288 protein-coding genes, 4 tRNA genes, 4 rRNA genes, 6 pseudogenes and 1 riboswitch (1 of these 303 running past the window's edge) are annotated in these 337375 nt (G+C 67.9%); of the genes and pseudogenes, 149 read left to right on the top strand and 153 right to left on the bottom strand.

Annotation, left to right across the window (positions count from 1 at the left end):
• The 9 genes from I0D00_RS21375 to arsS form a co-directional block, all read right to left on the bottom strand.
• A partial coding sequence (locus tag I0D00_RS21375) for a glutamine synthetase family protein (protein WP_213641780.1) occupies window positions 1–1205 on the bottom strand: 1205 nt, incomplete at its 3' end.
• 365 nt (window positions 1206–1570) lie between these two features.
• Entirely contained in the window at window positions 1571–2713 is a 1143-nt protein-coding gene (locus tag I0D00_RS21370) for a methyl-accepting chemotaxis protein (protein WP_420850837.1), read from the bottom strand.
• 230 nt (window positions 2714–2943) lie between these two features.
• Window positions 2944–3159, bottom strand: coding sequence for a hypothetical protein (locus I0D00_RS21920; RefSeq protein WP_420850830.1), 216 nt, complete (start codon window positions 3157–3159; stop codon window positions 2944–2946).
• A gap of 104 nt (window positions 3160–3263) precedes the next feature.
• Window positions 3264–4346: an FAD-dependent oxidoreductase gene (locus I0D00_RS21365; RefSeq protein WP_213641778.1), complete on the bottom strand. Its 1083-nt coding sequence runs from the start codon at window positions 4344–4346 to the stop codon at window positions 3264–3266.
• Window positions 4347–4417: 71 nt separating this feature from the next.
• Complete coding sequence (locus I0D00_RS21360; RefSeq protein WP_213641777.1) at window positions 4418–5143, bottom strand: DUF3047 domain-containing protein; 726 nt, start codon at window positions 5141–5143, stop codon at window positions 4418–4420.
• Window positions 5143–7284 (bottom strand): FAD-dependent oxidoreductase, encoded by a 2142-nt coding sequence (locus I0D00_RS21355; RefSeq protein WP_213641776.1) that lies wholly within the window; start codon window positions 7282–7284, stop codon window positions 5143–5145. The genes I0D00_RS21360 and I0D00_RS21355 overlap by 1 nt, the downstream gene beginning before the upstream one ends.
• Entirely contained in the window at window positions 7281–8246 is a 966-nt protein-coding gene (locus I0D00_RS21350) for a hypothetical protein (protein ID WP_213641775.1), read from the bottom strand. The genes I0D00_RS21355 and I0D00_RS21350 overlap by 4 nt, the downstream gene beginning before the upstream one ends.
• A complete protein-coding gene (locus I0D00_RS21345; protein ID WP_213641774.1) occupies window positions 8246–9625 on the bottom strand; it encodes a sodium:solute symporter family transporter in 1380 nt (459 codons plus the stop codon). The genes I0D00_RS21350 and I0D00_RS21345 overlap by 1 nt, the downstream gene beginning before the upstream one ends.
• 10 nt (window positions 9626–9635) lie before the next feature.
• Window positions 9636–10604, bottom strand: coding sequence for an arsenosugar biosynthesis radical SAM (seleno)protein ArsS (arsS, locus tag I0D00_RS21340; protein WP_213641852.1), 969 nt, complete (start codon window positions 10602–10604; stop codon window positions 9636–9638).
• Window positions 10605–10753: 149 nt separating this feature from the next.
• Here arsS and I0D00_RS21335 point away from each other — a divergent pair, with 149 nt between their 5' ends.
• Window positions 10754–11167 carry a hypothetical protein gene (locus I0D00_RS21335; protein ID WP_213641773.1) on the top strand — a complete coding sequence of 138 codons (414 nt, stop codon included), beginning with the start codon at window positions 10754–10756 and terminating at the stop codon, window positions 11165–11167.
• 55 nt (window positions 11168–11222) lie between these two features.
• Here the strand turns inward: I0D00_RS21335 and gabT are convergent, their stop codons facing one another.
• Both gabT and gabD read right to left on the bottom strand, forming a co-directional pair.
• Window positions 11223–12503, bottom strand: a complete 1281-nt coding sequence (gene gabT, locus I0D00_RS21330) for a 4-aminobutyrate--2-oxoglutarate transaminase (protein WP_213641772.1) — start codon at window positions 12501–12503, stop codon at window positions 11223–11225.
• Between the two features lie 165 nt (window positions 12504–12668).
• The gene (gene gabD, locus I0D00_RS21325; RefSeq protein WP_213641771.1) at window positions 12669–14117 is read right to left on the bottom strand and encodes an NADP-dependent succinate-semialdehyde dehydrogenase; all 1449 of its coding nucleotides are present in this window, start codon (window positions 14115–14117) and stop codon (window positions 12669–12671) included.
• 364 nt (window positions 14118–14481) lie between these two features.
• Here gabD and I0D00_RS21320 point away from each other — a divergent pair.
• Window positions 14482–14558, top strand: a tRNA-Arg gene (locus tag I0D00_RS21320).
• 246 nt (window positions 14559–14804) lie between these two features.
• Here I0D00_RS21320 and gpmI read toward each other — a convergent pair.
• The 7 genes from gpmI to I0D00_RS21285 all read right to left on the bottom strand — a co-directional run bounded on the left by gpmI (window position 14805) and on the right by I0D00_RS21285 (window position 23543).
• A complete protein-coding gene (gene gpmI / locus I0D00_RS21315) occupies window positions 14805–16370 on the bottom strand; it encodes a 2,3-bisphosphoglycerate-independent phosphoglycerate mutase (RefSeq protein WP_274611311.1) in 1566 nt (521 codons plus the stop codon).
• Between the two features lie 63 nt (window positions 16371–16433).
• Window positions 16434–17741: a phosphopyruvate hydratase gene (gene eno, locus I0D00_RS21310; RefSeq protein ID WP_213641769.1), complete on the bottom strand. Its 1308-nt coding sequence runs from the start codon at window positions 17739–17741 to the stop codon at window positions 16434–16436.
• Between the two features lie 183 nt (window positions 17742–17924).
• Window positions 17925–19340: a pyruvate kinase gene (gene pyk / locus I0D00_RS21305; RefSeq protein WP_213641851.1), complete on the bottom strand. Its 1416-nt coding sequence runs from the start codon at window positions 19338–19340 to the stop codon at window positions 17925–17927.
• Window positions 19341–19763: 423 nt separating this feature from the next.
• Window positions 19764–21038: a TRAP transporter large permease gene (locus I0D00_RS21300; RefSeq protein WP_213641768.1), complete on the bottom strand. Its 1275-nt coding sequence runs from the start codon at window positions 21036–21038 to the stop codon at window positions 19764–19766.
• Between the two features lie 34 nt (window positions 21039–21072).
• Complete coding sequence (locus I0D00_RS21295) at window positions 21073–21558, bottom strand: TRAP transporter small permease (RefSeq protein ID WP_213641767.1); 486 nt, start codon at window positions 21556–21558, stop codon at window positions 21073–21075.
• 72 nt (window positions 21559–21630) lie between these two features.
• Window positions 21631–22611: a TRAP transporter substrate-binding protein gene (locus I0D00_RS21290; protein ID WP_213641766.1), complete on the bottom strand. Its 981-nt coding sequence runs from the start codon at window positions 22609–22611 to the stop codon at window positions 21631–21633.
• A 104-nt stretch (window positions 22612–22715) separates the two neighbouring features.
• On the bottom strand, window positions 22716–23543 hold the full coding sequence (locus tag I0D00_RS21285; RefSeq protein WP_213641765.1) for a phosphogluconate dehydrogenase C-terminal domain-containing protein: 828 nt from the start codon (window positions 23541–23543) through the stop codon (window positions 22716–22718).
• A gap of 178 nt (window positions 23544–23721) precedes the next feature.
• Here I0D00_RS21285 and nanR point away from each other — a divergent pair, with 178 nt between their 5' ends.
• The 5 genes from nanR to I0D00_RS21390 all read left to right on the top strand — a co-directional run bounded on the left by nanR (window position 23722) and on the right by I0D00_RS21390 (window position 29467).
• Window positions 23722–24525 (top strand): transcriptional regulator NanR, encoded by an 804-nt coding sequence (gene nanR, locus I0D00_RS21280; RefSeq protein WP_213641764.1) that lies wholly within the window; start codon window positions 23722–23724, stop codon window positions 24523–24525.
• 505 nt (window positions 24526–25030) lie between these two features.
• Window positions 25031–26302, top strand: a complete 1272-nt coding sequence (locus tag I0D00_RS21275) for a ribulose-bisphosphate carboxylase large subunit family protein (protein WP_213641763.1) — start codon at window positions 25031–25033, stop codon at window positions 26300–26302.
• Window positions 26299–27636: a four-carbon acid sugar kinase family protein gene (locus I0D00_RS21270; protein WP_213641762.1), complete on the top strand. Its 1338-nt coding sequence runs from the start codon at window positions 26299–26301 to the stop codon at window positions 27634–27636. Before I0D00_RS21275 ends, I0D00_RS21270 begins: the two co-directional genes overlap by 4 nt.
• Before the next feature lie 342 nt (window positions 27637–27978).
• A complete protein-coding gene (locus tag I0D00_RS21265; RefSeq protein WP_213641761.1) occupies window positions 27979–29250 on the top strand; it encodes an OprD family porin in 1272 nt (423 codons plus the stop codon).
• Window positions 29251–29350: 100 nt separating this feature from the next.
• Window positions 29351–29467, top strand: a complete 117-nt coding sequence (locus tag I0D00_RS21390) for an OprD family porin (protein WP_215730987.1) — start codon at window positions 29351–29353, stop codon at window positions 29465–29467.
• Between the two features lie 174 nt (window positions 29468–29641).
• Here the strand turns inward: I0D00_RS21390 and arsJ are convergent, their stop codons facing one another.
• From arsJ to norR, 4 genes are all read right to left on the bottom strand, one after another.
• Window positions 29642–30865, bottom strand: coding sequence for an organoarsenical effux MFS transporter ArsJ (arsJ, locus tag I0D00_RS21260; RefSeq protein WP_213641760.1), 1224 nt, complete (start codon window positions 30863–30865; stop codon window positions 29642–29644).
• Window positions 30866–30974: 109 nt separating this feature from the next.
• Window positions 30975–31979, bottom strand: a complete 1005-nt coding sequence (locus I0D00_RS21255) for an ArsJ-associated glyceraldehyde-3-phosphate dehydrogenase (protein WP_213641759.1) — start codon at window positions 31977–31979, stop codon at window positions 30975–30977.
• 29 nt (window positions 31980–32008) lie between these two features.
• Window positions 32009–32365: a metalloregulator ArsR/SmtB family transcription factor gene (locus I0D00_RS21250; protein ID WP_213641758.1), complete on the bottom strand. Its 357-nt coding sequence runs from the start codon at window positions 32363–32365 to the stop codon at window positions 32009–32011.
• A gap of 106 nt (window positions 32366–32471) precedes the next feature.
• Window positions 32472–34022 (bottom strand): nitric oxide reductase transcriptional regulator NorR, encoded by a 1551-nt coding sequence (norR, locus tag I0D00_RS21245; RefSeq protein ID WP_213641757.1) that lies wholly within the window; start codon window positions 34020–34022, stop codon window positions 32472–32474.
• Between the two features lie 194 nt (window positions 34023–34216).
• Between norR and hmpA the strand changes: the two genes are divergently transcribed.
• The gene (gene hmpA, locus I0D00_RS21240) at window positions 34217–35398 is read left to right on the top strand and encodes an NO-inducible flavohemoprotein (protein ID WP_213641756.1); all 1182 of its coding nucleotides are present in this window, start codon (window positions 34217–34219) and stop codon (window positions 35396–35398) included.
• Window positions 35399–35428: 30 nt separating this feature from the next.
• Here hmpA and I0D00_RS21235 read toward each other — a convergent pair whose 3' ends face one another.
• Window positions 35429–36652: a CaiB/BaiF CoA transferase family protein gene (locus tag I0D00_RS21235; RefSeq protein WP_213641755.1), complete on the bottom strand. Its 1224-nt coding sequence runs from the start codon at window positions 36650–36652 to the stop codon at window positions 35429–35431.
• Window positions 36653–36769: 117 nt separating this feature from the next.
• Window positions 36770–37948 carry an acyl-CoA dehydrogenase gene (locus I0D00_RS21230; protein ID WP_213641754.1) on the bottom strand — a complete coding sequence of 393 codons (1179 nt, stop codon included), beginning with the start codon at window positions 37946–37948 and terminating at the stop codon, window positions 36770–36772.
• 192 nt (window positions 37949–38140) lie between these two features.
• On the opposite strand from I0D00_RS21230, the gene I0D00_RS21225 reads away from it, so the two are divergent.
• The 9 genes from I0D00_RS21225 (at window position 38141) to I0D00_RS21185 (ending at window position 46355) form a co-directional block, all read left to right on the top strand.
• Window positions 38141–39049 carry a LysR family transcriptional regulator gene (locus tag I0D00_RS21225; RefSeq protein ID WP_213641753.1) on the top strand — a complete coding sequence of 303 codons (909 nt, stop codon included), beginning with the start codon at window positions 38141–38143 and terminating at the stop codon, window positions 39047–39049.
• A 556-nt stretch (window positions 39050–39605) separates the two neighbouring features.
• Window positions 39606–40727, top strand: coding sequence for a Re/Si-specific NAD(P)(+) transhydrogenase subunit alpha (locus I0D00_RS21220; RefSeq protein ID WP_213641752.1), 1122 nt, complete (start codon window positions 39606–39608; stop codon window positions 40725–40727).
• A 14-nt stretch (window positions 40728–40741) separates the two neighbouring features.
• A complete protein-coding gene (locus tag I0D00_RS21215; protein WP_213641751.1) occupies window positions 40742–41056 on the top strand; it encodes an NAD(P) transhydrogenase subunit alpha part 2 in 315 nt (104 codons plus the stop codon).
• Window positions 41057–41058: 2 nt separating this feature from the next.
• The gene (locus I0D00_RS21210; protein ID WP_213641750.1) at window positions 41059–42495 is read left to right on the top strand and encodes an NAD(P)(+) transhydrogenase (Re/Si-specific) subunit beta; all 1437 of its coding nucleotides are present in this window, start codon (window positions 41059–41061) and stop codon (window positions 42493–42495) included.
• Between the two features lie 402 nt (window positions 42496–42897).
• Window positions 42898–43113 carry a DUF1127 domain-containing protein gene (locus tag I0D00_RS21205; protein WP_213641749.1) on the top strand — a complete coding sequence of 72 codons (216 nt, stop codon included), beginning with the start codon at window positions 42898–42900 and terminating at the stop codon, window positions 43111–43113.
• Window positions 43114–43367: 254 nt separating this feature from the next.
• On the top strand, window positions 43368–43574 hold the full coding sequence (locus tag I0D00_RS21200) for a DUF1127 domain-containing protein (protein ID WP_213641748.1): 207 nt from the start codon (window positions 43368–43370) through the stop codon (window positions 43572–43574).
• A 96-nt stretch (window positions 43575–43670) separates the two neighbouring features.
• Window positions 43671–43988 carry a DUF2388 domain-containing protein gene (locus I0D00_RS21195; protein WP_213641747.1) on the top strand — a complete coding sequence of 106 codons (318 nt, stop codon included), beginning with the start codon at window positions 43671–43673 and terminating at the stop codon, window positions 43986–43988.
• A 97-nt stretch (window positions 43989–44085) separates the two neighbouring features.
• Window positions 44086–44406, top strand: a complete 321-nt coding sequence (locus I0D00_RS21190; protein ID WP_213641746.1) for a DUF2388 domain-containing protein — start codon at window positions 44086–44088, stop codon at window positions 44404–44406.
• The gene (locus I0D00_RS21185) at window positions 44403–46355 is read left to right on the top strand and encodes a DUF7844 domain-containing protein (RefSeq protein ID WP_213641745.1); all 1953 of its coding nucleotides are present in this window, start codon (window positions 44403–44405) and stop codon (window positions 46353–46355) included. Before I0D00_RS21190 ends, I0D00_RS21185 begins: the two co-directional genes overlap by 4 nt.
• 15 nt (window positions 46356–46370) lie before the next feature.
• Here the strand turns inward: I0D00_RS21185 and I0D00_RS21180 are convergent, their stop codons facing one another.
• On the bottom strand, window positions 46371–46775 hold the full coding sequence (locus tag I0D00_RS21180) for a GFA family protein (RefSeq protein ID WP_213641744.1): 405 nt from the start codon (window positions 46773–46775) through the stop codon (window positions 46371–46373).
• Between the two features lie 92 nt (window positions 46776–46867).
• Between I0D00_RS21180 and I0D00_RS21175 the strand changes: the two genes are divergently transcribed.
• Window positions 46868–47776, top strand: coding sequence for an AEC family transporter (locus I0D00_RS21175; RefSeq protein WP_213641743.1), 909 nt, complete (start codon window positions 46868–46870; stop codon window positions 47774–47776).
• 9 nt (window positions 47777–47785) lie between these two features.
• On the opposite strand, the gene I0D00_RS21170 is transcribed toward I0D00_RS21175, so the two are convergent.
• The 4 genes from I0D00_RS21170 to recC form a co-directional block, all read right to left on the bottom strand.
• The gene (locus I0D00_RS21170; protein WP_246533317.1) at window positions 47786–48523 is read right to left on the bottom strand and encodes a substrate-binding periplasmic protein; all 738 of its coding nucleotides are present in this window, start codon (window positions 48521–48523) and stop codon (window positions 47786–47788) included.
• Between the two features lie 143 nt (window positions 48524–48666).
• The gene (gene recD, locus I0D00_RS21165) at window positions 48667–50499 is read right to left on the bottom strand and encodes an exodeoxyribonuclease V subunit alpha (protein ID WP_213641849.1); all 1833 of its coding nucleotides are present in this window, start codon (window positions 50497–50499) and stop codon (window positions 48667–48669) included.
• A complete protein-coding gene (gene recB / locus I0D00_RS21160; RefSeq protein WP_213641742.1) occupies window positions 50499–54083 on the bottom strand; it encodes an exodeoxyribonuclease V subunit beta in 3585 nt (1194 codons plus the stop codon). The genes recD and recB overlap by 1 nt, the downstream gene beginning before the upstream one ends.
• Window positions 54080–57337: an exodeoxyribonuclease V subunit gamma gene (gene recC / locus I0D00_RS21155; RefSeq protein WP_213641741.1), complete on the bottom strand. Its 3258-nt coding sequence runs from the start codon at window positions 57335–57337 to the stop codon at window positions 54080–54082. The genes recB and recC overlap by 4 nt, the downstream gene beginning before the upstream one ends.
• Window positions 57338–57511: 174 nt before the next feature.
• Between recC and I0D00_RS21150 the strand changes: the two genes are divergently transcribed.
• From I0D00_RS21150 to I0D00_RS21135, 4 genes are all read left to right on the top strand, one after another.
• Window positions 57512–58183 (top strand): haloacid dehalogenase type II, encoded by a 672-nt coding sequence (locus tag I0D00_RS21150; protein ID WP_213641740.1) that lies wholly within the window; start codon window positions 57512–57514, stop codon window positions 58181–58183.
• A gap of 193 nt (window positions 58184–58376) precedes the next feature.
• Entirely contained in the window at window positions 58377–60023 is a 1647-nt protein-coding gene (locus tag I0D00_RS21145; protein WP_213641739.1) for a Na/Pi cotransporter family protein, read from the top strand.
• A gap of 135 nt (window positions 60024–60158) precedes the next feature.
• Window positions 60159–60764, top strand: a complete 606-nt coding sequence (locus I0D00_RS21140) for an RNA polymerase sigma factor (protein ID WP_213641738.1) — start codon at window positions 60159–60161, stop codon at window positions 60762–60764.
• On the top strand, window positions 60758–60994 hold the full coding sequence (locus I0D00_RS21135) for an anti-sigma factor (RefSeq protein ID WP_213641737.1): 237 nt from the start codon (window positions 60758–60760) through the stop codon (window positions 60992–60994). Before I0D00_RS21140 ends, I0D00_RS21135 begins: the two co-directional genes overlap by 7 nt.
• A 19-nt stretch (window positions 60995–61013) precedes the next feature.
• On the opposite strand, the gene I0D00_RS21130 is transcribed toward I0D00_RS21135, so the two are convergent.
• Genes I0D00_RS21130 through I0D00_RS21115 form a run of 4 tightly spaced genes read right to left on the bottom strand, consistent with a single transcriptional unit; the run spans window position 61014 to window position 65469 of the window.
• On the bottom strand, window positions 61014–62003 hold the full coding sequence (locus I0D00_RS21130) for a hydrolase (RefSeq protein WP_213641736.1): 990 nt from the start codon (window positions 62001–62003) through the stop codon (window positions 61014–61016).
• 40 nt (window positions 62004–62043) lie between these two features.
• Window positions 62044–62640 carry a 16S rRNA (guanine(966)-N(2))-methyltransferase RsmD gene (rsmD, locus tag I0D00_RS21125; RefSeq protein ID WP_213641735.1) on the bottom strand — a complete coding sequence of 199 codons (597 nt, stop codon included), beginning with the start codon at window positions 62638–62640 and terminating at the stop codon, window positions 62044–62046.
• The gene (locus I0D00_RS21120; RefSeq protein WP_213641734.1) at window positions 62640–64121 is read right to left on the bottom strand and encodes a M16 family metallopeptidase; all 1482 of its coding nucleotides are present in this window, start codon (window positions 64119–64121) and stop codon (window positions 62640–62642) included. Before I0D00_RS21120 ends, rsmD begins: the two co-directional genes overlap by 1 nt.
• Window positions 64114–65469, bottom strand: coding sequence for a M16 family metallopeptidase (locus tag I0D00_RS21115; RefSeq protein WP_213641733.1), 1356 nt, complete (start codon window positions 65467–65469; stop codon window positions 64114–64116). The genes I0D00_RS21120 and I0D00_RS21115 overlap by 8 nt, the downstream gene beginning before the upstream one ends.
• A gap of 206 nt (window positions 65470–65675) precedes the next feature.
• On the opposite strand from I0D00_RS21115, the gene ftsY reads away from it, so the two are divergent.
• The 5 genes from ftsY (at window position 65676) to I0D00_RS21090 (ending at window position 70365) form a co-directional block, all read left to right on the top strand.
• Window positions 65676–67046, top strand: coding sequence for a signal recognition particle-docking protein FtsY (gene ftsY, locus I0D00_RS21110; RefSeq protein WP_213641732.1), 1371 nt, complete (start codon window positions 65676–65678; stop codon window positions 67044–67046).
• 2 nt (window positions 67047–67048) lie between these two features.
• Window positions 67049–67717 carry a cell division ATP-binding protein FtsE gene (ftsE, locus tag I0D00_RS21105; protein WP_213641731.1) on the top strand — a complete coding sequence of 223 codons (669 nt, stop codon included), beginning with the start codon at window positions 67049–67051 and terminating at the stop codon, window positions 67715–67717.
• Window positions 67714–68730 (top strand): permease-like cell division protein FtsX, encoded by a 1017-nt coding sequence (gene ftsX / locus I0D00_RS21100; RefSeq protein WP_213641730.1) that lies wholly within the window; start codon window positions 67714–67716, stop codon window positions 68728–68730. Before ftsE ends, ftsX begins: the two co-directional genes overlap by 4 nt.
• A 111-nt stretch (window positions 68731–68841) precedes the next feature.
• Window positions 68842–69696, top strand: coding sequence for an RNA polymerase sigma factor RpoH (rpoH, locus tag I0D00_RS21095; RefSeq protein WP_213641729.1), 855 nt, complete (start codon window positions 68842–68844; stop codon window positions 69694–69696).
• A gap of 57 nt (window positions 69697–69753) precedes the next feature.
• Window positions 69754–70365 (top strand): hypothetical protein, encoded by a 612-nt coding sequence (locus tag I0D00_RS21090; protein ID WP_213641728.1) that lies wholly within the window; start codon window positions 69754–69756, stop codon window positions 70363–70365.
• Window positions 70366–70369: 4 nt separating this feature from the next.
• Here the strand turns inward: I0D00_RS21090 and mtgA are convergent, their stop codons facing one another.
• Window positions 70370–71098 (bottom strand): monofunctional biosynthetic peptidoglycan transglycosylase, encoded by a 729-nt coding sequence (gene mtgA, locus I0D00_RS21085; protein ID WP_213641727.1) that lies wholly within the window; start codon window positions 71096–71098, stop codon window positions 70370–70372.
• A gap of 66 nt (window positions 71099–71164) precedes the next feature.
• Here mtgA and I0D00_RS21080 point away from each other — a divergent pair, with 66 nt between their 5' ends.
• The 7 genes from I0D00_RS21080 (at window position 71165) to I0D00_RS21050 (ending at window position 76064) form a co-directional block, all read left to right on the top strand.
• Entirely contained in the window at window positions 71165–71536 is a 372-nt protein-coding gene (locus tag I0D00_RS21080; protein ID WP_213641726.1) for a DUF423 domain-containing protein, read from the top strand.
• A gap of 102 nt (window positions 71537–71638) precedes the next feature.
• The gene (gene thiS / locus I0D00_RS21075; protein ID WP_213641725.1) at window positions 71639–71839 is read left to right on the top strand and encodes a sulfur carrier protein ThiS; all 201 of its coding nucleotides are present in this window, start codon (window positions 71639–71641) and stop codon (window positions 71837–71839) included.
• 47 nt (window positions 71840–71886) lie between these two features.
• Window positions 71887–72681, top strand: coding sequence for a thiazole synthase (locus I0D00_RS21070; RefSeq protein WP_213641724.1), 795 nt, complete (start codon window positions 71887–71889; stop codon window positions 72679–72681).
• An 89-nt stretch (window positions 72682–72770) separates the two neighbouring features.
• Window positions 72771–73442, top strand: a complete 672-nt coding sequence (gene trmB, locus I0D00_RS21065) for a tRNA (guanosine(46)-N7)-methyltransferase TrmB (protein ID WP_213641848.1) — start codon at window positions 72771–72773, stop codon at window positions 73440–73442.
• A gap of 208 nt (window positions 73443–73650) precedes the next feature.
• Complete coding sequence (locus tag I0D00_RS21060) at window positions 73651–74958, top strand: DUF1329 domain-containing protein (protein WP_246533373.1); 1308 nt, start codon at window positions 73651–73653, stop codon at window positions 74956–74958.
• A gap of 239 nt (window positions 74959–75197) precedes the next feature.
• The gene (locus tag I0D00_RS21055; RefSeq protein ID WP_213641722.1) at window positions 75198–75623 is read left to right on the top strand and encodes a YciI family protein; all 426 of its coding nucleotides are present in this window, start codon (window positions 75198–75200) and stop codon (window positions 75621–75623) included.
• Window positions 75624–75650: 27 nt separating this feature from the next.
• Window positions 75651–76064: a VOC family protein gene (locus tag I0D00_RS21050; protein ID WP_213641721.1), complete on the top strand. Its 414-nt coding sequence runs from the start codon at window positions 75651–75653 to the stop codon at window positions 76062–76064.
• A gap of 36 nt (window positions 76065–76100) precedes the next feature.
• Here the strand turns inward: I0D00_RS21050 and I0D00_RS21045 are convergent, their stop codons facing one another.
• The 10 genes from I0D00_RS21045 to I0D00_RS21000 form a co-directional block, all read right to left on the bottom strand.
• On the bottom strand, window positions 76101–76424 hold the full coding sequence (locus tag I0D00_RS21045) for a DUF3392 domain-containing protein (protein ID WP_213641720.1): 324 nt from the start codon (window positions 76422–76424) through the stop codon (window positions 76101–76103).
• A 37-nt stretch (window positions 76425–76461) separates the two neighbouring features.
• Entirely contained in the window at window positions 76462–77622 is a 1161-nt protein-coding gene (gene hemW, locus I0D00_RS21040; protein WP_213641719.1) for a radical SAM family heme chaperone HemW, read from the bottom strand.
• On the bottom strand, window positions 77619–78215 hold the full coding sequence (rdgB, locus tag I0D00_RS21035) for an RdgB/HAM1 family non-canonical purine NTP pyrophosphatase (protein ID WP_213641718.1): 597 nt from the start codon (window positions 78213–78215) through the stop codon (window positions 77619–77621). The genes hemW and rdgB overlap by 4 nt, the downstream gene beginning before the upstream one ends.
• Window positions 78212–78631 carry a DUF4426 domain-containing protein gene (locus tag I0D00_RS21030; protein WP_213641717.1) on the bottom strand — a complete coding sequence of 140 codons (420 nt, stop codon included), beginning with the start codon at window positions 78629–78631 and terminating at the stop codon, window positions 78212–78214. Before I0D00_RS21030 ends, rdgB begins: the two co-directional genes overlap by 4 nt.
• 41 nt (window positions 78632–78672) lie before the next feature.
• A complete protein-coding gene (metW, locus tag I0D00_RS21025) occupies window positions 78673–79293 on the bottom strand; it encodes a methionine biosynthesis protein MetW (protein ID WP_213641716.1) in 621 nt (206 codons plus the stop codon).
• A 7-nt stretch (window positions 79294–79300) separates the two neighbouring features.
• On the bottom strand, window positions 79301–80440 hold the full coding sequence (metX, locus tag I0D00_RS21020) for a homoserine O-succinyltransferase MetX (RefSeq protein ID WP_213641715.1): 1140 nt from the start codon (window positions 80438–80440) through the stop codon (window positions 79301–79303).
• A gap of 102 nt (window positions 80441–80542) precedes the next feature.
• Window positions 80543–82525, bottom strand: coding sequence for a dynamin-like GTPase family protein (locus tag I0D00_RS21015; protein ID WP_213641714.1), 1983 nt, complete (start codon window positions 82523–82525; stop codon window positions 80543–80545).
• 217 nt (window positions 82526–82742) lie between these two features.
• Window positions 82743–83333, bottom strand: coding sequence for a YggT family protein (locus I0D00_RS21010; RefSeq protein WP_213641713.1), 591 nt, complete (start codon window positions 83331–83333; stop codon window positions 82743–82745).
• A 10-nt stretch (window positions 83334–83343) separates the two neighbouring features.
• Window positions 83344–84162, bottom strand: coding sequence for a pyrroline-5-carboxylate reductase (gene proC, locus I0D00_RS21005; RefSeq protein ID WP_213641712.1), 819 nt, complete (start codon window positions 84160–84162; stop codon window positions 83344–83346).
• Window positions 84163–84177: 15 nt separating this feature from the next.
• Complete coding sequence (locus I0D00_RS21000; RefSeq protein ID WP_213641711.1) at window positions 84178–84870, bottom strand: YggS family pyridoxal phosphate-dependent enzyme; 693 nt, start codon at window positions 84868–84870, stop codon at window positions 84178–84180.
• Between the two features lie 73 nt (window positions 84871–84943).
• On the opposite strand from I0D00_RS21000, the gene pilT reads away from it, so the two are divergent.
• The 3 genes from pilT to I0D00_RS20985 all read left to right on the top strand — a co-directional run bounded on the left by pilT (window position 84944) and on the right by I0D00_RS20985 (window position 87740).
• Window positions 84944–85978 (top strand): type IV pilus twitching motility protein PilT, encoded by a 1035-nt coding sequence (pilT, locus tag I0D00_RS20995; protein WP_213641710.1) that lies wholly within the window; start codon window positions 84944–84946, stop codon window positions 85976–85978.
• A gap of 110 nt (window positions 85979–86088) precedes the next feature.
• Window positions 86089–87234, top strand: coding sequence for a PilT/PilU family type 4a pilus ATPase (locus tag I0D00_RS20990; RefSeq protein ID WP_213641709.1), 1146 nt, complete (start codon window positions 86089–86091; stop codon window positions 87232–87234).
• A 104-nt stretch (window positions 87235–87338) separates the two neighbouring features.
• Window positions 87339–87740 (top strand): NINE protein, encoded by a 402-nt coding sequence (locus tag I0D00_RS20985; RefSeq protein WP_213641708.1) that lies wholly within the window; start codon window positions 87339–87341, stop codon window positions 87738–87740.
• A 55-nt stretch (window positions 87741–87795) separates the two neighbouring features.
• On the opposite strand, the gene I0D00_RS20980 is transcribed toward I0D00_RS20985, so the two are convergent.
• The 7 genes from I0D00_RS20980 to gshB form a co-directional block, all read right to left on the bottom strand.
• Entirely contained in the window at window positions 87796–89067 is a 1272-nt protein-coding gene (locus I0D00_RS20980; protein WP_213641707.1) for a dihydroorotase, read from the bottom strand.
• On the bottom strand, window positions 89067–90071 hold the full coding sequence (locus I0D00_RS20975; RefSeq protein WP_213641706.1) for an aspartate carbamoyltransferase catalytic subunit: 1005 nt from the start codon (window positions 90069–90071) through the stop codon (window positions 89067–89069). Before I0D00_RS20975 ends, I0D00_RS20980 begins: the two co-directional genes overlap by 1 nt.
• A gap of 12 nt (window positions 90072–90083) precedes the next feature.
• Window positions 90084–90590 carry a bifunctional pyr operon transcriptional regulator/uracil phosphoribosyltransferase PyrR gene (gene pyrR, locus I0D00_RS20970; RefSeq protein ID WP_213641705.1) on the bottom strand — a complete coding sequence of 169 codons (507 nt, stop codon included), beginning with the start codon at window positions 90588–90590 and terminating at the stop codon, window positions 90084–90086.
• Window positions 90591–90618: 28 nt separating this feature from the next.
• Window positions 90619–91062, bottom strand: a complete 444-nt coding sequence (gene ruvX, locus I0D00_RS20965) for a Holliday junction resolvase RuvX (RefSeq protein ID WP_213641704.1) — start codon at window positions 91060–91062, stop codon at window positions 90619–90621.
• The gene (locus I0D00_RS20960; RefSeq protein ID WP_213641703.1) at window positions 91062–91631 is read right to left on the bottom strand and encodes a YqgE/AlgH family protein; all 570 of its coding nucleotides are present in this window, start codon (window positions 91629–91631) and stop codon (window positions 91062–91064) included. The genes ruvX and I0D00_RS20960 overlap by 1 nt, the downstream gene beginning before the upstream one ends.
• A gap of 68 nt (window positions 91632–91699) precedes the next feature.
• Window positions 91700–92596, bottom strand: coding sequence for an energy transducer TonB (locus I0D00_RS20955; protein WP_213641702.1), 897 nt, complete (start codon window positions 92594–92596; stop codon window positions 91700–91702).
• Between the two features lie 56 nt (window positions 92597–92652).
• The gene (gshB, locus tag I0D00_RS20950; RefSeq protein WP_213641701.1) at window positions 92653–93615 is read right to left on the bottom strand and encodes a glutathione synthase; all 963 of its coding nucleotides are present in this window, start codon (window positions 93613–93615) and stop codon (window positions 92653–92655) included.
• 241 nt (window positions 93616–93856) lie between these two features.
• On the opposite strand from gshB, the gene pilG reads away from it, so the two are divergent.
• From pilG to I0D00_RS20910, 8 genes are all read left to right on the top strand, one after another.
• The gene (gene pilG / locus I0D00_RS20945; protein ID WP_213641700.1) at window positions 93857–94264 is read left to right on the top strand and encodes a response regulator; all 408 of its coding nucleotides are present in this window, start codon (window positions 93857–93859) and stop codon (window positions 94262–94264) included.
• Between the two features lie 48 nt (window positions 94265–94312).
• Complete coding sequence (gene pilH, locus I0D00_RS20940) at window positions 94313–94678, top strand: response regulator (RefSeq protein ID WP_213641699.1); 366 nt, start codon at window positions 94313–94315, stop codon at window positions 94676–94678.
• Window positions 94679–94723: 45 nt separating this feature from the next.
• Complete coding sequence (locus tag I0D00_RS20935) at window positions 94724–95260, top strand: chemotaxis protein CheW (RefSeq protein ID WP_213641698.1); 537 nt, start codon at window positions 94724–94726, stop codon at window positions 95258–95260.
• 84 nt (window positions 95261–95344) lie between these two features.
• Entirely contained in the window at window positions 95345–97393 is a 2049-nt protein-coding gene (locus tag I0D00_RS20930; RefSeq protein ID WP_213641697.1) for a methyl-accepting chemotaxis protein, read from the top strand.
• A 62-nt stretch (window positions 97394–97455) separates the two neighbouring features.
• Window positions 97456–98313 (top strand): protein-glutamate O-methyltransferase, encoded by an 858-nt coding sequence (locus tag I0D00_RS20925; protein WP_213641696.1) that lies wholly within the window; start codon window positions 97456–97458, stop codon window positions 98311–98313.
• A 21-nt stretch (window positions 98314–98334) separates the two neighbouring features.
• Window positions 98335–105519, top strand: coding sequence for a hybrid sensor histidine kinase/response regulator (locus tag I0D00_RS20920; protein WP_213641847.1), 7185 nt, complete (start codon window positions 98335–98337; stop codon window positions 105517–105519).
• Entirely contained in the window at window positions 105516–106535 is a 1020-nt protein-coding gene (locus I0D00_RS20915) for a chemotaxis protein CheB (RefSeq protein ID WP_213641695.1), read from the top strand. The genes I0D00_RS20920 and I0D00_RS20915 overlap by 4 nt, the downstream gene beginning before the upstream one ends.
• 31 nt (window positions 106536–106566) lie before the next feature.
• Window positions 106567–107037, top strand: coding sequence for a chemotaxis protein CheW (locus I0D00_RS20910; RefSeq protein WP_213641694.1), 471 nt, complete (start codon window positions 106567–106569; stop codon window positions 107035–107037).
• Window positions 107038–107149: 112 nt separating this feature from the next.
• On the opposite strand, the gene I0D00_RS20905 is transcribed toward I0D00_RS20910, so the two are convergent.
• The 3 genes from I0D00_RS20905 to I0D00_RS20895 all read right to left on the bottom strand — a co-directional run bounded on the left by I0D00_RS20905 (window position 107150) and on the right by I0D00_RS20895 (window position 111103).
• On the bottom strand, window positions 107150–108652 hold the full coding sequence (locus tag I0D00_RS20905; RefSeq protein ID WP_213641693.1) for an alanine/glycine:cation symporter family protein: 1503 nt from the start codon (window positions 108650–108652) through the stop codon (window positions 107150–107152).
• A gap of 234 nt (window positions 108653–108886) precedes the next feature.
• A complete protein-coding gene (locus I0D00_RS20900; RefSeq protein WP_213641692.1) occupies window positions 108887–109606 on the bottom strand; it encodes a 16S rRNA (uracil(1498)-N(3))-methyltransferase in 720 nt (239 codons plus the stop codon).
• A 90-nt stretch (window positions 109607–109696) separates the two neighbouring features.
• Window positions 109697–111103, bottom strand: coding sequence for an adenosylmethionine--8-amino-7-oxononanoate transaminase (locus I0D00_RS20895; RefSeq protein WP_213641691.1), 1407 nt, complete (start codon window positions 111101–111103; stop codon window positions 109697–109699).
• A 311-nt stretch (window positions 111104–111414) separates the two neighbouring features.
• Here I0D00_RS20895 and I0D00_RS20890 point away from each other — a divergent pair, with 311 nt between their 5' ends.
• Window positions 111415–111960 (top strand): cytochrome b, encoded by a 546-nt coding sequence (locus tag I0D00_RS20890; protein WP_213641690.1) that lies wholly within the window; start codon window positions 111415–111417, stop codon window positions 111958–111960.
• Window positions 111961–112024: 64 nt separating this feature from the next.
• Entirely contained in the window at window positions 112025–112603 is a 579-nt protein-coding gene (locus tag I0D00_RS20885) for a YceI family protein (protein WP_213641689.1), read from the top strand.
• Window positions 112604–112710: 107 nt separating this feature from the next.
• Here the strand turns inward: I0D00_RS20885 and I0D00_RS20880 are convergent, their stop codons facing one another.
• Window positions 112711–114516: an RNA helicase RhlE2 gene (locus I0D00_RS20880; protein ID WP_213641688.1), complete on the bottom strand. Its 1806-nt coding sequence runs from the start codon at window positions 114514–114516 to the stop codon at window positions 112711–112713.
• Between the two features lie 506 nt (window positions 114517–115022).
• On the opposite strand from I0D00_RS20880, the gene ppnN reads away from it, so the two are divergent.
• On the top strand, window positions 115023–116396 hold the full coding sequence (gene ppnN, locus I0D00_RS20875) for a nucleotide 5'-monophosphate nucleosidase PpnN (RefSeq protein WP_213641687.1): 1374 nt from the start codon (window positions 115023–115025) through the stop codon (window positions 116394–116396).
• Between the two features lie 21 nt (window positions 116397–116417).
• On the opposite strand, the gene I0D00_RS20870 is transcribed toward ppnN, so the two are convergent.
• From I0D00_RS20870 to I0D00_RS20860, 3 genes are all read right to left on the bottom strand, one after another.
• Window positions 116418–117209, bottom strand: coding sequence for a substrate-binding periplasmic protein (locus tag I0D00_RS20870; protein ID WP_213641686.1), 792 nt, complete (start codon window positions 117207–117209; stop codon window positions 116418–116420).
• 113 nt (window positions 117210–117322) lie between these two features.
• On the bottom strand, window positions 117323–118168 hold the full coding sequence (gene metF, locus I0D00_RS20865; RefSeq protein WP_213641685.1) for a methylenetetrahydrofolate reductase [NAD(P)H]: 846 nt from the start codon (window positions 118166–118168) through the stop codon (window positions 117323–117325).
• 105 nt (window positions 118169–118273) lie between these two features.
• Window positions 118274–119680, bottom strand: coding sequence for an adenosylhomocysteinase (locus tag I0D00_RS20860; RefSeq protein WP_213641684.1), 1407 nt, complete (start codon window positions 119678–119680; stop codon window positions 118274–118276).
• 23 nt (window positions 119681–119703) lie between these two features.
• Window positions 119704–119797, bottom strand: a riboswitch (S-adenosyl-L-homocysteine riboswitch).
• A 181-nt stretch (window positions 119798–119978) separates the two neighbouring features.
• Here I0D00_RS20860 and I0D00_RS20855 point away from each other — a divergent pair.
• The gene (locus I0D00_RS20855) at window positions 119979–120428 is read left to right on the top strand and encodes a c-type cytochrome (RefSeq protein WP_213641683.1); all 450 of its coding nucleotides are present in this window, start codon (window positions 119979–119981) and stop codon (window positions 120426–120428) included.
• 74 nt (window positions 120429–120502) lie between these two features.
• On the opposite strand, the gene metK is transcribed toward I0D00_RS20855, so the two are convergent.
• The gene (metK, locus tag I0D00_RS20850; protein WP_213641682.1) at window positions 120503–121693 is read right to left on the bottom strand and encodes a methionine adenosyltransferase; all 1191 of its coding nucleotides are present in this window, start codon (window positions 121691–121693) and stop codon (window positions 120503–120505) included.
• A 21-nt stretch (window positions 121694–121714) separates the two neighbouring features.
• Window positions 121715–122728, bottom strand: coding sequence for an ArsR/SmtB family transcription factor (locus I0D00_RS20845; protein ID WP_213641681.1), 1014 nt, complete (start codon window positions 122726–122728; stop codon window positions 121715–121717).
• A gap of 210 nt (window positions 122729–122938) precedes the next feature.
• Between I0D00_RS20845 and tkt the strand changes: the two genes are divergently transcribed.
• The 5 genes from tkt to I0D00_RS20820 all read left to right on the top strand — a co-directional run bounded on the left by tkt (window position 122939) and on the right by I0D00_RS20820 (window position 129165).
• Window positions 122939–124936 carry a transketolase gene (gene tkt, locus I0D00_RS20840; RefSeq protein ID WP_213641680.1) on the top strand — a complete coding sequence of 666 codons (1998 nt, stop codon included), beginning with the start codon at window positions 122939–122941 and terminating at the stop codon, window positions 124934–124936.
• Window positions 124937–125041: 105 nt separating this feature from the next.
• Window positions 125042–126103: an erythrose-4-phosphate dehydrogenase gene (gene epd / locus I0D00_RS20835; protein WP_213641679.1), complete on the top strand. Its 1062-nt coding sequence runs from the start codon at window positions 125042–125044 to the stop codon at window positions 126101–126103.
• A 4-nt stretch (window positions 126104–126107) separates the two neighbouring features.
• Window positions 126108–127286 carry a phosphoglycerate kinase gene (locus I0D00_RS20830; RefSeq protein ID WP_213641678.1) on the top strand — a complete coding sequence of 393 codons (1179 nt, stop codon included), beginning with the start codon at window positions 126108–126110 and terminating at the stop codon, window positions 127284–127286.
• Window positions 127287–127399: 113 nt separating this feature from the next.
• On the top strand, window positions 127400–128464 hold the full coding sequence (fba, locus tag I0D00_RS20825) for a class II fructose-bisphosphate aldolase (RefSeq protein ID WP_213641677.1): 1065 nt from the start codon (window positions 127400–127402) through the stop codon (window positions 128462–128464).
• 338 nt (window positions 128465–128802) lie between these two features.
• Window positions 128803–129165: a hypothetical protein gene (locus I0D00_RS20820; RefSeq protein ID WP_213641676.1), complete on the top strand. Its 363-nt coding sequence runs from the start codon at window positions 128803–128805 to the stop codon at window positions 129163–129165.
• Window positions 129166–129273: 108 nt separating this feature from the next.
• Here the strand turns inward: I0D00_RS20820 and I0D00_RS20815 are convergent, their stop codons facing one another.
• Window positions 129274–130890 (bottom strand): M28 family metallopeptidase, encoded by a 1617-nt coding sequence (locus I0D00_RS20815; protein ID WP_213641675.1) that lies wholly within the window; start codon window positions 130888–130890, stop codon window positions 129274–129276.
• 319 nt (window positions 130891–131209) lie between these two features.
• Here I0D00_RS20815 and I0D00_RS20810 point away from each other — a divergent pair, with 319 nt between their 5' ends.
• A complete protein-coding gene (locus tag I0D00_RS20810) occupies window positions 131210–131722 on the top strand; it encodes a M48 metallopeptidase family protein (RefSeq protein ID WP_213641674.1) in 513 nt (170 codons plus the stop codon).
• Here the strand turns inward: I0D00_RS20810 and I0D00_RS20805 are convergent.
• Both I0D00_RS20805 and I0D00_RS20800 read right to left on the bottom strand, forming a co-directional pair.
• Window positions 131719–131952, bottom strand: a complete 234-nt coding sequence (locus I0D00_RS20805; protein ID WP_213641673.1) for a DUF2789 domain-containing protein — start codon at window positions 131950–131952, stop codon at window positions 131719–131721. The two genes, I0D00_RS20810 and I0D00_RS20805, sit on opposite strands and share 4 nt — an antisense overlap.
• A 97-nt stretch (window positions 131953–132049) precedes the next feature.
• Window positions 132050–132532 carry a GreA/GreB family elongation factor gene (locus I0D00_RS20800; RefSeq protein ID WP_213641672.1) on the bottom strand — a complete coding sequence of 161 codons (483 nt, stop codon included), beginning with the start codon at window positions 132530–132532 and terminating at the stop codon, window positions 132050–132052.
• A 132-nt stretch (window positions 132533–132664) separates the two neighbouring features.
• Here I0D00_RS20800 and I0D00_RS20795 point away from each other — a divergent pair, with 132 nt between their 5' ends.
• Together I0D00_RS20795 and I0D00_RS20790 are read left to right on the top strand one after the other, a co-directional pair.
• The gene (locus tag I0D00_RS20795; protein WP_213641671.1) at window positions 132665–132886 is read left to right on the top strand and encodes a hypothetical protein; all 222 of its coding nucleotides are present in this window, start codon (window positions 132665–132667) and stop codon (window positions 132884–132886) included.
• A gap of 72 nt (window positions 132887–132958) precedes the next feature.
• A complete protein-coding gene (locus I0D00_RS20790) occupies window positions 132959–133816 on the top strand; it encodes an HDOD domain-containing protein (RefSeq protein WP_213641670.1) in 858 nt (285 codons plus the stop codon).
• A 3-nt stretch (window positions 133817–133819) separates the two neighbouring features.
• Here I0D00_RS20790 and yccS read toward each other — a convergent pair whose 3' ends face one another.
• On the bottom strand, window positions 133820–136003 hold the full coding sequence (gene yccS / locus I0D00_RS20785; protein ID WP_213641669.1) for a YccS family putative transporter: 2184 nt from the start codon (window positions 136001–136003) through the stop codon (window positions 133820–133822).
• Between the two features lie 202 nt (window positions 136004–136205).
• On the opposite strand from yccS, the gene I0D00_RS20780 reads away from it, so the two are divergent.
• From I0D00_RS20780 to I0D00_RS20765, 4 genes are all read left to right on the top strand, one after another.
• Window positions 136206–137639 carry an NfeD family protein gene (locus I0D00_RS20780; RefSeq protein ID WP_420850829.1) on the top strand — a complete coding sequence of 478 codons (1434 nt, stop codon included), beginning with the start codon at window positions 136206–136208 and terminating at the stop codon, window positions 137637–137639.
• Between the two features lie 2 nt (window positions 137640–137641).
• Window positions 137642–138394, top strand: coding sequence for a slipin family protein (locus tag I0D00_RS20775; RefSeq protein WP_213641667.1), 753 nt, complete (start codon window positions 137642–137644; stop codon window positions 138392–138394).
• A 127-nt stretch (window positions 138395–138521) separates the two neighbouring features.
• Window positions 138522–139643, top strand: a complete 1122-nt coding sequence (gene ald, locus I0D00_RS20770) for an alanine dehydrogenase (protein WP_213641666.1) — start codon at window positions 138522–138524, stop codon at window positions 139641–139643.
• Window positions 139644–139700: 57 nt separating this feature from the next.
• Window positions 139701–140354, top strand: a complete 654-nt coding sequence (locus tag I0D00_RS20765; protein WP_215730985.1) for a dioxygenase family protein — start codon at window positions 139701–139703, stop codon at window positions 140352–140354.
• A 12-nt stretch (window positions 140355–140366) separates the two neighbouring features.
• Here the strand turns inward: I0D00_RS20765 and I0D00_RS20760 are convergent, their stop codons facing one another.
• From I0D00_RS20760 to I0D00_RS20750, 3 genes are all read right to left on the bottom strand, one after another.
• Window positions 140367–142211: an SLC13 family permease gene (locus tag I0D00_RS20760; RefSeq protein WP_213641665.1), complete on the bottom strand. Its 1845-nt coding sequence runs from the start codon at window positions 142209–142211 to the stop codon at window positions 140367–140369.
• A 42-nt stretch (window positions 142212–142253) separates the two neighbouring features.
• Complete coding sequence (locus I0D00_RS20755) at window positions 142254–143438, bottom strand: BaiN/RdsA family NAD(P)/FAD-dependent oxidoreductase (protein WP_213641664.1); 1185 nt, start codon at window positions 143436–143438, stop codon at window positions 142254–142256.
• Between the two features lie 92 nt (window positions 143439–143530).
• The gene (locus I0D00_RS20750) at window positions 143531–143983 is read right to left on the bottom strand and encodes a DUF302 domain-containing protein (protein ID WP_213641663.1); all 453 of its coding nucleotides are present in this window, start codon (window positions 143981–143983) and stop codon (window positions 143531–143533) included.
• A gap of 140 nt (window positions 143984–144123) precedes the next feature.
• On the opposite strand from I0D00_RS20750, the gene I0D00_RS20745 reads away from it, so the two are divergent.
• Window positions 144124–144858 carry a substrate-binding periplasmic protein gene (locus I0D00_RS20745; RefSeq protein WP_213641662.1) on the top strand — a complete coding sequence of 245 codons (735 nt, stop codon included), beginning with the start codon at window positions 144124–144126 and terminating at the stop codon, window positions 144856–144858.
• Here the strand turns inward: I0D00_RS20745 and I0D00_RS20740 are convergent.
• The 15 genes and pseudogenes from I0D00_RS20740 to choX (I0D00_RS20670) form a co-directional block, all read right to left on the bottom strand.
• On the bottom strand, window positions 144855–146096 hold the full coding sequence (locus tag I0D00_RS20740; protein ID WP_213641661.1) for a diguanylate cyclase domain-containing protein: 1242 nt from the start codon (window positions 146094–146096) through the stop codon (window positions 144855–144857). The genes I0D00_RS20745 and I0D00_RS20740 overlap by 4 nt on opposite strands.
• A gap of 32 nt (window positions 146097–146128) precedes the next feature.
• Window positions 146129–147508, bottom strand: coding sequence for an ATP-dependent RNA helicase DbpA (dbpA, locus tag I0D00_RS20735; RefSeq protein WP_213641660.1), 1380 nt, complete (start codon window positions 147506–147508; stop codon window positions 146129–146131).
• An 86-nt stretch (window positions 147509–147594) separates the two neighbouring features.
• Window positions 147595–148923, bottom strand: a complete 1329-nt coding sequence (locus I0D00_RS20730; RefSeq protein WP_213641659.1) for a TldD/PmbA family protein — start codon at window positions 148921–148923, stop codon at window positions 147595–147597.
• The gene (locus I0D00_RS20725) at window positions 148923–150365 is read right to left on the bottom strand and encodes a TldD/PmbA family protein (protein WP_213641658.1); all 1443 of its coding nucleotides are present in this window, start codon (window positions 150363–150365) and stop codon (window positions 148923–148925) included. Before I0D00_RS20725 ends, I0D00_RS20730 begins: the two co-directional genes overlap by 1 nt.
• Window positions 150366–150542: 177 nt before the next feature.
• Window positions 150543–151487 carry a choline ABC transporter substrate-binding protein gene (locus I0D00_RS20720; RefSeq protein ID WP_213641651.1) on the bottom strand — a complete coding sequence of 315 codons (945 nt, stop codon included), beginning with the start codon at window positions 151485–151487 and terminating at the stop codon, window positions 150543–150545.
• 38 nt (window positions 151488–151525) lie between these two features.
• Window positions 151526–152406 (bottom strand): annotated as a pseudogene (locus I0D00_RS20715) (ABC transporter permease).
• A 1-nt stretch (window position 152407) separates the two neighbouring features.
• A complete protein-coding gene (locus tag I0D00_RS20710; protein WP_213641656.1) occupies window positions 152408–153604 on the bottom strand; it encodes a quaternary amine ABC transporter ATP-binding protein in 1197 nt (398 codons plus the stop codon).
• Between the two features lie 179 nt (window positions 153605–153783).
• A complete protein-coding gene (gene betA, locus I0D00_RS20705; RefSeq protein WP_213641655.1) occupies window positions 153784–155466 on the bottom strand; it encodes a choline dehydrogenase in 1683 nt (560 codons plus the stop codon).
• A gap of 116 nt (window positions 155467–155582) precedes the next feature.
• Window positions 155583–157055 (bottom strand): betaine-aldehyde dehydrogenase, encoded by a 1473-nt coding sequence (gene betB / locus I0D00_RS20700; protein WP_213641654.1) that lies wholly within the window; start codon window positions 157053–157055, stop codon window positions 155583–155585.
• 231 nt (window positions 157056–157286) lie between these two features.
• The gene (betI, locus tag I0D00_RS20695; RefSeq protein ID WP_213641653.1) at window positions 157287–157925 is read right to left on the bottom strand and encodes a transcriptional regulator BetI; all 639 of its coding nucleotides are present in this window, start codon (window positions 157923–157925) and stop codon (window positions 157287–157289) included.
• 183 nt (window positions 157926–158108) lie between these two features.
• A complete protein-coding gene (locus tag I0D00_RS20690) occupies window positions 158109–158963 on the bottom strand; it encodes a glycine betaine ABC transporter substrate-binding protein (RefSeq protein ID WP_213641652.1) in 855 nt (284 codons plus the stop codon).
• 225 nt (window positions 158964–159188) lie between these two features.
• A complete protein-coding gene (locus I0D00_RS20685; RefSeq protein WP_213641651.1) occupies window positions 159189–160133 on the bottom strand; it encodes a choline ABC transporter substrate-binding protein in 945 nt (314 codons plus the stop codon).
• Between the two features lie 38 nt (window positions 160134–160171).
• The gene (locus I0D00_RS20680; protein ID WP_213641650.1) at window positions 160172–161053 is read right to left on the bottom strand and encodes an ABC transporter permease; all 882 of its coding nucleotides are present in this window, start codon (window positions 161051–161053) and stop codon (window positions 160172–160174) included.
• A 1-nt stretch (window position 161054) separates the two neighbouring features.
• Entirely contained in the window at window positions 161055–162251 is a 1197-nt protein-coding gene (locus I0D00_RS20675; RefSeq protein WP_213641649.1) for a quaternary amine ABC transporter ATP-binding protein, read from the bottom strand.
• Between the two features lie 662 nt (window positions 162252–162913).
• On the bottom strand, window positions 162914–163840 hold the full coding sequence (choX, locus tag I0D00_RS20670) for a choline ABC transporter substrate-binding protein (RefSeq protein ID WP_213641648.1): 927 nt from the start codon (window positions 163838–163840) through the stop codon (window positions 162914–162916).
• A 337-nt stretch (window positions 163841–164177) separates the two neighbouring features.
• Between choX (I0D00_RS20670) and I0D00_RS20665 the strand changes: the two genes are divergently transcribed.
• Window positions 164178–165557 (top strand): L-serine ammonia-lyase, encoded by a 1380-nt coding sequence (locus I0D00_RS20665; RefSeq protein WP_213641647.1) that lies wholly within the window; start codon window positions 164178–164180, stop codon window positions 165555–165557.
• Between the two features lie 463 nt (window positions 165558–166020).
• Complete coding sequence (gbdR, locus tag I0D00_RS20660) at window positions 166021–167142, top strand: choline metabolism transcriptional regulator GbdR (RefSeq protein WP_213641646.1); 1122 nt, start codon at window positions 166021–166023, stop codon at window positions 167140–167142.
• Window positions 167143–167197: 55 nt separating this feature from the next.
• Here gbdR and I0D00_RS20655 read toward each other — a convergent pair whose 3' ends face one another.
• The 8 genes from I0D00_RS20655 to I0D00_RS20620 all read right to left on the bottom strand — a co-directional run bounded on the left by I0D00_RS20655 (window position 167198) and on the right by I0D00_RS20620 (window position 176585).
• Window positions 167198–167446 (bottom strand): hypothetical protein, encoded by a 249-nt coding sequence (locus tag I0D00_RS20655; protein WP_213641645.1) that lies wholly within the window; start codon window positions 167444–167446, stop codon window positions 167198–167200.
• Window positions 167447–167580: 134 nt separating this feature from the next.
• Window positions 167581–168354, bottom strand: a complete 774-nt coding sequence (etfB, locus tag I0D00_RS20650; RefSeq protein WP_213641644.1) for an electron transfer flavoprotein subunit beta — start codon at window positions 168352–168354, stop codon at window positions 167581–167583.
• Window positions 168355–168428: 74 nt separating this feature from the next.
• Entirely contained in the window at window positions 168429–169652 is a 1224-nt protein-coding gene (gene etfA, locus I0D00_RS20645) for an electron transfer flavoprotein subunit alpha (RefSeq protein WP_213641643.1), read from the bottom strand.
• Window positions 169652–171613, bottom strand: a complete 1962-nt coding sequence (dgcB, locus tag I0D00_RS20640; RefSeq protein WP_213641642.1) for a (Fe-S)-binding protein — start codon at window positions 171611–171613, stop codon at window positions 169652–169654. The genes etfA and dgcB overlap by 1 nt, the downstream gene beginning before the upstream one ends.
• A gap of 152 nt (window positions 171614–171765) precedes the next feature.
• Window positions 171766–173826 carry an NADH:flavin oxidoreductase gene (gene dgcA, locus I0D00_RS20635; RefSeq protein WP_213641641.1) on the bottom strand — a complete coding sequence of 687 codons (2061 nt, stop codon included), beginning with the start codon at window positions 173824–173826 and terminating at the stop codon, window positions 171766–171768.
• Between the two features lie 15 nt (window positions 173827–173841).
• A complete protein-coding gene (locus I0D00_RS20630) occupies window positions 173842–174372 on the bottom strand; it encodes a 4-vinyl reductase (RefSeq protein WP_213641640.1) in 531 nt (176 codons plus the stop codon).
• Window positions 174373–174452: 80 nt separating this feature from the next.
• The gene (locus I0D00_RS20625; protein WP_213641639.1) at window positions 174453–175430 is read right to left on the bottom strand and encodes a dipeptidase; all 978 of its coding nucleotides are present in this window, start codon (window positions 175428–175430) and stop codon (window positions 174453–174455) included.
• 207 nt (window positions 175431–175637) lie between these two features.
• Window positions 175638–176585, bottom strand: coding sequence for a GlxA family transcriptional regulator (locus I0D00_RS20620; protein WP_213641845.1), 948 nt, complete (start codon window positions 176583–176585; stop codon window positions 175638–175640).
• A gap of 243 nt (window positions 176586–176828) precedes the next feature.
• Here I0D00_RS20620 and choX (I0D00_RS20615) point away from each other — a divergent pair, with 243 nt between their 5' ends.
• From choX (I0D00_RS20615) to I0D00_RS20585, 7 genes are all read left to right on the top strand, one after another.
• The gene (choX, locus tag I0D00_RS20615; protein WP_213641638.1) at window positions 176829–177767 is read left to right on the top strand and encodes a choline ABC transporter substrate-binding protein; all 939 of its coding nucleotides are present in this window, start codon (window positions 176829–176831) and stop codon (window positions 177765–177767) included.
• Between the two features lie 93 nt (window positions 177768–177860).
• Entirely contained in the window at window positions 177861–178748 is an 888-nt protein-coding gene (gene cdhC, locus I0D00_RS20610) for a 3-dehydrocarnitine:acetyl-CoA trimethylamine transferase CdhC (RefSeq protein WP_213641637.1), read from the top strand.
• Between the two features lie 92 nt (window positions 178749–178840).
• Window positions 178841–179806 (top strand): L-carnitine dehydrogenase, encoded by a 966-nt coding sequence (locus tag I0D00_RS20605; RefSeq protein WP_213641636.1) that lies wholly within the window; start codon window positions 178841–178843, stop codon window positions 179804–179806.
• An 81-nt stretch (window positions 179807–179887) separates the two neighbouring features.
• The gene (locus I0D00_RS20600) at window positions 179888–180670 is read left to right on the top strand and encodes an SDR family oxidoreductase (RefSeq protein WP_213641635.1); all 783 of its coding nucleotides are present in this window, start codon (window positions 179888–179890) and stop codon (window positions 180668–180670) included.
• Between the two features lie 74 nt (window positions 180671–180744).
• Entirely contained in the window at window positions 180745–181233 is a 489-nt protein-coding gene (locus I0D00_RS20595) for a thioesterase family protein (protein ID WP_213641634.1), read from the top strand.
• Window positions 181234–181313: 80 nt separating this feature from the next.
• Window positions 181314–182501 (top strand): gamma-butyrobetaine dioxygenase, encoded by a 1188-nt coding sequence (locus I0D00_RS20590; protein ID WP_213641633.1) that lies wholly within the window; start codon window positions 181314–181316, stop codon window positions 182499–182501.
• A 385-nt stretch (window positions 182502–182886) separates the two neighbouring features.
• Window positions 182887–184566, top strand: a complete 1680-nt coding sequence (locus tag I0D00_RS20585) for a BCCT family transporter (RefSeq protein ID WP_213641632.1) — start codon at window positions 182887–182889, stop codon at window positions 184564–184566.
• 55 nt (window positions 184567–184621) lie between these two features.
• Here I0D00_RS20585 and I0D00_RS20580 read toward each other — a convergent pair whose 3' ends face one another.
• A complete protein-coding gene (locus I0D00_RS20580) occupies window positions 184622–185485 on the bottom strand; it encodes a LysR family transcriptional regulator (protein ID WP_213641631.1) in 864 nt (287 codons plus the stop codon).
• Window positions 185486–185641: 156 nt separating this feature from the next.
• Here I0D00_RS20580 and I0D00_RS20575 point away from each other — a divergent pair, with 156 nt between their 5' ends.
• Window positions 185642–188167, top strand: a complete 2526-nt coding sequence (locus I0D00_RS20575; protein ID WP_213641630.1) for a CoA transferase — start codon at window positions 185642–185644, stop codon at window positions 188165–188167.
• A gap of 836 nt (window positions 188168–189003) precedes the next feature.
• On the opposite strand, the gene gbcA is transcribed toward I0D00_RS20575, so the two are convergent.
• Entirely contained in the window at window positions 189004–190296 is a 1293-nt protein-coding gene (gene gbcA / locus I0D00_RS20570; RefSeq protein WP_213641629.1) for an aromatic ring-hydroxylating oxygenase subunit alpha, read from the bottom strand.
• Between the two features lie 367 nt (window positions 190297–190663).
• On the opposite strand from gbcA, the gene gbcB reads away from it, so the two are divergent.
• The 6 genes from gbcB (at window position 190664) to I0D00_RS20540 (ending at window position 195868) form a co-directional block, all read left to right on the top strand.
• Entirely contained in the window at window positions 190664–191767 is a 1104-nt protein-coding gene (gene gbcB / locus I0D00_RS20565; protein ID WP_213641628.1) for an FAD-binding oxidoreductase, read from the top strand.
• A 240-nt stretch (window positions 191768–192007) separates the two neighbouring features.
• Entirely contained in the window at window positions 192008–192616 is a 609-nt protein-coding gene (gene gstA, locus I0D00_RS20560) for a glutathione transferase GstA (RefSeq protein ID WP_213641627.1), read from the top strand.
• Between the two features lie 112 nt (window positions 192617–192728).
• Window positions 192729–193337 (top strand): glutathione transferase GstA, encoded by a 609-nt coding sequence (gene gstA / locus I0D00_RS20555; RefSeq protein WP_213641626.1) that lies wholly within the window; start codon window positions 192729–192731, stop codon window positions 193335–193337.
• 157 nt (window positions 193338–193494) lie between these two features.
• Window positions 193495–194679, top strand: coding sequence for an HBL/NHE enterotoxin family protein (locus tag I0D00_RS20550; RefSeq protein ID WP_213641625.1), 1185 nt, complete (start codon window positions 193495–193497; stop codon window positions 194677–194679).
• A 191-nt stretch (window positions 194680–194870) separates the two neighbouring features.
• Window positions 194871–195407: a dihydrofolate reductase family protein gene (locus I0D00_RS20545; protein WP_213641624.1), complete on the top strand. Its 537-nt coding sequence runs from the start codon at window positions 194871–194873 to the stop codon at window positions 195405–195407.
• A 119-nt stretch (window positions 195408–195526) separates the two neighbouring features.
• Entirely contained in the window at window positions 195527–195868 is a 342-nt protein-coding gene (locus tag I0D00_RS20540; RefSeq protein WP_213641623.1) for a hypothetical protein, read from the top strand.
• A 294-nt stretch (window positions 195869–196162) separates the two neighbouring features.
• Here I0D00_RS20540 and fusA read toward each other — a convergent pair whose 3' ends face one another.
• From fusA to I0D00_RS20520, 4 genes are all read right to left on the bottom strand, one after another.
• Complete coding sequence (gene fusA / locus I0D00_RS20535) at window positions 196163–198211, bottom strand: elongation factor G (protein WP_213641622.1); 2049 nt, start codon at window positions 198209–198211, stop codon at window positions 196163–196165.
• A 110-nt stretch (window positions 198212–198321) separates the two neighbouring features.
• The gene (gene sorU / locus I0D00_RS20530; RefSeq protein ID WP_213641621.1) at window positions 198322–198648 is read right to left on the bottom strand and encodes a SorU family sulfite dehydrogenase c-type cytochrome subunit; all 327 of its coding nucleotides are present in this window, start codon (window positions 198646–198648) and stop codon (window positions 198322–198324) included.
• Window positions 198641–199828: a SorT family sulfite dehydrogenase catalytic subunit gene (sorT, locus tag I0D00_RS20525; protein ID WP_213641620.1), complete on the bottom strand. Its 1188-nt coding sequence runs from the start codon at window positions 199826–199828 to the stop codon at window positions 198641–198643. The genes sorU and sorT overlap by 8 nt, the downstream gene beginning before the upstream one ends.
• A gap of 975 nt (window positions 199829–200803) precedes the next feature.
• A complete protein-coding gene (locus I0D00_RS20520; protein WP_213641619.1) occupies window positions 200804–201847 on the bottom strand; it encodes a threonine aldolase family protein in 1044 nt (347 codons plus the stop codon).
• Window positions 201848–202018: 171 nt separating this feature from the next.
• On the opposite strand from I0D00_RS20520, the gene I0D00_RS20515 reads away from it, so the two are divergent.
• The 8 genes from I0D00_RS20515 (at window position 202019) to fdhA (ending at window position 212055) form a co-directional block, all read left to right on the top strand.
• A complete protein-coding gene (locus tag I0D00_RS20515) occupies window positions 202019–202750 on the top strand; it encodes a TraX family protein (RefSeq protein WP_213641618.1) in 732 nt (243 codons plus the stop codon).
• 212 nt (window positions 202751–202962) lie between these two features.
• Window positions 202963–204216, top strand: coding sequence for a serine hydroxymethyltransferase (gene glyA, locus I0D00_RS20510; protein ID WP_213641617.1), 1254 nt, complete (start codon window positions 202963–202965; stop codon window positions 204214–204216).
• A 143-nt stretch (window positions 204217–204359) separates the two neighbouring features.
• Complete coding sequence (locus tag I0D00_RS20505) at window positions 204360–205610, top strand: sarcosine oxidase subunit beta (RefSeq protein ID WP_213638378.1); 1251 nt, start codon at window positions 204360–204362, stop codon at window positions 205608–205610.
• Between the two features lie 55 nt (window positions 205611–205665).
• On the top strand, window positions 205666–205992 hold the full coding sequence (locus I0D00_RS20500; RefSeq protein ID WP_213638377.1) for a sarcosine oxidase subunit delta: 327 nt from the start codon (window positions 205666–205668) through the stop codon (window positions 205990–205992).
• On the top strand, window positions 205989–209006 hold the full coding sequence (locus tag I0D00_RS20495) for a sarcosine oxidase subunit alpha (protein WP_213638376.1): 3018 nt from the start codon (window positions 205989–205991) through the stop codon (window positions 209004–209006). Before I0D00_RS20500 ends, I0D00_RS20495 begins: the two co-directional genes overlap by 4 nt.
• Before the next feature lie 75 nt (window positions 209007–209081).
• Window positions 209082–209711, top strand: coding sequence for a sarcosine oxidase subunit gamma (locus I0D00_RS20490; RefSeq protein ID WP_213641616.1), 630 nt, complete (start codon window positions 209082–209084; stop codon window positions 209709–209711).
• 116 nt (window positions 209712–209827) lie between these two features.
• A complete protein-coding gene (purU, locus tag I0D00_RS20485) occupies window positions 209828–210691 on the top strand; it encodes a formyltetrahydrofolate deformylase (RefSeq protein ID WP_213641615.1) in 864 nt (287 codons plus the stop codon).
• 164 nt (window positions 210692–210855) lie between these two features.
• Complete coding sequence (gene fdhA, locus I0D00_RS20480; protein ID WP_213641614.1) at window positions 210856–212055, top strand: formaldehyde dehydrogenase, glutathione-independent; 1200 nt, start codon at window positions 210856–210858, stop codon at window positions 212053–212055.
• A gap of 90 nt (window positions 212056–212145) precedes the next feature.
• Here the strand turns inward: fdhA and I0D00_RS20475 are convergent, their stop codons facing one another.
• On the bottom strand, window positions 212146–213063 hold the full coding sequence (locus tag I0D00_RS20475) for an acyltransferase (protein WP_213641613.1): 918 nt from the start codon (window positions 213061–213063) through the stop codon (window positions 212146–212148).
• Between the two features lie 167 nt (window positions 213064–213230).
• On the opposite strand from I0D00_RS20475, the gene I0D00_RS20470 reads away from it, so the two are divergent.
• The 4 genes from I0D00_RS20470 to creC all read left to right on the top strand — a co-directional run bounded on the left by I0D00_RS20470 (window position 213231) and on the right by creC (window position 218890).
• Window positions 213231–214469 carry a cyclic di-GMP phosphodiesterase gene (locus I0D00_RS20470; RefSeq protein WP_213641612.1) on the top strand — a complete coding sequence of 413 codons (1239 nt, stop codon included), beginning with the start codon at window positions 213231–213233 and terminating at the stop codon, window positions 214467–214469.
• Window positions 214470–214668: 199 nt separating this feature from the next.
• Window positions 214669–216699 (top strand): methyl-accepting chemotaxis protein, encoded by a 2031-nt coding sequence (locus tag I0D00_RS20465; RefSeq protein WP_213641611.1) that lies wholly within the window; start codon window positions 214669–214671, stop codon window positions 216697–216699.
• Window positions 216700–216780: 81 nt separating this feature from the next.
• The gene (creB, locus tag I0D00_RS20460; protein ID WP_213641610.1) at window positions 216781–217464 is read left to right on the top strand and encodes a two-component system response regulator CreB; all 684 of its coding nucleotides are present in this window, start codon (window positions 216781–216783) and stop codon (window positions 217462–217464) included.
• A 1-nt stretch (window position 217465) separates the two neighbouring features.
• Window positions 217466–218890 carry a two-component system sensor histidine kinase CreC gene (creC, locus tag I0D00_RS20455; protein ID WP_213641609.1) on the top strand — a complete coding sequence of 475 codons (1425 nt, stop codon included), beginning with the start codon at window positions 217466–217468 and terminating at the stop codon, window positions 218888–218890.
• A 9-nt stretch (window positions 218891–218899) separates the two neighbouring features.
• On the opposite strand, the gene mgtE is transcribed toward creC, so the two are convergent.
• A complete protein-coding gene (gene mgtE, locus I0D00_RS20450; protein ID WP_213641608.1) occupies window positions 218900–220546 on the bottom strand; it encodes a magnesium transporter in 1647 nt (548 codons plus the stop codon).
• A gap of 334 nt (window positions 220547–220880) precedes the next feature.
• Here mgtE and I0D00_RS20445 point away from each other — a divergent pair, with 334 nt between their 5' ends.
• The 3 genes from I0D00_RS20445 (at window position 220881) to I0D00_RS20435 (ending at window position 223155) form a co-directional block, all read left to right on the top strand.
• Entirely contained in the window at window positions 220881–221315 is a 435-nt protein-coding gene (locus I0D00_RS20445; RefSeq protein WP_213641607.1) for a CBS domain-containing protein, read from the top strand.
• 140 nt (window positions 221316–221455) lie between these two features.
• Complete coding sequence (gene creD, locus I0D00_RS20440; RefSeq protein WP_213641606.1) at window positions 221456–222814, top strand: cell envelope integrity protein CreD; 1359 nt, start codon at window positions 221456–221458, stop codon at window positions 222812–222814.
• Window positions 222815–222861: 47 nt separating this feature from the next.
• Complete coding sequence (locus I0D00_RS20435) at window positions 222862–223155, top strand: hypothetical protein (RefSeq protein ID WP_213641605.1); 294 nt, start codon at window positions 222862–222864, stop codon at window positions 223153–223155.
• Window positions 223156–223251: 96 nt separating this feature from the next.
• Here I0D00_RS20435 and I0D00_RS20430 read toward each other — a convergent pair whose 3' ends face one another.
• Complete coding sequence (locus I0D00_RS20430) at window positions 223252–223881, bottom strand: glutathione S-transferase (protein ID WP_213641604.1); 630 nt, start codon at window positions 223879–223881, stop codon at window positions 223252–223254.
• 249 nt (window positions 223882–224130) lie between these two features.
• Here I0D00_RS20430 and I0D00_RS20425 point away from each other — a divergent pair, with 249 nt between their 5' ends.
• Together I0D00_RS20425 and I0D00_RS20420 are read left to right on the top strand one after the other, a co-directional pair.
• The gene (locus I0D00_RS20425; protein WP_213641603.1) at window positions 224131–224397 is read left to right on the top strand and encodes a DUF4212 domain-containing protein; all 267 of its coding nucleotides are present in this window, start codon (window positions 224131–224133) and stop codon (window positions 224395–224397) included.
• Between the two features lie 11 nt (window positions 224398–224408).
• A complete protein-coding gene (locus I0D00_RS20420) occupies window positions 224409–226175 on the top strand; it encodes a sodium:solute symporter family protein (RefSeq protein ID WP_213641602.1) in 1767 nt (588 codons plus the stop codon).
• Window positions 226176–226660: 485 nt separating this feature from the next.
• Here I0D00_RS20420 and I0D00_RS20415 read toward each other — a convergent pair whose 3' ends face one another.
• The 5 genes from I0D00_RS20415 to I0D00_RS20395 form a co-directional block, all read right to left on the bottom strand.
• Window positions 226661–227239: an SCO family protein gene (locus I0D00_RS20415; protein ID WP_213641601.1), complete on the bottom strand. Its 579-nt coding sequence runs from the start codon at window positions 227237–227239 to the stop codon at window positions 226661–226663.
• A gap of 42 nt (window positions 227240–227281) precedes the next feature.
• Window positions 227282–229129, bottom strand: a complete 1848-nt coding sequence (locus tag I0D00_RS20410) for a multicopper oxidase family protein (RefSeq protein WP_213641600.1) — start codon at window positions 229127–229129, stop codon at window positions 227282–227284.
• Between the two features lie 474 nt (window positions 229130–229603).
• Window positions 229604–230308 (bottom strand): 3'-5' exonuclease, encoded by a 705-nt coding sequence (locus I0D00_RS20405; protein ID WP_213641599.1) that lies wholly within the window; start codon window positions 230306–230308, stop codon window positions 229604–229606.
• Window positions 230305–232236 carry a putative nucleotidyltransferase substrate binding domain-containing protein gene (locus I0D00_RS20400; protein ID WP_213641598.1) on the bottom strand — a complete coding sequence of 644 codons (1932 nt, stop codon included), beginning with the start codon at window positions 232234–232236 and terminating at the stop codon, window positions 230305–230307. The genes I0D00_RS20405 and I0D00_RS20400 overlap by 4 nt, the downstream gene beginning before the upstream one ends.
• Before the next feature lie 125 nt (window positions 232237–232361).
• Window positions 232362–234539, bottom strand: coding sequence for a malate synthase G (locus tag I0D00_RS20395; protein WP_213641597.1), 2178 nt, complete (start codon window positions 234537–234539; stop codon window positions 232362–232364).
• A 292-nt stretch (window positions 234540–234831) separates the two neighbouring features.
• Here I0D00_RS20395 and I0D00_RS20390 point away from each other — a divergent pair, with 292 nt between their 5' ends.
• Both I0D00_RS20390 and I0D00_RS20385 read left to right on the top strand, forming a co-directional pair.
• On the top strand, window positions 234832–235293 hold the full coding sequence (locus tag I0D00_RS20390; RefSeq protein WP_213641596.1) for a GNAT family N-acetyltransferase: 462 nt from the start codon (window positions 234832–234834) through the stop codon (window positions 235291–235293).
• 16 nt (window positions 235294–235309) lie between these two features.
• Entirely contained in the window at window positions 235310–235828 is a 519-nt protein-coding gene (locus I0D00_RS20385) for a glycine cleavage system transcriptional repressor (protein ID WP_213641595.1), read from the top strand.
• A 292-nt stretch (window positions 235829–236120) separates the two neighbouring features.
• On the opposite strand, the gene rarD is transcribed toward I0D00_RS20385, so the two are convergent.
• The 3 genes from rarD to I0D00_RS20370 form a co-directional block, all read right to left on the bottom strand.
• Window positions 236121–237014, bottom strand: coding sequence for an EamA family transporter RarD (rarD, locus tag I0D00_RS20380; protein ID WP_213641594.1), 894 nt, complete (start codon window positions 237012–237014; stop codon window positions 236121–236123).
• 140 nt (window positions 237015–237154) lie between these two features.
• Window positions 237155–238129: a serine/threonine protein kinase gene (locus I0D00_RS20375; protein WP_213641593.1), complete on the bottom strand. Its 975-nt coding sequence runs from the start codon at window positions 238127–238129 to the stop codon at window positions 237155–237157.
• 61 nt (window positions 238130–238190) lie between these two features.
• Window positions 238191–238928 carry a ComF family protein gene (locus tag I0D00_RS20370; protein ID WP_213641592.1) on the bottom strand — a complete coding sequence of 246 codons (738 nt, stop codon included), beginning with the start codon at window positions 238926–238928 and terminating at the stop codon, window positions 238191–238193.
• A gap of 80 nt (window positions 238929–239008) precedes the next feature.
• On the opposite strand from I0D00_RS20370, the gene bioB reads away from it, so the two are divergent.
• From bioB to I0D00_RS20290, 16 genes and pseudogenes are all read left to right on the top strand, one after another.
• Window positions 239009–240064 carry a biotin synthase BioB gene (gene bioB / locus I0D00_RS20365; RefSeq protein WP_213641591.1) on the top strand — a complete coding sequence of 352 codons (1056 nt, stop codon included), beginning with the start codon at window positions 239009–239011 and terminating at the stop codon, window positions 240062–240064.
• 91 nt (window positions 240065–240155) lie between these two features.
• Window positions 240156–241343, top strand: a complete 1188-nt coding sequence (gene bioF, locus I0D00_RS20360; protein WP_213641590.1) for an 8-amino-7-oxononanoate synthase — start codon at window positions 240156–240158, stop codon at window positions 241341–241343.
• Window positions 241336–242067: an alpha/beta fold hydrolase gene (locus tag I0D00_RS20355; RefSeq protein ID WP_213641589.1), complete on the top strand. Its 732-nt coding sequence runs from the start codon at window positions 241336–241338 to the stop codon at window positions 242065–242067. The genes bioF and I0D00_RS20355 overlap by 8 nt, the downstream gene beginning before the upstream one ends.
• On the top strand, window positions 242060–242860 hold the full coding sequence (gene bioC / locus I0D00_RS20350; protein ID WP_213641588.1) for a malonyl-ACP O-methyltransferase BioC: 801 nt from the start codon (window positions 242060–242062) through the stop codon (window positions 242858–242860). The genes I0D00_RS20355 and bioC overlap by 8 nt, the downstream gene beginning before the upstream one ends.
• Before the next feature lie 241 nt (window positions 242861–243101).
• Window positions 243102–243791 carry a dethiobiotin synthase gene (gene bioD, locus I0D00_RS20345; RefSeq protein WP_213641587.1) on the top strand — a complete coding sequence of 230 codons (690 nt, stop codon included), beginning with the start codon at window positions 243102–243104 and terminating at the stop codon, window positions 243789–243791.
• A gap of 95 nt (window positions 243792–243886) precedes the next feature.
• Entirely contained in the window at window positions 243887–244177 is a 291-nt protein-coding gene (locus I0D00_RS20340; RefSeq protein ID WP_213641586.1) for a hypothetical protein, read from the top strand.
• A gap of 90 nt (window positions 244178–244267) precedes the next feature.
• Window positions 244268–244831: a putative metalloprotease CJM1_0395 family protein gene (locus I0D00_RS20335; RefSeq protein WP_213641585.1), complete on the top strand. Its 564-nt coding sequence runs from the start codon at window positions 244268–244270 to the stop codon at window positions 244829–244831.
• Between the two features lie 168 nt (window positions 244832–244999).
• The gene (locus tag I0D00_RS20330; protein ID WP_213641584.1) at window positions 245000–246805 is read left to right on the top strand and encodes an acyl-CoA dehydrogenase C-terminal domain-containing protein; all 1806 of its coding nucleotides are present in this window, start codon (window positions 245000–245002) and stop codon (window positions 246803–246805) included.
• Window positions 246806–246989: 184 nt separating this feature from the next.
• Complete coding sequence (locus tag I0D00_RS20325; protein WP_213641583.1) at window positions 246990–248279, top strand: GGDEF domain-containing protein; 1290 nt, start codon at window positions 246990–246992, stop codon at window positions 248277–248279.
• Between the two features lie 38 nt (window positions 248280–248317).
• A pseudogene (locus tag I0D00_RS20320) lies at window positions 248318–248445 on the top strand (acyl-CoA dehydrogenase family protein); the annotation flags it as partial.
• Window positions 248446–248677: 232 nt separating this feature from the next.
• On the top strand, window positions 248678–250456 hold the full coding sequence (locus I0D00_RS20315; RefSeq protein ID WP_213641582.1) for an acyl-CoA dehydrogenase C-terminal domain-containing protein: 1779 nt from the start codon (window positions 248678–248680) through the stop codon (window positions 250454–250456).
• Between the two features lie 301 nt (window positions 250457–250757).
• Window positions 250758–252071 carry a flavin-containing monooxygenase gene (locus tag I0D00_RS20310; protein WP_213641581.1) on the top strand — a complete coding sequence of 438 codons (1314 nt, stop codon included), beginning with the start codon at window positions 250758–250760 and terminating at the stop codon, window positions 252069–252071.
• A 30-nt stretch (window positions 252072–252101) separates the two neighbouring features.
• The gene (locus I0D00_RS20305; RefSeq protein ID WP_213641580.1) at window positions 252102–252524 is read left to right on the top strand and encodes a RidA family protein; all 423 of its coding nucleotides are present in this window, start codon (window positions 252102–252104) and stop codon (window positions 252522–252524) included.
• A gap of 10 nt (window positions 252525–252534) precedes the next feature.
• Window positions 252535–253209, top strand: a complete 675-nt coding sequence (locus I0D00_RS20300) for a DUF1028 domain-containing protein (RefSeq protein ID WP_213641579.1) — start codon at window positions 252535–252537, stop codon at window positions 253207–253209.
• The gene (gene argE / locus I0D00_RS20295; RefSeq protein ID WP_213641578.1) at window positions 253202–254359 is read left to right on the top strand and encodes an acetylornithine deacetylase; all 1158 of its coding nucleotides are present in this window, start codon (window positions 253202–253204) and stop codon (window positions 254357–254359) included. The genes I0D00_RS20300 and argE overlap by 8 nt, the downstream gene beginning before the upstream one ends.
• Window positions 254360–254636: 277 nt before the next feature.
• Window positions 254637–255266, top strand: a complete 630-nt coding sequence (locus I0D00_RS20290; protein ID WP_213641577.1) for a LysE family translocator — start codon at window positions 254637–254639, stop codon at window positions 255264–255266.
• Between the two features lie 33 nt (window positions 255267–255299).
• Here I0D00_RS20290 and I0D00_RS20285 read toward each other — a convergent pair whose 3' ends face one another.
• A complete protein-coding gene (locus tag I0D00_RS20285) occupies window positions 255300–256214 on the bottom strand; it encodes a LysR family transcriptional regulator (RefSeq protein ID WP_213641576.1) in 915 nt (304 codons plus the stop codon).
• Between the two features lie 197 nt (window positions 256215–256411).
• Here I0D00_RS20285 and I0D00_RS20280 point away from each other — a divergent pair, with 197 nt between their 5' ends.
• The 3 genes from I0D00_RS20280 (at window position 256412) to I0D00_RS20270 (ending at window position 260832) form a co-directional block, all read left to right on the top strand.
• Window positions 256412–257905: an aldehyde dehydrogenase gene (locus I0D00_RS20280; RefSeq protein WP_213641575.1), complete on the top strand. Its 1494-nt coding sequence runs from the start codon at window positions 256412–256414 to the stop codon at window positions 257903–257905.
• A gap of 61 nt (window positions 257906–257966) precedes the next feature.
• On the top strand, window positions 257967–259391 hold the full coding sequence (locus I0D00_RS20275; RefSeq protein WP_213641574.1) for an APC family permease: 1425 nt from the start codon (window positions 257967–257969) through the stop codon (window positions 259389–259391).
• Window positions 259392–259449: 58 nt separating this feature from the next.
• Window positions 259450–260832 carry an aspartate aminotransferase family protein gene (locus tag I0D00_RS20270; RefSeq protein WP_213641573.1) on the top strand — a complete coding sequence of 461 codons (1383 nt, stop codon included), beginning with the start codon at window positions 259450–259452 and terminating at the stop codon, window positions 260830–260832.
• Between the two features lie 287 nt (window positions 260833–261119).
• Here the strand turns inward: I0D00_RS20270 and I0D00_RS20265 are convergent, their stop codons facing one another.
• Window positions 261120–262007 (bottom strand): alpha/beta hydrolase family protein, encoded by an 888-nt coding sequence (locus I0D00_RS20265; RefSeq protein ID WP_213641572.1) that lies wholly within the window; start codon window positions 262005–262007, stop codon window positions 261120–261122.
• Entirely contained in the window at window positions 262004–262594 is a 591-nt protein-coding gene (locus I0D00_RS20260) for a TetR/AcrR family transcriptional regulator (protein ID WP_213641571.1), read from the bottom strand. The genes I0D00_RS20265 and I0D00_RS20260 overlap by 4 nt, the downstream gene beginning before the upstream one ends.
• Before the next feature lie 164 nt (window positions 262595–262758).
• On the opposite strand from I0D00_RS20260, the gene I0D00_RS20255 reads away from it, so the two are divergent.
• On the top strand, window positions 262759–263592 hold the full coding sequence (locus tag I0D00_RS20255) for an AraC family transcriptional regulator (RefSeq protein WP_213641570.1): 834 nt from the start codon (window positions 262759–262761) through the stop codon (window positions 263590–263592).
• Between the two features lie 10 nt (window positions 263593–263602).
• On the opposite strand, the gene I0D00_RS20250 is transcribed toward I0D00_RS20255, so the two are convergent.
• The 4 genes from I0D00_RS20250 to I0D00_RS20235 all read right to left on the bottom strand — a co-directional run bounded on the left by I0D00_RS20250 (window position 263603) and on the right by I0D00_RS20235 (window position 266561).
• Window positions 263603–264532, bottom strand: a complete 930-nt coding sequence (locus I0D00_RS20250) for an ion channel (RefSeq protein WP_213641569.1) — start codon at window positions 264530–264532, stop codon at window positions 263603–263605.
• A 36-nt stretch (window positions 264533–264568) separates the two neighbouring features.
• Complete coding sequence (locus I0D00_RS20245; protein WP_213641568.1) at window positions 264569–265129, bottom strand: NADPH-dependent FMN reductase; 561 nt, start codon at window positions 265127–265129, stop codon at window positions 264569–264571.
• A gap of 109 nt (window positions 265130–265238) precedes the next feature.
• Entirely contained in the window at window positions 265239–266198 is a 960-nt protein-coding gene (locus tag I0D00_RS20240; protein ID WP_213641567.1) for an HlyD family secretion protein, read from the bottom strand.
• A 3-nt stretch (window positions 266199–266201) separates the two neighbouring features.
• Window positions 266202–266561: a DUF3302 domain-containing protein gene (locus I0D00_RS20235; RefSeq protein ID WP_213641566.1), complete on the bottom strand. Its 360-nt coding sequence runs from the start codon at window positions 266559–266561 to the stop codon at window positions 266202–266204.
• A gap of 181 nt (window positions 266562–266742) precedes the next feature.
• Here I0D00_RS20235 and I0D00_RS20230 point away from each other — a divergent pair, with 181 nt between their 5' ends.
• Window positions 266743–267396: a DUF3313 domain-containing protein gene (locus I0D00_RS20230; protein WP_420850828.1), complete on the top strand. Its 654-nt coding sequence runs from the start codon at window positions 266743–266745 to the stop codon at window positions 267394–267396.
• On the opposite strand, the gene I0D00_RS20225 is transcribed toward I0D00_RS20230, so the two are convergent.
• A complete protein-coding gene (locus I0D00_RS20225) occupies window positions 267386–268288 on the bottom strand; it encodes a LysR family transcriptional regulator (protein WP_213641565.1) in 903 nt (300 codons plus the stop codon). The genes I0D00_RS20230 and I0D00_RS20225 overlap by 11 nt on opposite strands.
• Window positions 268289–268400: 112 nt before the next feature.
• On the opposite strand from I0D00_RS20225, the gene I0D00_RS20220 reads away from it, so the two are divergent.
• Window positions 268401–269474: a polyamine ABC transporter substrate-binding protein gene (locus I0D00_RS20220; RefSeq protein WP_213641564.1), complete on the top strand. Its 1074-nt coding sequence runs from the start codon at window positions 268401–268403 to the stop codon at window positions 269472–269474.
• Between the two features lie 13 nt (window positions 269475–269487).
• Entirely contained in the window at window positions 269488–270450 is a 963-nt protein-coding gene (gene speB / locus I0D00_RS20215; protein WP_213641563.1) for an agmatinase, read from the top strand.
• Between the two features lie 9 nt (window positions 270451–270459).
• Here speB and I0D00_RS20210 read toward each other — a convergent pair whose 3' ends face one another.
• Together I0D00_RS20210 and gstA (I0D00_RS20205) are read right to left on the bottom strand one after the other, a co-directional pair.
• The gene (locus I0D00_RS20210) at window positions 270460–271533 is read right to left on the bottom strand and encodes an NAD(P)H-dependent flavin oxidoreductase (RefSeq protein ID WP_213641562.1); all 1074 of its coding nucleotides are present in this window, start codon (window positions 271531–271533) and stop codon (window positions 270460–270462) included.
• A gap of 17 nt (window positions 271534–271550) precedes the next feature.
• Window positions 271551–272159 carry a glutathione transferase GstA gene (gene gstA / locus I0D00_RS20205; RefSeq protein WP_213641561.1) on the bottom strand — a complete coding sequence of 203 codons (609 nt, stop codon included), beginning with the start codon at window positions 272157–272159 and terminating at the stop codon, window positions 271551–271553.
• A gap of 110 nt (window positions 272160–272269) precedes the next feature.
• Here gstA (I0D00_RS20205) and I0D00_RS20200 point away from each other — a divergent pair, with 110 nt between their 5' ends.
• A complete protein-coding gene (locus tag I0D00_RS20200; protein ID WP_213641560.1) occupies window positions 272270–273181 on the top strand; it encodes a LysR family transcriptional regulator in 912 nt (303 codons plus the stop codon).
• 115 nt (window positions 273182–273296) lie between these two features.
• Here the strand turns inward: I0D00_RS20200 and I0D00_RS20195 are convergent, their stop codons facing one another.
• From I0D00_RS20195 to I0D00_RS21625, 3 genes are all read right to left on the bottom strand, one after another.
• The gene (locus tag I0D00_RS20195) at window positions 273297–274847 is read right to left on the bottom strand and encodes an acyl CoA:acetate/3-ketoacid CoA transferase (RefSeq protein ID WP_213641559.1); all 1551 of its coding nucleotides are present in this window, start codon (window positions 274845–274847) and stop codon (window positions 273297–273299) included.
• 10 nt (window positions 274848–274857) lie between these two features.
• Entirely contained in the window at window positions 274858–276243 is a 1386-nt protein-coding gene (locus I0D00_RS20190) for a GntP family permease (protein WP_213641558.1), read from the bottom strand.
• 296 nt (window positions 276244–276539) lie between these two features.
• Window positions 276540–276638 carry a helix-turn-helix domain-containing protein gene (locus I0D00_RS21625; RefSeq protein WP_246533366.1) on the bottom strand — a complete coding sequence of 33 codons (99 nt, stop codon included), beginning with the start codon at window positions 276636–276638 and terminating at the stop codon, window positions 276540–276542.
• A gap of 132 nt (window positions 276639–276770) precedes the next feature.
• On the opposite strand from I0D00_RS21625, the pseudogene I0D00_RS21930 reads away from it, so the two are divergent.
• Window positions 276771–277181: pseudogene (locus tag I0D00_RS21930) on the top strand (sigma 54-interacting transcriptional regulator); the annotation flags it as partial.
• Between the two features lie 99 nt (window positions 277182–277280).
• Here I0D00_RS21930 and I0D00_RS21735 read toward each other — a convergent pair.
• From I0D00_RS21735 to rpsU, 10 genes and pseudogenes are all read right to left on the bottom strand, one after another.
• Window positions 277281–277589 (bottom strand): annotated as a pseudogene (locus I0D00_RS21735) (sigma 54-interacting transcriptional regulator); the annotation flags it as partial.
• A gap of 606 nt (window positions 277590–278195) precedes the next feature.
• Entirely contained in the window at window positions 278196–278846 is a 651-nt protein-coding gene (locus I0D00_RS20170; RefSeq protein ID WP_213641557.1) for a GntR family transcriptional regulator, read from the bottom strand.
• Window positions 278831–279970 (bottom strand): mandelate racemase/muconate lactonizing enzyme family protein, encoded by a 1140-nt coding sequence (locus tag I0D00_RS20165; RefSeq protein ID WP_213641556.1) that lies wholly within the window; start codon window positions 279968–279970, stop codon window positions 278831–278833. Before I0D00_RS20165 ends, I0D00_RS20170 begins: the two co-directional genes overlap by 16 nt.
• Window positions 279967–281103, bottom strand: coding sequence for a mandelate racemase/muconate lactonizing enzyme family protein (locus I0D00_RS20160; RefSeq protein ID WP_213641555.1), 1137 nt, complete (start codon window positions 281101–281103; stop codon window positions 279967–279969). The genes I0D00_RS20165 and I0D00_RS20160 overlap by 4 nt, the downstream gene beginning before the upstream one ends.
• 1 nt (window position 281104) lies before the next feature.
• Window positions 281105–282625, bottom strand: coding sequence for a BCCT family transporter (locus tag I0D00_RS20155; protein ID WP_213641554.1), 1521 nt, complete (start codon window positions 282623–282625; stop codon window positions 281105–281107).
• 92 nt (window positions 282626–282717) lie between these two features.
• The gene (locus I0D00_RS20150; RefSeq protein WP_213641553.1) at window positions 282718–284049 is read right to left on the bottom strand and encodes an FAD-dependent oxidoreductase; all 1332 of its coding nucleotides are present in this window, start codon (window positions 284047–284049) and stop codon (window positions 282718–282720) included.
• A 536-nt stretch (window positions 284050–284585) separates the two neighbouring features.
• A tRNA-Ile gene (locus I0D00_RS20145) sits at window positions 284586–284662 on the bottom strand.
• Between the two features lie 160 nt (window positions 284663–284822).
• Window positions 284823–286670: an RNA polymerase sigma factor RpoD gene (gene rpoD, locus I0D00_RS20140; protein ID WP_213641552.1), complete on the bottom strand. Its 1848-nt coding sequence runs from the start codon at window positions 286668–286670 to the stop codon at window positions 284823–284825.
• A 58-nt stretch (window positions 286671–286728) separates the two neighbouring features.
• Window positions 286729–288372, bottom strand: coding sequence for a DNA primase (gene dnaG, locus I0D00_RS20135; protein ID WP_213641551.1), 1644 nt, complete (start codon window positions 288370–288372; stop codon window positions 286729–286731).
• A gap of 160 nt (window positions 288373–288532) precedes the next feature.
• Window positions 288533–288748, bottom strand: a complete 216-nt coding sequence (gene rpsU, locus I0D00_RS20130) for a 30S ribosomal protein S21 (RefSeq protein ID WP_058068915.1) — start codon at window positions 288746–288748, stop codon at window positions 288533–288535.
• A gap of 205 nt (window positions 288749–288953) precedes the next feature.
• Here rpsU and tsaD point away from each other — a divergent pair, with 205 nt between their 5' ends.
• Window positions 288954–289979 carry a tRNA (adenosine(37)-N6)-threonylcarbamoyltransferase complex transferase subunit TsaD gene (tsaD, locus tag I0D00_RS20125; RefSeq protein WP_213641842.1) on the top strand — a complete coding sequence of 342 codons (1026 nt, stop codon included), beginning with the start codon at window positions 288954–288956 and terminating at the stop codon, window positions 289977–289979.
• A gap of 42 nt (window positions 289980–290021) precedes the next feature.
• Here tsaD and plsY read toward each other — a convergent pair whose 3' ends face one another.
• The gene (gene plsY, locus I0D00_RS20120; protein WP_213641550.1) at window positions 290022–290591 is read right to left on the bottom strand and encodes a glycerol-3-phosphate 1-O-acyltransferase PlsY; all 570 of its coding nucleotides are present in this window, start codon (window positions 290589–290591) and stop codon (window positions 290022–290024) included.
• 240 nt (window positions 290592–290831) lie between these two features.
• Between plsY and folB the strand changes: the two genes are divergently transcribed.
• Both folB and folK read left to right on the top strand, forming a co-directional pair.
• Window positions 290832–291188, top strand: a complete 357-nt coding sequence (folB, locus tag I0D00_RS20115) for a dihydroneopterin aldolase (protein WP_213641549.1) — start codon at window positions 290832–290834, stop codon at window positions 291186–291188.
• Window positions 291179–291724, top strand: a complete 546-nt coding sequence (gene folK / locus I0D00_RS20110; RefSeq protein WP_213641548.1) for a 2-amino-4-hydroxy-6-hydroxymethyldihydropteridine diphosphokinase — start codon at window positions 291179–291181, stop codon at window positions 291722–291724. Before folB ends, folK begins: the two co-directional genes overlap by 10 nt.
• Here the strand turns inward: folK and I0D00_RS20105 are convergent.
• From I0D00_RS20105 to I0D00_RS20055, 11 genes are all read right to left on the bottom strand, one after another.
• Entirely contained in the window at window positions 291721–292950 is a 1230-nt protein-coding gene (locus I0D00_RS20105) for a multifunctional CCA addition/repair protein (protein WP_213641547.1), read from the bottom strand. The genes folK and I0D00_RS20105 overlap by 4 nt on opposite strands.
• A 130-nt stretch (window positions 292951–293080) precedes the next feature.
• On the bottom strand, window positions 293081–294667 hold the full coding sequence (locus I0D00_RS20100; RefSeq protein WP_213641546.1) for a SpoVR family protein: 1587 nt from the start codon (window positions 294665–294667) through the stop codon (window positions 293081–293083).
• On the bottom strand, window positions 294664–295935 hold the full coding sequence (locus I0D00_RS20095) for a YeaH/YhbH family protein (protein ID WP_213641545.1): 1272 nt from the start codon (window positions 295933–295935) through the stop codon (window positions 294664–294666). Before I0D00_RS20095 ends, I0D00_RS20100 begins: the two co-directional genes overlap by 4 nt.
• Window positions 295936–296019: 84 nt before the next feature.
• A complete protein-coding gene (locus I0D00_RS20090; protein ID WP_213641544.1) occupies window positions 296020–297942 on the bottom strand; it encodes a PrkA family serine protein kinase in 1923 nt (640 codons plus the stop codon).
• Between the two features lie 290 nt (window positions 297943–298232).
• Window positions 298233–298562, bottom strand: a complete 330-nt coding sequence (gene glpE / locus I0D00_RS20085; protein WP_213641543.1) for a thiosulfate sulfurtransferase GlpE — start codon at window positions 298560–298562, stop codon at window positions 298233–298235.
• On the bottom strand, window positions 298559–299383 hold the full coding sequence (locus I0D00_RS20080) for a symmetrical bis(5'-nucleosyl)-tetraphosphatase (protein WP_213641542.1): 825 nt from the start codon (window positions 299381–299383) through the stop codon (window positions 298559–298561). The genes glpE and I0D00_RS20080 overlap by 4 nt, the downstream gene beginning before the upstream one ends.
• Window positions 299383–299763, bottom strand: coding sequence for a Co2+/Mg2+ efflux protein ApaG (gene apaG / locus I0D00_RS20075; RefSeq protein ID WP_213641541.1), 381 nt, complete (start codon window positions 299761–299763; stop codon window positions 299383–299385). The genes I0D00_RS20080 and apaG overlap by 1 nt, the downstream gene beginning before the upstream one ends.
• Window positions 299764–299794: 31 nt before the next feature.
• On the bottom strand, window positions 299795–300610 hold the full coding sequence (rsmA, locus tag I0D00_RS20070; RefSeq protein WP_213641540.1) for a 16S rRNA (adenine(1518)-N(6)/adenine(1519)-N(6))-dimethyltransferase RsmA: 816 nt from the start codon (window positions 300608–300610) through the stop codon (window positions 299795–299797).
• A gap of 117 nt (window positions 300611–300727) precedes the next feature.
• Window positions 300728–301720, bottom strand: a complete 993-nt coding sequence (gene pdxA, locus I0D00_RS20065) for a 4-hydroxythreonine-4-phosphate dehydrogenase PdxA (RefSeq protein WP_213641539.1) — start codon at window positions 301718–301720, stop codon at window positions 300728–300730.
• A gap of 126 nt (window positions 301721–301846) precedes the next feature.
• Window positions 301847–303145 (bottom strand): peptidylprolyl isomerase, encoded by a 1299-nt coding sequence (locus tag I0D00_RS20060; protein ID WP_420850827.1) that lies wholly within the window; start codon window positions 303143–303145, stop codon window positions 301847–301849.
• Window positions 303120–305621 (bottom strand): LPS-assembly protein LptD, encoded by a 2502-nt coding sequence (locus I0D00_RS20055; protein ID WP_338050455.1) that lies wholly within the window; start codon window positions 305619–305621, stop codon window positions 303120–303122. Before I0D00_RS20055 ends, I0D00_RS20060 begins: the two co-directional genes overlap by 26 nt.
• Before the next feature lie 19 nt (window positions 305622–305640).
• On the opposite strand from I0D00_RS20055, the gene I0D00_RS21695 reads away from it, so the two are divergent.
• The 4 genes from I0D00_RS21695 to I0D00_RS20040 all read left to right on the top strand — a co-directional run bounded on the left by I0D00_RS21695 (window position 305641) and on the right by I0D00_RS20040 (window position 308461).
• Window positions 305641–305763, top strand: a complete 123-nt coding sequence (locus I0D00_RS21695) for a hypothetical protein (RefSeq protein WP_274611312.1) — start codon at window positions 305641–305643, stop codon at window positions 305761–305763.
• A gap of 241 nt (window positions 305764–306004) precedes the next feature.
• A complete protein-coding gene (locus I0D00_RS20050; protein ID WP_213641536.1) occupies window positions 306005–307030 on the top strand; it encodes an aminoglycoside phosphotransferase family protein in 1026 nt (341 codons plus the stop codon).
• Window positions 307027–307698, top strand: a complete 672-nt coding sequence (gene murU, locus I0D00_RS20045; RefSeq protein ID WP_213641535.1) for an N-acetylmuramate alpha-1-phosphate uridylyltransferase MurU — start codon at window positions 307027–307029, stop codon at window positions 307696–307698. Before I0D00_RS20050 ends, murU begins: the two co-directional genes overlap by 4 nt.
• Before the next feature lies 1 nt (window position 307699).
• Window positions 307700–308461 carry a DnaJ domain-containing protein gene (locus tag I0D00_RS20040; protein WP_213641534.1) on the top strand — a complete coding sequence of 254 codons (762 nt, stop codon included), beginning with the start codon at window positions 307700–307702 and terminating at the stop codon, window positions 308459–308461.
• Here I0D00_RS20040 and I0D00_RS20035 read toward each other — a convergent pair.
• Window positions 308458–309480: an alpha/beta hydrolase family protein gene (locus I0D00_RS20035; protein ID WP_213641533.1), complete on the bottom strand. Its 1023-nt coding sequence runs from the start codon at window positions 309478–309480 to the stop codon at window positions 308458–308460. The genes I0D00_RS20040 and I0D00_RS20035 overlap by 4 nt on opposite strands.
• Window positions 309481–309612: 132 nt before the next feature.
• Here I0D00_RS20035 and rpe point away from each other — a divergent pair, with 132 nt between their 5' ends.
• From rpe to trpC, 6 genes are all read left to right on the top strand, one after another.
• Window positions 309613–310287 carry a ribulose-phosphate 3-epimerase gene (gene rpe / locus I0D00_RS20030; RefSeq protein WP_213641532.1) on the top strand — a complete coding sequence of 225 codons (675 nt, stop codon included), beginning with the start codon at window positions 309613–309615 and terminating at the stop codon, window positions 310285–310287.
• Complete coding sequence (locus I0D00_RS20025; protein WP_213641531.1) at window positions 310287–310994, top strand: phosphoglycolate phosphatase; 708 nt, start codon at window positions 310287–310289, stop codon at window positions 310992–310994. Before rpe ends, I0D00_RS20025 begins: the two co-directional genes overlap by 1 nt.
• Window positions 310995–311224: 230 nt before the next feature.
• Window positions 311225–312703: an anthranilate synthase component I gene (gene trpE / locus I0D00_RS20020; protein WP_213641530.1), complete on the top strand. Its 1479-nt coding sequence runs from the start codon at window positions 311225–311227 to the stop codon at window positions 312701–312703.
• Between the two features lie 12 nt (window positions 312704–312715).
• A complete protein-coding gene (locus I0D00_RS20015; RefSeq protein ID WP_213641529.1) occupies window positions 312716–313312 on the top strand; it encodes an aminodeoxychorismate/anthranilate synthase component II in 597 nt (198 codons plus the stop codon).
• On the top strand, window positions 313309–314358 hold the full coding sequence (gene trpD, locus I0D00_RS20010) for an anthranilate phosphoribosyltransferase (RefSeq protein ID WP_213641528.1): 1050 nt from the start codon (window positions 313309–313311) through the stop codon (window positions 314356–314358). Before I0D00_RS20015 ends, trpD begins: the two co-directional genes overlap by 4 nt.
• Window positions 314355–315191 carry an indole-3-glycerol phosphate synthase TrpC gene (gene trpC, locus I0D00_RS20005; protein ID WP_213641527.1) on the top strand — a complete coding sequence of 279 codons (837 nt, stop codon included), beginning with the start codon at window positions 314355–314357 and terminating at the stop codon, window positions 315189–315191. The genes trpD and trpC overlap by 4 nt, the downstream gene beginning before the upstream one ends.
• Window positions 315192–315245: 54 nt before the next feature.
• Here trpC and crp read toward each other — a convergent pair whose 3' ends face one another.
• Window positions 315246–315890 carry a cAMP-activated global transcriptional regulator CRP gene (crp, locus tag I0D00_RS20000; RefSeq protein WP_213641526.1) on the bottom strand — a complete coding sequence of 215 codons (645 nt, stop codon included), beginning with the start codon at window positions 315888–315890 and terminating at the stop codon, window positions 315246–315248.
• A gap of 234 nt (window positions 315891–316124) precedes the next feature.
• On the opposite strand from crp, the gene I0D00_RS19995 reads away from it, so the two are divergent.
• The gene (locus I0D00_RS19995; protein ID WP_213641525.1) at window positions 316125–316547 is read left to right on the top strand and encodes an OsmC family protein; all 423 of its coding nucleotides are present in this window, start codon (window positions 316125–316127) and stop codon (window positions 316545–316547) included.
• Between the two features lie 219 nt (window positions 316548–316766).
• Window positions 316767–317561: an adenosylmethionine decarboxylase gene (gene speD / locus I0D00_RS19990; RefSeq protein WP_213641524.1), complete on the top strand. Its 795-nt coding sequence runs from the start codon at window positions 316767–316769 to the stop codon at window positions 317559–317561.
• A gap of 60 nt (window positions 317562–317621) precedes the next feature.
• Here the strand turns inward: speD and coq7 are convergent, their stop codons facing one another.
• Together coq7 and I0D00_RS19980 are read right to left on the bottom strand one after the other, a co-directional pair.
• Entirely contained in the window at window positions 317622–318269 is a 648-nt protein-coding gene (gene coq7 / locus I0D00_RS19985; protein ID WP_213641523.1) for a 2-polyprenyl-3-methyl-6-methoxy-1,4-benzoquinone monooxygenase, read from the bottom strand.
• A gap of 95 nt (window positions 318270–318364) precedes the next feature.
• Window positions 318365–318703: a histidine triad nucleotide-binding protein gene (locus I0D00_RS19980; RefSeq protein ID WP_213641522.1), complete on the bottom strand. Its 339-nt coding sequence runs from the start codon at window positions 318701–318703 to the stop codon at window positions 318365–318367.
• Between the two features lie 78 nt (window positions 318704–318781).
• Here I0D00_RS19980 and I0D00_RS19975 point away from each other — a divergent pair, with 78 nt between their 5' ends.
• Window positions 318782–320266, top strand: a complete 1485-nt coding sequence (locus I0D00_RS19975; RefSeq protein WP_213641521.1) for an AAA family ATPase — start codon at window positions 318782–318784, stop codon at window positions 320264–320266.
• Window positions 320267–320269: 3 nt separating this feature from the next.
• On the opposite strand, the gene I0D00_RS19970 is transcribed toward I0D00_RS19975, so the two are convergent.
• From I0D00_RS19970 to hemJ, 4 genes are all read right to left on the bottom strand, one after another.
• Window positions 320270–321067 carry an SDR family NAD(P)-dependent oxidoreductase gene (locus I0D00_RS19970; protein WP_213641520.1) on the bottom strand — a complete coding sequence of 266 codons (798 nt, stop codon included), beginning with the start codon at window positions 321065–321067 and terminating at the stop codon, window positions 320270–320272.
• A 126-nt stretch (window positions 321068–321193) separates the two neighbouring features.
• Window positions 321194–322177, bottom strand: a complete 984-nt coding sequence (locus I0D00_RS19965; RefSeq protein ID WP_213641519.1) for a DUF805 domain-containing protein — start codon at window positions 322175–322177, stop codon at window positions 321194–321196.
• Window positions 322178–322303: 126 nt separating this feature from the next.
• Window positions 322304–323260: an NAD(P)H-dependent flavin oxidoreductase gene (locus I0D00_RS19960; RefSeq protein WP_213641518.1), complete on the bottom strand. Its 957-nt coding sequence runs from the start codon at window positions 323258–323260 to the stop codon at window positions 322304–322306.
• Between the two features lie 27 nt (window positions 323261–323287).
• Complete coding sequence (gene hemJ, locus I0D00_RS19955) at window positions 323288–323716, bottom strand: protoporphyrinogen oxidase HemJ (protein WP_213641517.1); 429 nt, start codon at window positions 323714–323716, stop codon at window positions 323288–323290.
• Window positions 323717–323851: 135 nt separating this feature from the next.
• Between hemJ and argC the strand changes: the two genes are divergently transcribed.
• The 4 genes from argC (at window position 323852) to erpA (ending at window position 326465) form a co-directional block, all read left to right on the top strand.
• Window positions 323852–324886 (top strand): N-acetyl-gamma-glutamyl-phosphate reductase, encoded by a 1035-nt coding sequence (gene argC / locus I0D00_RS19950; RefSeq protein ID WP_213641516.1) that lies wholly within the window; start codon window positions 323852–323854, stop codon window positions 324884–324886.
• Window positions 324886–325617, top strand: a complete 732-nt coding sequence (locus tag I0D00_RS19945) for a DUF6776 family protein (RefSeq protein WP_213641515.1) — start codon at window positions 324886–324888, stop codon at window positions 325615–325617. The genes argC and I0D00_RS19945 overlap by 1 nt, the downstream gene beginning before the upstream one ends.
• A 9-nt stretch (window positions 325618–325626) precedes the next feature.
• Window positions 325627–326037 (top strand): bactofilin family protein, encoded by a 411-nt coding sequence (locus tag I0D00_RS19940; protein WP_213641514.1) that lies wholly within the window; start codon window positions 325627–325629, stop codon window positions 326035–326037.
• A 77-nt stretch (window positions 326038–326114) separates the two neighbouring features.
• Window positions 326115–326465 (top strand): iron-sulfur cluster insertion protein ErpA, encoded by a 351-nt coding sequence (erpA, locus tag I0D00_RS19935; protein WP_208707100.1) that lies wholly within the window; start codon window positions 326115–326117, stop codon window positions 326463–326465.
• A 73-nt stretch (window positions 326466–326538) separates the two neighbouring features.
• Here the strand turns inward: erpA and I0D00_RS19930 are convergent, their stop codons facing one another.
• The 3 genes and pseudogenes from I0D00_RS19930 to I0D00_RS21915 form a co-directional block, all read right to left on the bottom strand.
• Window positions 326539–327630, bottom strand: coding sequence for an anhydro-N-acetylmuramic acid kinase (locus I0D00_RS19930; RefSeq protein ID WP_213641513.1), 1092 nt, complete (start codon window positions 327628–327630; stop codon window positions 326539–326541).
• Window positions 327631–327635: 5 nt separating this feature from the next.
• Window positions 327636–328742, bottom strand: a pseudogene (locus tag I0D00_RS19925) (peptidoglycan DD-metalloendopeptidase family protein); the annotation flags it as partial.
• 163 nt (window positions 328743–328905) lie between these two features.
• Window positions 328906–329055 (bottom strand): annotated as a pseudogene (locus tag I0D00_RS21915) (peptidase M23); the annotation flags it as partial.
• 207 nt (window positions 329056–329262) lie between these two features.
• Here I0D00_RS21915 and tyrS point away from each other — a divergent pair.
• From tyrS to I0D00_RS19890, 7 genes are all read left to right on the top strand, one after another.
• Window positions 329263–330462 carry a tyrosine--tRNA ligase gene (tyrS, locus tag I0D00_RS19920; protein WP_213641512.1) on the top strand — a complete coding sequence of 400 codons (1200 nt, stop codon included), beginning with the start codon at window positions 329263–329265 and terminating at the stop codon, window positions 330460–330462.
• A gap of 566 nt (window positions 330463–331028) precedes the next feature.
• Window positions 331029–332565, top strand: a 16S ribosomal RNA gene (locus tag I0D00_RS19915).
• A 65-nt stretch (window positions 332566–332630) separates the two neighbouring features.
• Window positions 332631–332707, top strand: a tRNA-Ile gene (locus I0D00_RS19910).
• 31 nt (window positions 332708–332738) lie between these two features.
• A tRNA-Ala gene (locus I0D00_RS19905) sits at window positions 332739–332814 on the top strand.
• A gap of 244 nt (window positions 332815–333058) precedes the next feature.
• Window positions 333059–335949 (top strand): 23S ribosomal RNA (locus tag I0D00_RS19900).
• 140 nt (window positions 335950–336089) lie between these two features.
• Window positions 336090–336205 (top strand): 5S ribosomal RNA (rrf, locus tag I0D00_RS19895).
• A gap of 390 nt (window positions 336206–336595) precedes the next feature.
• Window positions 336596–337375, top strand: a 16S ribosomal RNA gene (locus I0D00_RS19890); it runs 757 nt beyond the window's last position.
• Together the 16S, 23S and 5S rRNA genes with 2 tRNA genes alongside form the textbook arrangement of a ribosomal RNA operon.

The following is a 337375-nucleotide window of genomic DNA, read 5'->3' as shown; positions in this document are numbered from 1 at the left end:
AGCAGCTCCTTGGCCTGGGCGTAGCCGTTGCCCTCGATGGGCGCGCCGGGGTCGAGGCGCTCGCGGATGCCGCGGTGGATGGCGGCGAGGATCGCCGCCGCGGCCAGGTAGGGGTTGGCGTCGGCGCCGCAGATGCGGTGCTCGATATGCCGGCTGGCGGCCGGCCCGCCCGGCACCCGCAGGCTCACGGTGCGGTTGTCGATGCCCCAGGTCGGCGCCAGCGGCGCGTAGCTGTTGGCCTGGAAGCGCCGGTAGGAGTTGGCGTTGGGGCAGAACAGCAGCAGGGAATCGAGGAGGCTGGCGAGCAGGCCACCCAGGGCCTGCTTGAGCAGGCTGCCGGCCGGCCCCTCGAGGTCATTCGGCTCACCGGCCAGCAGGTTGCGTCCGGCCGCGTCGGCCAGGCTGACATGCATGTGCATGCCGGTGCCGGCCAGGTGGTCGAAGGGCTTGGCCATGAAGCAGGCCTGCATCCCGTGGCTGTTGGCCACGCCCTTGACCAGGCGCTTGTAGCGCACCGCCTGGTCCATGGCCGCCAGCGCGTCGCCGTGCTCCAGGGTGATTTCCACCTGGCCCGGGGCGTACTCGGAAATCGCCGTGCGCGCCGGGATGCCCTGGGCCTGGCAGGCGGCATAGAGGTCCTTGAGGAAGGGTTCGAGCTGCTCCAGTTCGCGCAGGCCGTAGACCTGGGTGCTGCGCGGACGGCCGCCGTCGGCGTCCCGCGCCGGCTGCGGCCGGCCCTCGCCATCGCGGCGCTGGTCGAGCAGGTAGAACTCCAGCTCGCAGGCCATCACCGGGTGAAAGCCCTCGGCCTGGAGTTGCTCGATCACCCGCACCAGCACATGCCGGGGGTCGGCGACCGTGGCCGGCAGGCCCTGCTGCGGGTGCATGCTGACCTGCACGGCCGCGGTGGGGATGCGCCGCCAGGGCAGGCGCACCAGGCTGCCGGGCAGCGGATAGGCACGGCAGTCGATGTCGCCGACCTCCCAGACCAGCCCGGAGTCCTCCACGTCGTCGCCGTTGATGCTCAGGCCGAGGATGGTGCTGGGCAGCGGCCGGCCGCTCTGGTACACGGCGAGCAGCTCGTCGCGGTGCAACAGCTTGCCGCGCGGCACGCCGTTGCCGTCGAGGATGAACAGCTCGACCAGTTCGATATCGGGGTTGTGCGCCAGGAAATCTTGGGCGTCCTGCAGGGAGGCGAATGACATGGGGCTCTCGTTAGCGCCGACACGGCGCGCTGTGCCGGCGCTACTGCGGCGCGGGCGCGGCAGCAGGCGGCAGGCTACTGATGGAAAGGGTCGCAACGGCTTGCGACCGGCCTATTCAGATATAGCCGAGAGGAGCATCCGGCGGGCGCGCGTGGCGGCAATGCCACAGCGCCCAGAAGGCGAGGATTTCCGGTAGACGGGAGTTGCGGCCGTCGACCCCGAGCGCGCCGCCGAGCCCTGGGGTCGGGCAATGGCGGGACGGGGCGCATCGACGGTCTGGCGAGTTCATGGACAGCAGGCTCGCACGGCGCTCGGCGCCGGTTAAATCCGATTGTTCACACGCTCGGTTGCGCCCCGGCTAAACATTAGCCCTGCGTGACCGCGCCCCGGGGCTCCGGCTTGTAACCCAGGCGCAGGCCGCCCCAGTGGCGGCCCTGGACGCGGATCGGCACCGACAGGTCGTGCATCAGCTCGCCGGTATCGCGCATATAGGTCTGCAGCAGCAGCGCCTGCTGGTGACTGCCGCAGCGGCTGCCGGTGCGGTCGTCGAACAGGCGCTTGCTGCGGCTGCGCGCGGTGTCCACGGCGCGGTCGCCGGTCGGCGGATGGTTGAAGGCGTTGTTGTGGGTCGGCACGTAGCCTTCCGGGGTGCTGGCGATGGCGAACACCAGCCCCTCGTGGCGGGCCAGCAGGGGCTCCTGGATGGCCGGCAGGACCTGGTCGGCGTAGCCGTCGAAACGGGTCTTGTACTTGGCCGGGAAGCTGCCGGCGATCGCCTGGTACTGGCGGTCGAACAGGTCGGCCAGGGCGATGCGCCCGGCCTGGATGTCCGCCTCGAAGCGCGCGGCGATGGCCGCCGCACCCTCGCGGGCGAGGTCGTAGATGCGCTGGTGGTAGTCGTCCAGGCCGACCGCGGCGAGTTGCTCGCTGACCGCCTCGGCCTGGCCGACCAGTTGCTCGGCCGCGCCGCCGAGCTGACGGGTCTGGCCCTCGCTGGCGCGCACGTCGCCGCGCAGCTGCTCCACCGCGACGAACAGGCTGGCCAGGCGTTCGTGGTTGTTCGCCGTGCCGGCGCTGATCTGCGCCACCTGGCGCTCCACGTCCAGGGCCAGCTCGGCGATGCCGTGCAGCTGCGCGCCGGTCTGCTCGACCTGGCGCGCGGCCTGTTCCAGTTCGTCGGCCTGACGCTGGATATGACTGACCACCGCGGCGCTCTGCTGGCGGATGTCGGCGACCATCTGGCCGACCTCCTCGGTGGCGCTGGCGGTGCGCGCGGCGAGGTTGCGCACCTCGTCGGCGACCACCGCGAAACCGCGGCCCTGCTCGCCGGCGCGAGCCGCCTCGATGGCCGCGTTGAGCGCCAGCAGGTTGGTCTGGCTGGCGATGGACTGGATCACCTGGGTGACCTGCTCGATCTGCTCGGTGCGCGCCCCCAGGCCGTCGATCAGCTCGCGGCTGGCGGCGGTCTGGGCGCTGAGCTGCTGCATGCGTGCTATCGCCTGCTGCACTTCCTGCTGGCCGCTGGCGCTGCTCTGGCGCACGGTCTGCGCCGCCGCCAGGGTCTGCTCGGCGCGCCGCGCGCTGTCCTGCTCGGTGTCGGTGATGGCCTCGGCGCCCTGGCTGACCTGGTCGATGGCGCCGAGCTGGGACTGCAGCTTGCCCGCCAGCTGCTGCACCGCGTGGGCCACCTGGGCGGCGGACAGGGCGTTGTGGCAGGTGTGGCGGGACAGCGTCCGGCTCAGCTCGGCGAAACCGCCGGGCGCCTCGCCCGCCGTGGCGGCGGAACCCGGAGCGGGGCGCCAGGCCCCAGCCAGGGCCACAGGCCGGCCAGCAGGAGCAGCGGCACGGCGGCGTAGGGCGACAGCTGCAGCCGCGCGGCGACCAGCAGCGACGCGGCCAGGCAGAGGGCGTGCAGCAGGCAGGCCCGCGGGTGGCGAGTGAAGGCAGAGCTCATGGCGAATCCCGTGATTATTGTTCTGGCGGTGGCGGACGGCGCCCACGCTCTTGGATTCGAGCACGAGCGGCCACGCCCGGCCATGGCACTTTGGTCGAACGACCTCAGCCCGGAAGGCTGTGGCGGCGGATGAAGCTCTGGTCGAGGTAGTCCTTCCAGCGCCCGCACAGCTGGCCGTCGGCGCTCCACTGGCGCCAGCCCATCAGCGCACCGCCGTCGCCGGTGGCCAGCAGCGCCAGGCTGTGGCGCTGCGGCCGGTAGCGGCGCAACGCCTGGCCGCGCAGTACCGCCGCGAGATTGGCCGCCAGCACCGGCCCCTGGCGCACCGCGTAGACCCCGCTGCGGCGGGCGCCGGGCAGGCTGGCGCAGTCGCCGACGGCGAAGACCGCCGGGTGGGACGCGCTCTGCAGGGTCGCGCCGATCTGCACGAAGCCGTGCGCATCGCACGCCAGGCCGCTCTCGGCCAGCCAGGGCAGCGCCCGCGCACCGCTGGCCAGCAGCAGGCGGCTGCCGCGCCAGACCGGCTCCTCGCCGCTGAGCAGGCGCTCGCCGTCGATCAGGTCGATCGGGCAGTGCTCGCGCACCCGCACCCTGCGTCGGCGCAGATGGCCCCAGGCGCGCAGGTGCAGGCCGGCGTTATGCCCGTCGAGCAGCTGGCCGGCGCAGAACAGCGACAGCTCGGGCACCTGGTCGGCCAGGGCCAGGGCCAGCTCGACCCCGGCCGCGCCGCCGCCGAGGATCGCCAGCGGCTGCGGCTGCGGCTCGGCCTGCCAGGCGTGCCAGCCGGCGAGGAATTCGGCGAAGGGCTTGACCGCCAGCAGCTGCATGGCCGCGCCGCGCTGCGGCGGGCAGGCGACCGCGGCGCCGAGGTTCAGCGACAGCCAGCGCGCGGCCAGCGCCCGCCCATCCGCGAGCTGCACCTGACGCTGCGCCGCATCCAGGCCCTGGGCCGACGCGACGATCAGCTCGACCTTGGCCGCGCGGCACAGCGCCGCCAGTTCGATGCTGCAGTCCGCCGGGGCGAAGCGTCCGGCCAGCAGGCCCGGCAGCATGCCCGAGTACCAGGCCCGGTCGCCGGCGCTGAGCAGGGCGATGCGTCCCGGCGGCCGCTCGACCAGGGCCCAGCGACGCAGCACGCCGAGGTGGGCGTGGCCGGCGCCGAGCAGGATCAGATCGTAATGGTTCATGGACTAACGGCTCTTCACGGCTGGCCAGGCGCAGAGGATGGCGGCAGCGCGGGCCGGCCTGCAAGGGCTATTCAGGGGGCGACGGCCTGCAGGCGGGGGGCGGCGAAATAGCTTTCCACCCGTTCGCCGGTGTTGTCGCTGTCGGCGGCGAACACCACGCCGATGATCCGCGACGGCGGGCTGCCGAAGGCGGCGATGGCGTCCGCACGCAGGTCGCGGGCCTCCTCCAGCCACTGCCCCAGCGGCGCCTCGGGGCCACGCAGTACGCGCATCTCGGCCTGTTCGGTGTAGGCGCTGCGGGCATGACTGCCCGGCGCCCGGCGGTTGTCCCAGACGTAGCTGAGGGTCGCCGCCGGCAGGCCGGGGTCGTAGAAGGTGCGGGCCAGGCGCAGCTTCTGCCGGGTCAGGAACGGCAGGCTGTCCAGCGGGTAGTCGAGCAGCACATAGACCCGCGCGGCGTAGTCGTCGCCCTCGCGGGTGGCGAAGCGCGCCTGCTGCAGGCGCCCCTCGCTGCGCCACTGCCAGCTCAGTTGCCAGGGGCGGTCGCCGGGCAGATCCAGCGGGTGCAGCAGGCCGCCGGCGGCGGCGTCGGCCCGGATGCGCAGCGCCAGGCGACCGTCCCGCTCGACCAGGCTGCGGGTCGGCGCCTGGAGCTTGGGGATGTCGGCGACGCGCCAGGGCGCCGACCACTCGCCGCCGGGCGGCCCGGCCGTCCAGGGGGTCAGGGCGTTGTCCGGGCCGGCCGCCAGGGCCATGGGCGCCAGCAGCGTCAGCCAGGCGAGCAGCAGGGCGCGCATCAGCCGCGCCGCCAGCCGTGGAAGCGCTCGACCCAGCGCAGCAGGGCCTGGGGCGCGTGGCCGCGCTTCCACTCGCCGGCGGCGTACTTGTTGGCCTCGGCCAGGGTCGGGTAGCTGTGGATGGTGCCGAGGATCTTGTTCAGGCCGAGGTTGTGCTTCATCGCCAGCACGTACTCGGCCAGCAGCTCGCCGGCCTGCTCGCCGACGATGCTGACGCCGAGGATGCGGTCCTTGCCCGGCGCGGTGAGCACCTTGACGAAGCCATGGGCGACCTCGTCGGCGATGGCCCGGTCGAGGTCGTCGATACCGTAGCGGGTCACCTCGTAGGCCACCCCCTGCTGCCGCGCCTCGCCCTCCGACAGGCCGACCCGCGCCACTTCCGGCGCGGTGAAGGTGCAGTAGGGAATCACCCGGTAGTCGGCCTTGAAGCGCTTGAAGGGGGCGAACAGCGCGTTGACCGCGGCGTACCAGGCCTGGTGCGCGGCGACATGGGTGAACTGGTAGGGACCGGTGACGTCGCCCACCGCGTAGATGTTGGGGAAGCGCGTGGCCAGGTACTCGTCGGTCTTCAGGGTGCCGTTGGCGCGCAGCCTCAGGTCCAGCTCCTCGACCCCGTAGCCGCTGACGTTGGCCACCCGGCCGAGGGCCAGCAGCAGGCAGTCGAAGGCGATGGTCATCTGCTCGCCGGTATCGAGGCGACGGGCGACCATGCGCTGCTCGCCGTCGACCAGCTCGAAGCGCTCGGCCTGGTGCTGCAGGCGCACGTCGACGCCGTCGGCGCGCAGGCTGGCCAGCAGCGCAGCGCTGGCGTCGTCGTCCTCGCGCGGCAGCAGGCGCTCGGCCATTTCCACCTGGATCACCTGGCTGCCGAGGCGCTGGAAGGCCTGGGCCAGCTCGCAGCCGATCGGCCCGCCGCCCAGCACCAGCAGCCAGCGCGGCCGTTCGCGCAGGGTCCAGATATTGTCCGAGGTGTAGGCCTGCACCTGCTCCAGGCCGGGGATCTTCGGCACCAGGGGACGGGCGCCGGCGGCGATGATCAGGTTGCGGCTGCTCAGGGTTTCGCCGCCCACCTCGACCGTCCAGGGCGAGGTGATGCGCGCCGCGCCCTGGATCACCTCGACGCCCAGGCTGGTGTAGCGCTCCACCGAGTCGTGCGGGGCGATGTCGGCGATGACCCGCTGCACCCGCTGCATCACCGCGGCGAAGTCCACCTCGCCGCTCACCCCGCGCAGGCCCAGGGCCTCGCCCTTGCGCAGCTCGTGGGCCAGCTTGGCCGAACGCAGCAGCGCCTTGGACGGCACGCAGCCGGTGTTCAGGCAGTCGCCGCCCATCTGGTGCTTCTCCACCAGGCCGACCCTGGCCTTCACCGCCGCGGCGATATAGGCGCTGACCAGGCCGCCGGCGCCGGCGCCGATCACCAGCAGGTTACGCTGGAAACGCTTGGGTTTTTTCCAGCCGGCGTAGACCCGGCGCGCCTTGAGCAGCTCCAGCAGCTTGCGCGCCAGCAGCGGGAACAGGCCGAGCAGGACGAAGGCGCCGAGCAGCCCCGGCGAGAGGATGCCGCCCAGGCCTTCGAGCTGGCCCAGTTCGCGGCCGGCGTTCACGTAGACCAGGGTGCCCGGCAGCATGCCGACCTGGCTGACCCACCAGAAGGTGCGCAGCGGCAGGCGGGTCAGGCCCATGGCCAGGTTGATCAGGAAGAACGGGAAGATCGGCACCAGGCGCAGGGCGAACAGGTAGAAGGCGCCCTCGCGCTCGATGCCCGCGTCGATGCTGGCCAGGCGCTTGCCGAAGTGCCCCTGCACCCAGTCGCGCAGCACGAAGCGGCTGCTGAGCATGGCGAGGGTCGCGCCCAGGGTGGAGGCGAAGGACACCAGGACGAAGCCCTCGAGCAGGCCGAACAGGGCGCCGGCCAGCAGGGTCATCAGCGCCGCGCCGGGCAGCGACAGGGCGGTGACCGCCACGTAGGCGAGGAAGAACAGCCCGGCGGCCTGCCAGGGGTTGCCCGCGACCTGGGCGTTCAGCGCCGCCTGCTGGGCCTTGAGCGCCTCCAGGTCGAGGTACTGGCCGAGGTCGAAGGCGAAGAAGGCGCCGACCAGGGCGAGGATCAGGCCGACCAGCAAGAGTTTGCGAGGATTCATCCGTTCGGCGCCTCCAGTGCGCGGCGACTGTGGTTCAGGCTGAAGCCGCCCAGCAGGGCCGCCTGCGGCGGCTCCAGCCCGGCGCCCAGAATGCGCGGGCGATAGGACTGCGCCGCCGGGCTGCCCGCGGGCCACTGGCGGTCGAACTCGGCGAGAAAGGCGTGGTGGTCGTAGTGCAGCGCCAGGGCCTCGATAAACAGGCCATCGCGCCGGCAGCGGTACAGGGCGTCCGGATGGGGGCGGGTGGCGATGCGGCTGACCAGGCCGTAGCGACCGCCGGCGAAGTTCGGCAGCCCGGCCGCGCCGTTGTTGATCAGCGCGCCGTGGACCAGGCTCAGGGCCGCGGCGGCGCAGGTATGGCTGGTGGCCAGGACCCGCACGCCGCTGGCGGCGAACCAGGCGTCCAGCGCTTGCCGGCGCGCCGCCTCGGCCAGGGCCTCGCGGGCGCAGGCCCAGCCGGCCAGGGAGCGCTCGTCGCCGTGGCTGATCGCCACCGGCCGGCCCGCGACGCTGACCAGCGCGCAGGCTGGCCGCGCCGCCAGGCGCGCGGCCAGCCCCGGCAGCCTCCGCACGGTTTCGTTCAGCTCGGCCTGGATGGCGTTGGAACGCGCCACCGTGCCATCGTCGACGCTCATGGGGTAGGCGCAGCCGCAACCGGCGCCGCTGTCCGCGCCGCGGCCCAGCTCGGTCTCGACGTTGCCGCGCAGGGCCAGGTGGCCGGCCAGGCCCTGTTCCACGGCCAGGAAGATCGCCGGATCGCGGTCGAACCAGTGGGCATCGCCGTTGAATACGGCGCGCGCGCCCGACTCGGCGGCCAGCAGGCGCTGCACGGCGGCCAGGGCCTGGCGATTGCCGTACAGGCCGCCGACCACGTAGAGGCTGTCGCAGTCGAACAGCGCCTCGCCGGCGAAGGCATCGCGCGGCAGGCGGTAATCCAACGGGCAGTCGCGCCCGGCGCGCATCAGCCGCGCCCCCGCATCAGCCCTGGCAGCAGATAGCCCAGCACACAGAGCCCCAGGCCGTAGAGGTTGGTGCCGAGCAGCAGGGCGTACTTGCCCTCGCCTATGGCCCAGGCCTGGGGGATCCAGCCGAGGGTCAGGGCCAGGCCCAGGCCCAGGCCGGTCCAGAAACTCAGGTGGAAGCCGAGCCGGGTCGGCCGCACCAGGCCATGCAGGACGAACACCGGGGCCAGGCCGATGACCATGGTGCCGCTGATGGTGGTGGCCTTGAGGATGTCGGTACCGGCGATCATCGGCAGGTTGCCGAGCAGGGCGAACAGCACCATCACCGCCATGCCCACGCCTATGGCCTTCTGCCCCAGGTCGCGACCGGCCAGCAGCGGCAGCTCGCGCCCGGCCAGCTTGGCCAGGCTGGAGAAGGTCGAGTCGAGGGTCGAACCGGCGGCCGAGACCATCACCACGGTCATCACCAGCAGGGCACCGATGCCCAGGCTCTTGGCCAGGGCCGCCGGCACGTTGTCGCTGGCGGCCAGGCCGCTGAGCTGGGCGTGCACGCCGATCAGGCTGAAGGCGAGGATGGCGAAAAAGCCCAGCACCCCGGCGATCAGGAAGGCGCGGCGCATGCTGCGCTCCTCGCTGATGAAGCCGCGGTCGGTCAGCACCGGGTCGTGGAAGCCGTAGCTGAAGATCTGCAGGCCGGCCACCAGCAGCAGGTCGACCCCGGCGTCCAGGGCCCAGTGGCTGGTGCTGGCCAGCTCGGCCGGCGAATGCTGCGGCAGCACCAGGCCCAGCACCCAGACCAGGGCGACGAGGAAGATCGCCGCCTGCGCCGCATCGGTGAGGATCGAGCTGCGCAGGCCGCCGCGCAGGCTGTAGGCCAGGGTCACCGCGGTGAACAGCAGGGCCGCGCCGATGAACTCGGCGCTGCCGGAGTCGCCGTAGTAGCCGCCGACCACCGCGGTGTTGCTCCACACCTCGTTGAACAGGCGGATGAGGATGGCCGCCGAGAACGCCAGGGCCGCGCCGCGGCCGTAGTGACTGCGGAGAAAACCCACCAGCCCGGTGGCGGCGAAGCGCCGGCGCAGGCGGTAGATGACCAGGCCGGTGAGCGGGATCGACAGCCAGTAGGTGGCATAGGCCAGGCCGCCGACCAGGCCGTAGCTGGCCCCCAGGTTGGCGGCGTTGGTCACCGACTTGGCGAAGATCCAGCTGATGAAGATGCTCGAGGTCAGCAGCCAGGGCGCCGCGCTGCGGCCCTGGCCGTCCTCGCCGTTGAAGAAGCCGCCGAGGGTCACCGCCCGCGGCGCCAGGGCCACCATCAGCACCCCGTAGGCCAGCAGAAACCCCCAGAAGAACAGCCCGATCACGCTGTTTCCGTCCATAGATCAGTCCTTAGGAATTGAGGGCGCCGCCGCAGCTCGAGCCCTGCCCGGCGGTGCAGGCGAAACAGTGGTCGCGGGTGACGATGGGGTTGCCGTCGAGGCCGATGTCCAGCAGGTCGCGCAGGTGCGCGCGCTCGCGGCCGATCAGCCGGTCCCGCAGCTGCAGCGGCAACTCGAGCATCTGGTTGAAGTCGCAGTCGTACAGATAGCCCTGCCAGTCGACGCTGACCAGGCTGCGGCACATCAGGCCGTCGAGGTTCTCCGCACGGTAGCTGTCGCGCAGCAGCTGCATGTAGTCGTTGAACTGGCCCTTGCTGACCAGGGTGCTGCCGAAGCGGGCGATCGGCTGGTTGGTGATGGTCAACAGGTGATTGAAGTGGATGCCGAAGTCCTCGAGCAGGTGGCGCTTGTAGTCGGCCTCCAGCGCCGCCTGGGGCGGCGGCAGGCGCGGCCCCTGGGGGTTGTACACCAGGTTGAGGATCAAGCCGCTGTCCGCCTGGCCATAGCCCAGGGCATTGAGCCGCTGCAGGCCCTCGATGCTGGCGTCGAACACGCCGTCGCCACGCTGCTTGTCGACGTTGTCGCGCGAGTAGCAGGGCAGCGAGGCGGTGATCTCCACGCCCTGGGCGGCGAGGAACTCGGCCAGGTCCTCGTAGCCGGGCTCGCCGAGGATGGTCAGGTTGCAGCGGTCGATCACCCGCAGCCCCTCGCGCCGGGCGTGGGCGACTATCTCGCGAAAGCGCGGGTGCATCTCCGGGGCGCCGCCGGTGAGATCCAGGGTGTGCACCGGGTGGGCGTCGATGACCCGGTGCAGCAGCGCCAGGCTCTCGTCGGTCATGGCCTCGCTGCGGGTCGGCCCGGCATTGACGTGGCAATGCAGGCAGCGCTGGTTGCAGCGATAGGTCAGGTTGATCTGCAGGGCTTCCAGGTGGCCGCGGCGGATCGCCGGAAAGGCCAGCCGGTCCAGCAGGGGGAGCATGGCGCGCACGGGTAACTCCTTGGCAAATTCGGACTATAGAGGAGGCTCCGGCGCTTTTGTTACACACTGGCCCTGCACCGCGGCGTTTTGTTATACCAATCGTGTAGCTGCAGAACCGCCCCTCCGCAGCCCCAGCAAGGAGGTCGTCCATGGGACGCCTGAGCCTGTTCTTCCTCGCCGGTTTCCTCGCCGTACTCTGCTTCCATCAGCCCCTGCTCGGCCTGCTGCACGCCTATGGCGTGGTGCCGTTCGCGCCGTTCAGCGTCGAGGCCACCTGGCCCCTGGGGCTGCCGGCCTGGCTGTCCGCGGCGTGCTGGGGCGGGGTCTGGGCCGTGCTGATGCTGACCTGGCTGCGCTGGCAGGCCGAGCAGCCGGCGCCCTGGCTCAAGGCCCTGCTGTTCGGCGGCATCGCCCTGACCGGCGTGGCGCTGCTGCTGGTGTTCCCGCTCAAGGGCCTGGGCTTCGACCTGCGCCAGCTGCCGGGACGCTTCTTCATCGGCTTCCTGCTCAACGGCGCCTGGGGCCTGGGCACCCTGGTGTTCGCCCGCAGCCTGCTGCGCTAGGCGAACGGCGGGCAAAAAAAGACCCGCCGCAGCGGGTCTTTTTTCACCAGCAGCTTCAGGCCAGTTCGTCGAAGCACTCGGCGATGATGGCCAGGCCCTTGTCCAGCTGCGCCTCCGGCGCGGTGACCGGCACCAGCACCCGCACCACGTTGCCGTAGGTGCCGCAGGACAGCAGGATCAGGCCCTTGTCGCGGGCCTTGGCGACGATCTGCCCGGTCAGGGCGGCGTTGGGCTTGTGCAGGTCGCCGTCCTCGAACAGCTCCACCGCGATCATCGAGCCGAGGGCGCGCACGTCGCCGATGGCCTTGTGCTTGCTCTGGATGGCCTTGAGGCCGGCGACCAGGCGCTCGCCGACCGCCCTGGAGCGCTGCAGCAGGCCTTCTTCGTCGAACACCTGCATCACCGCCAGGGCCGCGGCGCAGGCGATGGGACTGCCGGCATAGGTGCCGCCCAGGCCGCCCGGGGCAATCGCGTCCATATACTCGGCCTTGCCGCACACCCCGGCCAGGGGGAAGCCGCCGGCGATGGACTTGGCGAAGGTGGTCAGGTCGGCGGCCACGCCCATCTGCTCCATGGCGAAGAAGGTGCCGGTGCGTCCGGCGCCGGTCTGCACCTCGTCGGCGATCAGCAGGATGCCGTGCTGGTCGCACAGGGCGCGCAGGCGCTGCATGAAGGCCTTCGGCGCGACGTAGAAGCCGCCCTCGCCCTGCACCGGCTCGATGATGATCGCGGCGATGTCGCGGGGCTCGGCGTCGTTCTTGAAGATGCGCTCGATGCTGGCCATGGCGTCGTCCGTGCTGACCCCGTGCAGTTCGCAGGGGTACTGGGCGCGATAGACGCCGCCGGGCATCAGGCCCATGCCGGCGGAGTAGGGCGCGACCTTGCCGGTCAGCGACAGGGTCATCATGGTGCGGCCGTGGTAGCCGCCGGTGAAGGCGATCACCCCGGCGCGGCCGGTGGCGGCGCGGGCGATCTTCACCGCGTTCTCCACCGCCTCGGAGCCGGTGGTGACCAGCAGGGTCTTCTTGGCGAAATCGCCCGGCACGCGGGCGGCGACCTGCTCGCAGACCTCGACGTAGGGCTCGTAGGCCAGCACCTGGAAGCAGGTGTGGGACAGCTTGGTCAGCTGCGCCTGCACCGCGGCGATGACCTTGGGGTGCAGGTGGCCGGTGTTGAGCACGGCGATGCCGCCGGCGAAGTCGATGAACTCGCGGCCCTCGACGTCGGTGACCGTGGCGTTCTCCGCGCGGTCGGCGAAGATCGGGTGGATCTGGCCCACGCCGCGCGGGACGGCGGCGGTGCGGCGCTGCATCAGGGATTCGTTGGTCTTGCTCATGGCGTTCCTCATTCGCCGCTCATCGTGCGGCGTGGTTCAAGGATGAAACGACCGGGTCAGGGCCGTAGCAGCATACGATGATCGACTGCTGCGGCCCTCCCGGTCACAGGAAATAATGTCTCTACACCCCCAGGGGCTGACTCGCCCCGTGGAGCCTAGTCGCGCTTAGATGCCCAGGCAGAGGTACTTGATCTCCAGGTAGTCCTCGATGCCGTACTTCGAGCCTTCGCGGCCCAGGCCGGAGGCCTTGACCCCGCCGAACGGCGCCACCTCGTTGGAGATCAGCCCGGTGTTGATGCCGACCATGCCGTACTCCAGGGCCTCGGCCACGCGGAACACCCGGCCCAGGTCGCGGGCGTAGAAGTAGGAGGCCAGGCCGAACTCGGTGTCGTTGGACATGGCGATCACCTCGGCCTCGTCCTTGAAGCGGAACAGCGGCGCCAGCGGGCCGAAGGTCTCCTCCTTGGCCACCGCCGCGCTCAGCGGCACCTCGGTGAGGATGGTCGGCTCGAAGAAGCTGCCGCCCAGGGCATGCGGCTTGCCGCCGGTGAGCAGCTTGGCGCCCTTGCCCAGGGCGTCGGCGATGTGCTCCTGGACCTTGGCCACGGCCTTCTCATCGATCAGCGGGCCGGTGGTGGTGCCCTCGTCCAGGCCGTTGCCGATCTGCAGCTTGGCCACCGCGGCGGCCAGCTTCTCGGCGAAGGCGTCGTACACACCGTCCTGCACGTAGATGCGGTTGGCGCACACGCAGGTCTGGCCGTTGTTGCGGTACTTGGAGATCAGCGCGCCTTCCACCGCCTTGTCCAGGTCGGCGTCGTCGAAGACGATGAACGGCGCGTTGCCGCCCAGCTCCAGCGACACCTTCTTGATGTCCTTGGCGCACTCGGCCATCAGCTGGCGGCCGATCTCGGTGGAGCCGGTGAACGACAGCTTGCGCACGATCGGGTTGCTGGTCAGCTCGCCGCCGACTTCGCCGGCGCTGCCGGTGACCACGCTGAGCACGCCCTTGGGAATGCCGGCGCGCTCGGCCAGGGCCACCAGGGCCAGGGCGGAGAACGGCGTCTGGCTGGCCGGCTTGATGACCATGGTGCAGCCGGCGGCCAGGGCCGGGCCGGCCTTGCGGGTGATCATCGCCGCCGGGAAGTTCCACGGGGTGATGGCCGCGGTGACGCCGATCGGCTGCTTGATCACGATCAGGCGCTTGTCCGGCTGGTGGCCGGGAATCACGTCGCCGTAGACGCGCTTGGCTTCCTCGGCGAACCACTCGATGAAGGAGGCGGCGTAGGCGATCTCGCCCTTGGCCTCGGCCAGCGGCTTGCCCTGCTCCAGGGTCATCAGGCGGCCGAGGTCGTCCTGGTTCTCCATCAGCAGCTCGAACCAGCGGCGCAGCTTGTTGGCGCGCTCCTTGGCGGTCAGCGCGCGCCAGGCCGGCAGGGCGCGGTCGGCGGCCTCGATGGCGCGACGGGTCTCGGCGGCGCCCATCTTCGGCACATGGCCGAGGATCTCGCCGGTGGCCGGGTTGTTGACCTTGATGGTCTGGCCGCTGTCCGCGTCCAGCCACTGGCCGTCGATATAGGCCTGCTGGCGGAACAGCTGGGTGTCTTTAAGTTGCATGGCAGTCTCCTTCAAATCCCGACACCCGGGCGTCGGACGGTTGTTACTGGCGTCACGGGCCTGCGCCCAGCGAAAAGTTTATGTCGTAGCGGCGCGGACTGCGGCGCCGTTGGCCCATGCAGGGTTCGAACGGCTGACGACGCACAGAGTTCCGCACAGTTTCGCCCTGAGCGTTTGAAATCTCAAACGAATCCTAGGGGCGCCAGGGGTAAAGGGCAATAGGCTGTTCGAAAAAATTAACGCAGCATAGAGCCAGCTTTCACCGCCCATGAGAGCCAGCGCCGCGCCGCGCTCCGTGCAGAATCGTGGACGACGCGCCAGCATGGACGCCCGCCGGCGAGATGCGTATGATTGCGCCCGCATTGCATCCGTAGCTCAGCTGGATAGAGTACTGCCCTCCGAAGGCAGGGGTCGTGGGTTCGAATCCCGCCGGATGCGCCATATAAAACAAAGGGCTTAGGTGAAAACCTAAGCCCTTTGTTTTTTCCTTGTGCCATTTCTGTGCCCAAACCGTGCCGCACAATTTCAGACACTAGGCGGCTACCTTCATTTTTGAGCACTAGTTCAATTCGGCCGTCGCGAGAACTGAAACGCGATCTAGCTGAATCGGTAGCTCACAACCGAAGGTGGACTGCTCTGCGCCCGAGCTTTCGAAGGGGATGTAGACGGCCGTGAGCGGCGAGCGGCCTACTTGTTCGGAGATTCCCTGATCAGCAGGCTCTTTCCACTCATCTCCGAAGGCGCAGCCATGCCCATTAGCTCCAACAGTGTCGGGGCTATGTCGCAGAGCGCCCCATTGGCTAATGCAAGCCGACCCTGTTGAGGGCCGACGTAAACAAGCGGAACTGGCAGAGTGGTATGGGCGGTATGTGCCTGCCCGCTGTTCGGGTCGGCCATCTGCTCGACGTTGCCGTGGTCGGCGGTAATCAGGCATTCGCCGCCGCGGGCACTCAGTGCATCGAGCACGCGCCCCAGGCATTGGTCCAGGGTCTCCACCGCCTTGACGGCGGCATCGAAGTCGCCGGTATGGCCGACCATGTCAGCGTTGGCGAAGTTGCAGACGATGAGGTCGTACTCGCCCTGTTCAATTGCACTGACCAGGTGATCGGTTACCTCTGGAGCACTCATTTCCGGCTTGAGGTCATAGGTGGCTACGCTTGGCGAGGGCACCAGGATACGCGCTTCTCCTTTGGCCGGCTGTTCGACTCCGCCGTTAAAGAAGAAGGTCACGTGGGCATACTTCTCGGTCTCGGCCAGGCGTAGTTGCGTCTTTTCGTGCAGCGCCAACCAGTCCCCGAGGCAGTTGTTCAAACTCTCCGGGGGGAATGCGCAAGCAGCATCCAAGTCTTCGGCGTACCGGGTCAGGGTGACGAAGTCTTGTGGGGGCAGGACCAACGGCCGCTCGAATGCGTCGAAGGCGGCGTCGCAGAAGCACCGGCTGAGCTGGCGCGAGCGGTCGGGGCGAAAGTTCATGAAGATCAGCGCATCGCCTGCCTCGACTTTCGAGCCAGGCGATCCGTCTTCGGCAATCAGCGTCGCCTGGACGAATTCATCGCTCTCGCCTCTGGCGTAGGCCGCTTCCAGCCCATGCTCAGCGGTGGGGTAGCGGTGGGCGGCCAGCTGTTCGGTGATCAGCCGGTAGGCCTGCTCGATGCGGTCCCAGCGTTGGTCCCGATCCATCGCGTAGTAGCGGCCTATCAAGGAAGCGATGCGGCCGACGCCAAGCGCTTCCAGCTGGCGATTCAGCGCGGTCAGCGAGGCAAGGGCACTCCGTGGAGGCGTGTCGCGGCCGTCGAGAAAGGCGTGGACAAAAATGCGCGCGGCACCGCGTCGGGCCGCCAATGCGCAAGCCGCTTCGATCTGAGCCTGGTGACTGTGGACGCCGCCTGGTGAAAGCAGTCCGAGGATATGGACCGCCTTGTTCCGGCTGACGGCTCGATCGACCGCGCCAACCAAGGCGGGGTTCGAGTAAAAGCTGCCGTCCTCGATGGCTTTGTCGACACGGGTGAGGCTCTGGTAGACGATGCGACCCGCCCCCAGGTTCATGTGTCCGACTTCCGAGTTTCCCATCTGACCGTCGGGTAGCCCGACCGCCAGGCCCGAGGTGGCGATGCGGCTGTGCGGGCAGGTCGCCAGCAGTTGATCCCACACCGGAGTGTGCGCCCTGTGAATGGCATTTCCCGCGGGATCGTCGCTATGGCCCCAACCGTCGAGGATAAGCAGAGCAAGGGGGTTTTTCGGAGTCATGGGCAGGCCTTTATCTTGAGTGGTGCCGTTTCTCATATCGCTGAGGTGCAGAGTCTCTGCCTGCGCCCGCTACAGCGGGCGCTTGTGCAGATTGCCGCCGTAAATGGCGGGGTCTGACCGGAGTAGAAGCTGTTCTTCGATGCGCAGCAGGCGGTTGTACTTGCCCACGCGGTCCGAACGGCACAGCGACCCGGTCTTGATCTGCCCGGCGCAGGTGGCCACGGCCAGATCGGCGATGGTGGTGTCCTCGGTTTCGCCGGACCGGTGGGAGATGACCGCCGTATAGCCGGAATCCTGGGCCAGGCGTATGGCGTCCAAGGTCTCGCTGAGGCTGCCGACCTGATTGAACTTGATCAGGATCGAGTTGCCGATGCCGCGCTCGATGCCCTGCTTGAGAATCTTGCTGTTGGTGACAAACAGGTCGTCGCCGACCAGCTGCACGCGCTGCCCGAGTCTTTCGGTGAGATGCGCCCAGCCATCCCAGTCGCTCTCGTCCATACCGTCTTCGATCGAGATGATCGGGTAACGCTGGCACAGATCGGCCAGGTAGTCGGCGAAGCCATTGGAATCGAAGGACTTGCCTTCCCCGGCCAGGATATAACGGCCTTCGCGATAGAACTCCGATGCCGCGCAGTCCATCGCCAGACAGATGTCCTTGCCCAGTACATAGCCGGAGCGCCGCACGGCCTCTTCGATCACCACCAGCGCTTCCTCGTTGGAGGCCAGCGAAGGCGCAAAACCGCCCTCATCACCTACCGCGGTGCTCAGGCCGCGCTCGCTCAATACCTGCTTGAGCGTGTGGAAGATCTCGGCCCCCATACGCAGCCCCTCCTTGAAGGAGGGAGCGCCGACTGGCTGAATCATGAACTCCTGAATGTCGACGTTGTTGTCCGCGTGCTCACCGCCGTTGATGATGTTCATCATCGGTACGGGCATGCTGTATCGCCCGGGTTGACCGTAGAGCCCTGCCAAATGCTCGAACAGGGGAACGTCCCGGGCAGCCGCGGCCGCTTTCGCCACAGCCAGCGAGACCGCGAGGATCGCATTGGCCCCCAGTACGCATTTGCTCTCACTGCCGTCCAGCGCCACCATCGCCGCGTCGACTTCCCCCTGGTTCAGGGCGTTCAGCCCGGTCACCCGCTCGCGAAGGGGACCGTTGACGTTGGCGACTGCCTGCAGCACGCCCTTCCCCTTGTAGCGTTCGCCGCCATCGCGCAACTCGAGCGCCTCGCGGCTGCCGGTGGACGCGCCGGACGGAACGCTGGCGGTGCCCTGGCTGCCATCGACAAGGGTGACAACGGCTTCGACTGTGGGATTGCCGCGGGAATCTAGGATTTCCCTGGCCATTACGTCCTGGATTTCAACGTGCTTGATCATCGGTGTGAGTCTTCGTCTGGCTGATTGTTGAGGGCGTGGATGCAAGCAGGTGCTGCTGCGCGAGGGCGCCGGCATGGCGACCCGAGCAGCGACACAGCGGGCTGCGCCGGGATATCGATCGGTTCGCTATCCCGGTGCGTCTGGCGCAACCCGGTAGTGCTCAGGTCATGACCGACCCGGCGTCTAGTTCAGCGTCTCGATTCGCAGCGAGTTGGTGGTGCCGGGCTTGCCGAAAGGCACGCCGGCCGTGATCACCACGGTATCGCCCGGCTTCGCCAATGCCTGCTCTTGCGCCGCGCTCAGGGCGGTGGTGGCGATGTCGTCGACCTCGTGCAGGTCGGCACTGACCACCGAGTAGATACCCCAGGCCACCGTCAGGCGGCGGGCGGTGTGTAAGTTCGGGGTCAGGCTGAGAATGGGGGCTTTCGGCCGCTCGCGCGAAGCACGCAGGCTGGAGGCACCGGATTCGGTGTAGTTGACCAGCACCGAAACCGGGAGGATGGCGCTGATGCGGCGAATCGCGCAGCTGATCGCGTCGGCCGATGTGGCTTCTGCCTGCGGGCGATTGACGTCCAGCTGGGATTGGAAGTCCGGGCCGTTCTCCACCTGGCAGATGATCTTGCTCATCATGCTCACGGCTTCTAGCGGGTAGTCGCCCGATGCCGTTTCCGCCGAGAGCATCACGGCGTCGGCCCCTTCGGCCACGGCATTGGCAACGTCGGTCACCTCGGCGCGAGTCGGCGCAGGCGAGAATCGCATGGACTCAAGCATCTGCGTGGCCACTACTACCGGTCGGCCCAGTTTGCGGCAGGTGTGGATGATGTCCTTCTGAATGCGTGGGACGTTTTCCGCCGGTACTTCCACCCCCAGATCACCCCTGGCGACCATGATTGCGTCGCACAGTTCGGCGATTTTCTCGAGATGCACGACCGCCGACGGCTTCTCGATCTTGGCCATCAGGAAGGCCTTATCCTGAATCAGCGCCCGGGCTTCGATAATGTCTTCGGGACGCTGCACGAATGACAGCGCCACCCAGTCGACACCCAACTTCAGGCCAAATGCCAGGTCGAGGCGGTCTTTCTCGGTCAACGGACTGAGTTGCAGGACGGCCTCCGGAACGTTAACGCCTTTACGGTCCGACAATTCGCCCCCGGCGATCACCTGTGTATCGACCGCATCGGCATGCTTAGCCGTTACCTGCAGACGCAGGCGGCCGTCATCCAGCAGCAAGTTCATCCCAGGTTGGAGGGCGTCGATAATTTCCGGATGCGGCAAATTCACACGCTGTGCAGTACCGGGCGTGCTGTCGAGATCGAGGCGGAAAGCATCGCCGCGCTGCAGATTGATCTTGCCTTCGGCGAAACGGCCAACCCGCAATTTCGGACCTTGCAGGTCCATGAGAATGCCGACGGGGTGACCTAGTTGCTTCTCTACGTCACGCACCCAGTTGTACCGCAGGGCATGGTCAGCATGTTCGCCGTGGCTGAAGTTCAGGCGAAACAGATTGACCCCGGCTTCAACCAACTGGCGGATATCGTCGATGCTCTTGATCGCCGGGCCGAGGGTCGCGAGGATTTTCACTTTCTTGTTCGGAGTCATGATTACGCTCTGCAATAAGGGGATGTTCATGGCACGTTCAGCCAAGGTAGTCACCGCGCGTCGTTCTCTATGGCCAGGCCGCGCGGATATCAGGGCGTGGCAAACACTTATGCTCTGAGTCGATCTGCTGCATGGAGCCAGCAATACGGACCGACGCCAATCCATAACCGCCAGGGGCGGCAACTCGGGATTAAAATCGACCACCCCGGCAGTCAGGCCGTGACACCGCCTGCCGGGAGGTCGAAAAGGGCACTGGATGACTGACTCAACCTACCTTGGGTCAATCACCCAGTGTGTTGCTCGTTACACGTAGAGAGTGCCCACCCAAACAACAACTGTGGCGGCGCGTGAAACGCAAAGGCTTATGCGCGTTGCCGAAGTGGTACTGGTCGACGCGGGTGGACGAACTTCATGGCGCTGGCGCTAATACACCAAGTTTCTTAAGAACAGCGAGATGCCGGGTATATAGGTGATCAAGAATACGCAGAAAACCACAGTCAGAACTGGAAACACCAAAGAGCGGAATATTTGTTCGACTCGGATTTCAGCAACTTGGCAGGCCGCAAACAAGTTGATGCCTAGCGGTGGGGTGAACATGCCCAGTGCCAAGTTTGCAACAATGATGATACCGAAATGGACCGGGTCAACCCCGAAGGCGATGGCAATCGGCGCGAGTATTGGTGCCAGAATCAGAATGGCCGCAGAAGTCTCGATAAACATCCCAACCACAAACAGCAGCAAGTTGATTGCAAGCAAGAAGCTGTATTTGTTTTCGAACGCCTGCTGCGCCCACTGACCGATATCGCTGGGCAAACCGGAGCGGCTTATCATGAAGCTCAACAATGCCGCTGCGGAGATGATCAGCATCACGCCGGCCGATGAAATGGCGCTTTCCCTAAAAATACTCGGCAAGCTGCTGTAGGGAATGGTGCGATACACCACCAAACCAAGAACCAAGCCATATACCACAGCGACCGCAGACGCTTCCGTCGGGGTAAAAATGCCGCCGTAGATGCCGCCGATGATGATGACGGGCATCAGCAACGCCCAGAATGCACGGCGGAACGACTGCATCGCTGGCTGGTTGTCTTGGCCGTCTTCTTTGCCGTAGCCCTTCACCCGGCACCAGATGCTCACCATCACGATCAGCGCGCCGCTAATCAACAGCCCTGGACCCAAACCGGCAAGGAACAACTGGCCAATCGATGTTTCAGTGCTGACGCCATAGAGGATCAGCGGTACCGAAGGCGGAATAATGACGCCTAACTCTGCCGAGGAAGCTTGAATCGAAGCGGCCATGGGGACGGGGTAGCCATGTTTGATCATGGCTGGAATCAGGATGCTGCCGATGGCGAATGTCGTCGCCACACTGGAGCCTGAAACGGCGGCGAAAATCATGCAGGTCACGACGCAGGTGCAGGCCAGACCACCTTGCACACCACCGACCAGCGATTTGGCAAAGTCGACCAGACGGGCCGCCACACCGCTCTTGACCATGATATTACCGGCGAGAATAAAGAACGGCACCGCCATCAATGGAAAACTATCCAGACCAACAAACATGCGCTGAGGAACGACGAGCAGCGGAATGTTGGTGAAGAAAACGATGCCAAATATGCTGGATAAGGCAATAGACACCGCGACCGGTACGGATATGGCAAAAAACAGAATTAAGATAAGTGCTATTGCAATATTCATGGCAGTTCTCTTTGGTTCTTATTGTGAGGTATAGCTAGCCTTGGCGATGCTTCTGCTCAAGCTCAAAATGACGAATCATGACGGCTATCAACGCAAAGCTGGCCCCGACAGGGATCGCGGCGTAGAACCAGGCAATGGATATATCGAGCATGGCAATATCCTGCCCGGCTACACGCAACGTCATCAGCCAGCCGTACCAGATCAGAACCCCGAGAAACATCAAGGTTAAGCACGTTATCAGGCGATGGGCGCTTATTTGAAAGCGTGCCGGTATACGGGTGACGAATATTTCAATCGAGATCATTGAGCCAATGCGAAAACACACCGCACTCGAAAGGAACACACACCAGATGATCAGGCCTCGGGCCAGCACTTCAGTCCACGTAGAAGAGTCACCCACGATAAACCGAGTAATGACCTGATAGAAAACCAGGAAGACGGATATTGCCAGGAGCAGCGCGGCAATGTTGTGGCTAATAGTGATTAGCAGTTGATTGAGTTTTGCAATGGTCTTGAACACCGTGGCAGTCTCCAGCGAGCTTAGGTTGGTAAGCTAATACGCCAGGGGGCGAGCCCCTGGCGTATTAACACCTTATTTCGTCTCTCTGATCCGGGCGATCAAGCTTGAACCGTACTCGGCGGCGTATTTATCATATGCGGGTTGAACCGCTTGTTGGAAAGCGGCTGTGTCGACGTCAGTCACCACCTCCATACCGTTCTCCCGCAGCAACTCAACGCCGGCGGTTTCGTTTGCTCTAACGGTGGCACGCGAGGCCTCGGCTGCCGCTTTACCCGCCTGGATAAACCAGCCCTTTTCCTCATCGTTCAAGTCGTCCCAGACGACTTTTGACATCACCACTGCCGCCGGCGAATACACATGGCTGGTGAGTGTCAGGTACTTCTGGAATTCCCAGAACTTGTTGGCCGTGAGCACCGTTATGGGGTTTTCCTGGCCATCTACTGTGCCCTGTTGCAGTGCCGTAATGACTTCCGTCCATGACATGGGTGTTGGTGAGGCGCCCGCGGCCTGAAATGCCGCAATGTGCACTTTGTTTTCCATGGTGCGCAGTTTGAGTCCTGCTAGGTCCGCAGGGGTTTGCACCGGATGGACGCTATTGGTGACATGGCGGAAGCCGTTCTCTGCCCAAGCCAGCCCTATCAGCCCATGGGCGTCAAACTTGGCGAAGATTTCCTGGCCAATAGGACCGTCCAGGACTCGATGCGCATGGTCGTAGCTGGTGAAGAGGAAAGGAAAGTCGAGGGCATAGACTTCGGGCACGAAGCTGCCAATCGGTCCTGTGGACGAGATGGTGATTTCAACGGAACCGATCTCAAGGCCTTCGATCACATCGCGCTCGCCACCGAGGGCGCCGGCAGGCTTCAGGTTGATCTTGAACTTGCCTTCGCTGAGCTTGTCGATTTCGGCGGCGAAGGCTTTGCCGGCATCGCCGTAGTGGGAGTTGAGCGGGGGAGTGAACGCCAGGTTCATTTCCTGGGCCGCTTGTGCGGTCGTCGCAGCGGCCAGTGCGGCGCCGAGAGTGAGAGCGACGACGGTTTTATGGAGCTTAATCATGGGTAACCTCCAGCATTCTTGTTTTTATACACAGGTTGTTTTGCATTCTTAACCGGCTGGTGGTCTCGGCTCCGTAGACCTGGGACCACCACGCTGAACTCGCATCAGGTGATGCGGCGAATGCTCTCAGCAATCTCTTCGCGCTCGAAAACGCGCTTCCAATCATCCTTCATGAGCTGACCACGGGCGTTCTCAATCGCCTTGTTGCAAGCGTCCGAGAACACACCCGGCTGCTCGTCGAAGATCACTGCAGCTAGAATGTTCATGTGACCCAGGAGGAAGTCGCGCGCGCATTCGTGGGGAACACCACGGTTGACTACTTCATCCATCGCCTCGCGCATGATGACCAACAAGGTGGCGCAGATCGTTTCGGAGAGGCCGGGCTCGAGCAGCGCCATCTGGTCGACAGTGCAGCGGTGCGAGCGCACCACAGGAGCGTAGATGGTGCGACCGATGCGCTCGCCCAGGTCGAAGCTTTCATCTGGTCCCTGCATCAACGCGCTGACAATGTGCTGCTTGGCTTTGCTGCCGCCGAAGTAGTCGGTCTTGGCTTCCATCGTGGTTTCATCGTTGAAGATGGGTGGATGGCACGGGTGGGTTACGAAGTAGGTTAGATCACTGCGGTCTGGCAGATGACCTGCGAAGGGGGCGGCAGCATCCAGGGTAATGACCATGGTGCCGCTTGCCATCATCGGGCTCAGGCTGGCCGAAATTTTGCCGACCAGATTGTCCGGGACTGCCAGGATCACAGCGTCCGCACCCGGCACCGCGTCAGCCGCATCCACGCAGGTGATGCCTAGCTCGGACTGCAGGCGAGCGCGCCCGGCCTCACTGACTTCCACGTGCCGCACTTCAAACTCAGAACCTTTCAGGTTGCTAGCGAGCCTGAAGCCCATTTTTCCACCCGCACCAATCAGGGCTATCGTCGTCATCCTCATCACCTCATCTTGTTAGTAGAAAACCTCCCCCCGGAAATGCGGACTTTCGGCAGCCGTTTGCGGGGATCGGTCTGGACGCTCAACACGGATATGTTTGCCGCGACTGGTATGATGACATAATATCTAGATCATCATGTCAACATCTAATTTGCAGTGATGCTATGTAGCCGGTATGAATTCGCTGGTAAGCTGCCCCGCCGCAGAAGGCGCATTCCAGCGCAACCCCCACGGCCAACGCGCTGATAACCATCAAGAGGCCGCACAAATGAGGCTTTCAAACAAGATTGTTAGACGAAAATTGTCTGACGATGTCTTTGACCGACTGTATGAAAAGATCCGCTTGGGCGAGTACGGCCCCGGCGATACCTTGCCGTCTGAGCGCGAACTTATGGATGAGCTGGGGGTTGGCCGCCCCGCCATCCGCGAGGCCATGCAGTCGCTGGAGCGCACAGGGCTGGTATCGATCTCTCATGGGCAGCGGCCAAAAGTGCTGAAGCTGACGGCGGCCGGGCTGGTTTCGCAGATCGACTTCACCGCTCGGCACATGCTGCAGCAGTCTCCTTCGGCACTGGAACAGCTCAAAGAGGCTCGCGCATTTTTTGAATTGGGAGTGGTGAGGCGCGCCGCCGAATTAGCAGGCCCGGAGGACGTCAAACGCTTGGAGGCGCTGCTGGAGGTGCAAGCCAGCAAGCTCAATCGCGATTGCCAAGGCTTTGTCGACGCCGATATGGAGTTTCACACCGGGATTGCGGTGGTAACCGGCAATCCGATCTTCGAAGCCACCAGCCGGGCGATGCTGAGCTGGCTGGCTCGCTTTCATTCGAAGCTGCTGCACTGGGAAGGCAACGAGCAGGTAACGCTCGATGAACACCGGAATATTCTGCAGGCAATTGCTGCGGGCGACCCGGACGCCGCCGAACAGGCTATGAAGATCCACCTCAGCCGAGCCGATGATATCTACACCAACGTCACATAGCGCACTGGCGCCAACTGCAAGTTTCTGACGGCATTGATGCGCAGTTCGCTGGCGGCGCCGCGCCTCAGCGTCGACAGGCAGAACTGGCGGGCGCTCCGTATCGACCAGTAACTCGCCTGCACACCGGAGCCCCCGGCCGGTTCGCTCCCTATCGACGTTCAGTCGACTCCGCTTCCGGTTTATCGGATCCCCCCGCGCGCGACTGCGCACGGCATTCCCCCTTCTATTGTCATTCGCCGAGCGGGCCAAGGTTGGTCGACCACCGAGCTGGCGGCATGGACACACGAATTCTGTGCTGCCAGGCACGCCCACCGAGACCGTTCGAGGCAAAGCCCACGGCCAGTTCCGTCGCCCGATAAAAGCCGTTGCCATATCTGGTATGACGACATAATATCGATACCAGCTTGAGCTCTAAGCGATTTCCGATGGGCCTGTAAAAGCCAGCGCCGCAGCAGCGACCCACGCCGCTGAGGTCATATTCCAATTAGAACTGGAGGTGGGTGAGATGGCAGAACGTATTCGTGCAACCTATTGGATCGAGACGCCTTATCCGATTCAGGTTGCAGCAGAGGTCATGGCTGGGGAGCAATCCTCAGGGACATTCACCCGACTCGCCGCCGAAACGGACGAGCTGCGTCTCGCCCATTGCGCCCGGGTGGAAAGCATTGTCGAGCTGGACTCAACGCTCGAGCCCTCGCTGCCAATGCGGCCGCTTCCGGCCTCGTTCGGCAGCAAACCGGTGTATCGCCGGGCCCGGGTCGAGTTGTCTTGGCCCATTGCGAACATGGGGCCTTCATTGCCCAATCTGTTGGCGACCGTGGCCGGTAACCTGTTCGAGTTGAAAGAGTTCTCCGGCCTCAAACTGCTCGATATCCAGCTCACCAGCGAGTTTGCCCAGGCCTATCGGGGCCCAGCCTTCGGTATCGGCGGCACGCGTGTGTTGGCAGGCGTGAATCAAGGGCCGTTGATCGGCACCATCATCAAACCCAGCGTTGGACTTTCCCCGGCGGCCACTGCGGCCATGGTCAAGGATTTGGTCGCAGGCGGTATCGACTTCATCAAGGATGACGAACTGCAGGCCAACGGCCCGCACAACCCGCTGACGGCACGGGTCGATGCGGTGATGCAGGTTATCAACGAGCACGCCGAGCGTACCGGCAAGAAAGTCATGTACGCCTTCAATATCACCGACGAAATCGATGAAATGCAGCGCCACCATGACTATGTAGTCTCAGCCGGCGGCACCTGTGTCATGGCCACGCTCAACAGCGTTGGCTTGCCAGGTCTGGCCAAGCTGCGTCAGTACAGTGCGGTGCCGATCCACGGTCATCGCGCTGGTTGGGGCTTGTACAGTCGCTCGCCGTTCATTGGTTTCAGCTACGTGGCCTACCAGAAACTCTGGCGCCTGGCCGGAGTGGACCATCTGCATGTCAACGGCTTGCGCAACAAGTTCAGCGAGGCCGATGACTCGGTAATCGTCTCGGCGAAAACTTGCCAGACGCCGATGTTCGACGCGCCGCACAACGGCTGCACCATCATGCCGGTGTTTTCCTCTGCCCAGAGTGCCGAGCAGGTAGCCGACACCTATGCGGCGTTGGGCAATACCGACCTGATTTATTGTTGTGGCGGCGGCATCATGGCTCACCCCGGCGGCATCCAGGGCGGTGTAAGCAGCCTGCGCCAGGCGTGGGATGCAACGGTGCAGGGCATCGCGCTGGAAACCTATGCCAAGGAACACCCGGCGCTGGCCGACGCAATCAAGGCGTTCCGCTCATGAGTACCGACTTGCTGCTGTCCTACTATGGCGACGACCTGACCGGCTCAACCGATGTCATGGAATCTTTGACCCTGCACGGCGTGCCGACCGTGCTCTTCCTCAAGCCGCCGAGCCCCGAGCAGCGGGCCCGTTTTGCGGAGTGCCGGGCCATCGGCCTGGCAGGCACTAGCCGGAGCGAGTCACCGCAATGGATGGAGCAGCACCTGCCGACGGCCTTTACCTGGCTCAAGAGCCTGAACGCGGATTTCTGCCACTACAAGGTTTGTTCGACCTTTGACAGCGCGCCGCAGGTTGGCAGCATTGGCAAGGCGCTGGATATTGGCCATCGGTTATTCGACCAACCGCTCACCCCGGTCGTGGTCGGCGCACCGCAGCTCAAGCGCTATACCGCGTTCGGCCACCTGTTCGCTACGGTGAACGGGACGACTTACCGCCTGGATCGCCACCCGGTCATGAGTCGCCATCCGGTCACGCCGATGGCCGACAGCGACCTGCGTGTTCATTTGGGCAAGCAGACCGACAAGCAGATTGCCCTGGCCGACCTGGTGGCGCTCGGGAGCGCCGATGTGGACGCCTGCATCGATCGGCTGATGGCTGGTCCGGACGAGGTGCTGCTCTATGACGTGCCCGATGTCACGATCCAGCGCGAGGTCGGGCGCCAGCTGTGCCGGACACGCAAGGCGGGTGGCCAGTTTGTCGTCGGGTCTTCCGGTGTCGAATATGCACTGGTGAAAGCCTGGGCTGAGCAAGGGGTGATCCCGGGCCAGTCCGACTTCACCTCGCCCGGCGCGGTAGACCGGATTGCCGTGGTCTCCGGCAGCTGCTCACAGGTGACCGCTCGCCAGATCGCCTGCGCCGAGAAGAATGGCTTCGCGACCATCGCACTGGATCCGCGTCGGCTGGTGCTCGATGGGGAGCGCGAGTCCGCGCTGCAAGAGGCGGTGGAGCAGGGGCTGGCGGCGCTTCGCAATGGCTTGAGCGTGGTGCTCTACACCGCCAAGGGGCCGGACTCCAACCTGGTGGCGAAGGAGGAGATGAGCGAAGCCTTCCGCCATCGGATCGGCGAGTTTCTCGGCAAGATTCTCAAGCAGCTGATTGAGCAGGAGCAGCTGCAGCGCGCGGTTATCGCCGGGGGTGATACCTCCAGTCATGCGTTGCAGCAGTTGGGCATCTTCGCCCTGACCGCGCGCCTGCCGTTGACCGAATCACCGGGTTCCCCGCTCTGCACGGCCTACAGCGAAAACCCCGCGTTCGACGGCCTGCAGATTGCTCTGAAGGGCGGCCAGATTGGCACGGATGCCTATTTCAGCAGTATCAGGGATGGCATTCGCTAGTGTCCTGAGCTGGACATTCGCTCAAGAACTGGCGAGTGGATGTTGTTGCCGGGCTAGGCGCCGCGACGAGTCATGGCAGAGCCGTGGCGAGGAGCGGAAACGCGGCCCAGCGGCTAAAGACGCCGCCAAGATTAAACAGCCAACTTCTTATTCAGGACACTAGCCCGGGGCCGCGACCCCTTACCTGCGAACCGTTTTTTGCGCCCCGCCCCGGCGGCGGCGCGAAGTGCGGCCGTGTCTGGCCGCAGCCGTTGCCTGACCCCTTTCCGATGCTCTGCGCCACTGGGCCGTTCGGCCCGAAGGGGGACGGCCTTGTCTAGAAAACTTGGGAGACCCATAACAATGACATTCCCCGTAACCGCCGTGCCCGCTTTGCCCCGACTGACCCCGCTGCGGCTCGCCCTCGGCCTGGCCCTGGCCGCCGGCGCCGTACCGACCCTGGCCGCCGAGCAGGGCTTCGTCGAAGACGCCAAGGTCAACCTGGGTCTGCGCAACTTCTACATCAACCGCAACTTCGTCGACCCGGCCAACAGCCAGGCCAAGGCCGAGGAATGGACCCAGAGCTTCATCCTCGATGCCCGTTCCGGTTTTACCCAAGGTACGCTCGGCTTCGGCGCCGACCTGCTGGGCATGAGCGCGTTCAAGCTGGACGGTGGCCGCGGCACGCGCAACACCGGCCTGCTGCCGGTGCATGACGATGGCCGCCCGGCCGACGACTACGGGCGCCTGGCGGTGGCCGCCAAGACCAGGCTGTCGAAGACCGAGCTGAAGGTTGGCGAATGGCAACCGGTGCTGCCGATCCTGCGTGCCGATGACGGCCGATCGTTGCCGCAGACGTTCGAGGGCGCCCAGCTCACGTCCAACGAGCTTGCCGGCCTAAGCCTCTACGCCGGCCAGTTCCGCGGCAGCAGCCTGCGCAACGATGCCAGCATGGAAGACATCGGTTTGGGCAAGTTCTTCTCCGACCGATTCAACTTCGCCGGCGCCGAGTACAGGTTCAACCAGGAGCGCACCTTGGTCGGCTTGTGGCATGCCGAACTGCAGGACATCTACGACCAGCAGTACCTCAACCTGGTGCACAGCCAGCCGGTCGGCGCCTGGACCCTGGGCGCCAACCTCGGTTACTTCCAGGGCGAGGACGACGGCAGCGCGCTGGCCGGTGACCTGGACAACAAGGTCTACTCCGGCCTGTTCTCCGCCAAGACCGGCGGCCACAGCTTCTACCTCGGTCTGCAGAAGGTCGGCGGCGACACCGGCTGGATGCGGGTCAATGGCACCAGCGGCGGCAGCCTGGGCAACGACAGCTTCAACGCCAGCTTCGACAACGCCCAGGAGCGTTCCTGGCAGGTGCGTTACGACTACAACTTCGCAGCCTTCGGCATTCCCGGTCTGACCCTGATGAACCGCTACATCAGCGGCGACAACGTGCACGTCGGCGCCATCGATGATGGTAAGGAGTGGATCCGCGATACCGAGCTGGCCTACGTGATCCAGAGCGGCACCTTCAAGAACCTGTCGATGAAGTGGCGAAACTCCAGCGTGCGCCGCGACTTCAGTAGCAACGAGTTCGACGAGAATCGCCTGATCTTCAACTACCCACTGTCGCTACTCTGAGGAATCGCTACCCCTTGCTCCATGTGCTTCGGCCCGCCCTCGTGACGGGCCTCTTTTCAGGATCTGAAGTTTTGGACGAGGCGGTGCACTGGTCGATGGAGTGTTGCCGCACACCCTGCATCTCGGCCTGCAGCAGGTTAGTGGCGACAACGGCTGGCTGGCGGTGGCCGGGACCAGCGGCAGCAGCCTGGCCAACGACCTGTTCTGTTGCCGCTGACCGAAAACTGACCCAGTAGAGTGATCCACTCAGTTAGCGCGAAGCTAGAAGACCAGCAAAAAAGGCGCCTCTCAGGTCGTGGGTTCGAATCCCGCTGGATGCGCCATCTCAAGCAAAAGGCCCAGGTGAAAACCTGGGCCTTTTGTCGTTCTGAGCAGCACCTCGGCCGTGCACCTAGCTGCCGTCCGCCGCGTGCCGCGGCAGGGCCAGGGAGATCAGCGCCGCCAGCAGCACGCAGGCGCTGGAGATCCACAGGCAGGCCGCCAGGCCATGGGCCTGGTAGACCCAGCCGGAGAGCAGGGTGCCGAGCAGGCGGCCGAGGGCGTTGGACATGTAGTAGAAGCCGACGTCCAGCGACACCCCATCCTCCCGCGCGTAGGACACGATCAGGTAACTGTGCAGCGAGGAGTTCACCGCGAACAGCACGCCGAACAGCAGCAGCCCCCCCAGCAGCACCACCTGGGCCGGCAGGCCGCTGTTCAGGCCCAGGGCGATGGCGGCCGGCAGCGCGGCCAGGGCCAGGGCCCAGGCGCAGGCGGCGCGCCCGTCCGGAACCTGCCCGCGGCGCTTGCCGGTGATGGCCGGCGCCAGGGACTGGACCCCGCCGTAGCCGATGACCCACAGGGCGAGAAAGCCGCCCACCTGCCAGAAGTCCCAGCCGAAGACCGTGGCCAGGTACACCGGCAACGCCACCACGAACCACACGTCGCGGGCGCCGAAGAGGAACAGCCGGGCCGCCGAGAGGCTGTTGATCGCCCGGCTCTTGGACAGCAGCTCGCGAAACTTCGGCTTGGCCTTGGCCCTGCCCAGGTCGCGGCCGAGGTGGAGCACGCTGCCCAGCCAGATCAGCGCCAGCAGCGCGGCCATCAGCAGCAGCGCGCCGCGAAAGCCGAGCAGCGCCAGCAGCGCACCGCCGAGGAAGAAGCCGACGCCCTTGAGGGCGTTCTTCGAGCCGGTGAGCAGCGCCACCCAGTGATACAGCCGGCCCTGCCCGCCATCGGCCACCAGCAACTTGATCGAGCTCTTGGCGCTCATCTTGTTGAGGTCCTTGGCGATTCCGGACAGGGCCTGGGCCGCCATCACCCAGGCCATGCCGAGCCAGGCCGTGGGCACCGTCAACATCAGCAGGGCGAGCACCTGCAGGGCCAGGCCGATATGCATGGTGCGGTTCAGCCCGAGGCGCGCGCCGAGGTAGCCGCCGAGCAGGTTGGTGACCACGCCGAACAGCTCGTAGCCGAGGAACAGCGCGGCGATCTGCAGCGGCGAGTAACCCAGGCCGTGGAAATGCAGCACCACCAGCATGCGCAGGGCGCCGTCGGTGAGGGTGAAGGCCCAGTAGTTGCCGGTCACCAGCAGGTACTGGCGGACCTCGGGGGCCAGGCGGGACAAGGCGTGCATCCAAGGAGTCCTGTGCAGGGGCAATTTCGATGGGTGTCGCTGCGCTCGACCCATCCTACGAACCTGTGACCGGGCGATGGGCGTCGCTGCGCTGGCGCCGGGGGCTCTGTCAGCCGGCCAGGCCGACCAGGCGCGCCAGCTCGGCGGTGCGGTTGGCGTAGCCCCATTCGTTGTCGTACCAGGCGTAGAGCTTGACCTGGGTGCCACCGATCACCAGGGTCGATGGCGCGTCGATGATCGAGGAACGCGGGTCGGTGCGGTAGTCGATGGACACCAGCGGCCGTTCCTCATAGCCGAGGATGCCCTTGAGCGGGCCGGCGGCGGCGGCCTTGAGCAGGGCGTTGACCTCCTCCACCGTGGTGGCGCGCTCGACCTCGAACACGCAGTCGGTCAGCGAGGCGTTGGCCAGGGGCACGCGCACCGCGTGGCCGTTGAGCTTGCCGCGCAGCTCCGGGAAGATCTCGGCGATGGCGGTGGCCGAGCCGGTGCTGGTGGGGATCAGGCTCATGCCGCAGGCGCGGGCGCGGCGCAGGTCCTTGTGCGGCTGGTCGAGGATGCTCTGGGTGTTGGTCAGGTCGTGGATGGTGGTGATCGAGCCGTGGCGGATGCCCAGGTGCTCGTGGATCACCTTGACCACCGGGGCCAGGCAGTTGGTGGTGCAGGAGGCGGCGGTGACGATGCGGTGCACGGCCGGGTCGAACAGGTCCTGGTTGACTCCCATGACCACGTTCAGCGCGCCGGCCTCCTTGACCGGGGCGCTGACCACCACGCGCTTCACCCCCTGGTCCAGGTAGGCCTGAAGCACCGCGACGGTCTTCATCTTGCCGCTGGCCTCGATCACCAGGTCGCAGCCCGACCAGTCGCTGTCGGCGATGGCCTTGTTGGCGGTCACCGGGATGCGCTTGCCAGCGATCAGCAGGCAGTCGCCGTCGCTGCTCGCCTCGTGCTGCCAGCGGCCGTGCACCGAATCGAAGTTCAGCAGGTGGGCGTGGGTCGCCGCGTCGCCGGCCGGATCGTTGATCTGCACGAACTCCAGCTCCGGCCAGTCCCAGGCCGCGCGCAGGGCCAGGCGACCGATGCGGCCGAAGCCGTTGATACCTACTTTGATGCTCATGTCGTACTCCCGAATGGAAAGGCTGGGGGTCAGCAGCAGACGGCCAGGCGCTGCGGGCGCTCGCCCATGGCGGCGAGGCGCCGCTCGGCGGCGCTGAGCCAGGGCCGGTTGGCCGCCAGGGTGGTGTGCAGCAGCGCCAGCACCCAGTCGGCCAGGGCCGGGTGCAGGCGGTAATAGACCCATTGGCCCTGGCGCCGGTCGGCCAGCAGGCCGGCGCTGCGCAGCTGCGCCAGGTGCCGCGAGACCTTCGGCTGGCTCTCGCCCAGGGCGCAGGTCAGCTCGCACACGCACAGCTCCCGCTCGCCGGCGATCAGCAGCATCAGGCGCGCCCGGGTGTCGTCGGCCAGGCATTTGAACAGGGCGGTGGGTGTCAGTTGATCGTCCATGGCGAGCTCGCAGGCTGGGCGACGCGCATGAGGCACGCCGCCATATATGGGCAAACGAATATATGGCCAAGCGCATATGAAGTAAAGTCGGGCAGCCGCAGCCCGGCTATCTCAGGCCCAGGCGCCTGGCCAGGCGCAGCAGGTTGGCACGATCCACCCCCAGTTCGCGGGCGGCCTCGGCCCAGCTGTGCGCGTGACGCGCCAGGGCCGCGCCGACCAGCTGCTTCTGGTAGGCATCCACGGCGGCGCGCAGCGGCAGGCCGGCGGGGACCTGCGCCGGCGGCGGCGCGGCCGTTTCCGCCGGGTCCTGGTGGCCGGGCAGGTCCAGCGCCGCGGCATCGATGCTGAGGATGCGCGGGCGCTCGGCGCAGGCCGACAGGGCCTTGAGCGCGGCGCGGCCGATCAGGTGCTCCAGTTCGCGCACATTGCCCGGCCAGTCGTGGCCCAGCAGGGCCTTCTGCGCGTCGCCGCTCAGGCGCAGGCTGCGCAACCCCAGGCGCGCGCGGTTCTCCTCGAGGAAATAGCCGGCCAGCAGCAGCACGTCGCGGCCACGCTCGCGCAGCGCCGGCACCCGCAGCGGGTAGACGCTCAGACGATGGTAGAGGTCGGCGCGAAAGCGCCCGGCGCGCACCTCCTCGGCCAGGTCGCGGTTGCTCGCCGCCAGCACCCGCACATTGACCCGGTGCTCGCGGTCCGAGCCGACCCGCTGCAGCTGGCCGCTCTGCAGCACGCGCAGCAGCTTGGCCTGCGCCGCCAGGGGCAGTTCGCCGACCTCGTCGAGGAACAGGCTGCCGCCGTCGGCCAGCTCGAACTTGCCGCTGCGCTCGCTGAGCGCCCCGGAGAAGGCGCCGCGCACGTGACCGAACAGCTCGCTCTCCACCAGGGTATCGGGCAGGGCGGCGCAGTTGAGGCTGATCAGCGGCCGTTGCGCCCGCGGCGAGGCGGCGTGGATGGCCTCGGCCACCAGTTCCTTGCCGGCGCCGGTTTCGCCGCCGATCAGCACCGTCAGCTCGCTGTCGCCGACCAGGGCGATCTCCTGCAGCAGCCGCTTGTGCGCGGCGCTCTGGCCGATCAGCTCGCGCGCCTGATGCTGGTCGGCCGCCCGCTTGTAGACCTCGGCCAGGCGGTGTTCGTCCTCGACCCGGCGCAGCAGGCCGTTGATCCGCTCGCTGGCCATCACCGTGGCCGCGGCCAGGCTGGCAAAGGCCTCCAGGCTGTCCAGGTCGGCGCTGCCGAAACGCGCCGGGTCCAGGGCATCGAGGGTCAGCAGGCCCCAAGGGCGATCCTGCAGGTACAGCGGACAACCCAGGCAATCGTGCACTTCCAGGTGCCCGCGGTGGCCTTCCACCAGGCCGTCGTAGGGGTCGGGCAGGCCGCAGTCGGCGGCGAAACGGGTCGGCCCGCGGCGTTCCAGCAGGGCTTTGAGGCGCGGATGCTCGGCCAGTTTGAAGCGCCGACCGAGGGTGTCGGCGCTGAGGCCCTCGACCGCCAGCGGCACCAGCACCTCGCCGTCGAGCCGGAGCAGGGCCACCGCGTCGCAGGGCAACAGCTGGCGCAGGGCCTCGAGCAGGCGCCGGTAGCGCTCGGCCTCGGGCAGTTCGCGGGACAGGTCGGCGACCAGCGGGATCAACGCGGTGAGCAGGGCATTTGCTGTCATAAGGACCACTTCGAGTCATTGAGACTCGTCACGACTAGCTGTCATAAAGACAGCTAAATATTTAACTAACTGAAATATAAGGAAATTAAATCTGGCACGAGTCCTGCGATAGCCAGGGTGCAACCACGTTATCACGCAGCGCACGTCCCGGCCCACCGCGCCAGGCGCCGCCCCAAGCCAGAGGAAAGCCACCGATGCTCACCGCCGACCACCGCACCCTGATCAAAGCCACGGTACCGCTGCTGGAAAGCGGCGGCGAGGCCCTGACCCGACACTTCTACCGGCTGATGTTCGCCGAGTACCCCGAGGTGCGCGCGTTGTTCAACCAGGCCCACCAGGCCAGCGGCCAGCAGCAGCGGGCCCTGGCCAACGCGGTGCTGATGTACGCCCGGCATATCGACCGGCTCGAGGCCCTCGGCCCGCTGGTCGGGCAGATCGTCAACAAGCACGTGTCGCTGCAGATCCTCCCCGAGCACTACCCGATCGTCGGCAGCTGCCTGCTGCGGGCGATCCGCGAGGTGCTCGGCGCGGAGATCGCCACCGACGCGGTGATCGATGCCTGGGCCGCCGCCTACGGCCAGCTGGCCGACCTGCTGATCGGCGCCGAGGAGCAGGCCTACGCCGCCAATGCCGAGGCCCCCGGCGGCTGGCGCGGCGCCCGTGGCTTCCGCCTGGCGCGCAGGGTGGTGGAGAGCGAGGAGATCGTCTCGCTGTACCTGGCCCCCGAGGACGGCGGCGCGCTGCTGGACTTCCAGCCGGGCCAGTACATCGGCCTGCGCCTGCTGCAAGGCGGCGAGGAGCTGCGCCGCAACTACTCGCTGTCGGCCCTGGGCAACGGCCGCGAGTACCGCATCAGCGTCAAGCGTGAAGCCGGCGGGCGGGTGTCCAACTACCTGCACGACCAGTTGCAGGTCGGCGAGCGCCTGGAGCTGTTCGCCCCGGCCGGCGATTTCGTGCTGCGGCCGTCGAGCAAGCCGCTGGTGCTGATCAGCGCCGGCGTCGGCATCACCCCGGCGCTGAGCATGCTCGAGGCGGCCCGCGGCAGCGGCCGGCCGATCCACTTCATCCACTGCGCCCGACACGGCGGGGTGCATGCCTTCCGCGACTGGGTCGCCGGCCAGGCCATCGAGCACCCGCAGCTCAAACACTACGTGTGCTACAGCGAGCCGCGCGCCGGCGATGCGGCGGACGCCCAGGGCCTGCTCAGCCGCGAGCAGCTGGACCAGTGGCTGCCGGCCGAACGCGACCTGGACGCCTACTTCCTCGGACCCACGCCGTTCATGGCGATGGTCAAGCGCCACCTGGGCGAGCTGGGCGTGCCGCCGGGCCAGAGCCACTACGAGTTCTTCGGCCCGGCCAGCGCGCTGGAGGCCTGACCCGGCGGGTCCTGGACCCGGGAGGACCGTTCAGACCACCCCGGCCTGGCGCAGGGCGGCGACCTGCTCGGCGTCCAGGCCCAGCCACTGGCGCAGCACCTGCTCGCTGTGCTCGCCGAGCAGCGGCGGCGCGTTGCGGTACTGCACCGGCGTCTCCGACAGGCGGATCGGGCTGGCCACCTGGGGCACGCTGCCGGCCAGCGGGTGGGGCAGCTCGACGCGCAGGCCGCGGGCCTGCACCTGGGGATCGGCGAACACCTGGGCCAGGTCGTTGATCGGCCCGCAGGGCACCCCGGCCGCTTCCAGCTGGGCGATCCACTCGGCGGTGCTCTTGAACACCGTGGCCTGGCGGATCAGCGGGATCAGCTCGGCGCGGTGGGCGACGCGGGCCTTGTTGGTGGAAAAACGCGGGTCGCCGGCCAAAGCCGGAAGGCCGGCGACCTCGCAAAACTTGCGGAACTGGCCGTCGTTGCCGACGGTGAGGATGAAGTCGCCGTCGGCGGTGGGGAAGTCCTGGTAGGGCACGATGTTCGGGTGGGCATTGCCCAGGCGCCGGGGCGGCGTGCCGGTGGTCAGGTAGTTCATCGCCTGGTTGGCCAGGCAGGCCACCTGCACGTCGAGCAGGGCCATGTCGATGTGCTGGCCGCGGCCGCTCTGCTCGCGGCTGGCCAGGGCGGCGAGCATGGCCGCGGTGGAGTACAGCCCGGTGAGGATGTCGGTCAGGGCCACGCCGACCTTGACCGGCCCGGCGCCCTCCTCGCCCTCGGGGCGGCCGGTCAGGCTCATCAACCCGCCCAGGCCCTGGATCATGAAGTCGTAGCCGGCCCGCTTGGCATAGGGTCCATGCTGGCCGAAGCCGGTGATCGAGCAGTAGATCAGCCGCGGGTTGAGCACCTTGAGGCTGGGGTAGTCGAGGCCGTAGGCGGCCAGGCCGCCGACCTTGAAGTTCTCGATGAGGATGTCGGCCTTGCTCGCCAGCTCGCGAACGATGCGCTGGCCCTCGGCCTGGGTGAAGTCCAGGGTCAGCGACTGCTTGTTGCGGTTGGCCGCGAGGTAATAGGCCGCCTCGCCGGTGTTCTCGCCCTCGGCGTCCTTGAGGTAGGGCGGGCCCCAGTGGCGGGTGTCGTCACCGCTGCCGGGGCGCTCGACCTTGACCACCTCGGCGCCGAGGTCGGCGAGGATCTGCCCGGCCCAGGGCCCGGCGAGCACGCGGGACAGGTCGAGGACACGGATATGGGACAGGGCGCCGGGCATGGGACAGACCTCGCGAAGAGCTGGAAACGGTGTGACGCAGGATGGGTTGGCCGCCAGGCGGCGTAGCCCATCGGGCGATCTGATGGGTATCGCTGCGCTCAACCCATCCTACGGCTCTCAGAAGAACGCCTGGATGCCGGTCTGGGCGCGGCCGAGGATCAGCGCATGGACGTCGTGGGTGCCCTCGTAGGTGTTGACCACCTCCAGGTTGACCAGGTGGCGGGCCACGCCGAACTCGTCGCTGATGCCGTTGCCGCCGAGCATGTCGCGGGCCAGGCGGGCGATGTCCAGGGCCTTGCCGCAGCTGTTGCGCTTCATGATCGAGGTGATCTCCACCGCGGCGCTGCCCTCGTCCTTCATCCTTCCCAGGCGCAGGCAGCCCTGCAGGGCCAGGGTGATCTCGGTCTGCATGTCGGCCAGCTTCTTTTGGATCAGCTGGTTGGCGGCCAGCGGGCGGCCGAACTGCTGGCGGTCCAGGCAATACTGGCGGGCGGTGTGCCAGCAGAACTCGGCGGCGCCCAGGGCGCCCCAGCTGATGCCGTAGCGGGCCGAGTTCAGGCAGGTAAAGGGGCCCTTGAGGCCGCGCACCTCGGGGAAGGCGTTCTCCTCCGGGCAGAACACGTTGTCCATGACGATCTCGCCGGTGATCGAGGCGCGCAGGCCGACCTTGCCGTGAATGGTCGGCGCGGACAGGCCGGCCCAGCCCTTCTCCAGCACGAAGCCGCGGATCTCGCCGGCGTCGTCCTTGGCCCAGACCACGAAGACGTCGGCGATCGGACTGTTGGTGATCCACATCTTGCTGCCGCTCAGGCGGTAGCCGCCCTCGACCTTCTTCGCCCGGCAGACCATGGCGCCCGGGTCGGAGCCGTGGTTCGGCTCGGTCAGGCCGAAGCAGCCGATCAGCTCGCCGCTGGCCAGCTTGGGCAGGTACTTCTGCTTGGTCGCCTCGTTGCCGAACTCGAAGATCGGCACCATCACCAGCGACGACTGCACGCTCATCATCGAGCGATAGCCGGAGTCGACCCGCTCCACCTCGCGGGCGATCAGGCCGTAGCTCACGTAGTTCAGGCCGCTGCCGCCGTAGGCCTCGGGGATGGTGGCGCCGAGCAGGCCGGTCTCGCCCATCTCGCGGAAGATCGCCGGATCGGTCTGCTCGTGGCGGAAGGCCTCCAGCACCCGTGGCGCCAGCTTGTCGGCGGCGAACTGCTGGGCGCTGTCGCGCACCATGCGCTCCTCTTCGCTCAGTTGCTGGTCGAGCAGCAGCGGGTCGATCCAGTTGAAGCTTGCCTTGGCCATGGGGAACACCTCGAGTCGAGTCGGTGAAGGGCGGGGCAGGCGACGGCGCCCGACCCACACGGGTATGGCCAGATCCTAGGCCGCCTGGGCGCGGCGGACAACCGAGTAATTCGCACCCAATTGTGCGATATCCTCACTCCGTAAAATAAATTCTCCGGACAAACCGCGAAATCAAGTGAGGGTGCCGCACAGATGCGCCGCAAGATCCCCAGCACCGCCGCCCTGGTCGCCTTCGAGTCGGCCGCCCGCCACCAGAGCTTCACCAAGGCCGCCGAGGAGCTGGCGCTGACCCAGAGCGCCATCTGCCGCCAGGTCGCCGGCCTCGAGGAGTTCCTCAACGTCGCGCTGTTCCGCCGCTCGCGCCGCGGCGTCAAGCTGACCGAGGCCGGGCTGTCCTATGCCCGCCGGGTGGCCGCGCAGCTCGATGCGGTGGAACGCGACACCCTGGCGGTGATGGGCCAGCAGGGCGCCATGAGCATCGAACTGGCGGTGGTGCCGACCTTCGGCACCCAGTGGCTGCTGCCACGGCTGAAGGACTTCCAGCGCCTGCACCCCGAGGTCACGGTCAACCTGACCAACCGCACCCGGCCCTTCCTGTTCGCCGACACCGACTTCGACGCGGCCATCTACTTCGGCGACGGCGACTGGTCGGGCACCGCCACGCAGCTGCTGATGCGCGAGAACGCCATGCCGGTGTGCAGCCCGGCACTGCTCGCCGGCCAGAGCCAGCCGAGCGCCGAGCGCATCGCCGAGCTGCCGCTGCTGCAGCAGACCACCCGCCCCTATGCCTGGCGCCAGTGGTTCGCCTCGCAGGGGTTGAGCGTGCCACGGGACCTCGGCGGGCCGCGCTACGAGCTGTTCTCCATGCTCGCCCAGGCGGCCATGCACGAGATGGGCGTGGCGCTGATCCCGCCTTTCCTGATCCAGCGCGAACTGGCCGAGGGTCGCCTGGTGCTGGCCCTGGAGCATGCCTGCCACAGCGACAAGGCCTATTACCTGGTGATTCCCGAGCGCAAGCTGGAGTCCGCCGCGCTGCAGCGTTTTCGCGACTGGCTGGCGACCGAGGCGCGGCATTATGCCGCGGCCAATGGCCTGCAATAGGGCCCTGCAGCCGCTATCGGCATGTAGCTCGCAGGGTGTTCGGCGACATCCTTTTTTCCATTAGCGCCATCGCCGTGCCCGCGGGGGCGCTAGGCTCCGTCCTGCAGCAGTTCTGACCCCGTAGTCAGGTATATCCAGGGCTACAGCCGCCCTGCGTGGGTTACTCTTGGCGCGCCCTCGTAGTCGTGGCGATATGCGCGTCCAGCCCAAGCAATCCGCGGGGCGGACCGGGTATGGACGGGACGCCCGGGCGAGTGATGAACAGTGATTCATGTCGAGGATACCGATATCCACCGGAGAACCCGTTAATCGATCCGCAGGCGGCGGCGCCATGGGCCTTGCCAGGAAAAGCCGGACGTGAAGTCAAAGCGTGACCTGTAGTTATCGCCAGGTTTTACTCCAGAACGCCTTGAAGCCCCCGCGCTTCGCCTGCAAAATGCCGCGCCCTGCCCTAGCGGATGCATCTGCTAGGGTGGGTTTGTGCTGATCCTCCCCATTGCCCGCGTGCCATCCGTAGTGCGCCGGTTCACTAAAAAGATCACGCAGGAGAAAAGAAGTGCACATCGGTGTTCCTCTCGAAACCCAGGCCGGCGAGACGCGGGTAGCCGCGACGCCGGAGACCATCAAGAAGCTGATCGGCCAAGGCCATCAGGTAACCGTACAGAGCGGCGCGGGGGTCAGCGCCAGCATTCCGGACAGCGCCTACGCCGCGGTGGGCGCCTCCATCGGCAGCGACGCCGCCGCCCTCGGCGCCGACCTGGTGCTCAAGGTGGTGGCGCCGAGCGAGGCCGAGCTGACGCACATGAAGACCGGCGCGGTGCTGGTCGGCATGCTCAATCCGTTCAGCAACGAAACCATCGCCCGCATGAACGCCCGCGGCATCACCGCCTTCGCCCTGGAAGCGGCGCCGCGCACCTCCCGCGCGCAGAGCCTCGACGTGCTGTCGTCGCAAGCCAACATCGCCGGCTACAAGGCGGTGATGCTCGCCGCCAACCACTACCCGCGCTTCATGCCGATGCTGATGACTGCCGCCGGTACCGTGAAGGCCGCCCGCGTGCTGATCCTCGGCGCCGGCGTCGCCGGGCTGCAGGCCATCGCCACGGCCAAGCGCCTGGGTGCGGTGATCGAGGCCTCGGACGTGCGCCCGGCGGTGAAGGAACAGATCGAGTCCCTCGGCGCCAAGTTCGTCGACGTGCCCTTCGAGACCGACGAGGAGCGCGAGTGCGCCCAGGGCGTCGGCGGCTACGCGCGGCCGATGCCGCAGTCGTGGATGGAGCGCCAGGCCAAGGCGGTGCACGAGCGCGCCAAGCAGGCCGACATCGTCATCACCACCGCGCTGATCCCCGGCCGCAAAGCCCCGGTGCTGCTCAAGGAAGAAACCGTCGAGCAGATGAAGCCCGGCTCGGTGGTCATCGACCTGGCCGCGGCCCAGGGCGGCAACTGCCCGCTGACCGTCGCCGAGCAGGTGGTGATCAAGCACGGCGTGACCATCGTCGGCCACAGCAACCTGGCCGCCATGGTGCCGGCCGATGCCTCGGCGCTGTATGCGCGCAACCTGCTGGACTTCCTCAAGCTGGTCATCGACAAGGACGGCCAGTTCCACCTCAACCTCGAAGACGACATCGTCGCCGCGTGCCTGATGTGCCGCGACGGCCAGGTCGTGCGCACCAACGGCTAAGGGGAGACGCGCACATGGATATGATTTCCGATGGCATCTACAACCTGATCATCTTCGCCCTGGCGATCTACGTCGGCTACCACGTGGTGTGGAACGTCACCCCGGCCCTGCACACCCCGCTGATGGCGGTGACCAACGCCATCTCGGCGATCGTCATCGTCGGCGCCATGCTGGCCGCCGCCCTGACCGTCACCCCGCTGGGCAAGACCATGGGCACCCTGGCCGTGGCCCTGGCCGCGGTCAACGTGTTCGGTGGCTTCCTGGTCACCCGACGCATGCTGGAAATGTTCAAGAAGAAAGCGCCGAAAGCGGCTGCGGAGAAGCACTGACCATGAGCATGAACCTGATCACTGTTCTCTACCTCGTCGCCTCGATCTGCTTTATCCAGGCGCTCAAGGGCCTGTCGCACCCGACCAGCTCGCGGCGCGGCAACCTGTTCGGCATGATCGGCATGGCCATCGCCATCGTCACCACCGTCGGCCTGATCTACAAGCTGGGGGCCGAGATGGCCACCGCCGGCATCGGCTACGTGATCGTCGGCCTGCTGGTCGGCGGCAGCGTCGGCACCGTCATGGCCAAGCGCGTCGAGATGACCAAGATGCCCGAGCTGGTCGCCTTCATGCACAGCATGATCGGTCTGGCCGCGGTGTTCATCGCCATCGCCGCGGTGGTCGAGCCGCAGTCCCTGGGCATCGTTGCATCCCTGGGCGAGGCGATTCCGTCCGGCAACCGCCTGGAGCTGTTCCTCGGCGCGGCCATCGGCGCCATCACCTTCTCCGGTTCGGTGATCGCCTTCGGCAAGCTGTCGGGCAAGTACAAGTTCCGCCTGTTCCAGGGCGCACCGGTACAGTTCGCCGGCCAGCACATGCTCAACCTGGCGGTCGGCCTGGCGATCATCGGCCTCGGCCTGGTGTACACCTTCACCGGCGACATCACCTCGTTCGCCATCCTGGTGGCCCTGGCCTTCGTCATCGGCGTGCTGATCATCATCCCGATCGGTGGCGCCGACATGCCGGTGGTGGTGTCGATGCTCAACAGCTACTCGGGCTGGGCGGCGGCCGGTATCGGCTTCTCGCTGAACAACTCGATGCTGATCATCGCCGGCTCCCTGGTCGGCTCCTCCGGTGCCATCCTCTCCTACATCATGTGCAAGGCGATGAACCGTTCGTTCTTCAACGTCATCCTCGGCGGCTTCGGCGGCGCGACGGATGCCGGTCCGGCGGCGGGCAGCGGCGAGCAGCGCCCGGTGAAGTCCGGCTCCAGCGACGACGCGGCCTTCCTGCTGACCAACGCCGACAGCGTGATCATCGTGCCCGGCTACGGCCTGGCGGTGGCCCGCGCCCAGCACGCGCTGATGGAGCTGGCGGAGAAGCTGAGCCACCGCGGGGTCAACGTGAAATACGCCATCCACCCGGTGGCCGGCCGTATGCCCGGGCACATGAACGTGCTGCTGGCCGAGGCCGAGGTGCCGTACGAGCAGGTGTTCGAGATGGAGGACATCAACTCCGAGTTCGGCCAGGCCGACGTGGTGCTGGTGCTCGGCGCCAACGACGTGGTCAACCCGGCGGCGAAGAACGATCCTAAGTCGCCGATCGCCGGCATGCCGATCCTCGAGGCCTACAAGGCCAAGACCGTGATCGTCAACAAGCGCTCGATGGCCAGCGGCTACGCCGGCCTGGACAACGAACTGTTCTACCTGGACAAGACCATGATGGTGTTCGGCGACGCCAAGAAGGTGATCGAGGACATGGTCAAGGCAGTCGACTGACCGCCCGCGCCGCTCCCGAAGAAGCCCGGCCCCGTGCCGGGCTTTTTTGTGCGCGCAGGGCCAGCCCTGGCGATACAGATCGGCGGGGAAACCGCGGCAGTCCCGAAAATTTTCTGAACCTTGGGTCAATGACACTTGGCAGTCAATTTGCAACTGTACCGGTAGCAAATCACTGCAAGACGTTTATTAGGCAGGTTAATTCACTGCAGAAAGCAGAAATTCACGACTGCCAACTTTTGGCAGGTACAGCTGAGTAAAAAAACGGCCTAGCAGTTACAAAGCAAACTATCTAATAGGCCGGTAATTAACAGCAGCTGTGACTACTGAATCCCTTGGCGGAAGCGGAATATAGGCACCAGGCAAAACACTCTCTAGACCCGCCACAAGCGGAAGGATGTCACCATGGAACGCACCCTCAGTTCCGACCTGTTTTTCGAACCCAGCGCCTCCACCGTTTCCGCCAGCCTGCCGCTGCGCATGGCCGCCACCCTGCTGCTGTGGCAGCGCCGCATCGTCAGCCGCCGCCAGCTGGCGCGCCTGGATGCCCGCCTGCTGGCCGACGCCGGCATCAGCGAGAGCCAGCGCCACGCCGAGCTGAACAAGCCGTTCTGGCGCTAAGCGCCGCGGCGCCAGACGCCGGCCCGCTTCGCAGACAAGCCCCGCCCACGCCCCGCGTCGGCGGGGCTTGTCGTTCGTGGCGGGCCATCCGCACGACTGCGGAACAGTTATCCGCTCTAACAGCAGAACAGTTATAGATATCCACAAACTGCACCAATACAATTTAACCTCGCTGTAGCTGCCAACTGTTCACAGGGGGCGTGAACATGGTGTCCCATACCCCACACCCGTCCCGCGCGGGAAGGTCGACCGTCATGGAGCGCACCCTCGACACCAGCACATTGCCCCTTCAGCCCAGCCACACCCGGCCGCTCGGCCGACTGCAGGCCACCCTGGCCCTGTGGCTGCGCAATGCCCGCACCCGCCGCCAACTGGCCGCCCTCGACGCACGCCAGCTGGCGGACAGCGGCATCGGCCCCGCCGAGCGCCAGCGCGAACTGCAGAAGCCCTTCTGGCGCTGAGCGCGCGCTAGGCTGCGGGGCCGCGGCTGAGCTAGGCTAACGGTGAGTGAAACCCTTCAATCGCCGCGCCTGGCGCCTCTTCTCCGGAGCCCCACCATGTACCCCGTCCGCCTGTTCACCCTGACCGCGCTGCTGTTGACCGGCGGCAGCGCCATGGCCACCAGCTTCGTCGGCACCACCGATGCCATCGGCAACTCCCTGGCCGGCACCGCGGAGGCCAGTTCCGATGCCACCTCCTCGCTGCGCGACGACAAGGTGGTGCTGGCCGCCCGCGACGATGCCGCGAGCTTCGTCGCCAGCCTGGGCGCCATCCGCGGCGCCCACCTGGAGGCGGCGCTGCTGCACATCCGCCGGCAGCAGCCGGACCTGCAGGCCGACGACCTGCAGCTGGCCAGGGCGATTCTCAGCCGTTGACCGCGCACCGCCCGGACCCGCTGCCGCTCGGCGCAGCGGAACCGCCGGCGCGCCCGTTCGTCCAATGCGCCATCGCCCGCCGTCCCGGAGTTCGTCCATGCCCCGCCCGCTGTTCGCCGCCCTTGCCTGCATCGCCCTGTCCGTCGCCAGCGCCCAGGCGCAGACCCTGGTCGCCACCAGCAACATCGTCGTCCGGGCACTGGAGCGCAGCCTCGACTTCACCTCGGACACCACCACCTCGATCCGCGACCTGAAGGTGGTGGTCGAGGCCCGCGACGACGCCGCCAGCTTCGTCGCCAGCGGCGGCAGCATCCGCGGCGCCCATCTGGAGGCGGCGCTGCACGCCATCCGCCGCCAGGCCCCCGACACCCGGTCCGCCTCCGACCTGGAGCTGGCCGCAGCCATACTCGCCCTGTGAACCTGGCGCGCACCTGGCTACTGGCCGCGGCGCTGCTCGCCAGCGCCGGCAGCGAGGCCGCATTGCGCCTGGTGCTGGACGGCGACGAGCTCGACCGCCAGCAGCGCCGGGCCAGCTCGGAACTGCTGGACGAGGCCCTCGACGCCTTGCCGCCGCGCCTGCGCGAGCGCCTGGACCGCCCCGTGACGGTGCGCTGGCAGACTATGCCGGCGGCGGTCTACGGCCGCGCCGGACGCTTCAGCGGCATCGAGCTGAACGCCGCCCTGCTGCCCGCCCTGAGCGACGGCAGCGCCGCCCGTCAGCAGACCGGCCGCCCCCACGGCAGCCAGCGCCGCGAGCTGCTGGCCACCCTGGTGCACGAGCTCACCCACCTGTACGACCGCGCGCGGCTCTGGCCGGCGAGCGAAAGACGTCGGCTGCAGCGCTGCCGCCGCCTGGCCGCCAGCCTCGGGCCGGTCGGCCTGCCTGCCGCCTGCCGCGGCCAGGAGGCCCGCCGCTTCACCCTGAGCGACGATCCCTACCTGCTCGACCTGGCCGGCTGGCCGCAGCGGGTCGGCAGGCGCGGCCAGCGCGAACGGGACAACGCCCAGCTGGCGCGCAGCCCGGACGTCTACGAGCTGAGCAACCCGCGCGAGTTCGTCGCGGTGAACCTGGAATACTTCCTCCTCGACCCCGGCTACGCCTGCCGCCGCCCCTCGCTGGCGCGCTATTTCCGCACCCACTTCGCCTGGACGCCGCCGCACCCGCGAGCCTGCAGCGAGGACTACGCCTACCTCAACGCCGGCGCCGACTTCGCCCGCCAGCCCCTGGCCAGCCTCGACCCCGAGCGGGTCTACCAGGTCGACTACCTGCTCGCCGAGGCCAACCAGAACTGGGCCAGCCGCTGGGGCCACAGCATGCTGCGCCTGGTGCTCTGCGCCCCCGGCCGGCCGCGCGGCCCGGACTGCCGCCTGGACCTCGACCAGCACCTGGTGCTGTCCTACCGCGCCTTCGTCGGCGACCTGCAGCTGTCCAGCTGGGACGGCCTGACCGGCGCCTATCCGTCGCGGCTGTTCATCCTGCCCCTGGCCCAGGTGATCGAGGAGTACACCAAGGTCGAGCTGCGCAGCCTGGCCTCGGTGCCGCTCAAGCTCGAGCGCGAGCAGGTCGAGGCGCTGGTGACCCGCGCCGCCGAGCAGCACTGGAGCTACGACGGCGACTACTACTTCATCTCCAACAACTGCGCGGTGGAGACCCTCAAGCTGCTGCGCAGCGGCATCCCGTCGCCGCAGCTACAGGCCTTCGACAGCATCCTGCCCAACGGCCTGCTCGACGGCCTGGTGGCCCGCGACCTGGCCGACCCCGGGGTGCTCGACGATCCCCGCGAGGCGCTGCGCCTGGGCTACCGCTTCGACTCCTTCCGCGAGCGCTATCAGGCGATGTTCGCCGTGCTGCAGGACCTGCTGCCAATCGAGCAGCGACGGGTCGAGGACTGGCTGGCGCTGCCGGCCGCCGAGCGCCGCACCTGGTTCCCCCGGGCCGAGCTGCGCGCCAGCGCCGCCCTGCTGCTGCTGGAACAGGCGGCGCTGCGCCGCCAGCTGCTGCTGGCCCAGGACCAGCTCAAGCGCCGCTACCTCGGCGCGCCGAACGCCGGCGACGCGAGCCTGGAGAAGGCCGGCGAGGCCCTGCGGCAGATTCTCGCCGGCAGCGGCTTCCTCAGCCGTCCGGCGGAGCTGCTCGACAGCGGCTACGGCCTGCCGCAAGCCGACGAGCGCCGCCGCCTGGAGGCCGCGAGCCAGGCGCGCCAGGTGCAGCTGCGCCGCCTCAGCGACGACCTCGACCGCGAGGTGCGCCAGCTGCTGGAGCCGGCGCTGCTGACCGAACTGCAGGCCGGCGAGAGCAACCTGGCGGCGCTGCGCGAACAGCTGCGCGCCTTGCACCGGGCCGGCGGCGGCCTGCAACTGCCCTGAGCCACGCCACCGCGCTCAGGGCAGCGACTCCTGCCGCTCCTGCGGCAGGTGCTCGTCCAGGTGCAGCCAGGGCAGGCGGTTCTGCACCCAGATATGGCGGTCGGCCGGGGCCCGCTCGGGGTGATCGAGGGTGGCGACCGTCACGTCCAGGGTCCCGGGGCTGAGGGTGGTGAACAGGCACAGCTGGGCGCCGCAGTTGCCGCAGAAGCGGCGGGTACAGCCGGCGGAGGAGGCGTACTCCCTGGGCGTACCGGCCAGCCACTGGAAACTGGCCAGCGGCACCGTGACCCAGGTGGTGACGATACCGCCACTGCAGCGCCGGCACATCGAACAGTGGCAGTGGGCGACGTCGCGCAACGGCGCCTCGAACCGGTAGCGCAGGGCGCCGCACTGGCAGCCGCCGCAGTGGATTTCACTCATTGCCTGCTGCTCCTCTGGTCTGGCCCGGCGCGGCCCTTGCGCCGCGCCGGGCGGCTGGCCAATATGGCCGTTTATCACGGACGGGGAATGTCGTGCTGGAGTTGCTGCTGGCCCTGTGGCCATTGTTCGCCTTGATCGTCGCCGGCTACTACCTGCGCCGCCTGGAGTTCCCCAACGAGGCCTTCTGGCCCGGCGCCGAACGCCTGAACTATTTCATCCTGTTCCCCGCCCTGCTGTTCAGCAGCCTGGCCACCGCGCCCCTGGACAACCCGGCGCTGCCGCGGCTGGCCCTGGCGGTCATGCTCGGCCTGGGCCTGGCCTGGCTGGCCCTGCTGCTGCTGCGCCGCCTGCGTGGCTGGCGCGCGGCGCGCTTCGGCGCCTTCACCCAGGGCGCGCTGCGCTTCAACACCTACCTGGGCCTGGCCGCGGTGGCCAGCCTGTTCGGCCAGGAGGGCCTGACCCTGGCGGCGCTGATGCTGGCGCTGATGGTGCCGACGGTGAACGTGCTGTCGGTCTGGTCGCTGACCGCCGAGCGCGGCATCAGCACCCGCAGCCTGCTGCTGCCGATCCTCAAGAACCCGCTGATCCTCGCCTGCCTCGGCGGCGCCCTGGTCAACCTCGGCGGCCTCGGCCTGCCGGGCGGCAGCGGGCGACTGCTGAGCCTGCTGGCCGCCGCCAGCCTGCCGCTGGGCCTGCTCTGCGTCGGCGCGGCGCTCAAACCCGAGCAGCTCGGCGGCGAACTCCCGGCCCTGGCCGGCAACAGCCTGCTGCGCCTGCTGGCCATGCCCCTGCTGGCCTGGGCCATGGCCCGCGGTCTGCAGCTGCCGGCGATGGAGAGCACGGTGCTGGTGCTGTTCTTCGCCCTGCCGACGGCGCCGACCGCCTATGTGCTGACCCGCCAGCTGGGCGGCGACAGCCAGCTGATGGCCGGGCTGATCACCCTGCAGACCCTATTGGCGGCGGCCAGCCTGCCGCTGCTGTTGACCCTGCTGGCGATCTGAGCCGCGGCCTCAGCGCTGGGCCTGGCGGTCGCGGGCCTCGAGGTAGGCCCCGAGCAGGCGCCGGTGGCGGTCGCTGCCGCGAAACCGCCGCAGGCTCTGGTCGACGGTCTGCAGCAGCTGCGCGGCGCGCGGATGCCCCCGCGAAACGATGACATGCAGGCTGGTCTCGCCAAAAGCGCTCTGCGAGCGGCGAAAGCGGCTGACGGGCTGGCCGGTGGCCGCGAGCGCCGCGGCGCCTATGGGGCCATTGGCGATGAAGACATCGTCGCGCCCGAGCAGCAGCAGCCGGGCACACTCGTTCAACCCCTTGGGCGCATGACGCACCAGCCGGCCTTGCTCGACCATCGCCTGAACCGCCACGGGCAGCTGCCAGCCGAGGGGATAGCACAAGCGACTGCCGCTCAGCGACTGCAGGTCGTCGACCTCGTAGACGCTGCCGGCCAGGCTGAACAGATGCTGCCTGACCACCAGCAGCGGCTCGGAAAACAGGAACTGTTCGGCCAGCACCTCGGTGCGGACGTAGGGGAAGGTGGCGTCGTACTTGCCCTGCTGGGTCATCCGCAGGCCACGGCTCCAGGGCAACCAGTCGAGACTGCTGGAGACCTGCGCCTGGCGCAGGGCCTGCGTGACCACCTGCGCGAGCAGGCCGCCGCCCGGCAGCTCCTGGCTGGTGAAGGGGGCATAGCCGTCGCCGCTCACCAGGCGCAGGTCATCCCCCTCGGCCCGTGCAGCGAGGCACAGGAACAAGACCAGCCAACCGACTCTGCTCGCTGCTAGCAACCGCCTGCCTCCCTTGGCTCGATCGGTGAACGGGCGTCCGTGCAGCGACTGCCCAGGCTCAGTGTATCTACCCGGGCCCCGGGCGTAACCCCTGGCGCCCGGGCCGGCCATCACTCGAACAGCCCGAGCTGCCCGCCGCTGTCGGGCTTCGGTGCGCCCTGCGGCGGACCTTGCAGGCGCTCGGCCAGGCCCGCCGCCCGCTCGGCGCGGGTGGCCACCGCCTCGCCGAGGCGCGGGGCCAGGCCCCAGATCTCCACCCGCTGCTTGGCCCGGGTGATGCCGGTGTAGAACAGGCTGCGACTCAGCAGCGGGCTGGGCTGTTCGGGCAGCGCCAGCAGCACCTCGGCGAACTCCGAGCCCTGGCTCTTGTGCACGGTCATGGCGAAGGCGCTGTCGTGGCTGGGCAGGCGCGCCGGGGCGAAGGGGCGGTAGCCGCCCTCGCTCGAGCCCTCGCCTTCAAAATAGACCCGCAGGCCGTGGGCGCTAGGCAGGCAGAGGCCGATATCGCCGTTGAACAGACCCAGGGCGTAGTCGTTCTGCCGCACCATCACCGGCCGCCCGACGTACCAGCGCTCGCGGCTGGCGACCTGGCTGCGGCGCTTGATCCGCGCCTCCAGCGCCTCGTTGAGGCCGGCCACGCCCCAGGGGCCTTCGCGCTGGGCACAGAGCGCGCGGAAGGCGTTGAAGGCGGCGAAGGCGGCCGCCGGGTCGCCGTCCCGGGCGGCCGCCAGATAGGGCGCATAGCCGCGTTCGAGGCGCTCCAGCAGGGCCTGCGGGGTCGGCTGGGCGTTCCAGGCCAGGTCCTCGCGCCCCTCCTGCAACAACCGCAGGGTGCCGGGCACATCGCCGCCGTTGATGCGCCGCGCCAGCTCGCCGATGCCGCTGTCGCCGGCGAAGCGGTGGCTGTGGGTCAGCAGCACCACGGCATCGCCCAGGGCCGAGCGCGGCGGCTCCACCGCCACGCGCTGGCCGCTGATGCGCTCGAGCTCGGCCGCCGCCGCGGCGTCGAAGCCGCGGCCCTCGCACAGCTCGGCGAATACCGCGCCGGCCTCCACCGCGCACAGCTGGTCCTTGTCGCCGAGCAGGATCAGCCGCGCCGTGGGCGGCAGGGCCTCCACCAGCTTGGCCATCAGCGCCAGGTCGACCATGGAGGCCTCGTCCACCACCAGCACGTCCAGGGCCAGGGGATTGCCGGCATGGTGACGCACCGCCGGGCTGTCACCGCGGCTGCCGAGCAGGCGGTGCAGGGTGCGCGCCTCTTCCGGCAGGGCGGCCCTGATCGACTCGTCGACCGGCAGGGACGCCTTGGCACCGCGGATCGCCTCGGCCATGCGCGCCGCCGCCTTGCCGGTGGGCGCGGCCAGGCCGATGGCCAGCCGTTCGCCGTCGGGCTGTTCCAGCAACGCGGCGAGCAGGCGCACCACGGTGGTGGTCTTGCCGGTGCCGGGGCCGCCGGAGATCACCGCCAGGCGCCGGCGTACCGCCTGGGCCGCGGCCAGGCGCTGCCAGTCCGGTTGCTGGCTGTTGAAGGCGAACAGCCGCGCCAGGCTGTCGCCGAGCCGCGCCTCGTCCACCGCCGGGCGGTCGCCGGCGCGCTCGAGCAACTGCTCGGCCAGGCGCCGCTCGTAGGCCTCGTAGCGGGCCAGGTACAGGCGCTCGCCGACGAGGACCAGCGGGGCGAAGGCGCCTGCCTCGCCGACCAGCGAGGACGCCTGCAGCGCCTGGCGCCATTGCGCCAGCGGCGGCAGGACGAACTCCTGCTCCGGCCAGGGCCGCTGGCCGGCCAGGCGCGCCAGCGGCAGGCACACGTCGCCCTGCTCCAGGGCCCGGCAGAGCAGCGCCGCCGCGACCAGCACCGGCGCCTCGGCGGCCGGCTCCAGGCGTTGCAGGCTGGCGACCAGGGCGCGCTCCAATGGGCCGAGGGGCAGGTCGGCGAGCAACATCATTTACCCTCCTCGAACAGCCGATCCAGGGCATCCAGCAGGCTGTCGGCCGGGCGCGCGAAGTACACCCCGGCCTGCGGCATGCCGCGCAGGAACAGGTAGTAGGCGCCGCCCAGCTGGCGCTCGTCGAAGTCGGCCAGGCGCTGGCGCAGGAAGCGCCGCAGCGCCACCAGGTAGATCAGGTACTGCAGGTAGTAGTGCTCGCCGGCCAGGGCCTGGAGCAGCCGCTCGCCCTGGTAGTGGCCGGCATCCGGGCCGAGCCAGTTGGACTTGTAGTCGGCGATGTACCAGCGTCCTTCGTGCTCGAAGCTGAGGTCGATGAAGCCCTTGAGAAAGCCCTTGAGGCTGTCGAACTCCAGGCGCGCGGCGGCCTCGCGCATCGGCGCCGGCAAACCATGGGCCGGGTCGCCGAGGATCGCCCGCAGGCGCTGCACATCGAGGTTCGCCACCGGGAAGGTGAAGCCCAGCTCGGGCAGGCGCCGGGTCGGCTCGAGGCCGGCCAGGCACAGGCCGTTGCCGTCCAGGTCGGTCTCTATGACCCGTTGCAGCTGCTGGCGGGCGATCTCCCCCCAGGTGTCGGCGTCGATGCCGTGGCCGTTGAGCGCCGGCGCGACCAGCTCGGCCAGGGCCGCCTTGCCCCGCGCCCAGTCCTCGAGGATGGCGTGCAGGCAGGTGCCGGCGCGGGCGCCACGGGGGAAGGCGAAGAAGCCGCCGCCCGGCTCGCTGGCATCGGGCATGGCCAGATGGTCGCGGTCCGGCGCCTCCATATGCATACCGGCGGCCAGGCCGGAGAAGCTGCCGATGCGCCAGGCGCTGTGCAGGCTGCGCTGCAGGCTGGCCAGCTGCTCGGGTGCCGGCGCGCGGCGTTCGCCGGCGGCGCTGGATTCCTGCTCGAGCAACGGCTGCACGGCCATGCGCCCCTGGCTGGCCTCGACCAGCCGCTCGATCTCGCCGCGCAGGTCCGCCGGCCCCAGGGTTTTCAGGTGCTCGGCCAGCTCGCCCAGGGCATCGGCCCCCGGCAGCTGGCGACCGTGCAGCAGCCAGGCCAGGGCGCTGCTGTGCAGGCCGGCCTCGCCGAGGCTGCCGTCCTTCTTCGGCCGGCAGTCCACCGGCCCCCAGTGCAGCCACAGGCGGTCACGGGCACGGGTCAGGGCCACGTAGGTCAGGCGCAGCTTCTCGGCGAAGCGCTCCTGGCGGGCGCGCTCGCGGTGCCGCTCGAAGTGCTCGCCGCCGAGGTCGAGCAGCGGCGTGCCGTCGTCGGCGTGGCAGCTGATGTCCTCGCTCTGGCGCAGCAGGGCGCCGTCCCACAGGTAGGGGCAGAACACCAGGGGGTATTCCAGGCCCTTGGCGGTGTGGATGGTGACTATCTGCACCCGCTCGGCATCGCTCTCCAGGCGCAGCAGGGCCTCCTCGCCGTGGGCCTCGGCGCGGCGCTGGGCGTCGAACCAGGCCAGCAGCTGCTCCAGCCCCGGGCGCTGCAGGCTCTCGCTCTGCAGCAGCTCGGCCAGGTGCAGCAGGTTGGTCAGCCGGCGCTCGCCGTCCACCAGCGCCAGCAGGCGCTCGGCCACCCGCTGCTCGTCCAGCCAGGCGCGGAAGGCGCGCATGAAGCCCTGTTGCTGCCACAGCTGGTGATAGCGCTCGGCCGCCTCGCGCTCCTCGTCCCAGGCCCGCGCATCGTCCTGGCAGGCGGCCAGCTCGGCGGCGCTGCGGCCCAGCAGGCGGCTGGCCAGGGCATAGCGCAGGGCGCCCTCGCGCCCCGGCTCGGCGTAGGCGGCGAGCACGGCGGCCAGGGCCTCGGCCTCCTCGCTGAGCCAGACGCTCTCCTTGCCGCGGCGCACGCTGGACACGCCGCGCGCGGCCAGTTCGCTGGCCACCTCGGCGGCCTGGCGATGGCTGGCGACCAAGACGGCGATATCGCCGCCCTTGAGCGGAGTCCGCTTAAAGCTGCTGCGCCCGGCGATAGCGGCGTCAGCTTCTCGCGCGCCTTCTTCTTCGAAATAGGCCGCGCCGCGGGCACTGGCCGCCAGCACCGCGGCGATGCGCCGGGCCGTGTCGCGGGCCGCCAGGGCGCCGGCCTGGCCCTTGGTCAGGTGCTCGTCGTCCAGCCAGACCAGCGCCAGCGGCGCCGCCTGGGTCTGCTCGGGCAGTACCAGGCGCGGCCGCGGCCGCGGGCTGGCGCCCACCGGCGGGTAGGTCAGGCCCGGTTCGGCGAAGGGCCTGGGCCGGTCGAACAGCCGGTTGAGGGCATCGATCAGCTCGGGGGTGGAGCGGTGGTTGGTGGCCAGGCTGTACTGCCGGGCCGCCTCGTCGCGGGCCTTGAGGTAGGTGGCCAGGTCGGCGCCGCGGAAGGCGTAGATGGCTTGTTTCGGGTCCCCCACGAAACACAGATCGCCTGCATCCCGATAGATGCGGCGGAACACCTGGTACTGCACCGGGTCGGTGTCCTGGAACTCGTCGATCAGCGCCACCGGGTATTGCGTGCGCAGGGTGGCGGCCAGGTGCTCGCCGCCCTCGCCCTGCAGCGCCTGCTGCAGGCGGTTGAGCAGGTCGTCGAAGGCCAGCAGGCGCTGGGCGGCCTTGCGCTGCGGCAGCTGCTCGTCGAGCTGGGCGAGCAGCCGCACCTGCAGCGCGATCAGCCGCTGCTCGGCGTCCGGCAGCGCCGCCTCCAGGGCCTCGCACAGCTGCTGCAGGGCGCCTGCCAGGGGGCTGTCCGGGGCCGCGGCGCCCTTCTTGCTGGCCTTGAGCAGGCCCTCGCGGGACAACCGGCGCAGGCCCTCGACCTTGCCGAACAGGGCGGCGGCATCGCCGAAGTAGCCGTCCAGCTCCTGCTGCCAGGCGCCCAGCTTGGTGGCGTCGACCATGTTGCCCTTGAAGCCGTCGAAGGCCCTGAGCCGTTCCAGCCAGGCGCCGCCGTGCGCCAGCCAGGCGTCCCGCGCCTGCTGCCAGGCCGCGCGCAGCGGCGCCAGGTCGGCCTGGGCGCCGGGCTGCGGCTCGATGCGCAGGTAGGGCTTGCCCAGGTGGCCGCGCAGGCGCTGGCGCAGGACCTGGGGGCTGAGCTTGCGCTGCACCAGGAAGGCTGCCCATTCCGGCTCGGCGGCGGCCAGCTCGTGGCGCCAGAGGTCGGCGAGCAGGGCGTCGAGAATCTCCCGGTCGTCCTGGGTCAGCTCGTTGTCGAAGTCGCCGCCGGCCTCGAAGGCGGCGTCCTGCAGGGCGCGCTGGCAGAAGCCGTGGATGGTGAAGATGGCCGCCTCGTCGAAGCCGTGCACCGCCAGCAGCAGGCGGCGGTGGCTGGCCGCGTCCGGGTACCGGGCGTGCAGGCGATTGAGCAGCGCGTCCTCGCCCGGCCCCTGCTCGTAGATCGCCAGCAGCTCGGCCAGGCGCCTGCGGATGCGCTCGCGCAGCTCGGCGGTGGCGGCGGTGGTGAAGGTCACCACCAGGATCTGCGCCACCGACAGCCGCTGCTCCAGCAGCAGGCGGGCGTAGAGCGCGGTGAGGGTCCAGGTCTTGCCGGTGCCGGCGCTGGCCTCGATCAGCGAGCGGCCGACGAAGCTGTCCTGCAACAGGTCCAGATCGGCGCCGCTCATGCCGCGTCCTCCTCTGCGCCCTGCAGGGCATCCAGGGCCGGGCCGTAGAGTTGCTCGGCCAGGGCCTCGAAGCGCTCGTCGAGCGGGTCGCGGTCGCGGAAGGCCAGGGCGTTCCAGGGGTCCTGGCTGTCGCCGGCCATGAAGTCGTTGCCCTGCCACATCAGCCGCGCCTCGGCCCGCGCCGCCTCGATGGGTTCCTTGCGCCCCGGCTTGCGCCACTTGTGGGCGAAGCCATGGCTGCACTTGGCCAGCAGCGGCAGCGGCTCGCACAGCGCACGCTGGTAGGCCTCCAGCCAGGGTTCCAGCAGCGCCTGGGGATCGTCCAGCGGCCCCAGGCGCCATTCCCGCTGGGGCGACAGCAGGCGGCTGGTGCGGGCGATGCCCGGGGTCGCGGCGCAGCCCAGCAGCAGGTGGCGCAGCCAGAACGGCGCCAGCTCCCAGGCGCCGAGGGCACGCAGGCGGTAGTCGAACAGGCCGTCGGCGGTCACGCCGTCGAGCCAGCCGTGGATGCGCACGCCGGCCAGGCGCAGGTCCACCAGCAGCGGCTGCGGCGTCTGCGCCGGGCGCTCGTCGAACAGGGTCGGGGCGAAGGCGCGGATCGGCCCGCGGATCTGCCCCCAGTGCGCCTGGCCCAGCTCGCCCACCGGCAACCAGCCGGAGGCGGCCGCCAGCGCCCGTTCCTCGGCCTCGCTCCAGCCCTGTTCGACGGCCTGCAGGGCCAGCTGGCGCAGGCCGTGCAGGCTGGTCCATTCGACGCCGAACGGTTCGTCGCCGGCCAGGGCCTCCTCGGCCTGCGCCAGGCGCAGGCCGAGGCGCTGCTCCAGCAGGTAGCGCGCCGGGTGCTTGAAACAGTGGATCAGCTGGCTCGGCTCCAGCGTCAGCCAGTCCTCGCCCGGCGCCGGCAGGGTCGCGGCGAAGGGCTGCGGTGCGGCGACCGCCTCGCTCAGGCGCTGCGCCGCGCGGAACCAGGGGGCGGCGAAGCCGGCCCGCCGGCCGCCGGCGAAGTTGCCCGGGGCGAAGGGCTGCAACGGGTGCTCCAGGCGGATCCGAGCGCTGGCCTTGGTGCCATCGGCACAGACCGCGGTCAGGTCCACCGCCTCCAGCAGCTCGCTGACCAGCACCGAGGGCGGTAACTCGGCATTGCTGCGCGGGTCGCGGCCGACGTAGCTCAGGTACAGGCCAACCCGCGCCGACAGCAGGGTCTCCAGCAGCAGGTAGCGGTCGTCGAGACGGCGGGCGCGGTCGCCGCGCCGCGGCTGCTGGGCGATCAGGTCGAAGCCGGCGGCCGGGGTGCGCCGGGGCAGGGCGCCGTCGTCCAGGCCGAGCAGGCAGACCAGGCGAAACGGCAGGCTGCGCATCGGCACCATGGTGCAGAAGGTCACCGCGCCGGTGAGAAAACCCGAGGCGCCGCCGCCCTGTTCCAGCGCCGCGCCGAGTTGCTGGCGGATCAGCGCCAGCTCCAGCGGCCGCTCGATGCCGGACGCCGCGGCCTGCTCGGCCAGGCCGGCGCAGGCCTTCGCCAGCAGCACCAGGGTATCGCCGGCCTCGCGCTCGTCGAACAGCTCGTCGACCAGCTCGACTAGGGCCTGCGCCCAGTCGGCCAGCGGCCGCGGCCGCTGCAGGCCCTGGGCCAGGGCGGCGAGGCGCTCGACGAAGGCGACCAGGCGGCCGAGCAGCTGGGCCCGGGCGCCCTCCAGGGCGTCCAGTGGCCAGCTGGCGCCGAGCAGCGGCGCGCCCTCGCCGGCCAGCTGCGGCGGCGCGGCGAAGCCCAGCAGCAGGCGGTCCAGGCCCTGGCGCCAGGTGAAGGCGGCGTCGGCCGGCAGGCCCAGGGCGGCGCGATGGCCGGCGTCGCGGCCCCAGCGCACCCCGGCCTCGCGCAGCCAGTCGCGCAGCAGGGGCAGGTCCTCGGCCTCGATGCCGGCGCGGCGGGCCAGGGCCGGCTGCTCCAGCCAGCCGAGCAGTTCCTCGGCGGTGAAGCGGCTGTCGGGCAGGGCGAGCAACTCGAGGAAGGCCTCGATCAGCGGCACCTCGGCGCGCAGGCTGCGGTCGGCCAGGCTGTAGGGAATCCTCGGCACGCCCTCGCGGGGGGCGAAGACCGCCTCGACATAGGGGGCGTAGCGCTCGATGTCCGGGGTCAGCACCACCACCTGGTCCGGGGTCAGCGCGGGGTCTGCCTGGAAGCGGGCGAGCAGCTGGTCGTGGAGGATCTCCACCTCGCGCAGCGGCGAATGGGCCACGTGCAGCTCCAGCGAACGGTCGTCCGCGTGCAGCGCCAGGCGCTCGTCCGGGGCGCGGGTGCGCAGGCGCAGGATGTCGTTCTGCAGGGCCTGCAGCAGGCTGCTGTCGTGCAGGTCGGCGTCCTCGGAGTAGAGGCCCAGCTCCTGGGCGCCCTCGCTCGAGGCCAGGGCGAACAGGCTGTCGAAGAAGTCGCGGCCCTGCTTGCCGAGGCTGGCCAGCAGCGGGTGGCCGACGTCCAGGTACCAGTCGTCCGGGCTCGCCTGCGACTGCCTCGCCAGTTCGCGGACATCGCGGATCTCGCCCCAGGCCTCGCGGCAGGGGTTGAGGGCGAACACCACCACCTCGCTGTGCCGGGCCAGGCCGTCGAGCACGCGCATATGGTGCGGGGCCAGGGCGCTGATGCCGAACACCAGCAGGCGCTCGGGCACCCCGGCGATGGGCGCCGGGTCGTGCAGGCGGCGCAGCAGCTCCTCGAGCAGGCGCGCGCGGTGCGGGTGGCCACCCTCGGTCAGCTCGCGCCAGAGCAGGGCCTGCCAGGCCTCGTCCGGGCCCAGGCCGAGCAGCTCGTTGCGCTCCCAGGCGGCCAGCCAGTCGTCGCGGTACAGCAGGTACTGGTCGAAGACGTCGGCGATCTTCGCCGCCAGCGACAACCGCCGGCGCTCGTCGCCGCCCTCCAGGTAGTGCGCCAGGCGCGGCGCCTGGGCCAGCCGGTGCGGTTCGCACAGCCAGTCGTAGAGGCGCCAGGCCAGGGTGTCCGGGGTGAAGGCCGACTGCTCCGGCAACTGGCCGAGGACCAGACGCGACAGTTCCCAGACGAAGGCCGAGGGCAGCTGCACCTCCAGCTGCATGGCGATGCCCTGGCTGCGCGCCAGCTGCAGGGTCAGCCAGCGGCCGATGCCCTGGCTCGGCACCACCACCCGGGCCGCGGCGAAGGGCTGGCGTTGCGGCTGGGCCAGCAGGCGGGTGGCCAGCTCGCCGAGGGTTTCCAGGTCGGGGGCGTGGTAGAGACTGAGCATCGGGCAGGGTCGCTTCCGTTCAATCGCGCTAGGTTACCAGTTCGTCCAGCCTGCCGGGGTCGGCCGACAAGCTGCGTCGCCGGCCAGCCGATATTCTCTGCGACCAATGGACAAGTGTCGCTTGAGCTTCACTCTGCAACCCTGAAGGATAACTTTCCATTCGAGGCACGCCCCATGACCCTCTGCCTGGCCTTCGATGTCTACGGCACCCTGATCGACCCCAGCGACCTCACTCGCCAGCTGCGGCAGACCCTCGGCGACGGTGCCGAGGAGTTCTACCTGCGCTGGCGCGACAAGCAGCTGGAGTACAGCTTTCGCCGCGGCCTGATGGGCGCCTACGTGGATTTCGCCCGCTGCACCCGCGAGGCCCTGGTCTTCACCTGCGCCAGCACCGCCGCGCCCTTCGACGCCCGGGCCCAGGAACGGCTGCTGGACGCCTGGGCGCACCTGCCGGCCTTTGCCGACAGCGCCGCCGGCCTGCAGCGCCTGCAGCAGCGGGGCGCGCGCCTGTATGCCTTCTCCAACGGCAGCCAGGCGGCGGTCGCCGCCCTGCTCGAGCAGGCCGGCCTGGCCGATCACTTCGCGGAGGTGGTCAGCGTCGAGGCGGTGCGCAGCTTCAAGCCGGCGCCGAGCGTCTACCGGCACCTGCTGAGTCGCACCCGCAGCCCGGCCGAGGCCACCTGGCTGGTGTCCAGCAACCCCTTCGACGTGCTCGGCGCCCAGCATGCCGGCCTGCGCTGCGCCTGGGTCAGGCGCAGCGACAGGGCCCAGTTCGACCCCTGGGGCATCGCGCCCGATCTGCAGGTCGCCAGCCTGCTGGAGCTGGCCGAGCGCCTGGCCGACTGAACGTGCCGCCGGGCGACCCGCGGCTGGCGCTGCGGCCATTCCCCGGCTACAGCTTAAGTAAGGCCCGACAAGCACAGTCGACAAGCGGGCCAGCCACGTACACGCGCTGCCCGCCACGGGCCCGTCCCGTGGCCGCAGACGCCGCATGCGGTTGTTGCCCCTGCTTGGGCGACCCGCGACAGGGAGATGCACGATGCTGACCCTGCTCAATCTGCTCTCGGCCATCGCCTTGCTGATCTGGGGCACGCATATCGTTCGTACCGGCATCCTGCGGGTCTACGGCTCCAACCTGCGCAAGGTGCTCAGCCACAACGTCAGCCGGCTGCCCATGGCCTTCGTCGCCGGCATCGGCGTCACCGCCCTGGTGCAGAGCAGCAACGCCACCGCGCTGTTGGTCACCTCCTTCGTCGGCCAGGGCCTGATGGCGCTGACCCCGGCCCTGGCGATCATGCTCGGCGCCGACGTCGGCACGGCGCTGATGGCGCGGGTGCTGACCCTGGACCTGGGCTGGCTGTCGCCGCTGCTGATCACCCTCGGGGTGATCTTCTTCCTCTCGCGGCGGCAGAGCCGTGCCGGTCAGCTCGGTCGCGTCAGCATCGGCCTGGGCCTGATGCTGCTGGCCCTGGAGCTGATCGTCGCGGCCGCCACGCCGATCACCCAGGCCCAGGGCATCAAGGTGCTGTTCGCCTCGCTGACCGGCGACCTGCTGCTCGATGCCCTGGTCGGCGCGCTGTTCGCCCTGATCTCCTACTCCAGCCTGGCCGCCGTGCTGCTCACCGCGACCCTGGCCGGTGCCGGCCTGATCAGCCTGCCGGTGGCCATCGGCCTGGTCATCGGCGCCAATATCGGCAGCGGCCTGCTGGCCTTCCTCACTGCCAGCCTGCAGACCCCGGCCGGCCGCCGGGTGGCGCTGGGCAGCCTGCTGTACAAGCTGATCGGCCTGCTGCTGGTGATCCCGCTGCTCGACCCGCTGGTGGCCTGGCTGGACAGCCTGAACTGGCGCCCGGCGGAACTGGTGGTCGGCTTCCACCTGCTCTACAACGGCCTGCGTTGCCTGCTGCTGCTGCCCAGCGTCGGACCCATGGCGCGCTTCTGCAACTGGCTGCTGCCGGATCGCGCCGAGGACAGCGGCGTGGCCCGCCCGCGCCACCTGGACCGCACCGCCCTGGGCACGCCCAGCCTGGCGCTGTCGGGGGCGGTGCGCGAGACCCTGCGCATCGGCGACCTGATCGAGACCATGCTGCACCACCTGCTGGAGGTGCTGCGCAGCAACCAGCCGGCGCTGAGCAAGGAACTGCGCCGCCTGGACGACGATGTCGACGCGCTCTACAGCGCGGTCAAGCTGTACCTGGCCCAGGTGCCGCACGATGCGCTCAGCGGGCGCGACAGCCGGCGCTGGGCGGAGATCCTCGAGTGGGCGGTCAACCTGGAGCAGGCCGGCGACCTCATCGAGCGCATGCTCGGCAAGGTGCAGGACGAGAAGACCGCCCAGCGCCACGCCTTCTCCGAGAGCGGCCTGGAGGAATTGACCGAGTTGCATGCCCAGCTGATGGCCAACCTGCGCCTGGGGCTCAACGTGTTCCTCTCCGGCGATGCCGAGAGCGCCCGCCAGCTGCTGCGCGAGAAGCGGCGCTTCCGCGCCCGCGAGCGGCGCCTGGCCCACGCCCATGTCGGCCGCCTGCATCGCCAGGTGGTGCAGAGCATCGAGACCAGCGCCCTGCACCTGGAGCTGATCAGCGACATGAAACGCCTCAACTCGCTGTTCTGCAGCAGCGCCTACGTGGTGCTGGAAGCCGGCGAGACCGGTGCGCTGAAGGCCGAGGAGGTGAGCGGCGAGTAGCCCCCGTCGGTCCAGTGCGGGGGACCCTGCGGACGAAAGGTGTAACAAGCGCCCCGTCCGCGCCTTCGAATATCGAGGCGGGCTGCCCCAAGCGGCCGTCCGCCCACTGCGGCAGGCACTGCCCAGGAGGACAGGATGGACGACGAGCGCGAGCTGATCCGCGGCATGCAGCGGGGCGACCGGGACGCCTTCGAGGCGGCCATCCAGGCCCATCACAGCTTCCTGGTGGTCATGGCCACGCCCCTGGCCGGCCCCGACCTGGCCAAGGACGTGGCCCAGGAAACCTGGATCAAGGCTTTCGCCGCCATCGCCCAGTTCCAGGGCCGCTCCAAGCTGCGCACCTGGCTGGCACGCATCGCCCTGAACGAGGCCCGGGCGATGTTGCGCAAAGCCAAGCGCGAGGTCGCCTGGGACGCCTGGGGCGCCGACGGCGGCTCGCCCATCGAAGGGCGCTTCAACCGCGACGGCACCTGGACTCGGCCACCGATCCGCTGGCACCACGATTCGCCGGAGGCCCTGCTGACCGAGGAGGAGCTGTATCAGTGCATTCGCCAGCACCTGCACAAGCTGCCCCGGGATCAACAGTCGGTAGTGATGCTGCGTGAGGTCGCCGGCCTGGACTTCAGCGAGATCGCCCAGGCCCTGCAACTGGCCGAGGGCAATGTCCGCGTGCTGCTGCACCGCGGACGCCAGCGCCTGCACGCGATGCTCGAGCACTTTGAGGAGGTAGGCACATGCTGAGCTGCATGGAAATGTCGGAGCTGGGCTCGGACATCATCGACCGCCGCCTGAACTGGCGCACCCGCCTGGCGGTTCTCATGCACACCCGGCGCTGCGATCGCTGCGCCCTGTACATCGAGCAGCTGCGCCTGACCTCCGACACCCTCAAGCGCCTGCCCCTGGATGACGAACGGGTGGACAGCGCGAGCATTCTCGCCGCCAGCGGCCTGCCTCGCGGCCGGCAACGCTAAGGACCGCCGGGCGGCGCAGCTAGCGGCCTGTCTGGGTCGCCAGCCATTGCGGGATGCGGCGCTCCAGGTAGTAGCCGGGGCGCCGCGGCGAGCCGTCGACGAAGCCGACGTGGCCGCCGTGGGGGTGCAGTTCGAACTGGATGCCCGGCGCCAGTTCGCTCGGCTCCGGCAGGCTGTGGCGGAACACGAACGGGTCGTCGGCAGCCTGGATGAGCAGGGTCGGGGTGGCGATGCGGCCGAGGAAGTAGCGGCTCGAGGCGCGCCGGTAATAGTCCTGGGCATCGCTGAAGCCGTGCAGCGGCGCGGTGATGCGCCCGTCGAAGTCCCAGAAGGTGCGCAGGTCGTCCAGGGAGCCGAGCCGCTCCAGGGTCGACAGCCGGTCGGCCTGGCCCAGGTCGGCGAACAGGCGTTGCTTGCTGCGCACGTAGGCGACCATCTCGCGCATGAAGTGCGCCTGGTAGACCCGCGAGAAGCCCTGGCCGATGCGGTCGGCGCACTGGTCCAGGCGAAACGGCACGGACACCGCCACGGCGCCGCGCAGCGGGCTGTCGCCGCCGCTCTCGCCGAGGTGCTTGAGCAGCACGTTGCCGCCCAGGGAGTAGCCCACCGCATAGAGCGGCGCCAGCGGCCGTTGCGCGCGCAGGTGGGCGATGGTTTCGGCCAGATCCTCGCTGGCGCCGGAGTGGTAGCCGCGCGGCAGCAGGTTGGGCTCGCCCGAGCAGCCGCGCCAGTTCAGCGCCGCGCTGGCCCAGCCCCGGGCGGCCAGGGCCTGCTGCAGGCCGGTGACGTAGCGCGAGTCCGACGAGCCGGTCAGGCCATGCAGCACCAGGACCAGGGGCGCGTCGGCGCTGTGCGGACCGTGCCAGTCGAGGTCGAGGAAGTCGCCGTCGGCCAGCCACAGCCGCTCGCGCCGGCGCCGCAACATCACCGGCTTGCGGCACAACGGGCTCCACAGGGTCTGCAGGTGCGGGCCTGGCAGCCACCAGGCCGGGGTGAAGGTCGTGCTCATCGGTCGCTGCACGGTTGATGCCCGGGGCGCGGGGCCTCGCCTACTCGCCGCGCTGCCACAGGGCGTAATACACCTGGCCGGCCTGCTTCTCCCGGTGCAGGCGCCAGTTGCCGGGCAGGCCGAGGCTCGAGGGCGGCGTCTCGCTCTCGCTGTAGACCCAGGCGTGCTCGGCGAGCCAGCCGCGACCCTCCAGCAGCGCGCAGATCGGCGCCAGCAGGCCCTGGTGGAAGGGCGGATCGAGGAACACCAGGTCGAAGGGCGTGGCCGGTTGTTGTTGCAGGTAGGCCAGGGCGTCGGCCTGCAGCAACTGGCCGTGGGCGCAGCCCAGGCTGTGCAGGTGGCCGCGCAGGGCGGCCACCGAGTCCGGGTTGAGGTCCAGGGCCAGGGCGCTGCCGGCGCCGCGCGACAGCGCCTCCAGGTACAGCGCGCCGCTGCCGGCGAAGGGGTCGAGCACCCGGGCGCCCTCGACATAGGGGGCGAGCCAGTTGAACAGGGTCTCGCGCACCCGGTCGGGGGTGGGGCGCAGGCTCGGGCCGTCGGGGAAGGCGAAGCGGCGCGAGCGCCACTGGCCGCCGATGATGCGCAACTGGCCCTGGCCGCCGTGGGCCTTGGCGGGTTTGCCGGGGGATCTGCGCATCAGTGCTCCGGGACGCCGCTGGGTTGTTCGGCGGGCTTGCCCGTCGGCGGCGGCAGCGCCTGCTGCGCCACCTCGGGGCCGGCGCTGACGATCACCAGGGCCTCGGGATCGAGGTGGCGGGCCATGGCCGCCTTGACCTGCTCGACGCTCAGCGCCTTGATTTCGGCCATGAAACTCTCCAGGTGGTCCAGCGGCAGGTCGTAGAAGCCGATCGTGCCGAGCTGGCCGACGATCGCCCCATTGCTCGCGGTGGACAGCGGGAAGCTGCCGGCCAGTTCGCGCTTGGCGTCGTCCAGCTCCTGCTGGGTCGGGCCCTGGTCCAGGTAGTCGCGCAGCAGGCCCTTGACCAGCTGCAGGGTGCCGGCGCTGAGTTCGGCGCGGGTCTGCAGGCTGATCATGAAGGGGCCGCGGGCCTGCATGGCGCTGAAGCCGGAATAGACGCCGTAGGTCAGCCCGCGTTTCTCGCGGACTTCCTCCATCAGCCGGGTGCCGAAACCGCCGCCGCCGAAGATCTGGTTGCCCAGGTAGAGGGCGGCGTAGTCCGGGTCGCGGCGGTCGATGCCGAGTTGGGCGAGCATCAGGTGGGTCTGTTGGGACGGGAAGTCGATATGGCTGGCGCCGCCTCGCGGCGGCTCAGGCTGCGGGATATGCGCCAGCGCGGGGCCCGGCGGCAAGGCCGCCGAGACCTCGGCGGCCAGGGCCTCGGCCTCGCTGCGCGAGAGATCGCCGACCAGGGCGAGCACCGCGTTGCCGGCGGCGTAGGCCCTGGCATGGAAGGCCTGCAGCTGCGCGCGATCGATCGCCGGGATGGATTCGGCGGTGCCGTCGCTGGGGTGGGCATAGGGATGCGCGCCGTACAGGCGCTGGAACAGCTCGAGGCTGGCCAGCTTGCCCGGGTCCTGCTTGCGGTACTCGAAGCCGGCCATCAGCTGGTTCTTGATGCGCATCAGGGCATCCTCGGGGAAGCTCGGCTGGCCGAGCACCTCGGCGAACAGGCGCAGCGCCGGCTGGCGGATCTCGGCGGCGCTGAGGGCGCGCAGGCTGGCCACCGCCATGTCGCGGTAGGAGCCGTTGCCGAACTGGGCGCCGAGGTTCTCGAAACCGGCGGCGATGGCGCCGGCGTCCTTGCCCGGCACGCCCTCGTTGAGCATGGCGTTGGTCAGCATGGCCAGGCCCGGCACGCCGTCGTCCTGGCTGCTGCCGGCGGCGAAGATCAGGCGCAGGTCGAACATCGGCAGCTCGCGGGCCTCGACGAACAGCACCTTGGCGCCCTCGGCGGTCTGCCAGGTCTGGATCTGCAGGGCGCGGCGCGTCGGCGCCTGGCCGTTGAGCTCGGCGAGGGACTCCAGCCTGGCGCTGTCGGCCGCTGCGGGGGCGGACTCGAGCGCGTCCTCGCGGCCGACCAGCAACAGCAGGATCGCCAGCAACACCAGCAGGGCCAGGGCCAGCAGGCCATAGCGCAGGCCATTGCGTTCACTCATCACGCGCCTCCTCGGGCAGGACATGGGCGACGCTCAGGCGGTCGCGGGTGAAGAAGGTGCGCGCCGCGCTCTGGATGTCGGCCGGGGTGACCGCTTCCAGTTCGGCCAGCTCCCGGTCGATCAGTTGCCAGGACAGGCCGACGGTTTCCAGCTGGCCGATGGTGGTGGCCTGGCTGGTGATCGAGTCGCGGTCGTAGACCAGCCCGGCGATGACCTGGGCGCGCACCCGCGCCAGCTCCTCGGCCGTGGGTGGGTTCTGCTGCAGGTCCTGCAGCTCGCGCCACAGGCCGGCCTCGGCCTCGGCCAGAGTCTTGCCGGTCTGCACGTTGGGGGTGGCGGTCAGCACGAACAGGCTGTCGCCGCGGGCGTAAGCGTCGTACCAGGCCGAGGCGCCGGAGACCAGTTCCTCGCCGCGCTCCAGGCGGGTCGGCAGGCGCGCGCTGTAGCCGCCGTCGAGCAGGGTGGCGATCAGGCGCAGGGCATGCACCTGGCGCGGCTCCTGGGCGGTGGCCAGGCCCGGCACGTTGAAGCCCATCAGCAGGCTCGGCAGCTGGGTCTTGAGGTGCAGGGTGAGGCGCCGCTCGCCGGGCGCCGCCAGCTCGCGCGGGGGCTTGGCGGTCGGCACCGCGCGGCGGGGGATGGGGCCGAAGTAGCGCTCGGCCAGGGCCTTGACCTCGCTGGCGCCGACGTCGCCGACCACCACCAGGGTGGCGTTGTTCGGCGCGTACCAGGCCTGGTACCAGGCGCGCAGCTCCTCGATGCTCATGCGCTCGAGATCGGCCATCCAGCCGATGGTCGGGGTGTGGTAGCCGCTGGCCGGGAAGGCCATGGCCTTGAAGCGCTCGTAGGCCTGGTTCGACGGCTTGTCGTCGGTGCGCAGGCGCCGCTCCTCCTTGATCACCTCGATCTCGCGGGCGAACTCCTCGGCCGGCAGCTTGAGGCTGGCCAGGCGGTCGGCCTCCAGCTCCAGGGCCACCGCCAGGCGGTCGCGGGCCAGTACCTGGTAGTAGGCGGTGTAGTCGTCGCTGGTGAAGGCGTTCTCCTCGGCGCCGAGCTCGCGCAGGATGCGCGAGGCCTCGCCGGGACCGAGCTTGCGGCTGCCCTTGAACATCATGTGTTCCAGGGCATGGGACAGGCCGGTCTGGCCGGGCGTCTCGTAGCTGGAGCCGACCTTGTACCAGAGCTGGGACACCACCACCGGGGCGCGATGGTCCTCGCGGACGATGACCTTCAGGCCATTGTCCAGGCTGAATTCGTGGGTCGGTTGCGGGGCGGCGGCGAGTGCCATCAGCGGCAGGCAGAGCGCGCCGAGGGCAGCGCCGACGACGCGGCGGGCAATCATATTCATTAGCTGTCGACCTGTCGGGCGGCCCGTGCGAACTTAGCGTCGGCGGGCGCGGAGGTGCTAGGATACTCATCCGTTTTACTGGCGGCCATGCCTGTTGAGCCTGCTGAAAACCGCTGTGCAGCGTCCCCTGGCTTCGCCCGGCCTGCTTTCGCGCCGTTTTCTGACCTGTCTAGCGGCGCGCCGCTCCTTTGAGATAGCCGTCCTCCATGTTTGGTTCCAACGACGACAAGAAGACTCCCGCCGCGCCCGCGGCCGAGCAACCGGCCGAGAAAGGCGCGGAAAAACCTGCGGAAAAGAAGGGCCTGTTCGGCTGGCTGCGCAAGAAGCCGCAGGAGCCGGCCAGCCCCGCGCCGAGCGACGCGCCCGCGCAGCCCGAGCCGTCCGCCCAGCCTGAAGCGCCTGCCGCGAGCGCCGAGCCGGCGCCTGTCGCGCCGCCGCCGAGCAGCGCGCCTGCCGTTGCGGCTCCAGATAACGCCACGCCTGAAGCCGCTGCGGCCGAGGTCGCGCCGGTCAACGCCTCGCGCTTTCGTATCAACGCCGGCAGCGAGGTGTTGCACGCGCCGACACCGGCGCCCGAACCCGAGCCCGAGCCCGTCGAGCCGCCCCCGCCGGTGTTCGCGGCCGCGCTCGAGCAGGCCAAGCCGGGCGACAACCAGGGCGGCTGGTTCGCCCGCCTCAAGCAGGGCCTGTCGAAGACCAGCGCCAGCCTCGGCGAGGGCATGGCCAGCCTGTTCCTCGGCAAGAAGGCCATCGACGACGAGCTGCTCGACGAGATCGAGACCCGCCTGCTGACCGCCGACGTCGGCGTCGAGGCCACCACCGCGATCATCCAGAGTCTGACCCAGAAGGTCGCGCGCAAGCAGCTGACCGACAGCGGCGCACTGTACAAGGCGCTGCAGGAAGAGCTGACCGCGTTGCTCAAGCCGGTCGAGCAGCCGCTGCGCATCGACCACGCCAAGCGCCCCTACGTGATCCTGGTGGTCGGGGTGAACGGCGTCGGCAAGACCACCACCATCGGCAAGCTGGCGAAGAAGCTGCAGTTGGACGGCAACAAGGTGATGCTGGCCGCCGGCGACACCTTCCGCGCGGCGGCAGTGGAGCAGCTGCAGGTGTGGGGCGAACGCAACCAGATCGCGGTGATCGCCCAGCACACCGGCGCCGACTCCGCCTCGGTGATCTTCGATGCGGTGCAGGCCGCCAAGGCCCGTGGCATGGACGTGCTGATCGCCGACACCGCCGGGCGCCTGCACACCAAGGACAACCTGATGGAAGAGCTGAGGAAGGTGCGCCGGGTGATCGGCAAGCTGGACGACAGCGCGCCCCACGAGGTGCTGCTGGTGCTGGACGCCGGCACCGGGCAGAACGCCATCAACCAGGCCAAGCAGTTCAACCAGACCGTCAGCCTCAGCGGCCTGGCCCTGACCAAGCTGGACGGCACCGCCAAGGGCGGGGTGATCTTCGCCCTGGCCAAGCAGTTCGCCCTGCCGATCCGCTATATCGGCGTCGGCGAGGGCATCGACGACCTGCGCACCTTCGAGGCCGAGGCCTTCGTCCAGGCGTTGTTCGCGGAGAAATAGGGATGATTCGATTCGAGCAGGTCGGCAAGCGTTACCCCAACGGTCACGTCGGGCTGCACGAGCTGAGTTTCCGCGTGCGCCGTGGCGAGTTCCTGTTCGTCACCGGGCACTCCGGCGCCGGCAAGAGCACATTGCTGCGGCTGATCCTGGCCATGGAGCGACCCACCAGCGGCAAGCTGCTGCTGGCCGGGCAGGATCTGGGGCAGATCACCAGCGCGCAGATCCCCTTCCTGCGCCGGCAGATCGGCGTGGTGTTCCAGAACCACCAGCTGCTGTTCGACCGCAGCGTGTTCGACAACGTCGCCCTGCCCCTGCAGATCCTCGGCCTGGGCAAGGCGGAGATCGGCCAGCGGGTCGGCGCCGCGCTGGAGCGGGTGGCCCTGGCGGACAAGGCCGAGCTGTTCCCCGGCGACCTGTCCACCGGCCAGCAGCAGCGCGTCGGCATCGCCCGGGCCATCGTCCATCGTCCGGCCCTGCTGCTCGCCGACGAGCCCACCGGCAACCTCGACCCGCGCCTGGCGGCGGAGATCATGGGGGTGTTCGAGGACATCAACCGCCTGGGCACCAGCGTGCTGATCGCCAGCCACGACCTGGCCCTGATCGCGCGCATGCGCCACCGCATGCTGACCCTGCAACGCGGCCGCCTGATCGGCGACGGGGAGGCCGTATGAGCGCGACCCGCATGCCGCCACCGCAGCCGGCCCAGCGTGTCGGCGCCGCGCCGAAGAAGGTCGAGCAGAAGGCCCCGGACGACGGCCCGGATTTCCGCAGCCAGCTGCACGCCTGGCTGGAGAGCCACCGCGCCAGCCTGGTCGACAGCCTGCGCCGCCTGGCCAAGCAGCCGATCGGCAGCTTCTTCACCTGCCTGGTGATGGCCGTGGCCCTCAGCCTGCCCATGGGCCTGGCGCTGTTGCTGGACAACGTCGAGCGCCTCGGCGGCTCCTGGCAGCGTGCCGCGCAGATCTCCCTGTACCTGCAACTGGACGCCGACGATGCCCAGGGCCAGGCCCTGCGCGAGCAGGTCGCGGCGATGCAGGAGGTCGCCGATGCCGAGTGGATCAGCCGCGAACGGGCCCTGGACGAATTCCAGCAGCAGTCCGGGCTGGGCGAGGCGCTCAAGGAGCTGCCGGACAACCCGCTGCCCGGCGTGGTGCTGGTCACCCCGAAGGAAGTCGACAAGGCCACCCTGGAGGCGCTGCGCCTGCGCCTGGCCGAGTTGCCCAGGGTGCAGCAGGCGCAGCTCGACCTGCTCTGGGTCGAGCGCCTGAGCGCCATCCTCCACCTGGGCGACCGCTTCGTCTTCGGCCTGACCCTGCTGCTGGTGCTGGCCCTGCTGCTGGTGATCGGCAACACCATTCGCCTGCATATCGAGAACCGCCGCACCGAGATCGAGGTGATCAAGCTGGTCGGCGGCACCGACAGCTACGTGCGCCGGCCCTTCCTCTATATGGGCGCGCTCTACGGCTTCGGGGCCGGACTGCTGGCCTGGCTGCTGCTGGCCTACGGCCTGGGCTGGCTGAACGATGCGGTGGTGCGCCTGGCCGGGCTGTACGGCAGCGACTTCGCCCTGGCCGGGGTGCCGGCGGGCGACGGCCTGTCGCTGCTGCTGGGGGCCGTGCTGCTGGGTTACATCGGCGCCTGGCTGGCCGTCGCCCGGCATTTGAGCGAGCTGGCGCCAAGGTAGTAACTGATTGATTTGCTTAATATTGACTATCTGTTGCGGAACTTGTATACGCGTATTCAGTCGTATTCGGCAGTGCTACACTGCACGCGTTTTGTGAGTCGGAGGGTTCGAATGTCAACGTCCTTGCAACCTGTCCATGCCCTAGTCCCAGGCGCCAACCTGGAGGCTTACGTGCACGCGGTCAACAGCATCCCGCTGCTGAGCCCGGAGCAGGAGCGTGAGTTGGCCGAGAGTCTCTACTACCAGCAGGACCTCGAGGCCGCGCGGCAGATGGTGCTGGCCCACCTGCGTTTCGTCGTGCACATCGCCCGCAGCTATTCCGGCTACGGCCTGGCCCAGGCCGACCTGATCCAGGAAGGCAACGTCGGCCTGATGAAGGCGGTCAAGCGCTTCAACCCGGAGATGGGCGTGCGCCTGGTGTCCTTCGCCGTGCACTGGATCCGTGCCGAGATCCACGAGTTCATCCTGCGCAACTGGCGCATCGTCAAGGTCGCCACCACCAAGGCCCAGCGCAAGCTGTTCTTCAACCTGCGCAGCCAGAAGAAGCGCCTGGCCTGGCTGAACAACGACGAAGTGCATGCCGTGGCCGACAGCCTGGGGGTCGAACCCCACGAAGTGCGCGAGATGGAGAGCCGCCTGACCGGCCAGGACATGGCCTTCGACCCGGCCAACGACGCCGATGACGACCACGCCTTCCAGTCGCCGGCGCAGTACCTGGAAGACCATCGCTACGACCCGGCGCGCCAGCTGGAAGATGCCGACTGGAGCGACAGCGCCACCGCCAACCTGCACGAGGCCCTCGACGGGCTCGACGAGCGCAGCCGCGACATCCTCTACCAGCGCTGGCTGGCCGAGGAGAAGGCCACGCTGCACGACCTGGCCGCCAAGTACAACGTCTCCGCCGAGCGCATCCGCCAGCTGGAGAAAAACGCCATGAACAAGCTCAAGGGCTCGATCGCGGCGTAAGCGCCTCACCTGAACAAGCCGCACCCGGGTGCGGCTTTTTTCTGCCTGGAGAACACCATGAAGTTGCCGCCGTTGCGCCTGCAGCATGGGCTGCTGTTCGCCGTCGTCGCCCTGCTGTTCTTCGCCTGGGGCGCCTGGCTGGTACGCGGGCCGCAACCGGCCGAACCGTTGCCCTGGCTGGCCGAGTGGCAGTTGCAGGTGTTCGAACCGCTGGCCGAGGAGCGACTGCAGCTGGCCGAGCTGAGGGCCCTGGTGGCCGGTGAGCTGTGGTTGCAGCCGCACCCGGATGGCGCGCGCCTACTCTATCGCGGCGAGTGGCTGGCGGCTGGCGAGCCCTGGCGGCTGGAGGCCGAGCTGGCGCTGAGCGAGGCCGAGCGGGGGAGCCTGATGACGGCGGCGGGGCTGGCGGCGGATGGCGCCGCGCAGCCCCTCGCCGATTCGCTGCTGGCGCAGCTGGGCCGGCAGGCCGTCGTCGGCCTGAGCCTCGTACCACGGCAGGGGCTGGACGTCGCGCGGCTGGCCGCCAGTCTTGGTCAGCCGCGTCTGCGGCTGCAGCTGGAGGCGGGCGAGGCCTGGATCTATCCGCGGCTGGGCCTGAGCGTCCACAGCGAGGACGAGCAGTTGCGTCTGCTGCAGGTCGTGCCGCGGCGCGCGCTGCGAGCCCACTGAGCCGCTACAGCCAGCGCGGCCACCACTGCGGGCGCGTTCCCTGCAACTGCCTGAGGTAGTGGCTGCCGCCCAGCTGCCACATCTGCTGGCGAATCCAGGCGGCGCGGCGGGCGACCCGGCTGTTCGGCCGGCTGGCGCTCCACTGCCGCGGGTTCGGCAGCACCGCGGCCAGCAGGCTGGCCTGCTGGCGCGACAGATAGGGCGCGCCCTTGGCGAAGTGGTGCCGGGCCGCGGCCTCGGCGCCGAACACCCCCACACCCCACTCGGCGCTGTTGAGGTAGACCTCGAGAATGCGCTGCTTCGGCCAGAGCAGTTCGATCAGTGCGGTGAACCAGACCTCCACGCCCTTGCGCAGCCAGCTGCGCCCGGACCAGAGGAACAGGTTCTTCGCCACCTGCTGGCTCAGGGTGCTGGCGCCGCGCACCGAGCCGCCCCGGCGGTTGTGGCTGAGTGCCGCACGGATGGCGGCGACATCGAAGCCCCAGTGTTCGGCGAACTTCTGGTCCTCGGCGGCGATCACCGCGACTTTCAGGTCGTCGGGCAGCTCGCTCCAGGGGCGCCAGTCGCGCTGCAGGTCGATCGGCTGGCCGTCGACCCAGGATTGCACCTTGCGCTCGAGCATCAGGGTCGTGCCCGGTGGCGGCACCCAGCGCAACAGCAGTACCAGCAGGGCCGTGGCGGCCATGAAGTAGAGCAGCAGCTTCAGCAGTTGGCGGCGGATGGAGCGGAACATGCGTGCTTGGCCGTTGGGGGAGGGCGGGCCATTATAGCGGCCACCCTCGAATTGTCTGGAGTGCCCATGGCTCGTTTGTGGCTGTTGCTGTCCGCCCTGGCCGGATTCACCGGCGTCGCCCTCGGCGCCTTCGCCGCCCATGGCCTGAAGGGCCGGCTCGGCGCCGACTACCTGGCGGTGTTCCACACCGGCAGTCACTATCAGCTGATCCACGCCCTGGCCCTGCTCGGCGTCGCCCTGCTGGCGCTGCGGGCGCCGGGGCGGCTGGTCAACCTGGCCGGCGGGCTGTTCGCCCTGGGCATCCTGCTGTTCTCCGGCAGCCTCTACGGCCTGGCCCTCAGCGGTATCGGCACGCTCGGCATGATCACGCCCTTCGGCGGCCTGGCCTTCCTCGGCGGCTGGCTGTGCCTGGGGCTGCTGGCCTGGCGCACAACCTGACTGCAGCGTCAGGAAGCGGGACGAACGGCGCCCTTTAGCCTTGGTCATCGGCGGTGATCGGGCTAGAATGCCGTCCTCCTTTCTAGTCGTGACCGCCCCGTTATGCACATTCAGTTGAACGGTGAAGCATTCGAGCTGCCCGATGGCCAGACCGTCGCCGAACTGCTCGGCCGCCTGGACCTGGCCGGTCGGCGCGTCGCGGTCGAGCTCAATCTGGACATAGTGCCACGCAGCCTGCATGCCAGCACCGCGCTCCGCGACGGCGACCGGGTCGAAGTGGTGCATGCCATCGGCGGCGGCTGAGGCCGCCGTCCGCACTGTTCCCCCGTCTTAGTCCCGAGGATTATCCGATGAGCCATGTTCGCAGCGACAAGCCCTTCACCCTGGCCGGCCGCACCTACCAGTCGCGCCTGCTGGTGGGCACCGGCAAGTACAAGGACCTCGACGAGACCCGCGCGGCCATCGAGGCCTCGGGCGCGGAGATCGTCACGGTCGCCGTGCGCCGCACCAACATCGGCCAGAATCCCGGCGAGCCCAACCTGCTCGAGGTGATCAGCCCGGAGCGCTACACCATCCTGCCCAATACCGCCGGCTGCTACGACGCCGAGGAGGCCGTGCGCACCTGTCGCCTGGCCCGCGAGCTGCTCGACGGCCACAAGCTGGTCAAGCTGGAAGTGCTGGCCGACCAGAAGACCCTGTTCCCCAACGTCATCGAGACCCTCAAGGCCGCCGAAGTGCTGGTCAAGGACGGTTTCGACGTGATGGTCTACACCAGCGACGACCCGATCATCGCCCGCCAGCTGGCGGAGATGGGCTGCATCGCGGTGATGCCGCTGGCCGGCCTGATCGGCACCGGCCTGGGCATCTGCAACCCCTACAACCTGCGCATCATCCTCGAAGAGGCGACGGTGCCGGTGCTGGTCGATGCCGGCGTCGGCACCGCCTCCGACGCCACCATCGCCATGGAGCTGGGCTGCGAGGCGGTGCTGATGAACAGCGCCATCGCCCATGCGCAGAATCCGGTGCTGATGGCCGAGGCCATGAAGTACGCCATCGAGGCCGGACGCCTGGCCTACCTGGCCGGACGCATGCCGAAGAAGCTCTACGCCAGCGCCTCGTCGCCGCTGGACGGCCTGATCCGCTGAGTCCTGGCCGCCTCGAACCCCATCGATTTCAAGAGTACCCGATGACCGAATCCCACGACCCCTCGGCTGCGGCCGAGGAACAGCGCCCGATGCGCACCATCAAGAGCTTCGTCATGCGCGCCGGGCGCATGACCGAAGGCCAGCAGCGCGGCCTGGACCAGGGCTGGCCGCAGTTCGGCCTGGAACTGCAAGCCGGTGCCCGGGACTTCGACCGGGTGTTCGGCCGCAGTGCGCCGCGCACCTTCGAGATCGGCTTCGGCATGGGCCACTCGTTGCTGGAGATGGCCGCCGCCGCCCCGGAGCAGGACTTCATCGGCGTCGAGGTGCACAAGCCGGGTGTCGGCGCCCTGCTCAACGGCCTGATGACCCAGAATCTGAGCAATGTGCGGGTCTACAGCTGCGACGCCCTGGAGGTGCTGCGCCAGTGCGTGGCCGACGCCAGCCTCGACCGCCTGCTGCTGTTCTTTCCCGACCCCTGGCACAAGGCCCGCCACCACAAGCGGCGCATCGTCCAGCCGGCCTTCGCCGAGCTGGTGCGGCAGAAGCTCAAGGTCGGCGGCGTGCTGCACATGGCCACCGACTGGCAGCCCTATGCCGAGCACATGCTCGAGGTGCTGAGTGCGGCGCCGGGCTATCGTAACCTGGCCGCCGATGGCCAGTACGTGCCGCGTCCGTCGGAGCGGCCGATCACCAAGTTCGAGCGCCGCGGCGAGCGCCTCGGCCATGGCGTCTGGGACCTGAAGTTCCAGCGCAGCGAGTAGTCAGGCTTTCGGCGTCGAGCCCGTCGACGCCGCCCCAGGACGATTGCATAAGACCGGGATGACCCGGCGCCAGGACGGCTCCTCACCGTCAGTATCCATAACGCCCACCCCGGCAGCGGAGCGGGCACGACAGGCAGTGGCGCCCGCCGCCGGCTGCCGTGAGGAGAGTGTTGTCTTGAGAAAACTGTCACTGCTGTTGCTGGCGGCCATGACGCTGCCCGCGCAGGCCAAGATCGACGCCGCGCAGGCGGCGCGCCTGAACCAGGACCTGACCCCGCTCGGTGGCGAGCGTGCCGGCAATGCCGCCGGCAGCATCCCCAGCTGGCAGGGCGGCCTGGCCCAGCCGCCGGCCGGCTACCGGCCCGGCATGCACCACCCCGACCCCTATGCCGCCGACGCGCCCCTGTACCGGGTCGAGGCGACCAACCTGGAGCAGTATCGGCCCCTGCTGTCGGCGGGACACCAGGCGCTGCTGACGCGCCACCCCGAGTATTTCCTGCGGGTCTACCCGAGCCGGCGCAGCGCCGCGGCGCCGCAGCGCATCTACGACGCCACCCGCTTCAACGCGCTGAACGCCGAGCTGATCTCCGGCGGCAACGGCGTGGCCGGGGTGGCCGCCGGCGTGCCCTTCCCGCTGCCGGAGAACGGCCAGCAGGCGATCTGGAACCACATCATGCGCTACCGTGGCGAGCAGATCCGCATGCACACCAACCAGGCGGCGGTGCTGGCCAATGGCGGCTACAACCTGCTCAAGCTGGACCGCGCCGTCTACTTCCTCTACGGCCGCGCAGGCGTCAGCCCGCAGGAGCTGGACAACACCCTGTTCTACTACAAGTACAAGGTGGTGGCGCCGGCCAAGTTGTCCGGCTCGGCGCTGGTGGTGCAGGAAACCCTCGACCAGGTCCTGGCGATCCGCAAGGCCTGGCGCTTCAACCGTGGCGAACGGCGCGTGCGCCGCCTGCCGATGCTGGCCTACGACAGCCTGCAGCCGGATACCAACGGCATGGCCACCGCCGACATGGTCGATTCCTACAACGGCGCGCCGGACCGCTATCAGTGGACGCTGCTCGGCAAGCGCGAAATGCTGCTGCCCTACAACAGCTATGCGGTGCATCAGCAGGGCATCCCCTACGACAGCATCCTGCAGCGCAGCACGGTCAACCCCGCGCTGCTGCGCTACGAGCTGCACCGCGTGTGGCTGGTCGAGGCCGAGCTGCGCAAGGGCTTCGGCCACCCCTATGGCAAGCGCCGCTTCTACCTGGACGAGGACAGCTGGCAGATTCTCGCGGTCGACCTGTACGACAAGCGCGGAGAGCTGATCGGCCTGCAGGAGAGCCACCCGATCAGCTATTACGAGGTGCCGATGTTCGGCAGTACCCTGGAAACCCTCTACGACTTCGCGGGAGGGCGCTACTTCGTCGACGGCCTGGACAATAACGAGCCGATGTACGACTTCGCCGCCGACCTGAGCCCGCGCGACTTCACCCCGCAGGCTCTGCGCCGCGCGGGTAACTGAGTCGACTCCCGGCCTGCACAGCCGCCCGAATGGGCGGCTTTTTTCTGCCGGCTTGCCGAGCGGGTCCCGGCCAGGATCGTGCCCCCGCCTCGGGGCCAGGCCGTGCGGCGGCAGATCAGCGGAAAATTTCAGGCGGCCCTGTCGAATGTGCGCCTGGCCCTTCGACCATGAAGCAGAACCGGTGGAGGAGCCCAGCATCCGCACCGGTCCTCTAACCCTTTGCTGCAGGAGGCAAGAGCATGCGATTCATGGTGATAGTCAAGGCCAGTCAGGCATCCGAGGCGGGCGTGATGCCCAGCGAAGCGCTGTTGGCGGCGATGGGCCGTTATAACGAGGAGCTGGTGGCAGCCGGCGTGCTGCTGGCCGGCGAGGGCCTGCAGCCGAGTGCCAGGGGCGCGCGGGTGCGGTTCTCCGGTGAGCAGCGACAGGTGATCGCCGGCCCGTTCGCCGAGACCGAGCAGCTGATCGCCGGCTACTGGCTGTTCCAGGTCGAGTCGCTGGAGGAGGCGGTCGAATGGGTCAAGCGCTGCCCCAACCCGATGCCCGGGGAGTCGGAGATCGAGATCCGCCAGCTGTTCGAGGCCGAGGATTTCGGCGCCGAATTCACCCCCGAGTTGCGCGAGCAGGAAGAGCGCATCCGCGAACAGATTGCCCGGCAGCAGTGACCCTTTGACCGCGCGACGGAGTCAAGCATGAACATCAATCCCTACCTGACCTTCGATGGCGACTGCGAGGCCGCCTTCAGCTTCTATGCGCAGTGCCTGGGCGGCACCCTCCAGGCGCTGCTGCGCTTCGGCGAAACCCCGGCCGGCGGGGAGGTGCCGGCGGATTGCCGCGACAAGGTCATGCACGCCTGTCTGATGTGGGGCGATCAGGCCTTGATGGGCTCGGACTGCCACCCCGCGCAACCCTACGAGCCCATCCGTGGCTGCTGGGTAACCCTGCAGCCAGGCGGCGTGGCGGAGGCCGAGCGCATCTTCGCCGCCCTGGGCGAAGGGGGCAGCGTGCAGATGCCGCTGCAGCAAACCTTCTGGGCGGAGCGTTTCGGCATGCTGGTCGACCGCTTTGGCGTACCCTGGATGATCAACTGCGGACCGGAGTGCTGACAGCCAGCGGCCTGGCCGCCGACCGCTGTTGCCGATCTAGCTGCGGTCGGCGAGCACGCCGATGAGGAAGAACGACAGCAGCAGCACCGGTGCCAGGGTGTAGTTGTTGAAGTGGCCGAGGCCCTGGGCCAGCCAGGGGGTGAGGAAGACCATCGCCAGGCCGTAGCCGACCGCACAGAGCAGCACGAACAGCAGGGTGCGCAGGAAGAAGTTGAGGCCGCCGATGCTGCGCTGCACCCAGGCGTTGATGGCCGGGCCGAACAGCACCAGCAGGGTGGCCATGATCGCCAGGGAGATGTCGTACAGGTGGCCACGGCTCCAGCGCGACAGGGTGGCGATCAGTTCGAGTAGCAGGTCCATGCGGGGTCCTTAGCGCCGCGGGCGCGCGATGTGCCGGTCAGGGCAGGAAGTGTTGCAGCAGGTCGTTGAGGAACAGCTGGCCCTCGCGGGTCGCGCGCAGCCGCGCCGGGTCGCCGTGCAGCAGGCCACGGCGCTCGGCTTCGCCGCGCGCCTCGGCGAGCCGCGCCAGCGGCAGGCCGGTGCGCTCGGTGAACAGGCTGCTGGCCACGCCATCGGTGAGGCGCAGCACGTTCATCAGGAACTCGAAGGGCAGTTCGTCCGGGCCCAGCACCCGCTCGCCGGCGCTGAAGCGCTTGCCGGCATCCAGGTAGTCCTTGGGCAGGCGGGTCTTCCAGCTGCGCTTGATCAAGCCCTGCGGGCTGCTCAGCTTGGCGTGGGCGCCGGCGCCGATGCCGAGGAAGTCGCCGAAGGTCCAGTAGTTGAGGTTGTGCCGCGCCGCCTTGCCCGCTTGGGCATAGGCCGACACCTCGTACTGGGTATAGCCGTGCTCGGCCAGCAGGGCCTGGCCGGCTTCCTGGATGTCCCAGAGGATGTCGTCCTCCGGCAGCGTCGGCGGCTGACTCCAGAACACCGTGTTCGGCTCCAGGGTCAGCTGGTACCAGGACAGGTGGCTCGGCGCCTGGGCGATGGCGGTGCGCAGGTCGCCGAGGGCGTCGTCCAGGGACTGCTCCGGCAGGCCGTGCATCAGGTCCAGGTTGAAGTTGTCGAAGCCGGCGGCGCGGGCCATGTCGGCGGCGCGGATGGCCTCCTCGCCGTCGTGGATGCGCCCCAGGGCCTTGAGCTTGTCGGCCTGGAAGCTCTGCACGCCGATCGACAGGCGATTGATGCCGAGGGCGCGGTAGGCGGCGAACTTGGCCTGCTCGAAGGTGCCGGGGTTGGCTTCCAGGGTGATCTCGATGTCCGGCGCGAAGGGCACGCGGCGCTCGACCCCTTCCAGCAGGCGGCCGAGGGCCCGGGCGCTGAACAGGCTGGGGGTGCCGCCGCCGAAGAAGATCGAGGTCAGCGGGCGGCCGTGGACCTGGGCCAGGTCCTCATCGAGGTCGGCCAGCAGCGCGTCCACGTACTCCTGCTCCGGCAGCTGCGGGCCGGCGGCGTGGGAGTTGAAGTCGCAGTAGGGGCACTTCTTCACGCACCAGGGAATATGCACATAGAGCGCCAGCGGCGGCAGCTGGAAGCCTGCGTCTGCCGAGTGGCTCATGCCAGCCCCAGGCGCTGCTTGAGCAGGGCCATGGCGCGGGCGCGGTGGCTGAGTTGGTTCTTCAGCGCCGGGGGCAGCTCGGCGCTGGAGCACTGCTGCTCCTCGACCCAGAACAGCGGGTCGTAGCCGAAGCCCTGGTCGCCGCGGGCCTCGTGCAGGATGCGCCCGTGCCACAGGCCTTCGCAGAGGATCGGCAGCGGGTCGTCGGCATGCCGCAGCAGGGCCAGGGCGCAGACGAACCGGGCGCCGCGTTGCGCATCCGGCACCTCTTCGAGGGCCGCGAGCAGCTTGGCGTTGTTGGCCGCATCGCCCTGGCCGTCGGCGTAGCGCGCCGAGTAGATGCCCGGGGCGCCGCCGAGAAAGTCCACCGCCAGGCCGGAGTCGTCGGCCAGGGCCGGCAGGCCGGACACCCGGGCGGCGTGGCGGGCCTTGAGGATGGCGTTCTCGACGAAGCTCAGGCCGGTTTCTTCCGGCTCGACGCTGCTGAACTCGCCGATCGAGCGTACGCGCACGACGTCGCCGAGCATGGCCTGGAGTTCCTTGAGTTTGCCGGCGTTGTGGCTGGCCAGCACGAGTTCGCTGAAGGGCATCATTGGTCGGGGAAGAATTCCTGGTTGAAGTCGAAGCTGTGGGCGACGCCATCGTCGGCCTGGACGCTGATGGTGAAGCGCAGTACCTCGCGGTTCTCGAAGGGGAACTGCGCCAGGTAGTAGATCGCCGTGCCTTCGGTGACCTGCTTGAACTTCAGGGGGTAGCTCTGCCCGAGCAGGTTCTTCACCGCGCCATCGACGTTGGCGGCCAGGGGCGTGCCGGCCTTGAGCACGGAGATGTTGACCACGCCCTGGCTCTTGCTGCGCACCAGGCCGGCGGCGGCGGCGATCTCCGGCTGGAGGAAGCCGGAATTGAAGGCGATGTAGTGCACGTCCAGCTCGCCGAAGCTGTGCTTGCGCTCGGCAAGCGCCGGCAGGCTCAGGCACAGGGCGATAAACAGAATGGCGATACGGCGCATGGTGGCTCTCCTGCAAGGTTGGCCCTGGAAAGGCGCACGGCTCAGCCGGCGGTCTGCGTACCCGGGGCGGTGGGCCCGCTGATGCGGTAGATGCCGATCTCACCTAACAGATTAGGCCATATCCGGCTGGCCCAGCCGTGGCGGTGGTCGCGGTCCACCGCCAGGCGCTCCTGCACCCGGGCGTTCTGCGCGTGGCACAGGCGCTCGAAGTCCTCGAAGGTGCAGAAGTGGATGTTCGGCGTGTTGTACCAGGTGTAGGGCAGGAAGTCGGAGACCGGCATGCGGCCCTTGCTGGCCAGGTACCAGCGGCAGCGCCAGTGGCCGAAGTTGGGGAAGGTGATGATGCAGGTGCGACCGACCCGCAGCATCTCCGCCAGGACCCAGTCGGGGTAGTGCAGGGCCTGCAGCGACTGGGTCATCACCACCACGTCGAAGCTGTCGCTGGCGAAGTTGCCGAGGCCCTCATCGAGGTTCTGCTCGACCACGTTGACGCCGCGCTCGATGCAGCGGGCGATCTTCTCCGGGTCGATCTCCAGGCCGTAGCCGCTGACGCCCTTGTTGTCGCGCAGCCAGGCCAGCAGTTCGCCGTCGCCGCAGCCCAGGTCGAGTACGCGGCTGCCGGCGGGAATCCACTCCTGGATGATGTCGAGATCTGCACGCATGGCGGGGTTATACCTGGATTCGGTTCATGTAGCTGGAAAAGGCCTGCAGGTAACGCGGGATCGGCATGAGGAAGGCATCGTGGCCCTGGGGCGCGTCGATCTCCAGGTAGCAGACGTTCTTGCGCGCGGCGATCAGCGCGTCGACGATCTCCCGCGAGCGTGCCGGGGAGAAGCGCCAGTCGGTGGTGAAGGAGAACAGGCAGAAGTCCGCGGTGGCCGTGGCCAGGGTCTTGGCCAGGTCGCCATCGAAGGCGGCGGCCGGGTCGAAGTAGTCCAGCGCCTTGGTCATCAGCAGGTAGGTGTTGGCGTCGAAGCGCCCGGAGAACTCCTCGCCCTGGTAGCGCAGGTAGCTCTCGACCTGGAACTCGACACTGTGGAAGTCGTAGTTGAGCTTCTCGCTCTTCAGGCCGCGGCCGAACTTCTCGCCCATGGCGTCGTCGGACAGGTAGGTGATGTGACCGACCATGCGCGCCAGCATCAGGCCGCGCTTGGGGATCACCCCCTGCTCCTGGAAGTGTCCGCCGTGGAACTCCGGGTCGGTGAGAATGGCCTGGCGCGCCACCTCGTTGAAGGCGATGTTCTGCGCCGACAGCTTGGGCGCCGAGGCGATCGCCAGGCAGTGGCGCACCCGCTCGGGGTAGCTGATGGTCCACTGCAGGGCCTGCATGCCGCCGAGGCTGCCGCCGACCACGGCCGCCCACTGCGCGATGCCCAGGTCGTCGGCCAGGCGCGCCTGGCTGTGCACCCAGTCCTCCACCGTCATCACCGGGAAGTCGGCGCCATAGGGCTTGCCGGTGGCCGGGTTGAGGCTGGACGGGCCGGTCGAGCCGTTGCAGCCGCCGAGGTTGTTCAGGCTGACGACGAAGAACTTGTCGGTGTCGATCGCCTTGCCCGGGCCGATGCAGCTGTCCCACCAGCCGGGCTTGCGGTCGTCGGGGCTGTGGTAGCCGGCGGCATGGTGGTGGCCGGAGAGGGCGTGACAGATCAGCACGGCATTGCTGCGGGCTTCGTTCAGCCGACCATAGGTCTCGAAGATCAGTTGGTAGTCGGCCAGGCTGCGTCCGCAGGCCAGGGCCAGGGGCGCGGCGAACTGCACCACCTCGGGCGTCACCAGGCCAACGGAATCTGGGGGAAAGGCAGTGGGCATCGACCCTGCTCGCGAAATGGGAAGAAAAACGAAGTGCAGCAGTCTAAAGAGCGCCGCTGCCTGCGGCAAGCGCAGGGGCGGCGCGCCCAGGCCGGGCTGCGCCTAGTCGGCGGCGCCGAGGGCGCGCCTGGCGCCCGGCAGGCTGACCACCTTGCCCTGGCGCTGGATCGGCGCCGGCCGGCGCAGGGTGCGCAGCATGTCGCCGGCCTGGGCCAGCTGCTGCTGCAGTTCGTCGCGGTAGAGCGCCAGTTGCTGGGTGCGCTGACGGCTCTTCTGGGTGTCCTGGGCCAGGGCCTTGAGCCGCAGCATGTGGGTCTCCAGCAACTGCTTGTGCTCCAGGCTGTGCTGCATCAGCGGCATCAGGGCGTCGCCGGCCCACTGCTCGGCGTCCTGGCGCAGGCGCTGGTGCAGGCCGATCACCTCCTGCACCAGGGTGGCGAAGAAGCGCCGGGTCAGGCTGCGCTGCTCGGTGAGCAGGGTCTTGAGGTGCAGGCGGAACTGGTCGGCCTTGGCCTGTTGCTGCGCGAGTTCGCGCTGGTAGCGGTTGAGGTCGAACTGCGGCGCGTCGACGCCATGCAGGGGGTTCTCCTCGTTGTGCCGGCGGTAGATGGCGGCGACCATGCGGTTGGCCATCTCGGCTTCGTGGGCCAGGTTGTGCAGGTCGCTCTGCACGGAGCGGAAGAAGTGCAGGATGGCCTGGTTGATGCCCAGGGTGGTCCAGCTGCCGGTGAGGTTGCGGCGCACCTTGGCCAGATGCGCGTCGAGGCGCTCGGGGCGCAGCGCGGCGCGCAGCAGCTCGCCCTGGCGCTTGAGCAGGCGCTGGTTGGTCTTCAGGCCGAGCAGGCGCCGGTGGTGCAGGCCGTGGTCCGCCTTGGTCCTGGCGGTCAGCTCGAACAGCAGCTGGCCGTTGTCCTGCTGCTGGTGGCTGAGCAGGGCCTGCTGCTCGCTGACCTTCGCCAGGCGCAGGTTGAGCAGGTGCTGGCTGTTCTGCAGCAGGGCCAGCACCTGGTTGACCACGCGGTCCTCGAGCAGCCGCTCCTTCTGCGCGACGATGCGCTCGCAGAGCAGGCTCTCCAGGTCGCCCAGCTGGCTGCGGGCGAGCAGCGCCGGGTCCTTGCGCACCTTGGCCAGCAGGGCCTGCTTGGCCGCCAGTGGCAGCACCTCCTCGCTGCGGATGCCCAGCTGCCGGGCGGTGGTGCGCTGGATCCGGGCGATGGCGTCCTGCACGAAGGCCTCGCCGGCGAGGTCGTCCCACAGCACGTCGATCTTGTTGAGCACGGCGAACAGGCTGGTCTGGGTCTCGTCGTCGAGCTGACGGATGTGCTGCTGCCAGATCGCCATGTCGCTGGCGCTGACCCCGCTGTCGGCGGCCAGCAGGAAGATGATCGCCTGGGCGCTGGGCAGCATCGACAGGGTCAGCTCAGGCTCGCTGCCCAGGGCGTTGAGACCCGGGGTGTCGAGGATGCGCAGGCCCTGGCGCAACAGCGGGTGGTCGAAGTTGACCAGGGCGTGACGCCAGGCCGGCACCAGCACCTGGCCGGGCTTGCCGGTGCGCTCCAGCATGTCCGGGTGGAAGCCCAGCTGGATCGCCTGTTCCACCGGCATCGGCTTGCTCCGGGCGACCTGGGCGAAGGCCTGGAGCATGTTGTCCGGGTCGCTGGGGTCCAGGGGGATGTTCACCCAGTGCCCGGGGATGCGCTTGAACTGCGAGACGTTGGCCTCGGACAGGCGCGTCTCGATGGGCAGCAGGCGGATATAGGCGCGCTCCGAGCGCGGGTCGAAGTACAGTTCGGTGGGGCACATGGTGGTGCGCCCTGCCTGGGACGGCAGCATGCGCTGGCCGTATTCGGCGAAGAACAGGGCGTTGATCAGTTCGGTCTTGCCGCGGGAGAACTCGCCGACGAAGGCCAGGGTGATGTGGTCGGTGCGCAGCAGGCGCAGGGCCCGCTCGAGCTTGGCCTCCACCGCCCCGGAGCCGAGGCGGTTGGTCACCAGCCAGCTGCGGTAGCGGCTGATCTCGCGCATCAGCTCGCGCTTCCAGGCGACGTAGGCGTCGACCTGCTGACTGAGACGTTCCATGCTCATCCTGGCGTTCCTCTCGGTAGCGCGCCCGCGAACGGCGACCGCGGCGCAGGTCGCCTCCGGGGTCATGGGGCCGCGCGGCACGCGCGGGCCTGGCGGGCATTATGCGGGGCCTCCGGCCGGCGTCAATCGGCCCGCGTCACGCTCCTGCCTGATGGTCGCGCAGGCGGGGCGAACGGTCGGGCCGGGCGCCGGCGCGCCGGGCGGTCCCGGCGGGGGCTCAGATCGCCAGGCTGAGGCCCTGGTACATGCCGGTCATCATCGCCAGGTTGCGGATCACCAGCATGTCGATCAGGTTGAGCGCCAGGAAGGCGACGATGGGCGACAGGTCCAGGCCGCCGAGGTTCGGCATGAAGCGGCGGATCGGCATCAGCAGCGGCTCGCAGATCTGCTGGATCAGCTCGACCGCCGGGTTGTGGCTGCCCTGGGCGACCCAGGAGAGGATCACGCCGATGATCAGGGCGAAGAAGAACACCTTGAGGAACAGCGCGGTGACGCCGATGATCGACCAGATCAGCAGCTGCAGCGGGTTGCCGGTGCCGTAGCCCATCAGCATCAGGGTCAGGGTCATCAGCAGCAGTTGCACCAGGATCGCCAGCACCAGCGAGGCCAGGTCGAGGCCGGCGAAGCCGGGGATGACCTTGCGCAGGGGCTTGAGCAGCGGCTGGGTGGCACGCACGATGAACTGGCTGAGCGGGTTGTAGAAGTCCGCGCGCACCAGTTGCAGGATGAAGCGCAGCAGCACCACCAGCAGGTAGAGGCTGCCGAGGGTCTGCAGGATATAAACTGCAGCGGTGTTGAGTCCGATCATGGTTGGCTCCTTATTGGCCCAGCTGTTCGGCCAGCTCCGCCGAGCGGCGGGCGGCGGCATTCAGTGCCTGTTCGACCAGGGCCTCGAAGCCGCCGGCCTGGAAGCTGTTGATCGCCGCCTCCGTGGTGCCGGCGGGCGAGGTCACGCGGCGACGCAGCTCGGCGGCGTCGACGTCGCTGGCCACCGCCATGCGCGCGGCGCCGAGGGCGGTGTGCAGGGTCAGTTGGGCGGCGGTGTCGCGTGGCAGGCCGAGCTTCTCGCCGGCGGCGGTCATCGCCTCGATCAGCAGGAAGAAATAGGCCGGGCCGCTGCCGGACACCGCGGTGACCGCGTCGATCAGCCGCTCCTCGTCCAGCCACAGGGCCAGGCCGACCGCGCTGAGCAGCTGCTCGGCCTGCTGGCGCTGGGGCGCCGTGACCCGGGCGTTGGCGTACAGCCCGCTGACCCCCTGGCGTAGCAGCGCCGGGGTGTTGGGCATGCAGCGCACGATGGCGCGCGGCCCCAGCCAGTTTTCCAGGCTGGCGCAGGTGATGCCGGCGGCGACGGAGACGACCAGCTGGCCTTCGCTCAGGTGTGGCGCCAGGTCCTGGCAGACGCCCTTCATGACCTGCGGCTTCACCGCCAGGACGATGACATCGGCGCCGGCGACCGCCTCGGCGTTGCCGGCGAAGGTCTCGATACCATGCTCGGCGGCGATCTTGGCACGCTGCTCGGCGCCGTGGTCGCTGGCGCGGATGGCGTTGGCGGCGACGCCCTGGGCGCGCAGGCCGCCGATCAGGCTGGCGGCCATATTGCCGGCGCCGATAAAGGCAATTTTGGGATCGTTCATCTGGGCTTCCTTAATTCAAGGCGAGGGGGCACCGTAGTCGCGGGCGCCGAACAGGGCGGTGCCGATGCGGACCCAGGTCGCGCCTTCGGCGATGGCGGCTTCCAGGTCATGGCTCATGCCCATGGACAGGGTGTCGAGGTCGAGGCCCAGGCCGCTCTGCAGTGCGCGCAGGCGGGCGAAGGCCGCGCGCTGCACGGCCGGGTCCGCGCTGGGTTCGGGAATGCACATCAGGCCGCGCAGCTTGAGCCCGGGCAGCCGGGCGACCGCCTGGGCCAGGGCCGGCAGCTGCTCGGGGCTGCAGCCGGACTTGCTGGCCTCGCCGCTGACGTTGACCTGCAGGCAGACGTTCAGCGGCGGCAGCTGCGGCGGGCGCTGGGCGGAGAGGCGCTCGGCGATCTTCAGGCGGTCCACCGAGTGGACCCAGGCGAAGTGCTCGGCGATGGCGCGGGTCTTGTTCGACTGGATGGGGCCGATGAAGTGCCAGGTCAGCGCCAGGTCGTGCAGTTCGACCTGCTTCTCCAGGGCCTCCTGCAGGTAGTTCTCGCCGAAGTCGCGCAGACCCGCGGCATGGGCCTGGCGAATCGCCGGGGCGGCTTTGGTCTTGCTCACCGCGAGCAGGCCGATCGAGCCACAATCGCGCTGCGAGGCTTGCGCCGCCTCACGGATGCGCGCTCCGACCTTTGCAATATTCTCTGCTATCGTGGACATTACTCGCGCTCTGTAGCCCCGGCCGTTCTGCGTTCGCGGCATTCTACCTGCTTGCTTGTCATTAGGGAGTCCCATGGATATCACCGAGCTGCTCGCCTTCAGCGCCAAGCAAGGCGCGTCGGACCTGCATCTCTCTGCCGGTCTGCCGCCGATGATTCGGGTCGACGGCGACGTACGGCGGATCAACCTGCCGGCCCTGGATCACAAGCAGGTGCACGCGCTGATGTACGACATCATGAACGACAAGCAGCGCAAGGACTTCGAAGAATTCCTCGAGACCGACTTCTCCTTCGAGGTGCCCGGGGTGGCGCGTTTCCGGGTCAACGCCTTCAACCAGAACCGTGGCGCCGGCGCGGTATTCCGTACCATTCCGTCCAAGGTGCTGACCATGGAAGACCTCGGCATGGGCGAGGTGTTCCGCAAGATCACCGACGTGCCGCGCGGCCTGGTGCTGGTCACCGGGCCCACCGGCTCGGGCAAGTCGACCACCCTGGCGGCCATGCTCGACTACCTCAACAGCACCAAGTACCACCATATCCTGACCATCGAGGACCCGATCGAATTCGTCCACGAGTCGAAAAAGTGCCTGGTCAACCAGCGCGAGGTGCACCGCGACACCCTGGGCTTCTCCGAGGCCCTGCGTTCGGCCCTGCGGGAAGACCCGGACATCATCCTGGTCGGCGAGATGCGCGACCTGGAGACCATCCGCCTGGCGCTGACCGCCGCGGAGACCGGCCACCTGGTGTTCGGCACCCTGCACACCACCTCGGCGGCCAAGACCATCGACCGGGTGGTCGACGTGTTCCCCGCCGAGGAGAAGTCCATGGTCCGCTCCATGCTCTCGGAGTCCCTGCAGGCGGTGATTTCCCAGACCCTGCTGAAGAAGATCGGCGGCGGCCGGGTGGCGGCCCACGAGATCATGATCGGCACCCCGGCGATCCGCAACCTGATCCGCGAGGACAAGGTGGCGCAGATGTATTCGGCGATCCAGACCGGCGGCTCGCTGGGCATGCAGACCCTCGACGCCTGCCTCAAGGGGCTGGTGGCCAAGGGGCTGGTCAGCCGCGAGAGTGCCCGGGAAAAATCCAAGAACCCGGAAACCTTCTGACACACTGTTTCCGTGTGCCGACTGGCGCACGGGGATCGGCCAGCGACGGTTCGCGCGCTTCGGCGACTGGTCTTTGCGTAGGCGCGTGATGCAGATGGGCGAGACAACGCATGGAATTCGAAAAACTGCTGCGCCTGATGGTGGAAAAGGGCGGCTCGGACCTGTTCATCACCGCCGGCGTGCCGCCGTCCATGAAGGTCAACGGCAGGATCATGCCGGTCACCAAGAACCCCATGTCGCCGGAGCAGACCCGGGAAACCGTGTACGCGGTGATGAACGAGCAGCAGCGCCGGGAGTTCGCCGAGAATCACGAGTGCAACTTCGCCATCAGCGCCCGCGGCGTCGGCCGCTTCCGCGTCAGTGCCTTCTACCAGCGCAACCTGGCGGGCATGGTGCTGCGGCGCATCGAGACCAACATCCCGACTTTGGATGACCTCAAGCTGCCGGAGATCCTCAAGAAGCTGGCGCAGACCAAGCGCGGCCTGGTGCTGTTCGTCGGTGCCACCGGCACCGGCAAGTCCACCTCGCTGGCGGCGATGATCGGCTACCGCAACAAGCACAGCAGCGGCCACATCATCTCCATCGAGGACCCGATCGAGTACATCCACCAGCACCAGAACTGCATCGTCACCCAGCGCGAGGTGGGCATCGACACCGAGTCCTACGAGGTGGCGCTGAAGAACACCCTGCGCCAGGCGCCGGACGTGATTCTCATCGGCGAGGTGCGTACCCGCGAGACCATGGACCACGCCGTGGCCTTCGCCGAGACCGGCCACCTGTGCCTGGCCACCCTGCACGCCAACAACGCCAACCAGGCCCTCGACCGGATCATCAACTTCTTCCCCGCCGACCGGCAGAACCAGGTGTGGATGGACCTGTCGCTGAACCTCAAGGCGATAGTCGCCCAGCAGCTGGTGCCGACCCCGGACGGCAAGGGCCGCCGGGCGGTGATCGAGGTGCTGGTCAATACCCCCCTGGCCGCCGACCTGATCCGCAAGGGCGAGGTGCACGAACTCAAGGGCCTGATGAAGCGCTCCACCGAGCAGGGCATGCAGACCTTCGACCAGGCGCTGTATGCCCTCTACAGCCAAGGCGAGATCACCTACGAGGACGCGCTGCTGTACGCCGACTCGGCCAACGACCTGCGCCTGATGATCAAGCTCGGCTCGGAAAGCGACGGCGACCACCTGGCCCAGCTGAGCGAGGGCCTGTCCCTGGAGACCGCGCCGGAGGACCCGGGGCGGCGCTTCCGCTGAGCCCGCAGCTCACGCCTGCAACAGCCCGCGCCCGCGGGCTTTTTTATCGGGCAGCTGCGCGGTGCCGGGCCTATTCATATTCACTTGCGGTACAGGAGCATGGCATGGACGTAAGACAGGACACCCATAGCAAGGTCATCGGCTATCTGTTGTGGATATTCGGCTTCCTCGGCTCCCATCGCTTCTACTATGGCAAGCCGGTGACCGGCACCATCTGGTTCTTCACCCTGGGCCTGCTGTTCGTCGGCTGGATCATCGACCTGTTCCTGATCCCGGCCATGGATCGCGAGGCCGATCTGCGTTTCACCGTAGGGGAGACCGACTACAACCTCGCCTGGATTCTCCTGACCTTCCTCGGCGTGTTCGGCGTACATCGCATGTACCAGGGCAAGTGGCTCACGGGCATCCTCTATCTGTTCACCGGCGGCCTGTTCCTGGTCGGCGTGCTCTACGACTTCTGGACCCTGAATACGCAGATTTCGCTGAAGAACGCCGAGCGTGGTTGAAGCCATTGAACACGAAAAAGCCCGCCATTCGGCGGGCTTTTTCGTGCGCGAGGCATCAGGCCTGGTAGCTGAGGTGCCCATCGACCAGGGTGTAGCGCACCGCGCCCGGCAGGCAGTGGCCGGTGAAGGGGCAGTTGCTGCCCTTGGAGTACCAGGCCTCGCCGGCCAGGGTCGAGGCCTGCGGATCGAACAGCAGCAGGTCGGCGGGGGCGCCCACCGCCAGGCGGCCTGCCGGCAGCTGCAGGGCGTCGGCCGGGCCGGCACCGAGGCGGGCGAGCAGTGTCGGCAAATCCAGCAGGTCGTCCTGCACCAGGGTCAGGGCCAGCGGCAGCAACAGCTGCACGCTGCTGATGCCCGGCTCGGTGGCGCCGAAGGGGGCCAGCTTGGCATCCCGCTCGTGGGGCTGGTGATGGCTGGCGATGGCCTGGATCACCCCGCTCTTCACCGCGGCGCGCAGGCCGTCGCGGTCGCGGCGGGTACGCAGCGGTGGCTGCACATGGTAGAGGCTGGAGAAGCCGACGAGGGCCTCGTCGGTGAGGATCAGCTGGTACAGGGCCACGTCGGCCGTGACCGGCAGGCCGCGGGCCTGGGCGTCGGCGATCAGCTCGGCGCCGCGGGCGCTGGTCAGCTGGCTGAAGTGGGCGCGCACGCCGGTCTGCTCGACCAGTAGCAGGTCGCGGGCCAGGGCCACGGTCTCGGCCGTCTCGGGGATGCCGGGCAGGCCGAGGAAGCTGGCGGTAGGCCCCTCGTGGGCCAGGCCGCCCTCGGCCAGGTCATGGTCCTGGGAGTGGAAGATAACCGTCAGGTCGAAGGTGGCCGCGTACTCCAGGGCGCGGCGCAGGGTGCGGCTGCTGCGGAAGTTGTCCAGGCCGTTGCCGAAGGCCACGCAGCCGGCGTCGCGCAGGGCAACGAGCTCTGCCAGCTGTTCGCCGGCCAGCCCCTTGCTCAGGGCGCCGATGGGGAAGACCTTGGTGTGCCCGGCTTCGCGGGCACGGTCGAGGATCAGCTCGGCCACCGCCGAGGTGTCCAGCACCGGCTTGGTGAAGGGCGGGCAGCACAGGCTGGTGACCCCGCCGGCGGCGGCGGCCAGGGTCTCGCTGGCGATGCTGCCCTTGCGGCTGTAGCCCGGCTCGCGCAGGGCCACGGACAGGTCGACCAGGCCGGGGGCGGCCACCAGACCCTGGGCGGCGATGGTCTGTTCGGCGACGAAGGAGGCCGGCGCCTGGCCGATGGCAGCCAGCTTGCCGCCGTCGATATACAGGTCGGCCTGCTGGTCGAGGCCGCTGCTCGGGTCGATGACGCGGGCGCCGAGGATTGCGGTGCGCATCAGTTGGACTCCTCGGAGTTGAGTTGGCGCTGGGCGGTCTGCCCGCTCATGGTCATGGACAGCACCGCCATGCGGATGGCGATGCCGTAGGTGACCTGGTTGAGAATCACCGACTGCGGGCCGTCGGCCACCGCCGACTCGATCTCCACGCCGCGGTTGATCGGCCCGGGGTGCATCACCAGGGCGTCCGGCTTGGCCAGCGCCAGGCGCTGCTCGGTCAGGCCGAACAGGCGGTAGAACTCGCCCTCGCTGGGCAGCAGGCCGCCCTGCATGCGCTCGCGCTGCAGGCGCAGCATGATCACCACGTCGACATCCGCCAGGCCCTTGGCCATGTCGCTGTAGACGTTGACGCCGTACTGCTCGATGCCGACCGGCAGCAGGGTCTTCGGGGCGATCACGCGGATGTCCCGGCAGCCCAGGGCGCGCAGCGCCAGCATGTTGGAGCGCGCCACCCGCGAGTGGAGGATGTCGCCGACGATGGCCACCGAGAGGTTCTCGAAGCCGCCCTTGTGGCGGCGGATGGTCAGCATGTCGAGCATGCCCTGGGTCGGGTGGGCGTGACGGCCGTCGCCGCCGTTGATGATGGCCAGGTTCGGGCACACGTGCTCGGCGATGAAGTGGGCGGCGCCGGAGTCGGCATGGCGCACCACGAAGATATCGGCGGCCATGGCCTCGAGGTTGCGCAGGGTGTCGAACAGGGTCTCGCCCTTGCTGGTCGAGGAGGTCGACACGTTGAGGCTGATGACGTCGGCGGACAGGCGCTGGGCGGCCAGCTCGAAGGTGGTGCGGGTGCGCGTGGAGTTCTCGAAGAACACGTTGCACACGGTCTTGCCGCGCAGCAGCGGGACCTTCTTCACCGCGCGGGCACCGACCTCGAGGAAGGAGTCGGCGGTGTCGAGGATCTCCGTCAGCAGCTCGCGGGGCAGGCCGTCGAGCGAGAGGAAGTGGCGCAGCTGGCCTTGGTCGTTCAGCTGCAGCGGGCGCTGGGCATCAATCGGCGTCATCGCGGGGGGGTCTCAGTTGGCGAGCGTCTGGAGTTCGAGGTGCAGCGGCGTGGGGCCGGACAATTTTACCCGCTGGTCGGCGGCCAGCGACAGGGTGGCGCCGACCACGTCCGGGCGCACCGGCAGCTCGCGGGCGCCCAGGTCGAGCAGGCAGACCAGGGTCACGCTGGCCGGGCGGCCGTAGTCGAACAGCTCGTTGAGTGCGGCGCGGATGGTACGGCCGCTCATCAGTACGTCGTCGATCAGGACCAGGTGCTGGCCCTCGATCTCGAACGGCAGCTCCGAGGGTTTGACCTGCGGGTGCAGGCCGCTCTGGGTGAAGTCGTCGCGGTAGAAGGACACGTCGAGAATGCCCAGCGGTTCGCGGTTGCCGAGGGTGTCGAGTAGGGCCTGGGCGACCCACACGCCGCCGGTGCGGATGCCGATGAAACGTGGCGCGGCGATCTGCCGCCGGTTGAGGTGCTCGAGCAGGGCGCCGGCCATCTGCGGCAGCAGCTCGACGGGGTTGGGTAGGTTCATCGCAGGTTCCTTGTGGGCCCGGCCCGGATCAGCCCGGGCGGTGTTCGGCCAGCCAGCCTTCGAGCAGCAGCGCCGCGGCCAGGGCGTCGACCGGGCGCTCGCGGTAGCCGCCGCTCTGCCCCTGCTGCAGGCGCTGGCCCTTGGCCTCGAAAGTGGTCAGGCGTTCGTCGTGGGTGTGCACCGGCAGGCTGAAGCGGCCGTTGAGGCGGCGGGCGAACTTCTCCGCGCGGGCGCTCATCTCGCTCGGCGTGCCGTCCATGTTCAGCGGCAGGCCGACGACTATGGCGTCCGGCTGCCACTCGCGGATCAGCGCCTCGACCTTCTGCCAGTCCGGCACGCCGTTCTGCGCCTTGAGCACGCAGAGTTCCCGGGCCTGGCCGGTGATCGCCTGGCCGACGGCGACGCCGATCTGCTTGCTGCCGTAGTCGAAGCCGAGCAGCAGGCGCAGCGGCTTGCTCCGCGTTTCGCTCATCAGGCGTGGCCGGCTTGCGAGGTGAGCAGGCTGAGGTCGACGCCCAGGCGCGCGGCCGCCGCGTTCAGGCGCTGGTCGAAGGGCAGGTCGAAGAGGATGGCGCTGTCGGCCGGGCAGGTCAGCCAGGCGTTGTCGGCCAGTTCGGCCTCCAGCTGGCCGGCTTCCCAGCCGGCATAGCCGAGGGCGATCAGGTACTTGTCCGGGCCGCTGCCGTCGGCGATGGCGAACAGCACGTCCTGGGAGGTGGACAGGCCCAGTTCGCCGAGCTCCAGGGTGGCCTGGAACTGCCGGCCGGCCGGGTGCAGGACGAAGCCGCGGTCGGTCTGCACCGGGCCGCCGGAGAAGATCGGCAGCCCCTGGCAGAGGGCCGGCGGCTCGCTGTCCGGGCGCAGCTGCTCGAGCACGTCGGCCAGGTTGAGGCCGTTGGGGCGGTTGATCACCAGGCCCATGGCGCCCTGCTCGTTGTGCTCGACCAGGTAGGTGACCGTGTGCGCGAACTGCGGATCGGCCATGTGCGGCATGGCAATCAGGAAGTGGTGCTTGAGGAAGCTCGGGCTGGCGTCTTTCATGCGCGTTAGCTTAAAGCCTGCGGCCGGCGCCTGGAAGCTAAAAGGCGCATCGCCGGGGATGGGGTGGCTCAGTTGCTCGACAGTCGGTCGCCCCGCTCGAAGCGCCAGGTACGGATGATCTCCAGGCGGTCGACATCCGCCAGGTCGCCGGTGAAGGGGGCGAAGGGTGCGGCCAGGCGGACGATGCGCAACGCGGCCTGGTCCAGCACGCGCTGGCCGGAAGACTCGAGCACCAACACCTCGTAGAGGGTGCCGTCGCGGTTGATCGACACCAGCAGGCGCAGGCTGCCGTAAATTTGCCGGCGGCGGGCGTCGTCCGGATAGTTGAGATTGCCGATGCGCTCGACCTTCTTGCGCCACTCGTCCTTGTACCAGGCGCCCTTGTCGCGCATGGTCGAGGCGGCGTTGAGACGATGGATCTTCGGGCGCTTGGCGTACTGCTGGATGTCCTGGGCCAGCTCGGCCTCCAGGCTGGCGATCTCCGCCGACAGCTGGGCACTGTCGAATACCGGCGCCGGGCGGGTCTGGGGCGTCGGCTGGTTCTCTTCGCGCTTGACCGGGGTCTTCTGCGGCTGTGGGGTGCGGGTGGCGACCGCCGCTTTCGGCGCTTCCTGGCGGGCCGCCGGCGGCTGCGGCGCGGTCGGCGGCGTCACCCGCTTGACCTGGGTGTCCTGGAACAGCGCCTGTTCGGTGGTCTTGGGCGCCGCCTTGTGTTCCAGGGTGCCGCTGCCCTGCTGGTCGTGCTGGGCGAGGAAATCCGCCTGCTTGGGCTTCTCCTCGCTCTTGAAGGTCGACAGGGTGACTTCCAGGGTCTTGCTGATCTGGCTGGGTTCGGCCAGGGAGAAGCCCAGGCCGAGGATCAGGGCGGCATGCAGCGCGGTGGCGAGGAACAGGGTGAACCCCAGGCGATCCGCCGGGCGAACGCCGGCGGCTGGGATTGCGGTTGGGCTGGCGGCTGCGGTCATCGCGATTCGGGTCGGTTCAGGTTGCCGCGCAGTCTGCCGAGGGGGCGGGCAAAAGTCTATGAAGCACTGCGCGCATTGAGCTTCTCGGCGATCTTGTCCATCAGGCGTTCGCCGATGCGGGTGTCGAAGGCCGCATCGATCTCGCGGATGCAGGTCGGGCTGGTGACGTTGATCTCGGTGAGGTGGTCGCCGATCACGTCCAGGCCGACGAACAGCAGGCCCTTCTCGCGCAGGGTCGGGCCGACGCCGGCGGCGATCTCGCGGTCGCGTTCGCTCAGCGGGCGGGCTTCGCCGCGGCCGCCTGCGGCCAGGTTGCCGCGGGTCTCGCCCTGGGCCGGGATGCGGGCCAGGCAGTAGGGCACCGCCTCGCCGTCGATCATCAGGATGCGCTTGTCGCCCTCGCTGATGGCCGGCAGGTAGCGCTGCGCCATGATCTGTTGCTGGCCATGGGCGGTGAGGGTCTCGAGGATCACCGAGAGGTTGGGGTCGCCCTCGCGGTGGCGAAAAATCATCGATCCGCCCATGCCGTCGAGGGGTTTGAGAATGATGTCACGCTGCTCTTTGGCAAAGTCGCGCAGAATGTCGGGTCTGCGGCTCACCAGGGTCGCCGGGGTGTACTGGGGAAACTGCGTGGCGAACAGCTTCTCGTTGCAGTCGCGCAGGCTCTGCGGGCGGTTGACCACCAGCACGCCGTCCCGCTCGGCCTGTTCCAGCAGGTGGGTGGAGTAGAGGAATTCGTTGTCGAAGGGCGGGTCCTTGCGCATCAGGATCACGTCAAGATCGCGCAGCGGCAGGTCCTGCTCGGCGTCCAGCTCGAACCAGCGCTGGGGGTCGTCGAACACCTGGAGCGAGCGCAGGCGGGCGTGGGCCTGGCCTTTGGTCTGGTAGAGGTCGCGCTGCTCCATATAGAAGAGCGACCAGCCGCGCTTTTGCGCGGCCAGCAGCATGGCCAGCGAACTGTCCTTCTTGAAGGCGATTTGCGTGATGGGGTCCATGACTATGCCGAGGCGGACGCTCATGGGGGATTCTCCGTGAAAAGGCGGTAGCTGAGGGGCGTAGAGACTAGCGTGTGGCGCCAGGGTGGCGCCGACTGGACGGGCGGTCAAGGGGCAAGCCCCGGCCCTCCGTGGCTTGTGGCTTGCATGGGGAGAGTGTGCTAAAAAGGCCCGACGATTGGGTTGCAGCCCGTCGGTGGCAGGGTCTCAGGCGCACTGATTCAACGCGAAAATAACGACTCACCGAGGCGATGGTAGGGCAAACATGGAACAGCATTCCGAGGGTTTGAGGGTGATGGTTATCGACGATTCGAAGACGATTCGTCGTACCGCGGAAACCCTGCTGAAGAAGGTGGGTTGCGAGGTGATCACCGCGGTAGACGGCTTCGATGCCCTGGCAAAGATCGCCGACAGCCATCCGAATATCATCTTCGTCGATATCATGATGCCGCGGCTCGATGGCTATCAGACCTGCGCCCTGATCAAGAACAACAGTGCTTTCAAGTCCACTCCGGTGATCATGCTGTCCTCCAAGGACGGCCTGTTCGACAAGGCCAAGGGACGCATCGTCGGCTCCGATCAATACCTGACCAAGCCCTTCAGCAAGGAAGAGCTGCTCGGGGCGATCAAGGCCCACGTTCCCGCCTTCACCCCGGTGGATCAGGCCTCCTGATGTCCGGCGGCCAAGCCCTAGACGCCTCTTCATGTATTGGGAAACACCATGGCTCGAATTCTGATTGTTGATGACTCGCCGACCGAGATGTACAAGTTGACCGCCATGCTGGAAAAGCACGGGCATCAGGTGCTCAAGGCGGAAAACGGCGCGGACGGCGTCGCCCTGGCGCGCCAGGAGAAGCCCGACGCGGTGCTGATGGACATCGTCATGCCCGGGCTCAACGGCTTCCAGGCGACCCGCCAGCTGACCAAGGACGCCGACACCAGCCACATCCCGGTGATCATCGTCACCACCAAGGACCAGGAAACCGACAAGGTTTGGGGCAAGCGCCAGGGGGCCAAGGATTACCTGACCAAGCCGGTCGACGAGCAGACGCTGCTGAAGACCCTCAATGCAGTATTGGCCGGCTGATGCCGTGCCGGTCCGCAATTAGATAAGAAGAAGGCCACGGTTGGCATGTCGGACGCGCAGACACCCTTTCAACTCCTCCTCGAAATCGACCAGCGCTGTCGGTTGCTGGCGGCCGGCCTGCCGTTGCAGCAGACCGCCGTGCAGACCTGGAGCGGCATCGGCTTTCGCATGGGCGAGCGCCTGTTCGTCGCGCCCATGGGCGAGGTCGGCGAGGTGCTGCACGAGCCGCGTTACACCCTGCTGCCCGGGGTCAAGAACTGGGTCAAGGGCGTGGCCAACGTACGCGGCCGCCTGCTGCCGGTGATGGACCTGTGCGGCTTCTTCGGCAACGAGCTGTCGCCGCTGCGCAAGCAGCGGCGAGTGCTGGTGGTCGACCATCAGGACGTGTTCGCCGGCTTGACGGTCGATGAAGTGTTCGGCATGCAGCATTTTCCAGTGGATGCCTTCTCCGAGCAGCTGCCGCCGCTCGAGGCGTCCATTCAACCCTTTATCCACGGGGTCTTTCAACGTGAGCAACCCTGGTTGGTGTTCAGCCCACATGCGCTGGCCCAGCACCAGGGCTTTCTCGACGTGGCGTATTAACAGCTTTTCGGTGGGGTCGGCGCTGTCGGCCTTTTGGCGTTACATGGGAACCGTAGTGCGGTCGGTCCAGGCGGGGGCCAGATAATGAAAAAACTCAACACAGGCAACTTATTCGCGGGTACGCGCAGCAGCACGCTGATCGCCGGACTGTTTATCGTCCTGATCGTGTCCATCGTGTTGCTGTTCGCGAACTTCGCCTACCTCAATACCCAGTCCAACTACGATACGGAATACATCAGCCACTCCGGTGAGCTGCGGGTGCTGTCCCAACGTATCGCCAAGAACGCCTCCGAATCCGCGGCGGGTACCGCCGAAGCGTTCGGCCTGCTGCGCGAGGCGCGCAACGACTTCCAGACCCGTTGGGGCTACCTGACCGATGGCAATAGCGCCAGCGGCGTCCCCGCGGCGCCGGACGCCGTACAGGTGCAGATGGCCGCGGTGCAGCAGGACTGGGACAGCCTGCGGCAGAACACCGATGCGATCCTGGCCAGCGAGCAGACAGTACTGTCCCTGCACCAGGTGGCGGCGACCCTGGCGGAAACCATTCCGCAGCTGCAGGTCGAGTACGAGGAAGTGGTCGACATCCTGCTGGAAAGCGGCGCGCCGGCGGCCCAGGTGTCGGTGGCCCAGCGCCAGTCGCTGCTGGCCGAACGTATTCTCGGCTCGGTGAACAAGGTGCTGGCCGGTGACGAGGACTCGGTGCAGGCCGCCGACATGTTCGGTCGCGATGCCAGTCTGTTCGGTCGGGTTCTCAGCGCGATGCTCGAGGGCAACCCGGCGATGGAGATCACCCAGGTGACCGACGCCGAGGCGCTCGAGCGTCTGGCGGAGATTTCCGAGCTGTTCGAGTTCGTGTCCGGCTCGGTGGACGAGATCCTCGAGACCTCGCCCGAGCTGTTCCAGGTGCGCGAGTCGGCCAACACCATCTTCAGCGTGTCGCAGACCCTGCTGGACAAGGCCTCCGAACTGGCCGGCGGTTTCGAAGACCTGGCCGCCGGGCGGGCCCTGAACAGCCTCGCCGGTTACCTGCTGGGCGTGCTGGCCCTGGCCTCGATCATCCTCATCGGCCTGGTCATGGTGCGCGAGACCAACCGCCGCCTGAGCGAAACCGCCGAGAAGAACGAGCGCAACCAGGCGGCGATTCTGCGTCTGCTCGACGAAATCGCCGACCTCGCCGACGGTGACCTGACCGTGGCCGCGACGGTAACCGAAGACTTCACCGGCGCCATCGCCGACTCCATCAACTACTCCATCGACCAGCTGCGCGACCTGGTAGCCACCATCAACCTGACCGCCGTACAGGTTGCCGGTGCCGCCCAGGAAACCCAGGCCACGGCGATGCACCTGGCCGAAGCCTCCGAGCACCAGGCCCAGGAAATCGCCGGGGCGTCGGCGGCGATCAACGAGATGGCGGTGTCGATCGACCAGGTATCGGCCAACGCCTCGGAATCCTCCGCGGTAGCGGAACGTTCCGTAGCCATCGCCAACAAGGGCAACGAGGTGGTGCACAACACCATCACCGGCATGGATAACATCCGTGAGCAGATCCAGGACACCTCGAAGCGGATCAAGCGCCTCGGCGAGTCGTCCCAGGAGATCGGCGACATCGTCAGCCTGATCAACGACATTGCCGACCAGACCAACATCCTCGCCCTGAACGCCGCGATCCAGGCCTCCATGGCCGGTGACGCCGGCCGCGGCTTCGCCGTGGTGGCGGACGAAGTACAGCGTCTGGCGGAGCGTTCGTCTGCGGCGACCAAGCAGATCGAGGCGCTGGTCAAGACCATTCAGACCGACACCAACGAGGCGGTCATTTCCATGGAACAGACCACCTCCGAGGTGGTACGCGGTGCGCGCCTGGCGCAGGACGCCGGGGTGGCCCTGGAGGAGATCGAGAAGGTATCCAAGACCCTCGCGGCGCTGATCCAGAACATCTCCAACGCCGCGCGTCAGCAGGCGTCCTCCGCGGGCCATATCTCCAACACCATGAACGTGATCCAGGAGATCACCTCGCAGACCTCTTCCGGTACCACCGCCACGGCCAAGAGCATTGGTACCCTGGCCAAGATGGCCAGCGAGATGCGTAAGTCGGTATCCGGCTTCACCTTGCCGGAAGCCGGGGAGCAGGCATAAGCGACGGCGCGGCGGCGACCGGAGCCGGTCGCCGGGCCATGGCCATGAGCGAGGGGCACGACATGCAGTCAGGCGTCTGGGCCTTGCAGCCCGTGGCGGATATCTCCGCCGCGGAGTTTCGCGACTGGCAGGCCCTGCTCGAGGAGCGCACCGGCGTGGTGATCAGCGAGCAGCGTCGGGCCTTTCTGCAGACCAACCTGAGCGCGCGCATGCGCGAGCTGGGGGTGGCCGACTACGCCGCCTATTACCGGCAGGTCACCGATGGCCCGCGCGGTGCCGTGGAGTGGTCGACCCTGCTGGATCGGCTGACCGTGCAGGAGACCCGCTTCTTTCGCCATCCGGCGTCGTTCGAGGTGCTCGAGCGGCACCTGCAGGCGCAGTTGCAGCGCGGGCTGCAGCGCCCCTGGGAACTGTGGAGCGTGGGCTGCTCCAGCGGCGAGGAGCCCTATTCGCTGGCCATCAGCGCCGCCCAGGTGTTGCGCGACAGCCAGTGGCCCGAGCACTTCGGCGTGACCGGTACGGACATCAGTCTCAATGCCCTGAGCAAGGCCCGCGAGGGGTTGTTCGGGGCGCGCAAGCTCGAGCAGCTGGACGATGACCTGCGCCGGCGCTATTTCGCCCCCCAGGTCGATGGGCGCTTCAAGGTTGTGCCGAGTCTGGCGGCGCGCGTCTGCTGCGCCAGGCTCAATGTGTTGGAACTGGCCAAGGCGCCAATGTCCGGTATGGACGTCATTTTTTGTCAGAACTTGCTGATCTATTTTCGCCGCTGGCGTCGCCGCGAGATCCTCAACCGCCTGGCCGAGCGCCTGGCGCCGGGAGGGCTGCTGGTGGTGGGAGTGGGTGAGGTGGCCGGTTGGCAGCATCCGGGGTTGATCCCGGTGGCCGACGAGCGAGTGCTGGCGTTTACCCGCAAGGGATAGGGCTTTATGAGTGGAGTGGCTATGGGGGATCGGCACGACTATGTCGCCCTGGAGTGGGTCAAGGGCGAAATCGCGGAAACCCTGAAACAGGCGCGTCAAGCCCTGGAGGCGTTCGTCGAGAATCCGCAGGACTCGACGCGCATGCGTTTCTGCCTGACCTATGTGCACCAGGTGCAGGGCACTCTGCAGATGGTGGAGTTCTACGGCGCGGCCCTGCTCGCCGAGGAGATGGAACACCTGGCCCAGGCCCTGATGGAGGGGCGGGTGGCCAACCAGGGCGAGGCCCTGGAGGTGCTGATGCAGGCGATCCTGCAGCTGCCGGTGTACCTCGACCGGATCCAGACCGCCCGGCGCGACCTGCCGATGGTGGTGCTGCCGCTGCTCAACGACCTGCGGGCCGCCCGCGGCGAGAAGCTGCTGTCGGAAACCAGCCTGTTCGCCCCGGACATGTCCGAGCGCGCCCCGGCGTTGTCGGTGGAGTCTTTGGCCCGGCTGCGCACCGCCGAGCTGCCGGTGCTGCTGCGCAAGCTGCGGCAGATGCTGCAGCTGGCCCTGGTCGGGGTGATCCGCAACCAGGACCTGGCCACCAACCTGGGCTACATGGCACGGGTCTTCGCCCGTCTGGAAACCCTGTGCCAGGGCGCACCGCTCGGTCCGCTGTGGCAGATCGCCTCGGGCCTGGTCGAAGGCCTGGCTAACGGCAGCGTGGTCAACGGCACCTCGGTGCGGACCCTGCTGCGTCAGGTCGACAAGGAACTCAAGCGCCTGCTGGAGCAGGGCGCCGACGGCATCAACCAGCCCGCCGCCGACGAGCTGACCAAGAACCTGCTGTTCTACGTGGCCAAGGCCCCGGCGCAGTCGCCGCGCATCCGCAAGCTCAAGGAGCAGTACCGTCTCGACGACGCCCTGCCGAACAACGAGGTGGTGGACGAGGAGCGGGCCCGCCTGGCCGGGCCGGACCGCGACGCCATGCGCTCGGTGGTCGCCGCCCTGTGCGAGGAGCTGGTGCGGGTCAAGGACAGCCTCGATCTGTTCGTGCGCGGCGACCGCGGCCATGTGAGCGAGCTCGACGCCCTGCTGCCGCCGCTCAAGCAGATCGCCGACACCCTGGCGGTGCTGGGCTTCGCCCAGCCGCGCAAGGTCATCGTCGACCAGATCGATGTGGTGCACGGCCTGTCGCTCGGCCAGCGGGCGGCCGACGATGCGGTGCTGATGGATGTCGCCGGCGCCCTGCTCTATGTCGAGGCGACGCTGGCGGGCATGGTCGGCCCGGCCGAGGACGCCGGTCGCGAGGAGAGCCACCTGCCGACCACCGACGTGGCGCAGATCCACCAGTTGGTGATCAAGGAGGCGCGCACCGGCCTGGAACAGGCCAAGGACGCGATCATCGAGTTCATCGCCTCGCAGTGGAATCACGAACACCTGGCCCGCGTGCCCGAGCTGCTCACCCAGGTGCGCGGCGGTCTCGGCATGATCCCGCTGCAGCGTGCGGCGGATCTGCTCAAGGCCTGCAACCGCTATATCCAGGAACAGCTGCTGGTGCGCAAGGCCGTGCCCAACTGGCAGCACCTGGACACCCTGGCCGACGCCATCACCAGCGTCGAGTACTACCTGGAGCGCCTGGCCGAGGATCACGCCAGCCAGGGCGACCTGATTCTCGACGTGGCCGAGGAAAGCCTGGCGAGCCTCGGTTACCCCCTGACCGAGAAGCCCTCGATTCTCGATCGCGTCGAGTCGCTGCCGGAAACGCCGGCACCGCTGGCCGATCCGCTGGACGAGATCGAGGTGCTGGCCGATGAGCCCGCCGCGGCCTTCGACATGGACCCGCCGGAGCCGGTGGCGGACCTGGACGCCGAGCCGCTCGAGGCGCGCGTGGAGGATGAACCGAGCCTGGAGCTTGCCGAACGCGACGCCGAGCCGCTGGCGCAGGAGCCAGTGGCCGATGAGGCGAGCCTAACGGCGGAGCTCGATGAGCCCGATGTTCTGGACGGCCTTGGCGCGTCGGCCGTGGGGCCGGCCGCTACAGACCCGGCCGAGGAGGCGTCGGCGCCCGCAGACGACCAGCCCTCGCTGGACGAGCTGCAGCTGGAGGAGCTGAACCTGGACGACCTGGCCAGCCCCGTGCAGTGGGACGAAGCCGAGTTGGCGGCGCTGGATATTCCCGCAGTCGAGCTGCCCGCCACGCCGCCGACGGCCGAGGGCGAGGCCGGGGAGCCGGCGCCGGTCAGCGCCGCGCCGCTGTCGCTGGCCGATGTCATGGCAGCGCCGCAACAGGCGATCAACCCGCCGGCCAGCGACGTGCCGCCCAGCCTGCTGCCGCCGCCGGCCGACGAGGAAGCGATCGACGAGGAGCTGGCCGAGGTCTTTATCGAGGAAGCCGGCGAGGTCCTCGAGACCATCGCCGAGTACCTGCCGCAGTGGTGCGCCGATACGAACGACAAGGACGCCCTGGTCGAGGTGCGCCGGGCCTTCCATACCCTCAAGGGGAGCGGGCGCATGGTCCGCGCCCTGGTCATCGGCGAACTGGCCTGGTCGATCGAGAACCTGCTCAACCGCGTGCTCGACCGCAGCATCCAGCCCGAGCCGGAGGTTCTCCAGGTGGTCCAGGACGTGGTGGCGTTGATGCCGGCGCTGGTCGAGGAGTACGCCGCCAAGGCCCAGCGCCAGCGCGATGACGTCGACCGCCTCGCGGCCTGCGCCCATGCGCTGGCGAAGGGGCAGAGCCTCCCAAAGACTGACGCCCCGGTTGCACAGGTAGCCGAGCCAGCGGGCGCTAGCGAGGCTACCAGTGCCGAAGGCGACGGCGAGGCGCTCGACCCGCAGCTGCTGGACATCTTCCGCAACGAGGCCGAGACCCACCTGGACACCCTGGTCGAGTTCCGCGCCGGTTGCGCCCGGGAGTTGCCGCAGCCGGTCACCGACAACCTGCAGCGGGCCCTGCACACCCTCAAGGGCAGTGCCTATATGGCCGGCATTCTGCCGGTGGCGGAAATCGCCGCGCCCCTGGAGAAGCTGGCCAAGGAGTTCAAGGCCAACCTGATCCCCATGGACATGGCCGAAGCGGAGTTGCTGAACGACGCCGAACAGCTGCTGCGCCGCGGCCTGGAGCAATTGGAGACCCAGCCCCTGGCGCCGCTGCCGGGCGCCGCGGAGTTCCTCGAGCGAACCCACAGGCTGCATCAGGAGCGCCTGGCCGCCGCGGAGGCCGGGCGCAAGAGCGAGCAGGGCGAGACGCGCGACCCGCAGTTGATCGGCATCTTCCTCGCCGAGGGCATGGATATCCTGCTGGACGCCGAGGACCTGCTGGGGCGCTGGCGTGAACATCCGTCGGAGCGTCAGGAGCTCAGCGCCCTGCTGGAAGAGTTGACCACCCTCGGCCGGGGGGCCGACATGGCCGAGCTGCCGCAGATCGACGAGCTCTGCGAGGCCCTGCTCGACCTCTACGGTGCGGTCGACGAGGGCAGCCTGGCGGTCAGCGAGCGGTTCTTCAGCGAGGCCGAGCAGGCCCATGAGGCGCTGATCGGCATGATGGATCAGGTCGCCGCCGGCCTGCAGGTGAGCGCCCAGCCGGAGCGGGTCGCGGCGCTGCGCAGCCTGCTCGACGAGGCGCTGGACCCCAGCGCCCTGGCGCTGCTGTCCGACGATGGCCATGGCGGCCTGGAGATCAGCGAACTGGATGTCGCCACTGCCGCCGCAGCAGGCGCGCCGTGGGCGAGCGACGGCGAGGGTGAACTGGCGACCGCAGTCGAGCTGGAACTCGAGCAGGAGAGCGAGCAGGACGCCGCGCAAGCGGAGTCCGCCGGCACCTACGAGGTGCTGGATGAAGAGATGGTGGCGATATTCCTCGAGGAAGCGGTGGATATCCTGGACAGTGCCGGGCAGGCACTGGAGCGCTGGGTGGCCGAGCCGGAGCAGAAGAGTGCGCTGTCGGCCCTGCAGCGCGATCTGCACACCCTCAAGGGTGGCGCACGGATGGCGCAGATCGACCCGATCGGCGACCTGGCCCATGAGCTGGAGTCGCTCTACGAGGGCCTGCTGGATTCTCGTTTTCACCACAGCGCTCCGCTCGTCGCCCTGCTTCAGCAGAGCCATGACCGCCTGGCCGTGTTGCTCGAACAGTTGCAGCAGCGTGCCGAGCTGGCCGAGCCGCTGGACCTGATCGAGGCGATCCGGGCGTTCCGCCAGGGTGGTCCGGCGGACTTGCCCGGCCAGCCCGGTGTCCCCGAGACTGAGTGCGAAGCCGAAGCCGAAGCCGAAGCCGAAGCCGAAGCCGAAGCCGAGCCGGTCGTAGACCTGGCGGCCGCCGAGTCGCCCGTGGACGCCACGCCCGATGGCGCCGCGCCGGAGGCCGTGGCCGGCCCGGACAGCACCGCGCAGGCGCCGCTCGATCCTGCCGAGGCCGGTGCCGAGGAGCGCGACCCCGAACTGGTGGAGATCTTCCTCGAGGAGGGTTTCGACATCATCGACAGCGCCGGTGCGGCCCTGCAGCGCTGGAGCGAGGACGTCGACAACAGCCTCGAACTGGAGGCCCTGCAGCGGGACCTGCACACCCTCAAGGGCGGTGCGCGGATGGCGGAGATCGCCGAGATCGGCGATCTCGCCCATGAACTGGAGTTTCTCTACGAGGACCTGTGCGGCGGCCGGCTGCGCGCCAGCGCCGCGCTCTTCGACCTGCTGCAGGCTTGCCATGACAGTCTCGCCGCGATGCTCGAGGCGGTGCGCGAGCGCCGTGCGGTGCCGAGCGGTCGGGCGCTGATCGAGACCATCAAGCGCTTTCGGGCCAACCCGGACGAGCGGCTGAGCGTGCCGCCGGCGGTGCAACTCAGGGACGCCGAGGCGGCCCAGGACGACGAGGATGCCGAGTCGGACATCCTCGACATCTTCATGGAGGAAGCGGACGACCTGCTGGAGGCCATGGAGCAGGCGATCGGCCACTGGGAAGAGCACCGCGAGGATGGCGCCGCCATCGATGACATGCTGCGGGTGCTGCACACCCTCAAGGGCGGTGCCCGGCTGGCCGGGCAGAAACGTCTGGGCGACCTGACCCATGACCTGGAGCAGCACCTCACCGAGGCCCAGGCGCAAGGGGCGCCCTGGCCGGAGAGCCTGTTCCTCGATGTGCAGTCGGGCTTCGAAGGCTTGCAGGGCGAACTCGACCAGTTGCGTCAGCGCCTGCAGACCGCGGACGCCGCCGGTGCCGGGGGCGAAGCCGCGGCCGAACCGGCGCCGGTGCATCCGCCGGCGCCGGCGACCCCCATCGTCGCGGCCAGCGAACTGCCGGCCCAGGAACTGGTGACGCGGGTGCTGCCCTTCGTCCGCCAGGCCGAACAGGCCGCCCAGGATGCCGCCGCGCGCCGGGCGCCCCAGGAGCTGGTCAAGGTGCCGGCGGACCTGCTCGAGGGCCTGGTCAACCTGGCCGGCGAAACCTCGATCTTCCGTGGCCGGGTGGAACAGCAGGTCAGCGATTTCGGCTTCACCCTCAGCGAGATGGAGGCCACCATCGACCGGGTGCGCGACCAGCTGCGCCGCCTGGACACCGAGACCCAGGCGCAGATCCTCAGCCGTTATCAGGCCGAAGCCGAGCGCGCCGGCTACGAGGACTTCGACCCGCTGGAGATGGACCGCCACTCGCAGCTGCAGCAGCTGTCGCGAGCCCTGTTCGAGTCGGCGTCCGACCTGCTCGACTTGAAGGAGACCCTGGCCGCGCGCAACCGCGATGCGGAGACCCTGCTGCTGCAGCAGGCGCGGGTCAACACCGAGCTGCAGGAAGGCCTGATGCGCACCCGCATGGTGCCCTTCGATCGCCTGGTGCCGCGGCTGCGGCGGATCGTCCGGCAGGTCGCCGGCGAACTGGGCAAGCAGGTCGAGTTCGTCGTCGGCAATGCCGAGGGCGAGATGGACCGCAGCGTGCTCGAGCGCATCGTCGCGCCGCTGGAGCACATGCTGCGCAACGCCGTCGACCACGGCATCGAGGCCGCCGAGCTGCGTCGCGCCGCCGGCAAGCCGGAGCAGGGCCGCATCCGCCTGGAGCTCGGCCGCGAGGGTGGCGATATCGTCCTCACCCTGGCCGACGACGGCGGCGGCATCAAGCTGGAGGCGGTACGGCGCAAGGCCATCGAGCGCGGCCTGATGGACGAGGACTCGGATCTCACCGATCACGAGATCCTGCAGTTCATCCTCGAGGCCGGTTTCTCCACGGCGGAGAAGGTCACGCAGATTTCCGGGCGCGGCGTCGGCATGGACGTGGTGCACTCGGAGGTCAAGCAACTCGGCGGCTCGATGAGCATCGACTCGACGCCGGGCGAAGGCACCCGCTTCACCATCCGCCTGCCGTTCACCGTGTCGGTCAACCGCGCGCTGATGGTGCTGTCCGGCGAGGACCTGTACGCCATCCCGCTGAACACCATCGAAGGTATCGTGCGGGTTTCGCCCTACGAGCTGGAGGCCTACTACCAGCCCGATGCGCCGCGCTTCGAGTACGCCGGCCAGGCCTACGAGCTGCGTTATCTGGGCGACCTGCTGAACAACGGGCAGCAGCCCAAGCTGGTCGGTCAGAGCCTGCCGCTGCCGGTGATCCTGGTGCGTTCCAGCGAGCATGCGGTGGCGGTGCAGGTCGACAGCCTGGCGGGCTCGCGCGAGATCGTGGTGAAGAGCCTCGGCCCGCAGTTCGCCGGGGTGCACGGCATCTCCGGCGCGACCATCCTCGGCGATGGCCGGGTGGTGGTGATTCTCGACCTGCTGGCGACCATCCGCGTGATCCATGCCCACCTGCTCAGCCAGACGCAGCCGCGCCTGCTCGGCAAGGCCACGACCAGCGAGGAGGTCGAGGCGGACCGGCCGACCCTGGTCATGGTGGTGGACGACTCGGTGACCGTGCGCAAGGTCACCAGCCGTCTGCTGGAGCGCAACGGCATGAACGTGCTGACGGCCAAGGACGGCGTGGACGCCCTCGGCCAGCTGCAGGAGCACCGCCCGGACATCATGCTGCTGGACATCGAGATGCCGCGCATGGACGGCTTCGAGGTGGCCACCCTGGTGCGCCACGACGAGCGCCTGAAGGATCTGCCGATCATCATGATCACCTCGCGTACCGGCGAGAAGCACCGTGAGCGGGCCATGGCCATCGGCGTCAACGAATACCTCGGCAAGCCCTATCAGGAGTCCTTGCTGCTCGACAGCATCCAACAACTGGTCAAACGGAAATGACTGAGAAAAGCGCGGCACGTATTGCGGTCATCGCCGACACCTCGCTGCAGCGCCATGTGCTGCAGCAGGCCCTGAGCGGCAGCGGTTACCAGGTGGTGCTCAACAGCGATCCGGCGCGCCTCGACGAGGACGCCCTGGGCGCCTGCGAGACCGACCTGTGGCTGGTCGACCTGGCCCAGTCGGAGGACTCGCCGCTGGTCGACAGCCTGCTCGAGCGGGTTACGGCACCGGTGCTGTTCGGCGAGGGGCATGCCCCGGAGCGGCACTCGGAAAACTATCCGCGCTGGGAGCGGCGCCTGTTCGGCAAGCTGAAGAAGCTGATCGGCGATCCCTCCCAGGCGGTCGGTCCTAGCCTGGCGGCGCTGCTCGCCGAGGCGCAGCGGCCGGCGCGTCTGGAGCTGCCGCCGGCCCTGGCGGCTACCCCGCTGGCCGCCGGCGAACCGGCACGCCAGGTCTGGCTGCTGGCCGCCTCGCTGGGTGGCCCGGCGGCGGTCAAGGCCTTTCTCGATGCCCTGCCCGGTGGCCTGCCGGTGGGCTTCGTCTACGCCCAGCACATCGACCCCAGCTTCGAGGCGGCGCTGCCCCAGGCCGTCGGCCGGCACAGTCAGTGGCACGTCACTGCGGCCCGGCATGGCGAGCCGATCCGCTGCGGCGAGGTGGTGGTGGCGCCGATCAGTCGCGAGCTGGGCTTCTGCGACGAGCGCCTGATGCAGATCGCCGAGCGCGGTTGGCCGGAGCCCTACAGTCCGTCGATCGATCAGATGATGCTCAACCTCGCCCAGCAATTCGGTGCCGAGTGCGGCGTCATCAGCTTCAGCGGCATGGGCAGCGACGGCAGTGCCGCCGCCGCCTACGTGCGTCGTCAGGGCGGAGCGATCTGGACCCAGCGCGGCGACAGCTGCGTCTGCCCGAGCATGCCGGACAGCCTGCGCGAGGGCGGCTACAGCAGCTTCAGCGCCGACCCGCGGGAACTGGCCGCCGCCCTGGTCAGCCACCTGGCCGAGCAGTGCCGTTAACCCGGGCCCTTGTCCCGCATAGGATTGATTCATGAGCCAAGCCCTAGCCACCCAGAACACAGTCACCAGCCTGACGGCGCTGCAGGTGCCGTTGGCCGACCGCAGCCTGCTGTTGCCCAACGTGGCGCTCGCCGAGCTGATCCCCTATCGCGCGCCGCAGGCCGGCGCCGACATGCCGGCCTGGTTTCTCGGGCAGATTGCCTGGCGCGATCTGCGCCTGCCGCTGCTGTCGTTCGAGGCGGCCTCGGATGGCCAGGTGCAGGTCGGCGGCGCCGCCCGGGTGGCGGTGATCAACGCCCTCGGCGGCCGCTCCAAGGTCAAGTTCATCGCCCTGCTGGTGCAGGGTATTCCGCACTCGCTCAAGGTCGACGCCACGCTGCCGCGGGCCGACGCGCCGCTGGCGCCGCTGGAGCTGGACGCCGTGGCCCTGGGCGAAGAGGTCCTGAAGATTCCCGATCTGGTCGCCCTGGAGCAGATGCTGGCGGATGCCGGCCTGATCTAGACGGCGCCTTTCGACCCGCCCGCCGCCTTTCACCGGCCCACGAAAAAGCCCCGCACGCCGCGCCCCAGGATGAATGGGACGCGACGTGCGGGGCTTGTGCTTTCAGCGGCCGTTAGCGGGCGCTTTCCGGGCGAGCCTCGGTGACGGGCTCGTCGGACACGTCGGCGGCGTCAGCTGGGCTGGCGCCCTTCTTGCCGGTCCAGTAGTCGGCGTTCTTGATGCCGAGCTTCTCGGGGTCGAAGACCGGGTCCAGGCCCTGCTTCTTCTGTGCCTCGTAGTCCTTCAGGCAGGTGTAGGCGACCTTGTGCATCAGCAGGATGGCGCCGATGTTCAGCCAGGCCATCATGCCCACGCCCAGATCGCCCAGGCCCCAGGCCAGGTCGGCGGTCTTCACGGTGCCGTAGACGGTGGCCGCGATGATGCCGAACTTCAGCGCCAGGGTCAGCCAGGGACGGTGAATCTTGCGGTTGATGAAGGCGATGTTGGTTTCGGCGATGTAGTAGTAGGCGATGATGGTGGTGAAGGCGAAGAAGAACAGGGCGATGGCCACGAAGTAGGAGCCGAAGCCCGGCAGGATGTTCTCCATGGCGGTCTGCACGTAGCCCGGGCCGGCCGCGACGCCGGCGATACCGGTGTGCAGGGCCTCACCGTCGGGGCCCTGGACGTTGTACTGGCCGGTGATCAGCAGCATGAAGGCGGTGGCCGAGCAGACGAACAGGGTGTCGACGTACACGGAGAACGCCTGTACCAGGCCCTGCTTGGCCGGGTGGGTGACGGCCGCGGCGCTGGACGCGTGCGGGCCGGTACCCTGGCCGGCTTCGTTGGAGTACACGCCGCGCTTCACGCCCCACATGATGGCCAGGCCGAGAATCGCGCCGAAGCCGGCCTCCATGCCGAAGGCGCTTTCGAGGATCAGTGCGACCACGCCGGGCAGCTGCTCGATGTTCAGGCCGATGATCACGCAGGCGACGATGATGTAGCTCAGTGCCATGAAGGGCACCACGACCTCGGCGAAGGTGGCGATGCGCTTGATGCCGCCGAAGATGATCAGGCCGAGCATGACCGCCAGCACCGCCGCGGTGGTGCTCGGGTCGATGCCCATGGCGTTGCTCAGTCCGGAGCCGATGGAGTTGGCCTGAACACCCGGCAGCAGCAGGCCGCAGGCGATCACGGTGACCAGGGCGAAGATCCAGGCGTACCACTTCATGCCCAGGCCCTTCTCGATATAGAAGGCCGGACCGCCGCGGTGCTGGCCGTCGATGTCTTCCTTGTAGACCTGGCCCAGGGTCGACTCGATAAAGGCCGAGCTGGCGCCGAGGAAGGCGACCATCCACATCCAGAACACGGCACCCGGGCCGCCGAAGGTGATGGCCGTGGCCACGCCGGCGATGTTACCGGTACCCACGCGACCGGCGAGGGTCATGGTCAGGGCCTGGAAGGAGGAGATGCCATGGCTGCTGGTGCGCTTGGCGAAGATCAGGCGGATCATTTCCTTGAAATGGCGCACCTGGAGGAAGCGACCTCGCAGGGTGAAATACAGGCCGACGCCGAGGCACAGATAGATCAGTGCAGGGCTCCAGACCAGTCCGTTTAGGGTCGAGACCAGTTCGTTCATGTAGTGCTCCTTGGGGCTGAGGGCTTGCGGTGGCTTCCTTTTGGGAAACCCCTGCCCCCGGCGAATTGTTATTGGAGGACGGTCCGGCGCCAAGGGCCGGCCAGAGCAAAGAGCGGCGCTCGGTGGTAGACCGAGGGTACGCTTTTGGCCTGCGGAGCATGCCAGAAGGGCGGGAGCTTGCCATTCACGCTAGTCACATCTTGTTACAGCGATGCGACACGTCGTGCGCCTGGACTAGAAGTCTCCCCACAGCTGCTGGGCGACGGAAAGCGCCACCACCGGCGCCGTTTCGGTGCGCAAGACCCGCGGGCCGAGGCGCGCGGCGTGGAAGCCGGCAGCTCGGGCCTGGGCCACCTCGGCATCCGCCAGGCCGCCCTCCGGGCCGATCAGGAAGGCCAGCGACTGCGGGCGGGCATGGCTGGCCAGCGGCTCGGCTACCGGGTGCAGGACCAGCTTGAGCTGCGCCTCGACCCGTTGCAGCCACTCGCTCAGGGTGATCGGCGGGTGGAGGATCGGCAGCACCGAACGGCCGCACTGCTCGCAGGCGCTGATCGTCACCTGGCGCCAGTGGCTCATGCGCTTGTCGGCGCGCTCGTCCTTGAGGCGTACCTCGCAGCGTTCGCTGACGATCGGGCTGATCGCGTTGGCGCCCAGTTCGCAGGCTTTCTGGATGGCCCAGTCCATCCGCTCGCCGCGCGACAGGCCCTGGCCCAGATGGATGTGCAGCGGCGATTCGGCCAGGCCGGCGAAGGTCTCGCGCAGCTCCACGCGCACGCTCTTCTTGCCCACCTCGATCAGCTCGCCGAGGTATTCCCGGCCGCTGCCGTCGAACAGCTGCAGCGTATCGCCGACCGTGTGGCGCAGCACGCGGCCGATGTAGTGGGCCTGGGCCTCCGGCAGCTGGTGCTGGCCGAGGGCGAGGGGGGCGTCGACGAAGAAACGGGAGAGGCGCATGGGTCTGCAGGGTAAGCCTTGGGCGGAAGGCGCCAAGCTTACCCTTATCGCCGCGCTGCTTGTAGCGGGCCTGGCCTTTCCGCGGCCGGCTCAGCCGGGGTCGCGGAAGTCGGTGCGGGCGCCGCGCGGCACCGCCACGCTGACCGCGTCGCGGGTGGCGATGTCGATACCCTCGCTGGCGACCTCGGCGAGGAAGTCGATCTGCTCCGGGCTGATCACGTACGGCGGCAGGAAGTACACCACGCTGCCCAGGGGACGCAGCAGGGCGCCGCGGCTCAGGGCGTGCTGGAAGACCTTGAGGCCGCGGCGCTCCTGCCAGGGGTAGGTGGTCTTGCTCGCTTTGTCCTGCACCATCTCCACGGCCAGGGCCATGCCGGTCTGGCGCACCTCGGCGACATGGGCGTGCTCGGCCAGGTGTGCGGTGGCGCTGGCCATGCGCGCGGCCAGCGCCTTGTTGGCCTCGATGACGTCGTCCTGCTCGAAGATGTCCAGGGTCGCCAAGGCGGCGGCGCAGGCCAGGGGGTTGCCGGTGTAGCTGTGCGAGTGGAGGAAGGCGCGCAGGGTCGAGTAGTCGTCGTAGAAGGCCTGGTAGACGGTGTCGGTGGTCAGGCAGGCGGCCAGCGGCAGGTAGCCGCCGGTCAGGGCCTTGGACAGGCAGAGGAAGTCCGGGCGGATGCCGGCCTGCTCGCAGGCGAACATCGTCCCGGTGCGGCCGAAGCCGACGGCGATCTCGTCGTGGATCAGGTGCACGCCGTAGCGGTCGCAGGCCTCGCGCAGCAGCCTGAGATAGATCGGGTGGTACATGCGCATGCCCCCGGCGCCCTGGATCAGCGGCTCGACTATCACCGCGGCGACTTCCCGGTGATGCTCGGCCAGGCACTGCTCCATGTGGGCGAACATGGCCCGCGAGTGCGCCTCCCAGCTCATCCCCTCGGGGCGGTGGAAGCAGTCCGGGCTGGGCACCTTGAGGGTGTCGAGCAGCAGCGCCTTGTAGGTGTCGGTGAACAGCGCCACGTCGCCGACCGACATCGCCGCCACGGTTTCGCCGTGATAGCTGTTGCTCAGGGTGACGAAGCGCTTCTTCGCAGGCTGGCCGACGTTGAGCCAGTAGTGGAAGCTCATCTTCAGCGCCACTTCGATGCACGACGAGCCGTTGTCGGCGTAGAACACCCGGTCCAGTCCGGCCGGGGTCAGCTTGACCAGGCGCTCGGACAGCTCGATCACCGGCGCATGGCTGAAGCCGGCGAGAATCACGTGCTCCAGCTGGTCGACCTGGTCCTTGATGCGCTGGTTGATGCGCGGGTTGGAGTGGCCGAACACGTTGACCCACCAGGAGCTGACCGCGTCGATATAGCGCTTGCCGTCGAAGTCTTCCAGCCATACGCCCTCGCCGCGTCTGATCGGCACCAGGGGCAGCTGTTCGTGGTCTTTCATCTGGGTGCAGGGGTGCCAGAGCACGGCCAGGTCGCGTTGCATCCAGTGGTCATTCAGGCTCATCGAAACGCTCTCCCAATCATCAGCGGCAAGCCTATCAGATGTGTTCGCGGCGATGGCGCGGGTATCCGCCCGGGCGGCGGCCGCCCGCGCCTGCCGTTCGTCCTGCCTGAAGCGCCGCCGGGCGACCTGCGTTGAACCTTCGGGCCGTGCGCAGGACCAATCCGGCTGGTCCGGTAGGGCCTGTTACTGTTCGTATTTATCGATATTTCAGAGCGAATTTTTTCGCGTTTAATCGATAGTTTTGTTGTTAGTCTTGCCGGCAGTTTTCGCGCACCGCGGGTGCGCGGCCCTCTACGTGGAGCTTGTCCTTGATGCAGTGGCGCAATTCGGCCGATCGTTACGGCCTGGTCAGCATTCTCTTGCACTGGTTGGTGGCCCTGGCCGTGTTCGGCCTGTTCGGCCTGGGCTACTGGATGGTCGGTCTGAATTACTACAGCCCCTGGTACAAGACCGCGCCGGAGCTGCACAAGAGCATCGGCCTGCTGCTGTTCGCGGTGATGCTCGCGCGCATGCTCTGGCGCCGGGTCAGCCCGCCCCCGGCGAGCCTGCCGAGCCATGGCCGGCTGACCCGCCTGGGCAGTCGTCTCGGCCACTCCTCTCTCTATTTCGGGCTGTTCGTGCTGATGATCTCCGGCTACCTGATCTCCACCGCCGAAGGGCGCGGCATTGCCGTATTCGGCCTGTTCGAGGTGCCGGCGACGCTGACCAGCATTCCGCGCCAGGAAGACCTGGCCGGGCTGGTGCACGAGTACCTGGCCTGGGCCCTGGTGATCTTCGCCGGGGTCCACGCGCTGGCCGCGCTCAAGCATCACTTCATCGATCGCGACGCCACCTTGAGGCGCATGCTCGGGCGTTGACCGCGGTCGGCCGTCTCGCAAGATTCCACGCTTCGATCCCCCCCATCTCACAAGGAGATTCGTCATGCTGAAAAACACCCTCGCCGCGCTGGCCATCGGCTCGGCCCTGTTCGGCGCCGGCCAGGCCCTGGCCGCCGACTATGTGATCGACACCGAAGGCCAGCACGCCTTCGTCAACTTCAAGATCAGCCACCTGGGCTACAGCTGGCTGTACGGCACCTTCAAGGAGTTCGAGGGCCAGTTCAGTTACGACGAAAAGAATCCGCAGGCGAGCAAGGTCAAGGTCAGCCTGGACACCGCCAGCGTCGATACCAATCACGCCGAACGGGACAAGCACCTGCGCAGCGACGACTTCCTCAGCGTCGGCAAGCATCCGCAGGCCACCTTCGAGTCCACCGCGGTGAAGAGCACGGGAGCAGGCACGGCCGACATCACCGGCAACCTGAGCCTGAACGGCGTGACCAAGCCGGTGGTGATCGCCGCCACCTTCATCGGTGAGGGCGAGGATCCCTGGGGCGGCTACCGCGCCGGCTTCTCCGGCTCGACCAAGCTGAAGCTCAAGGACTTCGGCATCACCATGGACCTGGGCCCGGCTTCCGAGGAAGTCGAGCTGACCATCTCGGTGGAAGGCGTGCGCCAGTAAGCCCGGGTGTCCCGCGGAAACGAAAAAGCCGACCCCGGGGTCGGCTTTTTCGTTTCCGCATCACGGGCAGCGCCGACAGGGTCGGCGCCATCCCTGTGCTGGCGGCCTTAGCTGTCGCGGTTACGGGTCAGCAGGGCCGGCTTCTCGCCGCGCGGGCGGTTGTTCGACAGCTCGTCGAGCTGCTCCGGCGTCGGGAAGCGCTCGCTGCGCGAGCCCTTGTGCATGATCACCGGCTGCTTGTCGCGGGCGCTCTTCACGACCGGCTCCTGGCGCGGCAGCTCGTCGCGGTTGAGGGCGATGCTGCTGTCGCGGGGCGCGCGGGCACGACCGTTGCCGTTACGGCCTTGGCCGCCCTGGCGCTTGCCCTGAGCCTGGCTCTGGCCGCCGCCGGTGCGTGGTCCCTTGCCCTGGCTGCGCGGGCCTTGCCCGGGCGTGGCGGCCGCCGCGGCGCCGGGGCGCCGGCCGCGGTTCTGCGGCTTGTTCTGGTGCGGACTGACGTAGTCGACCCGGTTGCCGAAGTTGTCGATCTCGTCGTCGCGGAACTCGTCCGGTGCCCGGTCGGGGGGCAAGGCGGGGATGGCCGCGGCGACCGGGCGCGCCGCGCGCGGTTGTTGCTGGCCGCGAGCCGGCTGCGCCTTGCTCTTGCCGCTGTCCTTGCCCTTGTCCTTGCGCCCGCTGCCGTGGCGCTCGCCACCACCGCCGCCGCCACGGGGCGGGCGGGGTTTCTGCGGCTCGCGTACTTCCGGGCGCTCGGCCTCGACCTTGCTGGCATCGAAGCCCATCAGGTCACCGTCCGGAATCTTCTGCTTGGTCATCCGTTCGATGCCCTTGAGCAGCTTCTCTTCGTCCGGGGCGACCAGCGAGATCGCCTCGCCGCTGCGCCCGGCCCGGCCGGTGCGGCCGATGCGGTGCACGTAGTCTTCCTCGACGTTGGGCAGCTCGAAGTTGACCACGTGGGGCAGCTGGTCGATGTCCAGGCCGCGGGCGGCGATGTCGGTGGCGACCAGGATGCGCACCTGATTCGCCTTGAAGTCGGCCAGGGCCTTGGTGCGGGCGTTCTGGCTCTTGTTGCCGTGGATCGCCACGGCCGGCAGGCCGTGCTTGTCGAGGTACTCGGCCAGGCGGTTGGCGCCGTGCTTGGTGCGGGTGAAGACCAGCACCTGTTCCCAGGCGCCGGCGGTGACCAGGTGGGCGAGCAGGGCGCGCTTGTGGCTGGCCTGCAGGCGGAACACGCGCTGCTCGATGCGCTCGACCGTGGTGTTCGGCGGCGTCACCTCGATGCGCTCGGGGTTGTGCAGCAGCTTGCCGGCCAGGTCGGTGATGTCCTTGGAGAAGGTCGCCGAGAACAGCAGGTTCTGCCGCTTGGTCGGCAGCTTGGCGAGGACCTTCTTGACGTCATGGATGAAGCCCATGTCGAGCATGCGGTCGGCTTCGTCGAGGACCAGGATCTCCACGTGGGAGAGGTCGATGGCCTTCTGGTTGGTCAGGTCGAGCAGGCGACCGGGGCAGGCCACCAGGACGTCGACGCCCTTGGCCAGGGCCTGAATCTGGGGGTTCATGCCAACGCCGCCGAAGATACAGGCGCTGACGAACTTCAGGTCGCGGGCGTAGGCCTTGAAGCTGTCATGGACCTGGGCGGCCAGTTCGCGGGTGGGGGTCAACACCAGCACGCGCGGCTGCTTGGGGCCGTGGCGGTGTTCGCGATCCGGGTGACCGTTGGGGAACAGTCGCTCGAGGATCGGCAGGGCAAAACCGCCTGTCTTACCTGTACCCGTCTGGGCCGCCACCATCAGGTCGCGACCTTGCAACACGGCGGGGATGGCCCGCTGTTGCACCGGAGTGGGCTGGGTGTAGCCGACGGATTCGACCGCACGGACTAAAGCCTCGGAGAGACCGAGGGAGGCAAAGGACATGTGCAATCCTGTCTAGTGAGGGCGAGGCCCTATGGGGTGTATTGCCTGGCTTGAATCGCGGCGTGGTGCGCGCAATCCCGTCCGGTACTGCTGGCCACTGGGGGCTAGCATCCGGGCGCAAGCCTGGCGGGGAGGCCCGAGTATAACAGAACAGTTGCGTCATGGGGTGCCTCGCGTCGCCCGCCGCGGCGGTGACCCGCGAGCCCGCGCGGGGCCCCGCTTGGGCGCGCCGCCTGCCGCGGCGGCTGGGCGGCGAGGGCGCAAGCCCTGCGTGCAAAGTTTCGCCGCGTCGGAGATCATGCGGCCAGCGATTACCGCGCGCGGCCGGGCACTCTGCCACCGAGCCGTTCGGCGACCTGCCCCGCCCAGTCGGCAGGGCGAGGAACCACCCCGATCCAGCCTGGTGTCACCGGCCGCTATCCGGCTCGGGCGGGCGCTGGGCTATAACTTGACTGAACGATCAGCCTTTCGGGGCGTGGTCGGCCTCACCACGATGGAGCGCCTGCATGGCCAAGAGAAATACCACCAATGCTTCGGTGTCGCCCAAGGGCAGCCTGGAGACCCTGTCCCAGCGCGAAGTGCAGCAGCTGCGCGAGACCGGCTGCGGCAGTGTCTATGCGCTGTTTCGCCAGTGCGCCCTGGCGATCCTCAATACCGGCTCGAGCAGCGACAACGCCAAGACCATCCTGGAGGCCTATCCGGACTTCGAGGTGCGCATCCACCAGCAGGATCGCGGCATTCGTCTGGAATTGCTGAACGCGCCGGCCGATGCCTTCGTCGACGGCGAGATGATCGCCAGCACCCGCGAGATGCTGTTCAGCGCCCTGCGCGACATCGTCTACACCCAGAGCGAGCTGGAGAACAAGCGGGTCGACTTCGAGAGCTCCCAGGGCATCACCGACTATGTCTTCCACCTGCTGCGCAACGCCCGCACCCTGCGCGCCGGCGTGGAGCCGAAGATCGTGGTGTGCTGGGGCGGGCACTCGATCAACCGCGAGGAGTACAAGTACACCAAGATCGTCGGCCACGAGCTGGGCCTGCGCGGCCTCGACGTCTGCACCGGCTGCGGTCCCGGGGTGATGAAGGGGCCGATGAAGGGCGCCACCATCGCCCATGCCAAGCAGCGCAACGTCACCGGCCGCTACCTGGGGCTGACCGAGCCGGGCATCATCGCCGCCGAGGCGCCCAACCCGATCGTCAACGAGCTGGTGATCCTGCCGGATATCGAGAAGCGTCTGGAGGCCTTCGTGCGGGTGGGGCACGGCATCATCATCTTCCCCGGCGGCGCCGGCACCGCCGAGGAGTTCCTGTATTTCCTCGGCATCCTGATGCACCCGGACAACAAGGACCTGCCTTTCCCGCTGATCCTCACCGGGCCGCGCAGCGCCGAGCCCTACCTGCAGCAGTTGCACGAGTTCATCGGCGCCACCCTGGGCCAGGAGGCGCAGCAGCGCTACCAGATCATCGTCGACGATCCGGCCCGGGTGGCGCGGGAGATGGCCCTGGGCATCAAGGCGGTCACCCAGTTCCGCCGCGAGCGCAACGATGCCTTCCACTTCAACTGGCTGCTGAAGATCGATGAGAGCTTCCAGCGCCCCTTCGAGCCCACCCATGAAAACATGGCCGGCCTCAACCTGACCCGCGACCAGCCGGTGCACGAGCTGGCGGCGCAGCTGCGCCGGGCGTTCTCCGGCATAGTCGCCGGCAATGTGAAGGTCCAGGGCATCCGCCTGATCGAGGAGCATGGGCCGTACCAGATCACCGGCGACGAGGGCATCATGCGGCCGCTGGATCGCCTGCTGCAGGCCTTCGTCGATCAGCAGCGCATGAAGCTGCCGGGCGGCAGCGACTATGTGCCGAGCTACAAGGTGGTGGCCTAGGGCGGGAGCGCCGGCTGCGCCTCAGAGGGTCGGCTGTTCCGCCTCCGGAGCGGGGGTGGCGTGCGTCGTCGAGGGCGACGCATAGCGCTCGAGCAGGGCCGTATAGGCCGGCTCGCCCTTGAAGCGCCGCAGCGCCTCGGCGAAGCGCACGGCTAGCTTTTCGAGTTCGGCGTCGCGGCGCAGGCCCAGGTACAGCCGGTCGCGGCTGACCACCCGGGGGCTGTGGCCGATCGCCTCGCTCAGGTTCATCCGGCTCAGCAGGTAGTGGCCGGCGCGGTGGTCGTTGATCACCAGATCGACGCGATTGCGCAGCAGTTTGCCGAAGTTGGCCGCATGGTCCGGCGCCGGTTCCCGGGTGAAGGCGGTGGATTCGCGGAACGCGCGGTTGGCGTACCAGTAGCCGGCCGACACGCCGACTTTCAGGCCGTGCAGGTCGGCCAGGCGGCGAAAGGGGTGCGGTCGCGCCCGGGCGTGGAACAGGACGAACTCGACCTCCGACAGCGGCTCGGCGGGGAACAGCATGCCGGCCTGGCGCTCGGCGGTCTGGAACACGTCGAGTATCGCATCGGCCTGGCCCTGCTGCAGGGCCGCCAGGCAGCGCTTCCAGGGCATCAGCTGCCATTCGGCGTCGATGCCCAGGCGCTGCAGGACGATGGCCGTCGCCTCGTAGTCCAGGCCGCGCAACTGCCCGCGCTCCTCGTAGACATAGGGCGCCCAGGCCTCGCTGACGATGCGCAGGGGCTGGCCATGGGCGCTCAGGCCCGGTGCGGCGAGCAGGAGGAGGGCGAGCAGGGCGCGTAGGAGGGCCGTCATCGGGCCAGAATACGCCGCTGAGACGAGCGTGCAAAGAGCGCGGCCGGGTGACGGCCGGGTCGCCGCCGCGCCGTGGTGCCGGGGGTTGACCGGTGCCACGGCGCCTGACGCCCTCAGGCGGACAGCTTGAGGTTGTTCCAGATCGCCAGGCTGGGGCCGGCCAGGTTCATGGTGTAGAAGTGCAGGCCCGGCGCGCCGCCTTGTAGCAGGCGTTCGCACATCTCGCTGACCACCTGCTCGCCGTAGGCGCGGATGCTGTCGCTGTCGTCGCCGTAGGCCTCCAGCTGCTTGCGCACCCAGCGTGGAATCTCCGCGCCGCAGGCATCGGAGAAGCGCGCCAGCTTGCTGTAGTTGGTGATCGGCATGATGCCGGGCACCACCGGGATGTCGACGCCGAGCTTGCGCACCCGCTCGACGAAGTAGAAGTAGCTGTCGACGTTGAAGAAGTACTGGGTGATGGCGCTGCTGGCGCCGGCCTGGGCCTTGCGCACGAAGTTGGCGATATCGGCCTCGAAGTTGCGCGCCTGGGGGTGCATTTCCGGGTAGGCGGCGATCTCGATGTGGAAGTGGTCGCCGGTTTCCTCGCGGATGAAGCCGACCAGTTCATTGGCATAGCGCAGTTCGCCGCTGGCCAGGCCCATGCCGGATGGCAGGTCGCCGCGCAGGGCGACGATGCGCCGGATGCCGGCATCCTTGTACAGGTTCAGCAACTGCCGCAGTTCGGCCTTGCTGTCGCCGACGCAGGACAGGTGGGGGGCGGTGGACACCTGTACTTCGTCATTCAGCTGCAGCACCGTGGAAACCGTGCGGTCGCGGGTGGAGCCGCCGGCGCCGTAGGTGCAGGAGAAGAAATCGGGCTTGTAGGCGGCCAGTTGGCGTGCGGTATCCAGCAGTTTTTCATGCCCGGCCTCGGTCTTCGCGGGGAAGAACTCGAAGCTGTAGCTGCGTTCTTGAAACATGGAGAGAAGTCCTTAGCGGCATAGGGTGGAAAGCGCGCGCAGCGCTTTCCACCGCCTGGAATGGCCGGGTGGAAAAGGCCGTTGGCCGTTTCCACCCCAGGGCGATCAGTAGCGGTAGCTGTCCGGCTTGAACGGACCGTCCACGGTCACGCCGATGTACTCGGCCTGCTTGGGCGTCAACTGGGTGACCACGCCGCCGAAGCCCTTGACCATCTCCAGCGCCACTTCCTCGTCGAGCTTCTTCGGCAGCACCTCTACGCACAGGCGCGCGGCCTTCTCGCTGGCCGGCAGCTCGGCGAACTTCTGGCCGAACAGGTGGATCTGCGCCAGCACCTGGTTGGCGAAGGAGCCGTCCATGATCCGGCTCGGGTGGCCGGTGGCATTGCCCAGGTTGACTAGGCGGCCTTCGGCCAGCAGGATCAGGTAGTCGTCGTTGGCCGGATCGATATCCTTGCCGGTGCGGTGGATCTTGTGCACCTGCGGCTTGACCTCTTCCCAACCCCAGTTCTTGCGCATGAAGGCGGTGTCGATCTCGTTGTCGAAGTGACCGATGTTGCACACCACGGCGCGCTTCTTCAGGGCCTTGAGCATGCCGGCGTCGCACACGTTGACGTTGCCGGTGGTGGTCACGATCAGGTCGATCTTGCCCAGCAGGGCGGCGTCAACGCTGGCCTCGGTGCCGTCGTTGAGGCCGTTCTGGTACGGCGAGACCAACTCGAAGCCGTCCATGCAGGCCTGCATGGCGCAGATCGGGTCGACTTCGCTGACCTTGACGATCATGCCTTCCTGGCGCAGCGACTGCGCCGAGCCCTTGCCCACGTCGCCGTAGCCGATAACCAGGGCCTGCTTGCCCGACAGCAGGTGGTCGGTGCCGCGCTTGATGGCGTCGTTGAGGCTGTGACGGCAGCCGTACTTGTTGTCGTTCTTGCTCTTGGTCACCGAGTCGTTGACGTTGATCGCCGGGACTTTCAGGCTGCCGGCCTTGAGCATGTCGAGCAGGCGGTGCACGCCAGTGGTGGTCTCCTCGGTGATGCCGTGGATCTTGTCGAGCATCGCCGGGTATTTCTTGTGCAGGATTTCGGTCAGGTCGCCGCCGTCGTCCAGCACCATGTTGGCGTCCCACGGCTTACCGTCTTTCAGGATGGTCTGCTCGATGCACCACTCGTACTCGGCCTCGGTCTCGCCCTTCCAGGCGAACACCGGGATGCCGGCGGCGGCGATGGCAGCGGCGGCCTGGTCCTGGGTGGAGAAGATGTTGCAGCTCGACCAGCGCACCTCGGCGCCCAGGGCGATCAGGGTCTCGATCAGCACGCCGGTCTGGATGGTCATGTGGATGCAGCCGAGGATCTTCGCGCCCTTGAGCGGTTGCTCGACGGCATACTTGCGGCGCAGGCCCATCAGCGCCGGCATCTCGGACTCGGCGATGATCAGCTCGCGGCGGCCCCAGGCGGCCAGGGCAATGTCGGCGACCTTGTAGTCGGTGAAACCGGCAGGCGTCAGTACAGCGCTCATAACTGAGTTCTCCATTCGTTGTCTGCGAATGGGCGCCGTTGATGCGTATGGATAACGCCCCATCCGAGCCTGACAAATCCTCTGTTAATGAGGCTTGCTGCAGCGCCCCTCGGACGGGTGGCGGGCGCGCCCGGAGCGGTGCCGGTCGCGTGAAGCCTGCGGATTATAGCCAGGCCGGCGGCCAAGCCCAAGGCTTTCCGTCGCCGCTGCGCCGACATCTGCGGCAAAACACCGCGCTTGGCCGGGGCGTCGCGAGTGGGGATACTGTGGTCCGCCTTCGCCGCCGAATCCATGGTCCATGAAACTGACAATCGCCCTGCCCATTCTGCTCGCCAGCCTGGCCCTCGTCGCCTGCGGCGAGGTCGACCCCGACTCGCCCCTGGGCCAGCGCCAGGCCATCTTCAAGCAGATGCTCAAGACCAGCGAGGACCTCGGCGGCATGCTGCGCGGGCGCCTCGCCTTCGACGAACAGCGCTTCGTCAGCGGCGCCGCCGAGCTGGACCGGCTGGCGCGCGCGCCCTGGCAGCACTTTCCCCAGGTCAGGGAGGAGGACGGCAGCCAGGCCAAGGACGAGGTATGGCAGCGCCAGGCGCGTTTCCAGCAGCTGGCCCGTGAGCTGGAGGGGGCCACCGCCGCGCTGGTCGCGGCCACGACCGCCAGGCCGCTGCGCGAGCGGACGCTGGCGCCGGCGATGCAGCGCGTCGAGGACAGCTGTGAGGCTTGCCACCAGGAGTTCCGCGCGTTCTGAGCGATCGGCCCGGCTTGCTGTGAGCCAACGAAAAAGCCCCGCGGATGCGGGGCTTTTTCGTGGTTCCGGGGGGGTTACAGGCCGGCGGCGGCGCGCAGTTCGGCGGCCTTGTCGGTCTTCTCCCAGGTGAAGGCGGTGAAGCTGTCGTCGCCGTAGCTCATCTCCACCGGCTCGCGGCCGAAGTGGCCATAGGCCGCGGTCGGCTGGTACATCGGGTGCAGCAGGTCGAGCATCGTGGTGATGGCGTAGGGGCGCAGGTCGAAGACCTCGCGCACCAGCTTGATGATGGTGTCGTCGCTGACCTTGTTGGTGCCGAAGGTGTTGATCGAGATGGAGGTCGGCTGGGCCACGCCGATGGCGTAGGACACCTGGATCTCGCAGCGCTCGGCCAGGCCGGCGGCGACGATGTTCTTGGCCACGTAGCGGCCGGCGTAGGCGGCGCTGCGGTCGACCTTGGACGGGTCCTTGCCGGAGAAGGCGCCGCCACCGTGGCGGGCCATGCCGCCGTAGGAGTCGACGATGATCTTGCGCCCGGTCAGGCCGCAGTCGCCTACCGGGCCGCCGATGATGAACTGGCCGGTGGGGTTGATGTGGAACTGGGTGTCCTTGTGCAGCAGTTCGGCCGGCAGCACGTGCTTGACGATCAGCTCCATCACCCCTTCGCGCAGGTCGTTGTAGCTGACGTCCGGGTTGTGCTGGGTGGACAGCACCACGGCGTCGATGCCGGTGACCTTGCCGTTCTCGTAGCGGCAGGTGACCTGGCTCTTGGCGTCCGGGCGCAGCCACGGCAGCAGGCCGGACTTGCGCGCCTCGGCCTGGCGCTCGACCAGGCGGTGGCTGAAGCAGATCGGCGCCGGCATCAGCACGTCGGTCTCGTTGCTGGCGTAGCCGAACATCAGGCCCTGGTCGCCGGCGCCCTGGTCTTCCGGCTTGGCCCGGTCGACGCCCTGGTTGATGTCCGGGGACTGCTTGCCGATGATGTTGATGATGCCGCAGGTGGCGCCGTCGAAGCCGACGTCGGAGCTGTCGTAGCCGATGTCGATGATGACCTTGCGCACCAGCTCTTCCAGGTCGACCCAGGCGCTGGTGGTGACTTCGCCGGCGATGATCGCCACGCCGGTCTTGACCAGGGTCTCGCAGGCCACGCGGGCATACTTGTCCTGGGCGATGATGGCATCGAGCACCGCGTCGGAGATCTGGTCGGCGATCTTGTCCGGATGGCCTTCGGACACGGACTCGGAGGTAAACAGGGAGTAGTCGCTCATCTATCGGTCTTCCTAAATTAATTACCGGTGGGTGAGGGTGGCCCGTGGGCCGGTGTGTTCATCCGGTTTGGCGAAATGCCGCACCTGAATCTGGAAACCATTGCGCAGGCCCACGTACTGGCTGTCGCCGGGTATGAGCCCCGCGGCGCTGGCCCAGCGGGCCAGGTCGTCCTGTTCGAAGCCCAGCCAGAGATCGCCGCAGGCCTGCCTGGCCCAGCTCTGGTTGTGGCTGCACAACTCGCTGATCAGCAGGCTGCCGCCGCCGTTCACGCGTTGCGCCAGCTGTTTCAGCGCCTCGGCCGGTGCGGCGAAATGGTGCAGGACCATGTTCAGCACCAGGCAATCGGCACTCGGGTAATCGTCATTCAAGGCGTCGGCCAGGCGCAGCTCGACGTTGTCCAGGCCGTGCTTGTCGCAGCGCTGGCGCGCCAGCTCGAGCATCGCCGGACTGTTGTCCAGCGCGGTGACCCGCTTGAAACGCCGCGCCAGCTCGGGCAGGAAACCGCCGTCGCCGGGGCCGACCTCCAGGGCCGTGGCCTCGTTCGCCAGGTCCAGGGCGTCGAGCAGCGCCAGCATGCTGTCGCGGTACTGCGGCAGGCCGGCGATCAGGTCCTGCTGGGCCTGGAAGCTGGCCGCCGTGCGGGCGAAGAAGTCGCGGCTGGTCGCCGCCCGCCGGGCATGCACCTCGGCGATGCGCGCCTGGGCCTCGGCCGGCAGCGCCAGGCCGTCGGCTTCGTTCAGCAGCGCGGCGTGCAGGGTGCCGCCGAGGGCGTCGCCCTGGGCCAGGGCGCGGCGGTAGAACACCGCGTTGCCCTCGCGGCGCGTGGCCACCAGGCCGGCCTGGGCCAGCACCTTGAGGTGATGGCTCATGCCCGACTGGCCGATGGCGAAGATCTGCGCCAGTTCCAGCACGCCGAACGAGTCGTTGGCCAGGGCGCGCAGCACGTTCAGGCGCAGCGGGTCGCCGCCGGCCTTGCACAGGGCGGCCAGTTCGTCGGCGGGCTCGAAGCTCAGCTGGGGGATGCGCAGGTTCATGGGGCGCGAAGTCTAGTCGGTCATTTTTCATCCAGCAACAGCAATATCAAAATGTTTTGATATTGCCTGGGCGTGGCGCGATTTGCCCCGTGGAGGTCGCAGCAAGGCCGAGAAAACCGCGGGCCGCGACCATCTGTCATTGCCCCGCGGCGCCTGGCTGGGCGAAAATGGCCGCCTTTTTCGTGAACAGCCCCCGCAGGAGATTCAGCGATGCCCAGCCGTCGTGAGCGTGCCAATGCCATTCGTGCCCTGAGCATGGATGCCGTGCAGAAAGCCAACAGCGGCCACCCCGGTGCCCCGATGGGCATGGCGGATATCGCCGAGGTGCTGTGGCGCGACTACCTCAAGCACAACCCGAGCAACCCCGAGTTCGCCGACCGCGACCGCTTCGTGCTGTCCAACGGCCACGGCTCGATGCTGATCTATTCGTTGCTGCACCTGACCGGCTACGACCTGGGTATCGAGGACCTCAAGCAGTTCCGCCAGATGGGCAGCCGCACCCCGGGCCACCCGGAATATGGCTATACCCCGGGCGTGGAGACCACCACCGGCCCGCTCGGCCAGGGCCTGGCCAATGCCGTGGGCCTGGCCATCGCCGAGAAGGTCCTGGCCGCGCAGTTCAACCGCGAAGGCCACAGCATCGTCGACCACAACACCTACGTGTTCCTCGGCGACGGCTGCATGATGGAAGGCATCAGCCATGAGGTCTGCTCCCTGGCCGGCACCCTCGGTCTGGGCAAGCTGATCGCCTTCTACGACGACAACGGCATCTCCATCGACGGCGAGGTCGAGGGCTGGTTCACCGACGACACGCCGAATCGCTTCGAGGCCTACGGCTGGCAGGTGATCCGCAACGTCGACGGCCACGACGCCGAAGAGATCAAGATGGCCATCGACACCGCGCGCAAGAGCGCGCAGCCGACCCTGATCTGCTGCAAGACCACCATCGGCTTCGGCTCGCCGAACAAGCAGGGCAAGGAAGATTGCCACGGCGCGCCGCTGGGCGTCGACGAGATCGCCCTGACCCGTGCCACCCTGGGCTGGGAGCATGGTCCGTTCGAGATCCCCGCGGACATCTACGCCGAATGGGACGCCAAGCAGGCCGGCGCCGCCGCCGAGGCCGAGTGGAACGAGCGCTTCGCCGCCTACGCCGCCGCCTATCCGGAACTGGCCGCCGAGTTCCAGCGGCGCATCAAGGGCGAGCTGCCGGCCGGCTTCGCCGAGAAGGCCGCCGCCTACATCCAGGAAGTCGCCGCCAAGGGCGAGACCATCGCCAGCCGCAAGGCCAGCCAGAACGCGCTGAACGCCTTCGGCCCGCTGCTGCCGGAGTTCCTCGGCGGCTCCGCCGACCTGGCCGGTTCCAACCTGACCCTGTGGAAGGGCTGCCAGGGCGTCTCGGCCGAAGATGCCAGCGGCAACTACATGTTCTACGGCGTGCGCGAGTTCGGCATGAGCGCGATCATGAACGGCATCGCCCTGCACGGCGGCTTCATTCCCTACGGCGCCACCTTCCTGGTGTTCATGGAGTACGCCTGCAACGCCGTGCGCATGGCCGCACTGATCAAGAAGCGCGTGCTGTTCGTCTACACCCACGACTCCATCGGCCTGGGCGAGGACGGCCCGACCCACCAGCCGATCGAGCAGCTGGCCAGCCTGCGCTGCACGCCGAACCTCAACACCTGGCGTCCGGCCGACGCGGTGGAGTCGGCGGTGGCCTGGAAGTGCGCCATCGAGCGCAACGACGGCCCCAGCGCGCTGATCTTCAGCCGCCAGAACCTGGCGCACCAGAGCCGCGACGCCGCCCAGTTGGGCGATATCGCCCGCGGCGGCTACGTGCTCAAGGACTGCGCCGGCGAGCCGGAGCTGATCCTCATCGCCACCGGTTCGGAAGTCGGCCTCGCCGTGCAGGCCTATGACGCGCTGAGCCAGCAGGGCCGCCGGGTGCGGGTGGTGTCGATGCCTTCGACCAGCGTGTTCGACCAGCAGGACGCCGGCTACAAGCAGGCGGTACTGCCGCTGCAGGTCGGCGCGCGGATCGCCATCGAGGCCGCCCACGCCGACTTCTGGTACAAGTACGTCGGCCTCGAGGGCCGCGTCATCGGCATGACCAGCTTCGGCGAGTCGGCGCCGGCGGCGGCGCTGTTCGAGCACTTCGGCTTCACCCTGGAGAACGTCCTGGAAACCGCCGCCGAGCTGCTGGACGCCTGATCACGTAGGATGGGTCGAGGCGCGTAGCGCCGATACCCATCGCGGTGCAGCCTGGGTATCGCTGCGCTCAACCCATCCTACGGTCGTTTTGCCATCGAGATCGCCATGTCCCATCGTCCCTATCGAGTTGCCCTCAACGGCTACGGCCGCATCGGCCGCTGCGTGCTGCGCGCCCTGCACGAGCGCGGGAGCGACGCGGGCCTGGAGATCGTCGCGCTGAACGATCTGGCCGACCAGGCCAGCCTGGAATACCTGACCCGCTTCGACTCCACCCACGGCCGCTTCCCCGGCGAGGTGCGGGTCGAGGGGGATTGCCTGCACATCAACGGCGACTGCGTGAAGGTGCTGCGCGAGGAGGCGCCGGAAGGCATCGACTGGGCGGCGCTGGACATCGACCTGCTGCTGGAGTGCTCCGGCCAGTACACCACCCGCGCCGATGCCGAGCGCTTCCTGCAGGCCGGCGCGCCGCGGGTGCTGTTCTCCCAGCCGATGGCCGGCGAGGCGGATATCGACGCCACCATCGTCTACGGGGTCAACCAGCAGCGCCTGAGCGGAGCCGAGCGCCTGGTGTCCAACGCCTCCTGCACCACCAACTGCGGGGTGCCGCTGCTCAAGCTGCTCAACGACGCGGTGGGCCTGGAGTACGTGTCCATCACCACCATCCACTCGGCGATGAACGACCAGCCGGTGATCGACGCCTACCACCACGAGGACCTGCGCCGCACGCGCTCGGCCTTCCAGTCGGTGATCCCGGTGTCCACCGGCCTGGCCAAGGGCATCGAGCGCCTGCTGCCGGAGCTGGCCGGGCGCATCCAGGCCAAGGCCATCCGCGTGCCGACGGTCAACGTCTCCTGCCTGGACATCACCCTGCAGACCGCCCGCGACACCTCGGCGGCCGAGATCAACCGGGTGCTGCGGCAGGCCGCCGAGGAAGGCCCGCTCAAGGGCCTGATCGCCTATACCGAGCTGCCCCATGCCAGCTGCGACTTCAACCACGACCCCCACTCGGCGGTGGTCGACGGCAGCCAGACCCGGGTCTCCGGCCCGCGCCTGGTCAACCTGCTGGCCTGGTTCGACAACGAGTGGGGTTTCGCCAACCGCATGCTCGATGTCGCCGAACACTTTCTAGCTGTATCCACCGTACAACCAGCCCCCGTGAAGGACTGATGCCATGACCACGCCGTTCAAACCAATAGCGAAGATGATCGACCTCGACCTCCAGGGTAAGCGTGTGCTGATCCGCGAAGACCTCAACGTGCCGGTGAAGGGCGGTGTGGTGACGAGCGATGCGCGCATCCTGGCGGCGCTGCCGACCCTCAAGCTGGCCCTGGAGAAAGGCGCGGCGGTGCTGGTCTGCTCGCACCTGGGGCGTCCCGAAGAGGGCGTGTACAGCGAGGCCGACAGCCTGGCGCCGGTGGCCGCCTACCTGTCCCAGGCCCTGGGCCGCGACGTGCCGCTGGTCAAGGACTACCTGGGCGGCGTCGAAGTCGCGCCCGGCGAGCTGGTGCTGCTGGAGAACGTGCGCTTCAACCCGGGCGAGAAGAAGAACGCCGACGCGCTGGCCGAGCAGTACGCCGCGCTGTGCGACGTGTTCGTCATGGACGCCTTCGGCACCGCCCACCGCGCCCAGGGCTCGACCCATGGCGTGGCCAAGTTCGCCCAGGTCGCCTGCGCCGGCCCGCTGCTGGCCGCCGAGCTGGACGCCCTGGGCAAGGCCCTGGGCAACCCGGCGGCGCCCATGGCAGCCATCGTCGCCGGCTCCAAGGTGTCGACCAAGCTGGACGTGCTCAACAGCCTCAGCCAGATCTGCGACCAGCTGATCGTCGGTGGCGGCATCGCCAACACCTTCCTCGCCGCCGCCGGCCTGCCGGTCGGCAAGTCGCTGTACGAGGCCGACCTGGTCGAGACGGCCCGCGCCATCGCCGCCAAGGTCAGCGTGCCGCTGCCGGTGGACGTGGTGGTGGCCAAGGCCTTCGCCGAAGACGCCGAGGCGACCGTCAAGGCGGTGGCCGAGGTGGCCGAGGACGACATGATCCTCGACATCGGCCCGCAGACCGCGGCGCAGTTCGCCGAGCTGCTGAAGTCGTCCAGGACCATCCTGTGGAACGGCCCGGTCGGGGTATTCGAATTCGACCAGTTCGGCAACGGCACCCGCGTGCTGGCCGAAGCCATCGCCGAGAGCCCGGCCTTCTCCATCGCCGGCGGCGGCGACACCCTGGCGGCCATCGACAAGTACGGCGTGGCCGCGCGCATCAGTTATATCTCCACCGGCGGCGGCGCCTTCCTCGAGTTCGTCGAGGGCAAGGTGCTGCCGGCCGTCGAGGTGCTGCAGCAGCGCGCCCAGGGCTGAGGCGGCTGCGCCGCGGACCGGGAACCGACCCCCGGTCCCTTGAGACTTGAACACGGCCTGCCCCTGCGGCAGGCTTGCACCGATTAACGACCCCCACCGGGAGAAAGTACCCCATGGCACTTATCAGCATGCGCCAGATGCTCGACCACGCCGCCGAATTCGGCTACGGCGTGCCGGCTTTCAACGTCAACAACCTCGAGCAGATGCGCGCCATCATGGAAGCGGCCGACCGGACCGACTCGCCGGTGATCGTCCAGGCCTCGGCCGGGGCGCGCAAGTACGCCGGTGCGCCCTTCCTGCGCCACCTGATCCTCGCCGCCATCGAGGAATTCCCGCATATCCCGGTGTGCATGCACCAGGACCACGGCACCAGCCCGGCGGTGTGCCAGCGCTCGATCCAGCTGGGCTTCAGCTCGGTGATGATGGACGGCTCGCTCAAGGAAGACGGCAAGACCCCGGCCGACTACGACTACAACGTGCGCGTGACCCAGGAAACCGTGGCCATGGCCCACGCCTGCGGCGTGTCGGTGGAAGGCGAGCTGGGCTGCCTGGGCAGCCTGGAAACCGGCCAGGCCGGCGAGGAAGACGGCATCGGCGCCGAGGGCACCCTGGACCACAGCCAGATGCTCACCGACCCGGAAGAGGCCGCCGACTTCGTCAAGCGCACCCAGGTCGATGCCCTGGCGATTGCCATCGGCACCAGCCACGGCGCCTACAAGTTCACCAAGCCGCCGACCGGCGACATCCTCGCCATCGACCGGATCAAGGCGATCCACGCGCGCATCCCCGACACCCACCTGGTGATGCACGGCTCCAGCTCGGTGCCCCAGGAATGGCTGGCGGTGATCAACGAGTTCGGCGGCGACATCAAGGAAACCTACGGCGTGCCGGTCGAGGAGATCGTCGAGGGCATCAAGCACGGCGTGCGCAAGGTCAACATCGACACCGACCTGCGTCTGGCCTCCACCGGCGCCATGCGCCGCTTCATGGCCCAGCACCCGAGCGAGTTCGACCCGCGCAAGTTCTTCGCCAAGACCGTCGAGGCCATGCGCGACATCTGCATCGCCCGCTACGAGGCCTTCGGCACCGCCGGCAACGCCTCGAAGATCAAGCCGATGTCCCTGGACGCCATGTACCTGCGCTACGCCAAGGGCGAGCTGGCCGCCAAGGTCAACTAAGTCCGATCGCGCCGCATCAGCCGAAAAGCCCGCTCCCGAGCGGGTTTTTTGTTGGCCGCAGTTAGGAATGGTATGACTCGATGTGCTGAGCAAGGAAAAATATGACGAGCACTTCCAGCCATGGATGATCGAAGTGCTCGTGCATTATTTCTGTCCGTAGTGTGACCTTGTTGGAGTTTTGGTCTTCTCAATGACTGAGGTGCTGATTCCGTACTCGTCAGCATGTCTGCAAGAAGAAGTGCGCCCGATGCCTTCAGGGAAGGATGCGCCAGTGCAGTGACTGCGCCGGTGAGCATGCGGGATGCGAGAAAAGCAGTCCACATGAGTCGAGGTTATCAATGAGCAAGCATTCCATTTATATCGCTGTTGGCTTTGTCTCCTCCCTGCTGGCCGGTTGCGCCAGCCAGCCCAGCACGGCCGACCTGATGCGGGCACACGCCGACGAGGCGCAGGCTCGTGTGGAACTGAGAAAGCAGTTTGCCGCGGACTGGGATCGCGGCTCGGAGCTGCTGCGCGACGGCGAGAAGCGCATCCGCAAGGGCGAGAAGCAGGTCGACTCGGCCGAGCGGGCCCTCGAGGAGGGCCGTGAGCAGGTGGCCCGCGGCAATCGAGAGATCGAGGAGGGGCGTCGCCTCCTGGAGGAGAGCGAGCGTCAGTTCAAGGAGCACTTCCCCGGGCATGCGCTTAGCAGCGGCAGCTGATAGCGCCGCGGGGGACCTTGGTCCGGAGGGCGAGCGCCTGCCGGGCCTTGTTACGAAGAAGCCAGGCCCGGGGGCCTGGCTTCTTCGTTGTGGGTCAGGGGCGATGCGTCACTTGACCCAGTGCTTGCCCCAGTGGGTGATGTCGTAGGCGGCGGCCCTCTGCTGGCTGAAGGCGCGGGCGCTCGGTTGCTGCGCCGCGGCGATCTCGTCGTCGATGATCTTGGTCGACAACGACAGCCAGCTGGTGGCGAAGGCGGCGGCATCGCCGTTGATCTCCAGGGCCTCGCGGTTGATGTTGAGGACGTTGTCGCAGGCCTGGTGGTAGCAGGGGTCGAAGGCCACGCCGGCGTCGCCGCCGTACTTGGCCGCCTGATCCGCGCTCTTCAGCACTTCGGCGCCGGTGAACAGGCCGCCGAAGGCGATGCCGTCGAGGAAGAACTGCGCATAGTCGGAACGGAAGCTGATCTGGTCGCCTTCCGACGGCAGGGCGCGCAGGCGGTAGTAGGTCTCGAACAGCCTCTCCACCGCCGCCGAGCCCGGCGGGCCCTGCAGGCCGAAGTCCGAGCCGTCGCCGTCGTAGATGAAATAGGCGAAGTTCGGCGAGGCGATCATGTCGAAGTTCAGGTAGACCTTGACCCTGGCCTTCTCCTCGGCGCTGAGGTTCTGCACGTAGTGGGTCGAGCCGACCAAGCCGGACTCCTCGGCGCCCCACCAGGCGAAGCGCACCTTGTTGCGCGGCCGGGCCTTGCGCATCTGCAGGGCCATTTCCAGCACGGCGGCACTGCCCGAGCCGTTGTCCTGGATGCCGCCACCCTCGAATACCGAGTCGAGGTGGGCGCCGACCATCACCACGTTGTCCGGGTTGCCCCGGCGCGTCTCGGCGATGATGTTGAAGGTCTCGGTCTTCTCGCGCACCACGTCGACCAGCAGGCGCAGCTGCAGGCCGGCGGTGCTCGCCCAGGCCGCGCCGAGGTCGTAGGTGGCGAACAGCACCGGAATGTCGCCCTCGTAGCCGTCGCCCAGGGTGGCGTTGAGCAGGCCCTTGCGGTCGTCGCTGTTGCCCTGGTTGAAGATGATGGCGCCCGCGGCGCCGGCCGCCGCGGCGTTCTCCGCCTTCTGCTGGAAGCTGCAGGCGCCGCGCTGGATCAGGGCGATGGCGCCGGCGGGGAAGCCGGCGAAGTCCGCGGCCTCGCAGCCGCTGGTGGAAGCGTTGTCCGGGCCCAGGGCCAGGTCCACCGCGGCGACGCTGGCGGTGAGGTTGCCGGCTTCTGTCTGCGACAGGTAGGTGAAGTCTTGCTCCCACTCATAGCTGGTCGGCGTGGGCGCCACCATGGCCAGTTCGCCCGGGCCCTGGGGGTAGAACGCGGTGAAGGGGAAGGGCTGCAAGGTGACCTGGTAACCGGCCTGCTCCAGGGTCTGTTTCACGTAGTCCACCGAGGCCTGGTAGCCCGACAGGCCCGCGGCGCGGGTGCCGCCGTTGGCCGCGGCGATGTCCTGCAGCATCTGCAGGTGGTACAGGGTCTTGCTGGCCTGCATGCAGCGGGGCAGGCCCAGGGGGCTGTTGTTCAGCAGCAGCGAGTTGCAGCCGGCGGGGTCTGGCCTGGCCGGGCTCCAGAACTCGTTGAACAGGTCGCCGGCTGCCGGCGGGGCGGCCTGCAGGCCGGTGGACAGGGCGAGGGCAAGCGCCCCGCCGAGAAAACGCCAGTGGGTAACTGTTTTGTTCATGGTTCCTCCAATCCTTAGGGAGAGCGCGTTGCCAGGTCGGCTTGTGGCCGCTGGCGACTGGTCCTTGACCGCATCGATCCGGACGCGAAGTGGAAGCCTAGTCCGGGTTGGCGGAATGTGGAGCGCGCGTGCCATCTCTGTGACTCGACGCACCCTTTGTCGAGGGCGAGGCGCTCGGCAGCGCCGCGTCATCGCGGCGAAACGGGACCGGGGCCGACAGCGCGCGGCGGGAGTTTGGCGACGAACGGTAGGTGTGCGGCTCGGCGCTGCGGCATACTCCGCGGCCCCATAGATCCGTGCGAGCAACCGGGCCGCGGCCATGACGCCACTGAAATACCTGCAGGGCTACCCCTCCCACCTGCTCGACCAGGTGCGCCAGCTGATCGCCGAACGGCGCCTGGGCGACTACCTGAGCCAACGCTATGGCGGCCGCCATGAGGTGCAGAGCGACAAGGCACTGTATGCCTATGTCGTGGCGCTCAAGCAGGAGCACCTGCGCAAGGCGCCGCCACTGGACAAGGTGCTGTACGACAACCGCCTGGACCTGACCCACCGCGCCCTGGGCCTGCATACGGCGATCTCCCGGGTGCAGGGGGGCAAGCTCAAGGCGAAGAAGGAGATCCGCGTCGCCGCGCTGTTCAAGGAGGCGGCCCCGGAGTTCCTGCGGATGATCGTGGTGCACGAGCTGGCGCACCTGAAGGAGAGCGAGCACAACAAGGCCTTCTACCAGTTGTGCGAGCACATGCTGCCCGGCTACCGCCAGCTGGAGTTCGACCTGCGCCTGTACCTGACCTGGCGCGACCTGGCGCCGGCCTCGCCGCCCGAGGGCTAGCCGCGCAGCATCACGTTGAGCTGGTCGACCACCTCGGCCCAGTCGGCGTCCTCGAGGATTTCCTCGCGCAGGAAGGCGGCCTGGGCCGGGTTCCAGAACGGCGCATCGGCCAGCTGGCAGGTCGGCGCCAGGGGCGAGTGGTTGCGGACGAAGCGCTCGATGCCGGCCTGGTCGGCGGGCAGGCCGAGCTGCTTGAACAGGGCCGGGAGACTGTGGATGGGGGGTTCCATGACGGGTTCCTCTGCTCGCTGAACAGGGCGTTGCTGCGGTGCCGGCCGCTGCGCGGCGGCCCATCTATCAGCCTAGCGCAGATCCGCCGCGGGCTGTTCAGGCGACGCGCAGGATAGCGAAGCGTTGCAGGCCGCCACCGATCCGGATCTCCACTTCGTCACCGGCCGCGCAGCCGAGCAGGCGCTGGCCCAGGGGCGCCCGCGGGCTGATGACCAGGACTTCCTCGGTCTGCCAGCGCAGTTTCAGGCCGGCGCTGTCCGGGCCGAGCAGCAGGCATTGCCGGTTGTCGCGGGCATCGGCCAGCCACACCAGCGCGCCGAGGCCGATGCCCTGCCCGTCGGCGAACGGGCGCAGGGTCAGGCGCTGCCAGGCGCCGAGGGCCTGACGAATCTCCTCCACCCGGCGCGCCTGCCCGGCCGCGAGGTAGGCCGCCTCCAGGCCGAGGGTGTCGTACTTGTTCTCGGCGACATTCTCTTCGTGGGTGGCCGCCTCGTGGGCGCTCAGCGCCGCACGCTCGGCCAGAGCCAGGTCGGCGTGCAGGCGTTCGAGGATCAGCTGGTGCAGCTGGTTCTTGTCCAAGGTCGGCTCGCTGGGTGAAGGGACAGGGCGGGATTATCGACGATCCCCCGCGGCCTTTGCACCAAGGTCTAGTGTCGCCCCGGATGGTACTGGCCGCATGCTGGGCGGGTTGTCACTCAAGGGGGGTACGCGATGGACATGCTGCGGGCATTGGGCTTCTTCTTCCTGTTTCTGCTGGTGCCGCTGGGGGCTCTGCTGGCCAACTACCCGGGGCCGCTCGCCGAGTGGCTGAGCGGCCTGCTCGGGGTGCCGGTCAGCCGCGGCAACCTCGGGGCCGGCTTCATGCTGCTGGCGGCGATCTGCCTGAAGCTCGACTTGCGCATCCGCCGCCGGGCCCAGGCCGGCGCCGCCTGAGGCGGCGCGGCCGTGCTCGCCGCGGCGGGCGTGCTTGGCTACACTCCGGCCGCTATGTGGCAGGAGTTGATGATGCAGACGACAGCGTCGGACTATTCGATCTATCGGCAGTTGGTTGCCCAGCTCATGAGCGACGAGGAGCAGCTGCCGAGCCTGCCGATGCTGACCCTGGAGATCCGCCGGGCCCTGGCCATGCCGGAGGTGAGCATGAGCCGGCTGGTCGCCTTGATCGGCCAGGACCCGGCGCTCGGCGCCTTGCTGATGAAGTATGCCTGCAGCGCCCTGCTGCGCTCGCGGGTGAGCCCCAGGACGCTGCAGGACGTGCTGCGCGTGCTGGGCCTGCAGCAGGTGGACCGGGTGGTGATGATGCACAGCGTCAAGAGCCTGTTCGCCCTGCACAGCGCCGGGCACAAGCGCCTGTTCATGGCGGCCTGGCGGCGCCTGACCCTGCAGGGCAGCATCTGCGCCTTCCTGGCGCGCAATGTCGGGCACATCCCGGCCGACCATGCGGCGCTGGCCAGCCTGCTCAGCGAGGTGGGTGCCCTGGCGGTGCTGTCGGCGTTCAAGGGCGGGGACCTGGTGCCGAGCCCGGTGCGCTATCAGGAGCTGTGCCGGGCCTACGGCGCCTCGCTGGGGGTGATACTGCTGAAGAAATGGGCGGTGGACGAGGAGTATGTGCAGATCGTCCGCGCGGTGGGCGACTGGAGTCGCACTGGCGCGCGCCAGATCGAGCTGATCGACCTGGTCAACCTCGCCCGCTATCACGCCCTGGCCGACGGCGAGGAGGCGGCCGAGCTGCCGCCGCTGGTCCGTCTGACGGCGTACGCCAAGCTGGTCGCGCCCCACGACGCGCTGGGCGGGGGCGGCCGCCTGAGCCTGGTCGAGGCGCACTGGGACGACATCCACGCCATCGCCGCAGCCTTGCGCTAGGGCCTACGGCGCCCGGCCCGAGACGCCCTTGAGCAGGTGGGCGGACAGGGTACGCAAGGGGCCCAGCTGGCGGCAGATCAGCGCCAGTTGGGTCTGCACCAGGCGCTGCTGGTCGTCGAGCTCTTCGGGCATCCGTTCCAGCTCCTGGGCCAGTTGTTCCTCGGCGTCGCTGTGGATCGCCACCGGGCGCCGCGCACCGAGGTCGCCGGCGATCTCCTCGAGGCTGTCGGCGAGCCGTTCGGCACTGGCCAGCAGGCGGCCCTGGTCGGCGGCCAGGAGTACCTCGCCGCGGTGCGCGCCGAGTCCGGAGAGGTAGCTGAGCAGGGTGTGCGAGAGCACCAGGAAGCGGAAGCCGAGGTCGGCGTCCTTACGGAAGTGCCCGGGCTCCATCAGCATGTTGCCGAGGGTGCTGGACAGCGCCGCGTCGGCATTGTGGGCGTTGCGCCGGGCCAGGCGGTAGGCGAGGTCGTCGCGTTTGCCGCTGGCGTACTGGCGGATGATCTGGCGCAGGTAGGTGCTGTTGCAGCTGAGGGTGTTGGCCAGCACCCGCTCCAGGCGCCGGCCCTGCCAGTCCGGCAGGATCAGGAACACCGCGAGGCCGGCGATCAGGCTGCCGAGCAGGGTGTCGACCAGGCGCGGCACGATCAGCCCGTAGCCGTCGCCGACCTGGTTGAAGCAGAACAGCACCAGCAGGGTGATCGCCGCCGTGGCCAGGGTGTAGTGGCTGCTGCGCGTGGCGAAGAAGGCGACCCCGGCGGCCACGGCGAAGAACGCCTGCACCAGGGTATTGGGGAACAGGTCGAACAGCGCCCAGCCGAGCACCAGGCCGAGCACCGTGCCGGCGATGCGCTGCACCAGTTTGCGCCGGGTGGCGCCATAGTTGGGCTGGCAGACGAATACCGTGGTCAGCAGGATCCAGAAGCCCTGGGCCGGGTCAATCCAGTGCAGCAGACCGTAGCCGGCGGCCAGGGCGACGGCCAGGCGCAGGGCATGGCGGAACAGCAGCGAGGTGGGCGTCAGCTGCAGGCGCAGGCGCTCGACCACGTCGCGCAGCGACTGTGGCTCGCGGTCCAGCAGGCTGCTGTCCTGCTCCTCGGCCAGGGCGTCGGGGTTGCTGGCCCTGCCGAGCAGCTGGTCGAGGGTGGCGAGGTTGCCGGCCAGGGCCTGCAGCGAGCGCAGCAGCTGCCGCCAGGCCGGGTTGCTCTGCAGGCGCAGGTGGTCGAGGGAGGCGTGTAGATCGGCCAGGGCCTGGCTGCACAGCTCGCGGTACTCGAAGGCCTGGCGCAGTTCGATGGCCTGGGCCAGGCGCTGGCAGGCCTCGCCGTGCAGCCGCAGCAGGCGCTGGCAGCGGAACAGCACGTCGCTGTGGAAGAACGCCTCGGCCAGCTCGTTGTAGGGGTAGTGGGAGGAGCTGGCGCGCTCGTGGATGTCCTGGGCGAGGAAGTACAGCTTCAGGTAGCGGCCGACCTTGGGGTTGGCCCGGTCGTTGCCGACCCGGTGCAGGATGATCTCCTTGGCCGCGTTCAGCGCCGCCACCACCCGGCCGTTCTGCCGGGCCAGGTCCAGGCGCCGCTGCTCCACGTCGAGCTGGCGCAGCGGCTCGAACAGCGCGGCCTTGAGCTTGAGGTAGCGGCCGAGCTCGCGGAACAGCCGGGCCAGGCTGTGCTGCACCGGCTGGTGGGCGAACAGGGCGTTCCAGATCACCGACAGCAGCCCGTACCAGGCGGCACCGGCCACCAGCAGCAGCGGCTCCGGGCCGAGGCCGGCGCTGCCGCCGCGCTGCTCCACGCCGATCATGCTGTAGATCGCCAGGATCAGGGTCGCCCAGCCGAGGGTGGCGAAGCGCTCGCCGAGGGCGCCGAGCATGGTCAGGGCGAAGCTCGACAGGGCCAGGGCGGCGACGAACAGCCAGGGATAGGGGAACAGCAGCTCGACCGTGTAGGCCGCCGCGCTGAAGCAGCCGAGGGTCACCAGCAAGGCGGCGAGGCGGCCCTGCCAGCTGTCGTCGGTCTCGGCCAGGGCGCTGGCGATGACGCCGAGGAACAGCGGGATCAGCGCGTGCATCCAGCCCTGCGCCCAGCACAGCGCCAGACTGCCGCCGAGGGCGACGAAGACCCGCAGGCTGTAGCTGAACTTGTCCAGCGCCCAGAGGCGGCGCAGGGAATGGCGAAGGGCGGTGGGCGACATCGAAGAACGGCCTTGCTCGCGGGACGTGGGGCGAAGACTAATGCAATAGCCGGGCCTGCGACACGGCCCACTGCCGCCAGTGCGCGCCACCGGGGGCCGCGGGACGGTGCCGGCCCGCCCGGCGACCATGGACTATCCTCTAAGGCAGGCAGCCGCGCCCCGCTCCTGGCGATTCACCCGTGGTGGCTGTCATGGAGAGCCCGTGAAGCGTGCCGCGAAGCTTTCGTTACTGCGTCCCCTGCTGCTGGCGCTGCTCCTGCTGTGGCCGGCCGGGCTGCTGGGCGCCCCGGCGACGGTGCTGACGCTGCGCGTCGACGGCGCGATCGGCCCGGCCAGCGCCGACTACGTGGTGCGCGGCCTGGCCCGGGCGGTGGGCGAGGGCGCCCAGCTGGTGGTACTGAGCATCGACACCCCGGGCGGGCTGGATACCTCGATGCGCGACATCATCAAGGCGATCCTCGCCAGCCCGATCCCGGTGGCCAGCTACGTTGCCCCGAGCGGCGCGCGGGCGGCCAGCGCCGGCACCTATATCCTCTATGCCAGCCATGTCGCGGCGATGGCGCCGGGCACCAACCTCGGTGCGGCGACACCGGTGCAGATCGGCGGCATGCCCGGTTCGCCGCCGCCGCCCAAGCAGCCCGAGGCGACCGACCAGGGCGGCCAGGACGAATCCTCCGACCAGGCCAAGGACAAGGACGCTCAGAAGGAGAAGGCCGCCGCGCCGGGCGACGCCCTGAGCAAGAAGCAGATCAACGATGCCGCCGCCTATATCCGCGGCCTGGCGCAGCTGCGCGGACGCAATGCCGAGTGGGCCGAGCGGGCGGTGCGCGAGGCGGTCAGCCTGGCCGCCGAAGAGGCGCTCAAGCTCAAGGTGATCGACTATGTGGCCATCGACCTGGCCGACCTGCTCCGCCAGCTGCACGGCAAGAGCTTCCGGGCCGCCGGCGTCGAGGTCAGCCTGGACACCGAGGGCGCCGTGCTGATCAGCCACGAGCCGGACTGGCGCACCCGGCTGCTGGCGGTGATCACCAACCCCAGCGTGGCCCTGCTGCTGATGATGATCGGCGTCTACGGCCTGTTCTTCGAGTTTTCCAACCCGGGCACCGGGGTCGGCGGCGTGCTCGGCGGCATCTGCCTGATCCTCGCCCTGTATTCGCTGCAGTTGCTGCCGGTGAACTACGCTGGAATGGCCTTGATCCTGCTCGGCATCGCCTTTATCGCCGCCGAGGCCTTCATGCCCAGCTTCGGCGTGCTGGGCATCGGCGGCATCGTGGCGTTCTGTTTCGGCGCGCTGATCCTGATCGACACCGACGTGCCGGGCTTCGGCATTCCCCTGGCGCTGATCCTGACCCTGGCGCTGACCAGCGCCCTGGTGATCTTCGTCATCCTCAGCATGGCCCTGCGCGCCAGGCGTCGGGCGCTGGTCGGCGGCGACAGCGAACTGGTCGGCAGCCTGGTGCGGATCAGCGCGGTGGCGCCGGACGATCCCCTGGGCGGCTGGGTGCAGCTGCAGGGCGAGCAGTGGCAGGTGGTCAGCCAGGCGCCGCTGCGTCCCGGTCAGCGGGTGCGGGTGCTGGCGCGCAAGGGCTTGCTGCTGAATGTCGCCGCCGACGAGACACCCTCTGAAGGAGACTAGTCATGGGTTTCGAACTGAGCTTTTCCGCCCTGGCGGTGCTGCTGCTGGCGTTGCTGATCTCGGCGTTCCGCATCCTGCGCGAGTACGAGCGCGGCGTGGTGTTCCAGCTCGGGCGCTTCTGGCGGGTCAAGGGCCCGGGGCTGATCATCATCATTCCGGGCATCCAGCAGATGGTCCGCGTCGACCTGCGGACCATCGTCCTGGATGTGCCGACCCAGGACGTGATCTCCCGCGACAACGTCTCGGTCAAGGTCAATGCGGTGGTCTACTTCCGCGTGCTCGATCCGCAGAAGGCCATCATCCAGGTCGAGGACTTCCTCAAGGCCACCAGCCAGCTGGCCCAGACCACCCTGCGCGCGGTGCTGGGCAAGCACGAGCTGGACGAGATGCTCGCCGAGCGCGAGCGGCTCAACGTCGACATCCAGCATGTGCTCGACGCCCAGACCGATGCCTGGGGCATCAAGGTGGCCAACGTCGAGATCAAGCACGTCGACCTCGACGAGTCGATGATCCGCGCCATCGCCAAGCAGGCCGAGGCCGAGCGCGAGCGGCGGGCCAAGGTGATCCACGCCGAGGGCGAACTGCAGGCCTCGGAGAAGCTCATGCAGGCCGCCGAGATGCTCGGCCGCCAGTCCGGCGCCATGCAGCTGCGCTACATGCAGACGCTGAGCAACATCGCCGGCGACAAGAGTTCGACCATCGTCTTCCCGCTGCCGATCGAGCTGCTGCAGGGCATCAAGGTGCCCAAGGCCTAGGCCGGGACTGCCGCCAGGCGGGCGTGGCGGGACGTCTGCGGGCATCTGCGGCAATTCGGCGCCGGGTCCGCCGGGAATTTCCTAGACTTGTCCCGGGGTCGTCCGGTCTTTCTGTCTGGAGGTTGCTATGCGCATTGGTGTTCCCAAGGAAATCAAGAACCACGAGTACCGCGTCGGTCTGACGCCGCAGTCGGTGGCCGAGCTCACCGCACTGGGGCATGAGCTGTTGATCGAGACCCAGGCCGGCAGTGCCATCGGCTTCAGCGATGCCGACTTCCAGGCCGCCGGCGCACAGATCGCCAAGGACGCCGCCCAGGTGTTCAACGAGGCGCAGCTGATCGTCAAGGTCAAGGAGCCGCTGGCGGTGGAACGCGCCCGCCTGCGCCCCCACCACACCCTGTTCACCTACCTGCACCTGGCGCCGGACCGGCCGCAGACCGACGAGCTGATGGCCGGCGGTGCCACCTGCATCGCCTACGAGACGGTGACCGACGCGGCCGGTCGCCTGCCGCTGCTGGCGCCGATGTCCGAGGTGGCCGGGCGCATGTCGATCCAGGCCGGCGCCAGCTGCCTGGAGAAGGCCCGCGGCGGCCGCGGCGTGCTGCTCGGCGGGGTGCCCGGGGTGGCGCCGGGCAAGGTGGTGATACTCGGCGGCGGGGTGGTCGGCAGCCATGCCCTGGCCATGGCGGTGGGCCTGGGCGCGGACGTCACCGTGCTGGACAAGAGCGTCGATGCCCTGCGCCGCCTGGACAGCCAGTACGGCAACCGCATCACCACCCTCTACTCGACCCGCGCGGCGCTGCGCGAGCAGGTGCTGGCGGCGGACCTGGTGATCGGCGGTGTGCTGATTCCCGGGGCGGCGGCGCCCAAGCTGGTCAGCGCCGAGATGGTCAGGCTGATGCAGCCGGGCTCGGTGCTGGTGGACGTGGCCATCGACCAGGGCGGTTGCGCCGAGACGTCCAAGGCCACCACCCATGCCCAGCCGACCTATGTGGTCGATGACGTGGTGCATTACTGCGTGGCCAATATGCCCGGCGCGGTGGCGCGCACCTCGACCCTGGCGCTGACCAACGCGACCCTGCCGTTCGTCATCGCCCTCGCCGAGAAGGGCACGCGCCGGGCCCTGGAGGAGGACCCGCACCTGTGCAACGGCCTCAACGTGGCCAAGGGCCTGATCACCTGCGGCAGCGTGGCCGAGGCCCATGGCCTGCCCTACCATTCGGCGACCAGCGTGCTGGAGCACCTGTAGCGCGGCAGCCGCCGGGCGTCATTCACCAGCGGGCGTACGCCGAGCGCGGAGGAGTGCATGGCCAATTCGATTATCAGCCGCCGTCGACTGCTGGTTGGCCTGGGCGCCGGCGCCTGGCTGCTGAGCCCCCCGGGGGCCTTCGCCGAGCGCCTGCTGACGCCGGCACAGACCCTCGGGCCCTTCTACCCCGACCAGTTGCCGCTGGACCGGGACAACGACCTGGTGCTGGTCGACGACCGGCTGACCCCAGCCAGCGGCACCCTGGTGCACCTGCACGGGCGAGTGTTCGATGTCCGCGGCCGGCCCCTGGCCGAGGCGCTGGTGGAGATCTGGCAGGTCGACGCCCACGGCATCTACCTGCACAGCCGCGGCGGCGACCGCGCGCGGCGCGACCCGAACTTCCAGGGCTACGGCCGCTTCCTCACCGGCCGCGATGGCCGCTACCGCTTCCGCACCATCCGCCCGGTGCCCTATCCGGGGCGCACGCCGCATATCCACGTCGCCGTGACCCTGCCCGGCCAGCCGCGTTTCGCCACCCAGTGCTACATCCGCGGCGAGCGGCTGAACGCCCGCGACGGCATCCTCAATGCCATCCGCGACCCCAAGGCGCGCGAACGCCTGATCGTGCCCTTCGTGCCGCTGGCCGGCGCCACGGCCGGCGAACAGGTGGCGCGCTTCGACATCGTCCTCGGCCTGACCCCGGCGTCCTGAGCGGGGGCTGCGCTACAGCGGCCAGACCAGCAGCAGCAGCGGCACGCTGACCACCACCACGATGATCTCCATCGGCAGGCCGAGGCGCCAGTAGTCGCCGAAGCGGAAGCCGCCGGGGCTGAGGATCAGGGTGTTGTTCTGGTGGCCGATGGGGGTGAGGAAGGAGCAGGAGGCGCCGATCGCCACGGCCATCAGCAGGGAGTCGGGGTTGACCCCCAGCTGGCTGGCCGCGCTCAGGGCGATCTGGCACATCACCGCGGCGGTGGCGGCGTTGTTCATGAAGTCCGACAGGGTCATGGTCACCACCAGCAGCAGGGTCAGCACCAGCACCGGGTTGCCCTGGGCCAGGTGCTCCATCAGCAGGCGCGCCAGCAGGTCGGCGGCGCCCGTGGCGGACATCGCCCCGGCCACCGGGATCAGGGCGCCGAGCAGGACGATCACCGGCCAGTCGATGGCCTGGTAGAGCAGGCGCAGCGGCACCACCCGGGCGACCATGAACACCAGCACCCCGGCGGCGAAGGCCACCGCCGCCGACAGCACGCCGAAGGCGGCGAGCAGCACCGCCAGCGCCATCACCCCCGCGGCCAGGCCGGCCTGGCCCGGATTGGGGATGCTGATGGCGCGGTCGGCCAGCGGCACGCAGGCGTAGTCGGCGGCGAACTCGGCGATGTCGCCGGGCACGCCCTGCATCAGCAGCACGTCGCCGCGCTCGATCAGGGTCGAGCGCAGGCGCTTGATCGAGCGGTGGCTCTGCCGCGAGATGGCCAGCAGGTTGATGCTGTAGCGGCTGCGCAGGCGGGTGCCGCTGGCCGACAGGCCGATCAGCTGCGAGTCCGGGCGTACCAGCAGCTCCTGCAGCACGCTGTCGTCGCCGCTGCTGTCCTTCTTGTCGCCGCCCTTGGCCTTGTCTTTCCTGGCGTCGTCCTGGGTGTCGGCCTGCTCCTCGGCGTGCTTGTCGTCCTTGGGCGACTTGGCCGCCTCCAGCTGCAGGCCGAGCTTGCCGAGTACGTCGCCGAGGGCCTCGGGCTCGGCCTCGATCATCAGCACGTCGTCGACCTGCAGGATGCGCCGGGGGTTGGGCGCCGACAGGCGCAGCTTGTTGCGCACCATGCCGACCACCTGGGCATCGGCCTCTTCGAGCAGCTGCTCGACTTCGCGCAGGCTCTTGCCTGCCGCCTTGGCGCCCTCGGCGACCCGCGCCTCGGTGATGTAGGTGCCGGTGTCGAAGCTGGCGGCCCCGGCCACCTCGCGACGGGGCACCAGGCGCCAGCCGAGCAGGGCGATGAACAGCACGCCGGTCAGCGCCACGGCGACGCCCACCGGGCTGAAGTCGAACATGGCGAAGGGACCGGCGCCGCTCTGCGCGCGAAAGCTGGAGACGATCAGGTTGGGCGGGGTGCCGATCAGGGTGGTCATGCCGCCGAGGATGGTGCCGAAGGCCAGCGGCATCAGCGCGCGGCCGGGGGGCAGGCCCTGCTTGAGGGCGATGCGCAGGGCGATCGGCATCAGCAGGGCGAGGGCGCCGACGTTGTTCATGAAGGCCGAGAGCAGGGCGCCGAGGCCGGTCAGCGCGGCGATCGACAGCATCGGCCCGGCGTTGGCCGGCAGCAGCCGCTGGGCCAGGGCATCCACCGCCCCGGTGCTCTGCAGGCCGAAGCTCAGGACCAGCACACAGGCCACGGTGATCACCGCCGGGTGGCCGAAACCGACGAAGGCCTGCTGGTCCGGCACCAGGCCGGTGATCACGCAGGCCAGCAGGGCGCCGAGGGCGACTATGTCGTGGCGCCAGCGGCCCCAGAGGAACAGCGCCACGGTGGCGGCGAGGATGGCGAAGATCAGGCCTTGGTCTTGGGTCATGCGCAGGGTCGGTCCTTGAACGGGGGGCGGGGTGGCAGCGGCTCAGACATACTGCGCCGCCGCGTAGCCAGAGGCCCAGGCCCACTGGAAGTTGAAGCCGCCGAGGTGGCCGGTGACGTCGAGCACCTCGCCGATGAAATACAGCCCCGGGCTCTTCAGCGACTCCAGGGTCTTGGACGATACCTCGCGGGTGTCGACGCCGCCCAGGGTCACCTCGGCGGTGCGGTAGCCCTCGGTGCCGGCCGGTACCAGGCGCCAGTCGCCGAGCTTCTCGGCGATCGCGCGCAGCTCGCCCTGGGTGTACTGCTTCATCGGCTTGGAGACGAACCAGTTGTCGGCCAGCAGCCCGGCCATCTTCTTGGTGAAGAGTTCGGCCAGCAGGGTCTTCAGTTCGCTGTTCGGCCGCTCGCGCTGCTGGGCGGCCAGCCAGTCGGGCAGGTCGATATGCGGCAGCAGGTCGATGGCGATGCTGTCGCCTGGCTGCCAGTAGGAGGAGATCTGCAGGATTGCCGGGCCCGACAGGCCGCGGTGGGTGAACAGGATGTTCTCGCGGAAGCTCTGGCCGTTGCAGCTGACCAGGCAGTCCTCCACCGAGGTGCCGGACAGCTCGCTGCACAGGGCCTTGAGCTGCGGGTCGGTGAGGGTGAAGGGCACCAGGCCGGCGCGGGTCGGCAGCAGTGTGTGGCCGAACTGCTGGGCCACCTGGTAGCCGAAGCCGCTGGCGCCCAGGGTGGGAATCGACAGGCCGCCGGTGGCGATCACCAGCGACTCGCAGTTCACCGGCCCGGCGCTGGTGTGCAGGCGGTAGCCGGGGGCGAGCGCGGCGATCTGCTCCACCGAGGTGTTCAGGCGCAGCTCCACGCCGGCCTCTGCGCACTCGGCCAGCAGCATCTCGAGGATGTCGCTGGACCTGTGGTCGCAGAACAGCTGGCCGAGCTTCTTCTCGTGATAGGGCACGCCGTGCTTGCTCACCAGGCCGATGAAGTCCCACTGGCTGTAGCGGGCCAGGGCCGACTTGCAGAAGTGCGGGTTCTCCGAGAGGAAGTTGCCCGGCTCGCAGTACAGGTTGGTGAAGTTGCAGCGCCCGCCGCCGGACATCAGGATCTTCTTGCCGGCCTTGTTGGCGTGGTCCAGCAGCAGCACGCGGCGCCCGCGTCCGGCGGCGCTCAGGGCACACATCAGGCCGGCGGCCCCGGCGCCGACTATCACCACTTCAGTCACAAGCACAGCCACTTCCTCACGAGCCGACAGGCGCCGCCGGAGCGGCAGCAAACAGCGCGCATCTTACCCGATGGCGGCCGGCCGGCGTGGTCCCGACCTCAGGGGGCGACGACTGCGGCGGCGATGGCCGCCAGGGCCTGCTGCAACTGCGCCGCCGCCGGACAGTCGGCGGCGCCATGGCGCGCGGCGATATGGGCCGGGTCGTTGTAGCCCAGCCAGACCTGGGCCGAGGCGTCCTCCCAGACCAGGGCCTTGAGCGGCAGGTCGATGCCCGCGGACTGGGCGCAGTCGAGCAGCGGCGTGCCGCCCTGGGGGTTGCCGAAGATCAGCAGCTCGGTGGGGCGCAGCTGGCGGCCGATCCTGGCCGCGCCGGCGGCGTGGTCGATGCGGGCGAACAGGCTGAGGCCGCGCTGCTCGACCTGCTGCACCAGGCGCGCCATGGTCCGGGCGGCGTCGTGCGGGCTCTTCAGCGTGACCAGCCCGTCCGCGGCCTGGGCCAGGGTGGCGCCGGCCAGCAGGGTCAGGCTCAGTAACAGGCGTAGGGACTGCATAGGTGGCTCCTCGAGTAGGCGATGGGGGCGCTTGAGCCCGGGGGATGTCGCAAACGGCGTGCTGGCCGGTCCCCGCTGCGATAGGCGCGATGACGCACGACGGCTAGTATTGACCATTCCTTTGCCCTGGACAGCCCGCCATGAATGGATTGCGTGCCTGGTGTTTGTCGCTGGCGGTGCTGTGCTGGCCGGCCGCCGCCACCGAGGTGCTGCGCCTGGTGGCCAGCCCCTGGCCGCCGTTCAACGACCTGAACCTGCCCGGCAACGGGCTGGCATCGGAACTGGTCAGCAGCGCACTGGCGCGGGCCGGCTATGCCACGCATTACGCCGAGATGCCCTGGGCCAGGGCCGTGAAGGGCCTGCGCCAGGCTCAGTACGACGTGCTGATCAACGCCTGGCACAGCGAGGAACGCAGCCGCTTCGGCTATTTTTCCCGTCCCTACCTGGTCAATCGCATTCGCCTGCTGCGGCGGCGGGACGCGACGGTGCCGTTCGCCAGGCTGGCCGACCTCTATCCCTACCGCATCGCGGTGATGCGCGACTACGCCTACTCAGCGGCATTCGACGCCGACGCGCGGCTCACCAGGATCAGGGTCGGCAGTTTCCAGAGTGGCGCGCGCATGCTCGCCGCCGGACGGGTGGACCTGATGCCGGAGGACGAGTTCGTCGCGCGCTACCACCTCGGCCGCGGCCTGCGCGACGTGCGCGACCGCCTGGAGTTCGTCGCGCAGCCGCTCAGCGAGAACGGCCTGCATATCCTGGTGAGCCTCGGCCGTCCCGACCATAGGCGCATCGCCGAGGCGTTCGACCGCGCCATCGCGGCGATGCGCGCCGATGGCAGCTATGCGGCGATCCTCCGCCGCCATGGCTTCTAGGCCGGTTGCCAGACGCTCAGGCCGCGGCCCCGGTGCTTGGCCTGGTAGAGACGCAGGTCGGCCTGGTGCAGCAGGTGCTCGAGGTTGTCCGGCGCACCCTCGTAGACCCCGGCACTGAACGACAACGGCGGTGCGCCGGCGGCGTAGTGCAGGCCGGCGCAGTGCTGGCGCAGGCGGTCCAGGGCGACGGCCAGGGCGCCGGCGTCCCGCGTGCTGAGCAAGGCGAACTCCTCGCCGCCGAGGCGGCCGACCAGGGCGTCGGGGAAGGCCTCGGCAAAGGCCTGGGCGAAGGCGACCAGGGCGGCGTCGCCGCTGGCATGGCCATGGCCGTCGTTGATGCGCTTGAAGAAGTCCAGATCGATCATCGCCGCGCTGAGCCGCTGGCCGTCGCGCTGGGCCCGCTGCAGCTGCCTGAGGGCCTGCTCGTAGAAGGCCCGGCGGTTGTTCAGGCCGGTGAGGGCGTCGAACTGCGCGGCCTGTTTCAGCGCGCGCAGCAGGTCGCGGCGCTCCAGGGTCGAGATCACCCGGCAGTTCAGCTCCTCGGGGCAGAACGGCTTGCGCAGGAAATCGTCGGCACCGTGCTTGATGAACTTGGCGCTGAGCGAGCCCTTGGCGTCGGCGGACAGGCCGATGATGATCAGCTCGTGGCGCTTGAGCTTCTGCCGCAGCAGCTTGACCAGTTCGAAGCCGCTGAGGCCGGGCATGCTGTGGTCGACCACCAGCAGGTCGATGTCCGGTTGCTGCTCGAGAATGCGCAGGGTCTCGTCGCCGTCGCGGGCGTCGAGCAGCTGGAAGCGGTGGGGCGCCAGGACGTGGCGGATGTACTGGCGGGTGGCGTCGGAGTCCTCGGCGACGAGGATCTTCACCCGGCTGTTGCTTTCCAGGCGATGCAGCAGGCGGAAGGCGTACTCGTAGGAGTGCTGGCTCTCCTTGAGCACGTAGTCGACCACGCCCTTGAGCAGCAGCTGGTCGCGCCGCTGCTCGTCGTAGGAGCCGCTGAGCACGATACAGGGCAGGCCGTGGCGCATCACCAGGTCGACGCTCTCGCCGCCCGGTGCGTCGGGCAGGTGCAGGTCGACGATGGCGGCGAAGAACAGCCGGGCCGAGCTTTCCAGCATCAGCTCGGCCTCGGCCAGGGACGCGCAGAACACGGGCTGCAGCTCGGGTTCCTGGCGGAACAGGTGTTCGAGAATCCTCAGGACCAGCGGACTGTCTTCGATGACCAGGATGTTGCGCACGAGAACTCCTCCGGGCAGCTGCGACGAGGGGCTCAGAGCGCGCGCACGCGCAGCGAGCGGCCCTTGATCTTGCCGTCGGCGAGGCGCTTGAGTGCCTGCTTGGCGATGCCGCGCTCCACCGCGACCAGGGCCTGGAAGTCGAAGATGGCGATCTTGCCGACCTGGGCGCCGGGGATGCCGGCCTCGCCGGTGAGGGCGCCGAGGATGTCGCCGGGGCGCAGCTTGTCCTTGCGTCCGGCGCCGATGCACAGGGTGACCATCGGCGGCTGCAGCGGCTCGCCGGAGGCTTTCTTCAGGCTGTCCAGCGGGTGCCAGGTCAGCGCGCCCCGCTGCAGGGTTTCCACGGCCTGGGCGCGGTGCGCCTCGGCCGGCGCCACCAGGCTGACCGCCAGGCCCTTGGCGCCGGCGCGGCCGGTGCGGCCGACGCGGTGGATGTGGGTCTCCGAGTCGCGGGCCAGCTCGACGTTGATCACCAGGTCCAGGGCGTCGATGTCCAGGCCGCGGGCGGCCACGTCGGTGGCCACCAGCACCGACAGGCTGCGGTTGGCGAACATCGCCAGCACCTGGTCGCGATCGCGCTGCTCCAGGTCGCCGTGCAGGGCCGCGGCGGAGATGCCCTGGCCGGCGAGATGGTCGACCACCTCCTGGCACTGCTGCTTGGTGAAGCAGAAGGCCACGCAGGACTGCGGACGCAAGCTGGCCAGCAGCCGGACCACGGCGTCCAGGCGCTGCTCCGGGGCGATCTCGTAAAAGCGCTGCTCGATCTGGCTGTCGTCGTGCAGGGCCTCGGCGCGGACCTGCTGCGGGTCGCGCATGAAGCTCGCGGACAGCTGCTTGATCGCCGCCGGGTAGGTGGCGGAGAACAGCAGGGTCTGGCGGCGGCTCGGGGTCTGGCCGATGATCGCGGCGATGCTGTCGTAGAAGCCCATGTCGAGCATGCGGTCGGCCTCGTCCAGCACCAGGGTGTTGAGTCCGTCGAGCTTCAGGCTGCCCTTGTCCAGATGCTGCTGGACCCGTCCCGGGGTGCCGACGATGATCTGCGCGCCGTGCTCCAGGGAGCCGATCTGCGGGCCGAAGGGCACGCCGCCGCAGAGGGTCAGCACCTTGATGTTGTCGCCGGCGCGGGCCAGGCGGCGGATCTCCTTGGCCACCTGGTCGGCCAGTTCGCGGGTCGGGCACAGCACCAGGGCCTGGCAGCCGAAGTAGCGCGGGTTGAGCGGGTGCAGCAGGCCGATGCCGAAGGCGGCGGTCTTGCCGCTGCCGGTCTTGGCCTGGGCGATCAGGTCCAGGCCCTTGAGCATCACCGGCAGGCTCTGTGCCTGGATCGGCGTCATCTGCGCGTAGCCGAGGGACTCGAGGTTGGCCAGCATGGCGGCGGACAGCGGCAGGGCGTTGAAGGCGGTGGAGGTCACGGTAGGAGCCTGCGAAAAACGAAATGGCGCGCAGTGTAACAGGCGCGGCGTTGCCGGCCGCGCCCGGCCGACAATGCGTACCGCCGTTACAGGGTCAGGGTCAGGCCGCCGAGCAGGGCGCCGGGCAACAGGCTCGAGCCGTTGTGGCGCTGCCGGTAGGTGCTGCTGGCCAGGCTCAGCTCGCGCTCGCGGGTCAGCGCCTCGAGCTGGCTGCCGAGCAGGCGGTACAGGCTGTCGTCGAAGCGCATGCTGGCCAGCGGTGCCTGGATGCGCCCGTCCTCGACCCAGAAGCTGGCGAAGCGGGTCATGCCGGTGATGCGCGCGGCGGGCCGGTCGGAGTAGTTGAGGTACCACAGGTTGCCGATATACAGGCCGGTGCCGAGACGCTCGAGAACCTGCGCCTGGGCCAGCTCGCCTCCGGCCATGACCAGGGCGCTCGGCGCCTCCCAGGGACTGGCGCCGTTGCCCGGCAGGCCGTATTCGGCGGCGCTGCGGGCGCTGACCAGGGGTTCCCCGGGGCGGCCGGCGCGGATCAGCTGCAGGTCGCGGCGCGGGAAGCCCTCGCTGGAGAAACCGGGCAGCAGCGAGCCGCTGACCTGCTCGTGCAGGTGCAGCAGCGGGCTGAGGCGGGCCTCGCCGCCGTGCAGGCGCTGCAGCGGGCTGTCCTTCTCGGCCAGGGCCTTGGCGGAGAAGCCGCCCCAGCCGAGCAGCTCGAGCACTTCCTGCAGGGCGGCGGGGGCCAGGTAGGCGCGGTAGTCGCCGGGGGCCAGGCTGCGCGCGGGGCGGCCGAGGTAGGCCAGCTGGTCGCGGGCCTGCTGCAGCCGCGCGGTGAAGGCGTCGGGTTGCCAGTGCTGGCCGGCGTACTGCGCCTTGACCGCCTGGCCGTTGCCGTGGAACAGGCTCCAGTCGAGGTTGAAACTGCTCGCCTGGTGCCAGCCGAAGGCCCCGCTGGAGCTGGCGAAGCCGCGGCTGACGGGGCCGGCGGCGTAGAAGCCGACCAGGTCCAGGCCGGCGGCCTCGCGGACGACCTGCTCGAGTACCGTGGCGCAGTCCGGCAGCGCCGTGAGCTGCAGGCTGTGGCTGCGCCAGGGCTCGCGGTTGAAGCGCAGGTAGGGATCGGCCGGCAACAGCGGCAGGACCGCGCGCAGGCGCTGCAGGGCCTCGGCCAGGCGCTGGCGATCGACCTGCGGCTCGCCGCTGAGGCTCAGCTGCTGTTCGGCATGGCGGCCGTCGCGGATCAGCCGCAGGTCCAGGCTGGTCTGCTGCACCTGGCCGGCCTGGCGCACCCGGGCCTGGTTGAAACGGACGAAGTCGGACTGCTCGGCGGCATAGCCGAGGCTGAAGTCCTCGCCAGGCGCCAGGGCGTCGCCCAGCCACTGGGCCAGGGTCTGGAACTGGGGGAGGGCGGCGTGCATCAGGCGGCTCCGCCGAAGACGTCGACCGCGGCGAACACGCAGGCGGGGGTGGCATGGCCGACCCGCACCACCTGGTTCGGCTCGCCCTTGCCGCAGTGCGGGGTGCCGAGCACCTCCCGGGTGCTGGCGTCGCCGACGGCGCTGAGCGAGCGCCAGAACCGGCTGGAGACACCGCGGTAATTGGGGTTCTTGACCACCCCGCGCAGCTCGCCCCGTTCGATCAGCTGAGCCCACTCGCAGCCGAACTGGAACTTGTTGCGCGCGTCGTCGATGGACCAGGACCTGTTGCTGGCCATCAGGATGCCGTGCTCGATGCCGCCGATCAGCTGCGCCAGGCTGTGGCTGCCCGGCTCGATATTGAGGTTGGCCATGCGGTCGATGGGCGGGCGGTTCCAGCTGCTGGCGCGGCTGCCGGCGACGCCCGGCAGGCCGCTGCGCAGCTGCGACAGGGCACCGCCCAGGGGGCGCAGCAGCAGGCCGTCGCGGATCAGGTACTCCTTGCGCGCCGGCTGGCCGTCGTCGTCGAAGGCATAGCTGGCCAGCTCCTCGGGCAGGGTCGGGTCGAAGGTCACGTTGAGCAGCCGGGAGCCGTACTGCAGGCGGCCGAAGTCCTCGGGCCTGACGAAGCTGGTGCCGGCGAAGTTGCGTTCGTCGCCGAGGATGCGGTCCAGCTCTAGGGGGTGGCCGATGGACTCGTGCAGCTGCAGGATCATCTGGTCGGGCATCAGCAGCAGGTCGCGCGGGCCGCTCGGGGTGTTGGGCGCCAGCAGCAGCTGCAGGGCCTGCTCGGCGACCCGCGGCGCGGCGCCGACCAGGCCCAGGCGCTCGATCACCTCGGCGCCGCCCTGCTGGCCGAGGTGGGCGCCGCCGAGGTGGCGGGTCTGGCTGTCGTGGCCGTCGTGGGCGGTGACGCCGAGGTGCGGGTAGACGAAGCGCTGCAGCGCGCTCAGCTCGGCGCCGCTGCTGTTCAGGTAGAGCTGCTCGACCTCGCACAACTCGAGGCCGACCCGCCAGTTGACCAGGCGCGGGTCGGCGGGCACCGCCGCCGACTCGGCGGCCAGCAGCTGGTAGCACTCGGCGAGCGTGGGAAAGGCCCGCTCGAAGCCGGGCGAACGGTACTCGCCGCGGGCACTGGAGGGCGCCAGGGCGCGCTGGTCGAGCAGGCTCAGCGGGGCGCTGCGCCGCGCCAGTTCGGCGGCCCGTTCGAGGGCGGCCTGCAGGCCCTGGCGGGACAGGTCGCTGGTCGCCGCATAGGCCTCGACCCCGGCGCTGCGTACGCTGAGCATCGCCCCCTCGTCGCGGCCGAAGCGTGGCGGCTCGGCGACCTGCTTGCGCACCCACAGCTGCTGATGGTCCTGGCGCACGTAGCGCAGCGACCAGTGCTCGGCGCGGCAGTGGAGGGCGGCGAAGTGGCGCTTGAGGGCGGCGAAGGCCTCGAACATGCGGCGGTTCCTTTCACGTGGCCCGGCGGGGGGCCGGTGACGGGAAGAGACAACCCGGGAGGGTATTCATCATTGCCGATGGCGGAGGGACGGGCAAGGACCGTCCGGCGTGCGGGCGGGGCTGTTGTGTGGAAGGGCGAACGCCGCCCGCTCGGGCGGCGTTGCGGGGGGCAGCGCTTAGAGGCCGACGTGTTTCTTCACGGCGGCGACGGCGTCCTGGCCGTCGTAGGTGGTGACGCCGGCGAGCCACTTGTCGAGCATGGCCGGGTTGGCCTTGATCCAGTTCTTGGCGACCTCGGCGGGATCTTCCTTCTCCAGCACCTTCTCCATCAGCTGGCTTTCGATCTCGACGCTGAACTGCAGGTTGTTCAGCAGCTTGCCGACGTTGGCGCAGCGTGCCTCGTAGTCCGGCGGTACCACGGTGTAGACCTTGGCGGCGCCGAAGTCGGGACCGAACACCTCATCGCCACCGGCCAGGTAGGTGATGTCGTACTGGGTGTTCATCGGGTGCGGGGCCCAGCCGAGGAACACCACCGGCTCCTTCTTGCGCACGGCGCGCTGGACCTGGACCAGCATGCCGGCCTCGCTGGACTCGACCATGCGGAAGCCGCCGAGGCCGTACTGGTCGCCCTTGATCATCTGCTCGATCAGCAGGTTGCCGTCGTTGCCCGGCTCGATGCCGTAGATCTTGCCGCCCAGCTGGTCCTTGAACTTGGCGATGTCCTGGAAGCTCTTGAGGCCGGCGTCGGCGGCGTAGGTGGGCACCGCCAGGGTGTACTTGGCGCCTTCCAGGTTCGGGGTGGGCAGCACCTTGACGCCGCCGTCCTTGGTGAAGGGCTCGATCACCGCGTCCATGGAGGGCGCCCAGTAGCCGAGGAACACGTCGATCTGGCTGTTCTTCACGCCGGTGAAGGCGATGGGTACCGAGGCCATGATCTTGCGCGGCTGGTAGCCCAGGCCCTCGGTGAGGGTCATGGCGACGCCGGTGGTGGCGGCGATGTCGGCCCAGCCGATCTCGGCGAAGCGCACCTGCTTGCAGCTCTCCGGCTCCTGGGCCCAGGCCGCCTGGGCCAGGGTGCAGGACAGCAGGCCGAGGCCGGCGATGGTCTTCAACTTCTTCATGAGTGACTCCCTAGGTGGTTGGATAGAGTGAACCGCGTTCACTGACGTTGAAAGCGCGCGTTCACCCAGCTGATCAGGCCGCTGCGGGGGCGGTCTGCTTGGTGCCGAAACTCTCGGTGATGCGGTCGAGGATGATGGCCAGCAGGACCACGGCCATGCCGCTCTCGAAGCCTAGCCCGATATCCAGGCGCTGGATGCTCGCCAGCACGTCGTTGCCCAGGCCGCCGGCGCCGACCATGGAGGCGATGATGACCATGGACAGGGCCATCATGATGGTCTGGTTGACCCCGGCCATGATCGACGGCATGGCGTTGGGCAGCTGCACCTTGAACAGCAGCTGGCGGCCGGTGCAGCCGAAGGACTGGCCGGCCTCGACGATCTCCTTGTTGACCTGGCGGATGCCCAGGTTGGTCAGGCGCACGGCCGGGGGCATGGCGAAGATCACCGTGGCGATGATGCCGGGCACGCGGCCGAGGCCGAAGAGCATGGCCGCCGGGATCAGGTAGACGAAGGCCGGCATGGTCTGCATGAAGTCCAGCACCGGGCGGATGGTGGTGGCCACCCGCTCGCTGCGGGCGGCCCAGATGCCCAGGGGGATGCCCAGCAGCAGGCTGATCAGGGTCGAGGAGAAGGTCAGGCCGAGGGTGACCACGGTCTGCTCCCAGAAGCCGGTCATGACGATGAGGACGAAGGACACGGCGGTGAAGACGGCGAAGCGCGAGCCGATGCGCCACAGGCCGAGGCCGACGAAGATGGCGATCAGCAGCCAGGCCGGCGGCAGCATCAGCAGGGCCTCGATGCCCTCGGAGAAGCCGGCGACCACGCTGCCGATGCTGTCGAAGGCGCCGCTGTAGTTGTCCAGCAGGTGCTGGACCACGTCGTTGACCCAGCTGCCCAGGTCGAGTTTCTTGTCGCTCATGTCATTCTCCCTGCATACGGTTGAGCAGGCGGCCCTTGCTGATGGCGCCGCTGTAGAGGCCGTTGGCGTCGACCACCGGGATGGGGCCCTCGTTGTCCACCAGGCGCTCGATCACCTGGTCCAGCGGCATGTCCTCGGCGACCGGCTCGACCGGCTTGAGCAGATCCCGGCTGAGTTCCCGCGGATTGACGCCGTCGACCATCAGGGCGATCTTCTCCAGGCTGATGGAGCCGCAGAAGCGCCGGTGTTCGTCGAGGACGAAGGCGTAGTGCTTGTCCTGCGCCTGCAGCTCCCGGCACACGGTCAGGGCGCAGGGCGCCACGCCGTTGTGCACGTAGGTCGGCACGCTGTCGGCCTTGAGCTGGCCGGCGGTGAGGTAGCGGTTGGTGTCGACGGTGTCGAAGAAGTTGCGCACGTAGTCGTTGGCCGGCTTGTCGATCAGCTCCTGGGGGGTGCCGACCTGGATCAGCTTGCCGCCCTCCATGATGCCGATGCGGTTGCCGATGCGCATGGCCTCCTCGATGTCGTGGGAGACGAAGATGATGGTGCGGCGGTGGGTCTTCTGCAGCTCCAGCAGCAGGTCCTGCATCTCGCGGCGCTTGAGCGGGTCGAGGGCGGAGAAGGCCTCGTCCATGATCATCATCGAGGGGTCCACCGCCAGGGCGCGGGCCAGGCCGACGCGCTGCTGCATGCCGCCGGACAGCTCGTGGGGGTGCTTGTGGGCGAAGGTGTCCAGGCCGACCTGGGCGAGCACGTCCATGGCGCGCTTCTCGCGCTCCTTGCGGCCGACGCCTGCCACTTCCAGGCCGAAGGCGGCGTTGTCCAGCACGCTGCGCGAGGGCATCAGGGCGAAGGACTGGAAGACCATGCTCATGTCGCGGCGGCGCAGGTCGACCAGTTCGGCGTTGGCCATCTTGGCGACGTTCTGGCCGTCGATGTAGACGTCACCGGCGCTGGGTTCGATGAGGCGGTTGATCAGGCGGATCAGGGTGGACTTGCCGGAGCCGGAGAGGCCCATGAGGACGAAGATCTCGCCCTCCTCGACGCTGAAGGACACGTCGCTGACGCCGATCACGGCGCCCTTCTCGGCAAGGATCTTGTCCTTGCTCCAGCCCTGCTTGAGCAGGTCGATGGCTTCTTGCGGGTTTTGGCCGAAGACCTTGTACAGGTTCTCGACGACGATCTTTCCTGACTGCATTTGGGTAGGACCCTCTCTTATTAGAATTCAGTTCAGTTACTGGGAACCCGGCGCGCAAGGCACGGCGGCCGTGAGGTGCTTTCGATAGTGCTTACCTGTGTCGGAGTGGGTGGGCGGGTTGGCGCGCCGTTGCGCCACCGCCCGGGGCGGTGGCCGCGATCAGGGCGCGGCGATCCGCGCTAGCGCTGCGCCGCCCGGCGCACCGGGGCGCCGCCGGCCACGTAATAGGGTGCGGTGCTGCGCGGCAGCGGCGTGCGGCCGCGGATCCGGTCGGCGATCTTCTCGGCCATCATGATGGTCGGCGCATTGAGGTTGCCGGTGGTGATGATCGGCATGATCGAGGCGTCGACCACCCGCAGGCCTTCCAGGCCGTGCACCCGGCCCTGGCCGTCGACCACCGCCATGTCGTCCTCGCCCATCTTGCAGGAGCAGGAGGGGTGGAAGGCGGTTTCCGCGTGTCGGCGGACGAAGGCGTCCAGCTCGGCATCGCTGTTCACCTCGACGCCTGGGCTCAGCTCGCGGCCGCGGTAGGGGTCGAGGGCGGACTGCGCCATGATCTCGCGGGTGATGCGGATGCCGTCGCGGAACTCCTGCCAGTCCTGCTCGTGGGACATGTAGTTGAACAGGATGCTCGGGTGCTGGCGCGGGTCCTTGGACTTGAGGTGGACGCGGCCGCGGCTGGGCGAGCGCATGGAGCCGACGTGGGCCTGGAAGCCGTGCTCCCTGACCGCGTTGCTGCCGTTGTAATTGATCGCCACCGGCAGGAAGTGGTACTGGAGGTTCGGCCACTCGAACTCTTCGCGGCTGCGGATGAAGCCGCCGGCCTCGAACTGGTTGCTGGCGCCGGTGCCCTTGCCGAGGAACATCCACTCGGCGCCGATCTTCGGCTGGTTCCACCATTGCAGCGCCGGGTACAGGGAGACCGGCTGCTTGCAGGCGTACTGCAGGTACATCTCCAGGTGGTCCTGGAGATTCTGGCCGACGCCGGGCAGCTCGTGCACCAGGGGGATGTCCAGGTCGCGCAACAGCGCGCCGGGGCCGACCCCGGAGCGCTGCAGGATCTGCGGCGAGGCGATGGCGCCGCTGCACAGCAGCACCTCGCGGCGGGCGTGCACGGTGGTCGCGGCGTTGCTCTCGCCGCGCAGGTAGGCGACGCCGATGGCGCGCTTGCCATCGAACAGGATGCGGTCGGTGAGAGCGTGGGTGACGATGCTCAGGTTGGGCCGACCGCGGGCCTGGTCCAGGTAGCCGCGGGCGGTGCTGGCGCGCCGGCCCTTGGGGGTCACGGTGCGGTCCATCGGCCCGAAGCCTTCCTGCTGGTAGCCGTTGAGGTCGTCGGTGCGCGGGTAGCCGGCCTGTACGCCGGCCTCGATCATGGCCTGGAACAGCGGGTTGTTGCCGTTCTTCGGCGTGGTCACGCTGACCGGACCGTCGCCGCCGTGGTAGGCGTTGGGGCCGATGTCGCGGGTCTCGGCCTTGCGGAAATAGGGCAGGCAGTCCAGGTAGCTCCAGTCCTCCAGGCCCTCGAGCTTGGCCCAGCCGTCGTAGTCCATGGCGTTGCCGCGGATGTAGCACATGCCGTTGATCAGGGACGAGCCGCCCAGGCCCTTGCCGCGGCCACATTCCATGCGGCGGTTGTCCATGTGCGGCTCGGGGTCGGTCTCGTAGGCCCAGTTGTAGCGTCGGCCCTGCAGGGGGAAGGCCAGGGCGGCGGGCATCTGGGTGCGGAAGTCGAGGCGGTAGTCGGGGCCGCCGGCCTCCAGCAGCAGCACGCTGACGTCGGCATCCTCGGTCAGGCGGGTGGCCAGCACGTTACCGGCCGAGCCGGCGCCGATGATGATGTAGTCGAATTCTTCACGCATAGGACCTTCCTGCTGTTGCGCCCGGAGCGAATTCCGGGGGTTGCCGCCAGACCTGTCCCGGAATGCCTCCGGGCCTCGCCGGGCCCGCCGGTCGCGGGCCCCTCTCAATCAGGGGTTCAGAACACCGAGGCGTAGTCGCCCAGCTCCACCTGCACCGACTTGACCTGGGTGTAGTGCTCGAGGGTCGCCACGCCGTTCTCGCGGCCGACGCCCGACTGCTTGTAGCCGCCCACCGGCATCTCCGCCGGCGACTCGCCCCAGGCGTTGATCCAGCAGATGCCGGCTTCCAGGCGGTGGATGACTCGGTGCGCCCGGGCCAGGTCGCGGGTCACCAGGCCGGCGGCCAGGCCGTACTCGGTGTCGTTGGCGCGGCGGATCACTTCTTCCTCGCCGTCGTAGGCGAGGATGCTCATCACCGGGCCGAAGATTTCCTCGCGCACTATGGTCATCTCGTCGCTGCAGTCGCTGAACACGGTCGGGGCGACATAGGCGCCATTGGCGTAGGCACCCTCGGTCACCCGCTGGCCGCCGCAGAGCAGGCGCGCGCCTTCCTTGCGGCCGCTCTCGATGTACTCGAGCACGCTCTCCATGTGGGCGAAGCTGACCAGCGGGCCGAAGTTGGTGTCGGCATCCTCCGGGTTGCCCAGGCGAATGCGCTGCACCCGCTCCAGGATCTTGGCCTCGAAGCGCGCCTGCAGCTGGCGCGGGATGAACACCCGGGTGCCGTTGGTGCAGACCTGACCGGAGCTGTAGAAGTTGGCCATCATGGCGATGTCGGCGGCGCGGTCGAGGTCGGCGTCGTCGAAGATGATCAGCGGCGACTTGCCGCCCAGCTCCATGGTCACGTCCTTGAGGGTCGAGCCGGAGGCGCTGGCCATGACCTTCTTGCCGGTGCTGGTGCCGCCGGTGAAGGAGATCTTGGCGATGCCCGGGTGCTCGGTGAGCCACTGGCCGACTTCGCGGCCGCTGCCGGTGAGCACGTTGAACACGCCGTCCGGCAGGCCGGCCTCGGTGTAGATCTCGGCCAGCTTGAGCACCGACAGCGGGGTCACTTCGCTGGGCTTGAAGATCATCGCGTTGCCGGCGGCCAGGGCCGGGGCGGATTTCCACAGGGCGATCTGGATCGGGTAGTTCCAGGCGCCGATGCCGGCCACCACGCCTAGGGGCTCGCGGCGGGTGTAGACGAAGGAGGATTCGCGCAGCGGGATCTGCTGGCCCTCGAGGGCGGGGATCAGGCCGGCGTAGTACTCCAGCACGTCGGCGCCGGTGACGATGTCCACCGCCTGGGTCTCGGACAGCGGCTTGCCGGTGTCGAGGGTCTCGAGGGCGGCCAGCTCGTCGTTGCGCGCGCGGAGGATGTCCACCGCCTTGCGCAGGATGCGCGAGCGCTGCATGGCGGTCATCGCCGCCCACACCTTCTGCCCTTCGGCGGCGCTGGCGACGGCGCGCTCGACGTCGTCCTTGCCGGCGCGCTGCACCCGGGCCAGGACTTCGCCGTTGGCCGGGTTGACGGTTTCGAAGCTGGCGCCGCTGCTCGAGTCGACGTAGCGACCGCCGATGTAGAGCTTCTGTTCGTCGAATCGGGGCATGGCGCAATCCTCTTGATGATCATCTACGCAGGGCTGGCGGGCGGCGTCTGGGCGCCCTGGCCGGTGAAAGTGGAAACCAGCCTAGGTTATTTTTATTGAATGATCAATCAATAAAAATAGTCGGGAACGACAAGGCCGGCTCCGATTGCGACGGGGCGGGCGGTCTCTGGAGGGGCGAAAAAGGTGCGTTGGGCGCGCTGCAAGGCCCGTGTCAGGCGGGCCGGGAGCGATTCAGAGCGGGCTGCCGCTGAGGCGGCGCGGGCGCTCGGCGCGCGCGGGGCCTTCGGCCTTGGCCAGCTGCAGGTCGAGGTAGTCGTAGGCGATCTGCACGGCCTGCTGGATGTCGAAGGCCTCGCCGGACAGGGCGCCGCGCAGCCACAGGCCGTCGATCAGCGCGGCCAGGCCGCGGGCGGCGGAGCGGGCCTGCTGCTGCGGCAGGGCGCGCAGGAACTGGCCGCAGAGGTTGGAGTACAGGCGGTGGTCGTTGATCCGCTGCAGGCGGCGCAGGGACGGGTGGTGCATGCTGGCGGCCCAGAAGGCCAGCCAGGTCTTCATGGCGGGGCCGTTGACCTGGCTGTCGTCGAAGTTGCTGTCGATGATCGCGCGCAGCTGGGTGCGCGGGCTGTCCTCGCCGAGCGCGGCGCGACGCGCCCGCGAGGCCTGGCTCAGGGCCTGCATCAGGTGGCGCATGGTGGCGGCCAGCAGGCCGTTCTTGTCCTGGAAATAGTGGCTGATGATGCCGTTGGAGACCCCCGCCAGGCGGGCGATATAGGCGATGCTGGCCTCGCCCATGCCGACCTGGTCGATGGCTTGGAGCGTGGCGGCGATCAACTGCGAGCGGCGGATGGGCTGCATTCCAACCTTGGGCATCGGTGTCTCCAGCGATTGAGGGTCCCGGGGGATTGGGCGCAGTCTAGGGCGGTTTTTGTTGGTCGATCAATCAAATATGCCGATCGCGGGGCCGGTGGCCGGGCGGCGGCAGGCGCGGGCGCGCCGGAAGGAGGAACGAAAAAGCGGGCCGAGGCCCGCTTTTTCGTTGTTGCCAGTCAGGGCTTATTTCAGCCAGCTGTCGACCCGCTCGGGGTTCTGGGCGACCCAGTCCTTGGCGGCCTGCTCCGGCTTGGCGCCGTCGCGGATGGCCAGCATCACCGCACCGATCTCCTCGCTGGTCCAGTTGAACTTCTTGAGGAAGGCCACGGCCTCCGGCGCCTTGTCCTTGAAGCTCGGGTTGACCACGGAATCGACGTGCTCGGCTTCGCCGTAGACGCCCATCGGGTCTTCGAGGAAGCGCAACTTCCACTTGGCGAACATCCAGTGCGGTACCCAGCCCGGCACCACGATGGCCTCGTTCTTCTTGATGGCGCGTGCCAGGGCGGTGGCCATGGCCGGGCCGGAGCTCGGCATCAGCTTGTAGTCGAGCTGGTACTTCTCGATGGCCTCTTCGCTGCGGCGCATGATGCCGGCGCCGGCGTCGATGCCGGTGATCTTGCCGTCGTAGGCGTCCTTGGTGGCGTTCAGGTCGGCGATGCTCTTGGCTTCGACGTAGTCCGGCACGACCAGGCCGATCTTGGCGTCGTTGTAGTTGGTGCCGAGCACTTCCAGCTGGTCCTTGAACTTGGCGTAGTACTCGCCGTGGGTCACCGGCAGCCAGGCGGAGAGCAGGCCGTCGATGTCGCCACGGGCCACGCCCTGCCACATGATGGCCGGCTCGAGGGGCTTGAGCTCGACGTCGTAGCCGAGCTTGCTTTCCAGGATTTCGGCGGCGAGGTAGCTGGTGGCGACGCTGTCGTCCCAGCCGTTGACGAAGCCGAAGGTCAGGGTCGGCTTCTCAGCGGCCATGGCGCTGGACATGCCCAGCGCCAGAGTGGCGGCGCCGAGGCCTTGGAGGAGGGTCTTGAGTTTGCGCATAGGTGTAACTCCGTCAGGGTGAGTTGCAGTTCTTGTTGGTGTTACTGGCTCGTTCTGATTGCGGGTACTGCGTCGGCCGGTCTGCCGGGTGGGGCAGGCCGGTGGGTTGTCGAGCCGCGAGCGGGTCGCTGGCTCTCGAGGGTTGCAGGCAAGCGGCGGGTTGGGCCGCGGTTTGCCCTGTCCCGCCCGGCGCCGGGGGCGGGCGGGACAGGTTCCTTCGGCCCCTTAGAGGCCGACGTGTTTCTTCACGGCGGCGACGGCGTCCTGGCCGTCGTAGGTGGTGACGCCGGCGAGCCACTTGTCGAGCATGGCCGGGTTGGCCTTGATCCAGTTCTTGGCGACCTCGGCGGGATCTTCCTTCTCCAGCACCTTCTCCATCAGCTGGCTTTCGATCTCGACGCTGAACTGCAGGTTGTTCAGCAGCTTGCCGACGTTGGCGCAGCGTGCCTCGTAGTCCGGCGGTACCACGGTGTAGACCTTGGCGGCGCCGAAGTCGGGACCGAACACCTCATCGCCACCGGCCAGGTAGGTGATGTCGTACTGGGTGTTCATCGGGTGCGGGGCCCAGCCGAGGAACACCACCGGCTCCTTCTTGCGCACGGCGCGCTGGACCTGGACCAGCATGCCGGCCTCGCTGGACTCGACCATGCGGAAGCCGCCGAGGCCGTACTGGTCGCCCTTGATCATCTGCTCGATCAGCAGGTTGCCGTCGTTGCCCGGCTCGATGCCGTAGATCTTGCCGCCCAGCTGGTCCTTGAACTTGGCGATGTCCTGGAAGCTCTTGAGGCCGGCGTCGGCGGCGTAGGTGGGCACCGCCAGGGTGTACTTGGCGCCTTCCAGGTTCGGGGTGGGCAGCACCTTGACGCCGCCGTCCTTGGTGAAGGGCTCGATCACCGCGTCCATGGAGGGTGCCCAGTAGCCGAGGAACACGTCGATCTGGCTGTTCTTCACGCCGGTGAAGGCGATGGGTACCGAGGCCATGATCTTGCGCGGCTGGTAGCCCAGGCCCTCGGTGAGGGTCATGGCGACGCCGGTGGTGGCGGCGATGTCGGCCCAGCCGATCTCGGCGAAGCGCACCTGCTTGCAGCTCTCCGGCTCCTGGGCCCAGGCCGCCTGGGCCAGGGTGCAGGACAGCAGGCCGAGGCCGGCGATGGTCTTCAACTTCTTCATGAGTGACTCCCTAGGTGGTTGGATAGAGTGAACCGCGTTCACTGACGTTGAAAGCGCGCGTTCACCCAGCTGATCAGGCCGCTGCGGGGGGCGGTCTGCTTGGTGCCGAAACTCTCGGTGATGCGGTCGAGGATGATGGCCAGCAGGACCACGGCCATGCCGCTCTCGAAGCCTAGCCCGATATCCAGGCGCTGGATGCTCGCCAGCACGTCGTTGCCCAGGCCGCCGGCGCCGACCATGGAGGCGATGATGACCATGGACAGGGCCATCATGATGGTCTGGTTGACCCCGGCCATGATCGACGGCATGGCGTTGGGCAGCTGCACCTTGAACAGCAGCTGGCGGCCGGTGCAGCCGAAGGACTGGCCGGCCTCGACGATCTCCTTGTTGACCTGGCGGATGCCCAGGTTGGTCAGGCGCACGGCCGGGGGCATGGCGAAGATCACCGTGGCGATGATGCCGGGCACGCGGCCGAGGCCGAAGAGCATGGCCGCCGGGATCAGGTAGACGAAGGCCGGCATGGTCTGCATGAAGTCCAGCACCGGGCGGATGGTGGTGGCCACCCGCTCGCTGCGGGCGGCCCAGATGCCCAGGGGGATGCCCAGCAACAGGCTGATCAGGGTCGAGGAGAAGGTCAGGCCGAGGGTGACCACGGTCTGCTCCCAGAAGCCGGTCATGACGATGAGGACGAAGGACACGGCGGTGAAGACGGCGAAGCGCGAGCCGATGCGCCACAGGCCGAGGCCGACGAAGATGGCGATCAGCAGCCAGGCCGGCGGCAGCATCAGCAGGGCCTCGATGCCCTCGGAGAAGCCGGCGACCACGCTGCCGATGCTGTCGAAGGCGCCGCTGTAGTTGTCCAGCAGGTGCTGGACCACGTCGTTGACCCAGCTGCCCAGGTCGAGTTTCTTGTCGCTCATGTCATTCTCCCTGCATACGGTTGAGCAGGCGGCCCTTGCTGATGGCGCCGCTGTAGAGGCCGTTGGCGTCGACCACCGGGATGGGGCCCTCGTTGTCCACCAGGCGCTCGATCACCTGGTCCAGCGGCATGTCCTCCGGCACCGGGTCGATGCGCTTGAGCACGTCCAGGTCCAGGCCGCACTGGCTGTTGCCGTCGACCATCAGGGCGATCTTCTCCAGGCTGATGGAGCCGCAGAAACGCTTCTCGCCGTCGACGATGAAGGCGTAGTGCTTGTCCAGCGCCTGCAGTTCCTGGCACACCTTGTTGGCGTCCGGCGCCACGCCGTTGTGCACGTAGAGGGGCACGCTGTCGGCCTTGAGCTGGCCGGCGGTGAGGTAGCGGTTGGTGTCGACGGTGTCGAAGAAGTTGCGCACGTAGTCGTTGGCCGGCTTGTCGACCAGCTCCTGGGGGGTGCCGACCTGGATCAGCTTGCCGCCCTCCATGATGCCGATGCGGCTGCCGATGCGCATGGCCTCCTCGATGTCGTGGGAGACGAAGATGATGGTGCGGCGGTGGGTCTTCTGCAGCTCCAGCAGCAGGTCCTGCATCTCGCGGCGCTTGAGCGGGTCGAGGGCGGAGAAGGCCTCGTCCATGATCATCATCGAGGGGTCCACGGCCAGGGCGCGGGCCAGGCCGACGCGCTGCTGCATGCCGCCGGACAGCTCGTGGGGGTGCTTGTGGGCGAAGGTGTCCAGGCCGACCTGGGCGAGCACGTCCATGGCGCGCTTCTCGCGCTCCTTGCGGCCGACGCCTGCCACTTCCAGGCCGAAGGCGGCGTTGTCCAGCACGCTGCGCGAGGGCATCAGGGCGAAGGACTGGAAGACCATGCTCATGTCGCGGCGGCGCAGGTCGACCAGTTCGGCGTTGGCCATCTTGGCGACGTTCTGGCCGTCGATGTAGACGTCACCGGCGCTGGGTTCGATGAGGCGGTTGATCAGGCGGATCAGGGTGGACTTGCCGGAGCCGGAGAGGCCCATGAGGACGAAGATCTCGCCCTCCTCGACGCTGAAGGACACGTCGCTGACGCCGATCACGGCGCCCTTCTCGGCAAGGATCTTGTCCTTGCTCCAGCCCTGCTTGAGCAGGTCGATGGCTTCTTGCGGGTTTTGGCCGAAGACCTTGTACAGGTTCTCGACGACGATCTTTCCAGACTTCATGGGAGGTTTCCCCTTCAGTAGACATCCAGACCAGCTACATGGAACCCGATGAGCGCCCTCGGGCGACTCGTCAGGTGATGCCGACTGTTCTTGCCTGTGTGGGTGGTCATGATTTCCGGGTTTGGGCAACATTCTGCAGGACGGTGTGCGCGGTGCTCGGGCGCAATCGGGGCGCTGCGCCATCTGCCGTGTCGGCGCTGGGCGCTACTCGAGTGCGTGGTTGAGCGAACCTTGCTGTGCCGTGCTGCAAACTGCTTTCCAAACCCTCTGGCAGTGTTACGAAGCCCAATCCTTTGGGAGATCACATCCCGAAACCGGGATGTACGTGCGTCCGAATTTTCTTGTTGGGCCGGCGCCCAAGTGGGGGGCCAGCGCTTATCTGTTTTCGGTCCGGAGCTGTGGGACTCCGGTCTGCCGGCTCCCTGGGGAGGCGGCAGCGACGAGATCGGCTGACTCAACGATATAGCCTTCGAAAGGTCGCAATTGTCGGTTTACGACGTTGACGTGTTGGGCGACGACATGACGACTACCTAAAAAAACCATACCAGATTATGGCCCGCCTTGGCCAAGGCGGGCGGCCGTGCAAGGCGCGCCCTAAAGCCTCGCACCGGCCTTCAGGCGGGGCCTGCCGGGGGGTGTGGCGGATCCGCTGCGGGGGAAAATTATGGCGTTTGGCCGCTATTCAGCGGGCTGCCGTCGCGCCTGGTGACGCCTTGCAGCCATTGTGCGCGGGTCTGCGGGTTGGCTTTCAGCCAGGCCTTGGCCTCGCGCCTGGGGGTGGTGTTCTGGTTGAGGATGGCCTCCATCAGGTCGTTTTCCATCTGCAGGCTGAAACGCAGGTTCTTCAGCAGCCGGCCGAGGTTCGGGCACTGGCTCGCATAGTCCCTGCGAGTGGCGGTATAGACGGTGGCGCCGCCCAGGTTGGGGCCGAAGTAGTCGTCGCCGCCGGGCAGGTAGTTGACCTTCAGCTGGTTGTTCATCGGATGGGGCTCCCAGGCGAGGAACACCGCCGCCTTCTTCAGATGGTCGGCGCGCTTGACGTGCAGGATCATCTCCGACTCGCTGGATTCCGCCAGGCGGAAGCCGGCGAGGTCGAAGGCGTTCTTCTCGACCATCTGCGCGATGGTCTTGTTGGCGCTGTTGCCGGGCTCGATGCCGTAGATTTTGCCGCCCAGGGCCTTCTTGTGCTTGGCGATGTCGGCGAAGGTGCGGATGCCGGCGTCGTGGCCGGCCTGGTTGACCGCCAGGGTGTACTTGGCCCCCTCCAGATTGATCGCCAGCAACTCGACCGAGCCGTCGTCCAAGTAGGGGCGCACCCCCTTCTCCGAGCTGGGCAGCCACAGGTCGAGGAATACATCGAGGTCGTTGTTGCGCAGGGCCTCGTAGGTCTCGGGCACCGACAGGCGCTTGAGCTGGGTGCGGTAGCCCAGCTCGCTGAGCAGCAGGCGGGTGACGGCGTTGGTGACGATCAGGTCGGTCCAGCCGACGTCGGCCAGGCGGACCCGGTCGCAGGCGGCGGGGTCCGCCGCCTGGGCCAGCAATGGGGTGCTCAGCAATGCTGCCAGAAGATAGCTTTTGTAGCGTTTCATGGTCGCTTCCAAGTAACCGTTTACGGGCTCCCTGCCGCTCCGGCACAGGGCGTGTGGCCCTGGGCGAGGCGAGGGGCTGGCCGCGCATGGGCGCCTGGATCATGGCGCCAGAGCTCGAGTGTTGCCTACGCGCAGGGTCGCGTACGGAACGTTGTTGTCGCATTTCGTGTCGTCTGCGCCAAAAACTGTCGCCTGGGTCACGCAAGGCCGCGGGGAGCCGGCGACGGGCGCGCAGCGTCCTGACGGATTTGGATACGGACGGGTCGGTGTGGGACTCCGGCGTGCCGGGGAAATCCCGATGATGGCGCCATCGCAGGACCCAGTTCAGGAGATTGTCGTGGCTATTAGTGTGTTCGACCTGTTCAAGATCGGTATCGGGCCGTCCAGCTCCCATACCGTTGGCCCCATGCGCGCCGCCGCCCTGTTCGTCGGTGCCCTGCGCGAGCGCCGCCTGCTCGAGCGGGTCGCGCGTGTCGAGGTACGGCTGTACGGCTCGCTGTCGGCCACCGGCGTCGGCCATGGCAGCGACACCGCGGTGATCATGGGGCTGATGGGCGAATGGCCGGACAGCATCGACCCGAGCCAGATCGCCCCGCGCATCGAGGCGCTGCGCGCCAGCGGCCAGCTGCAGCTGGACGGCCGCCTGGCCGTGGCCTTCGACTGGCAGCGCGACATGCTGCTGCTGGAGGAGAACCTGCCCTATCACCCCAATGCCATGACCCTGACCGCGTTCTGCGGCGAAGGCCGCGAACTGCACGGCGACACCTACTACTCGATCGGTGGCGGCTTCGTGGTCGACGCCGAGCAGGCCGCCGCCGGCCAGCTGGACCAGGACGGCACGCGCCTGCCCTATGACTTCTCCAGCGCCGCCGAGCTGCTGAGCCTGTGCAAGCAGCACGGCCTGCGGGTCTCCCAGCTGATGATGGAGAACGAGAAGGCCTGGCGCAGCGAGGCGGAGATCCGTGCCGGCCTGATGCGCCTGTGGCAGGCCATGCGCGACTGCGTGGACAACGGCCTCAAGCACGAAGGCATCCTGCCCGGCGGCCTCAACGTCAAGCGCCGCGCGGCCAAGCTGCACCGCAGCCTGCAGGAGATGAGCAAGCCCAACGTGATCGGCTCGACCCTGAGCGGCATGGAGTGGGTCAACCTGTTCGCCCTGGCGGTGAACGAGGAGAACGCCGCCGGCGGGCGCATGGTGACGGCGCCGACCAACGGCGCGGCCGGCATCATCCCGGCGGTGCTGCACTACTACGTGCGCTTCAGCCCGGCGGTGAGCGAGGCCGACGTGGTCGACTACCTGCTGGCGGCCGCCGCCGTGGGCATCCTGTGCAAGAAGAACGCCTCGATCTCCGGTGCCGAAGTGGGTTGCCAGGGCGAGGTCGGTTCGGCCTGTGCCATGGCCGCCGCGGGCCTGGCGGAGATTCTCGGCGCCACCCCGGAGCAGCTGGAGAACGCCGCCGAGATCGGCCTGGAGCACAACCTCGGGCTGACCTGCGACCCGGTCGGCGGCCTGGTCCAGGTGCCGTGCATCGAGCGCAACGCGATCGCCGCGGTGAAGGCGATCAACGCCGCGCAGATGGCCCTGCGCGGCGACGGCGAGCACTTCATCTCCCTCGACCGGGTGATCCGCACCATGCGCGATACCGGCGCCGACATGCACGACAAGTACAAGGAAACTTCGCGCGGTGGCCTGGCGGTCAGCGCGGTCGAGTGCTGAGGCGCCAGCCGGCGACCTCGATTTGAGCTTTACTTGGGGGCGTGGCGCGAAGGCGCTCGCGCCCTTTTTGCCATTCGGGCGCCGGCGCTGAGCGTCTCTGCTGGCGCGAGGCGTGCGGCGGGCATGACCCATCGGTCAGATGGCCTGCCGTTGGTCGGTAAGCGGTGTTACCCACAGGAAATCGAGGGTGACAATTTAACGGAGCTTCGGTGCTACCGAAATGCTCAAGCGCCCGAAAATGGGGCGTTCCTCGTCGCAAATGGAATACTTCTGTCGCTCATGGCAAGGCCGCATGGCACGTAGATTGGATGTTTGATTTTTTATCGAACGGATAATTAAAAATAGGCACGGCGTTTGCTTTGTGATGCAGACCGATTCGGGAAGCGTCCTATCCCGGAACAAAACAAGATGAAGAGCCTCGCCACGAAGGCTCCACTACGTGCTTAGCGTGAGGGTTTCTCTGATGTCGCAGTCCGCTCAAGGGGTCCAGCCCCAGAACCGTGTTCCGCAGTCCATTGGCTTCCTGTTGCTGGACAACTTCACCCTGATTTCCCTGGCTTCGGCGGTGGAACCCCTGCGCATGGCCAACCAGCTCTCCGGCAAGGAGCTGTACCGCTGGTACACCCTGACCCAGAGCGGCCTGCCGGTGAGCGCCAGCGACGGCCTGCAGATCACGCCGGACGCCGGCCTGGACAATGCACCGGCCCTGGACACGGTGATCGTCTGCGGCGGCGTCGACATCCAGCACAGCGTCACCCGCGAGCACCTGCACTGGCTGCAGGTCCAGGCCCGCCACGGCCGCCAGCTGGGCGGCGTGTGCACCGGCAGCTGGGCGCTGGCCAAGGCCGGCCTGCTCGACGGCTTCGATTGCAGCGTGCACTGGGAATTCCTCGCGGCGATGCAGGAGGCCTTCCCCCGGGCGGCCATCACCACCCGCCTGTTCTCCATCGACCGCAGCCGCTACACCTCGTCCGGCGGCACCGCGCCGATGGACATGATGCTGCACCTGATCGGCCGCGAACACGGCCGCGAACTGGCGGCGGCGATCTCCGAGATGTTCATCTACGAGCGCATCCGCAACGAGCAGGATCACCAGCGCGTGCCGCTCAAGCACATGCTCGGCACCAACCAGCCGAAACTGCAGGAAATCGTCGCGCTGATGGAGGCCAATCTGGAGGAGCCGATCGACCTCGACGAGCTGGCCTGCTACGTCGACGTGTCGCGCCGCCAGCTCGAGCGCCTGTTCCAGAAGTACCTGCACTGCTCGCCGTCGCGCTACTACCTCAAATTGCGCCTGATCCGCGCGCGGCAGCTGCTCAAGCAGACCTCCATGTCGATCATCGAGGTGGCCTCGGTGTGCGGCTTCGTCTCCACGCCGCACTTCTCCAAGTGCTACCGCGAATATTTCGGCATCCCGCCGCGCGACGAACGCGCGGGACAGACCTCCACCAGCGTGGTGGGCCTGGTACCGATGCCGGAGGACCTGCTGCGGCCGTCAACCTCCACGGCGATGACCGCCCTGAGCCGCGCCCAGGGCGAGTCGACCTTCGCCAGCGTCAAGCTCTATCCGCATCGCCAGCAATGACCGGGCAATGAAAAAGGGGCGCTTATGGCGCCCCTTTTTCATTGCCGCTGACAGCCTATCCGCGCGGCACCAGGGCCGGCAGCAGGTGGCGGGAAATGGCCTCGCGCACGGTCGGCAGCAGGGTGGCGTTGCCGCCCAGCAGCTCCTCGACCAGCCGCCGCAGGGCCTGGGCGCGATCCGGGCTGAGGCCCTGGACCGCGTATTCGCAGGCCTGCTCGGCGCTGACGCCGGGGGGAATGGAGAGGCCCAGCGCCACCAGGCGGTCGCGGAAGTCCTCTTGGTCGATCAGGTCGGCATGCATCATGGTGCGGATTCTCCGTCAATGGGCTCGACGTAGGATGGGGTGGCCGCGCGCGGCGTCACCCCGCTCTGCTTGCGTTCGGCCTGGGGCGCGTGGCGCTCCGCCCATCCTGACGTCGGTCGGCTGGGTGGCTGCGCTCAGCGCAGCACCCCTTCTTCGATCAGCAGGTTGAAGATAGCCTCCGCGCCTTCCTGTGGCGAGACATCCTTGAGCACCTTGCCGCCGCCGCCGGAGGCCTTGGCGGTGGCCGCCTTCATCCGCTCGGCGCCGGTCTTGGCCTTGATCACCTTGAGGCGCTTGGGCCGCGGGCGGGCCGGCTGCAGCTGGGCCTCGGCCAGCAACTGGTCCTCGACCACGGCCACGTCCTGGGCGCGCAACTGACCGCGGCGGGCCGGGCCGAAGGCGCTCTGCCGGGCCGTGGGCGCGGCGTTGTCGACGCTGGCGAGGAACGGCAGGCGCACCCGCAGGCGGCGGCGTTGGCCGCGGGGCAGGGCCTGCAGCACCTGGGCCACGCCGTTCTCCACCTTCTCCACCTCGGCCAGGCCGACCACCAGGGGCCAGCCCAGGCGTTCGGCCAGGAGGAAGGGCAGCATGCCCGAGCCCTCGCCGGTCTCCGCCTGGCTGCCGGTCAGCACCAGCTGGGCGCCGGCCTCCTGCAGGTAGCGGGTCAGCGCCGGCAGGGCGTCGGCCTGCTTGGGTTGCTCGAGTACCGCCATCTCCGCCAGCCCCATGCCCAGGTAGGCGCGCAGCGCCTCTTCCTGGGGGTCGCCGGCGTGCAGCACCTGCAGCCTGTCGCCGGCCAGGCGCAGGCCCAGCTCGACGGCGCGGGAATCCTGTTCGGCGCGGCGGGCGCGACCGGAGGTCGGGTGGGCGCCGACCGAGACCAGGGTGATGATGTTCAAGTCAGTCATGGCTCACCCGTAGCCCGGAATCGATCCGGGAAAAAGTTGCGAACGGCCCGGAGCAGGTCCGGGCGCCGAGAGCGTCAGGCCGCATCGCGGGCACCTCCCTGGCGGTAGGCGCTGACCTTGTCCATCAGTGCCTGGAGAATCTCGGCCGAGTCGCCGATCACCGACAGGTCGGCGCGCTTGATCATGTCGCAGCCCGGGTCCATGTTCACCGCCACCACCTTGTCGCAGGCGCCGATGCCCTGCAGGTGCTGGATGGCGCCGGAGATGCCCACCGCCATATAGACCCGCGCGGTGACCCAGGTGCCGGTGGCGCCGACCTGGCGGTTGCGCGGCATGAAGCCGTCGTCCACCGCCACCCGCGAGGCGCCTTCGGTGGCGCCGAGCACTTCGGCGGCCTGGTGGAACTGGGCCCAGTCCTTGACCCCGTTGCCGCCGGAGAGGATGAACTCGGCCTCGGCCATGGGGATCAGCGCCGGGTCCACGGCCACTGCGCCGAGGTCCTCGATGCGTGGCAGGCTGTGGGCGATCTGGTCCTGCAGCTCGACCGGGCGCACCTCGTGACGGGTGTCGCCGACCGGCTCGGCGCATTCGGCGGCGGCCAGGATCAGCCGTGGCGCCTGGCGCGCCAGGTCTTGCTGGCCGGCACCGGCACGGCCGATGCACTGGCCGTCGGCGACCTGCCAGACCCGCGTGGCCGGGCGCTCGCCGAGCTTGGCGCCGAGGCGGCGGCCCAGCTCGCCGCCGCCGGTGCGGCTGTCCGGCAGCAGCCAGTGGCGTGGCGCCAGCTGGCTTTCCACGGCGCTGAGGGCCAGCACCCGCTGTTCCGGGGCGTAGCCGTCGAAGGCCTCGCCCTCGATCTGCAGCAGGCGGTCGACGCCGGCGGTATCGAAGGCGCTCTCCTTATGCTCGCCGAACACCACGGCCAGCACCGCACCGTCGCTGCCGGCGAGCTTGTGGGCCAGGCCGAGCAGGTCCTTGTCGTGGGCCGACAGGCGACCGCCGATCATGTCCGGGACCACGGCGATGTAGAACGCCGGCTGCTCGACCACGTGCAGCGGCAACTGCACCGCGGCGCTGGCTGCCGAGCGCTTCTGGCTGCCGCCCTGCTGGGCGCCGGAGCGGTCGATGCGCTTGATGCCGTTGGGGCCGATGAAACCGACCGCGTGGGGGTTCTTGCGGATGACGCCGTTGGGGCCCATCCAGCTGGTCTGCGCCACCTGCATGGCCGCGTGCAGCGGGTGCAGGCGGTTGCGGGCGATCCATTCGGCGCGGGGGTCGCGGCGGATAATGTCGCTCATCAATGCACCTCCAGGGCTTCAGGCTTGACGGGCGCCGGCTTCTTGGTCGGGGCGGGCGCTTCCAGCAGCACGTCGGCGACCAGCTCGGCGATGTCCTTGATCTGCGGCCGCGGCTCGACCACGCCCTCGAGCATGGCGGTGCACTGCGGGCAGCCCACGGCCACCAGTTCGGCACCGGTCTCCTTGATGTCGACCATGCGCATGTCGGGAATCCGCTGCTTGCCGGGGATGTCGGTGATGGGCGCGCCGCCGCCGCCGCCGCAGCAGCGCGAGCGGAAGCCGGAGCGTTCCATTTCCTTCACTTCGATGCCGATGGCCTTGAGCACGCTGCGCGGCGCTTCGTACTCGCCGTTGTAGCGGCCCAGGTAGCACGGATCGTGATAGGTGACGCTGCCGCCCTTGTGCTGGCCGAGGCTGAGCTTCTGGCCGCTGATCAGCTCTTCCATGTAGGTGCTGTGGTGCAGCACTTCGTAGTGGCCGCCGAGGGCGCCGTATTCGTTCTTCAGCACGTGGAAGCTGTGCGGGTCGCAGGTGACGATCTTCTTGAAGCGGTACTGGCTCAGGGTCGCGATATTGCGCTTGGCCAGCTGCTGGAAGGTCGCCTCGTCGCCCAGGCGGCGAGCCACGTCGCCGCTGTCGCGCTCCTCCAGGCCGAGCACGGCGAAGTCCACCTCGGCCGCCTTGAGGACCTTGACGAAGGCGCGCAGGGTGCGCTGGTTGCGCATGTCGAAGGCACCGTCGCCGACCCAGAACAGCACCTCGGCTTCCTGCTTGTCGCTCATCAGCGCCAGGTTGAGGTCCGCCGCCCAGTTCAGGCGACCGCCCGGGGCGAAACCGCCAGGGTTGTCGGTGGCGATCAGGTTGTCCAGCACCTCGGCACCCTTGTTCGGGGTGGCGCCCTTTTCCAGGGTCAGGTGGCGGCGCATGTCGACGATGGCGTCGACGTGCTCGATCATCATCGGGCATTCCTCGACGCAGGCGCGGCAGGTGGTGCAGGACCACAGGGTATCGGCCTCGACCAGGCCCTTGCCGCCCTGGACCACGATCGGCTGGTGCGGGCCGCCGCCGTGCTCGCCCAGCGGGATGCCCGGGTAGGGGCTGCCGGCGAATTTGGCGTCGGTGCCGCCGGCCAGGCCGATGACCATGTCCTGGATCAGCTTCTTCGGGTTCAGCGGCTGGCCGGCGGCGAAGGCCGGGCACACCGCCTCGCACTTGCCGCACTGCACGCAGGCGTCGAAGCCCAGCAGCTGGTTCCAGGTGAAGTCGGTGGGTTTCGCCACGCCCAGGGGCGCGGCGACGTCATCCAGGTTCAGCGCCTTGAGGCCGGTCGAACGGCCGCCGCCGAAGCGCTCGGCGCGGCGGTGCCAGGCCAGGTGCAGGGCACCGGCGAAGGCATGCTTCATCGGCCCGCCCCAGGTCATGCCGAAGAACAGCTCGGACACGCCCCAGGCCACGCCGACGGCGAGGATGAGGGCGAGGACCCAGCCGCCGAAGTCGGCCGGCAGGATGCCGGCCACCGGCAGGGTGGCGATGAAGAAGCTCACCGCGAACATCAGCAGGCTCTTCGGCAGGCGGTTCCACGGGCCCTTGGACAGCCGCGCCGGCGGGTTGCGCCGGCGCTTGGCGACGAACAGGGCGCCGACGAACATCAGCACCGTGGCCGCCAGCAGGGCATAGCCGAGCAGCTTGCTGTGCAGGCCGAAACCGTGCACCAGGATCGCCAGCACGGCCGCCAGGACGAAACCGCCGGCGGTGGCCACGTGGGTCTTGGACATGTACTTGTCGCGCTCGACCACGTGGTGCAGGTCGACCAGGTAGCGGCGCGGCATGGCCAACAGACCGCCGATCCAGTCGACCTGGGCCGGCTTGCCGCGGCGCCACATCAGAAAGCGCTTGGCCGCGCCGAGCACGGCCAGGGCCAGTGCGGCGAACAGCAGAATGGGGAGAAGGGTGTTCAACATCGTTTGGTCTCCTTGCCGGGACCTGAAAGCGGCGTCAATCCAGTCACCTCGCCCCGGCGGGGAGAGGGATAGGCCGAGGGGTTCTGACAATGCCTGCCAGAACCCCCGACCCCCGCCCTCTCCCCGGGGGAGAGGGAGTCATGCGTGCAGGCTTAGAAGTCCTTGCACAGGCGCAGCGCGTCGTAGATCGCCGCATGGGTATTGCGCTGGGCCACGCAGTCACCGATGCGGAACAGCAGGTAGCCGTCGCCGGCTTCGCTGAGGCAGGGCTGCGGCTTGATCGCGAACAGTGCCTCGACGTCGATCTGGCCCTTGTTGCGCGAGCCTTCCTTCAGTGCGTAGTAGAGAGTCTCGTCAGGACGCACGCCGTTCTCCACCACCACCTGGTCGACCACGCGCTCTTCCTTGGCCCCGGTGTATTCGTTCTCGAGCACCGCCACCAGCTTGTCGCCCTCGCGGTAGACCTTTTCCAGCATCATATCGCCGGTCATGATCACTTCCTTGGGGTACACGCTGCGGTAGGCCGTGGGGAAGGAGGTGCCGCCCATGGCCACGCCCGGCTTGATGTCGTCGGTGACGATCTCCACCTGGCTGCCCTTGTCGGCGAGGAAGTCCGCCGCCGACATGCCGCCGAATTCGCAGATGGTGTCGTACACCAGCACGTTCTTGCCCGGGGCGACCTTGCCGTCGAGCACGTCCCAGCTGCTGACCACCAGGCCTTCTGCGGCGCCCCAGTGCTCGTTCTGCTCGAGGAACGGATGGCCGCCGTTGGCCAGCACCACCACATCCGGACGCAGGTCCATGATGGACTCGGGGTCGGCGCCGGTGCCCAGGCGCAGGTCGATGTTCAGCCGGGCCAGTTCCAGCTGGTACCAGCGGGTGATGCCGGCGATCTGGTCGCGTTGCGGCGCCTTGGACGCCGTGGTGATCTGCCCGCCGAGCTGCTCCTTCTTCTCGAACAGGGTGACGTCGTGGCCACGCTCGGCGGCGACGCGGGCCGCCTCCATGCCGGCCGGGCCACCGCCGACCACCACCACCTTGCGCTTGACGCCGGTGGTCTTCTCGATGATGTGCGGCAGGCCCATGTACTCACGGGAGGTCGCGGCGTTCTGGATGCACAGCACGTCCAGACCCTGGTACTGGCGGTCGATGCAGTAGTTGGCGCCGACGCACTGCTTGATCTGGTCGACCTGGCCCATCTTGATCTTGGCGATCAGGTGCGGGTCGGCGATGTGCGCGCGGGTCATGCCGACCATGTCGACATAGCCGCCTTCCAGAATACGGGTGGCCTGGTTCGGGTCCTTGATGTTCTGCGCGTGCAGCACCGGCACCTTGACCACTTCCTTGATGCCGGCCGCCAGGTGCAGGAAGGGCTCCGGCGGGAAGCTCATGTTCGGGATGACGTTGGCCAGGGTGTTGTGGGTGTCGCAACCCGAACCGACCACGCCGATGAAGTCGAGCATGCCGGTGTCGTCGTAGTACTTGGCGATCTGCTTCATGTCCTCGTGGGACAGGCCGTCCGGGTGGAACTCGTCACCGCAGATGCGCATGCCCACGCAGAAGTCGTCGCCGACCTCCTTGCGCACGGCCTTGAGCACTTCCAGGCCGAACTTCATGCGGCCCTCGAAGGTGCCGCCCCACTCGTCGGTACGCTTGTTCACGCGCGGCGACCAGAACTGGTCGATCATGTGCTGGTGCACGGCGGACAGCTCGATGCCGTCCAGGCCGCCTTCCTTCGCGCGGCGCGCGGCCTGGGCGTAGTTGCCGATCACTCGCCAGATCTCCTCGACCTCGATGGTCTTGCAGGTGGCGCGGTGCACGGGCTCGCGGATGCCCGACGGCGACATCAGGGTCGGCCAGTTGAAGCCGTCCCAGCGCGAGCGACGGCCCATGTGGGTGATCTGGATCATGATCTTGGCGCCATGCTTGTGCATGGCGTCGGCCAGATTCTGGAAGTGCGGGATGATGCGGTCGGTGGACAGGTTCACCGAGGCCCACCACTCCTGGGGGCTGTCGATGGCCACCACCGAGGAGCCGCCGCAGATGGCCAGGCCGATGCCGCCCTTGGCCTTCTCTTCGTAGTACTTGACGTAACGCTCGGTGGTCATGCCGCCGTCGGTCGCGTAGACCTCGGCGTGGGCGGTGGACAGCACGCGGTTACGGATGGTCAGTTTGCCGATCTGGATCGGCTGGAACATTGCTTCGAAGGCCATGACTCGTTCCTCGACTTAGAGCGGCTTGACGACGAAAAGACCGTGGTCGTGGCCTTCTTCCGAAGCGCCGTAGACCTGCTCGGCCTGGGTGCGGATGCTGCTGCCCTGGGCCTGGAGGATCTGGTCCATGGCGCCGGCGAACCAGCCGGTGAACATGTAGTCGACCTTGCGCCCGCACTGGCCGTACACGTAGACGAAGGCGGAGTGATCCAGGCGCACCTCGCAGGTGCCCTTGTCGAGGTCGATCGACTGGATCTTGAACAGGCCCCAGCCACGCTGCGACAAGCGCTTCATGTAGTGCTCGAACACCGCCACGCCGGACAGGCCATGGCATTCGGCTTCCTTCTCGCACCAGTGCCAGGCGGACTTGTAGCCGGCCTTGTAGAGGATCTCGGCGTAGGCGTCGGCGCCCAGCACTTCCTCGATGCCGATGTGGTTGTTGACGAAGAAATGCCGCGGTACGTAGAGCATCGGCAGGGCGTCGGTGGTCCAGACGCCGGTTTCGCTGTCGACTTCGATGGGCATTTCGGGGGCGTGTTTTGCCATGATCTTCAAACTCCGGAATTCGGTGGTCTAGCCCCCTCTCCGGCAGGCGGAGAGGGTCGCGGTAAGTGGTAGAGGAGGGCTTATTCGCCCCAGACGTCCTTGAGGACGCGCACCCAGTTCTCGCCCATGACCTTGCGCACGGTGCGCTCGGGCATGCCACGCTTGAGCAGGGTCTCGGTCAGGTTGGGGAACTCGCCGACGGTGCGGATGCCCAGCGGGTTGACGATCTTGCCGAAGTTGGTCAGGCGGCGGGCGTAGCCCTTGTCGTGGGTCAGGTATTCGAAGAATTCCTTGCCGTGACCCTGGGTGAAGTCGGTGCCGATGCCGATGGCATCCTCGCCGGCGATGTTCATCACGTACTCGATGGCCTCGGCATAGTCGTCGATGGTCGAGTCGATGCCGTTCTTCAGGAAGGGGGCGAACATGGTCACGCCGATGAAGCCGCCGTGGTCGGCGATGAACTTCAGTTCCTCGTCGGACTTGTTGCGCGGGTGCTCCTTCAGGCCGGACGGCAGGCAGTGCGAGTAGCACACCGGCTTCTGCGACTCGAGGATGACTTCCTCGCTGGTCTTCGAACCGACGTGGGACAGGTCGCACATGATGCCGACGCGGTTCATCTCGGCGACGATCTCGCGGCCGAAGCCGGACAGGCCGCCGTCGCGCTCGTAGCAGCCGGTGCCGATCAGGTTCTGGGTGTTGTAGCACATCTGCACGATGCCTACGCCGAGCTGCTTGAACACCTCGACATAGCCGATCTGGTCCTCGAACGCGTGGGCGTTCTGGAAGCCGTAGAGGATGCCGGTCTTGCCCTGGGCCTTGGCCGCATGGATGTCGGCGGTGGTGCGCACCGGCATCACCAGGTCGCTGTTCTCGCGAATCAGCTTGTTGCTGGCGGCGATGCTGTTGACGGTGGCCTGGAAGCCTTCCCAGACCGATACCGTGCAGTTGGCCGCGGTCAGGCCGCCCTTGCGCATGTCTTCGAACAGTTCGCGGTTCCACTTGGCAATGATCAGACCGTCGATGACGATGCTATCGGCGTGTACTTCGGCTGGGCTCATCAGGCTGTCCCCTTTTGGTTTCGAGGCGCCAAACCCGCTGCTGGCGCTTTGGGGGCAGCATATTCCTTGGGGGCCGGGGGACCCGATGCAAAAACGACTGGGGTATTGCCGAAAGCGTCAATGCCGTGTCGTGATCGGATAAGGCCGGGCCATGGCCCGGCGCCGCAGCGCCTACAGGCCGCGGCAATGCTCGTCTGGCGCCTGTCGTCAGGCCGCCGGGTGCTCGTGGCGATCCTGGCTGGGGCAGCAGGCGAAGCGGCTGCGGTAGCAGCGCGAGAAGTAGGACGAGGACTCGAAGCCGCAGGCCAGGCCGACCTCCAGCACGCTGAGGTCGGTCTGGCGCAGCAGCTGGCGGGCCTTGTCCAGGCGCAGGTGGAGGTAGAAGGTCGAGGGCGTCTCGTTCAGGTGCTTGCGGAACAGCCGCTCGAGCTGGCGCGGGGTGATGCTGACCAGTTCGGCCAGGGCCTGGGAGCCCAGGGGCTGCTCGCTGTTGCGCTCCATCTCGCCGATCACCTGCACCAGCTTCTTGTTGTGCAGGTCGTAGCGGCTGGCGATCTGCATGCGCTGGTGGTCCTGGCGGGTGCGGATGCGCCCCAGGACGAACTGCTCGGAGACGTCCAGGGCCAGCTCGTGGCCATGGTCGCGGCCGATCAGGGTCAGCATCAGGTCCAGGCTCGAAGTGCCGCCGGCGCTGGTGATGCGCCGGCCGTCGATCTCGAACAGTTCCTGGGTCACCTGCAGCAGGGGGTAGCGCTCCTTGAAGGCGTTGATCGCCTCCCAGTGCAGGGTCAGGCGCTCCTTGCCGAACAGGCCGGCCTCGGCCAGGACGAAGCTGCCGGTGTCGATGCCGCCGAGCACCGCCACCTCGCGTTCGGCGCGGCGCAGCCAGGCGGCCAGGCGGCTGTTGAAGTGCTCCAGCGGATCGTAGCCGGCGACCACGAACAGGCTGTCGGCGCCGGCCGGCATCTGCAGGGCGGCGTCGACGTTCAGCGACATGCCGCCGCTGCTCTGCACCGCCGCGCCGTCCAGGCTGAGCAGGCGCCACTCGAACAGCTCGTGGCTGAAGCGGTTGGCGGCGCGCAGGGGTTCGACGGCTGACATCAGGCCCATCATCGAGAAGCCGGGCATCAGCAGGAAGTGAAAGGTCTGGGCCATCTGGGGCTGGGTCATCCGGGGCGGAGTCGACGATTACAGCCATCAACTAAACGGCAGTCCTGGCGCAAGTGCAACTGGCAAAGTCGCTTTGGTTCAACAGCTGGTCGTTCTAGTGCGAATGAACGGGGGCTCGGCTGGGTAATGATGGGTCCACCGGCTGATCGCCGTGGGCCGGGGACGCAGCTCCCCGGCTTGTAGAACAAGAACGCGGAAGCACCGCAAAGCTCACGAGAGGGCGCATCAATGAAAGGTCTCAAGCTTGTCGCCGGCTGCTGCCTGGCCACCCTGTTCAGCTCGTCGCTGCTGGCGGCCGAGGATGCCAGCTGCCAGAAGGCGCGCATCGGCCTGGTCGGCTGGACCGATGTGGTGGCCACCACGGCCGTGGCCAGCACCCTGCTCGAAGGCCTGGGCTACCAGACCACCCAGACCCAGGCCTCGCAGCAGATCATCTTCTCCGGCATCGGCAAGAAGCAGGTGGATTTCTTCCTCGGCTACTGGAAGCCGCTGATGGACGACAACATCAAGCCGTTCCTGGCCAAGGGCGATGTCAAGGTGCTCGCCGAGCCCGGCCTGGCCGACGGCATCTCCAGCCTGGCGGTGCCGACCTACCTGGCCGAGGCGGGCCTGAAGACCTACGCCGACATCGCCAAGTTCCGCGAGCAACTGGACGGCAAGATCTACGGCATCGACCCGGGCACCGGCGCCAACACCACCATCCAGCAGATGATCGACACCGACCAGTTCGGCCTCGGCGGTTTCACGCTGGTCGAGTCCAGCGAGGCGGCCATGCTCGCCGCGGTCGGTCGTGCGGTGAGGAACAACAAGCCGGTGGTGTTCTTCGGCTGGAAGCCGCACCCGATGAACATCAAGATGGACCTGACCTACCTGACCGGCAGCCAGGACGTGTTCGGCGCCGATGAGGGCCTGGCCACCGTCTGGACCGTCACCGCCCCGGACTACGCCCAGCGCTGCCCCAACGCCAGCCAGCTGCTGGGCAACCTGACCTTCAGCGCCGCCCAGGAAAGCCAGTTGATGGAGCCGATCATGGCCCGCGAGGACGCCAAGGCCGTGGCGCGCAAGTGGCTCAAGGACAACCCGCAGGAACTCGGCCGGCTGCTGGCCGGCGTGACCACCTTCGACGGCAAGGACGGCCTCGCCGCCGTGCAGGCCGCACTCGAGTAAGCCGGCCCCCCGGTTACCCCCAACCCCGACCAATCGCCATGCGCCCCGCCGGGCGCACGGCCCCCACTCGCCCCGAATAAGGATGCAGACCCCATGAACTACGAAGTGATCGTCACCTGTGCAGTCACCGGCGCCGGCGACACCGTCGGCAAGAACCCGGCCATTCCGGTCACCCCGAAGCAGATCGCCGACGCCGCCATCGAGGCGGCCAAGGCCGGCGCCACCGTGGCCCACTGCCATGTGCGCGACCCCAAGACCGGCAAGGGCAGCCGCGATGTCGAACTGTACCGCGAGGTGGTCGAGCGCATCCGCGAGAGCGACACCGACGTGATCATCAACCTCACCGCCGGCATGGGCGGCGACCTGGAGATAGGTCCGGGCGAGCAGCCGATGGAATTCGGCCTCGGCTCCGACCTGGTCGGCCCGCTGACCCGCCTGGCCCACATCGAGGAGCTGCGCCCGGAGATCTGCACCCTGGACTGCGGCACCCTGAACTTCGGCGACGGCGACTACATCTACGTGGCCACCCCGGCGCAGCTGCGTGCCGGCGCCAAGCGCATCACCGAGCTGGGGGTGAAGGCCGAGCTGGAGATCTTCGACACCGGCCACCTGTGGTTCGCCAAGCAGATGATGAAGGAAGGCCTGCTGGACGACCCGATCTTCCAGATCTGCCTGGGCATCCCGTGGGGCGCTCCGGCCGACACCACCACCATGAAGGCCATGGCCGACAACCTGCCGGCGGGCGCCAAGTGGGCCGGCTTCGGCATCGGCCGCCTGCAGATGCCGATGGTCGCCCAGGCCATGCTGCTGGGCGGCCACGTGCGGGTCGGCCTGGAAGACAACATCTGGCTGGACAAGGGCGTCTACGCCACCAACGGCACCCTGGTCGAGCGCGCGGTGGAGATCGTCCAGCGCCTCGGCGGCCGCGTCCTGACCCCGGCCGAGGGCCGCGCCAAGATGGGCCTCAAGCCCCGCGGCTGAGCCCCGACGTCCATCGGCGGCCCGGCCCGACGCCGGCCCCGATCCCATTGCCGGTCCCCGCACGCTCGGGGGCCGAACCCGCAGGAGTCGTTATGTCGTTCGTTACTCAGATCAAGACCTTCGCCGCCCTCGGTACCGGCGTGATCGGCGCCGGCTGGATCGCCCGCGCCCTGGCCCATGGCCTCGACGTCGTGGCCTGGGACCCGGCGCCCGGCGCCGAGGAGGCGTTGCGCGAGCGTATCGCCAACGCCTGGCCGGCGCTCAAGCAGCAGGGCCTGGTGCCCGGCGCCGCGCCCGAGCGGCTGCGCTTCGTCGCCACCATCGAGGAGTGCGTGAAGAACGCCGACTTCATCCAGGAAAGCGCGCCGGAGCGCCTCGAGCTCAAGCTCGACCTGCATGCCAAGATCAGCGCCGCCGCGCGTCCCGACGTGCTGATCGGCTCGAGCACCTCGGGCCTGCTGCCCAGCGAGTTCTACGCCGATGCCGTGCACCCCGAGCGTTGCGTGGTCGGTCACCCCTTCAATCCGGTCTACCTGCTGCCCCTGGTGGAAGTGGTCGGCGGCGAGAAGACCGCGGCGGACGCGGTGCAGGCCGCCATCCAGGTCTATACCGCGCTGGGCATGCGCCCGCTGCACGTGCGCAAGGAAGTGCCGGGCTTCATCGCCGACCGCCTGCTCGAGGCGCTGTGGCGCGAGTCGCTGCACCTGGTCAACGACGGCGTGGCCACCACCGGCGAGATCGACGACGCGATCCGCTTCGGTGCCGGCCTGCGCTGGTCGTTCATGGGCAGCTTCCTGACCTACACCCTGGCCGGCGGCAACGCCGGCATGCGCCACTTCATGTCGCAGTTCGGCCCGGCGCTGAAGCTGCCCTGGACCTATCTGGAGGCGCCGGAGCTGACCGACCAGCTGATCGACAGCGTGGTGGACGGCACCGCGCTGCAGCAGGGCGAGCGCAGCATCGCCGAGCTGGAGCGCTACCGCGACGACTGCCTGATGGCGGTGATGGACGCGATCAAGGCGACCAAGGCCAAGCACGGCTTCGACTTCGCCGACTGAGGTGCAGGTCCCTGGCGTTTTGCCAGGGACCATCCGCCCGGCGGCAGACCACCCCAAGAATAATTCGAGGAAGAGCGCGCCATGTTCGACGACCTACAGCAGCAGCGGGTGATGATCACGGCAGGAGCCTCGGGCATCGGCCGGGCCACGGCGCTGGCGTTTCTCGCCGCCGGCGCCCGGGTGCACATCTGCGACGTCGATGCGCGGGCGCTGGACGCCTTGCTCGGCGAACAGCCGTCGCTCAGCGGCGCGCTGGTCGATGTCGGCAACGAGGCCGAGGTCGAGCGCTGGTTCGCGGAGGCCCAGACCGTGCTCGGCGGCCTCGACGTGCTGGTCAACAATGCCGGCATCGCCGGTCCGGCCGGCCACCTCGAGGGTCTGGACAGCCAGGCCTGGCGCGCCACCTTCGACGTCAACCTGCATTCCACCTATTACTGCTGCAAGCAGGCCCTGCCGCTGATGAAGGCGGCCCGTGGCGGCTCGATCGTCAACATCTCCTCCACCGCCGGGATCATGGGCTACCCGCTGCGCACCCCCTATGCGGCGGCCAAGTGGGCGGTGACCGGTCTGTCCAAGTCGCTGGCCATGGAGGTGGGCGACTACGGCATCCGGGTCAACGCCATCTGCCCGGGATCGATCAGCGGCGCCCGGATGGACGGGGTGATCGCCCGCGAGGCCAAGGCCAGCGGCAAGCGCGAGGCTGACGTGCGCGCCGCCTACGTCAGCCAGTGCTCGCTGAAGACCTTCATCGACCCCGAGGACATCGCCGCGATGATCCTGTTCCTCAGCTCCAGGGCCGGGGCCAAGATCACCGGCCAGGCCCTGAGCGTCGACGGCGACACCCATACCCTGGCCAACGCCTGAGCCCGGCCCCGGCATTGCCCCCACCACCACAGCGCCCGGCGACCAGCTGTCGCCCGGGCCAAGGAGTCCGACCGATGTCGCAACCCCCGACCGTTTACCAGACCGCGATCCTCCCCGACTGGGTGGACTACAACGGCCACCTGCGCGACGCCTTCTACCTGCTGATCTTCAGCTATGCCACCGACGCGCTGATGGACCGGCTGGGCCTCGACGAGGCCGGGCGGGCGCGTACCGGCCACACCCTGTACACCCTGGAGTGCCACCTGAACTACCTCGACGAGGTCAAGCTGGGCGAGCAGGTCGAGGTGCGCACCCAGCTGCTGGCCCAGGACCGCAAGCGCCTGCACGTTCACCACAGCCTGCACCGCGTAGGCGTCGAGGCCTCGCTGGCGGAAAGCGAGCAGATGCTGATGAACATCGACACCGGCACCTCGCGCTCGGCACCGTTCGACGAGCAGGTGATGCAGCAGGTGCTGGCCCTGGCCGCGGCCCATCGCGACCTGCCGCAGCCGGCCTGCGTCGGCTGCGTGATCGGCCTGCCGCCCGTGCGGGCCCAGGCCTAGGTCGCCGCTATCGACCGTTTAACCTTTCTCAGCCCAGGCGATAGCCACAACGCTTGCCCGTATCCTCCAAGGAGATCGCAATGAACGCCGTAGATACGTCCCTGGAAAACCCGCCGATCGCCGATTGGCGCAGCTACCCGATCAGCGCCGACCTGGTGGAGGTCAAAGGCGCGGCGGATGCGCTGGAAACCGTCTGGAGCGACGGCCGCGTCAGCCCCTTTCACCATCAATGGCTGCGCGACAACTGTTCCTGCAGCAAGTGCGTCTACGCCGTGACCCGCGAGCAGCTGTTCGAGATCGTCGATGTGCCGGAGCAGCTGCACCCCCAGCGCACCCGCATCGACGAGCAGGGCCACCTGCTGATCGACTGGCAGGACGGCCACCACAGCCGCTTTCACCCCGGCTGGTTGCGCGCCCACGCCTACGACGACGCCTCGCGCGCCGAGCGTCGCGCGCAGCGGCCGCAGAGTCGCCTGTGGGCGGCGGAGATGAACGAGCAGCTGCCGCAGTTCGATTACCAGGCGGTGATGGCGGACGACCAGGCGCTGCTGCACTGGCTGCTGGCGGTGCGCGACATCGGCCTGACCCAGTTGCTCGGCGTGCCGACCACCGAGGACGTGCTGCCGACGCTGGCCAAGCGCATCTCCTTCATTCGCGAGAGCAACTTCGGCGTGCTGTTCGACGTGAAGTCCAAGGCCGATGCCGACAGCAATGCCTACACCTCCTTCAACCTGCCGCTGCACACCGACCTGCCGACCCGCGAGCTGGAGCCCGGGCTGCAGTTCCTGCACTGCCTGGTCAACGACGCCACGGGCGGCGAGAGCGTGTTCGTCGACGGCTTCGCCATCGCCGAGGCGCTGCACCAGGAGGCCCCCGAGTTGTTCCGCACCCTGTGCGACACGCCGATCGAGTTCCGCAACAAGAGCCGCACCAGCGACTACCGCTGCCTGGCGCCGATCATCGCCCTGGACGCCTACGGGGCGGTCAGCGAGATTCGCATGGGCAACTTCCTCAAGGGCCCGTTCGACGCGCCCGTCGAGCGCATGGCGGCGCTGTACAGCGCCTACCGGCGCTTCATCGAGATGACCCGCGAACCGCGCTTCCGTGTGCAGCGCCGGCTGGAGGCCGGGCAGCTGTGGTGTTTCGACAACCGCCGCACCCTGCATGCCCGTACCGAGTTCGACCCGAGCAGCGGTGCGCGGCACTTCAAGGGCTGCTATGTCGATCGCGACGAGCTGCTGTCGCGCATCCATGTGCTGCAGCGCTAGGACGGGCGGCCGGGCGCCGGGATAAGCAAAACGGGGTCAAAGGCCGGCTTTATATTGCTTCTAATGGCTTTTTATCTTCATAACAATGCAGTTCGTCTCGATTTCCAAGGAATAGCCGGCGACCCGCCGGGCACGGCGCGAAAGGGGCGGCAGACGGGCGCTGAGGCCCGCGCACTTTCACCGGGCAGGCGCCGCCGCGATAGCGCCGCCTGGCCGGAGCAACCCGTCCGACACCCTGGGTGCCGGGATCAACAACTGCGGAGGAACCAGAACCAGTGCCCGGGGCCGGCAGCGGCCGGGCGGCAAGGCTCTTCATTAGCTTGAAGAACGGCGACACGCGGATAACTACAACAATGAGCTCACCTCCACGTGGGAGAACAACAAGATGTCGACAGTGAAAGAGCAACCCGGACGTGCCCCCGGCACGACCGTCTTCAAGGAGGAGCTGCTGTGTCAGGCAGGCCTCTTCAAGGGCATGCACAAGGGCATGACCATCGTTTCGGCGGTGATGGTCCTGGCCTTCGTCCTCTTCGCCGGCGCCAACGCGGAGCTGGCCGGCAGCCTGTTCGGGGCGACGCGCAGCTGGATCGAAGGGATCTTCGGCTGGTACTACCTGGTGGCCATGGTGTTCTTCATCCTGGTCTGTTCCGTGCTGGTGTTCACCCGTTACGGCAGCGTGCGCCTGGGCGATGACGACAGCCGCCCCGAGTTCAGCAACTTCGCCTGGTTCGCCATGCTGTTCTCCGCCGGCATCGGCATCGGCATCCTGTTCTTCGGCGTCGCCGAACCGATCTTCTACCTGGATAACAGTGGCGCCTTCGGTTACCCGAACAACCCCTATGCCGACATGGCCGGAGCCACGGCCATCGACCATGCCCGCGCGGTGGATGCCCTGCGGGTGACCTACTTCCACTGGGGCTTCCATGGCTGGGCGGTGTACGCCATCGTCGGCCTGTCGCTGGCCTACTTCGCCTACCGCAAGAAGCTGCCGCTGGCCCTGCGCTCGGCGTTGCACCCGTTCATCGGCGACCGCATCTACGGGCCGATCGGCCATGTGGTCGACCTGTTCGGCGTGCTCGGCTGCGTGTTCGGCATCGCCACCTCCCTGGGCCTGGGCGTCAGCCAGATGGCCGTGGGCCTGGAGCGCCTGATCGGCGTGGACCCGGGCACCACCACCCAGCTGGTGCTGATCGGCCTGATCTCCATCGTCTCGATCATGTCGGCGCTGTCCGGCGTGGGCCGCGGCATCAAGATCATCTCCGAGTGGAACATCGTCATCTCCGCCCTGGTGGTGGCCTTCTTCCTGTTCGGCGGGCCGACCACCTGGCTGCTGAGCATGTTCGGCGAGTCGGTGGGCAGCTACCTGGCCAACTTCATGCAGATGGGCCTGTGGTTCCCCGAGGAAGAGGGCCCGGCGGCCTGGCAGAACGGCTGGACCGTGTTCTACTGGGGCTGGTGGCTGGCGTGGGCGCCCTTCGTCGGTCTGTTCATCGCACGCATCTCCCGCGGCCGCACCCTGCGCGAGTTCGTCCTCGGCGTGCTGTTCGTGCCGACCTTCATCATCTTCGTCTGGCTGGGCATCTTCGGCGGCGCGGCGCTGCACCAGGAGCTGAATGCCGCGGGTGGTGCCGGTAGTGGCGAGCTGGTCCAGCTGGTTACCGCCTGGAACCTGCCGGCGGCCCTGTTCACCGCCGCCGACGGCATCGCCGGCGCCGGCGCCCTGGGCTGGATACTCTCGGCGATGCTGGTGTTCCTGCTGCTCAGCTGGTTCGTCACCTCGTCCGACTCCGGCACCCTGGTGCTGACCACCATCCTGTCCCTGGGCAACCAGGAGCCGCCGAAGGTGTTCCGTATCTTCTGGGGCTCGGTGATCGGCTGCGTCGCCGGGGTGCTGCTGGTCGCCGGCGGACTCAACGCGCTGCAGACCGCCAACATCGCCGCGGCCCTGCCGCTGAGCGTGGTGATACTGCTGATGACCTTCGGCGTGCTCAAGTCGCTGGTCATGGACTCGGGGGAAGTCAGCGAGCCGGCGACGCTGGCTGCGCAGCCGGTGGATAACGGCTAAGCGCCGGCTGTTCGCCGCGCGCGACAGGGGCCTCCTTCGGGAGGCCCCTGTCGTTTCAGGCCTCGCCCGGCATCGGCTGCAGGACCTGCCGCAGGGCGTCCAGGGCGGCCTGCAGCGGCGCCGAGTCCTGCGCGTCGCTGGCATAGGTCACGAACAGCGGGCGCTTGAACTCCGGCGCCGCGGCCACCCGCTGCAGGCGGCCCGCGGCCAGCAGCGGCGCCACCTGGCGCTGCGGCAGGTAGGCGCAGCCGCCGTTGTCCAGCAGCCAGGGCAGGCCCAGGGTGGCGAGGCCACAGCTCAGCCGGCTGTGTTGCAGGTGCGCCAGGCGCTCGGAGTGCGCGGCGTTATAGCCCCAGCCCCAGTCGATATAGAGGTAGTTGTCGGCGTCGACCTGCTCCAGCGCGAGGGCGCGGTTGCTGACCATCAGCAGGCGGTCCTCCGCGACCTGTTCCACCACCAGCCCGGCGGTGGCGTCGGCGATGAAGATCAGGCCGAGGTCCAGGGCGCCGGCGGACACCTGGCGTACCAGCGCGTGCGAGTAGTCGGCCTCCAGGTGGATGTGCAGGCGCGGTTGCCGGTCGTTCAGCGCGCTGCCCCAGCGCATCAGCAGGTCACCGGCCAGGCTGGGGTGGGCGCCCAGGCGCAGCAGCTGGGTGCCCGTCTCGCGCCGCGACAGCTCGCGCTTGGCGCGTTGCCAGTGCTGCTGCATGGCCACGGCATGCTGATAGAACTGCTGTCCGGCGGGTGTCAGCCGCATGCCTTCGTTGCTGCGGCTGAACAGCGCCTGCCCCAGTTGTTCCTCGAGCTGCTTTATCCGCGCGCTGACCGCTGACTTGGTCAGCGACAGCTGCTCGGCGCACAGACTCAGGCGCTTGAGATCGGCCAGGGTCAGAAAGGTCTTGATCGCTTGCAGGTCCACCGGCGCCCCTGGAATGACCGGCTCGGGTGCCGGATAGGTTGGCTGAATCGCCCTGTACAAAAAAATCGAACGGGCAGTTCGAAACTATCCGATATGCGCTGCAGCGGCAATTTCCTAGGCTCTGGCCGTCTCAACTTTTTCCAGCGGCAGGACAATATGAAAACGATGCAGCAACGGCCATTGAGTGGCTATCGGGTTGTCGACTTCGGCCAGTACATCGCCGGGCCGGCGGTGGCGATGATGCTGGCCGACCAGGGCGCCGAGGTGGTGCATATCGACCCGCCCGGCGGACCGCGCTGGGACAACCCGGCCGACGCCATACTGAACCGCGGCAAGCAGCGGATCAGCCTGGACCTGCGGGTCGCGGAAGACCTGCAGCTGGCCTTGGAGCTGGTCGGCAATGCCGACGTGCTGATCGAGAACTTCCGCCCCGGGGTGATGGCCCGCCTGGGGCTGGGGCCCGAGCAGGTGCGGGCGCTCAATCCGGCGCTGGTCTACCTGTCCCTGCCGGGCTTCTCCGAGGCGGATCAGGAGCTGGCGCAGCTGCCGGCCTGGGAGGGGATCATCGCCGCGGCGGTCGGGCAGTTCACCGACATGGGCCTGAGCCGGGTGCTGATGGGCATCACCCCGTCGTTCTCGCCCCTGCCCCTGGCGTCGGCCTACGCCGCCGTGCTGGGCGCCACCGCGGTGACCCTGGCGCTGTTCGCCCGGGTCACCAGCGGGCAGGGCGAACGCATCGAGGTGCCCATCGCCGCGGCGCTGATGGAGGGCCTGGCCTACAACTCCATGCACGTCGAGGGGCTGCCGGAGCGCTACAAGTCGTTGCGCGAGCGCGAGATCGAGCGCCGGCGCGCCAACGATCTGCCGCTGAACCTGCAGTATGCCGACCTGCAGGAGTTTCTCGATCCCTTCTATCGCACCTACGTCTGCCAGGACGGCCGGCCCTTCTATGCGGTCAACTGCTCCCATACCCGCCACCCCATCGCCTGCCTGCAGGTGCTGGGCCTGTGGGACGAGCTCGCTGGTCTGGGGATCCCGACCCACAGTCCGTACCTGGACGTGGCGGACTGGCCCGAGGGCGCCGAGTGCACCCTGCTGTCCTATCCGCTGTCGCGGCAGTGGGCCGACCTGGTCTCCGAGAAGATGAAGGCGGCGTTCCTGAGCAAGCCGGCCTACGAATGGCAGCGCCTGTTCGGCGCGGCCGGGGTGCCGGGCTGTGCCCACCAGCTGAGCGCTGAGTGGCTGGCCAGCGAGCATGCCCTGCAGTCGAGCAGCGTGCTGCGGGTCGAGGACCCGCGCTACGGCGCCATGCGCCAGCTGGGCAACATCTGCTGGCTGCAGGGTGACGACGCGGTGATCGACAAGCAGCCGGCCCAGGTGCCCCATCGGGATCGCGGCGCGGTGCTGCAGGTGCTGGCGGGCTGGCGCGATAGGCCCGCCTGCCTGCCCGCGGCCGACCCCGCCGCGCCGCCCCGGGGCTGGCTGGACGGCATCAGGATTCTCGACCTGACCAACGTGATCGCCGGGCCCACCATCGCCTGCACCCTGGCCCGCTTCGGCGCCGAGGTGATCAGCATCGATCCGCCGCAGCCGGCGCTGGACCCCTGGAACACCACGGTGTTCGGCATGCAGGCCAACCAGGGCAAGCGCAGCGTGCTGCTCGACCTGAAGAGCGCCGAGGGCCAGGCCCTGCTGGACAGGCTGCTGCCCCAGGTGGACGTGATCACCATCAACGCCAGCGATGCCCAGCTGGAGCGCCTGGGGCTGTCCGCCGAGCGTCTGCGGCGGCTCAACCCCGAACTGATCCTCTGCCAGTTCGATGCCTATGGCGGTCCGACCCCGGGGCCGCGCAGCAACCACCCCGGTTATGACGACCTGGTGCAGGCGACCACCGGCATCATGGCGCGCTTCGGCGGCGGCCTGCAGACCCCGGAGGAGCATGCCCATTTCGGCACCATCGACGTGCTCGGCGGCTATTGCGCCGCCCAGGCCATAGGCGTGGCGCTGGTCAGGCGCGCCCATGGCCACGGCGGCGCGGTGGCGCGCAGCTCGCTGGTGGCGGCGGGGCAGCTGATTCAGCTGCCCTTCATGTACGACTACCCCGGACGCGGTCCCTTCGACGAGCCGAGCGGCCGCGAGGTGAAGGGCGCCCATGCCTTCTACCGCTGCTACCAGGCGCTGGATGGCTGGGTCTTCCTGGCGCTGGACCGGCGCAGCCAGCTGCCCGCGCTGTCTCGGGCGCTGCAGTTGCCCGAGCTGGAGTGCGACGACGAGGCGACGGCCGAGCGGCGCCTGGAGGCGCTCCTGGGCAGCCAGAGCATGGCTCACTGGCAGGCGCTGCTGGCGCCGCTCGACATCGGCTGCCAGCCGCTGGGGCGCATGAGCCAGTTGCGCGAGTCTGCGCTGATGAGCGCGGCCACCGGCATCGACCTGAAGGGGCCGAAGACCGTGGCCTTCATCGCCTATCCGGAGCACCCCTGCGGGCACCGGGTCGAGCTGATCGCGCCCAACGCCATTCGGCCGCGGCAGGCCAGGCTAAGACTGCCGGAGGCGATGGCCAAGTATGGTGCCCACACCCGGGAGGTGCTCGTGCGGCTGGGCTGCACGGCGGAACAGGTCGAGGGGCTGCTCGCGCGGGGCGTGGCGGCCGAGCACTGGAGCGCGCGCTACCTGCCGAGCTGAGGGCCGGCTGACGGCAGCGCTCGGCCCTGTTGCCCGGCGAGCAGGACTGGCGCCGGGCCGCAGGGCAGGGGCGGCCTGTCTGGACCGGGCGCAGGGGTGTGCCGGGGCAAGGCCGTGGCCTGGACTGCGGCGGGGGATTGCTCGGGAAGCGGCCGTTGCCGGCGGGTCGGGCGGGAGGCGCAAAGCACGAAGGGGAGCCGGAGCTCCCCTTCAAACTGATGCGTGCTTTGTTCTTGTTATTGAACGATTTGTTGTTGTTGTTCTCGTTCCAAGCGGTCTTGTCCGATCCCATGAGAGATCAAGGGCAAACGTATTTTTTTGGATACTGGCTGCGCTTTCGTCACCAGGTGAACCGACCAGAGCGGCGAGCTACCTCGAGGTAGTTTTATTCTTATCGCCTTGGGCGCGGGGCAAGCCCCGGAACGCACACGCTTTCCAAAAAAATCTGTTTGCGACTCTTCTGTCCTGTTGTTTTTGTTGTGGCAGAGTCGAGACGCTTTTTCTTTTTGCTTTATTGTTTTTGTGCGGATCTATAGAGCATAAGCCGTGCCAGAAATAATTTATCCATAAAAAACAAATACTTAGTAACTTTGTCTGGCGGGCGTCACCGCCCGTGCGGGGCGGTTTTGTTGCAGTACTACCCGATTCTGTTACCGGATCGGGCCGGGGGTAACACTGCTCGGCGACTGCGGGCCTGCAGCGGATGCGCGTGCGCAGCCGGGCCGGACGCATAAAAAAACCCTCCGGGCCGGGGCCGGGAGGGTTGGGAAGTGCCCGTCAGGGCCTCAGTGTGCAACTAAACTCCGGCGGGCGACCAACCCGCCGGTCACGCGCGGTTACTCGGCCGAAACGTCCTTCAGGTAGGGAGCCGGCTCGGCGCCGAGGTTCTTCAGCATCTGACCGCTGTACCAGTCGATGAAGTTGACCACGCCGAACTCGTAGGTCTTCGAGTAGGGGCCCGGCTGGTAGGCGGTGGAGTTGATGCCGCGCTGGTTCTCTTCGCCCAGGCGACGGTCCTGATCGTTGGTGGCATCCCACACCTGGCGCAGGCGCTCGACGTCGTAGTCGACGCCTTCCACGGCGTCCTTGTGCACCAGCCACTTGGTGACGACGATCGACTCCTGGGCGCTGACCGGCCACACGGTGAAGTTGATCAGGTGGTCACCCATGCAGTGGTTCCACGAGTGCGGCAGGTGGAGGATGCGCATGGAACCCAGGTCCGGGTTCTTGATGCGGCCCATCAGCTTGTTGCAGCCCGGCTTGCCGTCGATGGTCATGGACACGGTGCCCTTGAGCAGCGGCATGCGCACGATGCGGTTGCGCAGGCCGTAACCGGCATGGGCGTAAGGAATCTTCTCGGCTTCCCACTTGGCGGCGGAGTCGGCCACGTGGTCCTTGAACGCCTGGTCGGCGCGCGGGTCGGTGGTGTCGTCCCACTCCAGCAGGGTGTTGAGCAGTTCCGGGTGCGCACCGTTGCAGTGGTAGCACTCGCGGTTGTTCTCCAGCACCAGCTTCCAGTTGGCCTTCTCCAGCATGGTGCTCTGCACCGCGACCTTGGCGTTCTCCATGTCGTAGGGCTCCATGTAATGGGCCAGACCGGAGAGGAACTCGTCGATTGCCGGCGGGTTCTCCGCCAGGGAGATGAAGATGAAGCCGCCGGAGGTCTTGCAGTGCACCGGCTTGAGGCCGTACGCCTTCATGTCGAAGTCGGCGCCCATCTCGGTGCCGGCGAACAGCAGGCGGCCGTCGAGCTCGTAGGTCCACTGGTGGTAGGGGCAGACCAGCTTGGCCACCTTGCCCTTGTCGCTGGTGCACAGGCGCGAGCCGCGGTGGCGGCAGACGTTGTGGAAGGCGTGGACCACGCCCTCGGCGCCGCGGATGACCAGGATCGGGTTGTCGCCGATCTGCAGGGTCAGGTAGTTGCCCTTGGCCGGGATCTCGCAGGTCATGCCGGCGATCAGCCACTCCTTGTGGAAGATCTCCTGCATGTCGATCTGGAACAGACGCTCGTCGTTGTAGAACGGCTGCGGCAGCGAGTAGGTGCGCTCGCGGGTCTGCAGCATCTCGGCGGTGGCCTTGCGTGCGGGCTCCAGCGGATCGCCCAGGCTCAGAGTGGAAGTGACGTCCATCGGTAACTCCTCAGTGGCGGGGCACTCGGTGCTCGCGCCGGAAAAAAGTGGCTGTTTCGGTTGCTACGCAAGGCGGCGTGGCACCCCTCGATTATCGCCTGCCGAGTGGCGTTTTGCGCTAGGCAAAACGGGGGGCGTGCGCTCTTATCCATTTGCATCGGCTGGAATCGAGTTTGGATGGGGGCGCCGAGCTAACCTTATCCATGGGCGACATGGCTGCATCCGTTTCCGACGCGGAAAACCACGGCTTCCGCGGCAGGTCGCGATAAGTATGTGAATGTCGCTGACAGGTAAGTGGCGGTGTCGGGCGTTACGCACAATCCGCCCCATATTAGGCCGATGTCCGGCCGTGCGCGGAGAGACGTCCATGACGACGAACGACTTCCTCAATCCGGTTACCACCCAGACCTGGAGCAATGGCCGCCACCTGGTGCGTTGCGTCAAAGTGATCCAGGAAACCTGGGATGTGCGCACCTTCTGCTTCATGGCCGAACAGCCGGTGCTGTTCTTCTTCAAGCCCGGGCAGTTCGTGACCCTGGAGCTGGAGATCGACGGCCAGCCGATCATGCGCTCCTACACCATTTCCAGCTCGCCCTCGGTGCCCTACAGCTTCTCGATCACCATCAAGCGGGTGCCCGGCGGCAAGGTGTCCAACTGGCTGCACGACAACCTCAAGGAAGGCGACGAGCTGCCGGTGCACGGCCCGGTCGGGCTGTTCAACGCCATCGACTTCCCCGCCGAGAAGGTGCTGTACCTGAGCGGCGGCGTCGGCATCACCCCGGTCATGTCCATGGCCCGCTGGTTCTACGACACCAACGGCAACGTCGACATGGTCTTCGTGCACAGCGCGCGCACGCCCAAGGACATCATCTACCACCGCGAGCTGGAGCACATGGCGGCGCGGATCAACAACTTCAGCCTGCACGTGATCTGCGAGAAGCACGGCCTGGGCGAGGCCTGGGCCGGCTACCGCGGCTACCTCAACCAGAAGATGCTGGAGCTGATCGCGCCGGACTTCATGGAGCGGGAAGTCTTCTGCTGCGGCCCGACGCCCTACATGCACGCGGTCAAGCGCCTGCTCGAGGCCAACGGCTTCGACATGTCGCGCTACCACGAGGAATCCTTCGGCGCCACGCCGGCGGACGTCCGCGAGGAGGTCAAGGAACTGGCCGCCGAGGCCGCCGAGGCGCCGCCGGTACCGCTCGCCGACCAGCACCAGGTGGAGTTCGTCAGCACCGGCAAGAGCATTCGCATCGATCCGGGCGAGACCGTGCACGCGGCCGCCGCCAAGCTCGGCCTGCACATCCCCAAGGCCTGCGGCATGGGCATCTGCGGCACCTGCAAGGTGATGAAGACCGCCGGCGAGGTGACCATGGAGCACAACGGCGGGATCACCGACGAGGACGTCGCCGAAGGCTACATCCTGTCCTGCTGCAGCGTGCCCCAGGGCGACGTGGCCATCGACTACTGAGGTTCCGGCCTTTCGTCTGTCCATGCTGTGCCGGGGCCGAACGGCGCCGGCAAAGGGCTCTATGCTTGAAGCTAGGCCAGCGCCCGGCGTCTGCTGACGTCGCCGGCGCGGGCCCGAGCGGCTCCCGGCCCGTCCCCTGCTTCTCCCCGGTGCCGGACCGCTCGCGCTAGACGTAGGCGGTCCCGGCTGGGATGCCATTGCCTGACCTGCGCTCCATCGGCCTGATGTGGAGCCCACAGCATGAAACTCTTCTATTCCCCCGGTGCCTGCTCGCTCGCGGTGCATATCGTCCTGCGTGAAATCGGCCAGGCCTTCAGCCTCGAACGGGTCGACCTGGCCAGCCACAAGACCGAGCACGGCGACGACTACTACCGCCTCAACCCCAAGGGCTACGTGCCGCTGCTGGAGCTGGACGACGGCTTCTACCTGAGCGAGGGGCCGGTGATCAACCAGTACCTGTGCGACCGCGCTGGGCGCGTCGACCTGATGCCGGCGCCCGGCAGCATGGCGCGCTACCGGGTGATGGAGTGGCAGGGCTTCATCAACAGCGAACTGCACAAGGGCTTCGGCGGCCTGTTCAACCCGGCCCTGGACGAGGCCGCCAAGCGGGTCATCGGCGAGGGCCTGCGGCGGCGCCTGCAGTGGGTGTCGAGCCAGCTGCAGGGCCGTCCGTACCTGGCCGGGGAGGTCTTCAGCGCGGCCGACGCCTACCTGTTCACCGTGGCCAGCTGGGCCGGTTTCCTGGGCCTGGACATCAGCCACTGCCCCGAGCTGCAGGGCTACCTGGTGCGCCTGGCCGCCCGCCCGTCGATCCAGGCGGCGCTCAAGGCGGAAGGGCTGACGTCCTGAGCGGCGCGCCGGCCTCGCCGGACGGCGAGGCGCTATGCTTGTGCCCAGCGGCTCGTCGCCTGCGCGGGGCCGGAGTCGCGTTGCTATCCTGCGCCGTTCTGGAGGGTGTGCGATGAAACTCTACTATTCGCCTGGGGCCTGTTCCCTCGCCGTGCACATCGTGCTGCAGGAGACCGGCTTGCCTTTCGTCCTCGAACGGGTCGATCTGGCCACTCACGAGACCGAACAGGGCGGCGACTACTACCGAGTCAATCCCAAGGGCGCGGTGCCTACCCTGGAGTTGGACGACGGCACGCGGCTGACCGAGGGGCCGGTGATCAACCAGTACCTGTGCGACCTGGCGGGGCGTGTCGACCTGATGCCGGAGGCCGGCAGCTTGGCGCGCTACCGGGTGATGGAATGGCAGAACTACGTCACCTCGGAGCTGCACAAGACCGCCGGCGCGCTGTTCGATTCCCAGCTCGAGGCCGATGCCCGCGCCCGCTTCGCCAGCGCGGTGACGCAGAGGCTCAGCTGGGTCTCGCAGCAGCTGCAGGGGAGGAGCTTCCTGACCGGTGAAGTGTTCACCGCCGCCGATGCCTATCTGTTCGTGGTGGCCGGCTGGGCCCCGCACCTGGGCCTGCACCTGGCGGCCTGCGTGGAGCTGCAGGACTTCCTCAAGCGTGTCGCCGCCCGTCCCGCGGTACAGGCGGCGCTCAAGGCCGAAGGGCTGGCGCCTTGAGCGCATCTGGGGGCGCGTGCCGCGGCATTGTCCTAGTCCCCCCTGCTATTTGCCGGCCGGATGCTTAACGCCAATCGGTATTTTGCCGCCCGGACACTGATCTACCCTTGAGGGCAGTGATGGAACACCCCGCACCACCCTCAAGGAGGAACGCACCATGCTCTCGCTCGCCCGTGCAATAAGCAGCAATGCCCGCTCCCTGGCCGAGGCCCAGGCCAGCTACAAGCAGAACGTGGTGGAGGTCAACACGCTGATGACCAGCGTGCTGACCTCCAGCCTGCCCACCCTCAACCAGAACCCGCCCGACTGGAACGAGTTCATCACGGCCTACGAGCAGGCCAACGGCGACGCCCTGAACTGGGTCAACAACGTCATGGCCCGGCTGCTCGACGTGCCGCAGGAAGTCATCGGCTACAACGGCGTCATCAGCCAGGTGCTGCAGGACGCCAAGACCCAGGCGCAGACCCTGATCGACCAGCCGAGCAACCCCACCGCGCTGGCCACGCTCAACCAGGACCTCAATGCCCTGACCAGCCAGCTGGCCCTGGTCACCAGCTTCATCGCCGGGGCCGTCAGCGCGCTGCAGCAGAGCCGCGACAGCCTGCCGGACATGGCCCGGCAGCTGCAGAGCATCGCCGATCGCTCGACCCAGGACGCCAATGCCGACCAGGCGCAGATCGACCAGCTCAACGCCGATATCGCCCGGCTCAAGGCCGACATCAAGAGCCTCACCGCCGCCATCGTCGCCCTCGGCATCGCCGACGGCGTGGCCATCACCCTGGGCGTCGCGGCCACCATCGCCCTGTGGCCGGTGGGGGCCGCGGTGTGGTTCGTGCTCGGCCCGGCGGTGGCGGTGGCCAGCACCTACATCGCCCTCGACGCCGAGAAGATCAAGGCCGACCAGGCCAGCATCCAGGCCAAGCTGGGGCAGATCACCGGCATCACCGCCGATGTCGCCACCCTGCATGTGCTGGCGGGCAACTTCGCCGACCTGGCCAGCCAGAGCGAGGTCATCGAGACCAGCCTGCAGGCGATCCTGGCCGAGTGGCAAACCCTGGAGAGCGACGTCAACGCCGCGGTCAGCGATATCCGCAGCGCCCTCGCCGATGCCGGCGGCAGCAACTTCACCGCGGTGCTCGACGACCTGAACGAGGCCATCGACGAGTGGAACGCCGCCTATGTGCAGGCCGGTTCGCTGCAGCTGGACCTGCAGGTCAACACCGCACAGCTGGAGTACGGCATGAGCTCGGCGCAGGTGCAGGCGTCGCTGGCCAGCGGGCAGAACCTCGGTCTCATCGACTACTACAACAACGTCTCCAGCCAGGCCCGCAAGGTAGCCTGAGGCGCACGAACGAGCCGCGTCCCCGGACGCGGCTTTTCTTTGTCCGGCCAGCGCCCTACCCCTGGGCGGCTCGCCGGTCCCGCCCGCCAGCGGGCTGCTAGATTAAGGGCTGATCCCCTGACGGTGCGCAGGCCCGCCAGGCGTCTTCCGGAAGTCAGGCACCAGGGGTTGCCGGGTGCGAGGAGGAAGGGATGAAAACGTCCGTCTATATCGCCACCAGCCTCGACGGCTACATCGCCCGTGCCGACGGCGAGCTGGACTGGCTGCCTGCCAATGGCAGCGCCGAGGATGGCGAGGACTACGGTTACCAGGCCTTCATGGACACGGTCGACATCCTGGTGATGGGCCGCTGCACCTACGAACAGGTGCTGACCTTCGCCGACTGGCCCTACGGCGAGACCCCGGTGGTGGTGCTCAGCCGCCGGGCGCTGGAGATTCCCGCCCGCCTGGCCGGCCACGTCGAAGTCATGGCCGGTCCGCCGGCGGAGCTGGTCGAGCGCCTGGCCGAGCGCGGGGCCAAACACCTCTACATCGATGGCGGGCAGACCATCCAGGGCTTTCTGCGGGCCGGCCTGATCCAGCACCTGATCATCACCCGGGTGCCTATCCTGATCGGTACGGGGATCGCCCTGTTCGGGCCGCTGGAGCACGACATCCGCTGGCGTCACCTCGGCACCCGCACCTTCGCCAACGGCCTGGTGCAGAGCCGCTACCAGCGCCTGGGCTGAGGCCGCGCGGCAGCCGCTGAGGCTCGCCGGAGCGCCAGCGTTCTGGGACAATCGCCGGCAGCGGCAGTCCCGGCCAGCCTCCGGGGCTTCATCGGGTTCGGCGCAAGGGACGGCACGGCATGCAGCATTTCGAGAAGTTCGACGAGGAACTGGCCCACGGCCTGGTGTTCATCCTGCGCCTGCTGCGTTTCTTCCTCTATGCCAGCGGGGTCCTGCTGGTGGCCCTGTTGCCCGGGATCGCCGGCTTCCATCTGCTCGTCGGCCTGCCCCTCGCCGAGGCCGCCCTCAATGCCCTGTCGATCCTCGGCGGACTGGGCCCGAGCAGCGCCGGCGGGCCGGCGCTGGCCTGGTTCGCGGCGTGCTACGGGCTGTTCGCCGATACCCTGTTCCTGGTGGCCGTGGGCATCCTGCTCAGCCCGCTGTTGCACCGGATGCTGCACCGTTGGCACCTGGCCCGATAGGCACGCCAGGCGGTATCCGTGCCGCCGGCGCGCGACTGATCGAAAAACGTACGGCCCGCGCCGGCCCCCGCCCGGCCCGCTGCGCAGCGCCCTGGGCACAGCTTATCCACAGCCCGGCCCACAGAATCTGTGCCTAAGCGATTCGCTATCTGTCTGAAATAGATCAGAAAGTGTCCGATCTTCCGGAGGCCTCGAGGGTCTAGGCCCGGCGCCTTGTCCACACAGCTTATCCACAGCTTCGTCCAGCAGATTTCTGGATAACCGGGCGTTCGAGACTAGTCGCCGGCCCGGGGGTCAGTCGTCCTCCTGGTCCGCCGCCTTGTGGCTGGCCGCCAGGCGCTGCTGCACCTCCTGCGGCACCGGGCTGTAGTGGCTCAGCTCCAGGCTGTAGGCGCCCTGGCCGGCGGTGATCGACTTGAGCCGGCCGCCGTAGCCGTCCAGCTCGGCCAGCGGCACCTGGCCGCGCACCAGCGCCAGGCCCTGGCCCTGGGCTTCGCTGCCGAGCACCTGGCCGCGGCGCCCGACCAGGTCGGTGGTGATGTCGCCGAGCTTGCTCTCCGGGGTGGTGATCTCGATGTCGGCGATGGGCTCCAGGGCGATGCAGCCGGCCCCGCGCAGGGCGTCGAGCATGGCCTTGCGCCCGGCGGCCTGGAAGGCGATGTCCTTGGAGTCGACGGCGTGGCTCTTGCCGTCGTAGACCGTGACCCGCAGGTCCTCGACCGGGTAGCCGGCCAGGGGGCCGGCCTCCAGCACCGAGCGCACGCCTTTCTCCACCGAGGGAATGAACTGTGCGGGGATCACCCCGCCCTTGACCGTGTCGAGGAACTCGAAGCCGGCGCCGCGGGGCAGGGGCTCGACGCGCAGGAACACCTCGCCGAACTGGCCGGCGCCGCCGGTCTGCTTCTTGTGCCGGCAGTGGCCCTCGGCCGCGCGGGTGACGGTCTCGCGGTAGGGCACCCGTGGCGGCTGGGTCTGCACCTCGAGCTTGTAGCTGCCGGCGAGGCGGTCGAGCAGGTAGCGCAGATGCAGCTCGCCCATGCCGCGCAGCACGGTTTCCTGGGTGCTGGGGTGGTAGTCGAGCCGGACGCAGGGGTCCTCGGCGAGCAGGCGGTGCAGCACCTCGGCGATGCGTTGCTCGTCGCCGCGGCGCTTGGCCTCGATGGCCAGGCCCTGCATGGGCGTGGGGAAGGCCAGGGGCTGGAGGCGGATGCTGTCCTCGTCGTGGGAGTCGTGCAGCACGGCGTCGAATTCCAGTTCATCGACCTTGCTCACCGCGCCGAAGTCGCCCGGTACCAGCTGGGTCACCTCCTCGTAGCGCTTGCCCTGCAGGCGCAGCAGGTGGCCGACCTTGAAGGGCTTCTTGGCCTCGCCGATGAACAGCTGCATGTCGCGCTGCAGCGTGCCCTGGTGCACGCGGAAGACGCCGAGCTTGCCGACGAAGGGGTCCATCACCACCTTGAACACATGGGCCAGCACGTGACGCTGCGGCTCGGGCCGCGAGCGGAACGGCTTGGCCGCCTCGCCTTCGCCCTTGAGGAACAGCGGCGGGTTGCCCTCGGCGGGATTGGGCGCCAGGCGCACGAGGATGTCGAGCAGTTCGCCGACCCCGGCACCGCTGCGCGCCGAGACGAAGCACAGGGGGATCAGGTGGCCTTCGCGCAGGGCCTGCTCGAAGGGCGCGTGCAGCGCTTCGGGGGCGATCTCGCCCTGCTCCAGGTAGCGCGCCATCAGTGCCTCGTCGACCTCGACCACCTGGTCGACCAGGGCCTGGTGAGCCTCGGCCACCGAGGAGAAATCGGCCGCGCCCTCCGGGTTGAAGAAGCAGTCGACCACCCGGCTGGCGCCGTCCGCCGGCAGGTTGAGCGGCAGCACCTCCTTGCCGAAGGCTTCGCGCAGTTCGTCGAGCAGGGCCGGCAGGTCGACCCGTTCGGCGTCGATCTTGTTCACCACCAGCATGCGGCACAGGCGCCGTTCGCCGGCCAGCTCCATCATCCGCCGGGTGCTCAGCTCGATGCCGCTCTGGGCATTGACCAGCACCAGGGCGGTCTCCACCGCGGCCAGGGCGGCGATGGCCTGGCCGATGAAGTCGGGGTAGCCGGGGGTGTCAATCAGGTTGAGCTCGGTGCCGGCGTGATTGCAGTGGGCCAGGGCCGAGGTCAGGGAGTGGCGGTACTCGCGCTCCAGGGGGTCGAAGTCGCAGACCGTGTCGCCGCGCTCCAGGGTGCCCATGCTGGGGATGGCGCCGCTACGGTGCAGCAGTGCCTCGACCAGGCTGGTCTTGCCGCTGTCGGCCTGGCCGACCAGGGCAACCGTGCGAATGGCGTCGACCGTGTAGTTGGCCATGGCATCCTCCCAATCCCGAGTGTCCTGAGTATAGGCAGGGCGAGGGGGGCGGGAGGGGCAGGGTCCGGTCGCGCCTCGCGCCGAGGCGGCGAGGGTCGACCGGGCTGGTGTCAGGGCTGGGTGACCCGCGCCACGTAGTGGGCCACGGCCTCGATCTGCTCGGCGCTGAGCGAGGCGGCGAACGCCGGCATCACCCCGACGCCGCCGCGCACCGCGGCCATGACCCGTTCCGGGCTCGGCTTGAGCTGGTCCAGGTCGGGGCCTATGGCGCCGGCGGCGCCGGCGTCCTGCAGGCTGTGGCACAGCGCGCAGGCCGGTTGCGCCTGTTCGGTGAAGACCTGGCGGCCCAGGGCCAGGCGCGCCTCGTCCGTGGCCGCCTCGCCGGCCTGGGCGCTGCCCAGGGCCAGGCCCAGGAGCAGTCCGGCAGTCTTAGACAACTGAAATTTCGACACCATGGTCCCTCCAACCGTTATGGCCGTAGCCGCGTTCGTTCACCAGCTCCTGCTCGGGCTGGGCGTTGCCCTCGACATCCGTGGCCCGGCTCATGAGGCTGTAGCTGCCGGGCTTGAGCTCGACGATCAGCACGAAGGGGCGCCAGGCGTAGGGGCCCAGGTTCGGACCGACGAAGGGCGCCGCCTGCCAGCTCTTGCCGCCATCGAGCGACACCTCGACACCGCGCACCTCCCTGGCGCCGCCGAAGGCCACGCCCTGAATCGCCACCCGTCCGGCCTTGGCCTGCGCCAGCGGCTGGGTGATCCAGGACTTGACGTTCATCTCCCACATCGACGGCTGATCCGGCGCGCCGCCCTGGCCGACCGGGCGGATGCGGTAGCCGGAGGCCTGGATCTTGGCGTCGGTCTGCGCGGCGGTGAAGGCCACCTGCCTGACGTACTTGACGTTGTTCACCCCGTAGTAGCCCGGCACCACCAGGCGCAGCGGGCCGCCATGGGCCAGGGGCAGGGGCTCGCCGTTCAGTTCCCAGGCGAGCAGGGCCTGCTCCAGGGCGCGCAGTGGCACCGAGCGCTCGACCACCAGGCTCTGCGGATCGAGGCCGGCGGGCAGCTCCTCGCCGCCGGTGCCGGTGATATAGGGGCGGCCGTCGAGCGCGCCGCCCAGGGCCTCGACCACGGCCTTCAGCGGCACGCCGCTCCACAGCACGCAGCCGGCGGCGCCGGTCCGCCACTGGGTGCCGCTGGCCTCGTGGTCGAAGAAGGCGCGACCGTTGCCCGAGCACTGCAGCACGCTGGCCACAGTGGTGACGCCGAGGGTCTTGAGCTCGCCGAGGGTCATGCTGCGCGGGTTCTTCACCCCGGCGAAGGCCACCGTCCAGGCATCGCGGTCGGCGACTATGGCGGGGGGCGGCGCCGGCAGGTTGTTGCGGATGAACAGCTGCTCGTTGGAGGTCACTATGCTGGTGCCGATGGCATCGCGCCGGGTCTCCAGGGTCTGGGCGCTGTGCACCACCAGCGCCTCGGGGTTCTTCCAGTTGACGTAATCCGGCAGCGGCGTTTCCGCGGCCAGGGCTAGCGGGCTTAGGCCGAGCAGGCCGGTCGAGGCCAGCGTCGCGGCGCTGCCCAGCAGCACCTGGCGGCGGCGCGGATCGAAGTTGTCGTTCATCTCCGTTCTCCCTTGTTCGGGCGAGTGGCAAGTCGCGCGGTCCAGGAGAGCTCCTGACTCCGGCGAACCCCGGGTCCAGTGGCGCATCACCCGCAGGCAGGTGGCGCGCCCTGGCCACTATCCAGGCGCATGGCGCCGTTTGGATAGAGCCAGCATAGCCCTACGCATTGCACCAGGACGGCGGTGCGCCGCAGGACCGGCCGCGGGGGCGCTTTTGCGGGTAGCGGCCTGATCGTGCGCAAAAAACGAGCGGAATGCGCCATCCCGCGGACGGCCTGGGCTGCAGCCCTGTCTGTACAGCGTCTCGACACGTTGTCCACAGAACGATCCACCGCCTCTGTGGGTAAGGCGTCCTCTCCCGGGACACGGCTGACGCCCGCGGCCGTCCCCGTGCCGCGAATGAGCCGGCGGTGGCGGGTTGGACAATCCCTGAGCAGTTCGTCGCAGGCCCCGCCGCCGGCCGCCTGCAGCCAGCGACGCACAACTTATGCACAGTGCGGTGCACAGTTTCTGTGCCTAAGTCATGGTGCAAGTCGCTGATTCTGCTGGAAAAATGATCGAAATTCGGCAGCCCGCGCAGGCCCTGGGGCGGGGGCGTCGCCGTACAGCTTGTCCACAGCATCATCCACCGTTGCTGTGGACAGGGCGCCCCGGCGGCGGGACGGCGGCCCTGGGGGCGTGGGCGGCGCTTCGTCCGCACTGGCGCCGACAGCCCTGGTCGAAAAATGCACAGCTGGCTGCGGGCGGCGTGTGCCGTGGCCTGCAGCCAGCTGTGCACAGCTTGTCTACGCGGCCCTGCACAGTATCTGTGTGTAAGCCATTTCCCAAGTGTCTGAAATCGCTCATGAAATGATCGATCTTCGGGAGCGCGCGGCGGGCCTGTCGCGGCGCCTTCGCTGTACAGCTTGTCCACAGCTTGATCCACCGCCGCCGTGGATAACGGCCGCGCGTCCGTCCCGGGGCCTTCGCCGCGGCTCAGGCGTCGGCCATGGCGCTGCGGATATCCGCGGCCAGTTGCCTGACCCGCTGCTCGTCGGTGTCCCAGGAGCACATGAAGCGTGCGCCGCCGGCGCCGATGAAGGTGTAGAAGCGCCAGCCCCTGGCGCGCAGGGTCTCCAGGGCGCCTTCGGCCATCTGCAGGAACACCCCGTTGGCCTCCACCGGGAACATCAGGCTGACCCCGGGCACGTCGGCGACCAGTTCGGCCAGCAGGCGCGCGCAGCGGTTGGCGTGATTGGCGTAGTACAGCCAGGCGTCGTTCTGCAGCAGGCCGACCCAGGGCGCCGACAGGTAGCGCATCTTCGAGGCCAGCTGGCCGGCCTGCTTGCAGCGGTAGTCGAAGTCCTCGGCCAGCTCCTTGTTGAAGAACAGGATGGCCTCGCCCACCGCCATGCCGTTCTTGGTGCCGCCGAAGCACAGCACGTCGACCCCGGCCTGCCAGGTCAGTTCGGCCGGCGAGCAGTCGAGGAAGGCGCAGGCGTTGGAGAAGCGCGCGCCGTCCATGTGCAGCTTCAGACCCAGCTCGCGGCAGGTCTGGCTGATCGCGCGGACTTCCTCGGGGCGGTAGGCGGTGCCGACCTCGGTGGCCTGGGTCAGGCTGACCACCCGCGGCTTGGGGTAGTGGATGTCCTGGCGCTTGAGGGCGATCTCGCGGATGGCGGCCGGGGTCAGCTTGCCGTGCTCGGTCCTGGCCAGCAGCAGCTTGGAGCCGTTGGAAAAGAATTCCGGGGCGCCGCATTCGTCGGTCTCGACGTGGGCGGTCTCCGAGCAGATGACGCTGTGGTAGCTCTGGCACAGGGCCGCCAGGGCCAGGGAATTGGCCGCGGTGCCGTTGAAGGCGAAGAACACCTCGCAGTCGGTCTCGAACAGCTGGCGGAAGTGATCGGCGGCGCGGGCGGTCCACTGGTCGTCGCCGTAGGCGCGCTGGTGGCCGTGGTTGGCCTCGGCCATGGCGGCCCAGGCTTCCGGGCAGATGCCGGAGTAGTTGTCGCTGGCGAACTGTTGGGACGAATCGGGCATGGCAGGTTCCTTCTGGTCTGGGCGCCGGGGCGGGGGCCGGCGGATGCGCTACTGTACCTCCGCCGCAGGCGCGGGTGGGGCCCGCGTGGCGTCCGTTCCCGGTCCCGTGGCGGCACCGGTGGCGGCGATGGGCTAAGGTCGAGGCTGACCCGCAGCGTGACGGACGCGCCCATGCCGACTCCAGTAGCCGCCCAGGTTGGCCAGACCCGGGATGCCGCCCTCGACCTGCTCAAGTGGCTGGCGCTGCTGAGCATGCTGCTCGACCACCTGCGCTACGTCTGGCCCGCGCTGTACTGGCTGTATGTGCCCGGGCGCCTGGCCTTCCCGCTGTTCTGCCTGGCCATCGCCGCCAACCTGCGCCGACAGCCGCCCGGGCGGCCGCTGCCGCTGCGTTATCTCGGCCTGCTGCTGGGCTTCGCGCTGCTCTCCGAGTGGCCCTACCGGCTGCTGGTGCCGGCGCCGCAGACCTTGAACATCCTGCCGACCCTGGCCCTGGGCCTGCTGCTCGCCCAGGCCCTGGCGCGTCCCGGCGGCTCGCCCTGGCCGGGCCTGGGCGCCCTGGCGCTGGCGCTGCTCGGTCATCCCTGGCTGATGTTCGGCGCCGCCGGCGCCCTGCTGCCGGCCGCCTTCGTCCAGGCGTTGCACCGGCCGCGCCGGGCCTGGCCCTGGCCGGTGGCGTTGTGCCTGCTGGCCAACTACTGGCCGCCGTTGTACGCCGACGCCCTGGAGGGGGATGCCTTCGCCCTGGCGGTGGTCTGCAGCTGCGCCCTGGCACCGCTGGTCGGAATTGGCCTGCTGCAGCGCCAGTTGCGCTGCTCGGTGGCGCCGGTGGGCAGGTGGGCCTATGGTTTCTATCCGGGCCATTTCCTGGCCCTGGCTGGCTTGCGTGAAGTCTTGCCCTAGAGCCTGCGGCGGCCTGCCGCAGGAGGAGGCCGGGGGCGCCTCTGGGACGGTGCATGCGCATGACCGACAGGGTCATGTCGCAAACGCAATCCCCTGTGGCGTACATAGGCATCTGAGGGTTTGGGGCGAGTCATACCATCGGCTCCACAAGGGGGTCCCCCTTCCCGATTCCACACCGATGCGCTACAGCGTGGCGCCGCAGGAGATCAGCGATGTTCAGCAAACAAGATCAAATCCAAGGCTACGACGACGAACTGCTGGCGGCGATGAACGCCGAAGAAGCGCGTCAGGAGCACCACATCGAGCTGATCGCCTCGGAAAACTACACCAGCAAGCGCGTCATGCAGGCCCAGGGCAGCGGCCTGACCAACAAGTACGCCGAAGGCTACCCGGGCAAGCGCTACTACGGCGGCTGCGAGCACGTCGACGTGGTCGAGCAGCTGGCCATCGACCGCGCCAAGCAGCTGTTCGGCGCCGATTTCGCCAACGTCCAGCCGCACTCCGGCTCCTCGGCCAACAGCGCCGTGTACCTGGCCCTGCTCAACGCCGGCGACACCATCCTGGGCATGAGCCTGGCCCATGGCGGCCACCTGACCCATGGTTCCAAGGTCAGCTCCTCCGGCAAGCTGTACAACGCCGTGCAGTACGGCCTGGACACCGCCACCGGGCTGATCGACTACGACGAAGTCGAGCGCCTGGCCGTGGAGCACCAGCCGAAGATGATCGTCGCCGGCTTCAGCGCCTACTCCAAGACCCTGGACTTCCCGCGCTTCCGCGCCATCGCCGACAAGGTCGGCGCGCTGCTGTTCGTCGACATGGCCCACGTCGCCGGCCTGGTCGCCGCCGGCCTGTACCCGAACCCGCTGCCCTACGCCGACGTGGTCACCACCACCACCCACAAGACCCTGCGCGGTCCCCGTGGCGGTCTGATCCTGGCCAAGAGCAACCCGGAGATCGAGAAGAAGCTCAACGCCGCGGTGTTCCCCGGCGCCCAGGGCGGCCCGCTGATGCACGTGATCGCCGCCAAGGCGGTGTGCTTCAAGGAGGCCCTGGAGCCCGAGTTCAAGGAGTACCAGGCCCAGGTGATCAAGAACGCCCAGGCCATGGCCAAGGTGTTCATCGAGCGCGGCTTCGACGTGGTCTCCGGCGGCACCGACAACCACCTGTTCCTGCTCAGCCTGATCAAGCAGGGCCTGACCGGCAAGGATGCCGACGCCGCCCTGGGCCGCGTCGGCATCACGGTGAACAAGAACTCGGTGCCGAACGACCCGCAGTCGCCGTTCGTCACCTCGGGCCTGCGCATCGGCACCCCGGCGGTGACCACCCGCGGCTTCAAGGAGGCCCAGTGCGTCGCCCTGGCCGGCTGGATCTGCGACGTCCTCGACCACCTCGGCGACGCCGACGTCGAGGCCCAGGTCGCCAAGCTGGCCGCTGGCCTGTGCGCGGACTACCCGGTCTATCGTTGAGTTTTCCCTTTCCCGGCGGGCGCCGAGTCCGCCGGGCGGATGAGGGAGGCGGCGGGCAGCAGCCACGCCAAGGCCCGCAAGCGTTCCCTCAACCCTAGCCCTCCTCGCGGAGGGCCCGGGGAACAGATTTCAGGAGCATCCCTATGCAACGTTATTCCGGCTTCGGCCTGCTCAAGCATTCCTTCAGCCACCACGAGAACTGGCAGCGCATGTGGCGCAACCCGACGCCCAAGCCGGTCTACGACGTGATCATCGTCGGCGGTGGCGGCCACGGCCTGGCCACCGCCTACTACCTGGCCAAAGAGTTCGGCGTGAAGAACGTCGCGGTCATCGAGAAGGGCTGGCTGGGCGGCGGCAACACCGCGCGCAACACCACCATCGTGCGCTCCAACTACCTGTGGGACGAGTCGGCGCAGCTGTACGAGCATGCCATGAAGCTGTGGGAAGGCCTGTCCCAGGACCTCAACTACAACGTCATGTTCTCCCAGCGCGGCGTCTTCAACCTCGGCCACACCCTGCAGGACATGCGCGACATCGAGCGCCGGGTCAGCGCCAACCGCCTCAACGGCATCGACGGCGAGGTGCTCAACGCCAAGCAGGTCGAGGAACTGATTCCCTTCATGGACTGCAGCAAGAACACCCGTTACCCGGTGATGGGCGCCTCGCTGCAGCGTCGCGGCGGCGTCGCCCGTCACGATGCGGTGGCCTGGGGCTATGCCCGCGCCGCCGACGCCCTGGGCGTGGACCTGATCCAGCAGACCGAAGTGATCGGCTTCCGCAAGGAAAACGGTGTGTGCATCGGCGTCGAGACCAGCCGCGGCTTCATCGGCGGCAAGCGCGTCGGCGTGGTCACCGCCGGTAACTCCGGGCACATGGCCAAGCTGGCCGGCTTCCGCCTGCCGCTCGAATCCCACCCGCTGCAGGCGCTGGTGTCCGAGCCGATCAAGCCGATCATCGACAGCGTGATCATGTCCAACGCCGTGCACGGCTACATCAGCCAGTCGGACAAGGGCGACCTGGTCATCGGCGCCGGCATCGACGGCTACAACGGCTACGGCCAGCGCGGTTCCTACCCGACCATCGAGCACACCCTGCAGGCCATCGTCGAGCTGTTCCCGATCCTCTCGCGGGTGCGCATGAACCGCCAGTGGGGCGGCATCGTCGACACCACGCCGGACGCCTGCCCGATCATCGCCAAGACCCCGGTGCCGAACCTGTTCTTCAACTGCGGTTGGGGCACCGGCGGCTTCAAGGCGACGCCGGGCTCGGGCCACGTGTTCGCCGCGAGCCTGGCCAAGGGCGAGATGCACCCGCTGGCCAAGCCGTTCGCCATCGAGCGCTTCCACAATGGCGCGCTGATCGACGAACACGGCGCGGCCGGGGTGGCGCACTGATATTGGCCCCCTCTCCCGGTGGGAGAGGGAGGAATGTTTTCTGGAGGTACCGACCATGCTGCATATCTTCTGCCCCCACTGTGGCGAGCTGCGTTCCGAAGAGGAATATCACGCCGGCGGCCAGGCGCACATCGCGCGCCCGTTGGACCCCAATGCCTGCACCGACGAGGAGTGGGGCGAGTACCTGTTCTTCCGCGACAACCCGCGCGGCATCCACCACGAGCTGTGGGTGCACGCCGCCGGCTGCCGCAAGTACTTCAACGTCACTCGCCACACGGTGAGCTACGAAATCCTCGAGACCTACAAGATCGGCGAGCGCCCCAGCGTGACTGAGGCCAGCGTCGCCGCGAAGAAGACTGCCGGCCAAGGAGCAACCGTATGAGCCAGGTCAATCGTCTCTCCCAGGGCGGGCGCGTCGATCGCAGCCAGCCTTTGACCTTCACGTTCAACGGCCAGAGCTACCAGGGCTTCGCCGGCGACACCCTGGCCGCCGCGCTGCTGGCCAACGGCGTCGACATCGTCGGCCGCAGCTTCAAGTACTCGCGTCCGCGCGGCATCGTCGCCGCCGGCGCCGAAGAGCCCAACGCCGTGCTGCAGATCGGCTCCACCGAGGCGGCGCAGATCCCCAACGTGCGCGCCACCCAGCAGGCGCTGTACAGCGGCCTGGTGGCGACCAGCACCAACGGCTGGCCGAACGTCAACAACGACCTGATGGGGATTCTCGGCAAGGTCGGCGGCAAGATGATGCCGCCGGGGTTCTACTACAAGACCTTCATGTACCCGCAGAACCTCTGGCTGACCTACGAGAAGTACATCCGCAAGGCCGCCGGCCTGGGCCGTGCGCCGCGGGAGAACGACCCGGACAGCTACGACTACATGAACCAGCACTGCGACGTGCTGGTGGTCGGCTCCGGCCCCGCCGGCCTGGCCGCGGCCCTGGCCGCCGGGCGCAGCGGCGCCCGGGTGATCCTCGCCGACGAGCAGGAAGAGTTCGGCGGCAGCCTGCTGGCCACCCGCGAGACCCTCGACGGCAAGCCGGCCGCCGACTGGGCCGCCGCGGCCATCGCCGAGCTGCAGGGCATGAGCGAAGTCACCCTGCTGCCGCGGGCCACGGTCAACGGTTACCACGACCACAACTTCCTCACCATCCACCAGCGCCTCACCGACCACCTCGGCGAGATCGCCCCCATGGGCCAGGTGCGTCAGCGCATGCACCGCGTGCGGGCCAAGCGCGTGGTGCTGGCTACCGGCGCCCACGAGCGCCCGCTGGTGTACGCCAACAACGACGTGCCGGGCAACATGCTGGCCGACGCGGTGTCCACCTACGTGCGCCGTTACGGCGTGGCGCCGGGCCGCCAGCTGGTGCTGTCGACCAACAACGACTACGCCTACCGCGTGGTGCTCGACTGGCTGGACGCCGGCCAGCAGGTGGTCGCCGTCGCCGATGCGCGGCCCAACCCGCGCGGTGCCTGGGTCGAGGAAGCGCGCAAGCGTGGCGTGCGTATCCTCACCGGCAGTGCCGTGGTCGAGGCCCGCGGCAGCAAGCGGGTGACCGGTGCGCGCATCTGCGCCATCGACCTGAACAAGCACAAGGTCACCAGCCCCGGTGAGGTGCTGGACTGCGACCTGATCGTCAGCTCCGGCGGCTACAGCCCGGTGGTGCACCTGGCCTCGCACCTGGGCGGCAAGCCGACCTGGCGCGAAGACATCCTCGCCTTCGTCCCGGGTGAAGGTTTCCAGAAGCGCCTGTGCGCCGGCGCCGTCAACGGCGTATTCGCCCTCGGCGACGCCCTGGCCGACGGCTTCGAGGCCGGCGCCTCGGCCGCCGCCGAAGCGGGCTTCAAGGCCGTCAGCGGCAGCCTGCCGAAGACCGAGAAGCGCACCGAGGAGCCGGCCGTCGCGCTGTTCCAGGTGCCCCACGACAAGTCCACCGCGCGGGCGCCGAAGCAGTTCGTCGACCTGCAGAACGACGTCACCGCGGCCGGCATCGAACTGGCCACCCGCGAGGGCTTCGAGTCGGTCGAGCACGTCAAGCGCTACACCGCGCTGGGCTTCGGCACCGACCAGGGCAAGCTGGGCAACATCAACGGTCTGGCCATCGCCGCCCGTTCCATGGGCATCAGCATCCCGCAGATGGGCACCACCATGTTCCGCCCGAACTACACCCCGGTGACCTTCGGTGCCGTGGCCGGGCGCAACTGCGGCGAGCTGTTCGACGCCAAGCGCTACACCGCGCTGCATGCCTGGCACCTGAAGCACGGCGCCGAGTTCGAGGACGTCGGCCAGTGGAAGCGTCCCTGGTACTTCCCGAAGAACGGCGAGGACCTGCACGCCGCCGTGGCCCGCGAGTGCAAGGCCGTGCGCGACAGCGTCGGCATCCTCGATGCCTCGACCCTGGGCAAGATCGACATCCAGGGCCCGGATGCGCGCGAGTTCCTCAACCGTGTGTACAGCAACGCCTGGACCAAGCTGGATGTTGGCAAGGCGCGCTACGGCCTGATGTGCAAGGAAGACGGCATGGTCTTCGACGACGGTGTGACCGCCTGCCTGGCCGACAACCATTTCGTCATGACCACCACCACCGGTGGCGCCGGTCGGGTGATGGAATGGCTGGAGATCTACCACCAGACCGAATGGCCGGAGCTGAAGGTGTACTTCACCTCGGTCACCGACCACTGGGCGACCCTGACCCTGTCCGGCCCCAACAGCCGCAAGCTGCTGGCCGAGGTCACCGACATCGACCTGGACAAGGACGCCTTCCCGTTCATGACCTGGAAGGAAGGCAAGGTCGGCGGCGTGCCGGCCCGGGTGTTCCGCATCTCCTTCACCGGCGAGCTGAGCTACGAGGTCAACGTCCAGGCCGACTACGCCATGGGCGTGCTGGAGCAGATCGCCGAGGCGGGCAAGAAGTACAACCTGACCCCCTACGGCACCGAGACCATGCACGTGCTGCGCGCCGAGAAGGGCTTCATCATCGTCGGCCAGGACACCGACGGTTCGGTGACCCCGGACGATCTGGGCATGGGCTGGTGCGTCGGTCGCACCAAGCCGTTCTCCTGGATCGGCTGGCGCGGCATGAACCGCGAGGACTGCCTGCGCGAAGACCGCAAGCAGCTGGTCGGCCTCAAGCCGGTCGATCCGAACAAGGTGCTGCCGGAAGGCGCGCAGCTGGTGTTCGATCCGAAGCAGGCGATCCCCATGACCATGGTCGGTCACGTGACCTCCAGCTACATGAGCGCGGCGATGGGCTACTCCTTCGCCATGGCCCTGGTCAAGGGCGGTCTCAAGCGCATGGGCGAGAAGGTCTACGCACCGCTGGTCGATGGCAGCGTGATCGAGGCGGAGATCTGCAGCCCGGTGTTCTACGACCCGAAAGGCGATCGTCAGAACATCTGAGCCTTCGGCACCCAACCCGAGGAGCCGGGCAACCGGCTCCTCCAGGTCAACAGACATTAGCGACAGGTTAACAACATGACCGCGATCAACGTCTACAAGCAGCGCCCCGATGCCGGCAAGGCCGAGTCCCCGCTGTTCCACGCCGGTCTCGACGAGCTGGCACGCAAGGGCAAGAGCAACGCCGGGGTGACCCTGCGCGAGAAGAAGCTGCTCGGCCACCTGATCCTGCGCGGCGACGCCGACGACGCCAAGTTCGCCGGCGGCGTGCACAAGGCCCTGGGCCTGGAGCTGCCGGTGGCCCTGACCCTGGTGGCCAAGGGCGAGACCTCGCTGCAGTGGCTGAGCCCGGACGAGTGGCTGCTGATCGTGCCGAGCGGCGAAGAGTTCGCCACCGAGCAGAAGCTGCGCGCCGCCCTGGAAGGGCAGCACATCGCCATCGTCAACGTCAGTGGCGGCCAGACCATTCTCGAACTGAGCGGCCCCAAGGCCCGCGAAGTGCTGATGAAGTCGAGCATCTACGACGTGCATCCGAGCAACTTCCCGGTGGGCAAGGCGGTCGGCACCGCCTTCGCCAAGAGCCAGCTGGTGATCCGCCATACCGGCGAGGACACCTGGGAACTGCTGGTGCGCCGCAGCTTCTCCGACTACGTCTGGCTGTGGCTGCAGGACGCCAGCGCCGAGTACGGTCTGGCGATCAAGGCCTAGGGCTGCAGGAGCGCAGCGACGCTAGCCGGCGCCGCGTTCCCGAGCTCCACCGAGAGGGTTGGCGGGCAGCGCTTCGGCCGACGTCAACCCTGGTCCATGCCGCATGGGAGAACGCCATGAGCCGTACCCCTGATACCTGGATACTCACCGCCCATTGTCCGAGCCTGCTCGGCACCGTGGATGCGGTGACGCGCCTGCTCTACGAGCAGCAGTGCTACGTCACCGAACACCACTCGTTCGACGACCGGCTGGCCGCGCACTTCTTCATCCGCGTCGAGTTCCGCGTCCCGGCCGGCTTCGACGAGACCAGCTTCCGCGCCATCCTCGCCGAGCGCCTGGCGCCCTTCGGCATGCACACCGAGCTCACCCCGCCGGGCTACCGGACCAAGGTGGTGCTGATGGTGTCCAAGGCCGACCACTGCCTCAACGACCTGCTCTACCGCCAGCGCATCGGCCAACTGGCCATGGACGTGGTGGCCGTGGTGTCCAACCACCCCGACCTGGAGCCGCTGGCGCGCTGGCACGACATTCCCTACTACCACTTTCCCCTCGACCCCAACGACAAGCCGGCGCAGGAGCGCAAGGTGCTCGAGGTGATCGAGGAAAGCGGCGCGGAGCTGGTCGTGCTCGCCCGCTACATGCAGGTGCTCTCGCCCGAGCTGTGCCGCCGCCTGGACGGCTGGGCGATCAACATCCACCACTCGCTGCTGCCCGGCTTCAAGGGCGCCAAGCCCTACCACCAGGCCTATCAGAAGGGCGTCAAGCTGGTCGGCGCCACCGCCCACTACGTCAACGACCACCTCGACGAGGGGCCGATCATCGCCCAGGGCGTGGAGACGGTGGACCACGCCCACTATCCGGAAGACCTGATCGCCAAGGGCCGCGACATCGAGTGCCTGACCCTGGCCAAGGCCGTTGGCTACCACATCGAGCGGCGCGTGTTCCTCAACGCCAACCGCACCGTGGTGCTGAACCCTTAACGAATCCTGCCGCCGGTTGGCGCCGGTGGCATGGCAACGCAACGGAGAGGCAGTACCGCTCGGCCTGTCGGCGGTCTCTCCAGCAGCTGAACAAGGCTCCAAGTGCAAGGCCGCGTGGCCGTCGGTCGCGCCTTTGTATCCACAACAACAAAGGAGAACTACCTATGTCTGGTAATCGTGGTGTCGTCTATCTGGGTCAAGGCAAGGTCGAAGTCCAGAAGATCGACTATCCGAAAATGCAGGACCCGCGCGGCAAGAAGATCGAGCACGGCGTGATCCTGCGCGTGGTGTCCACCAACATCTGCGGCTCCGACCAGCACATGGTGCGCGGACGCACCACCGCCCAGGTCGGTCTGGTGCTGGGCCACGAGATCACCGGTGAGGTGATCGAGAAGGGCCGTGACGTCGAGCGCATGCAGATCGGCGACCTGGTCTCGGTACCGTTCAACGTCGCCTGCGGCCGCTGCCGCAGCTGCAAGGAGCAGCACACCGGTGTCTGCCTGACCGTCAACCCGGCCCGCGCCGGCGGTGCCTACGGCTACGTCGACATGGGCGACTGGACCGGTGGCCAGGCCGAATACGTGATGGTGCCCTACGCCGACTTCAACCTGCTCAAGCTGCCGGATCGCGACAAGGCCATGGAGAAGATCCGTGACCTGACCTGCCTGTCCGACATCCTGCCAACCGGTTACCACGGCGCGGTCACCGCCGGCGTCGGCCCGGGCAGCACCGTCTACATCGCCGGCGCCGGTCCGGTCGGCATGGCCGCAGCCGCCTCGGCCCGCCTGCTCGGCGCCGCCGTGGTCATCGTCGGCGACGTCAACCCGGTGCGCCTGGCCCATGCCAAGGCGGTGGGCTTCGAGATCGCCGACCTGTCCCTGGACATTCCGCTGGCCGACCAGATCGCCGCCCTGCTGGGCGAGCCGGAAGTCGACTGCGCGGTCGACTGCGTGGGCTTCGAAGCCCGTGGCCATGGCCACGACGGCGTGCAGCACGAGGCTCCGGCCACCGTGCTCAACTCGCTGATGCAGGTCACCCGCGTGGCCGGCAACATCGGTATCCCGGGCCTGTACGTCACCGACGATCCGGGTGCGGTGGACGCCGCGGCGAAGAAGGGTGCGCTGAGCATCCGCTTCGGCCTGGGCTGGGCCAAGTCGCACAGCTTCCACACCGGCCAGACCCCGGTGATGAAGTACAACCGCCAGCTGATGCAGGCGATCATGTGGGACCGCATCAACATCGCCGAGATCGTCGGCGTCGAAGTGATCAGCCTGGACGACGCGCCGAAGGGCTACCACGAGTTCGATGCCGGCGTGCCGAAGAAATTCGTCATGGACCCGCACAAGCTGTTCGGCGCCGCCTGAGTCCAGGTGCGCTAAGTAAAAAAGGGCGGCCCTCGGGCCGCCCTTTTTCTATCCGGCGAGGCTAATGCCGCAGCCCCTGGGTCGCAGGCTCTAGGCGTCGGCCGGGCGCGCCGTCGCGGCCGCGGCCTCTTCGCGCAAGCGGGCGATGCGCTCGTCCTTCTCGTGCCACAGCTGGCTGACCCAGTCCTGTACCTGGCGGCGAAACTCGCCGTCGTTCTCGTAGTCGCCCTGGTACAGCGCCGGGTCGAGGGGGCGCGTGCGAATGTCGATTATCACCCGCGGCACCTGACCGCTGATCAGCGCCCAGAAACCGGGTATGCCCTGGCCCGGGTAGACCAGGGTGACGTCCAGCACCGCATCCAGCTGTTCACCCAGGGCGGCGAGGACGAAGGCCACGCCGCCGGCCTTGGGCTTCAGCAGGTAGCGGTAGGGCGACTGCTGCTGGGCGTGCTTGGCCGGGGTGAAGCGGGTGCCCTCCAGGTAGTTGACCACGGTCACCGGCAGCTCGCGGAATTTCTCGCAGGCGCGCCTGGTGATGGCCAGGTCCTGGCCCTGGAGCTCGGGATGCCTGGCCAGGAAGGCCTTGGAGTAGCGCTTCATGAAGGGGTAGTCGAGGGCCCAGAAGGCCAGGCCGAGCAGGGGTACCCAGATCAGCTGCTGCTTGAGGAAGAACTTGAAGTAGGGCGTCTTGCGGTTGAACGCCTGCACCAGGGCGGGGATGTCGACCCAGGACTGGTGATTGCTGATCACCAGGTAGGAGGTGTCCTGGCGCAGCGCGCCGCCGCCGCGGATGTCCCACACCGTGGGCAGCAGGCGGGCGAAGATCAGCTTGTTCAGCTCCGCCCAGGTCTCCGCCACCCACATCACCCCGCGCGAACTGGCGGCCTTGAGGCGGCGGCCGGGCAGGACGAACTTGCCGAGGGCGATCAGCAGCAGCGGGCCGATCAGCAGCAAGGTGTTGAGCAGCAGCAGCAGGGTGACGCTCAGGCCGGTCAGCGGGCGGCGCATGGCAACTCCTTGTGGGCGCGGCACGGGGCCGGCCATGATAAGCAGGCCGGTCACGCCCTCCAAGCCGCCGCACCGCAAGGCGGGCGAAAATCCCCTGCGCGGAGCTTGCCTTTCGCGTCTTTGGCTTATGCTTACTCCGGTCATCGGTCCGCGCAGTGGTCATCGCCGTGCTCAAACGCATTCCCGTCACCGAGCTGCTCCAAGGCATGTACATCCATGAGCTGTGCGGCTCCTGGATGGAGCACCCGTTCTGGAAGACCAGGTTCCTGCTCAACAGCGGCAAGGACCTGCAACGCATCCTCGACAGCGGCATCCGCGAGGTGTGGATCGACACCGGCAGGGGCCTGGACCTGTCGAGCGGCAAGACGCTGGAGCAGGCCCAGATCGAGGCCGAAGCGGTATTGCTGGCGGCCGCCCCTGCCGCCCCTGCCGGCGAGGCGCCGCGGGCAGGCGACCAACCCACCCTGGAGGAGGAAATCCAGCGGGCGGCCAAACTGTGCGACAGCTCCAAGCGCGCGGTGATGGCGATGTTCGGCGACGCGCGCATGGGCCGGGCCATCGAGGTCGGCCAGGTGGGCGAGCTGGTGGAGGAGATTTCCGCGTCCATCCTGCGTCAGCCCAATGCGCTGATCAGCCTGGCGCGGCTCAAGCACGCCGACGAGTACACCTACATGCATTCGGTGGCGGTGTGCGGCCTGATGATCGCCCTGGCGCGCCAGCTCGCGCTGCCCGAGGCGCAGGTGCGCGAGGCCGGCATGGCCGGGCTGCTGCATGACATCGGCAAGATGCGCATGCCCGCGGAGGTGCTGAACAAACCGGGCAAGCTGAGCGATAGCGAGTTCGCCACCATGCGCGCTCATCCCGAGGCCGGCGCGCGCCTGCTGAACGACAGCAAGCCGATCAGTGCGGTGGTGTTGGATGTCTGCCTGCACCACCACGAGAAGGTCGACGGCAGCGGCTACCCCCACCGCCTGGCGGGCGAGCAGATCAGCCTGTTCGCGCGCATGGCGGCGGTGTGCGACGTGTACGACGCGATCACCTCGGACCGCCCCTACAAGGCCGGCTGGGAGCCCGCCGAGTCGATCCGCAAGATGGCCGGCTGGAAAGGCCACTTCGACGAGCGGGTGTTCCAGGCCTTCGTCAGGACCATGGGCATCTACCCCACGGGTTCCCTGGTGCGCCTGCAGAGCGGGCGCCTGGGGGTGGTGCTGGAGCAGCACGAACATTCCCTGCTGACGCCTAAGGTCAAGGTGTTCTTCTCGGCCAAGAGCAAGCAGCCGATTCCCCAGGAGGTCATCGACCTGAGCAAGCTGGCCGGTCGCGAGCGCATCATCGGCCGCGAGTCGGCCGCCGACTGGGGCTTTCGCAACCTGGACGAGCTGTGGAGCGGGCTGCCGTCGCGCTGATCGCCACGCCGTAGGCCTAGCCCGCCGGGGCGCCGGTTTTCCGCCAGGGCGCCTGCCGGCCGCGTGCGCAAGCAGCACCCGGCGGTTCGGCCAGGGCTCTGCCGCGGTCTGCTGCGGCAGTCCGGCGTAATTATTGCTTCGTTGTCGGCCTTTGCCGCCGCCGTTGCCGGTCGTGGCCTGGATTCGGGGAGACATCGCTATGACCGGAGTACTCAAGCCGGGCGCTCGCCTGCTGGAGCGTTTCAGCTTCGCGCGCAAGTTCCAGCTGCTGTTCGCGCTGTTCGTCCTGCCGCTGGCCTATGCCTTGTGGGGGATCAGCAGCGACCACCTGGTCCGCCTGGACCTGCTCGACCGCAAGCTCGAGGGCATGCAGGGGGTGCAGGGGCTGGCCACCGTGGAGCGGGCGCTGATCGAGCAGCAGACCCTGTTGTCGCGCTGGAAGGGCACCGATGCCCAGGCCGAGCAGCTGCTGCGGCAACGCGCGAGCGCTCTCGACCAGGCCCTGGAGCAGGCCGCGAGTGCCCTGGCCGCCAGCCGGCCGAGCAGCATGGCGACCAGCCAGCTGGCCGAGCTGCAGGGCGGGCGTCCGCAGCTGACGGCCGAGGTGCTGGGCAAGATGGCGTTACCGGATGCCCTGGCGCGTTACCAAAGCACCCTGATGCAACTGGCCGCGCTGCGCGAGCAGCTGGCTACCGACAGCGGCCTGATCCTCGCCGCGGACCTCGACACGGCCCTGCTCACCGAGCAGCTGACCCTGACCCTGCCGCTCATGCTGGAGCGCCTCGGCAGCTTCGTGGCGCATGGCTATGGCGCGGTGTTGTCGCAGCGCTTCACCCTGCAGAATCGCCTGCTGATCGGCGAGCTGCGCCGCGGCCTGGAGGAGTCCCAGAGCCAGCTGCTCAAGGCGCAGGCCAGCCTGGAGCAGAGTGCCCCCGGGGTGATGGTGGCGCTGCGGGAGCCCTTCGCCCGGGCCCGGAGCGGCCTCGAGCGGTTTCTCGCCGAGGTCGACCGCGACATGTTCGCCGCCAGTCCCATGAGCCTCAGTCCCGAGCAGCTGGTGCAGCGCACCGAGGCCCTGCAGCAGCCCTTGCACGGGCTGCAGCAGGCGCTCTACCAACAGTTCGCCGCGAGTCTGGGCGACTACCGCCGCGACGCGCAGCTGGCCATGGCCCGGATGGTCGGCCTGTTCGCCGGGCTGACCCTGCTGGCGCTCTACGTGCTGCTGTGCCTGAACGCCTCGATCCGCCGCAGCACCGCCGGGATCATCGCCGCCGCCGAGGGGCTGCGCGACGGCGACCTGCGGGTGCAGATGCAGGTGCACGGCGCCGACGACCTGGCCGGCATCGCCCAGGCCCTGAATACCGCGGTGGCGCAGTTGCGCGGCTCGCTGCAGGGGGTCAATCGGGAGAGCGAGCAGCTCGGCGGCACCGTGCAGACGCTCAGCGGCCAGGCGCAGGGCGCCCTGGTGGCGGTGGAGCAGCAGCGCCAGCAGATGAGCCAGATCGCCACCGCCGCCACGCAGATGGCGGCCACCGCGCAGAGCGTGGCGCAGAGCTGCGAGCAGGCGGCGACGGAGGCCGGGCAGACCCGCGAGATCGCCAGCCAGAGCAACCAGCGCAGCCAGCGCACCAGTGCCAGCATGCGCCAGCTGAGCAGTCGCCTGGGCGACAGCGCCACCGCCCTGCAGCAGCTGCGCGAGCAGACCGAGCAGATCACCCGGGTGGTCGACGTGATCAAGGGCATCGCCGAACAGACCAACCTGCTGGCGCTCAACGCGGCCATCGAGGCGGCGCGGGCCGGCGATCAGGGCCGCGGCTTCGCCGTGGTGGCCGACGAGGTGCGCTCGTTGTCGCAGCGCACGCAGAACTCCACCGCGGAGATCGCCCAGACCGTCGCCGACCTGCACAAGGTGGTCGGCCAGTCGGTCGGCCTGATGGAGGAGGCGGTGCGCCAGGCCGAGGGCGACGTCGGCAGCGTGCTGGCCATGGGCGAGGACCTCGACGGCATCGTCCAGTCGGTGCAGCGGGTCAGCGACCGCCTGGCACAGATCGCCACCGCCGCCGAGCAGCAGGCGGCCACCGCCGACGAGGTCAGCGGCAATATCCAGCAGGTCGACCAGGCGACCAGCGCCCTGCTCGACGGCGCCCAGGCGGTCAGCGGTGTCGCCGAGCAGCTGCGCCGCGGCAGCCAGGGGCTGGTGCAGAACACCGGGCGCTTTCGCCTGGAGTGAGCGCGGCGGCGCCCCGGCTTGACGCTCGGGGCGCCGCTGGCGCAGTCTGCCGGCCGACACCGCCGCGCCGCAGGACGCCATATGCCGCACATTCTGATCGTCGAAGACGAGGCCGCGATCGCCGACACCCTGGTCTATGCCCTGCAGGCCGAGGGGTTCGCCACCACCTGGCTGAGCCTGGCCGGCGAGGCGCTGGAGCGTCTGGCCCGCGAGCCCTTCGACCTGCTGATCCTCGATGTCGGTCTGCCGGACATCAGCGGCTTCGAGGCCTGCCGGCGCCTGCGCCGGTTCTCCGAGGTGCCGGTGATCTTCCTCACCGCCCGCGATGGCGAGATCGACCGGGTGGTGGGCCTGGAGATCGGCGCCGACGACTACGTGGTCAAACCCTTCAGCCCGCGCGAGGTCGCCGCCAGGGTCCGGGCCATCCTCAAACGCGTGGCGCCGCGCCCGGCCGAGGCCGCGCCGGTTGCCCACGGCAGCTTCCGGGTCGATACCCGGCGCTACCAGATCCACTACCTCGGCCATCTGCTGGCCCTGACCCGTCACGAGTTCCGCCTGCTGCAGACCCTGCTCGGGCAGCCCGAGCGGGTGTTCAGCCGCGAGCAGCTGCTCGAGGCCCTGGGCGTGGCCCGCGATGTCGGCTACGAGCGGACCATCGACAGCCACATCAAGAGCCTGCGCGCCAAGCTGCGCCAGGTCGCCGCCGCGCGCGAGCCGATCCAGCCCCACCGCGGCCTGGGCTACAGCTGCAGCCCGGAGCGCTGAGATGCCGCTGGGCGTACGCATCTTCCTGGTCTACTTCCTGTTCGTCGGCCTGGCCGGCTGGTTCGTGCTGAGCACGGTGATGGAGGAGATCCGTCCCGGCGTGCGCCAGTCCACCGAGGAGACCCTGGTGGATACCGCCAACCTGCTGGCGGAGATCCTGCGCGACGAGGTCAAGGCCGGCCGCCTGGCCCAGAGCCGCCTGCCGGCGCTGCTCGAGGCCTACGGCCGGCGCCGGCCCGAGGCGCAGATCTGGGGCGTGGAGAAGACCCGGGTCAACCACCGCATCTATGTCACCGACGCCGCCGGCATCGTCCTGCTGGATTCCAGCGGGGACGCGCTGGGGCAGGACTACTCGCGCTGGAACGACGTGTTCCTCACCCTGCGCGGCCAGTACGGCGCCCGCTCCAGCCGCGAGGACCCGAACGACCCGGACTCCTCGGTGATGTACGTGGCGGCGCCGATCAAGGACGGCGAGCGGATCATCGGCGTGGTCTCGGTGGCCAAGCCGAACCGCAGCCTGCAGCCCTATATCGAGCGCTCGCAGCGGCGCCTGGGCTGGCTCGGCGGTGGCCTGATCGGCCTCGGCCTGTTGCTGGGCGCGCTGCTGTCCTGGTGGCTGAGCGGCTCGCTGCGCCGGTTGACCCACTTCGCCCAGGCCGTCAGCGCCGGGCAGCGCGCCGAGCTGCCGCGCCTGCAGGGCGGCGAGCTCAGGCAACTGGCCGAGGCGCTCGAGCGCATGCGCAGCGCGCTGGAGGGCAAGGCCTACGTCGAGCGCTACGTGCATACCCTGACCCACGAGCTGAAGAGCCCGCTGGCGGCCATCCGCGGCGCCGCCGAGCTGCTGGCCGATGACATGACGGCCGAGCAGCGCCGGCGCTTCGTCGGCAATATCGATCAGGAGGCCGGGCGCATGCAGCAGCTGATCGAACGCCTGCTGCAGCTGGCCCAGGTCGAGCAGCGCCAGGGGCTGGAGGAGCAGGTCAGGGTGCCGCTGCGCACAGGATTCGAGGCCTTGCTGGAGCAGCAGGCGGTGCGCATCGAGCGCGGCGGCCTGCGCATCGACAACCGGATGCCCGCCGAGCTGGCGGTGCGCGGCGAGCACTTCCTGCTGCGCCAGGCGCTGGCCAACCTGCTGGACAACGCCCTGGACTTCACCCCGCCGGGAGGGCTGATCCGCTGCAGCGCCGAGGTCCGCGACGGGTGGGTCGAGCTGCGCCTGTTCAACCAGGCCGAGGCCATCCCCGACTACGCCCTGGGGCGGCTGAGCGAACGCTTCTACTCCCTGCCGCGGCCCGGCGGCGGGCGCAAGAGCAGCGGCCTGGGACTGAACTTCGTGACCGAGGTGGCGCAGCTGCACGGCGGCGCGCTGCGCATCGGCAATGTCGAGGGCGGGGTCGAGGCGTTGCTCAGGCTGCCGGAGGCCTGAGCCCGGGCCTCACAGCAGGACCAGGCTGGCCAGGCCGAGAAAGGCGAAGAAGCCGACGATATCGGTCACCGTGGTGAGGATCACGCTGCCGGCCAGGGCCGGGTCGATGCCCATGCGCTCGAGCAGCAGCGGGATGCCCCAGCCCGCCAGGGCCGCGCACAGCAGGTTGATCAGGATGGCGCTGCCGAGCACCGCGCCCAGGCCCCAGTGGCCGAACCAGAGCACGGCCAGCAGGGCGATGACCACGGCCCAGAGCAGGCCGTTGAGGATGGAGATGCCCAGCTCGCGGTTGAGCAGGATGCGCAGGTTGCCCTTCTGCACCTGGCCCAGGGCCAGGCCGCGGATCACCAGGGTCAGGGTCTGGCTGCCGGCGATGCCGCCCATGCTCGCCACGATGGGCATGAGCACGGCCAGCGCCACCAGCTGCTCGAGGGTGGCCTGGAACAGGCCGATCACCCAGGCCGCGCTGAACGCGGTGATCAGGTTGATGCCCAGCCACACCGCGCGGCGCCGCGAGCTGACCAGCACCGGGGCGAAGATGTCGGCTTCGTCGTCGAGACCGGCCATCTGCATCAGGGTGCGCTCGGAGTCTTCGCGCATCAGGTCGGCGACGTCGTCCAGGGTGATGCGGCCGATCACCCGGTTGTCCTCGTCCACCACCGGGGCGGACAGCAGGTCGAGTTCCTTGAAGCGCTGGTCCACCTCGCTGCCGCTGGCCGTGGCGGCGATGCCGACGATGGCGCTGTCGAGCAGCTCGGCCACCGGCCGCTCGAGGTCGGCGGTGACCAGCACGCTGAGGCGCAGCCCGCCCTGGTAGTGGCCCTTGCGGTCGACCACCATCAGCAGGTCGGTCTGCGGCGGCAGGGTCTCCAGCAGGCGCAGGTAGCGCAGCACGGTGCTGACCCTGACGTCGGCGCGGACCTGGATGACGTCGGCGTTCATCAGGCCGCCGGCCGAGTCCTCGGGGTAGGCCAGCATCGACTCCAGCTGGCTGCGCTGGCTGGCGCTGCTGGCGCGCAACAGCTTGGCGCCCAGTTCGCCGGGCAGGGTCTGGATCAGGTCGACCCGGTCGTCGAGCTCGAGGTGGGCGGCCGAGGCGATCAGGTCGTCGAGGTCGAGCTCGAGGGCCAGGGCCACCCGGATCTCATCGTGCAGGTAGATCAGCACCTTACCGGCGCGCTCGGTCTCGACCATGCTCCACACGCTGCGCCGCTCTTCCGGTGGCAGCGCCTCGAGCAGGCCGGCGACCTTGGCCGGGTGCATGCGATGGAGAATCCTGCCGACCCGCTTGAGCTTCTTCAGCCCCAGGGCCTCGCGAATGGCCTCCAGGTGGTTGATTTCGCCCTTGCCGGCGTGCGGCGCCGAGTCTTCGCCGGCGTGCGGCACATCGGCCGAGTCCCCGGCCAGCTCGCGGCGCAACTGGATACTCAGGTGCGGCAGGATGCGGCCCTCGCGCGCCGGATCGATCTGCTGCCACAGCGCCAGGCGCTGCTCGGCCTCGAGTACCTCGAGCATGGCGGCGATCTTCGCCGGGTGCATGCGCCCCAGCAGTTTGCGCGCCCGCTTGTTCTTGCCGGCATCCAGGGCCTGGATGATCTGCTCGCTGTCGCTGCGGGCGTCTTTGGCGTGGCGAGCGTCGGGGTCGGTCGGAGTCATAGTGGCCAGGGTCGCGCGGGAGGATGAGGGTGTTGGCTTCCGGCGCCAGCGGCCCGCCGTCGCGGCGAGCGGGTCGGGCTGCTGTGGGCGTTGCCGGTGCTGGGAGTATGGCTCAGGGACGCGGCGTCCTGGCCGATGCCGTGAGACTACAGAGGTTCCTGTCGGCCAAACAAGGCTTGCTTGCCCGGCGGGGTGATTTCCCCAGGTGCGCCATGGCGCTCGCGCATTGTCGGCCGGCGCGCCGGGATTCGCCGGAGCGGGCCGATGGCCCGAGGGATTTGGCTATTATTGAAGACGCCGCGCCTTATACCTCCTCACTTCCGGGAAGCCTCCTATGAAGACAGTCGCCGAGATCCTCCGCAGCAAGCTGCACGCCGCGGTCTACAGCGTCAGCCCCGAGACCTCGGTGCTCGATGCCGTCAAGCTGATGGCCGAGAAGGGCATAGGCGCCCTGGTGGTGCTGCGCAACGGGCGCCTGGCGGGCATCGTCAGCGAGCGCGATTACGCCCGTAAGGTGGCCCTGCTGGAGCGCTCGGCGTTCTCCGCCCAGGTCAGCGAGATCATGACCGCCGAGGTGATCACCGTCGGCCCCAGCCAGTCGGCCCAGGACTGCATGCAGTTGATGACCGACCGCCACCTGCGTCACCTGCCGGTGATGGCCGAGGGCGAGCTGATCGGCCTGCTGTCGATCGGCGACCTGGTCAAGGAGACCATCGCCGAGCAGGCCAGCCTGATCCAGCAGCTGGAGCAGTACATTCGCGGCGAGTAGGGGCGAGCGGCGCCTGGCGGACGGCAACGTCCCGTCGGGCGCGTCGGCGAATCTCCACACAGTCTCCATCGTAGCCGCATAAAACCACCCCAGGGCCTGGCCAGACTCTCCCCACCTTAGTCATTGCGGAGAGCTGCACCATGAACCGACCCCTGGCCTTCAAGCTGGGCACCATCGCCTTGCTGATCCTGCTGCTGCTGATCCCCCTGTCGATGATCGACGGCCTGGTCGGCGAGCGGCAATACCTGCGCGAGGGGGTGTTGCAGGACATCGCCCGCAGCTCCAGCTACCGCCAGCAGATCACCGGACCTATCCTGGTGTTGCCCTACACCAAGGTGCTGCACGAATGGCAGACCCAGGCCAAGACCGGCGAGCGCTATCTGCAGGAGCGCCGGCTGCGCGGCCGCCTGTACTTCCTGCCGGAGCGCTTCGCGCTCGACGGCGTGGTGGCCACCGAGTCCCGGGCCCGGGGCATCTATGCGGCGTTGCTGTACCGCAGCGACAACCGGTTCAGCGGCGCCTTCAAGCTGCCGGCGCGCCTGGGCCTGGGCGACGACCTGGGCCTGTACCAGTTCGAGCGGCCCTTCCTGGCGGTGGGTATCAGCGATGTGCGCGGCATCGCCAACGACCTGCAGCTGCGCTTCGACGGCGCGACCCTGAGTTTCGCCCCGGGCAGCGGCGACGAGCGCTTCGGCGCCGGCGTGCATGCCCGCCTGCCGGCCCTGGACAGCCAGGGTGGGCAGCTGCTGGAGTTCGCCTTCGAGCTCAAGCTGCAGGGCACCGAGCAGCTCAGCGTGGTGCCGGTAGGTCGCGACAGCCGCGTCTCGCTCGCGGCCGACTGGCCGCACCCGAGTTTCGTCGGCGAGTACCTGCCCAGCGCCCGCGAAGTGACCGCCCAGGGCTTCACGGCGCAGTGGCAGACCAGCTTCTTCGCCACCGACCTGGAGCAGGGCCTGCAGGCGTGCGTGGGCAAGGGCGAATGCAAGGGGCTGCTCGGGCGGAACTTCGGGGTCAGCTTCATCGACCCGGTGGACCAGTACCTGAAGACCGAGCGGGCGATCAAGTACGCGCTGCTGTTCGTCGCCCTGACCTTCGCCGTGTTCTTCCTGTTCGAAGTGCTCAAGCGCCTGGCCGTGCACCCGGTGCAGTACGCCCTGGTCGGCCTGTCTCTGGCGCTGTTCTACCTGCTGTTGCTGTCGCTCTCCGAGCACCTGGGCTTCGCCCTGGCCTATGGCCTCTCGGCCACGGCCTGCGTGGCCCTGAACGCCTTCTACGTCAGCCACGTGCTGCGCAGCCGTCTGCGCGGCGGCGCCTTCGGCGGGCTGCTGGCGGCACTCTACGCCTTGCTCTACGGACTGCTCGGCGCCGAGGACTACGCCCTGCTGATGGGCGCGCTGCTGGTCTTCGGCGTGCTCGGCGGCGTCATGGTGCTGACCCGCGACCTCGACTGGTACGGCGTCGGCAAGGGCGCGGCGAGCACGCCGGCCGGCAGCCGTTGATCCATTTCGGCGCGGCCCTGGTCGCGCCCTGTCGGGAGAGCATGACGATGCGCCTGTTGCTGCAATTCCCCACCTGTTTCGCCCTCGGCCTGCTGGTCGCCGTGCTGCTGGTGCTCGGCCCGATGTTTCTCGGCGAGTTCGGCCTGATCGATGCCCTGCTGCTTAGCGGCAGGCCCCTGGCGCGGCAGGCCCTGGGGCTGCTGCCGGAGCCCTTGCGGGGCGGGCCGGCGAACGCCCCGCAGCTTCGCGCGGTGCAGTCCTTCCCGCAACTGTGCGCGGCCCTGGGCCAGGCCGGCGCGCTGCTGGCGCTGGGCTTCATGCGCCTGTGGTACCGCGCATGAGCGGCCCTGTCGGTCTGCGCGAGGAGGCCCGCGCCGGGCATCTGCTGGCACGGCGCATCGCCCGGCTGTTCAGAACGCCGGCGCCGGCCCGGAGGCTCAGGCCGGAGGAGTGCTCGCCTGCAGCGACGGACGCTGGCTGACTTCGGCGTACCAGGCGGCCAGTTGCGGGCAGCGCTGGCGCCAGGCCAGCTCGGGCTGGCGCAGGTCCAGGTAGCCGAGGGCGCAGGCCACGCCGATGGCGGCGATGTCGAAGCGGCTGCTCAGCTCGGCGATCGCTTCGCGCTCGAAGTGCAGCAGGCTCTGCTCGATCTTCGCCCGCTGGCCGTCCAGCCATTCCGGCCAGCGCTTGTCCGCGGGACGCAGGACGGCCTCGTAGCGCATCAGCACCGCGGCATCGAGGATGGCATCGGCCAGCGCCGCCAGGCTCAGACGGCGCCAGCGGGCGCTGCCGCCGGGCGGAATCAGCGGCTCGCCGACATGCTGCTGGTCGAGGTATTCGAGGATCACCCGGCTGTCGACCAGCACGTTGCCGTCGGCCAGGCGCAGGGCCGGGATCTTGCCGGCCGGGTTCTGCGCGTTGACCGTCGCACTGGGCGCGGTCGGGGTCAGTTGCACTTCCTGCAATGCGACGCGGTCGAGCTGGCCGGTCTCGTGCAGAAGCACCAGGACCTTGCGCACGAAGGGCGAGGTGGCGGAATAGAGCAGGGTCATGCTGGGGCTGGACATGGGCGCTCCTCGATCAAGGGTGCCGGCAGGTTAGCAGTGCGCCGCTGGCAGCACTAGCCGCGTCGCCGCCCCGCGCCGCCGTATTCGACCTTGGTCGTACGCCGCCGCCGCGGCAGTGGCTCTGGGCCCCGGGCGTCGCCGGCGGCGGGCCCCGTGGCGGCGGCACTCGACCAAAGTCTCACAGCCGTTTGCCAGGGGTGCTGCTAAGTTGAAAGTGTCAAAACAACAAAAACTCTCGAGGAGTCCCTCATGTCCGCTAGCAAGCAAGAGGCCGCGACGGCCTACTGGAAGGACAACCTGCGGTTGATGCTGATACTGCTGGCCATCTGGTTCACGGTGTCGTTCGGCTGCGGGATCCTGTTCGTCGAGCAGCTCAACGCCATCCAGTTCTTCGGCTTTCCCCTGGGCTTCTGGTTCGCCCAGCAGGGTTCCATCTACGTGTTCGTGGCGATGATCTTCTTCTACGTGTGGAAGATGAATCAGTACGACCGCAAACACGACGTCCACGAAGACTGAAGGCGCCGAGCATGGATACCCAAACCCTGATCTACCTGTTCGTCGGCGCGACCTTCGCGCTCTATATCGGCATCGCCCTGTGGACCCGTGCCGGTTCCACCAGCGAGTACTACGTCGCCAGCAAGGGCGTGCATCCGGTGCTCAACGGCATGGCCACCGGCGCCGACTGGATGAGCGCGGCGTCCTTCATCTCCATGGCGGGGATCATCTCCTTCGTCGGCCTCGACGGCAGCGTCTACCTGATGGGCTGGACCGGCGGCTACGTGCTCCTGGCCATGTGCCTGGCACCCTACCTGCGCAAGTTCGGCAAGTTCACCGTGCCGGACTTCATCGGCGAGCGCTACTACTCGCAGACCGCGCGGCTGGTGGCGGTGGTGTGCGTGATCTTCATCTCCTTCACCTACGTGGCCGGGCAGATGCGCGGCGTCGGCATCGTCTTCTCCCGTTATCTGGAAGTGGACATCAACACCGGCGTGATCATCGGCATGTGCATCGTGTTCTTCTACTCGGTGCTCGGCGGCATGAAGGGCATCACCTACACCCAGGTGGCGCAGTACTGCGTGATGATCTTCGCCTACATGGTGCCGGCGATTTACATCTCCATGCTGATCACCGGCAACCCGATCCCGCAGCTGGGCTTCGGCAGCGAGGTGGTGGGCACCGGCCAGTCGGTGCTCGAGCGTCTCAACGGCCTGGGCACCGAGTTGGGCTTCGGCACCTACACCGATGGCAGCAAGTCGACCATCGACGTGTTCTTCATCACCATGGCGCTGATGGTCGGCACCGCCGGCCTGCCCCACGTGATCGTGCGCTTCTTCACCACCCCGACCGTGCGCGCGGCCCGTCAGTCCGCCGGTTACGCCCTGCTGTTCATCGCCATCCTCTACACCACCGCGCCGGCCGTGGCGGCCTTCGCCCGCACCAACCTGCTGACCACCATTCCGGGGATCAGCTACGAGGAAGCGCCGCAGTGGATCAGCAACTGGGAGAAATCCGGTCTGATCGCCTGGCTGGACAAGAACGGCGACGGCAAGATCCAGTACGGCCCGGGTGCGCCGTTCGCCGGTGCGCCGACCTTCGCCGAGGAACGCGGCGAGCATGGCCAGCGTCTGGTGAACAACGCACCGACCGAGGCGGCTACCGAGCTGTACGTGGACCGCGACATCATGGTCCTGGCCAACCCGGAAATCGCCAACCTGCCGGGCTGGGTGATCGCCCTGATCGCCGCCGGTGGCCTGGCCGCGGCGCTGTCCACCGCCGCGGGCCTGCTGCTGGTGATCTCCACCTCGATCTCCCACGACCTGCTCAAGAGCAGCATCATGCCCAACATCAGCGAGAAGGGTGAGCTGCTGGCAGCCCGTATCGCCGCCGGTGTGGCGGTGGTGGTGGCCGGTCTGTTCGGCATCTACCCGCCGGCCTTCGTGGCCCAGGTGGTGGCGTTCGCCTTCGGCCTGGCGGCGGCCTCGTTCTTCCCGGCCATCGTCATGGGCATCTTCTCCAAGAAGATGAACAAGGAAGGGGCGATCGCCGGCATGGTGGTGGGTCTGGCCTTCACCTTCAGCTATATCGTCTACTACAAGTTCATCAACCCGACCGCGGGCCCGAACGAGTGGTGGTTCGGTATCTCCCCTGAGGGCATCGGTACCCTGGGCATGATCTTCAACTTCGTCGTGTCGCTGATCGTGTCCAAGGTCACCGCCGCGCCGCCGGAGCATATCCAGCACATCATCGAGGACATCCGCATCCCCCGTGGTGCCGGTGCCGCCATCGACCACTAAGCCAGCGCGCTGGCCCGCAACCCACAACGCCCCGGAAACGGGGCGTTGTCGTTTTCGACGGGGACGCGGCGGGGCGCCGGCGCTGGACGAAAAACGACCGGTGCGCGCGGGGCCGCGCCGGCCCTGGCCTGGGTGCCCGAGGGCACAGCTTATCCACAGGGCGATGCACAGATACTGTGCCTAAGTGCAGGGCTAAGGTGTTGAAATGGCTCAATAAATAGCCAGATCGCGGGAGGCCTTGCGGCGCCTGGGTCGCGCGCCTGTCGCTACAGCTTGTCCACAGCGCTATCCACCGCCGCCGTGGATAACGCTTGGGGTGCCAGTGTCCTGTCCCGAAAATAACTGCTCAATTCGGATGGCGTCCTTTCCCGCCATCCGGCGTTGCCGCTCCTCGCCATAGCCCTGCTATGACTCGTCGCGGCGCCTTGGCTGCCAGAAAAGTTCGCTCACCAGTTCTTGAGCGCATTTCCAGGGCAGGACACGCGCTAGGCGTCGACATGCTCGATGGTCCCCAGTATCTGCCGGGGGCTGGCCAGGGCGGGGGCCATGGTCCAGCGCCGGTACCTGTCGTTGCCGATGCGCAGCATGCCGGTGTGGTTGTTCTTGTCGGCGTCGAGCAGCGGGTCGGGGTCGTAGAAGCCGAGGCTGTAGCGCAGCTGTTCGACCTCCTCCGGGGCGCCGGTGAGGAACAGCCAGCCGGGGCCGATGCGTTGCTGCCGGACGTACTCCGCGAGCACCTCGGGGCTGTCCAGCTCCGGCTGCAGGCTCAGCGAATAGAAAAACACCCGGCGGCCGACGCGCTCGCCCAGCAGCCTGTGCACCTGGCGCAGGTTGGCCGTGGCCGTGGGGCAGATGCCGCTGCAGGCGACGTACATCATGTTGATGGCGACGACCTTGTCGCGCACCAGGTCGTCGTAGAAGCGCACCGTCTTGCCCGTGTGGGTCTGCAGCAGGACATTGGCCAGGCGGCGGTCGCCGGCCCTGGCGCGCCCGCCGGCGTGCAGGCCGAGCGCGGCGACGCCCAGGGCGCCCATGCCCAGCAATAACTCTCTGCGTGTGTTCATCTGACGTTCACCTCGTGGGTGAGGGTTGTGGTCAGGCGCCGATCAGGCGTCTTGGTCGACCTCGACGTCCCAGCGCACCATCATCGCGTGATCCTCGTGGATCACGTTGTGGCAGTGCATGACGTACTTGCCGTGGAAGTCGCGAAAGCGCACCAGCACCTTGACGGTCATGGTCTGGTCGAGCTCGAACACGTCCTTGCGCCCGCGTTCGTGGGGCGGTATCGGTACCTCGACGTCATCCACGCTCTTGCTGAGGATGCGGCCTTCCTCCAGGTGCAGGTGGATGGGGTGGGACCAGCCGCCGGACTCGCCCACCAGCTCCCAGATCTCCGCGCTGCCCTGCTTGATCCGGGCCCTGGGGACATGCCTGTCGAACAGCCGGCCGTTGACCATCCACAGGCCGTTCTTGCGGTCGAACTCCCAGCGTCGCACCTTGAGCCTGGCGAGTTCCTCGGCCGTGGGCAGGTCCGGCAGCGGCCGCAGCGTGGCGGGCACCTGACTGAGGTCCTGCCGTGGCGGGGGGCGGTCGACGATGAACTTCAGCACCCGGGTGCCCGGCGCCCTGACGTCCTTGGGCTTGCGCGTGCTCTCCTGGCGCAGGCGGTTGACCAGGTACAGCTCGGTGCCGATCGGGTAGCGGGCGAAATCCACGACTATGTCGGCGCGCTCGGCCACCGCCAGACGCACCCGGCGCTGGTCGAGCAGCGGCGCCGGCAGCAGGTTGCCGTCGTTGGCGATATAGGTGAAGCGCTGCAGCCTGTCCCGGGTGTCGACCAGGTAGAACTCGTAGAAGCGGCTCGGCCCGGTGTTGAGCAGGCGCAGGCGGTACTTGCGCGCATCGACGCGCAGCACCGGCTCGATCTTGCCGTTGACCGTGACCTTGTCGCCCAGCACGCCCTCGACATGGAACTCGTCCCAGAACAGGTAGCCGTCGGGGTCGAAGCGCTTGTCGCCGAAGGCCAGGGGGTAGTCGTAGGGATGGCTGGGCAGGCGCAGGGCCGTCGCGCTCGGGTCGGCTTCATTGCCCGAGTCGATATGGTCGAACAGCAGGTAGAAGCCCGCCAGGCCGCGGTAGACGTTCGGCGCGGTGAAGTCTTCGGTGTGGTCGTGGAACCAGAGGGTGCCCAGGGCCTCGTTGGGGTCGCCGATGCCGCCGCCGTGCTCGGCTCGCCAGTCGTCATAGCCGGCATAGACGTTGGGGTAGAAGTGGTCCTTGAAGGTGCCTTTGCCGCCGTTGGGGCCGATGTCCTGCAGGGTCGGCCCGGCCTTGTCCTCGCGGTAGTAATCGGCCGGATAGCCGTCGCAGCCGGAGGACATGTGCAGGTTGTGCAGGTGGGTGGAGATCACCGGGCTGCCGAAGCCCATATGGTCTTTCGGCAGCTCGTTGTGGAAACGGCAGACGATGGGGTGCCCGTACTCGGCGAAGATGGTCGACGGCAGGGTCGCGTCGTCGTCATCGCTGACGTAGGTCCAGGCGGTCTGGGCCGGCAGGTCCGGGTGGAAGCGCCAGGGTACGGCCTTGGCCGTCAGCGCGTAGAGCGTCGGCCCTCCCAGGGCGGCGATGATCTCGTCGAAGCGCTGGTGCGGTTCGCGCCCGGCTTCCTTGTCGTCGAACTTCGGCTGCGCCTCGGCCGACGGGTCCAGGGCGTCGGCGGGTGGCACCGGGACTATCGCCCGGGGCAGTTCCTCCAGCCAGGGGCGGGTCGGCGGGCTGGGCGGGAACACCGGTTGCGGCGTGGTGATCCACACGGCGGCGTCGCCGGGACGAGTGTTCAGCAGCAGCGGGGCCGCCATGGCCGTCGCGGACAGCTTGAGGAAGCTGCGCCTGGAAGGGCCTGCGGCCGAGTCGGCGGCAGGCGCGCCGCTACGTTTCTTGCGTTTCCCGTTCATCACGACGCTCCCCCTTCCCGCCAGGCCGCCGACGGAAAGCCTGTAGTTGGACGAATGGAGAACGGCTGTGAAACGAAACAGCGCAGCGGCCCCTCCAGCATGGCGCGTGGGGACAACTAACACGTGCTTGCCATTCAACTAAAGTCAGGAGACTCGCGACTGTCAATTTATCGTCTGTTTTTCGTTGTTGATTGTTATGTTCTCTTAAGTAGTTGTTTTATATGAACAATATTGTTGCTAATAATATCTGGAAGCAGACCGCCGTGCCCTAGTGCGAAAAGCATCTAGTGTCCTGTCCTGGAAATGCGCTCAAGAACTGGTGAGCGAACTTTCCTGGCAGCCAAGGCGCCGCGACGAGTCATAGCAGGGCTATGGCGAGGAGTGGCAACGTCGGATGGCGGGAAAGGGCGCCATCCGAATCGAGCAGTTATTTTCGGGACAGGCCACTAGGCCGGCGCGGCGGAGGAGGGCTGGCTAGAGCGACTGCACCCGATGCCGCCGTCGCCAGCTCCGCAGCCGCTGCTGCAGGACCGGCAGGCTGTCCAGCTGCTGGCGGCGCGCCTGGCTGAGCAGGATCAGCGCCAGCTCGGCGGTGACCAGGGCGTCGGCGCTGGCGTGGTGGCGCTGCTGTGCCTGCAGGCCGAAGTGGCGCGCCCAGTCGTCCAGGCCACCACGGGCAACCTTGGCCTGGGGGCAGAGCAGCGGCGCCAGCTCGGCGACGTCGAAGAACCGATGGTGCAGGCGCTGGCCCAGGTGCTGCTTGAGGGCGCGGCCGAGCATGCGCTGATCGAAGGCGGCGTGGAAGGCCAGCAAGGGGCTGCTGCCGACGAACTCCATGAAGTCCAGCAGGGCCTCGGCCGGCTCGCTGCCGGCGGCGATGCTGCTGGGCGTCAGGCCGTGGATCAGCACGCTGGCGCCCAATGGCCGGTCGCAGCACAGGGTGCGTTCGAACTGCTGGGCCAGGTCGATGGCGCCGTGTTCGATCACCACCGCGCCGATCGACAGGACCCGGTCGCGGCGCATATCCAGGCCGCTGGTCTCCAGGTCCAGCACCACCAGGCGTTGCTCGGCCAGCGGCCGTTCGTCCAGCGGCGCCGGCGGCGCCAGGCGGGCGCGGCGATCCAGCTGGGCTTCGCGCAGGGCCGGGCCGCGGCCGGTCAGCCAGGCGAACTGGGTCACAGCTGGTAGCGCAGCGCCAGGCTGCCCTGCAGGCGCTGGGCCTGGCGGAAGGACTCGCGCAGGATGCGCCGGTCCAGGTGGTTGAGGCTGTCCGGGTCGAGGCGGTTGGAGTAGGGCTGGTGGGCGCGGGCCTGCAGCTGGTGCTGCTGCATGCGGGTCTGCTGGATGAAGTGGTAGGCCTCCTCGAAGGCGGCGCCGTCGAGGGGCTCTATGACCTTCTTGGCGATCAGCTCGCGCAGCCGCTCCAGGGTATTGCAGGTCTCGATGCCGTGGGCCAGGGCGAGCAGCCGGGCGCCGTCGACGAAGGGCGTCAGGCCCTGCACCTTGAGGTCCAGGGTGTCCTTCTCGGCGCCCTTGCGGGCCACCACGAAGTCGCGGAAGCGCCCCACCGGCGGGCGCTGGCGCAGGGCGTTCTCGGCCATCATGCGCTGGAACAGGCTGTGCCCGTGGATGCGCCGCAGCAGTTCCTCGCGGACCCGCTCGCAGCCCTCCGGAGGCCCCCAGACCACGCGCATGTCGAAGTAGATGCTCGAGGCCAGCAGGTTCTCCGGCGTCGCCTCGTCGATGAAGCCGGCGAAGCGCCGGCTCCACTCCTGACGCGACAGGCACAGCTCGGGGTTGCCGGCCATGATGTTGCCCTTGCACAGGGTGAAGCCGCACTGCGCCAGGCGCTGGTTGATTTCGCCGGCCAGCGGCAGCAGGCGCCGGCGCATCTCGGCGGCCGCGGTCTTGTCCGCGGCCTCGAACAGGATGCCGTTGTCCTGGTCGGTGTGCAGGGTCTGTTCGCGGCGTCCCTCGCTGCCGAAGCACAGCCAGGTGAAGGGCACGCCGGGGTCGCCCAGGTCCTCGATCGTCAGCTCGATCACCCGGCACACCGTATGGTCGTTGAGCAGGGTGATGATATGGGTGATCTGGGTCGAGCTGGCGCCGTGGGCGAGCATGCGGTCGACCAGCTGGCGGATGTCGCCGCGCAGGGCACTCAGGGTCTCGATCCGTCCGGCATGGCGGATGGTGCGCGCCAGGTGCACCAGGTCGACCCGCTGCAGGGAGAACAGGTCGCGCTCGGAGACCACGCCGCAGAGCTTCTCGTGCTCCACCAGGCAGACGTGGGCGATGTGCCGCTCGGTCATGGCGATGGCGGCGTCGAAGGCGCTGGCATCCGGCGGCAGGTGGAAGGGCCGGAGCGTCATCAGGCGCTCGATCGGCTGCTCCAGCGACTCGCCGTCGGCGATCACCCGGCGCAGGTCGCGCAGGGTGAAGATGCCCTGGGACCTGTGTTCCGGGTCGACGATGACGATGCTGCCGACGTGCTGCTCGTGCATCAGCTTGACCGCCTCGCGCAGCGGCGTACCGGGGGCGCAGGCGATCGGCTGGCGCATGGCCAGCTCGCCCAGGCGGGTGTCCAGGGAGTACTGCGCGCCGAGGGTCTCCACCGCCCGCAGTTGCACCTGCTGGTTGACCTGGTCGAGCAGGCTGCTGACCCCGCGCAGGGCGAAGTCGCGCAGCGGGTTGGACACGCCGAACAGCTTGATGAAGGCCGCCTTGCCCAGCAGCAGGCAGAAGGTGTCTTCGGCGGCCAGGTGCTCGGTACGGGTGGCGCGCTCGCCGATCAGTGCGGCCAGGGGGAAGCACTCGCCGCTGCTGATCTCGAAGGTGGTCTCCGTGCCGCGCCGCGCCGAGTGCGGCCGCTCGCCGTGGACCCGGCCCTGCTTGACGATGTAGAAGTGTTCGACCGGGCCGTCGGCCGGCTTGATGATGGTCTCGCCCTCGCCGTAGAAGCGCAGCTGGCAATGCTCCACCAGGTAGGCCAGGTGGGCCGTGTCCATCTGGTTGAAGGGCGGGAACTTCTGCAGGAACTCCATGGTGCCGTGGATGTTCTGCATCACCGCGGCCTTGCCCGCCTGGGCGAAGGCGTCCGCTTTGCTCATGGGCGGTCTCGACTGTTCACTGGGGGGCTATGGTCGACCGCAGGGGGGCGGCTGCCCATTGGACCTAAGTCTAGAGCATAAAAAAACCGCCCCGGAGGGCGGTTCCTTGGCGCAGCAGGTGCAGGTTACAGGCCGTTCTTCGCCTTGAACTCGCGGCGACGGCGGTGCAGCACCGGTTCGGTGTAGCCGTTGGGCTGCTTGGCGCCTTCGACCACCAGTTCCAGGGCGGCCTGGAAGGCGATGTTGCTGTCGAAGTCCGGCGCCATCGGCCGGTACAGCGGGTCATGGGCGTTCTGCCGGTCGACCACCGGGGCCATGCGCTTGAGGCTCTCGACGATCTGCGCCTCGCTGGCGATGCCGTGGCGCAGCCAGTTGGCCAGCAGCTGGCTGGAGATGCGCAGGGTGGCGCGGTCCTCCATCAGGCCGACGTCGTGGATGTCCGGCACCTTGGAGCAGCCGACGCCCTGGTCGATCCAGCGCACCACGTAGCCGAGGATGCCCTGGGCGTTGTTGTCCAGTTCGTTCTGGATCTCCTCGGCGGACCAGTTGGTGTCGGCCGCCAGGGGGATGCTCAGGATGTCGTCGACCGAAGCCGGTGTGCGCTGGGCCAGTTCGGCCTGGCGGGCGAACACGTCGACCTGGTGGTAGTGCAGGGCGTGCAGGGTGGCGGCGGTCGGCGAGGGTACCCAGGCGGTGTTGGCGCCGGACAGCGGATGGGCGACCTTCTGCTCGAGCATGGCGGCCATCAGGTCGGGCATGGCCCACATGCCCTTGCCGATCTGCGCGCGGCCCTGCAGGCCGCAGGCCAGGCCGACGTCGACGTTGTTGTTCTCGTAGGCGCCGATCCACTTCTCGCCCTTCATCGCCGCCTTGCGCACCATGGCGCCGGCCTCCATGGAGGTGTGGATCTCGTCGCCGGTGCGGTCGAGGAAACCGGTGTTGATGAACACCACGCGCTCGCGGGCGGCCTGGATGCAGGCCTTGAGGTTGACCGTGGTGCGCCGCTCCTCGTCCATGATGCCGACCTTGAGGGTGTGGCGCGGCAGGCCGAGGACGTCCTCGACGCGGCCGAACAGCTCGTCGGTGAAGGCGACCTCTTCCGGGCCGTGCATCTTCGGCTTGACGATGTACACGCTGCCGGTGCGGGTGTTGTGGCGGCTGGTGTTGCCGTTGAGGTTGTGGATGGCGATCAGGCTGGTGACCAGGCCGTCCATCATGCCTTCCGGCACCTCGAAGCCCTGGCCGTCGACGATGGCGTCGATGGTCATCAGGTGACCGACGTTGCGCACGAACAGCAGGCTGCGACCGTGCAGGGTCAGCTCGCCGCCGTCCGGCTGGGTGTAGACGCGGTCCGGGTTCATGGTGCGGGTGAAGGTCTGGCCACCCTTGGACACCTGCTCCGTCAGGTCGCCCTTCATCAGGCCCAGCCAGTTGCGGTAGACCACCACCTTGTCATCGGCATCGACCGCGGCGACCGAGTCCTCGCAGTCCATGATGGTGGTCAGGGCGGCCTCCATCAGCACGTCCTTGACCCCGGCGGCATCGGTGCTGCCGATCGGGCTGCTGGCGTCGATCTGGATCTCGAAGTGCAGGCCGTGGTGCTTGAGCAGGATGGCGAAGGGGGCGTGGGCGTCGCCCTGGAAACCGACCAGCTGGGTGTCGTCGCGCAGGCCGCTGTTGCTGCCGCCCTTGAGGCTGACCAGCAGGCGGCCGCCCTCGATGCGGTAGCCGCTGGCGTCGGCGTGGGAGCCGGCGCCCAGGGGCGCGGCCTGGTCGAGGAAGGCACGGGCGAAGGCGATGACCTTGTCGCCGCGGACCTTGTTGTAGCCCTTGCCCTTCTCGGCGCCGCCTTCCTCGCTGATCGCGTCGGTGCCGTACAGCGCGTCGTACAGCGAGCCCCAGCGGGCATTGGAGGCGTTCAGGGCGAAGCGCGCGTTCATCACCGGCACCACCAGCTGCGGGCCGGCCAGGCGGGCGATTTCCTCGTCGACGTTCTGCGTGCCGACCCGGAAGTCGGCCGGCTGCGGCTGCAGGTAGCCGATCTCCTCGAGGAAGGCCTTGTAGGCCGCGGCATCGTGGGCCTGGCCGGCGCGGGCCTGGTGCCAGGCGTCGATCTGCGCCTGGATCTGATCGCGCTTGGCCAGCAGGGCACGGTTCTTCGGTGCCAGCTCGTTGATCACGGTCTCGACACCGCTCCAGAACCTGTCGGCGGCGATGCCGGTTCCAGGGATGGCTTCGTTGTTCACGAAGTCGAACAGCACTTTGGCGACCTGCAGGCCACCGACTTGAACGCGTTCAGTCATCACTTGCCTCACTCTGCTCAGCTCTTCAGCTCTACTCAATAGCCGCTTGGAACCTGGGGTTGACGTCTTGTAGTCCGTGGCGCGGCATACTACATCAAGATATTCGGAAAATCAGCGGGTGCGCGTCGCTCCGCGACCGTAAAGTGCTTTGCAGTCACGTATGGGCTGTTTTGTTCTCAGGATCTGTAATTATTGTTTCATAAAAATAATGGAACGGTACACGGCTAATTGTCGGCGTCGCCCTCGCGTGGCCGCGGCCTATACTGCGGGCTCCATCATCCGGAGTCTAACGATGCCCATAACGGCGGCCACCACGGCAGATCTCGACGAACTGGCAGGACTGTTCGCCGCCTATCTGCAGTTCTATGAGGTGGACAGGCCGCTGCCGCAGGTGCGCCGCTTTCTCGCCGAGCGCCTGGCGCGGGGCGATTCGGCGCTGCTGCTGGGACGCGATCCGGCCGGGCAGGCGCAGGGGTTCGTCCAGCTCTATCCGTTCATCGCCTCCCTGGCACTGCGGCCGGCCTGGCTGCTGAGCGATCTCTATGTGGCACCGGCGGCACGCCGGCGCGGCCTCGGCGAGGCGCTGATGAATGCCGCCCGTGCCCATGCCGAGGCGTCCGGAGCCTGCGGCTTGCAACTGGAGACGGCGAAGGACAATCTGGAGGGACAGGCGCTGTACGAGCGCCTGGGCTATGTGCGCGACGACATGTTCTATACCTACTGGCTAGGCCTGCCCGAGCACGGCGGCCGCTGACGACGAGGGGCTTTCCATGGATCATCTGGTACTTACAGTCATCGCCCAGGACCAACCGGGCCTGGTCGAGCGGGTCGCCCAATGCGTGGCCAACCACGGCGGCAACTGGCTGGAGAGCCGCATGTCGCGCATGGCCGGGCAGTTTGCCGGGATACTGCGCGTCGCCGTGCCTGCCGAGGCCCGTGCCGCGCTGGTCGGCGAACTGCAGGGGCTCTCGGCCCAGGGCATTCGCGTGCTGCTGGCGGAGAGCGGCAGCGAGCCGTCGAGCGGCTGGAAGCCCATCCACCTCGACCTGGTCGGCAACGACCGGCCGGGCATCATCCGCGACATCACCAGCCTGCTCACCGGGCAGGGGGTCAATCTGGAGAGCCTGATCACCGAGGTCATGCCGGCGCCCATGAGCAGCGAGCCGCTGTTCCATGCCGAGGCGCTGCTGGCGGTGCCGCAGGGCCTGGCGCTGGAGGTGCTGCAGGCCAAGCTGGAGACCCTCGCCGACGACCTGATGGTCGAACTCAACCTGCGCAGCGAGGGCTAGCCGACGCCGGCGTGCGATATCCACGGCCCCAGTGCGTATCGCTGTGGATAAGCTGGGGAGTGCCGGCGCCGCCGCTAGTGCCTCGAGGCGCGCCGCGAATCGATCAAAAAATCAGCAAATTCAACGGCTTGTTCACAAAGGCCGGGGATCGTTCTGTGGATAAGCACGGGATGACTGGCGCGACCCCAGGCGCGCCGCGGGGTGCGCCAGCCTGGGTGTTTTCTGGCCAGTGCCCGGGCCCCGCCGGCCGTGATCGGGCGGCGCCCTGCGTCGCGCCGGTAATCGCCAGTGCTCAGCTCCGTCCCCGGCGCCGCAGGGTCAGCCAGGCATCCAGGCTGTACAGCGCCAGGCCGGCCCAGATGCAGATGAAGGCCAGCAGGCGGCTCGGGTCGAACTGCTCGCCGAACACCCATACCGCCAGCACCAGCACCAGGGTCGGGGCGATGTACTGCAGGAAGCCCAGGGTGGTGTAGGGCAGGTGTCGGGCGGCGGCGTTGAAGCACACCAGGGGCACCAGGGTGATGGGGCCGGCGGCGATCAGCCAGAGGGCCTCCGAGCTGCTCCAGAAGGGCGCCTGGCTGCTCACCGCCGCGGGGTTCAGCAGCAGCCAGCCGAGGGCCAGCGGCAGCAGCAGCCAGGTTTCCACCACCAGGCCGGGCAGCGCGGCGACCGGCGCCTGCTTGCGGATCAGCCCGTAGAAACCGAAGGTCAGGGCCAGGGCCAGGGATACCCAGGGCAGGCTGCCGACCTGCCAGACCTGCTGCGCCACGCCCAGGGCGGCCAGGCCCACGGCCAGCCATTGCAGGCGGCGCAGACGCTCGCCGAGTAGCAGCAGGCCGAGCAGCACGTTGACCAGCGGATTGATGTAGTAGCCCAGGCTGGCCTCGAGCATGCGCTCGTTGTTCACCGCCCAGACGTAGATCAGCCAGTTGCTGGCGATCAGCACGCCGCAGGCCGCCAGCACGGCGAGGCGCCTGGGGTTGTCGCGCAGCTCGCGCAGCCAGCCCGGGTGCTTCCACAGCAGCAGCAGGGCGCCGCCGAACAGCGCGGACCAGAGCGCGCGATGGACGACGATCTCCAGGGCGGGAACGCTCTGGATGGCTTTGAAATAGAGGGGGAACAGGCCCCAGATGATGTAGGCGGTGAGGCCGAGAAGATACCCGCGGCGCGGGTTGACGGTGGCCATGCAGAGTCCTTGCTTAGGCAGCTAACTAAGGCCCTGGATTCTAGTCGGCCGCCTCCGCGCTTGTCTGCGGCCGCGGCGCTTTTCTTCCGGGCCGCGGCGCGCCGGCTGTAACGCGGTCGTTACAGCCCCGCCCAGGATCGTCAGAACAGCTTCAGCGGCTCCTCGTCCAGCGCCGCCAGCTGTTCGCGCAGCATCAGCACCTGCTCGCCCCAGTAGCGTTCGCTGCCGAACCAGGGGAAGCTCGGCGGGAAGGCCGGGTCGTCCCAGCGCCGCGCCAGCCAGGCACTGTAGTGCATCAGGCGCAGGGCGCGCAGGCCCTCGATCAGGGCCAGCTCGCGGGGGTTGAAGTCGTGGAACTCCTGGTAGCCGTCCATCAGCTCGGACAGCTGGCCGAGGCGCTCGTGGCGCTCGCCGGCGAGCATCATCCACAGGTCCTGCACGGCCGGCCCCATGCGGCAGTCGTCGAGGTCGACCATGTGGAAGGTGTCGTCGCGGCACAACAGGTTGCCGGGGTGGCAATCGCCGTGCAGGCGAATCCCCTGCACCGGGGTGTCGGCGAACAGGCGGTCGAGGCGCCCGAGCAGGTCGCGGGCCACCGACTCGTAGGCCGGCAGCAGGCTGCGCGGCACGAAGCCGCCGTCCAGCAGGGTGGCCAGCGAGGCGTGGCCGTAGTTGTCCACGCCGAGGTGTTCGCGGTGGGCGAACGGCCGGGTCGAGCCGACCGCGTGCAGGCGACCGAGCAGCTGGCCGAGGCGGTACAGCTGGTCCAGGTTGCCCGGCTCCGGGGCGCGACCGCCGCGGCGCGGGAACAGGGCGAAGCGAAAGCCGGCGTGCTCGAACAGGGTCTCGCCAGCGCGGGCCAGCGGCGCCACCACCGGTACCTCGCACTCGGCCAGTTCGAAGCTGAAGCTGTGTTCCTCGCGGATCGCCGCGTCGCTCCAGCGCTGCGGACGGTAGAACTTGGCGATCAGCGGCGCCTGGTCTTCGATGCCCACCTGGTAGACGCGGTTCTCGTAGCTGTTGAGCGCCAGTATCCGTGCGTCGCTGAGGTAGCCGAGGCTTTCCACGGCATCCAGGACCAGGTCGGGGGTGAGGGCGTCAAAGGGGTGGGACATGGGCGACTCCGCGGCGGTGATCGCACAGTGTACTCCCTGCGGCCGTCGCGGCGGCGAGCGTTCAGCGCTCGCCCGGCCTGGGCGTGCGGGCCAGGCAGTAGACATCGACCCGGGCCGCGCCGGCGCGCTTCAACAGACGGGCCAGGCTCTCGGCGGTGGCGCCGGTGGTCAGCACGTCGTCGACCAGGGCCAGGTGCCGCCCGGCCACCCGGCTCTCGGGCGCCAGGGCGAAGGCGTGGCGCAGGTTGCGCCGCCGTGCCGCGGCGTCCAGCTGTTGCTGGGCCTGGGTCTCGCCGGTGCGCCGCAGCCAGTGCGCCTGCTGGGGCAGGTGCAGGCTCTGGCTCAGCCATTCGGCGAGCAGCTGCGCCTGGTTGAAGCCGCGCCGGCGCTGGCGGCGCGCGGCCAGGGGCACCGCCAGCAGCAGCTCGGGGCGGGGCAGGCCGTCCGCGAAGGCGTGGCGCAGGTGATGTGACAGGAGCTCGCCGAGCAGGCGTCCCAAGGGCCACTGGGCCTGGTGCTTGAAACGGGTGATCAGGCTGTCCACCGGGAAGGCGTAGCGCCACGGCGCGGTGACCCGGTCGAAGCTCGGCGGCCGGTGCAGGCAGGCGCCGCAGGTCAGCCCGGCAGCGGACAGTGGCAGCGCGCAGACCTGGCAGTGTTCGCCCAGCCAGGGCAGCTCGCCCTCGCAGCTGCTGCACAGGGCGTGGGGCAGGTCGGCGGCTTCATCGCACAGCGTGCAATATTGTTTGTTTTTCAGCCATTGGTAAACCGCAGGCTGCTTGCCAGGTTGACAGCGCATAGGCCTTCCATAAAGATGCCGCACATCCGTGTAGTGCCTGTCGACTCTAGCAGGCCGTTGCCCCCAACAAGGAATCATCCATGAGCGCTACCACCGCCGCCAACCTGCGTCACGATTGGACTCCCGCCGAGGTCAAGGCGCTCTTCCAGCAACCCTTCAACGACCTGCTGTTCCAGGCGCAGACCGTGCACCGCGCGCATTTCGACGCCAACCGCGTGCAGGTCTCGACCCTGCTGTCGATCAAGACCGGCGCCTGTCCGGAAGACTGCAAGTACTGCCCGCAGTCCGGCCACTACAACACCGGCCTGGACAAGGAAAAGCTGATGGAGGTGCAGAAGGTGCTGGAGGCGGCGGCCGAGGCCAAGGCCATCGGCTCCACCCGCTTCTGCATGGGCGCGGCCTGGAAGCACCCCTCGGCCAAGGACATGCCCTATGTGCTGAAGATGGTCGAAGGGGTCAAGGCCCTGGGCCTGGAGACCTGCATGACCCTGGGCAAGCTGAGCAAGGAGCAGACCCAGGCCCTGGCCGAGGCGGGCCTCGACTACTACAACCACAACCTGGATACCTCGCCGGAGTTCTACGGCAACATCATCACCACCCGCACCTATTCCGAGCGCCTGGAGACCCTGGCCCACGTGCGCGAGTCGGGTATGAAGATCTGCTCCGGCGGCATCCTCGGCATGGGCGAGTCGCTGGACGACCGCGCCGGCCTGCTGATCCAGCTGGCCAACCTGCCGGAGCATCCGGAGTCGGTGCCGATCAACATGCTGGTCAAGGTCCAGGGCACGCCGCTGGCGGATGAGCAGGACGTCGACCCCTTCGACTTCATCCGCATGCTCGCCGTGGCGCGGATCATGATGCCCAAGTCCCACGTGCGCCTGTCCGCCGGCCGCGAGGCGATGAACGAGCAGATGCAGGCCCTGGCCTTCTTCGCCGGCGCCAACTCGATCTTCTACGGCGAGAAGCTGCTGACCACCGCCAACCCCCAGGCCGACAAGGACATGCAGCTGTTCGCCCGCCTCGGCATCAAGCCCGAGGAGCGCCAGGAGCACGCCGACGAGGTGCACCAGGCCGCCATCGAGCAGGCGTTGACCGAGCAGCGCGACTCCCAGCTGTTCTATAACGCCGCGGTCTGAAGTCGGGCGGTGGATGAGCTTCGCCTCATCCACCCTACCTAGTCCTCTGTCGGGTGGATAACCCGCCTGCGGTTATCCACCGGGTCTTGCCATGAGTTTCGATCTCGCCTCCCGCCTCGCCGAGCGCCGCGCCGCCCAGCTGTATCGCCAGCGGCCGTTGCTCGATTCGCCGCAGGGCCCGCAGGTCAGGGTCGACGGCCGCGAGCTGCTGGCCTTCTGCTCCAACGACTACCTCGGCCTGGCCAATCACCCTCAGGTGATCGAGGCCTGGCAGGCCGGCGCCCGGCGCTGGGGCGTCGGTGGTGGCGCCTCGCACCTGGTGATCGGCCACAGCACCCCGCACCACGAACTGGAGGAGGCCCTGGCCGCCTTCACCGGGCGGCCCCGGGCACTGCTGTTCTCCACCGGCTACATGGCCAACCTCGGCGCCGTCACCGCGCTGCTCGGCCAGGGCGACACGGTGCTGGAAGACCGTCTCAACCACGCGTCCCTGCTGGACGCCGGGCTGCTGTCCGGCGCGCGCTTCTCCCGTTACCTGCACAACGATGCCGCCAGCCTGGCCGGCCGCCTGGAGAAGGCGGCCGGCAACACCCTGGTGGTGACCGACGGGGTGTTCAGCATGGACGGCGACCTGGCCGACCTGCCGGCGCTCTGCGCCGCGGCGAAGAAGCGGGACGCCTGGGTGATGGTCGACGACGCCCACGGCTTCGGCCCGCTCGGGGCCAACGGCGGTGGCATCGCCGAGCACTTCGGCCTCGGCACGGACGAGGTGCAGGTGCTGGTCGGCACCCTGGGCAAGGGCTTCGGTACCGCCGGTGCCTTCGTCGCCGGCAGCGAAGAGCTGGTCGAGACCCTGGTGCAGTTCGCCCGGCCCTACATCTACACCACCAGCCAGCCGCCGGCGCTGGCCTGCGCCACCCTCAAGAGCCTGGAGCTGCTGCGCGCTGAAGGCTGGCGCCGCGAGCACCTGAATGCCTTGATCCAGCGCTTTCGCCAGGGCGCCACAGAGATCGGCTTGACCCTGATGGACAGCGCGACGCCGATCCAGCCGATCCTGGTCGGCGACAGCGGCCGCGCCCTGCGCCTGTCGCAGCTGCTGCGCGAACGCGGCCTGCTGGTCACCGCGATCCGCCCGCCGACCGTGCCGGCCGGCAGTGCGCGCCTGCGGGTGACCCTGTCCGCGGCCCACAGCCTGGCGCAGCTGGAGCTGCTGCTGGAGGCCCTGGCCGAGTGCTGGCCGCAACTGGCGACTGATGACGAGGAGAGCGGCCATGCGTGATCGCCTGATCCTGTTGCCCGGCTGGGGCCTGGGCACCGCCCCCCTGGAACCCCTGGCCGAGGCCCTGCGCGGCCTGGATCAGCGCCTGCGGGTGCAGGTCGAGCCATTGCCGCCGCTGGCCAGCAGCGACCCCGAGGCCTGGCTCGACGAGCTGGACGCCAACCTGCCCGAGGACGCCTGGCTGGGCGGCTGGTCGCTGGGCGGCATGCTCGCCGCCCAGCTGGCGGCGCGGCGGGGCGAGCGTTGCAGCGGGCTGCTGTGCCTGGCCAGCAATCCGCGCTTCGTCGCCGACGGGCAGTGGCCCGCGGCCATGCCGGCGGAAACCTTCGCCGCCTTCCGCCAGGGCTGCGCCCAGGATGCGCGGGCCACCCTGAAGCGCTTCGCCCTGCTCTGCGCCCAGGGCGCCAGCGACGCCCGCGGGCTGTCGCGCCAGCTGCTCGGCGCGGCGCCCCAGACCGGGGCCGATGCCTTGCTGGCCGGCCTCGATCTGCTCGCCGCGCTGGATGGCCGCGCCGCGCTGCAGGCCTTCGTCGGCCCGCAGCTGCACCTGTTCGCCGGGCGCGACGCGCTGGTGCCGGGCCAGGCCGCGGCGGCCCTGCTCGACCTGCTGCCGGACGTCGAGATCGGCCTGATCGATGCGGCCAGCCATGCCTTCGTCCTGGAGCGCCCCCACGAGGTGGCGGCGGCGATCCAGGCCTTCCTGCACGAGGCCGGTGATGACTGATCAGGCCCAGACGGGGCTGCCGGACAAGCGCCAGGTCGCCGCGTCCTTCTCCCGGGCGGCGGACAGCTACGACAGCGTCGCCGCGCTGCAGCGCAGCGTCGGCGCGCAGCTGCTGGCGCGACTGCCAGCGGACCTGGCGCCGCGCCGCTGGCTCGATCTGGGCTGCGGCACCGGCCATTTCAGCCGCGCCCTAGGCGCGCGTTTCGCCGCGGCCGAGGGCGTGGCCCTGGATATCGCCGAGGGCATGCTGCGCCACGCCCGTCCCCTGGGCGGGGCGCGGCAGTTCATCGCCGGCGATGCCGAGTGCCTGCCGCTGCGCGATGCGTCTTGCGACCTGCTCTACTCCAGCCTGGCGCTGCAATGGTGCGGGGACTTCCAGGCAGTACTGGGCGAGGCCCGCCGGGTGCTGCGCCCCGGCGGCGTGCTGGCGTTCAGCAGCCTGTGCGTCGGCACCCTGCAGGAGCTGCGCGACAGCTGGCAGGCGGTGGACGGCTTCGTCCACGTCAACCGCTTCCGCCGTTTCGCCGATTACCAGCGGCTGTGCGGCGCCAGCGGCCTGGGCCTGCTGAGCCTGGAAGCACGGGCCGAGGTGCTGCATTTTCCCGACCTGCGCAGCCTGACCCATGAGCTCAAGGCCCTCGGCGCCCACAACCTCAATCCCGGGCGCCCCGGCGGCCTCACCGGGCGGGCGCGCATCCTGGCGCTGCGCGAGGCCTACGAAGGCTTCCGCCAGCCCCAGGGCCTGCCGGCCACCTACCAGGTGGTCTATGGCGTGTTGCGCAAGGAGAGTTGAAATGCCCGGCGCCTGCTTCGCTAGCGGCGCCGGCACCCCGCTCTTTGGTAGGGCGGCGGCAAGACCACCCCTTGGGGAAGCTTGATATGGCTCAGGCCTACTTCGTCCCGGTTTTCGGTAGGGCAGCGGCAAGACCACCCCTTGGGGAGAACTGATATGGCACAGGCCTACTTCGTCGCCGGCACCGACACCCCGGTTTTCGGTAGAGAGGCGGCAAGACCACCCCTTGGGGAGAATTGATATGGCACAGGCCTACTTCATCACCGGCACCGACACCGAGATCGGCAAGACCACCATCGCCGCCGGCCTGCTGCATGCCGCGCGCCGCGCCGGCCTGAGCACCGCGGCGGCCAAGCCGGTGGCCTCCGGCTGCGTGCAGACCCGCGAGGGCCTGCGCAACGAGGATGCCCTGGCCCTGCTCGGCGAATGCAGCCTGGCGTTGCGCTACGAGGAGGTCAATCCGCTGGCCTTCGAGCCGGCCATCGCCCCTCATCTGGCGGCCCGCGAGGTGGGCGTGCAGCTGGATGTGGCGACGCTGCTCGGGCCGGTGCAGGCGATCCTCGACAGGGGCGCGGACCTGACCCTGGTCGAGGGCGCCGGCGGCTGGCGCGTGCCCCTGGCCGGCGGGGCGTCCTTGTCCGACCTGGTGATGGCCTTGCGGTTGCCGGTGATCCTGGTGGTGGGCGTGCGCCTGGGCTGCATCAACCAGGCGGTGCTGACCGCCGAGGCGATCGCCCGCGACGGCCTGCCCCTGGCCGGCTGGGTGGCCAACGTGGTCGACCCGCAGACCTCGCGCCTGGAGGACAACCTGGCGACCCTGGCCGAGCGCCTGCCGGCGCCCTGCCTGGGCCGTGTGCCGCGTCTGCCCCGGCCGTCCCCGGCGGCGGTGGCCGAGTACCTCGACCTGGCGCCGCTCGGCATCGCGTTATAACCCGGCCGGGGGCCATCGCCAATTGCCAGTAGGTCGCCGGGGGGTTTTCTGCTTCAATGCAGGGCATCAACCAGTTTCCCTGCGGGAGTCGGTCAATGGAAATTTCCGCTAACGCCTTCGGTGCGGGCATCGCCAGCATTCAGACGGGACAGCGCCGCATCGACCAGGCGGCGACGCAGATCGCCGACGCCGCCCTGGCACCGCCACAGTCGCAGCCACAACAGGCCCGGGTCGACGCCGTGCCCGCGTCCGACACGCGCGCCCCGGCCGACCTGGAGGAAAGCCTGGTGGCCCTGCGGGTCGGGCAGCATGAGGCACAGGTCGGCGCGCGCCTGGTCAAGACCGCCGACGAAGTGCTGGGCACCCTGATCGACACCCAGGCATAACCACCTGCCCGGGGCCGCAGCGGCCTCCGAGCCCGGGCGCCTTCCCGCGCCAGGCAGCCCCGCCCTGCGGCCGACAGCCAGGAGGGACCGATGCAGATCGGCGGCCCTAGCCCTTATCCGCTTCAGGGCCTCGCCCTGCGCGCCGCGGCCCCATTCTCGTCTGCCGAGCGCTCCGAGCAGTCCGCCGCGCCAGCGGAGCCTGCCGAGCGCGGCGCCGGCCAACAACCCCAGCAACAGCAGCAGATAGCCGAACTGAGCAGCCGCGATCGCGAGGTGCGTGCCCATGAGCAGGCCCATGCCGCGGTCGGCGGCCCCTATGCCGGGGCGCCGAGCAACAGCTATAGCCGCGGCCCGGATGGCCGGCGCTATGTGACTGCCGGCACGGTCGCCATCGATGTCGGCCCTGTAGCCGGAGACCCCGCAGCCACCCTGCACAAGATGGAGGTGGTCCTGCGCGCCGCCCTGGCTCCGGCCGAGCCGTCCGCCGAGGACCGTCGCGTGGCGGCGCAGGCCCAGGGCCAGATGGTCCAGGCCCGGATCGAACTGGCCGAGCGACAGCGTGATCAGCGCGCGCGGCCAGCCACTGCGCTGCAGTCCAATGGCCAGGCCGAGCATGGGTCGGGGCCGGGGCAACTGCTCGACCTCAGGGCCTAGCCCGTCATCCGCCGATGCTTGACAAGGGGGGGGGCGTAAACGTATGTTTCAAACACGCGTTTGATTGTTCGTTGGCCAACCGGGCCGGCGAGCAGTCGGGAATGACCCGCAACCGACCGTATTTCCGGTCACCCAAACACTCAGAGTCCACCGCAGAGGTTAACCGCTATGCCTGATTACAAGGCCCCCTTGCGTGATATTCGCTTCGTTCGCGACGAACTGCTCGGCTACGAAGCGCACTATCAGAGCCTGCCTGGCTGCCAAGACGCTACTCCGGACATGGTCGACGCCATCCTCGAAGAGGGCGCCAAGTTCTGTGAGCAGGTACTGTCTCCGCTGAATCGTGTGGGTGATACCGAGGGCTGTACCTGGAGCGAGTCCGGCGTCAAGACGCCGACCGGCTTCAAGGAAGCCTACAAGCAGTTCGTCGAAGGCGGCTGGCCGAGCCTGGCCCATGATGTCGACCACGGCGGCCAGGGCCTGCCGGAGTCCCTTGGCCTGGTCATCAGCGAGATGGTCGGCAGCGCCAACTGGTCCTGGGGCATGTACCCCGGCCTGTCCCACGGCGCGATGAACACCATCGCCGCCCACGGCACCGACGAGCAGAAGCACGGCTACCTGACCAAGCTGGTGTCCGGCGAGTGGACCGGCACCATGTGCCTGACCGAGCCGCACTGCGGCACCGACCTGGGCATGCTGCGCACCAAGGCCGAGCCCCAGGCCGACGGCAGCTACAAGGTGTCCGGCACCAAGATCTTCATCTCCGCCGGCGAGCACGACATGGCCGACAACATCGTCCATATCGTCCTGGCCCGCCTGCCCGATGCCCCCGCCGGCACCAAGGGCATCTCGCTGTTCATCGTGCCCAAGTTCCTGCCCAATGCCGACGGCGGCGTAGGCGAGCGCAATGCGGTCACCTGTGGCTCGATCGAACACAAGATGGGCATTCACGGCAACGCCACCTGCGTGATGAACTTCGACGGTGCCACCGGCTACCTGATCGGCCCGGCGAACAAGGGCCTGAACTGCATGTTCACCTTCATGAACACCGCCCGCCTGGGTACCGCGCTGCAGGGCGTGGCCCATGCCGAGCTGGCCTTCCAGGGCGGCCTGAAGTACGCCCGCGAGCGTCTGCAGATGCGCTCCCTGACCGGCCCGAAGGCGCCGGACAAGGCCGCCGACCCGATCATCGTGCACCCGGACGTGCGCCGCATGCTGTTGACCATGAAGGCCTTCGCCGAAGGCAACCGCGCCATGGTCTACTTCACCGCCAAGCAGGTGGACATCGTCAAGTACAGCCAGGACGAGGCCGAGAAGCAGCAGGCCGACGCGCTGCTGGCCTTCCTCACCCCGATCGCCAAGGCCTTCATGACCGAAGTGGGCTTCGAGGCCGCTTCCCATGGCATGCAGATCTATGGCGGCCACGGCTTCATCAGCGAGTGGGGCATGGAGCAGAACCTGCGCGACTGCCGCATCTCCATGATGTACGAAGGCACCACCGGCGTGCAGGCCCTGGACCTGCTCGGCCGCAAGATCCTCATGACCCAGGGCGAGGCGCTGAAGGGCTTCACCAAGATCGTCCACAAGTTCTGCCAGGGCAACGAGGGCAACGAGGCGGTCAAGGAGTTCGTCGAGCCCCTGGCCAAGCTGAACAAGGAGTGGGGCGAGCTGACCATGAAGGTCGGCATGGCCGCCATGAAGGACCGCGAGGAAGTCGGCGCCGCCTCGGTGGACTACCTGATGTACTCCGGTTACGCCTGCCTGGCCTACTTCTGGGCCGACATGGCGCGCCTGGCTGCCGAGAAGCTGGCTGCCGGCACCGAGGACGCGGCGTTCTACAAGGCCAAGCTGCAGACCGCGCGCTTCTACTTCGCGCGCATCCTGCCGCGGACTCGCACTCACGTCGAAGCCATGCTGTCCGGTGCCAGCAACCTGATGGACATGAGCGAGGACGACTTCGCCCTGGGTTACTAAGCCCTCGGTGAGTTCGAAGAAAGCCGCTGCCTTAACCGGCAGCGGCTTTTTTTGTGGGCTACTTTTCAGGAGCGGCGACAGCGTAGGCGACTGGTCGCCTTGCGCATCGTCTCCGGTGCTTAAGTGCCTGGGCTTAGGCAAAATGCCAGCTCTGCCGATCCCGTTGTCGCCCCTGGAGCTTGCCGTGTCGCGCCTCGCCGCTGTGCGTTTCAGTCACTTCCTGCCGTCGCTGCTGCTGCTCGCCGGCGGAGTGCTGGCGGCCGCGCTGCCGAGCCTGAGCGAGTTCTTCACCTCGTTGTTCAACGTATTGCCGACCCTGCTGCTGTTGCTGGGCGGCAGCTTCTGCCTGGTCTACGGCCGCCAGCGCGAGCTGTTCCTGCTGCTGGTGCTGTACCTCGGCTATTTCCTTCTGGATATCCAGCTCGACCATTACCGTGCCGAGGGGCGCGTGCGCGACGATGCGGCGCTGGTCTTCCATCTGTGCAGCCTGCTGCTGCCGCTGCTCTATGGCCTGTACGCGGCGTGGCAGGAACGCACCCACCTGTTGCAGGACCTGGTCGCCCGCGCCGCGGTGCTGCTGGCGGTGGGCGGCGTCGCCCTGGCGCTGGCGCAGCGCTACCCGCAGGCGGTGCTGCAGTGGCTGGCGCTGATTCGCTGGCCCACCCTGCACGGCGAGTGGATGAGCCTGGTGCAGCTGGCCTATCCGCTGTTCCTGCTCGGCTTCGTCCTCCTGCTGCTGCAGTACCTGCGCGCGCCGCGCCCGCTGCATGCGGCGCAGCTGCTGGGGCTGAGCGGCCTGCTGTGGATGCTGCCGAAGATCTTCAGCCTGCCCCATGCCCTGAACGTGATGAGCAGCCAGGTGATGCTGATGCTGGTCGCGGCGGTGGCCCACGAGGCCTACCAGATGGCCTTTCGCGACGAGTTGACCGGCCTGCCGGGGCGGCGCGCGTTGAACGAGCGCCTGCAGCGCCTGCCGCGCCACTACGTGATCGCCATGGCCGACGTCGACCACTTCAAGAAGTTCAACGACAGCCATGGCCACGACGTCGGCGACCAGGTGCTGCGCCTGGTCGCCAGCCAGCTGCGCAAGGTCGGCGGCGGTGGCCAGGCCTACCGCTACGGCGGCGAGGAGTTCACCCTGGTGTTTCCCGGTCGCACCCTGGACGAGTGTCTGCCGCACCTGGAGGCGGTGCGCCAGGCGGTGGAGGGCTATCGCCTGCAGCTGCGCGACAAGCAGCAGCGGCCCAGGGACGACAGGCAGGGCCGGGCCCGCCGTGGCAGCGCCGCGGCCGGCGAGGTGTCGGTGACGCTGAGCATGGGGGTGGCCGAGCGCGAGGCCCGGCAGGGCAACCCGGAAGAGGTGATCAAGGCCGCGGACGAGGCGCTGTACAGCGCCAAGAGTGCCGGGCGCAACTGCATCCGCAGCCACGGCCAGCGCCGTGGCGCGGTCAGGCTGGTCCGTCCATCGCCTTGAGCGCTTTTGCCGGCGCATGCAGCGCGGCCAGGGTCGTTGTCAGGGGCGGCCACGGCTTCATCCGCGAGTGGGCATGGAGCGGCTGGTGCGCGACTGCCGCATCGCGCCGCTCTACGAGGGCACCAACGGCACCCAGGCCCTCGACCTGCTCGGGCGCAAGCTGCTGCGCGGCTTCGCCCAGATCGTCCACACCTTCTGCCAGGCCCAGGCCGAGCACTTCGCCTTCTGACGAGCGGTCGAGCGTCTGGGCGCCCGTCGTGCGGCAGGCCCTGGCAATCGGCGGCCTGCATGACCGTATATGACTAAAGGGTCATAACGCGACGCTATGTGTCTTAAAAGTTGTTGGGGTAAGCTCCAAGGCCTGATGCAAACCCGTTGGTTCGTTCGAGGATTCCCCCATGGCTGACTACCAAGCTCCCCTGCGCGACATGCGCTTCGTGCTCAATGAAGTGTTCGAGGTTTCCAAGCTGTGGGCCGAGCTGCCGGCCCTGGCCGAGGTGGTGGACGAAGACACCGCCAATGCCATCCTCGAGGAAGCCGGCAAGGTCACCGCCGGGGTGGTCGCACCGCTGAACCGCAGCGGCGACGAGGAAGGCTGCAGCTGGGACAACGGTGCCGTGCGCACCCCGGCCGGCTTTCCCGCGGCCTACAGGACCTATGCCGAGGGCGGCTGGGTCGGCGTCGGCGGCGATCCGCGCTTCGGCGGCATGGGCATGCCCAAGGTGATCTCGGCCCAGGTCGAGGAGATGGTCAACTCGGCCAACCTGTCCTTCGGCCTCTACCCGATGCTGACCGCCGGCGCCTGCCTGTCGCTCAACGCCCACGCCAGCGAAGAGCTCAAGGAAAAATACCTGCCGAACATGTACGCCGGCACCTGGGCCGGTTCCATGTGCCTGACCGAGCCCCACGCCGGCACCGACTTAGGCATCATCCGCACCAAGGCCGAGCCCCAGGCCGACGGCAGCTACAAGATCAGCGGCACCAAGATCTTCATCACCGGCGGCGAGCACGACCTGACCGAGAACATCATCCACCTGGTGCTGGCCAAGCTGCCGGACGCCCCGGCTGGGCCCAAGGGCATCTCGCTGTTCCTGGTGCCCAAGTTCATGGTGGGTGCCGACGGCAGCCTGGGCGAGCACAACAGCCTGTCCTGCGGCTCCATCGAGCACAAGATGGGCATCAAGGCCTCGAGCACCTGCGTGATGAACTTCGACGGCGCCACCGGCTGGATCATCGATGCGCCGAACAAGGGCCTGGCGGCCATGTTCACCATGATGAACTACGAGCGCCTGGGCGTCGGCATCCAGGGCCTGGCCACCGGCGAGCGCTCCTACCAGAGCGCCATCGAGTACGCCCGCGAGCGCATCCAGAGCCGCGCGCCGAGCGGCCCGCAGGCCAAAGACAAGGTCGCCGACCCGATCATCGTGCATCCCGACGTGCGCCGCATGCTGCTGACCATGAAGGCGCTGAACGAGGGCGGTCGGGCCTTCTCCAGCTACGTCGCCCTGCAGCTGGACACCGCCAAGTTCAGCGAGGACCCGGCCACGCGCAAGCGCGCCGAGGAGCTGGTAGCGCTGCTGACCCCGGTGGCCAAGGCCTTCCTCACCGACATGGGCCTGGAGACCACCCTTCACGGTCAGCAGGTGTTCGGCGGCCACGGCTTCATCCGCGAGTGGGGCCAGGAGCAGCTGGTGCGCGACTGCCGCATCACCCAGATCTACGAGGGCACCAACGGCATCCAGGCCCTCGACCTGGTCGGGCGCAAGGTGGTCGGCAGCGGCGGCGCCTTCTACCAGCACTTCGCCGAGGAAATCGCGCGCTTCACCGACTCGGCCGACAGCAGCCTGGCCGAGTTCACCGAGCCGCTCAAGGCCGCCATCGCCAACCTGGAGCAGATGACCGCCGACCTGCTGGAGCGGGCCAAGACCGACCCCAACGAGATCGGCGCCGCCTCGGTCGAGTACCTGCACGTGTTCGGCTACACCGCCTACGCCTACATGTGGGCGCTGATGGCCAAGGCGGCCCTGGGCAAGGCCGGCGAGGACGACTTCTACGCCAGCAAGCTGGGCACCGCGCGCTTCTACTTCGCCCGCATCCTGCCGCGCATTCACTCGCTCAGCGCCTCGGTCAAGGCCGGCAGCGAGAGCCTGTACCTGCTGGACGCGTCGCAGTTCTAAGCGGTCTTCAGCAAGCCCAAAGCCCCGGCCCAGTGCCGGGGCTTTTGCTTTCGGGGCTTGCATGGGCGCTCTGGCCCTAGGCCTGCCTCGATGCGCGCGAGACCACTTAATTTGTCGTTCCTGACACCAAAAAACCTTGCGCCACGGTCTTTCGCCCCACAGGCCCCGGGCTTGCGGCACGGGCAGCTTTTTCCTCGCCAGCGACGACAAAAATCATAATTTCGCGAATCCCTGCGCCTGACCAGAATGCGGCCAACACCCATCGACAGCCGCAACCGATCAGGATCAGAGGAAGCAAGCCATGACCGATCTCAACCAAGCCTGGCCGCCATGTATCGGCCAGTCCCTGGAAACCCTGGAAATCGACACCCTGGTGGTCGGCGCCGGCCAGGCCGGCGTGGCCATGAGCGAGCACCTCAGTGCGCTCGGCGTGCCGCACCTGGTGCTGGAGAGAAACCGTATCGCCGAGGCCTGGCGCACGGGGCGCTGGGATTCGCTGGTGGCCAACGGTCCGGCCTGGCACGACCGCTTCCCGGGGCTGGAGTTTGACGATCTCGACCCCGACGCCTTCGCCCCGAAGGAGCGCGTGGCGGCCTATTTCGAGGCCTACGCCGAGAAGTTCGCCGCGCCCATTCGCACCGGCGTCGAGGTGAGGAGGGTGGTGCGCAATGCCGATCGCCCGGGTTTCACCATCGAGACCTCCCAGGGCGTGATCCGCGCCCAGCGGGTGGTCGCCGCCACAGGCCCCTTCCAGCGCCCGGTGATTCCGGCCATCGCGCCGCAGGACGAGGGGCTGTGCCAGATCCACTCCGCCGCCTACTGCAACCCGCAGCAGCTGCCCGCGGGCGCGGTGCTGGTGGTGGGGGCCGGTTCCTCGGGCGTGCAGATCGCCGACGAGCTGATGCGGGCCGGGCGCCGGGTGTACCTCTCGGTCGGCCCCCACGACCGCCCGCCGCGCACCTACCGCGGCCGCGACTTCTGCTGGTGGCTGGGCGTGCTCGGCCTGTGGGACGCCGAGGAAGTGCAGCCGGACCGCGAGCACGTGACCATCGCCGTCAGCGGCGCCCGCGGCGGCGAGACCATCGACTTCCGCCGCCTGGCGGGCGAGGGCATGACCCTGGTCGGCCTGACCCAGTCCTTCGACGGCGGCCGGGTGACCTTCCGGGACGACCTGGTCGGCAACCTGGCCGCGGGCGACGAGAACTACCTGGCCCTGCTGGATGCGGCCGACGCCTATGTCGTCCGCAACGGCCTGGACCTGCCGGAGGAGCCGGAGGCGCGCCGCCGCTACCCGGATGCCGAATGCGTGCGCGAGCCGATTCGCCAGTTGCACCTGGCCGAGGCCGGCATCCGCTCGATCATCTGGGCCACCGGCTATGCCGTGGACTTCGGCTGGCTGCAGGTCGACGCCTTCGACGCCCAGGGCAAGCCCCAGCACCAGCGCGGCGTGTCCCGCGAGCCGGGCGTGTATTTCCTCGGGTTGCCCTGGCTGTCGCGGCGCGGCTCCTCGTTCATCTGGGGCGTGTGGCACGACGCCAAGCACATCGCCGGGCATATCGCCACGCAGCGCAGCTACCTCGCCTACCGCGATGCCGAGCAGCGCCAGAACGCCTGACTCAACCCACAGATTGAAGGACGCACAGCCATGCCGACCCATACCCGCATCCGCATGTTCAACACCCAAGACACCTATCCCAACCAGAGCCTGGACAACGACCTGTGCCAGGCCGTGCGCGCCGGCAACACCGTCTATGTACGCGGCCAGGTGGGCACCGACTTCGACGGGCGCCTGGTCGGCCTGGGCGATGCCCGGGCCCAGGCCGAGCAGGCCATGAAGAACGTCAAGCAACTGCTGGAGGAGGCCGGCAGCGACCTCAGCCATATCGTCAAGACCACCACCTACCTGATCGACCCGCGCTACCGCGAGGCGGTCTACCAGGAGGTCGGCAAATGGCTCAAGGGCGTGTTTCCCATCTCCACCGGCCTGGTGGTGAGCGCCCTGGGCCAGCCGCAGTGGCTGATGGAGATCGACGTGATCGCCGTCATTCCCGACCACTGGCAACAGTGAGGCGCGCGCCATGACCTTCTCCATCGTCGGCCGCTGCGCCGAAACCGGGCAGTTGGGCATCGCCATCAGCTCCTCGAGCATCGCCGTGGGCGCGCGCTGCCCCTGGCTGCGCGCCGGGGTCGGCGCGGTGGCCAGCCAGAACATCACCCTGCCGGCCCTCGGCCCGCAGATCCTCGATGCCCTGGAGAGCGGCCTGGAGCCGGCGGCGGCCCTGGACCAGGCGCTGACCCGCAACGGCTACAGCCAGTACCGCCAGGTGGCGCTGCTCGACAGCCAGGGCCGCAGCGCGGTGTTCACCGGCAGCCAGGCCCTGGGCGTGCACAACGCCCAGGCCGGCGAGCAGTGCGTGGCCGCCGGCAACCTGCTGGCCGACCGCGGGGTGGTCGAGGCCATGGTCCACGCCTTCGAACAGGGCAGCGGGGTGCTGGCCGAGCGCCTGCTGGCCGCCATGCGAGCGGCCATGGCCGCCGGCGGCGAGGCCGGCCCGGTGCACTCGGCGGCGCTGCAGGTGGTCGACGACCTGACCTGGCCGCTGGTCGACCTGCGGGTGGACTGGGCCGAGCAGGACCCCATCGGCGAACTGGACAGGCTGTGGCGCGCCTACCGGCCGCAGATGCGCGACTACGTGACCCGCGCCCTGGACCCGACCCGCGCGCCGAGCTACGGGGTGCCCGGGGATGAGTGAGATGAGCAGCCGCGAGCTGCTGGCCGAGCTGGTGGCCTTCCCCACGGTCAGCCGCGACTCCAACCTGGCGTTGATCGCCTTCATCCGCGCCTACCTCGAGGGCCTGGGGCTGACCTGCGAACTGGACTACAACGCCGAGCGGACCAAGGCCAACCTCTATGCCCGCCTGGGCCCGGACGGCCCGGGCGGGGTGATGCTGTCCGGGCACAGCGACGTGGTGCCGGTGGACGGCCAGGCCTGGACGGTCGAGCCGTTCCGTCTGAGCGAGCGCGACGGCCGCCTGTACGGCCGCGGCACGGCGGACATGAAGGGCTTTATCGCCTGCGTGCTGGCCAGTCTGCCGCGCTTCCTCGCCCGGCCGTTGCGCCGGCCGCTGCACCTGGCTATCTCCTACGACGAGGAGGTCGGCTGCCTGGGCGTGCGCAGCCTGGTCGCGGCGCTGGCCGCGCGGCCGGACAAGCCGGCGTTGTGCCTGATCGGCGAGCCCACCGAACTGCGCCCCGTGCTCGGTCACAAGGGCAAGCTGGCCATGCGCTGCCAGGTACGCGGCGCCGCCTGCCATTCGGCCTACGCCCCCCTGGGGGTCAACGCCATCGAGTACGCCGCCCGGCTGATCGGCAAGCTGGGCGAGATCGGCCAGCGTCTGGCCACCCCCGAGCGTCAGGATGTGCGCTTCGACCCGCCGTTCTCGACCGTGCAGACCGGGCTGATCCAGGGCGGTCGGGCGCTGAACATAGTGCCGGCCGACTGCCAGTTCGACTTCGAGGTGCGCGCCTTGCCGGCGGACGATCCGCAGCAGGTCGCCGACGCGCTGCGCGACTACGCCGAGACCGAGCTGCTGCCGCAGATGCGCGCGCGCAGCGACGCCAGCGCCATCGACCTGCAGCCGCTGTCCGCCTACCCGGGCCTGGCCACCGCGCCGGACGGCGAGGCGGCCGAGCTGCTGGCGCTGCTCAGCGGCCGCCGCGACTTCGGCACCGTGGCCTTCGGCACCGAGGGCGGGCTGTTCGCCGAGGCCGGCATCGCCACGGTGATCTGCGGGCCGGGCAGCATGGCGCAGGGCCACAAGCCGGACGAGTACGTCAGCCTCGAGCAACTGCAGGGCTGTGATGCCCTGCTGGTGCGCCTGGCCGACTGGTTGCAGCGCTAGGCCGCGTTAACCTTGGCCCGCCACCCGACTCACGGCCGGGCGCCTTTGCTTCTGGGGCAGAGGGGCGCTCGCCCTGCAGCGCTCCCGGCTTCGCGCCGGGTGGACAGCCGCGCAGCCTTTTCCACAGGTGCCCAGCCAGGCGAGCCCTGCACCGGCGACAAAGTGTGCCTGCGAAAAACAGCACAGCTGTAAGGCGTCGAGCGCCCGGCCGATTGGCTACTGTCGAGTTCGACGCGCTGCCATGGTGGCTGGCGGCGAGCGACGGGGGCGCAGAGCGATGCTGGAACCGCAAACCTTGGCGATATTTCTCGGGGCCGCGACCCTGCTGTTGCTGGTGCCGGGGCCCAACATGCTGTTCGTCGTGAGCCATGGCGTGCACTACGGCTGGCGCGGCGGGGTGGCGGCGGCCCTGGGCATCGGCCTGGCGGACCTGATTCTCACGCTGCTCACCGCCGCGGGCGTCACCGGCCTGGCGGCGGCCTGGCCGCCGTCCTTCGACCTGATCCGCTACTGCGGCGCCGCCTACCTGCTGTGGATGGCCTACCGCAGCCTGCGCAGCGTTGGCCCGCCTGCAGCGGCGGGCTGCGAGCGGGCGCCCCTGCAGGCGGTGGTGCTGCGCGCCATGTTCAACAGCCTGCTCAATCCCAAGGCGCTGCTGTTCTTCATCCTGTTCCTCCCGCAGTTCGTGGTCCCGGGAGAAGGGACCCTGGCGGGCCAGCTCCTGCTGCTGGGCGGGCTGTTGACGCTGCTGGCCCTGGTCTTTCACGCAGCCCTGGGCCTGTTCGGCGGCGGCATAGGCCGCGCTCTCGGCGGCCGGGAGCGGCTCGGGGGGCTGCACAGGTGGGGCCTGGCCGGTGTACTCGGCCTGCTGGCGCTGCGCCTGGTGCTGATGCCGCGCCCCGGCTGAGCGGCTATCCTGGTCGTGTCGGGCCGGCCGCCGTCACTCGACGTTGGTCTGCCCCAGCCGCTCCTTGCAGAACTCGACGAACAGCTGCGCCGGTTTGGTCAGCTGGGCGCGCTTGAGCCAGGCGGCGACCAGGCCGGAGCCCTGGACCTCTTCGGCGATCTCCACCGCCACCACCCGCTGGCCGTCGTAGGTGCACTCCGAGTGCGGGCGGGTGACCAGCAGGGAGAAGCCGAAGCCCTGGCCGACCATGCCGCGCACCATCTCGATGGACGGCGAGCTGAAGACGATGTTCGGCGTCAGGCCCAGCTCCTCGAACAGGCTGACGAAGTAGGTGCGACTCGGCTGCACGTCGAGCAGGATCATCGGCTCCAGGCACAGGTCGCGCAGCGACACCTGGGCCTGGCCGGTGAAGCGGTGGCCCTCCGGCAGCAGCGCGTAGGGCTTGGCCGGCGTCATCAGCGGCTCGCACGCGATGGTGCCGTCGAGGTCGTGGGCGTAGAGGATCGCCAGGTCGAAGCGCCCGGCGGTCAGGCCCTGCACCAGTTCCTGCTGCTCGCCGTCGCGCAGGCGGATCTCCACTCCGGGGTAGAGCGCGTTGAAGCCGGCGATCAGCCGCGGCAGGTAGAGCGGGGCGACGGTCTCGAAGCAGCCGATGTCGATCTGCCCGGCCACCACGTCGTTGTCGGCCAGGGCGTTCTGCTCGAACTCGTGGGCCAGGCGCAGCAGCTCCTGGGCCTTGCGGTAGAAGCGCGCGCCGCTCGGGGTCAGGGATACGCCCTGGGCGTGGTGGCGAATGAACAGCTGCACGCCGAAGCTTTCCTCCAGGCCCTTGATCGCCGTGGAGATCGACGGCTGGGCGATGTACAGCTTGCGCGAGGCCTCGGCCACGCTGCCGCACTCCACCGTGGTGACGAAATACTTGAGCTGGCGCAGGGTATAGGTCGCCATGGCTACCTCTGTCGCGGCTCTGCTGAGCCGTCTTGTCATGGAATACGAGGCCCCAACATACCCCAGGGCGGTTGCCGGGCTGCCCAGTTTTTTCATGGCCTGCGAGCATATATTTACTAATTTTCCTGAGCCCGGGGCTGGGCCACCATCGACCTCGACCACTACTGAGACCGCCACGTCGGTCGGGACGAGGAACGATGTTGCAACTGCGCGACTGGCAGCAGCGGGCTGCCCAACAAGGCTTTATCACCCAGGCACTGATCGATGGCCAGCTGCGCCCGGCGGCTTCCGGCGTCACCTTCGCCTCGATCAACCCGGCCACCAACCAGTGTCTGGCCGAGGTGGCCGCCTGTGGCGAACTGGAGATCGACGCCGCCGTGCGCAGCGCCCGCCGCGCCTTCGAGCTGGGCCCCTGGCCGCGCATGGCGCCGCGCGAGCGCAAGGCGGTGCTGTTGCGCCTGGCCGAGCTGATCCTGGCCCACCGCGAAGAGCTGGCCCTGCTCGACTCGTTGAACATGGGCAAGCCGGTGCGCGCTGCCTACGAGCTCGACGTGCCCGGCGCGGCCCAGGTGTTCGCCTGGTACGCCGAGAGCCTGGACAAGCTCTACGACCAGGTGGCGCCCACCGCCGCCGACGCCCTGGCCACCATCCGCCGCGAGCCGCTGGGGGTCATAGGCGCGGTGGTGCCGTGGAACTTTCCCCTCGACCTGGCCGCCTGGAAGCTGGCGCCGGCGCTGGCGGCCGGCAACTCGGTGGTGCTCAAGCCCGCCGAGCAGTCGCCGTTCTCCGCCCTGCGCCTGGGCCAGCTGGCCCTGGAGGCCGGCCTGCCGGACGGGGTGCTGAACGTGGTGCCGGGCCTGGGCGAGACCGCCGGCAAGGCCCTGGGCCTGCACATGGATGTGGACTGCCTGGCCTTCACCGGCTCCACCGAGGTGGGCAAGTACTTTATGGCTTATGCCGCTCAATCAAACTTGAAGCAAGTGTGGCTGGAGTGCGGCGGCAAGAGCCCCAACCTGGTGTTCGCCGACTGCCAGGACCTGGACCTGGCGGCGGAGAAGGCCGCCTTCGCCATCTTCTTCAACCAGGGCGAGGTCTGTTCGGCCAACTCGCGGCTGCTGGTCGAGCGCTCGATCCACGATGCGTTCGTCGAGCGCCTGGTCGCCAAGGCCCGCGACTGGCAGCCGGGCGACCCGCTGGACCCGGCCAGCGCCATGGGCGCCATAGTCGAGGCGCGGCAGAGCGAACGCATCATGGCCTGCATCGACCAGGCCCAGGGCGAGGGCGCGCGCCTGGCCTGCGGCGGCCGGCGGGTGTCGATCAATGGCTGCGACAACTTCATCCAGCCGACCCTCTTCACCGGCGTGCGCGCGGACATGCGCCTGGCCCGCGAGGAGGTGTTCGGCCCGGTGCTGGCGGTCAGCGCCTTCGACAGCGAGGAGGAGGCCGTGCGCCTGGCCAACGACAGCCCCTACGGCCTGGCCGCCTCGCTGTGGAGCGACGACCTCAACCGCGCCCACCGCGTGGCCCGCCGCCTGCGGGTCGGCACCGTGTCGGTGAACACGGTGGACGCCCTCGACGTCTGCGTGCCGTTCGGCGGCTGCAAGCAATCCGGCTTCGGCCGCGACCTGTCGCTGCAGGCCTTCGACAAGTACAGCCACCTGAAAACCACCTGGGTCCAGCTGCGCGGCTGAGCCGCGCACGGACCTTTTGCGTTCCCCCTGGCACAACAACAAGATCGCAGGAGAACTCCCCATGTACGATCCCGATATCAGTCTCGCCCCACCGCTCGCCGACGGCGCTCCGCTCGCCGCCCGGCGCAAACCCAGCCTGGGCCTGGGGGCCCTGCTCGCCGTGGCCATCGGCCTGGTGGTGTCCCAGGGCGTCATGGTGCTGATGCTGCAGGGCGCGGGCATCGCCGGCCTGGGCTTCCTCATCCCGCTGGCGCTGGCCTTCCTGCTGGCCCTGACCTACATCTGTTCCTTCTCCGAGCTGGCGCTGATGATCCCCCGCGCCGGCAGCCTGAGCAGCTACACCGAGGTGGCCCTGGGGCACTTCCCGGCGATCCTCGCCACCTTCTCCGGCTACGTGGTGGTGGCGATGTTCGCCCTGTCCGCCGAGCTGCTGCTGCTCGACCTGATCGTCGGCGAGGTCTACCCGGGGCTGTTTCCCTCGATGAGCGTCGCCTTCGGCGTGCTGGTGCTGTTCACCCTGCTCAACCTGCTGGGCATCGACATCTTCGCCCGCCTGCAGTCGGTGCTGGCCCTGGTGATGGTCGTGGTGCTGCTGGCCCTGGGCCTGACCGCGATGACCGAGAGCGGCAGCCAGCCGGCGCTGACCCAGGCCCTGACCCACGACTGGAACCCGCTCGGCGCCGGGGTGCTGACCCTGGTGGCGCTGGCCATCTGGGGCTTCGTCGGCGCCGAGTTCGTCTGCCCGCTGGTGGAGGAGGCGCGCGAGCCGGAGCGCAGCATTCCCTGGTCGATGATGCTCGGCGCCGGGGTGATCTTCATCACCATCGCCCTGTATTCCATCGGCGCGCTGTTCTATGTGCCGCAGGACGAGCTGGCCGGCGCGGCGCTGCCGCATTACCTGTTCGCCACCGCCCTGCTCGGCGAGGGCGGCAAGGTCTTTCTGGTGATCGCCGCGACCGCCGCCACCTGCAGCACCCTCAACACCTCGCTGGCGGCCATTCCCCGGATGCTCTACGGCATGGCGGTCAACGGCCAGGCCTTTCCGCAGTTCAAGCGGCTCAGCCAGCGCCACAACACGCCCTGGGTGGCGGTGCTGTTCGTCGCCCTGATCACCGGCGCGCCGGTGCTGCTGATGGGCGACCGGCCGGATGCGATCAACCTGCTGCTGCTCGCCGCGGCCATCGCCTGGCTGCTCGCCTACATCATCTGCCACCTCGACGTGATTGCCCTGCGCCGGCGCTATCCCGACCTGGCGCGGCCGTTCAAGACGCCCTTCTACCCGCTGCCGCAAGTGCTCGGCATCGCCGGCATGCTGGTGTCGATCTACTACGTGTCGCCGGCGCCGGAGATGACCGCGTCGATCTTCACCTCTGCCGGCCTGGTGCTGGGCCTGGTGGCGCTGGTCGCGGTGCTGTGGATCAAGCTGGTGATGCGCAAGCCGCTGTTCACCCCGGAGCCGCTGGACCAGGTGCTGGCGCGCAAATGATTTCCCGCCGGGGCACGGCCCCGGCCTTCGATAACCCCAGACAGGCGAGGTCGCTGCCATGACAGTCTTGCAAACCCCCACCCGCACCACCCGCGATTACCAGGAACTGGACGCGGCCCACCACATCCATGCCTTCGTCGATCAGAAGGCGCTGAATGCCGAAGGCCCGCGGGTGATGGTCCGCGGCGAGGGCCTGCACATCTGGGACAGCGACGGCAAGCGCTACCTGGACGGCATGTCCGGGCTGTGGTGCACCAACCTCGGTTACGGCCGCCAGGACCTGGCTGCCGCCGCCAGCCGCCAGCTGGAGCAGCTGCCGTACTACAACATGTTCTTCCACACCACCCACCCGGCGGTGGTGGAACTGTCCGAGCAGCTGTTCGGCCTGCTGCCCAGTCACTACAGTCACGCCGTGTACACCAACTCCGGCTCCGAGGCCAACGAGGTGCTGATCCGCACCGTGCGGCGCTACTGGCAGATCCTCGGCCAGCCGCAGAAGAAGGTGATGATCGGCCGCTGGAACGGCTACCACGGCTCCACCCTGGCCAGCACCGCCCTCGGCGGCATGGGTTTCATGCACGAGATGGGCGGCATGCTGCCGGACTTCGCCCATATCGACGAGCCCTACTGGTACGCCGCCGGCGGCGAGCTGAGCCCGGCCGAGTTCGGTCGCCGCTGCGCGCTGCAGCTGGAGGAGAAGATCCTCGAGTTGGGCGCCGAGAACGTCGCGGCCTTCGTCGCCGAGCCGTTCCAGGGCGCCGGCGGCATGATCTTCCCGCCCGAGAGCTACTGGCCGGAGATCCAGCGCATCTGCCGCCAGTACGACGTGCTGCTGTGCGCCGACGAGGTGATCGGCGGCTTCGGCCGCACCGGCGAGTGGTTCGCCCACCAGCACTTCGACTTCGAGCCGGACACCCTGTCGATCGCCAAGGGCCTGACCTCGGGCTACATCCCCATGGGCGGCCTGGTGCTGTCCAGGCGCATCGCCGAGGTGCTGGTGGAGCAGGGCGGGGTCTATGCCCACGGCCTGACCTACTCCGGCCACCCGGTGGCGGCGGCGGTGGCCATCGCCAACATCAAGGCGCTGCGCGACGAGGGTGTGGTCGAACGGGTCAAGGCCGACACCGGCCCCTACCTGCAGCAGTGCCTGCGCCAGGTGTTCGGCGAACACCCGCTGGTCGGCGAGATCCAGGGCACGGGCCTGGTCGCCGCCCTGCAGTTCTGCGCGGACCAGGCCAGCCGCCGGCGCTTCGCCAACGAGACGGACATCACCTGGCGTTGCCGCACTATCGGCTTCGAGGAAGGGCTGATCATCCGCGCCACCGGCGGCCGCATGATCATGGCCCCGGCCCTGGTGGCGAGCCGGGCGGAGATCGACGAGCTGGTGGCCAAGACCCAGCTGGCGGTGGACCGCACCGCGATGGAAATCGGCGTGCTCTAGGCGCGGCGTCAGGCGCTGGGCAAGACCCTGCTGTAAGCCAAGGCTTACAGCAGGTGCCGGAGATCGCCACTACTGGCCCTGTTCGCAGCGGCGTAATCTGCAAGCCATGGACGTCGCGCAGGAAGCGCAAATCAACTTACAGGGACACGCTGGATTGCCGCCAGGATGGCGCGCCGATCACGGATGTCAGGAATCAGTCTGCAAAGGCCCCGCTCAAGCGGGGTTTTCTTTTTTGGGCGTTCGCCCAGCCCTTCTTCGCCGGCCATTTAACGCCCGAGGGCCTGCGCTCAGGCCGCCTGCTGCCGCGCCTGGAGCTGGGCGAACCAGTCCAGGGCCTCGTCCCACAGGACCTGGGCGGCGGGGCGGAAGTAGCCCATATGGCCGATGGCCCCGAGCCTGCCGTCACGCACCTGGATGTCCCGCGCCTGGTAGGGCGCCGTGCTGTAGGCCGCCATGAAGGCATCGCGCGAGCGCGACGGGGCCCACAGGTCGTCCAGGGCGTTGGCGGCCACTATGGGGGCGCGCACCGCGGCGAAGCGCGCGGCCAGGCCGGGCAGCTGCGGGTCGTCGAAGAAATAGCGCGGGTAGCCGCACCAGCGCTTCCACTTGCGGTATACGCCCATGGGCAGGTCCTCGCCCATGCCCAGCTTGCTCCAGGCCAGATAGCCCTTGTAGCGGGTCATCAGCGGGCCGATCAGCCGCCACATGGCCAGTACCCGCAGCTGCTCCAGCCCGGGCATCCAGCCGTGCCAGCCGGCGCCGGTGCCGAAGGTGTAGAGGCCGGCCACCTGCTCATGGTTGGGCAGCAGGCCGAAGGCATGGCCGCCGAAGGAGTGGCCGACCAGGTACAGCGGGCGCTGCTCATCGAGGTGCAGGTCGACGGCGGCGGCCAGGTCGAGCTCGGCCCAGTCCAGGTAGTCCATCTCGAAGCCGCGCAGGCTGTCCGGCTTGGACTGGCCGACGCCGCGGTAGTCCAGGGTCAGGGTATTGAAGCCGCGTCGGGCGGCGTGCTCGGCGAAGCGCCGGTAGAAGCCCTGGGGCACGCCGGTGGCGCCGGCGACCAGCAGCTGCGCCACCGGCCGGGGCGCCTGGTAGCGGGTGGCCCCTAGGGGATAGCCGTCCAGGGCCGGCAGGCGTAGGGTCTCGCTGTGGATGCTCTGTTGCTCGGCGGTCATGCGGCGTCTCCTCCCGGAGGTTGTTGGCGGGTCAGGTTGAACAGGGCGTCGGCGGCGCGCCTGAGCGGCTCGTTGCTGCCGGCCACGCGCGCCTGGAGCAGGCCGCCTTCGTACAGGGCGACGAACAGCGCGGCCAGGTTGTCGGCCTGCTCGGGCGCGTGGCCGTGCCGGTGCAGGTGCCGGGCCAGGCCCTGGCGCAGGGTGGCGAAGCAGCGCGCCAGGGCGGCGCGAATCTCGACGTCTTCGGGGCCGCTTTCCAGGGCCACGGTGGCCAGCGGGCAGCCGCGCTCGAACCGGCTGTTCTGCAGTTGCTGCAGGGCGCCCTGCAGCCAGCTGTGCAGCGCCTGCAGGGGATCGGGCTGCTGGGCGAACAGGCGGGCGACGAGGTCGTCGATGCGCCGGCCGATATGCTCGATGGCCGCCACCGCCAGCTCGGCCTTGCCGCCCGGGAAGTGGTGATACAGGCTGCCCTTGGGCGCACCGGCGATCTCCAGCAGTTCGTTCAGGCCGACGCCGTGCAGGCCCTTGCGTTGCAGGGCGTCGGCCATGGCGTGGATCAGTTTGTCGCGGGTGGTGATCTTGGTCATGAGGAAGTATATAGACCAGTCGGTCTAGTGGCGGCAAGGGGTTTCCTTATCATTCATCCGCTGTATGGTCGCGGATCAGGGCCGCTGTGGACGGGTTGCAAGGGCGATCAAGCGGCGCCCGCGCCCGGCCCGGATACTGGCAGCAGTTTTTGTGAGAGCCACCTATGGACCCCGTTGGCAAAGCCCTCTGGCTGATCGAAACCGAACTGGATCGCCCCCTCGACCTGCGGCGCGTCGCCGAGGTCTGCGGCCTGTCGCGCTTCGTCCTGGCGCGGGCCTTCGCCCGGGCCACCGGCTGGCCGGTGATGCGCTATGTGCGGGCACGGCGCCTGAGTCGGGCGGCGCATCGGCTGGCGGCGGGGGCGACGGATATCCTCGCGCTGGCCCTGGAGGTCGGCTATGGCTCGCACGAGGCATTCACCCGCGCGTTCCGCGAACAATTCGGGCTGACCCCCGAGGCGTTGCGGGCGAGCGGCAATCTCGGTGCAATCGCTTTGCGGGAGGCCATGCGTATGCCAGCGACAACGACTTTCGAACTATCCGGACCGCGCTTCGTGGATGAGGGCCCCTTGCTGATCGCCGGGCTCGGCGAGCGCTTCAGTGTCGACCAGAGCCAGGGCATCGCCGCGCTGTGGCAGCGTTTCGTGCCGCATATCGGCCGGGTGCCGGGGCAGCTGGGCGGGGAAACCTTCGGCCTGTGCTGCAACCCGGACGAGGACGGCGGCTTCGAGTACATCGCCGGGGTCCGGGTGAGCGGCCTCGACCGGTTGCCGCCGGGCTTCAGTAGCCTGCAGTTGCCGGCGCGGCGCTATGCGGTGTTTCTCCATCGCGGGCATATCTCCGCGATCCACGAGACCTTCGCCGCGATCTTCCAGCGCTGGTTGCCGGCCAGCGGCCTGGCGGTGGCGGATGCGCCGGAGTTCGAACGCTACAGCGCCGACTTCGATCCGCTGGCCGGCACCGGTCGGGTGGAAGTCTGGGTGCCGCTCGCGGGCTGAGGCCGGTGCCTCAGCGGGTCATCTTCTTGACGAACACCACCACGAACAGGGCCATGGTGAAGCTGCCGACGAAGGCCTCGAAGGCGGCCAGCGGGCGTGCCAGGCCATGGGGGCTGATGTCGCCGTAGCCCAGGGTGGTGAAGGTGACCACGCTGAAGTACAGGCAGCCGAGCAGGTCCATGAGGTTGGCCAGCAGGCCATGGCCGAGGTCCAGGCCCAGGCGCTGGTCGCCCTGCTCGACCCCGACCAGGAAGTACAGCAGGCCGCAGAGGCCGATCAGCCCCAGGGAAAACAGCACGACGTTGAGCGGCTTCTCGCCGTAGCCGCTGAACAGGTCGACCAGCCAGGACAGCAGGCGCCGGCCCGAATAGCGCGGCAGTTGCAGGCGCCGCACCACCATCTCGCGGTGGAAGAACAGCCCGGCCTGCTCAAACAGCCCGGCCCGCTCCAGGTGCAGGCGCAGGTTGCGGTAGGTTTCCTCGGCTTCCTGAAACAACTGCAGGGCGGCGGCCAGGTTGCCGCGCTGGGCCAGTTCGCGGCCCTTGCGTTCCTGCAGCAGCTGGCGGTCCCAGATGACGTTGTCCAGCCGTGCGCCGTCCAGGCGCACGCCCAGCAGGTTGCAGTCGCGCAGGTCGGCACAGTGCAGGTTGGCATGGCGCAGGTCGGCCTTCATCAGCGAGCTGCCGCGCAGGTCGAGGGCGAACAGGTGGGCATTCTGCAGGTTGGCGCGGTACAGATCGGCCTTGTGCAGGATGAAGCCGTGGTGGCCGCCGTGGTTGACCAGGTTGACGCCGTTCAGCTCGGCGCCCTTGAGCTGGAAGCCCGGCATCGGCCGGCCGCTGCGGGCACGCCGCTCCAGGGCGGCGCAGAGGTCGCCGTGTTCACGCTTGTCCAGGGTGGCGTCCAGCCAGAAGCTTTCCTCGTGCTGCATGGCGGCCATCTGTCGCCCTCCGGGTCGCCCAGCCGCGAGCGGGGATCATCCCTTGGCGTGCTGCTCCACCCACTGCGCATAGGCATCGATGAACTTCTGCAGGAACGGCTTGATGCCGTCGCCGAGCATGCCGGCCTCCTCGAAGAAGCTGCCGGCGCCGCCGAGGTAGGCCTCGGGCTGCTGCATCATCGGCACGTCGAGAAAGACCATGGACTGGCGCAGGTGCTGGTTGGCGCCGAAGCCGCCGATGGCCCCCGGCGAGGCGCTCAGCACCGCCCCCGGCTTGCCGCTGAAGGCGCTCTGGCCGTAGGGGCGCGAGCCGACGTCGATGGCGTTCTTCAGCGGCGCGGGCACCGAACGGTTGTACTCCGGGGTGACGAACAGCAGCGCGTCGGCCGCCTTGAGCTTGTTGCGAAACTCGCTGTAGGCCTGCGGCGGCCGCTCCTGATCGATGTCCTCGTTGTACAGCGGCAGGTCGCCGATCTCGACGATCTCCAGCTTCAGCGAGGCCGGCGCCAGTTCGGCCAGGGCCAGGGCCAGCTTGCGGTTGATCGAGGCCTTGCGCAGGCTGCCGACCAGTACGGCGACGTGATGGACCTTGCTCATTTCACCTCCTAGGCAGGGGGAGTGCGTGGGGAAGAGCTGAAACTATAGACCCCCGCGGCGCGGGCCGGGCCCGGCTGCCGCGGGGCTGTACCCGCATCCCCCCCGCTGGTCAGTGGAAGGGGAAGATGTAGTTCATCCAGGCCGACATGCGCAGGAGGATCTTGCGCATCACCGCCACATGGCGGAAGTGCTGGCTGTAGATCGCGGTTTGCGCATAGGCGCCACCCGGTACATAGGCGCTGTAGGCGGCGAACTGCGGATCGGTGATCTCGATGCTGACCGGCACCCGCCCCGGCGGCTGAGCGCCGTTGAAACCGGTCAGGTTGCCCGAGGGTTGGACCTGCCCCTCGGCGATCACCGTGAGCACCTGTTTCACCCTGGCGCTGAAGACCTTGCCGGGGATGCCATCGAAGGCCACCTCCGCCTCGTCGCCGGCACGCAGGCGCAGCAGGCTGTTCTGGCGCATCCAGGCCGTGTAGTAGTAGCCCTCGGCGGGGACGAAGACCATCGACGGGCGCAGCGGCAGCCTGGCGGCATACATGCCGGGCCGCAGCGAGACGTGGGTGACGAAGCCGCGGCTCGGCGCCCGCACCACGCTGTGCTCGAGCTCGTACTGGGCAATGCCGAGCTGCGCCTGCAGGTCGCTGACCCTGGCGCCGAGCACGTCGACGTCGCGGCGGTTGCCCATGCCGCGCTTGGCCAGGGTGCTGGCGCGGAGCAGGTCGGCCCTGGCCGCGCTGAGCTGCGCCTTGAGCGACTTCACCCGGTTGTCGAAGGGCAAGGGGTCGATGCGGAACAGGACGTCACCCTTTTCCAGCGGCTGGTTGGGCTGCACCGGCACCTCCAGCACCTGGCCGCTGACCACCGGTATCACCGGTGTCGAGACGAAATACAGACGGCTGGATTCCGAGTAGGGATGGTTGTAGTTCATCAGGAAGATCAGCGTCCCGATCAGCACCACGCCGCCGAGGAACGCGGTGGGTACGCTCCACTTGTTCAGCGGGATGCGAAAGACCTTGAAGATCGCGGTGCACAGTGCCGCATAGGTCAGGATCAGCAGCAGGTCCATGGCTCAGGCCTCCGGCTCGTCGGGGCTGGCGGCGGCGCTGGCAGCCGGCTGCTCCAGTGCGCTGACCCGCTGGCGCAGCTCGGCCAGTTGTGCTTCGAGCTGGCCAAGTCGCTCGGGCTCTGGCGGCTGCTGAGCGAAGCCCCAGCCCCGGTCCTGGCGATACAGGGTGGCCCAGATCCACAGGAAGGGCCAGATCAGGTGCAGGGTGAACAGGCTGACCCAGCCGGCGACGTGGATCGCATCCTGGTGGGGGTGCTGGCGTCTGGCGGCAATCTCATAGGGGATGTCGTGGATGACGATGATGCCGTAGAACAGTACCAGGCCGACGAAGACCAGCAGGCCGAGGGCGAAGTAGTCCAGCATGGCGATCGCTCCTTGCGTGGTGGGCGAGGGGGCGGTTGCCGGCGCTGTCGCCCGGCACTGCCGTTGCGTTCAGCGTAGACGCTCTTCGGGCACTCTCGGGCCGGCCTTGCCCCGTGGCCGGTGCGCGCAGCGGTGGCCTGGTCTAGAGTCAGTCGGGCATATGTCAACGGAGCATGCCGCTATGCAGATGAAAGCCCTCGTCGTCGCCGGCCTGGCCGCCGCCCTGCTCGCCGGGTGCGCCAGCGACACGACCCAGCCCGCCCAGTACTCGGGATTTCTCGGCGACTACTCGAAACTCCAGCCGGCGCAGTCCGCCAGCGGCGTCAGGGTCATGCGCTGGGTGGCGGCGGATTTCGAGCCGCAGCGTTATGCCGCGGTCCTGGTGGAAAAACCGCAGTTCTACCCCAGGCCACAACCCAGCCAGCAGGTCAGCCAGCAGACGCTGGATGAGATCGCCAGCTATCTGCAGCTGGCGCTGCAGCGGGAGCTGGCCGGACGCCTGCGCATCGTCACCCAGGCGGGCCCGGATACCCTGGTGCTGCGCTCGGCGATCAGCGCCATCCACCTCTCCCCCGAGGGACTCAAGGTGTACGAGGTGGTGCCCATCGCCCTGGTCGCCGCCGCCGCCAGCACGGCCGCCGGCACGCGTGACCTGGACAGCGAGATATTCGTCGAGCTGGAGGCGCGGGATGGGCGCGACAGCCGCGTGGTCGCCCAGGTGGTGCGCAAGGGCCATGGCCTGCCGTTGGAGAACGACCATACCCAGTTGCGCCTGGAGGACATCCGTCCCGCTCTGGACGCCTGGGCCCAGGATGCGCGCAACTTCAGACCCTAGGGTCGAAGGCACCTAGCAGGTCGTCGACGAAGGCCCGCTGCGCCTCGCTCGGCTGCCGGCCGCGGTGGCTGGCCAGGTGGAACTGCACGCTGAAGCCGAGGACCTCGGGCAGCAGGGCGCGCAGTCGCCCGCGGGCCTCCCAGGGGGCGGCGATGTGCCGGGGCAGGTAGCCGATATGGGCGCCGGACAGGACGAAGGCCAGGGTGCCCTCGACCTGTTCGCTGCGCGCGCTGCTGGCGGCGGCCTGCCAGGGCTCGTCGGCGCCGATGAAACGGTAGGGGTGATGCACGCCGTCCTGCTCCTGCAGCGACTCGGCGCCGAACCCGGCCTGCTCGAACAGCGGGTGGTCGCGGCCGCAGAACAGCGCCTGGGGCTCCTCGAACAGCGGCCGGTAGTCCAGTGCGTTCTGGACGCCGGAGAAGTAGCCGATGGCCAGGTGCAGCTGGTCCTGCAGCAGGCGCCGCTCCAGCTCGGCGGGCATGGCGCTGAGCAGCTCGATCTGCACGTCCTGGTTGCGCCGGCGGAAGGCGCCGATGGCCGCGCCGACCCGCGCCAGCACCTCGTCGTCGAGGGCCTCGGACAGGCCGATGCCGAGCGAGCCGAGCAGCTTGTCGGCCATGCCCTGGGCCTCGCCCCTGAAGGTCTCGACGGCGGCGAACAGCTTGCGCGCGGCCAGCAGCACCTGCTCGCCCTTGGGGGTCAGGCGGAAGCCGGCCTTGCCCCGCTCGCACAGGCGAAAGCCCAGGCGCGTCTCCAGCTTGGCCATCTGCGTGCTGATGGTCGACTGGCCGATGCCCAGCTCGCCCTGGGCGGCGCTGAAGCCGCCGCTTTCCACCACCGTGAGGAACAGGCGCAGCAGTTGCAGGTCGAGGTCGCGTACTTGGCTGAGCATGGCATTCAAGCATCGATAACTGTCGATGTCAGAGTAGATCACTTCGTATTTATTCGAAGCAAGCGCCGGCGCAGGATGAGCCTACCGAGCCAATCCGAACGAGGTGATCGCCATGCGTCTTGCTGCGAGCGTGCTGCTCCTGGCCTGTGCCCTGCCGCTGCAGGCCGAGGAGCGGGTGCTGAATATCTACAACTGGGCCGACTATGTGGCGCCCCAGGCGCTCGAACGCTTCCAGCGCGAGCGTGGCATCCGGGTCAAGTACGACACCTTCGACAGCACCGAGGTGCTCGACAGCAAGCTGCTCACCGGGCGCAGCGGCTACGACGTGGTCTTCCCGGCTTCCAGCGGTCTGGCGCGGGCGATCAAGGCCAAGGCCCTGCAACCGCTCGGCGCCCTGAGCAATGCCGGCAACCTCGACCCGGAGCTGCTGGCCAAGCTGGCCAGCGTCGATCCGGGTAACCGCTACGGCGTGCCCTACACCTGGGGCACCGTGGGCCTGGGCATCAATCGTCAGGCCCTCGAACGGCGCCTGCCCGGCGTGGCGCTGGACAGCCTCGACCTGCTGTTCAAGCCGGAGTACGCCGGCAAGCTCAAGGACTGCGGCATCGCCGTGCTGGACTCGCCCCAGGAGGTGATCGCCATCGCCCTCAACTACCTGGGCAAGGACCCCTACAGCAATGCGCCCGCCGACCTCGAGGCGGCGCGGCAGTTGCTCGCCCAGCTGCAGCCGAACCTGCGCTACGTCGGCAGCGGCCGGCATATCGACGACCTGGCCAGGGGCGAGATCTGCCTGGCGCTGACCTATACCGGCGATGCCGGCATGGCCGCCGCCCGCGCCGCCGAGGCGCAGCAGCCGTTCGAGGTGCTGTTCCGCATTCCCCGGGAAGGCACCCTGATCTGGTTCGACACCATGGCCATTCCGGTGGAAGCGCCCCATCCCGAGGCCGCCCGCGCCTTCATCGACTTCATGCTGCAGCCCGAGGCCATCGCCGAGCTGACCAACGCTCTGTACTTCGCCAACGCCAATGCCGCCGCTACGCCCCTGCTGGACGCGGCGGTGCGCGGCGACCCGGACATCTACCCGCCGGCCGCGGTGCGCGCCCGGCTGTTCGCCGAGCAGATCCAGCCGCTCAGGCAGCAGCGCCAGCGCACCCGCCTGTGGACCGCCTTCCGCACCCAGTATTGAGGAGACGCCGACCATGGATCACAGCTTCGACAACGACCAGGCCATCACCCGCGACAGCCTCTACGGCACCGCCGCCGAGCCGACCTACGCCGGCATCACCAGCTTCATGCGCCGGCGCTACAGCCGCGATCTGCGCGGGGTCGACCTGGTGGTCAGCGGGGTGCCCTTCGACACCGCCACCACCAACCGGCCCGGCAGCCGCTTCGGCCCGCGGGCGATCCGCGCCGCCTCGGTGCAGTCGGCCTGGGCCCGGCATTTTCCCTGGGAGTTCGACCCCTTCGACCTGCTGGCCTGCGTCGACTACGGCGACTGCTACTTCGACCACGGTCGCCCCGAGGCGGTGCCGGCGGCCATCCAGGCCCATGCCGAGCAGATCCTCGCGGCCGGTTGCGCGCTGCTCACCCTGGGCGGCGACCACTTCATCAGCTACCCGCTGCTCAAGGCCCATGCGAAGCAGCACGGGCCCCTGGCGCTGATCCACTTCGACGCCCACAGCGACACCTGGCCGGACGAGGAGGGCGCGCGCATCGACCACGGCACCATGTTCTACCACGCCGCCCGCGAGGGCCTGGTGGACCCGGCTCACTCGGTGCAGGTGGGCCTGCGCACCACCAACGACGACGTCATGGGCTTTGCGGTGCTGGATGCCCGCGAAGTACACCGCAGCACGCCGGCGCAGATCGCCGAGCGCATCCGCGCCCGGGTCGGCGAGCAGCCGGTGTACCTGACCTTCGACATCGACTGCCTCGACCCGGCCTTCGCCCCCGGCACCGGCACCCCGGTGTGCGGCGGCCTGTCCAGCCACCAGGCGCTGGAGATACTGCGCGGCCTGCGCGGCATCAACCTGGTGGGCATGGACGTGGTGGAGGTGGCGCCGCCCTACGACAACGCCGAGGTCACCGCCCTGGCCGGCGCCACCCTGGCCATGGAGATGATCTGCCTGTACGCCGCCCGGCATAAGCGCGGCGAGCGCTAGGCGCGGCCCTCAGCGGCCCAGCAGGCGGTCGGTCTGGGCCAGCAGGCTGTGCCACAGGGAAGCGGCGTCGCGCTGCTCGAGCAGGGCGGCGGCCTGGCCGCACCAGAGCGCCAGCAGGTCGTCGCGGCCCTGGGCCAGGGCCGCCGGCTTGAGCGCCGCGGCGAACTGGCCCTGGACCGGGTAGCCGGGCAGCCGCGCCTGGTGCGCGGCCAGCTCCTCCAGCAGGCGGTTGCGCAGGCCCCGGGCCAGGCGCCCGCTGAAGGCGCGGGTCAGCGCCGTGTCGGCGGCCTGGGGGGTGAACAGCGCCTGGCGGTGCAACTCGCTGGCGCCGGACTCGCGGCAGGCGAGGAAGGCGGTGCCGATCTGCACGCCCTGGGCGCCCAGGCACAGGGCGGCGGCGATACCGCGGCCATCGGCGATGCCGCCGGCGGCGATCACCGGGATGCGCACCGCGTCCACCACCTGGGGGATCAGCGCCAGGCCGCCGATCAGGCCGTCCTCGGGCGGGCGCAGGAAGGCCACCCGGTGGCCGCCGGCCTCGCAGCCGCTGGCCACCAGCATGTCCACCCCGGCCGCCTCCAGGGCCTGGGCCTCGGCCACCGTGGTGGCCGTGCCCAGGGTCAGGATGCCGAGACGGCGGCACCGCTCCAGCGCCTCGGCGCTCGGCACTCCGTAGACGAAGCTGAACACCGCCGGGCGCGCCTGCAGCACGGCCTCCAGCTGCTCCTCGTAGCTGGGCCAGGGGGCCGCCGCGCGGGGCGGCGGCTCCAGGCCCAGCTCGGCGAAGTAGGGGCGAAACAGCGCCAGGGTGGCAGCGTACTCGGCCCCGTCCAGGTCGTGCTGCTCGCTGGGGTGGGGCAGCCAGAGGTTGAGGGCGAAGGGCCTGGCCGTGCGCGCGCGGATGGCCGCCGCGGTCTGCAGGATGGCCGCGCCGTCCAGGTGGTGCACGCCGAACGAGCCGAGGCCGCCGGCCTCGCTCACCGCCGCGGTCAGCGCCACCGAGGACAGGCCGCTGCCGAACGGCCCCTGGATGATCGGCGCCGCCAGCTGCAGGCGCCGGGAAACTTGGGTATCGCGCCACATCTGGGCTACCTCGCGCATCAGGGTTGCAGGCCTTCGGCCGCCAGGGCCGCCCGTACCGACGGCAGTTCGCCGATGCCGGCCAGGTAGCGCTGCAGCGGCGCCAGACTGCTCAGGTCGAGGTCGACTAGGGCGCCCCAGCGGGCCACGGTGAACAGGTAGGCGTCGGCCAGGGTGAAGCGCTCGCCGCACAGGTAGGCGCGCTCGCCCAGACGCTCGGCCAGCCAGGCGAACTTGTGCAGCAGGGCCGTGCGCAGCAGCGCCTTGGCGCTCTCGTCCAGGGCCGGATTGAACAGCGGCGAGAAGGACTTGTGCAGCTCGCTGCTGATATAGGCCTGCCACTCCAGCACCCGGTAGCGCGCCGGATCGCCGCTCGCCGGCAGCAGGTCGTGGCGGCCGGCCCGTTCGCAGAGGTACTGGGCGATCACCGGTCCCTCGCTGAGCAGCTGGCCGTCGTCCAGCTGCAGCAGCGGCACATAGCCCTTGGGGTTGAGGGCGCGGAAGTCATCGCCCGCGGCGGTGCGGTGGCTGGCCAGGTCGACCCGCTCCAGAGTGCAGGGCAGGCCGGTTTCGTGCAGCAGGATGTGGGCGACCAACGAGCAGGTACCGGGGGTGTAGAACAGCTTCATGGGGTTTCTCCGCAGGGGGTGGATAAGCACAGCGGATTCAGGTTATTTGTGACGGGCTATCCGATAAATACCGGGCCTGTCATTTCACCTGATACAGGATGTAATCAATCATGCAGCGACAATTCGGCGGGGTATTGCTCGGCAGCATGGAGCTGTTCTGCCTGGCGGCCGAGCTGGGCAGCTTCACCGCCGCCGCCCAGGCGGCCGGGGTCACCCCGGCGGCGGTCAGCCGCTCGGTGGCGCGGCTGGAGGAGCGGCTGGGGGTGCGCCTGTTCACCCGCACCACCCGCCGGGTCAGCCTGACCGGGGCCGGCGACGACTATTTCCAGCAGTGCCGCCAGGCCCTGGCCCAGCTCGGCGAGGCCGAACGCCTGGTCAGCGGCCGGCAGAGCGAGCCGGCCGGCCTGTTGCGCATCAGCCTGCCCACCACCTACGGCCACTACCGGGTGCTGCCGCTGCTGCCGGCCTTCCGCGCCCGCTACCCGCTGGTGCGCGTCGAGGTGGAGCTGAGCAACCGCAACGTCGACTTCACCAGCGAGGCGTTCGACCTGGCCATCCGCGCCCGTGCCCAGGCCGACTCCAGCCTGATCGCCCGACCCCTGGAGGACGCGCCCCTGGTGGTGGTGGCCACCCCGGACTACCTGCGCCAGGCCGGCACGCCGCGGAGTCCGGCGGAGCTGGATGGACACCAGTGCATCCAGTTCCGCCTGCCCAGCAGCGGCCGCCCGGTGCCCTGGTTGTTCCGTGAGCAGGGTCGCGAGGTCGAACTGACCACCCAGGGCGACTACTGCTGCGCCCAGGACATCCTCGCCTGCGCCACCCTGGCCCGCAGCGGCGCCGGCCTGGCCCAGCTGATGCGCTTCATCGTCGAGGAGGACCTGAGCGCAGGGCGCCTGCTGCAGGTACTGCAGGACCATGGCGGCTGCAGCCGGCCGTTCTCCCTGATCTATCCCAGCGGCCGCCATCTGCCGCTGCGGGTGCGGGTGTTCATCGACTTCCTGTTGCAGGCCGTCGGTCGTTGAGGGCGATGACGTCGCCTGCCTCTGCGGCCAAAGGCGCCGCGCCCTGGCGGAGGCAAGCCGAGAAAGCGGAAAAAGAGCGCGGGCCCAAGGGCGGGCCCGCGCTTTCGCTCAAGGGTTACAGGCTGTGCTCCAGGCCCAGGCGCCCGGGCTGAAAGAGGCGGGCATCCATCGGCCTCGGCGCCCGCACTATGGGGGCGAAGTCCATGCGCGCGAGGATGTCGCGCTCCAGGTCCACGCCCGGGGCGATCTCGATCAGCTCCAGGCCGCCCAGGGTCAGGGCGAACACGCAGCGCTCGGTGACGTAGAGCACCGGCTGGCCGCGCTCGGCGGCCAGCTGGCCGGCGAAGGTGCGCTGCTCCACCGCGGCGACGAACTTGCGCAGCGCGCCGTCCTGGACGATGCGCAGGCGGCCGTCCTCGATGCGGATGTCCTGGGGCCCGGCGCTGAAGGTGCCGACGAACACCACCCGCTTGGCGTTCTGGCTGATGTTGATGAAGCCGCCGGCGCCGGCCAGGCGCGAACCGAACCGGGAGACGTTGAGGTTGCCGGCGGCATCGGCCTGGGCCAGGCCGAGGAAGGCCAGGTCCAGGCCGCCGCCGTCGTAGAAGTCGAACTGGTAGGGCTGGTCGATCAGCGCGCTGTGGTTGCTGGCCGCGCCGAAGTCCAGCCCGGAGGCCGGCACGCCGCCGATCACCCCGGGCTCGGCGGTTAGGGTCAGGCGCTCGATCACCCCTTCCTCGGCGGCCACCGCCGCCACGCCCTCGGGCATGCCGATGCCCAGATTGACCACCGCGCCGGCGCGCAGCTCCAGGGCCGCGCGGCGGGCGATCAGCTTGCGCATGTCCAGCGCCATCGGCGCCAGGCTGTCGCTGGGCACCCGGGTCTCGGCGGCGAAGGCCGGGTTGTAGGCGGTGGCGAAGGTCTGCCGGTGGTTCTGCGCCTCGGCGACCACCACGCAGTCGACCAGAATGCCGGGGATCTTCACCTCCCGCGCATTCAGCGAGCCGCGCTCGACCAGGCGCTCGACCTGGGCGATGACCAGGCCGCCGCTGTTGCGCGCGGCCATGGCGATGGCCAGGCTCTCGATGGTCAGCGCCTCGCGCTCCATGCTCAGGTTGCCATCCGGGTCGGCACTGGTGGCGCGGACGATGGCGACATGGATGGGCAAGGCCGGGTAGAACAGGTAGTCCTCGCCGTCGATCGGCAGGCGCCGCACCAGCTCTGTTGTGGTGCGGGCGTTGAGCTTGCCGCCGCCGAACTGCGGGTCGACGAAGGTGCCGAGGCCGACCCGCGACAGCTGCCCCGGCTTGCCCGCGGCGATGTCGCGGAACAGCTGGGAGATCACCCCCTGGGGCAGGTTGTAGGCCTCGATGCGGTTGTCCACCGCCAGCTTCTGCAGGCCCGGCACCAGGCCCCAGTGACCGCCGATCACCCGCCGCACCAGGCCCTCGTGGGCCAGGTGGTCGAGGCCGCGGCCCTTGCCGTCGCCCTGGCCGGCGGCATACACCAGGGTCAGGCCCCGCGGCGCCTGCTCGGCCAGAAAGCGCTGCTCCAGGGCGATGGCGATCTGTTCGGCGAAGCCGATGCCGACGAAGCCGCCGGTGGCGACGTTGGCGTTGTCGGGGATGCGCGCCACGGCTTCGGCGGCGCTCATGATCTTGCTCATTGCACGAACCTCAGAAACTGCCGAACAGGGTGCCCAGGGTGATGACCACCACCAGGGCGACCATGGGGAAGGCCACGGTGTTGACGAAGATGAACCTGTAGGACTCGCGGTGGGTGAGCTTGCAGATCGCCAGCAGCGAGATCACCGCGCCGTTGTGCGGCAGAGTGTCCATGCAGCCGGAAGCCATGGCGGCGACCCGGTGCAGCAGCTCGGGGCTGATGCCGGCGGCGCTGGCGAGGGTCAGGTACTGCTCGCCGAGGGTCTTCAGGGCGATCGACATGCCGCCGGAGGCCGAGCCGGTGATGCCGGCGAGGATGTTCACCGCCACGGCCTCGGACACCAGCGGGTTGCTCGACACGCCGAGCACCAGGTCGCGGATCACCACGAAGCCGGCCAGCGAGGCGATCACCGTGCCGTAGCCCACCTCGGCGGCGGTGTTGAGGATCGGCAGCATGGAGCCGAAGGCGCCGTCGTTGACGCTCTGCTTCAGGTCCAGCCAGCGCTTCCAGTGCAGCCCGACCAGCAGCAGGATGGCGGCCGACAGGGCGACGATGATCGACCAGATGCCGATCAGCGACTTGGCATCCTGCAGGCCGCCGTACTCCGGCTTGGCCAGGAAGCTGGCGTCGATGTGCGGCAGCACCTGCTTGGCCATGACGAAGTTGAGGACGATCACCAGCAGGATCGGCAGCAGCGCCAGCCAGAAGCCGGGAAGGTGCCCCAGGTCCTGCTGTGCGGGTTCGTCGCGGTGCGTGCCGTAGCCTTCGCCGGCGGCCATCAGCTTGCGCGCCTGGGCACTCAGCCACCAGGTGCCTAGGGCGAACATGATCAGCCCGGCGATCAGGCCCAGGCCCGGCGCGGCGAAGGCGTCGGTGCCGAAGAAGGGGTTGGGGATGGCGTTCTGGATCGCCGGGGTGCCGGGCAGCGCGGTCATGGTGAAGGTGAACGAGCCCAGGGCGATGGCGCCGGGGATCAGGCGCTTGGGGATGCCGGCTTCGCGGAACAGCGCGGCGCCGATCGGGTACACGGCGAATGCCACCACGAACAGCGACACGCCGCCGTAGGTGAGGATGCCGCAGGCCAGCACTATGGCCAGCACGGCGCGCTGGCTGCCGACCTTGGCGACTATGCCGTGGGCGATGGCGCGGGCCGAGCCGGAGTCGTCCATCAGCTTGCCGAACAGCGCGCCGAGCAGGAACAGCGGGAAGAACTGGATGACGTAGCCGCCCATGGCCTTCATGAACACCTGGGTGTAGGTCGGCAGCAGCAGGGCCGTTTCGCCGGAGAACAGCAGGGCGAGCAGGGCCAGCAGCGGGGCGAGGATCAGCACGTTGAGGCCGCGGTAGGCCAGGTACATCAGCAGCGCGAGGGAAATGAGGATACCGAGGGTTCCCATGGGTGATTCCTTTTGTTGTTGTTCTGGTGGCCCGCCTTGGGGCGGGCCCGGCTGGCCGGCGAACGGCGCCCGGAGCAGGTCGTCCGGGGGCCGTCGCACGGGCCGTGGCCTGGGTAGAGCGAAAGTCGTGCCAGGGCGTAACCCGGGTGCTCGTCAGGGGGCGGAAGGCCCGGGGCGCCTGGCGTGAGCCGCTCCGGGCGAGCTGCGGGCCGCGCTTCGCCGGCGGACCAGGTTGTCCAGCGGGCAAGACACTGTCCAGGGAGGTGGACGGTGCGACTGTCCAGGCGGCTGGACAGTCAGCCCAGGCGGTGCAGCGCCAGCTTGTTGTACAGCGCGGCGCGGGAGATGCCCAGGCGCGCGGCGGCCCGTGCCCGATTGCCGCCGGTGGCGGCCAGGGCGCGCGCGATGGCGCCGCGTTCGGCGCTGGCCAGGCTCTGCGCCAGCGGCTCGACCGCGACGGCCGGGGGCAGCGGGGCCGTCGCGGTCCGCGCGACGGCGGCCCGGGGCTGCTCCAGCTGGGCCGCCAGGTGCGCCGCGTCGAGCTGGCCGTCTTCGGCGTCGAGCTGGGCGCGTTCGAGCAGGTTGCCAACGGCGGCACCCTGTTCCTCGACGAGATCGGCGACCTGCCGCTGCCGCTGCAGGCCAAGCTGCTGCGGGTGCTGCAGGAGCAGGAGGTCGAGCCGCTCGGCTCCAACCAGGTCAAGGCGCTGAACGTGCGGGTGATCGCCGCCACCCACATCGATCTGGAGGCCCGGGTCGCCGCCGGCCGGTTCCGTGACGACCTTTACTACCGCCTCAACGTCCTGAGCCTGCGCCTGCCGCCGCTGCGCGAGCGCCGCGAGGACATCCCCGCGCTGGTCGAGCACCTGCTCGACGACATCGCCAATCGCTCCGGCCAGGCGCCCATGGAGCTCGCCGCCGATGCCCTGGCCCTGCTCGCCGGCCAGCACTGGAACGGCAACGTGCGCGAGCTGCGCAACCTGCTCGAACTTGCCCTGGCGCGCCTTGCGCTCGGCGCCGGTGAAGGCGCCCGGCGCGGTGCCGAACAGCTCGGCCTCCACCAGGGTCTCGGGAATGGCGGCGACGTTGACCGCGACGAAGGGGCCGTTGGCCCGCGGCGACAGGTTGTGGATGCCCTGGGCCAGCAGCTCCTTGCCGGTGCCGGTCTCGCCGCGCAGCAGCACCGTGGCGTCCAGCTGGGCGGCGCGCCGGGCCTGGCGCTTGACCTCGCTGGCCGCCGCGCTGGCGCCGATGAAGCCGGCGATGGTGTAGCGTGCCCGGCGCGCCTTGGCCAGCTCCTGCTGGGTGGCCAGCAGCTGGTTCTGCAGGCCGCTGTACTTGGCCATCAGCGGCTTGAGGTGGCGCGCCCGGTCGAACAGCACGAAGCCCAGGGCGCCGACCAGGGTGCCGTCCTCGTCGCGCAGGGGAATGCGGGTGACCACGAAGTGCTCGTCGCCGAAGGCCATCAGGTCGAGCATGCTCGGCAGGCCGCTCTCCACCACCTCGCGCAGGCGACTGGCCGGCAGCACCCGCTCGATTTCCTGGCCGAGCACGCTGCGCGGGTCGCCGATGCCGATCTTGGCGGCGTACTTGTCGTTGATCCAGACGATGCGCGCCTGGCGGTTGACCGCGATGGTGCCCTCGCACTGGGCGTTCAGGTGGTCGAACAGCAGGGGCATGGCCAGGGCGCGAAAGCGCTCCGGGGAGGCGCCGATGATCAGGCCGTGCTGGTCGAGATCGTCGCGGGAGATCGCCATGGCGGGGGAGTCCGGGAAGGATAGGCGGACGATTATGGGCGGCGGCGCATCTCAGCGGCAAGGTGGGGCGAGCCGGCAGGACCGCGCTCGGGGTGGCCCAGCGGGCAGGCCGGTATCCCGGCGGAGTCGCGCGGCGCCCCCGAGTGGGTGCGAGTCGCCTCCGGCGTGGCCAGGGACCTCAGGGCGCTGCCGCCTCTACTTGAAGTGCTCAAGATGAGCCTTGGTGAACTCGTGCAGGTAGTGCATGAGTTCGGCGGAAGCCGCCACCGCACGGTCCTTGTCCTGATTGACCAGGGCCTGCATCTGCGTGATGTACAGCTGGGTGCAGTAGGCCTGGTCTTCGCTCGTCGCGTAATAGCACCAGAAACGTCGGGAAAGGCCTTGGGTGGTCTTGATGGTGGACAGGATGAATTCGTTCTTCGACGAACGCGCGAGAATGTGGTGCATGCGCCGCAGCAGCGCCATGAAACCTTGGCGGTCATCGCTGGCCAGGCCTTGAAGCGCTTCGATCACCTCACGGATGGGCGGCTTGTCGTCTTCGACCAGGCGTTCGACGGCCTTCTCGATGCACAGCCGCTCGATCAGCACCCGCGGCTCCAGCAGCTTCAGCATGGTCAGTGGGTTGAGCTCGGGGATCACCACACCGGCGCGCGACAGGCGCACGAGATTCTCGTTCGCCAGTTTCATCAGTGCTTCACGCACCGGGGTGCGGCCCAGGCCGAGAAACTCGCTGATCTCGGTTTCGGTCATCACCGAGCCCGGGGCGATCCGGCAATCGACTATCGCCGCCTCGAGCTCGTCATGGGCAATTTCAGCCTTGTTTCGCTTATCTACGGTGTTCTGCATGCGTTGACCAAGTCCCAGTTGAGCTCGAGCCCGAGCCCGTGTGCGTTCTCATCGAGGCTGATCATACCGTGCTCGTCGGGGCGGAGTGGATTGAGTACCAGCTGGCGACGAAGAATCGACGGGCTGGTCGAGTACTCCAGCGGCTCGATGCGCGCCTGTGTACAGAGAAACTGGGCATTGACCGCGATGGTCAGGTCGGTGTTGTAGGCGTGGGGCACGATCCGTTTGCCATGGGGGACGAGCATGTCCCGCAGCCTCATGGCCTCGGTGACGCCACCGAACAGGGTGATGTCCGGCTGGGCGATGTCGAATGCATCGGCCGCCAGATAAGGCTGGAACTCCTTGCAGGTGGTGAAGCCAAGGTCGCCCACCCCCAGCGGAATGCTGGTGACGGCCCGCAGCCGGCGGTGATCGTCCAGGTTGTCGGCATCGAAGGGCGCCTCGATCCACTTGAAGTCCAGTGCCTGCAGGGTGCCGAGGAAGGGTTCGAGCTGCTCGAAGCGGGTGAACTCCATGGCCACATCGAGCATCAGCTCGACCTCGGGACCGACGAACTCGCGCAGCCGCTGGAGGTTGCCGATGGCCTTGGCCGAGTCCTGCCACCAGGGTTCCACGCAGATCTTGATGCGCTTGAAGCCCTGCTCCAGGCAGGCCCCGACCTGTTGCTGGAACAGCTCCGGCTCTGCCTGCATCGGGTAGAGGGTGGCGTAGACCGGCAGCTGCTTGTGCTTCAGCCCCCCGAAATAGCTGTGCAAGGGTCGCCGCGCGGAGCGCGCGAACAGATCCCACAGGGCGATATCCAGGGCGCTGATGGCATGGATGGCCACGCCATAGCGGCCATGCCAGTTGCTGCTCCGGTACATCTTGTTCCACAGGCGCAGCGGGTCATCCAGCACTTCGCCCACCAGCACGCCGGCCAGGCCGGTGGACAGGTAGTTGTAGGGCCTAGACTCGATCAGCGCCTTGATCACCTGCGGCGGCGAGTCGGTCTCGCCGATGCCGTACAGGCCGTTGTCGCCGCGCACCACGACCAGGGCATTCTGGTAGCTGCCCTCGAAGCGGACGAAGTCCGCCTGAGGGTCCTGCAGGCAGATGACCTCGACGCTGTCGATCCGCACGCTCACTGCGCGCGCCCCAGGCTGAACTGGCGGCGCTGGTAGATGAACTGCTCCAGCACATCCCAGTCCAGCTCGACGCCGAGCCCGGGCAGGCCGGTGGGGTGGATGAAGCCCTCGCTGTCCGGGCGAAACACCTGCTTGGCACCGACTTCGTACTTCTCGTAGGGCGCGGCCTGCTCGAAGAACTCGCAGTTGTCGTAGGCCAGCATCATATGCAGGTTGGCCGCCTGGGTCAGGGTATAGCCCCAGGACTGCAGCTCGGCCTTGAGGCCCTGGGCGCGGGTCACGCCCATCACCTGGGTGGCGCCGGTGTAGCCGCCGATGCTGGTGACGTCGAAACGGCTGCGGTCCCAGCAATGGTGCTGCAAGCCGTGCTTGATCAGCTGCAGGTTGGGCAGCGAGTTGCCGCCGCTGATGACGTCCAGGTCCAGTGCCGCGGCCAGCCTCCTGTAGCCATCCAGGTCCGAATCCGGCAGCGGCTCCTCATAGAACTCCCACTGGTAGCGATCGAGCAGGCGGCCCATCTGCAGGGCTTCCTGGAAGCCATAGTTGGCGTCGATGTCCAGGCTCCAGCCGATGTCCCGGCCAGCGAATTCCTCGTGCAGCGCATGGACCAGGGCCGTGTCCTCGGCGAATACGCAGCGCGGGTGAATCTTGATGGCGTTGAAGCCCTGGCCGAGCATCCGGTGGCAGTACTCGATGTAGTCATCGACCGTGGCCATGACCGGGCTGGAGGCATAGGCGCGGATCTTGTGCTTGGCCGCGCCGAGCATCTGGTAGATGGGCAGGTTCAGGGCCTTGGCCTTGGCGTCGTGCAGGGCGATGTCGAACAGCGACATCGACAGGTGCTTGAGCGGCACGTATTTGCCGGCCATGAGCTTGGCGATCTGCGGGGCCTCGTGCAGCCCCTTGCCCAGCAGGAACGGGGCCATCAGCGCCAGGCTGTGGAAGGCGGTCTGGTCGAACTCGTGCTCGGTGTAGGTGGTCAGGCCCGCGATGCCCTGCAAGCCGTTATCGAAGGTCAGGCGGGCGACGATCATGGCTTCGTACATGGGCCCCAGATGAGAAGACCAGCTGATCTTCTCTCCGTCAGGGCCAATCGCGAAGATCTCGATGCTTTGCACAATTGGCTGGGTCATATCAGGCGTGGTCTTCTTTGATGAATTTGAGGGTGCTGATCATCATCAGCACCATGATGACCATCAGCGGCAAACCGATGATCACCGAGGTGGTCTGCATGGTTTTCAGGCCGCCGAGGAACAGCAGCGCCAGGGGCAGGATGGCGATGGCGAAGCACCAGAACAGGCGGTTGGAGCGCTGCGGCTCCTGCCCCTCGGCCAGCTTGCGGGTGGTCGCGCAGGCCATCACGTAGGCGGCGGAGTCGAAGGTGGTGGCCAGCATGACGATCCCGGAGACGGCTACTGCCAGCAACACCAGGCCGCTGAGGGGCAGGGTCTTGAACATCGCGAGAATCGCCGGGGCCACGCCTTTATCATTGACTAGCTCGGACAACGCCAGGGTCTCGGTCATTTGCAGGTTGATGCCGTAGCCGCCCAGCACGATGTAGAACAGTGCACAGCCGAAAGTGCCGTAGGACAGCATGCCGACGATCACCTCGCGGATGGTGCGACCGCGAGAGATGCGGGTGACGAACATGCCCATGAACGGCGCATAGGCCACCCACCAGGCCCAGTAGAACACGGTCCAGGCCTGCGGGAAGCCGCTCTTGTCGACGCTGTCGGTCCAGGTGCTCATGCGGATGTAGTTCTCCACCATATAGCCGAGCGAATCCATGCCCAGACCCAGGATGAACTTGGTGGGTCCGACCAGCAGGACATAGACCACGATCGCCAGGGTGACCACGGTGGCGAAGGTGCTCAGGCGCTTGATGCCCTTGGTCAGGCCCAGGCCGCTACTGACGGTAAAGACCGCGGTGCAGGTGAGGATGATTGCCATATCCAGGTAGACGCTGCTGCTGACCCCCAGCACTTCGGCCAGGGCCCCACCGATCATCGGAGTGCCCAGGCCCAGCGAGGTGGCGGAGGCACCCAGCACGCCGAGGATGAACAGGTAGTTGATGAACGTCCCTACGGGGCCGTCGACCAGGTCGCCCAGCGCGCCGCGGCAGGCCTCGCTGATCTTGTAGATATGCTTCTGGCGCACGTAGTAGATGTACGACATGGCGATGGTCGGGACGCAATACATGGCCCAGGCCGTCGGGCCCCAGTGGAAGATGCCGTAGGCCTGGCCGACGGTGTACATCTCCTTGCTCTTGGCCTCCAGGCCGAACGGGGTCCAGGCGAAATGGTAGCCCCACTCGGTACCGGCCCAGAGCATCAGGCCTGAGGCGATGCCGGCAAGAAAGACCATGGTGCCCCAGCCGAACTTGGTGAACTCGGGGGCGGCGTGTTTATCGGCGCTGAGCTTTATTTCGCCGTAACGGGAAAAGGCCAGGCCCAGCACGAAAACGAGTGCGCCGAGGCCCACGGCGAGATAGACGAAGTCGAAGGTGTGCGTCACCCACTTGAACAGCGCGTCGATTGCGGTCGCGCTGTCCTCCGGGAACAGCACAAGAGGAATCGCCGCGGCAAAGATGATCAGCAGGCTGATGACCTGCATCTGCCGGTTGGTCTCGATGGGCGTGGCGATAGGCTCGACCACATCTTCCTCGATTGGAAAATCCGCTGCTTTTATATTCACTGGAGCACCTCTTGTTGTTGTAATTGCCACGGGTTAGTTGCGCAACCGGCCAGTCAACTGGTCTGCTGCATCAGAAAGGCCATATGCCCGCCTTCGATGGCCTGGAAGGACAGCTCCTCCTTGATCGCCAGGTCAGCCGCCAGCGCCGCCGCTCGGCCATATTCGAAGCACTGCGCGGTGACCCGGCAGCTGGCCAGTGCCTCGTGTTCGCTGCTCAGGCAGCGACCGGCGACGATGAGGTTCTTGCCGACCTTGGGTACCAGGGTGTGAAACGGCACCTCGTAATAGTCCTCGACCAACCACTCGGTCTTCGGCTTGGCGCCGTAGTGCAGCTCGATCGGCCAGGAGGTCTTGGCGATGGCGTCGCTGAATTTGCGCTTGTTGACCACGTCGTCGTTGGTCAGGCGCGCCACGCCATCGATGGAGCGGGTCTGGCGCACGCCCACTTCGGTGGCGTAGTCGATGAAATAGCTGTCCTCGCAACCGGGCACGTTGGCCTTCATGAAGTCGAAGAAGGCCTTGGCCTGATAGATGGAGAACTGCTCCGCCTCGCTGTGGTCGACCGGGTCGGTGACGTCCAGCGCGCGCTTGTCGAAACCGGTGATCTTGGTGGCATTGACCAGCAGTTCTCCGGGATTGACCGTGGGGAATAGCCAGACCTTCTTGCGCAGCAATTCATCCTGGGCTTCCAGCATGCTCACCACCTTGGGCGGCGAGATGGTGTCCTGGCCCCAGTAGGCCAGGTACTTGGGCAGGTCGACGTTGCCGACCTTGAACATCATGGAGGGGTTCTGAATGACCCCGTTGTTCCCCTTGGTAGTCTTCAGGCCCATCTTGTAGACCACATCCGCATCGCCGCTGGCATCGATGACCTTCTTGGCGTAGACCGCGGTGAACCCCGGCTTGGTGTGCAGCACCATGCCCTTGAGCTCTTCCTCCTCGGCGATCACATCGATCATCTGGGTGTGGTAGAGCACGCTCACCTTGGCCGCGCGCAGCATGTCGGTGGCGACCTTCTTGTACTTGGCGCAGTCGTGGGTGGCGACCCAGGTCTTGCCGTAGATCTGCGGCTCGGTGAGGCCGCCCTCGCGGTACAGGGCATCGCGAAAGCGTTCGGCGAAACCGAAGATGATCTGTTCGGGCGTTGCTTTATGTGGGTCCTGGACCGTCATGTACAGGCCGCAGATGGTGCCGGACAGCCCGGCGACAGCGGCGCCGCCGCAGAACCCCAGGCGCTCTATCAGCAGCACGCTGAGTCCGCGTTCGCCAGCCGTGACGGCGGCGGCGATGCCGGCTGGCCCTCCGCCGACGACGACCACGTCGAAGTGGCCGAAGCAGTTCAGGTCGCTCTTGAATCCAGCAGGGAGGTTTCTGGTGTAGGTCATCTGAGTGCTCGCTATTAACAATATTCAGAATATATTTTGAATATACCAAATGAGACGCCCATTCCCCGTCCATGTCAACGACCATTTGTCCTGGGGGTTGCCGGGGGGCCACGGCTCAGGCAGTTTCGACGGGGCGCTGGGACCGCCAGCTCTGCTGGGCGGCGCGTGGCGCGGCGCACACGCCGTCCGGGCGCACATCGGGAGCGTGTGATGGGGAAAGAGACTGCTGGCTTGTGGCGCTTGAGAGCGAGGGCGCCCGCTGCCGTCAGCAGGGGCGATCCAGGCGGTCGGCTATTCTGCATGCCTGGATCAGGCCTTCAGCGACGGCGGGGCGCAGGCACAGATCGGTCCGCGCATCGCGAGCGAGATGCCTGTCAGGGCGCGAGAACATCAGTCGTGCAGGTTTTGGGGGCGCGCGCAGCGGAGGGCTGCGTGGCGGCAAGAAGGAAGCGTCGTACCATGCGGTGACCGACGCCAGTCTGCCCGCAGAAAAGAAAAAGGCCAGCGCGATGGCTGGCCTAACTCTTTGTTTCATTTGGTGGGCCCACACGGACTCGAACCGTGGACCAAAGGATTATGAGTCCTCTGCTCTAACCAACTGAGCTATAGGCCCCCAGAAGGCCGGCGGATTATACCGGGCCTTGACGGTAGCGCCAACCGAATGACGTGGCTCAGGCGGTCGCTGAAAGCAGGTCGCGTTCGGTGGGAGGGATGACCGGGTGGTGGCGTGCGGGGCAACGCAAAACCCCCGGTTTGGGCCGGGGGTTTTGTTGTCACTCGTCGAGGAAGGAGCGCAGGTGCTCGCTTCGCGTCGGGTGGCGCAGCTTGCGCAGCGCCTTGGCCTCGATCTGGCGGATCCGCTCGCGGGTCACATCGAACTGCTTGCCGACTTCCTCGAGGGTGTGGTCGGTGTTCATGTCGATGCCGAAGCGCATGCGCAGCACCTTGGCCTCGCGGGCGGTGAGCCCGGCCAGCACTTCGCGGGTGGCTTCCTTGAGGCTTTCCACGGTCGCCACGTCGATCGGCGACTGCATGGTGGAGTCCTCGATGAAGTCGCCCAGGTGCGAGTCTTCGTCGTCGCCGATCGGCGTCTCCATGGAGATCGGCTCCTTGGCGATCTTCAACACCTTGCGGATCTTGTCCTCGGGCATCTCCATGCGCTCGCCCAGCTCTTCCGGAGTGGGCTCGCGACCCATCTCCTGGAGCATCTGCCGGGAGATGCGGTTGAGCTTGTTGATCGTCTCGATCATGTGCACCGGGATGCGGATGGTGCGCGCCTGGTCGGCGATCGAGCGGGTGATCGCCTGGCGAATCCACCAGGTGGCGTAGGTCGAGAACTTGTAGCCGCGACGGTATTCGAACTTGTCCACCGCCTTCATCAGGCCGATGTTGCCTTCCTGGATCAGGTCGAGGAACTGCAGGCCGCGGTTGGTGTACTTCTTGGCGATGGAGATCACCAGGCGCAGGTTGGCCTCGACCATTTCCTTCTTCGCCCGGCGGGCCTTGGCCTCGCCGATCGACATGCGCCGGTTGATGTCCTTGATCTCGGCCAGGGTCAGGTCGCACTCGGCTTCCAGGGCGACCAGCTTCTGCTGGCAGCGCTGGATGTCGGCCTGCAGGTTGCCGATGGCCTCGGCGTACTTGGCCTTGCCCTTGGCCAGCTGCTCGGCCCAGGTCGGGTCGACTTCGTTGCCCGGGAACAGGCGCAGGAAGTCGGCACGCGGCATGCGCGCATCGCGTACGCACAGTTGCATGATGGCGCGTTCCTGGGCGCGCAGGCGCTCAAGTGAACTGCGCACGTGAACGACCAGGGCGTCGTACTGCTTGGGCACCAGCTTGATCGGCATGAACAGATCGGCCAGGTCCTTCAGCTCGTCGATGGCTTGTTGGCTGCTGCGACCGTGCTTCTTCAGGGCCTTGTTGGCTTTATCCAGTTGCTCGGCGACTGCGGTAAAGCGGCGCAGGGCTTCTTCCGGGTCCGGGCCGCCATCGCCTTCGTCTTCGTCGTCGCTGCTGTCGTCGTCATCCTCGTCATCGTCGCCGTCATCGGCGGCGGCACTGTCCTTGGCCGGCACGGGGGCGGCGGCTTCGGCGGGGACGCTGCCGTCATCCGGATCGATGTAGCCGTTGAGTACCTCGACCAGGCGACCGCCTTCGGTGGTGACGCGGTTGTATTCGGCGAGGATGCTGTCGACGGTGCCGGGGAAGTGGGCGATGGCACTCATCACCTCGCGGATGCCTTCCTCGATGCGCTTGGCGATTTCGATCTCGCCTTCGCGGGTCAGCAGTTCCACTGTGCCCATCTCGCGCATGTACATGCGCACCGGGTCGGTGGTCCGGCCGATATCGGTCTCAACGGCGGCGAGCGCGGCAGCGGCCTCTTCGGCGGCGGCTTCGTCGGTGTCGGCTTCGGCCAACAACAGGGCGTCCGCATCCGGAGCACTCTCGAATACGTTGATCCCCATGTCGTTGATCATGCGGATGATGTCTTCCACCTGTTCCGGGTCGGAAATATCCTCCGGCAGGTGGTCATTGACCTCCGCGTAAGTCAGGTAACCCTGCTCACGACCGCGGCTGATCAATTCTTTCAAACGAGATTGCTGTTGCGCTTTTACGGACATAACACCCTATCCACTGAAGGTCTTGGCGGGCTGAAAACAAGCCGAGGATTATACCCGATTAAGACCCTCGCGCGCCAGTTGGGCTCGGGACTACCGGTGATGCGTTGCGGCTCAGCAGGTTGCGCAGCTGGTCTTTTTCCTCTGCGCTCAATTCACTTTGACGGGCTTTGCGCAGCAAATGTTCCAGGCTGCGCTCGCGTTGGCGGGCTACTAGGGTAGTTATAGTGTCGAAAAACTGTTGTTCAAGGTTGTCCGCCGAAATCAGCCACTCCTTTTCCGCCAGGGCCCGCAGTAGACGGCCCTGCTCGGTGCCGTGCCAGCGTGCGATCAGCTGCAGCGAGCGCAGATTCGGGTTCTTCTGCAGGGCGCCGAGCAGGGCCACCAGCAGCTGGGCGTAGGTGTCGTCTTCGCCGGCGAAGTGGCTGACGTCTTCGACCTTCTGCGCCAGCTCCGGGTGGCGCATCAGGGTGCGCAGGTTGTTGCCGGGAATCTTGTCGATCAGCGGGGCCGCCAGGGTCGCCAGGTGCGCCTTGCCTTCCAGGGAGCGCGGGTCCGCCTCTTCGCCGAGCTGCTGGAAGAAATAGTCCGCCAGGGGCTGGGCTTGTTGGTTGATGCGGGCGCGGAAGGCGTCGGTGCCTTCGCTGCGCACCAGGGTGTCCGGGTCTTCGCCGTCCGGCAGGAACAGGAAGCGTGCGCGGCGGCCGTCCTGCAGGTTCGGCAGGGTGGCCTCCAGGGCGCGCCAGGCGGCGTTGCGGCCGGCCTGGTCGCCGTCGAAGCAGAACAGCACGCTGGGTACCAGGCGGAACAGGCGCTTGAGGTGCTCCTCGCTGGTGGCGGTGCCGAGCGTGGCGACGGCGTTGCGCAGGCCCTGCTGGGCCAGGGCGATGACGTCCATGTAGCCCTCGACCACCATGATCTCCTCGAGGTCGCGATTGCTCTTGCGCGCCTCGAACAGGCCGTAGAGCTCCTGGCCCTTGTGGAATACCGGGGTTTCTGGCGAGTTCAGGTACTTGGGCTTGTCGTCGCCGAGTACCCGGCCGCCGAAGGCGATGACCCGCCCGCGGCTGTCGCGGATCGGGAAGATGACCCGGTCGCGGAAGCGGTCGTAGCGTTTGCCGCTGTCGCTATTCTCCACCAGCAGGCCGGCATCGATCATCGCCTTCTGCTGCAGGCTGTCGCCGGCCAGGTGCTTGAGCAGGTTGTCCCAGCCCGGCGGGGCGAAGCCCAGGCCGAAGTCGCGGGCGATCTCGCCGGACAGGCCGCGACCTTTCAGGTAGTCCACCGCGGCGCGGCGCTGCGGGTGGCTCTTGAGGGCCTGGCGGTAGAACTCGGCAGCGGCGGCCAGCAGTGGGTAGAGTGGCGAGTCGGTGGGCTGTCGCGGTTTGCCGCCGCGCCCGCCTTCTTCGCGCGGGACCTCCATGCCGGCGCGCTTGGCCAGGTCCTCGACCGCCTGGGGGAACTCCAGTTGGTCGTGGTCCATGACGAAGCCCAAGGCGTTGCCGCCGGCGCCGCAGCCGAAGCAGTAGTAGAACTGCTTGTCCGGGCTGACGCTGAAGGAAGGGGTCTTTTCCTTGTGGAAGGGGCAGCAGGCGGTGTAGTTCTTGCCGGCCTTCTTCAGCTGGATGCGCGCGCTGACCACTTCGACGATGTCGGTGCGGTTGAGCAGGTCATCGATGAAGGACTGCGGGATCAGGCCGGCCATAGGCACTCAGGATACTGCCGTGTGGGGCGGCTGGACAGATGCGTGGGGAGGCAGAAAAACTCCGGCCATTCGCCGGCAGGCGAAGCGGAGTGCTGGGCTAAAAACGCAAAGCCCGGCTGAGGCCGGGCACTGCTGACTGCTGCGAGGCGGTCTGTACCTGTTAGTACAGGCGCACGCTGCGGCGCTGCTCGCGCTGCACTTTCTTGGCGTGACGCTTGACGGCGGCAGCGGCCTTGCGCTTACGCTCGGCGGTCGGCTTTTCGTAGAATTCGCGGCTACGAACTTCGGCCAGAATGCCGGCTTTTTCGCAGGAGCGCTTGAAACGACGCAGAGCTACGTCGAAGGGTTCGTTCTCTTTAACTTTGACGGCTGGCATCCAGGGCGTACCTTCTTTATTACCGGGGGGTAACGTACTCCTGGCAAATGGCGCGGGAGGACGTAGGTTTTTAAGGGTTGCGGATGTTACCGTCTCGTCGCCGGGAATGCAAAGCCTCTGATCGAAAAGCGCTGGTCGGCTTCCGCGCCTGCCTATTATTATGCGCGGCTTCGATATCATGTCCCTTCAAATCAAGGCGTTGCCCATGCTGGTACTGGGATTGGAAACTTCCTGCGACGAGACCGGTGTCGCGCTCTACCACAGCGAGCGCGGCCTGTTGGCGGACGCGCTGTTCAGCCAGATCGACCTGCACCGCATCTATGGCGGGGTGGTGCCCGAGCTGGCCTCGCGCGATCACGTCAAGCGCATGCTGCCGCTGATTCGCGAAGTACTGGCCGAGGCGCAGTGTACGCCCGGCGAGATCGACGCGATAGCCTATACCGCCGGCCCCGGCCTGGTCGGCGCGCTGCTGGTCGGCGCCTCCTGCGCCCAGGCCCTGGCGTTCGCCTGGGGGGTTCCCGCGCTCGGTGTGCACCATATGGAGGGCCACCTGCTGGCGCCGATGCTGGAGGCGCAGCCGCCGAGCTTTCCCTTCGTCGCCTTGCTGGTGTCCGGTGGCCATACCCAGCTGGTGCGCGTCGACGGCATCGGCCAGTACCAGTTGCTGGGCGAGTCGCTCGACGACGCGGCCGGCGAAGCCTTCGACAAGACGGCCAAGCTGATGGGCTTGCGCTACCCGGGCGGGCCGGAGATCGCCCGCCTGGCCGTGCAGGGCTCGCCCGGCCGCTTCGTGTTTCCCCGGCCCATGACCGACCGGCCGGGCCTGGACTTCAGCTTCAGCGGCCTCAAGACCTTTACCCTGAATACCTGGCAGCAGTGCCGCGAGGCGGGCGACGACAGCGAGCAGACCCGCTGCGACATCGCCCTGGCGTTCCAGCAGGCGGTGGTCGACACCCTCGCCATCAAGTGCCGCCGGGCGCTCAAGCAGACTGGCTTGAACAGCCTGGTGATCGCCGGCGGCGTCAGTGCCAACAAGGCCTTGCGTGAATCCCTGGAGGCGATGCTGGCCGGGCTGAAGGGGCAGGTGTTCTATGCGCGCCCGGCCTTCTGCACCGACAATGGTGCGATGATCGCCTACGCCGGCTGCCAGCGGCTCAAGGCCGGGCAGCGTGAGGGGCTGAGCATCGCGGTGCAGGCACGCTGGCCGATGGAGCGCTTGCCGCCACTGTAGCGGCGGTGCGCGGAGCGGTTAACCGGCTGAGCGGGTGGTGGTTCAGAAGTGCCGTTCGCGTCCGGCGAACAGGTCGCGTAGATTGCCGCGATGGCGCCAGACGACCAGCCCGGTCAGCACGCTTACCGGCAGCAGTGCTGCCGGTTGCTGCCAGGCCAGCAGCGGCAGGGTCAGGGGGGTGGCGATGAGCGCCGCCAACGAACTGGTGCGGGTCAGGATAAAGGTCAGCAGCCAGGCGGTCAGCGCCAGGAGGGCGGCAGGGGGGTAGAGCCCCAGCAGCATGCCGGCGGAGGTGGCCACGCCCTTGCCGCCACTGAAGCGGAAGTACAGGGGATAGAGGTGGCCGATCACTGCCGCGAGGCCGACCCAGGCCTGTTGCTGCAGGCTCAGGCCGAACAGCTTGGCGACCAGCACGGGCAGCAGGCCCTTGAGCAGGTCGCCCAGCAGGGTCAGTCCGGCCAGGCGCTTTCCGGCCAGGCGCAACATGTTGGTGGCGCCGGGGTTGCCCGAGCCGCTGGCGCGAGGATCCGGTCCGCCGGCCACGCGGCTGAGCAGGATGGCGAAGGACAGCGAGCCCAGCAGGTAGGCGAAGACCGCCAGCAGCCAAAACATGGTATCCGTTCCGCGTCGAGGGATGACCCGATTCTACAGGCCGCCGCGGCCGGGAGCGAGCTAGGTCGGGGCGCCGAGAGCGCTGACAAGGCGCCCGGCCCGGCCTAGGCTGGGAGTTGCTGCAAGGTGCGTCGTAAATGGACATTCGAGTCCGCGATCAATGCCGTATAGTCCTGCGCAGCAGTGGTGCACAGGGTGCCGGCGCAGTGCCGCGGCCATGCCGCGTTGTGGAGAGTGTGCTTGGACATAGTGTTTATCGAGGGGCTGGAAGTCGATACGGTGATCGGCGCCTATGACTGGGAGCGCACCATTCGCCAGTGCCTGCGCCTGGATCTGTACCTGGGCTGGGACAACCGCCCGGCGGCGGCTGGCGATGATCTGAACGAGGCGCTGGACTATGCCGCCGTGGCCGCGCGGGTCCAGGCCTATGTCGGCGAGTCGCAATTCATCCTGGTGGAGACCCTGGCCGAGCGGCTGGCCGAGTTGCTGATGGCCGAGTTCCAGATTCCCTGGCTGCGCCTCAAGCTGACCAAGCCTGGCGCGGTGCCCGCTGCGGCGGGCGGCGTCGGCGTGGAGATCGAGCGCGGATGTCGCTGACTCCGGTTTTCCTCGGCCTCGGTAGCAATATCGAGCGCGAGGCGCACCTGCGTGCGGGGCTCGACGCGCTGGCCGGCCTGCTGAGCGACATGCGCTGCTCGCCGGTGTTCGAGAGCCGTGCGGTGGGGATCAAGAGCGGCCCCTTCTTCAATCTGGTGGTGGCCGGCTATAGCCCGTTGCCGCTGGGGGAGCTGGATCGGCGCTTGAAGTTCATCGAGGCGGACAACGGTCGTTACGCGCCGGAGCGCAAGGGGCTGCCGCTGGACATCGATGTGCTGCTGTACGGCGACCGGGTCGGCAACTTCGACGGCCTGGTGCTGCCGCGTGCGGAGATTCTCAAGAACGCCTTCGTGCTCTGGCCGCTGGCGCTGCTGGCGCCGGAAGGGGTGCATCCGGGGGCGCAACGTCGCTTCGCCGAGCTGTGGCAGGCGGCGCGGATCGAGCAGCAGTTGTGGCCCGTGCCGTTTCAGTGGCGGGACCGGGAGCTGACGCCTGCGGCACTGCTTCAGGCCTTCCCGCCGGCCGGCCTGGGTTAGTTCCCGTGGTGCTCCCTGTAGGCCTTGAGTGCCTGCAGGCGTTCGCGTTTCAGTGCCGCGCCCAGTTCCGGCCCCTTGAACCCCTGCTCCAGTAGTGGCTGCACGGCGACCGCGCAGGCTGCCTGCATGGCGCCGCGCAGGTAATCGGCCTGCGGGTAGGCGCGCCGTTCCAGGCCGCTGCGGCCGCGGGCGTCCATTTCGCAGGCGGCGATGAATTCCGCGAAGCGTTGTGGGCGGCGGTAGACGTCGAAGCTTTGCAGCAGTTCCAGCAGGGTCGTGGCCTTGAGCTCCAGGGCACGATGGCCGTGGCTGTGGAATTCGCCCACCAGCAGGGCCAGCTCCTGGCAGTCTTTCGGCGCCTTGCAGCGCTGGTTGATCGCGCGGATGGCCGGCAGGCCTCGCTGTTCGTGGGCGATATGCCGTGGCCAGTCCGCGGGCGGGGTCAAGCCCTTGCCGACGTCATGCAGCAGGCAGGCCCAGCGCACCGTCAGCGGCTGCCGGTGCTCGGCGCATTGGCGGAGAACGTCGAGGACGTGCCGGCCGGTGTCGATCTCAGGATGGTGGGCGGCAGGCTGGGGGACGCCGAACAGCCGGTCGACCTCCGGCAGCAGGGCCTGGAGCGCGCCGCAGTCACGCAGCACCTGAACGAATACGTCGGGACGCGGTTCGAGCAGGGCGCGGGAAATCTCCTTCCAGCTGCGCTCGGGGGTGAGGGCGGCCAGCTCGCCGGACTCGCTGAGTTGGCGCATCAGCGCCAGGGTCTCGGCCGCCACGCGGAAGCCGTCGGCGGCGTAGCGCGCGGCGAAGCGGGCGACTCGCAGGACCCGCAGCGGATCCTCGGCGAAGGCGGGGGAGACATGGCGCAGAATGCCGGCCGCGAGGTCGCGCCGGCCGCCGTAGGGGTCGATGATCTGCCCCTGGTCGTCTTCGGCCATGGCGTTGACCGTCAGGTCGCGGCGGATCAGGTCGTCTTCGAGGGTGACATCCGGGCTGGCGTAGAAGGTGAAACCGCCGTAGCCGCGGCCGCTCTTGCGTTCGGTACGGGCCAGGGCGTACTCCTCGCCGGTGGTGGGGTGCAGGAACACCGGGAAGTCTGCGCCCACCGGGCGAAAGCCCTGGGCCAGCAGCTGTTCGGCGGTCGCGCCGACCACCACCCAGTCGGTCTCCTCGACCGCCCGCCCCAACAGGCGGTCGCGTACCGCACCACCTACCTTGTATATCTGCATGACCACCTCCGTTGCCGCAGAGGATAGCGGCTGAGGCAGGGGCAGGGAAAAGACTTCTTCTCTCGGGCGAACTCGGGCTGGACGGCTGCGCCGTCCTGGTTGCGCCGCTTGGGAGTGGCGGCGCTGCGGTTCAGATCGGCGGAATGACCAGGTCGAGGCGGGGGTAGTCGCCCTCCTGCTCGGTCTCGCCCTTGGGCGGCACATGGTGGGTCTCGATCAGCTGGTCGCCCTGGAAGGTCTCCATGTGGATATCGAAGCCCCACAGGCGATGCAGGTGCTTCATCACTTCTTCGGTGGAGCTGCCCAGGGGCTTGCGGTCGTGCTGCTGATGGCGCAGGGTCAGCGAGCGGTCGCCCCGGCGGTCGATGCTCCAGATCTGCACGTTGGGCTCGCGATTGCCCAGGTTGTACTGCGCCGCCAGGGTCTCGCGGATGATGCGGTAGCCCGCCTCGTCGTGGATGGCCGGCACCACCAGCTCGTCCTTCTGGTCGTCGTCGAGGACGCTGAACAGCTTGAGGTCGCGAATCACCTTGGGCGACAGGTACTGCAGGATGAAGCTCTCGTCCTTGAAACTGCGCATGGCGAACTTCAGGGTGCTGAGCCAGTCGCTGCCGGCGATATCGGGGAACCAGCGGCGGTCCTCCTCGGTGGGCTCCTCGCAGATGCGGCGGATGTCGCGGTACATGGCGAAGCCCAGGGTGTAGGGGTTGATGCCGCTGTAGTACGGGCTGTCGAAGGGGGGCTGGTAGATCACGCTGGTGTGCGACTGCAGGAACTCGAGAATGAAGCCTTCGGTGATCAGGCCTTCGTCGTACAGGTCGTTCATCAGGGTGTAGTGCCAGAAGCTGGCCCAGCCCTCGTTCATCACCTGGGTTTGGCGCTGCGGGTAGAAGTACTGGGCGATCTTGCGCACGATGCGGATCACCTCGCGCTGCCAGGGCTCGAGCAGCGGCGCGTGTTTCTCCAGGAAGTACAGGATGTTTTCCTGGGGCTCGGCGGGGAAGCGCTTGCTGTCCTGTTCGCTGTCCTTGCTGGCCCCCTTGGGAATGGTGCGCCAGAGGTCGTTGATCTGCTTCTGCAGGTGCTCTTCGCGCTCCTTCTGGCGGCGGCGCTCCTCTTCGGCGGAGATCGGGTAGGGGCGCTTGTAGCGGTCGACTCCGTAGTTCATCAGGGCATGGCAGGAGTCGAGCAGGTCCTCCACCGCGTCGATGCCGTGGCGCTCCTCGCACTGAGTGATGTACTGCTTGGCGAACACCAGGTAGTCGATGATCGAGCTGGCGTCGGTCCAGGTGCGGAACAGGTAGTTGCCCTTGAAGAAGCTGTTGTGCCCGTAGCAGGCATGGGCGATCACCAGCGCCTGCATGCACAGGGTGTTCTCTTCCATCAGGTAGGCGATGCAGGGGTCGGAGTTGATCACGATCTCGTATGCCAGGCCCATCTGGCCGCGCTTGTAGTTCTTCTCGGTGCTGAGGAAATGTTTGCCATAGGACCAGTGGTGGTAGCCCAACGGCATGCCTACCGAGGCATAGGCGTCCATCATCTGTTCGGCGGTGATCACTTCGATCTGGTTGGGGTAGGTGTCCAGCGCGTAGCGCTCGGCCAGGCGGCCGATCTCGCGGTCGAAGGCGCGAATCAGCTCGAAGGTCCACTCCGAGCCGGTGGCGAGCGGCTCGCGCCGCTTCGCGCCGCCGCGGGCTGCATCGTCATAAGGGGTCATGTCACGAGCCTCCGCTGGAACAGTTCGCGGAACACCGGGTAGATATCCGCCGCCGAAACCAACTGCTGCTGGGCGAAGGTATCCTCGAAGCTTTCGCAGACCTGCTCGTACTCGAACCATAACGCCTGGTGTTCGCGCGGGGTGATCTCGACGTAGGTGAAGTACTGCACGAACGGCATGATCTGCTTCATCAGGATATCGCGACAGATCGGCGAATCGTCATTCCAGTTGTCGCCATCCGACGCCTGGGCGCCGTAGATGTTCCACTCGTTGATCGGGTAGCGCTCGGCCATGATCTCCTGCATCAGCTTGAGCGCACTGGAGACGATGGTGCCGCCGGTCTCGCGGGAATAGAAGAACTCCTCCTCGTCGACCTCCTTGGCGCTGGTGTGGTGGCGGATGAACACCACATCGATCTTGTCGTAGCTGCGCTTGAGGAACAGGTAGAGCAGGATGAAGAAACGCTTGGCGACGTCCTTGGTCGCTTGGGTCATGGAGCCGGAGACGTCCATCAGGCAGAACATCACCGCCTTGGAACTGGGATTGGGCTGCTTGACCAGCAGGTTGTACTTGAGGTCGAAGGTGTCGAGGAAGGGCAGGCGGGCGATGTGCGCGCGCAGCCGGCCGATTTCCGTCTCCATGGCCTGGATGTCGCCCAGGTTGTCGGGCTCCTCGCGCTTCAGGCGTTCCAGTTCGGCCAGCGCTTCGCGCAATCTGCTGCGGCTGCTGCCGGACAGGGCGATGCGCCGCGCATGGGCCGAGCGCAGGGTGCGGACGATATTGATGCGCGAAGGGTTGCCGACGTTGCTGATGCCGGCGCGCACCGTCTTGAAGGTGTCGGCGCCGGTCAGGTGGCGTTTGACCAGATTGGGCAGCTCCAGGTCCTCGAACATGAAGTCGAGGAACTCTTCCTGGGTGATCTGGAAGACGAACTCATCCATGCCTTCGCCGGTGTTGCTGGCCTTGCCGCCGCCCTTGCCACCGCCGCCGCCTGGCGGGCGGGGGATGTGTTCGCCGGCGATGAACTCCTTGTTGCCGGGATGGACGATGGTGCGCCGTCCGCCGCTGCCGTGGTGCAGTACGGGCTCGTCGATGTCGCGGCCGGGAATGCTGATCTGTTCGCCGTGTTCCATGTCGGTGATGGAGCGCCGGCTGACTGCCTCCTCCACCGCCTTCTTGATGTGCTCACGGTAGCGCCGCAAGAAACGCTGGCGGTTAACCGTGCTCTTGTTCTTGCCGCTCAGGCGCCGGTCGATCACATAGCTCATAGGCCCCTCCAGGGAGCTTTGCGCTGCAGACCCCAGGCTGCTGCCGCTCCGGGAGCAGCCTGAGGCCGATGGCTTGAGGCCGCGTTACTGCGATTTGCGCACCCGCAGATACCATTCGGAGAGCAGCCGTACCTGTTTGTCGGTATAGCCGCGCTCGACCATGCGCTTGACGAAGTCGTTGTGCTTCTGTTGGTCCTCCTTGCTCGCCTTGGCGTTGAAGCTGATGACCGGCAAGAGGTCTTCGGTGTTGGAGAACATCTTCTTCTCGATTACCACGCGCAGCTTCTCGTAGCTGAGCCAGGTCGGGTTCTTGCCGTTGTTGTTGGCGCGGGCGCGCAGCACGAAGTTGACGATCTCGTTGCGGAAGTCTTTCGGGTTGCTGATGCCGGCCGGCTTCTCGATCTTCTCCAGTTCCTCGTTGAGCGCCACGCGGTTGAGGATCTCGCCGGTTTCCGGGTCGCGGTATTCCTGGTCCTGAATCCAGAAGTCGGCGTACAGCACGTAGCGGTCGAAGATGTTCTGCCCGTACTCGCTGTAGGACTCGAGGTAGGCGGTCTGGATCTCCTTGCCGATGAACTCGATGTAACGCGGTGCCAGGTACTCCTTGATGAAGCGCAGGTAGCGCTCGCGGACCTCGGCCGGGAACTGCTCCTGCTCGATCTGCTGCTCCAGCACATAGAGCAGGTGCACCGGGTTGGCCGCGACCTCGTGGGAGTCGAAGTTGAACACCTTGGACAGGATCTTGAAGGCGAAGCGGGTCGACAGGCCGTTCATGCCCTCGTCGACCCCGGCGTTGTCGCGATACTCCTGGATCGACTTGGCCTTGGGATCGGTGTCCTTGAGGTTCTCGCCGTCATAGACGCGCATCTTCGAGTAGATATTGGAGTTCTCCGGCTCCTTCAGCCGCGACAGCACGGAGAACTGCGCCAGCATCTTCAGGGTATCGGGGGCGCAGTGGGCATGGGCGAGGGAGCTGTTGGCCAGGAGCTTGTCGTAGATCTTGATCTCGTCGGTGACGCGCAGGCAGTAGGGCACCTTGACGATGTAGATGCGGTCGATGAACGCCTCGTTGTTCTTGTTGTTGCGGAAGCTGTGCCACTCGGATTCGTTCGAGTGGGCCAGCAGGATGCCGCTGAACGGCAGGCCGCCGAGGCCTTCGGTGCTGTTGTAGTTGCCCTCCTGGGTGGCGGTCAGCAGCGGGTGCAGCACCTTGATCGGTGCCTTGAACATCTCGACGAATTCCATCAGGCCCTGGTTGGCGCGGCACAGGGCGCCGGAATAGCTGTAGGCGTCGGCGTCGTTCTGCGGGAATTCCTCCAGCTTGCGGATATCCACCTTGCCGACCAGGGCGGAGATGTCCTGGTTGTTCTCGTCGCCCGGCTCGGTCTTGGCGATGGCAATCTGGTTGAGGATCGAGGGGTACAGCTTGACCACGCGGAACTGGCTGATGTCGCCACCGAGTTCGGACAGGCGCTTGGTCGCCCAGGGCGACATCGCGGTGGACAGGTAACGCCGGGGGATGCCGAAGTCTTCTTCGAGGATGGTGGCGTCTTCGGCGGCATTGAACAGGCCGAGGGGCGACTCGAACACCGGCGAGCCCTTGATGGCGTAGAAGGGCACTCTCTCCATCAGCTGCTTGAGCTTTTCCGCCAGGGACGACTTGCCGCCGCCGACCGGCCCCAGCAGGTAGAGGATCTGCTTCTTCTCTTCCAGGCCCTGGGCGGAATGGCGGAAGAAGGCGACGATCTGGTCGATGCACTCTTCCATGCCGTGGAAGTCGGCAAAGGCCGGGTAGCGGCGGATCATCTTGTTGGAGAAGATACGCGACAGTCTAGAGTTGCTCGAGGTATCGATCAGCTCAGGCTCGCCGATGGCCATGAGCATGCGCTCGGCTGCCGTGGCGTAGGCGCTGCGATCCTGTTTGCACAGCTCGAGATACTCCTGGAGGCTGTATTCCTCCTGGCGAGTCGCTTCGAAGCGTTGTTGGAAGTGGCTGAAAATACTCATGACGTCACCTCGGTCGATGCTCGGAGCCGGGCGAGGGATCGGTCGTTCGGGTGCCGACACGCAGCCGATAAGACTGCCGACGAGGATCCCCCAGAAAACAAAAGGTCGTTACCGTTGGCCTGAAGCCGGGCAGCCGGCTTTCCCTGATTTTTGGATGGCCTGAGGTAAGGATAGTTCGGAATCTGGAAGAGCAAGGGTGGCGCAACGATAACAAGTTGTTGCCGTGCGCGGCGCTAGGCGCTGAAGCAGGCGCGACGCGGGGTTGCCGCGAGGCGCTGGGCGCTATTTTTTTACTCGGCCGAGCCCGGAGTGACGTCGGCGGGGTAGCTGCCGCGCCACAGCTCGAAGCCGCCATCCAGGCTATAGACCTCGGTGAAGCCCTGGCCGACCAGATAGGCGGCGGCGCTCTGGCTGGAGTTGCCGTGGTAGCAGGTGACGATCAGCGGGGCGTCGAGGTCGGCGCGGGCGATGAAGTCGGCCAGGGAGTAGTTGTCCAGATGCTGCGAACCGCTGATGTGGGCGAGGGCGAAGCTCTGCGGGTCGCGGATGTCGACCACCACTGCGCCCTGTGCGCGCAGCTCGTGCGCCTGTTGGGGGGAGATGCGCTTGAACTCGCTCATGGTCTTTCCTCGTTGCAGGCGCAGCGATGGCGTTCGCCGCTGTCGATATTCAGTAGGGTCATGGCGCCGCCCCAGACGCAGCCGGTATCCAGGGCGAACAGGCCGGGCTCGTCGCAGCGCCCCTCCAGTGCCGCCCAATGGCCGAAGACGATCTGCTGGCCGCGGGTCTTGCGGTTCGCGTGACTGAACCAGGGGGCATAGCCGGGCGGGGCGCTGTCGGGGCCTTCCTTGCTCTTCAGGTCCAGGGTGCCGTCGGCCGTGCAGAAGCGCATGCGGGTGAAGTAGTTGGTGATCACCCGCAGGCGGGGGATGCCCTGTAGGTCGCTGCTCCATCTGTCCGGTTGATTGCCGTACATGCCGTCGAGAAACAGCGGCAGGCGGCCGTCGTCGCGCAACGCCTCCTCGACTTCGGCGGCCCGGATGAGCGCCTTCGGCAGTGACCATTGTGGCGGAATGCCGGCGTGCACCAGGGCGATATCGCGCTCGGCATCGTAGTGCAGCAGCTTCTGCCGGCGCAGCCAGTCGAGCAGCTCGTCGCGGTCCGGGGCATCGAGGATTTCCTGCAGGGTGTCGGCCTTCTTCAGGCGCTCGATGTTGTGGGCAACGGCCAGCAGGTGCAGGTCGTGGTTGCCCAGCACGCAGGTCACCGCCTCGCGCAGGGAATAGACGAAGCGCAGCGTTTCCAGGGAGGCCGGGCCGCGGTTGACCAGGTCGCCGACCAGCCACAGGCGGTCCCTGGCCGGGTCGAAGGCGACGCGCTGCAGCAGGCAGCGCAGCGGCGCCAGGCAACCCTGCAGGTCGCCGACGGCGTAGGTTGCCATCAGTGCAACGAGCCCGGCACGGCGAGGCGGAACGGGGCAATGGGGGCATCGAAGCGGGTGCCGTCCTCGGCGAGCATCTGGTAGCTGCCCTGCATGGCGCCGACCCGGGTCGCCATCACCGTGCCGCTGCTGTAGGTGTGGCTCTCGCCGGGGGCGATCAGCGGTTGCTGGCCGACCACGCCGGCGCCACGCACCTCCTGCACCCGACCGTCGCCATCGGTGATCAGCCAGTGGCGCGAGAGCAGCTTGGCCGGCTGCTGGCCGTTGTTGGCGATGGTCACGGTATAGGCGAAGGCGAAGCGGTTCTGCTCCGGTTGCGACTGCTCCGGTAGGTAGCGGGTGGCGACTTCGACGTCGATCTGGTAGCGGGAATCGGGCATGCGCTGGGACTCGGTAAGCTGGAAATCCAGTCTAGTTGCTATCGGCCGGGGTGGGCTGCAGGGCCAGCTGATCGGCCAGGCGCACGAAGGCGGCGAGGTCCAGCTGTTCGGGGCGCAGGCTGCCATCCACGCCGGCGGCCTCGATGGCCGCGGCCGGCAGCAGGGCCTTGAGGGTGTTGCGCAGGGTCTTGCGGCGCTGGTTGAACGCCTCGCGCACCAGGCGTTCGAGCAGCCGGTGATCCTTGGCCGGGTGCGGCAGTGTCTCGTGGGGTATCAGGCGGACGATCGCCGAGTCGACCTTGGGCGGCGGGTTGAAGGCGCCCGGGCCGACATCGAACAGGTGTTCCACCCGGCAATGGTACTGCACCATGATCGACAACCGGCCCCAGTCGCCGCCGCCGGGCCCCGCCGCGAGGCGCTGGACCACCTCCTTCTGCAGCATGAAATGCATGTCGCGGATCTGCGCGGCGTGGTCCAGCAGGTGGAAGATCAGCGGCGTGGAGATGTTGTAGGGCAGGTTGCCGACCACCCGCAGGCTATGGGGGGCGGGCTCGAGGCTGTGGAAATCGAACTTCAGGGCGTCGCCCTGATGCAGGCGAAAGCGCGCCTCGCCGGCGAACTTGCCGTTGAGAATCGGGATCAGGTCGCGATCGAGCTCGATCACGTCCAGCTGCGCGCCGCTGCCGAGCAGGCCCTCGGTCAGTGCGCCCTGGCCCGGACCGATCTCCAGCAGACGCTCGCCCTCGCGGGGATGGATGGCGCGCAGGATGCGGTGGATCACCCCGGCATCGTGCAGGAAGTTCTGGCCAAAGCGCTTGCGCGCGCGGTGTTGGTAGGTGTCGGTCATGGCAGCGGCTCCAAGCTTCAAGCCGCAAGCTTAAAGCGAATGCAAAGGGCGGCAGTTTAACAGCAAAGGGCCGGCGAGCCGTAGGCCGCGCGCGACCCGGGGCCGCGAGACAGTCGGCTAGCGGCGGCTGGAGGCCATCTGGTAGGCGGTTTCCAGGGCGACCTGCAGGCTGCCGCTGTCGATACCGCCCTTGCCGGCCAGGTCCAGGGCGGTGCCGTGGTCGACCGAGGTGCGGATGATCGGCAGGCCCAGGGTCACGTTGACGGCGGCGCCGAAGCCCTTGAACTTGAGAACCGGCAAGCCCTGATCGTGATACATCGCCAGCACCGCGTCGCAGTGGTCGAGATGCTTGGGGGTGAACAGGGTGTCGGCCGGCAGCGGGCCGATCAGTTGCAGGCCCTCGCCGCGCAGGCGCTCCAGCGTCGGCTCGATCACCTCGATCTCCTCGCGGCCCAGGTGGCCGCCTTCGCCGGCGTGGGGGTTGAGGCCGCAGACCAGCACGCGTGGCTGGGCGATGCCGAACTTGCTGCGCAGGTCGTGATCGAGGATGCGCGCGACGCGGGCCAGGCGTTCGGCGGTGATGGCGGCGGCGACGTCCTTGAGCGGCAGGTGGGTGGTCACCAGGGCCACGCGCAGGCCGCGGGTGGCGAGCATCATCACCACCTGTTCGGTGCCGGTGAGTTCGGCGAGAAACTCGGTGTGGCCGGAGAAGGGGATGCCGGCCTGGTTGATCACGCCCTTGTGCACGGGGGCGGTGATCATCCCGGCGAAGTGCCCGGCGAGGCAGCCGCGGCCGGCGCGGTCCAGGGTTTCCAGGACATAGGCGGCGTTGTCAGGGTTCAGCTGCCCGGCTACGACCGGGGCGGCCAGCGGCGTGTCCCAGACATACAGGCTGCCGGCGGCGCTGGCGGAGTCGGGCCAGGCGCCCGGACCGACGGCGATCAGCTCGATGGCGATGCCCAGCTGGGCGGCGCGGGCGGCGAGCAGTTCGCCGCTGGCGATGGCGATCAGGGGCTTCGGCTGTGCCTGCCGGGCGAGCAGCAGGCACAGGTCGGGGCCGATGCCGGCCGGCTCGCCGGGGGTCAATGCGAAAAGCTGCGGTGCGGTCATGGGCGGTTTCTCAGTGTCCGGGAGTCGGGCTGGGCTGGCGCCTATCTTAAGCCGGAGCCGTCTGGAAACAAAAAAGCCCGGCGCTGCGGGGCAGGCGCCGGGCTCGATCGGCCTTGCCGAGGGGCCTTAGAGCTTGGTCTCGACGTAGGCTTCGTCGCGGATCTGCCGTAGCCAGGTCTGCAGCTCCTCGTCGTACTTGCGGTTGCGCAACAGGTTCAGCGCCTGCTGCTCGCGGAACTCGGCGCTGCTGTCGGTGGCGCGCCGGCCCATGACCTGCAGCACGTGCCAGCCGTAGGGGCTCTGGAACGGTTTGGACAGCTCGCCGCTGGCGGTGTTGCTCATCACCTCGCGGAACTCCGGTACCAGCACGCCGGGGTCGATCCAGCTGAGGCTGCCGCCGTTGAGCGCCGAGCCCGGGTCTTCGGAGAAGCTTTTCGCCAGCTCGGCGAAGTCTTCGCCGGCCTGGATGCGCTGATGCAGGCGTTCGATCAGGCGCTTGGTTTCCGCTTCGCTGCGAATCTCGCTGGGCTTGATCAGGATATGGCGGACGTTGACCTCGTCGCGCACCTGGGCGCCGCCGCCGCGCTTCTCCAGCAGCTTGAGCATGATGAAGCCGCCCGGGGTGCGCATCGGCTGGGTCACTTCGCCGACGCCCAGGGCGCCGAGCATGGCATCGAACGGCGGCGGCAGCTGGGCCGCCTTGCGCCAGCCCATCTCGCCGCCCTCGAGGGCGGTCTCGCTGGCCGAGCGGGCGATGGCCAGCTGGGCGAAGTCGGCGCCTTGTTGCAGCTGCTGGTAGATGTCCTGGGCCTGACGCTCCGCCGCCTGGATGGTGCTGGGGGAGGCGGCCTCGGGGACCGGGATGAGGATATTGGCCAGGCGGAACTCCTCCGACAGCTGCAGCTTGCCGAGGTCGGAGGCGAGGAAGTTCTGCACTTCCTGGTCGGTCACCTGGATGCGCTCGGCCACGCGGCGCTGGCGCACGCGGCTGATGATCATCTCGCGGCGTACCTGGTCGCGGGCGTCGGCGTAGGACAGGCCGTCCTGCGCCAGGGCGGCGCGGAACTGCTCGAGGCTCATGCCGTTGCGCTGGGCGATGGTGCCGAGGGCCTGGTTGAGCTCCTCGTCGGTGATGCGGATGCCGGAGCGGTCGCCGATCTGCAGCTGGATGTTCTCGATGATCAGGCGTTCGAGTACCTGGTCATCCAGCACGTTCTCCGACGGCACGGCGGCGCCGCGCTTGGCGATGGTCTGCTGGACTTCGCGGACCCGGGCGTCTAGCTGGCTCTGCATGATCACGTCGTTGTCGACGATCGCCACCACGCGGTCCAGGGGTTTGACCTCGGCCTGCGCCGCAGTGCCGAGGAACAGCGCGCCCAGCAGCAGCGGGCGCACGCAGTCAGTAAGCTTGGTCTTCACGTTCACGATAACCTTGAATGCCTTGGTCGAGGAAAGTCTCGACCTTGTTGCCCGTCACGCCGCCCAGGCCCTTGAGGACGATCTGCAGGAAGATGCCGGTGTCGGCTTCGTCGTTCAGCGAGGGGTTGAGGCTGACTTCGTCGTAGTCGATCCAGTAGCGATTGATCAGGCGCAGCTTCCAGCAGCAGCTGTCGTACTCGAAACCGCCGAAGGCCTCGAGGGTGCGGTTGCGGGCGTAGTCGTACTGCCAGCGGGAAATCACGCTCCATTGCGGCACGATCGGCCAGATCACCGAGAAGTCGTGCTGGCTGATCTTGTAGTAGTCCTCGATGAAGTTGGCCGTACCGGGCGTGCCATAGTCGCCGCCGCCTACCACCCAGTTGCCGCTGGCCTGGTCGTAGCGCACGGTGTCGTTGCGGTAGCGGTAGCCGGCGTTGATCACCTTGTTCGGATTGTCTTCCGGCTGGTAGTGGAACATCGTGCTGCCCGAACGGGTGCGGTGGCTGTCCGGGTCCCAGTTGAAGTCCGCGGACAGGCGCCAGTCGCGGTTGAAACGGTACAGGTATTCCAGGGCGTAGGGCGACTGCGAGGCCTGGGCGTCGGCGCGGGTGCGGTAGTCGATGCCCGGCAGCTGCACCTTGCGGTCGGCGAAGTAGTAGGCCTGGCCGATGCTGAAGCGCTGGCGCTCGAAGCCGTTGGGCTCGATCCAGCGGTTGGTCACGCCCAGCGACAGCTTGTTTTCGTCGCCGATGCGGTCCTTGCCGGAGAAGCGGTTCTCGCGCCACAGCGAGGAGTAGCTGAAGGTGCTCTCGCCGGTGTCGAACACCGGGATATCGGTCTGGTCTTCCTCGGGCACGTAGAGGTAGAACAGGCGCGGTTCCAGGGTCTGGCGGAAGGCCTTGCCGAACCACTGGCTGTCGCGGTCGAAGTACAGGCCGCTGTCGACGCTGAACAGGCCGACGCCACGGTCCTGGCTGCCCTTGAACTCCTGCTCGGCGAGCAGGGTGTTCTTGCCTTGCTGGTCGAGGCTCAGGTCGTAGTTGGTGTGCAGGTACTTGACCTGCGGCTTGAGGAAGCCCCAGCTCCAGTCCAGCGGCAGGCTGACGCCCGGCTCGAGGTGCAGGCGGTTGCCGTTGGCCCGTGCCAGGCCGCGCAGGCGGGCGTCGTACCAGAGCTGTTCGGCGACGCCATCCTCGTTGATGAAGCTGCCCGAGCGTAGGTCGCGATCGAAGCGCACCAGCTCGCTGCCGTAGCTGAAGTCCAGGCCGCCCGGGTGGACGGGCAACTTGCCGTCCAGGGTGATCTGCGGCAGGCGGTCGTAGGGGGTGATGTCGGTGATATTGGCCAGTTCGTAGGCGTGGGCATTGAGCCTGGCGGTGTAGCTGTCGCCGCGATAGGTCAGGGTGCCACGCTGGTTGACGTAGGCGGTGGTCTCGATGCCCAGGTCGGTGTCCAGGTCCTGGAAGTAGTAGGGGTCGCTGATGTCGGTGTAGTCGACCTCGGCCAGCAGTCGCGAGTCGAGGCCGCCGCGGTGCTGCCAGCTGTACAGCCAGCGCTGGTCTTCGTATTCGGACTGCAGCTTGCGGTCGTCGTTGCTGTCGTCGAGGTAGGCCGCGCCGAACTGGCCTTCGCTGCTCCTGGTCAGGTAGCGGAACTCGCCTTCCATGAGCAGGCCGCGGTCGCTCATGTAGGTCGGGTACAGGGTGGCGTCGTAGTTCGGCGCCAGGTTGAAGTAGTAAGGCGTCTGCAGGGTCACGCCGTTGTCGCTGGAGCTGCCGATGCTCGGCGGCAGGAAGCCGGACTGGCGCCGATCGTCGATCGGGAAATAGATATAGGGCGTGTAGAAGACCGGGATGTCCTTCACCCGCAGGGTGACGTTGGTCGCGGTGCCGAAGCCGGTGGCCGGGTTCAGGGTGATGTTGTTGCCCCTCAGGTGCCAGGTGTTGCTGCCTGGCTCGCAACTGGTGTAGGTGCCGTCCTTCAGGCGAATGATCGCGCTCTCTTCGCGCTTGGCATAGAGCGCGCTGCCGCGGGTGTGGCTCTTGTGCAGCACGTACTCGGCGTTGTCGACCCGGGCCTCGCCGCTGTCCAGTTGCAGCTCGGCGCGGTCGCCGACCACCAGCATGCCCTGGTCACGCAGGCGCACGTTGCCGATCAGTTCGCCGCGACTCTCGGCCTGGTGCAGGCTGGCCTCGTCGGCCTCCACCTGCATGCCGGCCTGACGCAGTACGACATCGCCGGCCAGGGTGGCGACCTGCTCCTGCTGCTCGTAGCGCGAAGCCTTGGCGGAGACGAACAGCGGTGCCTCGTCCATTGGCGTCTTGTCGTCCATCCCCGGACGGCTCGGCTCGACATAGGCTCCGGCGCAGTAGGGGGCCATCTCGGCCAGTTGGGCAGCGTTCAGTTGCTCGCGGGGCACCCAGTCCAGGTGGCTGTAGTCGGCGCTGCGCGAGGCCAGGGCCCTGCCGCCGCTCTCGGTCACCAGGGTGGTGCGCGCCGCCTTGTCGTCGCGCCCGGCGCTGGTGCCGGCGCTGATCGCCGAGCCGCTGTGGACCGGGCGTGCCGGCAGGGCGGCGGGGCTGCTCTTCGGCGCGCAGGCCCAGCCGCCGCTGGCGGATGCCTGACAGTCGAACTGCTCTGCGGCAAATGCGAATTGACCAGCGACGGGTTGAAGGGCTAGAAGACCGCCTGTGACCAGAAGTGGGAATTTTTTACGAACCGCGGGGAATTTTACTGCCATCTTGTTTTTCCGGGCTTCCTGCGCGCCATCGGCCCAGGGGCCGCACGCCTCTCGATGGGCTGAAAAAGATGCTGGATAATAAAGCATGACCCGCGCAACGGCTAGCGCCGTCGGAGACCCCTGTAATGCCTGAACAAGATGTACGCCTGCAACTCCTCGATGCCTGGCTCGACCAGCAGCTGCCCGCGGTATTCGCCGAGCGGGGCTGGGGCGCGGTACCGGCCGCGACCCTGACTGCCGCCAGCAGCGACGCCAGCTTTCGCCGTTATTTCCGCTGGCAGGCGGGCGAGCGCAGCCTGATCGTCATGGACGCGCCACCGCCCCGGGAGGACTGCCGGCCCTTCGTCAAGGTGGCCGGGCTGCTCGCCGGCGCCGGGGTCAATGTGCCGCAGATACTGGCGGCGGATCTGGAGCGCGGCTTCCTGCTGCTCAACGACCTGGGGCGGCAGACCTACCTGGAGGTGATCGAGACGGAGGACGCCGATCGCCTGATGGACGACGCGCTCGAGGCCCTGCTGGCGTTGCAGCGCCTGCCGCTGGATGGCCAGTTGCCGGGCTACGACGAGGCCCTGCTGCTGCGCGAGTTGCAGCTGTTTCCGGACTGGTACCTGCGCCGGCACCTCGGGCTCGAATTGAGCGCGGCCCAGCAGGCCGCCTGGCAGCGTACCTGCGCCCTGCTGATCGACAGTGCCCTGGCCCAGCCCCGGGTGCTGGTGCATCGCGACTACATGCCGCGCAACCTGATGCTCAGCGAACGCAATCCCGGGGTGCTGGATTTCCAGGACGCGGTGTACGGGCCGGTGACCTATGACGTCACCTGCCTGTTCAAGGATGCCTTCCTCAGCTGGCCCGAGGCGCGGGTGCGTGGCTGGCTGCAGGACTACTGGCGCCGGGCCCGGGCCGCCGCCATCCCGGTGCAGGCCGAGTTCGAGGACTTCCTGCGCGCCAGCGACCTGATGGGCGTGCAGCGTCACCTCAAGGTGATCGGCATCTTCGCGCGCATCTGTCACCGCGACGGCAAGCCCCGCTACCTGGAGGACGTGCCGCGCTTCTTCGCCTATATCCAGGCCGTGCTGGCGCGGCGTCCCGAACTGGCCGAGCTGGGCGAGCTGCTCGCCGACCTGCCGCAGCCCGCAGCGGTGCCGGAATGAGGGCGATGATCCTCGCCGCCGGCAAGGGCGAGCGCCTGCGTCCCCTGACCCTGCACACGCCCAAGCCGCTGGTGCGGGTCGCCGGCGTGCCGCTGATCGAGCATCACCTGCGGGCCCTGGCCGGTGCCGGCTTTTCCGAGGTGGTGATCAACCATGCCTGGCTGGGCCAGCAGATCGAGGCGCACCTGGGCGACGGCGCGCAGTTCGGTCTGAGCCTGCGCTATTCCGCCGAGGGCGAGCCCCTGGAGACCGGCGGCGGCATCTTCCGGGCGCTGCCCCTGCTCGGCGACGAACCCTTCTTGGTGGTCAACGGCGATATCCTCACCGACTACCCCTTCGCCGAGCTCGGGCGCCCGCTGGCCGGGCTGGCGCACCTGGTGCTGGTGGACAATCCGCGGCATCACCCCGTGGGCGACTTCTGCCTGGCGCATGGGCGCGTAGGCGATGCCGCTGTAGGCCAGCCTAGCCTGACCTACAGCGGCATCGCCGTGCTGTCGCCGGCGTTGTTCGCCGGCTGCCAGCCGGGCGCCTTCAAGCTGGCGCCGCTGCTGCGTGGCGCCATGGCCGCGGGGCAGGTGAGCGGGGAGCGCTTCGCCGGTCGCTGGGTCGATGTCGGCAGCCACGAGCGCCTGGCCGAAGCCGAACGGCTGCTCGCGCAGAGTCGTTGACATGCTCTGGCCCCTGACCCTGCTGGGAGCCGTCGCCGGCTGGTCCGTGGCCAGCATTCCCGGCGCCCTGCTCGGCGGCCTGCTCGGCCAGGCGGCGGACCGGCGCCTGCGCCTGCACGGCTGGGCCGAATTGCGTGAACGGCTCGGCGGCGCGCCGCTGCCGGGGGACGAGGTGCTGCTGTTCATCCTGCTCGGGCGCCTGGCCAAGAGCGGCGGCACGGTGTTGCAGGCCCATATCGACCAAGCCCGGGCGGAGATGAAGCGCCTGGGCCTGGACCGGGATGCGCAGCGGCGGGCGATCGATGCCTTCGCCCGCGGCAAGACCGGGCGCGACAATCTGCGGGCGCCGTTGCGTCGGCAGCGGGGGCGTGGCGAGGCCCTGTTGCGCGCCTGCTGGCGCATGGCCTGGGTGGATGGCCGGGTCAGTCAGGCCGAGCGCGAGCTGATCCTGTTGTGGGGCAAGTGGCTGGAGGTTTCCGGCGCGACCCAGGAGGCGCTGAGCGCCGCCTATGCGCCCCGTTCGGGGCCGCTGCCCTCGGCCCAGGGCGGCAGCTACCAGGCGGCGTTGCGCCTGCTCGGCGTGACCGCCGACAGCGAGCCGGCGCAGATCAAGCATGCGTACCGGCGCCTGCTCAGTCGTCACCACCCGGACAAGCTGGCTGGTAGCGGGGCGACGGCCGAGCAGCTGCTGGAGGCCACGGAGCGGACCCGTGAACTGCGTCAGGCCTACGGGCTGATCCGCCAGCGCCGCGGCTTCCGCTAGCGGCGCCCGCTCGCCTGCGAGGCGCGCGAGTCGCCTTGCCGCTGGCGCTCGAGCCAGCCGCGCAGGCGGCGGAACAGCTGCTCCTGCTCGATGGCGGGATTGCCGGGCAGGACGTCCAGGGCAACCTGGCTGTAGGCCGGGTGGCTTTGGCGCTGGCCCGCGAGCAGGCGTGCGTGCGCGGCATCGCGGTCACGCGCCTGGTTCCGGTAGTAGAAGTCACCGGTGGCCGGTTGCGGGTCGGCTATCAGCTCCTCCAGGCCGGGGCTGAGCCCCGGCGGCTGCGCGGCGGCTACCAGCAGCAGGTGGCGGATCTGTGCCGGCCGGCGCTCGGCCAGGTAGCGCGCGGCCCAGTAGGCGCCGCTGCCGTGGCCGAGGAGGACGACGGGCTGCGCCTGTTGCCGCTCGGCGAAGGCGACGGCCGCGTCGATGCGCGCCAGCACCCGCACCGCATGGCCCTGGCGCGGCGCGCTCGCGGCTGTCGGCGTGGGTGCGGCAGCGCCCGCTTCGGCACTGCCGAGCTCGGCGGCGGGGGTGGCCGCCAGGGGCGCGTTGTCGCCGGCGCCGGCCGCAGGGACGTCCGCCGGCGTGTCGTCCTGTGCGGGCTCGCCCGGCTCGCGCCGCGCCGCCGCATCGCTCGGGGCGTCGGGCAGGCTCAGGCTCAGGCTGTGCCAGCCGCTGGCCGGCAGCTTGCGCCGCAGCGGGCCGACGCTGCGCGGCCAATCGGCGCTCTCGCCGGCGCCCGGCAGCAGGATCACCGTGCCCTGTGGCGCGTCGGTGTGGGCCGGCCGCCAGAGGGCGAGAAACGCCTCGCCATCGGCCTCCAGGTGCTGCTGCTGCGGTTCCGGCAATTGGCGCTCGAGGGCCCGGGCGTCGGCCTGGCTGCGCTCGAGAAGAGGCGCGCGGGTCTCCTGGGGCGGCACGGCTGCGGCCTCGGCGTTCGCGTCCGCCTGCTCGGCGCCTTGGGCGTGGGGGCCGAGCAGGAGCAGGCTGAGCGCGAGGCTGGCGGGGCGCAGGGGCATGGGGCGTCTCCGGTGAGGGGGAGGCGCTCAGCCTAGCGGTTTGCAGGGGGCTTGTCAGGCGCCGAGTGCGGCTTTCGGTGACGGCCCGGGCTGCTACAATGCGCGCCTTTCGTGTATGCCCTGAGGTGCGCCATGCAACCCTTCGCCATCGCCCCGTCGATCCTTTCCGCCGACTTCGCCCGCCTGGGCGAGGAAGTGGACAGCGTCCTCGCCGCCGGCGCCGACATCGTCCACTTCGACGTGATGGACAACCACTATGTGCCGAACCTGACCATCGGCCCCATGGTCTGCGCGGCGCTGCGCAAGTACGGCATCACCGCGCCGATCGACGCCCACCTGATGGTTAAGCCGGTGGATCGCATCATCGGCGACTTCGTCGAGGCGGGAGCCAGCTACATCACCTTCCATCCCGAGGCATCCGAGCACATCGACCGTTCGCTGCAGCTGATCCGCGACGGCGGCGCCAAGGCCGGCCTGGTGTTCAACCCGGCGACGCCGCTGGACTGCCTCAGGCACGTGCTGGACAAGGTCGACATGATCCTGCTGATGAGCGTCAACCCCGGCTTCGGTGGGCAGAAGTTCATTCCCGGCACCCTCGACAAGCTGCGCGAGGCGCGGGCGCTGATCGATGCCAGCGGTCGTGCGATCCGCCTGGAGATCGACGGCGGGGTCAACGTGCAGAACATCCGCGAGATCGCCGCGGCGGGTGCCGACACCTTCGTCGCCGGCTCGGCGATCTTCAGCCAGCCGGACTACAAGGCGGTGATCGACGCCATGCGCGCGCAACTCGCCCAGGTGCGCGGCTGATGGTCCTGCGCCAGCTGTTCGCCGGCGACCTGCCGGAGCTGGTGATGTTCGACCTGGACGGCACCCTGGTGGACTCGGTGCCGGACCTGGCCGCCGCCGTGGACCAGGTCCTGCTCGGCCTGGGCCGTGCCCCGGCCGGCCTCGCGCGGGTGCGCGACTGGGTCGGTAATGGCGCCCGGGTGCTGGTGCGCCGCGCCCTGGCCGGCGGCCTGCAGCACGAGCGGGTCGGCGAGGCGGAGGCGGAGCAGGCGCTGGCGCTGTTCATGGCCGCCTATGCCGAGAGCCATGCGCTGACCCGGGTCTATCCCGGGGTGGTAGAAACCCTCGACTGGCTGCGCGAGCGGGATATCCCCCTGGCCATCGTCACCAACAAGCCGGAGCGCTTCGTCGCGCCGCTGCTGGACGAGAAGGGCCTGGGCAGCTATTTCCGCTGGATAGTCGGCGGCGACACCCTGCCCCAGCAGAAACCCGATCCGGCCGCTCTGTTGCATGTGTTGCGTCTGGCCAGGGTCGAGGCGCGCCGGGCCCTGTTCGTCGGTGACTCGCGCAACGATGTGCTGGCGGCCAGGGCGGCCGAGGTGCCCTGCGTGGCGCTGAGCTACGGTTACAACCATGGCCGGCCGATCGCCGAGGAGGGGCCGCTGCGGGTGCTGGACGATCTGCGCCAGCTGTTGGCGGCGGCCGCGCCGGCATCCGCCAGCTGCTGAGCGCCGGGCGTTCGGGTTGATTCGGCCTGGCGCCTGCGCTAGTGTGGCCGGACTTCGATCCCCGCCCCAAGAGATCCCCGTGGTGGTTACCTGCAGACTCTGGCTCGCCCGAGCCGGGATGAAAATCATCAAGGCCCTGGCCCGCTGGCGCTGGCGCCCCTGAGCCGATCCCGGCCGCCTCGGCGGCACGTTTGCACACGACCGTACTACCTCAAGCCACGAGGCTGATCATGACCCGCGAAGAATTCCTGCGTTTGGCCGCTGCCGGCTATAACCGTATTCCGCTTGCCTGCGAAACCCTGGTCGACTTCGACACGCCGCTGTCGATCTACCTGAAACTGGCCGATCGGGCCAACACCTACCTGCTCGAGTCCGTGCAGGGCGGCGAGAAGTGGGGGCGTTACTCGATCATCGGCCTGCCGGCGCGCACCGTGCTGCGCGTGCATGGCCGGGATGTGCGCATCAGCGTCGACGGGGTCGAAACCGAGCACCACGAGTGCGCCGACCCGCTGGCCTTCGTCGAGCAGTTCCAGGGCCGCTACAAGGTGCCGACCCTGGCGGGGCTGCCGCGTTTCAACGGCGGCCTGGTGGGCTATTTCGGCTACGACAGCGTGCGCTACGTCGAGGCCAAGCTGGCCGGCGGCGTCAATCCCGACCCCCTGGGCACGCCGGACATCCTGCTGATGGTCTCCGACGCCGTGGTGGTGTTCGACAACCTGGCGGGCAAGATGCACGCCATCGTCCTCGCCGACCCGCAGCAGGCCGGCGCCTTCGAGCAGGCCCAGGCCCAGCTGCAGGCCATCCTGCACAAGCTGCGCCAGCCGATCGCCCCGCGCCTGGGGGTCGACCTCAACGCCCCGCTCGGCGCCGAGCCGGCCTTCCGCTCCAGCTACAGTCGCGAGGATTACGAGCGTGCGGTCGGTGCGATCAAGGACTACATCCTCGCCGGCGACTGCATGCAGGTGGTGATCTCCCAGCGCATGTCGATCCCCTTCAAGGCCGCGCCGATCGACCTGTACCGCGCGCTGCGCTGCATCAACCCGACGCCCTACATGTACTTCTTCAACTTCGGCGACTTCCACGTGGTCGGCTCCTCGCCCGAGGTGCTGGTGCGGGTCGAGGACAACCTGGTGACGGTGCGGCCGATCGCCGGCACCCGCCCGCGCGGGGCGACCGACGAGGCCGATCGGGCCCTCGAGGAGGACCTGCTGTCCGACGCCAAGGAGCTGGCCGAGCACCTGATGCTGATCGACCTGGGGCGCAACGACGTCGGCCGGGTCTCCAGCACCGGCAGCGTCAGGCTCACCGAGAAGATGGTGATCGAGCGCTATTCCAACGTCATGCACATCGTCTCCAACGTCACCGGCCAGCTGCAGGACGGCATGAGCGCCATGGACGCGCTGCGCGCCATCCTCCCGGCCGGCACCCTGTCCGGGGCGCCGAAGATCCGCGCCATGGAGATCATCGACGAGCTGGAGCCGGTCAAGCGCGGCGTCTACGGCGGCGCCGTGGGCTACCTGGCGTGGAATGGCAACATGGACACCGCCATCGCCATCCGTACCGCGGTGATCAAGGACGGCGAGCTGCACGTGCAGGCCGGCGCCGGCATCGTCGCCGACTCGGTGCCGGCGCTGGAGTGGGAGGAGACGCTGAACAAGCGCCGCGCCATGTTCCGGGCCGTCGCCCTCGCCGAACAGACCAGTGAATAAGGGAGTCCCGCCATGCTGCTGATGATCGATAACTACGACTCCTTTACCTACAACGTGGTGCAGTACCTCGGCGAGCTGGGGGCGGACGTCCACGTCATCCGCAACGACGAGCTGAGCGTCGCCGAGATTGCGGCGCTCAAGCCCGAGCGTATCGTGGTCTCGCCTGGGCCCTGCACGCCGACCGAGGCCGGCGTGTCGCTGGCGGTGATCGAGCACTTCGCCGGCAAGCTGCCGATCCTCGGCGTCTGCCTGGGCCACCAGAGCATCGGCCAGGCCTTCGGCGGCCAGGTGGTGCGCGCGCGCCAGGTGATGCACGGCAAGACCAGCCCGGTGTTCCACGCGCACCAGGGGGTATTCGCCGGCCTCAACATGCCGCTGACGGTGACCCGCTATCATTCCCTGGTGGTCAAGCACGACAGCCTGCCGGACTGCCTGGAGGTCACCGCCTGGACCCAGCACGAGGACGGCTCGCGCGACGAGATCATGGGCCTGCGCCACAGGACTCTGAACATCGAGGGCGTGCAGTTCCACCCCGAATCCATTCTCACCGAGCAGGGCCACGAGCTCTTCGCCAACTTCCTCAAGCAACAAGGAGGCGTGCGCCAATGAATATCAAGGAAGCCCTCAACCGGGTGGTCGACCAGCTCGACCTGTCCACCGAGGAAATGCAGGACGTGATGCGCGAGATCATGACCGGCCAGTGCAGCGATGCGCAGATCGGCGCCTTCCTCATGGGCCTGCGCATGAAGAGCGAGAGCATCGACGAGATAGTCGGCGCCGTGTCGGTGATGCGCGAGCTGGCCAGCCATGTGCAACTGGCCAGCCTTGAGCATGTGGTCGATGTGGTCGGCACCGGCGGCGACGGGGCGAACATCTTCAACGTGTCGACCGCCGCCAGCTTCGTGGTCGCCGCCGCCGGCGGCAAGGTCGCCAAGCACGGCAACCGCGCGGTGTCGGGCAAGAGCGGCAGTGCCGATCTGCTCGAGACCGCCGGCGTCTACCTCAACCTGACCCCCGTGCAGGTGGCCCGCTGCATCGACAGCGTCGGCGTCGGCTTCATGTTCGCCCAGGTGCATCACGCGGCGATGAAGCATGCCGCGGTGCCGCGGCGCGAGCTGGGCCTGCGCACCATCTTCAACATGCTCGGCCCGCTGACCAATCCCGCCGGCGTCCGGCATCAGGTGGTCGGGGTGTTCAGCCAGGCCCTGTGCCGCCCGCTGGCCGAGGTGCTCAAGCGCCTGGGCAGCCGGCACATCCTGGTGGTGCACTCGCGCGATGGCCTGGACGAGTTCAGCCTGGCCGCGCCGAGCCATGTCGCCGAGCTCAAGGACGGCGTGATCAGCGAGTACCAGGTGCAGCCCGAGGACCTCGGGCTCAAGAGCCAGAGTCTGATCGGCCTGGCGGTGGAGGGGCCGGAGGCGTCGCTGGCGCTGATCCGCGACGCCCTGAGCAAGCGCGCCACCGAGGCCGGGCAGAAGGCCGCCGACATGATCGCCCTCAACGCCGGTGCGGCGCTGTATGCGGCGGACCTGGCCGGCAGTCTGAAAGAGGGCGTGAGCCTGGCCCACGATGCCCTGCATACCGGCCTGGCCTGGGAGAAACTGCAGGAGCTGGTGTCCTTCACCGCGGTGTTCAAACAGGAGAATGAAGGGTGAGCATTCCAACGGTTCTGGAGAAGATTCTGGCGCGCAAGGTCGAGGAAGTCGCCGCGCGCCGTGCCCTGGTCAGCCTCGCCGAGGTCGAGCGCGAAGCCCGCGCGGCCGATGCGCCCCGGGGCTTCGCCCGGGCCCTGCTGGAGCAGGCCAAGCGCAAGCAGCCGGCGGTGATCGCCGAGATCAAGAAGGCCTCGCCGAGCAAGGGGGTGCTGCGCGAGCACTTCGTCCCGGCCGATATCGCCCAGAGCTACCAGGCGGGCGGCGCCACCTGCCTGTCGGTGCTGACCGACGTGGACTTCTTCCAGGGCGCCGACCGCTACCTGCAGGAGGCCCGCGGCGCCTGTGCGCTGCCGGTGATCCGCAAGGACTTCATGATCGACCCCTATCAGGTGGTCGAGGCCCGCGCCCTGGGCGCCGACTGCGTGCTGCTGATCGTCTCGGCGCTGGATGATGGGCAGATGGCCGAGTTGGCCGCCACCGCCAAGGCCTTCGACCTCGACGTGCTGGTCGAGGTGCACGATGGCGAAGAACTGGAGCGGGCGCTGAAGACCCTGGATACGCCGCTGCTGGGGATCAACAACCGCAACCTGCACAGTTTCGAGGTGAGCCTGGAAACCACCCTCGACCTGCTGCCGCGTATCCCCCGCGAGCGCCTGGTGGTGACCGAGAGCGGCATTCTCAATCGCGCCGATGTCGAGCTGATGGCGATCAACGAGGTACATGCCTTCCTGGTCGGCGAGGCGTTCATGCGGGCGGAGAGCCCCGGCGCCGAGCTGGAGCGGCTGTTCTTCCCCGAGCGCAAGCGGGTGGTCAGCCAGGCGGACGTGGACTGACGGCGAGACGTAAAAAAGCCGGCGCATGCGCCGGCTTTTTTATGCGCGCGTCATTCAGCGCGTGCCGAAGACCACCATGGTCTTGCCCTTGACGTGCACCAGGCCCTGTTCCTCCAGGGACTTGAGTACGCGGCCGACCATCTCCCGCGAGCAGCCGACGATGCGACCGATCTCCTGGCGAGTGATCTTGATCTGCATGCCATCGGGGTGGGTCATGGCGTCCGGCTGCTTGCACAGGTCGAGCAGGGTGCGGGCGACGCGGCCGGTGACGTCGAGGAAGGCCAGGTCGCCGACCTTGCGCGTGGTATTGCGCAGGCGCTCGGCCATCTGGCTGCCGAGGGCGTAGAGGATATCCGGGTCCTGCTGGGTCAGTTCGCGGAACTTGGCGTAGCTGAGTTCCGCCACCTCGCATTCGGTCTTGGCCCGCACCCAGGCGCTGCGCTCCTTCTCGGCACCGTCCTTGTCGAACAGGCCCATCTCGCCGAAGAAGTCGCCGGCGTTGAGGTAGGCGATGATCATCTCGCGACCATCGTCGTCCTCGATCAGGATGGTGACCGAGCCCTTGACGATGAAGAACAGGGTTTCGCAGCGGTCGCCCGCATAGATGATGGTGCTCTTCGCCGTGTAGCGGCGGCGGTGGCAGTGCGCGAGGAGCTTGTCGAGATTCTTGATTTTAGGTGTGAGGGTGATTGCGACCATGCCCGAGTCCCGAAAATAAAAAGGTAAGCCCTTGTCTTGCAGGCAGTTTCTTATTAGTCATCCGGCAGCAGTGTGCCAGTAATCCGGCGCCAGCTTAACAGACATGCCATCGCCCGGGCCGATTTTGCGACACGGCTAACATTTGCTTGGGGAACTTTTCCGCAGTCGGTGCGCTATCTGGCCGGGAAAGGCGCTGTGCTAAGCTGCATCCCTTTTAACAGCGGAGGCTTGGTAATGAAAGCGCGCATTCAGTGGGCCGGCGAAGCCCTGTTCCTCGGCGAGTCGGGTAGCGGCCATGCACTGGTGATGGACGGCCCGCCGGAGAGCGGTGGGCGCAACCTGGGTGTGCGCCCCATGGAGATGCTGCTGCTCGGCCTGGGCGGCTGCAGCAACTTCGATGTGGTGAGCATCCTGAAGAAGTCCCGGCAGGCGGTAGAGAGCTGCGAGGCCTTCGTCGAGGCCGAGCGCGCGACCGAGGAGCCCAAGGTGTTCACCAAGATCCACCTGCGTTTCGTGGTGAAGGGTCGCGGTTTGAAGGAGGCCCAGGTGAAGCGGGCAGTCGAGTTGTCGGCGGAGAAGTACTGCTCGGCCTCGATCATGCTCGGTCGCGCCGGCGTCGAGATCAGCCATGCCTATGAAATCGTCGAACTGGGCTGACATCCTTTCATCATTTTCATCGCCCACACTCTGGCGGCCGAAGGGCGCCATCTGCATAATGTCGCCCCATTTTTCGGGGCGTCATACGCTTCGAACGGACAACCAAACTCGCCAGTGCGAAGAGGTGTTAATCGTCCTACGCAGCTGCGTCCTTAGCAGCTGACGGGCATGCTCGATCACGCGGCCTCGCCGCATCCACCATAGAGAGTTCCAACGGTGATGAAAAGCAAACTCAGGCTCCACGGGTTCAACAACCTGACGAAGACCTTGAGCTTCAACATCTATGACATCTGCTACGCGGAAACCGCGGAAGACCAGCAGGCCTACGTGCAGTACATCGACGAAGAGTACGATGCCGAGCGCCTGACCCAGATTCTCACCGATGTTGTCGACATTATCGGCGCCAATATCCTCAATATCGCCCGCCAGGATTACGACCCCCAGGGCGCCAGCGTGACCATCCTGATTTCCGAGCAGCCGGTGGAACCGACGGAGAGCCAGATCGAGGAGTCGCCCGGTCCGCTGCCCGAGACCATTCTCGCGCACCTGGACAAGAGCCATATCACCGTGCACACCTACCCGGAGATTCATCCGGTGGAGGGCATCGCCACCTTCCGCGTGGACATCGACGTATCCACCTGCGGCCTGATCTCGCCGCTCAAGGCGCTGAACTACCTGATCCACCAGTTCGACTCGGACATCGTCACGGTCGACTACCGGGTGCGCGGCTTCACCCGCGACGTGGACGGCAAGAAGCACTTCATCGACCACGAGATCAATTCGATCCAGAACTACCTCTCCGACGACACCCAGGCGGCGTACCAGATGACCGACGTCAACGTGTACCAGGAGAACCTGTTCCACACCAAGATGCTGCTCAAGGACTTCGACCTGGACAACTACCTGTTCGGCGATGCCACCCGCAACCTGACGCCGGAGCAGCGCCTGCAGGTCGAGGAGCGCCTGCGCCACGAGATGCTGGAGATCTTCTACGCGCGCAACATGCCGCACTGATCGACACCGGCAGAGCATAAAAAAGGGCGCCTCGGGCGCCCTTTTTTGTGGTTCTCGGAGCTAGATGCGGTAGGTGCTCTTGGTCATCACCTTGGACAGCAGGGTCATGCCGAATTTCACCGGCGCGGGGAAGCGCAGGCCGCCGGCCTCCAGCGCGCTGGTGGCGTGCTGGGCCTCGTCCTCGCGCATCTGCTCGAGGATCGCCCGGGACTTCTCGTCGGCGGGCGGCAGCTGCTGCAGGTGCTCGTCGAGGTGCTTGACCACCTGGTCTTCGGTGGCGGCGACGAAGCCCAGGCTGACCCGGTCGCTGATCAGCCCGGCGACTGCGCCGACGCCGAAGGACAGGCCGTAGAACAGCGGGTTGAGCACGCTGGGCTGGCTGCCGAGCTGGCGGATGCGCTGCTCGCACCAGGCCAGGTGGTCGGTTTCCTCGTCGGCGGCATGCTCCATGGCGGCGCGGACCTCCGGCAGCTTGGCGGTCAGCGCCTGGCCCTGGTACAGCGCCTGGGCGCAGACCTCGCCGGTGTGGTTGATGCGCATCAGTCCGGCGATATGCCGGGCCTGCTCGGCATCCAGCTCGGTTTCGTTCTGCACGATCGCCGGCGATGGCCGGCTGGGCTGGCCGCTGAAGGGCAGCAGGGTGCGCAGGGCCATGTCGGCCTGCAGCAGCAGGCGGTCGACGGGCGAGTAGTGGCGATCGTTGGTCATCGGGACCTCCGGCGTGGGCAACGCGGGGCAGTTTACCCCAATGGCCGGCCGCGGGCTGCAGGCGCATCGCCGCAGCCGTCCAGGCCGGGGGCGGTTCAGCCCGGCGGCCAATGCATCGGCCGCTGGCCGAGCACGTGCATATGGATGTGGTAGACGCTCTGGCCGGCCTGGGCCTCGCAGTTCATCACCAGGCGGAAGCCTTCCTCGCACCCCAGCTCGCGCGCCAGGCGCTGGGCGGTGAAGACCAGGTGCCCGAGCAGGGGCTTGTGCGCCTCCTCGAGGTCCTTGAGGGTGCGGATGTGCTGCTTCGGGATCACCAGGAAATGCACCGGCGCCTGCGGGCCGATATCGTGGAAGGCGAACAGCTGGTCGTCTTCGTAGAGCTTGCGCGCGGGTATCTCCCCGGCGACGATCTTGCAGAACAGACAGTCCATGGGCAGTCTCCCGGCCCGTTTGATGAAATTCGAGTTTAGCCAGCCGGTTTTGCCCCGGCCAGTGCACAAGGAGCCTGTGTGAAGAACGACATCCATGACCTGGGACTGGTGCTCGACTCCAAGGTCAAGCTGATCCTCATCGAGTCCTGGGACGAACCGCGGGTGCTGGAGACCCTGACCGGCCTGGCCGTCAAGCGCGGCCTCGGCCTGCGCACCTGGTCGGTGACCGAAGGCTTGCAGCGCCTGGGGTTCGGCGGCGAGGCCCTGGGCGAGGGCGCCACCCAGGAGCCCGAGGCCGCGCTGCGGCTGATCAAGGCCGACCCGCAGCCCAACCTGTACGTGATGTGCGACCTGCATCCCTTCCTCGACGACAACCCCAGGCTGGTGCGCCTGCTCAAGGAGGTCGCCCTCGGTCACGGCCTGCACAAGCCGACCCTGGTGCTGGTGTCCCACGCCTGCAAGCTGCCGCCGGAGGTGCAGCGCCACGCCGCCCGCTTCAGCCTGGCGCTGCCGTCCGAGGATGAGCTGCTGGGCATCGTTCGTGAGGAGGCGGCGCGCTGGAGCGAACAGAACCGCAACGCCCGGGTGCGCACCGACAATCGCACCCTGCAGCAGGTGGTGAAGAACCTGCGTGGGCTGAGCCATGGCGAGGCCCGCAGCCTGGCGCGCAACCTGATCTGCGACGACGGCGCGATCACCCAGGAGGACCTGCCGGAGCTGAACAAGGCCAAGTTCCAGCTGCTCGACCTGGAGGGGGTGCTGAGCTTCGAGTACGACACCGCGCGTTTCGCCGAAGTCGGCGGGCTGGGGAATCTCAAGCGCTGGCTGGGCGAACGCCAGGGCGTGTTTATCCAAGGCAAGGGTAGCGACCTGCCCAAGGGCCTGCTGCTGGTCGGCGTGCAGGGCGGCGGCAAGAGCCTGGCGGCCAAGGCCGTGGCCGGGATGTGGGGGCTGCCGCTGCTACGCCTGGACTTCGCCTGCCTGTACAACAAGTTCTTCGGCGAGACCGAACGCAACCTGCGCGAGGCCCTCCGGCTGGCCGAACAGATGGCGCCCTGCGTGTTGTGGATGGACGAGGTCGAGAAGGGCCTGGCCAGCGGCGACCACGACGGCGGCGTCAGCCAGCGCGTGCTCGGCACCCTGCTGACCTGGATGGCCGAGCGCAAGGCGCCGGTGTTCATGGTGGCCACCGCCAACGCCATCGACCGCCTGCCGCCGGAACTGGTGCGCAAGGGGCGTTTCGACGAGCTGTTCTTCGTCGACCTGCCCGATGCCGCGGTGCGCGCGGAGATCTTGCGGATCCACCTGGGCCGGCGCGAGCTGGACGCCAGCGGCTTCGACCTCGACCTGTTGGCGGCGGCCAGCGAGGGCTTCTCCGGGGCCGAGATCGAGCAGGTGGTGGTCAGCGCCCTGTATGCCGCCCAGGCGCAGCAGCGGGCGGTCGATCAGCTGCTGTTGCTGCAGGCGATCCAGGGCACCGCGCCGCTGTCGGTGGTGATGGCCGAGCGGCTCGCCGCGTTGCGGGCCTGGGCCAGCGGCCGCACGGTCAATGCCAACGGTTGAGGCCTAGGCGCGGGGCCCGCGCAGGAAGTGGCGGTTGATGCGTGCCGTGACCAGGCGTACCAGCCAGCGGGGCGCCAGGCGCGGCAGTCGGGCCAGCAGGCGGTTGCGCCAGCCGGGGATGATGATCGCGCGTTTCTTCTCCAGGGCGCGGACGGTGAGCAGGGCCAGTTCCTCGGCGCCCATCAGCAGCTTGCCGCCCTCCAGCGGGCGGCTGTCGAGCCCGGCGGTGCGGAAGAAGGCGCTGCGCGTCGGCCCCGGGCAGAGTACCGAGACGCTGACGCCGCGTGGCTTGAGTTCCTCGCGCAGGGCCTCGGAGAAATGCAGCACATAGGCCTTGCTCGCGTAGTAGTTGCTCATCCAGGCCCCCGGCTGGAAGCCGGCGAGCGAGGCGACGTTGAGGATCTGCCCGCCGCCCTGCTCGGCCATGGCATGGCCGATGGCATGGCTGAGGCGGGCGAGGGCGAGGATGTTCACCTCGATCAGCTGCTGTTCGCGGCTCCAGTCCTGGTCGATGAAGGCGCCCGAGGTGCCCAGGCCGGCGTTGTTCACCAACAGGTCGAGGCTGCGTTCGCCCTGCTCCAGCTCATGCAGCAGCCCGGACAGCTGCAGCGGCTGGCTCAGGTCGCAGGTGCGGAACAGCACCTCCACGGCGAAACGCTGGCTCAGTTCCAGGGCGATGCTCTCCAGGGCGCCGCGGCGACGGGCCACCAGGATCAGGTTGCGCCCACGGCGCGCCAGGGCTTCGGCCAGCGCCAGGCCGATGCCGCTGGAGGCACCAGTGATCAGGGCATAACGGGGCATCGGGGTTCTCCGGGAAGGGGGCGGGCGGGTTTGACCACGGCGCTGGCGCCGGGTTGCCTGGGCGGCGGCTATTTTACCGCCGCCCGGGGGCGCGCCTGCAAAGGGTCTGTGCGGCGGGCTTGGTGGCTAGGGGCGCGGCGCGTCCAGGACGCCCAGGTCGAGGCCGCTCAGGGCCATGCCGAGCATGGCGAAGCCGCCGAGGAACAGCGTGAGCAGGCCGCCGAGCAGCAGGGCGAGGAACAGGCCGGCGAGCAGCTTGACCGCGAGGCCGTTTGCCGGCGGTGGCGGGCCGTAGCGGTTGGCGCCGGTGCTGCCGGGGACCACCAGCATCAGGAGCCAGAAGATGCTGTTGACGACGGGCACGAGGTTCAGCAACAGGAGCCAGGCGCTCCAGCCGATGTCGTGCAGGCGTTGCGCGCCGATCTGCACGCTGACCACCAGCATGCCGAGCACCACGCCGAGGGTCAGCAGGCCGCCGAGCAGGTCGGATACGGTGGCGGCGATGGCCACCACCGCCATGACTCCGGCGAAGGCCAGGGTCAGCATCAGTGACCAGGCCAGGTAGCGCAGGCGGCCGATGCGTCCGTCGAGGCTGAAGACATTCAGCTCGCCGACCGGCGGCAGGGCCTCGGCGACCGTGGCCCGAGGCGTGGCGTAGGGGCTGTTGGCCGCCGCCTCGACCAGCTGCACGGGGGGCTTCGGTGCGCCGGCCTGGTGCTCGGCGAACTGGGTCTGGCGGGCCAGGTACTTGGCGATGACGATGCCGCAGGCCATGCACTCGGCCGCCTTGGGCTGCTGTCGAGCGCACTTCGGGCAGGTCATGCCGGCCTCCTCGGTGGCGTCCGTGGCGCTCTCCTCCAGGCTCAGGCTGGCGCCCGGGTCGGGCTCCTTGCGCGCCCTGGCGCCGGCGCGGTGCAGGGCCGCGAGGTACTGATCGGCCTCGCTCTCCTGCAGGTTGCGCTTGATCGCCAGGGGGCTGCCGCTGAACAGGCTGTTGATGCGCGTGCGGTCACTCTTGAACAGGCGCGCGAGGTTGTCCTTGGCGGTTTCCAGGGTCACTTCGGGCATCAGTTCGCCGTCGAAGACGATCTTGAAGCGGGCTTGGCTCATACCAGCGTCCTTGTCGCTATCTGAGGGGGCGGGTGCTGCCGGTCAGCATCGGGCAGGCCGCTATGCAAGCAGCCTAGAGCAGAATGCGGGGGCTTGCCTGGAGCCCGGCGTCGTGTGGTCCGCGCCCTATCGGCCGGGTCGCAGCTGCTGCGCGCGGCGTTGGGCGGCACGGTACTCGAGGTCCAGGCGGGTCACCAGCGCCTCGACCGTCGGCAGGTCGGCGATAGCCCCGACGCCCTGGCCGGCCGACCACACGGTCTTCCAGGCCTTGGCCTCGTCGGCGACGGGCTTGAGCTTCTCGCCATAGTCGATGGCGCCCTTGTCCTGCAAGTGCCGAAGATCGTAGCCGGCCCGCTCCAGGCTCTGGCGCATGAAGCTGGCCGGCACTCCCGACACGGCAGGGGTGTGGATGATGTCGGCTGCCTGGGCATCGACGATCATCTGCTTGTACTCGCTGCTGGCGCCGTTCTCATGGGTGGCGATAAAACGGGTGCCGAGGTAGGCCAGGTCGGCGCCGAGCAGCTGGGCGGCGAGTATCTCGTGGCCGTGGTTGAGGCAACCGGCGAGCAGCAGGGTCTTGTCGAAGAACTGGCGGATCTCCGCGATCAGGGCGAACGGGCTCCAGGTGCCGGCGTGCCCGCCGGCGCCGGCGGCCACCGCGATCAGCCCGTCAACCCCGGCGGCGGCGGCCTTCTCCGCATGGCGGCGGGTGGTCACGTCGTGGAACACCAGGCCGCCGTAGCCGTGCACCGCATCGACCACCTCCTTCACCGCGCCGAGGCTGGTGATGACGATGGGCACGCGCTGCTCGACGCAGATCGCCAGGTCGGCCTGCAGGCGCGGGTTGCTGCCGTGCACGATCAGGTTGACCGCATAGGGCGCCGCCGCCGCGTCGAGGCCGCCGGCGATCTCCTCCAGCCAGGCGCGGAAGCCGGCGCTGTCACGCTGGTTCAGCGCCGGAAAGCTGCCGACTATGCCGCTGTGGCAGCAGGCCAGCACCAGGGCAGGGTTGGAGACCAGGAACATCGGTGCGGCGACCACCGGCAGGCGCAGGCGCTGTTCGAACAAGTCGGGCAAGGGCATGGCGACACCTGGGGGCTGAGAAGGGGGTCAGAACGGGCGGACCACCACCAGCACCACGATGGCGACCAGCAGCAGCACCGGTGCCTCGTTGAACCAGCGGTAGAACATATGGCTGCGGCGGTTTTCGCCACGGGCGAAACGCTTGAGCTGGGCGCCACAGACATGGTGATAGCCGATCAGCAGGAGCACCAGGGCGAGCTTGGCGTGCATCCAGCCCTGGCTGAAATAGGTGCCGGCGTTGAGGCTCAGCAGCCAGATGCCGAACGCCAGGGTGGCGAGCATCGACGGCAGCATGATGCCGCGGTACAGCTTGCGCTCCATCACGCAGAAGCGCTCGCGACTGGCTTCGTCCTCGCTCATGGCGTGGTAGACGAACAGGCGTGGCAGGTAGAACAGTCCGGCGAACCAGCAGACCATGGCGATGATGTGCAGGGCCTTGAGCCACAGATAGAGCATGCTTATAGCCTCGAGAAATAAACAGGTCCGATAGTAGAGGCCATCGACGCTTGCGTCATCCGCAGCGGTTGGCCCCTGGCCGATGCGGCTTTATCATCGGCAGCTTTCCAATGGCTTTTTCGCAAGGGGCAAGTGATGGTCAAGGTCGGTATCGTCGGCGGCACGGGTTACACCGGTGTCGAGCTGTTACGTCTGCTGGCGCAGCACCCGCAGGCGCAAGTCGAGGTCATCACGTCGCGCTCCGAGGCGGGCATGCGGGTCGACGAGATGTACCCGAATCTGCGTGGCCACTACCCGAATCTGGCCTTCAGCGTACCGGACGTGGCGACCCTGGGGGCCTGTGACGTGGTGTTCTTCGCCACCCCTCACGGCGTGGCCCATGCTCTGGCCGGCGAGTTGCTGGCGGCCGGGACCAAGGTGATCGACCTGTCGGCCGACTTCCGCCTGCAGGATGCCATGGAGTGGGCCAAGTGGTACGGCCAGCCGCACGGCGCGCCGGACCTGCTGCCCGAGGCGGTATACGGCTTGCCGGAGGTCAACCGCGAGGCGATCAAGCAGGCGCGGCTGATCGCGGTGCCGGGCTGCTACCCGACCGCCGCCCAGCTCGGCCTGATTCCGTTGCTGGAGGCCGGCCTGGCCGAGACCTCGACGCTGATCGCCGATTGCAAGTCCGGGGTCAGCGGTGCCGGGCGCGGTGCCAGCGTCGGCTCGCTGTTCAGCGAGGCCGGCGAGAGCATGAAGGCCTACGGGGTCAAGGGCCATCGCCACCTGCCGGAGATCCGCCAGGGCCTGCGCCGGGCGGCCGGCGGCGAGGTGGGCTTGACCTTCGTGCCGCACCTGACGCCGATGATCCGCGGCATCCACGCGACCCTGTATGCCACCGTGGTGGATCGCTCGGTCGATCTGCAGGCGCTGTATGAGCAGCGCTACGCCGACGAACCCTTCGTCGACGTGATGCCGGCCGGCAGCCACCCCGAGACCCGCAGCGTGCGTGGTGCCAACGTCTGCCGCATCGCCGTGCACCGGCCCCAGGACGGCGACCTGGTGGTGGTGCTGTCGGTGATCGACAATCTGGTCAAGGGTGCCTCGGGGCAGGCGCTGCAGAACATGAACATCCTCTTCGGCCTGGAAGAGCGGCTCGGCCTGGCGCACGCGGCCCTGTTGCCCTGATGGCCGGCTGGGAAGTCCGTCCGAGCGACCCGCGTCGCGCGGGGCGGGTGCGCCTGGCGCTGCTGCTGCTGACGGTCGCGGTGCCGCTGGCCTTCCTGGCTGGTGCCTGGTGGCAGGCGCGCGGCACCCAGGCCTTCATGGCCGAGCATGAGGCGTTGCAGGCGCGCTGGAGCGAGCAGGAGCGGGAGTTGGAGCAGCTGCGCCAGAGGCTGGCCATGGTCAGCAGTGGCGAAAGGGTCGCCCAGCAGGCCAACGAGCAGAATCGCCTGACCATCAAGCTGCTCGAAGAACAGATATTCAAGCAGCAGCAGGACCTGGCCTTCTACAAGGGCGTGCTGGCTCCGGCCAGCCGTCGCGAAGGCCTGCGCATTCGCGCCTTTGAGCTGCAGGCCACGGAAAGGCCGCGGCATTTCCGCTACAAACTGTTGCTCAGCCGGGTGGGCAAGGACGACAAGCCGCTGCAGGGCCAGCTGCGGGTCACCGTGGAGGGGCGGCAGGGCGGCAAGGACGTCAGTCTGGAGCTGGCGGGCCTGACCCGGGGGCTGCCTGATGAGCTGAGCGAGCAGGTGATCGCCTTCACCTTCAAGCATTTTCAGGCGATTCCCGAGGCGGGACGTTTCGCGGAGCTGAAGTTACCTGAGGGCTTCGAGCCACGTCAGGTCAGGGTGCGCGCCGAAGTCAAAGGCGAGAAGCCCTTGGAGCGCACATTCAAATGGATCGACGAAGAGTGAGAGTCCCCGATGTGGAATAAAGACAAGAGCAAGACCGACCTGCAGCGTTTCAGCGGCCAGACCAGCCTGATTGCCACGGGGGCCGAGCTGAGCGGTGACCTGTGCTTTCAGGGGGCGGTCCAGGTCGACGGGCGCATGAACGGCAACGTGCAGACCAGCGACGGCATGGTTCGGGTCAGTGTCGAGGGGCTGGTTGAAGGCGAGATTCGCGCCCCCCATATAGTGATAGACGGCGAGGTGATCGGCGACGTGCACGCCAGCGAGCATCTGGAGCTCGGCGCCCGGGCGCGGGTGCGCGGCAATCTCTATTACGGCCTGATGGAGATGGCCATGGGCGCGCAGATCGAGGGACGCCTGTGTCACCTCAAGGATGGGCAGCGACCGTTGGAGCTGCCGGAGAGCCTGGACCTCGCACAATAGTTGACCGCTTTTCTGGGGTAAGCGGATAATGCAGGGCCTCAACGCAGTAGGGCGCTTGGCGCCGGGAGAAAGTCAGCATGAGCGTCGAAACCTTCACCCCCACAGCTTTGCTGTTCACCGAAGGCGCAGCGAGCAAGGTGAAGAGCCTGGTCGATGAAGAGGGCAACCCGCGCCTCAAGTTGCGCGTATTCGTCACCGGAGGCGGCTGCTCGGGCTTCCAGTACGGTTTCACCTTCGACGAAGAGGTGGCCGAGGACGACACCATAGTGGAGCGCGAGGGGGTGAGCCTGGTGGTCGACCCGATGAGCTTCCAGTATCTCGCCGGTGCCGAAGTGGACTATCAGGAAGGCCTCGAGGGTTCGCGCTTCGTGATCAAGAACCCCAATGCCACCACCACCTGCGGTTGCGGTTCGTCGTTCTCGATCTGATCGCATCCAGCTGTATGCAGCGAAACGCCGTGCCCAGTGCACGGCGTTTGCGTATCTGCGGGCGAAGTGACGCTCAGGCGGGGTAGATCGCGCCGAGTACCCGCAGCCCGCGGGCGCCGGTGACGCTCGGGCGGTTGGCCGGGATGCCCTCCAGGCAGCAGTGGGCCAGCCAGGCGAAGGCCATGGCCTCGACCCAGTCGGCGGGCACGCCGTGGGCCTCGGTGCTGCTGACCGCGCAGCCGGGCAGGCGCTCGGCCAGGCGCGCCATCAGCGTGCGGTTGTGCGCGCCGCCGCCGCACACCAGCAGTTCATCCGTCCGCTTCTGGGCCGCCTGCAGGGCCTCGACGATGCTCGTAGCGGTCAGCTCCAGCAGCGTGGCCTGCACATCCTCGGCGGGATACTGCGGCAATTGGCTCAGCCGGGCGTCGAGCCAGGCCAGGTTGAACAGCTCGCGGCCGGTGCTCTTCGGACCCCGGGCCTGGAAGAAGGGATCGCTAAGCAGGGCGTGCAGCAGCGTGGGCTGCATCCGTCCCGTGGCCGCCCAGGCGCCGTCCCTGTCGTAGTCGACGCCCCGGTGGCGCTGAATCCAGGCGTCCATCAGCACGTTGCCGGGGCCGCAGTCGAAACCGCGCACCGGCTTTTCCGCTTCCAGCAGGCTGAGGTTGCTGAAACCTCCGACGTTCAGTACGGCGCGACAGCGGTCCGGAGCGCCGAACAGGGCCTCATGAAAGGCCGGCACCAGCGGTGCGCCTTGCCCGCCGGCCGCCACGTCGCGGCGCCGAAAGTCGCTGACCACGCTGATGCCGGTCAGCTCGGCGAGCAGGGCGGGGTTGCCGATCTGGATGCTGAAGCCGCGCGCCGGCTCGTGGCGCACCGTCTGGCCGTGGCTGCCGATGGCGCGGATCGATGTGGAGCTGAGATTGTGCTGCTGCAGCAGGGTGGCGATGCCCTGGGCGGCGAGCTCGACCCAGCGCTGTTCGGCCATCGCCGCGCGCGCCAGCTCATCGGGGCCGGTGGCGCACAACGTCAGGAGCTCGGCGCGCAGCGCCTCCGGCATGGGCAGATAATGGGTGGCGAGCAGCCGGGTGCTGTCGGTCTGCTCGATCAGGGCGATGTCCATGCCGTCCAGGCTGGTGCCGGACATCACCCCGAGATAGCGCGGCATTTGGCTTAGCGCTTGTTCAGGGCGAGGAGGGTGGAGCGCTCCTGATCCATGCGCGCCATCAGCGGCTTGCTCAGCTGCAGGAAGCGCTGCTTCTCGTTGCCGGCGATGGGGTCGGCCATCGGCAGCTTCTGGCTCAGCGGGTCGACATGGGTGCCGTTGACCTGGAACTCGTAGTGCAGGTGCGGTCCGGTGGACAGGCCGGTGGTGCCTATGTAGCCGATGATCTGCCCCTGCTTGACGCTGCCGCCGGTGCGAATGCCCTTGGCGAATCCCTGCATGTGCGCATACAGGGTGCGGTAGCGGCTGCCGTGCTGGATCACCACGGTGTTGCCGTAGCCGCCCTTGCGGCCCGCCAGGGCGATCTTGCCGTCGCCGGCGGCCTTGATCGGTGTGCCGCGCGGCGCGGCATAGTCGACGCCCTTGTGGGCGCGGATCTTGTTGAGGATCGGGTGGCGCCGGCCGTTGGAGAAGCGCGAGCTGATGCGGGCGAAATCCACCGGGGTGCGGATGAAGGCCTTGCGCATGCTGGTGCCGTCGGCTCCGTAATAGCTGGTGTTGCCTTGCTTGTCGGTATAGCGCACGGCGGTGAAGGTCTTGCCGCGGTTGGTGAAGCGTGCCGAGAGGATGTCGCCGCTGCCGACCTTCTTGCCCTCGACCACTTTCTCTTCGTAGAGCAGTTCGAATTCGTCGCCTTCGCGAATATCCATGGCGAAGTCGATGTCGTAGCCGAAGATGTTCGCCAGATCCATGGTCAGTCCATGGGACAGGCCGGCGCGCTTGGCGGCCAGGAACAGCGAGCTGTTGATCACGCCGTGGGCATAGGCAGAGCGTACTTCCGGCTTGACCAGGTCGCGCTTGAAGGCAAAGCCCGAGTCGGTCTTGGCCAGGCTGATGCTCTCCAGGTCGTTCAGCTTGCTGCGCAGGCTTTCCAGTCCGCCGTCCGCCGTCAGCTTGAACTCGAGCTGCTGGCCAACCTTGAGGCGACTGAAACGCTTGGCCTCCTTGCTGCTATTGAGCACCTCGTGCAGGGCGTTCGCCGACAGCCCAACCTTGGCGAAGACCGTGGACAGCGTGTCGCCATTGGCCACGCTGACGGTCTTGTGGAGAGGGTCTGTCGGCGGGAGGGCTGTCGCGGGGGGGCGAGCTGTCTTGTGCGCTGGCGGTCTCTGCTTCGGCCGCGCCTTCGATCTTGGCGAAAGGCGAGTCGTTGCTGTCCGGGTCTAGATCCGCTGGTCGCAGGTCGTCTTTCTGTTGCACCACCAGTTCGGAGGTGTTCTCGAGCTCGAGGTTGAGGTAGGTGCGCTTGGCTTCCACTTCCCGCGAGGGGAACACCAGAAGCGCCAGGCTGAGCATCGCGGCGACGCCGCTCGCCGCCAGGATGTGACTTTTGGGGTACAGGGGGGGGGCTTTTCGTGTAGGGGTCATAGGCTGCTTTGGCTTTTACGAGATGAAGAGATGAAGAAAGCAATGGATATGCAGTAACTGTATAAAATATAACCAAATCGTCTGTGAGGCAACCCTGATGCAGAACACGCAGGCATGTATCTCGCCGGCTCTGGGCAAAACTTGTTATTTGTTCCTGATCTTGTATGGTTGGTTCCCTTTGGTTTTTGAGTGGTCGTGAGTCCTGTCATGAAGTCGGTCGAAGAGCAGCTGGCGCTGATCAAGCGCGGTGCGGAAGAGGTTCTGGTTGAGTCCGAGCTGGTGGAAAAGCTCAAGCGTGGTCAGCCGTTGCGCATCAAGGCGGGCTTCGACCCGACGGCGCCGGATCTTCACCTCGGGCATACCGTGCTTATTAATAAGCTGCGTCAGTTCCAGGAGCTGGGGCATCAGGTGATTTTCCTGATTGGTGACTTCACCGGGATGATCGGCGATCCGAGTGGCAAGAGTGCTACCCGTCCGCCGCTGACCCGCGAGCAGGTGCTGGACAACGCCGAGACCTATAAAGCCCAGGTGTTCAAGATTCTCGATCCGGCCAAGACCGAGGTGGCGTTCAATTCCACCTGGATGGATCAGCTGTCCCCGGCCGATTTCATTCGCCTGGCGTCCCAGTACACCGTGGCGCGCATGCTCGAGCGCGACGACTTCAGCAAGCGCTACTCGACCAATCAGCCAATCGCCATTCACGAGTTCCTCTACCCCCTGGTCCAGGGCTACGACTCGGTGGCTCTGCGTGCCGATGTCGAGCTGGGCGGCACCGACCAGAAGTTCAATCTGCTGATGGGGCGGGAGCTGCAGCGCGCCTATGGTCAGGCATCGCAATGCGTCGTCACCATGCCGCTGCTCGAGGGGCTCGATGGCGTCAAGAAGATGTCCAAATCCCTGGGCAACTATGTGGGCATCCAGGAGGCGCCAGGCGTGATGTATAGCAAGCTGGTCTCCATTCCCGATGTGCTGATGTGGCGTTACTTCGAGCTCCTCAGCTTCCGCTCGCTCGAGGAAATCGACCAGTTCCGGATCGATGTCGAGAAGGGTGCGAATCCGCGGGACATCAAGATCAAGTTGGCCGAAGAGATCGTGGCGCGCTTCCATGGCGAAGAGGCAGCGACCAATGCGCACCGCTCCGCGGGCAATCGCATGAAGGATGGCGAGCTCCCCGAGGATCTGCCGGAAATCGAGCTGGCTGCCTCTGAGGACATGCCGATCGCAGCGCTGCTCAACAAGGCCGGGCTGGTCAAGAACGCCGCGATGGCGCGCGATCTGCTCGGTTCTGGTTCCGTGCGCGTCGATGGCGAGGTGGTCGATCGCGCCTTCGTCTATAAGCTTGGTGCGACCCACGTCTGTCAGGCGGGCAAGAAGGCCTTCGCGCGTATTACGCTCAAGGCCGAATAATCTTTTGCTAATAAAGCGTTGACCTGTCGCGAGCGGGGCCTATAATGCGCACCACTTCCGGCGCGGACCTCTCGGAAAACCTCTTGTAAATCAATTGGTTGACTTAAAAATAGGGGTTGCAATGCAGCGAAAGCTGCGTAGAATGCGCCGGCCTGGCAGGGTGAGTGGTTGATCCTGTCGGCGCTTCGGTCGAGTCGATCGGAGGCGGTTGAAAGAGGTGGTTGACAGCGGGTTTGAACGCTGTAGAATTCGCCTCCCGCTGACGAGGGGCTGAAAGCCGATCGAAGGCGCAAGCGGTTGAGTTTGAAAAGAATTTTTCGAAACTGCTTGACGGAAGATGAGGCTGCTGTAGAATGCGCGCCTCGGTTGAGACGAAAGACTTAACCAACTGTTCTTTAACAACTGAATCAAGCAATTCGTGTGGGTGCTTGTGAGGTAAGACTGGTAGTCAACTGATTATCAGCATCACAAAGCAACACTCGTTAATTCGAGAGTTACCTCTTTTAAGTAAGAGATTTGCGATTGCTGAGCCAAGTTTAGGGTTTTCTCAAAACCCAAGCAGTATTGAACTGAAGAGTTTGATCATGGCTCAGATTGAACGCTGGCGGCAGGCCTAACACATGCAAGTCGAGCGGATGAGGGTAGCTTGCTACCTGATTCAGCGGCGGACGGGTGAGTAATGCCTAGGAATCTGCCTGGTAGTGGGGGACAACGTTTCGAAAGGAACGCTAATACCGCATACGTCCTACGGGAGAAAGTGGGGGATCTTCGGACCTCACGCTATCAGATGAGCCTAGGTCGGATTAGCTAGTTGGTGAGGTAATGGCTCACCAAGGCGACGATCCGTAACTGGTCTGAGAGGATGATCAGTCACACTGGAACTGAGACACGGTCCAGACTCCTACGGGAGGCAGCAGTGGGGAATATTGGACAATGGGCGAAAGCCTGATCCAGCCATGCCGCGTGTGTGAAGAAGGTCTTCGGATTGTAAAGCACTTTAAGTTGGGAGGAAGGGTTGTAACCTAATACGTTGCAATTTTGACGTTACCGACAGAATAAGCACCGGCTAACTCTGTGCCAGCAGCCGCGGTAATACAGAGGGTGCAAGCGTTAATCGGAATTACTGGGCGTAAAGCGCGCGTAGGTGGTTTGTTAAGTTGGATGTGAAAGCCCCGGGCTCAACCTGGGAACTGCATCCAAAACTGGCAAGCTAGAGTACGGTAGAGGGTGGTGGAATTTCCTGTGTAGCGGTGAAATGCGTAGATATAGGAAGGAACACCAGTGGCGAAGGCGACCACCTGGACTGATACTGACACTGAGGTGCGAAAGCGTGGGGAGCAAACAGGATTAGATACCCTGGTAGTCCACGCCGTAAACGATGTCAACTAGCCGTTGGAATCCTTGAGATTTTAGTGGCGCAGCTAACGCATTAAGTTGACCGCCTGGGGAGTACGGCCGCAAGGTTAAAACTCAAATGAATTGACGGGGGCCCGCACAAGCGGTGGAGCATGTGGTTTAATTCGAAGCAACGCGAAGAACCTTACCTGGCCTTGACATCTACAGAACTTTCCAGAGATGGATTGGTGCCTTCGGGAACTGTAAGACAGGTGCTGCATGGCTGTCGTCAGCTCGTGTCGTGAGATGTTGGGTTAAGTCCCGTAACGAGCGCAACCCTTGTCCTTAGTTACCAGCGGGTTATGCCGGGAACTCTAAGGAGACTGCCGGTGACAAACCGGAGGAAGGTGGGGATGACGTCAAGTCATCATGGCCCTTACGGCCAGGGCTACACACGTGCTACAATGGTCGGTACAAAGGGTTGCCAAGCCGCGAGGTGGAGCTAATCCCATAAAACCGATCGTAGTCCGGATCGCAGTCTGCAACTCGACTGCGTGAAGTCGGAATCGCTAGTAATCGTGAATCAGAATGTCACGGTGAATACGTTCCCGGGCCTTGTACACACCGCCCGTCACACCATGGGAGTGGGTTGCACCAGAAGTAGCTAGTCTAACCGCAAGGGGGACGGTTACCACGGTGTGATTCATGACTGGGGTGAAGTCGTAACAAGGTAGCCGTAGGGGAACCTGCGGCTGGATCACCTCCTTAATCGACGACATCAGCTTCTTCATAAGCTCCCACACGAATTGCTTGATTCATTGCGAAAGACGATTGGGTCTGTAGCTCAGTTGGTTAGAGCGCACCCCTGATAAGGGTGAGGTCGGCAGTTCGAATCTGCCCAGACCCACCAATTGTTGTGGGGTTTGGCCTTGTACGAATATGGGGCCATAGCTCAGCTGGGAGAGCGCCTGCCTTGCACGCAGGAGGTCAGCGGTTCGATCCCGCTTGGCTCCACCACTTACAGCCCGTGTAGAGTTCAGAAATGAGCGTTCCAGGTTTAACCTGTTGAATGTTGATTTCTGGTCTTTGACCAGTAGCGAATCGTTCTTTAAAAATTTGGGTATGTGATAGAAGTGACTGATTGACTGCTTTCACTGGCAGTTGGTCAATCAAGGTAAAATTTGCGTTGTTCTCAAGTGCAAATTTTCGGCGAATGTCGTCTTCACGTTAGAGACAATAACCAGATTGCTTGGGGTTATATGGTCAAGTGAAGAAGCGCATACGGTGGATGCCTTGGCAGTCAGAGGCGATGAAAGACGTGGTAGCCTGCGATAAGCTTCGGGGAGTCGGCAAACAGACTTTGATCCGGAGATCTCTGAATGGGGGAACCCACCCAGCATAAGCTGGGTATCCTGCACTGAATACATAGGTGTAGGAGGCGAACCAGGGGAACTGAAACATCTAAGTACCCTGAGGAATAGAAATCAACCGAGATTCCCTTAGTAGTGGCGAGCGAACGGGGACTAGCCCTTAAGCTTCTTTGATTTTAGCGGAACGCTCTGGAAAGTGCGGCCATAGTGGGTGATAGCCCTGTACGCGAAAGGATCTTAGAAGTGAAATCGAGTAGGACGGAGCACGAGAAACTTTGTCTGAATATGGGGGGACCATCCTCCAAGGCTAAATACTACTGACTGACCGATAGTGAACCAGTACCGTGAGGGAAAGGCGAAAAGAACCCCGGAGAGGGGAGTGAAATAGAACCTGAAACCGTATGCGTACAAGCAGTGGGAGCCTACTTTGTTGGGTGACTGCGTACCTTTTGTATAATGGGTCAGCGACTTATATTCAGTGGCGAGCTTAACCGAATAGGGGAGGCGTAGCGAAAGCGAGTCTTAATAGGGCGTTTAGTCGCTGGGTATAGACCCGAAACCGGGCGATCTATCCATGGGCAGGTTGAAGGTTAGGTAACACTGACTGGAGGACCGAACCGACTACCGTTGAAAAGTTAGCGGATGACCTGTGGATCGGAGTGAAAGGCTAATCAAGCTCGGAGATAGCTGGTTCTCCTCGAAAGCTATTTAGGTAGCGCCTCGTGTATCACTGCTGGGGGTAGAGCACTGTTTCGGCTAGGGGGTCATCCCGACTTACCAAACCGATGCAAACTCCGAATACCAGCAAGTGTCAGCACGGGAGACACACGGCGGGTGCTAACGTCCGTCGTGAAAAGGGAAACAACCCAGACCGTCAGCTAAGGTCCCAAAGTTATGGTTAAGTGGGAAACGATGTGGGAAGGCTTAGACAGCTAGGAGGTTGGCTTAGAAGCAGCCACCCTTTAAAGAAAGCGTAATAGCTCACTAGTCGAGTCGGCCTGCGCGGAAGATGTAACGGGGCTCAAACCATACACCGAAGCTACGGGTTCAACGTAAGTTGAGCGGTAGAGGAGCGTTCTGTAAGCCTGTGAAGGTGAGTTGAGAAGCTTGCTGGAGGTATCAGAAGTGCGAATGCTGACATGAGTAACGACAATGCGAGTGAAAAACTCGCACGCCGAAAGACCAAGGTTTCCTGCGCAACGTTAATCGACGCAGGGTGAGTCGGCCCCTAAGGCGAGGCAGAAATGCGTAGTCGATGGGAAACGGGTTAATATTCCCGTACTTCTAGTTACTGCGATGGAGGGACGGAGAAGGCTAGGCCAGCACGGCGTTGGTTGTCCGTGTTTAAGGTGGTAGGCAGAGTGCTTAGGTAAATCCGGGCGCTTAATGCCGAGAGCTGATGACGAGTTGTCTTTTAGACGACGAAGTGGTTGATGCCATGCTTCCAGGAAAAGCTTCTAAGCTTCAGGTAACTAGGAACCGTACCCCAAACCGACACAGGTGGTTAGGTAGAGAATACCAAGGCGCTTGAGAGAACTCGGGTGAAGGAACTAGGCAAAATGGCACCGTAACTTCGGGAGAAGGTGCGCCGGTGAGGGTGAAGGGTTTACCCCGTAAGCTCATGCCGGTCGAAGATACCAGGCCGCTGCGACTGTTTATTAAAAACACAGCACTCTGCAAACACGAAAGTGGACGTATAGGGTGTGACGCCTGCCCGGTGCCGGAAGGTTAATTGATGGGGTTAGCTAACGCGAAGCTCTTGATCGAAGCCCCGGTAAACGGCGGCCGTAACTATAACGGTCCTAAGGTAGCGAAATTCCTTGTCGGGTAAGTTCCGACCTGCACGAATGGCGTAACGATGGCGGCGCTGTCTCCACCCGAGACTCAGTGAAATTGAAATCGCTGTGAAGATGCAGTGTATCCGCGGCTAGACGGAAAGACCCCGTGAACCTTTACTATAGCTTTGCACTGGACTTTGAGCTTGCTTGTGTAGGATAGGTGGGAGGCTTTGAAGCGTGGACGCCAGTTCGCGTGGAGCCATCCTTGAAATACCACCCTGGCAACCTTGAGGTTCTAACTCTGGTCCGTTATCCGGATCGAGGACAGTGTATGGTGGGTAGTTTGACTGGGGCGGTCTCCTCCTAAAGAGTAACGGAGGAGTACGAAGGTGCGCTCAGACCGGTCGGAAATCGGTCGTAGAGTATAAAGGCAAAAGCGCGCTTGACTGCGAGACAGACACGTCGAGCAGGTACGAAAGTAGGTCTTAGTGATCCGGTGGTTCTGTATGGAAGGGCCATCGCTCAACGGATAAAAGGTACTCCGGGGATAACAGGCTGATACCGCCCAAGAGTTCATATCGACGGCGGTGTTTGGCACCTCGATGTCGGCTCATCACATCCTGGGGCTGAAGCCGGTCCCAAGGGTATGGCTGTTCGCCATTTAAAGTGGTACGCGAGCTGGGTTTAGAACGTCGTGAGACAGTTCGGTCCCTATCTGCCGTGGACGTTTGAGATTTGAGAGGGGCTGCTCCTAGTACGAGAGGACCGGAGTGGACGAACCTCTGGTGTTCCGGTTGTCACGCCAGTGGCATTGCCGGGTAGCTATGTTCGGGAGAGATAACCGCTGAAAGCATCTAAGCGGGAAACTTGCCTCAAGATGAGATCTCACTGGAACCTTGAGTTCCCTAAAGGGCCGTCGAAGACTACGACGTTGATAGGTGGGGTGTGTAAGCGCTGTGAGGCGTTGAGCTAACCCATACTAATTGCCCGTGAGGCTTGACCATATAACACCCAAACAATTTGTTGTTTGTGTGCTCGATGGCTGAAGTCGACAACAAACCGAAAATTTGCCAGAACACGCAATACCGCATATCACATACCCAATTCGGGGAAGCGCCTCAACCGCGACTCCCCAGCTGAATTGCTTGACGACCATAGAGCGTTGGAACCACCTGATCCCATCCCGAACTCAGTAGTGAAACGATGCATCGCCGATGGTAGTGTGGGGTTTCCCCATGTGAGAGTAGGTCATCGTCAAGCACCTATCCCAAACCCCCGACCCGCGCAAGCGGGTCGGGGGTTTGCCTTTTAGTGAAAGCCTAAGATTTTCATCTCGGGCTGAGGCTTCAAGTGATGAAAGTCCTGAAGCCGCCGCAAGCGGTTGAGTTTGAAAAGAATTTTTCGAAACTGCTTGACGGAAGATGAGGCTGCTGTAGAATGCGCGCCTCGGTTGAGACGAAAGACTTAACCAACTGTTCTTTAACAACTGAATCAAGCAATTCGTGTGGGTGCTTGTGAGGTAAGACTGGTAGTCAACTGATTATCAGCATCACAAAGCAACACTCGTTAATTCGAGAGTTACCTCTTTTAAGTAAGAGATTTGCGATTGCTGAGCCAAGTTTAGGGTTTTCTCAAAACCCAAGCAGTATTGAACTGAAGAGTTTGATCATGGCTCAGATTGAACGCTGGCGGCAGGCCTAACACATGCAAGTCGAGCGGATGAGGGTAGCTTGCTACCTGATTCAGCGGCGGACGGGTGAGTAATGCCTAGGAATCTGCCTGGTAGTGGGGGACAACGTTTCGAAAGGAACGCTAATACCGCATACGTCCTACGGGAGAAAGTGGGGGATCTTCGGACCTCACGCTATCAGATGAGCCTAGGTCGGATTAGCTAGTTGGTGAGGTAATGGCTCACCAAGGCGACGATCCGTAACTGGTCTGAGAGGATGATCAGTCACACTGGAACTGAGACACGGTCCAGACTCCTACGGGAGGCAGCAGTGGGGAATATTGGACAATGGGCGAAAGCCTGATCCAGCCATGCCGCGTGTGTGAAGAAGGTCTTCGGATTGTAAAGCACTTTAAGTTGGGAGGAAGGGTTGTAACCTAATACGTTGCAATTTTGACGTTACCGACAGAATAAGCACCGGCTAACTCTGTGCCAGCAGCCGCGGTAATACAGAGGGTGCAAGCGTTAATCGGAATTACTGGGCGTAAAGCGCGCGTAGGTGGTTTGTTAAGTTGGATGTGAAAGCCCCGGGCTCAACCTGGGAACTGCATCCAAAACTGGCAAGCTAGAGTACGGTAGAGGGTGGTGGAATTTCCTGTGTAGCGGTGAAATGCGTAGATATAGGAAGGAACACCAGTGGCGAAGGCGACCACCTGGACTGATACTGACACTGAGGTGCGAAAGCGTGGGGAGCAAACAGG

Source organism: Pseudomonas lalucatii, from assembly GCF_018398425.1.
Lineage (GTDB): Bacteria > Pseudomonadota > Gammaproteobacteria > Pseudomonadales > Pseudomonadaceae > Aquipseudomonas > Aquipseudomonas lalucatii.
The sequence above is the reverse complement of the archived record's forward strand: the minus strand, read 5'-3'. Positions and strand labels throughout refer to the sequence as shown.

What these genes read in the sequence shown, in the direction of transcription:
- I0D00_RS21920 (WP_420850830.1), bottom strand. Translation starts at nt 3,159, where the DNA reads ATGAGCTCTGCCTTCACTCGCCACCCGCGGGCCTGCCTGCTGCACGCC.
- I0D00_RS21365 (WP_213641778.1), bottom strand. Translation starts at nt 4,346, where the DNA reads ATGAACCATTACGATCTGATCCTGCTCGGCGCCGGCCACGCCCACCTC.
- I0D00_RS21360 (WP_213641777.1), bottom strand. Translation starts at nt 5,143, where the DNA reads ATGCGCGCCCTGCTGCTCGCCTGGCTGACGCTGCTGGCGCCCATGGCC.
- I0D00_RS21355 (WP_213641776.1), bottom strand. Translation starts at nt 7,284, where the DNA reads ATGAATCCTCGCAAACTCTTGCTGGTCGGCCTGATCCTCGCCCTGGTC.
- I0D00_RS21350 (WP_213641775.1), bottom strand. Translation starts at nt 8,246, where the DNA reads ATGCGCGCCGGGCGCGACTGCCCGTTGGATTACCGCCTGCCGCGCGAT.
- I0D00_RS21345 (WP_213641774.1), bottom strand. Translation starts at nt 9,625, where the DNA reads ATGGACGGAAACAGCGTGATCGGGCTGTTCTTCTGGGGGTTTCTGCTG.
- arsS (WP_213641852.1), bottom strand. Translation starts at nt 10,604, where the DNA reads ATGCTCCCCCTGCTGGACCGGCTGGCCTTTCCGGCGATCCGCCGCGGC.
- I0D00_RS21335 (WP_213641773.1), top strand. Translation starts at nt 10,754, where the DNA reads ATGGGACGCCTGAGCCTGTTCTTCCTCGCCGGTTTCCTCGCCGTACTC.
- gabT (WP_213641772.1), bottom strand. Translation starts at nt 12,503, where the DNA reads ATGAGCAAGACCAACGAATCCCTGATGCAGCGCCGCACCGCCGCCGTC.
- gabD (WP_213641771.1), bottom strand. Translation starts at nt 14,117, where the DNA reads ATGCAACTTAAAGACACCCAGCTGTTCCGCCAGCAGGCCTATATCGAC.
- eno (WP_213641769.1), bottom strand. Translation starts at nt 17,741, where the DNA reads ATGATCAAGCACGTTGAAATCCAGGACGTAATGGCCAGGGAAATCCTA.
- pyk (WP_213641851.1), bottom strand. Translation starts at nt 19,340, where the DNA reads ATGACTCCGAACAAGAAAGTGAAAATCCTCGCGACCCTCGGCCCGGCG.
- I0D00_RS21300 (WP_213641768.1), bottom strand. Translation starts at nt 21,038, where the DNA reads ATGAATATTGCAATAGCACTTATCTTAATTCTGTTTTTTGCCATATCC.
- I0D00_RS21290 (WP_213641766.1), bottom strand. Translation starts at nt 22,611, where the DNA reads ATGATTAAGCTCCATAAAACCGTCGTCGCTCTCACTCTCGGCGCCGCA.
- I0D00_RS21285 (WP_213641765.1), bottom strand. Translation starts at nt 23,543, where the DNA reads ATGACGACGATAGCCCTGATTGGTGCGGGTGGAAAAATGGGCTTCAGG.
- nanR (WP_213641764.1), top strand. Translation starts at nt 23,722, where the DNA reads ATGAATTCGCTGGTAAGCTGCCCCGCCGCAGAAGGCGCATTCCAGCGC.
- I0D00_RS21275 (WP_213641763.1), top strand. Translation starts at nt 25,031, where the DNA reads ATGGCAGAACGTATTCGTGCAACCTATTGGATCGAGACGCCTTATCCG.
- I0D00_RS21270 (WP_213641762.1), top strand. Translation starts at nt 26,299, where the DNA reads ATGAGTACCGACTTGCTGCTGTCCTACTATGGCGACGACCTGACCGGC.
- I0D00_RS21265 (WP_213641761.1), top strand. Translation starts at nt 27,979, where the DNA reads ATGACATTCCCCGTAACCGCCGTGCCCGCTTTGCCCCGACTGACCCCG.
- arsJ (WP_213641760.1), bottom strand. Translation starts at nt 30,865, where the DNA reads ATGCACGCCTTGTCCCGCCTGGCCCCCGAGGTCCGCCAGTACCTGCTG.
- I0D00_RS21255 (WP_213641759.1), bottom strand. Translation starts at nt 31,979, where the DNA reads ATGAGCATCAAAGTAGGTATCAACGGCTTCGGCCGCATCGGTCGCCTG.
- I0D00_RS21250 (WP_213641758.1), bottom strand. Translation starts at nt 32,365, where the DNA reads ATGGACGATCAACTGACACCCACCGCCCTGTTCAAATGCCTGGCCGAC.
- norR (WP_213641757.1), bottom strand. Translation starts at nt 34,022, where the DNA reads ATGACAGCAAATGCCCTGCTCACCGCGTTGATCCCGCTGGTCGCCGAC.
- hmpA (WP_213641756.1), top strand. Translation starts at nt 34,217, where the DNA reads ATGCTCACCGCCGACCACCGCACCCTGATCAAAGCCACGGTACCGCTG.
- I0D00_RS21235 (WP_213641755.1), bottom strand. Translation starts at nt 36,652, where the DNA reads ATGCCCGGCGCCCTGTCCCATATCCGTGTCCTCGACCTGTCCCGCGTG.
- I0D00_RS21230 (WP_213641754.1), bottom strand. Translation starts at nt 37,948, where the DNA reads ATGGCCAAGGCAAGCTTCAACTGGATCGACCCGCTGCTGCTCGACCAG.
- I0D00_RS21225 (WP_213641753.1), top strand. Translation starts at nt 38,141, where the DNA reads ATGCGCCGCAAGATCCCCAGCACCGCCGCCCTGGTCGCCTTCGAGTCG.
- I0D00_RS21215 (WP_213641751.1), top strand. Translation starts at nt 40,742, where the DNA reads ATGGATATGATTTCCGATGGCATCTACAACCTGATCATCTTCGCCCTG.
- I0D00_RS21210 (WP_213641750.1), top strand. Translation starts at nt 41,059, where the DNA reads ATGAGCATGAACCTGATCACTGTTCTCTACCTCGTCGCCTCGATCTGC.
- I0D00_RS21205 (WP_213641749.1), top strand. Translation starts at nt 42,898, where the DNA reads ATGGAACGCACCCTCAGTTCCGACCTGTTTTTCGAACCCAGCGCCTCC.
- I0D00_RS21200 (WP_213641748.1), top strand. Translation starts at nt 43,368, where the DNA reads ATGGAGCGCACCCTCGACACCAGCACATTGCCCCTTCAGCCCAGCCAC.
- I0D00_RS21195 (WP_213641747.1), top strand. Translation starts at nt 43,671, where the DNA reads ATGTACCCCGTCCGCCTGTTCACCCTGACCGCGCTGCTGTTGACCGGC.
- I0D00_RS21190 (WP_213641746.1), top strand. Translation starts at nt 44,086, where the DNA reads ATGCCCCGCCCGCTGTTCGCCGCCCTTGCCTGCATCGCCCTGTCCGTC.
- I0D00_RS21180 (WP_213641744.1), bottom strand. Translation starts at nt 46,775, where the DNA reads ATGAGTGAAATCCACTGCGGCGGCTGCCAGTGCGGCGCCCTGCGCTAC.
- recD (WP_213641849.1), bottom strand. Translation starts at nt 50,499, where the DNA reads ATGTTGCTCGCCGACCTGCCCCTCGGCCCATTGGAGCGCGCCCTGGTC.
- recB (WP_213641742.1), bottom strand. Translation starts at nt 54,083, where the DNA reads ATGAGCGGCGCCGATCTGGACCTGTTGCAGGACAGCTTCGTCGGCCGC.
- recC (WP_213641741.1), bottom strand. Translation starts at nt 57,337, where the DNA reads ATGCTCAGTCTCTACCACGCCCCCGACCTGGAAACCCTCGGCGAGCTG.
- I0D00_RS21150 (WP_213641740.1), top strand. Translation starts at nt 57,512, where the DNA reads ATGACCCTCTGCCTGGCCTTCGATGTCTACGGCACCCTGATCGACCCC.
- I0D00_RS21145 (WP_213641739.1), top strand. Translation starts at nt 58,377, where the DNA reads ATGCTGACCCTGCTCAATCTGCTCTCGGCCATCGCCTTGCTGATCTGG.
- I0D00_RS21140 (WP_213641738.1), top strand. Translation starts at nt 60,159, where the DNA reads ATGGACGACGAGCGCGAGCTGATCCGCGGCATGCAGCGGGGCGACCGG.
- I0D00_RS21135 (WP_213641737.1), top strand. Translation starts at nt 60,758, where the DNA reads ATGCTGAGCTGCATGGAAATGTCGGAGCTGGGCTCGGACATCATCGAC.
- I0D00_RS21130 (WP_213641736.1), bottom strand. Translation starts at nt 62,003, where the DNA reads ATGAGCACGACCTTCACCCCGGCCTGGTGGCTGCCAGGCCCGCACCTG.
- rsmD (WP_213641735.1), bottom strand. Translation starts at nt 62,640, where the DNA reads ATGCGCAGATCCCCCGGCAAACCCGCCAAGGCCCACGGCGGCCAGGGC.
- I0D00_RS21120 (WP_213641734.1), bottom strand. Translation starts at nt 64,121, where the DNA reads ATGAGTGAACGCAATGGCCTGCGCTATGGCCTGCTGGCCCTGGCCCTG.
- I0D00_RS21115 (WP_213641733.1), bottom strand. Translation starts at nt 65,469, where the DNA reads ATGAATATGATTGCCCGCCGCGTCGTCGGCGCTGCCCTCGGCGCGCTC.
- ftsY (WP_213641732.1), top strand. Translation starts at nt 65,676, where the DNA reads ATGTTTGGTTCCAACGACGACAAGAAGACTCCCGCCGCGCCCGCGGCC.
- ftsE (WP_213641731.1), top strand. Translation starts at nt 67,049, where the DNA reads ATGATTCGATTCGAGCAGGTCGGCAAGCGTTACCCCAACGGTCACGTC.
- ftsX (WP_213641730.1), top strand. Translation starts at nt 67,714, where the DNA reads ATGAGCGCGACCCGCATGCCGCCACCGCAGCCGGCCCAGCGTGTCGGC.
- rpoH (WP_213641729.1), top strand. Translation starts at nt 68,842, where the DNA reads ATGTCAACGTCCTTGCAACCTGTCCATGCCCTAGTCCCAGGCGCCAAC.
- I0D00_RS21090 (WP_213641728.1), top strand. Translation starts at nt 69,754, where the DNA reads ATGAAGTTGCCGCCGTTGCGCCTGCAGCATGGGCTGCTGTTCGCCGTC.
- mtgA (WP_213641727.1), bottom strand. Translation starts at nt 71,098, where the DNA reads ATGTTCCGCTCCATCCGCCGCCAACTGCTGAAGCTGCTGCTCTACTTC.
- I0D00_RS21080 (WP_213641726.1), top strand. Translation starts at nt 71,165, where the DNA reads ATGGCTCGTTTGTGGCTGTTGCTGTCCGCCCTGGCCGGATTCACCGGC.
- thiS (WP_213641725.1), top strand. Translation starts at nt 71,639, where the DNA reads ATGCACATTCAGTTGAACGGTGAAGCATTCGAGCTGCCCGATGGCCAG.
- I0D00_RS21070 (WP_213641724.1), top strand. Translation starts at nt 71,887, where the DNA reads ATGAGCCATGTTCGCAGCGACAAGCCCTTCACCCTGGCCGGCCGCACC.
- trmB (WP_213641848.1), top strand. Translation starts at nt 72,771, where the DNA reads ATGCGCACCATCAAGAGCTTCGTCATGCGCGCCGGGCGCATGACCGAA.
- I0D00_RS21060 (WP_246533373.1), top strand. Translation starts at nt 73,651, where the DNA reads ATGACGCTGCCCGCGCAGGCCAAGATCGACGCCGCGCAGGCGGCGCGC.
- I0D00_RS21055 (WP_213641722.1), top strand. Translation starts at nt 75,198, where the DNA reads ATGCGATTCATGGTGATAGTCAAGGCCAGTCAGGCATCCGAGGCGGGC.
- I0D00_RS21050 (WP_213641721.1), top strand. Translation starts at nt 75,651, where the DNA reads ATGAACATCAATCCCTACCTGACCTTCGATGGCGACTGCGAGGCCGCC.
- I0D00_RS21045 (WP_213641720.1), bottom strand. Translation starts at nt 76,424, where the DNA reads ATGGACCTGCTACTCGAACTGATCGCCACCCTGTCGCGCTGGAGCCGT.
- hemW (WP_213641719.1), bottom strand. Translation starts at nt 77,622, where the DNA reads ATGAGCCACTCGGCAGACGCAGGCTTCCAGCTGCCGCCGCTGGCGCTC.
- rdgB (WP_213641718.1), bottom strand. Translation starts at nt 78,215, where the DNA reads ATGATGCCCTTCAGCGAACTCGTGCTGGCCAGCCACAACGCCGGCAAA.
- I0D00_RS21030 (WP_213641717.1), bottom strand. Translation starts at nt 78,631, where the DNA reads ATGCGCCGTATCGCCATTCTGTTTATCGCCCTGTGCCTGAGCCTGCCG.
- metW (WP_213641716.1), bottom strand. Translation starts at nt 79,293, where the DNA reads ATGCGTGCAGATCTCGACATCATCCAGGAGTGGATTCCCGCCGGCAGC.
- metX (WP_213641715.1), bottom strand. Translation starts at nt 80,440, where the DNA reads ATGCCCACTGCCTTTCCCCCAGATTCCGTTGGCCTGGTGACGCCCGAG.
- I0D00_RS21015 (WP_213641714.1), bottom strand. Translation starts at nt 82,525, where the DNA reads ATGAGCATGGAACGTCTCAGTCAGCAGGTCGACGCCTACGTCGCCTGG.
- I0D00_RS21010 (WP_213641713.1), bottom strand. Translation starts at nt 83,333, where the DNA reads ATGATCGGACTCAACACCGCTGCAGTTTATATCCTGCAGACCCTCGGC.
- proC (WP_213641712.1), bottom strand. Translation starts at nt 84,162, where the DNA reads ATGAACGATCCCAAAATTGCCTTTATCGGCGCCGGCAATATGGCCGCC.
- I0D00_RS21000 (WP_213641711.1), bottom strand. Translation starts at nt 84,870, where the DNA reads ATGTCCACGATAGCAGAGAATATTGCAAAGGTCGGAGCGCGCATCCGT.
- pilT (WP_213641710.1), top strand. Translation starts at nt 84,944, where the DNA reads ATGGATATCACCGAGCTGCTCGCCTTCAGCGCCAAGCAAGGCGCGTCG.
- I0D00_RS20990 (WP_213641709.1), top strand. Translation starts at nt 86,089, where the DNA reads ATGGAATTCGAAAAACTGCTGCGCCTGATGGTGGAAAAGGGCGGCTCG.
- I0D00_RS20985 (WP_213641708.1), top strand. Translation starts at nt 87,339, where the DNA reads ATGGACGTAAGACAGGACACCCATAGCAAGGTCATCGGCTATCTGTTG.
- I0D00_RS20980 (WP_213641707.1), bottom strand. Translation starts at nt 89,067, where the DNA reads ATGCGCACCGCAATCCTCGGCGCCCGCGTCATCGACCCGAGCAGCGGC.
- I0D00_RS20975 (WP_213641706.1), bottom strand. Translation starts at nt 90,071, where the DNA reads ATGACGCCGATTGATGCCCAGCGCCCGCTGCAGCTGAACGACCAAGGC.
- pyrR (WP_213641705.1), bottom strand. Translation starts at nt 90,590, where the DNA reads ATGAACCTACCCAACCCCGTCGAGCTGCTGCCGCAGATGGCCGGCGCC.
- ruvX (WP_213641704.1), bottom strand. Translation starts at nt 91,062, where the DNA reads ATGAGCGAAACGCGGAGCAAGCCGCTGCGCCTGCTGCTCGGCTTCGAC.
- I0D00_RS20960 (WP_213641703.1), bottom strand. Translation starts at nt 91,631, where the DNA reads ATGAAAGACGCCAGCCCGAGCTTCCTCAAGCACCACTTCCTGATTGCC.
- I0D00_RS20955 (WP_213641702.1), bottom strand. Translation starts at nt 92,596, where the DNA reads ATGACCGCAGCCGCCAGCCCAACCGCAATCCCAGCCGCCGGCGTTCGC.
- gshB (WP_213641701.1), bottom strand. Translation starts at nt 93,615, where the DNA reads ATGAGCGTCCGCCTCGGCATAGTCATGGACCCCATCACGCAAATCGCC.
- pilG (WP_213641700.1), top strand. Translation starts at nt 93,857, where the DNA reads ATGGAACAGCATTCCGAGGGTTTGAGGGTGATGGTTATCGACGATTCG.
- pilH (WP_213641699.1), top strand. Translation starts at nt 94,313, where the DNA reads ATGGCTCGAATTCTGATTGTTGATGACTCGCCGACCGAGATGTACAAG.
- I0D00_RS20935 (WP_213641698.1), top strand. Translation starts at nt 94,724, where the DNA reads ATGTCGGACGCGCAGACACCCTTTCAACTCCTCCTCGAAATCGACCAG.
- I0D00_RS20930 (WP_213641697.1), top strand. Translation starts at nt 95,345, where the DNA reads ATGAAAAAACTCAACACAGGCAACTTATTCGCGGGTACGCGCAGCAGC.
- I0D00_RS20925 (WP_213641696.1), top strand. Translation starts at nt 97,456, where the DNA reads ATGCAGTCAGGCGTCTGGGCCTTGCAGCCCGTGGCGGATATCTCCGCC.
- I0D00_RS20920 (WP_213641847.1), top strand. Translation starts at nt 98,335, where the DNA reads ATGGGGGATCGGCACGACTATGTCGCCCTGGAGTGGGTCAAGGGCGAA.
- I0D00_RS20915 (WP_213641695.1), top strand. Translation starts at nt 105,516, where the DNA reads ATGACTGAGAAAAGCGCGGCACGTATTGCGGTCATCGCCGACACCTCG.
- I0D00_RS20910 (WP_213641694.1), top strand. Translation starts at nt 106,567, where the DNA reads ATGAGCCAAGCCCTAGCCACCCAGAACACAGTCACCAGCCTGACGGCG.
- I0D00_RS20905 (WP_213641693.1), bottom strand. Translation starts at nt 108,652, where the DNA reads ATGAACGAACTGGTCTCGACCCTAAACGGACTGGTCTGGAGCCCTGCA.
- I0D00_RS20900 (WP_213641692.1), bottom strand. Translation starts at nt 109,606, where the DNA reads ATGCGCCTCTCCCGTTTCTTCGTCGACGCCCCCCTCGCCCTCGGCCAG.
- I0D00_RS20895 (WP_213641691.1), bottom strand. Translation starts at nt 111,103, where the DNA reads ATGAGCCTGAATGACCACTGGATGCAACGCGACCTGGCCGTGCTCTGG.
- I0D00_RS20890 (WP_213641690.1), top strand. Translation starts at nt 111,415, where the DNA reads ATGCAGTGGCGCAATTCGGCCGATCGTTACGGCCTGGTCAGCATTCTC.
- I0D00_RS20885 (WP_213641689.1), top strand. Translation starts at nt 112,025, where the DNA reads ATGCTGAAAAACACCCTCGCCGCGCTGGCCATCGGCTCGGCCCTGTTC.
- I0D00_RS20880 (WP_213641688.1), bottom strand. Translation starts at nt 114,516, where the DNA reads ATGTCCTTTGCCTCCCTCGGTCTCTCCGAGGCTTTAGTCCGTGCGGTC.
- ppnN (WP_213641687.1), top strand. Translation starts at nt 115,023, where the DNA reads ATGGCCAAGAGAAATACCACCAATGCTTCGGTGTCGCCCAAGGGCAGC.
- I0D00_RS20870 (WP_213641686.1), bottom strand. Translation starts at nt 117,209, where the DNA reads ATGACGGCCCTCCTACGCGCCCTGCTCGCCCTCCTCCTGCTCGCCGCA.
- metF (WP_213641685.1), bottom strand. Translation starts at nt 118,168, where the DNA reads ATGTTTCAAGAACGCAGCTACAGCTTCGAGTTCTTCCCCGCGAAGACC.
- I0D00_RS20860 (WP_213641684.1), bottom strand. Translation starts at nt 119,680, where the DNA reads ATGAGCGCTGTACTGACGCCTGCCGGTTTCACCGACTACAAGGTCGCC.
- I0D00_RS20855 (WP_213641683.1), top strand. Translation starts at nt 119,979, where the DNA reads ATGAAACTGACAATCGCCCTGCCCATTCTGCTCGCCAGCCTGGCCCTC.
- metK (WP_213641682.1), bottom strand. Translation starts at nt 121,693, where the DNA reads ATGAGCGACTACTCCCTGTTTACCTCCGAGTCCGTGTCCGAAGGCCAT.
- I0D00_RS20845 (WP_213641681.1), bottom strand. Translation starts at nt 122,728, where the DNA reads ATGAACCTGCGCATCCCCCAGCTGAGCTTCGAGCCCGCCGACGAACTG.
- tkt (WP_213641680.1), top strand. Translation starts at nt 122,939, where the DNA reads ATGCCCAGCCGTCGTGAGCGTGCCAATGCCATTCGTGCCCTGAGCATG.
- epd (WP_213641679.1), top strand. Translation starts at nt 125,042, where the DNA reads ATGTCCCATCGTCCCTATCGAGTTGCCCTCAACGGCTACGGCCGCATC.
- I0D00_RS20830 (WP_213641678.1), top strand. Translation starts at nt 126,108, where the DNA reads ATGACCACGCCGTTCAAACCAATAGCGAAGATGATCGACCTCGACCTC.
- fba (WP_213641677.1), top strand. Translation starts at nt 127,400, where the DNA reads ATGGCACTTATCAGCATGCGCCAGATGCTCGACCACGCCGCCGAATTC.
- I0D00_RS20820 (WP_213641676.1), top strand. Translation starts at nt 128,803, where the DNA reads ATGAGCAAGCATTCCATTTATATCGCTGTTGGCTTTGTCTCCTCCCTG.
- I0D00_RS20815 (WP_213641675.1), bottom strand. Translation starts at nt 130,890, where the DNA reads ATGAACAAAACAGTTACCCACTGGCGTTTTCTCGGCGGGGCGCTTGCC.
- I0D00_RS20810 (WP_213641674.1), top strand. Translation starts at nt 131,210, where the DNA reads ATGACGCCACTGAAATACCTGCAGGGCTACCCCTCCCACCTGCTCGAC.
- I0D00_RS20805 (WP_213641673.1), bottom strand. Translation starts at nt 131,952, where the DNA reads ATGGAACCCCCCATCCACAGTCTCCCGGCCCTGTTCAAGCAGCTCGGC.
- I0D00_RS20795 (WP_213641671.1), top strand. Translation starts at nt 132,665, where the DNA reads ATGGACATGCTGCGGGCATTGGGCTTCTTCTTCCTGTTTCTGCTGGTG.
- I0D00_RS20790 (WP_213641670.1), top strand. Translation starts at nt 132,959, where the DNA reads ATGCAGACGACAGCGTCGGACTATTCGATCTATCGGCAGTTGGTTGCC.
- yccS (WP_213641669.1), bottom strand. Translation starts at nt 136,003, where the DNA reads ATGTCGCCCACCGCCCTTCGCCATTCCCTGCGCCGCCTCTGGGCGCTG.
- I0D00_RS20775 (WP_213641667.1), top strand. Translation starts at nt 137,642, where the DNA reads ATGGGTTTCGAACTGAGCTTTTCCGCCCTGGCGGTGCTGCTGCTGGCG.
- ald (WP_213641666.1), top strand. Translation starts at nt 138,522, where the DNA reads ATGCGCATTGGTGTTCCCAAGGAAATCAAGAACCACGAGTACCGCGTC.
- I0D00_RS20765 (WP_215730985.1), top strand. Translation starts at nt 139,701, where the DNA reads ATGGCCAATTCGATTATCAGCCGCCGTCGACTGCTGGTTGGCCTGGGC.
- I0D00_RS20760 (WP_213641665.1), bottom strand. Translation starts at nt 142,211, where the DNA reads ATGACCCAAGACCAAGGCCTGATCTTCGCCATCCTCGCCGCCACCGTG.
- I0D00_RS20750 (WP_213641663.1), bottom strand. Translation starts at nt 143,983, where the DNA reads ATGCAGTCCCTACGCCTGTTACTGAGCCTGACCCTGCTGGCCGGCGCC.
- I0D00_RS20745 (WP_213641662.1), top strand. Translation starts at nt 144,124, where the DNA reads ATGAATGGATTGCGTGCCTGGTGTTTGTCGCTGGCGGTGCTGTGCTGG.
- I0D00_RS20730 (WP_213641659.1), bottom strand. Translation starts at nt 148,923, where the DNA reads ATGCACGCCGCCCTCCCCCAGTTCCAGACCCTGGCCCAGTGGCTGGGC.
- I0D00_RS20725 (WP_213641658.1), bottom strand. Translation starts at nt 150,365, where the DNA reads ATGTTCGAGGCCTTCGCCGCCCTCAAGCGCCACTTCGCCGCCCTCCAC.
- I0D00_RS20720 (WP_213641651.1), bottom strand. Translation starts at nt 151,487, where the DNA reads ATGAAGAAGTTGAAGACCATCGCCGGCCTCGGCCTGCTGTCCTGCACC.
- I0D00_RS20710 (WP_213641656.1), bottom strand. Translation starts at nt 153,604, where the DNA reads ATGCAGTCAGGAAAGATCGTCGTCGAGAACCTGTACAAGGTCTTCGGC.
- betA (WP_213641655.1), bottom strand. Translation starts at nt 155,466, where the DNA reads ATGCGTGAAGAATTCGACTACATCATCATCGGCGCCGGCTCGGCCGGT.
- betB (WP_213641654.1), bottom strand. Translation starts at nt 157,055, where the DNA reads ATGCCCCGATTCGACGAACAGAAGCTCTACATCGGCGGTCGCTACGTC.
- betI (WP_213641653.1), bottom strand. Translation starts at nt 157,925, where the DNA reads ATGCCCAAGGTTGGAATGCAGCCCATCCGCCGCTCGCAGTTGATCGCC.
- I0D00_RS20690 (WP_213641652.1), bottom strand. Translation starts at nt 158,963, where the DNA reads ATGCGCAAACTCAAGACCCTCCTCCAAGGCCTCGGCGCCGCCACTCTG.
- I0D00_RS20685 (WP_213641651.1), bottom strand. Translation starts at nt 160,133, where the DNA reads ATGAAGAAGTTGAAGACCATCGCCGGCCTCGGCCTGCTGTCCTGCACC.
- I0D00_RS20680 (WP_213641650.1), bottom strand. Translation starts at nt 161,053, where the DNA reads ATGAGCGACAAGAAACTCGACCTGGGCAGCTGGGTCAACGACGTGGTC.
- I0D00_RS20675 (WP_213641649.1), bottom strand. Translation starts at nt 162,251, where the DNA reads ATGAAGTCTGGAAAGATCGTCGTCGAGAACCTGTACAAGGTCTTCGGC.
- choX (WP_213641648.1), bottom strand. Translation starts at nt 163,840, where the DNA reads ATGAAACGCTACAAAAGCTATCTTCTGGCAGCATTGCTGAGCACCCCA.
- gbdR (WP_213641646.1), top strand. Translation starts at nt 166,021, where the DNA reads ATGTCGCAGTCCGCTCAAGGGGTCCAGCCCCAGAACCGTGTTCCGCAG.
- I0D00_RS20655 (WP_213641645.1), bottom strand. Translation starts at nt 167,446, where the DNA reads ATGATGCATGCCGACCTGATCGACCAAGAGGACTTCCGCGACCGCCTG.
- etfB (WP_213641644.1), bottom strand. Translation starts at nt 168,354, where the DNA reads ATGACTGACTTGAACATCATCACCCTGGTCTCGGTCGGCGCCCACCCG.
- etfA (WP_213641643.1), bottom strand. Translation starts at nt 169,652, where the DNA reads ATGAGCGACATTATCCGCCGCGACCCCCGCGCCGAATGGATCGCCCGC.
- dgcB (WP_213641642.1), bottom strand. Translation starts at nt 171,613, where the DNA reads ATGTTGAACACCCTTCTCCCCATTCTGCTGTTCGCCGCACTGGCCCTG.
- dgcA (WP_213641641.1), bottom strand. Translation starts at nt 173,826, where the DNA reads ATGGCCTTCGAAGCAATGTTCCAGCCGATCCAGATCGGCAAACTGACC.
- I0D00_RS20630 (WP_213641640.1), bottom strand. Translation starts at nt 174,372, where the DNA reads ATGGCAAAACACGCCCCCGAAATGCCCATCGAAGTCGACAGCGAAACC.
- I0D00_RS20625 (WP_213641639.1), bottom strand. Translation starts at nt 175,430, where the DNA reads ATGAGCCCAGCCGAAGTACACGCCGATAGCATCGTCATCGACGGTCTG.
- I0D00_RS20620 (WP_213641845.1), bottom strand. Translation starts at nt 176,585, where the DNA reads ATGGCCCAGACCTTTCACTTCCTGCTGATGCCCGGCTTCTCGATGATG.
- choX (WP_213641638.1), top strand. Translation starts at nt 176,829, where the DNA reads ATGAAAGGTCTCAAGCTTGTCGCCGGCTGCTGCCTGGCCACCCTGTTC.
- cdhC (WP_213641637.1), top strand. Translation starts at nt 177,861, where the DNA reads ATGAACTACGAAGTGATCGTCACCTGTGCAGTCACCGGCGCCGGCGAC.
- I0D00_RS20605 (WP_213641636.1), top strand. Translation starts at nt 178,841, where the DNA reads ATGTCGTTCGTTACTCAGATCAAGACCTTCGCCGCCCTCGGTACCGGC.
- I0D00_RS20600 (WP_213641635.1), top strand. Translation starts at nt 179,888, where the DNA reads ATGTTCGACGACCTACAGCAGCAGCGGGTGATGATCACGGCAGGAGCC.
- I0D00_RS20595 (WP_213641634.1), top strand. Translation starts at nt 180,745, where the DNA reads ATGTCGCAACCCCCGACCGTTTACCAGACCGCGATCCTCCCCGACTGG.
- I0D00_RS20590 (WP_213641633.1), top strand. Translation starts at nt 181,314, where the DNA reads ATGAACGCCGTAGATACGTCCCTGGAAAACCCGCCGATCGCCGATTGG.
- I0D00_RS20585 (WP_213641632.1), top strand. Translation starts at nt 182,887, where the DNA reads ATGTCGACAGTGAAAGAGCAACCCGGACGTGCCCCCGGCACGACCGTC.
- I0D00_RS20575 (WP_213641630.1), top strand. Translation starts at nt 185,642, where the DNA reads ATGAAAACGATGCAGCAACGGCCATTGAGTGGCTATCGGGTTGTCGAC.
- gbcA (WP_213641629.1), bottom strand. Translation starts at nt 190,296, where the DNA reads ATGGACGTCACTTCCACTCTGAGCCTGGGCGATCCGCTGGAGCCCGCA.
- gbcB (WP_213641628.1), top strand. Translation starts at nt 190,664, where the DNA reads ATGACGACGAACGACTTCCTCAATCCGGTTACCACCCAGACCTGGAGC.
- gstA (WP_213641627.1), top strand. Translation starts at nt 192,008, where the DNA reads ATGAAACTCTTCTATTCCCCCGGTGCCTGCTCGCTCGCGGTGCATATC.
- gstA (WP_213641626.1), top strand. Translation starts at nt 192,729, where the DNA reads ATGAAACTCTACTATTCGCCTGGGGCCTGTTCCCTCGCCGTGCACATC.
- I0D00_RS20550 (WP_213641625.1), top strand. Translation starts at nt 193,495, where the DNA reads ATGCTCTCGCTCGCCCGTGCAATAAGCAGCAATGCCCGCTCCCTGGCC.
- I0D00_RS20545 (WP_213641624.1), top strand. Translation starts at nt 194,871, where the DNA reads ATGAAAACGTCCGTCTATATCGCCACCAGCCTCGACGGCTACATCGCC.
- I0D00_RS20540 (WP_213641623.1), top strand. Translation starts at nt 195,527, where the DNA reads ATGCAGCATTTCGAGAAGTTCGACGAGGAACTGGCCCACGGCCTGGTG.
- fusA (WP_213641622.1), bottom strand. Translation starts at nt 198,211, where the DNA reads ATGGCCAACTACACGGTCGACGCCATTCGCACGGTTGCCCTGGTCGGC.
- sorT (WP_213641620.1), bottom strand. Translation starts at nt 199,828, where the DNA reads ATGAACGACAACTTCGATCCGCGCCGCCGCCAGGTGCTGCTGGGCAGC.
- I0D00_RS20520 (WP_213641619.1), bottom strand. Translation starts at nt 201,847, where the DNA reads ATGCCCGATTCGTCCCAACAGTTCGCCAGCGACAACTACTCCGGCATC.
- I0D00_RS20515 (WP_213641618.1), top strand. Translation starts at nt 202,019, where the DNA reads ATGCCGACTCCAGTAGCCGCCCAGGTTGGCCAGACCCGGGATGCCGCC.
- glyA (WP_213641617.1), top strand. Translation starts at nt 202,963, where the DNA reads ATGTTCAGCAAACAAGATCAAATCCAAGGCTACGACGACGAACTGCTG.
- I0D00_RS20505 (WP_213638378.1), top strand. Translation starts at nt 204,360, where the DNA reads ATGCAACGTTATTCCGGCTTCGGCCTGCTCAAGCATTCCTTCAGCCAC.
- I0D00_RS20500 (WP_213638377.1), top strand. Translation starts at nt 205,666, where the DNA reads ATGCTGCATATCTTCTGCCCCCACTGTGGCGAGCTGCGTTCCGAAGAG.
- I0D00_RS20495 (WP_213638376.1), top strand. Translation starts at nt 205,989, where the DNA reads ATGAGCCAGGTCAATCGTCTCTCCCAGGGCGGGCGCGTCGATCGCAGC.
- I0D00_RS20490 (WP_213641616.1), top strand. Translation starts at nt 209,082, where the DNA reads ATGACCGCGATCAACGTCTACAAGCAGCGCCCCGATGCCGGCAAGGCC.
- purU (WP_213641615.1), top strand. Translation starts at nt 209,828, where the DNA reads ATGAGCCGTACCCCTGATACCTGGATACTCACCGCCCATTGTCCGAGC.
- fdhA (WP_213641614.1), top strand. Translation starts at nt 210,856, where the DNA reads ATGTCTGGTAATCGTGGTGTCGTCTATCTGGGTCAAGGCAAGGTCGAA.
- I0D00_RS20475 (WP_213641613.1), bottom strand. Translation starts at nt 213,063, where the DNA reads ATGCGCCGCCCGCTGACCGGCCTGAGCGTCACCCTGCTGCTGCTGCTC.
- I0D00_RS20465 (WP_213641611.1), top strand. Translation starts at nt 214,669, where the DNA reads ATGACCGGAGTACTCAAGCCGGGCGCTCGCCTGCTGGAGCGTTTCAGC.
- creB (WP_213641610.1), top strand. Translation starts at nt 216,781, where the DNA reads ATGCCGCACATTCTGATCGTCGAAGACGAGGCCGCGATCGCCGACACC.
- creC (WP_213641609.1), top strand. Translation starts at nt 217,466, where the DNA reads ATGCCGCTGGGCGTACGCATCTTCCTGGTCTACTTCCTGTTCGTCGGC.
- mgtE (WP_213641608.1), bottom strand. Translation starts at nt 220,546, where the DNA reads ATGACTCCGACCGACCCCGACGCTCGCCACGCCAAAGACGCCCGCAGC.
- I0D00_RS20445 (WP_213641607.1), top strand. Translation starts at nt 220,881, where the DNA reads ATGAAGACAGTCGCCGAGATCCTCCGCAGCAAGCTGCACGCCGCGGTC.
- creD (WP_213641606.1), top strand. Translation starts at nt 221,456, where the DNA reads ATGAACCGACCCCTGGCCTTCAAGCTGGGCACCATCGCCTTGCTGATC.
- I0D00_RS20435 (WP_213641605.1), top strand. Translation starts at nt 222,862, where the DNA reads ATGCGCCTGTTGCTGCAATTCCCCACCTGTTTCGCCCTCGGCCTGCTG.
- I0D00_RS20430 (WP_213641604.1), bottom strand. Translation starts at nt 223,881, where the DNA reads ATGTCCAGCCCCAGCATGACCCTGCTCTATTCCGCCACCTCGCCCTTC.
- I0D00_RS20425 (WP_213641603.1), top strand. Translation starts at nt 224,131, where the DNA reads ATGTCCGCTAGCAAGCAAGAGGCCGCGACGGCCTACTGGAAGGACAAC.
- I0D00_RS20420 (WP_213641602.1), top strand. Translation starts at nt 224,409, where the DNA reads ATGGATACCCAAACCCTGATCTACCTGTTCGTCGGCGCGACCTTCGCG.
- I0D00_RS20415 (WP_213641601.1), bottom strand. Translation starts at nt 227,239, where the DNA reads ATGAACACACGCAGAGAGTTATTGCTGGGCATGGGCGCCCTGGGCGTC.
- I0D00_RS20410 (WP_213641600.1), bottom strand. Translation starts at nt 229,129, where the DNA reads ATGAACGGGAAACGCAAGAAACGTAGCGGCGCGCCTGCCGCCGACTCG.
- I0D00_RS20400 (WP_213641598.1), bottom strand. Translation starts at nt 232,236, where the DNA reads ATGAGCAAAGCGGACGCCTTCGCCCAGGCGGGCAAGGCCGCGGTGATG.
- I0D00_RS20395 (WP_213641597.1), bottom strand. Translation starts at nt 234,539, where the DNA reads ATGACTGAACGCGTTCAAGTCGGTGGCCTGCAGGTCGCCAAAGTGCTG.
- I0D00_RS20390 (WP_213641596.1), top strand. Translation starts at nt 234,832, where the DNA reads ATGCCCATAACGGCGGCCACCACGGCAGATCTCGACGAACTGGCAGGA.
- I0D00_RS20385 (WP_213641595.1), top strand. Translation starts at nt 235,310, where the DNA reads ATGGATCATCTGGTACTTACAGTCATCGCCCAGGACCAACCGGGCCTG.
- rarD (WP_213641594.1), bottom strand. Translation starts at nt 237,014, where the DNA reads ATGGCCACCGTCAACCCGCGCCGCGGGTATCTTCTCGGCCTCACCGCC.
- I0D00_RS20375 (WP_213641593.1), bottom strand. Translation starts at nt 238,129, where the DNA reads ATGTCCCACCCCTTTGACGCCCTCACCCCCGACCTGGTCCTGGATGCC.
- I0D00_RS20370 (WP_213641592.1), bottom strand. Translation starts at nt 238,928, where the DNA reads ATGCGCTGTCAACCTGGCAAGCAGCCTGCGGTTTACCAATGGCTGAAA.
- bioB (WP_213641591.1), top strand. Translation starts at nt 239,009, where the DNA reads ATGAGCGCTACCACCGCCGCCAACCTGCGTCACGATTGGACTCCCGCC.
- bioF (WP_213641590.1), top strand. Translation starts at nt 240,156, where the DNA reads ATGAGTTTCGATCTCGCCTCCCGCCTCGCCGAGCGCCGCGCCGCCCAG.
- I0D00_RS20355 (WP_213641589.1), top strand. Translation starts at nt 241,336, where the DNA reads ATGCGTGATCGCCTGATCCTGTTGCCCGGCTGGGGCCTGGGCACCGCC.
- bioC (WP_213641588.1), top strand. Translation starts at nt 242,060, where the DNA reads ATGACTGATCAGGCCCAGACGGGGCTGCCGGACAAGCGCCAGGTCGCC.
- bioD (WP_213641587.1), top strand. Translation starts at nt 243,102, where the DNA reads ATGGCACAGGCCTACTTCATCACCGGCACCGACACCGAGATCGGCAAG.
- I0D00_RS20340 (WP_213641586.1), top strand. Translation starts at nt 243,887, where the DNA reads ATGGAAATTTCCGCTAACGCCTTCGGTGCGGGCATCGCCAGCATTCAG.
- I0D00_RS20335 (WP_213641585.1), top strand. Translation starts at nt 244,268, where the DNA reads ATGCAGATCGGCGGCCCTAGCCCTTATCCGCTTCAGGGCCTCGCCCTG.
- I0D00_RS20330 (WP_213641584.1), top strand. Translation starts at nt 245,000, where the DNA reads ATGCCTGATTACAAGGCCCCCTTGCGTGATATTCGCTTCGTTCGCGAC.
- I0D00_RS20315 (WP_213641582.1), top strand. Translation starts at nt 248,678, where the DNA reads ATGGCTGACTACCAAGCTCCCCTGCGCGACATGCGCTTCGTGCTCAAT.
- I0D00_RS20310 (WP_213641581.1), top strand. Translation starts at nt 250,758, where the DNA reads ATGACCGATCTCAACCAAGCCTGGCCGCCATGTATCGGCCAGTCCCTG.
- I0D00_RS20305 (WP_213641580.1), top strand. Translation starts at nt 252,102, where the DNA reads ATGCCGACCCATACCCGCATCCGCATGTTCAACACCCAAGACACCTAT.
- I0D00_RS20300 (WP_213641579.1), top strand. Translation starts at nt 252,535, where the DNA reads ATGACCTTCTCCATCGTCGGCCGCTGCGCCGAAACCGGGCAGTTGGGC.
- argE (WP_213641578.1), top strand. Translation starts at nt 253,202, where the DNA reads ATGAGTGAGATGAGCAGCCGCGAGCTGCTGGCCGAGCTGGTGGCCTTC.
- I0D00_RS20290 (WP_213641577.1), top strand. Translation starts at nt 254,637, where the DNA reads ATGCTGGAACCGCAAACCTTGGCGATATTTCTCGGGGCCGCGACCCTG.
- I0D00_RS20285 (WP_213641576.1), bottom strand. Translation starts at nt 256,214, where the DNA reads ATGGCGACCTATACCCTGCGCCAGCTCAAGTATTTCGTCACCACGGTG.
- I0D00_RS20280 (WP_213641575.1), top strand. Translation starts at nt 256,412, where the DNA reads ATGTTGCAACTGCGCGACTGGCAGCAGCGGGCTGCCCAACAAGGCTTT.
- I0D00_RS20275 (WP_213641574.1), top strand. Translation starts at nt 257,967, where the DNA reads ATGTACGATCCCGATATCAGTCTCGCCCCACCGCTCGCCGACGGCGCT.
- I0D00_RS20270 (WP_213641573.1), top strand. Translation starts at nt 259,450, where the DNA reads ATGACAGTCTTGCAAACCCCCACCCGCACCACCCGCGATTACCAGGAA.
- I0D00_RS20265 (WP_213641572.1), bottom strand. Translation starts at nt 262,007, where the DNA reads ATGACCGCCGAGCAACAGAGCATCCACAGCGAGACCCTACGCCTGCCG.
- I0D00_RS20260 (WP_213641571.1), bottom strand. Translation starts at nt 262,594, where the DNA reads ATGACCAAGATCACCACCCGCGACAAACTGATCCACGCCATGGCCGAC.
- I0D00_RS20255 (WP_213641570.1), top strand. Translation starts at nt 262,759, where the DNA reads ATGGACCCCGTTGGCAAAGCCCTCTGGCTGATCGAAACCGAACTGGAT.
- I0D00_RS20250 (WP_213641569.1), bottom strand. Translation starts at nt 264,532, where the DNA reads ATGGCCGCCATGCAGCACGAGGAAAGCTTCTGGCTGGACGCCACCCTG.
- I0D00_RS20245 (WP_213641568.1), bottom strand. Translation starts at nt 265,129, where the DNA reads ATGAGCAAGGTCCATCACGTCGCCGTACTGGTCGGCAGCCTGCGCAAG.
- I0D00_RS20240 (WP_213641567.1), bottom strand. Translation starts at nt 266,198, where the DNA reads ATGGACCTGCTGCTGATCCTGACCTATGCGGCACTGTGCACCGCGATC.
- I0D00_RS20235 (WP_213641566.1), bottom strand. Translation starts at nt 266,561, where the DNA reads ATGCTGGACTACTTCGCCCTCGGCCTGCTGGTCTTCGTCGGCCTGGTA.
- I0D00_RS20230 (WP_420850828.1), top strand. Translation starts at nt 266,743, where the DNA reads ATGCAGATGAAAGCCCTCGTCGTCGCCGGCCTGGCCGCCGCCCTGCTC.
- I0D00_RS20225 (WP_213641565.1), bottom strand. Translation starts at nt 268,288, where the DNA reads ATGCTCAGCCAAGTACGCGACCTCGACCTGCAACTGCTGCGCCTGTTC.
- I0D00_RS20220 (WP_213641564.1), top strand. Translation starts at nt 268,401, where the DNA reads ATGCGTCTTGCTGCGAGCGTGCTGCTCCTGGCCTGTGCCCTGCCGCTG.
- speB (WP_213641563.1), top strand. Translation starts at nt 269,488, where the DNA reads ATGGATCACAGCTTCGACAACGACCAGGCCATCACCCGCGACAGCCTC.
- I0D00_RS20210 (WP_213641562.1), bottom strand. Translation starts at nt 271,533, where the DNA reads ATGTGGCGCGATACCCAAGTTTCCCGGCGCCTGCAGCTGGCGGCGCCG.
- gstA (WP_213641561.1), bottom strand. Translation starts at nt 272,159, where the DNA reads ATGAAGCTGTTCTACACCCCCGGTACCTGCTCGTTGGTCGCCCACATC.
- I0D00_RS20200 (WP_213641560.1), top strand. Translation starts at nt 272,270, where the DNA reads ATGCAGCGACAATTCGGCGGGGTATTGCTCGGCAGCATGGAGCTGTTC.
- I0D00_RS20195 (WP_213641559.1), bottom strand. Translation starts at nt 274,847, where the DNA reads ATGAGCAAGATCATGAGCGCCGCCGAAGCCGTGGCGCGCATCCCCGAC.
- I0D00_RS20190 (WP_213641558.1), bottom strand. Translation starts at nt 276,243, where the DNA reads ATGGGAACCCTCGGTATCCTCATTTCCCTCGCGCTGCTGATGTACCTG.
- I0D00_RS20170 (WP_213641557.1), bottom strand. Translation starts at nt 278,846, where the DNA reads ATGCAGAACACCGTAGATAAGCGAAACAAGGCTGAAATTGCCCATGAC.
- I0D00_RS20160 (WP_213641555.1), bottom strand. Translation starts at nt 281,103, where the DNA reads ATGACCCAGCCAATTGTGCAAAGCATCGAGATCTTCGCGATTGGCCCT.
- I0D00_RS20150 (WP_213641553.1), bottom strand. Translation starts at nt 284,049, where the DNA reads ATGACCTACACCAGAAACCTCCCTGCTGGATTCAAGAGCGACCTGAAC.
- rpoD (WP_213641552.1), bottom strand. Translation starts at nt 286,670, where the DNA reads ATGTCCGTAAAAGCGCAACAGCAATCTCGTTTGAAAGAATTGATCAGC.
- dnaG (WP_213641551.1), bottom strand. Translation starts at nt 288,372, where the DNA reads ATGGCCGGCCTGATCCCGCAGTCCTTCATCGATGACCTGCTCAACCGC.
- rpsU (WP_058068915.1), bottom strand. Translation starts at nt 288,748, where the DNA reads ATGCCAGCCGTCAAAGTTAAAGAGAACGAACCCTTCGACGTAGCTCTG.
- tsaD (WP_213641842.1), top strand. Translation starts at nt 288,954, where the DNA reads ATGCTGGTACTGGGATTGGAAACTTCCTGCGACGAGACCGGTGTCGCG.
- plsY (WP_213641550.1), bottom strand. Translation starts at nt 290,591, where the DNA reads ATGTTTTGGCTGCTGGCGGTCTTCGCCTACCTGCTGGGCTCGCTGTCC.
- folK (WP_213641548.1), top strand. Translation starts at nt 291,179, where the DNA reads ATGTCGCTGACTCCGGTTTTCCTCGGCCTCGGTAGCAATATCGAGCGC.
- I0D00_RS20105 (WP_213641547.1), bottom strand. Translation starts at nt 292,950, where the DNA reads ATGCAGATATACAAGGTAGGTGGTGCGGTACGCGACCGCCTGTTGGGG.
- I0D00_RS20100 (WP_213641546.1), bottom strand. Translation starts at nt 294,667, where the DNA reads ATGACCCCTTATGACGATGCAGCCCGCGGCGGCGCGAAGCGGCGCGAG.
- I0D00_RS20095 (WP_213641545.1), bottom strand. Translation starts at nt 295,935, where the DNA reads ATGAGCTATGTGATCGACCGGCGCCTGAGCGGCAAGAACAAGAGCACG.
- I0D00_RS20090 (WP_213641544.1), bottom strand. Translation starts at nt 297,942, where the DNA reads ATGAGTATTTTCAGCCACTTCCAACAACGCTTCGAAGCGACTCGCCAG.
- glpE (WP_213641543.1), bottom strand. Translation starts at nt 298,562, where the DNA reads ATGAGCGAGTTCAAGCGCATCTCCCCCCAACAGGCGCACGAGCTGCGC.
- I0D00_RS20080 (WP_213641542.1), bottom strand. Translation starts at nt 299,383, where the DNA reads ATGGCAACCTACGCCGTCGGCGACCTGCAGGGTTGCCTGGCGCCGCTG.
- apaG (WP_213641541.1), bottom strand. Translation starts at nt 299,763, where the DNA reads ATGCCCGATTCCCGCTACCAGATCGACGTCGAAGTCGCCACCCGCTAC.
- rsmA (WP_213641540.1), bottom strand. Translation starts at nt 300,610, where the DNA reads ATGACCGACACCTACCAACACCGCGCGCGCAAGCGCTTTGGCCAGAAC.
- pdxA (WP_213641539.1), bottom strand. Translation starts at nt 301,720, where the DNA reads ATGACCGCACCGCAGCTTTTCGCATTGACCCCCGGCGAGCCGGCCGGC.
- I0D00_RS20050 (WP_213641536.1), top strand. Translation starts at nt 306,005, where the DNA reads ATGCCTGAACAAGATGTACGCCTGCAACTCCTCGATGCCTGGCTCGAC.
- murU (WP_213641535.1), top strand. Translation starts at nt 307,027, where the DNA reads ATGAGGGCGATGATCCTCGCCGCCGGCAAGGGCGAGCGCCTGCGTCCC.
- I0D00_RS20040 (WP_213641534.1), top strand. Translation starts at nt 307,700, where the DNA reads ATGCTCTGGCCCCTGACCCTGCTGGGAGCCGTCGCCGGCTGGTCCGTG.
- I0D00_RS20035 (WP_213641533.1), bottom strand. Translation starts at nt 309,480, where the DNA reads ATGCCCCTGCGCCCCGCCAGCCTCGCGCTCAGCCTGCTCCTGCTCGGC.
- rpe (WP_213641532.1), top strand. Translation starts at nt 309,613, where the DNA reads ATGCAACCCTTCGCCATCGCCCCGTCGATCCTTTCCGCCGACTTCGCC.
- I0D00_RS20025 (WP_213641531.1), top strand. Translation starts at nt 310,287, where the DNA reads ATGGTCCTGCGCCAGCTGTTCGCCGGCGACCTGCCGGAGCTGGTGATG.
- trpE (WP_213641530.1), top strand. Translation starts at nt 311,225, where the DNA reads ATGACCCGCGAAGAATTCCTGCGTTTGGCCGCTGCCGGCTATAACCGT.
- I0D00_RS20015 (WP_213641529.1), top strand. Translation starts at nt 312,716, where the DNA reads ATGCTGCTGATGATCGATAACTACGACTCCTTTACCTACAACGTGGTG.
- trpD (WP_213641528.1), top strand. Translation starts at nt 313,309, where the DNA reads ATGAATATCAAGGAAGCCCTCAACCGGGTGGTCGACCAGCTCGACCTG.
- crp (WP_213641526.1), bottom strand. Translation starts at nt 315,890, where the DNA reads ATGGTCGCAATCACCCTCACACCTAAAATCAAGAATCTCGACAAGCTC.
- I0D00_RS19995 (WP_213641525.1), top strand. Translation starts at nt 316,125, where the DNA reads ATGAAAGCGCGCATTCAGTGGGCCGGCGAAGCCCTGTTCCTCGGCGAG.
- speD (WP_213641524.1), top strand. Translation starts at nt 316,767, where the DNA reads ATGAAAAGCAAACTCAGGCTCCACGGGTTCAACAACCTGACGAAGACC.
- coq7 (WP_213641523.1), bottom strand. Translation starts at nt 318,269, where the DNA reads ATGACCAACGATCGCCACTACTCGCCCGTCGACCGCCTGCTGCTGCAG.
- I0D00_RS19980 (WP_213641522.1), bottom strand. Translation starts at nt 318,703, where the DNA reads ATGGACTGTCTGTTCTGCAAGATCGTCGCCGGGGAGATACCCGCGCGC.
- I0D00_RS19970 (WP_213641520.1), bottom strand. Translation starts at nt 321,067, where the DNA reads ATGCCCCGTTATGCCCTGATCACTGGTGCCTCCAGCGGCATCGGCCTG.
- I0D00_RS19965 (WP_213641519.1), bottom strand. Translation starts at nt 322,177, where the DNA reads ATGAGCCAAGCCCGCTTCAAGATCGTCTTCGACGGCGAACTGATGCCC.
- I0D00_RS19960 (WP_213641518.1), bottom strand. Translation starts at nt 323,260, where the DNA reads ATGCCCTTGCCCGACTTGTTCGAACAGCGCCTGCGCCTGCCGGTGGTC.
- hemJ (WP_213641517.1), bottom strand. Translation starts at nt 323,716, where the DNA reads ATGCTCTATCTGTGGCTCAAGGCCCTGCACATCATCGCCATGGTCTGC.
- argC (WP_213641516.1), top strand. Translation starts at nt 323,852, where the DNA reads ATGGTCAAGGTCGGTATCGTCGGCGGCACGGGTTACACCGGTGTCGAG.
- I0D00_RS19945 (WP_213641515.1), top strand. Translation starts at nt 324,886, where the DNA reads ATGGCCGGCTGGGAAGTCCGTCCGAGCGACCCGCGTCGCGCGGGGCGG.
- I0D00_RS19940 (WP_213641514.1), top strand. Translation starts at nt 325,627, where the DNA reads ATGTGGAATAAAGACAAGAGCAAGACCGACCTGCAGCGTTTCAGCGGC.
- erpA (WP_208707100.1), top strand. Translation starts at nt 326,115, where the DNA reads ATGAGCGTCGAAACCTTCACCCCCACAGCTTTGCTGTTCACCGAAGGC.
- I0D00_RS19930 (WP_213641513.1), bottom strand. Translation starts at nt 327,630, where the DNA reads ATGCCGCGCTATCTCGGGGTGATGTCCGGCACCAGCCTGGACGGCATG.
- tyrS (WP_213641512.1), top strand. Translation starts at nt 329,263, where the DNA reads ATGAAGTCGGTCGAAGAGCAGCTGGCGCTGATCAAGCGCGGTGCGGAA.